Raw genomic sequence first — 461,373 nt, forward strand, 5'->3', positions numbered from 1 at the left:
GCCGCGCTGCTCACCCACCAGGCCGCCGCGGCCACCGCCAACCTTCTGACCAACAGCGCCTTCGAAGCCGGCACGCTGGCCGGCTGGACCTGCTCCCCGCTTGACGTTGTCACCAACTCGCCTGTCCACGGCGGAAGTTGGGCATTGAAGGGGGCCACCTCGGCGGGCGACTACGCCCAGTGCGCCCAGACCGTGGCCGTGCAGCCCGCCACCACGTACACGCTCAGCGCGTACGTCCGCGGCGCCTACGTCTACCTCGGCGCGACCGGCACCGGGGTCAACGCCTCCACCTGGACGCCGAGCGCGGCCGACTACAGCCCGCTCAGCACGTCCTTCACCACCGGCGCGGCCACCACCTCGGTGACCGTCTTCACCCACGGCTGGTACGCGCAGGGCACCTACTACGCCGACGACGTGGTGCTCAGCGGGCCCGGCGGCACCCCCACCCAGCCCCCCACCACCGCGCCGCCCACGACGACCCCGCCGCCCAGCACCCCGCCCCCCACCACCGCGCCGCCCACGACGACCCCGCCGACCTCTCCCGGCGGCGGCACGGTGGTCAAGGTGAGTACCGGCGCCCAGCTCAAGGACGCCCTTGCGGCGGCCGTCCCCGGGCAGACGATCCAGCTCGCGGACGGCACGTACACCGGTAACTTCAAAACCACCGCCGCCGGCACCGCGGCGGACCGGATCACGCTCACCGGCTCCGCCCGCGCCGTGCTCACCACCTCGACCGGCGGCGGGTACGGCCTCTACCTCAACGGCGCCTCGTACTGGACGGTCAAGGGCATCACCGTCACCCACGCCCAGAAGGCGATCATGCTCGACAGCGCCAGCCACGTGGTGCTGGACTCGGTCACCGTCTACGACACCACGATGGAGGGCGTCCACTTCCGCAACTCCAGCCAGTACGGCGTGCTGGAGAACTCCACCGTGCACGACACCGGCACCGCCCACGACGGTCTGGGCGAGGGCGTCTACGTCGGCACCGCCAACACGCTCACCGACCGGAGCGACTACGTGCAGATCCTGAACAACACCATCGGCCCCGACATCGGCGCCGAGAACATCGACCTCAAGGAAGGCACCACCGGCGGCCTCGTCTCCGGCAACACCTTCGACGGCAACGGCGAGACGAACGTCAACTACGACGACTCCTGGGTGGACGTCAAGGGCAACAACTACACCATCGAGAACAACCGGGGTGTGCACACCCTCAAGGACGGCTTCCAGACCCACTCCCAGATCGACGGCTGGGGCTGCGGCACGGTCTTCCGCCACAACACCGCCGACCTCACCGGCGCGACCCTCACCCCGTCGTACGCCATCGACGTGACCGACTACGACGCGACCAGCTGCCCGGTCACCGTCACCCGCGACAACACCTCGACCGGCACGCTGGTCAACCCCGGTGTCCCGTTGACCGATTGACCGGCCGGCCGGGCCGCCGCCCCTTCCCCGCGGCGGCCCGGCACGGGTCAGGCGTCGGAGTCCTTCCTGCCGGGCGCGGCCAGATACGCCTGACTCGGCGTCATCGGCACCCCGTTGATCTGGACCGTCCGGTAACGGCTCACCTTGGCGCAGGACTTGGGTGCGTCGGCAGTCTCGGCGTGCGAGCCGGCCACCGCCGCCTCGGTGTCGACGGGTACCGCCGAGGCGCTGCCGCCGGGGAAGGTGCTGCCGGCCGACCAGTCGGCGCCGACCACCAGGACGAGGCCCGCGGTCGTCCCCTGCTTCAGCGCGCCGGCCTGCAGGCCGAGCGCGCGGGCCACGGTCTGGGCCTGGCCCTTCTCGCCGGGGCCGTAGGTGAGCGAGGTGGCGGCGGCGGGCGCGGGCGCGTTGCCGCCGGAGGTGGCCGGGTTGAAGCCCCTGTCGGTCAGCGCGGTCGCGATGGCGGCGGCCCGCCCGCCGACGCCGGTGCCGTTCTGCACCGCGACCGTGATCTGCGAGGCGGGCACCGGGGTGGCGGTCGGCGCGGCGGTCGCCGAGGCGGCGGCGGACTTCCCGCCGGTGGCGGTGGTCAGCGACTGGTCGCCGGCGATGGTGGCGAAGAGCGTCCGGGCGCCCGGCCCGACCAGCACCCGGTTGGCGTCGGACGGGTCGGCCGCGGTCTGCATGGTGGTGAAGGTGATCCGCTTGGCGGGGACCTTGTCCAGGTCGCCGGCCAGCCCGATCAGCTTGGTGACGCTGCCCAGCCCGGTGTCCACGGTGAGCGCCTTGGTGGCGGCGTCGGCCAGCTTGTAGACGGCCGCCGGGTTGGCGAGGGTGCCCGCGCTCTTGAACTTGCGGATCAGCGAGCTGAGGTACGTGTGCTGGGCGTAGGTACGGCCCAGGTCGCTGCCGTCGCCGAAGCCGTGCCGGGAGCGCAGGAACTCCAGCGCCGCCACGCCCTTGAGGGTGTGGGTGCCGGCCGAGAGCTTCAGGTGCGAGTAGGTGTCGTACACGTCGGCGTCGACGCACACCGGTACCCCGCCGACCGCGTCGGACATCTTCACCACACCGGAGAAGTCGACCTGGATGAAGTGGTCGATGGGTATGCCGGTCAGCTTGTGCACGGTGGCGACCTGGCAGGCCTGGCCGTACGCCAGCGCGCTGTTGATCATGCCGCTGTAGCCGGGGGTGGAGGCGCCGGTCTTGCCGTCGGTGCACGCGGGGACGTCGGTCACGGTGTCGCGCGGAATGCTCATCACGGTGGCGTTGGAGCGGTCGGCGGATATGTGCACCACCATCTCCACGTCCGCGTTCTGGCCGGTCTGCACGCCGGTCTTCGAGCAGCCGCCGCCCAGCTTGCAGTCGGCGGCGCTGGTACGGCCGTCGCTGCCCATCACCAGGATGTTGATCGGGCTCCGCCCGAAGGCGTCCACCTTCTCCTTGCCGGCGCTGTCCTTGCCGACGCCGTCGGTGAGCGAGACGCTGTTGATGTTGCCGTTCAGGTGCTGGTAGAGCAGCCAGCCGCCGCCGCCCACCACCAGGGCGAGCGCGCAGGCCGATATCAGGGTGATGCGCAGCACCCGCCGGCCCCGGCCGTCCTGCTTGGCGCGGCGGCCCCGCCGCTGCGCGGCCCGGCCGCCCCTGGAGTGCGCCGCGCCCTTGGACCCCTGCCGCGCCGCCTGCCGCGCCGCCGCCCGGCCGCCGGGCACCGGGCCCGCGTCGGCGGCTCCGCTCCCGGACCGTGGCACCGTGGACGTGTCGCCGTCCGGCGCACGGACCGCGGGATCCCTCCAGGGATCAGTCATCTCCCACTCCCTCGTCAGCGCAGCCCCCCGGGAGGCGGCGACCGAATGCGCCGGACCGGCCCCCGATCGTGGTTCGGCCCGCGCAATGGCGCAAGGCTAAGCCACGTCCTTGTCACCCCGGTTTCCGGCCGGTACGCCCGCGGCGCGGTCATCGGGTCTCGGGCGTGCGGGACTTGCCCCGGCGGCGGCACCGGGCGGTGTGACACACCTCACGCGCCGCGTCCGGACCGGGCCGGGGAAGAGCCGGCCGGCGACCGCGGGCCCCGGGGTCCGCGGTCGCGCCGACCCGGGCGCGGCGAGGTGCCCGCGCGCCGACCCGGGCGCGCCGACCCGGGTGCGCGGGCACTTCGGCGCGCGGACGGGAAATGAGCGGACATACGGCGAACCGCCATGCCGTTCGACGACATGGCGGTATGTCCGGGGCGAGGCCACGGCCGGTCCGTAACGGCCGTTTCCGCGCGGCGGCCGGAATGCCGAGCCCGTGAATGAGGCACACGGGCTCCGATTCCGGCACGGAATTGAGTTCACCCGGGCCGTCCGCGGCAGCGGGCCGCCCGGTTTCCCGATCGGGTGACAGTTATAGCGTTCAAAAGACCACATGGCCGCCAAAGGGCTTGATCAGCGCGCCATCTCCTCCTGGTACAGCGAGCGCAGTCGGCTCCGGGCCCGGGTGAACGCGCTTTCCGCGGACTTATGGGTGATGTTCAGCGCCTGCGCGGCCTCGGCGGTGGACATGCCGTCGGCGCGGGCGAGCATCACCTGCCGCTCCCGTACCCCGAGCTTGGAGAGCTGCTCCAGCAGCCACCGCCCGGCGGCCCGCTCGCAGGTCTGGTTCTCCACGTCGGGCCCGCGATCCGAGCCGTGCACGTAGCGGACCCGCACCGCGAGCCGCTGGTCGCGCGAGGTACGGCGCTGCTGGTCCACGCACAGCCGCAGGGTGATGGTGGTGAGCAGCGCGCCGACCCTGGCCTCGTCGAGCCGGTCGTACGTCGCCGCGCGGATCAGGGCCTCCTGTACACAGTCCTCCACATCTGCAGTCCTGCCCAGCCGGCCGGCCACCAGGCGCAGCAGGCGTTCTCGTTCGGCGAGAACCAGGGCCCAGCGGTGCTCTCCCCACCGTGCGTCCTGGCGCTCGTGTTTCATGGCGATCATGGGACTCATGCCACTTCCCCATCCGAGTTGGTCCGTCTCGTTGGAGCTCGTGGAAGAGAGCATCGGTGGGAGGGGTGGGGCAAAGCTTGAGGCCCGCGACCAGGGGTCGGACGGGAATCAAGAAATTCTCCATCCGGGTGCGTATGTCACGGAGGGGTCAGAGTTTCGATCCCAACGCCGCACAACCGTCCTCGCACACGTTTACGAGCCTATTGTGAGGGCGGTTGACTGACATCGTCGTTGGAGGGGGAAGACCAACGTGGCCTTCGTTCGGCTGCTCGGGCCGCTGGAATACCGGACCGCCGCGGGGGAGGCGGTGGACCTCGGTCACACCAGGCAGCGCGGAATCTTCGCGATGCTCGCGGTGAGCGCCAACGAGGCGGTGATGACCACCGAGCTGATCGACTGGACGTGGGGGAGCGAACCCCCGCTGTCGGCGCGCAACGTGCTGCACTCGTACATCTCGCGGCTGCGCGGCGCACTGGAGGCGCCCGGGTCGCCGGCGGAGGCCACCGTGCAGCGCCGGCACGGCGGCTACGTCCTGGAGGTGGACGACGACTCCGTGGATCTGCACCGGTTCCGGCGCACGGTCGCCAGGGCGCGCTCCGGCGAGGGGGACGCCCGCGCGTCGGTGGGCCTCTTCCGGCAGGCGCTGGGCATCTGGCAGGACTCGCCGCTGGGCGGGGTGACGGGGACCTGGGCCACCACGGTCCGCGAGCTGCTCGAACTGGAACGCCTGTCGGTGCTCGTCGAGTGCCACGAACGCGAGCTCCGACTCGGCGGCCACCGCGAGCTGCTCGACGAACTGCGGGCGGTGGCCGACCGGCACCCGGACAACGAGATCGTCATCCGCAACCTGATGACCGCGCTGCACCGCTCGGGCCGGCGCACCGAGGCGCTGGGCGCCTACGCCGCGCTGCGCCGCCGGCTCGCGGAGAACCTGGGGGTCGACCCGGCCGGTGAGACGCAGGAGCTGCACACCAGCATCCTGGCCGCCGGCGGCCGGGCGGGCGCCGGCCGGACGCTGGCCGGGGATCCCTGCCCGGTCGCGGCGGCGAGGTCGGGCGGCCCGCCGGAGCCGCGGGTCCCGCACCAGCTTCCCCGGGCCACCCGGCTGGTCGGCCGCGAGCAGGAGCTGGCGATGCTGGACGGCTTCGTCGCGGCGGCGTCCGCCGAGTCCTCCTGCATCCGGGTCATCGAGGGCCCGCCGGGCATCGGGAAGACCGCGCTGGCCATCCACTGGGCGCACCGGGTGGCGCCGCGCTTCCCCGACGGCCAGATCTTCGTCGACCTGCACGGCCGCGACGGCGCCCGGGACTTCCACGACCCGGACACCCTGATCCGCTTCATCCTGCGCAGCCTCGGCGTGCCCGCCCCGCCCGCGGGCACCGGTGACCTCACCGAGCGCTACCGGGAGGCGGTCGCCGGCCGGCGGCTGCTGATCGTGCTGGACGACCTGGCCTGCCACGACACCGCCGCCGGGCTGCTGCGGGAGGTCTCGGACGGGACGGTGGTGCTGGCGACCGCGCGCTCCACCGAGACCCTCAGGGAGCTGGAGGGGTCGCAGTCCGTGCGGTTCGTACGGCTGCGCGAGCTGAGCAACCGGCAGGCGGAGCGGATGCTGGCCGGGATCCTGGGGGAGGCCCGGGTGGAGGCCGAGGAGGACGCGGTGGCCCGGATCATCGAACTGTGCGGGCGCACCCCGCAGGCGCTGACCATGGTCGCCGAGCACGCGCTCGGCCGTCCCCACCTCAGCCTGGTCGACCTCACCATGACGATGGCGCTGGAGGCCGAGCGCTGGCGCGACCGGCCGGTGGGCGAGGACGAGGCGTGCCCGCTCAGGCGGCGCAGACCGCCGCGCGACCGGGCCGCGGACGCCGCCGAGCGGCGGCAGCCCCCCGCGTCCTGACCGGCCCCCGTCCCGACCGTCCCGCACCCCGGCCCTGATCCTCGTCCTCGTCCTGGTGCCCCGGGCCCGGACAGCAGAGCGGGCGCGGTCCACCGGACCGCGCCCGTCGTGCTGCGATGCCCTCGCTTCAGGCCCGGGCCGCTGCCGCCGCCAGCGCGTCGAAGAGCGCCCGCAGCTCCAGCAGGGAGGCGTCGAGCGCCGCCCGCTGGTCGTCGGCGCGGGCCGCCGCCATGGCGGACTCGCACAGGGCGCCGTAGAGCAGGCTGCTGAGCGCCGGCACCGACTGGGAGAGGATGTCGCCGCTCGCCACCGCCCGCCGGATGCCTTCCCGCATCATCAGCAGGCAGTCGGTGCTGATCTCGCGCATGGTGTCCATGCCGAGGGCGCCGGGGGCGTCCAGCAGGATGATCCGCTGGACGTCGGAGGCGAGCGCCTCGGCGAGGAAGGCCCGCGCTCCGACGTAGACCGCCTCCCAGGAGTTCGGCTGCTCGGCGTCGCTGTAGGCGCGGGCCACGACCCGGGCGAGCCGTGCCTGCTCGCGTTCGTACACGGCACGGAAGAGGTGCTGCTTGCCGCTGAAGTGGTGGTAGAGCGCGCCCTTGGTGACGTGTGCTTCACCGCACACGGCGTCCAGGGATGTCGCGTTGTAGCCGTGGGCCGCGAAGAGCGCGCGGGCCGCCGACAACAGCGCCTCGATGGTGCCGTCCGACCGTTCACGCTGGGTCGGGCGAGTTCTGGTTCGAGTCTCCATCATGGACACTTCCCCGGTAGGGCTCACGTGTACATCGTACACGCACTTCCATTCCGATGGTACGTATCACAGGTGGGCGGCTCAGACGGCCGCGGGCGCCCCCACCTTCCGGGTGAAGTCCAGCACCCGCCGCCAGGCGTCCGCCGAGGCGTCCGCGTACTGCGAGCGGGAGGCGTCGAAGAAGCTGTGCGGGGTGCCGGGGTAGGTCACCACGTCGTGGTCGACCCCGGCGGCCGCCAGCGCCTCCTCGAAGTCGCGCACGTCGCTCTGCGGGATGCCCTTGTCCTCGCCGGCCATCAGCGCCAGTACCGGCGACTTCAGCTCCCCGGCCCGGCCGGTCGGGCCGGGCGAGCCGTCGGCGCCGGCCGCGGGCCAGCAGTAGAAGCCGACGACGCCGGCCAGGTTCATGTCCCGGGTGCCGGCGATCACCGCGATCCGGCCGCCGATGCAGAAGCCGAGGGTGAGGACGGCCTTGGCGCCGCCGCCCTCCGGCGTGCGGACGTGCTCGACCGCCGCGCCCAGGTCGGTGTAGATGTTGCGCGGCGTCAGCGTGGCCATGTGCTCGGTGTACGGGAAGTCCTTGGCCCGCTTGCCGGTGCCGGCCGACCGGCCGTAGTAGTCGTAGACCAGCGCCTGGACGCCGTTCTCCGCGAACCGCAGGGCGAGTTCGGTGTAGAACCCGTACAGGCCGCGTACGTCCGGCAGGATCACCACGGCGGTGTCGGCGCCGCCGGCCGGGGCGGCCGAGAAGGCGCCGAAGACGTTCCCGTCGGCGGCGGTCAGTTCGAGGTACCGGGACTCGGTCGCCGCGTCCGCGATGGCCGGCACGGGCGGGACCGCGTCTTCGTCAAAGCACATGGGTGGATCGTCCTCGCTCTTCTCGGATCTTCTTCGCGCAGCTGTCGCGCTGGTCGCTCGGGGTGGTACGGCAGGTGCGTGCGGTACCCGCCCAGGTCTCCCATGGTGCACGTGCCGCACGTGTCGCACCGGCCGAACCCACCGACCGGTGCGCGCTGTTCACGTGGCGCGGCGGCCTCGGCGGCCGGCCCGCGGCTATTCGCTCCCGAGGTCGTCAAGACTGGTCGGGATCCGGAACGGGGGCAGGCTGACGCCCTCGACCCGGTAGCGGTTCCACAGGTCGGGCTCGCTGAGCCTTCCTTCGGCGTCGCCCTCCTCCGTGCGGAGGACGACGGCCACCGAACGGTCGCCGACCAGCCGGGTCAGCGCCTCGTCGGCGTCCAGCCGGCCGTACCAGCGGTAGCGGCCGTCGATCGGCTGGAACTGGCCGAGCAGGTGGGCCCGCAGCGCGAACTCCTCATCACCGACGATCAGTACCGCCGGGCCTTCGTAGCCGTCGTCCTCCACGGTGGTTCTCCTCAGGCTTCCTTGTCCTTGAGCCAGCCCGCCTCGCGCCAGATCTTCTCGGACTTGCCGCCGATCAGGCCGATGGACTGGTAGTACGGGGCGAGCCGCTCGGCGCCGTAGGCGCCGTTGGCCTTGGCGATCGGGTTGTTGCGGCCGGCGGCGATCGCCGCCTTGGGGTCCAGTCCGGCCCGCTCGTACATCAGCGGGTTGTAGCGGTCGTGCCGGATCGTCTTGACCACGTTGGCCAGGAAGTTGCGCAGCATCTCCAGCCGGCGCTTGGACAGCGTCGGGACGAAGCGCTCCAGCTCGGTGCGGGCGAAGCTGATGTGCCGCGCCTCCTCCACCACGTGGATACGGGCCACGGCGCGGATGACCGGCTGGACCGTCTCGTCGTTCGCCTGCTCGCGCTGGAACCGGTCGAAGAACTCCTCGGTGAGCAGGATCATCGCCCACAGCGCCGGCACCGGCGCGAAGGTCTTCAGCAGCAGGCCGTTGCGCTGCGTCTTGGGCGAGACCGGGTAGAAGTCGATGTCGAGCTTCTCCGCCAGCCGGGCGAACATGATCATGTGCCGGACCTCGTCCGCCACCTCGGTCAGCGCGAACTGCACCTGGGGGCTGGTGACGTCGCGCTTGTAGGCGTAGCGCGAGACCAGGTGCATCAGGATGTGCTCGGTCCACACGCCGGCCGCCAGCGAGGAGCCCATCTCCTCACGGCTCAGCCGGAGCTTCTGCTCCAGGGTCAGCGCTTCGTACATGTCGGTGCCGTAGATCGAGATGCGCTTCTCCGGCAGGAACCACTTGCCCTCTTCGAGAGGCTCGTCCCAGTTGATGTCGACCCGCGGGTCGTACGAGTGCTTGGCCGACGCGATGAGCAGCTGCGAGGCCTTCTTGGTCTGCCGGGCGAGCGGATCCGCGTCGCGGCGCCGTTCGGTTGCGGTGGTCATCGAAGCTCCTTTTGACTCTGCGGTGTGACGAGACTGTGCACATCGACGGTGAGCTCGCCGCGCACCGGGTTCCCGGCCAGGACCTCCACCACGTAGCGCGAGGCGAGCACGCCGAACAGGTGCGAGGCGTAAACGAGTTGCGGGACGCTGTACTCCACCTCACCGCGGTGCGCGACGATGTCCGCGATCAGGTCGGCCGGGACGATCGAGCGCGGGATCACCTTGAGCAGCAGATCCCACAGGGTCTCCTGGGCGAGGTCCTTCTCGGTGACCTCGCCGGCCAGCGGCTCCTGCGGGATCCGGTAGTCGTAGTAGCGGATGTGCTGGGTACCGGACATGTCGTAGCCCGAGACGACGGGCACGCCCAGCCGGGACGCCTCGGCGTGCAGCGTGTACTTCGCCTGCCAGCCCTTGACCGTGGTGACGTCCACGCCGTCCACGACGACGTCGACGCCGTCCAGCAGCAGTGCGGCGTTGTCGGCCTGCACGCCGCCGGTGTCCACCGTGACCTCGGCGAAGGGGTGGATGGCCCGGACCCGGTCCGCGCCGACCTCGGCCTTGTTGCGGCCGATGTCGGCGCGGTTGGCGCTCTGCCGGTTGAGGTTGTTCAGCTCGTACTCGCCGGGTTCGGTGAGCACGAAGGCGCCCAGGCCCAGCCGGGCCAGCGGCTCGATGGCGGCGCCGCCGGTCGAACCGCAGCCGGCCACCAGCACCTTGCTCGTGCGCAGCCGCTGCTGGACCTCGTCCGGGATCAGCCCCCGGTTCCGCTCGGTCAGGTCCCGGTAGTAGGCGTCCGCGTCCTGCGGGGTGTTCATACCTGCACTCTCCTGATCTCGCCCTCGACCCGGGCAACGAGTTGTCTGAAGCCCGCCAGCGGGTCGGTCGTGGCGAGTGCCGTCTCCATCCACTGGACGAGATCGGCCAGTTCGTCGCCGTACGGGGCGCGGGCCACGAACGGCTTGACCACCGGCCGCGTCACGTAGAGCGGGAAATGCAGGTCGTCCTCCGGCAGCGAGGGGGTGGTGCCCTCGATCACCGTGATGTCCTTCAGGCTGCGGGTCAGCCGGCGGATCGCCAGCCCCTCCTCGCCGTCACCGATGAGGTACTTGGGCTTCGGGCTCAGGCGCTGCAGGGTGGAGTAGAAGCAGAGCATCATCTCCAGCGTGATGCGCAGCCGCCGGGTGACCGGCGCCCGCAGCTCCGAGCCGCGCTGCACCAGGCGCTTGATCTCCCAGACCTCGTTGCTCAGCGCCGGCTCCGGCGCGGGCACGTGGTCGAAGAAGTTGACGCCGTGGGCGACCTCGGCGGGGAAGAGCACCCGGTCGGGGTCGGTCAGCGACCGCGGCCGGGTGTCCTCGGTGCCGATGTACGACACATAGCGCAGGATCGCCCCGGTGGTCTCCTGCAGGGCGATGACATGGATCTCCTCGCCGTGCCCCTCGTGCGGCTCGGCGAACAGGCCGGCGTCGTGCGCGATCCGGTCGCTGGCGTAGTTCAGCCGCAGGTACTGGGCCAGCCGGAAGCCGTAGATCATCAGCCGGTAGCGCTCCGGCAGCCCGGACTGCGGGACCGCGAGCACGGTCAGGCCGTCCGGGCGGCGGACCATGTACAGCGGATCGACCTGCGCGGCGAGGCCGCGCAGGCTGATCCGGTCGTGCAGCGCCAGCACATCGGCGATGTACCGGCCGCGGCGGTCCGCCAGAGCGGCGTCCTCCGACGCGGCGGCCCGCGCCGGAGCCGCCGTCCGGACGGACTCCGTGGTGACGGCCTCGGTCACAGTCGCCGCCCGTACAGGGCTCCGGTTATGGCCAGCGCGAGCACCTCCGGGGTGCCCTCGTAGATCCGGGCGCCGAAGGACTCGCGGACCAGCTTCTCGACGTGGTTCTCGCGGCAGTAGCCGCGGGCGCCGAGGATCGACATGGCCTCGTCGGCCACCTCGATGGCCGCCCGGTCGGCGAACAGCTTGGCCACGGCGGGCCCGTAGACCGGCGCCGGCAGCATGTTGTCGGCCTGGTAGGCGCCCTGCAGGTACAGCAGCCGGGACGCCTCGACCTTGGCCGCCATCTCGGCCAGCTTGCGGGCGGTGAACTGGTGCTCGTACAGCAGCTTCCCGGCCTGGACGCGCTCGCCGGCGAACTCCCGGGCGTACTCGAAGGCGCCGCGGGCGACACCGGTGGAGATGGCCGCGACGATGGCGCGCGCCTGGTTGGACTGGATGGACAGGTAGTTCCAGCCGTTGCCCTCGCCGAGGACCACGTTCTCCCCGGGCACCCGCACGTTCTCGAAGGTCAGCGTGGTGCCCAGGCAGGCCCGGTAGCCCATCTTGTCGGCGACCTCGCCGCGTACCACGCCCTCGCTGTCCAGCGGCACCACGAATACGGTCAGCCCGGTGGCGCCCGGGTTGCCCTCGATGTTGGCGAACACCGTCGCCCACTGGGCGACCTTGCCGTTGGTGATGAAGCGCTTGATGCCGTTGAGGATGAACCCGTCGCCGTCACGGCGGGCGGTCATCACGTCGGCGGCCAGCTCGGCGTGCTCCGGGATGAGCAGGTCGCAGCCGGAGATGTCCTCGGTGATGGCGTTGCACGCCAGCACCGGCTCGTCGCCGAGGAAGGGCGGGATGAAACGGGACTGGAGCTGCTGGTCGCCGGAGAAGAGCACCGACGTCTGGCCGAGCATCGAGGCGCCGAAGATCAGCGCCGTGCTGGCGCAGACGGAGGCGAGCTCCTCCATGGCCACGGCCACGCCCAGCACGCCCATGCCGCGACCGCCGAGCTCCTTGGGGATGGTCAGCCGCAGCAGCCCCAGCTCGTGGCCGGCCCGCACCATGTCCCAGTCGAAGTCGTCCGCGGGGGCCAGGTCGTTCTCCAGTACCCGGGGCTTGACGACGGTCTGGGCGAACTCGCGTACTTCGTCGCGCAGCTGCTCGACGTCCGGCGGCAGGTCGAACATCGAGGGCATCGCGGCGCTCTTGAGCGCCCGCAGGTCGGAAAGGGTCGGCGCGTTAGGGACGATATCGACGGTAACGGTCACGGCTGGCACTCTTTCTGCTGAATTCTTCCGGACTCTGCCAGGACTCCACGACGGCACGTGGAGAGGGGAGGAACGAGCGCAGGGGTCTGCGCCGACCCCGGTCAGGCGGTCTGCGTACCCTGCGAGACGCGCCCGTAGTACTCACGGCCGAGGACGGGCAGCAGGGCGGCGAGCTTGCGCACCGACGACACCTGCCCCTTCACGACCAGCCGGTGGGCGACGATGGCCTGCGGGATCGACAGCTGGCCCAGCAGGATCGAGTGCAGGGCGTCGGTCTCGCCCTCCAGGCGCACGGTGGCGGGGCTCGGCGCCCCCTCCAGCACACCGTCCTTGTCGATGCGCAGCGCGACCTGCGGATCGGTCAGGACCAGCTGGAGGGCGAAGTCGAACTCCTTGAGGACGGCGGCGAACGTCGCGTCGTTCAGGGCGGCCTCGGACGCGTCGAGGAAGATCCGGTTGGCCTGTTCTGCGGTTGCGTGGACACTCACGGGACGGAGCCTCTCGTTGGGTGGGATCAGCGGTGGGCCGCGGTGCCGGCCGCGACGGCACCGGTGGCAGCGGCGGAATCGTTGAGGATCAGGTCCGCGGCGCGCTCGGCGAGCATGACGGTGGGCGCGTGGGTGTGGCCGCGGGGGATCGAGGGCATGGCAGAGGCATCGACGACTCTCAGCCCCTCGATCCCCCGCAGTCGAAGGCGCGGATCGAGCACCGAGTCCTCGTCCGGCCCCATCCGGCAGGTGCCGACGGGGTGGAAGAGGGTCTCGGCGTATCCGCGGGTCAGGGCCTCGGCACCCTTGTCCGACCAGTCGTACGCGCCCGGCGTCAGCGGGGCGCCGAGCCGGTCGGCCAGCGCGGGCCTGGTGAGTACCCGCTGCGCCAGCCGTACGCCGGCGGTCAGCGCCCGCAGGTCCTCGCCGGCGGGGTCGGACAGATAGCGCGGGTCGATCAGCGGGTGGCCGGCCGGATCGGCCGGCGCCAGCCGGATGGTGCCGTGACTGCGCGGGCGCAGCAGCACCACGCCGAGCGTGACGCCGTGCTTGGGCTCGGCCTTGCGCTGGTCGAGGAACGGCAGCACCATCCACACCAGCTCCAGGTCCGGCGCGCTGAGCCGGTCGGAGCTGCGCAGGAAGGCGACCGCCTCGGCGATGTTGGAGGTGAGCCGGCCGCGCCGGCCGCGCATGAACTCGCCGATCTCGGTGGCCTGGTCCTCCACGCCCGGCGACACCGCGCCGTGCACGTCGAAGGCCAGCGGCACGTAGAGGTGGTCGGTGAGGTTGCGGCCGACCTCCTCGCGGTCGGCGTGCACCTCGATGCCGAGCGCGGTGAGCTGGTCGGCCGGGCCCACCCCGGAGAGCATCAGCAGCTGGGGGCTGCCGATGGCGCCGGCCGCGAGGATGACCTCGGCCTCGGCGCGGATCTGCGCGGGCCCGTCCGGGGTGGAGTAGGCCACGCCCACCGCCCGGCCGTTCTCGATCAGCACCCGCTCGACCTGGGCCTTGGTGATGACGGTGAGGTTGTCGCGCCCGGCGGCCGGCCGCAGGTACGCGTCGGCCGCGCTCCACCGCCGCCCGCCGCGCTGGGTGGTGTGCACCGGCCCCGCGCCCTCCGGGGTGAGGGCGGTCACCCCGTCGAGCGGGCCGATGCCGGCCTCGCCGCAAGCGGCGAGGAACTCGGCGGTGGCCGGCGACGGGTCGCGCAGGTCCTCGATCCGGATCGGGCCGCCGCTGCCGTAGCCGGGCCCGGCGTCGCGGGAACCGCCGCCCGCCCGGTCCGGGTCGCGGTCCTCGGCCCGCTCGAAGTACGGCAGCACCTCGTCGGCTGACCAGCCCTCGCAGCCCTGCGCGGCCCAGCCGTCGTAGTCGGCGCGGTGGCCGCGGGTCCAGATCTGCGCGTTCAGCGACGACGAGCCACCCAGCGTCCGGCCGCGCGGCCAGTTCAGGGACCGGCCGTCGAGGCCCGGCTGCGGCTGGGTGCTGTAGCCCCAGTCGACGTCGGAGCCAAAGAGGGTGGGGAAGGCGGCCGGGATGGCGATGCCGGCCTTGCCGTCGGAACCGCCGGCCTCGATCAGCACCACCCGGCCGTCGCTGCCGGCGCTGAGCCGGGCGGCCAGCACGCAGCCGGCCGAGCCCGCGCCGACGATCACATAGCGGGCGGTGGCCGGCGCGCCGGAACCCGTGGCGGCCCCGCTCATCGCACCCGGCCTTCCGCGCCGAGCTTGCTGAGCCGCTCGGAGAGGGTCTTGACGATCTCCGCGGCGAGCGCGGCGTGGCCCTCCATGGCGAAGTGGATGCCGTCGCCGCTCATCAGCTCCGGGCGCTTGCGCACCGGGTGGTCCCACATCTCGACGAGCATCGCGTCGTGGCGCTCGGCCACCGCGCGAATCCGCTCGTTGAGCGCGGCGACGCGCTCGCCGAACTCGGCGAGCCCGGGGACGGTGTCGAAGACGTTGGCGACGGTGAAGGCGAAGACGTCGGCGCCCTGCGAGCGCACGGCCGCGTAGACGGCGTCGAGGTCGGCCTCGACCGCGTCGAGATCGGGTTGGGGATCGAACAGGTCGTTTCCGCCGGCGGCGACGTTGACCAGGTCAGGTTTGAAGGCCATTACCTGCTCCAGCTGTTCTGCGCGCGCCTCGCCGGCGCGCTTGCCCATGACACCGGTGTTGAGGTACTGGAATTCCGGCCGGCCGGCGCCCAGGACCGAGGCGATCCGCTGCGGCCACGGTGTGTTGGCGTAGCCGCGGCTGGGGCCGCCGAGGCCCGCCGCGAAGCTGTCGCCCATCGCGGCGAACCGCCGCCAGGGGGCGTCGCGCAGCAGGCGGACGGCCTCCTCGTGCGGCAGACAGAGCGGATCGGCCGCTTCGCGGCTGAGGTCCTCGGTCATGGTGCTGTCCTCACTTCTCGCTGTGGCGTCGGCCGGGCGCTGTCAGGCCGCGTCGGTCGGGGCGGCCACCCGTGCCTCGACGAAGTCCTCGATGTCCTTGACGGTGGTGATGTCGGGGGTGCCGCCGGTCGCCTCCGTGTCGAGGGCGAAGTCCTGCTCGATCCGCAGCGACAGCTCGATGACGGCCAGGGAGTCGTAGCCGAGCTCCTCGACGAGCCGGTCGTCGGACTTCGCCTCGCGCGCGCCGAGGGGGCTCATCTCGCCGACGATCTGCCGTACGTTGCTGCGCAGGGTGCTGCTGTCCATGGGGGGCTGCTCGCTTTCTGGTACCGGGGTGACGGGGGGTGTGGGGAGTCAGGCGGAGAGCTTGGCGGCGGCCCGGATCGGGTGGGGCGCGTTCCAGCGCTCCTCGTAGGCGTCGATGGCGCGGTCGACGGCCTGGTCCCAGGCGACGCCGGCCTTCTCGGTCAGGTGCGGCAGGCCGACCAGCCGCAGCTGCTTGAGCAGGCGCTCCCGGGCGATCTCGATCGCACCGCCGAGCTGGGCGGCCCGGCTGAGCAGGGCCACCTGGATGGCGGGCACCGGGTTGAAGCGGGACGGGCCGATCAGCACCCAGGCGGCGGTGCCGAGCGACTCGAAGTGGGCGTCCTCGACGACCTGGGCGAAGCCGCCGTTGACGACGCCGTCCTGCGCGGCGCGCAGGCCGAAGGAGACGTGCCGCGACTCGTCGCGGGTGACGTTGGTCAGGCCCTCCTCCAGAGCCGGCAGCTTCAGCCGCTTGGCGAGGAAGCGGGTGGTGCGCAGCGCGGTGGCCGCGAGCACGCCCTCGGTGATGAGGTGGTAGTAGATCAGCGCGCGGTACCAGGAGTCGCGGTCGTCGTGGTTGGCGCGCACCGCGTCGGTGACCCGGGCGAGTTCGGGCGCGAAGACGTCCGCGTAGTCGGCGGAGCCCTCCAGCTCGACACCCGCGGCCTCGCTCATCGCGACACCGCAGCCCTCCTCCAGGTAGGTCTGGAAGAAGCGCACGTGCCGCGCCTCGTCGGCGAGCTGCGTGCACAGGAAGATGCGGTCGTCCTCGGTGGGCGGGGCGTCGATCAGCGAGCCCAGGGTGTGGGTCACCGCGACCTCGCCGACCTCCAGCTCGGCGAGGGCGCCGAGCATCTGGGCGCGGGAGAAGTCGGACAGCGCGTTCCACACGGGCGCGTCGCGGGCCGGGTTCACCTCGGCGACGGCCCACTGCTGGCGCTCCCAGCGGCGGTACAGGTCCGCTGATCCGGCCAGCCGGCCGTGCTGTTCTGCGGTGGTCTCGGGAGCCGTCTCGGTCACATCGAGAACGAGCCCCGCGGGAGTGGCGGTCATTTCGCTGCCCCATCCAATCGTGCCGTCGTCGTGGCGGTTGCCGTGGTCGTGGCGGTGCTGGCGGCCGTCGGTCCGGCGGCCGCCGTCGTGGTGCTGAAGGTGTCGAGCAGTACGTCGCCGGGCAGCAGGCCGTCCCCGGCCTGCTGCCACATCAGGCGGCGGCGCGGCTTGCCGCTGGAGGTACGGGGGATGACGCCGCGGCGGGCGCGCAGCACCGTCACCGCGACGGACGCGTCGAGCGAGGTGCGCAGCATCGTGGTCACCGCGGGCAGCCAGGAGTCGTCCTGGGCCTCCACCACGGCGATGGCCCGGCCGCGTCCGCCGCTGCTGCCGAGCGCCACCGCGCAGCGGCCGGCCGGTACCCCGGGGACCGCGGCGAGCGCGGCCTCCAAGTCCTCGGCGTGCACCTTGCGGCCGCGGACCTTGAGGCTGTCGCCGATCCGCCCGACGATGTACAGCTCGCCGTCGAGCAGGAAGCCGGCGTCGCCGGTGTGCAGTCCGGCCGCGGTGAACGGCGCGGAGGCGTCCGGGTCGGGCGACTGGTAGCCGAGGGCGACGGACGCGCCGGTGACCCGGACCTCGCCGAACGACCCGTCGGGCAGCGCCTTGCCGTCGTCGTCGACGATCTCGACGGTGGTCTGCGGCACGGGTACGCCGCAGGAGCTCAGCCAGCGGGCCGGGTCCTCCGGGCGGTCGAAGCCGAGCACGCCGGTGCCGGTGACGGTCACCGGCCGGCCGGTGACCAGGTCGCCCTCGGGGCGGACGATCTTCGCCCCGGTGCCGGGCACCACGCCGGTGACGGCCAGGGTCGTCTCGGCCATGCCGTAACAGGGCGTGAAGGCCGAGGTGCTGAAGCCGTACGGATTCAGCCGGGTGGCGAAGTCGGCGGCGACCCGGGGGTCGACACGCTCGGCGCCGCTCATCGCGACCCGCCAGGTGGAGAAGTCGCTGCCCGCCAGGTCGGGTTCGCGGACCCGGGAGGTGGCGTACCCGTAGCCGAAGTTGGGCGCGGTGGTGATGGTCACGGCGTGCTTGCCGTGCGCCTCCAGCCAGCGGGCGGGGGAGCGGATGAAGTCCAGCGGCGTCATCAGCCACAGGTCGATCTGGGCCACCACGGAGCCGAGGAAGGTGCCGATCAGGCCCATGTCGTGGTAGAGCGGCAGCCAGGAGGAGCAGGAGTCCTCGCTGGTGACGCCGAGCCAGCCGTGGATCGCCGCGACGTTGGCGGCCAGGTTGCCGGCGGTCACCCGGACGCCCTTGGGGGTGCCGCTGGAGCCCGAGGTGAACTGCAGCAGGGCCAGTTCGGCGTCCCGGCGTACCGCGTCGGCCGCGTCGGGCAGTTCGTCGGGCAGCGCCAGCGGCTCGGGCAGCCCCGCCTTGACGCAGGAGTCGGCGGCCAGCGCGCGCATCGCGCTGTCGGTGAGCACGGCGGCGGGGGCGGCGGCGCCCATCACGGCCGCCGCGTGGTCGCTGTACGCGTCGTGGTTGGTGAAGGTCACCGGGGACGCGATCGGCGAGGGGGTCAGGCCCGCGTACATGGTGCCGAGGAAGGCCGGGACGAAGTTCTCCGGGTCCTCGATCTGGAGGGAGACGACTCCCTGCGTGACGCCGGAGGCCCCCAGCAGGGCGGCGATCCTGCGGGCGTGACCGGCGATCTCCTGGTAGCTGCGCAGGTGCCAGCCGTCCGCTCGGTAGTAGTGGATCCCACGCGCCGACACGGGATCGTCCAGCCAGTCAAGGACGGTGTTCAACGGTTCCCTCTCAAGAGACGGACACTCGCCCTGTGTTACGCACCCGGTCGCGGACACCCCTCGCACGACTTGGCGAAGTTCTGCCCCTTGTTCTCACCGTCTGTTCTCACTGTCCGTGGCCACCGTCCCTGCCCGCCGTCCGTGCCCGCCGTCCGCGGTGTCCGGCCGCGGCGACACGGCGACACGGTGACACGGACCGCGGTGACACGGACCGCGGTGACACGGACCGCGGTGACACGGACCGCGCTGACACGGACCGCGGCGACACGGACCGCGGCGACAAGGACCGCGGGGACGCGCACAGCCGGCGGCGCGGACAGCCGGCGGCGCGGACAGCCGGCGGCGCGGAGGCCCGGAAACCACGAAGGGGGCGGCGGGCCCGAAGGCTCCGCCGCCCCCACCGGGGCCGGCCGCACGACACGGGGGCACCGTGCGACCGACGTTCCGGGCGGGTACCGGGTTGGGGGAAGTCCGGCCGGTACCCGCGGGGTTCAGCTGCGGTCGGCGACCGCGGGGGTACCGCTGCCCTGCGCCTGGCCGGCGGCCGCGGCCGCGGCGGCCTGCGCCTGGGCGGCCATGTACGCCTGGATCTGGCGCTGGGTCTCGGCGATCTCGGCCATCGACTTCTTGGTGAACAGCCCCAGCCCGGGGATGATCGAGGCGAGCACGAAGATACCGGTCAGCAGGAAGACGTCCTTGTAGGTCTGGGCGTCCAGCGGGTTGTGCGCGGCGATCACCGCGGCCATCACGGCGATGCCGATCGAGCCGCCAAACTGCCGGGCGGTGGTGTTCAGGCCGGTGCCGGAGGCGAACTTCAGCGGGTGCACCGAGATGGCCGCCGCGGTGGTGACGCTGGTCAGCGAGGCGCCGACCACGGCGCCGCCGATCAGGCCGTACGGCAGCCAGATGGCCAGGAACTTGGGCTCGCTGCCCAGGCTCAGGTACGCCCAGACGCTCACGGCGAAGAAGATCAGACCGCTGACCAGGATGACCGGGCGCTGGTTCTGCGGCTTGACCTTCTTGCCGACGATGACCGCGCAGACGGCGGAGAGCACCGCGCCGGGGCTGACCGCGAGGCCGGCCTTCAGGATCGAGTAGTGCCAGACCGTGGTCAGGTACAGCGGGCCGGACAGGAACCACACGAACAGGCCGGCGCCCAGGAAGAAGACGCTGAGGTTCGCCATCGCGAACATCTTGCTCTTCCACAGCTCGGTGTCGATGGCGGGAGCCTCCTGGCCGCGCGAGCGGACCAGCGAGTACGCGACCAGGATGACGCCGACCGCGATCCAGATCCAGGTCTCGGCGGCGTCCCAGCCCCAGTCGCCGCCCTTGGTCAGGCCGACCACGATCGCGGTGATGCCGAGGGTGACCGCGCCGGTACCGACCAGGTCGGGCCGCTTGGTCTCGGTGGCGGGCCGGTTGGGCAGCAGCTTCACGCTGCCGATGATCACGGCGATGGCGATCGGCACGTTGAGGATGAACACCGCGCGCCAGTCGAAGGCGCTCACCAGCAGGCCGCCGAGCGAGGGACCGGCGGCGGCGGCCACCGAGCCGACCGCGCCCCAGATGCCGATCGCCTCGGCCCGCTTCTCGGCCGGCGTCTCGATGAGGACCAGGCCCAGCGCGGAGGGGATCATGCCCGCGGCGCCGATGCCCTGCACGGCTCGGGCCGCGATCAGCGTGTCGACGTTCGGCGCGACCGCGCACGCGACGGAGGCGAGGCCGAACAGGGCCAGCGAGCCGATGAAGAACTTGCGGCGGCCGAAGACGTCGGCGAACCGGCCGGCGGAGGTGAGCAGAGCGGCGAACAGCACCCCGTAACTGGTGATCACCCACGTGAGGTTGCTGAGCGACTCATGGGGGAAGTGCGAACGCAGATCGGGGAATGCCACGTTGACGACCGTGGTGTCGAGGAAGGCCATGAACGTCGCCGCCGCGGTCAGCAGCAGCGTCGTCCCGGCCTTCGACGGTTCGGCGGTTGGTGTGGCAGTTGCTGAGGTCACAGCGGGGTCCCTCCAACTAACATTCCTTGGGTATGTGAGTACATACCACCAGTATGCCAATGTCAAGCAGAAGAGATCACGCGGGAAGACGGGCCCAGCCGCGTAAGACCATGCGGAAGCAGCGCTGACGACGGGAGCCCACCAGTGCACAGCACCGAGACCGAGCGCACGTTCCCGCCCGCGGCCGAGAACAGGCACGCGGCTCTTCTGGGCATCGGGACCTACCGGCCCCGGCGGATCGTCACCAACGAGGAGATCTGCCGCACCCTGGACTCCGATCCCGACTGGATCGTGCGGCGCAGCGGCATCAGCACCCGCCCCTTCGCACAGAGCGACGAGACCCTGGTGGAGATGGGGGCCACGGCCGCGGGCAAGGCACTCGCCGAGGCCGGCATGGCCCCCACCGACGTGGACCAGATCCTGGTCGCCACCATGTCCGACCTTGAGGGCGGGGACGAACTCGCCGCCGAGATCGGCAGGCGGCTCGGTGTCGCGGCCCGCGGCGTGAAGGTCAGCGCCGCCTGCGCCGGATTCACCGTGGGCCTCAGCCTGGCCGCTTCGACCGTCACCTCGGGAGCGGCCCGCAACTGCCTGCTCGTCGCGGTGGAACGGATGTCGGACATCCTCGACCCGCTCGACCGCGGTACCGCGTTCCTCTTCTCCGACGGCGCCGGCGCCGCGGTCGTCGGACAGGCCGCCGAGCCCGGCATCGGACCGGTGGTCTGGGGCACCGAACCCGAACTGGCCGACGCGATCACGGTACGGCCCGAGCCCGAGCACGACGGGCGCCCCTACCTGCGGATGCAGGGCGCGTCGGTCTTCCGCTGGGCGGTGACGAACCTGCCCGGCGTGGTGGAGACCGCGCTGAGCCGCTCCGGGCTGGCCCCCGGCGACCTCCAGGCGTTCGTGCCCCACCAGGCCAACCTGCGCATCATCGAGTCCGTCGCCGACTCGGTGGGCTTCCCCGAACACGTCGCGATCGCCCGGGACATCGTCGACCAGGGCAACGCCTCGGCCGCCTCCATCCCGCTCGCGCTGGACCGGATGCGTACCTCCGGGACGCTGCGCAGCGGGGACCTCGCCCTGCTCATCGGCTTCGGCGCGGGCCTGTCCTACGCCGCCACGGTGATCCGGATGCCGTGACCGCCCGCCACGGGGGCCGGGCGGCCCGCGTCTCAGACCAGGGCACGCAGCGAGTCGGCCTCCGGGACGCCCAGCCGCTCGGCGATCCGCAGGCCGCGCGCCGCCGGGCGGCCCGGCCGGCCGTGGCCGGGCACCGTCTGCACCGCGCGGCTCCAGGCGAGCAGCGCCCGCACCTCGCCCAGCGGCTGGTGGTTGGCCCGGTAGATCGCCGCCACCCGGCGGTAGCCCGCCACCGCCGCGGCGCAGCGCCCGGAGGCCAGCGCGCTGTCCGCCTCCGACATCAGGGTCTGCGCGATCACCGGCCGCAGCGCGGTGCCGCCCAGCACGGTACGGCTGCGCCGGCAGGCGATCACCGCCTCCTCGTACCGGCCCATCCGGACGTGCACGGCCGCGCTCTCGGCCAGCGCCCTGGCCACGCCCTGCCGGTAGCCGAACTTCTCCGCGATCCGCCACGCGTTGCCGAAGCTGCGCAGCGCCTGGTCGGTGTGCTCGGCGGCGGCCTCGACGCCGCCCAGGTGGATCAGGCAGTCGGTCTCGATCCGCGGGTCCGACAGGTGCGGAATGGTGACGTGCGCCTCCCGCGCCGCCGCCACCGCCTTCGCCTGCGCGCCCAGGTCGCTGTGGATGGTGGCCCGGCAGGTCAGCGCGATGGCCAGCCCCTCGTGGAAGGACATCTCCTCGCTCAGCCGGATCGCCAGCGCGCACCAGCGCTCGGCCTCCTCGTACCGGCCCATGTGGCGCAGCGTCAGCGCGATGTAGCCGGGCAGCCGCACCCGGCCGAACCGCGAACCGGCCCGCTCGACCAGCACCAGCGCCCGCCGGTAGTCGCGCAGCGCGTCCTCCATGGCACCGGCGTCGTAGATGTTCCGGGCGATCCGGGCCAGCGCGTTGGCCTGGCCCGCCCAGTCGCCCAGGTCCTCGTGGATGCGCAGCGCCCCGGTCAGGTAGCGGTCGGCCAGCCCGACCTCGCCCATCGACCAGTACGAGCGGCCGATCGCGGTGAGCGCCAGCGCCTCGCCGGCCCGCCAGCCCGCGTCCCTGGCCACCTGGACGGCCTCGCGGGCGTGCGCCAGTTCACCCTCGGTGCCGTCGCGGTAATGGGTGTCGGCGACGTTCAGCAGCATGCCCGTGTGGGCGCGGCTGTCACCGGACTTGGCGGTCTCCACGAGCGCCGCGCGCACCGCGGCCGACCAGTCCTCGCCGCCCGGGTGCAGCCGGATGAAGCCGAGCATCGCGTCGGCCAGCTGCCAACTGGCCGCGCCCAGGCCCATCTCGGCGGCGTGCTTGATCGCCGCGCAGATGTTGGCCTTCTCCCGGTCCAGCCAGTCGATGTCGACCTCCGGCAGCATCCCGTCCTCCTGCGGCGCGGACACCGGTATCCAGGCCGGCGCGGCGCCGCGGTGGAAGCCCGCCATCTGTATCTGGTGGGTGTGGCTGGCCTCCTCCACGCAGCGCCGGTACCACTCCAGCAGCCGCAGCAGCGCCGCCTCCCGGACCGCCAGCGGGTCCTCGGCGGCGGTCTCGGCGGCGTACTGCTTGACCATGTCGTGCAGCCGGTAGCGCCTGGAGGCGTACTCCGTGACGAGGTTGGCCCGCACCAGCGTGCCGAGCCGGTCCTCCGCCTCGGCGAACGAGCAGTCCGCCAGGGCCGCGACCGCCTCGGTACCGAAGTCCGAGCCCGGCATCAGGCCGGCCCAGCGGAAGACCTGCCGGTGCTTGGGCGCCAGCCGGCGGTAGGACAGGTTCAGCGCCTGCCGCATCGCCCGGTGCGCCTGGACCTCCTCGCCCGGCGCGCCCGCCACGAACGGCAGCAGCCGGGCCAGCGACTCCTCCGGCCGGCCGGCCGCGTAGGCCGCGCTCAGCCGCAGCGTCAGCGGCAGCTGACCGGACGCCCGGACGAAGCCGACCGCCGCGTCCGGCTCGGCGGCCACCCGCTCGGTGCCCACCAGGCTGCTCAGCAGCGCCAGCGCCGCCCGCTCGTCGAGCACGTCCAGCATCAGCTCGCCCGCGCAGTACCTGACGGTCAGCTCCGGCATCCGGTTGCGGCCGGTCACCACCACCGCGCTGCCGTTCACGCTCGTCGGCAGCAGGTCGCGCACCTGGTCGGGGCCCGCCACGTCGTCCAGCAGGATCAGCACCCGGCGCCGGGCCAGCAGCGTCCGGTACAGCGCGGCGCGCTCGTCGAGCCCGTACGGGATGTCGGCGGCTGGCAGCCCGAGCGCCAGCAGCACCCTGGCCAGCGTCTCCGCGGGCGAGAGCGGCTCCAGGTTCGGGTGGTGGCCCCGCATGGCGACAAAGAACCGGCCGTCGGGGAAGGAGTCGCGGGCCCGCTGCGCCCACTGCACCGCCAGCGTGGTCTTGCCCGAGCCGGCCAGCCCGCTGATCACGAAGAGGTTCCGGCTGCGGGCGGTGGCCGGGTCGGTGTCGAGCTCGCGCGGGCGGGCCAGCATGTCGAGCGCGGCCAGCTCCGGTTCGCGCCCGGAGAAGACGTCGGGGGCGGCCGGCATCGGGAGCTGCTCCCGGCTCGGCACCTCGATTCTGGGCCGCGCCTGCTGCGGCTGGAGCAGCAGCTCACCGGCCTCGCGCAGCTCCCGGCCGGGCCTGGCCGCGAGTTCCGAGGCCAGCCGCTCCCGGAAGGCGGAGTACTGGCGCAGCGCCTCCGCCTGGTTGCCGCTGTCCCGGTGCGCGGCCATCAGCCGCAGCATCAGCTCCTCGTCGTAGGGCCGCTCCGCCATCAGCCACTGCAACTCCGGCAGGATCTCCCGGGCCCGGCCGAGCCGCAGTTGGGCGTCGTAGAACGCGGTGAGCACACTGCGCTGCTGGGCCTCCAGGGTGGCCCGCAGCGATTCGACCCTGGTGCCCCACAGGTCGCTCAGCGGCGCGCCCGACCACTGCTCCAGCGCGTTCCGCAGCAGCTGCGAGCGCTGCTCGTCGTCACCGGTCGCGGCGGCGCCCCGGGCGGCCAGGTCCTTGAAGCGGCACAGGTCCACCGCGGCCGGATCGGCCTCCAGCACGTAGCCGCCGTCGCGCGCGGACAGCTCCGGCGCGCCGCCGTTCGACGGCGCGGAGGCGAGCACCTTGCGCAGCCGCGTCGCGTAGCCCGCCATCACATTGCGTGCCAGCCGCGGCGGGTGCTCGTCCCACAGCAGCTCCACCAGCCGTTCGAACGGCACCACCGCGTTGGCGTCGACCAGCAGCAGCGCGAGCAGCCCGCGCTGCCGTGCGTGCCCGATCTCCAGATCCCGGCCGCCCGCGAGCACGCGTACCGGACCAAGAACCCGTAATTCGATCACTCTACGCTCCACTCACCAGCCACGGTGTGCACTATCGAATGACACTTCTGCTGAGGTCTGCGCGCGGAAAGATAGTACGTCCGGGCATGTAGCGCCGCAATGCCGCTGTGTGTGTCCCGGGTCACGCCAAGTCTCCGGCTGCATAGAGGTAACCGGAACCCATTCCGGACGAATTCTCCGCGGTGCACAGTTGTCTCGCGCCGGGTGGCGGCCGGGCGGGACCGCAGAATGTATACCGGACCCGGCCGTCGGACGCACTTTTGACACGCCGCGCCGACAACCTACCGCCACGAGTGCCGTGGCCGACCTCGGTCTTCGCTCCCGGACCGCTACGGGCGGCCGCGGCCGGGCCGGCACCGGCGGCGGCCGGCATTTCCCGGGGCAAGCGGACACGACATTGGGCGCGAGGATTGTCGGTGCAACAGGAAATCAGCTGGTGCGCTTTTGCCAGGTGGGCCGCCGATTATCCGTCGAATTCACCCGCGGTGCGGCCCGGTGGCCCTTTCGATAATTCCCGGGGCGTCGCCGGAAATGCGGCCGGCAACTGCCGGGGCCGTCCCTGCGGGGCAGGTGGGGTGCCGTTTCGCGGCGCGGGCGGCGGGGGTGGAGAACCGGCCTTTCCCGGCCCGGCGGGAGCCGCCGCGGGCCCGGCCGCCACACCGCTGCGCGCCTCCCGCCGACCGCCCTTCGCCCTCCGGCCCGCGCTCGGCGCCCGGCCTCGCGCGGGCGTCTTTTCGAACACGCCGGGAGATTGCCGCCAGCGGCCGGACGGTTTACCGCCCACCCGCGGTCTGCCCCGCCGAAGGTGAAATGCGGCTCTCGCGTTCCGGTCAGCGGATGGTGGCCGACGGTGAACGGTATGGCGCCCCGATGACACCGATCCGCGGCTTCGGCCGCGGATCTGAACGGACGGGTGAGGGGGCGGGTCGGGCGGCCGGTCGGGGCGGCCGGGCGGCGCCGCGTGGTCCCGCGACCGCCCCGGCCGCGGCTCAGTCGAACTCGGCGAGGTGGCCGGCCGTGCCGCCGCGTCACTCGATCAGGAAGAGGGTCGCGTCGTCGCTGGTCCGGCGGCCCCGCTGGTGCTTCAACTCGTGGGACAGGGTGCGGACCGTGCCCCGCACGCCCTCCTCCGGGTGTCCGGCGCGGTTGACCCGGTTGACATAGGAGATGAGCCGGTCCTCGCCGAACGGCTCGGCGCCGGACTCGTGTTCCTCCACCAGGCCGTCGGTGAAGCACAGCACGCGGTCACCGGGCCGCAGCGTCTCCTCGCTGACCTGCGGGTCGTCGCCGCCGAAGCCCACCGGCAGCGTCGTCGGGCTCTCCAGCTTCCGGACCACCCCGCGGTCGCGGATGAGCAGCGGGGCCGGGTGCCCGGCGTTGACCCACCGCAGCACGCCCGTGGTGATGTCGAGGCTCATCATCTGCGCCGTGACGAAGTGGTCGGGGCCGGACTGCCGGGCGATCGCGCTGCCCATGAACGCGTACATGTCGGCGAGGCCGATCTCGGACCGCCGGGCGTGCCGGTACGCGCCGATGGCGACCGTCGCCATCGTGGCGGCGTCCAGGCCGTGTCCCATCGCGTCGACCATCGCCACGTGCAGGATGTCGTCGTTGAGCGCGTAGTCGAAGCTGTCGCCCGCGACCTGGTAGGCGGGCTCCAGGATGCCGGCCACCTCGACCTGCGGGCAGGACATCGTCAGCGGGGGCAGCAGGGCCCACTGGATCTCGGCGGCCACCCCCATCGGCTCGCGCCGCCTGGCGAGGAAGAACTGGTCGGTGTAGTGGTCCTTGGTGACGATCATGTCCGCGACCAGACCGGCGAGCCGCCGCAGCAGCCGCCGGTCGTCGTCGTCCACGGAGTCCATCGTCAGCGCCAGCACCCCGACCTGGTCGCTGCCGTCGAGCAGTGGCAGGTACACCCTTACGCCCGCCGCGCTCGGCACCTCGACGGTCCGCGCCCGCAGGAACGCCGTGCCGGCCGCCGAGTCGCCGATCGGCTCGGGCGCGCCGGCTCCCCGCCGGCCGCGGCGCGGCCGGCCCCGTCGGCTAGAGCAGCTCGCGGTTGCCGAGGTAGGGGCGCAGCACCTCGGGGACGCGCACCTTCTGGTCGGCGGTCTGGAAGTTCTCCACCACCGCGGCCAGCAGCCGGGGGGTCGCCACCGCGGTGTTGTTCAGCGTGTGCGCGATCCGCACCGTGCCGTCGCTGTCGCGGTACTTCAGACCCGCCCGCCGGGCCTGCCAGTCGTGCAGCGTCGAGCAGCTGTGGGTCTCCCGGTAGGTCTCCAGCGACGGAATCCAGGTATTGATGTCGTTCATACGGAACTTCCCCACGCCCATGTCCCCGGTCGCGCATTCCACGACCTCGTAGGCGAGCCCGAGTTCCTGCAGGATCTGCTCGGCGGTGGCGAGCAGCTCCTGGTGCCAGCGGGCCGATACCTCGACGTCCGCCTCGCAGATCACGAACTGCTCGACCTTTTCAAACTGGTGGACCCGCAGTAGGCCGCGGACATCCCGGCCGGCGCTGCCGATCTCACGCCGGAAGCACGGGGAGATTCCGGCGTAGCGAATCGGCAGGCGGCTCTTGTCCAGGATTTCGCCGGAGTGGAGTCCGACCAGTCCGACCTCGGCGGTACCGGCCAGGAAAAGGTTCTCCGCGGGCAGTTCATAGGTCTCAGAACGGCCTTTGGGAAACATGCCGGTCCCGACCAGCGCCTCCTCCTTGACCAGCGAGGGGACCGAGATCGGGGTGAAGTCCTTGGTACGCAGCAGGTCGAGTGCGTAGGAGTGGAGCGCCCGCTCCAGCATCAGCAGATCGCCGTTCAGGGTGTACGCGCGTTCTCCCGACACCTGGCGGGCGCGGGCGAATTCCGCCCAGCCGCGGCGCTCGGCGATCTCCACGTGGTCCAGGACGGCGAAGTCGAACGCCGGGGGCTTGCCCCAGGAGCGGATGACGACGTTGGCCGACTCGTCGTCGCCCACCGGCGCCCCCTCCCAGGGGATGCCGGGGGTCAGCAGCAGCAGCTCGCGCAATTCCGCGCCGGCCCGGGACAGTTCGGCACGCAGTTCGGAAAGGGCTCCGTCGAGTTCGCTGCTCTGCGTGCGGAGTTCAGCGCGGCGCGTCTCGTCGGCCTTGGCGAATTCCTTCGACAGGCTTTTGCGCTGCCGCTGCGCCTCGTCGACCTGGAACTGCAGACCGCGGTTGTGCTCCTCGAGCCGGATCAGTTCGTCGACATCGAGATCGATCCCCTTGACGCGAACGGCTTCCTTGACCGCATCGGGATGGTTACGGACGAAATTCTTGTCCAGCATGTTCCTGCCGTCGCTTTCCTGCCGCTCCCGTCAAATGTGGGCCTCACGCTACCATTTCGGCCCTCCCGGCCACCGGCGCGGCCCCGCCCGCCCGGCGGGGACCGCGATGCACCGGGCGGGGGCGGCGGCGGGGGCGGCGGCCGTGGCGGGGAACCGGCCGGGCCCGGCGGGCCGGGGTGCCGCCGCGCTCGCCCACGACGCGCAACGCCTCGGCGTCGTCGGGCGCCGCGGGGCTTGCCGCGGTGACAGGGCGGTGTCCGGGTCGTCCGCCACCGTGGGCAGCACCAGGCCCACCTCGCGCCGGGCCTGGCGCCGCGCGTCCTCCCGGAGCCTGCCGAGCAGCTGCGCGAGCGGTTCGTCCACTCCGTGGGCGGGTTTGCCGGGCGGCACCCCGCCGCCGCGGTCCGGATGGCGCGGAAAGCGCCCGTGCCTCGGCGGGTCCGTCCGCCCCGTTCGGCGGCCGGCCGTCCCGCGGGAACCGCGCGGGCGGAAGGGCGGCCGGCCCTCGCTGGGAGGTGCCCGGCGCCCTACAGCGGTCCGCTCGATCGCCGAGATCACCGGCTGACCCTGCCGCCCGCCCCCGCCGCCGGTGGTCACCGCGGCGGGGGCGGGTCCCGGCCGGAGCGGAGGGGACGATCCGACCCGGGCGCCGTTGGGGGGCGTTCACCGGCCGGCCGCGGCGGTCAAGGCCCGCTCGTACGCCCAGGCGTGCGCCGTCGCGGGGGGCGCGAGCCGGATATATGCCCCGCACGCGCCTGCTCGGCCGGCGGATACAGGGCTAACGCCACCGGAAAGGGTCACTTTTTCGGGCCTACGAAAGGGGTGTCGACCTGTGAAAGACGCCGGCCGTCGTCTGCGACCGCACGGCCGGGCGACCGGCCGGCGCCGCTCCCTCCCGCTGCCCGGCGCGCCCCGCCGCGGGCGCGCCCCGCCCCGGGCGCGGGCCGCCCGCCTCGATGCCGGCGCGGCGCACCGCGCCGCTCGCCGCGCTCAGTGCCAGGTGGCCCCGTGCTCGCGGTGGGTCGCCAGATAGGCGCCCTCGCCGAAGTGGTGGTCGTAAAAGTCGGTGTCGAGGTGCTGGGCCTGGAGGTAGTTGAGGATCTGCACCGTGGGCACCGTCCCGGGCACCTTGCCGAAGGTCTCGTCGATGTAGCGCACCTGACCGGTCAGCAGGCGCAGGAAGCGTTCGTCGTAGGGCGCCGCCGAGGACCGCACCCGGCGCGTGTCGCGCCACGGGCCGGGCGTCGCGGCGTCGAACGGGCCGCCGGTGCCGAACTTGCGCTCGGCGAACCGCTCCACCGCCTCGGCCGCGTCGCGGACATGGGGGCGCGCCAGCGTCTCGAAGACCCCGGGGAGCCCGGTCGGGTTGGGCAGCGCCCACCGCTCGTCGTGTTCGACGTGGAAGCCCAGCCCGGGGACGTCGGGGTCGCCGGACGCGCCGAGGATCGAGAGCCGGTCGATCCCGTCGAAGGTCCAGCCGCCCAGCCCCAGGGCGCCCAGCAGCAGATGGCCGTTGTAGACGCCGGTGATCAGCTCCGCACTGGCCTCGGCCAGCGTGTACTGCTCCACGAACGACAGCGGGAACGGGTCGCCGGCGTGCCGCAGCGAGGAGTCGTCTCCCCCGGGGACCGGCCGCCCGTTGACGTCGTCGTACACGCCGTACCCGTTCTGGAGGAAGAACGCGAGGTTGGCGATCAGGTGCTGGGCGAGGTCCGCGACGGGCACGACCAGCAGCGAGCCCGGGTGGTTGGCGATCCAGGTGTTGTGCCCCTCCAGGTGGGGCTCCTCGCGCGGCAGCCGGATCCGCCGGTCCGAGAGCTTGCGGTAGCGGGCCACGGTGGCGCCGAGCCAGGCGTCGACGTCGGCCTCGACGCCGTCGTCCTCGACCGGAACGCCGTCGCCGGGCGCCGCGTCGCGACTGGACAGGAAGTACGTACCGGAGTCGTCGGTGAAGAAGAAGTCGGTGGTGTGGAATCCGGCGGCGGAGGGGAACGTCCTGCCGCCCGCCGTGGCGGGGTAGTTCGGCAGGGCCGGCGCGTAGCCGGGGTGGTGGGAGATGCCGAAGTTCCATCCCGTCACACCCGTGACCACGGCGAGCACCAGGGCGCGCTCCACCTCGCTCAGCGGCTGGACCGGCTTGGCGCTGGTGAACGCCAGCTCACCGGCCGGGATGCTGCCGCCGACCGGGAAGCGGCGCGAGCGGCGGCCGTTGATCGCCGCGACCAGCGGGAACCGCAGCAGGGCGCCGATCGCGGCGCGCTCCCGCTCGGAGACGCGCAGAACACGGGACGGGGTACCGGTCATGATGTCAGTCTCCCTCCGGGACGCCGCCGGAACTGCCCCGGCCGTCGCCGTCGTCGCTGTCTTCGTGCGTGTGCGGCGGGAGGACGTCACCGCGCACGGTGAACGGCCGGGCCCGCAGCGGCCGGGTCGCCGGCCCGCCGAGCACCCGGCCGGTGGCCGCGTCGGACCGCGAGCCGTGGCACGGGCCGTCCAGTTCCAGGCCCCGGCCCGGCGTCACGGCGCGGCCCCGATGGGTGCAGATCGCGGTGTGCGCGGCGTAGGCCGTACGGGTCGGCCGGGCCACGACGGCCGGGGAGACCGTGTCGGCCATGACGACGGTCGAGCCGCCGACCGGGATCCCGCCGGTCGGGACCGGCCGCGGGCCGCCCGTCGCCGCCGACAGCGGTCCGGTGGCCGCTGAGGCGTCCGCGCCGCGGCCGTCGGCGCCCCCGCCGCCGCAGGCCGTCAGCAGCCCGCACGCGCGGGCGCCGGCGACGGCGGTGCGCCGGGTGGCGGTGCTCATCCGGCCTGCTCGGTCAGCGCGAGCGTCGGCTCGCGGTGCAGCGCCCGCCAGGTCACGGTCCCGGTCACCCGGCCGCGGTCGAGCACGAGCGCGATGCCGCCGTCGGCCCCGTCCCAGGCGGTCACGGCGGGATCGGTGAGGGCGAGCCCGACGCCCAGCCGCACTCCGACGGGCCGGACGGTCTCGGCGACCGTCGCCGCGCCGCGCAGCCGGGCGGGTGTGGTGCAGCCGGCGATGTCGGAGTGGTGCGGGGCCAGGACGCGCCCGTCGCGCCGGTGCGCCACCAGCACCGGGTCGTCGTCGGCGAGCCCGTCGGCCGCCAGCCGCCGCAGGGCCTCGGCGACGGTCTCGTCCCGCTCGATCAGCGGCGACGCGGCCGCGTGCTCGCCGACGGTCGGGCCGCCGGGCCGGTCCCGGTCCGCCGGGCCGGTGAAGCCGTTGGCGGCGAGCCAGCCGTCGTTGAAGTACGTCGACAGGTACGTCCGGCCCGAGTCGGGAAGCAGCACCACGACGGTGTCGTCCGCGGTGAGCCCCTCGGCGATCCGGAAGGCCGCCGCCAGCGCGATCCCCGACGAGCCGCCCGCGAGGATGCCCTCGGTGCGGGCCAGCCGCCGGATGGCGTCGATCGCCTCCTGGTCCTCGATCCCGACGTAGTCGTCGATCACGTCCACGTCGAGCGCCTGCGGCCACACGTCGACCGCCGCCTCGGGGTGCACGAAGTGGCCGGCGCCCTCGATGTACTTCTGGCTGCCGTCGCCGCCGGAGTAGCTCGACGTGACCGGGTCCGCGCCGATCACCCGGACCCGGCCGCCGCTGACCTCCTTGAGGTAGCGGCCGGTACCCGAGATCGTGCCGCCGGTCCCGACGGTGGCGACGAAGTGCGTGACCGCGCCGTCGGTGTCGGCCCAGACCTCGGGGCCGGTACTGGCGTAGTGGGCCGCCGGGTTGGCCGGGTTGTCGTACTGCTGCGCGAGCCAGGCGCCGGGCGTCTCGGCGACGAACTGCTCGCCCTTCGACCGCAGGCTGTCCGGGTGGTCCCTGGGGACGAAGGCGTCGACCAGGCGCAGTTCGGCCCCGTAGGCGGTGAGCTGGTCCTGCTTCTCCCGGGCGATCGAGGAACTGGTGAAGATCACCGCGCGGTAGCCGAGGTGGGCCGCCGCGAGCGCCAGCCCGATGCCGGTGTTCCCGCTGGTCACCTCCACCACGGTGCCACCCGCGCGCAGCGAGCCGTCCGCCTCGGCCCGGCGCAGCATGGCGAGGGCCGCCCGGTCCTTCACGCTGCCGCCCGGGTTCTGCCACTCCGGCTTGACGTAGACGCGCGGGCGCAGCGTCCCGGCGGCCCGGGTCAGCCGGATCAGCGGCGTTCCGCCGATGGAGTCGAGTACGGATGCGTAGGTGGCCACGGGATCTCCTCAGGTGGTCGGGCGGTGTGGTGGGGCGGCTCACAGGACCCGGTAGTGGAACGCGTCGGCGTACTGCTCGGTGGGGCCGGCGACGAGCACGAGGGTCCCGGTCCAGGTGCCGGTGCCGGGAACGTTGACCGAGGAGCTCACGAACGTGAACGCGGTGGCCCTTCCGGGGCGGATCGGGCCCGGCAGCCGGTAGGGGAAGCCGACCCGCAGGGCCCGGACGCCGCCGGCGGGCCGGCCGAGGTCGAGCTGGACCGACCGCACCGGCGCGGTGGCGTCGGTGGCGCCCTCGGCGGTGACGCGGAAGCTCTCCGGGCCGCGCCGGGCCGGGGCGACCTCGATCGTCACGGCGTAGGGGCCGATCGCCGCGTGGACGACCCGCGTGGGGGCGTAGGCCGTGGCGGCCGGAGCCGCCGAGGACAGCACCCCGGCGACGACGACGATCACCGCGCCGAGCCCGGCCTCGGCCCGGACCCGGGTACGCAGCCGTGCCGTCTCCCCGGGGGCGATGCGCCCGTCCGCCGCGTACGCGTCCCGGCGTGCGAGCTGCCGGCCGATCCAGCGGTTGCCCCGCAGCCCCAGCAGCAGCGCCGCCGCGACGAGCGTGAGCTTGACGAGCAGGATGCCGCCGTAGGCGGTGCCGGTCAGCGCCGCGGGGTAGCGTACCTGGACCAGGCCCTGCAACACGCCGCTGAGGGCAAGCACCGCGACGCTGGCGGTGGCGTAGCGCGACCAGAGCGGGAGCCGGGAGAGCCGCGCCAGGGACAGCCGGCGGCGCAGCACGAGCCAGCCGAGGACGGCCAGCCCGCCGAGCCAGGCGACGACGGCCGCGACGTGCACCAGGGTGGAGGCGAAGTACCACCAGGCGCCGGTTCCGCCGTGGCCGTTGCGGACGACGCTGCCCAGCACCGCCGCCGCGAGCACGCCCGCCGCCGTCCACCGTAGGACCGGCGCCCGCCGGCCGCCGTCGCGGGCGTGCGGCGGCGGAAGGACGGCGAGGGCCGCCGCGAGCAGGCCGACGCGGACGAACACCGTCTGGCCGTACGCCGACCCGGCGAAGCCGCGCAGGCCGGCCCACGTGGCGCCGCCGGGGACGGCGGAGGCGTCCCAGAGGTACTGCGTCACGACCTGCGCGGCCGAGGCGAGGACCGCGAGCGCGGCGCCGATCCGCGCGGCGCGCCACAGGACGCGGCGCTCGCCGGGACCGGCGCCGAGCACCAGCCCGGCGGGCAGCACGCCGAGGGCGGCGACGAGTCCGAGGTAGAGCAGGCCCTTGACCGCCCCGACGGCCAGTTGCAGGCCCGCGCTCGGCCGTTCGGACGGCGGCGCCGCGATCGTGACCGCCGGTACGCCGTAACCGAACTGGACGGACCCGCCCACCGGGTGGGTGTCGGCGGAGACGACGGACCAGCTGGCGATGTAGGAGCCCTCGGTGATGCCCGGCCGGACGCCGATGACGAGGGTGCGCCTGCCGTCGAGCAGGCGCACCGAGCCGCTGCTTACGTCCCTGCCCGCCGCGTCGACGACACTGGTCGCCCCCTTGGCGGCGGGCAGGGTGACCGGCTCGTCGAAGGTGACCCGGATGCCGGCCGGGGGCGTGCGCACCTCCGTGCCGTCCGACGGGGTGGTCGCGATCACGTAGGCGTGCGCCGAGGCGGGCGGGGCCGCGAGCGCCAGCCCGGTGAGCGTGCCGAGCAGGGCGAGGAGGGTGAGCGCGCACCGCCGCGCCGACCGCCTGCTCACGAGGGGGTACGGGTCGGGCCCGCGCCGTCGTCGACCCGCGGTGGGCCCGCGCCGCCGTCGACGGCCGGTCGGGCCGCGCCGTGCCGGGCGCGGGTCAGGGCCGCGCCGCCCACGGCGCCCGCCGACAGCGCCAGCACGATGCCCGCCGCTCCCAGGCCGATGCCCCAGCCGTCCCCCGAGCCGCCCGAGGCGGTTGCCGCCGCCGCGGCCGGGGTGATGACCACACTCGGGGCCGGGTGCTCGGGTTCGGCTTCCCCCTGCGCCTGCTGCACCCAGTCCACCTGCGTACCGTCCGAGTAGCGCTGGACGGTCGGCAGGTACAGGGTGCCGTCGGCCGGCAGCGGGCCGACCGACAGCAGGAACTGGCCGAACTGGCCGGGCGCCAGCCCGCCGCCGGTGGCCGTCCAGGTCACCTCGGTCACGGCCGAGGTGACGCTGTCACCGTCGTCGTCCTGAAGCGGCACGGCGAGCGTGGTCCGGGTGAGCCGAACGGTCCAGCCGGGGGCGGGTGCGCCGAGCACGGAGGTGAACGGGGTGGTGGTCGGCAGGTGCACGGTCAGCCCGACCGTGTGAGCGGTCGCCGACTCGGCGGGCACCGTGAACGTCAGCACCGCGCTGCTGCCGCCCGTGGCGCTCGACGACGTGACGCCGACGTGCGCGGCGGCCGGTCCGGCCGCGCCGAGCACCATCGCGGCGGCGGCGGACATGATCACGACGAGGGACTTCGTGTGCTGGGACATCGTGCCTGATTCCGTCGGTGGGGTCGGTGGGGTCGGTGGGGTCGGTGGGCGGGTGGACCCGCGGGTCAGCGGGTTTCCCGGAGTTCGTCCGGCGGCGTCGTGGCCTCCTCGTCCAGCAGCGCCAGGATCCGCGCGCGCAGACCGACGAACTCCGGCGCGGACTGGTCGCGGGGGCGGTCGAGACCGACCTCGACGACCTCGCGGATCCGGGCCGGACGCGGCGAGAGGACGACCAGCCGGTCGGCCAGCACGAGTGCTTCGCTGACGTCGTGGGTGATGAGGACGGCGGTGAAGCCCCGCTCCCGCCACAGCCGCAGCAGCTCGCCCTGCAGGACACGGCGGGTGAGGGCGTCGAGCCTGCCGAGTGGTTCGTCCAGCAGCAGTACGGACGGGTCGTTGACGAGCGCGCGGGCGAGCGCGGCCCGCTGCGCCATGCCGCCGGAGAGCTGCGCGGGCCAGGCGTCGGCGAAGTCGGTCAGCCCGACCAGGGCGAGCGCGTCGTCGATCCGCGCCTTCGCCCCGGCGCGGGCCCGCCGCGCCTGCGGGCCGATCGCCACGTTGCCGCGGACCGTGCGCCACGGCAGCAGCGTCGGGTCCTGGAAGACGAGCGCCCGGCTCGGGTCCGGAGCCGTCACCGGCTCGCCGCCCACCCGCACCGAACCGAACAGCGGCCTGTCGAGCCCGGCGAGCAGCCGGATCAGCGTCGACTTGCCCGAACCGCTCGGGCCGACGAGCGCGACGAACTCACCGGGCCTGACCGAGAGGGAGACGTCGTCGAGGACGGGAAGGTCGCTGCTGCCGTTGCGGAACGCCTGCGTGACGTTGCGCAGGTCGATCGCGGCACCCGCGCCGGTCGTCACCATCGGGTCAGCTCCTTCTCCCAGCGCAGCACCCAGCCGCGCAGCCGGAACAGCAGGGTCAGCAGCACACCGCAGACGACCACCAGGACGACGATGCCGGCATAGAGGCCGGGGAAGTCGCCCCAGCTCTTCTGCCAGTTCAGGTACCAGCCGAGTCCGGAGTTCACCCCGAAGTTCTCCGCCACCGTGAGGCTCACGAAGGACGAGCCCAGCGCCATGAAGGCGCCGGTGAAGATGCTCGGCAGCGCGGCCGGCAGGCTCACCCGCAGCAGCAGGAACCAGCTCTTGGCGCCCAGGGTCTGCGTCACGTCGTAGTACGAGCGGGGAATGCTCACGATGCCGGCCCGGGTCAGCACCGTGATCGGGAACCACACACTGACCGCGATCAGGAACACCGCGCCGCTGTAGGCGCTCGGGAACAGCACGAAGATGACCGGTACCCAGGCCAGCGTCGGCACCGGCCCGAGGAACATCAGGATCGGGTGCACCCAGTAGTTGGCCTGCTGCCACCAGCCGATCACCACCCCGGTGGTCAGACCGGCGAGCAGGCCGAGGACGAAGCCGAGCGTGAGCAGCTGGAGCGAGTTGCCGAGGCTGTCGGCGAGGATCCCCCTGTCGTTCCACAGGTGGTCGAGGATCTCCTGGGGGGCGTCGAAGTACGGGGTGGACAGCGCGTTGGTCTTGGCGGTGGAGATCTCCCAGAAGATCGCCCAGACGGCCGAGCCGAACAGCCACGCCGAACCGTGTGCGACACGGGCGGCCGCGCGGGCGCCCAGCCGCCCGCGGATGCCGCTGAGCGCCCACAGCACCACCGCGAGCCCGGCGACGGCCGCCCCGACGATCGCGGTGAAGTCCGTGGTGGCGCGGACGGCGGCGCTGTCGCGCAGCGGCAGTCCCGGACTGTCGTGCACGACCTCGGTGATCGTACTGAAGGCGGCCCAGGCGAGGACGCCGGCGCCGGTGAGGACCGGGTTGACGCGGACCGGGTGGGTGACCTTCTCCAGGGCCGCGTGGATACGCGCCGCGCCCTGGACGGTCGTCCCGGTGGGGGCCGCCGTCCCGGCCGCCGCCGGGGTGGCGGCCGGGACGGCGTTGAGCGTGGTGGGGTCCATGGTCTTCCTCAGAAGTCGAGACCGAGGTTGACGAAGACCTTGTCGGCCAGCGCCCGGGCGTCGGTACCGGCGGGGAGGAAGCCGGTGTGGATGAACTTGTCGATGCCCGGCTCGAGGACCCGCTGCAGGTTCTTGGGCGAGGGGTCGAAGGTGAGGGTCTGCAGCACCGGCAGGATGTTGGCCGCCGTGTCCGGGACGTAGTGCCTGCCGGACTCGATCTCGGCGGTCTCCTGCAGGTTCGCCCCCACGTAGCGCGAGCCGCGCGCCCAGGCGTTGACCAGCCTGGCGGCGGTGACCGGGTCCTGGCTGACGAAGGTCTCGTTCAGGGCGACCGCGCAGCACGGGTAGGAGGCGTTGCGGCTCAGGTCGCGGTTGTCGGAGAGTTCCTTTGCCCAGCCGTCCTTGACCCCCTGGATGATCGGCAGGAAGCCGCCGGCGGTCGCGATGGCGTCGACCTTTTTGTCCTGGAGCGCCTTCGGTAGGAGGTCCTGTTCGATGACGACCCACTCGACCTGCTTGGCCGCCGGACTGGAGTTGATGCCGGCGTCGAGCAGGTCGAGGGAGAAGAAGTTGGGCGCCGAGCCCTGCAGGCTGCTCACGCCGATCTTCCGGCCCTTGAGCGCGGCCACGGTGGGCACCGAGCCGTCGTTGCGGGCGTAGAGGTCGAGGCAGCCGTGGTGCAGCCCGCCGGACAGCTTGACCGGGGTGCCGTTGTAGATCGGGCCGAGGAAGTTGAAGAAGATGCCGTTGGTCGCTATGTACTTGCCCGAGCCGACGGCGGCGGTGGCGTCCTCGTCGGTGCCGGTCTTCTTCAGGACGACGTTCAGCCCGGCGTCCCGGAAGAAGCCCTTCTCGTAGGCGACGATCAGCGGCGCGTCGCAGACGCCGCTGGGGGCGGTGACGGTCAGCTGCCGGTCGGCCCACGACCTCGTCACGGTGAGGCCGTCGGCGGTGCCGCTGTCCTTCGTGTCGCTCCTGATGAAGGCCCAGCTGCCCAGGCCGGCTGCAGCGGCGGCGCCCACGCCGACGGCGCCGAAGGTGAGCAGGCGGCGCCGGGAGACGCTTTTGGCGGCGTCGAGGTCGACGTTCGCCTCGACGAGGCCGGGCTGCGGTGGTTCGGGGTTCGCGTCGCCGGGTTGTGGCGTCTGCGGAATGTCGTCACTCATGGTTCGGGAATCCTGTCCGGTATTCGGGCATGGCGGATTTGCGGACCGGCTCCAATGGCAGCCGCATGCGTACGGAGATCTGTTCGCGCGACCGGTTTCCGGGTCGGCGGGAGAAAGCACACGCGTTCACGCGGACGTCATCGACCGCGGGGCACCGGATTTTCCGGGAAGGCGACTGGGCGTGTCAGGCGCGGCAGGCGGCCGAATCCGTCGGTGCTCACCGCGCCGCGTACGGGATACGGTTCCGCGGGGGATCGCCGGGGAGGTACGCCGGGCCGGCCGGCGTGATCCCGCGCCGACCGGCTACCGTGCGTGCCGCGCGGGCCGTGCCGTGCCCGCCGGGCCGCGGCCGGAGCCGCCGTCAGGTCCGGCCCGGTGGCGGCATGTTGCCCGCCCGGGGCGGCCGCGCCGTGTCAGCGGCCGGCGGGCAGCCCGGGACAGAGAGCGGCGGCGACGCGCTGAAGGTCGATGTGACGACGGGAGGAGCTCCGGAACGCCCGTACGGCGCTGCGACCTTCGGGCCGCGACGTCTGCCGCTCACCCATCGTCAGCACCTCCACTTGGCGGCGGGCGCACCGCCCGCCGGTCTCGCGCTTGCCGGGCCCCTGCGGCACGGCCGGGTGTTCACCTGGAGCACCCCGCCGCGGAGGAGGGTTGCCGGTCAGCAGGCCAGGGCCGAACGCTGACACTCATCACCTGTCGGCAGGAAGATAGCCCCGTGCGGGGCGGCGGGGCAAGAGTTCGGGGGGAATTCGGCGCACACCGATTCGCGGTGGCCGTATGCCGCCCGGCCACCGCGTTCCGCCCCGGTATTACCGCAACACCGGTGCAACAATTCGGCTTCGCGGGCCGGAACACCGGATCGCTTCTCGGCGGCATTCCGGCCGCCGTCGACGTGTTTCCACCGGTGCGCCGGCCCCGAGGCGCGGCTGTCAGGGGATCAGGAGGTCATCTCCGCCCTGCCGAGCAGCCGCAGGTCCTCACGGCGGGCGGCCGACGGCGGTCGCAGGGCCGCCGCGTAGTGGTGGAAGACCTCGGAGTCCAGGGGGATCCACTCGACGGCCGCGGAGTCGACGAACTCGTGGCAGTTGCGGCTGACGTCGGGGGAGGGCACGTCGCGGAAGAGCTCGGTCAGGGTCCGCGGGCCCGCGGCGGGGTCGGGCAGCACCGCGGCGAGCCGCTGGAGCAGCGGCGAGTCCTGTTCGGCGACGCGCCGCCGGAACTCCGCGTAGTCGACGCTCCGCAGGCCGAACCGGGCGGCGACGTGGCCGAGCAGGTCGTCCAGGCGGGTCGACTCGCGCTGCACGACGTGGAAGGTCTGCCCCACGCGGCTGTCGCGGACGGCGGTCGCGATGAGGCGGCTGACGTTGTCGACCGGGGTGAAGTCGCCGAGCGCGCCGGTGCCGAAGGTGACGCCGAGTTCGACGGACGCGTCCAGCAGGAACTCGGCCAGGCTGCCGCCGTGGCTGAAGACCCCGGTGCGCGTGTTCGGCATCACCTCGCCCATCCGGTAGAGGCTCACCGGCAGGCCGTACCGGCGGCGCGCGTCCCGCAGCATGGCCTCGGCGACCCACTTGCTCTGGCCGTAGCCGTCGTCCGGCACGTCCTCGACGGAGGGGAAGGAGTCCTCGTCGGGCACGGCCCCGGTCCGGGGGAAGATGCCGAGCGTCGACAGGTGGTGGACGGGCCGCGCGGGACCCGTCCCGGCGGTGGCCAGGCGGATCACCTCACGGGTGCCGAGCACGTTGACCGCGCGCAGCCGCTGGTAGGGGTAGACGAGGTTGACCTCGGCGCCCGAGTGGACGACGGCGTCGGTGCCGTCGGCGAGCTCCTGGAAGGCGGCCGGCGACAGCCCGAACCGCTCGGCCGCGAGGTCGCCCCGCACGACCCGGACCCGGGGGGTGCCGCTGCGCACGGCCAGTCCGTAGTGGCGGGCGCGGGCGTCGAGCCGGGCGCGGGCCGCCTCGTCGTCGGGGGCGTTGACCAGGCAGGTGACGGTGGCCCGGGTGGACCGTAACAGCTCGTCGAGCAGGTGGACGCCGATGAAGCCGGTGCCGCCGGTGAGCAGCAGGCGCCGGGGACCGGAAGGGCGCACGGGCGCCGGGTCCGCCGGGTCCGCCGCGCCGTCACCCGCCCGCTGTGCGAGCGCCGCGTCGGCGAGCATGTCGCGGTACAGGGCGGCGCGGTCGCGGACCGGGCCGTCCTGGGCGATCAGCCGGGCCTGCGCCTGGACGGTGTGGGCCTCGGCGATGTCGCGTACGGAGACGCGCAGGCCGAACAGGTCGCGCAGGCGCAGGGCCAGCCGCTGGGCGCTGAGCGAGGTGCCGCCCGCGTCGAAGAAGCTGTCCTGGGAGCCGATGTCGCCGCCGAGGAGTTCGGCCCACAGCGCGCGCACGGTCTGCTCCAGGTCGCCCGCCGCGGCCTGCCCGTCGCCGGCCGGGACCGGGGAGGCCGCCGGGTCGGGCGTTTCGAGCAGCCGGGTCAGGGCGCCGCGGTCCGCCTTGCCGTTGGGGGACAACGGCATCGCGGCGATCCGTACGAACCGGTCGGGGACGAGTTCGGCCGGAAGCAGTGCGCGGGCGCGGGACCTGGCGTCCGCCGGGTCGAACCCGTCGCCGGCGACGACGGCCGCGATGAGCATCATGCGGTCGGCCTCGCCCTGCACGACGATGCGGACGTCCTGGACGTCGGGCAGCGCCCGCAGCGCCCGCTCCACCTCCGCGGGCTCGATGCGCACGCCGCGCACCTTGACCTGGTCGTCGCGCCGGCCCACGAAGTACAGGCAGCCGTCGGCGCGGAACTGCGCCAGGTCGCCGGTGCGGTACAGGCGCTCGCCGGGGATGTCGGGGAAGGGGTTGGTGATGAACGCGGCCGCGGTCCGCTCGGGGTCGTTCAGATAGCCCAGCCCCAGACAGTCGCCGCCGATCAGGACCTCGCCCGTCTCGCCGGTGCCCAGCCGGCGCAGGGAGTCGTCCACGACCACCGCGGACGTGTTGTCGATGGGCCGGCCGATCGGTATCTCCTCGCCGCTGAGGGCGGTGAGGGTGTGGAACACGCTGCCTATCGACGCCTCGGTGGGACCGTAGGTGTTGGTGACGGCCCGGCCGGGCAGCAGCTCGTGGAACCTGCGCACCGCGTCCACGTTGATCGCCTCCCCGCCCAGCAGCACGTTGCGCAGCGAGCCGACCGACGCGGCGAGCCGCTGGTCGGAGGCGAGCAGGTCGACGAAGACGGTGAAGATCGACGGTACGAAGTCGGTGATCGTCACACCGTGCCGGCTGATCTGGTCGATGGTCCGCTCCAGGTCGAGCAGGCCGTCGCGGCGGGGCATGACGACGCTGCCGCCCATGGTCAGCGGCCACAGCAGCTGCCACAGCGACGAGTCGAAGACCGACCGGCTGTTCTGCAGCGAGACATGCCCGGCCCCGAAGCTGCGGGTCATGAAGAGGAACCGGTTGAGCAGGCCCTTGTGCACGTTGAGCGTGCACTTGGGCAGACCGGTGGTGCCGGAGGTGAAGAAGCCGTAGACCAGGTCGGCCCGCCCCGGCCGGCCGGCCGTCGGGGCCTCGGCGGTCTCGGCCAGCGCGTGGTGGTCGGTCACCAGGAGGCGGGCGGTGGCCGCCGCCGGCGCGGGGGTGCGCGCCGACCCGACGGCGATCCGGGTGTCCAGGTCGCGCAGGAGCGCGCCGATCCGCTCCTGCGGCCAGGTCGGGTCGAACGGGATGAAGGGGACCCCGGCCTTCATCGCCGCGACCATCGCCAGCGGAAGCTCCATCCCGTCGTTGACCAGCAGGGGTAACAGGGTCTCCCGCCGGGCTCCGAAGTCCACCAGCATCCCGGCCAGGGTGTTGGCCTTGCGGTCCAGCTCCCGGTAGGTCAGCGCCTCGCCGTCGTACGCCAGCGCGACGGCGTCCGGATGCGCGCCGGCCTGCTGTTCGATGAGGTCCAGGACGGTCACCGCATCGCTGGGATACGGCGTGCGCCGGCCGTTGGGATCGGGCGGCGGCACGGTTGAGGACGTGCGGGAAGACATGGTGGCCCCGTTTCTGAGACGGCGTCTCGGCTTCCTTGCACCGGTGGGTGGATGGGCCGGCCTCAGCCGGCGGCCGGCACCGCGAGCGCACCGGCCCGGAGCTGCTCGTAGAAGGGGAGGTGGTGCCGGTAGTAGCCGGCGAGCTTCGCGTTGTTGTCGACCGTCACCTCGTACTGCCTGCTGCTCTGCCGGAACCCGGAGCTGTCGGCGACGTCCTTGTGCCAGTGGCTGGTACGGCTCCACTCCGAGCGCTCGCCCGGCGACCACGACAGCGCCCCCTCGTCGAAGGCGATGCCGACCGTGTCGCAGTACGCCCGGACGGTCTCGACCGGGCGTTCGATCAGTACGTCGGCGTCGATCACGGCCGGGGCACGGCCGGTCTCGGTCCTGACCCGCTCGAAGATCTGGTACAGGTGCTCGAAGCCGACCTCGGCGAGCGTCACGCCGGGGTTCATCGCGTAGTGCGACTCGATGGCACGCCGCGGCTCACGGATGATGAAGGTGTGCGTCACCCGTTCCACGAACGGCAGTTCGTCGAAGAGCCGCACATGCGGGTACTCGGTGGTGTCCTTGAAGAACACCGGCGTGCCGGCCGAACTCTCCACGAACGTCCAGAAGACCTGCTCCGGCGTGGTCAGGGGCGTTCCGTCGACCACGTACGGCTGCCGCGCGGCCAGGTCGGAGAACGGCTCGTGGTGCATACGGAAGTCGCCGCGCTGCGCCATCATCCGGAAGAAGGCGGTCGACATCGACCGGGGCGGGCTCCACAGGGCCAGCACCGGCGGCAGGGTAGAAGCGTTCACTGGGACCATTCCGTCGGGCTCCGGTCCCAGCGGTGGGCGCGGAGCTGGTCGATCATCGGGCCGGAGAGCCGACTGCCGTCGCTCACCGCGATATTGGTACGGACGTGTGCCGGGCTGCGCATGCCCGGGATCACCGTGTGCACGTCCTCGTTCTGCAGGATGAAGCGCAGCGCCAGCTCCGGCAGCGTCATGTCCGCCGGCAGGATCTTCTTCAGCGCCTCCGCGCGGTCCACACTGGCCGTCAGGTTCTCCGGCACGAAGTAGGAGGCGCGCCAGTCCCCTTCGGGCCACGTGGTGTCCTTGGTCAGCGTCCCGGTGAGGGTGCCCTCGTCGAAGGGCACCCGGGCGATCACCGCGATGTCCAGCTCGCGGCAGACCGGGAAGAGCTCGTCCTCGGGCGCCTGGTCGAAGATGTTGTAGATGACCTGGACGCTGTCGACCAGACCGGTCCTGAGGGCGGCCACCGCGTTCCACGGCTCCCACCGGTTGATGCTGATGCCGATGCCGTCGACCATGCCGGAGGACCTCAGGGCGTCGACCGTCGCCAGCCAGCGGTCGTCCCGCAGCCAGGCGTCCTCCCAGACGTGGAACTGCATCAGGTCGATCCGCGCCGTGTCGAGGTTCTTCAGGCTCTTCTCGGTGTACTCCATGACATGGTCGAGCGGGAAGACGTCGTCGATGTCGGAGTCCCGCGCGGACGGCCAGTTCCGGTCCTTCGGCGGGATCTTGCTGAAGATCTTGAGGTCGGCCCGCGGGTTGTCCTTGAGGAGCCTGCCGAGCAGGACCTCGCTGTGGCCGCGGCCGTAGATCCAGGCGGTGTCGAAGACGTTGCAGCCGAGGTCGACGGACAGCTGGAGCGCGGCCAGGCTCGTCTCGTCGTCGGCGCCCTGCCAGCCGCCGGGCCCGGCACCGACCCCCCACATCCCGTAACCCACTTCAGCGACGTTCCAGCCGAGCCGGCCGAAGGTCCGATACCGCATGGTCCATCCTTCGTGAGCAGTGGATACGGGCAGGGCGCGAGAGGCTACGCGGGTACGCCGGACGCGGTCACCGACAGCGGCGCCGAGTCCCAGTTGTGGCCGCCGTGGGAGAAGCGGCGCTGCTGGACGACGCCGGCACCCGGGTCGATCCGCAGCAGCGCCCGGCCGACCACGCCGCCCTTGTACAGGTCGAGCCGCACGGTGGCGCCCGCGCGATCGGCGATCTCGGCCAGGCCGGCCCGTGCCGCCCGTGCGGTCAGGCCGTGGGCGGCGCCCTCGTAGACGCTGACCGCCAGCTGGCGGGAGAGGAACCGCGCGGTGTCCGAGGCGTTCCGCTCGGTGACCGTCTCGTGGGCGGCGCGCACCGCGTGGGAGAGCAGCTCCATGCCCGGCGCCTCGTACACGCCGCGGCACTTGGTGCCGTTGACCCGGTGCTCCACCACGTCGATCAGGCCGAGTCCGTTGCGCCCGGCGACGGTGTTCGCCGCCCCGAGCAGGTCCTCGGGTGCCAGCCGCTGGCCGTCCAGCGTGGCCGGGCGGCCGTGCTCGACGCCGACGACGACCGTCTCCACCCGGTCGGGGGCGTGGTCGGGGGCCACGCCCATCAGCCGCTCGACACGCAGCGCGGTGGTGCTCAGGTCCTCCAGGCCGGCGTCCTCGTGCGAGGCGCCCGCGATGTTGCTGTCGATGGAGTGCTCGGCGGAGTTCCCCGGCATGCACACCAGACCCGCCGCGGCCACATGGCGGGCCATCGACGCGCGGTCCGGCATGATCTGCTGGATCTCGGGGGAGCGCCACGGGGCGAACACCGTGAGGTCGGGGGCGAAGTGCTCGGTGTAGCGCTCGAAGCGGCGCTGGTCGTTGCCGCCGCCGACGCAGCCGTGCGCCAGGACCGTGCAGCCCGCCTCGCGCAGCCGCGGGACCACCGTCTCGACGATGACCGAGCGGGACAGCCCGGTGGTGTTCCAGTAACCGCCGTCGTACGACGCCTGGAAGCCCACCACGTCGAGCGCCGCCGCGGCCATGGCGCGCCGCGCGTCCACTGAGTGCAAAGGGATGCCGGCCGCGCGTACGGAGGCCGCGAACGCCTCGAATTCCTTCCGGTCGCACTGCCCGATATCGAGGAGGAAGCCCTCCACCCGGTATCCGTTGCCGTGCAGCCAGGAGGCGACCGCGAGGGACGACAGGCCACCCGACAAGCACATTCCGATGGTCCGACGCTTCAGCTCAGACAGGGAAAGTTCCACCGGTCCCCCAAGAGTCCGCTCGTCTGCCCGGAGCCCGTGCGGCCCGGGTCCATGCTCGCCAAGCAATCCAGCCATGGGGGAGTGAATCCGCCGGTCATAATGCTGCAATGCGAGAACCTGAAGGCATTTCATACTCCCACAAACCGGATCAATTACCCATCATCGGGTATATTTTGTTCCCTCGTTCGGTGCGGATTCAGGTTTCTCTGGTTTGGCCGTCCGCTTTCCGGGCGAAGAGCAGCCCCGACTGGCCCAGCAGATAGCCGAGTTGGGCCCGGCTGCTGCTGTTCAGGTGGTCGGCGGCCCGTTTGATATGGGTGGCCACGGTACGGGTGCTGACGCCGAGCCGGCTCCCGATCGCCTGGTCGGTGTGCCCCTCCACCATCAGGCGCAGGATCGCACGCCGGGTCTGGGCGCCGAAGGCGGGGGAGTGCCACCGCCTGGTGTCCGCCCCGACGGGTTCGGCCCTGTCCCACGCGTAGTCGAAGGCGTTCGCCAGGTGGCGGACGGTCTCGGGGTGCCGGATCGACAGGGCCGCGGTCTGGTGGCCGCGTACGGTCGGGATGAACGCGGTGCCGTGGTCGAAGACGGAGATCGGGTCGAACACCTCGGCCAGCGTGCGCACGTCGGCGCCGGCGGCGGAGATCTTCTCGATGTAGGCGAGCGTCGGCCCGTGCGACCGCACGGTGTGCTGGTAGAGGACGCGCAGCCGGACGCCCCGCTCGCACAGCTCCAGATCGCGCGGGAGCGCTTCGGTGAGAAGGTCCTCGCCGAGCCCGCCGCCCGGCCGCGCCGTCATGACCTCGCCCGAGCACGCCCCGGCCGCCTTCTCCAAAGAAATGCCGATCGCGTCCTCGCCCAGAATGAGGCTGACGGCGCTGTCGGCCTCCCTGCTGATCCGCTGGTACGCCGCCTGCGCCCGCACGAACGCGGCGCGTATCGAGTGCAGCTGCCGCTCCTTGTCCCTGATGTCCCGCTCGACCGGATGGGCCAGCAGGGCGGCCGCGGTGTCCGGCGGGACCGGGACGAGCGTGTCCGGCTCCGCCGGCAGCGGACGTAACAGGCCCAGCGAGAGCAGACACGGGGGTGCGTCGGCGGCCCGCGCGGTGCCCCGGACGAGCGCCCACCGGTAGAACGCCTCCCCGGCGCCGCACATCTCGACCGGCGAGTCCGGCGACGCGCCGGCCCCACCGGCGGTGGGATCGGTGCACATGGCGTGGTCCTCCAAGTCCTCGCGTTGGGTGGGGGCGGTGTCCGTACCGGACGCCGCCCGCGGCCGCGGAAGCCGGGCCGGCGGAGGTTCCGGCTCAGGCGATGGCGACCTTCGCCGCCAGCCCGATGAAGACGATCCCGGCCAGCCGGTTCAGCCAGGACCCGGAGCCGGGCCGTTTGCGCAGCCGCGCGCCGATCTGGCCGGACAGCAGCGCGATCAGGCAGTCGACCAGCAGGCCGAGCACGGTGAAGGTCAGCCCCAGCACGAGGAGTTGCAGCCCCGGCCGGCCGGCCCCGGTCGAGACGAACTGCGGCAGGAAGGCGAGGTAGAACAGCACGATCTTCGGGTTGAGCAGGTTCGTGATGGCCGCCCGCCGGAAGACCCGGGAGAGCGGCACGGCCTCGTGGCTGCCGTCGAGGTCGGGCCCCGAGGAGTCCCGCAGGCTCTGCCAGGCCAGGTAGAGCAGGTACGCGGCGCCGGCGTAGCGCAGCACCTCGTAGGCCACGGTCGAGGACTGGACGAGTGTGGCCACCCCGAGCGCGACCGCCGCGGTGTGGCAGGCCATTCCGGCGGCCATGCCGACCGCCGACAGCAGCCCGGCCCTCGTCCCCTGGCTGATCCCGTGGGTCAGGATGTACAGCATGTCCGGGCCGGGGGTGATGCAGATGACCAGCACCGCCGCCACAAAGACGACGTAGGACGTCAACGAGATACCCATGGCGTTCCCCTTGGCCGGGCCGACAGCTGCGAATCGGAGCAACTCCGTTACCTTACGCAACCAATCGACGCACTGGCGTGAACTCGGCGAAGTAGCACCCTCGTTGTGGAATCCCCGGGTCCGCTCGCGGGGGCGCGGGCGGGGGCGCGGGCGGGGGCGTTGGCGTGGGCGGCGGGGGTCGGCGGTGGCGGCGGGTGCCGGCGGGCCAGCCGGCGCAGACCCTCCGAAGGGCGGCCGCCGCGGTGCCGCCGCGGCGGACGGAGCCGGCCGCCGACGGGTCCACGCCCTCACCGGCGCCCCGGGCCTCGACGACGCGCCGCACGCGCCGCGGGCCGCGGCGGGGCGGTCCGCTCGTCGGCCGCCGCCGCGCGATGCGCCGCACGCGCCCGCGGGCCAAGGCACCCGCCGCCGGGACCACTCGCCGCCGCGGTGTCCCGCAAGGTGTGCCGGCGGGGTTGCGCCGGCGGTGAACACCGGTCCCGGCGGGCCCGCCGGTCACTACGGTCCGACCTCATGACGACGGTGACAACGGTGACGACGCGCACCGTGGAGTATCCGGCCGACGGCCTGACCATGGTCGGGCACCTCGCGCTCCCGGGCGGGACCGGCCGCCGGCCCGCGGTCCTGGTCGGGCCGGAGGGGCCGGGGCTGAACGACTTCCAGCGCGGCCGGGCCGACGCCCTGGCCGAACTGGGCTATGTGGCGCTGGCCTTCGACATCAACGGCGGGCGCTGGTTCACCGACCCCGGCGAGATACTGGCGCACGTGACCCCGCTGCTCGCCGACCCCGGCCGGATGCGGGGCATCGGCCACGCGGCGCTCGGCGTGCTGCGGGCCGAGCCGCGCACGGATCCGGACCGGATCGCCGCCATCGGCTACGGCACCGGAGGCGCGATCGTGCTGGAACTCGGCCGTGACGGGGTCGATCTGCGGGCGATCGGCACGGTCAACGCGCTGACCACGGGCCGGCCGGGTGAGGCGGAACGCATCCGCTGCCCGGTGTGGGCCGGGGTCGGGTCGCAGGACCCGATCATGCCGCCCGCGCAGCGGGAGGCGTTCACCGCCGAGATGGAGGCCGCGGGCGTCGACTGGCGCCTGGTGGTCTACGGCGGCGCCCTGCACGCCTTCCACCACCCGCCGGTCGACCAGGCCGTGGTGCCCGGCGTCGGCTACCACCCGCGCCACGCGCGGCGGGCCTGGCGCGACGTGGTCGGCCTGCTCGCCGAGTGCCTGCCGTGACGCGATGATCCCGCTGACCGCTGACCGCTGACCGCTGACCGCTGACCGCTGACCGCTGACCGCCGACCCGCCCCCGCCGACGCGCCACGGCCGACCCGCCCCCGCCGACGCGCCACGGCCGACCCGCCCCCGCCGACGCGCCACGGCCGCGCACGGCTGGCCGGCGGCACCACGGGGACGGCCCGGGAGGTGGCCGCCCGCCGGGGCCGGCGGTCCACGATCGCGTCGAACAGCGGCACGGCCGTCGCGCGAAGGCCGTCGACCGGGGCGCCGCCGCCCGGAAGCCCTTCGACATCGGCCGGCACCGCGTCCGTCACGTGGTCGCCGACGTCGTCGGCGGGTGCCGAAGACTATGCTGGGCCGGTGGCTTTGGTGTTCGGTCGGGACGCCGTGCTGGGGCAGGCGTGGGCGTCGCTCGTCCAAGGTGATCCCGTGCTTCTCGCCGGGCCGGCCGGGATAGGCAAGAGCGCCATCTGGGGCGAGTTGGTGGACCGGGCACGCCGAACGGGCTGGCTGGTCCTGACCTGCGCGCCGGCGGAGTCGGAGTCGTCGTTGGCGCTGGCGGCCCTCGCCGACCTCCTGCGACCGCTCACCCGGCAGGTGGCCGGCCTGCCCGCCCCCCAGCGGACGGCGGCTGAGGGCGCACTGCTCACCGCGAGCGTCGACACCGCGGCGGCCTATCGGGCGCTGGCCGCCGAGGCGGACGCCGCGGGCCTGGCCGAGCCGCTGTCGCAGCGGTTCGAGCCGGACTGGATCGAGGCGTGCGCCGCCGTCGGCGACCTGGAGACCGCCCGGCGCGTACTGGACCGGCTCACCGAACGCCATGAGCGGCTGCCCCGTCCGTGGACGACGCTGGGCCTCGCGCGCAGCCGGGCCCTGCTGTCCGCCGCCCAGGGCGGGGACACCACCGAGACGGTCGGCAGGCTGGAGCAGGCCAGGGCCGCGGTGCCCCCGCACCTGCTGCCGCTGGAGCGCGCGCGCTGCCTGCTGGTCGCAGGGGTGATCCACCGGCGGGCCAGGCGCAGAGGCGCGGCGCGTACGGCACTGAGCGGGGCCGCCGCCGAGTTCGCCGCGATCGGCGCGGCGGCGTTCGAACGCCGGGCCAGGGCCGAACTCACCCGGATCGGAGGCCGGGCCCCCGCCTCACCGGAGTTGACTCCCACCGAGGAGCGTGTGGCCGGGCTGGCCGCCCGGGGCCAGACCAACCGGGCCATCGCGGCCGCGCTGTTCATCAGCCCGAAGACCGTCGAGGCCAACCTCGCCCGGGTCTACCACAAGCTCAAGATCTCCAGCCGCGCGGAACTCGGCGCGGCGATGGTACGGCGGGGCAGGGCTGATCCGTAGGGAATCACCTGATTCCACGGGGCTCTGATCGCCCTAGCCTCGGCGCTGTGACCGGGCGACTCTTCGCGGCGGAGCACTACGAGGACTCCGATCGGGGAACCGCGTGGCAACCGCCGCTGCCGCGGTACGCCTGATCGCCACCGTGCGCCTGCCTGCCGACGAGGTCGTGCTGGCGCTCGTCGAGGGCCCGGACGCCGAGGCCGTGGCCATGGCCGAGGTCGGCTGGCAGGTCCACCGCGTCAACCCGGCAGTACGGCTCCATTCTTGGGGGGAACAGCAGTGAAACGTACATCCCTGACCGCGCTCCTGACCGTGTCCTTGGCCTTGGCGGCCTCGGCATGCGACTCATCACCGTCGTCCCCGGCCGCCGGCGACCACGCCTCCGGCGGCCGGCCCGCCACGGCCGCTTCCGCTTCCGCTTCGACTTCCGCTTCCGCTTCCGCACCGGGCGACGCCGGGAAGAGCGCGACGGTCGACGCCTGCACGCTGCTCAAGCCCGCAGAGGTCACGCCGGTCATCGGCAGGAACGACGGCGGCCAGCCCGAGTCGGGGGTGGGGGAGAGCGTGTGCGGATGGGAGAACCCGGACACCTACTACTCGATCACGGTCAGCGTCGGCGGCCACGGCACGGCCGTGTCGGGCGGGATCAAGGACGAACCCGGTATCACCAGCGAACCCGGGCCCGACGGGATCCGCTACTTCAGCGGCGGCGTCGCGCGTTTCGCCGCGGGCGACCGCGACTGCGAGGTGCAGGTCGTCAGCGGCGCGGGCGGCGACAGCGACCGGTCGACCGCCACCAAGCTGGTCGGCCTGCTCCGCGGCCGGATCTGAGAGAGGACGGCTCCGTCATGCGCCGCACGGCGATCGCCGTATGCCTGCTGCTGGCCGCGCTGACCGGGTGCGCCGAGCAGGCCGCCCCGTCGGTCACGTCCGCCGCGTCCGCCTCCGCCTCCGCCTCCCCGGGCGGTGCCCTGCCGCCGAGCGGGGCCGCGGCCACGGCCGCCCCCGCGCGGACGGTCCTGAAGGCGTGCGAAATCCTGCCGGAGAAGGACGCGGAGGCACTGGCCACGACCCCGCTCAACGCCGGAATCGAAGCTCCCGCGAACACCCCGGGATGCACGTACACCGCACCGGTCGACGGACCGGTGGCCCAGGTCGAGATCTACCTCGGCGACGGCGCGAAGAAGTACTACGACATCGACCGCCAGCTGAACCACGCGTTCACGCCGTTCACCGGCGCCGGCGAGGAGGCGTACGCCGAGGACGACACGGTCTTCTTCCGCAAGGCCGTGACATGGGTGGCGATCCGGCTGGTCCGGCTCAACGATCCCGCGGTCAACCGCGAGCCGCTGCGGAGCCTGGCCCGCCAGGTCGCGTCGCGTCTGTGAGCGGGGTCCGCGGCGGAGCGAGGCGCTTCGCACCGCCACGGACCCCGACTCGCGCCTTGGACCCCGACTCGCGCCTTGGAACCCGGCCGGCCGGCCCAGCGCCGCGGCCGGGTTCCCCGTCGTGCCGGCCGGCCGCCCGTCGGCCGTCGTCGCCACAGGGCTGCGCACCGTGCCGCTGCTCATGGTCTCCCTAACCGGAGTACCCGGTCCCGGTCGGCGTGCTCGGTCCTTGCCTGTCCCGCGGGCCGGGCCGGTGACCGCGGGGAGGTGAACCGTCCGGTTATCCGCTGTGTATCCGGGCGCATCAGGATGGCGGCCAAGGCAGCCGTCGCAGGCTCGCGGGGCGCAGCCGGGCGGGAGTCCGGCCGCGCGGGGGAGCGGCGGCGTGAGCTTGTTCCGGTTTGACGGACACCGTCGGTGTGGTGGTGAGGCTGCGCACGCGGCTTCGTGGTCGGCGGGGCTGCGGTAGCCGGGACTGCCGTGCAGTCGGTGCACGTTGTGCGGCCCTCGGCGAAGTCGGGGATCGCGGCGCGTGCGGCGGCCCGGCCGGGCCAGGAGTGTCTGGCGGCCCACCCGGCTCAGTTCCCCCGGCGCGGCCGCGGGGAACTCTGCGGGCCGCGGTGACCGCGCTGGTCCGGGCCCGGTCGCGAGGGCGAGGGCGACCGTGACTTCGTGGGTGGTCGCGCGTGCGGCAACGGTCCTCGCCGACGTACCGGGCTGCCGGTTCAGTTCTGCTGCGGCCTTCTCGGTGCGCCGGCGGGTGGCCGGGAACACCCCGGGTTTGTCGTGGGAGGTCAGGGACACGGCGGCGGAGACGCCGGCGCGGCGAGCGACATCCCGGAGGGCCACGCGCCGCTCGGGAGTGCCCGCCGCGCCGGATCGGCTCACAGCGCCGGATCGCCGACGGGATCCACCGCGCGGGCGACGTTGACGCAGCGCAGCGCCGACGGCAGTGCCCCGTCGTCCCCGCCGTTCCAGCCGGTGACGTCGAACTCGACGCTCTCCCCGGGGAGCAGCGTGACCAGACCGCGGTCGGTACGGGCGTCCGGGTGCAGACGGTCGGCCTGCAGCAGCAGGTCCCGTACCAGGGTGTGCGCCGTGACCTTCACCCGTGCGTTGTCGCCCTCGGAGGTGACCTGGGTGGTCATCTCCGCGACCGGGTAGTCGAAGGCGTGGTCGGGGACCGCGAAATGCACGGCGCGCAGCCCGTCCGCGTCCGCGACGACGAACTCGCGCCGCGGATCGCCGCCGACCGCCAGCCGGTCGGGAAGGTCGAGGATGACGACCGAGCGTGCCGCCACCTCGACGGGGACGCGGTGTTCGGCGACCGCGCCGCCGTGGGCGTCGACCTGGCGCACGCGGGCCTGGCACCTCCAGGTCTCGCCGCCCTGGTTGACGGCGGCCAGGACGAGCCGTCCGTCCCGCGTCTGCAGTGTCAGCAGCCGGTCGGCGTAGAGGCGTTTGAGCTCGTGGTAGAGGGGCTTCTCGCGTCCGTCCCCGTCGATGGCGGCCCAAGAGGTGACGGGCCAGCAGTCGTTGAGCTGCCACAGGATCGTGCCGGCGCAGCGCGGCCAGTGCGAGCGCCAGTGCTCGACGCCGGTGGCGATGGCGCGGGCCTGGTTGAGCTGGGTGAGGTAGTGCCAGGTACCGAAGTCGGCGGGAGGCGCGAAGTGGTGGGCGAGGCCGCGGTCCAGCTTGCCGTTGCCGTCCTCGGCCTTCTGGTGGTGCAGCATGCCGGGGGAGTCCGGGGTCAGCGGCCGGTCGCTCAGCGCGCGGCGCAAGGTGGCGTACGCGGGCGGTGCCTGCCAGCCGAACTCGGCGACGAACCGCGGTACGTCCGCCAGGTAGTCGGCGTAGTCCTCGCGGTTCCACACCTCCCACGAGTGGGCTGTGCCGTGGCCGGGGTCGTTGGGGTGCACGTCCCACGAGCCCGACCAGGGGCTGCCCGCCCAGTAGGGCCTGGTGGAGTCGGTCTCCGCGGTGATCCGGGGCAGCAGGTCGAGGTAGTACCCCTCACCCCAGGAGGCCCCGGCGAGCACCGGCTCCCAGTCCCAGTCCTTGAAGCCCCACAGGTTCTCGTTGTTGCCGTTCCACAGCACCAGCGACGGGTGCGGCATCAGCCTGACGACGTTCTCGCGGGCCTCGGCCTCGATCTCCGAGCGCAGCGGTTCGTCCTCGGGATAGGCGGCGCAGGCGAACAGGAAGTCCTGCCACACCATCAGCCCCAGCTCGTCGCATACCTCGTAGAAGTCCTCGCTCTCGTAGATCCCGCCGCCCCAGACCCGTACCAGGTCCACTCCGGCCTCCGCGGCCTGCTCCAGGCGCAGCCGGTAGCGCTCCGGCGTGACCCGGGACGGGAAGACGTCCTCGGGGATCCAGTTCACCCCCCTGGCGAACAGCGGGGTCCCGTTCACCGCCAGGGTGAAGGCGCTGCCGTGCTCGTCCGCAGCGGTGTCGAGCGTGACGGTACGGAAGCCGACGCCGCGCTCCCACGTGTCCAGGGTTTCGGCTCCGCCGGTGTCGGTGAGGGCGACGGCGCAGGTGTAGCGGCGCTGCTCGCCGTACCCGCGGGGCCACCACAGTTCGACGTCGGCGACCTCGGCACGCAGCGTCACCTGTGCTGCGCCTGGCGGGAGTTCGCCGTGTGCTTCGACACCCGCGACACCAAGACGCAGGCTCAGAGCGCGGTCGGACCCGCTCGCGGTCCGCTCGACGGACACCTGGACGGAAACGATTCCAGTGCCGTCCTCGCGGACGGTGATCTCCGGGCGGACCTCGGCGATCCGGGCCGTGGACCAGTGCTCCAGCCGGGGCAGGCGCCAGATGCCCGCGGTCACGAGGGTCGGTCCCCAGTCCCAGCCGAAGGAGCACGCCATCTTACGGATGAACTGGAAGGGCTCCGCGTACGGGCCGGGCCGATCGCCCAACTGCGTGCGCAGCCGCTCGGCCTCCTGGTAGGCCGAGGTGAAGGCCACGGTGAGCGGCGCGGGACCCGAGCCGAGCGCCTCGGTGACGTCGAAGCGGTACGAGCGGTGCATGTTACGGGTGCGGCCCAGAACCGCCTTTCCGAGGCGGACCTCGGCCACGGTGTCGAGCCCGTCGAAGACCAGGTCGGTACGCTCGTGGCCGCCGGCGGCGGGCAGCTCGGTGCGGTAGATCCAGTCCGCCCGGCCCACCCAGGCCACGTCGGTCTCGTTGCTGTCGAGGAAGGGGTCGGGGATCAGGCCCGCGGTCAGCAGGTCGGTGTGCACGCAGCCTGGCACGCTCGCGGTGACGGGTCCGGCCGCCAGCGCGGACGGAGCTTGCGCGGGGAGGTGCCTGGAGGTGTCCAGGCTCAGGGTCCAGCCGCGGGTGAGCGGCGTGCTGACCTTCATTCGGTCTCCTTGGGCCTGATGAGGGCTCGGCTGTAGAGGGGCGATGCGCGGCGGTGGCGGTGGGGCTACTTGGTTGCGCCGGCGGCGAAGCCGTTGTAGATGAAGCGCTGCAGTGCCAGGAAGACGACCAGGCTCGGGATGATCACCAGTGCGGCGCCTGCCGAGATGACTTCCCAGTGGGCGCCGTACGGGCCTTTGAACCGGAACAGTGAGGTCGAGATCGTGCCGAGGTTGTCGTCCGGCATGTACAGGAAGGGGATGTAGAAGTCGTTGTAGATGGCGACGCCCTTGATGATCACAACGGTGGCGACGGCCGGCTTGAGCAGCGGCATGACGATGCGCCAGTAGATCGTGAAGGAGTTCGCGCCGTCGATCCGGGCGGCCTCGTCCAGGGAGATCGGGACGGAGCGGATGAACTGCAGGAAGATGTAGATGGACACGATGTCGGTGCCCATGTAGAGCAGGACCGGCGCCCACCGGGTGTCCATCACGCCGAGGTTGTTGACGATCTGGTAGGTGGCGACCTGGGTGGTGACGCCCGGCACCAGTGACGCGATCAGAAAGGCCGTCATCACCGACTTCTTGAAGCGGAAGTGGAAGCGGTCGATCGCATAGGCGGTCATCGAGCCGATCAGCACGGTGCCGAGCACGGAGAAGAAGAGAATGAACGTGGTGTTCCACAGGGCGCGCAGCATGTGTCCGTCGGTGAACGCTACGGCGTAGTTGTGGAAGTTCAGCCAGTTGTCCGGGGCGGCCAGAGCGCCGCCGCCGGCCATCTCCTCGCCGGTGCGCAGCGAGGTGAGCAGCACCGCGGCCAACGGCACCAGGACGACCGCGCCGGCCAGCACCAGCGAGAGGTACTTCAGGAACACCGCGACCCGGCTGCGCAGGGGCGTCGACCGGCCGCGGGGACGGGGATACCGCTCGATGGCCGGACCGCTGAGTACGGTCATGACTGTTCCACCCTCTCGTCGGGAAACAGCAGGCGCTGGAACCAGGTCACGACCAGCACGATCGCCAGCAGCACCATGGCTGCGGCCGAGGCCAGCCCGGTCTTGTTGAAGTTGAAGGCGAGTTTGATCGTCTGGATCACGAAGGTCTCGCTGTTGTTGGAGCCGCCGGTCATGATGAACGGGATCTCGAAGACCGACAGCGACCCGGAGATGGCCAGGATCACGCTGAGGCTGATGATCGGCCGGATGCTCGGCGCGATCACGTGGCGGAACTGCTGCCAGCGGCTCGCGCCGTCCAGCGCGGCTGCCTCGTACAGCTGCGGCGGAACGGACTGGATCGCGCCGATGAACAGCACCATGTTCACGCCCATGAAGCGCCACACCGACACCCCCGCCAGCGAGGTGTTCACCAGGTGCGGGTCGCCCAGCCACAGGTGCGGCCCGGCGCCGAACCAGCCCAGCACGGTGTCGAGGGTCCCGCCGGGCTGGAAGAAGTACAGGAACACGAAGCCGACGGCGACCCCGTTGATCAGGTAGGGGAAGAACAGCAGGCCCTTGAACAGGTTGCGCAGGCGGGTGTTGAAGCTGAGGACGGTGGCGAAGTACAGCGCGGCGCAGATCTGCACGACCGACGCCCCCAGGTAGAACAGGCTGACCCAGAACACCTGGAACAGCTGCGGCCGGGTGAACAGGTCCGTGTAGTTCTCCAGTCCCACCCAGTTGCGGGTGGGACTGATGCCGTCCCAGTCGGTGAAGCTGTAGCCGAACATGTTCACCACGGGCAGCCAGGTGAACACCACCAGCAGCACGAGCGGCGCCAGCAGGTACAGCCAGGGGGTGAACCACCAGGCGCCTCTTCTGCGCCGCGGACCCGGCCGTCGGGGCGGTTCCTTCGCGGGGGAGCCAGCCGCGTCCGGCGGTCCGCTGCGGGCGGGAGGCGTACGGCTCACGGTCCGCGGTGCGCTCATGAGGTCCTTCTTCCGGTCGCCGCATGTCGGGGCGGCAGGTCTGTGTGCTGGCGGGGGACACGCGCCCGCGCCGATGCGGGGCCGGGCTCCCACGGGGGTCACCACCGCTCCGGCCCGACCGGCGTCGGACCGGAGCGGTGGTGACGCGAACGCCTGGTCAGCCGACGGTGCCCTGGGCGTCGGACCACTTCTTGTTGAGGTCCTTGAAGATGCCGTCGATGTCGCCGCCGGCCGCTCCGCGGGCGACGTCCACGATGTGCTGCGGATAGTCCTGGTTGTTCAGGCCGATCTCGGACGCCTTGTCGATCTCGTCGACCGCCGCGGTCTTGCCGTACGCCATCGGTACGAACTTCACGCCCGCGTCCTGGAAGGGCTTGAGGTCGGCGGGCAGCGCCGAGCCCTTGACCGAGGAGATGGACAGGGTGGCCTGCGCGTCGCCGGACCTGTTGATGAACCAGTCGATCCAGGCGCGGGCGGCCGGCTTGTTCCTGGAGTGGACGTTGACCGCGTACTGGTAGTCCGGGCGGACGACGGAGCAGAAGTGCCCGTCCTTCTGGGTCGGGAAGGGCATGAAGCCGATGTCATCGGCGTTCTTGCCGGCCTTCTTCGCCGCGTCCTGCATCTGCACCACGGCCCAGGAGCCCAGCCACATGGCGCCGACCTTCCCGGTGCCGATCAGGGCCTTGGAGTTCTCCCAGTTGGTGGTGTTGGGATCGGCCTCCGACAGCTTGTCGTGCACGATGCCGTACAGCAGGGTGTCGACGGTGTTGAGATCCTGGCCGGGCGCCCAGGGCTCCTTGGTGTCGGCGAGCTTGTCGTTGGCGGCCGGGTCGCAGCTCGGCGAACCGAGGGCGTTGCCCCAGTTGGTCAGCGGCCAGCCGTCGTGGTAGTTCGTGTAGTACGGCGTCGCGGCGGTCTTGGCCTTGATCGCCTTCAAATCGTCGATGAACTGCTGCGGGGTGGTGGGCCAGTCGGTGATCCCGGCCTGCTTCCACACGGCCTTGTTGTAGACGAAGCCGTTGGCCGTACCGATGTTGGCGATGCCGTAGACGTTCCCGCCGACGGTCGCGTGGTCGGTGAAGTCGTACGTCTTCGACAGGTCCGAGGACGTGCCCAGCGGGGCGAAGAACGTCGGATACTGCTTCAGCGGAACCGAGTTGGGGATCGACAGCACGTCCCCGTAGTTCTTGCTGTTCAGCCGGATCCTGACGTCACCCTCGTAGTCGGTGAGGCCCTGGAACTTCACCCTCACACGCGGGTAGATCTTGTTGAACGCCGCCGCGTACCTCTTCGCCGTGCCGTCCTGCACCTGGTCCGTGCGGTTGGTGAGCACCGTGATCGTGCCGGTCACCTTCGAGGGGTCGCCGGGCACCTTCGCCGCGCCGGCGGACGCGCCGCCGCCGCTTCCCCCGCCGCAGGCCGCCAGGGCCATGGCGAGGACCACGCCGGTGGCCGCTAGAGCTGTTCTTCGCATGCCGATCCCACTCCTTGTTGCTGTACGAAAGGCGCCGCACTGCATGCCGCGCAGCGACGGACGTCTCGTCGTCGGGGCGAAGCGGCTGACGGTTGCTCAACGTAGACGGAACATCTGCACGTGTCCATAGAACGGTCTAGTTTTATGCGAGCGTGATGTTCCTGCCCGTTCGGGAAATCGATGACTGCGTCTTTGTTCTACGGAACGGCCCTGGCCACTGCCATCGCTCCCGGTACCGATGAAACCGGTGCCCTCGGGCGGCGGGTCGACGGCCCACCTGCCGGCTGGGTTCAATCCGCATTGGCTAGAACGCACAAGTACGGCGCCGGGCCCGCAGCCGCGGTGTGACGCGCCTGCGGGCCGTGCGCCGCGGTGTACGACCTCCGTCAGGAGGACTGCGGCATGGGGTGCTGCTGGAAGAACTGCCACATCAGGCTGTCGGCGCTGATCTCGTGGGTGACGGTGCCGTTGCCGTTGTCCTGGGGGGAGTCCGGCCAGGTGTGCCCGCCGTTGGACACGGTGTAGAGCCGGACGTCCGCCCCGTCCCGGCAGCCGCTGTACACGGTCTCCTGGACGTGGACGCTGACCTGGCCGGCGGTCGGTCCCGTCGTGCAGCCGTTCAGGGCCGCCCAGCGCTGCTGCGCCACGGGCACCGAGTAGCCCCACGCCCCGCTGTCACCACCGCCGTCGTACGGGTTCGTGCCGTCCTGCTGACCGTGGAAGGCGATCACCGGGACCGCGCGCGACGGCGTGCAGGTCGAGGAGTCCGGGCGGCTGCCGTCCGCGGGGTCGGGCCGGCCCGCCCGGACGCCGGAGACCGGGGCGATCGCGGCGACCCTGTCGGCGAGCGCGCACCCCAGGGCGGAGGTCATCCGGCCGCCGCCGGAGTACCCGGTGGCGTACACCCGGGCCGGGTCGACGCAGGCGCCGGTGGTCAGGGTGTCGATGACCTGCCGCAGGAAGCCGACGTCGTCACGGGTGCCGCTCGGCGTGACGTAGGGGACGTTCCAGATGTAGCCGCTGCCGGCGGGCACCACCCCGGTGGGGGCGGCCACGATGAAGCCGTTGGCATCGGCCGTGGGCGCCAGGTTGCTGTACGACAGCTGCCCGGCGCCGGTGCCCTGACTGCCGTGCAGGTCCAGCACCAGCGGCAGCCGCGCACCCGCCGAGCGTCCCGGGATGTGCACCAGGACCTGGTACGTCTTCCCGCCGAAGGACACCGGCGTGTCGTACTGGCCACTGCTCAGGCCGGGAGTGCACGAACCGGGCGGGGGAGTGGTGCCGCCTCCTCCCGTGGGGAGGTGCCAGGTCTGCCAGGGGTTGGTGTTGCGGTCCCAGATCTGGAGGCGGGTGCCGTTGGCGGTGTTGCCGCCGGGGGCGTCGAGGTAGCGGCCGGACTGGGGGTTCCTCAGGTGTCCGTCGGTCTCGGCGGTCCACTGCTGGGCGCCGGAGCCGTTGCAGTCCCAGAGCTGCAGCTTCGTGCCGTTGGCGGTGCCCTGCCCGGTCACGTCCAGGCACTTGCCCAGCGCCCGGACCGTCCCGTCGCCACCGACGGTCCAGGACTGCGCCGCACTGCCGTTGCAGTCGTACAACTGCACCGCCGTCCCGTTCGCCGTGCCGGCCGACGCCACATCCACACACTTACCGCCCACACCCGTGACCACACCCGTGACCACACCCGTGGCCACACCCGTGACCACACCCGTGGCCGGGGTGGGCGCCGGTGTGGCGCCGCCTCCGGTGATGCCGTTGAAGATGCTGGAGAACTGGTACTGGGACTGGGAGGTGCCGCTGCAGGAGTCGGAGAGCTGGCCGTTGCCGGAGCAGGCCTTGTCGCGGCCGAGGGACCAGAAGGACAGTTCCTGGATGCCGTTGGTCTTGGCGAAGTTCGCCACGTCGGTGGCGTCGGAGGTGGAGAAGACCTTGCCGGTGGTGTCGTTCACGCCGATCATGGGGGTGCTGCCCTCCATCGCCCACAGCTGCGCGGAGGTCCTGGTGTTCCAGATCTGGCCGAGCTGGGTGTGCAGGGCGTTGGCGGCGCTGATCGCGGCGTTGCCCGTGTCCGTCGCGGAGCCGTAGTCCATCGTCATGATGTTGACGAGGTTGACGTTCAGGCCGTTGCTCTTGGCGTTGTTCAGGATGGCGGTGCCGTTGGACTCCAGGCCCGTCGGGTTCGCCGGCAGGGTGTAGTCGATGTCGAGCTTCCTGCCGGCCACGGCGTACTCCTGCTGGAGCTGGGCGAGGGCCTGGTTCCGCCGGGTGTTGGCCGTGGTGTTGCTCAGCGCGCTGCCCTCGATGTCGAAGTCGAGGCGGGTGAGGTTGAGCCCGTCGATGACCCGCTTGTACTGGGTCTTCAGCGCCGCCACCGAGGTGCAGGAGATGCCGATCTCGGTGCCGGACGCGCCGCCGAAGGAGGCGATGACGTCGCCGCCGCCGGCCCGCAGGCTGTTGATGGCCGACGTCCAACCGGAGTCGGTGACGGAGGTGTCACCGTTGAAGGTGGCGTTGCAGCCGCCGCCGTCGATGACGAACGCGAGCGTGAAGTACTTCAGCCTCGTCGCGTTCTTCACCGCCGCCAGCGCCGCCGGCGAGTTCCCCACCTCGGCATACGGCGCCGCGTACTGAGCGGGAAAACCGGGACCGGCGTTGGCCGCGGCCTGGGCCGTACCACCGGTCGCCAGCAGCACACCGGAAGCAAGAGCGGCCGCCGATGCCAGGGCGGCCACTGACCGCATGTTCCGTCGGTACATACGACTTCCAGGGGAAGTGGGTGCCGGTGCGACACCGGTGGGGGTCATGACGGCAGCGTCCACTGCTGGTTGGTCTGGCCGTTGCACGCCCACAGCTGGAGCTTGGCGCCGTCGGCGCTGCTCTGGCCGGTCACGTCCAGGCACTTGCCGGTCGCGGGGTTGACCAGCTGGCGGGTGGCGGAGCGATAAGCCCACTGCTGGTGGGTGTTGCCGCTGCCGCAGTCCCAGATCTGCACCTTGGTGCCGTCGGCGCTCGCACCGCCCGAGACGTCCAGGCACTTGCCGAGGTCGCGCACGGTGCCGTCGGCCGCGACCGTCCACGTCTGCTGCGCCGAGCCGTTGCACGTCCACAGTTGCGCCTGGGTGCCGTTGGCGGTGTTGCCGCCGGGGACGTCGGCGCACTTGCCGGCCAGTCCGGTGATCGGCCCGGTCCCGGGTGCGCCGCCCCCGCCGCCCGGAGAACCGCTGAGACCGAGCTGGCCCTGGTTGTCGGTGCGGCTGTCCCAGGCGCTCGCCTGCACACCGGCGTTGGTGTTCCACGCCGGGTCGGTGAGGTAGTGCGACCACATCATCCAGTAGGCCCAGCGCGGTTGCGCTGTCAGAGTCGCGGGTGTGGGGGTCTGCCCGACCTCGGCGAGTGCGATCGGCTTGCCGCCGGCGACATTCAGCATCGCCTGGTACCACTCGTACGGGACCTGGTGGTTGTCCCACGCGTCGACACTGGCGATGTCCACGTACGAGGCGCCCGGCCAGTAGTCGGCGACGTGGGCCGCCCCGCCGCTGATGTCCTTGACGTTCCAGACCCAGACGAGGTTGGTCAGCCCCTTGGAGACCAGGTAGTCGTGGGTGATCTGGAACAGCCTGGCGCTGCCGTCGGGGCCGGGCCGGCCGCCCCACCACGCCCAGCCCTCGTTCATCTCGTGCTGGGGCCGGAAGAGCACCGGTATCCCGGCGTCCTTGAACTGCTGCAGGTAGGGAACCGCTTCGTCGAGGCGGCGCTTGAACGCGACGTTGAGCGCGGTTCCGTTGGTGATGGTCTGGGTCCACTGGGCGTCCGAGAGACGGCCCTCGATGTCCTGGGTCCAGTCGCAGGTGCTGCCGGTGGTCGGCGGGCAGGTGTGGAACGACAGGGCGACGATCGAGCCGTTCGCCCACTCCGTCTTGCCCTGGTTGACGATGTTCTGCCGCGCCGCCACCGTGGGAGCGTCATAGAGGAAGTCGCTGCCCCACAGGCCGGGGTACTTGCCGGTGATGTCGTGGTACTTCTGAGTCCACTGGTTCGGGGTCTGCGGGTTCTGGAAGATCCCCGACACCGTGTGAGCGCCTGAGACGGCGCTGAGGGCGTTGATCAGATCGGTGCGGCTCACCGGAGCCGGATACGCCTGCGCGCTCTGTTGCGGTCCGACGCCGAGGACGGCCGCGGCCGCCAGGCTCGCCGCCGCCAGCAGGGAACGCCACGGGCGGCCCCTCCGTCTGAAGATCATTGTTGGTCCTTTCGTCCTGTGGGGTGACGAATGACGGGGTCGGCCTCCGACCGAGTCGTCGCACCGGCGCAAGGGAAGCGGCGTCACAGTAAACCCGCCCGTACACCGTGTCCATAGACCGTTAAAGTAACGTTCTCATGGCTACGGTCTGGGACGTCGGCTCAGACCGCCCCGGCGTCGCATCGCAGGACTGCAACGATCCGACGATCTCCTGCGGTGCGGGCCCTGTGTCATCGCGGACAGGCGGACGTCGGGTGTTCCACAGCGCTCGGCGGGCTTCGCGTGAGGTCATTCCGCTGGCACCGCGCGCGGCGGGGATGAGTCCAGCAGGTCACTGGCACGTTTTATTTCCGGAGCTGTCCAATCCATTGACACTTTCGTGGCAGCGTTCTAGCTTCCAGGGCGTCGGTTCCGGCCTGTATAGATCGTGACAGTAGAGCCCAGTCGGGCGATGTCGCGGGTTCCAGCAGGTCGTGCATGCAGCGTTTCACCCCCCACGGCACGCACGAGAGGGCTCCCCCTTGAGACCGAAGATCTTCAACCGTAGGACGGCCGCTCTTCTGGCCGCGCTGCCGCTGGCCGCGGCGGCCTGGCTGGCCACTTCGCCGTCTCCGGCGTCCGCGACCGGCGCCTCGACGCCGGCCGCGGTCATCGACTATCTGCACCAGATCAGCGGCAATCACGTGATCAGCGGCGTCCACAACAAGGAGCCGCTGAGCAACCCCGCGCAGTACACCGCGCAGGCGCACTCGATCACCGGCAAGTACCCCGGGCTGTGGGGGGGCGAACTCGGCTTCACCACCGCCGACATCGCCAACCGTCAGACCCTGGTCAACCAGGCCAAGACCGAGTGGGCCAACGGCTCGCTGGTCGCCCTGACCTGGCATATGTGCAAGCCGAACGTGTCGACCTGTGACTTCAACGGCGGCATCAACGGCGCCAGTCTGTCCGGCTCCGACTGGAGTCAGCTGATCACGAACGGCAGCTCGCTCAACAGCGCGTACAAGGCGAAGCTCGACACCGCCGTGCCGTACTTCCAGCAGTTGAAGGACGCCGGGGTACCGGTGCTGTTCCGGCCGCTGCACGAGATGAACGAAAGCTGGGCGTGGTGGGGCGGCCGCTCCGGAGCCGACGGCAGCGCCAGGCTGTTCCAGATCACCCACGACTACCTGGTCTCCAAGGGCCTGAGCAACATCGTCTGGGTGTGGAACGTCAAGGACACCGACCAGAACGGCGGCTCCGGGGGCGTCTCCGGCTTCTATCCCGGTGACAACTACGTCGACGTGGCCAGCCTCGACCCGTGGGTGCACTCCTGGCCGGGCAGCGACTGGTACAACGCCATGCTGAACGTCGCCCACGGCAAACCCGTCTCGCTCGCCGAGGTCGGCACGGTGCCGACGGCCGCGCAGCTTGCCTCGCAGCCGCAGTGGGCCTGGTTCATGATCTGGTCCGAGTACCTCACCTCGGCGAACTCCACCTCGGGCCTGCAGGCGACGTTCAACGCCTCCCGGGTCCTCAGCCAGGGCCAGTTCACGATTCCCACGGGTACGACGCCTCCGACGACTCCGCCGACGTCGCCTCCTGGTGGGTCGCGTACGGGTGTGGTCACGGGTGTGGGCGGTAAGTGTGTGGATGTGGCGTCGGCCGGTACGGCGAACGGGACGGCGGTGCAGTTGTACGACTGCAACGGCAGTGCGGCGCAGTCCTGGACCGTCGGTGGCGACGGGACGGTCCGGGCGCTGGGCAAGTGCCTGGACGTGACCGGGCAGGGCACCGCCAACGGCACGAAGCTGCAGCTCTGGGACTGCAACGGCTCCGGCGCCCAGCAGTGGACCGCCGAGACCGACGGACACCTGAGGAACCCCCAGTCCGGCCGCTACCTCGACGCCCCCGGCGGCAACACCGCCAACGGCACCCGCCTCCAGATCTGGGACCGCAACACCAACCCCTGGCAGACCTGGCACCTCCCCACCTGATACCGGCTGTCCGCACCAGGAACCTGACACCCGACGCGAACACCCGACGCGAACACCCGACGCGGACACCCGACGCGGACAGCAACCTCCCCCATAGGAAAGGCACTCGTTCATGTCCCTACGTGCCAGAACGCGAGCACTTGTGGCCGCCGCATCAGTGGCAGCTGTCGCAGGTGTCGCCCTCACGGTCACCGGCGGCTCCGCCTCCGCGGCTCCGCCCGCACCGGCCGGCGTCACCAAGGCCGACGAGATCGCGTACCTCAAAAGCCTGACCGGCAACCACGTCCTGTCCGGCCAGCAGGGCGGCGCGAACAGCGACCCGGCTCAGTGGGTCCGCAAGGCCCACGACATCACCGGCCAGTACCCCGGTGTCTGGAACGGTGACTTCGGGTTCAGCCAGGACGACATCGACAACCGGCAGACGGTGATCAACGAGGCCAAGGCCGAATGGGCGGCCGGCACCATCCCCGGCCTGATGATGCACGCCTGCCGCCCGGACGTGGCCACCTGCTCCTTCGAGGGCGGCTCGAACCCGGTGAAGGGCAGCAAGCTGTCGGACTCCGAGTGGAGCCAGCTCATCACCGACGGCAGCACGCTCAACAACGACTACAAGCGCAAGCTCGACCAGTTCGTGCCGTACTTCCAGCAGTTGAAGGACGCCGGGATACCGGTGCTGTTCCGGCCGCAGCACGAGCTGAACGAGGGCTGGGCCTGGTGGGGCGGGCGCGCCGGTACGAACGGCAGCGCGCGGCTGTTCCAGATCACCCACGACTACCTGGAGTCCAAGGGCCTGAACAACATCATCTGGGTGTGGGCTCCCAAGGACGTTGCCGGCGGCGCCTCCCAGGCGGCGGGCTACTACCCGGGCAGCAACTACGTGGACGTCGTCGGTCTCGACGTCTGGGTGAACAAGTTCCCCTCCACCGACTGGTACCAGGCGATCCAGAACATCGCCGGCACCAAGCCCATCGCCCTGGCCGAAGTCGGCAGCGTGCCGCAGCCCGCGCAGATGGCCTCCCAGCCCAAGTGGACCTACTGGAACGTCTGGATGAACTGGCTGACCGACCCGGCCTACAACTCCAACGACTCCGTCAAGGCCGGCTACTACGACGCCCGCACCTACAGCCGGGGCGAAGTCACGATTCCCACGGGTACGACGCCTCCGACGACTCCGCCGACGTCGCCTCCTGGTGGGTCGCGTACGGGTGTGGTCACGGGTGTGGGCGGTAAGTGTGTGGATGTGGCGTCGGCCGGTACGGCGAACGGGACGGCGGTGCAGTTGTACGACTGCAACGGCAGTGCGGCGCAGTCCTGGACCGTCGGTGGCGACGGGACGGTCCGGGCGCTGGGCAAGTGCCTGGACGTGACCGGGCAGGGCACCGCCAACGGCACGAAGCTGCAGCTCTGGGACTGCAACGGCTCCGGCGCCCAGCAGTGGACCGCCGAGACCGACGGACACCTGAGGAACCCCCAGTCCGGCCGCTACCTCGACGCCCCCGGCGGCAACACCGCCAACGGCACCCGCCTCCAGATCTGGGACCGCAACACCAACCCCTGGCAGACCTGGCACCTCCCCACCTGACACCGGCTGTCCGCACCAGGAACCTGACACCCGACGCGAACACCCGACGCGGACAGCGCCACCCCTCGGGGCCGTCCACACCATCCACGGACGGCCCCGTGGGGCTCGTCACTGCCGAGTGATTCCGTTCGCCCGGTGGCCGGCGGCGATCAGGCCGGCCCCGATGAGTCCGGCGTCGGCCCGCAGCGCGGCGCGCTCGATACGGACGCCGGCGGCGAAGGCAGCACCGCGTAGGCGGCGAGGTGGCGGCGCAGGGGTGAAAAGAGCACGTCGTGGGCTTCGGCGACGCCGCCGCCGATGACGGCCACCTCGATCTCCACCGAGGTGGCCACCGCGGCGACGGCGGCTGCCGGAGCGCGGACGGAGGTGTCGAAGGAGGGCAGGGCGATGGCGTCTCCCGAGTGCGCGTCGGCCGCGAGCGTCTCGCCGTCGGCGGTCCCGGAGGGCTGCCGGCCGGCCTTCAGAGCCGGGCGGGTGAGGACGTGCCGCTGGCCGGCTGCTCGACGCAGCCCCGGGATCCGCACGCGCACGGATCTCCCGGCAGGTCGACGGTGACGTAACCGACCGAGCACCGCGCCGGCGATTTGGGTGCCACCGATGTCGAGGGCTGCCAGCAGCCGGTCGCCGGCGTGCACGGGAGGCGGAGACAACAGCTCTGTGTCGCGTGACCATGACCGTTCCCCGTCCGGACGACGAGGGCCGGGCCAGCGGCGACAGGCCGGGCACAGGAGAGTCGAGGCTCTTGCCCCTGGTCAGGTGGCAGAAAGACTCCGGTCGGGCGTGGACCCGTCAGCGAAGCGGTGCGCGTACAGCGCGATGGTAGTGCATCGTTTTATACGCGGTCAGGCCCAGTCCGAGAGTGCGGACATGAACCCGGGGAAGTCGTCACGGTGGATCGAGTGGCCCGCGCCGGGCACGGTCCGCAGCGCGAAGCCGCGGGCGCGCAGCAGGTCCTGCGCGCCGGGCGGAATCCGCTCGCTGGGGTCGGCGAGGAGCACCAGCGAGGGGCGGACCGCCGTGACGGGAAGTCCGGGCGGGGGCTCCAGGACCGTCAGCGTATCGGGGTCCCACAGCGCCAGGCAGGCCACCTCGTCGTCCACGGCGGCGGGGTCCCAGCGCGGGTTGGCCGCGCGGATCTCGTCGCGGGTGGCGTGTTTGTAGGCGCGGGCGGGCGCGAGGTCCTGCGGCTCGCTGCGCCAGGCGGGATCGCTGTAAACGGCCCGGTCGACGGCCATGCCGAGGTGAGTGGCCCGCTCCAGCACCAGGGCGCCCAGGGAGTGCCCGATCGCCACGTCGGCACCGTGCGGACAGGCGGCGGCCACCGCGAGCGCCATGTCGTCCAGGCGGTAGAGTCCGGCGCCGTACGGCCCGCTGCCGCGGGGGCTTCGGCCGTGGCCGGGCAGGTCGACGCCGATGACCCGGTAACCCCGTCCGGCGAGCGCGGGGCCGACCCGGCGCCAGGTTCGGTGGTCGGCCATCAAGCCGTGGATCAGCAGCGCGACCCGATCACCGGAGCCCCATGTGTGCGTCTTCAGCCGCATCGTCGTCTCCCGTTACGAGGCTGAGCAAGTCGGCCAGTCGCCACCCAGCTTACTCGAACGTTTTATAGACGTCATGCGGGTGTGTCGTCTACCGTGAACCGCGGATCGGTCGGGCGGCGGCCGGCACCGGTCACCGGTGCTCCGTCGGCTGCCGTCCGTGCACGAGTGTGCCCGGGACGTGCGGTGGGGGATCCCGCGGCCTTGCTGACGCCGGACGGGACCGGTGGGCCGGGCGTAGTCGGCCTTGGGACGGTGGCCTGCGGCTCCGCCGGTGCGCCGGCAGGGCTCCGCCCGGCGTACGCCGGTAGGAGGCACACGCGCCGATCCTGACGGCGCGGTGACGGCTGACCGTCATGAACAGAGAACAACTCCCGTATTCCGCCGAGGAGATGACCCTGTGTTCCCAGCTTGTATGCGCAGTGCGTCCAGGAGCCCGGCGGGCGCTGTCCTGGCGGTGGCGGCGGTCCTTGTGGCAACGACTGCCGCGGCGGCGCCGGGCAGTACGCACGCCGATGCCGCCGGGGCTCCCTCGGCAACCGCCCACCGAGGACTACACCTTCGACGACGTCCCGGCCGGCGCGAGCGACGACGCCCTCCGGCACTTCTCGATCGCCCACGACGAACCCCGGATCCTGCCGCTGCTGCGGCAGGCCAAGGCCATCAACCCGGGGCCACTGACGCCGCCGCCGTCGGCCCGAATGTGAGCCCCGGGCCGACACGGCGGCCCGCGGTGCCGCCCGCCCTTCGGCCGGCGGCACCGCCGCGTCCGGCGAAGAAGACCGGCTCACGGCGTGTGCGGGGCTGTTCCGGATTGGTCGGCGGTGTGGCGGCCTCGTAAGAAGTCCCCGAACCACAGGGCGCTCTTCTTTGGAGTGCGCTTCATGGACTCCCGGTCCACCGGGACCAGGCCGAAGGCCGGGCCGTAGCCGTGGGCCCACTCGAAGTTGTCCAGCGAGGTCCACACGAAGTACCCCCGCACATCGGCGCCTTGCGCACAGGCGTCGGCAACCGCGTCGATGTGCGAGGACAGGAACGCGATGCGGTCGTCCTGGACCCGGCCACCTTCCACGTCCCGTACCGTGTCGGGGAAGGCACCCCCGTTCTCCGCGATCGCCAAGGGGGCCGCCGGGTACTCGCGCTGCACTCGCAGCAGGTCGGTCAGCCCCTCAGAAGAGATCGGACACGGCGGGTCCTCCGCGCTCGTCACGGAACGCCGACGGCCGGTGCGGCCGCAACCGTCGACAGGATGCTTTCACCCTGGAACGCGTGCACGCATCTGTCCATAAATCGTTCGAGTAAACCGAGGGCGACTGATGGCGAGAGTCCCGGCGACTGCCCGGAAGTCGGCGAGATGCTCGTCATCTTTCCAGGCTCCGGACAAGCCTCAAGCCCATGAGGAGCAGGGCGGCATCGTTTACGATGAGACGACTGCACGCCTGCGGACTGGCGGGGCTAACCTGAGCAGTCCTCGCACTGGTGCGCTTTACCGCTTGCCACTGTTGAGCCTGGTGCGCGATTGACAACAGGAAGGCGGAATCCCCGGTGACTCAGGCGGCAGCCGCAAGCAGCGGGCGCAAGGCCACGATCAAGGACGTCGCCCGGCTGGCCGGGGTCTCGCCGTCAGCGGTGACCATCGCGGTCCACGACAAGCCCGGCGTCTCGTCCAAGACCAAGGAGCGGATTCTCCAGGCAGCCCGCGAACTGGGATGGAGCCCGAATCAGGCGGCGCAGTCCCTGTCGGGGCGGGCGCTGCACACCGTGGGCCTGGTCATCGCGCGTCCGGCCCGGATGCTCGGCCTCGAACCGTTCTACATGGAGTTCATCTCCGGGATCGAAAGCGTGCTGGGCCGGCACTCCTGCTCCCTCCTGCTCCGCCTCGTGGCGCCCGAGGCGGAGATCGACGTCCACCGGGAGTGGTGGCAGGGCAATCGTGTCAACGGGAGCATCCTGGTCGACCTGCGGGTCGACGACCCGCGCATCCCGGCGCTGTCCGCGATCGGACTGCCGGCCGTTGCCGTCGGACACCCGTCCCTCGCCGGACCGTTCACGTCGGTATGGACCGATGACGCCGCGGCCGTCGTGGAGGCGGTACGCTACCTGGCCGCGCTCGGGCACCACCGGATCGCCCGGGTGAGCGGGCCGGCCGAACTGGGCCACAGCGCCATCCGCACGAATGCCTTCGCCGACACCGCCCGTGAACTGGGCCTTCAGGCCCGGACCGTGGTCGCCGACTTCTCCGCGGACCAGGGCAGCAAAGCATGCCGCACGCTGCTGCTGTCAGCCGAACGGCCAACGGCGATCGTCTTCGACAACGACCTGATGGCCGTCACGGCCCTCGGGGTCGCCGGCGAGTTCGGACTCTCCGTCCCGCAGGACCTGTCCCTCCTCGCCTGGGACGACTCCCAGCTGTGCCAGCTCACCCGACCCACGCTGTCGGCCATGCAGCACGACATCTTCTCCTTCGGCGCCGATGTCACCGAGACGCTCTTCGACGTCATGATGGGCCGGGAGCCGGAGGCGCACGCGGCACAGGTGCCCAGCCTCGTGCCGCGCGGATCCACCGCACCACCGCCCCGAAGCACTACGCCCAGCTGAACGGCTGCGTAGGACGGGGCGCAGACCGAACGCGAGTGTCAGGGTGAACCGCCCCGGGTTTGGTGGAGACGTCGAAGACCCGGAAGGTTGGCCGATCATGGCTGTTCCCCGTATGTACCCCGACGAGCCGCGCGGGCGTGCGGCGCGGCTGGCGATCGAGACCTGTAAGGATCCCGCGGGCAGGGCCGGAACGGACGCGCCGATCGCCGAGCACCTGCTACGCCGCCCACGTGCGCCCGCCGTCGGCCCGCAGTCCGCGCGATGAGCAGCGTACCGGGGAGATACGCCGCGTCCACGCCGACAACTACGGCGTCTTCGGGGCCCGCGGGACTCATGCCGTCCTGGTCCGCGAAGGCGTCGAGGCGGCCCGCTGCACCGTCGAACGCCTGATGAGAGCGGCCGGACTTCGCGGCGTGATCCGGGCCAAGAGCCCGCGCACCACCCGTCCCGCCCCCGGGACTGACCGTCCGGCCGACCCGGTCGAGCGGCAATTCACCGCAACTGCCCCCGATCAGCCGTGGGTTGCTGACATCACCTGCATCAGGACGTTCTCCGGCTGGGTCTACGCGGCCTTCGTCATCAACGCTTTCTCCCGCACGGTCGTCGGCTGGCAGGTCGCCACCAGCCTCTGCACCGACCTCGCCCTCGACGCGCTGGAGATGGCGGTCTGGCGCCGCCGGCACACCGGCACCGACCTGGCCGGCCGCTACGTCGACTGGTTCAACCAGCGTCGCCTGCACGGCGAGCTCGGGCACATCACCCCCGCCGAGCGCGAGGCCACCCACCACGCGGCCGAACCCCCTGCGTCACTCCGGAAACCAGCTGACTCACTCTCCATAGAACCCGGGGCTCGACATACGGGGGTTCAGTTCGTGTTGTGGAGGCTCCAAGGGCAGTCAGCCCGCAGGAAGCGTCGTGGTGGCGATGGCCGCCGCGTGACGGGCGGAGTCGCGGAAGGTCGATACGCCGAGGCTGACGAGGAAGCCCTCCAGAGCAAAGATGCCCGCGCCGAGGCTGACCGGATTCCCAACAACCGTGGAGAGCTCGATGCGGGTCGCGTTGAAGGTGCGGTCGAAGGTGTGCTGTGCCGCCCACTGAGTCGCCGCCGGGACCAGCCACGGGCCGAGCAGCTCGGTCACCCAGCCGCCCACCACGATGACCGCGGGGTTGAGCATGTTGATCAGACCGCCTATTCCGACACCGAGGTACCGGGCGGTCCGGCGCAGCACCGCCGTTGCTGCCTCGTCGTCTGCGGCAAGACCCTCGGCAAGGGCTCCGATGGTCGCCACTTGGTCGTCGGACCGCAGGAGTCGGCTGTCGGGCATGTGCTCGCGGAGTTGCTGCATGATGCCGCGCGCACCGATATATGCCTCAAGGCAGCCCCGGTTGCCGCACCGGCACGGCCGGCCGTCGATGACGATCGCCGAGTGTCCCCATTCGCCCGCCGCGTTACCGGTGCCGCGTACCAGGGCGCCGCCGACCGCGAAGCCGGCGCCGACGCCGGTACCTATGGTGAGGACGGCCAGGTCGTCCACCTTGCGGCCGACGCCGAACCACAACTCGGCCATCGTGCTCGCCTTGAGCGGGTTGTCCAGGTACAGGGGGAGGGGGAGGCGGTCGGAGAGCAGCTTGATGAAGGGCACCTGCTGCCAGCTGAAGTTGGGTGCGAACACCGAGACTCCGCCGACCCGGTCGACCTGGCCGGGCATGCTCACCCCGACCCCGACCACGCTGTCCTGCGGTACTCCGGCCTCAGTGAGCATCGCGGCGACCCCGTGCTCGATGCGGTCGAGAACGGCGCCGGGCTGGTTGTCCTCGGCGTCCAGGGTCTGCTGGCCGGAGGCCTTCACCTGTAGCGCCAGGTCGAACACGTCGATCTGGATGTAGGTCTCGGCAACGTCGACCCCGACCACGAAGCCGCGCTGGGGGTTGACCGCGAGGCGTGCGCGGGGGCGACCGCCGCCGGAGTCCTCAATGGAGACCTCGCTGAGCACGCCCCAGTTCAGCAGTTCGCTGACGATGGCCGCCACGGTCGCCGCGCTCAGCCCCGAGGCCCCGGCGAGCTGATTGCGGCTGGCCGAGCCGAGCGCGTAGATCTGGTGCAGCACCTCGAACCGACTGGCCCGGCGAACGTCGCGCGACGAATGTGCACTCACGGCGACCACTCTTTCAGGGGCGGGCGCTACTTCGACTGACCCATCGAAGAAGACGTGATCGAAGATTTTGCTGGCCCCGGCCGGGGGCAGCAGCGCTCAGCGACGCGGTGACCCGCACCGAGAGCCCGGTCTTCTTGTCGGCCGAGGTCTCTGTGTATGCCGTACCGGTGGCGCCGTGGATGGCCGACCCGTCACGCAGCCACTGGTAGGTCTTCGACACGCCGGCCACTGAGTAGGTACCCGGGGTTGCGGTCAGCGTGTACGCGGGACGGGCCTTCGTGACTCGGGGGTCGTCGGCGTCTTCGCGTCACCGGAGTGCCTTCCTCGCTGCATCCTGCTTCGTGTTCACCCTTGTCCCTTTCGCTCGATCGCCGTCTCTGACGCCCGGGTCACGGGCAGAGGCTCGCGTGGCGGCGGCCCCGGCGCGGGACACTCCTGTCCGCATGTCGCGGAATCTCCGCCGAGATTCAGCTCCGTGCGGGAGGAGGCGGTGCCCAACCTGCGACGAGCCCTCCAACCGCCCCTTAAAGGCGCCATCGGACTTCGCATGACACATCGACCAACCATCAGACGAAGTGAATCGCCGCGACGATAGTCAGGCGTGTGAAGGCCGTCAAGACTTCCGGCAACGGGCGCGAAACAAAACCGAAGCGCATGGCCTCGCGGCTGCCCGGCCGTTCCGGCCGTCGGCGGGGAGCCGGCCGCTGTTCGCGAGCCCCAGCGGATCAACGAAGGCGCCCACCGGCGATCGACACGGATCGACCGCGGCCGGCATCCTGTCGGCGACCGCTGTCCAGTGTGTGCGGGCTCGCGGGCCCACCCGGTGACGGTTGGATCCTTCCCGGTCCTCGGGCGGCGGAACGGAGCACGTCGGTGTCTCTCTGCGCGCTGCCGTGCAGGAGCGGCTGACGCCGTTCGGTTCGTTTTCATCGTGCGCGACCTCTTGACCACAGCCGTGCGCGCCGCATACTTACGACCGTTGGCACGGAAATGGTTACGCGAACATACCCTGTTCATACGGAATTGTCGGACGAGAAGGTGGATACATGACTGCCCCGATACCGCTCGGCCGCCCGGGACGCGTACTGATCGGCCTGCTCCTTCTGCTCACCACCGCTCTGGCCTTCGGCCCGCCCGTGGCCGCGGCATCGGGGAGCGGGCGAGCTGGTCGCCAACAGCCGTACGGCGGCTACCTCTTCGCGTACTTCACCGGCGAAAGCACTGCCGACGGCGAGCAGATCCACCTCGCGCTCAGCCAGGGGAACGACCCCCTGCACTGGCGCGAACTGGGCGGCGGAGCACCCGTCCTGACTTCCGTGCTGGGCGAGAAGGGGGTGCGCGATCCCTCCATCATCCGCTCACCCAGGGGTGACAAGTTCTATCTTCTGGCCACCGATCTGAAGATCTACGGCAACGGTGACTGGGACACCGCTCAGCGCCACGGAAGCCGGTCGATCATGGTCTGGGAATCCTCCGACCTGGTCCACTGGTCGGAGCAGCGCTCCGTACAGGTTTCTCCGCAGGCGGCTGGGAACACCTGGGCGCCTGAGGCGTTCTGGGATGCCAGGCGCCACCAGTACATGGTCTTCTGGTCCTCCGAGCTGTACGCGAAGGACGATTCCCAGCACACCGCTGCGTCCCACGAGCGCATCATGTACGCCACCACCCGCGACTTTCAGCACTTCACCCCCGCCCGGGTGTGGGACGACCCCGGTCACTCAGTGATCGACTCGACCGTGGTGGCCGACGGAAGGACCTACTACCGCTTCACCAAGGACGAGCGCGATCCGTCCGCCGACGCTCCGTGCGGCAAGTACGTCTTCGAGGAGAAAGCGACCGATCTGCTCGCCCCCTCCTGGAAGCCGGTCGCCGAGTGCATCGGCAAGGCGGCCCAGGGCGGCCCCGGCATCGTCGACGGCGAGGGGCCAACGGTGTTCAAGTCCAACACCGCTCACACGTGGTACGCGTTCATCGACGAGTTCACCGACCGCGGCTACGTACCGTTCGAGACGACCGACCTCGGCAGCGGGCAGTGGACCATGTCCAGCGACTACGAACTGCCTGCTTCGCCTCGTCACGGCACCGTCGTACCGATCACGCGGGCAGAATACAACCGGCTCGCCGCGCGCTGGCACGTATCGCGTATGACTGCGGGCTGACGACGAGACCGGACTTGCCGGGGCCTTGATCCAGACGGGGCCTGAGCGGTCGGGAAACGCCAGACCGAGGGCGATCACCCGGGTTCCGGTGGCCCAGCACCGGCGCCGTCTGCTGGCGACCCGATCCCATGAACCCCACCCGCCTCCTCGACACCCGGCGCGGTTCGATGCGGATGTACGAACCATCCTCTGCGCAGGGAGCGGACGCCGACCGACGGCCTGGGTTCGTGGTCATCCCGACCGGCCGGTCGACGCCTGTGACCGGAGGTCAAGCGATCTGACCGTGCGGGAGCCCTGGGACCGTGACGTCACGCCGGCCGCGTCCGGGCACACGTCGACCGCCGCCATCCCCGACGCCCTGTGGGCAGCCGGTGCTCTCAAGGGGCCGCCGCCGACAGGTAGAAGACGTATGCCGTCAGCCAGGCCGACAGCCTGGGGCGGAAGCAAGCAAGCAAGAAGGAAGGAGGGAGAGTCGGCGCAGCGAAAGCCGGCTCGTAGTTCGGCCATCAAGCGAGCCGGACGGTGTCGTCGCTTCTGCGAGTTCACTCCAGCCCGCCGCAGGATTCTCCTTTCATGGGGAATGAGAAAGGAACTACGTTGAGTCATCAGTCCATACGTGGCCGACGATCGAGGACATTGTTCGTCAGACCAGGCGTCGCGGCAATCGCCTGCTTGGCGATGAGTGTGCCGCTGGTGGGTCTCGCGCAGGCGTCCGCCCACGCGGACAGCACGCCCGCCCAGACATTCGTCGTTGACAACTCGACCGGAGAGACGCAGGACGGCACGCCGATGAGCGCGCCGGGCGTGAAGGTGGGGGACACCTACTACACGGCTGGAAGCAGTGCGATCGCGGCTTCGGCCGGCGGCTCGTCGAACATGGTGCTGTACGGCGGCAAGGACTGGATGCACAAGCAGCCGGTCCATGACTCGGACGGCAACGAAATCGTCATCGCCGGACCGGACGCGCATTTCAAGGATCCGAACACGGGGGATGAGATCTATCCCTTCGCCAATGCGAAGTCGGAGCGCGTCGCCTTCTCGCAGACGCCGAACGGCAAGTTCGTCGTGTGGGTCCACTGGGAGGAGAACTCGAACTACTACGCTTCCGAGACGATCGGACTGATCGCCGACAAGGTCACGGGACCGTACACGGTGTATCAGAACCACCAGCGTCCGGGAGCGAGCACCGTGGACGCCAACGGTGGCCACGAGGTCAAGAGCCTCGGCGAGAGCGTCCTGGCCGCCGCGGACCTGAACACGGACGACCCGGACGCGTTCGGCGACCGGGTCGGCAGGCTGATCGGCGATCCCTACTCGATCGGCGCGGACGGCACCAGGCTGGAAAAGCCCGCTCAGGCGAGTTACCCGGAGGCCATGAATCTTTACAACACCAGCAACAGCGGCAGCCCGGAGGTCAACGGCAGCAGTGTCAACCCCGTGCGTTGGGAGACCAGGGCCGGCTGGAACCTCTCCGGCGACACGGCCTTCGGCACCTCCGCAACCGGAGGCAACGGGTGGACCTACAACTTCAGCGACCTGAAGGACACCCTGCGCCTCAAGGCGCGGGCCGTGCGCATGACGGACTGGGACACCAGCGCCTGGACGGCCGCCCAGGCGAAGAAGGACCCGAACGGCGGCAGCGGCGGTCTGTCGACGAGCTCCTACGTGCGACGCTATCCGGCGGTCAAGACCGGCGATCCGGCGACTGAGGGCAAGTACGCCGCCGGGGTCGACGGCAGCGCTTACGTGGGCGGGACGACCGACGGCGTCGACGCCGTCGTGTACCCGCAGGACGCGCCGGCGGGCGGCGGTTCGGCCGGGTTGACCTTCACCCCCTGCGCCGGCGACCAGAAGCTGTCGTTCGCCGTGTCCTTCCAGGAGGGCACAAGCGGCAGACTCGTCTGCGACGGCAACAGCACCGACGCTTCACGGTGGTCCACCTACAACCAGTCGAACGCCTCGGCCACCTTCGAGTTCGCTCAGGGATACGTCGAGGGCGGCAAGGCCACCGTCAAGTTCTCCGAGCAGGCCCCCGACGGCATCCTGGTGGAGGGCCGCACGCCGAGTGGCGAGTGGAAGCGGATCGGCACGACCAGTGTCGGCAGGACACTCGGCACCTACGACGTCACGCTGGATCCCTCGATCGCCTTCGACCAGGCTCGCGTCACCGTGCAGGGCCAGTGGATGAAGGCGAACGAAATCACCTTCTCCGGCTACACCACCGTGGGCCGGGTGTCCGTCGACGGCATCACCTACGGGGGCGACGCGACCAAGGTCCCCGGCTTCGACCCGGCGACACTCACCTACAAGGTCAGTGTGCCCGATCTCACCGCCATCGGTGAGGTCAAGGCGGTGAACCCCCAGGGAACGGCCACGGTCGACCAGCCGACAGACGCCAACAACCATGTCGCGGCGATCACCGTGAAGAGCGCCGACGGGTCCGTGGTGAAGACGTACACGGTCACCTTCGCGCAGAGCGACAGCTCGGCCGTGGGAGCCTACGACCCTGACGTCAAGGACAACATCTTCCCCGAGGTCGGTGAGATCGACGCCTCCAAGACCATGGGCACTGTGGTGTCGGTCGACACGGACAAGCCGTCCGACGGTTCCGACCTCACCAAGCCCGCCGCTCCGCTGATCTCGCCGCAACTGAAGGAGAACGACCACGACGGCGTGCTGGTGCTGCGCGGCAACTCGGATCCGCAGAAGGCGGACGCGATCTACGCGACGAACACGTCGCCGGCCACGTACGACAGCACGATCTGGCTGACGAACGACGGTTCGGACCCGACCGACCCGAACAACCCGAACCGCATCGCCTACAACACGCGTTGGAACCCCTACCCGATCGTCGTGACCCAGGGCAACACCGGCTCGTCGCTGGTCGACGGGGAGTTCACGATCAGGGCCGCCGCGCAGACCGGAAGCGAGGGCACCGGCGACCTGAAGTACTCGGACGTGGTCTCGCAATCGTTCCGGTACGCGAAGCAGGGAACGAGCGAATACGGCAGCGTCCCGATCTTCCAACCGGTGTCGACACATCCCGCCGGGAGCTACCACAGTGCCGCCGGGTACCAGGAGATCAAGGTCTTCGAGCCGACGTACGGCACCGAGGTCTACTACACGATGGACAACTCCACCCCGGCTCCGGCCCGCTACGGGCAGAACATCGGGTACGGCAGCCGCGACTACTCGATCATCAATGACACTGTGGAGTCCGGCGGCGACGGCAAGGCCTACTTCGTCACCGCGGCCGACGACCAGTACATGCGCGTCTGGCAGCTCAACGACAACATGACGGCCGTCGTCAGCGACAAGGAGTACGACCTCGACGTCGGCAAGCATCGCGAGGCCCCGCAGTTCGTTCGCGGGCCCCACGGCACCTACCTGTACCTGATGACCTCCGGCCAGTCGGGGTGGTACAAGAACCAGGCCCAGTACCAGCGGACGACGGGCAGATTCATCTCGGGAGGCTTCGACGCCTCCGCCTATCCGCGCGACAAGTACGGCTATCGGGACGGCAGCGGCGCGTGGACGAACCTCCAGCCGTTCGCCGATGGCACCACCTACAACAGCCAGGTCGGCGGCGTCTACAACCTGGGGACGAAGGACGACCCCGACTACCTGTTCAGCGGCAGTCACTGGGTCGTCGGCGACCTTGAGGACTCCTTCACGATCTGGCTGCCGATGACCATCGACGATGACGCGGACGGCCCCGGCGCCCAGGTGGCTGACCGACTGGTCACCGTCGACGGACGGGGCGACCAGGGCAATGCCGCGACATCGAGCTTCCCGGTGTACAAGCCCGACAAGGGCCTCGTCACCGTCAAGTACAGCGGCAAGGTGTTCATCACGCTCGACGGGGACGGCAAGGGCTCGGTCACGACGGATCCGACCGAGGAGAACATCAGGTTCGCCGTACCGGACACGTACACCGACCTGGGGACGCCTGAGTTCAAGGCCAATCCCGACAACCACACGCCGCGGGTGATCGACTACCAGCGGGAGCAGAATCTCGATTCGAAGCAGTGCGACATCCCCAATACCAACGGCTGGCAGACCTGCAATGACGGCGTCTCCGGCGAAGGCAAGGCCGACGCGGCAACGTGGACCAATGGGGCCGGCTATCTGCTCGGCACCGACGGTCAACCCCTCAAGGACGCGAATGGCAACCTCATCCGCGATCCCAGCCAGGTGGCCGACCAGTCGCTGATCAAGCGGACCTCGCTGGCGGAAGCGGGCATCATCCGCAACTACAGCATCAAGACCGCTTTCGACGGCAAAAACTGGGATCTGGACAACTACGACGGCAACGAAGAGCTCTACCAGGGTACGGGCAACGACTTCTTCATCACCCTCGACCTGGGGCAGGAGCGTGATCTGAGTACGATCGGCCTGTCGTTCAAGTCCGTGGGCGGTTCCGACAACGCGCACCGCTACGGCGTCTACGCAACGAACGACGTGGACGCTGACGGCAACCCTGCCAACTGGCGCATCATCGTCAACAACAAGCAGAACAACGTCCCCGGCTTCCAGGCGCACAACGTGGACGGCGACACGTACCGCTACGTCAAATACGTGAACGTCGACAACGTGGACATGTCGCACGGCAAGACCGGCCAGGCATGGTCGCGCGGCCTCTATGACATGACCGTCAGCGCCAGGAAGCTGATCCCGCTCGAGGTCACGGCTCTCAAGTCCGCTGTCGCGCAGGGCACCACGCTCTCGCAGATGACGGACACGTTCACCGCCAAGAGCCTCAAGGCGCTCAACGGAAAGCTCACGGTGGCGCAGAGCCTGCTCGACGAGCTCCAGCGCGAAGGCACCGCGACGAAGCACACCCAAGCCGAAGTCGACACGGCGACCACCCAGCTCACCAAGGCGATCAGGAACCTGAAAACGGTGGGCTCGACGGCGTCGGTGGACTTCACGGCGCTCGCGAAGGCGGTCGACGACGGTCAGGCCAGACTGGACCAGTCCGCGAATTACACACCCGCGTCGGTCAAGGTTCTGCAGAAGGCCGTCAACCAGGGCAAGAATGTCCTCGCCCAGGTCGACGACCCGGCCCTCAAGCAGGCCAAGGTCGACAAGGCCACTGCCAAGATCAACGACGCGATCGCGCGCCTCGAACTTGCGACGACCGGACCGGCGATCAAGAAGGTGTCTGTCGCGGACGGGGCCAAGGTGAAGGGCAAGCAGACCTTCACGGTGACGCTCGGCGGCGACGCGAAGGACGTGTCCTACACATACATCGAGCTCAACAAAGGCCCGTCGCACGTGTGGATCACGGACAACACCAAAGCGCCGGGCAGCAGCAACAGTGGCCTCAAACCGAAACTCGTGATCGACACCAGAACGCTCCCGAACGGGACGTACGGACTGAAGATCGATGCCGTTGGAACCAATGGCAAAACGACCGAGAAAAATGTCTCCTTCACAATCGCCAACAGGTGAGCACCAGTCGTCGCGCCGGCGGCGTCGTCGACGAAGTCCGGCCCGTCCGCGAAGATGACCCCGTGAAGGTCACCGGATCGGGTGGAATCCGGGCCGGCACGACTCGGGTGACCGACGGCAAGACCCTGGACGGGTCGGCACAACGTACGTCGGACGCGTTCGACACGCTGACGGACACGGTGAAGGTCAAGGCGGCCAAGGCGTCGCCGAAGAGCACGGTCCTCATGGTGAAGTAGCCGCCCGGACCGGAGACGGACGAAGCCCGCCCGAGGCACTGCCTCGGGCGGGCTTTTCCACGATCGAACAGGGTGGCCAGGGTGTGTCAATCAACGGCCCTGTCGCAGAGCGCGTTGGAGATCGGCTTAGGGAACTTGTCGTAGGGTTTTCTTGCCCGCGTCGAAGCCGCCGGTGGTCTTCGGGACGCTGTCGGCGGCACGGACCGGCTGGGAGTCGACCAGCCCGGTGGTCGGCTCGGGGCTGCGGCCCCCGGCCGGACGGACCCTGACGCGCAGCGCGTCATGGACCCGGTTCACGGTGCCGTCGTCGTGCCACCAGGTGAAGTACCAGTAGACCGTCTGCCAGGGCGGGAAGTCGTTGGGGAGGTAGCGCCACTGGCAGCCGGTCCTGGCCACGTACAAGACCGCGTCCACGATCCGCCGACGCGGGTGCTTCTCCCGCCGCCCGCCCTTGACACCCGTCCGTGGCGAAGGCGGCAACGGCTCGACGGGAGCCCGCTGTTCATCGGTCAGATCGGACGGGTAACCCCGCCTCGCACCACTCACACCCTGCCCAACGACCCACCCGAACAGCCGACACGGCAGATCTCAAACGCGCTCTTTGGGACGGGCCGGAAGCCCGTAGCGGTCACGCAGAGTGGTGCCGGGGTAGTCGTCGGGGCGCAGGCCGCGCCGACGCAGTTCGGGAACCACCAAGTCGAAGAAGTTCTCGGCGCCTCCCTGCAGCATCTGCAACCCGACGTTGAACCCGTCAACGACGCCCGCGCGGACCCATTCCTCCAGGAAGTCCGCGACGTCGGCTCCGTCGCCAGTGACGGTCAACGCGCCCACACCGCCCTGGAGCCGGCCGACGAGTTCCCGGATCGTCGCGGGGCGCTCCCGGGCGATCAGTTCGTGCAGCAGCTGTAGGTGTGTCTGTATCGCATTGGTGGATGTGGCCTCCGGTAGCAGTGGCACCGGCGCGTCGAGCGGCAGCCGGGCCAGATCGACACCGATCAGACCGCCCACGTGCTGGAGCACCCGCCGTGGATCGTTGAGCTCTTCCAGCCGGGCTGCCGTGTCCTCTGCTTCCCGCCGGGTGGGCGCCACGAGGACGCGGATGCCCATGACGACCTTGATCGAGTCCGGATCGCGACCGTAGGCGACCACGCGGGATTTGAGGTCGTCGTAGAGTTCCCTGGCGTCCTGGACGGTCTGGCTGATCGTGTAGACGACATCGGCGTGCTGAGCGGCCAGGTCGCGCCCCGGCTCCGAGCCGCCGGCCTGCACCAGCAGGGGACGGCCCTGGGGCGAACGCGGGCTGTTGAGCGGCCCGGCCACCCGGAAGACGTCGCCATGGTGGTCGATCGGGTGCACCTTGGCCGGATCGACGTAGATCCCCGTGGAGCGGTCGGCAACGACGGCGTCCGGGTCCCAGCTCTCCCACAGTTTGCAGGCGACTGTCACGAACTCCACGGCCCGCCGGTATCGTTCATCGTGTTCCGGGTGCTCGGCGAGGCCGAAGTTGGCTGCCGCACCGCCTCCGCCGGTAGTCACGATGTTCCACCCGACCCGGCCGTTGCTGATCCAGTCCAGTGAGGACATCTGCCGGGCCAGGTTGTACGGCTCGTTGTAGGTGGTGGACATGGTGGCGATCAGGCCGAGCCGTGTGGTGGACGCCGCCAGCGCGCCCAGGAGGCTCACCGGCTCGAAGACCGGTGGTGGTGCGCCCGCGCCGCTCCGCGCCGAATAGTTGAGACCGTCGGCGAAGAACAGTGCGTCGATGCCGGCGGCTTCGGCCCGCCCTGCGAGCGCTCGCAGGGCGCCGAAGTCGTTGACCGCGCTGAGATCGGTGTCGGGGCTCCGCCAGGCTCCGTCGTGCGAGCCCGCGCTCTTCACGTTGATGTTGAGGTTGATGTGGCGGGCGCGGCCCGACGTGCATCCCGGCTGCGGCCTGCGCCCGCTGGGCGCCGGCGTGCCCGCGGCAGCGGACGGTGTGGCGGCGGTGGGCGTGTTGTCGCCGACGGGCGTTTCTGTGGTCACGAGCCGGCCTTCACGATGAACCGCGCGGAGTCGTCGAAGTCCGCGCCGGTGAAGGCGTCCCACTGTTTGACGTAGGTGGCCGGGTCGATGTCCTTGAAGGCGTCGGGGTGCGTCCATTTCGCCCAGTACAGCAACTCGAAATTGCGGCCGGCGAGTTCGACGAGCGCGGCGTTGTAGACGTACACCTCGTTGTTCTTCACAGCCGGCAGGGCGGACCAGCCGGTGCGCGATCGCAGGCCCTTGAGCACCTTCTGCAGGTCGGCCGCGCCGGCTCCGGTGTAGGTGTTGCTCGCCTCGCGGAAGACGAACTGCGGACGCGCCTTGATGATGTCGACCGGATCGACGGTGATGGACAGCCCCGACCCCCCGGCCCCGGTGCGGCTGGCGAAAACATTGCGGGCGGCGACGTCGTTGAGCACCTCGGTTTTGGGACTGCCCTTGCCCGCCGTCGCGTTGGGCGCCGAGTCCTCGTAGTACACGGTCGCCGGCGTGAGGCCCTTGACCCGTTCACTGACGAGGCCCTTGATGCCGTCGGTGAACTTGACGACCGCCGCCGCCTTCGTCTGCGCGCCGAAGAGCTTGCCGAGCAGCGCGACGTTCTCGTTCCACAGGCCCGCGTCGTAGGCGGTGACCACCAGGACCGGGATCTTGAAGGCCTTGAGGTGGTCGGCGGCACCCTGCCAGTCCTCGCTACTGGGGATGATCACGACGTCGGGCCGCAGTTCGGCTACCTTCTCGTAGTTCACCTCCGAGTAGTCGGGGCCGACGCTGTCAGACTTCTTGAAGCCGCCGTAGGCCACCCGGTCCAAGGTGGTGTCGTCCACTCCGACGATGGTCTTGCGCAGACCCAGCGCGAGCAGGAGTTCCGCGTTGTAGCTGTTGTACGACACCACGCGCCGCGCGGTGTGCGCGAAGGTCACGGTGCGTCCGGCGTTGTCCTTGACGGTGATGCTGCCCGCCGAAGCGGTGGTCGCGGCTCCGTGGCCTGCGGTGTCGTTGTCCGTACTCGGCGACGAGCAGGCGGTGAGGGCGACGGCGAGCGCGCCGAGCAAAGTGGCCCAGGCGCCAGTGCGCCGTTGAGCGGGGTGCGGGCGGCTGTTCTTCATGGTGTTCCTCGCTTCGGTGATGGTGCGTAGGGCGCATGCGGTGCGTAGCGTGATCGGTAGGTGCGCATGCGGCCTGTGACGTGCTCGGTGTGTGACGTGTTCGGGCGGCGCGGACATGCCCGCGGCCCTGGCGGTGCTAGGCGGGGCGCGGACATCGGCTGCGGGTGGGGCAGCGCCCGGCGGTGTGAAAGGGGGTCATGGCGTGACACGGATCTCGACCGACCGCGCGGTGACGGTCACGTCGGCCACGACGCCGTAGACCTCCTCGATGACGGCTGCGGTCAGGATGTCGCGGGGAGAGCCGATGGAGTGCACCCGACCGTTGACGAGCAGGACGATCCGATCGCACAGGGCCGCCGCGTGGTTCAGGTCGTGAATGGCGACCAGCACGCCGACCCCGTCCTCTGACGCCAGCCGGCGCACCGTGCGCAGTGTCTCGATCTGGAACCTCAGGTCCAGCGCGCTGGTGGGCTCGTCCATCAGCAGCACGCCGGGCTTCTGTGCGATGGCCCGCGCGATGGCCACCCGTTGTGCCTGCCCGCCGGACAGCTCCGAGACCCGGCGTTCGGCCAGCTCGTCCAGACCCAACGACGCCAGGGCAGCGTCCACTCGGGCGAGGTCGGCGCTCGCCGGCCGCAGCAAGTAGTGCGGGGTCCTGCCGAGCATGACCGCTTCCCGGACCGACAGCTCGAAGGGCGTGACGGTCGCCTGCGGAACGTACGCGACCCTGCGCGCGTGCTCGCGCCGGGGAATCCGGGCGATGTCCACGCCATCGACCGCGACCCGGCCTTTCCCGGGCTTGAGTACCCGCGCGGCCAGCTTGGTGACGGTGGACTTGCCCGAACCGTTGGGGCCGAGAAGCCCGACCACCTCTCCGCCGGAGATGTCGAAGCTGATGTCGTGCAGGATCCGCTTGGCCTTGTAGGAGAAGTGGACCTCGTCAATGGCGAGGGTGGTCATGCCGTTGTCACCCCAGGTTCCGGTTGCGCTGGTTGAGCACCAGGTAGATGAACAGGGGAGCACCGATGATCGAGACGACGATGCCGACCGGGACCACGGTGGGAGAGAGCACGATCCGACCGATCGTGTCGGAGAACACCAGCAGGATCGCGCCGGTCAGCGCCGAGAACGGGATCAGCGCGCGGTGGTTGGACCCGATCAGCAGCCGGGCGATGTGTGGACCGACCAGTCCGACGAACCCGATGACCCCCACGAAACTCACCACGATCGACGTCAGCAGCACCGACAACATGATCAGCAGCACCCGCGTCCTGGTGACGCTCACCCCGAGGCTCAGCGCCGTGTCGTCACCGAGGAAGGCGATCGCGTTGAGGTCCTTCGCCTTCACCATGAACAGCGGCAGGACCAGTACAAGGGCCCCGCCCACGATGACGGCCTGAGCCCAGGTCGCGTCGTTCACCGAGCCAAACGTCCACCGCACCATGGCCGCCAGCCGGTCCTCATCGGCGAAGTACTGCAGCCCGGAGGTCAGCGCGCTGAACAGCTGCGTCAGCGCGACGCCGAAGAGGATGAGGGTCACGACCGACATGCTGTGGAAGGAGGACAGCGACAGCACCACCGCGCTGCACAGCAGCGCCCCGAGCAGCGCCGCGGCCACGACGGGTACGGAGATGTGCCCGCCCTGGTTGTCGGACAGCAGGATCACCAGGGACGCCCCGAACGCCGCGGCCGGGGAGATGCCCAGCGTGTAGGGGCTGACCAGCGGATTGCGCAGCAGGCCTTGCATAACGACACCGGAGACCGACAGTGCCGCTCCCGCAACCAGGCCCAGGACGACCCGGGGTAGTCGCAGCCGCCAGACGATCTGGTAGGAGGGATCCGCCGCACGTCCGGGTGCGCGGGTCAGCCCCCACCACAGCGAGTCGGCCAGGTCGCCGAGACCGATCCCGGCGGAGCCGGCTACCACCGCCCAGGCGGCGACGGCCAGTGTGACAAGCGCTCCGGCGCCGATGATGAAGCCGGTTCTACCGAACCGGCGAGCGGCAGTAGAGGGGCTCCGCCCGCTCGAGCCCGCTTCCCCGATGGTGGGTCCGGCGGCCACGGTCGTGGGCCCGGTTCTGGTCTGGTTCACGGCCGGCCTGCCTGGTACGTCATGGCGCTTCCTGTCGCTTTTCATGGGCTTCGTGAGCATGTGGGCGTGCACGTGTCCGGTCGTCGTTCCAGCGGTGTGTCCCGTCCTACGGTGACCGGGCGGCCGAAGTTGCGCACGGGTGAGGTGGGGGCGCGGGGCGCAGTCGATAGGAGGGGTCCTGCCATGTGACCTGCACCGGACGCGACGGGAGGAGTCGATCCGCGCCGGGGCTTACGCCTGGGCGGGACACCGTGGTCCGGTGGGTGGGTCAACGACCCGGATGCGCGAGTAGAACCGCAGCCCGCGTTCCGGAGCCAGCCGCTGCCCACACCGCGACCCCGGCGCGGAGCACGGGCGGTCGCCGTTCGGACATACCGGGCCGCACCACTCGCGGAAGGCGGGGCGGCGGCGCGGCACGCCGCATATTCTCCCGGCTCATCACCGGCGAGCCGCCGCCTGTGCTCCGGTCAGCGCGCTCGCTCCGACCAGGAGGGCGCGCGCTACGGACAGAGCGCCGAACGAACGCGGCCGTAGTCCACGTGCCGCCGCTTGGCGAAGCAAGTCGGGTGACACATTGTGGTTCTCATGGCCACAATGTAGAAGTAGAGATAAAGCCCGTCAAGAGCGGTCGGTTGAGTCACCATGTGAGAGCGGACACCCGTCGGGGGCCGCGGAGGCCGGGTGAGCGGACCAACCCGACGACCGGATTGAGTCAGGGAGCCGATGAGCAGCCAGCAAGGCACCAACGGGGCGCAGGAGGCACAGCGCACTGGAACGCAGGCGGTGGAAAGGGCCCTTGCCCTTCTGCGCGCGTTCGAGACCGATGCCGACAAGGGTCTGACGGTCACGGAGGTCGCGGCCAGGGTCGGCCTCACTGTGCCGACGACCCGTAGGATTTTGCACGCGCTGGAGGCGGGCGGCGCCCTGGACCGCAATACGTCAGGCGACCGTTACCAACTCGGCCTCGGCATGGCCGTACTCGGCGGTATCGCGATGCGCAGAAGCGGCTTCGCCGCCGCGCTGCCCGAGTTGGAGGAACTCGGCGAGAGGACCGGAGAGGCGGTCAACCTCGGCGTGCTCAGCGGCGGCGAGAGCGTCACCGTGGTGCACCTGCCGTCCCGCCACCCGTTGCGGATCGAGAGCTACCCCGGTGCGCGCAACCCGGCGCACGTGTGCGCCATGGGCAAGGCCCTGATGGCGTACCGCGGAGTGAACGGACTCGACCTCGACCGGCTGACGCGCTACACCGACACCACGCTCGTCGAGCCCGACGTCCTCCTTCGCGACCTAATGCGCACGCACGAACGGGGCTACTCCGTCAGCGACGAGGAGCGCGTGCGCGGTGTCCGGGCAGTCGGCGTACCGATCCTGCTCGACACGGACCACGCGGTCGCGGCCATCGCCGTGCAGGGGCCGTCCGTTCGGATGAGCGATGAGCGCATGGCCGAATACGCTCAACTGGCCCTGTCCGCCGCCCGACGCATCGCCGAAGGGCCGTTCGGCCGCGCCCACGCCGCGACCGGGTACTCGTCGCTCGGGACGCTCTGAGTGAGGCGCCCCGAAGCTTCCGGACAGCCACCCAACAGGGTTGTCCTGTCAAGGAAACGAGGAAGCACGAAGTGGCACCACCCGGTAAGTGCACCCCGGAGTTCCGTAAGAGAGCTGTCCAGGTCGCGCTCCAGTCCCGTAGGACCATCTCTGAGTCGCTGTTGTCGTTCCGGTCCTGAGAGATGCGTGTCGAACGGGAGTCCCGATTGGGTGGTCTCGGAGGCTTGGGCGCATAGAGGTGGGGCCTCCTGAACAGCTCGTTGGTGTCGAATCACCGAGCAACATCAGGAGGCCCCGGTGCCGCAGTGTTCCGTCTCGACGGCAGCACAGTCCAGTTGGGTCGCCCGGGAGTGTGACTGTCTGGCTCACCGGTTCGGAAACGCCGCCGACAACGGAACGCGTCAGCAGTGTTATCCGTCGGACATGACGGACGCCGAGTGGGCTGCTGTTCGGCCACTGCTGCCGGTACCGGGCTGGATGCGCGGGCGGGGCGGGCAGCCGGAGGCGTACTGCCACCGGGCAATACTGGACGCGGTCCGCTATCTGGTCGACAACGGAATCAAGTGGCGTGCGATGCCGGCTGATTTCCCGCCGTGGGACCGGGTCTACGCGTTCTTCCGCCGCTGGCGCGACCATGGCCTGGCCCGGGAGTTCCACGACCGGCTGCGCGGGCAGGTCCGTACCCGTGTCGGCCGGGACAGCGAGCCGACGGCCGGGGTGATCGACTCACAGTCGGTCAAGGCCGATGCCGTCGTCGGCACCGACAGCCGCGGCTTCGACGGCGGCAAGCTGATCAACGGCCGAAAGCGGCACATCGTCGTCGACACGCTCGGCCTGCTGCTTGGCGTGATGGTCACCGCCGCGGATATCGGCGATCGCACCGCCGCGACGGTCCTGCTCCAGCGGGTGGCCGACGCGCACCACCGCCTGGCCCTGGTCTGGGCCGACAGCGGCTACACCGGAAGCCTCGTCGAGCACTGCCTGGCCGTACTCGCCCTGGTCCTGCAGGTCGTCAAACGCAGCGACAACCAGAAGGGCTTCGTGGTGCTGCCCAAACGGTGGATTGTGGAGCGCACGAACGCCTGGCTGATGCGCACCCGCCGGCTGGCCCGCGACTACGAGCGCCGCACCACCACCGCCGAGGCGATGGTCTACTGGTCGATGACCCTGCTCATGACCCGCCGCCTGGCCCGGACACACCCGCAGCAGGCGTGAACCGGCCCGGGCCGGGCTCGGCCAGCCAGCCACGGGCGACCAGGCGTTTCGCCTTCGCCCGCAAGCCCTCCACCCGCGCCGGCACCGCGTCCATACCGAACGATGCGGCCATCTCCTGGCAGGTCAGCGGCCCTTGATGAAGCCGGACACGGTCCGCGAGGAGCTGCACGATGCGCTGGTAGTCCACCGACAGAACCGACCAGCCGAGGCCCTCACGCCACACCGGCACCTGCGATCCCGGCTTCACCGCATCCGCCGGCACCGCCGGCACGTGCTCGCCCGGCGGATCCGGGGTGGTCTTCGTGCTGATGGTCTCGGCGCTGCCGGGTGCCAGCACCGTATCGACGCGCCTGCGGGCGACCGTCCACTCCTGCCATTCCAGCTCGGCCGCGGCCAGCTCGGCCTGGATCCGGTCGGCCTCCTCCCGCAGCCGGCCAACGCGACGACGAGCAGCGAGCTCGTGCTGTTCCAGCAGTCCGACAACCGACGGCATCCCGGCCTCCCCGGCGAGTAACAACCCGACAGGCCACAACTCCCACGAAATCACCGAACCCATGCCTGACCAGTGAAAACGCCGCCCTCAAGTTCGGAACGACAACAGCGACTGAGACGGCCCGCGAGCTCGAATTGAACCCGGAGACGTTCCGGGGCTGGGTGAAAAGTACCAGTAGCAGAATGAGCCAGCGGCAGGGTCGCCGTTGACGCCGGATGAGCGGGCACGCCTGAAGGAACAGGACCGGCGGAACCGTGAGCTGGAGACGGAGAACGCCTTTCTGAAAAAACGCGCGGCGTACGTGTGTCCTGAACGGAGGGGGCTGCTGGTGTAGGTCGGTAGCAACTCGATATGGTCTACCTGATCACCAGCGCCGACGCCCGTGACGCACCGCCCGCCGTCCTGGCCGCATGGGTGCAGTCGCACCGGAGATCGAGAACCGCCTGCACCGGGTCCGCGACGTCACCTTCGGCGAAGACCGCTCCCGGATCCGAACCGGCAACGCACCCCGCGTCATGGCCGCCCTGCGCAACACCGTGATCACCCTGCTCCGCCCCGACGGACACCAGAACATCGCCGCCGCCCTACGCCGTCACGCCCGCAACACCGACCGCCCCGTCAACCTGCTCCTGACAGCGTGATCGACGACTTTGCCGGAGCCCCGGGGCCGGCTGGTTCGCCGGTCCCTACGCGATTGCCGCGCCCGAGACCGAGGCGGCTCGTCGACATCACACGGCGCCGACGTCGCGGGTTCGTGGGTGTTCCGACGCGGTGTCGATAGCTGCCCTGATCGGCAAGGACGTGGCGGCCGTTCGCGCCATTCGTGCGCGATTTCCGTCCATCGGTCCACGATGACCGTCCGGTCCTTGTTCGGATCGGCTGTACTGGACCGGACCGAGTGAGTGCCGTCGCCATCGGCTGCCCGGCCCGTGGCGCGCTCGGTCACCTTCCAGAAAACGAGGCGTCCCTTGACACCCATCCCGGCAGGCAGGTCCTATTTCATTCGAAACGCTGCGAGCAACCTGTTCCTGAACGTCGTTGCTTACAGCAACGCAGCGTCGGCCAGGCTGGAGCAGCACGGAACGTCGCAGACCAACCGAATGAGCCAGACATGGCACGTCTTCCCTCTGGATTTCGGGCGCTACCTCCTGGTGAACATGTTCAGCGGTTTCGTGGTCAACATCGCCTCGAACAGCACGCAGCCGTCCGCCCCCGCCGAGCAGTTTCACCTTCAGTTGCCTCAGGACCGGCCCACCCAGGAGTGGGTGTTACGCCCTGTCGCCGGAGGCTTCCACCAGCACTACGAGGTCGTCAATGCCGAGAGCCGACTGAACCTCAACGTTGTCGGGTTCAGTCTGCACCGGTCGGCGCGCGTCGAGCAGTTCACCAAAGCAAACGGTTCAGATTTCCGCTCCCAGACGTGGGCGTTCCTGATCGAGAACGAGTACAGGCCCGTCCTCGACCTGCAGCCGGGGAACGACAGCATCGGTGACGTCAACCGCATGACGAGCTTCGCCGACCCCAAGCCCGCGAGCACGACCCCCGTCCTGGCCGGAGCGATGGCCTACCCGTTCCCGCTGGTCCGCGACCCCGCGTACTCACGCGAGCGCCAGTCCCGCGAGAATCCCTACTACATCCTGCGCAAGTTCGGGTTCTGGACGAAGGTCTTCTTCTACGATCACGGCGGGGCCTCGGAGTACACGCATGAGGAGACCACCCGGGTGGGTCTGACCACGACGAACGCCACGACGGTCGAGAACACCACCGGTATATCCGTCTCGGCCGAGGCCAGCTTCGGGTTCAGGGGTTTTGGCGCGTCGTTAAGCACGACCATGAGCCAGCAGCTGCGGGTCGAAACGACGAAAACCGTGTCCCACGAGTCTTCCCGCCAGGTGACGGTCAGGCGAACCTACCCTGCGGGCAGCCGGGTCGCCGAGGCCATCTGGTACCGCGACGACAGGTTCGTCCTTGAGCGTCTGGACGGTTCCAGAGTGCTGGAGTGGGTCACCCGCAACCCGAACCGCACGATCGCCGACACTTTCCGGGGCTGACCTCGAAGTTTCGTGACGGTCCGCCGACGGAGTCGGTGGATTGTTTTCGTGCTGTGGGCTGAGGTTGTGCAGGCTGAGGGCCCGGGTGTCGTCTCGGGGTGGCGCCGGGTTCCACCGCTCCGGGTGTTGAGATGCTGTCGAAGGGACGGGGAGTCCGCTGGTCTGCCAGGGCCGGGCGGTTGGGTGAGCCGGCCGAGGGCTGCGGTGATGTGGTCGGTCCAGGACCGGTGCCGGGCCAGGCGGAGGATAAGACGGCGGCCGGTGGTCACGGGCTGTCCGGCCGTGGTGAACAGACGGAGCCGTAGCCGTCATGGGGCCTTGACCCCGGATTCTGGACAGGGGTTATGCGGCTTTGGCCAGCGTGGTTGATGTTGTTCGGCGTGCTCGTTCATAGGTGATGGGGCTGCGGTGTCCGGGGCGGGAGTGGCGTCGGACGGTGTTGTAGCGGTGCGGCCAGCGGAAGAGGTCGGGGTGGGCCTGGCGTTCGGTGTCCCAGGCCCGGCGGCCTTGGAGGGTTTCTCGTTTGCGGGTCGCGTTGGACGATTCGGCGAGTGCGTTGTCCGCGCTGGAGCCGACCGCGCTCATGGACTGGGTGACGCCGGCCTGGCGGCAGGCGTCGGCGAAGGCCCGGCTGCGGTACTGGGCTCCGTGATCGCTGTGGAACGTGGCGCCGGCGGGGGTGCCGCGGGTTCGCCCTGGTGAACCGCTTCCGGTCCGTCGCCGACCACCAGCGCCGCTACGGCGTGAAGCGGCTGTGCACCATCGTCGGTATCGCCCGCTCCAGCTACTACTGCTGGCAGGCGACAGCCACAGACCGGGCCGCCCGGCAGGCCGCCGATGCCCGCCAAGCTGCCCGGATACGGATGGTGCACCGCGGGTCGGACGGCACCTACGGCGTCCTCAGGATCACCGCCGAGCTCCGCGGGCAGGGCGAGCGGATCAGCCACAAGCGGATCGCGCGCGTGATGCGGAGCATCAATCTCGCGGGAGTGCCGCAAGGCGGCGTTCTCCGCCTTAAGCGGCGTCGGCGGCTCAGCCGGCACTTGCGCCCGACGCCCCCGCGGCCGGCTCGCACCGGCATCCCGGACCCAGTTGCGCAGCGTCCCGGGACTGATCCCCAGACCGGCAGCGACCTGCCGGATCGTCGCCCCGGGCCGCGACCGGTACAACGCGACCGCGTCCACCTTGAACTGCGGCGGACAGTTCTTCATGACCACGAGATGTCCGTCCTCAGATCCTCAGGATCCAGTGTCCCGTGTGTCCAAGCCCCAGGGGTCAAGGCCCGATCCGCCAGCCCCACTACGCGCAGGCGTCTTCCCTGCGCGTGCTCGTCCTCGTCCTTCCACTGCCAGCTTGACAGGTCCGGTGCCACCACGAGGTCGACCAGCAGGTCGAAGGTGTCGAACCCGTTCGTTGTCCGGCGCATTGGGCGTTGGAAGTTGATGTACCAGCGATCGAGCCGGTGGTCGCCGGTGAGGTCGTAAAAGGCGTTGACACTGAAATATGTCCCCAGAGGGTTCCACAGCAGGAGAACGGTGTTCTGCCATGTCCGTCTGCCCAGTTGCCAGCGGCCGGAGGAGAGGTCGAGCAGCGCCTGCTGTCGGCCTGGACCGTCGCCGGTCAGCCGCGAGGCGATCCACGGCGGGGGCCATGCCTTCCGCGCCCGGCTGGCACGTCACGGTGAGGGCCTCCGGGGTATCGCGGACGACCCGGAGGGCTTGCGGCTCCACACCCGTCCGAGGAAGACGTCCCGGCGGACAACGGTCGTTCCGGTCTCGAAGCGGCTCACGCGACACCTGCTCAGTCGTTACTACTGGCCGCACGGTGATGCGGTCGCGTTCGCCGTTCTACCCGGCGGTGGGGAGGTCGAACCGGAGGGTCATGGCGGCGTGGTCGGTCAGGCCCTGTTCGCGGGGCTGGTGGTGGTAGGCGCAGGCGGTGATGAGGTGGGCGTGGGGGGTGGTGACGAAAATGTGGTCGAAGCGGAAGCCGTTTCCGCTGCGTCCGTACCAGGAGTGGGCGTTCGGGTCGGGGTGGAGGTGACGGAAGGCGTCGGTGAGGCCGGCGGTGCGGAAGCTGTCGTAGAAGGCGTATTCCCAGGCGCCGAAGACCTTGTGGGGCGGTTGGTGGCCGGGTTCGATGACGTTCAGGTCCCCGGTCACGATCACGGGCATGCCGGTGAACAGCGTGCCGAGGCCGGGCAGTGCGGCGGTGACGGCGTCCTGGAAGGTTCGCTTGGCGATGTTGCGCCGCTCCTTCGGGCCGCGGGAGGGGACGTACAGGCCGAAGAGTCCGATGGTGTGTTCGCCGATGGTGACGGTGGCGGCGGGGGCGCGGTGGGGCAGATGGGTGACGCCGCTGGGCATGGCTTCGATCGGTGCGGTGCGCGAGGCGAGGATCGTGCGGTAGTCCGGGTTGGAGGGCTGTGGGGCGATGATCTGGGTGTAGCCGTGGTCGGTGAGTGCTTCCTCCAGGGCCGTTCCGCCGTGGGATGGGCCGACTTCGGTGATGACGAGCAGGTCTGCGTTCTCCTGGCCGGCGATCCAGGCGGCTTGCCGGCGGGCTCGTTCGGGTGCGGCGTGCTGGGCGTTGAACAGCAGGACCCGGGCCTGAATCGTAGAGCCCGCCGGGTGCGGCACCGCGGGGGCGGCGAAGGCGAGCTGTCGGGTGCTGGTTGTCATCATGCCGGGCTCTTCTCGTCGAGGAAGACCTCGCTGCGGCTGTCGAGTGCTTGCTGGAGGCGGCCGGCGGTCCGGCGGATGAAGGCGAGGTCGTCGGCGGACAGCGGGTCGCCTGTGGCGGTGAGGTTTTCGGCGACCTGCTCGGGGCGGGTGAAGCCGACCAGGACGGCCGCGTTGTCCGTCTGCTGGAGGCAGTATTTCAGGGCGGTACGGGTCAGGTCGCCCGGTGCCTCGCCGAAGCGTTCACGCAGTGGTGCGAGGCCCTGCTGGATGACGGCCAGGGCGTCCGGGGCGAACCAGGCTTTTCGCTGCCGGTGGTCGCCGTCACCGAAGGCCGGTGGCCGGGCCGGGGCGTATTTCCCGGTCAGGAGACCTTGGGCGAGGGGCTTGTTGATGAGCACGCTGGCGCCGATCGAGGCGGCGAGGGCGAAGATGTCGGGACGGCCGCCCGTGGGCGGCGGGGTCAGCGCGTTGAACCGGGCGGCCAGGTAGTCGGGCCGGATTGCCTGGGCGAGGTGGGCGAAGCGCGCGTACTTGTCCTCGCGCTGCTCTTTGGGGATGGTGACGCGTTCGATGGCGAAGCGGTGCGGGCCGCGCATTCCGATGGCGGTGATGAGTCCCTGGTGCTGGAAGTCGTGCATCTGCTCGACTGCGGCCTCCAGATAGCGGTCGCCGGGGCCGAAGTTCGCGTTGTGGAAGAAGTAGATGTCCAGGTGGTCGGTGCGCAGGTTTTCCAGGCTGGTCTCCAGCTGCCTGCGCATGGCCGAGGGCAGGTAGGGGTGGGCGGCGGTCCCGCGGAAGTAGCCGACCTTGGAGGACAGCACCAGGGTGCTGCGGGGCACGGTGGCTGCGAAATCGCCGATGATGCGCTCGGAGTGGCCGTGCCCGTACACGTCGGCGGTGTCGATCAGGTTCGCGCCGAGGCTGTACGCGGTGTCCAGGCCGTGGCGGGAGGCGGTGTCGTCGGCGGTGGACCAGCCCATCGGCAGGCCCAGGTTGCTGTCGGGGCCGCCGATCGCCCATCCGCCGATGCCGACCGGGTGCACGCTCAGGCCGCCAGCCAGGACCCGGCGTAGCACCCCATGCTGAGGAACAGTCACAATAAACACCTCTTTCTTGGCATTGCTGCCAAAATGTCATGGATCTGCATGGCGTGTGGTTAGGGTGCCGGGGGTGACGAGAGAAAACCCCACCACAAAGCTGGACCTGGCCGCGATCACCGCGAAGGGCTGGGCCGAGCCCGGCGACTTCACCGCAGCCGAGTTCCGGCGCGCGAGCGACTTCTACACCGCGATGCGCGCCCACGACCAGCGGCTGCACCGCGTACGGGCCGAAGTCTCGGACCTGATCGAGCAGTGGACCGGACACGCCCCCCGCGATGTCGGCTCCTTCGGCACCGGGCTGAACCTGGAGACCTCCGACCTCGACCTGGGCATCGGCTACCCCGCCCAGGACCGCGGCCGGCTGCGGGAGGCGCTGGAGGACAAGGCGAAGTTCCTCGGTGAGCGCAGGACCACCTTCTCCACCTCCCGCCTGGTCTTCTCCTTCCACCTCGACGACGTCGAAGTGGACCTGAGCGCCCTGACGGTGGAGGACTTCGAGGTCGCCTGCCGGATGCTCGACCAGATCGGGCAGACCATGACGCCCGAGGAACGCATCGCCCATACCTGGGTCAAGCACCTGCTGCGCAGCACCGGCCGGCTGGAGGAGTACGCCGCCTGGAAACTGGTCACCTATGCGCGGTTCTGCCCGGAGTTCAACTGGGTTCCTATCCCGGAGAAGGCAAGCTGATCCGCCGGGTGCCCCGCCCGCCCGGCGGGGCACCCGCACCAAGCAGTGCTCACGTTCCACAGGTGTCGCCGGCGTTGATCAGCCGCCACTGCGAGGCGGCGAGCCACCGGCCGTGCTCGCGGCGCAGCATCGCCGCGTGCTCACCGGGCAGCCGCGCTTCCATCTGCTCCAACACCGGCGCCATCCGCTCCCGCAGTTCCCCGACCCGGTCCTCCAGCAGTGCCGCGATCCGTCGCGACAGCTCCTCCTCGCGGCCCGGATGCCCCGGGGGTGCCGACTCGATCGCACCGATCATGTCGCCGAGTACGAGATAGGCGGCGTCCTTCAGGACGACCCGCGCCCCGCGGACCGCGTGCCGGGGCTGCCCGTCCAGGATCTTCTCCAGACTCTTCAGGGTGTAGTCCAGTGCGAAGTGGCGGTCCACCCAGCGCTGGCCCCAGGCGCTGGCCACCCCGATCCGCCAGTCCGCGTACGCGCAGGCCACCCGGCCCATCAGCGGCTCCGCCTCCCCGGTCAGCCCGGCCTCGGCGGCCCTGCGGGTGTAGGCGGCGCCGATCAGGCACTCCATCGACACCAGCATGTAGGAGATACCGCTGTGCAGCGGCCGGCCGGTGGCGTTCTCGGCGACGAACCGCTCGTCGCGCACTCCCCGGACGATCTTCTCGGCCAGCCGGTGGTCCTGCGGGTGGAGGAGCAGGTCGGTGCGGCCCTGGAAGGCGTAGGTGGCCTTCAGCTCCTCCAGCGTCATCAGCGGGTCGAAGGTGATGTACGTGAACCTGGTGGGGATGCCGAGCGCGGACAGCGTCCTGATCGCCAGGGCGTTCTGTTCCCCGGTCGTCTCCTTGTTGAAGCGGGTCAGGATGGAGTCGACGCCCGATTCCACGCCGAACAGCATCCGGCGAAGCCCCTTTTCGTGCAGCACGCGCCACATGCGGGCCCGCTCCAGGTGCCAGTCCTCGTCCCGGTCGGTGCGCACCACCTGGTCGATGCGGCAACTGGACTCCCACCGGAAGCCGGTCTCCTGTAACTGCCGGGCCAGCTCCAGCACCCGTTCGACCGCGTCGTCCCTGCGGCCGATGATTTCCTCGTCGACCAGGTACAGCGTCCGGGAAACCTCCGGGTAGCGGTCGAAGACCCGCCGCATCTCGGTCAGCATCCACGGCAGTTCGCCGGGGGCGGCGCCAGCCCAGGTGCCCTTGTGACCACGCGGGCAGAACGAGCAGAAGTTCGTGCAGCCCCGGCTGGTCTCCATCTGGGCGACACCATGGTGCTCGAACGTGGCCGGCAGCAGGTCCAGTTCGGGAAGGATGTCGTCCGCCGCCTCGCGGGACACGGGCTTCGCGGTGCGGCGCCGGCCGACGGCCAGGGCGCCTCCGCGTGTGGCGCCGTTGTAGCCCAGGCCGGGGATCTCTTCCCGCGCGATGTCGCCGTGCCAGTGGGCCAGGACACCTTCGATGGTGGCCTCCCCGTTCGCGCGGGCAACCAGCAGTTGTGGGTAGCGGTCGAGCAGCAGCGCTTCGTTGCGTACGGTCAGGCTGCCGCCGACCACCACGGTTGGTGGTTCGGTCAGGGAGAAGGCCGCGTCGAGCATCCGGAGCATGAGGTCGTGCTGGCCGAACGTCGCCGAGAGCCCGAAGATGTCGGGTCTTTGGACCGTAAGCTGTTCGATCAGGTCCCCGGCGCTGGTGCCCAGCTGCATGTCGGCCAGGGTGACCGTCCCCAGCAGGGTTCCCCGTGCAGCGCGGGCCACGTCGCTGATGCCCAGCGGGAAGCGGGGTAACGGGAAATTCTCCGGGTGGTAGAGCGCGGCCAGCAGGACGTCCGGACGGGAGAACCGTTCCACCGCGGACTCCTCCAGCACGGCGGTCGACAGCCACGAGTCCGGGTCGGTGACCTCCAGACGGCCCCTGGTCCAGGCCGGCCACCGGCGCGAACGGTGGGACCTCCCGGACAGATCGGCGGCGGTCCACATGCCGTCGGCGCGCTCGATCATCACCAGGCGCCGCTCCAAGGTTCCCGTGACGCGGACCCGTACGGCGAGGCCGTGCAACCTCTCCTCGAGCCGGTCCCGCAGGGCGCGAGTAGCCACCAGCAGATCCGCCAGTTCACGTTGCTCGCCGGCGCTGAGGGGGTGAACGTCGGTGTGGGCTGTTCTCACGGCCTGGTCCAGCCGGCGGACCGTCTCCGTGGCGTACAAGTCGTCCATGACGATGCCCTTCATCGGATGAATGTGCTGGTGGCGTCCTTCTCCGGTTGTGATCCGGCTCATCGGGCAAAGCCCGTGAGGTGCCCGCGGTCCCGGGCCGGACACCCCGACGCGGCATGTCGCAGACCGAGTCCGGGATGAGCTGACAAGGGATGTAGTTGGCTACATTGGATATTCTGCGCCGTTATCAGCCGAAGAACGCGGTCGGCGCAATCAGCACTGAGCTTCCTTCCCAGCCAGCGCCGGGCGCAGAACCGCCCGCCGATCCGATCCGTTACGTCGGGCCCGCCGGGTGACGTTCATCAGGCTGCGATGCCTCGCGCTCCACCAGGGTCCCTCTGGCGTGGACGTAGGTGTCCAGCTGGTCGCGGACCTGCGGCCAGGTGCCGGCGTCGCCTCGAAGTACGGAGACCAGATCCGTGCCCAATATGTCGGCGAAGACGGCGGCGGGTCCGACGCGCAGGCGCCGGATGTAGCTGTTGAGGCCGGGAACGTGCTCGCTGATCTCCAACCGCTCACCGGGCCAGAGACGTTGGGTGGCGGCCGTCGGTCAGCAGGCAGATGCCGCCCTGTTCGGCGGGCCGGGCGCAGACCATGAGCATCAGGCGGGGTGGTTCGGGGAGGGCGGTGCCTTCGGTGTGGGGCAGGAGGGGGCCATGGCCGAGTCCGGCGAAGCCGGCCCGGCCAGTGTGGCGGCCGGTGTCGCGGATGACGGTCAGCCCGTCCGGGCCGCTGTCGCGGTGCTGGGCAACGTTGAGGAACCGGGACGCGAGCGCGAGGACGGCCGCGCGCGAATCCAGGCCGGTGAACGTTGCCAGGCCGGTTTCCCGCAGGCGGGCCGCGACCAGTTCACCGGCGCCCGCCGCGTGCACGTCGACGTAGTGCCCGGCGAACAGACCGACAGGGGTGGTGCGAGCTGACCGAGGGCGGCTCATCGCCGGACTCCTTTGTACGGGCGGGCGGATGACCTCACTGTCGGCAGCCGGCCGGCCGGGGGTAAAGCGACAGATTGTCGACCCGTTGCCTTCCCCGGGGGCAGCCCCGGCGCGGTGGCTGCGTGCTGCGGTCCGAGGACCCTTCGCTGCCCGAGGAACGCCGTGCCCCTGTACAAGCCGCCGCTGTGGCCGGTGTCCGTGAAAGCCGTCGTGTTCGACGCGCAGCGCCGCGTACTGCTGCTGGAGAACGAACGCCGGGAGTGGGGACTGCCCGGCGGGCGGTTGGAGATCACCGGCCAGGAGACGGGTGAGGCGGCGGACTTGAGCCCGGAGGCGGCCGTTGAGCGGGAGGTCCTGGAGGAGACGGGCTGGAAGGTCACGGCGGGCCCGCTGATCGAGGGGGGACTGTGGATCTACGAGCCCATCCCCGGCCGGCGCGTGCTGATCGTCACCTACGGGTGCACCGCACTCGACCCGGCCCAGGAACCGGTCGCAAGCTCCGAGCACAAGCGCATCGGACTGTTCCCTGTCGGCGAGTTGGGGGCGCTGACCGTGCCCGGCGGCTACCGCGACGCCATCCGAGCCTGGTACGGACGGACCTGACCCGGCATGAGCGGAGGCGGGCGCGAGCCGCGGTCCCGGCAGTGGCACTGGGCCACCCCCGAGTCGCAGGCCGCCCTGGCCACCCGGGACGTGAGCACCATCCTGCGCCACTACCGGGCACTGCACGGGCTCAGCCAGACCGGCCTGGGCACGCTGCTCGGGTACGACAGACGTACATCAGCCTGCTGGAGCTTGGGAAGCGCACCCTGACCGACCGGGCTTCCTTCGAGCGGGTGTGCGGGCGACTGAACCTGCCGCCGCACGTCCTGGTGCGTTGGCCATGAACGTTTGCCGGGTCTGATCAGGCGGCTTTGGGTCGGGGGCGGCCCCAGCGTTGCTGGCGTTCGCTGCGGACCTTGGCGCGTTCGCGGCGCTGGGCGGCCAGGACGTCGGGGTGGCGGGGTGGCGGGGTGGCGGGCATTGGCGTTGCGCCACCGCAGGTAGTCCTGAAGCCTCCGGGCCAGGACGGGATGGTTGGGGTGGTTGCAGTTGCCCATGACGAAGGCGCGCAAAGGTCCGAACTGGGCCTCGATCGGGTTGGCCCACGACGCGCTCGTCGGGGTCAGGCACAACTCGACCTTGTTCTTCCTCGCCCAGGTCCGGATCGCCGGGGTCTTGTCCGCCGACAAGTTGTCCATGATCACGTAGACGGGGGCGCCGTCGGGTCGGGCGTCCCGGATCGATGTGAGCGCCGCCAGGCTGTGGTCGCCGCCCTTGCGGCGCCGGATCACGCCCCCAGTTGGTCGTCGCCGAGGGAGTAGCAGCCGTGGAAGTACCGGATGCCGTGGGTGCGGTGATAGGTGGCCGGCAGCCGGTCCGGTTTCTTCTCCCCGGCCCGGCCCGGCCCGGCCGGAGCCGTGGCAGGGGCGGACCGATAAAGGACCGAACTGGTCGAACGCGAAACACCGGTCCGGGAAACGGGTGGTCACGTGCTCGATGCGGTCAAGCTTGGTGTCCTTGTCGGGATCCGTGGACTTCTTCCATCAGGGCTGATGTGTTCTCGTCTGGCGGGATGGGCCGGTTCGTCGGCTCTGGTGTCTGATGGACCGTTTGCCGGAGTGGAAGCAGGAGACGCGACGCCAGATGATCAGGGCTTCTGAGACCGAAGGGTCGTCCTGGAGTCGCGTCCGCGCGTCATCCTCCCTGATCAACGTCTTTGCGCGCCGCTGCGAGGACGGCGACGAGCCCTGCCCGTCCGTCGAACCGCGTGAGCTGGCCTCGCTCGCCGGAGTGCTGGCCGTCGTGCCCGATTCCCGCCGGGTGCGCGGGCGCCGCTACCGCACCGGCGTCCTGCCGGCCCTGTGCCTGACGGCGGTGCCCGGCGGAGCCCGCTCCCTCGCGCGGATCGCCCGGCACGCAGCCGGTGCCGGCCATGTCCGCGCCACGCCGAACGCCTCCACGCCCGGCCGGCTGCTGGCCCGCATCGACGGCGACGCCCTGGACGACGCCGCCGGCATCTGGCCCGCCCGCCATGCCGCCGATCCCGTTGAAGAGGAGGAAGCCCTGATCGGGCTGGCCGTGGACGGCAAGGCCGTGCGCGGCCCGCGCGCCGACAGCACGACCGCGGTACACCTGCTGGCCGCGGCCCTGCACGGCAGCCAGACCGTCATCGCCCAGCGCCAGGCGGCTGCCAAGAGCAACGAGATCCCCGCCCTGGCCCCGCTGCTGTCCCGCTTCGGCCTGCGTGGCGTGGTCGTCACCGCCGACGCCACGCACACCCAGCGCAAGACCGCGAAGAAGATCGTCGCCGCCGGCGGAGACTACGTCCCGGTCGTCAAGGGCAGCCAGAGGAAGCCGCGCCGGCAACTGCGCCGCCTGCCCTGGCGGCAGATGCCGCTGCCGGACCGCACCCGAGAGCACCGGCACCGACGACGCGAGGCCCGCCGGCTGAAGGTGTGCACCGTGGAGGCCGGACCGCTGTTCCCGCACGCCGTCCAAACCATCGAGATCAGGCGACGCCGCACCAACGCCAAGACCGGCGAGGTCCGGACGAAGACGGTCTACGCCGTCACCAGTCTCACCCCCGGCCAGGCCGACCCCGCCCGCCTGGCCGAACTCGTCCAGGGCCACCGGTCCGCGGAAGCCCCGCACCACGTGAAAGACGTGACCTACGCCGAGGACGCCTCCAAGATCCGCACCGGCAGCGCGCACCGCGCCATGGCCACCCTGCGCAGCCCCGCCATCGCCCTGATGCGCCAGGCCGGCCGGACCAACATCGCCACCGCAGCCGACCACTACCGGTCACGCCCCGACCACGCCACCGCACTCCTCAAGACCACCTGCTGAGAACGCATCAGCCCTGCTGCACCACCTATACGTGCGTCGCGATAACCCGCACCTGCGACAGCAAGCACAGATGCTCGATCAACATCTGGATATCGTTCCGCAAGAAATTCCGAACGGCCTGGATCTAGACCTTCACCTGGTCGTTCTACAGCAACGGCTTCTACGTGAAGAAGAACACGTACTCCCACTCGGAGTTCGGCACCTACCGGTTCCACGGCTACTGGTACACCAACCGGGACAGCAAGGGGCGTGGATCGTTCTGGTGCATCAAGGGCTGGGTCAGCTGCTGGCTCGACCCCGGTGACACCGTTCTGGTCGAAGCCCATGGCATCGCCTGGCTCCTGGGCGGCATCAAGGTCTATTACAGTCTCGGCCAGTCCTTCTCAGGCGGGGGGCGCTACACGTAGCCATCATTGAGGCCACCTCGGGTCAGCGGGGGAGGCCAACCTCATAGACTGCACGGAAAACAGGTGCGGTCCGGCCGGGCACGGCCGGACCGCACCCTCCCGTCCCCGAGGACAGATATGGAAGAGCTGTGGCAGCGAAGCACCGCCCAGGCGACATGGACTCCGACCCGGCATTCACCGCCTGGCGGTCCCACCTCGAGGACTTCCTCGACCTCGACAGCCGCCACAGCGATGCTCGCCAGTGGCTGTGGGAGATCTTCACAACGCACGGGAGCATGCCTGATGAGCTGCTCGCGCCGCTCGTTCTCGACCGACGCCGGCAGCTGACGGAAGACGCCTTGACGGCCCTCCTCGGCGAAGCCTCAACCGACCTCGGGCGCTCCGTCGAACTGCACCCGATGATCACCCTCCCGGACCAACGGGAGACGACCGGCCAAGTCGTCGTCTACATCGACGAGATCCTCTCGATCTCGCGTCTCGGGGTCTTCCAAGCGATCGCAGACGCCGTGCAGACCTACATCGGAGAACGGCTTCACCTCGTCTGGCCGGTGTGCGAAGAACACCACGTGGGAACCCATCCCGCTCCGACAGATTCCGGGGTGGACTGGAGGTGCTCCATCGGCGACCACACTGCCCGGACCAGCTTCGCTCCCGGGTCTGTCAATTTAACGGCTGATCTTGGCTGTTGAGGTTCAGTTGTTGGCCGGGGTGAGCCGGCCTTCGAAGGCGATCTGGAAGGCGTTCAAGGGTGCCTTCCAGCGCATGGTCCAGCGCTTGCGGCCCTTGCCGGTCGGGTCCAGGCTCATCAGTGCCAGGTAGATGCACTTCAGGGCGGCGGCCTCGGTGGGGAAGTGTCCGCGGGCCCGGACGGCCTTGCGTATGCGGGCGTTGACGGACTCGATGGCGTTCGTCGAGCAGATGACTGTGCGGATCTCGACGTCGAAGGAGAGGAAGGGCACGAACTCGGCCCAGGCGTTCTCCCACAGTTTGATGATCGCCGGGTACTTCTTCCCCCAGGCGTCCTGGAACTCCCCGAAGCGTTCGGCCGCCGCGGCCTCGTTCGGTGCGGTGCAGACGGGCTTGAGCGCCTTGGCGATCTTGTCCCAGTCCTGGCGGGCCGCGTAGCGGAAGCTGTTGCGCAGGAGGTGGACGATGCAGGTTTGCACGATGGTGCGGGGCCAGACCGTCTCGACCGCGTCGGGCAGGCCCTTGAGCCCGTCGCAGACCAACATCAGCACGTCGTCCAGGCCGCGGTTCTTGAGCTCGGTGAAGACCTGCAGCCAGTATTTCGCTCCCTCGCCGCCGTCGCCGGCCCAGATGCCGAGGATGTCGCGGGTGCCTTCGACGGTGACGGCCATGACGACGTAGACGGGCCGGTTCGCGACCTTCCCGTCCCTGATCTTGACGTTGATGGCATCGACGAACAAAACGGGATAGACACGGTCAAGTGGCCGGTTCTGCCATTCGGCCATGCCCTCCATCACCTGGTCGGTGATCGTTGAGATGGTCTGCTTGGAGACCTCGGCGCCGTAGACCTCGGCCAGATGCGCGGAGATCTCCCCGTGGGTGAGTCCCTTCGCGGACAGCGACAGCACCATCTCGTCGACGCCGGTCAGCCGTCGCTGCCGCTTCCTGACGATCTGCGGCTCGAAGCTGCCCTCCACGTCCCGGGGCACCTTCACCTCGACCGGTCCGACATCGGTCAGCACGGTCTTGGACCGGGTGCCGTTGCGGCTGTTGCCGGTGTTCCGGCCGGCCGCGTCGTGTTTGCCGTAGCCGAGGTGGCCGGTGATCTCGCCCTCCAGGGCAGACTCCAGCACCCGCTTCGTCAGCTGTTGCAGAAGCCCGCCCTCGCCGGTCAGCTGCAGGCCCTCGTTCCGAGCCCGGTCGACCAGCATCGCGATCAACTGCTCGTCCGACGCGGCCACAGCGACCGGCTCAGCCACGGACTCGTGCTCGATGGTCATCTCACTCACTTGGCGTCTCCATGATCAACAGATCCGCCGTTTATTAGACACTCCCTCGCTCCCGCATAAGGGATCTCTTCGTGCAAGTACTGGAAAGCGCTCAGCTTTGTAGTACTCCAGTCGTAGTTTGTGATCTTCAGGCTTGAGTGGCTTGTCGTCGGTAGTGGGCGGCCTGAGATCGGGCCTGGTGGCGGCGTCGCCGGCTGGACCAGCCGGGCCGATGAGCGGCATCGTGAACGGGTTGAACGACGAGCGTGATGAACAGGCGCTGGATCTCGTTGCACGTGAGCGGTATGAGGCCGTCCGGTGCCGGTTGGCGGGCATGCTCGTCGGCTCGGACGGCGGCGAGGAAGGCGTGCGCGGGCATGGCGAGGGTGACCCAGCGCGACCAGGACGGGTAGCGGCGGACCTGGTGCTCGTCCAGTGCGGCCAGCCCCTTGCCGGACTGGAGGAACTCCTCGACCCGCCACCTTGCTCCAGCGACGCGCACCAGGGCGGTCAGCGGCACCGGGGTGGGCGAGTAGCAGCGGTAGTAGGCGAGTTCGCCGGTGCTGCGGTTGCGGCGGATGAGCAACTGGCAGCTCCCGGGCAGGGGATCGATGAGGTCGATGACGGCCCAGTCGTAGTAGCGGTGGCCTTTGGCTCCGGCACCTGCGGACAGCTTCTGCCAGGCCCTCCCGGGTACCTTCCCGGCCAGCGTGTCCGCGCGGAACCTCCCTGCGCCGGTGGTGACTTTTGCGGGCAGGCCACCGCGGGGACGTAGCCGGTCCCGCGTTCCTCCAGCGCTGTTCGCAGGGTCGGGCTGCCGCCGTAGACCTCGTCCCCCGCCGCCCAGGCGGCCCGGTGGCCGGCATCGAGGAACCGGGCGGCCATGCGAGCGGCAAGCTCCGGCTTGGTCCCGAACACGCTCTCCTCACCGAGTCCGGCGGCCTGGCAACGGCCGGGTCGGAGGTCCAGGAGCGCGGAACGTACAGTTCCCGGTCCACCGCGGCGTGCCCGCGCCGTCCTGCGTAGACCAGGTAGACGGCGGCCTGGGCGTTTTCGATTCTCCCCGCGGTGCCGGTGTACTGGCGCTGGACACCGACCGTTGCGGTGCCCTTCTTCACGTCCCCGGTCTCGTCGACCACCCCAGCCGCCCGGTCGTCGTGCAGATGCTCCACCACATAGGCACGCACGTCGTCGCGGACCTGGTCGGCGTCCCATTCGGCCCGCCCGAGCAGGTGCTGCATGCCGTCCGGGGTCCTGTCCCCGGCCCACTCGGCGATGGTCCGGCAGTTCTTGCGCGGCAGGTCCGACAGCAGGCCGAGCACCAACCGCCTGACTCGACGTCGGGGTTCGACCCGTGTGAACCGGCCTGCGATCCGGCCCATCAGGCCCTCGAACGCCTCCTGCCATCGGGCAGGGTCTACGCTGTGACCTGCGGCCACCGCATGATCGTTTGTCTTCACACACCGATGATCAGCGGTGGCCGTACGCGTTCCGCAGCGGCCCCCACCAGCAGGATCACGATCTACCCGCCGGATCACTGGTCAAGAAGTCCCCGGCGCCGGAGCTCCTCCTCGATCGCCTGCCGCATGATCTTCCAGGAGCGCCGACCCTTATTGGCAGCAGAGCGAGCCTACCCAGCTCGGGCGTTCCGCAGTGCGTCGCGCAGGGCGTCGTCCGAGATATGGCGGTACTGCCCCCGCTCGGCGGCATCCTTCTTCCAGCGAGCCATGGCCCCTCCTCAGCATCGATCACCGTCCGGCAACCATGCCTGCGCGACAGCTGACTCTTCCACCGATATCCGTGCCTGTCGGCGTCGGCCCCACCAAGCCGCCCCACCAGCAAGATCACGATCTACGGCTGGAGTAGTAGCGGCTGACAATGCACAGTCCCAACGCCGCCTCTCAGCTTGTTCTTTATGGTCTGACCTCGAACGATGCCCGAACGTATTCGCTCATACGGGGATTCCGGGCCGCCCGCCTGCGCGAACGTCGCCGTGCGACAGGTAGCCGGTGGCGCCGGTCGAGTGCCGGCCGACAGGCGCTGCTCACCCTCGCCCACCTGCGTGTGGGACACACCTATGCCCAGCTCGTCCCCGGATTAGGCTTAGGGACCACGACCGCCTACCGCCACGTCGCCGAAGCGGTCGACCTCATGGCCGCCCTCGCACCCACCTTGGCCCGACGCAGTCCGCACGGCGTCGACGAAGGCGTACGTACTTCCGGACGGCACGCTCCTGCCCGTCGACCGCATCGCCACGGACCGCCCCTTTCACTCCGGCAGACACAAGAAACACGGCATGAACGTGCAGGTCCCCACCGATCCCTCCGGACGGCTGCTGTGGGCCTCACCGACCTTGCCCGGGGCCGTCCACGACATGCGTGCAGGCCGCGAGCACGGCATCGTCGACGCCCTCACGCAGGCCGACGTCAGGTGCCGGGCCGACAAGGGCTACCGAGGCGCCGGCGGCACGATCCGCATCCCGTGCCGGGGACGATAAAACACCCTCTCCGCCGGACAGAAAGCGACGAACCGGTCCCACGCGAAGATCCGCGCACTCGTCGAACAGGCCATGGTCACCCCCAAGTCCTGGCGGCTCCTGCGCAAACCGCGGTGCTCCACCACCCGCATCACCGCTCTTTTCCAAGCCGTCCTCACCCGGCATCTGGCCAGCTCAGACCGAGGATGAAAAAGGCTCCGTGATTGTGCAGATGATCTCTGGACGCAAGGATTGGTATGTGCTAGCGTCTTGGGCAGCCTTGAAGCGAGACTCGGAAGCGGAGGGACGATCATGGCGCGGGACCGCGTGCTCGTCATCGGAGATAGCACGAGGCTCATTTCGAAGGCAAAGTCGGCCGATGTCAGCGTCGCGTACATGCAAAAGGCTTCGCAATTTGATCCCAGTGTGATCTCACAGTGTCAGCAGCTGGTTCTCGTGGATTATCAACACGTGCCGAGTGCCGCCGTCATGGCGAAGGCACTGCATGAGATCGAGCCTATTGCGCGCATTGTCACGCAGACAGAAGCGGCGCAACTGGTGGCTGGCCATCTGACCGATCTGCTCGGAATCCGCGGCACGTCGGAGCGGACCGCCAGGCTGCTCCACGACAAGTCGGCGATGCGGGCACTGCTCAATGAGCAGGGCATCGGGTTCGTCCCCTGCGAGGTCAATCCCACGCACGAGGTGCTCCGCCAGTTCGTCGTGGCGCACGGAGCGGCGATCGTCAAGCCGACCATGGGGTCCGGCAGCCTCGGAGTACGTCGGATCAATTCGGTGGAGGATGTCGACGAGGTGTGGTCCTGGTGCCAGTCATTCGAACTCGGCGATTTCCAGGTCGAAAAACTTCTCGTCGGGCCCGAGCTGAGCGTAGAGTCCTTTTCCGAGTCGGGTCGGCACACGATCATCGCCTTGACCGCCAAGGACACCGAGGGGGGGACCGTGGAACTCGGGCACGTCGTTCCCGCACCTGTGTCCGGCGCCGAATTCGCAGAGATCCGGGAATTGACGGTGCGCCTGCTCGACGCGGTCGGCCTCGACGACGGCCCTTCGCACACCGAGGTGATTCTCACCGCCGAGGGGCCACGGGTTATCGAATCGCACACCCGCCGTGGCGGTGACCGAATCAACGACCTCGTCAAGATGGTGTACGGGGTTGATATGGAAGAGGCCACTTATCGCCTCGCCGGGCAGGGCGTCCCGCTCGACGGTCATCTGCACCCTGCCGACGGCGCGGCGGCCATCCGCTTCCTGACCGCCGTCCCGGGAGCCGTCAGCTCGGTGACCGGCGTGGAGGCGGCGCAGGCCGTCGACGGTGTGGTGGAGGTCGTGGTGAGTGTCGGCGTGGGTTCCGTGGTGCCGGAACTGCGGTGGTCGGACGATCGCTGCGGATATGTCATCGTCCACGCCGAAGACGCCGAGTCGGCCGTCCGGCTCGCGCGCAGGGCCGCAGGACATGTCGCGATCACCACGGAACCGGTCGCGGGCGACCCCGCATCGGGCACGGCGGCTCCGGACACCCTCAGCTCGATACTGCGCCCGTACGACGAGGTGTTCGATCCGTTCCAGGTTGCCACGGGCACGGGCGCGTGTAGCGCGGTCGCGGAGCCGTGTCGTTAGATCCGGCGTCGCGCGCCGGAATCCACCGAAGCAGCCGCTCGTCACCGTGAGGCCGTGGGCGGTCCTGCTGTGAGGATACCGAGAAGAAGAGGCATGCCCGCCGGCAGGTTCGCAAACCGATCCCGGGGCACGCCGGTGCCCTGGACCTGACGCGGCTGTGCCGTTCCCCGAAGTCGCACGTCACGTCCATGGGTTCAACCTCGTACCGAGTTTGGAGTGCGGTATGGCCGCGGTGCCGGACACAGGCGCAAGCATGCTCTCGTACACCCAGGAAAGCCTCTGGCTCTTCCATGAGATGGCCGGCTTCGATGAGCCGGCATACAACGAGTCGGTGGCCTTCGAGATCCGCGGGGAGCTCGATCCGGACGCGTTACTCGGTGCCGTGCGCGCGACGCTCGCACGGCACGAGGCCCTTCGGACAACCTTCGTCGAGACCCCGGAAGGGCCGCGGGCGCAGGTGCATGACACTGCCCCGGACAGTGCGGTCCTCGCCGACCTGCGCACGGTGACCGCCGCCGAGGCCCGTCTCCAGGCGGAGCAGCTGCTCGCCGAGCACCACCGACGGCCCTTCGACCTCGGTGCGGCCCCCCTGCTGCGAACACTGCTGGTGGGACTGCCGGGGGGCGTCTGGATGTTCGGCCTGACAGCTCACCACATCGTCATCGACGACTGGAGCATCGGCCTGATCCTCGACGAGATCTCGGAGAACTACCGGGCCGTCCTCACCACGGGACAGGTGCCCGAACGGCCCGTCCGCGGTGCCGCGTTCCGCGCCTTCGTCGCGCAGAGCCGCGCGGCGACCGCGGCGGGGCGGCAGGCGGACGCGATCGAACGCTGGCGCCGGTCGCTGGAGAACTGCCCGGACCTGCTCGGGATGCCGCTGGACCGGCCGCGGCCCGAGGTGCAGACCTTCCGCGGCGACAGCATGACCATCACCGTGCCCCGCGTGGACATCGAGCCGCTGCTGAAGGAATGCGCCCGCGAATGCCGCAGTACCGCCTTCCCGGTGTTCCTGGCCGCCTACGCGGTGCTGCTCCACCGCTACACGCGGCAGGACGGCTTCGCTGTCGGCACCACCGTGCTGAACAGGCCCGGCGGTGCGGACCTGGAGGAGGTCGGCTGCTACGTCAACACCCTGCCGCTGTTCGTTCCGGTGGCGCCGGACGACACTTTCCGTGACGTGCTGCGCGGTGCCCAGGAGGCGGCCGACCGGCTGCTGGACGACGGGGACACCCCGTACCCCAAGGTGGTCGAGGCGATCGGTGCCGAGCGGCCGCGCAACCACCACCCGGTCTTCCAGACGATGCTGACGATGCTCGACGGCAGGCCCGCCCTCGACCTCGGGCCGGGACTGCCCGCGCGGTACCTGCCCGTCCGCCGCGTCGCCGCCAAGTTCGACCTGATGCTGTACGTCAGCGCGGCCGACGACGGCTACGAGTTCGAGCTCGAATTCAGCACGGATCTCTTCACGCGGGAGAGCGCCGAGCGAATCCTGCGCAACTACGCGCAGTTGCTCACCTCGCTGGCTGTCGCCCCCATCGACGCCCCGGTGAGCGCCGCGTCGATGACGCGCGACGAGGAACGGCGCCTGATCCTCGACGACTGGAACGACACGCGGATCGCCTACCCGGGCGGAACCGTCGTGGATGTCATCGAGGAGCAGGTGCGGCGGAGCCCGAACGCCCTCGCGGTGGAGTTCGACGGTGTGCGGTACACGTACGATGAGCTGAACCGGCGGGCCAACCAGGTGGCGAACCGGCTGCAGCAACTGCTGGGATCGAGCGGGTCCGGGCCCTTCGTCGGGGTCTTCATGGACCGCTCCGCGGAGATGGTGGTCGCGCTGCTCGCCGTGGTCAAGGCGGGCTGCGCCTACGTGCCCATCGACCCCGAACACCCGGCCGCCCGGATCGAGTTCATGATCCAGGACGCCGAACTGCCGCTGATCGTCACCCAGGAGCGGTACAAGAGCGCGCTCGGTGCCGTCACCGCCCGGCTCCTCACCCTGCCGGACGCGGTCCCGGACGGCGAGGACGACGCCGATCCTGTCCGCGAACTGAGCCCCGACTCACCGGTGTACATGATCTACACCTCCGGATCCACCGGTCGGCCCAAGGGGGTGATCAATCGCCATGACGCGCTGGCCAACCGGCTGCACTGGATGCAGTCCGCCTTCCCGCTGGCAGGCGACGAGGGCGCCGGCGGGGACCGCGTCCTGCAGAAGACCCCGTACAGCTTCGACGTCTCGGTGTGGGAGTTCTTCTGGCCGCTGATGGCCGGTGCCGCCATCGTCGTCGCCAGGCCCGGCGGGCACCGGGACCCGGACTACCTCAAGGAACTGATCCGATCCCGCTCCGTCACGACGGTGCACTTCGTACCCTCCATGCTGAACGTCTTCCTGGAGGCCGAGGAGCCGGCCGCGTACTGCGGTTCGCTCAGGCGCGTCATCTGCAGCGGCGAGGCGCTGCCGCGCAAGACCGTCGAGGTCTTCCTCGACACGCTCCCGGACTGCGAACTGCACAACCTCTACGGCCCCACCGAGGCCGCGATCGACGTCTCGCACTGGCCGTGCAGGCTCGACTACCCCGGAGAGCTGGTCCCCATCGGCAGGCCCATCGCGAACGTCCGGCTGTACGTGCTGGATGAGGACCTGCGCCTGCAGCCGGTTGGTGTTCCCGGGGAGTTGTGCATCGGAGGCGTCGCGGTCGCCACCGGTTACCACGGGCGTAACGACCTCAGCGCGAAGATGTTCGTGCCGGACCCCTACGCAACGGAGCCGGAGGCACGCCTGTACCGGACCGGAGACCTGGCGCGCTTCCTGCCGGACGGCCAGATCCACTACCTGGGCCGCATTGACAACCAGGTCAAGCTGCGCGGCCTGCGGGTCGAGCCCGACGAGATCGCGGCGGTGCTGCGCGAACTGCCGGCCGTACAGGACGCTGCCGTCGTCGTGGACACCTCGGGTCCGGCACAGGCGCTGGCGGCGTACGTCGTCAGCACCGGCTTCGACCCGGACCAACTGCGCGCCCGCCTGCGCAAGCTGCTGCCGGAATTCCTCGTCCCGCAGTATCTGGTCGAGGTGCCGCAGCTGCCCACAACCGCCAACGGCAAGCTGGACCGGCGTGCCCTGCCCGCCCCGGCGCTCGCCGCGGCACCGGCGGCCCGCACCGGTCTCCCGCCCTCCTCGGCCGCCGAGCAGGACGTGGCCCGCGCCTGGCAGGACGTGCTCGGGCTCGCCGAGCCGGTCGGCCTCGACAGCAACTTCTTCGCCCTCGGCGGGGATTCGATCATGGCGTTGCGGGTCAGTTCCCGGCTGCGCGCCGCCGGATACACCGTGAACCTGCGGGAGGTGTTCGCGCACGCGACAGTCGCAGAACTGGCCGGGTCGCTCACCCGGACCGACCCCGCGTCGCCCACGCCCGTCGCCACCGCGGCGTTCGGCCTCCTGACGGAGGAGGACAGGAAGGCGCTCCCCGCCGGGACGGACGACGCCTGGCCGCTGACGAGACTCCAGTCGGGCATGATCTACCACTCGCTGCTCGACGAGGGTTCGCCCGTCTATCACGACATCTTTGACTACGAGTTCGCCGGCACGGTCGACCTGGACAAGCTGGTCCGCGCCATCCGGGAGACCGTGGCGCGGCACGCCCAGCTGCGGTCGTACTTCGACCTGGAGAACTACGACGAGCCGCTCCAGATCGTGCTCGACGCGAACGCGGCCGAGGCGACGCCGTCCGTGGAGGTCGTCGACGTCTCCGGGTTACCCGGTGACGCGCAGGACAGGGCGGTTGAGGAGTGGATCGAGTCGGAGAAGTGCCGCCCGCTGGACCTCGGCAGGCCACCCATCCGCTTCCACGCGCATGTGCGGTCCGCCGACCGCCTCAACCTGGCGCTGTCCTTTCACCACCTGATCCTGGACGGGTGGAGTGTCGCGCTCGTCGTCGAGGAGATCAGGCACCGCTATGCCGGACTCCTGGCCGGACGGGCGGCCGACGACGCGGCACCGGCTCCCGCTACGGCTCCCGCACCGGCGCCCAGCTACGGCACGTACGTGGCACTGGAACGCGACAGCGCACAGCGCCAGGAGGATCAGGACGCCTGGCGCAGACTGCTCGACGGCTACTCCGCCACGCTGTTGGCCGGTCAACCGGGCCCCGCGCCCGCAGAGATGACCGAGACTGCGGCGATCGAACGGCTCGTCCCGGCGGAGCTGGAGGCTCGGCTGCGTGTGCGCGCCGCCGACCTCGGGCTCCCGCTCAAGTCCTTCTACCTGGCCGCGCACTGCGCCGCGCTCGCCGACCTCAGTGGCTCCGCACGCGTCATCTCCGGGCTGGTCGGCAACGGCCGTCTCGAGATTCCCGGCGGCAGCGAGATGGTCGGCCTGTTCCTCAACACCCTGCCGTTGCCCGTCGAGGTGGGCGAGTCGGACGACGCGGCGCTGCCAGCCACGGTCTTCGAGCGCGAGCGGGCACTGATTGCGTTCCAGAGGTTCCCCCTCGCCGACATCGAGCGACAGCAGGGGGGAACGCTCTTCGACGTCGTCTTCAACTACACCGACTTCCACACCTACGCGGCCGGCGGCGACGGCGCCGCGACCGCCCAGGACCAGGTGTCGATCGAGAGCGCCCGGTACTTCGAGCTCACGAACTTCCCGATGATCGTCCATGTGCACTGGGACCATTTCGCCGGTGCGATGGAACTCGCCGTGTGCCACGACCCCGGGCGGATCAAGACCGCCACGGCGGAAGGGTTCCTGGGCGAGTTCCGCGCGGCTCTCGAACGGTACGCGGGACACCGGCAGGAGCCGGAAACGGCCGGACGCGCGACGGACGGGACGGAGCAGGCGATCGCCGCGATCATCGCACGGGCGGTCGGCCGCGAGACGGTCGAGGCGGACGAGAACTACCTCGACTTCGGCGTTGACTCGATCACCTCCATCCGGATTCTGGTCAAGCTGCGCAAGCTGTTCCCCGGCGCGGCGCTGCGCGAGGTCATGGAGGCCCGTACGGTGCGGGTGCTGGCCCGGCGCCTGGCGGAAGGTGCGCCCGCGGCCGAGGCCGCCCGGCCGGCCGGCAGCACCGGCACTCCCGCCAGGCGGCTCCCGCGCGGAGCCGTCGACGCGTACCCGCTCACCGCCACCCAGCACCGGATGATCGAGGCGACCCGCTCCGATCCCGCGCAGTCCGCCTACCACGATGTCTTCGCCTACACCGTCGCGCTGCCACTGGACGAGCCGCTGCTGCGCGCCTGCCTGCGGCGGATGACCGCGTCTTGCGAGACCCTGCGCACCGCCTTCGACCTGGACGCGTCGCCCGCCCCCCGGCAGCTCGTGCACGACTCGGTCGAGCCCGACCTCACCGTGGTCGACGCGGTGGGCGGCCCCGCGACAGCCGACGAGTGGTTCGAGGCGGAACGCGGCTCGGAGTTCGCCTGGGACCGGCCCGGCCTCATCAGGTTCGCGGCACACCGGACCGCGCAGGACCGCTTCGTCCTGTCCATGGGCTTCCACCACGCGATCATCGACGGCTGGAGCCTGTCGCTGCTGATCCGTGACCTCCTGGTCTCGTACGCCGCGGAACTCGGCGCCGCATCCCGCGCCGGACACCCCCCCGCCCAGGCCCGCCCGGCCGATACCTTCGCCGACTACGTCATGGCGGAGGCCGCCGCGCGCGCGTCGGTCGAGTCGCAGCAGTTCTGGCGTGACGTCCTGGGCGGTCACCCTGGCACGGCACTGCCCCGCTACCTGCCCGTCGGCGGCGCCCGCTGGGCCGAGACGACCGTGACCGTCTCGCCCGAGCAGGAGGACCGGCTGCGCGAGGTCGCCCGCGCCACCGGGCACCCGCTCAAGCACGTGCTCCTCGCGGCGCACCTGCGGGTCCTGAACCTCGTCACCGGCGAGCCCGACGTCATCACCGGGGTGTTCACGCACGGCCGCCCCGAGACCGACGACGCCGAGAAGCTGGCGGGGATGTTCCTCAACTTCCAGCCGCACCGGGTGCAGATCGGCGAGCAGATATGGCCGCAACTGGTCGAGGAGGTCTTCGCGTTCGAGATGCGCGCCCTCCCGCACCGGCGCTGCGCCGCCACGTCCGCGGACGGCGACGGTCACGACGGCTGGCCCCGCTATCCCGCGCTGTTCAACTACACCGACTTCCCGGCGTACGCCGATGTCGCCCACGACGGTGGGCACCTCACCGGCGTCCGGTGGTTCGAGCACACCGACGCACCGTTCCTGGCCAACGTGGGCCGTGACCCCGCCGGTGCCAGGCTGGAGATCACCCTCAACGCCGACGGCCGCCTGCTCCCGCAGGAGGCCCTGGAGGACCTGGCGCGCCTGTACGCGGCCGTCCTGGCACAGATCACTCGAACACCGGACGGCCGCGTCCAGGATCCCACCGACGAGATCCGTGCCTGCGTCGACGCCCTCGGCGCGCGGCAGCGCCCGTCCGTCTGAAAGAGAGCAGCGAACCCCCGTGACAACCTTCAGAAACCCCCAGCAGGTCGCGCCGCCCCTGGCCGCCTACTCGCACCAGGCGGAGATCACCGGCCCGGTCAGGTGGCTCGTCTTGTCCGGCCAGATCGGCATGACCCTCGCGGGGGAGATCCCCGAGGACCCGATCGAGCAGCTCGGCGTTGCGCTGGACAACATCACGGGCAACCTCGATGCGGCCGGGATGAACCGCGAGGACCTGGTCAAGCTGGTGTTCTACTACGTCGGCGACATCGACCTGCAGCAGCGCCGGCAGCGGCTGGGGGAGTGGCTGGGGGACCTGCAGCCCTGCATGACCGTCATGACGGTGGCCGCACTGGCCACACCAGACCTGCGCGTCGAGATCGAGGCGCTGGCATGCACCGAGGACAGCCCGGCGACACGAAGGAGTGAGCAGCAATGATCGACCAGACCACCCAGGACGGCGTGCGCACGTTCGAGCAGACCGACGGCTATATCACGCACTACCGGCTGTGGGGCGCGGAGACCGCCGCGGACCTCGTCGTCATGCTGCACGGCGGCATGAGCCACTCGGGCTGGCAGGCGCCGCTCGGCACTCGGCTTGCCGGCCTCGGCGACGACCTCGCTTTACTCGCCGTGGACCTGCGTGGGTCCGGGCTCAACGCGGTGCGCGGGCACATCCCCGACGGCGAGCTGGCCGTCGCGGATGTCGCCCGGCTGCTGGGCAGCATCAAGGAGGCCCGCCCCGGGACCCGGATCCACCTGGCCGGCTGGTGCTTCGGCGCACAGGTGGCGACAGTCGTCGCCGCCGGGCTCGCCGGCCGGCCGGTGCTCACGAGCCTGCTGATGGTCTGCCCCGGCTTCTTCTTCAACGAGCGCTACTCCGACGTGCTCGACCGCTCGATCGACGCCGCCCTGGACGTCGTGGAGGAACTCGACATCACCGTCGAGGCGACCCGCCCCTTCGTCAGGATGCCGCTGCGCCCGTCCGACTTTACCGACCGCCCGCAGTGGCTCGCGGCCATCGAGGACGACCGGCTCAAGCTCTCCCACGTGACCGTCGGCACGATCGACTCCTGGGAGGAGATCGCCGTCCGCTCCGAGAAGGATTACGCCCAGATCGGCCCGCTGCCGGTGCTGGCGGTGTTCGGCACCCGGGACAAGCTGGTCGACAACGACCGTGTACGCGGGTTCCTCTCCGGCCACCCCGACGTGCGCACGCACGAGCTCGACACGGGCCACGCCGTCCACTTCGAGGAGCCCGAGGCCCTCACGAGGCTCCTCGCAGGCTTTGTCGCCGAGCTGAAGCGATGACCGACGGGGTCGCACGCTACGGCAAGGTGCTGGCCACCCCGGGGGCGTGGGGGTTCTTCGTCCCCGGCATGCTCGCCCGGTTCCCGCTCGGCATGACCGGCATCAGCATCCTGCTCTTCGTCTCCGCGAAGCGCCACGACTACGGCACCGCCGGTGCGCTGTCGGCGGTCACCGCAGTGGGATACGCCGTGGCCGCGCCCCAGTTGGCACGGCTGTCCGACCAGTTGGGACAGCGCAGGGTCCTGCTGTCCTGCGCGGTGCTGTGCGCTGTCGGCGGCAGCGGGTTCGTCGCGGGTGTGATGAGCACCGCGACGCCGCTGTGGGTGCTGTTCGCCACCGCGGCCGTCGTGGGAGGGGCGACCCCCGCGATCGGGTCGATGGTGCGGGCACGGTGGAGCGGACTGCTGGACGGCTCGTCGCTGAAGGGAACGGCCTTCGCGCTCGAGTCGCTGGTGGACGAGGCCATCTTCATCGTCGGCCCGGTCATCGCCACCTCCCTGGCCGTCGGGGTGAGCGCGGCCGCCGGCATCATCAGCGCGCTGATCCTGGTGTGCGGCGGCAGCGTCCTGCTGTCCTTCAGCGTGCGGACCGAGCCGCAGCTCAAGCCAGGCACCCGGGCGCAGGGCAGCGCCCTGTTCCTCCTGCCGGTCGCCGTCATCGCCGGGGTGAACCTGTGCCTGGGCGGCATGTGGGGCTCCATTGACATCGCCACCGTGGCCTTCTCCAGCGCGGAGCACCATCGCTTCATGGCGGGGGTCCTGCTGGGGATCTACGCGGTCGGCAGCTCCGTGGCGGGAGTCGTCTACGGCGCACGGGAGTGGTCGACGCCCGTGCCCCGGATCCTCTGGGCCTCGACCCTGATCATGGCGGTCGGGATCCTGCCCATGCTCCTGGTCCACAGCTTCGTCGGGGCGGGGCTCGTGCTGCTGGTGGCCGGGGCGAGCTCCTGTCCCGCCATGATCGCCGCCATGATGCTGGTCGGCGACGGTGTGCCGGCCTCCCGTCGCACCGAAGCGCTGGCCTGGCAGTCCACGGCCCTCTGGCTCGGGGTGGCGATCGGCTCCTCGGCCAGCGGCCACCTCGCCGACTCCCGTGGCGCGCATGTCGCCTACGCCTGCGCGGCCGTCTGCGGGGGTGCCGGGTTTTTCGTCGCGCTGGCCGCACGCCACCGCATCGAGCTGCCCCTGCCGGAACCCGCCGACAGCCCGGCGGCAAACCGTCCGTTCCTCCCCACTGAGCCGAGTGCCCGATGACCTCCCTTTACCCCACCCGTTCGTCAGCCACAGCCACCGCCAGAACCCCGGTGGCCGACCGGATCAGAGCAATCGCGGAAGACACCGACGCCGCGGTCCGCGAGCGCGTCGCCCTGCGGACAGCAGACCACGCTGTCTCCTATGCCACGTTGTGGGAGCGCGCGCAGAAGACAGGCGCCGACCTGTCGGCGCTGGGCGTCGGCGTCGGCGACATCGTGGGCATCCGGCTGCCCTCGGGCCCCGACGCCGTCGTCGCCATGCTGGCGAGCTGGCTCGTCGGCGCGGCCTTCCTGCCGATGGACGTCACGGTTCCCGACGACTACCGCGACCAGATGCTGAGCAGGTCCGGCGCCCGCGCTGCCGTCGACGGTGAAGGCCTGCGCACCCTCGCGGGCGTCGGCGGCTCCGCACGACCGCAGGCGGGACGCCCGGGAGACCGGGCGGCCTACGCCATCTATACCTCGGGGTCGTCCGGCAGCCCCAAGGGCGTACTCGTCGGACACGAAGCGCTGGGCGGCCACGTTGCCGGCATATCCCAGCTGCTGGGACTACGGCACACGGACACGGTGCTGCAGTTCGCCGGACTCGGTTTCGACGTCGCCCAGGAGGAGATCTGGCCGACGCTCGCCGCAGGGGGAACGGTGGCCTTCCTGGACTCAGGTGACCGGGCGCTGAGCCCCGCGGACCTCGCGCAGCGGGTGCGTGAACTGGGCGTGTCGGTGCTGCAACTCCCCACCGCCTACTGGCGCCTGGTGTGCGCGCAGATCCAGGGCGCGCAGGGTGTGGACGTCGACTTCACCGGCGTCCACACCGTCGTCGTCGGAGGAGAGGGAGCCGGCACGCGGGACGTCCATGTGCACCGCGACGGTCCGCTGGGCCACTGCACACTGGTCAACGGATACGGGCCCACCGAGACGGTGGTGACCTGCACCGCACTCGTCCTGCGCGCCGACGAGCCCGTCCCGGCGACGACCGGCCTGCCCATCGGCGGTCCGGTGGGCGAGCGGCGGCTCCACGTCCTCGACGCCGACCTGCGCCCGGTGGCGCCCGGCAGCCCCGGAGAGCTGTGGATCGGCGGCAGCCTGCTCGCCGACGGCTACCTCGGCGACCCGGTGCGCACAGCGGAGTCCTTCCGCAGCGACCCGTTCAGCCCGCAGGCCGGAGCGCGGATGTACCGCACCGGCGACCTCGTGCTGCGCCACCCGGACGGCGCGCTGGAATACCTCGGCCGTCTCGACAATCAGGTCAAAGTACGCGGCTACCGGATCGAACTGGACGAGGTGGAGCGGCACTTGATCGACACGCGGGGCGTCACGGCCGCCGCGGCTGTGGCACTCGACGACGGCACAGGGACCGGTGGGCGCACTCTGGCGGCCGCGGTCTGCGTGACCGCGGACGGCCCGACGGGTGACCGGATCCGCGAGGACCTGCGCGGGCGCCTGCCCCGTCACATGGTCCCGGGCCGGATCCACGTCTTCGGTGCGCTCCCGCTCACCACGTCGGGCAAGATCGACCGCCGTGCCGTCGGCGCCATGGTCGCCGGGGCGGGGGGCGCGGGGGGTTTCGGGTCCGAGGCCGCCGCGCCCGCGGCCGATGACGCGGCGGACCAGGCCGCAGAACTCACCGTGCTCCTCGACACGGTCCGAACCCTGCTTCGTGCGCCGGACTTCGGCCCCGACGACGACTTCCTGGCCCGCGGGGGCGACTCACTGGCCGCCCTGCGGGTGAGCGGGGCGATGCGGGAGCGTGGCTGGCGCCTGCGCCCGTCGGACCTGGTGGCGGTTGGCAACGCGCGGGCGGTGGCCGCCCGTATGAAGCGGTGCTGACGGCCGCCTCGGCCGTGGCGGCCGCCCGGGGCGCGGGACGGCCGCACAGCCGGAAGGTGCAACTGTTGGTTTCGGAGAGGGGAGAGGTGTCATGACAGCCATATCCGTCGGGGACCAGTTGGCGACGTGGATCGAGAGCGAGGAATTTTCCTGCCTGGGGGCCAAGGCGGCACTGCGCCGCGAAAGCCTGCGCCATGTCCGTGTCGGAGTCATGGGCACCGAGGAGACGACGGCCGCGCTGCACAGCGCACTTGCCGCGTTCGTCGCCCGCGACCTCGACCCCGGCCAGAACTTCGCGTCGCTCGTCGCGGTCTTCGACGGGCCGCAGCGGCTTTCTGAGCCCGACTTCCACGAGTTACTGTGGCAGCAGCTGGCCGACCTGCACGCCTATGACGCGGACCGCGGGTACACATGGGCGGAGGGCGCGGACTCGGACCCGGCCTCGCCGGCGTTCGGCTTCAGCGTGGCGGGCCACCCGTTCTTCATCGTAGGCCTGCACGAGAACGCATCGAGGATCACCCGACGCTTCTCCTTTCCCGCGATGGCGTTCAACTCGCACCACCAGTTCCGCCGGCTGGTGGGGAACGGCGTCTACGGCGGGCTCCAGCGCCGTATCCGCGCACGCGAACTGCAACTGCAGGAGTCGATCAACCCCAACCTCGCCGACTTCGGCGAGTCGTCCGAGGCGCGGCAGTATTCCGGGATGAAGACGGACGCGGAGTGGCGCTGCCCCTTCGCCCCCGGCGCCTCCGCCGCGGGGTCCGCAGCACCGGGCACCGAGCAGCATGACGCGTGACCAGCGCCCAGGGGCTGCTTCGCGTCGGCAGCCGCGTACTGACCGGGCGTCAGCGACCGTAGGCTCGCGTGCATGAAGGTCCTCAGCGTGAATGCCGGACAGGCACGGGCGGTGCCCTACACGGACGCTCCCGGCGGTACGACGGGCATCGACAAGCATCCGGTGGACGGACCGGTCCGGGTGGCCCCTCCAGGGCCACCCGGCCTGGCGGGCAGCGGCGTGGCCGGTGACGCGGTGTGTGACCGGCGCTTCCATGGAGGTGACGACCGTGCCGTGTACGCCTTCGCCCGGGAGGACCTGGACACCTGGCAGCGCGACCTGGAACGCCCGCTGGCCAACGGGTCGTTCGGCGAGAATCTGACCACCGCCGGTATCGACCTGGACAACGCCCTGGTCGGTGAACGCTGGCAGATCGGCCAAGAGGCGGTGCTCGAGGTGACCGGCGGCCGGATCCCCTGCCGCACCTTCGCCGAATGGCTCGGCGAGAAGGGGTGGGTACGCCGGTTCACCCGGGCAGCGTCCTGCGGCGCGATGCTGCGCGTCATCGTGCCGGGCGACATCCGCGCGGGCGACCCGATCACTGTCGTCCGGCTCCCGGTCCACGAGGTGACCGTCTCCCGCCTTTTCCGCGCGGTGACCACGCAACGGGAGACTCTGCCCGACATGCTCGTTGCGGCGCCGTGGATGGAACGCGAACAGCGCGAGATCGCCGAGCGCTACCAGGACTTGATCACCGCCCGCGGCAGCCAGGACCGCCTGTGACGGCGGGGCGCACCCGCGGCTGTCGCCCGCGCGGGGTGACAGCCGCGGCACCGGGCACCGTACTGAGTTCGACCTGAGATGACCTTGGCAATTCCGCGAGTCGCAACTGGCCCGACTGTCATCCACCTGAAGTTCCTCGCGCCAGGCCGGTAATGGACAGCGCCAACGGCCACGTCGCCTTCTGTCACCCGGGGGGCCTCGCCCGTTGCGGCTCACGGCCATCACCCGATCGGTGGCCACTTCGAAGAGACTCGTTGGTCTGTCCCTCCCCTCGTAGCGTAGAGACCATGGCTGGAGGGGAAGCTGGGAGTCATGGCGGAGAAGAGACGGAAGTTCGACGCGGAGTTCCGTGAGGGGGCTGTGCGGATCATCACCGTGTGAGGGGCCTCGCATTTTTCGGACAGTGATCTGACAGTTTATTCGCGCGGCTATACGCAACTCCATGTATTTGGCGTGAACTTCTCGCGGTGGGCGGTATCCGACAGCCGAGTGGAGGCGTTTGTAATTGTACCGGAGTTCGATGTATCGGGTGATGTCCTGTCGGGCGGCCTCTCGGGTCAGGTAAGTCACGCGGGAAACCCGCTCATTCTTCAGAGCGTCGAAGAATGATTCCACCATCGCGTTATCCCAGTAGACGCCGGTACCTCCGGATGACCGGCGGAGTCCCAACCGTTTCAGCGTCGCCGCGAACTCGGCGGACATGTAGTTCGATCCGCGATCGGAGTGGAATATCGCACCGCCAGCGAGTTTCCTATTCCGCGCCGCGTTGCGGATGGCCTGAGATATGAGAGGAGTTTGGTAGTGGTCGTCCATCGCGTAGTTGATGACTTCCTTAGTACTCCAGCAGCACTTCGCTATTCCTGCTGGTCAGGTGCCTGATTGTGAGTGTAGTGGGGTGGCGTTTCGCCGGGTGCGGGATCGGTGGGAGTCTCATCCGAAGGAGGGGTTTGTGCTGATCGGCAGCCCGGGGTGGGCAGGGTCTGAGCGTGATCGAGGATCTTGGAACGGGCCTGTGGGCAGCGGAACTTGAGGATCTGTTTCTGCGTGTGGGCGGCAGGTTCTCGCGCGTGGAGCCACGGCGGCGGATGCGGGACTATGTTCGCGGCCTGCTGGGACCGGTCGGCCGTAAGAACGGGTGGCAGCTCGCCGAGTTCGCCGGCCACAATACCCCCGACGGCTTGCAGCGGCTCCTGGCCGGGGCCCGGTGGGATCCCGAGGAGATCCGCGATGACCTGCAGGAATACGTCGCTGAGAAGCTCGGCCGGCCAGACGGTGTGCTGATCATCGACGACACTGGGTTCCTGAAGAAGGGCGTCACCTCGGCCGGGGTGCAACGGCAGTACTCCGGCACGGCCGGGCGGACCGAGAACTGTCAGATCGGGGTATTCGCCGCCTATGCCTCCTCCAGAGGCCGTGCGCTGGTGGACCGGGAGCTGTACTTGCCCAAGTCCTGGACGGCCGATGCGGACCGCTGCCGCGCTGCCAAGATCCCCGAAGACCGGGCGTTCGCGACGAAGGGTGAACTCGCCCGCCGTCTGGTGCTGCGGGCGCTCGCCTCAGACCTCCCTATCGGCTGGGTGACCGCCGATTCCGCCTACGGTCAGGAATGGGGATTCCGGCGCTTCCTGGAGGAAGCCGGCGTCGGCTATGTCCTCGCCGTTCCGAAATCACAGCAGGTCAAGTCGCTGGCTGGGATCTGGCGCATCGACCAGCTCATCACCGAAGCCCCCGAGGATGCCTGGCAGCGCGTGTCAGCCGGCGACGGCGCCAAGGGCCCTCGCGTCTACGACTGGGCCTCGGCAAGACTTCCGGTCATCGACTTCTTCGACGGCGATCTGCCCACGCATCGCCGCTGGGTGCTGGCTCGCCGCAGCATCAAGCGGCCCCAGGAGATCGCCTACTACCTGGCCTACGCGCCGACCGCCGTCACGGTCGCCGAGCTGGTGCGGATCGCCGGATCGCGCTGGGCGATCGAGGAGTGCTTCCAGGCCGCGAAGAACGAGTGCGGCCTGGACGAGTACGAAGTCCGTCGGTATCCGGGCTGGTACCGCCACATCACCCTGGCGATGCTCGCCCACGCCTTCCTCGCCGCGATGGCCGCAGCGGCCATCGAAAGGGGGACCGAAGAAACGATCACTGCACCCTCGCGCCCTTCACCGTGGCAGAAGTCCGGAAATTGCTGGCAACTTGCCATCCCCACCCAACACCCCAACACCAGAGGGCTGTTCACGCGCTGAGATGGTCGAGATGGCGACGCCACCACCAAGCCGTCGCCCGCCACTGCCATTACCGGAGCCGAACCCAAACACTACAGGGATCCATCGATCCCGCACCCGGCGAAAGGCCACCCCACTACACTCACAATCAGGCACCTGACCAGCAGGAATAGCGAAGTGCTGCTGGAGTATTAGACGCTGTCTCACGTGGTGAGTTTGGCGAGTTTCTTGTAGCAGGTCAGGGCGGCGGCGAGGCTGAGGAAGGCAAGGAAATGGCTGCCTTTGCGTTCGTACCGGACGGTGAGGCGGCGGTAGCCGAACAGCCAGGAGATGGTTCTCTCGATCTTCCACCGGTGGCGTCCAAGTCGTTCGGAGGACTCGATGCCGGGGCGGGCGATGCGGGCGGTGATGCCGCGTTCGCGCAGCCAGAACAGGGCGTCGGCGGAGTAGTACGCCTTGTCGGCGCGGAGCTTGCCGGAGCGCCGACGGCGCGGTCCGCGACGGGACCGTATGGCCGGTATTGCCTTCACTAGTGGCTTGAGGGCCAGGCTGTCGTGCGTGTTCGCCCCGGAGACGCCGACCACCAGGGGTATGCCCTGGGCCTCGGACATCACGTGCAGCTTGCTGCCGGATTTGCCGTGGTCGACCGGGTTCGGTCCGGTCAGCGAACCCCCCTTTTCGCCCGTACCGAGGCGGCATCGACGATCACCGATGTCCAGTCCAGCTCGCCACGCGCGCCGAGCTCGTCCAGTACCGCCCGGTGCAGCCGCCGTCACAAACCGGCCTTCGTCCAGGCGGTGAACCGGCGGTGCGCGGTGGCCGGCGAGACGCCGAACGTCGGCGGCAGATGCCGCCACGCACACCCGCTGGTCAGCACATACACCACGGCGGTGAACACCGCCCGCTCGTCCAGCGGCGACGTGCCGCCACCCTGGCGACGCGGCGTGAACGACGGCAGCAACGGCGCGACCAGACCCCATAACCCGTCAGGAACCAGCCGCTGCGACAGATCAGCACCCACGAAGAACAATGATGCCGCAGCTCACGACACAGCCACGTAAGACATCGTCTTAGCCTCGCGCTTTCATGAAGTGGGCTGTCCGACGGGTGGGCAGGTAAGCGAAAAGTGCCTCTGACCAGCAAGAATGAGGATTGTCGAGGTCCTTGTTCCTGCCACTGCCGGAGGCACTTCTCAGGTGAAGAAGCGTATCGGGTCCTATCCACGCGTCCGTATCGAGGGCGGTGGCCGTGGGATGGTGTCCCAGGCCGGGGCCGTGCTGCTGGTCGAGACGATCCGCAAGACCGGGCTGGACACCGCGATATCGGCGGCGCTTGCCTCGTGGCGACGGCCGCGGGCGGTGCACGACCCGGGCAAAATTTTCCTGGACGTGGCCCTCGCGGTCGCGTTGGGCGGGGACTGCCTCGCGGATGTCGGGATGCTGCGGGCCGAGCCCGGCGTGTTCGGGCCGGTGGCCTCCGACCCCACGGTCTCCCGCCTCATCGACACCCTCGCCGCAGCCGGGCCGAAGGCCCTGTCCGCGATCAGGGCCGCTCGGGCCGGCGTGCGCGAGCGCGTGTGGAAGCTGGCCGGCACTGCAGCGCCGGATGCCGCGGGGCAGGTGATCGTGGACCTGGACGGGGTACTCGTGCTGGCCCACTCCGAGAAGCAGGACGCCACGGCGACCTGGAAGAAGACCTTCGGACACCACCCCCTGATGGCCTTCGTCGACCACGGCGCCGGCGGGTCCGGGGAGCCGGTGGCCGGCCTGCTCAGGCCGGGCAACGCGGGCAGCAACACCGCCGCCGACCACATCACCACCGCCCAGCTCGCCTTGGCGCAGCTGCCGAACAATTACCGCCGTGGACGCCGGACGCTGATCCGTACCGACTCCGCAGGCGGTACCCACGAGTTCGTCGCCTGGCTCGCCCAGCGCGGCCGGTGGCTGTCGTACTCGGTCGGCATGACCATCACCGAGCAGATCCACCAGGCCGTCCTCAAGGTTCCCGCCACGGCCTGGACGGCAGCGATCGAGCCCGGCGGCGAGATCCGCGACGGCGCCTGGGTCGCAGAACTGTCCGGCGACTGCCTCAAGAGCTGGCCGAAGGGAACGCGGCTGATCATCCGTAAGGAACGGCCCCATCCCGGTGCCCAGTTGAGAATCACCGACGCCGACGGACTGCGGCTGACCTGCTTCGCCACCAACACCACCGCTATGCCGATCGCGGCACTGGAGCTGCGACACCGCCAGCGGGCACGGGCCGAGGACCGCATCCGGGCCGCGCGGGCCACCGGCCTGCGCAACCTGCCCCTGCACGGCACCGCCCAGAACCAGATATGGCTGGAGATCGTCCAGCTCGCCCTCGACCTCCTCGCGTGGATGCCGATGCTCGCTCTGACCGGCGAAACCCGCAGGTGGGAACCCCGCCGTCTCCGGTTCCGCCTCTTCTCCGCCGCCGCCCAGCTCGTCACGACCGCCCGCCGACGCTATCTGCGGTTCGCCCGCCACTGGCCCTGGACCGACGTGATAACCGACGCCCTGGCACGGCTCGAAGCCCTCCCGAACCCCGGCTGAGCAGCACGTTCCCGTCCCCGCGACCAGGATCACCCCGACCGGCGCCGTGGAACCCGGCGCCCACCCGACGCGACAGCCGGGCCATCAGCCTGGCTGCCACCAGCCCGAACAGCCGAAACGGCCCACCGAGAGAACCGATGGACCATCAAGAAAGATCAAGGCTAGGCCCAATACCAGTGACTTAAGGGATCGGGTCTTGGTTTCGTTGGACCTTGGTCGGTGGGTTGATCGGGGCGGTGCGCCAGTGCGGGGCGAGGGCGAGGGCTTCGGCGGGGTTGTTGGCAGGCCCGGTGCCGTGCCGGTGTGCGTCTCGTTTGACGCCGAAGTTGGACATCTTGCGTTTGACGACGCGTGGGTTGCAGCGTCTGCGGCGGGTGGGTAACCGGCGTGCGGCTATCTCGCGGAGGCCGTCGGCGAGGGCCGCTGCCAGGCGGTCAGGGGGAAAAGGCCGCCTGCGCGGTGACCTGGCGGCGGGCGAGGCGGATACTGCGGATGAAGGAGAGCTGGTCGGTGTCCAAGCCGGTTTGTTGGGCGGCGTCGTGCATCAGGGTGCGGATGGCGTGGTGGACCAGCAGATGGCCCCAGACCTCCTGCTCGACGCCGCCGGGTGAGCGGGAGCGCAGGACTTCGGCCGGGCCGCGCTGGTGGGTCTTGAGTTCGTCGAGCGCGGTCTCGATCTCCCACCGCTGGTTGTAGAGCGCGGCCAGTTCGAGGGCGGGTGCGGCCTCGTGGTCGAGGACCGTGGTGATCAGCCGGTAGGGGATCTCCTGCTCAGGCCGGCCGGGATCGTTGAGCGTGTACTCGATCACCCGCACCGTTTCGGGGTCGGTGCGTTTGCGGTGGTCCCTGGCTGTGACGATGTCCGACAGATACGAGCCGTCGGGAAGCTCTTCGCGGGCCGGCAGTACCTGATGGGAGCGGATCCGCCACAGCAGGTCCGCACCACCGGCCGCAGCCGCCCGCCACAGCTCAAGGCCGGTGAAGCCGCGGTCGGCCAGCAGCAGATCATCTGCGCCGAGGCGGCCGAACAACTCACGGGCCAGCACAGGCTCGGATGTGGTCAGCGGGCCCAGGGCTGCGGCGGTGATCGCGTGGGTGCCGCATTCGGCCAGCGCCACCACCCGCACCTGCGGGAACGCACACCGCGCGGTGCGGTGGGTCTTCGGACGCCCGAAGTACGCGGCGTTCTCCTGGCTGTCGGGCACGTCGAAGACGGTGCCGTCGATCGCCACCAGCCGCCAGCGGCCGTACCAGGCTCCCTGCGTCGACTCGGTCGCCAACGGCTTCGCCACCTGGCCGAACAGGACCTTGAGCGGTTCCGGCCCCAGCTTGGCCCGGGCCCGTGAGATCGCCGCCGTCGTGGGCACCTGCCAGGAACCGGACCAGCGTTGGGCCCATGCAAGCCCATGGGTCAGCAACCGTGCGACCTCTTCGTAGCCCTGGCCGGAGAACAAGCACATGGCGAGCACGAAATAGACCACCACCCGCGGCGGCAGCAGCCGATTGCGCTGCCCCTCCCGACCGCACTCGGCTACCGCCCGGTCCACCAGTTCCGGCGGAAACGACCGCGTCAGCAGCCCAACCGCGATGCGATCCGACAACCTCTCATCCGTCTCCGGCTTGATCTGACCCGGCCGTGGCATCCAAGGCACCTCCCGGCCGGACACCCTACCAGCCAAAACCTTAAGTCACTGGTATTGAGGCTAGCCTCCTCGGCACGACCCGACGCGGCCCCGGACACCTGTCCGGGGCCGCGCTGCGTTCGGTGTCCGCCGGTGAAGTGCGGTGCGATTTCCCGTCACGAATACGTCACACGGTCCGGCCTCGGGGTGCTTCTGGCTGCTTCTGGTGGCCTAGACCTGCTGCCCTAGCAAAAACCCTCCGATCAGACGTTTTGCCTGATCAGAGGGTCTTTTAGGCACCTGACCTGCGGTTGGTCGGAGGTGCCCCCGGCAGGATTCGAACCTGCGCACACGGCTCCGGAGGCCAGGGAGGCCGTTGCTCTTTCCGGGGCGCTGACCTGCGCGGGCGGCCCAGCCGGCGACCCAGGTTGGGAAGATCATTACGTCCCTACGACGTAGACGGCCTGCCGGGGCGGGGGAGCGGGCCGTATCGTCGATGGCATGGTGACTGGCGTCTCGGGTGATGACGGATCAGGCGGCGCGGTCGGGGAGTTCACCCCGGAGACGGCTGGTGCCGTATTGCGCGAGGCGTGCGCGGCGGCCGGTCTGGACTCGGCGGGGGCCCGGTTGTTGAGGCTCGGTTCTAACGCGGTCTACGACTTGGCTGACCGGCGGGTGATCGTGCGGATCGCGGCGGACCCGGGGACGTTGCCGGAGATGGAACGCGCGGTGCGGGTGGCCCGGTGGCTGGGGGAGGAGCGGTACCCGGCGAATCGCGTGCTGCCTGGCGTGGTGCAGCCGGTGGTCGTCGGCGGGCGGGTGGTGACGTTCTGGGAGAGCGTCCAGGACACCGAGGAGTTCGCGACCGTCACCGAACTGGCCGATCTGCTCAAGCGGCTGCACTGGTTGGAGGAGCCGGAGTCGTTGGGGCTGCCGTACTTCGATCCGTTCGCGAAGGTGCGGCGGTCGCTCAGCGGTCTCAGCGCGGCGAGCGAGGAAGATGCGGCGTTTCTTACCGAGCGCGCGGACCAGTTGGAGAAGGACTACGACCGGCTCGACTTCGTGCTGCCGTTCGGCCTGATCCACGGGGATGCGAACATCGGCAATATCCTCCGCAACCGCACAGGCGAGGCGGTGTTGATCGACCTGGACGGCTTCGCTCTCGCGCCGCGTGAATGGGACCTGATCCTCAGCGCCATCTACTACGACCGCTACGGCTGGCACTCCCGCGAGCAGTACGAGTCGTTTGTCCACCATTACGGCTTCGACCTGATGAACTGGCCCGGCTTTCCGGTCCTGGCGGACCTCCGTGAGCTGATGATGACGCTATGGATGGGCGGCAAAGCAGCCGCGGAAGCGAAGGCTGCGGAGGAGTTCGCCCGCCGCGTCGAATCGATCCGCTCAGGCGGCGACCGGCGTCATTGGCGACCCTTCTAACTACGCGCTCCTACGCGTTCAGCTCGGCACGCTGGCTGCGGTCCACAGCCGGTGTTCGGCTGCCTGCTCCTGCAACTCCCGTACGACCGTTGACTTCGCGTGCGGTGTGAGCGCGGTGCGGAACTCGCTGAGGTAGCTGACACACCGTGCCGACCGCAACTGCTCGCCCAAGTCGAGAGCGTCGAGCGCGATCCGGCACGCCTCGTCCAAGTCGCCGGCTCGCAGATGAGCGTCCGCGAGAACCATCGTTGCGAAGAAGTCGGAGCGAACGTGGCTGCCACTCATGGCGTTGCGGGCGTGCTCGACGGCCTGGCGGGCGCGGTTGATGTCCCGGAAGCAGTGCGCGGACTCGGCGGCGAGTTCGGCCTCGTCAAAGTAGATGATCCACTCGGGCTCGTCGCCCTCCTTGCGCCGGTCGAGGAAGCGGGCAGACTCGGCGAGGGCCTGCTCGCACGCCCGCCGGTCTCCGGTACGGGCCAGCGCGCGGGCCTCCATCGCGTAGAACTGGGCCATGAGCGTCGGGGTCGCCACGCCGGAGATGCCCATCCGTGCTGCCCTCGCAAGAGTCGCGGCCTGCGTGAAGTGGCCCAGGAATGTTGCCTGGTGGCTCATCGCGGACAGGATGCTGCCCGCGAGCCGGCGGTCTCCTCCGTCCTGGGCGAAGCGGAGGGCCTGGAGGTAATACCGCTGGGCAAGACCGTGTTGGCACGCGTCGTACGACATCCATGCTGCCAAGAGGGTGACTTCAGCGACGGTCGAGAACAGGGCGCACCCCACGTTGTCCGTGTACCGGCCGCGAAGAAGCGGGGCCACGTCACGGCTGAGGTACTGAATCAGGGAGTGCCGTGCATGCTCGCCGCCGAACTGATCGTCCAGTCGTGCGAACATCTCGCTGGTGGACTTGACCATCGCCACGTCGGTAAGGCTGACCCGGGTCTCGGTTCGAGTGTTCTCGGAGATCGCGGCGGGTTCCGGAGCGACCAGCCACCGTAATGAGGCGTCACTCCAGGCCGGTTCGGAGGGCTCAGAACCGATCAACGGCTCATAGTCGTGAAGGTCAGCCCGCCAGAGTTGGTCAACCGCTCCGATCGCGGCCTCTGGGGTGGGCGGATAACGCACCTCCAAAAGCGAGGCATCTTGCCCGGTGCGTGGCGGCAGGCCCAACTCCGCCAGGCCAAGATCCAGCGCGCCGGACAGCAGACCGCCGTAGAAGTCATCGGGCACGCTGTGCCCGTTCTCCCAACTGGCGATTCGCCGTTTCACGCTGGCATCTGTCGGGAGAGCCTGACCGCCGGCGGGGGCATGGCGCCGCAGTTCGCTGACTAGCCTGGTCTGACCCCAACCTCGCTGCTGCCGGGCCGACTTGATCCGTAAGCCGATCCCCTCGGGAGCGCCCGCCATCGTGCCCCTTTCCCGCACTGCCGTAGCTGAATCACCACGGTACGTGTTCGGCGTGTCCGATCAAGCCCAAACAGGGGACCAGGGGAGTCCGCGAGCGACGACGGGGGATGACGGGCGGGCGGGTGACTCGTCATCCCCCGTCACCGGTCGTCATCTGCCCAGATCAAGCGTGCCGCCGCAGGCTGGAACAGCGGCGGACGAGTAGATCCGCTGCCCGAACAGAAGGAAAGGGCGGACATGCAACGGGTTTTGAGATCGGGCGTCCAGTGGCTGACACATGCCGCCGAGGATGAAGAGGCATGCCGCGACACGTGGAAGTACGACCCGCGGTCCCCATACCCCCTCCCGATCGGGCCGTGTTTCGAGCTGCTGGCCGTTGACCAGGAACTCGCGCTGGAGACGTTCGATCAGCTCCGGCGCCGCGAGCTGCCGGCGGGCCCGGTGCTCGCGGACTGGGCGGCCCGCAAGGTGGGGTTCATGCTCGCGCCCGGCTCCCGGGATCTGTTCCTGCGCGCGCTGGCTCGTCAGACGGACACCCCTCCGGCGTACCGCTATCTGGAGACGGACGCGGTTGTGGTGGTGCCTGGTCCCCTGACGATGACGGGCGACCGTTATGAGTGGCTGCTTCCTCCGGTCGGAGAAATCGGTTCGTCGCCGCTTGTCGCATCGGCTCTCGCGGTCATGCTCGCGGCTTCCGCCGCACTTATCGAGCGCGCGGCGCATTTCGGTGAAGCGGACTGCAATGCCGGGTGAGGCGGAACGTCCTGATCGGCCGCCCGACTGGCTCTCGCTGAACAGCGCCGAATGGTACGCGGCCCGCGACGCGACCACTGCGCTACGGGACGTATTGGCCTCGGCGGGTCTGCAACGCGAATTCCCGTTCCTGCGGGCCGACCTGAACGTCTTTGGCCACGGATTCATTGAACTCGGCCGCATTTCGCCGGCGACGGCGCACCGGCTCGCGGACCTTCTGCGCCTCGGCCTCGCGGTGATCCAGGGCGCACATTCACCCCGAGGACAGGAGCCGACATGACCGACCCGAGCGGAGTCTGCGCCAAGCGTGCGGAGGTCCTGGCACCGGGCGTCTCCTACGTGCGCGGATGGTCTGAAGGCAAGCGCGGGGCCGACGCTCTGGCCGAACAACTGCGCACCGCCGGTCTGGCGGACGAATTCGCCGGCCTGAGGGCTGACGTCAATGTCATTGGGCAGGGCGTGGTGAACCTCGGAGCGGTACGGCCGGAGGTAGCCCTTCGGTTGGTCGGCTTGCTGGGTGCCGGATTGGTCATGGAGATGCTGGTCCAGTGGGCATCCGAAGACCAGAGCGATCCGGCCAGGGAGAATCCGGCTGCCGGATAGCCGCGAAGCGAGTTGATTAATTCAACACCATTCAGGGGGTCCGGCCGCTCCCGGGCGGGACCGGCGCCCCAGCGCCGCAGCCCTGCCCGGGAGCGGCCAGGCCCCAAGGTGGGTGGATGCGCAGGCAACGTATCGAGGAAAGCGCAAGCAGGCCGCGATTGCGTGTTCCTCTGGTGCACCTGACCCTCAGTCAGGCAAGAATCCCGCTCTCAGAGAGCTGCGTGAGCGTGTACGGGCAGATAACCATTCCCGGCGCCACCCCCGCCTGCTTGGGCGACTGCTGTGACCATATCGCCCATCCACAGGAAGGAATCCCGCAGCTGTGACCACTGAACAACCGCCGCCCCGACAGCGTCCGCCCCGCTTCCGCCCGAGCACGCTTCACCAGGAGCCAGAAGCCGTCACGTGGGCACGCGAGAGGGTCGGGTTTACCAAACGGGCGTTAGCCGCCGCTGTCGGCATCTCCGAACAGCTTATGGGCGAGATCGAGAGTGGCTGGCGCTCCGCCACGCCGGCGAATCTCCGCAAGATCGCTTCCGCGCTCAACTGCCCGGTCGCCGTCCTGGAGCGGAAACGGCACTACGCATCCGATGACAACACCACGCGACCGAACCACCACTTGAGGGAGAGTTCCGATCTGATGTCTACGACAACGCAGCCGGCGCAACTGACCTGGGGGAGACTGCCGGTTCCGTATGCCGCTGCCTGGACCGGTGAGGAGCCTGACATCAGCCGGCTGATCGCCCGGCCTTTCGGCGCCGGGCTCGCGTACAGCGACGAGCGGCCCGAAGACCGGGACGAGCACGGGGTGCTGTGGGCGCGGATCCCGACCAGGCCGGGGTCGGGGCGGCCGGTCTTCGAGGCGATGCACTCGGTGCGCCAGCGGGAGGCGCTGCTGCACCGGTTGTGCCAGGTGTGCGGGAAGCCGGCCGAACGCAACGAGCAGGGCTGGCTGTTCCTGTCGCAGTACACCCATCTCACCCGCGCGATGGGGGACTCGGCGGACCAGGGCTTCACGTCCAAGCCCCCGATCTGCCCGCCCTGCGCCCGGTTGGCGGTCGAGTTGTGCCCGCACCTGACCGACCCCGTCTGCGTCCGCAGCGCCAACCCCCGCGTCTGGGGCGTCTCCGGTGGTTTCTACGTCCCCAACCATGACGCGAAAGCCATCCCGTACCCCGCCGACGAAAACCTCCCCTACCGTCACCGCCCCGATCTGGAGAAGTGGTTTCTCGCCTCCCAACTCATCGTCCACCTCACCAAATGCACACCTGCGAACCTCTGACCGGCCTTGGGCAACACGCCGCCCTCGTACTCGCCACACAGGCGAGTGCGGGGGCGTCTCTGCGCATGGTCGTATGGGCCCGGCGAGGGGAGATCTGAACTTGGGGCTACTTGACTACCCCCCGCTACGCACCCGCCAGACGGGCACGCAGCGGGCACGACCGCGCGAGTCAACGGACCGGCACCCAGTCAGGGACGAACTCCAAGATCCCGTCTAGGTCCAATACCAGTGACTTAAGGTTTTGGCTGGTAGGGTGTCCGGCCGGGAGGTGCCTTGGATGCCACGGCCGGGTCAGATCAAGCCGGAGACGGATGAGAGGTTGTCGGATCGCATCGCGGTTGGGCTGCTGACGCGGTCGTTTCCGCCGGAACTGGTGGACCGGGCGGTAGCCGAGTGCGGTCGGGAGGGGCAGCGCAATCGGCTGCTGCCGCCGCGGGTGGTGGTCTATTTCGTGCTCGCCATGTGCTTGTTCTCCGGCCAGGGCTACGAAGAGGTCGCACGGTTGCTGACCCATGGGCTTGCATGAACCCAACGCTGGTCCGGTTCCTGGCAGGTGCCCACGACGGCGGCGATCTCACGGGCCCGGGCCAAGCTGGGGCCGCAAACGCACCGACCCCGAAACGGTGCGGGTGATCGAGTACACGCTCAACGATCCCGGCCGGCCTGAGCAGGAGATCCCCTACCGGCTGATCACCACGGTCCTCGACCACGAGGCCGCACCCGCCCTCGAACTGGCCGCGCTCTACAACCAGCGGTGGGAGATCGAGACCGCGCTCGACGAACTCAAGACCCACCAGCGCGGCCCGGCCGAAGTCCTGCGCTCCCGCTCACCCGGCGGCGTCGAGCAGGAGGTCTGGGGCCATCTGCTGGTCCACCACGCCATCCGCACCCTGATGCACGACGCCGCCCAACAAACCGGCTTGGACACCGACCAGCTCTCCTTCATCCGCAGTATCCGCCTCGCCCGCCGCCAGGTCACCGCGCAGGCGGCCTTTTCCCCCTGACCGCCTGGCAGCGGCCCTCGCCGACGGCCTCCGCGAGATAGCCGCACGCCGGTTACCCACCCGCCGCAGACGCTGCAACCCACGCGTCGTCAAACGCAAGATGTCCAACTTCGGCGTCAAACGAGACGCACACCGGCACAGCACCGGGCCTGCCAACAGCCCCGCCGAAGCCCTCGCCCTCGCCCCGCACTGGCGCACCGCCCCGATCAACCCACCGACCAAGGTCCAACGAAACCGAGACCCGATCCCTTAAGTCACTGGTATTGAAGCTAGGCTGGTCGGTCTCCGGTCCCGTGTGCAGGAAGTTGTAGGCGACGATGAACGACCAGCAGGCCGCCGCCGCGCAGGCCGACCCGACACAGCTGATGGTGGAGTTCACCCACGTCCACCGGTTCCTGGACCCGGCCGAGCGGGGCGTACAGATCTGGCAGGTCCGGCTTACGGCCCAGGAACAGCCGGTGGGGACTTTCCGTGCGACTCGCGGCCTCTACTGGAAAAGTGGCAATCTGCGTGAGCGTTTGTCCGATGAGCAGGAGTTCCCGGAGGTGGTGGCCGGGCAGCTGCTGAACCCTGACGGGTCGTTCAGCGACGCGTTCGAGGCTTTCGTGGAGATGGCCGGCAGCATCTTGGTGGTGGAGCTGCTGGAGCTGGCCGAGCCCTGGGACGACGCGGCGCTGGTGGCCGGGGTGGTCGCCAGCATCATCGACCGGCTGGCGGACAACGACTGCGCCGTGGTCTTCCCGCGCGCCGATGAACCGGACGTGACCCGTTGCCAGGAGGTGCTGGCGCAGGCCGCCGCGCTGCTGAGCGCCGCGTACTTCTCCGACGAGCTGCAGATCATCGACACCGCGATGGACGCCCCGGAACAGGCCGCGAAGCAGGTGCACGAGCGTCTGCGCGGGCGCATCGCCGTTGTGGGCGCCGACTTCTGGGACGAGGACGACGAGGGCACGGGTGATGAGGACTACCCGGTGCTCACCGCCCGGTCGGCGGCGGTGCTGCGCCGTGCGCTGGAGGAGCTGTCGGAGCAGGCGTGGCGGGAGGTGGCGGCGCTGGGCCCAGAGCCGCTGGGCCCTGGTGCCGGCGGGTTGTTCGGTTCCCTGCCGCGGGTGACCTTCAACCAGGGCGGGCCGTGGCGTCGGCAGATGGCCCGTACCTTCGACGATCTGGCGGCCGACCTGGCCGACGGGGTCGAGGTCGTGCCGCGCTGTACCGGGGAGGAGATGGCGCTGCACCTGGGCATCGCCCGCGCCGAAGCGCTGACCCGCAACCGGCCCCGGCTGGTCGCCGAGACCGTCGCGGGGCTGCCGGAGGACCGGCGGGACTTCGGCTGGGAAGCCGCCTCCGAGGAGCTGTTCCAGGATGGTGACGTGCTCATGCTGTTCGACCAGAGCCTGGACGGCATCGAGGACCCCGGCAACGAGGCCAACCAGGCCATGGGCATGGTCAACCTCGCCCCAGTGGACTGGTTCACCGCGTTCGACGACGACTTCGCCCGCGACCCCGGGCGGGGCTTCCGCCACCCCTGACCGTCGTAGTCTGCGGGTCGGCTCGGCGCGGACAGTCCGGCATCAGGACACCCCGCCGCCCGCCGGCCTCGCGGTGCGGCAGTTCTGGGCGCGTCCCGGTCACCGCTGATGAGGCGCGGGCAAAGTGCGAGGGTCACCTGCCGTACTGGGGAAGGTCTTCCTGCCGCAGCGCGAGGTAGGTCTCGGGGGTTGCCGCTTCGAGGAGGCCGGGGTGCTCGGTGAGGTCGAGCGGTGGTTCCTGGGCGCTGGGCAGGAGCTGGTTCCATCGTTCGGTGTCGCCCTGGTCATAGGCGGTGCGGACCCGGGGCGCGATACGGGGGCGGGCGTCTTCCTGCTGTTCGCGGAAGACGCGCCCCTGAGCCCGGCGCCGTTCCAGCTCGGCGCCTTCATCGGCGTCCTCCTCGACGCGGACGCGGTCTTCGGCACGCATGCCGGGGGTGCGCTCCGCGATGGCCTGGTCTTCGCGGTGGAGTTGGGCGCAGGCGGCGAACAGACGTCGGGACATGCCCAGTTGCAGCTCGGTGCCGGGGATGCGGCAGGCGAGGAAGTCGTCCACGCCGATGGCCTGGGCCCATTCATAGCGGGTTGAATCATCGGCGCCGATGGCCGTCCCGCGGGCACGTATGCGTGCGGCGAGAGTTGCCTCGTCGTATTCCAGCGGGGTGGTCAGGCCGTCGCGTCGGCGCCGGCGGGTGGTGCGGTCGCTGGACAGCGCGACGGTCCGCAAGCGTGATGCCGGGGCGGAGCGCAGGGCGAGGAAGGTGAGCATCTGGGCGCGGGCGGTGCCCATGAGAGCGTCGTCGTCCTCCCCGAGGTGGTCCTCCGGCGTGCTGGGGGCACCGGGCGGGATCTTGCCACCGGGGTGGGGCAGGGGCGGGCTCCCCGGGTGATGGTCGTGGTCGACGGTCAGGAACAGATCGCCCCCGGGCTGGACCGAGGCACCGACCAGGACGCGGCGGTGCGCGTAGGCGCCCAGGATCGTGCTGCCGCCTTCGAGCTGAATCCAGCCGTCCCTGAGCCGCTTTACCCGTACGTTGCCGCCCTTGGCCTCGATGAGCCAGTACGCGTTCTCCGCCTCGTGCCGCCCCCACAGGTCCGGCAGCTTCAGCGAAGGGTTCTTGAACAAGTGCTCCAGAGAGGGATCGGGTCCGCCGTCCTCGACGTGCCAGGTCTGGCCCAGGCCCATCAGCGAGCGGCACGCCCATTCGGCCATCGTCATACCCAGCCGATAGCCGAGAGCGTGCCGTGCGGACTGCTCGGTGGCGTATTCGTAGACCGCGTTGACCGTCAGCCGCCGCCCGGTGCTGCCCGGCAGCGGCGCCTGGGGCTTCTTGGGAACGAAGTCGTGCATGCCGATGTACGCGTACAGGGGCGCGACGCGGGCGACGAGTTCGGCGTGGGCCAGCTGCGGGACGTGCAGCAGGTTCGGTGTGACGTCGCGGCCTACTTCGGTTGCGGCCTTGAGGATCTCGCGCCAGGTGGTAGTGGGCAGGTACCAGCCGTCGTGCTCGGGGAACGCAGCGTTCGACGGCCATGGCTGGGCGGCGGCGGTACGCCACTGCTTGAAGGGGCGACTGTCCGGCCCGTCCCGGAACAGTACAGGTACGTCGATGCTGTCGGTATAGACCAGGGGCGGGGAGTCGTTGACGTGCGCAGGGATCACGCCGCCACTGTCGCAGCCGCTGGTACACGAACCCGCACTTGAGTCCTAGCGTGTCAATTCCGAGCCGGCTGGAACGGGGCCCTGTCTCGCGGCAGGGCGGAGCGTTCTTGCAGTTCGCGGCAGAGGGGAGCAGCACGCAAGCGGCTCGTCCGCGGTGCTGCTGGGCGCGTGGCCCCCGGGGTGGCGGCCGTCTGCGGTCACGATGTCCGGTTCAGCGCTGCGCTGGCTGCGCGGAGCATGTCCGCGTACGGGGCGCGGGGTTGTCCGGTCTGGAGGACGACTTGGCGGGCGGCCTGGTGGACGAGCATGGGCAGTCCGCCGATCACGGTCCTCCCTGCAACCTGAGCGGCGACCGCGCTGGGGGTGGGCTAGGGCTGGTAGGCGACGTCGAGGAAGGTTCCGGTGCCGCGGGGCCAGTGCGGTGCGAGGTGGGTGGCGGCTCCGGGCGGTACCGCGGAGATGACCAGCTCGGCGGACAGGTGGGCGGCGGTGGATTCCCACGGGTGAAGGTCGGCGCGGATACTGATCCGCTCGGCGGCGGCGAGCAGGTGGTCGGCTCGGTCGGGGTTGCGGGCGATTACGTGGGCGTGGTCGCAGCCCAGGTGCCGGGCGGCGGCCAGGGCGGTGCCGGCGGTTGCTCCGGCGCCGATGATGGTGACCGAGGTCGCGCGGGCCACACCGGCTTCGCGGAGGGCTTGGAGCATCCCGTGCAGGTCGGTGTTGTCGCCGACGAGGCGCCCGTGGTGGACGACTATGGTGTTGGCGGTCCCCGTCTGCCGGACGGTGTCGGACGCGTCGTTCAGCAGCGGCAGGACGGCGCGTTTGAGCGGCATGGTGAGGGAGAACCCGGCCCAGCTCTCGTCCAGGCCGCGCAGGAAGCCGGGCAGGTCTTCGGGTAGGCATTCGATGGCGTGGTACGTCCAGTCCAGTCCTATCGCCTGGTAGGCGGCCCGGTGCAGGACCGGCGACAGCGCCTGGGCGATGGGGGATCCCAGGATGGCGAGGTGCTTCACGGCTGGCGCTTTGGGGCGTGGTGCAGCATGGCAGCCACGCCTTCGTCGCCGGGCTGGTAGGTGATTCCGCGCAGGACGGCGACGGGGGCGCCGCGCCCGCGCTGGCCGAGGATCAGGCCGGCTGCGGCGGCCACCAGGTCGGTCAGTGTCTCCTCCTGGTGCCTGGTCCGCCCGCCGGGCTCGGTGCGCTCGGAGACGCGCAGGGGGGTGATTCCGGCGGCGCCGATGCTGATGACGGTGGCGCCCCGGCGGTCGGCCCGGCCGTCGGAGTCGGCGATCACCACGGCGACCGTTGCCCCGCTGGAGGTGGTGAGGGCGTCGCGCAGCCGGCGGGCGGAGGCGTCGGGGTCTTCGGGCAGCAACCAGGCCCCGTCGGGCCCGTCGCGGTCGATGCCGGCGGAGGTGAGCTGGTAGCCGAGGTGGTGGCGGGCGATGATCGGGCCGCGCTCGGTGGCCAGGAAGTGGTCGCTGGATTCGTCGAGGATGAGCTGGACGATCCCGGCGGGCTTGCCCGTGCGGGCTGCCAGCTCCCGGGCCTGGGGGCCGGGGGTGACGGTGGACAGGTCCCGGTGGCGGTCCTCGGCGATGGAGACGACCTTCGAGGCGATCACCACGATGTCGCCGTCACGCAGGCCGGCGCCCTGGCCGGTCAGGGTCGTGGTGATCGCGGTGGCGAGGTCGTCGCCGGGACGGATGGTGGGGAAGGGCTCCGCGGCGAACGCGGTGAAGGCGCTGGTGTTCATGGCGTGCGGCTCCGTGCAGTTGTCGGGGCGAGGGCGGTGGCCAGAGTGGCGTGGGCGGCGGCGAGGTCCGCGGCGCGCCCGCCGGAAGGTGGGGCGGTCAGCCAGGTGCGGACGCGGTGGACGTAGGCCGGCCACAGGGTCTGGGCGGCTTGGTATGGCGTCGTCCCGGACCTGACGGCGTGCCATGCTTCGGCTACCGGCAGTGGCCACGGTGCGGCATCGTACCGGGGTTCGGCGGGGGCGAGTTCGCCGAGCGCGGCGAGCATGGACGCCAGGCGTTCGGGGGCGACCTGCCGTTCGGCGGGACGGTAACGGGCAGCGGGTCGGGCTTCTCCAGCTGGGGGCGGGGGCTGGCGGGTGGTCAGGGCGAGCAGGACGGGGACGGCCTGGTCGTAGATCCGCTGCAGGTGCGGAAAAGAAGCGGCGTGCTGCTTGGGCGCGTGCAGCGGAATGGAGCTGACGGGACCGGTGCGGGCGGCGGTGAGCAGCAGGAAGGCGTCGATGCCGTAGCCGTCGACCGCTCCGGCGAGATCCGGGGCCAGTTTTAGATCGGCAAGCAGGGCTGCGCGGACGGCCCGGGCCGGCAGGGCGAGGTCGCCGGCCAGCGGCTGGGGTACGTCGTGGCCGGTGGTAGCGGCGATCAGGGGGCGGGCCAGGTGGGAGGTGAGGTTGGCCTCGTCCCAGTAGCGGGGGTAGTCCGCGATGGCGCACCCGCCGGATTCGAGGGCGCGGTCGAGGAGGGCGCGGTACACGGCGGGGTTGGGGTTGCGGGTGTCGGTGTCGGCGATGAGGACCGGCCCGGTGCCGCCGGGCAGGTGCGTGAGGGCGTGGAAGATCTGGGTTCCTTTGCCGCGTGGGAGATCGGTCAGGCTGATCTTCCGGGCCCGGGTCGGGGTCGCGTTGAAGATCCGGGCGGTGGCGGGGTCGTCGGAGGAATCGGCGTGGACGATGACGGCCCGGTCGTCGTCCAGGGCGGTGTCGACGGCGGTGGTGACGGCGGCGATGGTGGCGGGTTCGTTGCGGCTGGGCAGCACCGCGGCTGCTGGTGGTGGGGTCATGCGGTCATCTCCCGGGTGATCAGGTCGGCGGCGCTGTCCGGGTCGGGCGCATACAGGTAGAGGTAGAGGTGGTGGCCGAGGCGGGCGATCAGGTGGGTGCGCCAGCGTGCGAGGGCCGGGGTGTCGAGGGTCCAGACCGGCCCGTAGGGGGCGCCGTCCGGTCCGCTCAGCGGGGTGGGCAGCCCGGAGATCTGCCGGGCGAGGGCCTCATGGAGGCGGAGTTGCTCGTTCGCTGAGAACGGCAGGGCGTTCACGAGCAGCGGGCTGGGGACGGCCGGGTGCACGGTGAGGCGGACTACCGCGGTCAGGACGGAGGGGCCGGCGGCGAAGGGCACCAGGGGGAGGACGGGTTTGGGGGCCTGCCACTGGGCCGCGTCGCGGGGCCGTACGGCGGCGGTCGCTTTGCCGGGCCACAGCAGCAGCTCGGACCCGTGTTCGCCCATGACTGCGAGGTCGTCGCCGGCGTGGGTGAAGCCGCGCTCGCCCAGGGCGAGGGTCACGCTGGTCTTGCCCGCGCCTTTGGCCCCCAGCAGCAGCACGCCGTGGCCGCCGGGGCTGATCACGGCGTTGGCGTGCAGGGTGAGCATCCGCTGGTGCTGGCGGGCGCGCTCCAGCGCGGTGTAGGTGGCGTAGGCCAGGGTCGCGGTGCCGGCAACCGCCCGGGTCAGGCGCAGACGGACCGCAGGCCCGGTGGCGGTGACGTCCGGGTCCCTGGTGGCGTACTCCACGATCACCTCGGAAGTTCCTGGCGAGGGTTGCTGGTGGTTGTGGTGCCAGCCGCCGGGGAGTCGGTCACCCACCGCGGCGGCCGGTGTCGTGTCCAGCCCTGCCGGAACCCTCAACGCGGCGGTGACGTGGCCGGTGGTCACGGCGCCCCGAGTCATGACGGTGCCGTGCTCGTGTCGAGTTCGGCGAGCAGTTCCTCGACCGGCGCGATTCCGGGCAGGTAGCGGTGGCGCTCGACGAGGTCGGACATCCAGTCGGTGCGCTGGAACACGGCGCGGACGATGTCGGCGGCGTGGGGGTCGGGGTGGGTGGTGGTGATGTCCAGTGAGGCGGGGTCGGGGTAGCGGGAGCCGTTGGTCCACATCACCGCGATGCGGCAGGGGCCGCTGCGGTGGGCGAGTTCGGCGGCTGCGGTGTCGGCGAGCCAGCCGCCGACCTTGCCGACGTGGTAGGCGGGGTTCTTGCCGAACAGGGCTTCGTTGCCCGCCTGCTGGCCGGGGGTGATCAGCCCGGAGCGGGCGTTCCCGCGGCCGACGAGTCCGTCTTCGCCGTAGTCGATCGCCGATCCGGACACGGTGAAATACTGGCCGGCCAGCGGCCCGGTCGGGGTGTTGCGGGTGTTGCAGACCACGGTGACGGGGCCGGGCAGGCGCTTGGACAGCTCCGCGGTCAGCTCGCCGGCGGTGTGGGTGACCGCGTCGTGGAGTTCGGCTGCCGAGGACAGGTGGCCGGGCAGGGCCGGCACGCAGGTGGTGACCGTGAACATGGTGCCGTCCCGGACGACCAGGGCCTTGATGTCGCTGCCCGCCCAGGGCTCGCGGCGGAACCATGCTTCGGTGAGCAGCGCTGTCGTCTCGGCCGCGGTGCGCGGGGCGGTGCCGACCAGGAACGCGGTGTCGTTGGAGTACGGCGCGGTGCGCTCGGGCAGGTCGGCCAGGGTGCGGGGCGCGAACCAGTACGGGAACTTGGAGGAGTCCGTGGTCTGGTGCACGACGGTGTAGGTGATGCGGTCGAAGCCGGGCAGCGCGGCGCGCAGTTGGTCGGTGGCGGCCTGCTCCAGGATCTCGCGCACCGGCAGGGCGCGGCCGGCGAAGGTGGTGGAGATCCGCCCGCCGAACACCACCCTGACGGGGCGGTCGTAGACGCCGTCGCTTTCGCCGAACCGGGCCCGGCCGCCCAGGACGGCGACCTTGTCGAGGTTGTGGTGCAGCACGGCGCCGAACTCCCGCAGGCAGTAGGCGCTGTAGTAGAGGGAGGCGCGTTCGGCTATCGCGTCGGCCAGGGTGTCGGGGTGGCCGATGCCCTTGCGTTCGACGACCTCGACCTGCTGTTCACCGGGAAGCACGGGCCGGGGAGAGGTGGTGGGCGGTGCGGTAGACATGGTCGATGACCTCCAGCGGGCGCGCCAGGGCGCCCAGGGGGAAAAGGCTCGGATGGTGGTGGGACAGGCCGCCGGTGCCGGGGGCGGGCAGGGCGCGGTACATCTCGCGGCGCAGCGTGCGGTCGTCGGGCGCGGCCTCGGCCGGGCCGAGTCCGGCTTCCAGGTTCCGGCCGCGCACGTGGAGGTGTTCTCCGCTGCGGAGGTGCAGGAGCACGTCGTGCCGCGGCGGTTGGTCGCTGTCGACCCGGGCGTCCACGGTCAGGACGGCGCCGCTGTCGAAGGTGATCTCGGCGGTGACGTGGTCCTCGGATTCGGCCCATTGCCGCTCGTGGCGCACCAGGGCGTCGCAGGAGGCGATGTCCCCCGGTGGCAGCAGTCGCAGGGCCAGGGCGAGGCCGTGGATGGCCTGCTGGTGCAGGACGCCCCCGGAGGTCGCCCAGTGGGTGCGCCAGGTGCGGTAGTAGGCCCGGTCTCTGCGGCAGACGAGCGTCACCTCGGCCCGGCGCACTTCCGCCTTGTGGTCGAGCAGTCCGGGAAGGCCCGGGGCGAAGTGCGGCTGGAACGCGACGAAGATCCGCTCGTCGGCCGGCTCCGGTCGGCCGAGGTCGGCGGCGCGGACGGTGACGGGCTTTTCCACCAGCACGGTGGCACCGGTGCGTGCGGCGCCGCGCGCCACTTCCAGCGCGGTCCCGGGCGGTACGGCCACGACGACCAGGTCCGGGGCGAACCGTTCCAGGGCGTTGTGCCAGTGCGCGAGCCGCGGCAGCCCGGCGGGCAGGCCGGTGACCGGGCGGGGATCGGCGACCGCCACCACGGTCGTGCTCTCGGTACCGTTCAGGGCGTCGAGGTGCTTCATGCCGACCTCGCCGGCCCCGCCGAGCAGGACCCGCCTCACGCCAGGCCGCCGGGCACGGTCCGGCGCAGGAACGCCGCACCCTGGGTGATCGCTTCGGCCGGATCGTCGCGCACGTGGGTCTCCAGCGCGTACGGCAGGGCGGGGCGCACACGGTGCAGGACTGCCAGCAGCTCGCCGTACGGCACACTTCCCGTGCCGGCGGCGGTGAAGTGCCTGGCGCCGTCCGCGCCGAGCCGGTAGTCCTTGACGTGGACGTACTCCGCGTGCGGGGCAAGAGCGTCGACCGCGCCGACCGTGCCGTGACCGACCTCGTGCAGGTTGCCCAGGTCTAGCCACAGGCCCAGGTCGGGGTGCGCGCGCAGCACGTCCAGCAAAGCGGCGGGCTCGGCGATCGTGCACACCGGCTCGTTCTCCAGCAGCAGCCGCACCCCGGCGGCCTTGGCCCGCTCCAGCGCGTAGGGCAGCAGCGGGTCGTCGGGGAACGTCTCGGTCAGTGCGCTGCCGACTCGCAGGTGCGAGAAGATCCGGATCCGGCCGGTGCCCAGGATGTCGGCGACGTCGATCGCCCGGTCGACCCATCGGCGGCGGTCTTGGTCCGGCACCTGGGTGGGGAAGCCGAAGCTGTCGACCCGGCCCGGGCTCGCCTCGGGACGGCACCACTTCCACAGCGGCGCCGCCAGCGCCGCCACGACCAGCCCCCGCTCGTCGGCCAGCCGCCGCACCGTGCGCAACTGGTCGTCGTCGAGGACGAGCGCGTTCGAGCCGTAGGCGGTTCGGATCTCCAGGTGGCCGACGCCGAGGGCCACGGCCAGATCCATTCCGGTCGCCGGGTCCCGGCCCAGCTCATCGGGGTTGAGCGCAACGAATCCCTGCACGACAAGCTCCTCTTCATCTTCTTTCGGGTGACGGCCGTCCGGCGGGTGCCAGGCGGCCCGGCTCCGGTGAGCTGCGCCGCAGGCCGACGTGGCGTCGCGCACGGAGCCAGGCGGGCATGCCCTGGCTACACGTGCGGCGGAGGCGGCGAAGGAGTCGGCGGGGCCGGAGGGGCGGGCGGCGGCGGGGGCGGGGGCTGGGGGCACATGGCGGAACTCCTCTTCGGTGCGGGGCGGGTAGCGGCCCTGCTGCGGGTGCCGCGGTCGCCGGATGTTGTCCCAGCCTGGGAACTCCAGGGCCGCAAACCCATCCCGAGGCCCTATAGGGGCGGCCTCTGGCCGCCGCCCCAAAGCCATGACAAGCAGTCACCGCGCATCTACGCTGAGGCAGTCGAGACCGGCCCCCGGAGAGGGGAGATCACCGTGCGCATCCACCACCAGCCCGCTGTACCTGCCGGCCTGTGGGACCAGGACGCGGTCCGCCACGCGCTGCAAACCCGTGATGTCGCCGCCCTGTTCAAGCACTTCCGCAAGTACACCGGAGCCAGCCAGACCACGGTGGGCGCCCTGGTGGGCCTGGCCCAGTCCGACGTCAGCGCCATCGAATGCGGCCTGCGCCAGGTGCAGAGCCTGGAGGTCCTGACCCGTATCGCCGACGGCCTGGGCATACCGCCGGATCTCATGGGCCTGGCTGCTGCCGACAGCAGCACGGCCACACGCCCGCCGATCATCCGCACCGTCCCCGCTCCGCCGCTGACGGCCGCTAGGCTGGCCGAAGCCGATCAGGAGGACGACGTGCGACGACGTGAACTGGTGGCCGGCGCGCTCGGCCTGGGCGCCGGGATGATCGCCGGAGCCATGTCCCCGGCCGCCGCACAGGAAGCCGGCGACAACCCGGCCGCTGCCATGGAACGAGCCCTGTTCACGCCCACGGCCGCAGCACCCGCCGGGCCGCGTGTCCTGGCAACTGCCCTGGCTGGCGCCCGCGACCAGTTCACCGCGGCCCGCTACGCAGCCCTCGGCCGCGCCCTGCCCCCGCTGATCGCGACCGCCGAAGCCACCCGCGACGCCACCACCGGCCGGGCCCGCGAACGCGCCCAGGCCACTGTTGCCCGTGCGTACGTCCTGGCCACCGAACTCGCCGTCAAACAGCACTCCGAAGCCGCCTGGGCCACCGCCGACCGTGCGCTGAACGCCGCCCGCGCCAGCGGCGACCCCCGCACGGTCAGCGAAGCCGCGCGCGTCCTGGCCATCACCATGCGCCGCGCCGGCCGCAGCAGCGACGCCGTCCACTTTCTCACCGGTACCGCCGCAGCCCTCGATCTCGGCCCGGGCTCTCAGCTCAGCGATACCCTCGCCGCGCGGGTCTGCCTGCTCACCACCGCCGCCTACACCGCCGCCACCGGCGGCCAGCGCAGCACCGCCCTGGACCTGCTCGGGGAGGCGGAGGAATCCGCCGACCGCATCACGGTCACCAGGACCGGGCAGCCGGCCGGGCTGTTCACGATTTCCGCCAGCCCCGCCCAGTGCGACCTGTACCGGATCGGCAGCCTCACTGTCCTCGGCACGCCCGACGACGCCGTCCCCTACGCCGCCCGCATCGACCCTGCCCAGCTACCCAACGCCGAACGCGTCGCCCGGTACTACACCGACACCGCACGGATGTGGCACCAGATCGGCGACAACCGCCGCACCTTCAGCGCATTGACCTCCATCGAACGCACCGCACCCGAAGAGGTCCGCCGCCCCGCCCTGCGCGCCCTGACCGCAGACCTCCTGTACGCACCCCAGAGCCTCCCCGGCCTTCGGGAATTCGCCGTCCGCACCGGAGCAGCCGCCTAACCCGGACTCTGTTACATCTAGTAGGCCAGGCGGCTGGTTGTGCCGATGGTGCACTGCCGGTCGTAGTGCGGATCCCTTCCCCGGGCGAGGCCACGGCGGTGATCGCTCGCGATCTCGGGCCCGCGGCCCTCCTCCACGCCCTACAGGCCCGTGAGCGCGGGGTGGGTGGTGCGGCTCCAGGCGCGGCGTTGCTGGCCAGCCGGCACGCGCCGGGGGGGGGACCATGGCATGGGCGGCCGGGGGTGAGGCCGGCCTGCCGATACCGCTCGTCTGCCCCTGGTCGGCCGGTTCGTGCGCGCAGCCCGTGTACCGGCTGGCAGCGAGTGCACAGTGTGCGGCGGTGTGCGGAGGTGTCTGCCCGGCTGGGTGAGAGACGCTCGTTGAGCCGCTCGGGGGGCAGCCGACACTTCCCGGATCGTACGGCGCCCGCCCGGGGGGTGCCGCGGGGCGGGCGCCGTGCAGGTGGCGGGTCAGGCGGGGGTGATGTTCTCCGCCTGGGGGCCCTTCTGGCCCTGGGTGACGTCGAAGTTCACCTTCTGGCCTTCGGTGAGTTCGCGGAAGCCGGAGCTGGCGATGTTGGAGTAGTGGGCGAAGACGTCAGGGCCTCCGCCGTCCTGCTCGATAAAGCCGAAGCCCTTTTCCGAGTTGAACCACTTCACGGTTCCACTGGCCATGTTGCCCTCCAAGGGGGTACGAAGTCGGTTCCCGCACCGTGCGGGAACCGGAGGTGATCGCCCTGGTCCTCAGAGACTGTGAACAGCAAAATCGCCCGTGCATGTGCTCACGGGCGACCGGTACTTCGGAACCATGACAGCTGGTTCTGACGCTACACCGGCAGCCGCACCCTCACCGCAGAATACTGATGGCAGGGCCTCGAATTTTCCCCGGCCGGTGCCGCCCTGGTGCCGCCCCGGTGCCACCCGAGGCCCGCTCATCTGCGGTATGGGTTCGTGCTGGGGAAATCGGCGGCGCGAGCGGGCTCGATGGCAGACAATCCGGGCATGGATCAAGCACAGTCGCTACGCCGCTTCGGAGCCGACTTCGTCGCGGCTCAGCAGGAGCGCTACGGTCGCCGCCCTCCGGAACAGCGGGAACTGACGTACGACATAGCCGTCGAGGACCAGTACGAACCGTGGCGCGTATGGCTGGACGACCAGTTCGCGCTGCTGCCGTCCGGTAAGGCCGATGAGCTGGCCGGGAAGCTCTGGTACGACCAGCACTTCTGGCCCGTGATGCACGAGTTGGTTGCCGGTGCGCAATTGCGGGGCCCGGAGGTTCAGGCGGTCTACGAACAGGAGTGGAACGGGCTCACTCCCGACTGGACCGTTGTTTCCGCTGTTGACGGTCGTCCGCTGGCAGTTGTCGAGGTCCACAGCGAGAGCCCCGACCGCCGGGCGTTCGGGCAGATGCGGTCCTGGCACGATTTGGCGACGCGCATCCGCAAGATCCCCGTGTCGCTGGTGCTTGCTCTCAAGCCGACCGGCGGCCCGATCCTTCCGCCCGATCCGCGTACGGCCAAGCGCATCGCCCAGGATCTACGCCGTCACCTCATGCAGCCGTTGGCGATCGACGAGATCCCGTCGAACGGCTACACCTTCTTGGTCCAGGGCGACCGGAACACCGGCCGATTGATGACCTCGCCGCTCGGCATGGCCACGTACCTTGCTACGCCCAGCTCCATCGCCGGCGTGGTCACCGCGCAGCCTCTCGTAGGACGAGTCGAGGACAAGGTCAGCAAGTACCGGCACCTGACTGCCGAAGGTATCCCTCTCGTCGTCGCGGTGGGGGCCCACCGGTTCACCGGGCTGGAGGTCAAGCATCTGGACCATCTGCTGACCGGGCAGATGACCATGACCGTTCAGTTCAACTTCGGCGATGTGTACTTCGGGGACCCTGTCGAGGTCGACCTCGGCCGTCCGTCACGCTGGTCGATGCCCGAAGAGCTCGCCGGCATCCTGTGGCTGGACAACCAGTTGCCCTTCGGATCGGCGTGGCGACCTAATCCGTATGCTCGCATACCGGTACCGCCCGCGCTGGGCCAGCCATGGGCCGCTGGAGTACACCCGGCGGCAGCATCGCCGAGCCTGTCCGCCAGCGTTTCCGATGGGTAGCCCGGCAGCGCGCGGTGCCGTTCTGCCTATCGGCCTCCGGTCACCAACTGCAAGGTGCAGTCACGCGCCCTGGTGAAGGAGGAAGCGAAGGCGATGGTCAGGGCAATGGCTGCGTCCAGTGGAGATCCGGAACCGGAGCACATCGACTGGGACACGGACCGGGATTACGGCTTCGGCCCCGCCTGAGCCCACGGTCCGCGATGCCGAACCTCGCGCCTACTGCCCCACGCCCTGGGCATCGGTGAGGGTGGGGAAGATGTGCAGGACGGCGTCAACCCCGGCCAGATGGAAGAGCCGGTCCAAGGCGGCCCGAGGTCGGTGACGCGCAGGTCGGTGTGCTGGTGGGCGCGCAGCAGCAGGTTGATGAAGCTGGAGTCGCCGAAGGTGACGCCGCTGACGTCGAGGATCACGCCGGATGCCATCGCGGCGGCTTTCTGCAGCTCGGCGGTCAGGGGGTGCAGGGTGTCGGCGTCCAGGTCTCCCACAGCGGTGATCACCGGTAGGGGCGTGGGAGCGTGGTCGCTTGTCGACATGCCGTTCAGTATGCCGAAGCCCATGTCGCCAGGGGTGCGTGGTGATGCGTATCGGTTAGAGCGGCGGAACCGTGGCCTCGGCCTTGGTGCGGGGGCGGCCGGGCGGCGTTCGGCCGCTTGCTGGACGTCTGAGTTCGGGGAACCGGTCCTCCCATGCCGCCTTGAGGCGGGCGGGAAGCCACAGTGTCGGCCACAAGCACTGGAGCAGGCCGGCGTTGAGGAAGCGGCGGAGGTCGGCCGGGTCGCAGGCTTCGCGGATGACGGTTTCGTACAGCCGGCGCCGGTCCTTGTCGACGCTGAGGTCGTAGTGGGTTTGCTGGGACCAGTCCAGGGCCGTGGGCAGGAGGGCGTGCCCGCTCGCCGGCCCCATCAGGTCACCGAGCGTTTCGGGCAGAACGTAGGGGCGCCGGTCCGCGTAACGCTCCCTGGCTTCCATGGGTTCGAGTATGCCCAGGGCGGCTGGTGTCTGCGCTGGACGCGGGTGCTGCGGACATGAGCAAGGCGCGTACGGTTTCTCGGGGCAGTCGTCTGACCGGCTAGGCGCCGGCCCCGGGGCTCTGCACGTCGAGGCGGAAGTCGCGGTGGAGGTCCGCGGGCCACAGCGGGGTGCGGAGGGCGACTTCGAGGAGGAAGACGGTGCGTACGTCCGTGACGCCGCTGCCGTCCAGGATGCGTCCGATGGTGGGGTGGGTGCTGCCGACCAGTTCGGCGACCGCCCGCGCGCTCAGACCCCGTTCGTCCATCACCTTCAGCAGCTCACGCGCCAGTGCCTGGGCGATGTGGGCACCGGGCGGGGCGTCGTCAGCCAGGCGGGCGTTCGGCCAACTGCCCGAGGCGATGTGGGACGACGGGGGTCCGTCGGGGTTGCGCACGTCCTCGTCGTCCCATCCCGGCGTAATCAGCAGGACTGTCATCGGTCACCTCATTGTCTCGGGATGGAGGCGGTGGCTGACAGCCGCCCCGCTGCTGGTACGTTTATTTACCACTCGGCAGCGAGAGTCGACCGTCCGGGGGGCATGGTCTGTCCGGCCTGTGCCGGTATATGAAGGAGGCGTGGGTGGCGACGATGTTCGCCGGGGTCGACTGGGCCGACCGCTGGATGGACTGCGCGGTCATCCGCCGCGACGGAACCCGGCTCGGTCACCGGCGCATCGTGTACGCCGAGACCGCTGGCGTACCGTCCCGACCGCGATCGGGGATGACCGCAACCTGTTCGCCCAGAACCTCGCCGACCACGGCCTGACCGTGGTCCACGTGGAGGCCACCCTCGCCGCCAGGGCCCGCAGGGCCGGCAGCATCGGCGCCGACACCAAGGCCGACCGCACCGACGCCTACCTCCTGGCCGACATGCTCCGCACCGGCAACTTCGCCCCCAAGCCGCCGAGTTCACCTGCGGCGCGCGCCGTGCAGGTCCTCGCCCGCGCGCAGACCGACGCCACCCGCAGACGGGTCGAAGCCCTCCACCGGCTGCGCGCGGCCCTGGTCACCTTCTACCCGGCTGCCGTCACCGCCTGGCCCAGGGTGGGACTTCGCCACCCCCAGGCCCGCGCTGTCCTGACGGCCGCCCCCTCGCCGGCCGTGGCCGCAACGCTGAGCCGGGCCCAGTTCGCCCAGGCGCTGCGGACCGGAGGCCGCTGGCGCACCGTCGAAGACGAAGCCGAACGACTCCACTTGCATTTCCGCCGCCCCGCCCTGCGCACTCACCCGGCGGTGGAGGAGGCGCGGGCGGCCGAGGTCCGCGGGCTGCTCGCCGATCTCGACCACGCCTGCACCAGCGCCGACGACATGGCCCGGCAGGCCGCGCACGCCTTCTCCTTTCACCCCTCATACAAGATCATCACCTCGTTCCCCGGGATCGGCGACCTCCTGGGGAGCCGGCTGCTCGGCGAGATCGGCGACCACCCGGACCGCTTCGCCGATGCCCGGGCCCTGTGCGCGTACGCCGGCATCGTCCCGGTCACCTGGGCCTCGGGTACCGCGGCCCGGATCTCCATGCGCCGGGCGGTCAACTCTGAGCTGCGCGACGCGTTCTATCAGGCCGCGTTCTGCTCGCTAACCCAGTCGCCCGGTGCCCACGCTTACTATCGGCGCCAGCGTGAGCGCGGGATCCCGCACAACACCGCCTTGCGCAACCTCGGCGCCCGTCTCGCGCGCTGCCTGTTCTACTGCCTGCAGCGCCAAGTGCTCTGGGACGAACGCGACGCCTTCCCCGCCCGCAGGCCGATGGAACCCTCGTAACGGCGAGAGGCGGTCGGCTCGCGCGTTGGCGCCGAGAGGGGAGGCGGCGGCCGGGGTTATTCCGGCCGCCGCCCCCGCCCTCGGCCGGGGGCGGGCCCGCGGGCGGACAGCAGCGGGAGATGCCCATTGCATCCCGGGCCACCGAGCCCCTACGTGGGAATGGCGCCCGAACGCTGTCCGCCCGCCTCCGCGGCAATACCGGTCCGGCTGTGACAGTGCACCGTAGGTGGCCAGAGCTTTCAGGCTACTTGGCCAACCGGCGGGCAGCTCGTGATCGGCCAGGTTGACGTTCATGAGAACGGACTCGTGAACGGAGCCAGGTGGGTCTGGCGGCTGGGACTCTGGACCCGCAATCCTGAGCCTCCGCACCGCGCTGTGCCGTCGCGCTGTTGTCACGCCGCTGCGCGTTCGACCGGCGGCCGGCGCCTCGATTCCCGCTGGCGGATGGCCGGCGGCTGGTAGGCCATGTCGAGCGTGCCCGTGTCCGTGCCGGGCGGCACGATGGCGTCGATCCGGTCCAGGACGTCGTCCGGGAGCGTGACCTCGGCGCCCGCGAGCAGATCGTCCAGGTGTGCCATGGTCCGCGGTCCGAGGAGCGCGGATGTGACGCCGGGGTGAGCGAGCACGAAGCCCATCGCCAGATGGGTCAGCGGCATGCCCGCCTCTTCGGCGAGCGGGATGAGCTGTTCGACGGCGTCGAGCCGCCGGTCGTCCTTGAGGTGTTCGAAGCCGTACTGCGAGCGGTGCGTCGCGGCCTCCTGGCCCTTCCGGTAGCGCCCGGTCAGCAGCCCGCCGCCGAGCGGCGACCAGACCAGGGTGCCCATGCCGAACTCCTGCGCCACCGGGAGCACCTCGCGCTCGATGCCCCGGTTGAGGATCGAGTACACCGGTTGCTCGGTACGCGGCCGGGCCAGGCCGCGCCGTTCGGCGACCCAGTGGGCGCGGACGAGCTCGGAGGCGGGCATGGCCGAGGTGCCGAAGGTGCGGATCTTGCCGGCTCGCTGCAGGTCGGTGAGGGCCCCGAGCGTCTCCTCGATGTCCGTGTCGGGGTCCGGGCGGTGAATCTGGTAGATGTCCACGTAGTCGGTATCGAGGCGGCGCAGCGAGTCCTCCAGCGCGCGCACCAGCCAGTGCCGGGACGCGCCTTGGTGGTTCGGTTCGTCGCTCATCGGGAACCGGGCCTTCGTCGCGAGCACGATGTCGGCCCGGCGCCCCTTCAGCGCACGGCCGACGATCTCCTCCGACTCGCCGTGCGCGTACATGTCGGCCGTGTCGATGAGGTTGATGCCGGCGTCCAGGGCCCGGTGGATGATGCGGACGCAGTCGTCGTGGTCGGGGTTGCCGAGGGCACCGAACATCATGGCGCCGAGAGCGTAGGAGCTGACCTTGATCCCGGTCTTGCCGAGGCCGCGGTAACGCATGTTCTCTCCTGGGGTCCGTTTGCGAGGTACGGCGTCAGTCTGGCGGGGAACCGACGGACGATGAATACTTGTAAGTCCTTATTTTTTGAGCGAGAGTACGGGCATGACCCCCGACCGACTCTCCGAAGCACTCGATCTGGTCGAGGTCCGCGGCGTCCTCACCGGCGGCATCGCGGCCCGCGGCGGATGGTGGGGCCGCGGACCGCTCTCCGACCCGGTCAAGTTCTTCGCGCTCGTCAGTGGTCGGGCTCGCCTCACCACCGACGGGATCGACGAGCCGGTCGACCTCGTGGCGGGTGACGTGGCGATCCTCACCGGCCGCTCCTGGGTCGCGTTCGAGGCCGGCGCGGAACCACGCCAGGAGGTGCAGCCGGAATCCGACTTCTCCACCGGCCGCTTCGCGCGCTCTGACCGCGACGCCGACGACATCGTCATCGGTGGCTGCGTCAGTCTGAACGAGGCCGGAAGCACGCTCCTCCTCGAATCACTGCCGCCACTGGCCCACATCAGGTCGGCCGGTGAGGACGACCGGCTCCTCGCCGCCCTGCTGCGTCTCTTCGACGAGGCGACCGCGCAGCGGCTCGGCTCGGCCTTCGCGATCCGGCAGTACGGTCAGCTCTTCCTGCTGGAGCTGTTGCGGTCCTACGTCGACCAGTCCGTACTGCCGTCCGGCTGGCTGCGGCTGCTCGTCGACGAGCGCCTCCGTCCCGCCCTCGACCTGCTGCACGGCCGTCCCGGGTGCGCCTGGGGGCTCGAGGAGTTGGCGCGGGCCGCCGCGATGTCCCGGACGACCTTCGCCGAGCGGTTTCGGGAGGCGGCCGGTGTGCCACCGCTGACCTACCTGGGACGGTGGCGCATGCTGCTCGCCCAGCGCGCGCTTCGGGACGGTGACACGCGCGTCGCGGCGCTCGCCGAGGAGTTGGGCTATGGCTCGGAGAGCGCGTTCAGCACGGCGTTCAAACGGGTCGTGGGCGAGTCGCCGCTGCGCTACCGGGCCCGCCTGCGACAGGACGCCACCGGCCGCGTTCGGACCGAGACGCTATGACGCGTCGGTTCCGCTCAACTTCCCGCGAGCCCTGGCCGATGCGCGCGTCCGCTTGTCGGCCGCGTAGGTGAGCACCGGCCGGAGCGGGCGCCACGTGATGACGCGAGCCAGATGGCCGGGCAGTGCCCCTGGTAGCCATCCCGCACTTGGCGCTCGCGGTGGCCTCGGCATCCGCCGACCCGGACTGATCGACTGGCCAGGTAGTGCGAAAAGTGTGGCCATCAACCCTGCAAAGTGGCTATCTACCGTGCAAAGTCACACCGGCAGGGGTTCACGCACCTCGCGCGATGGTACGTTTATTTACCGGCGATCGGGATGTCTCCGAAGGACTTCCGCTTCTGGGCCGAGGTCTTCCGGAACCTCGGCTGCTCCCCGCACCAGCGGGGCTGTTCCCTCAACGGACGCTCGCGAACGGGCGATCCATGGCTGCTCCCTGCACGCGCGGGGCTGCACCTACCGGCCGGGCAGGGAGTTGACGGCCGCGTCGCTTCCGGGACTGTTCTCCGGCGTGCCAAGCACGCCGGAGAACGGCGCGCTGCTTAGGCTGACTCGGCCGCCAGGGCGATAGCTCTGCGGAGCGGCTGAGTCTGTGTCGCGGCACCGGCATTTTCCCCGACTACCGGTGCCGGCCTATCGGCCCGCAGCGCGTCTGCTGCGGATTGCGGACGGGTAGGGACCGGTCGGCGGTACTCCGGCTGGCTTCTTCGCCGTTTCTCCAGCTCCGTGGTCTGCCAGACGGGCTGCGACGGTCCACCACGCGGCGGCGAGATTGGCGGAACGGCTGACGGCGTGGCACTGGGCTCGTTGTTCGCCCAGGCCGCCGGCGAGTGGTGTCAGGGTGTGGGGGACCGACTGTTTGAGCAGGTGGGCGTAGTTCCGGCCGCCGAGGAAGATCACGTGCGCGTCGTCGAGGTCGAGGGCGGCGGTCTGCCGGGCCAGCCGCTCCGGGGTGATGACGTCCCGGTCGCCGAGCCGGGTGTCGTACGGGAACAGGGGACGTTCCAGGGGGACCAGGCCGTGTCGCGCTGACAGGATCCGGATCAGGGTCTGGTCGGCCAGTGCGTCGGCGGCGAGCCGCAGGGAGCGATGCCACGGGCCGGTGTAGAGCTGGCCGGCGGGGATGACGTCCCGGTAGCCGAACTTCTCCCAGGACGGCTCGGCCTTTCTCGAGCCGCAGGCGACGATCACGATCCGACGCCGTTGGCAGGGGATGTTGCCGCGCTGGCGTGCATACTCGCGTCCGGCCGGGGTGAGCTAGAGGGCCCGGCCGGTCTGCTCCCAGGTGCCGTGGATGACGCCATGCTCGCAGGGCCGCATGTCGGCGTAGCCGGCAGTGCGGACGGCGGCCAGGGTCCGCCTATTGAAGAAGCCGGGCACGTGGTCGTCGATGCCCGGAGCCAGGTGGTCGGGGCGGCGGGCGGCGGCGAGGACCGCGTCGTGCTGTGGTCCGGGAAGTTTGGGCAGTATGCCGGTTGCGGGAGCCGGGGCGGGCGGGCCGTACTCGCTCTTCCACTGTTCGTACGCCAGCCGGCCGGCGTCCGTCATCTGGTGGGTGTCGCTGTCGGGTTGGCGGCCGGTGATCAGGTGGTCGGCTTGGAGGCGGGCCAGGGCGGCGGGGTGTCCGGTGACGGTGCCGTTGTCGTGGTCGGCGAGGATGCGGGCCCCGGTGACGGTGAGCGGGTGCAGATGATGCCTTTCGTGCGCGGCGCCAGCCTGTCTGTCGGCGGTGCGCGGTCAGCGGGTGGCGCGGACGGGTGTGCTGGTAGTGAGTGCTGGGGGGCCGTTCGGCGGATGCCAGGCGGCGTGGCTGCGATGAGCTGCGCCGCACGCTGACGCGGCGTCGCGCAGGGAGCATGGATCACAAAGTCCCGTCGAGGGGTGGTGCAGGTTGTCTGCCGCAGACGGACGCGCCGTCACTCGAACGTGGGTTGGTTCGGGGGACGAGGCGTTGGCCGTTGGGGGCTTGTGCGTCTGATCGTCGTGATTGTGTGCCGGCGTCTCAGCGTGTTCTGCGAATGGCGTCGGTGGCGGCCTTGGCGATGGCGGCGGGGGCACTGGAGGGCTGGGGTAGGTGGAGCGGGGTGGTTCCCGGCAGGTGGCGGGAGTTGGTGGTGAGGGTGAGCTGGAGTACGGCGCAGCCGGCGGTGGTGAGGCGTTTGATGCGGGTGAGTCGCTGTTGTCGTTCCGAACTTGAGGGCGGCGTTTTCACTGGTCAGGCATGGGTTCGGTGATTTCGTGGGAGTTGTGGCCTGTCGGGTTGTTACTCGCCGGGGAGGCCGGGATGCCGTCGGTTGTCGGACTGCTGGAACAGCACGAGCTCGCTGCTCGTCGTCGCGTTGGCCGGCTGCGGGAGGAGGCCGACCGGATCCAGGCCGAGCTGGCCGCGGCCGAGCTGGAATGGCAGGAGTGGACGGTCGCCCGCAGGCGCGTCGATACGGTGCTGGCACCCGGCAGCGCCGAGACCATCAGCACGAAGACCACCCCGGATCCGCCGGGCGAGCACGTGCCGGCGGTGCCGGCGGATGCGGTGAAGCCGGGATCGCAGGTGCCGGTGTGGCGTGAGGGCCTCGGCTGGTCGGTTCTGTCGGTGGACTACCAGCGCATCGTGCAGCTCCTCGCGGACCGTGTCCGGCTTCATCAAGGGCCGCTGACCTGCCAGGAGATGGCCGCATCGTTCGGTATGGACGCGGTGCCGGCGCGGGTGGAGGGCTTGCGGGCGAAGGCGAAACGCCTGGTCGCCCGTGGCTGGCTGGCCGAGCCCGGCCCGGGCCGGTTCACGCCTGCTGCGGGTGTGTCCGGGCCAGGCGGCGGGTCATGAGCAGGGTCATCGACCAGTAGACCATCGCCTCGGCGGTGGTGGTGCGGCGCTCGTAGTCGCGGGCCAGCCGGCGGGTGCGCATCAGCCAGGCGTTCGTGCGCTCCACAATCCACCGTTTGGGCAGCACCACGAAGCCCTTCTGGTTGTCGCTGCGTTTGACGACCTGCAGGACCAGGGCGAGTACGGCCAGGCAGTGCTCGACGAGGCTTCCGGTGTAGCCGCTGTCGGCCCAGACCAGGGCCAGGCGGTGGTGCGCGTCGGCCACCCGCTGGAGCAGGACCGTCGCGGCGGTGCGATCGCCGATATCCGCGGCGGTGACCATCACGCCAAGCAGCAGGCCGAGCGTGTCGACGACGATGTGCCGCTTTCGGCCGTTGATCAGCTTGCCGCCGTCGAAGCCGCGGCTGTCGGTGCCGACGACGGCATCGGCCTTGACCGACTGTGAGTCGATCACCCCGGCCGTCGGCTCGCTGTCCCGGCCGACACGGGTACGGACCTGCCCGCGCAGCCGGTCGTGGAACTCCCGGGCCAGGCCATGGTCGCGCCAGCGGCGGAAGAACGCGTAGACCCGGTCCCACGGCGGGAAATCAGCCGGCATCGCACGCCACTTGATTCCGTTGTCGACCAGATAGCGGACCGCGTCCAGTATTGCCCGGTGGCAGTACGCCTCCGGCTGCCCGCCCCGCCCGCGCATCCAGCCCGGTACCGGCAGCAGTGGCCGAACAGCAGCCCACTCGGCGTCCGTCATGTCCGACGGATAACACTGCTGACGCGTTCCGTTGTCGGCGGCGTTTCCGAACCGGTGAGCCAGACAGTCACACTCCCGGGCGACCCAACTGGACTGTGCTGCCGTCGAGACGGAACACTGCGGCACCGGGGCCTCCTGATGTTGCTCGGTGATTCGACACCAACGAGCTGTTCAGGAGGCCCCACCTCTATGCGCCCAAGCCTCCGAGACCACCCAATCGGGACTCCCGTTCGACACGCATCTCTCAGGACCGGAACGACAACAGCGACTGAGGCCCGACGAGGAGTTGTTGCGCCGGGCGCTGCGGCTTCGGGCGTTTGTGGTGCCGCGTCCGGAGGACCGGGAGGTACCGGGCGACGAGCGGATGGCGTTGCGCTGGGTGGCTCGGGCGACGCGGCCCGTGGACGATCTTCTGGATCCGGAAGTGATGAGGGGGGTTATCCGGTCGCTGAGCGTCCGAGCGGATGGGTCTGCGGTGCCGGGAAGCACGCAACGGCACTGTAAGAAGGCGCTGGTGAATGCGGTTGGCTACGCGTTCGGCGGGGGAGGCGCCGGTGACGACCTGATTCCCGAGATCCGCTGGCAGGTGCCGACGGACGACGAGGAGGTCGATCCGCGAGTTTTGGTGAATCCGGGCCAGGCTCGCTCTCTGCTGGACGCCCTGTCGTACGTAGGGCTGTACGGGCGGGCTCGGGGGCGGCGGCTGGTTGGGTTCTTCGCGGGGATGTACTACGCCGGTCTGCGGCCCGAGGAAGCTGTGGCCGTGAAGTACCAGGACTGTGTTCTGCCGGCTCACGGCTGGGGCAGGTTCGTGCTGCACGAGACTCGTCCCCAGGCGGGCAAGAGGTACACGGACAGCGGCCGTAACCACGATGAACGCGGTCTGAAGAGCCGGAGGCGCGGAGCGGTTCGTGTGGTGCCACTGCCGCCACAATTGGTGACGATCTGGAGGCAGAGCGTCGACACGTTCGGCACGGCGGCCGACGGAAGAATGTTCTTCACCGAGCGGGGGCGAGTGCTGGGTTCCAGCGGCTATTGCACGACCTTGCGGGACGCGCGCATCTTGGCGCTCCCACCGGATCTGGTGGAATCGCCTCTTGTTGCTCGCGCGTACGACCTGCGGCACTCGGCGCTGTCGACGTGGCTGAACGCTGGAGTGGATCCCACCGAGGTCGCAGAGCGGGCCGGCAACACCGTCGAGACGCTGCTGCGCACCTATGCGAAGTGCCTCTACGGGCGCCAGACGGTCGCAAATGACCGCATCGACAAATTCCTGGGCGACTACGAGTAGCGCGACCCCTCGCCGCGGCTGACGCTGTCGCACTCCGTGACGATGCGGACTCCGTTTCCGCGGCAAGACAGCCGGGATTTCAAGGCGCTCCAGCAGGGTCTACCGGCGGCACGTCTCGCTCGTCTACGCCCTGGGCGTCCCGCCCGGCGGTCTTCCTTCCGCGTCACGAATACGCCACAGGCTGCGGAAAGTGCCCCTCGCTTGGGCGGTCGACGAACCACTCGCGTCTGAAAGTGCCTGGTCAGCGGCCTGGCCGATTGTCCGTGGCGGAAAGTGCAACGGCCTCACTGGCCGTGTGTCTTGGCAAAAATAAAAGCCCGTCAGACTTGCGTTTCCGCAGGTCAACGGGCTTTTCCGGAGTGCCCCCGGCAGGATTCGAACCTGCGCACACGGCTCCGGAGGCCGTTGCTCTATCCCCTGAGCTACGGGGGCTGGACCGGTGTTGCCCCTGGTGGGGGCGACGGGAAGAACACTACCAGCTCGGGAGGGGTGGACGTGTACGGGGATTTCGGGGTGGCGGGGAGGGCGGGGGAGAGGGGCGTGGGGGGTGTTGGGGCAGGTGGGAGCGGGGGGAGTCACTCGGGGCGGGGAAGAAATGGGCAAAACGCGGACGCATCGCGAGGGGCGCGCCTAGGCTTTCTGGTGTGGCGGGCGCGTCCGGCCGGGTGCTTGTTGTCGATGACAACAAGGTGATCCGGCAGCTGATCAGGGTCAACCTCGAGCTGGAGGGCTTCGAGGTCGTGACCGCGGCTGATGGTGCCGAGTGCCTGGAGATCGTGCACAGCGTGCAGCCGGACGTGATCACGCTGGATGTCGTGATGCCGAGGCTGGACGGGGTGCGGACGGCGGCGCGGCTGCGGGCGGATCCGCGCACGCGCGGGGTCGGGATCGTGATGGTCAGCGCGGGGTCGCCGCCGGAGGCGTCCGGCGGGCCCGGGTCGGTGGACGCGTACGTGGGCAAGCCGTTCGAGCCGCAGCATCTGGTGGAGACGGTACGGCGGTTGATCGGACGCGGGTCGTTACCGGCCCAGCCGCCGCCCGAGCAGCCCCGCGGGCAGGCCGCCGCCGCTCCGGGCGGGGCGCCGAGCGGGAGCTGAGCGGAGCTGGACGTCCGAGGGTCACCACCGCGTACGGAGGCTACGGCTACGGGTGTTCGGACGTGCCCGGATGGACGGATGTCCGTGCCGCCGCGGAAGCGGACGCGACTCCCGTGCTGATCCGACGCCGGCCGCGCGCCGCCGAGCCGTCTGTCAGGAGGGGCTACGGGCGGTGTCCGTCGGGGCGGCGGGCCGGGCACGTCGGGCCGTGTCAGGTTGTGGGTGGGGGTGCCCGCGGGAGTCGCGGCGCCGGGCCGGCCGCTTCGGGTCAGGGCAGGTCGTGGGCGGGTGCCGGCAGGGGGCGCGGTGCCGGGCCGATCGCGCCGCGCCGGTGCAGTCGGGGCGGGTCCGGGTTTCCCGCCGGGGTGTCCGGCCGTACGGATGCGGTTGCCGGCCGGCCGAGCCCCGGTGCGGCGGTCGGTGGGAGGCAAAACCCGCTCGCCACGGCTGGGCGGGGCTCGCCTAGGCTTCTCGTTGTGACTCCCGCCGAGCTGTCCCGCGCCGTCCTCAGTACGGTGCGCCGTGCTGTCGCGGCGGAGGAGCTGCTGGTGGCGGTGCCGGAGAAGGTGGTGGTGCGGCGGCCACCGCGTCCCGGGTGCGGGGACTACGCGACGAACGTGGCCCTTCAGCTGGCCGGGCCGGCCGGGCGGACGCCGCAGGCGGTGGCGGAGATCCTGGCGCGGCGGCTGGCGCGGGAGCCCGGCATCGCGCAGGTGGAGATCGCCGGCCGGGGGTTCTTGAACATCACGCTGAGCGCGCGCGCCTATGGCGACGTCGTACGGCAGGTGCGGGCTCAGGGGGCGCAGTACGGGCACGGGGACGGCCTGGCCGACGAGGCCGTCGCGATGACCGCGGAATGGGGTGCGCTCCGCGGCCGGGTCGTCGCGGAGGCGGTCAACCGGCTGCTCCGGGCGACCGGCGTACGGCAGCTGGACGGCGGACCGCCGACTGCGGCGGGCGGCGGGCTCCGGCAGGAGCCGGTCGAGGTCGCGGAGCCCGCGGGGGCCGTGGCGGACGTGGGGGCGGACGCCCTGCGGTGGGGGCTGCTGCGGCCGCCGGGGGAGGACGTGCCGCGGGTCGGGGTCGAGCTGTTGGAGCAGCGGGAGAGCAATCCGCTGTTCCGGATCCGGTACGCCCACGCGCGGACGCGGGCGCTGGCGCGGAACGCGGCGGAACTGGGGGTCGACGTCGAGGCGGCGGAGGACCCACGGACGGCGCCGTACCACCACCCGGCCGAAACCGAGCTGCTCGGGCTGATCGCGGACTATCCGCGGGTGGTCGAGACCGCGGCCCGGCGGCGGGCGCCCGACCGGGTGGCACGGCATATGGAGCGGCTGGCGGACGCGTTCCTCAGGTTTCACGACGAGTGCCCGCCGCTGCCCAAAGGGGACGAGAAACCCTCGGCCGCCCACGGCGCGCGGATCCGGCTCGCCGAGGCGACGGGCATCGTGCTCGCGGGGGGGCTGTGCCTGCTCGGTATCAGCGCCCCCGAGTACGTGTGAGGCGGGCATGACGCCCGCCGCACCCCCGCACCCGCCGCCGCCCCTCCCGCCGACCCCGAACCTCGACCAGTGCCCCCGCCCCCGCTCGGACCGGGCGACCGGCACCACCGCACCCCGGCCCACGCCCCGCCCCCGCCCTGACCCACCGCCGCCCGCGCCGCCACCTCCCGCCGGGAGCCCGGAGCCTGAGACCGTAGCCCCGACCGCCCCTCCCGCCGACCCCGAACCCGTGCCGACCCCACCCCGAACCCGTGCCGAACCCGTGCCGACGCCGTGACCGGGCCCGTAGCCGACCCGGCGCCGGCCCCGTGACCGGCCCCGAACCCCTCCCCATGCCACCACCACCCCACCCCCGACCACAAGAAAGCCCCACCCGTGAGCCGCTCCGCACACCCCGCAGGCCCCCGCCACGCCGACGTGCTGCCCGAAGGGCACTACTCCGCGCCGCCGGCCGACCTCAACCACCTCCACCCCCGCGTCTGGTCCCGCACCGTCACCCGTAACGCTGACGGCGCCGCCGAGATCGCCGGCCTCGACGTACGCGACCTCGCCGAGGAGTTCGGCACGCCGGCGTACTTCCTCGACGAGGCCGACTTCCGGGCCCGCTGCCGTGCCTGGCGGGCCGCCTTCGGGCAGGGCGCCGACGTCTTCTACGCCGGCAAGGCGTTCCTGTCCCGGGCCGTCGTGAAGTGGCTGTACGAGGAGGGGCTCAACCTCGACGTCTGCTCCGGCACCGAGCTGGCCGTGGCGCTCGACGGCGGGATGCCGGCCGACCGCATCGCCCTGCACGGCAACAACAAGAGCACGGCGGAGATCCGCCGGGCGATCGAGGCGGGCGTCGGCCGGATCGTGCTGGACTCCTTCCAGGAGATCGTCCGGGTGGCGGCGGAGGCCGGACGGCAGGGCAAGCGGCAGCGGGTGCAGATCCGGGTGACCGTCGGCGTCGAGGCGCACACCCACGAGTTCATCGCGACCGCGCACGAGGACCAGAAGTTCGGCATCGGTCTCGCCGACGGCCAGGCCGCCGAGGCGGTCCGCCGGGTGCTGAACCTGGACAGCCTCGAACTCGTCGGCATCCACAGCCACATCGGCTCGCAGATCTTCGACATGGCGGGTTTCGAGGTGGCCGCGCGCCGCGTCGTGTCGCTGCTGGCCGAGGTACGGGACGAGCACGGCGTGGAGCTGCCGGAGATCGACCTCGGCGGCGGCCTCGGCATCGCGTACACGCCGGACGACGACCCGCGCGAGCCGCACGAGATCGCCAAGGCGCTCGGCGAGATCGTCGCCCGGGAGTGCGACGCGGCCCGCCTCGCGCCGCCGCGGCTGTCCGTCGAGCCGGGCCGGGCGATCGTCGGCCCGACGGCGTTCACCCTCTACGAGGTCGGCACGGTGAAGCCGCTGGAGGGCCTGCGGACGTACGTGAGCGTGGACGGCGGCATGTCGGACAACATCCGCACCGCGCTCTACGACGCGGAGTACAGCGTGGCGCTGGTCTCCCGTACGAGCGACGCGGCGCCGATGCTCAGCCGGGTGGTCGGCAAGCACTGCGAGAGCGGCGACATCGTGGTGAAGGACGCCTTCCTGCCCGCTGACGTGGCCCCGGGCGACCTCCTCGCGGTGCCGGCCACGGGTGCGTACTGCCGGGCCATGGCGAGCAACTACAACCACGCGCTGCGGCCCCCGGTCGTGGCGGTCGCCGACGGACGGGCCCGGGTGATCGTGCGCCGGGAGACGGAGGAGGACCTGTTGGGGCTGGACGTCGGCTGACACCCGGAGCCGGTACGCCCCCGGGCCCCGCCCCCGGGCCCCGCTCCCGGGGCCCCGCTCCCGGGCCCCCGGACCGCCGCCGCGGGTACGCCCGCCCCGCCCCCCGACCCCCGCCGCCGGCAGGCCGGGCCCCGGATCCCCGCTGCGGGGCCCCGGGGCACCCGGACCGTCCCGCGGCCGCGCCCCTGCCCCCGGGCGGACCGGCGCGGGGCACCCGGACCGCCCGGACCCCGCCCACCGCCCGGCGGAGAATTCGCCGTCCCGAGCCCCGGCCGACCCCGAAAAAACGCGGGATCGTCGACCGGAGGCGAAAAAATCACGCCCGCCCGGCCGGTCTCGCGATCCGGACAGTGCGTGGCTTCTCCCGTCCGGTGCGTGAGACTGGTTCGGCACAGGTCCGGCAGGTGCCCCCCCGCGTTCCGCACCCGCAGCCTGCATGAGAAACCGCAAGAGAGACGAGGTCGGATGATGCGTACGCGTCCGCTGAAGGTGGCGCTGCTGGGCTGCGGTGTGGTCGGCTCCGAGGTCACGCGCATCATCACCACGCACGCCGACGACCTCGCCGCGCGGATCGGCGCACCGATCGAGTTGGCCGGGATCGCGGTACGCCGCCCCAACCGGGTCCGCGCGGGCGTCCCCGCCGAGCTGCTCACCACCGACGCCACCGCGCTGGTCAAGCGCGGCGACCTGGACGTCGTCGTCGAGGTCGTCGGCGGCATCGAGCCGGTCCGCACGCTCATCACCACCGCCTTCGAGCACGGTGCCTCGGTGGTCTCCGCCAACAAGGCGCTGCTCGCCGCCGACGGCGCCGGGCTGCACGCCAAGGCCGCCGAGCACAAGGTGGACCTCTACTACGAGGCCGCCGTCGCGGGCGCGATCCCGCTGATCAGGCCGCTGCGCGAGTCGCTGGCCGGCGACAAGGTGAACCGGGTGCTGGGCATCGTCAACGGCACCACCAACTTCATCCTCGACAAGATGGACTCCACCGGCGCCGGCTACAGCGAGGCACTGGACGAGGCGACCGCGCTCGGTTACGCCGAGGCCGACCCGACCGCCGACGTGGAGGGCTTCGACGCCGCCGCGAAGGCGGCGATCCTGGCCGGCATCGCCTTCCACACCCGGGTGACCATCGACGACGTGTACCGCGAGGGCCTCACCGAGGTCACCGCCGCCGACATCGCCTCCGCCCGCCAGATGGGCTGTACGGTGAAGCTGCTGGCCGTCTGCGAGCGCGCGCCCGACGGCCGGTCGGTGACGGCCCGGGTGCACCCCGCGATGATCCCGCTCAGCCACCCGCTCGCATCGGTCCGCGAGGCGTACAACGCCGTCGTCGTCGAGGCGGAGGCGGCCGGCCGGCTGATGTTCTACGGTCCCGGCGCGGGCGGCGCACCCACCGCCTCCGCCGTTCTCGGCGACCTGGTGGCCGCCTGCCGCAACAAACTGGCGGCCACCACCGGGGCCGGCGAGTCCGCGTACACGCGGCTGCCGGTCAGCCCCATGGGGGATGTGGTCACCCGCTACCACATCAGCCTCGATGTGGCGGACAAACCGGGCGTCCTGGCTCAGGTCGCGACGGTGTTCGCCGAGCACGATGTGTCGATCGACACGGTGCGCCAGCAGGGCAGGGACGGCGAGGCGTCCCTCGTCGTCGTCACCCACCGCGCACTGGACGCCGCGCTCTCCGCGACCGTGTCCAGCCTGCGGAAACTCGACACCGTACGCGGCGTCGCCAGCATCATGCGCGTTGAAGGGGAGTAGGACCGCTATGAACGCAACCATCGATCAGCCCCGAATGTCCGGCACCCACCAGTGGCGCGGCATCATCGAGGAGTACCGCGGCCGGCTGCCGGTCGGCGCGGACACCCCGGTGGTCACGCTGCTGGAGGGTGGCACCCCGCTGGTTCCGGCGCAGCTGCTGTCGGAGCGGACCGGCTGCGATGTCTACCTGAAGGTCGAGGGGGCCAACCCGACCGGGTCCTTCAAGGACCGCGGGATGACCATGGCCATCTCCAAGGCCAAGCAGGACGGCGCCCAGGCCGTCATCTGCGCCTCCACCGGCAACACCTCCGCGTCGGCCGCGGCCTACGCGGTACGGGCCGGCATGGTGTGCGCGGTGCTGGTGCCGCAGGGCAAGATCGCCCTCGGCAAGATGGGGCAGGCGCTGGTGCACGGCAGCCGCATCCTCCAGGTCGACGGCAACTTCGACGACTGCCTGCAACTGGCCCGCGGCCTGAGCGAGAAATACCCGGTGGCGCTGGTCAACTCGGTCAACCCGGTGCGGATCGAGGGACAGAAGACGGCCGCCTTCGAGATCGTCGACGCGCTCGGCGACGCCCCCGACATCCACGTCCTGCCGGTGGGCAACGCGGGGAACATCACCGCGTACTGGCGTGGCTACCGCGAGTACGCGGCCGACGGGATGGCCACCCAAACACCGCGGATGTGGGGCTTCCAGGCGTCCGGCTCCGCGCCGATCGTCAACGGGGCGCCGGTACCGCAGCCGCAGACCATCGCCACCGCGATCCGGATCGGCAACCCGGCGTCCTGGGAGTACGCGGTCGCCGCCCGCGACGAGTCCGGCGGCCTCATCGAGGCGGTGACGGACCGCCAGATCCTGTCCGCGTACCGCCTGCTGGCGGCCAAGGAGGGCGTCTTCGTCGAGCCCGCCTCCGCCGCGTCCGTGGCCGGCCTGCTGAAGGCGGCGGACGAGGGCGAGGTGGACCCGGGCCAGCGGATCGTCTGCACGGTCACCGGCAACGGCCTCAAGGACCCCGACTGGGCCGTCGCCGGCGCGCCGCAGCCCGTCACCGTCCCCGTCGACGCGGACGCCGCCGCCACCCACCTCGGCCTCGCCTGAGGCTTTCCGCTCCGACCGCCGGACGGACTCCCCCCGCCGGGAGCCCGTCCGGCGGCCCCGCGCTCCGGCCCGCCCGTACCGACGGCCGCACCGCCCGCCCGTACCGGGCCCGTACGACCTGTACCGGGCGCGCCCGGAGACGGCGGCCGAGGGGCGCGAAGGGGTCCTCGGCGCCGGGGCGCACACTGGCGGGGCGACACGCATCGAGCGCGGTGCGTGCGCCCTGTGTCGCAGAAGAACCTTCCTTCGATAGGCTGACCTCAGCGGCACCGCAGTGTGCCCCGAATCCCGGCGGATGCTCCGCGCATCGCCACCCCCGCCCAGCCGCCCGGCAATGGCGCCGTGCCCGGAGGGCGTACCGCACAAGGAGATTCGTCGAACGATGGCCGGTCCCGCGTTCCGCGCCGCCGCAGTACGAGTGCGCGTCCCCGCGACCAGCGCCAACCTGGGCCCCGGTTTCGACGCCTTCGGCCTGGCCTTGGGGCTGTACGACGACGTGGTGGTCCGCGTCGCCGACGCCGGTCTGCACGTCGACATCGCAGGGGAGGGCGCCGACACGCTGCCCCGGGACGAGAAGCATTTGGTCGTACGGTCGCTGCGGACCACGTTCGACCTGCTGGGGGGCCAGCCGCGCGGCCTCGAAGTGGTGTGCGCCAACCGCGTCCCGCACGGGCGCGGCCTCGGCTCGTCGTCGGCCGCCATCTGCGCGGGAATCATCGCCGCCCGCGCGGTGACGATAGGCGGGCCGGGTGTGCTCGACGACACCGCGCTGCTGGAACTGGCCACCGAGATCGAGGGCCACCCCGACAACGTGGCGGCCTGCCTGCTCGGCGGTTTCACGCTGGCCTGGACCGATGGCGGCGCCGCGCGGGCGATCCGGATGGACCCGGTGGCGTCGCTGGTGCCGGTCGTCTTCGTGCCGGCCACGCCGCTGCTCACCGAGACCGCCCGCGGGCTGCTGCCGCGTACCGTCCCGCATGTGGACGCCGCGGTCAACGCGGGCCGGGCCGCGCTGCTGGTGGAGGCGCTCACCAGGCGCCCCGACCTGCTGCTGCCCGCCACCGAGGACCGCCTGCACCAGGACTACCGGGGGCCCGCCATGCCGGAGAGTCTGGCGCTGGTCAGCCGGCTGCGCGCGGAAGGCGTCCCCGCCGTCGTGTCCGGCGCGGGGCCGACCGTGCTGGCGCTGTCCGACGAGGGCGCCGCCGACAAGGTCTCCCGGTTCGCGGCCGAGGGCTGGGCGGCGAACCGCCTGGCGCTCGACCTCACCGGGGCCAGTGTGCTGCCGCTCGCAGGGGGGCAGTGAACACGATTGCCGGGCGTAGAGAGGGGGAATATCCGTTGGATCCGGTAGTGTTAATCTCAAGCCAGCATTCGCCGCCCAATGGGTGCGATGCGCTGTGTCGCCGTCCCGGAAAACGCCATGGGACGACCCTTCTTCCGGGAGCCTCCCACACCGCACAGGCAGCCTGACCGGGGAATTCGGACACCCCGCCCGCGCAGTGTCGAGCACGCTCCGGAGTCGGTACGAGATCTCCCGCAGTTCTCTCCGTACCGAAGCACGTATGTTTTTCTGCCGCCATCAGGCGGACCACCGCCCCGGCTCTGAGCAGCGGATACGCCCAGATCCGGACAGCACGACCGGTCGCCGAGCCAGACAGGCCGACGTCCGCTCCAGGGAAGGACCCTTCGTGAGCGACACCACCGATCTGATGGGCGTGCGCGCAGACAACACTGTCGCCGCGTCCGATGCCGCCGCGCCTGCTACCGGTGCTGCCACGGCCAGTGCCTCACGGCGACGCCGGTCCGGTACCGGTCTGGACGCAATGGTCCTGGCCGAACTGCAGCAGCTCGCCTCGGGCCTCGGTATCAAGGGCACCGCGCGGATGCGCAAGAGCCAGCTGATCGAGACCATCAAGGAGCGGCAGGCCGGCGGCGGCACCACCGCCCCGCAGGCCGCCCCGGCCGAGGCAGCCGTCGCCGAGAAGCCGAAGCGCCGGGCCACCTCGCGGACCCGTATCGAGCAGGCCGAGGCCGAGCCCGCCGCGGCGCCGGCCGCGCCGCCCGAGCCGCAGCAGATCGAGATCCCGGGCCAGCCGGCCGGCGAGCAGGCCAAGGCCGCCGCCGCCAACGGGGCCAGGACCGAGCGCGCCGACCGCGCCGAGGCGGCGGTGGACACCGCCGAGGGCCGCGACGCCAGGAGCGGGGACGCCAGGCAGCAGGCCGCGGGCGACGACCGCCAGGACCGCCAGCGCGGCCAGCGCGGCGACCGCAGGGAGCGGCAGCGCGACCGCCAGCGCAACCGCGGCGAGGACGGCGCCGACGGCGGCAGCCGGCAGAACCGGGACAGCCGCGGCGACCGTGACCGCGACCGGCAGCAGCAGGGCGGCCAGGGCCAGGGCCAGAACCAGGGCGGCCAGGGTCAGGGCGGCCAGAGCCAGCAGCAGGCCGGCCAGGGCGGTCAGGGCGGCGCCCCGCAGGACGACGACGAGTTCGGCGACGGCCGCGGCCGTCGCAGGGGCCGCTACCGCGACCGCCGGGGACGCGGCAACCGCCGCGAGGAGTTCGGTGGCGGCGGTGAGCCGCAGGTCGCCGACGACGACGTGCTGATCCCGGTGGCCGGCATCCTCGACATCCTCGACAACTACGCCTTCATCCGGACCTCCGGCTACCTGCCGGGCCCGAACGACGTGTACGTCTCGCTGGCCCAGGTGCGCAAGAACGGTCTGCGCAAGGGCGACCACGTCACCGGCGCCGTACGGCAGCCCAAGGACGGCGAGCGCCGCGAGAAGTTCAACGCGCTGGTCCGGCTGGACTCGGCCAACGGCATGGGCGCCGACTCGGGCCGCGGCCGTCCGGAGTTCAACAAGCTCACCCCGCTGTACCCGCAGGACCGGCTCCGGCTGGAGACCGACCCGGGCGTGCTGACCACCCGGATCATCGACCTGGTGTCGCCGATCGGCAAGGGCCAGCGCGGGCTGATCGTGGCGCCGCCGAAGACCGGCAAGACCATGATCATGCAGGCGATCGCCAACGCGATCACCACCAACAACCCCGAGTGCCACCTGATGGTCGTGCTGGTCGACGAGCGTCCGGAGGAGGTCACCGACATGCAGCGCTCGGTGAAGGGCGAGGTCATCTCCTCGACCTTCGACCGGCCCGCCGAGGACCACACCACCGTCGCCGAGCTGGCCATCGAGCGTGCCAAGCGGCTGGTGGAGCTGGGGCACGACGTGGTGGTGCTGCTGGACTCCATCACCCGGCTGGGCCGCGCCTACAACCTGGCGGCGCCCGCCTCCGGCCGGATCCTGTCCGGCGGTGTCGACTCGACCGCGCTCTACCCGCCGAAGCGGTTCTTCGGCGCGGCGCGCAACATCGAGGACGGCGGCTCGCTGACCATCCTGGCCACCGCGCTGGTCGAGACCGGCTCGCGGATGGACGAGGTGATCTTCGAGGAGTTCAAGGGCACCGGCAACATGGAGCTCAAGCTCGACCGCAAGCTCGCCGACAAGCGGATCTTCCCGGCGGTCGACGTCGACCCGTCCGGTACCCGCAAGGAGGAGATCCTGCTGGACCGCGACGAGCTGGGCATCGTCTGGAAGCTGCGCCGGGTGCTGCACGCGCTGGACTCGCAGCAGGCGATCGAGCTGCTGCTGGACAAGATGAAGCAGACCAAGTCCAACGCCGAGTTCCTGATGCAGATCGCCAAGACGACGCCGGGTCAGAACAACGACTGAGTCCGGTTCCGGTCCGGGCGGGCGTTTTTGACCCGCCGGCCGGTCGGCTAAACGGTCAACTCAGGCTGTTTGCTTGAATTTTACCCACCCTTCGGGACCATCCCGGGGGGTGGGTTCATTTGTTCGTCATATGATCTGTCGGCCGCAGGGTGGGGGGAACCACCTGTGGGCACGTCCGGTGCCGCCCTCTCCACTCCACCGCCGCGCCGGGCGTTCTTCTTCCACGACAGGAGCCATGTGACTTTCTTCCACAAGGGTGGCCGGCGGGCCCGTCTCGCCGTCGCCGCCCCGCTCACCGCGCTGGCCGTCGGCGCCGCGAGTCTGATCCTGACGGCTCCGGCACACGCCGGAGCCGTCGCCGACGGCCAGGGGGGGCCGACGGCCACGCAGAGCCAACTGCGGGCCCGGGTGCACGAAGCGGTGAAGCGCCTGCCCGTCGCCGAGCGGGCGGCGGCCGGCCCGACCGCCACCACCGGCGCCACCGCCACCACCGGCGCCACCGCCAAGCCGCGCATCATCGGCGGCGGTACGACCAACATCAGCACCGCGCCGTGGATGGTCCAGCTCATCTACCTCAACCCGGACGACGACAGCATCGAGTTCTGCGGCGGCACCCTGGTCGCCCAGAACAAGGTGCTGACCGCGGGGCACTGCGTGTCCGGTCTGGACTGGGTGAACAACGGCGTGATCGTGGGTGACACCGGCATCCTCGGCGGCACCGACGCCAGCCCGGTCGTGGGCGTCACCGCCCAGTGGGTGAACCCGTCGTACAACGGCAGCACGATCGACAACGACGTGGCGCTGCTGACGCTCGACCACCCGCTCAACCTCAAGACCCTGCCGCTGGCCACGCCGAACGACACCGCGCTGTACCAGGCGGGGACGCAGGCGAAGGTCTACGGCTGGGGCGTCACCGACTCGGAGCCGAACAGCCCGAACCTGGCCGAGACTTTGCAGAGCCTGACCCTGTCGGTGAACGGCGACACCGAGTGCGCCGACGAACTCGACGGCGTGCTCGGCGACCCCGACGCCTACATAGCCGGGCACATGCTGTGCGGCGGCGCCGGCGGGACGGGCGACGACGCCACCGGCAAGACCACCTGCTCCGGCGACTCCGGCGGCCCGCTGGTGGCCGGCGGCAAACTGATCGGCCTGGTCTCGTGGGGCGTCAGCTCCGACACGCAGGACTGCAACGTGCCGGGCACGTACGACGTGTTCACCAGGTTCTCGACGTACAGCGGGGTCGTGCAGCCGCGGATCAACGACACCGACGTGACGCGGGACGCCAAGGCCGACGTGATCGCCCAGACCCCGGCCGGCGCGTCGTACGTGTACGCGTCGACGGGTACCGGGGTGAAGGGCCGGGTGACGGCCCCCGCGTCGTTCAAGAACTACGACACGGTCATCCAGGCGGACCTGGAGCGCGACGGGTACCAGGACTACATCCTGCGCGCCACCAGCAGCGGCAACACCTTCATGGGACACCGCACCGCCGACCGGGCGTCGTACTCGTACACCCGGATCGGCTCCGCCTGGAAGACGCTCAAGGCGCTGCTGGTGCCCGGGGACGTCACCGGGGACGGCATCCCCGACCTGCTCACCGAGGACTCGGCGGGCCGGCTGTGGATCTACTCCGGCAAGGGCAACGGGCTGTTCAACACCGCGGTCATGCCCGGCGTCAGCTGGAGCCCGTACAACCTGGTGATCGGCCACGGCGACTTCAGCGGCGACGGTCTCACGGACGTACTCGCCCGTGACACCAAGACCGGCGGCCTGTACCTGCTGCGGGGCACCGGCAGCGCGGCGGCACCGTTCCTGGCGCCGGTGCTGATCTCCACCGGGTGGAACGGCTACGACAAGCTGGTCACCGTCGGGGACTTCTCCGGCGACGGCCGCGCGGACCTGCTGGCGCGGGTCCCGTCCGGCTCGTTCTACCTGTTCAAGGGAACCGGCACGGCCGGCCCGGGGGCCTTCGCGGCCTCGGTCCGGATCGGGACCGGCTGGAACATGTACAACCTGGTGGACTGAGCGGGGAGACATCCCGCCCGGCAGATCCGTGACCCAGCGTAGTAATCGCTGCGGCCGCGGTCACCCGGCGAAGTCGCGGAAAAGTGCCCGCGCGGCCCCTGACCAGGGGTGCGCGGGCACTCGCCGTTGTCCCCCGGATGCCGGGAGCCGTCCCCCGGCGCACGATGGAATGTCTGACCCCATCAGACGCAGGAAGCCGAGGTGGCACGATGCCCGACGACCAGCTGCCGCGGACCGGGTCCAGCCCGCTGGGGGCTTCGGCCGGTCGCAGGCGCCGCCGCAGGGCGCTGCACGTCGTGGCCTGGGCTGCGGCGGGCGTGGTGCTGGCCGGGAGCGCCGGGGCCGGGTACCTCTACGTCCGGCTGAACGGCAACATCCACAGCGTCGACATCGACTCCGCGCTCGGCCGCGACCGCCCGGCCCGGCTCGGCAACGGCTCCATGGACATCCTGGTGCTCGGCTCCGACTCGCGCTCCGGCGCCAACGCCGAGTACGGCCACAGCAGCGGCGCCCGCTCCGACACCGCGATGATCGTGCACCTGGACAGGGGCCACAAGGCCGCCAGCGTGGTCAGCGTCCCGCGCGACACCCTCGTCCACCGCCCGGCCTGCACCGCGCCCGGCGGCCGGAGACGGCCCGCGGCGCCCCAGGTGATGTTCAACACCGCCTACGCGGTCGGCGGCCCGGCCTGCACGGTCAAGACGGTGGAGAAGCTCACCGGGCTGCGGATGGACCACTACGTCGAGGTCGACTTCACCGGCTTCAAGAACCTGGTCGACGCCCTCGGCGGGGTCCCGCTCACCACCACCAGGGCGATCAACGACCGCAAGAGCCATCTCAACCTGGCGGCCGGCACCCACACCCTGCACGGCGAGCAGGCGCTCGGCCTGGTCCGCACCCGGCACGGCGTCGCCGACGGCAGCGACCTGGGCCGTATCCAGCTCCAGCAGGCGTTCATGAAGGCGCTGCTGGAGCGGATCAGCGGCATCGGCGTGCTGAGCAGCCCCGCCAAGCTGCTCTCGGCCGCCGACACCGCCACCAGGGCGGTCACCACCGACACCGGGCTCGGCACGGTCACCAAGCTGATGGGCTTCGCGCAGAGCGTGCAGCACCTGGACTCCCGCCGGGTGCACATGGTGACGCTGCCGGTACGGTCCGCGCCCAGCGACCCCAACCGGGTGGTGCCGATCGGCCGGCAGGCCGCGATGGTGTGGGCGGCGCTGCGGGCCGACCGGCCGATCCCGGCCGCCGCGACCAAGGGCTCGGCGGCGGCCGACCGGGACGCCGGGCGGGTGGTCGGCGCCGATCCGACCCCGGGCGCCCGCTCCGGCGGACACTGAGCCGCTGCCCCGCACCGCCCGCCCCCACACCGGCCCTGAGCTGCGCGAACCCCGTCGCGGCGGTCCCAGGACCGGCCGGGGAATGAATCGGGCGGGTCCCCGGTTTGGGGAGATGCGGACAGTCCTGGCAGACTGGACCGCTGGCCCCGGTTCACGCGTCCGCAATCCGCGGTGCGACCCGGCGCCCTCCCGAGCCTAGGAGCATCCTGTGAAGCCCGAGATCCACCCCCCGTACGTCGAGACCCAGGTCACCTGCACCTGCGGCGCCTCGTTCACCACGCGCAGCACCGACACCGGCGGCCAGATCCGCGCCGAGGTGTGCTCCGCGTGCCACCCGTTCTACACGGGCAAGCAGAAGATCCTCGACACCGGTGGCCGCGTGGCCCGCTTCGAGGCCCGCTTCGGCAAGGGCAGGACGACCGCCGGGTCCGGCAAGAAGTAGCGACCCGAAAGCGCCGGTCTGCGGTCGCCCCTCCCAGGGTGACCGGACCGGCGCTTTGTCGTCCGCACCCCTCCTTCTTCCATCCAGGGACCCCATGATGTTCGAGGCGGTCGAGGAACTGATCGGCGAGCACGCCGACCTCGAAAAGCAGCTCGCCGACCCCGCGGTGCACGCGGACCAGGCCAACGCCCGCAAGCTCAACAAGCGCTACGCCGAACTGACCCCCATCGTCACCGCCTACCGCTCCTGGCGGCAGACCGGCGACGACATCGGCACCGCCCGCGAACTCGCGGCCGACGACCCGGACTTCGCCGCCGAGGTGAAGGAACTGGAGAAGGAGCGCGAGGAGCTGACCGAGCGGCTGCGGCTGCTGCTGGTCCCGCGCGACCCCAGTGACGACAAGGACGTCATCTTGGAGGTCAAGGCCGGCGAGGGCGGCGAGGAGTCCGCGCTGTTCGCCGGCGACCTGCTGCGGATGTACCTGCGCTACGCCGAGCGCGTCGGCTGGAAGACCGAGATCCTCGACGCCAACGCCTCCGACCTCGGCGGCTACAAGGACGTGCAGGTCGCGGTGAAGGCCAGGGCCGGCCGCGAGGCCGGCCACGGCGTCTGGGCCCGGCTGAAGTACGAGGGCGGGGTGCACCGGGTGCAGCGGGTGCCCGCCACCGAGTCCCAGGGCCGTATCCACACCTCCGCCGTCGGTGTGCTGGTCACCCCGGAGGCGGAGGACGTCGAGGTCGAGATCGGGCCCAACGACCTGCGGATCGACGTGTACCGCTCGTCGGGACCCGGCGGCCAGTCGGTCAACACCACCGACTCCGCGGTCCGCATCACCCACCTGCCCTCCGGCCTGGTGGTCTCCTGCCAGAACGAGAAGAGCCAGCTGCAGAACAAGGAGTCGGCGATGCGCATCCTGCGCTCCCGGCTGCTGGCCGCCGCGCAGGAGGAGGCCGAGCGGGAGGCGTCCGACGCCCGCCGCAGCCAGGTGCGCACGGTGGACCGCTCCGAGCGCATCCGCACCTACAACTTCCCGGAGAACCGCATCTCCGACCACCGCGTCGGCTTCAAGGCGTACAACCTGGACCAGGTGCTCGACGGTGACCTCGACACGATGATCCAGGCCTGCGTGGACGCCGACTCGGCCGCCAGACTGGCCGCGGCCGGCGACGGCAGCTGAGAGGGGAAGCGACAGTGAACCTGCTGCTCGCCGAGGTGGCGCAGGCCGCACAGCGACTCGCGGACGCGGGCGTGCCGTCGCCGCGCTTCGACGCCGAGGAGCTGGCCGCGTACGTCCACGGCGTCAGGCGCGGTGAACTGCACAGTGTGGCCGACGCGGAGTTCGACGCCCGCTACTGGGAGGCCGTCGCCCGCCGGGAGGCCCGCGAACCGCTTCAGCACATCACCGGACGCGCCTTCTTCCGCTACCTGGAACTCCAGGTCGGCCCGGGGGTGTTCGTGCCCCGGCCGGAGACGGAGTCGGTGGTCGGCTGGGCCATAGACGCGGTACGGGCCATGGACGTCGCCGAGCCGCTGATCGTCGACCTGTGCACCGGCTCCGGCGCCATCGCGCTGGCCCTGGCCCAGGAGGTGCCGCGGTCCCGGGTGCACGCCGTGGAACTGTCGGAACAGGCCCTGGAATGGGCCAGGAAGAACGTCTCGGGCAGCAAGGTCGACCTGCGCCAGGGGAACGCGCTGAGCGCCTTCCCCGACCTCAACGGCCAAGTGGACCTGGTCATCTCCAACCCGCCCTACATCCCGCTCACCGAGTGGGAGTACGTTGCGCCGGAAGCCCGCGACCACGACCCCGAACTCGCCCTGTTCTCCGGCGAGGACGGCCTGGACACCATCCGTGGCATCGAGCGCACCGCGCGCCGGCTGCTGCGGCCCGGCGGCGTCGTCGTGGTCGAACACGCCGACTCCCAGGGCGGTCAGGTGCCGTGGATCTTCAAAGAGGACGCGGGCTGGGCGGACGCGGCCGACCACCCCGATCTCAACAACCGCCCGCGGTTCACCACGGCTCGGAAGGCGCGGCCGTGACCATGTCTTTGGAGGTCAGCTAATGGCACGGCGATACGACTGCTCCGACGCGACCGAGCGGGTCACTGGTCTGCGCGAGGCCGGCTCGGCGGTCAAGCGCGGCGATCTGGTCGTGCTGCCCACCGACACGGTCTACGGGGTCGGCGCGGACGCCTTCGACGCCGAGGCCGTCGGGGATCTGCTGGAGGCCAAGGGCCGCGGGCGCAACATGCCCTCACCGGTGCTGGTCGGCTCCCCGAACACCCTGCACGGCATCGTCACCGACTTCTCCGAGCAGGCCTGGGAACTGGTCGACGCCTTCTGGCCGGGCGCGCTCACCCTGGTCACCAGGCACCAGCCGTCGCTGCGCTGGGACCTGGGCGACACCCGCGGCACCGTCGCGGTCCGGATGCCGCTGCACCCGGTCGCGATCGAACTGCTGGTCGAGACCGGCCCGCTGGCGGTCTCCAGCGCCAACCTGACCGGGCACCCCTCGCCGCAGGACTGCGACGCCGCCCAGGCCATGCTGGGCGACTCGGTGGCGATCTACCTGGACGGCGGGCCCACCCCCGCCGCGGTGCCCTCCTCCATCGTCGATGTGACCGGCAAGGTGCCGGTGCTGCTGCGGGCCGGGGCGATCAGTGCGGAGGAGCTGCGGCGGGTCGTCCCCGACCTGCAGGAGCGCAATTGACGCCGGACGGGCGGGGCATACGGGGGCTGACCGGCACCGGGCAGCTGCCCGGACCGCTCACCGGGTACGTGCCGGGGTACGTCACGGCCGGGCAGAGCGACGACGTCTTCCGGGTGCTCCACGTCTGTACCGGCAACGTGTGCCGCTCGCCGATGGCCGAGCGGCTGATGCGGCACGGGCTGGCCCGGCGGCTCGGCGACGGCGCGGCCGGCATCCTGGTGGAGTCCGCGGGCACCTGGGGTCACGAGGGCGCGCCGATGGAGGCGCACGCCGCCGTGGTGCTCGACGAGTTCGGCGCCGACCCGGCCGGCTTCACCGGCCGCGAGCTGCTGGACGACCACGTGATCGACGCCGACCTGGTGCTCACCGCGACCCGCGACCACCGCGCCCAGGTGATCTCGATGGGCCACGCGGCGGGTCTGCGTACCTTCACGCTGAAGGAGTTCACCCGGCTGGTGCGGGCGATAGACGAGGCCACGCTGCCCGACGGCGGGGTCACCGAGCGGGCCCGCGCCCTGGTGCGGGCCGCCGCCGCGCTGCGCGGCTGGCTGCTGGCGCCGAACCCCGACGGCGACGAGGTGCACGACCCCTACGGCGCGCCGCTGTCGTACTTCCGCAGCATCGGCGGGGAGATCCACGGCGCGCTCGACCCGGTGGTCACCGCGCTGACCGGAATCCCGGCCCCGGCGGCCGTCTAGGGTCCACCGCTCTACCCCGCTACGGGTCGGTGCAACCATCCGGGCTCCCTGTGAGTCTCGACAGGTGTTCGCCGTCCCGGCCCGGCCACCACTAGGGTGTGACGCTGTGAGGAACCCCCGGACGCGTGCGCAGCCCGGTCGCGCCCCCGAGCACGTCGGAGGCTGCCCGTGCGCGAGTACCTGCTGACCCTGTGCGTCTCCGCCGCCGTCACGTACCTGCTGACCGGCCCGGTACGGAAGTTCGCCATCGCGGCCGGTGCCATGCCGGAGATCCGCGCGCGCGACGTGCACCGTGAACCGACCCCGCGGCTCGGCGGCATCGCGATGTTCGGCGGCCTGTGCGCCGGGCTGCTGGTCGCCGCGCACCTGAGCAACATCGGGGACGTCTTCCGGCTGTCCAGTGAACCCCGGGCGCTGCTGTCCGGCGCCGGGCTGATCTGGCTGCTGGGCGTGCTCGACGACAAGTGGGGCGTGGACGCGCTGATCAAGCTCGGTGTGCAGATGATCGCCGCCGGGGTGATGGTCTGGCAGGGCCTGACCATCCTGTGGCTGCCGGTACCCGGCATCGGCACGGTCGCCCTCACCCCCGTGCAGTCCACCCTGCTGACCGTGGCGCTGGTGGTGATCACCATCAACGCGGTGAACTTCGTCGACGGCCTGGACGGCCTGGCGGCCGGCATGGTGTGCATCGCCTCCATCGCGTTCTTCATGTACGCGTACCGCATGTGGTACGGCTACGGGGTCGAGGCCGCCGCGCCCGCCACGCTGTTCAGCGCCATCCTCATCGGCATGTGCCTGGGCTTCCTGCCGCACAACATCCACCCGGCCCGGATCTTCATGGGGGACTCCGGCTCGATGCTGATCGGCCTGGTGCTGGCCTCCGGCGCGATCTCGATCACCGGGCAGGTGGACCCGGACGCGATCACCGACTTCACCGGGTCGACCCGGCAGACCGTGCACTTCATGGTGCCGGTCTACATGCCGCTGCTGCTGCCGCTGACCATGATCGCCATCCCGGCCGCCGACCTGGTGCTCGCGGTGGTGCGCAGGACCTGGAAGGGCCAGTCGCCGTTCGCCGCCGACCGCGGCCACCTGCACCACCGGCTGCTGGAGATCGGGCACTCGCACAGCCGGGCGGTGCTGATCATGTACTTCTGGGCCGCGCTGTTCGCCTTCTCCGCCGTGGCGTTCTCGGTGAACTCCTCCAGCCTGTGGATCGTGCTGGTGATCGTCGCGCTGAGCGCGGTGGGCCTGGTGGTCCTGCTGCTGCCCCGGGTCCGGCCGCGGGCCCCGCACTGGGCCGAGGCGATCGTGCCGCCGCGCTACCGGCGCCGCCGGCGCCGGCTGGCCGCCGACGCCGCCGCGGCCGAGCGGGAGATGCTGGCCGACCGGCCGGCGCTGCACGGCTCGACCGCGATCGGCGACCGCTCCCGGCTGCCGGACCGCCGCCGACCGGTGGACAGCCACCACTGAGGCGATCGGCTTTCCCGGAGAATTCCAGCAGAAAGTCCTATTCGGACAATGAGGCTAATGCGGTCGAACCGGTCGACTCCAGCAACCCGGAGCGTCAATTCCAGCGGGCGCCGGTAGCCCGTGTGTGTGACGGGCAGCACACTTCCATGGTAAAGACCGCATCAAATACTTTGTGATACCGTTCACGAAACCCGGGAAACAAGCCGAAAGACCATGGAGCGACGGTCTTCCGGCGTGAGGCGCGTCCTCAGCCCCGACTACGCTCGTCTCCGACGACACCCGCGATCCCCAACTCCCGCCGGAGGAGCTGCCCCCATGCAGTCCAACGACGTCCGAACCCTCCTCAACTGCACCGTCCCCACTGCCGCGGCCGGTGCCATCGCCACCGTGATCAGCGGTGCGTTGGCCGGCGGCAAGGGAGCGATCGGCGCCGCCGCCGGCACGTTGGTCGTGATCGCCTTCATGTCGATCGGGATGGTGGTGCTTCAGCGCACCGCGAAGTCGTACCCGTCGCTGTTCCAGATGATGGGCCTGACGCTCTACACCGTGCAGATCCTGCTGCTCGCGATCGTGCTCGCCGTCTTCAAGCACACCTCGCTGTTCAACACCCGCGCTTTCGCCTTCTCGCTGCTGGCCGCCGCGCTCGTCTGGATCGCCGCGCAGGCCAGGACGTATCTGAAGGCCAAGATCCTCTACGTGGAACCCGAGTCCGCGGGGAACCCGTCGTGACGTGCGCCACCCGCGAGGGTCGCGCCGACCAGGGTAGGGGCGGTGTAAAGGGCGCTCCGCTCATTTGCTATCGTCCCGACTCAACTGCGGTCTCAACCGCGGTGGAGCTGCCGCGAGCGGTGAACCGGTCATTCCCACCACTCGGTTCAGCGCCGACCCGCCGCCTCCACAGCCGTACCACCAGTCCAGTGCCGTTCCGCGGCCCAGTGCCGCGCCGACACATCGAGGTTGCCGTACCCATGCGTCACGCTGAAGGAGCTCTCGGTGAGTGCTGACCAGGTTCTCGCCTTCGAGACGAACTGCCACATCTTCGACGGGTGCGGCTTCCCGGCCCCCGGACTGCACTCGTTCGTCTTCCGCCCGATCTTCTCGGTCGGCAGCTTCGACTTCACCAAGCCGATGCTGCTGGCGCTGCTCAGCACCGTCGTGATCGTCGGCTTCTTCTGGGCCGCCTTCAGCAAGCCCAAGGTGGTGCCCGGCAAGCTCCAGATGGTCGGCGAGGCGGGCTACGACTTCGTCCGCCGCGGCATCGTCTACGAGACGCTCGGCAAGAAGGTCGGCGAGAAATACGTCCCGCTGATGGTCTCGCTGTTCTTCACGGTCTGGCTGATGAACCTCTGGTCGATCATCCCGGTCGCCCAGTTCCCCGTGACGGCGATCATCTCCTTCCCGGCGGGCCTGGCGGCGGTCGTCTACGTGACGTGGATGTACCTGACGTTCAAGAAGCACGGCTTCGTCGGCGGCTGGAAGAACATCACCGGCTACGACAAGTCACTCGGCGTCGTGCTGTTCCTCTCGGTGCCGATCGAGTTCTTCTCGAACGTGCTGGTACGGCCGTTCACGCACGCGGTCCGGCTGTTCGCCAACATGTTCGCCGGCCACACCCTGCTGCTGCTGTTCACGGTGGCTACCTGGTACCTGCTCAACGGCATCGGCATCGCCTACGCGGGTGTGTCCTTCATCATGACCATCGTGATGACCGCCTTCGAGCTGTTCATCCAGGCCGTCCAGGCGTACGTCTTCGTCCTCCTGGCCTCCAGCTACGTCCAGGGCGCGCTCGCCGAGCACCACTGAGCACCCCGCCCACGCCCCCGACAGATGTTCCGGTGGCCAATCCCCACCGGTCCGTGAAAGAGAAGGAAGAACCCGGCATGTCCGCTCTCGCGCACGCGACGCTCGCCGCCACCCAGATCAAGGGCAACCTCGGCTCGATCGGCTACGGCCTGGCCGCCATCGGCCCCGGCGTCGGCATCGGCATCATCTTCGGCAACGGCACCCAGGCCCTCGCCCGGCAGCCCGAGGCGGCCGGCCTGATCCGCGCCAACCAGATTCTCGGCTTCGCCTTCTGTGAGGCGCTCGCCCTGATCGGTCTGGTCATGCCGTTCGTCTACCCGACCTCCTGATCGCGGCCGACGACCGGATCGACCGGAACACATAGACGGAAGGCACTGATGTGATCGCCCTGGTACAGCTGGCGGCCGACGACGCGGAGAACCCGCTCGTCCCGCCGATCCCCGAGCTCATCATCGGCCTGATCGCCTTCGCCATCGTTTTCATCTTCCTCGCCAAGAAGCTCCTCCCGAACATCAACAAGGTTCTGGACGAGCGCCGGGAGGCCATCGAAGGCGGCATGGAGAAGGCCGAGGCCACCCAGGCCGAGGCGCAGGAAGCCCTTGAACGCTACCGCGCCCAGCTCGCCGAGGCCCGGCACGAGGCCGCGCGGCTGCGCCAGGAGGCGCAGGAGCAGGGCGCCGCGCTCATCGCCGAGATGCGGGCCGAGGGCCAGCGTCAGCGCGAGGAGATCGTCGCCGCCGGCCACGCCCAGCTGGAGGCCGACCGCAAGTCCGCCGCCGCCGCGCTGCGGCACGACGTCGGCAGGCTCGCCACCGAACTGGCCGGCAGGCTGGTCGGCGAGGCGCTGGAGGACACCGCCCGGCAGAGCCGGACCATCGACCGCTTCCTCGACGGCCTCGACGAATCGGCGCCGGCCGCTGAGGCGGCCCGGTGAGCACGGGAGCGGTACGCCGGCGAGCGGGCGGCACGGCCGTGTCCCGGCCGGTCCGCACGCGGCGAGCCGGGGAGGGCGCCCGATGAACGGAGCGAGCCGTGACGCGCTGGGCGCCGCCCGCGAGCAGCTCGACGCGCTGACCGACAACACCGCGGTGGACCCGGCGCGGCTCGGCGGGGAACTGGCCGCCGTCACCGCGCTGCTGCACCGCGAGGGGACGCTGCGCCGGGCGCTGAGCGACCCGTCGAAGTCCGGCGAGGCCAAGGCCGGGCTGCTGCGGCAGCTGCTCGGCACCCAGGTCGGCGACGACGCCCTCGACCTGCTAGCCGGCCTGGTCAGGGCCCGCTGGTCGCAGCCCCGCGACCTGGTGGACGCGGCCGAGGAGCTCGCCGACACCGCCGACCTGATCGCCGCCCAGCGCCGTGGCGTGCTGGACGACGTGGAGGACGAGCTGTTCCGGTTCGGCCGGATCCTGTCCGGCAACAGCGAGCTGCGCTCGGCGCTGGCCAACCAGGTCGCCGACGGCACCGCCAAGGCCGGACTGCTGCACTCCCTGCTGGGCGGCCGGGCCGACCCGGTCACCGAACGTCTGGTCACCAGGCTGGTCACCGCGCCGCGAGGACGTAGCCTGGAGAGCGGGATCGACGCCCTGTCCCGGCTGGCCGCCGCCCGCCGCAACCGGATGGTCGCGGAAGTGACCTCGGCGACTCCGCTGAGCGATCAGCAGAAGCGACGGCTGGGTGCCGCGCTGGCCAGGATCTACGGTCGGCAGGTGCACCTCAACCTGGACGTGGACCCCGAAGTCCTCGGCGGGCTGCGGGTGCGCATCGGCGACGAGGTCATCAACGGCTCCATCGCCGACCGCCTCGACGAGGCGGCCCGGCGGCTGGCCGGCTGACAGCCACCAACTCAACACGCATGAAGGCGGCCCGAGCCGGGCCACCGAGTGCTCTGGGGGCAGCCCCCCAGACCCCCAGGAACTTCGGGCCCAACAAGGAGAGCAGGGAACCCAGATGGCGGAGCTCACGATCCGGCCGGAGGAGATCCGGGACGCGCTGGAGACGTTTGTCCAGTCGTACCAGCCGGACGCCGCCTCGCGCGAGGAGGTCGGCACGGTCAGCGTTGCCGGAGACGGCATCGCGAAGGTCGAGGGACTGCCCTCGGCCATGGCGAACGAACTGCTGAAGTTCGAGGACGGCACCCTCGGCCTCGCCCTCAACCTTGAGGAACGCGAGATCGGCGCCATCATCCTCGGCGAGTTCGACGGCGTCGAGGAGGGCCAGCCGGTGCGCCGCACCGGAGAGGTGCTCTCGGTGGCGGTCGGCGAGGGCTACCTCGGCCGGGTCGTGGACCCGCTGGGCACCCCGATCGACGGCCTCGGCGAGATCGAGACCGACGGCCGCCGCGCCCTCGAACTGCAGGCCCCCACGGTCATGCAGCGCAAGTCGGTGCACGAGCCGATGCAGACCGGCCTCAAGGCCGTCGACGCGATGACCCCGATCGGCCGCGGCCAGCGCCAGCTGATCATCGGCGACCGGCAGACCGGCAAGTCCGCCCTGGCGATCGACACGATCATCAACCAGCGCGACAACTGGCGCTCCGGCGACCCGAAGAAGCAGGTCCGCTGCATCTACGTCGCCATCGGCCAGAAGGGCTCCACCATCGCCGGCGTGCGCGCCGCGCTGGAGGAGGCCGGCGCACTGGAGTACACCACCATCGTCGCCGCCCCGGCGTCCGACCCGGCCGGCTTCAAGTACCTGGCGCCGTACACCGGTTCGGCCATCGGCCAGCACTGGATGTACCAGGGCAAGCACGTACTGATCGTCTTCGACGACCTGTCCAAGCAGGCCGATGCCTACCGCGCGGTGTCCCTGCTGCTGCGCCGCCCGCCGGGGCGCGAGGCGTACCCCGGCGACGTCTTCTACCTGCACTCCCGGCTGCTGGAGCGCTGCGCGAAGCTCTCCGACGAGCTGGGTGCCGGCTCGATGACCGGTCTGCCGATCGTGGAGACCAAGGCCAACGACGTGTCGGCGTTCATCCCGACCAACGTCATCTCCATCACCGACGGCCAGTGCTTCCTGGAGTCGGACCTGTTCAACGCCGGTCAGCGCCCCGCGCTGAACGTCGGTATCTCGGTCTCCCGGGTCGGCGGCTCGGCGCAGATCAAGGCCATGAAGAGCGTCTCCGGACGGCTGCGGGTGGACCTCGCCCAGTACCGCGAGCTGGAGGCGTTCGCCGCCTTCGGCTCCGATTTGGACGCGGCCTCCAAGGCACAGCTGGAGCGCGGCCAGCGGATGGTCGAGCTGCTCAAGCAGGGCCAGTACGCGCCCTACGCGATCGAGGACCAGGTCGTCTCCATCTGGGCCGGCACCACCGGCAAGCTGGACGACGTACCGGTCGAGGACGTGCGCCGTTTCGAGCGGGAGCTGCTGGACTACCTGCACCGCGAGCACAAGTCGCTGCTCACCGCGATCGTCGAGACCGGCAAGCTGCCGGACGAGACCGTCGAGGTGCTCACCGACGCGGTGGCCGCCTTCAAGAAGCAGTTCGAGACGTCCTCCGGCGCGCTGCTGGTCGAGGGCTGATCATGGGCGCACAGATTCGCGTCTACAAGCGCCGGATCAAGTCCGTCACCGCCACCAAGAAGATCACCAAGGCGATGGAGATGATCGCCGCCTCGCGCATCGTCAGGGCGCAGCGCCAGGTGGCGGCCTCCTCGCCGTACGCGGACGAGCTGACCCGCGCGGTGACGGCGGTGGCGACCGGCTCCAACACCAGGCACCCGCTGACCACCGAGACCGAGAACCCGACCCGCGCCGCGGTGCTGCTCGTCACGAGCGACCGCGGCCTGGCCGGCGGCTACTCCTCCAACGCGATCAAGGCGGCCGACCGGCTCGTCGAGCGGCTGCGCGCGGAGGGCAAGGAGGTCGAGTCGTACGTCGTGGGCCGCAAGGGCCTGGCGTACTACAGCTTCCGGGAGCGCGCGGTCGCCGAGTCCTGGACCGGCTTCAGCGACAGCCCGCAGTACGGCGACGCCAAGAAGGTCGCGGCCCCGCTCATCGAGTCGGTGCAGCGGGCGACCGCCGACGGCGGCGTGGACGAACTGCACATCGTCTTCACCGAGTTCGTCTCGATGATGACGCAGGTGCCGGTCGCCCGGCGGCTGCTGCCGCTGTCGCTGGACGAGGCCGCCGCGACCGAGCAGGCGGAGAACCGGGGCAAGATCCTGCCGCTGTACGAGTTCGAGCCGTCCGCGGAGGGCGTACTCGACGCGCTGCTGCCGCGCTACGTCGAGAGCCGCGTCTACAACGCGCTGCTGCAGGCCGCCGCTTCCGAGCACGCGGCCCGCCGCCGGGCGATGAAGTCGGCGACCGACAACGCGGAAGACCTCATCAAGTCGCTGACGCGGCTGTCCAACGCGGCCCGACAGGCCGACATCACCCAGGAAATCAGCGAGATCGTCGGTGGCGCGAGCGCCCTCGCCGACGCGAGCGCGGGGAGTGACTGACCACTATGACCACCACTGCTGAAACCGCCACCGCCACCGGGCGCGTGGCGCGGGTCATCGGCCCGGTCGTCGACGTGGAGTTCCCCGTCGACGCGATGCCGGAGATCTACAACGCCCTGCACGTCGACATCGCCGACCAGTCGGACCTGTCCGGCGAGGGCCAGGGCGTGCGGACGCTGACCCTGGAGGTGGCCCAGCACCTCGGCGACGGCCTGGTCCGCGCCATCTCCATGCAGCCCACCGACGGCCTGGTCCGCCAGGCCCCGGTGACCGACACCGGCGACGGCATCACGGTGCCGGTCGGCGACGTCACCAAGGGCCGCGTCTTCAACACCCTCGGCAAGATCCTCAACGAGCCGGAGGCCGAGTCCGAGGTCACCGAGCGCTGGCCGATCCACCGCAAGGCCCCGGCCTTCGACCAGCTCGAGTCCAAGACCGAGATGTTCGAGACCGGCCTGAAGGTCGTCGACCTGCTGACCCCGTACGTCAAGGGCGGCAAGATCGGCCTGTTCGGCGGCGCGGGCGTCGGCAAGACCGTGCTCATCCAGGAAATGATCATGCGGGTCGCCAAGCTGCACGAGGGCGTCTCGGTGTTCGCCGGCGTCGGCGAGCGCACCCGCGAGGGCAACGACCTGATCGCCGAGATGGCCGAGTCCGGCGTACTGCCGCAGACCGCGCTGGTCTTCGGCCAGATGGACGAGCCGCCGGGCACCCGGCTGCGGGTCGCGCTGGCCGGGCTGACCATGGCGGAGTACTTCCGCGACGTGCAGAACCAGGACGTGCTGTTCTTCATCGACAACATCTTCCGGTTCACCCAGGCCGGCTCCGAGGTCTCCACGCTGCTCGGCCGGATGCCGTCCGCGGTGGGGTACCAGCCGAACCTGGCCGACGAGATGGGTCAGCTGCAGGAGCGGATCACCTCCACCCGCGGCCACTCCATCACCTCGATGCAGGCGATCTACGTCCCCGCGGACGACCTGACCGACCCGGCCCCGGCGACCACCTTCGCGCACCTCGACGCGACGACGGTGCTCTCCCGGCCGATCTCGGAGAAGGGCATCTACCCCGCGGTGGACCCGCTGGACTCCACCTCCCGGATCCTGGACCCGCGCTACATCGCGCAGGACCACTACGACTGCGCGATGCGGGTCAAGGGCATCCTGCAGAAGTACAAGGACCTCCAGGACATCATCTCGATCCTCGGCATCGACGAACTGGGCGAGGAGGACAAGCTCACCGTCTTCCGGGCCCGCCGGATCGAGCGCTTCCTGTCGCAGAACACCCACGCGGCCAAGCAGTTCACCGGTGTCGACGGCTCGGACGTGTCGCTGGACGAGTCGGTCGCGGCGTTCAACGCGATCGCCGACGGTGAGTACGACCACTTCCCCGAGCAGGCGTTCTTCATGTGCGGCGGCCTGGACGACCTCAAGGCCAATGCCGCCAGGCTCGGCGTCAACTGACGGCCCGCCGGCCGCCCCACGGCTGACCGTCGGCCGGCTGACCGGCGGGCGGCCGTCGGGCGACCCGGAGCGCCGGCGCACGTGAGAGGGGGGCGGCCCGCCTGAACCCAGGTGACCGCCCCCCTCGCGCACCCCCTATTCTTTGTCCTACGCACCCGCCGCAGGCGGTGGGTGCCGACCCGAGGAGCCGTCTTGGCCGATCTTCACGTCGAGCTGGTGGCCGCGGACCGCAGTGTCTGGTCCGGCGAGGCCACCCTGGTCATCGCCCGCACCACGTCGGGTGACATCGGTATCATGCCGGGGCACGAGCCGCTGCTCGGCGTGCTCGAGTCCGGCCCGGTGACCATCCGCACCACCGGAGAGGGCGGCGGCACCGTGGTGGCCGCCGTGCACGGCGGGTTCATCTCGTTCTCCGACAACAAGCTCTCGGTGCTCGCCGAGATCGCCGAACTGGCCGACGAGATCGACGTGGCCCGAGCCGAGCGGGCGCTGGAGCGGTCCACGTCCGAGGCCGACGCTGCGGCCGAGCGCCGCGCCGAGGTCCGGCTGGCCGCGGCGGCGGGCGCGCACTGAACGCGGCGCCGGCCGGATCCGTACCGGCATACGGATCACCCCGGCCCCGTAGGCCACGCAGACCGCACTGAGCACGCGGAGCACACCACGCAGTACCCCGCACGGCCGACGCACCCAGCGCCGGCCATGACCGCAGGACCACGGCGCCGCGGACTGCCCCGACGGGCGGTCCGCGGCTCCGGCACAGCAAGGGCGGCAACCATTCCCAGGCGAGGAGGTCGGTGGACGTGATCCTCGCTTTCGAGGTGGGCTTGTCGGTCATCGCGGCGGGGCTGCTGGGGCTCTTCGTCTTCGGGCTCCGCCGGCGGCTCATCCAGCGGCCGGGCGGCACCTTCGACTGCAGCCTGCGGATCGCCCCGGCCGAGGACGCCGAGGCGGTCGCCGGCTCCGGCGGCAAGGGGTGGGTCTACGGGGTCGCCCGGTACAGCGCCGACCAAGTGGAGTGGTTCCGGGTCTTCTCCTACGCCCCCAGGCCGCGCCGGGTGCTGGACCGCCCGGCGATCGAGGTGCTCGGCCGGCGCGCCCCGCAGGGCTCGGAGGAACTGGCGCTGCTCTCCGACGCGGTGGTGCTGAGCTGTGTGCACCGGGGGACCCGGCTGGAGCTGGCGATGAGCGACGACGCGCTGACCGGCTTCCTCGCGTGGCTGGAGGCGGCGCCGCCCGGCCAGCGGGTCAACGTGGCCTGAGCGCCTGAGCGCCTGAGCGCCTACAGGCCAGCGGGTCGGGCCGTCGTGCTGGGACCGGGAGCCGACGGGCGGCGTGGTCGGCCCCCGGCCGTGTGGGGGGATGGGCTCCGCCCGGCGTCGCGGACCGCTCACCCGGGTGTTCTCCAGTCGAGCGTAGAAAGGTCTGGACCACTGGTCAAGAGGTCTGGACCACATGGCCGGGACCGGTGGGGCTCAGCGGTTCTCGCCCGGCACCCACAGGATGTCGCCGCGCTCCTTGTTCGCCGTCCGGGCCAGGATGAACAGCAGGTCCGACAGCCGGTTGAGGTAAGTGGCCGTCAGGGGGTTCATGACGGCGGCGTGTTCGGCCAGCGCGGCCCAGGTGGAGCGCTCCGCCCGGCGGACGATCGTGCACGCCTGGTGGAGCAGCGCCGCGCCGGGCGTGCCGCCGGGCAGGATGAAGCTGTGCAGCTTGTCCAGGTCGGCCAGGAAGCGGTCGCAGTCCGCCTCCAACCGGTCGATGTAGGACTGCTCGACCCGCAGCGGCGGGTATCGGGGGTCCTGGACGACCGGCGTGGCGAGGTCGGCGCCCACGTCGAAGAGGTCGTTCTGCACCCGGACCACGACGGCGGCCACCTCGGGCGGCAGCGCGCCCAGCGCCAGGGCGACGCCCAGCGCCGCGTTCGCCTCGTTGGCGTCGGCGTAGGCGGCGATCCGCGGGTCGGTCTTGGCGGTGCGGCTCATGTCGCCCAGCGCGGTCGTGCCGTCGTCGCCGGTGCGGGTGTAGATGCGGGTGAGGTTGACCATGCCGTCGAGCGTAGGGCCTGCCGGCCGGGATCGTCCCGGACCGAGCCGCACGTACCCCGCCCGTTGCCCGGACGCGGTGGCGCGTGGTCCGCGCGCGGCCCGGACGCGGCCCGCGGCGGCCCAACTGTGCGACCAACGACACACGGTGACGCTGCCGACAACCTGTCGCGCCGGGCGGCGGACCGAGGTTAGGGTCCGGCCATACCCCGACGGAGAGGTGTGTGGACCGTGGCGAAGAAGCTCGCTGTCATCGGAGCCGGACTGATGGGCTCGGGCATCGCGCAGGTGGCGGCCCAGGCCGGCTACGAGGTGACCCTGCGGGACGTCACGGACGAAGCGCTCGCCCGCGGCAGGGACGCGGTCCGCTCCTCCTACGAGAGGTTCACCGCCAAGGGCAGGCTGACCGCCGAGGACGCCGAGGCCGCGCTGGCCCGGATCACCACCACCACCGACCTGGACGCGGCGGCCGACGCCGACCTGGTGGTGGAGGCGGTCTTCGAGCGGATCGAGGTCAAGCGGGAGATCTTCCGCGACCTGGACCGGATCGTCGGCGACGACACCGTGCTGGCCTCCAACACCTCGGCCATCCCGATCACCGCGATCGCCGCGGCCACCGGACGCCCCGAACGCGTCGTCGGCACCCACTTCTTCTCGCCGGTCCCGATGATGCCGCTGTGCGAACTCGTCCGCGGCCACAAGACCGACGACGAGACGCTCGCCCGCGCCCGGGAGTTCGCCGAGGGCGTCGGCAAGACCTGCGTCGTCGTCAACCGCGACGTGGCCGGCTTCGTCACCACCCGGCTGATCTCCGCGCTGGTGGTGGAGGCGGTCAAGCTCTACGAGTCCGGCGTCGCCTCGGCCGAGGACATCGACACCGCCTGCCGGCTGGGCTTCGGCCACGCCATGGGCCCGCTCGCCACCGCCGACCTGACAGGCGTGGACATCCTGCTGCACGCCGCGGCGAACATCTACACCGAGTCCCAGGACGGGAAGTTCGCCCCGCCGGAGCTCATGCGGCGGATGGTTGACGCGGGGGACCTCGGCCGCAAGAGCGGCCAGGGCTTCTACACCTACTGACCGCCCCGCCCGGTTCCTGAACGGACCCATCGAATTCACTCCAAAGAGTGAATTCAGCAGCGGTTCACGCACAGACGGCCACTCCTCTTTGCGACGGGCCGTCAGGTGTGTGAAGACATAGGGACCGGCCACAGGCCATGCCAGCGCTTCGGGGAGATTGACTATGCACATCAGGGGCGACCACGCCCGGCTGGTCGTCGGAGGCCGCCTCGACGTGGTCAGCGCGGCGGACGCCCGCGCGGCCCTGCACACCGCGGTCGACTCCGGCCGCGGCGACCTGGTGCTCGACCTGACCGAACTCGACTCCTGGGACGCCACCGGCCTCGGCGTGATCATGGGCGCCCACCGCCGGGCCGGCCGGGCCAACCGGCGGCTGGTGCTGCGTGGCGTGCCGCCGCAGATGCAGCGGCTGCTGGTCGCGACCCGGCTGCACCGTATTCTCGCGATCGAGGCCGAAAGGTGACGTTCGGCACGTAACGGGAGCAGCTGGGTCCCGGGCCTTCTTGGATGCGGCGCGAACCTTTAGAGTTTGCCCATCAATGGCCATGAGGCGTGCACCCCGTACGCCGTACCAGGGGTATCCCGCCGGGACCCGGCGCCGCCGCCGCGAGCGCACGGCAGGCGCGGTGTCGTACCGGTCCGGGGATGTCCCCACACGTCACGCACCCGGGGGGCGTAGGACATGGATCAGCAGACCGGCGGGCAGCAGGGCGGCGGCCGGCCGGAGGAGTGGCGGCCGGCCGAACCGCCGGGCGGCGCGTCGGACCTCCGGAGCACCTCGGGGACCGGCGGCGCGACGGGCTTCGGCGCCACGGCACCGGGCGGCTCGTCGGCGACCGGTGTGCCGTCGGCCGGTGTCCAGGCGGGCGCTCCGCCGGCCGGCCCCTCGCCGGTGACGGGCGGTACGGGGCTGTCGGCCAGCGGCGGGGGCGCGGACGCCGCCGGGGGCTTCGCGGGCTTCGGATCCTTCGGCGCAGAACCGCCGGCGGCCTACGACCGGCCCGCCGCCGAGTCCCCCGCCCCTTACGACCGGCCCGCCGCCGGGCAGTCCGGTGCTCCCGACCGGCCCGCCGCCGGGCAGTCCGGTGCTCCCGACCGGCCCGGCGGCCTGGAGCGGCGTGACGTCTCCGAACGGCGCGAGCGCGTCAGCCGGTACGAGGCGGTCGGCAGCTTCGACGCCTTCGCGGCCGGCGCCAAGCGGCCCGGCGGCTCCGTGCCCCCGCAGACGCCGGCCTCCCCGCCCGCCGGTCCCGCGACGGACCGTGTCGCGCTGCCCCCGGCGCCGTCCGACCCCGGCAGCGCCCTCGCGGTACGGCCGGCCGCCGAGCCGCCGGCCGTCCAGGAGGGCACCTCGCTGTTCGACAGCACGATGCCGCTGCCCAAGCTGACCCGGCCCACCCGTGACCCGCTCGCCCCCGAACTCGTGCCGCCCGGCGGCGGCAGCTCCCGGGTGCCGCGCATCGTCACCCCCGAGTACCTGCTCACCGTCAACCCGGTCGACGGCACCGAGGTCGTGCAGTGCCCGCCCGAGGAGCGGCGCACCCCGGTCCGCCGCACCCCCGAGGAGCGCGCCGCCTGGATCAGCGCGGCCCGCCCCGCGCCGCCGCCCGGCCCGCCCGCGCCCGAAGTGCCCCTGCTGGAACGGGACGAGGAGCGCGAGCGGCTCATCCGGCTGCTGGCCCGCGGCCGTTCGATACGGGTCACCGGACCGTCCGGCGCCGGCCGTACCGCGCTGCTGGAGTCCGTCGCCAACGCCTGCGCGGACCTCGCCCCCGACGGGGTGATCTGGCTGTCCGGCTACCACCTCACCGCCGCCGACCTGCTGCACGACCTCTACACCGTCGTCTACTCCGGCACCGGCTTCCGCCCCGGCCGCGGCGAACTCCCCGGCCTGCTGGGCGACATCGGTGCGATCGTGGTCCTGGACGACGTGGAGATCGGCGGCGCCGCGCTGGAGGAGCTCCTGGACGCGGCGCCCGAGTGCGCGTTCCTGATGTCCGCCACCCCCGACGTACCCGCGCCCGCGCCCGACTCCATGGTGGAGGAGGTGCTGCTGTCGGGACTGACCCGGGTCGCCTGCGTCGACCTGCTGCAACTCGTCACCGGGCGGCGGCTGGAGGAGGACGAGACCGCCTGGGCCGCCGACCTGTGGTTCGAGTCCGAGGGACTGCCGCTGCGGTTCGTCCAGGCCGGCGCGCTGCTGCGGCAGCGGGACGGCATGCGGGTGCCGCCCGACCCGGACCTCGACGACTCGGTGTGGCTGAACGGTTCGCCGCCCGGACCGGCCGAGTCCGCGCTGCCCGACCTCAGCGGCTTCGACGACCTGCTGCCCGACGTCACCCTGCCCGAGATACCCCAACTGTCGGCGCTGCCCCTGCGGTCGGCGGCCGGCGACATACCGCTGCCGTCGCTCGCGGAGAGCGCCGCCCCGGCCGACCTGCTGGCCTCCCGGCTCAGCGAGGCCGCCCGCGAGGCGCTCGCCTTCGCCGTCGCACTGGACGGCGAGTGCCCGCACCCCTCACACCTGCCCGCGCTGGTCGGCGACACCCACGGCGACGCGGCCCTCGGCGAACTCATCTCGGTCGGCCTCGCGGTGCCCGTCGCCTCGCATTTCCGGCTGGCCGCGGGTGTCGTCCAGCAGCTCGGCCCCGCGTTCGCCGCCGACGGCGAACTCAACGACGTACAGGCGCACACCGCGGCCCTGCACTACGCCTGGTGGACCGGCCACCCCTCCGTCACCCCGGAGCGCGCCACCGCCGAGTCCGAGGCGATCCTCGCGGCGATGACCGCGTGCCGCGACGGCGGCCACGCCTCCGCGGCGGTGCTGCTGGCCCGCACCGTCGCCCCCGTCTTCGCCGCGGCCCTGCACTGGGGCGCCTGGGAGCGGGCGCTGCGGATCGGCCAGGAGGCCGCCCGACTGTCCGGTGAAGTGGCGGAAGAGGCTTACTTCCACCACGAGTTGGGTGTGCTCGCGCTCTGCACCGGCCGGACGGACCGGGCCAGGGCGGAACTCGAGGCGTCGATCGCCCTGCGCGCCGCCCTGGCCGACCGCCAGGGCACGGTCGTCGGACGCCGCACCCTGGCCCTCGTCAACGACCGCGTCGGGGCCGCCGCGCTCGAACTCCCGCCGGGTGTCGCCGCCTTCGTCCTCCCCGAGGCGGCGCCCGTCGCCGTCAGCAGGACGCCGCCGCCCGCCCCCTCCGCGACCCGCCGGCTGGCCCTCCTCGGCTCCCGCCGCAACCTCGTCGCCGCCGGCACCGGTGTCCTGCTCGCCGCCGTCCTCGGCACGATCGTCACCATCGGCGCGACCGCGGGCACCGACGGCAGCCCCGGCCAGGTCAAGCCGGTCGAATCCGTTGACAGCGGCGCACCCGACGGCACGTCCCCGTCGTCCTCCGGCGGCGTCTCCGCGGCGCCCCCGGCGTCCGGGACCTCGCCGTCGACATCGGAGTCGGCGACGGACACGGCGGGCCCGCAGACCACGACGACCGACAGCGGCCTGTCCAGCCCGCCGGACACGCCCAGCGGTACGTCCGACTCGTCGTCCCCGACGACCAGCGGCACCACCGGCGGCCACACGACGTCCGGCGGCTCCACCAGCGGTTCGACCACGGGCGGTTCGACCACCGGCGGTCCCACGACCGGCGGCACGACCACGGGCGGGTCCACGACCGGCGGCACGACGACCGGTGGCCCCACCACCGGCGGTTCGACCACCGGTGGTCCCACGACCGGCGGCACGACGACCGGCGGCCCCACCACGGGCGGTGCCACCACCGGTGGTTCGACGGACGGCGGTTCGACGGACGGTGGTTCGACGACCGGCGGTGCCACCACGGGCGGTGCCACCACGGGCGGTTCGACGGACGGTGGCGCCACGGACGGCGGCGCGACCGGCGGCTGACCGGTGATCGACCGACGCGGCTGAGGGGCGGTCGGCCGGCGGCAAGGGGCGTTGCGCGCGGGCGCGGCCGTGTCCGGGGCGGGCCGAGTGCGTCCTCCCGCCGGCCGGCCGGGGCCAGCCGGCGGCCAGGCCACGGGAGGCTGGGTCGTCGGACGCGCGGGTCGTCGGACGCGCGGGTCAGCGGGTGGGCCGGTCAGCGGACGGACGGATCAGCGGGCGGGCCGGGCGAACTCCGGCTGGTCGAGCACCCGCAGCCAGCTTCCGTCGGGCTGGCGGCGGACCACCTGCGCGCGGGCGCCGGTGCCGTCCTTCGGCGGGGTGGCGGTGAGCGCGATGTCGCCGCTGATCAGCGTCGGCAAGGGGGCTTCCGGTTCAAAGCGCGGGCGGTCGGCCAGCACCGTCTCCCACAGCGTGCGGATGGCCGCCCGGCCGACGGTCCGGCTGCCGGGCGGGTACGCGAGCACCGCGTCCTCCTCGTAGAGCGCGGCGACCCCCGCCGCGTCACCGGCGTTGGATCGTTCGACGAACAACCGGGTGATGTCCTCCGGCCGCAGGGCCTTCTCGTACTCCGCCATGTGCTTCCTTCCTGAGGATCGTCAACCGGTGCCCGGCCGGGCCGGGCACCGCGTGCCGTCCAGCCTGGTCGCCTCTCGGGCAGAAGTCCAACAGCTGAATCTGCTCGAAGCTAGAATTCACAGTCATGGAACTGAGGCAGCTGGAGTACTTCGTCGCGGTCGCCGAGGAGCGGAACTTCACCCGGGCCGCCGCGCGGGTGCGCATCAGCCAGTCCGGGGTCAGCGCCCAGATCCGCCGGCTGGAACGGGAACTCGGTGCCGAGCTGTTCGACCGGTCGGCGCGTACCGCCACCCTCACCGTCGCGGGGAAGGCCGCGCTCGAACACGCTCGGGCCGCGCTCGCCGCCGCCGGGGCGGTCGAGCAGGCGGTGGGCCAGGTGGCCTTGGTGATCCGCGGACAGCTCACCCTCGGCATGGTCACCGGTTGCACCGTCACCCCGTGGTTCGACGCGCTCGCCGCCTTCCACCGGGCCCATCCCGGAGTGCGGATCTCGCTGCTGGAGGAGAACTCCGAGCGGCTGGTGGAGTCGGTACGGGCCGGCGCCGTCGATCTGGCCCTGGTCGGAACCGCGACCGCCGCCCCGGCCGGACTGGAGGCGCTGACCGTCATCAGCGAACGGCTCGTCGTGGCGGTGCCCCCCGCGCACCCGCTGGCGTCGCGGCGGCGCGTCGCCCTCCGGCACCTGACCGCGTACCCGATCGTGTGCATGCCCGCCGGCACCGGGCTGCGTACTGTCCTGGACCGGGCCTGCGCGGCCCAAGGGCTGCACCCCGAGATCGCCCTCCAGGCCAGTGCCGCCGACGCCATCGCCGACCTCGCCGCCCGCGGGCTGGCCGTCGGCGTCCTCAGCGAGTCGATGGCCGCGCGTCACTCCGACCGGCTCGCCGCCCGCATCCTCGACGACGTCACCGCCCCCGCCCTCCTCGCCCTGGCCTGGCGGCCGGCCCCCGCGCCCGCGCTCCGCGAACTCCTGCGGTACTGCCGCGGGTCCTTTGCGGGGCCGGAGCCCGGCAGGTGAGGTCACCAACCGGTTGAGCGGCGCGGCGCGGCGCGCGCGGGTCGGCGGGTGGGCGGTCACGCGGCCCGCGCGGGTCGGCGGGTGCCCCGTTCGGTCGGTCCGGTCTTCGCGCGGGCCCAGGTGACGGCTGCGCATTCCCGGTGGAGCCGGCGGGGATGTCGGCGCTCGGGCCCGCGCGTCATCGGGCCGGTCCGGGTTCGGGTGGGTGGATGAGTCGGTCGAGGATGCGTTGGGTGAGTGCCATGTCGAGGAGTTCGAGTTCGACGTCGGCCATGCGGGGGTGGGTGTCGGGGGCCTGGGGTGGCGGTTCGGCGGTGAGAGGTTCCGGTGTTTTCCGTGTGAGTTCGCACCAGATGATTTTTCCGCCGGCGAGGGGGTGGTAGGTGCCCCAGCGTTCGCTGAGTGATGTGGCCAGGAGCAGTCCGCGGCCGTCTTCGGCGTCGGGGTCCTGCCGGGGGATGGCGGGTGTGCCGTGGCTGCGGTCCCAGACTTCGACGAAGAGGCCGGTGCCGGTGGCGCGGAGCTGGACGCCGATGACGTGGTGGCCCCTGACGGCCGCCCGCGCCGCGGCGTCCCGGGCGCTGCGTGCCTGCGTGACCGCGTTGGTGACCAGTTCGGACGCGATCAGCTCGGCGGCGTCGGTCTGCTCGGCGAGCTCCCAGCGCCCGAGCTGCTGCCGGACGAACGCCCGGGAGTCCCCGGCGGCGGTGGGCACGGCCGCCAGACGGATGCTGGCGACGTAGAACGTACTCGGCGCCGACGGCATCGGCGCCGCCGCCGGCGTCAACCACACCATCGTCCTCACCGGCCCCCCACCCCGCACAGATCCGCACTGGCACCGGCGCCCGCACCGCGCACGACACACGCGGCGAGGTACTCCCCGAACACGGGGCCGGCGCCGAAACGCCCCACGGCCGGCACCACCACCGCACACTCCCCCAACTCCTCGACCGGCTCTGCCAGGACGGCGAGACCGCCCTCCTCCACCTCCCGACAGACGACCGCCAGGTCATACCCCTCCACCTGCGCCCCCTGGAACAAACGCAGCTCGGCTTCCGCGACCTCCTCTTCGGGCGCGCTCATGTACGCACACATGTAGCCATGGATCGGACGCTTCATTTCGCCTCCTAGCGGCGGATGAGCGGGCGACGACGTTCGGCATCACGTGCCACACCGCACTCGATCACGAGGGGGCCAAATCCGCTCACGCCCTACGTGATGACACGAGTGAAGCACTGGACTACTCAGATATGCAACACTCCAGATTGGAAATCCGGGAGTCGGATTCTCGAACACGTATACCCTATTCCAAAATGGAAACATGTGAGCTTCCATTCCGGATGTAAGATGGGTTCCAGATCGGAGGTACACCAAGTGGCAGAGACGGCAAGCGGCTCGACCGTGCCCCGCCGTCAACTGGGGCGACACCTGCGTGAGCTGCGCAACCGCGCGCGGTTGACGGTGCGTGCAGCGGCGACAGCTCTGGAGTGGTCGGACCAGAAGCTATGGCGCATCGAGACGGGGCAGACGTCCATGCGCAGCCTGGACGTTGAGGCCATGTGCCGGGTTTACGGCGCCGACGCCGAACTGGCTGCGGCACTCATGGGTCTTGCCAAGGAGACGAAGGGCCGGGGTTGGTGGCATGCGTACGGTGACGTGATCCCGGAGACGTTCGACTTGTACATCGGACTGGAGGAAGCGGCGGAACGCCTCAACCAGTACAGTGCCGAACTGGTCCCCGGACTGTTGCAAACCACCGACTACGCGCGGATGTTGATCAGTGGGGACAATCCCGGGGTTGCCGACGAGGAGATCGAGCGGCGAGTCCACGTGCGGACTGCTCGGCAAGCGCTGCTGACCAGAGTGACGAGGCCCCTTACCCTGGAAGTGGCACTCAGTGAAGCCGTCCTCCGAAGGCCTATCGGTGGTCAGCAGGTGATGGCGACTCAGCTTGAGCACCTACTCGAACTGGCGGCACTGCCCCACGTCTCCATCCGCGTCGTGCACTACGGAGCGGGGTTGCATCACGGGCTCATGTCCGGGCCGTTCACCATGCTGCACTTTCCGATCAACGGCGATGGTCAGCCGACCGAACCCACCACGGTCTACGTCGACGGCTTCACCGGTGATCTGTACCTCGACAAGCCGCACGAGATCGAACGCTACGGCGCAGCGTTCACAGCAATCTGGGGCTCTGCCTTGAACGACAAGGAGTCACAGGCCCTCCTTCACCAGGCAGCAAGGGAGCTACGGCAGTGATGAGTTCTGAGCTGACGGGCGCGGTGTGGCGCAAGTCCAGCCGGTCCGCGAACAATGGTCAGTGCGTAGAGGTCGCTTTTCTCGACGACCGGCGGGTCGCCATGCGGGACAGCAAGAACCCGACCGGCCCTGCCCTGGTTTTCACGCCGGGCGAGTTCGGTGCGTTCGTCGCCGGCGTGGCCGCGGGAGAGTTCAACCAGCGGTAGTCGCTTGTCCGGCCAAGGATCCACCAGGAGCGCCTGATCGTTGCAGCCGGTCGGGCGCTCCTGTGCTGCCGACCGGCTCGCCGTCGGGTCGACACGCCTGCCCTGACGGCCCGGGGGTGGCCCCCGGCGGGAAATGCGCCGACGCTGCCCGCGTGGATGGGCCCGATGAGGTGGGCGCAGCCCTGAACGCTCGCGGAAGCGTCAGGTCAGCGGGTCGCGGACGCTCCACGATGGGCCCACGGCCGTAGAGCGAGGGTGGCGATGGCCAGGAGGCCCGCCGCTGCCCACAGGGGCACGTGCAGGGTGGACTGCCTGGCGATGAGGCCGCCGGTGAGGGCTCCGAGTCCGGCTGCGCCGACGCCGAAGAGGCGGAAGGCGGAGGTGACGCGGCCCAGGAGGTGGTCCGGCGTCAGGGCCGGGCGGGCGGAGCTCGCGGCGACACTGGTGAGGGTGGAGGCGGCGCCGATCAGCGCGAGGAAGGCGCCGGGCGCCGCACCGTGCCGCAGCAGTCGACAGACCTCGCCCACATCCCGCCCCCACGGAGAGCAGGCAGGGTTTCGGGATATCCGCCGGCCCCTGTCGGAGTCATGTGCTCGACACCGTCGTCAACCATCGGATCGGGTCACCAGCGCCTCCACACGGGAGCGGAAGGACACGGCCCGGGGATCGGTAAAAGGAGTGAGGTGGGTCAGGGCCTCAGTCCAATGGGCACGGGCGGCCTCCGGGTCTTCCGTGTGAACGGCTGCGGCCAGGTGGTCGAGTTCCAGGGCGAGCTGCCAGGTGTCTTTGAGGTCACGGTGGACGAACGCGGCCTGGCGGTGGAAAGCGGCGGCCTCACCGTGGCGATCCATCGCGGCGTACGCCTGGCCCGTACCGCGCCAGGCCAGGGCTTCGCGGCTGCGGTCGCCGAGCCGTCGGTGGAGCATGGCGGAGCGCTGGTAGGAGATCAGGGCATCGCCGTACTGGGCGGCAGCGCGCTGGACATCGCCGAGGGTGAGGAGCCAGAAGCCCTCCCGGGCGTGGTCGCGCAGGGCGAGCGCGATGTCAAGTGCCTCGTCGATGGACCGCCGTGCGGCATCCGCGTCGCCCTCTTCGAGTCGCAGCGCGGCTGCGATCCGCAGGAGGTTGCCCTCACCGCCTCGGTTGCCCAGAGCCCGGTGCGCGGCCAGTGCCTCGTCGATGACTGAGGCGGCTTCGGGCAGGCGGCCGGCGCTCAGGCGGGTGCTGGCGATGTTGGCCAGTGCGGTGGCGGTTCGTCGGCTGTCGCCCAGGTCGCGGAAGACGGACATGGCTTGCACGAAGTGCGAGTCCGCCAGGTCGAGTTCGCGTCGCCGTAGATGGATCAGGCCGATGAGGTTGAGAGCCTGGGCCTCGTCGGACCGGCTCTGCGAGCTGCGGGCCAACAAGACGGCTTTGTTCAGGACGTCCAGGCCCTCGGAGAAGTTGTTCAGGGCCCTGTGCGCGATGCCGGTGTTGACGAGCAACCGCCTCTGCGCTCTTTGGTCCTCCTGTCTCGCGGCTGCCTCCAGCCCGATGCGACCCGCCTCCAACCAGTCGCGCTCCGAGGAGGAAGGGGGCCGTGTGAACCACAGGACGGTGGCCAACTGCCAGGCGGTCTGGTCCAGTCCGTTGCTGGCAGCGTCCCGCACGGCGGGAAGGAAGGTGCCGTGCTCCCGTTCCGACCAATCGACGGCGGCGTTGTAGTCGGCGAAGACGAGCGGCCTGACTTCTGGCAGGGGTTCAGGCAGTGGCAGGCGGTCTTCGGACGGATAGAGCCAGGTCTGGGCGGCGTCGGCGGTGTGGAGGTACCAGCTCAGGACGCGTCGTCGCGCTGCTTGCCGCTGGTCGGCGGACTCCTCCGACTGGACCCGGTCGGTGGCGTAAGCACGCAAAAGGTCATGGAACTGGAACCGGTCGGGGGCGTTTTGCTCCAGCAGGTGAGCACCGACGAGATCGTCGAGCAGCTGGCGTGTTCTGCTGAGCGCAAGCTCACCGAGGGCCGCTGCGGCGTGGAGGCTGAACTCCCCTGTGGGGTGCAGGCCCAGGAGCCGGAAGAGGCGGGCCGAGTGGGTGGGGAGGGCGCGGTAGGACCAGGCGAAGACCGACCGGATGGCCTCGGCCTCCTCGTCGATGCCGGTACTCAGGGCCTCCCAGAGGGCGGACTCATCACGCAGATCGCTGATGAGTTCGTCGAGTCGCATGTGCGGGTGGCTGGCCGCGCGCTCCGCTGCGATCCGCAGGGCGAGCGGAAGGCGGGCGCACAGATGCGCCAGTTCTGCGAGTTCGTCCGCGTCGTCCTCGGGCCGGTAGTCTCGAACGACGGCCCGCAGCAGAGCGACCGCCTCCGGCTCCGGAAGCGTCCCCAGGGTGATCCGGTGAGCGCCGTCCCGTACCGAGAGGGATGCCAGGCGGCTGCGGCTGGTGACCACGACGAGGCTGTCTCCACCGCCGGGGAGCAGCGGGCGGACCTGGCTGACCGTTGCCGCGTTGTCCAGGAGGATCAGGACTCGGTGGTCGGCGAGCAGTGAACGGTACATGGCTGCCGCGTCGTCGACATCTTGGGGAACCTCGGCTGCGGTTACGCCCAGGGCTCGCAGGAAGCGCTGAAGTGCCTGGGCGGCGGTGACCGGTTCTCCGGGGTCGTAGCCGCGGAGGTTGACGAAGAGCTGGCCGTCGGGGAATCGGTCCTTGACCTGGTGCGCCCAGTGCAGGACCAGTGAGGTCTTGCCCGCTCCCGCCGTGCCGGCCACCACATGGACGGAGGCGACGAGGCGGCCGCCGTGTCGGTCGGTGAGCCCCGCGTTCAGCTGGCCCAGTTCGTCGGAGCGATTGACGAAGATGTTCACGTCGGCCGGCAGTTGACGTGGGACGATTCGCGATGCCTCCGAGGCGGCAACCCGGTGAAAGTGGATGTCACCGGTGACGCTCCCGGCCTGTACGACATCGCGCGACGATCCGGAGAGGTCGTTCCGCGAATCTCCCAGTCGCCTGTTGTCTTCTGTGGGCACGTCCATCGATGCCGCCTCGGTCAGGCCGCGGGCGGCGGAGGCAGGTCGGCCACGGCACGGTCGAAGTACACCTGGACCGTCTCTGCGGCCCCGTACAGCGCCCGCAGATACCTCGCCCAGTTTCCCACCGTGCCGGGATCGGTGAAGCGGACCGCCCCGTCGGGGCGGCCGGCCTCGGTGTACAGCACCCGGTAGAGAACCCGACCATCCAGGAGGTTCAACTCGGGCAGGGGCGCTTTGCTCTCGGCCGCGGCGACCGCAACTGCAGGCAGGACACGAACGGAGTGCCCGCACTCCGCGGTAAGCCGGAGCCAGTGCAGCTCCCACTGCACGTACGGCGTCAGCGGCTCCTCGACCACACGAACGCGATGGGTTACCGCGCCCCGCGCCGCCTCCGCCCGGGCCCTTCGAACCAGGGCGTCACGCTCGGCCTCGAACAGCCGCAGCACCGCCGGCCAGTCTCCTTGGCGGAGCGCCTGCCGGCTGTCGTCGTTCGTCTCCTCAAAGTGCTGCAACCGCTCGAGTTTCCAGGACTCCCCATCACGGACCGCCGCCCGCCGCTCCTGGAAGTCCCGCTTGTAGGCCTCGCGTGTGAGCCGCTCACCCAGCTCGTCGGGTAGCTCAGGGCTGGGGAGATCAAGCATCGGGAATGTCCGCCTTCGCCGCACTCAGCATGTTGCCGGGGATGACGACCAACCGCTCGTCCGGTCCCAGGCTCACTCCGGCCGGCAGGTGTGAGCGGTAGTGGGCGGTGAGATCACGGCCGATCACGGCAACGTCGCCGTTGCTCAACTGCCAGATGTCCGGGCACTCGTCTTCGTCCTTGGAGTTGCCCAGCTCCGCCGCCGACTTGCCGAGGCGCTTGACGAACAACACCGACGGATCCGCTTCCCACCTGCGGGCCACGACTGCCTCCGGTATCCGCGACATCACTGACGGTGGCCTCAAGGGTACCGGAGCTACTTGGACGTGTGCGTCAAAACCTCACGTGGAAAGGCCCTTTCCTGGCGACGTGCGAGCGTCCCAGCCCCATCGAATGGCCTGGCCAGGTGATACGCCTCATACAGGCCGGGCAGCCCGTCGGCATGCACAGGGCCCGAACCGTGCCTGCCCTCGGCACTGGAAGAGTCAACCGTGACCTTCACCTTCCCGCGAGCAAGGGGCGGGAGGACTGTTGAAGGTGATGCCGGAGAAGTCCCGGCCTTGGATCACGGGACCGTGCTGTGTGCCGCCGCTGATCGTGTTGGTCACCGTGCCCCCGGACAACGCCGGCGCCCGGCGACGCCATGACTCCAGTGCTGCGTCGAACTCCAGGTCGCTGGCTGCGCGCGCCGCGAGGGCACTGCTCAGCGCTTCCGCGCGGGCCGGTTCGTCTGGCACCTCGTTCAGCGCCGCCCACTCGGCCGCGCCAGACGCCACGGCACCCGATCGGCTGAACGGCCTCCGCACCAACTCACCCAGTGCGACCCAGACCTGGCGGCCCAACTCGCCCCCGGCCCCGCCTGCCAGAGCCGCCAACATGCCCGCAGATACGGGATCCAAGGCCGCCCCTCGCCTGCACGCTTCCGGGTCTCCTCGCTATGACTTACCCGCTGAGGTCGTTATCCACACCGGCACCGCCGCCCGCCGCTGCGCGGCCGAGCTCGGCGCGCGTGCGCACACCTCCGGCGACCGCGTGGTCGTCGGTCCGGGCGGCCGGGGGCGGCGCGCCCTCGCCCGCGGCTTGACCCACGTCATCCAGCGGCGCGGTGGTCCTGTCCCGGGCTCCTGCGCTTGATCCGCTTTGACGGACATTCGAGATCAGGGGTTCTGCCCCGGGAGGATGTCCATCATGGAGAGCATGGGGAAGAAGAAGCCTCGCTCTCGCCGCTCGTTCACGCCGCAGTTCAAGGCCGAGATCGTCGAGCTTTGCCAGCGCGGTGACCGCTCGATGGGTCAGATCGCGAAGGACTTCGATCTGACCGAGACCGCGGTGCGTGACTGGGTCAAGCAGGCTGAGGTCGACGCCGGCGAGCGGGACGGCCTGACCAGCGGCGAACGCGGGGAACTGGCCGCACCGCGGCGGGAGAACCGCCGACCGCGCGAGGACGTCGACATCCTCAAGCGGGCCACGGCTTTCTTCGCGAAGGAGACCCGGTGACGGTTCACCCGTTCATCGAGGCGGAGAAACACGCAGGTCACAGCGTCAAACGCGCCTGTGAGCTCTTGAAGGTCTCCCGAGCCACCTACTACGCCCGCCGTACCGCGGCACCCGGTCCCCGCGCCGTCCGCGACGCCGGACTGACCGGGCAGATCACCGCCGTCCACACGAGGTCGCGGGGAACTTACGGTGCCCCGCGGGTCCACGCCGCGCTGCAGCACGACGGTGCCGTGTGCGGGCGTCGCCGTGCCGCCCGGCTGATGCGGGCGGCCGGGCTGGCAGGCGTGCATCGCCGACGACGGCACCTGACCACCGTTCCCGATCCGCGGGCCGCCGCCCGTCCCGACCTCATCGCCCGGGGCTTCCAGCCCGACCCCACTGGGCTGGATACACGCTGGTGCGGTGACATCACCTACCTCCCGACCGACGAGGGCTGGCTCTATCTGGCCACCGTCATCGACATCGCCTCACGCCGAATCGTCGGCTGGGAGACCGCCGACCACATGCGCACCGATCTTGTGGCCGACGCCCTGACCGCCGCCTGCCGGCAGCGTCGCCCGATGCGACCGGTGATCTTTCACTCGGACCGCGGAAGCCAGTACACCAGCCGGCAATTCGCCGCCCTGGCAGACCAGTTCGGGGTTCGTCTGTCGGTCGGCCGCACCGGGCAATGCCGGGACAATGCACTGGCCGAATCGTTCTTCGCCACCATCAAACGGGAACTGCTCGACACGCGCACCTGGCCCACCCGGGCAGCCGCACGCATCGCGATCTTCGACTTCATCGAGGGCTGGTACAACTTGCACCGCCTGCACAGCAGCCTCGGCTACCTCAGTCCCGCCGGCTACGAGACCACACACGCAGCCTGACCACCACACCAATGGTGTCCGTCAAAGCGGAACAAGCTCAGGCTTCGCTGGTGCGCTCTACCTTGACAAGCAGCATGAGGTGGATCGCCAAGAGCAGGCGTTCAACAACATCAAGAGCGCCTCGTTGAATGAGGCAGCAAGTAGGACGTTTCTTGCCGAGGCTGTGAAGGGGTGGCGGAGTGAGTAAGGACGATCTGGTCGGCGCGCGGTGGTTCAAGTCGAGCTACAGCAATGGCCAAGGAGAGTGCGTAGAGGTCGCTTTTCTCGACGACCGGCGGGTCGCCATGCGGGACAGCAAGAACCCGACCGGCCCTGCCCTGGTTTTCACGCCGGGCGAGTTCGGTGCGTTCGTCGCCGGCGTGGCCGCGGGAGAGTTCAACCAGCGGTAGTCGCTTGTCCGGCCAAGGATCCACCAGGAGCGCCTGATCGCCGCAGCCGGTCGGGCGCTCCTGTGCTGCCGACCGGCTCGCCGTCGGGTCGACACGCCTGCCCTGACGGCCCGGGGGTGGCTTCCGGCGGGAAATGCGCCGACGCTGCCCGCGTGGATGGGCCCGATGAGGTGGGCGCAGCCCTGAACGCTCGCGGAAGCGTCAGGTCAGCGGGTCGCGGACGCTCCACGATGGGCCCACGGCCGTAGAGCGAGGGTGGCGATGGCCAGGAGGCCCGCCGCTGCCCACAGGGGCACGTGCAGGGTGGACTGCCTGGCGATGAGGCCGCCGGTGAGGGCTCCGAGTCCGGCTGCGCCGACGCCGAAGAGGCGGAAGGCGGAGGTGACGCGGCCCAGGAGGTGGTCCGGCGTCAGGGCCGGGCGGGCGGAGCTCGCGGCGACACTGGTGAGGGTGGAGGCGGCGCCGATCAGCGCGAGGAAGGCGCCGGTGGCGTAGACGTCGGGAACGGCGGCGATGCCGGCCCAGGCGAGCCCCTGGAGGGCGCAGGCGATGGCCATCATCTGGCGGTAGCTGAGGCGGCGGGTCAACGGTGCCGCGCGCCAGCCGGTGATGATGCCGCCGACGGCGGCGACGGCGAGGAGGATCCCGTATCCGGCGTCGGCCACGTGCAGCGTGCTCGTCGCGTAGAGGACGAAGGTGGCCATGGAGACGTTGAAGGCGAAGTTGTAGGTCGCCATCGCGGCCGCCAGCAACCGGAGTTCGCGCGTCGCGCGCAGGTGCGCGAGCCCGGCGCGAATGGCTGCTACGAGGGGCTGGCTGCTGCCGGCGGCCGGCATCGTGGGCAACGTGCTGATGCAGGCCGCGGACAGAACGAACGAGGCGGCGTCCCCAGCGAAGGGCAGCATCCGGCCCGCGGCGAACGCCGCTGAACCGATCGGCGGTCCGGCCAGCGAGCGGCCGATGGTGTCGATGGCCCAGTAGCGGCCGTTGGTCCTGGTCAGGATCTCCTTGTCCCGCCCGACGATGACGGGGATGACCGACTGGGAGGCGGCGTCGAAGAAGCACTGGGCGACGCCGACGACCAGGATCGCTCCGACCAGCGTGGCCAGTGCGGCGTGGCCCGTGGACACGAGGACGGCGAGGCCGGTCAGGATTCCGGCCCGGGTCAGGTCGGCTGTGATCATGACGAGACGGCGCGGCCACCGGTCGACCAGCGCGCCGGCGGGCAGCCCGACCAGGAGCCAGGGAACGTAGAACGCGGCGGTGACCGTGGAAACGGCCAGCGGGTCGTGGGTGACAGAGGCGGCGAGCAGCGGGGCAGCAGCCAGGAATGCGCCGTCCCCGGTGACCGAGATTCCCGTGGCGGCCAGCAGCGGGGCGACCCGCCCGGTGGCGACCCGCCGCGCTGCCTGTGGCGCTTGCTCGTCCTGGTCCGTGCTCAGCTGGGCATCCGATCCGGCGTGAAGTCACCACAGGCCAGACCCTGCAGGAAGGACGTCCACGCCACGGGGGAGAAGGCGAGAATAGGGCCGGTACCGCGGTCCTTGGTGTCACGGACGCCCACCATGGGCAGACCAAGGGCCACTTCGACGCATCCCGTTTCCCCGCTCACATTGCTCTTGCGCCAGCGGGCGGAACGGAAATCCACGTAAGCCACTGGTTCCTCCAGCGTCGGTGTCGAGCGGTCAGGGCTGGGCGTGCTGATGGGCCCTGCCACCCAAGCGGGCCGCCGGCGTGCGCGCAAGACAGACATAGCGATTTCTAGCCACCGTGGAGCAGGATAAGATCATCCGGCATTCCTGGCTGTGCGGTGGGGTAGTTGTTCCGCTGGTCGTGACAAGGGCGGCCTGTGAGGCCGTGGGAGGGGGCGGAGTGGAACCGGAGATTGCCGCTCTGGCAGCCTCGGCAAGCACCACCCTGGTTACGTTGCTGGCCACCGAAGTGTGGCAGCGTGTGCGGGAGGGTGCGGTCGCTCTGTGGAGCCGGGCCAGTCCGGAGCGAGCCGAGGCGGTCGGCGCCGAACTCGACGTCAGCCGGGCAGACCTGCTGGCCGCTCGGGCTGCCGGGGACATGGAGTCCGAGCGGGAACTGCACGCCGAGTGGCAGGGGCGGCTACGTCGGCTGATGGCGGCTGAGCCGACGGCGGTAGAGGACCTTCTGCGTTTCATGAACGAACTGGGCTCATTGGCGCCTGCCCCTTCCGCGCCGCGGATCCAATTGCGGGCCAGCGCCTCCGGGCACGGCCGTGTCTATCAAGCCGGTCGCGACCAGCACATCACCGAGACGTGACCGGGGACCCTGGCGCGAATCCCGCAGCACCCGATCTCTCCCCCCAGGGTCAGGCATTCGGAGAGGGCCGGGTCTACCAGGCGTCCGGCGATCAGGTGATCACCGAGACCCATCATCACTACCCGTCCGCGACCGCCTCCGGAGACGCACGACGCGTCGGCCCGGTCCCCTGGCCGGCTCCCGACTCGGTTCGCACGGCGCGAGCCGAACGCCCACCTCGGATCCTGCGCGACCGTCATGAAGTCTGTGCCGCGCTGCTGGTGGGTCTGAACCGCGGCGGTGGTGATGTCCATGTCATCCACGGCATGGGAGGATCCGGCAAGACCTCCGTGGCGCTCTGGGCCTTCCACGAAGCGGTGAGCCATGGAATGGTCGGTCTGTGGGTGACCGCATCGGACCGGATGGCGCTGCGTGCCGCAATGCTCGCCGTCGCCGCCGACCGGGGCGCCGAGCCCTGGGAGCTCACCGCCGCTTACAACGGGCAGCGGGCCGCCGCCGACCTGGTCTGGCACTATCTGGACCGCTCCCCGCAGCCCTGGCTGCTCGTCATCGACAACGCCGACGATCCCGTGCTCCTGGACGAGGGGAGCTGGTTGCGCGCAAGCCCCGGTGGCACCGTTGTGGTCACCACTCGACGGGCCACCGCCGCCTTGTGGCGCGGCGCCGTCCTGCACCGCCTGGACGTCCTTCCCATCGAGGACGCCGCACAGGTGCTGCGCGACCTGGCCCCGGACGCGGGGGATCTGGGCCACGCCGAGGCGGTGGCGCGCCGTCTGGGATGCCTCCCGCTCGCGCTGAACCTGGCTGGCACCTACCTGTCCCGACAACTTCTGGAATCGTGGACGATGAGCGACTACCACGAGCGCTTACAGGACGACACCACTGGTCTGATCGACCAGGGCGCCGACGCACCGACCGGCGATTCGCGCCACCTGGTCTCGCGTACCTGGCAGATCACCCTAAACGCCCTCACCGCCCAGGGCGTCCCCGAGGCCACGGGTCTGCTGCGCCTGCTGTCCTGCATGAGCCCCGACCCGCTGCCGCTGATGGTCCTCACGCCCGGCGCCGTCGCAGCCACCCCGCTGTACACCCTCGACCCTCCGCTGCGCGGCAACCAGGTGGAGGCGGCTCTCCGCGCGCTGCTCGACCACTCCCTTGCCGTGCTCCAGGAGCAGTCGAACGGTCCGCACAACGAGGCCGTGCGCTGTGTCCTAGTCCACGGTCTCATCCTGGACAGCGTCCACGCCGGCATCCCCCAGGAGCAGCGCCACGTCTACCGGCGAGCAGCTGTCGATCTGCTCGCCGCCGCTCTGCGGACGGCAAGCGGATCAATTGCGGGGCCGACGCAGCTGCTACGCCTCATCTCACCGCACATCACGGCCCTCCTCCACCGCGCGGACCCGGCCACCGCCGAACGCCTCGTAACGCTGGCACTGTCGGCCACCCGGAGCATCCGCGACGCAGGCGACTACGGGGCGGCCCTCGCCATGGCCACACTGGCGGCTTCGACATCCGTGCGGTACCAGGGCGATGGTCACCCCGCCGCCTTGGCCGCACAGCACGAACAAGGCGATCTTCTCCGCCGTCTGGGCAAGCTCGACCAAGCCGAACAGCTTCTGCGCCAGGTCCACGGGCAGCGCTCCCACGTCCTGGGACCCGATCACCCGGACACCCTGCAGACCGCGGCGATCCTCAGCCAGCCCCTGTACCTCCTGGGCCGACACGACGAGAGCCTCAGTTGGCTGCACCAGGCCATCGAAGGACAGCGGCGGGTTCTCGGCGATGACCACGAGGAGACTTTGCGCAGCCGCGCGCTGATCCTCGAATTCCTTGTCGACGCCGGTCACAGCGAGGAGTTCACCCGGGAGGGCCCGGCCACCGTCGGCGCCTGCGAGCGCCACCTCGGTCCCGACCATCCGGTCACGGTCATCGCGTACAGCAACTACGCCTACGGCCTGCTCCACACCGGAAGCCCGGAAGGCGCGGAGGCCGCGGCCCGCACCGCGCTGGCCGCCCGTATCCGCCTGCACGGCCCGGAACACCCCCTGGTCTACTCCGCAACGCTCGTCCTGAGCTGGGCGCTGATGCTCCGTGGCACCCACGGCGAAGCCGTCGGGATGATGCGCGAGGCCGTCCAAGGGCGCGAGCGCCTCCTTGGACACGATCACCCGCTGTCAGTGAAGGCCCGCGTCCTCCTCGCCGAAAGGCTCATCGCCGCGGGCCGGAACGATGAGGGTCGTCAACTGATCCACACCGACTACGCGGAAGCGGAACGCATTTACGGAGTGGAAGATCCTGATCTGATCCGCATCCGTGCACTCGAGGCCTGATCGAGGTTTCGTCTCCCGTCGTACCGACGCCGCCCGCCGCTGCGCGGCCGAGCTCGGCGCGCGTGCGCACACCTCCGGCGACCGCGTGGTCGTCGGTCCGGGCGGCCGGGGGCGGCGCGCCCTCGCCCGCGGCTTGACCCACGTCATCCAGCGGCGCGGTGGTCCTGTCCCGGGCACTCCGACGGGTGGCGGGGTGGGGGTCTCCGGCCCCGCAGGCGTTTTCGAACGCGCCTCCGCGATGCACATCCACCGGCATCTGGTGTGTTCGCGGCGTGGGAACGTCAGTGGCTCCGTGAGCCGGCCATGACGTGCGGTCGGTTCCGCGGAGTCGGCACAGCATCCTTGCGTTCGCGGTGAGGCGGATTGCGGTCTCCGGGGACGGGAGGACGCCCCAGGGCCGGCGTATTCGAAAAAGTTGGCGGGAATTTCCCACCTACCGTGTGCGGGCCCGGTCGGCCTTCTCTCTGCAAGGCGCGCCCCGACTTCGGTGTGGCGCTCCGTGGCGGCTTGGCCACGCCTTTTAGCTGCGTACGGCTGTTCGGAATTTTTTCGGACAACCGAAAGGAGTCATTCCGGCTCCTTTCGCGTCGATATCAGTGTGCAGTGAAAACAACGGCGTTGGGCGGCCGGCCGGGCAGTGCCGGCGCCGGTGGAGCGATCGGGGCTGCCGCCCTGCGGCCTCGTCCGGAGAAGGGGAACCCTTATGTATCTCGGCAAGCTCGTACGGCGTGGCGTCATCGGCGGAGTTCTCGGGCTCGCCGCTACGGTGCTGCCCGCCGCGGCGGCGGCGCCCAGCGGCTGGCATGGCCTGGACGCCCGGGTGGACAGCGGTACCGGGCTGGCGGCCTGCGTGAGCCGGGCCCACCAGATGCGTCCCGGCGGCTGGACGTGTGTCGGTGGGACGCTGCGGGTGACGGTCGACGGCGGAGGGCAGGCGGTGGACCGTACGTACACCGTGGTAGGGGACACGGCCGTCGTCACCGCCGCGCCGGCGACGGCCGCAGCGCGGGACGACTACGACTCCTGGTGCGAGAACGGCTCGATCTGCGCCCGCAAGATCAACGCGTACACCTCGGAGGTCAAGGGCAACGCCGCCTACGGCGACGGCCACGGCGTCATCGGGACCTTTGACATCGTGTACCGCCAGAGTTTCGACGGGAAGCGCCCGCGCTGGCGGACCCTGCTCGACTGGGACACCGGTCCGCAGATCAACCCCGGTGCCTGGACCAACAACTGCCGGATCAACATCTCCGGCAAGGCCGACGGGTACTGCGGCAGGAACCCCGTCCATCTCAACACCATCGACCGGGCGCACACCCGTGCCTGGTGGCCCAGCAGCACCCGCTACGAGTACAACGACCAGCCGCTCAAGGACGCCCGCAAATACCACGACGACGGCTACGGGGAGTTCGTCGCCTTCGGGCACAAGCCGCTCTTCAAGGCGGGCGTGCTGCACACCGGCCGCTGGAGCAAGTGCAACACTCGCACGGGCTGCCAGTACTACCAGGTGCCCTGGCGTCCTTGAGTCAGCGGCTCCCGGTGACGCGCCCGGTCAGCGAGGCCATCACCTCGCCGCACAGGTCCACGAACGCGGCGGACAGGCGCTGTTCGACGCCGCGCCGGTCCGCGGCCTCGCAGAGGTGGTCGAGGACCGCGTCCAGGTCGTCGAAGCCGGACGGCGGGCGGAGCAGCCACACCCGGCCGGCCGGGCGGGCGGGAACTCCGACGGCGGCCAGGTCGGCGTTGGCGTCGCTCTCCAGCACCGCGAGGTCGTCCGGGGACAGCGGGTCGCACCGCACACCGGTGATCCGCCCCGCGGCGTCGGTGCGGGTCTCCACGGCCCACCGGGTGGACCGGTCGGGTACCCACACACGGTCGTCCTCGGGCCACACGTAGGGCAGGAACACCCACAGGGGGGCCTGCGGCGCGGGCTCCCAGCCGAATTCGGCGAGCTCTCTGACCTCGGGCAGCCGGTCCGGCTCCAGCTCGGTGCGCGAGGTCCTGCGCAGTGCCGCGGGGTGTGGTTGTCCGGCTTCGTCCCATCCCATGGGGATCAGCCTACGGTACGGTCCGGCCGGACGCCTTCGTCGCCGGGCGGACGCTCCGGCCTCAGAACAGCCGGTCCTCCGCCTTGTCGATACCGCGCAGTTCGTCGTAGTCGAGGACCACGCACCGGATGCCGCGGTCCTCGGCGAGGGTGCGGGCCTGCGGGGCGATGCTCTGGGCCGCGAGGACGCCGCCGACGGGCGCGAGCGTCGAGTCCCGGTTCAGGTACTCCAGGTAGCGCGTGAGCTGCTCCACGCCGTCGATCGTGGCACGGCGCTTGATCTCCACCGCCCAGTGCCGCGGCCGGGCGGAAGCGGTGGCCCTCTCGGCGGCCTTTCCGGTGTCCGGCCCGTCGAAGCCGCCGCCGGGCTCGATCCCGATGGTGACGGTGCCGGCGGTGGTGCCGGCGGTGGTGCCGGCGGCGTCCCGGCAGAGGATGTCCACCGGACCGATGGCGGTGGGGTACTCGCGGCGGACGAGGGTCCAGCCCTTGCCGAGGACCTCCATCCGGTCGGCGAGGAGCTCCTGGAGGTGGGCCTCCACGCCGTCCTTGACCAGTCCCGGGTCGACGCCGAGTTCGTGGGAGGAGTCGTGCAGTATCTCCTCGATGGTGATGATCAGTTGCTCGCCGGCCTTGTTGGTGACCGTCCAGAGGTTGTCCTCGGTCTCCTTGAACGAGCAGGGCGGGGACATCCAGTTGAGCGGTTTGTAGGCGCGGTCGTCGGCGTGCACCGACAGGCTTCCGTCGGCCTTGATCAGCAACAGCCGGGTGGCTGAGGGGAGATGGGCGGAGAGCCGGCCCGCGTAGTCGACGGAGCAGCGGGCGATCACGAGGCGCATGGACGGCAACGCTACTCGACCCCGCGCCCCCCGCGCGATTTCCCCGTCGTCCGGCCCGCCCGCCGCATCCGCCACCGGCGCCGCACGGGCGGACCCCGGCACCGTCCGACGGACCCGACAGGTGCCGACGGGCGCCGAGCGACGCCGACGGGCGCCGGGGGGCGCTGACGGGAACGGCCGGCAGCACCGGCCCGGCCGGCCCGGACCGGCGGAACGTACGGGTCCGGTCGGCCGGAGACCGCCGGACCCGAACGACTTGGGCCGACCCCGGGCGTCGGATGAAGAATGGCTGGTTGTGGGCGTCCGCTCCTGGTGCGCGCGCCGCGCGGGCGCCTACGGTTGGGGGCCCGAGGGGCAGGGTGCGGCGGTCGCCGGAAGCCGGCTCCCCGGAGCCCATTCCTCCATGGCCATCCAGGCATGGGGGGTGTACGCCCAGACCCCTTTCCTCAGAGGGGGTCATGAGAGGAGTACCCATGTCGCTCGACGTCTCACCGGCCCTTCTCGAAAAGGCCGAGCGAGGCGAGGTCGACGAGCAGGAGTTCGTCGACTGCGTCCGGACGTCCCTCCCGTACGCCTGGGAGATGATCAGCTCGCTGGTGGTGCAGCTCAAGGTCGACGGGGGGGAGTTCGCCGACAACCAGGTCCCGCCGCCGAGCGAGAAGGAGCGGGGCCAGCTGCTGCGCGCACTGGCGAGCGATGCGATACGCGGCGCGCTTCAGCGCCACTTCGGGGTGCGGCTGGCCTTCCAGAACTGTCACCGGGTCGCGGTGTTCCCGGTGGACCCGGCGGTGGACGAGGGCTACCGCACCTTCACCTCGGTCCGTTCCCAACTGCTCAACCAGTCTCCGGAGCTGCGGGACTGCTGAGTCCGCCGCGGCCAGCGGCGGCCCAGCGGTGACACCGGTGCCCACCGGGCTGTGAACGACCAGTGACGATCAACGGCGGTCCGCATCACCAGGCGTGCTCCCGAAACCGACACCCCACCAGTCCGCACCGGATCAGGCCAGTTCCGGGAGTACGTCACCGCCCAGCCGGGTCACGTTCTCCATTGTCGCGTCGAAGTCGCCGGACCCCTCGGCCAGCAGCGCGAAGCGCGTGATGCCGGTGGCCGCCGCGGTCGCCGCGAGCCGGTCGGCGCACAGCCGTGGCGGCCCCACCGGGTGCAGCGAGCACAGGAAATCGGTGTAGTCGAGCGGATCGCGCATCGTCCGTGGCTTGCCGTCGTACGTGCGGTGCGCCGACAGCCCCTGCCGGAACCAGCCGGGCATCGCCCTGCGCAGGATCTCGGCCGCGTCGAGCCGGGTGTCGGCGATCTGGACCACGCCCGCCGACACATGGTCCGCGGCGGCCACCGCGTCGGGGGAGTGCCCGGCGGCCAGCGCGGTGCGCCGCCACAGCCCGACCATGCCCGCCTTTTCCTCGTCGCCGCAGTGCATGCCCAGCAGCATCGGCAGCCCGCGCTCGGCGGCCAGCCGGACGGAGTCCGGCGACGTGCAGGCGACCACCACCGGCGGCGGACCGCCGCCGAGCTCGTCGGGACGCGGTACCACCGCCACCGGCGGGAAGGCGTACCGCGGGCCGTCCGCGCCGACCGCCGGTTCGCGCAGCCAGCGCAGCAGCAGGTCGAGCGACTCGGGGAAGCCGCTCTCGAAGGCGGCGAGACCGGTGCCGAAGACCTTCAGATCCAGCCAGGGTCCGCCGCGCCCCACGCCCAGCGTGAACCGGCCGCCGGACACCAGGTGCAGCAGCGTGGCCTGCTCGCCGAGCGCCACCGGGTGCGCGGTTGACAGCACGCTCACCGCGGTGCCCACCCCGATCCTGGACGTGCGGCCCAGCAGTACACCCGCGAGGGTGACCGCCGACGGGCAGACGCCGTACGGCACGAAGTGGTGTTCGGCCAGCCACACCGCGTCCAGGCCGGCGCTCTCCACCACCTCCGCCGTGCGTATCGACCGGCGCAGCGCCTCGGCCGCGCTCTGCCCCGGGAACTGGGCCGCGAGAACGAATGTCCCCACCCGCATCGCTCACTCCCTCCTGCTCTCTCCTGCTCCGATTCCGCTGATCCGCCGACGGCTCTGGTCCGTCTAACGCCTGGCACGTGCCTAAGGCACGCCCGTCGGCTGCCGTTCTGATGACTTTCTGATGTCGTACCGGATATCTGTCGGTGTCGTGCTGTTCAGCCGGCGGGGCGTGGGCCCGTACCCTGGACGGCGAGTCCGTGCCGCCCAGAAGAGCGCGAGGTGCGCCCATGTCACCGCGTCGAAACCACCCCCAGGGCGCCGGCCGCTCCGACGCCGGCCGGGGCGGCCCGGACGACTCGGAGCGCGAGTCGGGCTTCGGCTACGGCGGCACCGAGGAGTGGCAGGGCGAGGAGTGGATCGTCCGGCCGATCGCCGGCAGCGCCTCGGCCAAGCACTACCGCTGCCCCGGCTGCGACCAGGAGATCCCACCGGGCGTCGGCCATGTGGTGGCCTGGCGCGAGTACGGGGGAGTGGACGACCGGCGGCACTGGCACCGTGCCTGCTGGAACGCGAAGGACCGCCGCACCAGCAAGGTGCGGCGGTCCCGCAACGCGCCCCGGTACTGAGCCGGTGCGGAACCGCCGCCGCGCCGGTGCCCAGCCCGTGTCCGGCCGGCTGGTCGCCCGCTGATCCCCTGCCGGCCGACTGCCGGCCGCCCGCTGATCCCGTAGGGAGCGATGTCCCGGGCCGGGGGCGCCCGCTCAGACGTCCCGTACGTTGACCGTCACGAACGCCGCGCCCAGTGTCGCCGCCGTGACGCAGGCCAGCACGATCAGCTGGAGCAGGCCGGTCTGGTCGTCGCTGCCGATCATCGGGATGCGGTAGAGGGAGGCCAGGGAGTTGGGCGAGGAGAACCTGATCAGGTTCTCGCGCAGCGAGTCCAGGCTGTCCGGCAGGAAGATCGCCACCAGCAGCGGCAGCAGCACCACGCCCAGCATGGTGGTGACCGCGCCGGCCGAGTGCCGCAGCAGGGTACCGACGGCGAGCGCGAGCAGGCCGAGCAGCGCCACGTACAGGCCGACGCCGACCGTCGCGCCGAGCCACTCGGAGCCGCTGGCGGTGGTCACCCCGTCCCTGATCACCACGCCCGGCTGCGTGCTGTCGCCGTCGTAGGACAGCACATCCTTGCCGGACGTCACGCTCCAGCTCACCACCGCGGTGACCAGGCAGGCGACGGTCGTGGTGACGAAGGACACGGCGAAGAAGACGATCGCCTTGGCCGCCAGCACCCGGGAGCGCTGCGGGCACGAGGTGAAGGTGGTGCGGATCATGCCGGTGCCGTATTCGGAGCTGATCACCAGTACGCCGAGGGTGATGACCGCGAGCTGGCCCAGCAGCAGACCGAACAGGCCCGGCGCCAGGACCGGCACCGAGGTGTCGCTGCTGTTCGCGATCGGCACGACGATCAGCAGGTTGATGCCGATCACCAGGACCAACATCACGCCCAGCGTCCACATCGTGGAGCGCACCGACCAAATCTTGGTCCACTCCGAGCGCAGCGCGTGCGAGAGCCGGGTCCGCTCGACCGGGAGCTGCGAGGCGAACTGCCGAGCCTGCGGGTACGGGTACGTCTGCGGGCTCGTCATCGGATGTCCTGGTGGTCGGTGTCGGCGGAGTCCTGGGCGGGCGCGGGCGGTGCCACCGGGACCGTGGGCGCCGTGGGCGCCGTGGGCGCTGTGGGCGCGGCCGGTGCAGCGGGCGCGGCGAGTTCGGCCGGTGCGGGTGCGGGCAGTGCGGCCGGTGCCGGTACGGGTATCGGCCCGGTCGGCGCCACCGGTACGCGCGGCGGTCCGTACCCCTGCGGCGCCCCGTACCGCGGTTGCGGCGCCCCCGGCGCCCCCGGCTGCGGCGGTCGGCCCCAGGCCCCGGCCTCCTGCCGCGGTGCCTGCCGGAGGCCCTGGCGGGGGTCCTGCGTGGAGCGGTAGTCCACCGCGCCGCCGGTCAGCCGCATGTACGCCTCCTCCAACGACGCCTGGTGCGGGGAGAGCTCCCACAGCCGGACGTCCCGCTCGTGCGCGATGTCGCTGATCGTCGGCAGCGCGAGCCCGTCGACCCGCAACGCCCCGTCCTGCTGCGGCTGTACGGTGCCGCCCGCCGCGGTCAGCGCCTTGCTCAGCGTCTCCACCTGCTCGCCCCCGTCCGGGGTGCGCACCAGCGCGTATCCCGTCGAGTGCCGGGCGATGAAGTCCTTGACGCTCATGTCGGCGAGCAGCTGCCCCCGCCCGATCACGATCAGGTGGTCGGCGGTGAGCGCCATCTCGCTCATCAGGTGGCTGGAGACGAAGACCGTGCGGCCCTCGGCGGCCAGCCCCCGCATCAGGTTGCGCACCCAGTGGATGCCCTCGGGGTCCAGGCCGTTGACCGGCTCGTCGAAGAGCAGCACCTCGGGGTCGCCGAGCAGCGCGCCCGCGATGCCGAGCCGCTGCCCCATGCCCAGCGAGAACCCCTTGGAACGGTGGCCCGCCACCCCCTGCAGGCCCACGACCCCCAGCACCTCGTCCACCCGGCGGGCCGGGATGCCGGACAGCTGCGCCAGGCTCAGCAGGTGGTGCCGGGCGCTGCGCCCGCCGTGCACCGCCTTGGCGTCGAGCAGCGCCCCCACCCGGCGCGGCGCGTTGGGCAGCTTCCGGTACGGCAGCCCGCCGATCGTCACCTCCCCGGACGTCGGGGCGTCCAGACCCAGGATCATCCGCATCGTGGTGGACTTCCCCGACCCGTTGGGACCGAGGAAGCCGGTGACGGTGCCGGGCCGCACCTGGAACGACAGGTCGAACACGGCGGTCTTCGTGCCGTACTGCTTGGTCAGGCCCACTGCCTGGATCATGCTCCGCCCCTCGTGTGCCACGGGAGCGCGTGCCCCCGTGGAGGAGGAAGCGTAGCGGGCGGGGTTCGGTTCCCCCCGCCCGCCGACAGGACCGCTGATGGGGCCTTCGACGGCCCGGTGCGGGCCGCCGGCCGCCGGCCCGGTACGGGGCCCTCACGCGTCGCGGCCGCCGATCAGGCGTCCCGCTTCTTCAGCACCGCGTAGCCGCCGAGCAGCGCCGCGACCACCCACACCGCCATGATGAGGATGCCGCCCCAGGGACCGTACGAGGTGTGTTCGCCGTCGGACGGGACGACCTGCATGATCTTCTGTCCGGCCTGGTCGGGGAAGTAGCGGGCCACCGTCTTCACCTTGGGCACCGCCGACAGGATCGGCGAGACCAGGAAGAAGAACGGCATCAGCACGCCCAGGCCCAGCATCGGGCTGCGCAGGACGGCCGCCGCGCCCACGCAGAACAGCACGATCAGCGTCATGTAGAGCCCGGCGCCGAACACCGCGCGCAGCACGCCGGGGTCGGAGATCTCCGCCCGGTGCGAGCCGAGCAGCGCCTGGCCGAGGAAGAACGTGATGAAACTGGTGGCCTCCCCGACCACCAGCGCCAGCACGCCGGCCACCGTGACCTTCGACAGGTAGAACTCGCCGCGCTGCGGCACCGCGGCCAGCGAGGTGCGGATCATGCCGGTGCTGTACTCGCTGGAGATCACCAGCACACCGAACACGATCAGTGCCAACTGCCCCAGCGTCATGCCGAAGAAGCTGGTGTTGGTCGGGTCGAAGGTCAGCCTGTCGGACTCGGACAGGCTGTCGAAGGTGTTGTTGAACACCAGGCAGATCACCGCGCCGAGCGCGACGGTGACCAGGAAGGCCAGGGCCAGCGTCCACACGGTGGACCGGACCGACCGGATCTTCGTCCACTCCGACTGGAGGACGGCCGAGGGCGCTGCCATCTCAACGCCTCTTTCCGGAACCGGGGTTGCGCCAGCCGGCGCCCCACTGCGGCGCCGCGGGCGCCTGCGGCTGACCGGGCTGGCCGGGCTGACCCGGTTGACCGGGCCCGCCGGCCTGCGCCGGCGGCTGCCCCGCCGGGACCGCCCCCACCCCCGACGGCCCCGACCCCAACGACCCTCCGGCGTGGTACTCAACCGACTCCGCGGTCAACTGCATAAACGCTTCCTCCAACGAAGCCCGCTGTGGGCTGAGTTCGTGCAGCACCAGCTGGTGCTGGGCGGCCAGCTCACCGAGCTCGGCCGCGTCGCCGTCCTGGATCTCCAGCGAACCGTCGCCGGTCTCGACCACCGGGTGCCCGGCCCCGTGCATCACGTCCTTGAACCGCTCCACCTGCGGCGTGCGGATCCGTACGTAGGAACGGGAGTTCTGCGCGATGAAGTCCGCCATCGAGGTGTCCGCCATCAGCCGGCCGCGGCCGATCACGATGAGGTGGTCGGCGGTGAGAGCCATCTCGCTCATCAGGTGGCTGGAGACGAAGACCGTACGGCCCTGCTCGGCCAGCCCCTTCATCAGGTTGCGGATCCAGTGGATGCCCTCGGGGTCCAGGCCGTTGACCGGTTCGTCGAACATCAGGATCTCGGGGTCGCCCAGCAGCGCCGCCGCGATGCCGAGCCGCTGCCCCATGCCCAGCGAGAACCCCTTGGAGCGCTTCCCGGCCACCGCCGTCAGGCCCACCGTCTCCAGCACCTCGTCCACCCGGCGCCGCGGAACGCGGTTGGACTGGGCGAGGCACAGCAGGTGGTTGTACGCGGTGCGCCCGCCGTGGATCGCCTTCGCGTCCAGCAGCGCGCCGATGTACTTCAGCGGCTCGCTGAGCTGCGCGTAGTGCTTGCCGTCGATGCGCACGTCGCCGCTGGACGGGGTGTCCAGGCCGAGCAGCATACGCATCGTCGTGGACTTGCCCGCGCCGTTGGGCCCGAGGAAGCCGGTCACCACGCCGGGGCGCACGGTGAAGGTCAGATGGTCGACTGCGGTCTTGTCCCCGTACCGCTTGGTGAGCCCCTGCAACTCAATCATGGGGCGAGGCTAGCAAGACACGGCGGAACCCCCGATCCCGACAGTGGAAGGCGGGGCGGGGGTTCCGGGAACTGCGGGCCAACAGCCGGTGCCGACGGGCGTCGCGGCCCGCCTCAGCACCTGCCGGACCCGTAGCGGGGCGGCCTCGTCCGACGCGTCAGCGGGACTGCTGCGCCGGAACGCCGCGGGAGATCGGCTCGTCGTCGACGGGAGAGCTGGCCGCCGCCACCGCGGCACCGGTCAGCGTCGCCAGCATCTCGCGGACGTTGGTCAGCTGCGCGTTGATGCTGTCGCGGCGGTTGGTGAGCGCCGCCAGCTCGCGCTCGGACTCGCTGCGGATCCGGTCGGCCTTGGCGTTGGCGTCGGCCACGATGTCCTCGGACTGGCGCTGCGCGGTCTCCACGGTCTGCCGGGCGCGGCGCTCGGCGTCGGTACGCAGCTTCTCGGCCTCCAGACGGAGCTGCTCGGCGCGGTGCTCGATCTCCGCCAGGCGCTTCTCCGCCTTGGCCTGACGCGACGCCAGGTCGCGCTCGGACTGCTCGCGGCGCTTGGCCAGGTTGGTCTCGAAGTCCGCGGCGGCCTGGGCGGCCTTGGCGCGGGTCTCCTCGAAGAGCGCGTCGGCCTCCTCCCGCTTGGCCTGCGCGTCCTTCTGCGCGTCCGCGCGCAGCTGGGTGGCGTCGCCCTTCGCCTTGTCGACGATCCGGGCGCCCTCGTCCTCGGCCTTCGCCTTGCGGTCGTTGGCGAACGCCTCCGCGTCGTTGCGCACCTGCGAGGCGGCCGACTCGGCCAGCTCACGGTGCTGCTCGGCGGCGCGGCGGGCCTCCTCGCGCAGATCCTTCGCCTCCTCCTCGGCGAGGCGGAGGATCTTCTCCACACGCGCGCCGAGGCCCGCGTACGACGGCTCCGAGTCGTTCACCTGAGCCTGGGCGTTCTGGGTTTCGAGGTGCAGCTCCTCGATGCGCTTCTCCAGCGCGGTGATGCGGGTGAGGGCGCTGTCACGGTCGGCGACGAGCTTGGTGATGCGGTCGTCCACCTGTCCGCGGTCGTATCCGCGCCGCACGAGCTCGAAGCCGAAGGGGGAGGAAGTGTCGCTCATGGGGTTCCTGTCGATTCAGACCGGTGAGGTGATAGAGGGAATCCTAGGGGCCCAGGCGGCGTGTCACCGAGCCATTGCGCATCAGGTATGAAAAAGGTCCGCTCAATCGAGTGGAGCATCATCGATGCGCTTGCCGCTCGTTCGGGTGGTTCCGGCGCCGGCACCTGCGGCAACGGTGCTCTTGGGAACCTCGCTGCCCGATGCGTCGAACGACTCCAACGCCTCCAGCACGTCCTGGACACGGGAGATCTCCGCGTTGATGTCCTGTCTGCGGCGCACCAGGATCTCCAGTTCTCTTCTGCCTTCGCCGACCATGCGTTCGGCCTCGGCACGGGCCTCCCTCTTGACCCGTTCCGCCTCGCGCTCGGCTTCGGCCTTCTTCTGGTCGGCCTCCTTGAGCAGGCTCTCGACCTTCTTGACGGCGGCGATCCGTACCTTGCTCGCCTCCGACGTGGCCGTGGACTTGATCTCGGCGGCCTTCGCCTCCGCCTCGGCGAGCTGCTCGGTGGCGGCCGCGACCAGTTTGTCCACCCGCTCGCCCACCGACTTCATCGCCTCCGCGGCCTCCTTGCGGGCCCGCTCGTGCAACTCGTCGACCTCGGCCTCGACCCGGGTCCGCAGCTCTTCGGTGCGTTCCCTTATGGCGGTCTGGTCCTGGCGGGCTTCGCGCAGCATCGTATCGGCGTCGGTCCTGGCCCGCTCGACCAGCCCGTTGGCCTCCAGGGTGGCCTCGTTGACCAGCCGGTCGGCCTCGGCGCGGGCCGCGCCCACCATCGAGTCCGACCGCTCCTCGGCGACGGCGGCGGTCTTGCGCGCCTCGGCCTGCGCCTTGCCGATCAGCTCGTCGGCCTGCTCGGCGGCCTCGCTGCGGCGCTTGTTGGCCGCCTCCCGGGCCTGGTCCAGGATGCGCTGCGACTCGTTGCGGGCGTGCTCCGCGTCGCGTTCCGCGGTGTCCAGCGCCTCCCTGGCCAGGATACCGAGCCGCTCGGCCTCCTCGCGGGCCTTGCCGATCAGCTGATCGGCCTGCCCGGCGGCGTCGGTACGCATCCGGTTGGCGTCGTCGCGCGCCTCGGCGCGCAGCCGGTCGGACTCCTCGATCGCCTCGTTGACCTGATGGTCCGCCAGCGCGCGGGCCGCCTCGGCCTCTTCCCTGCTCTCCCGGCGGACCCGCGCCGCGTCCTCGGCGGCCCGGTCCCGCTCGGAGTTGGCGTCGGCGTGCATCCGGTCCGCCTCGCCCTGCGCGTCGGCGCGCAGCTGCTGCGCCGCGTGCTCGGCGGCCGACCGCAGCCCGGCGATCTCCTGCTCGGCCTCCTGGCGCAGGTGCGCGACGGAGTCCCGTACCTGGTGGGCGGTCTGCTCGGCGGCACTGACCAGCTCGGCGGCGCGCTGCTCGGCCTCGGCGACCAGCCGGTCCGCCTCGGCGGCGGCCTCCTCGACCCGGCGGCGGGCGGCGGCCAGCAGCTCCTCGCTCTCCCGGCCGGCCCGCGCCCGCTCCTGCTCGGCGTCGGCGCGGGCCGCGCCCAGCAGCTCCTCGGCCTCCCGGCGGCGCCGGTTCGCCTCCTCCTGGGCGGCGACCAGCGCCTCGTCGGCCTCCAGCCCGATCCGCTCGGCGGCGGTGGCGGCGTCGGCGCGCACCCGGTCCGCGGTCTCCTGCGCCTCGGTCCGCAGCCGCTCGGCGTCCGCGGTGGCCTCCGCCTGGAGCCGTACCGCGATGTTCTCGCCCTCGGCGCGGGTCTGCGCCGCGTCGGCGGCGGCTTCGTCCCGCAGCCGCACCGCCTCGGTCTCGGCCTGTTCCCGCAGGGCGCGGACCCGCTCCGCGGTCTCCGTCCGCAGCCGCTCGGCCTCCTGCTCGGCCTCGCCGCGGACCCGGTCCGCCTCGGCGTTGGCCTCCCGCAGGCCCTGCTCGGCCGAGGCGACCCGCGCCTCGGCCTCCTCGCGCAGCCGGACCAGATCGGACTCGGCCTCGGCGCGCATGCGGGCCACCGAGGCGTCCGCCTCGGCCCGCTGCTCCTGGGCGGCCCGATCGGCCTCGTCCCGTACCGCGGCGGCCTGCCGCTCCGCCTCGGTCCGCAGCTCCTCGGCCTCGGCGCGGGCGGCCCGCAGCGCCTCCTCGGCCTTGCCGTTCAGCGCGGAGGCGCGCTCCACGGACTCGGTACGCATCCGGTCCGCCTCGGCGGCGGCGCTCTGCCGTACCTCCTCGCCGTCCGCCTTGGCCTTGGCCAGCAGCTCCTCGGCCCTGCTGGCGGCCTCCTCGATCTGCTGCACCGCCTCACGGCGGGCCTCGCCGCGGATCCGCTCGCCCTCGGCGACCGCGTCGGCCCGCAGCTGCTCGGCCTCCCCGCGCAGCCGCCGGGCCTCCTCCTGGAGCTCTACGGTCCTGGCCCGGTACTCCTCGGTGTCGTCCTTGGCGGCGCCCCGCAGCTCCTGGGCGGACGCCTCGGCCTCGGCCCGCAGCCGCTGGCCCTCCGCCTCGGCCTCGCCGCGGATCCGCTCGGCCTCGTCGGCGGCGGACTTCGTGGTGGAGCGGGCGTCCTCGGACGCCTTGGTAAGGATCTCCTCGGCGGACCTGGCGGCTTGCGCGAGCTGCGCCGCCGCGTCCTCCGAGGCCGCCGCGCGGGCCGCCTCGGTGGCCTCCACCGTGATCCGCTCGGCCCGGGCACGGGCGTCCGCGACGGTCTGCTCGGCCTCCGCCTTGGCCGCCTCGACCTCCCGGGTGGCCTCGTTGACCATCCGGGCGATCTCGGCCCTGGCGGTACGGGTCCGCTGCTCGTTCTCCGACTCGGCGGCCGCCAGCCGCTTGGCGGCGCCCGCGGCGGCCTCCTCGCGCAGCCGCTCGGCCTCCGCGCGGGACGTCCGCAGTGCCTCGTCCGCCTCCCGCAGCCGCTCCTCGGCCAGCCGGGACAGCTCGATCGCCCGGGTCCTGGCCTCGTCGGACTCGCTGCGGGTGGTGGTGCGCAGCTGCTCGGCCTCGGCGGTGGCCTCCTGGGCCTGCGCGGACGCGGCGGTCAGCAGCCGCTCGGCGTCCGTACGGGCCCGGCGCAGCAGCTGCTCGGCCTCGGTGCGGGCCGCCTCGGCGTCCGCGGCCAGCCGCTGGCCGGTCTGCTCGGCGATCCGGTTCGCCTCGGCGTGCGCGGCGGCCAGCGCGGCCTCGGACTCGGCGCGGGTCTCGTCCAGCAGCCGACGGGCCTGCGACTCGCTGCGGGCCCGCAGCTGCTCGGCCCAGGCCACGTTCTCGTTGACGTGCGTCTCGACGGTGGCCCGGCGCTCGGCCAGCTCCTCGTCGAGCTGACGGCGGCGGGCGATGGCCTCGGCGTGCCACTCGGCCTCGAAACGGGCCTGGTGCTCGGCCTGCTCCTGGAGCAGCCGCTGGGTCTGGGCACGGGCGTCGCGCAGCTCGCGCTCGGCGTCGGCGCGCAGCTGGTCGGCCTGGATCTGGGCGTTGCGGAGCAGCTGGTCGGCCTGGTGGCCGAGGTTGTCGTACGCAGGGCGGGACGCGAGATTGCGTCGCGCCTCGTGCAGCTTGGCGCGCAGCACCTCGACCTGGTATCCGAGGTCGTCGGCGTGGTCGACGGCCTTGCCCCGCTCGGTCCGCAGCCGTTCCATCTCTGCTTCGAGCAGGGAGAGGTGGTCGTCAGCCCGGTAGCTGTCGTTGCCCCGCACTCCGCGGTCCCATCGGTCTCCTGGCGTCCTCACCCGCCAACCGGGTGAGATTCTCGGTACTTCCGCCGGTCACTCTACCGGGCAGCGCGGGGGTTGGGTCAGTGGTCCAGACGGCTGCGGTCCTTCTGCGAGGTGACGATCTCGGTCAGCACCCCGTGGCAGTCCTTGGGGTGCAGGAAGGTGATCCGCGACTCCATCGAACCGCGCCGCGGGGCGTCGTACAGCACTCGTACGCCCTTGTCCCTGATGGCCTCGGAATCGGTGTCGACGTCGGCGGTGCCGAACGCGACGTGGTGCACGCCCTCGCCGTTCTTGGCCAGCCACCTGCCGACCGCGGAGTCCTCCCGGGTGGGCTCCAGCAGCTGGAGATAGGAGGCGCCGCCGTCGGAGGTCCCGTTGATCCTGAGCATCGCCTCGCGCACCCCCTGCTCCTCGTTGACCTCGCTGTGGCACACCTCGAAGCCGTACGTGGCACGGTAGAACTCTACGGTCGTGTCGAGGTCGAAGCAGGCGATCCCGATGTGGTCGATGCGCGTCAGCATGCGCCCAGTGCACCGCACGCCCTCATGGTCACGCAACCTCATGGTCACGCAACGTGCGGGCCGTCACATGGTCCGCCCGGTGACCGCGGGACTACCGCTCAGTACATTGAGGTAACCATCGTTAACCCGACTCTTCAGTCGAAGGGGCCGCACCATGAGCAGCCAGGCACGTACCTCCGTGATCGTCGCAGGTGCCCGAACTCCGATGGGCCGGCTGCTGGGCAGTCTGCGTTCCTTCTCCGGGGCCGAGCTCGGCGGGTTCGCGATCAAGGCCGCGCTGGAGCGGGCGGGCGTGCGCGGCGACCAGGTGCAGTACGTGATCATGGGCCAGGTGCTGCAGGCCGGCGCCGGCCAGATCCCGGCCCGCCAGGCGGCGGTCAGGGCCGGCATCCCGATGAGTGTGCCGGCACTGACCGTGAACAAGGTGTGCCTGTCCGGACTGGACGCCATCGCGCTCGCCGACCAGCTGATCCGGGCCGGCGAGTTCGACGTGGTGGTGGCCGGCGGCCAGGAGTCGATGACCAACGCCCCGCACCTGCTGCCCAAGTCCCGCGAGGGCTACAAGTACGGCGCGATCGAGATGCTCGACGCGATGGCGCACGACGGCCTGACCGACGCCTTCGACAACGTCGCGATGGGGGAGTCCACCGAACTCCACAACACCCGGCTCGGCATCGAGCGCGCCCCGCAGGACGAGTTCGGCGCGCTGTCGCACCAGCGGGCCGCCGCCGCGCAGAAGAACGGGCTGTTCGACGCGGAGATCACCCCGGTGGAGATCCCGCAGCGCAAGGGCGAGCCGGTGGTCTTCAGCCAGGACGAGGGCATCCGGCCGGAGACGACCGCGCAGTCGCTGGCCAGGCTGCGGCCGGCGTTCACCAAGGACGGCACCATCACCGCGGGCACCTCCTCGCAGATCTCCGACGGCGCCGCGGCGGTGGTCGTGATGAGCAGGGACAAGGCGGAGCGGCTGGGCCTGGAGTGGCTCGCCGAGATCGGCGCCCACGGCAACGTGGCCGGACCGGACAACTCGCTCCAGTCCCAGCCGTCCAACGCGATCAACCACGCGCTGGGCAAGGCCGGACTGACGGTCGGCGACCTGGACCTGATCGAGATCAACGAGGCGTTCGCGGCGGTCGCCGTACAGTCCATGAAGGATCTCGGGGTGACACCTGAAAGGGTGAACGTGCACGGCGGTGCCATCGCGCTCGGGCACCCGATCGGCATGTCCGGCGCACGGCTGGTGCTGCACCTCGCGCTGGAGCTGAAGCGGCGGGGCGGCGGGACCGGGGCGGCGGCACTGTGCGGGGGCGGCGGGCAGGGCGACGCGCTGATCGTCCGGGTGCCCTGAGCGCTTTGCTGCCGGTGCCGGTGCCGGTGCCGGTGCCGGTGCGGGGCCCGGGGCCCGGGTTTCGCTCAGGATCTCTCTCAGGTCCGGTACGTCGACAGTGAACGGGAGTACGCATGGTGGATGTGGCCACCCTGGTCGAGCAGGCGCGGGAGGGCCGGCCGCGCGCCGTGGCCCGGCTGATCTCGCTGGTGGAGGGCGCGTCCCCGCGACTGCGTGAGGTCATGGCGGTGCTGGCCCCGCTCGCGGGCGGCGCGTACGTGGTGGGCCTGACCGGCCCGCCCGGTGTCGGCAAGTCCACCTCCACCTCGGCACTGGTCAGCGCGTACCGCAAGGCGGGCAAGCGGGTCGGGGTGCTGGCCGTCGACCCCTCCTCCCCGTTCTCCGGCGGGGCGCTGCTGGGCGACCGGGTCCGGATGTCCGAGCACGCCTCCGACCCCGGCGTCTACATCCGTTCCATGGCCACCCGCGGCCACCTCGGCGGCTTGGCCTGGGCCGCCCCCCAGGCCATCCGCGTGCTGGACGCGGCCGGCTGCGAGGTGATCCTGGTGGAGACGGTCGGTGTCGGCCAGTCGGAGGTCGAGATCGCCGCCCAGGCCGACACCTGTGTCGTACTGCTCGCACCCGGCATGGGCGACGGCATCCAGGCCGCCAAGGCAGGCATCCTTGAGATCGGCGACGTCTACGTCGTCAACAAGGCCGACCGCGACGGCGCCGACGCCACCGCCCGCGAGCTCCACCACATGCTCGGCCTCGGCGAGTCCCGCGGCCCCGCCGACTGGCGCCCGCCCATCGTCAAAACCGTCGCCGCCCGCGCCGAAGGCATCGACGAGGTCCTCGAAGCCCTGGAGAAGCACCGCGCGTGGATGGACGAGCGAGGCGTACTCGACGAGCGGCGCCGCAACCGGGCCGCCCGGGAGATCGAGACCATCGCGATCACCGCGCTGCGTGCGCGCCTGGCCGATCTGCGCGGGGACACCCGCCTGGCCGACCTGGCCGCCCGCGTCACCGAGGGGACGCTCGACCCGTACGCGGCGGCGGACGGTCTGATCGCGGGGCTCACCGGGGCGTAGCGGTCCGACAGCGGTCCCGGCGGGGTTCCGGGGCCGGGGCGAGGGCGGGGGAGCCGGGGCGGCGGGCCGCATGGGCCCAGTGGGCCCGGCGGTTCAGTGGGCGCGTTCGGCGCGCAGGTGGGTCGCCACGGGCAGGAGGGCCCGGTGGTACGCGGCCAGGTCCTCGGGGGTGATGAGGTCGATGAAGTGGGCGCGGACGGAGGCGACGTGCCGAGGGGCCACCTCGCGCATGGTGGACCAGCCCTGCTCGGTGAGGACCGCGAAGAGGCCGCGGCGGTCGGACTCGCAGTTCTCCCGGCGGACCAGGCCGGCCGCCTCCATCCGGGTGATCTGGTGCGAGAGTCGGCTCTTGGACTGGAGGGTCGACTTCGCCAGGTCGCTCATCCGGAGCCGGTGGTCCTCCGCCTCCGAGAGATTGACCAGGATCTCGTAGTCGTTGTTGGTCAACCCGAAGGGCTGAAGATCGCGCTCCAGCTGATACATGAGCAACCGGCTGACGTCGAGGTGAATGCGCCAGGCCTGCTGTTCGTCCGCACTGAGCCAGCTGATGGTGGCGCTGTCCGGGGTTTCGGTCTTCATATGAGGAATTCTACCGGCGGTTGAAACCCTGACAATCGCCAGGGTAGTCGGACGATCACGGCGGGTGCCCTCTTGCCCCCGGCAACACCCGCCGCGCGCTTGCGTCCCGCAGTCCCGCGCCCTAAAGCCCGGCGCCCGGCACTCCCGGTCCCGCCGAGAGCGGCACCCCGCCGGTCTCCCGCGCCGCCATCAACACCTCGGTCGACTGGAGCAGCACCTGCCCCGCCCCGGTGAACTCGAACTGGTGCTCCTCGCCGGACGCTCCGCCCAGGCCGGTGAGCTGCCGAATTCCACCGAGCACCCCGCGCAGATAGGCGTGGTCGTAGTGATGGCAGGGCGACGGGCAGTCCGCCCAGCCGACCAGCGCCTGCGGGTCCACCCGGATCGGCGGCTCCACGAAGTGCACCGCCCCATTCGACGCGGCCACGAACTTGCCGGTGCCGATCAGCGTCAGAAACCCGGGAATGATCGACTGCTTGAGGGCCAGCCCCGGCTGATAGGCGAGCAAATTGCCGGAACGGATGGTGAGATTGCCGTCGTCCAGATCGTAGGAGTTGATGTCGTACGACCGGTCGGCGAGCAGCATCTTGCCCCGGCCCTGGGCGACGACCCAGTCGGCGGCGTGCATCGGGGAGTGGAAACTGGTGGCGATCAGGCTGTCCAGCGCGCCGTGGCCGATGCCGTGGAAGTCGATCTGCCCGTAGTAGGCGATCATCTTCCCCTTCTGCAGGAACCACTGGCCGTTCAACTCGACACTGAACGCGTACGGGTTGACATTGTCGTCCGACGGCAGCGACCGGGGATCGTGGACGACCGGTCCACCACCGCTACCGCCGGGCGGTTGCAGCGGCGGCGTCGGCGGCGGAGGCGGGTACGGGCTCACAGCTTCTCCTCCGACGCCTGTACGTACACGGTGCCCTGCCCGGACAGCTCCAGCTGGAACCCCTCACCCGAGCCCCGCCCGACCATCTCGCGCCAGCCCAGCGCCGTGGTCAGCCTGTTGCGCACCTCTCCCCGGTGGGCGACGTACGCCTGCGGGTCCACGTGCACCGGCCGCTGCGGAGTGATCTGCAGCTCGACCACCCCGCCGTGGGCCATCACCGCCACCGATCCTTTGCCCTGCAACGTGGTGGTGAACAGGCCCTGGCCGCTGACCTGACCCCGTATCACACCCATCACCCCGCCCTGCGAACCCATGAACATCGTCCCCTGGCGCAGCGATCCGTCGAAGGCCAGCAGCCGGTCCGCCTCCACATACAGCGTCTCGCCCATCAGGTCGACGGTGTGGATGTGGTGGCCGCCGTGGCCGAACATCACCGAACCGTCGCCCTCGACCGTCATCAGCGGCGTCGCCTCGTTGGCCAGTCGGCGTCCGATCATCGCCATCGCCCCGCCCTGCCCTCCGGTGATGCTGGGGGTGAACGAGACCGTCCCCCGATAGGCCAGCATCGCGCCCCGCTGGCTGAACACCCGCTGCCCGGGGGTGATCGGCGCTTCCACCATCTTGGAGTTGATCCTGGTGAACGGCATCGTCTTAGAGCTGCCCCCCGATCGTGGTGCGTTCGCTCGGCTGTACGTACACCAGGCCCTCACCCTCGAAACGGATCTGGAAGCTCTCGCCGGACCCCTCTCCCACCAGGGTGCGCCAGCCGACCGACGACTGGAGCTGCTGGCGCAGCCGACCGGTGTGGGCGACGTACGCGCCCGGGTCGACGGTCAGCGGATACGCCGCAGACACCCGCAGCACGATCGCCGGCCCGTCGGACATGATCGCGGCCTGCCCGTCGCCCTCCACGGTGGTGGTGAACAGACCGTTGCCCTGAGATGCGCCGCGCAGCCCGGTGAAGGTGGTGCCGGTCCGCAGCGAGGGCTCGGTCGCCAGCAGATTGCTCGCCTCCACGTACAGCTTCTCGCCGCTCAGCCGTACGAGGTTGATCTCGGTGGCACGGTCGGCGAAGTAGCAGGTGCCGTGCCCCTTGACCTCCATTACCGCCATCGCCTCGCCGGTGATGCGCCGGGTGACGAGCCCGCGCAGACCCTCGCCACCGCCCGTCATCTTCTTGAACGTCATCTCGCCGTCGTAGGCGACCATCGCGCCGTTCTTCGCCTTGACGGCGTCACCGATGAGGTCGACGGCGAGCACCCGTGTGCCGTGCAGCCGGAAAATCGCCATGCCTCAGACGGTATCGGCATCGGCGGGCGAGCGGCGGCGAACCGGGAGCGGCTCTTTCGCCCGCTGCTCCGCTTCCGCCTCCGGAACCTGCCCCGCGGACACCTCGACCTCCAGCAGCGACGCCCCGCGCCGCTGCGCCTCGAACGCCGCGTGACCGCCGCGCAGCCCGAACAGCCGCTTGCCGAGCAGGATGTAGAGGACGGCGAGGACGTTCAGCGCCAGGGTGCCGATCTTGAACCAGCTGATCTTCTCGGTGAGCTCGTAGACCTCGATCGGCAGGAACGCGGCGGTGGCCACCACCGTCAGGTACTCGGCCCAGCGCTTGGCCCACCACAGACCGAAGCCTTCGATGATCTCGACCAGCGCATATATCAGCAGACCGCCGGCCGCCAGCTGGAGCGTGGACTTCTTGTAGTCGAACACCTTCTGGATGGAGTCGACGACCGGCGAGTGGTCCAGGTCGTAGTTGAAGTGGTCGGCAACCGGCTTGAAGACGGTCAGGTCGTCCTCGAAGAGCCGGTGCACCGCGTCCTGCGAGTTGCTGAACCTCCACACCGCCCAGGCCGCCAGTACGATCAGCAGCCCGCGCAACACCCGCTCGACGGCGAGGAAGCGCAGAATGAGCAGGTCGCGCAGTGCCTGCCCGCGCGGCACCAGCGGCGCTTGGTCGGCCGGCCCGCTGCCATGCGGCTCGCCGAGCACGAAGTCGCCGCAGCGCAGACAACGCCATACCGTGCCGACCGCGGTGGCCGCGTGCAGCTTGCCGCGCAGCGCGGCCTCGTCGGGCGCATAGGTGATGTGCCCCTTGCGGGCGCAATGGCGCCGGTCCCAGTCGATGCTCATCGTGTGTTCGGTCCCCGTCTGTGTCTGTCCGTGCTTGCTCTGCGTCTGCTGTCTGCCGTCTGTCTGCCGTCCGCCGTCTGCGAGGAGGGACGTTATCGGGTCGCCGGACGGTTGCCGACCCCCGAGGCGGTTCCACTCCGCCCGCCGGTGATAATGGAGTGGGCCTTGTGATCACGTTCACAAGATGTGGTCGCCGGGACCCGCTCGATGCCCCCCCGTTGGCCCCCGATCGTGAGGTTCCCGTGGAACTGAAGACCGCCGCCGCTCTGCGTCGGCTGCGCCTGATCTCCGCCCCTGAGGCGGTGTCGTTCCTGCTGCTGCTCGTCTGCTCGGTGCTGAAGCGCACCACGGACTTCAACGCTGTCCCTGTCATGGGCAGGGTGCACGCAGTGCTGTTCATCCTGTACGTCGTCCTGTGGGCCCTCGCTTGGCTCCGAGCCCGCTGGTCGTTCGGCCGCGCCTTCGTCTACGGTCTGCTGTCGGTACTGCCGACGGGCGGGTTCTTCGCCGAGCGGATGCTGGCCCGCGAGTGCGAGGCTGCGGTGCTCGCCGCTCGCGAGGCGGCGCGGCCGATGCCGACGCCGGTGCCGACGCCGGCGACGGACACGGACGCGGTGAGTGCCGCATGATCGTCGCCTTCTCGGTAAGCCCGCTCGGCCTCGGCGAAGACGTCGGCGAGTATGTCGCCGACGCGGTGCGCGTAGTTCGCGAGTCCGGCCTGCCCAACCGCACCGACGCGATGTTCACCTCCATCGAGGGCGAGTGGGACGAGGTGATGGATGTGGTCAAACGCGCCGTCGCCGCCGTCGAAGCCCGTGCCCCCCGGGTCTCCCTGGTCCTCAAGGCCGACATCCGCCCCGGCGTCACAGACGGCCTCACCTCCAAGGTGGAGACCGTCGAGCGCTATCTCGCCCCCTGATCCGGCCCTACCCGGTCTGACCGGCTCGGCTACAGCAGTCCGCCGGTCGCAATCGCTATTCCCAGCGGCGTCCGCTCGTACAACACCTGGTGTCCGTACCGCCGCGACGCCAGCAGACCCGCGTCCCGCAGCACCACCAGGTGGGCGGAGATCGAGGACATCGCGAGCGCGTGCCGGTGGGCCAGCGCGGTCGTGGTGGTCGGTGCGTCCAGGCCGGTGAGTATCGCCGCCCGATTAGCGCCCAGCAGCCGGATCAGCGCGATGGACGCCGTCGGGCCGGTCTCGGCCCACAGGCCCCCGATGCCGCGGGCCGGGTAGACCACGGTCGGCTGCCACGGCGGATCGAACGCGCTCCCCGCCTCCGGCCAGAAGAACACGCTGGGCACCAGCACCAGCCCCTGCCCGGCCGGCTCCGGCAGCTGCGGCGAGTGCCCGGTGGCGGTCAGCGCCCCGTCGAACCAACTCAGCTTGGGGTGCAGCCCGGTGAACAGCCGCTGCATACCGCCGTCCGCCAACCGCCGTGCGTGGTATGCCACGTCGGCCTCCAGTACAGCCCGCAGCCGCGGCCAGTGGGGCAGGAGCAGCGTCGACCACACCTGCTCGTACAACTCGGCCAACTGCTCGACCGCGCCGCCCGGATCCGCCAACATCCCCTTGCCGCGCCGCGTCCGGTCAGCCCCCGGTGTCTGGGCCAGTGCTGCCTCGATCTGCGCGCGGGCCGTCTCAGGGGGCGTGGAGCGTATCGCCGCCAACTCGTCCTCCAGCGTGGTCAGCGGCGCTTCCGACAGCGGGTGCAGGAAGTCCGGACCATAGCCGTTGTCCGGTGACAGCAGCCGCAACGGGGCGAGGTCCAGACCGGCCGCCGCGGCCCGCACCTGGCGCAACCACGGCAAGTGATATCCGTGTCGATCCGGCCGGGAGAGGGTACGGATCGCTCCTTGGGTTTCGCGCAACGGCGAGATGGCGAACCGGCAACGCAAAAGGTCCTCTGCCGCAAAACGCATACGAAACGACATCACGACCCCCAGGATTCGGCTATGCACGAAAGACTACGACGGGTGGGGCCACTGCCACCAGTGTGATGTCATGACAACGGACAGCGAGCACTCCCCTCGCGGTGGAAACTCCACTTCGGCGGGCGACTCAGAGGAGGCTCCCACCACCCCCGGGAGCACGGAAGACACACCCAGCAGGTACGGCGCAGTGTTCGCGGTCAGGGAATTCCGTCCCATCTTCGCCGCCCATGTCCTGTCCGTTCTCGGCAGCGTTTTCGCTGAAGTTTCACTCGCCGTCCTGGTCTTCCGCGAGACCGGCTCCGCCCTGCTGACCGCCCTGATCTTCGCGCTCGGCTTCCTGCCGTATGCGCTCAGCGGCATCCTGCTGTCCGGTATCGCCGACCGCCTCCCCACCCGCCGAGTGCTGGTCGCCTGCGATCTCATCTGCGCGGGCTGCGTCGCCGTCATGGCGGTCCCCGCCACCCCACTCGCGGTGCTCTTCGTACTGCGCACGTCGGTCTCCATGGTCACCCCTCTCTTCACCGGCGCCCGCGCCGCGAGCCTGGCGGACATCCTGCAGGGGGACCTGTTCGTGCTCGGGCGCTCGCTCGTCCGGATCGTCTCCCAGAGCTCGCAGATCATCGGATACGGCGTCGGCGGACTGGTACTGGTGTGGCTGTCGCCGCGCACCGCGCTGTGCGTGACCATCGGCACCTTCATCAGCTCCGCGCTGCTCCTCCGCTTCGGCACCCGCGTCCACCCGGCCCGTGTCAGCGGCGGCGGTGCGATGATGCGCGACTCGATCGCCTCGGCGGGACGGCTCTTCGGCAGCCCCCGCATCCGGGCGCTTCTGCTCATGTGGTGGCTCCCGCCGATGTTCTGCGTCGTCGCCGAGGGCGTCGCCGCCCCCTTCGCCGACGCGGCCGGCGCCGGCACCGCGGGTTTCGGGGTGCTGCTCGCGGCCATGCCCGCCGGAACCGTCATCGGCGAACTCACCGCCGGCACCCTGCTCGGCCCGTCCGGCCGGGAACGCGTCGCCATCCCCCTGGCCGCCGTTTCCATGGTCCCCTTCGTCTGCTTCGTGGTGCATCCGACGCTGCCCTTCGCCATCGCGCTGCTGCTCTGTACCGGGCTGTGCATGGCGTACTCCTTGGGTATCGACAAGTGGTTCGTACTGGACGTGCCCGAGGACATGCGCGGCCGGGCCATGTCCCTGCTCGCGGCGGGCATCATGACGCTCCAGGGCATCGGTATGACCGTCGGCGGTGCGATCGCCGAATGGGTCCCGCCCTACGGCGTCATCGCGGGCGCGGGCGCTCTCGGCACCCTCTCCCTCCTCCCGGTCCTCAAGTCGGTCCGCCACACCCGCCGTATCGGAGCGGTCCGCGCTGCCCGAGGCGTGGTCTGAGGCGGCCTCTGAAGCGATGCTCTGCTCAGAGCGGGTTGCTCGGCTGGGTTCCCTGCCGACAGCCGTGCGTTAGGCCGTGAGCGGTGATGAGGGTCCACGAGGCGTGAAATCCGGGGACTGCCACGGCCAGGAGCGGTTCTGACCGGTCTCTCACCGTCCTCCAACCGACTCCGGCCCTCCGAACACCAGCCGCTGTTCATCCCTGTTCGCGTGGGTGCTTGTGACGAGCTCGGCGAGCAGAGGGCAGAGCGTCGAGCGAAGACGGGGCGGGCCTCGACAGGAACCGCCCGCAGATTCCGCGAAGACTCCGGAGGCTTCGCGAGGTCCGCGCTACCGCTGATGTCGTCGGCGATGCACCGCCGGACCCTGCGCTGATCGGTGGTCAGGGCCATGGCCTCTTTCTCCTTGATATATATGGGCGAACGTTCGGACCGGGTTCCGGCGGGTTCGGAATGGGCCCGTTTACTTCTCTCACGTCTGCGTGACCCCGAAGGTGACAGAGATTTCTCCGAAACACTGCTGAGGCTTGTCCACCCGCAACTCCCTTGCTCGACCGTCGTGGCCGCGCAGGCGGGCACGGATCGAACGCGCCGTCGTGGCCGCCGGGAAGGAGACCGGCCTGGCTACGCGGCCGGGAATGGAACGACGCCAACCGGTCGGCCAAGTGCGCACCACCCGACCCGGATCAGGGCAATGACCGGATACCAGCGCTCAGTGATGTCGTAGGAATGCCAATGATCGGACTATGTCTCGCGGTCGTCCACGCCGGAATCCGTGTCCGGGTTATGACTCCGAGGAGCCTACGCGACGGCGTCCACGTCGGGCCCGGTCGGTGGCGCTCGGTTCACCCGCACGCCGCGGCGGGGCTCTGCCGGCGCCCGTGGCTCAAGTCGGACGAAAACCGAGTCGACTGAGCTGACCGGGGCGCTGGTGAAACATGGATCCGGGCCCATCGACCGAGTTCGCGCGCCGCGAGTTGCTCCGGCTCTTCGCCACCGGCCCGGCTGACGGTTACCCCGCCCCCGAACAGTCGGCCCGCTGTGAGCCGCGGCGCCGCCCTGCTACTGTGTCGCGCGGCGCCGGGCGTTCTTCTCTGTATTTAGCTGTATCCGTTTCAGCTTTGTCTTTCTCGCCTGCCCGGCCCCGGTGCGTTTTCCTCGGGCGGGCTTGCGCGCGGGCCGACTCGGGTCTGATTTCCCCGAAATCTCACGGGCATGGTTGTCGGCACTGCTCGTCCCGCGTTCTCCCCACTTTCGCCCCGGCGAAGCCGCCGCGCTCCAACCGTCACCCGAAAGGCTGATCCTGGGCGAACGGAGGTTGGAGCCGGCCGGGTTCGGGAACAGTCAGTTGTGTACGGCGTAGAGAATTCGTCGCGCCCGGCATCGCCGGGCGGCCGTCGCGCAGAACGTCAACCTCGGCCCGCAGGATGGAAAGCGTCGCGGGCGTGAGAGGGATGGCGCAGCTGTGCAAGGCCACAAGTCGAAGAGTGCCGTGCCCGGGATGGTATTTCGCTGACAGACGGCGCGCTGTTCGGCCGCGGCGAACTGCTCTCCGACAGCCTCGACGGCGACGTTGCTTGGCGCGGGGCGTCCTTGCGGGGGAACAATCCGCTCAGCCCGGCGACCCGACCTTCGCCCTCATCGCGGACGTTCCAGAAGAGAAGGACAGCTGCCGGGGTTGAGAACGCGGCCAGCCTCGGGCAGAGCGCGGCCGGTGTCGACCAGTGCCATGCCCGCGCATGCACGCCGGCCAGGGCGCGGATGAGTTCGACGCGGATGCCGTCGGGCGGTTCGACCGCGACGACCTCCGGCCCGCGCGTGAAGAGCCGACGCGTCGGCTTGCCCGCGCCGCCTCCGAGACCGAGGACCCGACCTGCCTCGGTGGGCATGTACCGGCTGATCGCCTCCGGCCGATACGACGGGCGGCCTCGCTCGTGGGCGGCTGCGGTCGCTCCGAAGGACTTGGCCTGTGCAGTGGATCGTCGCCGCTCGTACACATGGCCTCAACCGAGCCCGTCGGTGAGCTTTCGGGCAGTCGAAGACGGGTGCGCCGCTTCGGCGGCGAGTCCGAGCGGCGCGGAACCGGCGAGAAAGTTCAGGATGACCTGTCACCTTCCGTGACCGCGGGACGTGATCAGTACAGGAGGGGGAAGACAATGACCGCAAACCAGTCCACACTGCCCATCGGTCCGAACGACGTCCGGATCACAGACTTCGATCAGTTCTATGAGAAGACCGCCAAACGCATGGTGGCCGTTGTCTCTGCTGTGACCGGTGACCTCGGAGAGGCCGAGGACGCCGTGCAGGAGGCATATGCCCGTGCCTGGCAGCGCTGGGCGAAACTCATCGAGGAGGGCGACCCGACACCGTGGGTGCGCACGGTGGCGCTCCGACTGGCAGTGAGCACCTGGAGGAAGAAGCGCAATCGGATGTGGGCGCACTTCCGCCACGGGCCGCCGCCGGACGCCCCCGAACTCGCACCCGACCGGGTGGCGCTGGTCGACGCGTTGCGGTCGCTCGGAAGCGATCAGCGCACCGCCGTCGTCATACACCACCTGTTGGACCTGTCGGTCGACGAAATCGCCCGTGAGACCGGCGTGACGGCCGCCACGGTGAAAACCCGGCTCAGCCGTGGTCGCAAGGCTCTGGGGGCCCGGCTTCAGGACGAACCCGAGAGCCCTGGCAGCACACACAGCAACTTCACCCGCCCCACCCGGGGCCGTACCGAGAAGGTGTCTTTCCGTGGCTGATGACTTCGACGGCCTCGACCAGCTTGAGGACGTCTTCGCAATGGAGGAGATCGACAAGACCGACAACGGACTGCGACGACTCGTCCAGGACGCCGAGCTACTGGTCGTGCTGCCCGGCGCCGAGACCGCTCGTCGCCGCGGGGAGCAGCGAAGGGTGCGGCACCGAGCGGGAGCGGTCGCACTTGTGACCGCCGCCGCCGTCGGAGTCGGCTGGTGGCAGGTCCTGCCTTGGCCCGGGACGGACCCGGACCGCAGCGGTCCAGCCGCCGCCCTGTCCTCGGCTCCGCCCGTAGAGGAGGGTTACACGGTGATGTTGGAGGGCGAATTGCTGCCGGCCGAGGACCTGCCGATGTTCTCGAGGCGACAGTGGACGGTGGCTCCATCGGCCGGTGCCTCGGCGAAGATCTCCCAGGACTGCCCCGTCGGGGCGCCCACGACGGAGCCGCTGGCCCGTGCCGAACGCACATACACCGCAGTCGAGGGGGCTGTGGCGCGCTACTACCTGTACGCGTTCGCAGATGAGGATGCCGCCAAGCTGGCAACGGGTGCGATGGACGAGCAGCTCAAAGCGAAGTGCGGTGGACGGCGCCCGGTGGGCAAGGACGCGGGCAAGGGCAACGTCCCGTTCGGCGTGGACGGGGACTTCTACAACGAGATCCACGGGGCGGGCAGCCCCTCGGGCCCGGCGAGCGGCACATCGGCCTGGCTGGACCGGGACGGTTCCTACACGGCGCTGCTCTTTGTCAGTGCACCACCGGAGGTGCCGGCTCAGTACGGCGACTCGTCCAGTGCAGTCGGCCACCTCCAGAGCTGCATAGCCGCATCACTGCGTCGGCTGCACTCCTCGGCCTCGGCTCCGGTTGACGGACGGGCTCCGGTGGACTCGGACAGCCGGTGACGGGTGGCGCGCCGCCTCGGGTGACAGCACGGACGGTGGGGACTGCGGCGGGGGTGGGGCAGTGGCCGCGGATCACACGCCAGGGTCGACTCCACGCACGAGTCGGCCACCGGCTCCGTCGCCGGCAGTGGCCCCCGCGGATGCAGGCTGCCGGGCTCACTTCAGCCGAAGGCCCGGCAGGCCACTGGCAAGGGGCTGATCTCGCCTCCGCCGGATTGCTGACAAGGACGATTGCCGACAACGACAACGGAGGACGACACCCATGAACCGCAGGAAACAGCTCTATCGACTTCGGGCGCTGGTGGTGCCGGTTCTGCTCCTTGTCTCGGCGGTGGTTGTGATCGTGTCCGGCGTGCGCGGCGAGAGGGCCGGGCCGTTGGCGGTGGATGACGGCAAAAAGGGGTCGCTCCAGGCCGCGTTCGCCGGGGTGGGTGTGCGGACCGCCGTTGTGCCCGCCGCTGGGACGAGCGGTGCGGGTTCCAGGGCTTGGACGAAGGCAAGATTGGTCGGCGGCGCGTCCGTCAGTGGGACCGATCGGATCTCCTATGTCGATCCGTTGACGGGTGCCGCGGGGAGCAGGGAGGTCCACCGGACGGGAAAGTCGTTCAGGGCTTCGGGCGACAGGGCGGCCTGTGAGCACTGGGAGGGGGTGAGGAAGAAGATGGCCGAGCGAAGCTCCCCCGTACGGGTGACTGCGAGGTCGGGCTGTGGAATGCCGGGCTGACGGAGGTGCGGATGGTCGGCTGCGGTTGGACAGGGATGGGCGGTGCGGGCGCCGAGAGATCTTCGGCCGGGCGGCTCCGGGGCCGCGTGGGGCGATGAGTGCTACGGGCGGTTGGGACCGGGTCCTGGCAGGGGGGAAGGGGAGCAGTTGTGGCCTGTGGGGTGCGAGGGGAATGAGGCACGCGTCGCGGCTCTCGTCTGGCGAGACATCTGGGCTCGGTATGTGACCGGCGGGTAGGCTCGGCCTGTGCCAAAGCCCCTGAGTCTCCCCTTCGATCCGATCGCCCGCGCCGACGAATTGTGGACGCGACACTGGGGAGGTGTGCCATCCATGGCCGCCATTACCTCGATCATGCGGGCCCAGCAGATTCTGCTGGGGCAGGTGGACGCCGTGGTCAAGCCGTACGGGCTGACCTTCGCGCGGTATGAGGCGCTGGTGCTGCTCACCTTTTCCAAGGCCGGGGAGCTGCCGATGTCCAAGATCGGCGAGCGGCTGATGGTGCACCCCACATCGGTGACCAATACGGTGGACCGGCTGGTGGCGTCGGGTCTGGTCGACAAGCGTCCGAATCCCAACGACGGACGGGGCACCCTCGCCTCGATCACCGACAAGGGCCGCGAGATGGTCGAGGCGGCCACGCGGGACCTGATGGCCATGGATTTCGGTCTCGGGGTGTATGACCAGGAAGAATGCGGCGAGATCTTCGCGCTGTTGCGTCCTTTGCGGATAGCCGCGGGGGATTTCTCGGAGGAGTGAGACCCGGGGCGGGCGATCAGGAGTGAGGGAGTCCGTGGGAGGGGAGGCGGGGGAGCGAAGGGCCGCGTCGGAGGGTTGACAGCCACCGGTTAGGCTGCCGGGCATGAAATCCAGCGTGCTGACCCGCTATCGGGTGATGGCCTATGTGACGGGTGTGCTGCTGATCGCGCTCACCCTGTGTGTCATCGCCGAGTACGTTCTGAAGATCGACGGTGCGAGCAAGGCGACCGGCATTGTGGGGTTCGCCCATGGCTGGCTGTATGTGGTGTACCTGGTCTTCGCCTTCGACCTGTGTGCCAAGGCCAAGTGGCCGGTCGGACGGATGGCCTGGGTGCTGCTGGCGGGCACCGTGCCCTCGGCGGCGTTCTTCGTGGAGCGCCGGGTCACCCGCGAGCTGGGGCCGAAGGTGATCGCGCGGGAGAGTGCGGAGCCCGTCAAGGTCTGAGGGCGTACTCACCCACATAGTGGGCCGTGCCTCATCGACATTTACTTGGACGTCCTAGTAAATTTGAAGGTATGGACGCCCACGGCATTGAGACAGGCCGCCAGCGGTGGCAGGCACGCTATGACTCCGCGCGCAAGCGCGAAGCCGACTTCAGCACCCTCTCGGGCGATCAGGTCGAGCCGGTGTACGGGCCCGCACCCGGTGCCGAGGTGCCCGGGTTTGAGCGGATCGGGTGGCCGGGGGAGTTCCCGTTCACCCGGGGCCTGTACGCCACCGGGTATCGGGGGCGGACCTGGACCATCCGCCAGTTCGCCGGCTTCGGGAGCGCCGCGCAGACCAACGAGCGTTACAAGATGATCTTGGCGGCGGGCGGCGGCGGACTCTCGGTCGCCTTCGACATGCCGACGCTGATGGGCCGGGACTCCGACGACCCCCGCGCGCTCGGCGAGGTCGGTCACTGCGGGGTGGCGATCGACTCGGCGGCCGACATGGAGATCCTGTTCAAGGACATCCCGCTCGGCGACGTCACGACATCCATGACGATCTCGGGTCCCGCGGTGCCGGTCTTCTGCATGTACCTGGTTGCCGCCGAGCGGCAGGGCGTGGACCCGGCGGTGCTCAACGGAACGCTGCAGACCGACATCTTCAAGGAGTACATCGCCCAGAAGGAATGGCTCTTCGCGCCGGACCCGCACCTGCGGCTGATCGGCGACCTGATGGAGCACTGTGCCGCAGCCATCCCGGCGTACAAGCCGCTGTCCGTGTCGGGATACCACATCCGGGAGGCGGGGGCGACGGCCGTGCAGGAGCTGGCGTACACGCTGGCGGACGGCTTCGGGTACGTGGAGCTGGGGCTGTCGCGGGGGATGGAGGTGGACGCGTTCGCGCCGGGCCTGTCGTTCTTTTTCGACGCGCATCTGGACTTCTTCGAGGAGATCGCCAAGTTTCGGGCGGCGCGGCGGATCTGGGCCAGGTGGATGCGTGATGTGTACGGGGCCAGGACCGACAAGGCGCAGTGGCTGCGGTTCCACACCCAGACCGCCGGGGTGTCGCTGACCGCGCAGCAGCCGTACAACAACGTGGTGCGGACCGCGGTGGAGGCGCTCTCGGCGGTGCTCGGCGGCACCAACTCGCTGCACACCAACGCACTGGACGAGACGCTCGCGCTGCCCAGTGAGCAGGCCGCCGAGATCGCGCTGCGCACCCAGCAGGTGCTGATGGAGGAGACGGGCGTGGCCAACGTGGCCGACCCGCTGGGCGGGTCCTGGTACGTGGAGGCGCTCACCGACCGGATCGAGCGGGACGCCGAGAAGATCTTCGACCGGATCAGGGAGCTGGGTGCCAGGGCGGTGCCGAGCGGGGAGCACCCGATCGGCCCCATGACCTCCGGTATCCTGCGGGGCATCGAGGACGGCTTCTTCACCGGGGAGATCGCCGAGTCGGCCTTCCGCTACCAGCGGGCGCTGGAGAAGGGCGAGAAGGGCGTGGTGGGCGTCAACCGCAACACCGGCTCGGTGACCGGTGACCTGGAGATCCTGCGGGTCAGCCACGAGGTCGAGCGCGACCAGGTACGGGTGCTGGCCGGGCGCAAGGCGGCCAGGGACGAGCCGGCGGTGCGGTCCGCGCTGGCGGCGATGCTGGCCGCGGCCCGCCATGGAGGCAGCATGATCCCGCCGATGCTGGACGCGGTACGGGCCGAGGCGACGCTCGGGGAGATCTGCGGGGTGCTGCGCGAGGAGTGGGGGTCGTACACCGAGCCGGCCCGGTTCTGAAAAGACCTTCGGCGGACATTGCCGGAGGAGAGTTTCCGAGGGGCGCCGCTGAGCTGCCGGTACACCTCTGGGGCTCTGGGTGCTCCTGTTGCTGTTGCCTGCTCCTGGGGTGGCCGGACGGCGCCGGAGGCCGGGCCGTCGGCGGCGGTTGCCTCGTAACCTCGTACGGACCCAACCGGCCCTGCGAGGAAGGAGCCTCGTGTCCCTCGAAGCGACCGTCGGTGACGACGGGATGGTCTACATCCGCGAGACAGAGCAGCCGGAGGTGGTGGCCGTGACCACCCCTGCCAAATGGGAGGCGTTCGTCAAGGGCGTCATAGCAGGGGAGTTCGACCACTTCGTGGCGGGTGTGGAGGCTGCCGAGGCCTGACCGTCGACCCCGCGCTGCGGCTCGTACGGCTCCGATGTCACGGCTTCGACGTCACAGACCGGAGTGCACCCCGGTGAGGCCCATGACGAGTAACCGGGCGAGCCGCAGCGCCCACGCGTCGTCGACCGGTTCCGAGCTGACCATCATCCGGTGGACGACCGTGCCCGCGATGACGTCGAAGATCAGGTCGTCGCGGGCCGGGTCGGCCGGGCCGTCGTCGGGCGGCAGCTCGCCACGCCGCTGGGCGCGTTCCCGCCCGGTGAGCACCAGGTGCTTCTGCCGGTCGACGATGGCCTCCCGGATGCGTGTCCGCAGCGCCTCGTCGTTGCCGGCCTCGGCGACGCACGCCATCAGCGCGGTTCTGGCCTCCGGGCGGTTCAGCAGAGCGGCGAAGCGCAGCACCGCGCCCTGGATGTCGGCCTGGAGGCTGCCGAGGTCGGGTAGTTCGAGCTGTTCCTCGAAAAGGGCGGCGATGGCGTCCACGACCAGCTCGTTCTTGCCCGCCCAGCGCCGGTAAAGGGTGGTCTTGGCGACACCGGCCCTGGCCGCCACGTCGCCGAGGGTCAGCCCGCTCCAGCCGAGTTCGACCAGCGCGGCCCGGGTGGCCGCCAGGATCGCGCGGTCGGCGTCGGCGCTCCTGGGCCGGCCGGTACGGCCCGCCGAGCCGGCTGAGCCCGTCGGGCCGGTGGCCCCGGCGGCCCCGGTGGCCCCGGTCGGGGCGGCCGAACCGGTCCGGCCGGTCGAGCCGGTGGTTCGGTGGTCGGGCGGCGGGCACATAGGGCGGACCATACCGGCCGGTAGGTTGCGTGACGAGTGACCGGTATCACATCGAGTGGCCGCGCGGGCCGTCGGCCGGTGCAGTTACGCTACGACCCGTAGCGAAACCAGCGACGACCACGGGTGCGGATGGGGATCCGCACCGATCCGCAGCGATCGGCACCGCCGTAGGAAGCCGTACGAGCCCGTAGCCGTACCGCCCGGCGGTGTGTGTGACCGGCTCAGCCGCAGGACCGAGGGCCCCGCGAACCGGCGGGGATTCGAGGTCTGTGCACGCTTTGCTCCAGGAGGGGGGAGGATTGGCCTCATGCAGCCACGGAACATGTCCATGAGCGGCGTGGTCGACCTCGCCGCTTTGAAGGCGGCCGGTGAGGCCAAGGCGAAGGCCGAGCAGGCCAGGGCGCAGCGGCAGGACGCCGGCGCCGAGACAACCGCCACACCACTCGTCATCGAGGTGACCGAGGCGACCTTCGAGAGCGACGTGCTTGAGCGCTCCGCCGAGGTCCCGGTCGTCATCAGCTTCTGGGCCGACCAGGCCGAGCAGAGCAAGCAGCTCAACGCGGTTCTGGAACGGCTCGCGGCGGAGTACCGGGGACGGTTCGTCCTCGCCACCGCCGAGGTCTACGCCAACCAACTCCTCTTCCAGCAGTTCGGCGTCCAGGGTGTGCCCGCGGTCTTCGCGGTGCTGGCCGGGCAGGCCATGCCGCTCTTCCAGGGGGCCGCGCCCGAGGACCAGATCGCCGAGGTTCTCGACCAGCTGATCGCGGTCGCCGAGCAGCGGTTCGGCATCGTGGGCGCCGAGGTGGACCCCGGTGCCGCGGCCGAGGTACGGGCCCAGCCCGCGCCGCCGCGCCCGGCCACCCCGCAGGAGCTGGCCCTGTCCGCGGCCCATGAGGCGCTGGACGCCGGCGACCTGGGCGGCGCCATCCAGGCGTACAAGAACGTACTGGCCGACGAGCCGGCCAATATCGAGGCCAAACTGGGCCTGGCGCAGGCGGAGTTGCTGCGGAGGGTGCAGGACGCCGACCCGAAGGCGGTCCGTGAGGCCGCCGCGAACGCACCGGGTGACGTAACGGCGCAGCTGGCCGCGGCCGATCTGGAACTGGTGGGCGGGCATGTCGAAGACGCGTTCGGGCGACTGGTGAGCGCCGTGCGGCGGACCGTGGGCGAGGACCGGGACGCGGTCCGGCTGCGGCTGCTGGAGCTGTTCGAAGTGATCGGGCCGGATGACCCGCGGGTCGTCGCGGCGCGTACCGCGCTGGCCAGGGTCCTGTTCTGACGATCCGGAAGGGCCCGGACGGGTCCTGCCGGCCGTCCGGCGGGGACCCGTCCGCGGGGGTGTGGCCACGCGGGGATTCAGTGACACCGCGACGTCGCTTTATCAAACCGTGACTATCGCCGCCCGCTGTTACTTCCGGTAAAAGTGGCGTCCTGCTTTGTCCGCTGGTGCCAGGGTATGCCGGAATTTCACGTCGGCACCTTGATTACTCTCCGTGATATCGCTCCATGTGGTGAGCGAGGCCGCGTCGATTATCCGTTACTCGCTAGTAACGAACCCCCTTGTGCGGCAGCCTGGAATGGACCACGATCGGCCAAGCTCGGTCCGTTGCCACAGCCCGGCCGCCAGTCGGCGCCGCGGTCGCGGGTCCCCGCCGAGTGGGGCGCGCGGTGACTGCCGTCGCCCCGGGACAGGGGGGTCTCCGTCCAGCGGATGGAACCGGACCGGATGGAGCCTGTCCCGCAGGTTGCGCGAGAGCGTGGCCAGTGGTTGTCGCTCGGGGGTGATCGCCGCAGATTCGGACACCGCCGTCCGTAACTCCGTCAAGGAGGCAACTCCCGCCAGGAGGACGGCCCGGAACCCGGCGCTCTCCTTTCCGAGGACGTAGCACTTCTCCCATCCCAGGCCCGGACGACACGATCCCGGCCGGAGATGTACGTCCGAGAAGGAGGAAGTATGGAGTCGCTCGTTCGTGGCGGTACCAGATGGCGGCGGTTCGCCGTCGTCATGGTGCCGAGTGTCGCGGCCACCGCCGCGATAGGCGTGGCGCTGGCTCAGGGCGCGCTCGCCGCGTCGTTCAGCGTTTCTGGCCAGCAGTTCAAGGTGCACGCGGACACGCTGCACGGTAACCATTTCGTGCAGTACGGCACGGTCGACGCGCCCGCCGGTCAGGGTCATGTGGCCGTCGTCGTATCGGCGTTCACCGACGCCACTATCACCGGCCTGTGTCAGTCGGTCGTCATCCCGGCGCCCTTCGTCGGTGACGTGACGATGGTGCTCAAGGCCGGCGGCGGCAAGGACCCGGTCACCGCGCACAACCTGTACATCGACCTCGACCAGCTCGACGCCGACGCGACGTTCACCAACATCAACATCGGTGTCGCCGCGGGCAGCAACAGCCAGGTCGAGGACTCGGTCAGGACCGACCCGCGGATGGGCGGCGAGTTCGCGCAGGAGGCCGAGTCGGCCGACCTGACCAACGTGAACCAGACCGCCTGGGCGACCAGCGCGGGCACCTTCAAGCTGGCCGGCCTCAGCCTGCGCCTGCACAAGGGCTCCGGCCCCGGCGTGGAGTGCTACTAAGCACTCCCTGAGTGGTCTCGGGTGGGCCGCGTGGGACGCGGCTCTCCCGGGCCACCGAAGGAATCATTGCCATGCCAGTCCCAGGGAGCTGTTTTCTATGAGCGCCGAGTCGACAGGACTGCGTGCCCGGTTGCGCTACGTACGTCTGGCGTTCCGCCACTGGAGGTGGCAACGCCCCTTCTGGGCCGGGCTGCTGACCCTCGTGGCGGGAGTGCCCATCGCGTACTTCCCGTACGCGAACCTCACGCTCGGCCAGTTGACCTTCCGGATGGCGACCACCGCGGGCTCCGGCTCGCTGATCATCGGCGTCCTGCTCTTCGTCCTCGGTCTGACCATGTGGTTCCAGTCCGCGGTACGGGTCTTCGCCGGTGTCGCCAGCATTCTGCTGGCGCTGGTCTCGCTGGTGGTCTCCAACTTCGGCGGCTTCCTGGTCGGTTTCCTGCTGGCGCTGATCGGCGGCGCGCTGGCCGTCTCCTGGGCGCCCGGCGTTCCGGCGGGCGACGACCCGGGTGGGAAGGCCGAGTTGCCGGACGGCCCCTCCGCCTCCGGCGGGGACGAGGACGACGGGTTCGGGGCCGGCCTGTCCGGCGACTTCCCGGACGTGCCCGCGCAGGGCAGCGACCCCTTCGCCGCACCCGAGCCGGTCCTCGCGGGCGCGCGGCCCGAGGACGAGACCACCGAGGAGAACGGGAGGCACCGTGCCGGGTGACGAGACCCAGTCGGCCGGGAGGGACGGGTCACGCGACAGGGCGACCTCCGGGCCGCGGCATGCGGCCCCCCGCAAGTCGCTGCTGACCAAACTGCACGTTCCCGCGGGCAAGGCAATCGCGCTGGCCGCCATGCCCACCGCGGTGCTGATGGGGATGGGGCTGACCCCGCACCTCGCCCAGGCCGACGACCAGCCGTCCAGCCCGTTCAAGGCGGGCCCGTGCGTCACCCGTTCGGAGACGCCGACACCCTCGGCCACGGACGCGGCCGGCAGGTCCGACCGAGGCAACGGCCCCACCGCCCCCGCCTCCCCGTCGACGGCCGGCTCCGCCGCGGGCTCGTCCGGCGGCAAGAGCGACCAGGGCGACCCGGCCGGCAAGGGCGACCAGGACGGCAGCGGCGGTACGGCGGGCGACACCGGCGGTGGCAAGGCCGGCGCTCCCGACCCGACGGTCAGCCCCGCCGCGCCGCCGACCAAGTCCGCCGACTCGGCCGCGAGACCCGCGCCCCGGCCGCAGCCGGCCGCCACCACTGCCCCGGCGCCCGCCCCGGCGCCGTCCGGCGCCGACAACCCGCTGGACCCGCTGGGCCTCGGCAACCTGCTGGGCGGCCTGCTCGGACTGGACAAGCCCACCGCGAGGCCCACCCCCACCCCCGCGCCCACCACACCCGCCCCGCGGCCCCCCGCCACCACGGCACCGGCCGCGCCCGACCCCACCCCCACCCAGACCCCACCCGCAAAGCCCTCCAGCGGCGCCACAACGGCCCCGGCCGACCCAGTGGACAAGACGGTCGACGGCGTGGCCGGCGGGGCCGCTGACGCCGCCTCAAAGGCCGCCAAAGGCCGCACCGAAGCCACCGGCACCCCGTCGCCCTCCGCGAGCCCCGACGCCGGCACCTCCGCCGGCACGGAACCCGGCGGCAAAGAGCCCTACCCCTGTCCGACGTACGACGCCAAGGCGCTGGCCGACGCCAGGACCGAGGGCGGCATACCGCTGCTGCCGGACGAGCCGTGGACCCTCAAGAGCAACCTGCTCACCCTGTACGGCCTCAACTACCACGGCATCGTGAAGGTCCGCACCTGGAACGGCACGGTGAAGGACGTCCTGAAGTTGACCGCGACGGGCGTCGACATCGGCAACCTCCAGCAGATAGTCCAGGCCCCGAACGGTACGACCACGCACGTCACCGGGCGTTCCGGTTCCACCTCGACCATCCGCAACGGCACGGTCACGATGTACACCGAGTCCCTCAGCGGCAACCTGCTCGGCCTCGTCCCGGTCACCTTCACCCCCAAGGCGCCGCCGCCGCTGGTCCTGCCGGTGCTGTTCTTCACCAACGCGACCGCGGTGCAGGCCGGCCAGTTCGGCGGCACCCTGCACGTGCCGGGCATGCAGGTGCTGTCCGGCCAGCCCGCGGCGTGACGCGGACGGCCCGCAGCAAGAACCGAGGAAAACGAAGAACCGGACGGGCGACCGGACGGAGGATCGCACGAAGAGCCGTACCGGGAACGGAACGACGGCCCGACAGCCGCAGAACGGAGAACGGCCTCCGGCAGGGGACTCGGATGACGTCCCGTACCGGAGGCCGTGCCGTTCGCGCGGCGCGGCTCAGGCGCCCAGGTGGTGGACCCGGACCAGGTTGGTCGTGCCGGGCTCGCCGGGAGGGGAGCCGGCGGTGATGATCACCGTGTCGCCGGTGGTGTACTCGGAGCGCTTGAGCATCTCGCGGTCGACGAGCTCCACCATCGCGTCGGTGGTGTCGACGTGCTCCACGACGAACGCCTCGACGCCCCAGGTGAGGGCGAGGTAGTTGCGGGTGGCGGCGTCGGTGGTGAAGGCCAGCACCGGCTCCGGCACGCGGTAGCGGGCCAGGCGGCGGGCGGTGTCGCCGGACTTGGTGAAGGCGACCAGCGACTTGGCGTCCAGGAAGTCGGCGAGTTCCGCGGCCGCGCGGGCCACCGCGCCGCCCTGGGTGCGCGGCTTCTTGCCGGGGGCCAGTGGGGCCAGGCCGCGGCCGAGCAGCTCCTCCTCGGCCGCCTCCACGATCCGGGCCATCGTCTTGACCGTCTCGACCGGGTACTTGCCGACCGAGGACTCCGCGGACAGCATGACCGCGTCCGCGCCGTCCAGGATCGCGTTGGCCACGTCGGACGCCTCGGCGCGGGTGGGACGGGAGTTGGTGATCATCGACTCCATCATCTGGGTCGCCACGATCACCGGCTTGGCGTTGCGCCGGCACATCTCGACCAGCCGCTTCTGGACCAGCGGCACCTGCTCCAGCGGGTACTCCACGGCGAGGTCGCCGCGGGCCACCATCACCGCGTCGAACGCCGCCACGACGTCCTCCATGTTGTGCACCGCCTGCGGCTTCTCCACCTTGGCGATGACCGGGACCCGGCGGCCCTCCTCGTCCATGACGCGGTGCACGTCGCGGACGTCCTTGGCGTCGCGGACGAAGGACAGCGCGACCATGTCGACGCCCATCTGGAGGGCGAACCGCAGGTCGTCGATGTCCTTCTCGGACAGCGCCGGCACGTTCACCGAGGCGCCCGGCAGGTTGATCCCCTTGTGGTCGGAGATCACGCCGCCCTCGACCACCAGGGAGCGGACCCGGGAGCCCTCGACCTCGATGACGCGCAGCGCCACGTTGCCGTCGTTGATCAGGATCGGGTCGCCCTGGGAGACGTCGCCGGGCAGGCCCTTGTACGTGGTGCCGCAGATGTTCCGGTCGCCCTCGACCTCTTCGGTGGTGATGGTGAACTCGTCCCCGGCCACCAGTTCCACCGGTCCGTCGGCGAACTTGCCGAGGCGGATCTTGGGGCCCTGCAGGTCGGCCAGGATGCCGACCGCCCTGCCCGTCTCCTCCGCCACCTTGCGCACCCGCTGGTAGCGGTCGTGGTGCTCGGCGTGGCTGCCGTGGCTGAAGTTGAGCCGGGCGACGTTCATGCCCGCCTCGACCAGCGTTTTCAGCTGCTCGTACGAGTCGACGGCGGGACCCAGGGTGCAGACGATCTTGGCTCGGCGCATGGGCGCTATCCTATCGGTTTGTTCCGCTCCGGAATATTCCTGGGGCTGCGTGGCCGTTGGACGGTCAACCGCGGGCCAGTGCGTAAGTATCGCGGGCGATCTCGAGCTCCTCGTCGGTGGGCACCACGGCGACCGCCACCCGGCTGGATTCGGCCGAAACCAGCCGGCCGGCCGAGCCCCGTACGGCGTTGCGCACCGGGTCCACGACGATGCCGAGCCCGTCCAGGCCGGCCAGCGCCGCCGCCCGTACCGCGGCCGAGTTCTCGCCGACGCCCGCGGTGAAGACCACCGCGTCCACCCGGCCCAGCACCGCGGTGAAGGCGCCCACGTAGCGCCGCAGCCGGTGCACGTACACGTCGAAGGCCAGCTGCGCCCGCTCGTCGCCCTCGGCCATCCGGCGGCCGATCTCGCGCATGTCGTTGACGCCGCCGAGGCCCAGCAGGCCCGACCGCTTGTTCAGCAGGGTGTCGATCTCGTCGGTCCCCATCCCGCCGACCCGGGCCAGGTGGAACACCACCGCCGGGTCCACGTCCCCGGACCTGGTCCCCATCACCAGGCCCTCCAGCGGGGTCAGGCCCATCGAGGTGTCCACGCTCACCCCGCCCCTGACGGCGGTCGCCGAGGCGCCGTTGCCCAGGTGCAGCACGATCAGGTTGACCTCGGACGGCTCCCTGCCCAGCAACGCGGCCGCGGCCCGCGAGACGTAGGCGTTGGAGGTGCCGTGGAAGCCGTAGCGGCGGATCCCGTGGCGGTCCGCCGTCGCGGTGTCGATCGCGTACCGGGCGGCGGCCTCCGGGATGGTGGCGTGGAAGGCGGTGTCGAAGACGGCGACCTGCGGCAGGTCGGGGCGCAGCTCGCGGGCCACCTTGATGCCGGTGATGTTCGCCGGGTTGTGCAGCGGGGCCAGCGGCACCAGCTCCTCGATCCCGGCGACCACCTCGTCGGTGATCAGGGTCGGCCCGGTGAAGCGGGTACCGCCGTGCACCACCCGGTGGCCCACGGCGGCCAGCTCGGGGGAGTCCAGGCCGAGGCCGCGGCCGGCCAGCTCGCCGGCCACCCGCCGCAGCGCCGCCGCGTGGTCCGCGACCCCGTCGTCGCCGCCCTCCCGGCCGGCGTCGCCCTTCTCGCCGATCCGCTCCACCACGCCGGAGGCCAGCCGGCTCTGGTCGGCCATGTCCAGCAGCTGGTACTTGACCGAGGAGGACCCCGAGTTGAGCACCAGCACCCTGGTCGGACGGGCCGCCTCGCTCACAGCGCCTCCCCCTGTGCCTGGATCGCGGTGATCGCGACCGTGTTGACGATGTCCTGGACCAGCGCGCCCCGCGACAGGTCGTTGACCGGCTTGCGCAGCCCCTGGAGCACCGGGCCGACCGCGACCGCTCCCGCCGAGCGCTGGACCGCCTTGTAGGTGTTGTTGCCGGTGTTGAGGTCCGGGAAGATCAGTACGGTCGCCTGCCCGGCCACCGGCGAGCCCGGCAGCTTGGCGGCCGCCACCGTCGGCGAGACGGCGGCGTCGTACTGGATCGGGCCCTCGACCAGCAGGTCGGGCCGCCGGCCGCGGAGCAGCTCGGTGGCCGCCCGCACCTTGTCGACGTCCGCGCCGGTACCCGAGGTGCCGGTGGAGTACGACAGCATGGCGATCCGCGGCTCCACGTCGAAGCGGGCCGCGGTGCCGGCCGCCTGGACGGCGATGTCGGCCAGCTGCTCGGCGTCCGGGTCCGGGTTGACCGCGCAGTCGCCGTACACCAGCACCTTGTCGGCCAGGCACATGAAGAACACCGAGGAGACGATGGCGGCGTCCGGCCGGGTCTTGATGATCTCGAAGGCCGGGCGGATGGTGGCCGCCGTGGAGTGCACCGCGCCCGACACCATGCCGTCGGCCAGCCCCTCCTGGACCATCAGGGTGCCGAAGTAGGACACGTCCGCCACCACGTCGTACGCGAGCTCGTAGGAGACGCCCTTGTGGGCGCGGAGCTTGGCGTAGAGCGCGGCGAACCGCTCCCGCAGCGGCGAGGTCTGCGGGTCGATCACCGACACCGCCGGGTCGTCCAGCGCGATGCCGAGGTCGCCGGCCTTCTTCCTGATCGCGTCCTCCTCGCCGAGCAGCGTCAGCTCGCACACGCTCCGCCGCAGCAGCACCTCGGCGGCCCGCAGGATGCGCTCCTCGGCGCCCTCGGGCAGCACGATCCGGCGCTTGTCGGCGCGGGCCCGCTCCAGCAGGGCGTGCTCGAACATCATCGGGGTGACCCGCTCGGACCGGGCCACCGACAGGCGCCCTATCAGCTCGGCGGTGTCCACCCGGGTCTCGAACAGGCCGAGCGCGGTCTCCACCTTGCGCGGGGTGCCCGCGCCCAGCTTGCCGTCCAGCGTGAACAGGTCCGCCGCGGTCGGGAAGGAGCCGGTGGCCACCGCGAGCACCGGGGTGCCGGGGGCCAGCCGGTTGGCCAGCGCCAGGATGTCGTCGCCCGGCCGCTCGTCCAGCGTCAGCAGCACCCCGGCGATCGGCGGGGAGCCGGCCGAGTGCGCGGCCAGCGAGCCGATGATCAGATCGGCCCGGTCGCCCGGGGTCACCACCACGCAGCCCGCGGTCAGCGCGGGCAGGAACGTCGGCAGCATCGCCCCGCCGAAGACGAACCCCAGCGCGTCCCTGGACAGCCCCGCCTCGTCGCCGAGCAGTACCTCGGCGCCCAGGTGCTCCACGATCTGGGCCACGGTCGGCGCGGACAGCGCGGGCTCGTCCGGCAGTACGTACACCGGCACGTCCAGGGTGCGGCGCAGCTGCTCCGCGGTCTCCTCGACCTCCATGGCGGCCACCCGGTTGGCGACCATCGCGATCACGTCGCAGCCGAGGTTGGTGTACGCGTGGTGCGCGTTGCGGACCTCCGCCACCACCGACTCCGCGCTCTGGTCCCGACCGCCTATCACCACCAGCACCGAGGCGCCGCATTCGTTGGCCAGCCGGGCGTTGACCCCCAGCTCCGCGGGCAGGTTGGTGCCGGCGAAGTCGGAGCCGAGGATCAGCACCGTCTCGTACGCCTCCGCGACCCGCAGGTAGCCCTCCACCAGCCGGGCGGTCAGCGCCTCCTGGCCCCGCTCGGCCTGGAGCGCGGCGGCCTCCTCGTACCCCATGCCGAAGACGGTGTCCTGGCCCTGGGTGAGCCGGTAGCGGCTGCGCAGCAGTTCGAAGATGCGGTCCGGGGCGTCGTGCACCAGGGGACGGTAGACGCCGACCCGGTCCACCTGCCGGGTGAGCACCTCCATCACCCCCAGTTCCACGACCTGGCGGCCGTCGCCGCGGTCGATCCCCGTGACATAGACGCTGCGCGTCACCCGATTACTCCATTCGGTGGTCTTGTGGGCAGAAGGGCGCGTACTCACCGACGCACCCCTGACGCTAACGTGCGCGCCCCGCCGATGCCCGCTGAGGTGGCACAACGCTCACGCCATGTGCTCCGCGCCGCCCGGAATGCCCGGATTGTGCGACCGAGGGGCCGCGGCGCGGTGCACGTAGGGTTAACGGCATCCGGATGAAGAAGGTGGTGCGGGTGGACGTCCTGGCGACCGGAGTGCAGCGCGACGAGCGGCCCCTGCTGGAGCGGGCCTTCAGCCCGCGGCACAGCGTCCGGTGCCTGGAGACCGTGCTGACCGCGGACACCGTACCGCTCGCCGCCGGGTACGAGGCGGTCTCCACCAGTGTGAGCGCGGTGCTGGACGCGCCCGTGCTGGAGACCCTGGTACGCGGCGGCACCCGGCTGATCACCCAGCGGTCCACCGGCTACAACAACATCGACCTCGACCACGCCGAGCGGCTCGGCCTGACGGTGGCCCGGGTCGCCGACTACTCGCCGTACGCGGTCGCCGAGTTCGCGTGGACGCTGGCGACGGCGCTCAACCGCGGGATCGTCCGCGCGGCCCGCCGCTCCCGGGACTTCGACCCGCGGCTCGACGGCCTGCTCGGCCGGGACCTGCACGGCCGTACCGTCGGGGTGATCGGCACCGGCCGGATCGGCACCGCGTTCGCCGCCATCGGCCGCGGCTTCGGGATGCGGCTGCTGGGCTGGGACATCACCGTCGATCCGGCGTGCGAGCAACTGGGTATGGAGTACGTGGAGCTGGACAGGCTCTGCCGCGAGGCGGACCTCATCAGCCTGCACGTGCCGCTGATGCCGTCCACCCACCACCTGATCGACGCCCGGCGGCTCGCGGAGCTCAAGGACGACGTGATCCTGGTGAACACCGGCCGCGGCGCGCTGATCGACTCGGCCGCGCTGATCGACGCGCTCGGCCGGGGGCGGCTCGGCGGGGTGGGGCTCGACGTGTACGAGGAGGAGGCGGGAGTCTTCTTCTACGACAAGGCGCTGGAGGTGATGACCGACGAGACGCTGGCACGGCTGCTCACCTTCGCCCGGGTACTGGTCACCTCGCACCAGGCCTACTACACGGTGGACGCGGTGGGGCAGATCGTCGACGCGACCGTCCGCAATGTGGACGACTATCTCGCCGGACGGATCACCGAGTGCACGCTGGTGCCGAAGTCACCATAGGAGAACCGTAGACCGCGCCCACTGTGAGCGGCTGTGAGCCGACCCACCCGCACTTGTTTGGAGACACCACTCATGCGCATCGGAGTCCTCACCGCGGGCGGCGACTGCCCCGGCCTGAACGCCGTCATCCGGTCCGTGGTGCACCGGGCGATGGCAGCACACAACGACGACGTCATCGGCTTCGAGGACGGTTTCGTCGGCCTGCTGGAGGGCCGCTTCCGCCCTCTGGACCTCAACTCCGTCAGCGGCATCCTGGCCCGCGGCGGCACCATCCTCGGCTCCGCCCGGCTGGAGCGCGCACGGCTGCGCGAGGCCGCCGACAACGCCGGCGAGCTGTGCGCCCGCTACGGCCTCGACGTGCTCATCCCGATCGGCGGCGAGGGCACCCTGACCGCCGCCCGGATGCTGTCCGACGCGGGCATGCCGGTGGTCGGCGTGCCCAAGACCATCGACAACGACATCAACGGCACCGACCGCACCTTCGGCTTCGACACCGCGGTCACCGTCGCCACCGAGGCGATCGACCGGCTCAAGACCACCGCCGAGTCCCACCAGCGGGTCATGGTGGTCGAGGTGATGGGCCGGCACGCCGGCTGGATCGCGCTGGAGGCCGGCATGGCCTCCGGTGCCCACGGCATCTGCGTCCCCGAACGCCCCTTCGACCCCGCCGACCTGGTCACGATGGTCCAGGAGCGGTTCGCCCGCGGCAAGAAGTTCGCCGTGATCTGCGTGGCCGAGGGCGCCCACCCGGCCAAGGGGACCATGGCCTACGGGGTCGGCGAGATCGACAAGTACGGCCACGAGCGCTTCACCGGCATCGGCACCACCCTGGCCCGCGAACTCGAGGCCCGCCTGGGCAAGGAGGCCCGGCCGGTCATCCTCGGCCATGTCCAGCGCGGCGGTGTCCCCACCGCCTACGACCGCATCCTCGCCAACCGATTCGGCTGGCACGCGGTGGAGGCCGCCCACAAGGGTGCTTTCGGCCATATGACCGCCTTGCACGGCACCCGCATCAACCTGGTCCCGCTGGCCGACGCGATCACCCACCTCAAGACCGTCCCGGACGACCGCATGGAGGAGGCCGAGTCGGTCTTCTGACCGGTGCGGCCCGGCCCCGGCTGCCGGCCCCTGCCGCTCCCTGCCCGGTCCCGGTTTGGCCGCCGGAGCGTGCGGCGGCCGGGCCGGGCCACGGGCGAGCCGGCCGCTACGCCGACGGGCGCAGCCAGAGGGTCGCCAGCGGCGGCAGGGTGACCTGGACACTGTGCGGGCGGCCGTTCCAGGGGACCGGCTCGCTCTTCAGGGGGCCGTCGGCGTCGACGCCGCTGCCGCCGTAGCGGGCCTCGTCGGTGTTGAGGACCCGCGTCCAGACGCCCTCCGGTACGCCGAGGCGGTAGCCCTCGCGGACGACCGGGGCGAAGTTGCTGACGCACAGCAGCGGTTCGCCGGCCGCGTCGTGGCGCAGGAACGAGAAGGTGTTGTCCTCGGCGGCGCCCCCGTCGACCCACGCGAAGCCGGCCGGTTCGGTGTCGCGCTGCCACAGCGCCGGGGTGGCGCCGTAGACCGCGTTGAGGTCGCGGACCAGGTCCCGGACACCGCGGTGGTCGCCGGCCGCCGGATAGGTCTCGTCCAGCAGCCACCAGTCGGGGCCGGTCTCGTGCGACCACTCCGAGCCCTGGGCGAACTCCTGGCCCATGAAAAGCAGTTGCTTGCCGGGGTGGGCCCACATGAAGGCCAGGTAGGCGCGGACGCTGGCGCGCCGCTGCCACCAGTCGCCGGGCATCTTGTTGACCAGCGAGCCCTTGCCGTGCACGACCTCGTCGTGGGAGATCGGCAGCACGTAGTTCTCGCTGTACGCGTACACCATCGAGAACGTCATCTCGCCGTGGTGGAACCTGCGGTACACCGGTTCGTGGGACATGTAGTCCAGCGAGTCGTGCATCCAGCCCATGTTCCACTTCAGGCCGAAGCCGAGGCCGCCGAAGCCGGTCGGGCCGACGTGGTGGGTGGCGCGGGTGACGCCGTCCCAGGCGGTGGACTCCTCGGCGATCGTGACGACGCCCGGGCACCGCCGGTAGACGGTCGCGTTCATCTCCTGCAGGAGCACCACCGCGTCCAGGTTCTCCCGGCCGCCGTACTGGTTGGGCAGCCAGTCGCCGCCCTCGCGCGAGTAGTCGAGGTAGAGCATCGAGGCCACCGCGTCCACCCGCAGCCCGTCGATGTGGAACTCCTCGCACCAGTACACCGCGTTGGCGACCAGGAAGTTGCGCACCTCGGTCCGGCCGAAGTCGAACTCCAGGGTGCCCCAGTCCGGGTGCTCGGCCCGGCGCGGGTCGGCCGGCTCGTACAGCGGCAGGCCGTCGAAACGGGCCAGCGCCCACTCGTCCTTGGGGAAGTGGGCGGGCACCCAGTCCATGATCACCCCGATACCGGCCTCGTGCAGCGCGTCCACCAGGAAGCGGAAGTCGTCCGGCGGGCCGAGCCGCGAGGTCGGCGCGTAGTACGAGGTCACCTGGTATCCCCACGACCCGCCGAAGGGGTGCTCGGCGACCGGCATCAGCTCCACGTGCGTGAAGCCGAGATCGGACACGTAGCCGGGCAGCTGCGCGGCCAGCTCGCGGTAGCTGAGACCGGGCCGCCACGACCCCAGGTGCACCTCGTAGACCGAGAACGGGGCCTGGTGCGCGGGGACGTCCCCGCGGTGGGCCATCCACCGCGCGTCCTGCCACACGTACCCGGACTCGGTGACGATCGAGGCGGTCGCGGGTGGCTGCTCGGTGGCGCGCGCCAGCGGGTCGGCCTTCATACCGCGGGAGCCGTCGGGACGGGTGATCTCGTACTTGTACGCGGCGCCGGCGCCGACACCGGGCACGAACAGCTCCCACACGCCGGAGGAGCCGAGCGAGCGCATCGGGAGACCGCTGCCGTCCCAGAAGTTGAAGTCGCCGGCCACCCGTACCCCGCGGGCGTTCGGCGCCCACACCGCGAACCGGGTGCCGGCCACCCCGCCGTGCGTCATCGGCTCGGAGCCGAGCGCCTTCCACAGCTGTTCGTGCCGGCCCTCCCGGATCAGGTGCAGGTCGAGCTCGCCGAGCGTGGGCAGGAAGCGGTACGGGTCGTCCACGACGAGCTCGCCGGACTCGTACGTCACCGCCAGCCGGTAGTCCGCGGGGACCGCGGTCAGCGGCAGCACCGCGGAGAACAGCCCGTCGCCCTCCGGCTCCAGCTCGGCCCGCAGCCCCTCGGCCACCACCGCGACCGCCAGCGCGTACGGCCGCAGCGCCCGGAACACGGTCCCGCCGGCGCCGCCCGCCACCGGGTGCGCCCCCAGCAGCCCGTGCGGGTCGTGGTGGGCGCCGTTCAGCAGCCGCCACCGGTCTGCCTGGTCCAGGTGGGCGGTCACCGGCGGCTCGTCCGGAACGGCGCCCGCGGCGGTCGCCCGGCCGGGGGCGGGGGAGCCGGGGGAGCCGGGGGAAGGGGATGGCGCGGGGGAGGCGGAAGGGCCGGCGGGAATTGGGGAGTCCGGGGAGCCGGCGGAGCCCGAAGCGTCGCGGGAGGCGGCGGAGGCGGGCGCGGGAGCTCCCGCCGTGCCGGGCACCGCGCCGCCCGTCCCCGCGTCCGTGCCGCCGGCCGCCGTCCTGGGAGCCGTGCCCGAGGCGCCCGGATGCGGCGTGGCGGCGTCGTAGCCGCGTGCGGCGGCCTCCGGAAGGGAGCCGGCCGGTGCCTCCGGACCGGCGGCCGGCTGGGTGCTGAAACGGTCCTGCGGTGAGTCGGGGGTGCGCGCGGTCACGGGTCGGGTCTCCTCAGCGAATCGGGCAAGTCGGGCGGGTGCGGGCCGCGATGCCATCTTCATACCGCCGAGGTGGCCAGGCGGGCGAGCGCGGACAGCGGGATGGGCAGCCAGGCGGGGCGGTGCCTGGCCTCGTACCGGGCCTCGTAGACCGCCTTGTCCGTCTCGAAGGCCCGTATCAGCACGGGTTGTTCCCGTGGGTCGGTGCCGGACACCTCGGCGTACCCGGCGCAGAAGGCGTCCCGGTGGCGGGCCGCCCACGGACCGTTGCCGCTGTGGTGCGCGGCGTAGTCGAAGGACCGCAGCATGCCCGCCACGTCTTGGACCGGCGGCGCGGGCCTGCGGCGCTCGGCGAGCGGCCGGGCCGGCTCGCCCTCGAAGTCGATCAGCACCCACGCCCCGTCCGGCCCGCGCAGCGCCTGCCCGAGGTGCAGGTCGCCGTGGACGCGCTGGGCGAGTACGCCGCTGCCGGCCTCCCCGCCCGCGCCCGCCTTGGACAGGTCGTCGAAGGCGGCCCGCAGCGCGTCGGCGTACGGCCGTATCGCCGGCACCTCGGCCGCGGTCTCCTCCAGACGCCTTGCCATCGCTGAGGCGATACGTTCCAGCGCCGCTCCGTCCAGCCGCACCACGGGCAGCGCGGCGGCCAGGGAGGCGTGCACCTCGGCGGTGGCCCGGCCCAGCGCCGCGGCCTCGGACCGGAAGTCGCCGTCCTCGGCCACCGAGGCGGTGGCCAGCGTCCATCCGTCGGAGGAGCCCGGCAGGAACCGCTGGAGCACCCCGAGGGTGACCGGTTCGCCCACCGTCTCCTCCGCGTGCTCCCCGCGCTCCGCGTGCTCCCCGTGCTCCGCGTCGCGTCCGGCAGGCGCGCGGTCGTTTCCGGGGGTAACCTCGGCCTCGCGCGTACCGCTGTCCTCCGGCCCACCGCTGTTTCCGGGCGCGTCGCCGTCCGCCGTCGTCGCGGGGCCGTCGGACCCGGCGAGCGCCTCGAACCAGGCGACCGGCTCCGCCACCCGCCGGGAGCCCGCTCTGGCCAGGGCGAGCGACAGCTCCAGGTCCGGGTTGGTGCCGGGGGAGACCCGGCGGAAGAGCTTGAGGATGTAGGCGTCGCCGAAGACCACCGAGGTGTTGGACTGCTCGGCGGTGGACACCCGCGGGATCAGTCCCGGCGGGATGTCGGCGGACGGCTCGGCGGTGAACCGCAGCCGGCCGGCCTGTCCTGGCACCCGCAGCCGCTCCAGCAGTACGGCCGCCAGCCGGGGGTCGTGCGGGGCGTCGTAGAGGGTCATCCCGTCGTACGGGCCGCCGACGGCCGGGCCGAGCCCCGCGTGCACCAGCGAGGACGGCAGCAGGGGGTGCGCGCCCAGCAGCAGTTGGTAGCAGTCCGCCGCACGTCCCGGCTGCTCCACGTCGATCAGCACGTGCAGCAGCCCGAGCGGACCGAGCCGGCCGCCGGGCGGCACCAGCTCGGTCGCCGCGGCCAGCCCCAGCCGGCCGATCGGCAGGCCCTTGCCGGCGAACCAGCGCTGCCGCGGCAGCCAGCCGCGCAGCAGCGGGTCGAGCGAGCGCAGCAGGCCGGGCACCGGGTCACGCCCGGTGTCGGCCCCGGTGTCGGACCCGGGGGCCGAGGGCCCGGAGGCGGCCGGTGCGGAGGGCGCGGCAGGTGTTGGAGGCACAGGAGGTACACGGGTCCAGGAGGTGTCCGACATGACGTCCTTTCCCCGGGGAGTCGCGCACCCGGCCGCTTCTGCGAGCGGCGGGGGCGCCAGCCTCCCGGATGGCGGGTGCGGGCTGTCCGGCGACACGGGGGAGCCTGCCCCGGGCGGGTGACGGGAAACCGCCGTACGGGCTGCTGGAGGGGTACTTCCGGATCTCCCTGGATACTGCCAAAAGACGGTCGCGCCCGCACCTCGGGCACGCGGGGGGCCGGGCGCCCCGGCCCCCCTCCGTCAGACCTGGTCGCGGCGCAGCCGGAACCAGTAGAAGCCGTGGCCCGCCAGCGTCAGCAGGTACGGCAGTTGGCCGATCGCGGGGAAGCGGACCCCGCCGATCAGCTCCACCGGATGCCGGCCCGCGAATTGCCGCAGGTCGAGTTCGGTGGGCTGGGCGAACCGGGAGAAGTTGTTCACGCACAGCACCAGGTCGTCACCGTCCTCCCGCAGGAAGGCCAGCACGGCCGGGTTGCTGGACGGCAGCTCGGTATAGGAGCCGAGGCCGAACGCCCGGTTCTGCTTGCGGATCTCGATCATCCGTCGGGTCCAGTGCAGCAGCGAGCTGGGGGAGCTCATCTGCGCCTCGACGTTGGTGACCTGGTAGCCGTAGACCGGGTCCATGATCGTCGGCAGGAAGAGCCGGCCGGGGTCGCTGGAGGAGAAGCCGGCGTTGCGGTCGGGCGTCCACTGCATCGGGGTGCGGACCCCGTCGCGGTCGCCGAGCCAGATGTTGTCGCCCATGCCGATCTCGTCGCCGTAGTAGAGGATCGGCGAGCCCGGCAGGGACAGCAGCAGCGCGGTGAACAACTCGATCTGGTTGCGGTCGTTGTCCAGCAGCGGGGCCAGCCGGCGGCGGATCCCGATGTTGGCCCGCATCCGGGGGTCCTTGGCGTATTCCGCGTACATGTAGTCGCGCTCTTCGTCGGTGACCATCTCCAGGGTCAGCTCGTCGTGGTTGCGCAGGAAGATGCCCCACTGGCAGCTCGCCGGGATCGCCGGGGTCTTGGCCAGCACCTCGGAGACCGGGTAGCGGGACTCCCGGCGGACCGCCATGAAGATGCGCGGCATCACCGGGAAGTGGAACGCCATATGGCACTCGTCGCCCCCCTTCTCGAAGTCGCCGAAGTAGTCCACGACGTCCTCGGGCCACTGGTTGGCCTCGGCCAGCACCACCGTGTCCGGGTAGTGCGTGTCGATCTCCGCCCGCACCCGCTTGAGGAAGTCGTGGGTCTGCGGCAGGTTCTCGCAGTTGGTGCCCTCCTGCTGGTAGAGGTAGGGCACCGCGTCGAGCCGGAAGCCGTCGATGCCGAGGTCGAGCCAGAACCGCAGGGCGGCCAGGATCTCCTCCTGCACCTGCGGGTTCTCGTAGTTGAGGTCCGGCTGGTGGGAGAAGAACCGGTGCCAGTAGTACTGCTTGCGGACCGGGTCGAAGGTCCAGTTCGAGGTCTCGGTGTCGACGAAGATGATCCGGGCGTCCGGGAACTGCTTGTCGTCGTCCGCCCACGTGTAGTAGTCGCCGTACGGCCCCGTCGGGTCGCTGCGGGACTGCTGGAACCACTCGTGCTGGTCACTGGTGTGGTTCATGACGAAGTCGATGATCACGCGCATGCCGCGCTGGTGGGCGGCGTCCACGAACTCCACGAAGTCGGCCAGGTCGCCGAACTCCGGCAGCACCGCCGTGTAGTCGGACACGTCGTAGCCGCCGTCCCGCAGCGGGGAGGCGAAGAACGGCGGCAGCCACAGGCAGTCGACGCCCAGCCACTGCAGGTAGTCGAGTTTGGCGGTGATTCCCTTCAGGTCACCGACGCCGTCGCCGTTGCTGTCCTGGAAGGAGCGGACGAGGACTTCGTAGAACACCGCCCGTTTGAACCATTCGGGGTCGCGGTCCTTGGCCGGCGTGTCCTCGAAGGTGTCAGGAACGGGTTCGTTGACGATCAACTGAGTGACCCCCCGATCGATGGAGACGGTCGCAGCGACAGCACGTGCGCGGGCGCGCGGCCCGGCTCAAGGCGCACATAGTTGTCCCTGCCCCAGTGGTAGGTCTCGCCGGTGAGCTCGTCGCGCACCGGGAACGACTCGTGCCAGGAGAGGCCGAGTTCTGGCATGTTCAACGACAGGGTCGCTTCCTGGGTGTGGAACGGGTCCAGGTTGACGACCACCAGCACGACGTCGTCGTCCCGCCGCTTGGAGTAGGCCAGCAGCGTGTCGTTGTCCACGTGGTGGAACGTGATGTCCCGCAACTGCCGCAGCGCCGGGTGACGGCGGCGGAGCCGGTTGAGCGTGGTGAGCAGCGGTGCCAGCGAGCGGCCTTCCGCTTCCGCCGCGGCCCAGTCACGCGGCCGCAGCTGGTACTTCTCCGAGTCGAGGTACTCCTCGCTGCCCGGTTTCGCGGGGGTCGCCTCGCACAGTTCGAACCCCGCGTACACCCCCCAACTGGGGGAGAGGGTGGCGGCGAGCACCGCCCGCGTCTCGAACGCGGGACGGCCGCCGTTCTGCAGATAGGCATGGAGGATGTCGGGGGTGTTGACGAAGAAGTTCGGCCGCATCCAGGCTGCCGTCTCCTGGCTCAGCTCCACCATGTAGTCGGTCAGTTCGGCCTTGTTGTTACGCCAGGTGAAGTAGCTGTACGACTGCTGGAATCCGATCTGCGCCAAAATGTTCATCATGGCGGGGCGGGTGAACGCCTCGGCCAGGAAGATCACGTCGGGATCGGTCCGGTTGACGTCGGCGATCACCTTCTCCCAGAACACCACCGGCTTGGTGTGCGGGTTGTCCACCCGGAAGATCCGCACCCCGTGGGCCATCCAGTGCCGCAGCACCCGCAGGGTCTCCCGGACCAGGCCGGCGAAGTCCTCGTCGAAGGCGATGGGGTAGATGTCCTGGTACTTCTTCGGCGGGTTCTCGGCGTAGGCGATGCTGCCGTCGGCCCGGTGGGAGAACCACTCCGGATGCTTGGCCACCCAGGGGTGGTCGGGCGAGCACTGGAGGGCGAAGTCGAGCGCCACCTCCAGCCGCAGCTCGCGGGCGCGGGCCACGAAGCGGTCGAAGTCGGCGATGGTGCCCAGGTCCGGGTGGACCGCGTCGTGGCCGCCCGCCGGAGAGCCGATCGCCCACGGCGAGCCGACGTCGTCCGGGCCCGCCGACAGGCTGTTGTTGGGGCCCTTGCGGAAGGCTTCGCCGATCGGGTGGATGGGCGGCAGGTACACCACGTCGAAGCCCATGGCGGCCACCGCGGGCAGCCGCTCGGCCGCGGTGCGGAAGGTGCCCGAGCGCGGCGGCTCGCCCGGCCGGACCACCGCGCCCTCGGAGCGCGGGAAGAACTCGTACCAGGACCCGAACAGCGCCCGCTCCCGCTCCACCTGCAACGGCATCGGCCGGGAGGCGCTGACCAGTTCGCGCAGCGGGAAGCGGTCCAGCACGGCCACCACGTCCGGGGCGAGCGCGGCGGCGTGCCGGGCGGCGGCCGGCCGGCTCTCGTCCCGCAGCGCGTCCACCGCGGCCAGCACCGCCGCCCGCTCCTCGCCCTTGGGCACTCCGGCGGCGGCCCGCTCGTGCAGCCGGGCGCCCTCGGTCAGCACCAGATCGGTGTCGATGCCGGCCGGGATCTTGATACCGGCCGTGTGCCGCCAGGTGGCCACCGGGTCCGACCAGCCCTCCACGGCGTACGTCCAGCGGCCTTCCGAGGCCGGCGTGATCCGTGCGCCCCACCGGTCGGTGCCCGGTGCCAGCGGCCGCATCGGGGTGAACGGTCCGGGCCGGCCGGCCGGGTCGCGCAGCACCACGTTGGCGGCGACCGCGTCGTGTCCCTCCCGGAACACGGTCGCCGACACCTCGAAGGTCTCGCCGGCCACCGCCTTCGCCGGGCGGCGGCCGGAGTCCACCGCGGGGCGGACGTCGACAACGGGAATACGACCGATCATTGCCTCACCTGTGCAGCTCGGGATATTCGGGGCATTGGGGGAACACGATCATTCGGTTGGCACCGGGCGGACGCCCGGCTCTGCGTGTGTCCCGGCGGCGGGGCCCGCACGGGGGGCCTGCCGGGGCGGCCCGACGGACGGGCGCCTGACGGGCCTGGCGGCCCCGGCAGAAGGGAACGAAACGGGACGGGGACGGCGGCCCACGCCCTTTTTAACTGTTCTCGGCGCTGCCGGCCCACCCGACCGGCCTCCTCGTACGATCGCAATTCTGGGCGTTCACTCCGGTGGATCTGTGAGCGGGGCCACCTTGGAACAGGTGAGCCGGTCCACGCAAACCAGCCTGCCCCCGACCGGCCGGGTGAACGCACGGGCGGCCCCCGTTTCGGGAGCGCGACAGGTGCGCCCCAGTCCGCCGCGGGTCGCCTCCGTGAGCCGTCGGCGGCACGTTTGAACCAACGGATCGTGGAGATCGCTCCCGGCTTTCCGCTCACGGAGCTACGGTCGGGGTGTGAAGGCAATCCGTCGATTCACCGTGCGCACCGTCCTGCCGGAACCTCTGCGCCCGCTGGGGGAGCTGGCCCAAAACCTACGCTGGTCATGGCATCAGGAGACCAGAGAGCTCTTCCGGGGGGTGGATCCGGAAGGCTGGCGGGCCGCCCAGGGCGATCCGGTACGGCTGCTCGGCGCCGTGTCCAAGGAGCGGCTCAGCGCGCTGGCCGCCGACCGCCGCTTCCTGCGGCGGCTGGCCACCGCGGCCGAGGACCTCGCCGACTACACCGGCAACCCCCGCTGGTACCAGGAGCAGAACGACCTGCCCGCCGCCATCGCCTACTTCTCGCCGGAGTTCGGCATCACCTCGGCGCTGCCGCAGTACAGCGGCGGCCTGGGCATCCTCGCCGGAGACCACCTCAAGTCCGCCAGCGACCTCGGTGTGCCGCTGATCGGCGTCGGCCTGCTCTACCGGCACGGCTACTTCCGGCAGAGCCTGTCCCGCGAGGGCTGGCAGCAGGAGCACTACCCCGTACTCGATCCCAACTCGCTGCCGGTCACCCCGCTGCGGGAGCCCGACGGCGCCCCCGCCGAGGTCGCCCTGACCCTCACCGGCGGCCGGACCCTGCACGCCCGGATCTGGAAGGCCCAGGTCGGACGGGTCCCGCTGCTGCTGCTCGACTCCGACGTGGAGGGCAACCAGCCCGCCGAGCGCGACGTCACCGACCGGCTCTACGGGGGCGGCAGCGAGCACCGGCTGCTCCAGGAGATGCTGCTCGGCATCGGCGGCGTCCGCGCGGTGCGCGCCTACTGCCGGATCACCGGCCACCCGGAGCCCGAGGTCTTCCACACCAACGAGGGCCACGCCGGCTTCCTCGGCCTGGAGCGGATCAGGGAGCTCTCGCTGGACGGCCTGGACTTCGACGCCGCCCTGGAGGCGGTCCGGTCCGGCACGCTGTTCACCACCCACACGCCGGTCCCGGCCGGCATCGACCGCTTCGACCGGGACCTGGTCGGCCGCCACCTCGGCGACGGCGGTGAGCTGCCCGGCGTGGACATCGGCCGGATCCTGGAGCTGGGCCGCGAGACCTACCCCGGCGGCGACCCCAACCTGTTCAACATGGCCGTCATGGGGATGCGGCTCGCTCAGCGCGCCAACGGCGTCTCCACCCTGCACGGCGCGGTCAGCCGGGAGATGTTCGCCGGCCTGTGGCCCGGCTTCGACCCCGAGGACGTACCGATCACCTCGGTCACCAACGGTGTGCACGCCCCCACCTGGGTGGCGCCCGAGGTGCAGCGGCTGACCGCCCGGCACGCCGGGGCCCAGGCCGCCGAGGACGCGCTGACCGTCGGCGGCCACGACCGCTGGGAGGCCATCGCCGACATCCCCGACGCGGCGGTCTGGGAGCTGCGCCGCGAGCTGCGCGAGCAGCTGGTGGACGACGTGCGCCGCCGGGTGCGGGCCTCCTGGCGGCAGCGCGGCGCGGGCGACGCCGAGCTCGGCTGGACCGACCAGGTGCTCGACCCGGACGTGCTGACCATCGGCTTCGCCCGCCGGGTCCCCTCGTACAAGCGGCTCACCCTGATGCTGCGCGACCGGGAGCGGCTGACGGCCATGCTGCTGCACCCGGAGCGGCCGATCCAGATCGTGGTGGCCGGCAAGGCGCACCCCGCCGACGACGGCGGCAAGCGGCTGGTCCAGGAGCTGGTGCAGTTCACCGACGACCCCCGGGTCCGGCACCGCATCGTCTTCCTGCCCGACTACGACATGCGGATGGCGCGGCTGCTCTACCCCGGCTGCGATGTCTGGCTGAACAACCCGCTGCGCCCGCTGGAGGCGTGCGGCACCTCGGGGATGAAGGCCGCGCTCAACGGCTGCCTGAATTTGTCGGTGCTCGACGGCTGGTGGGACGAGTGGTTCGACGGCGACAACGGCTGGGCGATCCCCACCGCCGACGGGTTCTCCGACGAGGACCGCCGCGACCAGCTGGAGGCGGCGGCGCTCTACGAGCTGCTGGAGAACCAGGTCGCGCCGCGGTTCTACGACCACGGCCCGCAGGGCGTCCCGCAGCGCTGGATCGAGATGGTCCGGCACACCCTGACCACGCTCGGGCCCAAGGTGCTGGCCGGCCGGATGGTCCGCGACTACGTCAACCAGCTGTACGCGCCGGCCGCCCGTTCGCACCGCGCGGTGCGGGGGCCGGCCGCGGTCCAGCTGGCGGAGTGGAAGCGGCGGGTGCGGCAGCTGTGGCCGCAGGTCCGTGTCGACCACGTGGAGACCGGTCCGCTGGACGAGGCGGCCACCCCGGAGCTGGGCTCGACGCTCACGCTGCGGGCCCAGGTGTCCCTGGGCGGGCTGGACCCGTCAGACGTCGACGTCCAGCTGCTGTCCGGCCCGGTGGACGCCGCCGACCGGCTGACCGGCCCGGACGCGCTGTCGCTCAAGGCCGCCGGCCGAGTGGACGAGGCCGGGCGGTACTCCTACGAGGGCCAGCTCGCGCTGGACCGGACCGGCGCCTTCGGCTACACCGTCCGGGTGCTGCCGTCCCACCCGCTGCTGGCGACCCCGGCGGAGCTGGGCCTGGTGGCGGTGCCGCCGGAGACCGAGGGGATGACGGCGGGCGTGCTGCGCTAGTCGGCGGATCATGCCGTCCGGCCGTCCGCGAAGGCGGACACGGGGAAGGGCCCGCACCCGGTGTGCGGGCCCTTCCCGCGGTTCAGCTCATCTGGCGGATGTTCTCCGCCTGCGGGCCCTTCTGGCCCTGGGTGACGTCGAACTCGACCTTCTGGCCTTCGAGCAGCTCGCGGTAACCCTGCGACAGGATGTTGGAGTAGTGCGCGAAGACGTCGGAGCCGCCGCCGTCCTGCTCGATGAAGCCGAAGCCCTTTTCCGAGTTGAACCACTTCACGGTTCCGGTTGCCATATCCATCTCTCCTACTGGTGGGGCAGGTGTGTCCGGATCCGCACTGTACGGACCGGAATCGCCTCGGATGATCATCCCACACCGGAGGAAAAGGGTAAAAAACGGATGACCCGGGCCGGCGGTGGGGACGCCGGCCCGGGTCGGGACCGCATGCTCAGCGGGGGTACCGCTGATCAGGTGATCAGCTGACGTTCACCGCCGTGTCGTCCACCAGGAACGACGTCTGGAGGCTGGAGTCCTCGGTACCGGTGAACTTCAGCGTCACGGTCTGGCCCTTGAACGAGGTCAGGCTGACCGAGCGCTGCACGTAACCGGTGCCCTCGTTGAGGTTGGAGTAGCTGGCCAGGGTGGTGGAACCGGCCGTGACGGTGAGCTTGTCGTAGGCCGTGCTGGTCGTGGTCTCCGCCGAGCTGATGTACAGGTAGTACGTGAACGTCGCCGAGGTGGCGGTGGCCGGGATGGTCACCGACTGCGACAGCGTGTCGGTGTGCGTGGTGCCGTAGCCGTCCAGCCACGCCTTGTACGAGCCGGAGTGGGCCGGCGCGCTGGTGCTGTTGTCGATCACGCCGGTGGACTGGGTCCACGAGGTGGCGCCGCTTTCGAAGCCGGGGTTGAGCAGCAGCTGGCCGCCAGTGCTGCCGGTGGGCGTGATGGTCCAGGTGAAGGACGCCGAACCGGTGGCGTTGGTGGAGTCCGTCGCCGTGACCGTCACGTTGAAGGTGCCCGTCGCGGTCGGGGTGCCGGAGATCAGACCCGTGGAGGCGCCGATCGACAGGCCGGTCGGCAGGCCGGTCGCGGTGTAGGACAGGGCGCCGCTGTTGGTGCTGCTGGCGGAGATCTGCAGGCTGGCCGCGGTGTTCACCACGGAGGACTGGGCAGCCGGGGTGGTGACGGTCACACCGGTCGGGGTGGTCACCCGGCTGCCGACGTTGATCGCCGCCCAGGTGTTGGCGACCGTGTTGTACGTGGCGCTGCCCGCACCCCACAGGTCGGCCGCGGCCTGCAGCGACTGGGTGCGCGCCGAGGCGTAGTTGGTGGTGGAGGTGAAGCGCTCGGTGAGCGACTTGTACCAGAGCTTGAGGGCGTTGTCCCGGCCGATGCCGGGCACCGACAGGCCGTCGGAGGTCGGGCTGTTGTAGCTGACCCCGCCGATCACCTTGGCGCCGCTGCCCTCGGACAGCAGGTAGAAGAAGTGGTTGGCCGGGCCGGACGAGTAGTGCACGTCCAGGCCGCCCAGGCTGGAGGACCAGTAGTCCTTCGAGCCGCCGTCCTTGCTCGGCTTGTCCTCGTAGCGCAGCGGGCTGCCGTCGCCGTTGATGTCGATCTCTTCGCCGATCAGGTAGTCACCCGGGTCGGACGAGTTGTTGGCGTAGAACTCCACGCCGGTACCGAAGATGTCCGAGGTCGCCTCGTTCAGGCCGCCGGACTCACCGGAGTAGTTCAGGTCGGCGGTGTTCGCGGTGACGCCGTGGCTCATCTCGTGCCCGGCCACGTCCAGCGCGGTCAGCGGGTGGGTGTTGCCGCTGCCGTCGCCGTACGTCATGCAGAAGCAGGAGTCGTCCCAGAACGCGTTCACGTAGTTGTTGCCGTAGTGCGTGCTGGAGTACGCCGCCTGGCCGTCGTCGGCGATGCCGTTGCGGCCGTAGGTGTTCTTGTAGAAGTCCCACGTCTCCTGGGCGCCGTAGGCGGCGTCCACACCGGCGGTCTGCGCGGTGGCGCCGTTCCCGTCGCCCCAGACGTCGTCGGCGTCGGTGAACAGCGTGCCCTTGCCGGAGGTCGCGTGGTTCAGGTTGTACGTGCTGTGGCCGCCGCGGCTGGCGTCGGTCAGGCTGTACGAGGAGCCCGAGTGGGTGGTGGTGATGTTCACCTGCCCGCTGTACTCACTGTTGCCGACACTGGTCTCGATGCCCTGGTACTGGAAGAGCTTCGCACCGGTGTTGGCGTCGGTGATCACGTGCAGCTGGTTCGGCGTGCCGTCCTCCTGGAAGCCGCCGATCACCGACTCCCAGGCCAGCGTGGGGGTGCCGTCGGCCGCCCAGATCACCTTGCGCGGCGCGTTGGCCGCCGTCGGGCTCGCGGCGCCCGCCGCCTTCGCGGCGGTCAGCGCGTACGACTTGGCGGAGTCGGCGGTCTTGGCCGGGGTGACGCTGCTCACCGCGATGGCGGCGCCGGTCGCCTTGTCGACGGAGGTGGTGGCGCCGGCCGCGTTCTGGGCGACGACCAGGTCACCGCCGAGGACCGGGAGCCCCAGGTAGGTGCGCTCGTAGCGGGTGTGGGTGGTGCCGTCGACGTCCTTGACGACGTCCTTGACGACGAGCTTCTCGTTCGCACCGAGGTGCAGCGACGAAGCGGTGGTCGCGGCCTGGGACTGCTTCTGGGAGACCAGGGCGGTCCGCTGGGCCGGGGACAGGCCGGCCGGCAGCGCGCCGGCGCGGGGCGCGGCGTGGGTGGCGGCCTGTGCGGCCGGGGTGGCGGTGCCCGTCTGGGCCAACGCCGATCCGGCGGGCAGGCTGACGGCGACCAGAGCGGCTCCGGCGATCAGGGCGCCGGCCGCGGCTACTGTTCGGGGGGTTCTGCGCACTCGTTGACACTCCTTCTGCGGCGACCGCGGGTGGCGCGGCCGGGACAGTCCGGGCAGGTGGGGATGGTGGGCTGCCCGGGTAGAGCTGTGGTGGGGCTGTATTGCTGCTGTGCAGCGGTGTTGCTGTGGAACGGGGCACAGAGTCGCATCCTTTACCTGTCCATGTCATTGGCGTGACTCAAAAATGGCTGAAAGTCGTTCGCTGGGCGGTTCATGGGGTTCGCATAGCGGGCGGTTGTGATCCCCGTGTTGCGCGCTGGCAAAGAATTCCGGCCCGCAAAAGGGGTGGCGCATGGCAAATCGCCCCAGTAGGCGGACCGACCGCTCGGCCCCTGTCAACTCGGATGGCGCGGCGCATGGCTGGATTGCGTATGACACGTTGTTCGGTGCCGGCGGCGAAAACCAGGTGAGGGCTGTCAGTGCCGCGCCCTAGGGTCGACAGGTGACGACTGGAACGAGCTCCGACGCCGAGACCGCCGTCCCCCCGCATTCGTCGCTGCGCTCACTGCTGCGGCTGTGGCCGTACGTGAGACCGGTCCGCACCCGGCTCGCCGTCTCGGCGGTCGTCGCCGTGGTGGCGTCGTGCATGTCGCTGCTGATCCCGCTGGTGCTCAAGTGGATGGTCGACGGCCCGGTCCAGGACCACGACCCCGGCGGAGCCTGGCTCGGCGGCGGCCTGGTACTGCTGCTCGGGCTGCTGGAGGCGCTGCTGTTCGGCGTGCGGCGGTGGATGGTGGCCAGACCGCTGGCCGGGGTCGAGGCCGGGATGCGGGCCGACCTCTACCGGCACCTGCAACGGCTGCCGGTGGACTTCCACGACCGGTGGGCGTCGGGGCAGCTGCTCTCCAGGGCCACCACGGACCTGCAGATCCTGCGGATGTTCCTCGCCTTCCCGCTGGTGTTCCTGGTGGTCAACACCGCCACAGTGGTGATCGGGTTCGCGATCCTGTTCGCCCAGTCGTGGCCGCTCGGACTGCTGCTGCTCACACCCGCGGTGCCGCTGGTCGTCCTGTGCTCCTACTTCGAGACGCGGTACGCGTTCGCCGCCCGCAGTGCCCAGGACCAGGCCGGCGACCTGGCGACGGTGGTCGAGGAATCGGTGCTCGGCATCCGGATCGTCAAGGCCTTCGGACGCCACCGCAGCCAGGCGCGGGCCTTCAGGGCCAAGTCCCGGCAGCTGTGGCACACCGAGATGCGCAAGGCCCGGCTGCTGTCGGACATCTGGGCGGTCATCATGACGCTGCCCGAGCTGGCGATCGGCGGCGCGCTGCTGGTCGGCGTGCTCCAGGTCGCCGACGACCGGCTGTCGGCCGGCACCCTGGTGGCCTTCTTGTCCACCGCGCTGGCGCTGCGCTGGCCGGTGGAGTCCATCGGCTTCCTGCTGGCGATGAGCAACGAATCGGCCACCGCCGCCGACCGCTACTTCGAGGCGATGGACGCCCCCGAGGCGGACCCGGCCGGCCGCGCGGTGCTGCCGACGGCCGACGGCCTGCGGCTGGAGGGCGTCCGCTTCCGCTACCCCGACGCCCCGGCGGACAGCTTTGAACTGCTGGCCGGTGTCGACCTGCACATCCCCTCCGGCGAGACGATGGCGCTGGTCGGCGCGACCGGCAGCGGCAAGACGACGCTGACCGCGCTGCTGCCCAGGCTGCACGAGGCGACCGGCGGCCGGATCGCCCTGGACGGCGCCGACACCGCCGAACTGTCCGTCACCCGGCTGCGCGAGCTGGTCGCCGTCGCCTTCGAGGAGCCGACGCTGTTCTCGGCGACGGTACGGGAGAACGTGGAGATGGGCGCGGGACCGGACGGGGTGACCGAGGAGGACGTGCTGCGGGCCCTGGCCGTCGCGCAGTGCGACTTCGTCCACCACCTGCCGGCGGGGCTGGACACCCAGGTCGGCGAGCAGGGGCTGAGCCTGTCCGGCGGCCAGCGGCAGCGGCTCGCACTGGCCCGCGCCGTCGTCGGCCGCCCGCGGTTCCTGGTGCTGGACGACCCGCTGTCCGCGCTGGACGTGCACACCGAGGCGCTGGTCGAGGCGGCGCTGCGCGAGGTGCTGCGGGAGACCACCGCGCTGGTCGTCGCCCACCGGCCCTCGACCGTACTGCTCGCCGACCGGGTGGCCCTGCTGTCCGGCGGCCGGATCGCGGCGGTCGGCACCCACCAGGAGCTGCTGCGGGACAGCGCCGAGTACCGGCACCTGATGTCGGGCGACGACGAGCCGCCCGCCGCCGGGGCCGTCCCGGCCGACCACACCCCGGCGCCCGCGCTGGAAAGGAGTGACGCCCGATGACGTCCGCGGCAGCACCCACCGCCACCGGGCCGGAGGGTCCACGAGGCCCGCAGGGGCCACCGGAGCCGCAACGGCAGGGACCACAGGGGTCACAGGGCCCAGAGAGCCCAGAGGGGCCACAGGGGCCGCGGCGGGGCCCGCGGGAGCGCGCGGAGCCGGCGGACGCCGCCGGGCAACCCGCCGACGCCTTCGACCGCGACATCCTGCCCGCCCCCGGGAACGCCCAGCGCGCCCTGCTGCGTTCACTGCTGCACGCGCACACCCGGCGGGTCTGGCTCGCCGCCGTCCTGCTGCTCGTCCAGCAGGCCGCCGTCCAGGCCGGGCCGCTGCTGGTCGCGTACGCCATCGACCACGCCATCCCGCAGGTCCGCGACGGCCGGCACGGCGCACTGGCCGCGGTCGCGGCCGGCTACCTCGGCTGCGGGCTGCTGTCCGGGGCGCTGCAGCGCTGGTTCATCCGGGTGGCCGCGGTCATCAGCCAGGACGTGCTGATCGACCTGCGCGGCCGGATCTTCCGGCACGCCCAGTCGCTCAGCCTGGACTTCCACGAGCGCTATACCTCGGGGCGGCTGATCGCCCGTGCCACCTCCGACGTGGAGTCCATCCGCGAACTGCTCACCGAGGGCCTGGAGGAGCTGATCGGGGTGGTGCTGTCCGCGCTCTACATCACCGTGCTGCTGCTGTTCCTGGACTGGCGGCTGGGTCTGGCCACCCTGGTCAGCTACGGTCCGCTGTACGTCGCCATCCGGGCCTTCCAGCGCCGCTCGATGATCGCCTACCGGAAGCGGTCCACGGCCATCGCGGCGGTCATCGTGAAGTTCACCGAGACGATGAACGGCATCCGCCCGGTGAAGGCGTTCCGCCGCGAGGAGCCCAACGACGCGGCCTTCCGGGTGCTGAACCGGCGGCACGAGCTGGCCAACGGCGACGCGATCCTGGAGATGGCGCGGTATGTCATGGGGTCCCGGCTGATCGCCAACGTCACCATCGCCGGGATCGTGCTGTGGGGCGCCTACCGGGTGGCCGGCGGCGGCATGGCGCTGGGCGTGCTGGCCGCGTTCGTGCTGTACCTGCGCCGGCTCTACGACCCGATCGACCGGCTCGGCATGTTCCTCAACTCCTACCAGTCGGCCGCCGCGTCGCTGGAGAAGATCGCCGGGCTGCTCGCGCAGGCGCCGGCCGTGCCGGATCCGGAGCAGCCGGTGCCGCTGCCCGAGCGCGCCGCAGGGGAGCCCGGCCGGGAGGTCGTCTTCGACGCGGTGCGGTTCGCCTACCGGACCGGCGGCGAGGTGCTGCCCGCCTTCGACCTGCGTCTGCCCGCCGGGCAGACCGTCGCGGTCGTCGGCGCGACCGGTGCCGGCAAGTCGACGCTGGTCAAGCTGCTGGCCCGGTTCTACGACCCCACGGACGGCCGGGTGCTGCTCGACGGGGTCTCGCTGCGCGACCTGGCGCGGACCGACCTGAGGCGCGGGGTCGTCATGGTCACCCAGGAGGCGTTCCTCTTCTCCGGCACGGTCGCCGACAACATCACCATCGGCAAGCCCGACGCCACCCGCGAGGAGGTCGAGGCGGCGGCCAAGGCCATCGGCGCCCATGCGTTCATCGCCGCCCTGCCCGACGGCTACGACACCGACGTCCGCAAGCGCGGCGGCCGGATCTCCGCCGGGCAGCGCCAACTCGTCGCCTTCGCACGGGCGCTGCTGGCGGACCCGGCGGTGCTGGTCCTGGACGAGGCCACCTCCTCGCTGGACGTGCCGGGGGAGCGGGCCGTGCAGTCCGCGATGCGGACCGTCCTCAGGGGCCGTACCGCGGTGATCGTCGCGCACCGGCTGTCCACCGTCGAGATCGCCGACCGGGTGCTGGTGATGCGGGACGGCCGGATCGTGGAGGACGGCACACCGGAACGGCTCATCGACGACAACGGGCACTTCGCGGGGCTGCACCAGGCGTGGCGGGACAGCCTGGTCTGAGGCGGACCCGCAGCCGGCGGTCCGCCCCGAGCGGCCGGGTGCCTCACCCGGCCGGGAGGCCGCCGGCCGGCTCGGGGCGCTCCGCGGGCGCCGGGTGCGCCGGGACGGGCACCCGGCGCAGATCACGTACCGCGGGGACCGCCAGCAGCGCGGCGGCCACCGCCACGGCCACCACGCCGCCCGTCCGCAGCACGCGGTCCGCCCCGAAGGCGGCGGCGGCCGGCCCGGCCAGCGCCTGGCCGACCGGGACCATGGCCACCGAGCCGGCCACTTCATAGGCGTGAATACGGTTCAGGATGTCGTTCGGTACCTGGGTCTGCACACTGGTCGCCCAGTTGACCCCCCAGTACGCCGTGCCCGCCCCGGCCACGAACACGCAGCCGCAGAGCGCGGCCATCGGCAGGTCGAGGCCGACCGAGGCCGGCATCAGCGCGGTGGCGAACAGGGCGAGCGACCCGGCCCGCAGCGGGTGGGCGGCCCGGACCCGCAGCGCCAGCAGCGCGCCCACCGCGGTGCCGCCGCCGAGCGCGGAGTTCACCAGGCCGTACGCGCCCGCGCCGTGCTCGGGGATGATCCGGCCGGCGGCCAGCGGGGTGTAGGGGCCGATCACGCACACCATGAAGGCCATCCACACCACGATCACCGACCACATCCAGGTACGGGCGGTGAACTCCCGCCAGCCCTCGGCCAGATCGGCCCGGAAGGAGGCCGCGGCGGCGGCGCGCGGCGGCGGCGGGGCGAGCCGCAGCAGGATCAGGCACACCGCGCTGGTCAGATACGTGGACGCGTGGACGGCGAACACCACGCCGGGGGAGGCGACGCCGACCAGCACGCCGGCGAACGCCGGTCCGGCCAGGCCCGCCACCGACTCCGCGGTCCGCGTCACCGCGTTGGCGCCCTGCACGTCGGCGGCGACCCGCACGACCGTACTGGCCACGCCCGGCTGGAACATGGCGGCGGCGGTGCCGTTGACGGCGGCGATCACCAGCACCTCCCACAGCCGCACCCGGTGGGTGAGGAAGAGGAAGGCGGCGGTCGACTGGGTGCAGACCCGGATCAGGTCGGCGCCGATCATCTGGGCGCGGACGTCGAAGCGGTCCGCGAACACCCCGCCGAAGATCACCAGTCCGGCGAAGCAGGCGGTGGAGGCGGCCATCACCAGACCGATGTCGCCGGCCGAGTAGCCGTACGACAGCAGGCCCGCGGAGAGCGCGACCGGCAGCATGGTGTCGCCGAGCATCGCCACCGTGCGGGCGGTGAAGTAGCGGCGGAAGTCGGCGGACCACAGCCGGTCGGCCGGCGCGGGGCCCGGCCCCGGCGCGACCTCGGCGCCGGGATCGGCCCGGCGGTCGGAGCGGGGCGCTGAAGAGGTCACCGGACCAGAATGGACTGGACCACTCGGCGCAGTCCAGCGGGGGTCCAGGGCCGCCCGCCGACGGCCCCGGGGCGCCGCCGGGGCCGGCCGGACCGATCCGCCGGCCCGCCCCGGCCAGCGGGGCGGGCGCCGCGGCGAGCAGGCCGGGCGGGCCGGGACCGGCGCGGCGGGCCGCCCCCCGTAAAGGCCCTCATACGGTGTGCCGGGCCGTGCCCCGTGCCCCCGGATCCCGGCGGCCCCGTGCCCCCGGATCCCGGTGCCCCCGGGCCGCGGTCCGCCGCGGGCCTCAGTCCCGTACCGCCCGGTACAGCCGCACCGAGCGCGCCGCCACCGCCACCCGGGTCCCGGCGGCGACCGGGGCCGGGTCCGCCGCCGGTTCCTGCTCGCCTCCGGTGTCCAGCATCAGTTCGTAGGCGCGCGCCCACGGCTGTCCCGGCAGGGTGAAGTCCACCGGCCCGTGGTGCGCGTGCACGATCAACAGGAAGCTCTCGTCCACCACCGGCTCCCCCCGGGCGTCCCGCTGCGGGATGTCCCTCCCGGACAGGTACATGCCGAGGGTGGCCGAGGACGCGTACCAGTCCTGCTCGGCCATCTCACCCCCGTCGGGCCGGAACCACGCCACGTCGCGCAGCCCCTCGGGGACGCTGGCCAGGCCGGAGAAGAAGCCCCCGCGCCGCAGCACCGGGTGGGCCCTGCGCAACGCGATCAGCCGGGCCGCGGTGTCGCGCACCGACCGCCAGCCCGGGTCGTCCAGCAGCGACCAGTCGATCCAGCTGACCGGGCCGTCCTGGCAGTACGCGTTGTTGTTGCCGCCCTGGGTGCGGCCCATCTCGTCACCGGCCACCAGCATCGGCACACCGGTGGACAGCAGCAGCGTGCTCAGCAGGTTGCGGATCTGCCGGCGGCGCAGCGCCAGCACCTCCGGATCGTCCGAGGGCCCCTCCTCGCCGCAGTTCCAGGAGCGGTTGTCGTCGGTGCCGTCCCGGCCGTCCTCGCCGTTGGCCTCGTTGTGCTTGGTGTTGTACGACACCAGGTCGCGCAGGGTGAACCCGTCGTGCGCGGTGACGAAGTTGACCGAGGAGTACGGCCGCCGCCCGCCCCAGTCGTACAGGTCGCTGGAGCCGGACAGCCGGTAGCCGAGGTCGCGTACGTCACCGGTCGCGCCCCGCCAGAAGTCCCGCACGGTGTCCCGGAACCGGTCGTTCCACTCGGCCCACAGCGGTGGGAAGGCGCCCACCTGGTAGCCGCCGGCGCCCACGTCCCAGGGCTCCGCGATCAGCTTCACCCGCCGCAGCACCGGGTCCTGGGCGATCACCGCGAGGAACGGGGACAGCATGTCCACGTCGTGCATGGCGCGGGCCAGCGCGGAGGCCAGGTCGAAGCGGAAGCCGTCCACGCCCATCTCGGTCACCCAGTAGCGCAGCGAGTCGGTGATCAGCCGCAGCACGTGCGGCTGGACGACGTTGAGGGTGTTGCCGCAGCCGGTGTAGTCGGTGTAGCCGCGCGGGTCCTGGCCCAGCCGGTAGTAGCCGCGGTTGTCGATGCCGCGCAGCGACAGCGTGGGCCCGGACTGGGCGCCCTCGGCGGTGTGGTTGTAGACCACGTCGAGTATCACCTCGATGCCGGCCGCGTGCAGCGCCCGTACCATCCGCTTGAACTCGCCGACCTGCTCGCCGCGGGTGCCGCTGGCGCTGTAGGCGGCGTGCGGCGCGAAGTAGCCCACCGAGTTGTAGCCCCAGTAGTTGCGCATGCCGCGCCGCTGCAGGTGCTCCTCGTGCGCGAAGTGGTGCACCGGCAGCAGCTCGACCGCGGTCACCCCGAGCCGGGTCAGGTGCCCGATCGCCGCCGGATGGGCCAGCCCCGCGTAGGTGCCGCGCAGCTCCGGCGGCACCTCGGGGTGGGCCTTGGTGAAGCCGCGCACGTGCAGCTCGTAGATCACCGAGTCCGACCAGGGGGTCTTGGGCCGCCGGTCGTCCTCCCAGGCGTCGTCGTCGTCCACCACCACGCCCTTGGGCACGTACGCGGCCGAGTCCCGGTTGTCCCGCACCGTGTCGGCGACCTCGCGCTCCGGCCAGTCGTGGACGTGCCCGTAGGTCTCCGGCGCGAAGGCGAAGTCGCCGTCCACCGCCCGCGCGTACGGGTCCAGCAGCAGCTTCGCCGGGTTCCAGCGCGCGCCGGTCCACGGGTCCCACCGGCCGCCGACCCGGAAACCGTAGCGCCGGCCGGGCAGCACGCCGGGCACGAAACCGTGCCACACCTCGTGGGTCAGCTCGGTCAGCGGGGCCCGGGTCTCGGTGCCGTCGTCGTCGAACAGGCACAGCTCCACGGACTCCGCGCCGCGCGCCCACAGCGCGAAGTTGGTGCCGGGGCGGCCGTCCGGGCCGGTCCGGAAACGGGCGCCGAGCGGCTGAGGGCTGCCCGGCCACACCGTTTCCGCGGCCAAAACCGGGGCCGGCCCGGCGCCCGGTGCCGCCTCCTGCCGGGGTCGCGGGGGCAGCGCCGGAGCAGGCCGGGCGACGATACCGGCCGGACCGGTGGCGTCCTCCGCCGGTCCGGCCGGGCCGAACGCGCGTGTCTCGGACACGTGTTTCCTCCCACGGCTCGGACACGGTCGTGCGCCCGCGTGAACGTCCCGTGCCCCGCGGCGGCCGTGTCCCCGCAGTCATCCTTCCCGTCCGGGGGCCGGGTGTCACCCGCGAGCCCGGTCGGAGCTGCGCGTTTCCCCGGCGGGCGGCCGTCGTTGTCGGTGTGTGACGACAGCGGTGAGGTGCGGGACGGCAGGAGCGGCGGGGCGGCCACGCGGAGGCGTCGGGCGGTGGATCGCGGGAGCCCTGGCCGCGGCGGCGCTGCTCGCCGGGTGCGCGGCGGGCGGCGCGGGCCGCGAGAACAAGGACAGCCCGGCGGCGCCCCCCAGCACGGCGCCCGGGGACACGTTCATCGGGTTCTTCAGCCCCGAGGAGGGCGCCACCGTCGGCACCGGGATGATCGTCTCGCTGCGCTTCAACCGGACCATCACCGACCGGGCCGCCGTCGAGCGCCACATCACCGTCACCGCAGACCCGGCCGTGCCGGTGGCGGGCCACTGGTTCGGCGCGCGCCGCCTGGACCTGCGCCCGGCCGGCTACTGGCGGTCCGGCAGCCGCGTCACCCTCCACCTGCGGCTGCGCGGCGTGCGCGGCGCCCCCGGCACGTACGGCAGCCAGTCCAAGGACGTCGCCTTCACCGTCGGCCGCGACCAGCGCAGCACCGTGGACGCCGCCGCGCACGTGATGACCGTCGAACGCGGCGGCCGGGTGCTGCGCGTCCTGCCGGTCACCGCGGGCAGCCCGCGGCACACCACGTACAACGGGATCATGGTGATCGCCGAGAAGTACGTCACCACCCGGATGAACGGCCGCACGGTCGGTTTCGGCGGCGAGTACGACATCCCCGACGTGCCGCACGCGATGCGGCTGACCGGTTCGGGGACGTTCGTGCACGGCAACTACTGGTCCCCGCCGGACGTCTTCGGCACCGCCAACGTCAGCCACGGGTGCGTCGGGCTGCGGGACGTCAGGGCGCCCGGGGACGCCGCCGCGGGGGAGTGGCCTAACGCGCAGCAGACGCCGGCCGGCTGGTTCTTCGCGCAGTCCCTCGTCGGTGACCAGGTCCGGGTGGTCCACTCCGACGACCGCACGGTCGCGCCCGACAACGGGATGGGCGGCTGGAACCTGGACTGGGCCGCGTGGCGCTCGGGGTCGGCGCTGGGCCGGCCGCACCCGGTGGCGCGCTGACCTGGACGGCCGACCGGCTCCGCCGCCGAGCAACTGGGACGGAACGGTGACAATACGCGGTCCCGGACGGGGTTGTCCGTGTGGTTACCTTTCGCTGGCGGGGAGTTTCGGTGTTGCGCGCGCTAGGGGAGTCGAGAACGTGAAGGCGATAGGTGTGGCGCCGGGTGCCAGGAAGAGCCTGGCGGCGCTGGCGCTCGGTGCGGTGATGCTGCTGGCGACCGCCTGCGATCCCAGCAGCGCGGACAAGGCGAGTCCCGGCGGGGACGACGGGAAGCCGGCCGGCGGGACGACCGCTACGACGGACACCAAGGTGTCGACCGCGGTCGTGTCGATCTTTCCCGAGGACGGCGCCGGCGACGTGGCCACCACCGGGGTGCTGAAGGTCCAGGCGTCCGGCGGCAAGCTGTCGTCCGTCGTGGTCAAGGACGACAAGGGCACCGCGGTGCCCGGCGCGATATCCGCCGACGGCCTCGGCTGGACGCCCAGCGACCACCTGGACACCTCCACCGAGTACACGGTGGACGCGGTCGCCAAGGACGCCTCGGGGCGCGAGTCCGACAAGCACTCCTCGTTCACCACGGTCGTGCCCAAGGACAGCTTCGTCGGGTTCTTCACCCCCGAGGACGGCTCCACGGTGGGCGTCGGCATGGAGGTCTACCTCCACTTCAACCGGCCGATCACCAACAAGAAGGCCGTCGAGAAGGGTTTGACCGTCACCGCCTCGCCGGCCGTCGCGGTCGCCGCGAAGTGGAACGGCGACCAGGACGTCTACATCCGCCCGCAGGACTACTGGGCGGCCGGCACCAAGGTCACCCTCGCCCTGAACCTGAACGGCGTAGAAGGCGCCCCCGGCGTCTACGGCAAGCAGCACAAGGACGTCCACTTCACCGTCGGCCGCCGCCAGGTCAGCATCGTGGACTCGGCCAAGCACACGATGACGGTGTTCAAGGACAACCAGGCGATCAAGACCATCCCGATCTCCTCGGGCGCGCCGGACCACACCACGTACAACGGCAAGATGGTGATCTCCGAGAAGTACGTGAAGACCCGGATGAACGGTGACACGGTCGGCTTCGGCGGGGAGTACGACATCCCGGACGTGCCGCACGCGATGCGGCTGACCAACTCCGGCACCTTCATCCACGGCAACTACTGGGCGGCGCCCTCGGTGTTCGGCAACAGCAACACCAGCCACGGCTGCGTCGGCCTGCACGACGTGCGCGGCGCGGGCGATCCGGACACCCCGGCCGCCTGGTTCTTCAACCACTCGCTGCTCGGCGACGTGGTGCAGGTGATCAACTCCAAGGACCGTACCGTCCAGTGGTACAACGGCCTCAACGGCTGGAACCTCAGCTGGGCCGATTGGACCTCCGCCGTCTGACACGGCATCCGCCGCCTGCCCGCGGGCAGGCGGCGGACGTGTGTCCGGACGGCCTGGGAGCGGCCGGGCCGGACCGGCGGCGCCGCGGCGGCCCGAGTGGGCAGGACGGACGGAACGGGCCATTCGGTACGGCCAATTCCGGCGGTTACCCTACGCAGCCGGTTCGTTGCGGCCATCATGAACACATGCCGGGACGGGGTGGAGTGGAACAGCCGCAGCGAGCCGAGGCCGCGGCGGCGGTACCGGCGGCCCGCACCGAGGCGGTGGCCGCCGGCGCGCTCGCCCCGCTCGCCGACCCCTCGGGCGGCGAGGTCCACCTGCTGACCTCGCGCCCGGAATCGGCGGCCACCGCCCGGCGGCTGTCGCTGACGCTGATCCGGCGCTGGGGCCTGCCGCACCTGGCCGACACCGTGGAGCTGCTGGTCTCGGAGCTGGTGGGCAACGCGGTACGGCACACCGGGGCCCGGACCTTCGGCCTGCGGATGGACTACAAACGCGGCTGGGTCAGGGTCGAGGTGTGGGACCCCTCACGGGCGTTGCCGTGCAGGATGCCGGTGCGCGAGATGGACACCAGTGGCCGCGGGCTCTTCCTGGTCGGCGAGCTCTCCGACCGCTGGGGCGTCGACCTCCTGGCCCGCGGCAAGACGACCTGGTTCGAGCTGCGGGCCGCGGAGCGGTAGGAGCGCTCCGGAACCGCCTGCGGACGCGGAAGAGGCCCTCCGCGTCGGGGGGGGGTGACAGCGGAAGGGCCTCTTCGGACCGCCGCCGGCAGGGGGTGTGCCGCGGCGTCTGCGGAACGGCCGAGCCCGGGTCGAGCGGCCGTTGACACCGACTGTCGCACGCCGGGCCGCCGGGTGCAAATTCGCTTAGCGGGAACATAGGTGCGAAACGGACAAAAGACTGAGAAAAGCAAGGGTGATGTGTGCCACCACCTTGTAAATAGCGGCTGAATACTCCCATGAACCTCTCATGTGGTGGAAGATCCGGGCCACCGCCAGGTGCTGCACCAGCTCGGCGACTACGGCGGACACCGGGCCATGGTGTCCGGCAGCGGTACGGTCGGCACCTCCGTCGCGCGCCAAGGCGTCCCACGGGCGGGCCCAGCCAAGCGGCAGCGTGTCGATCGGCGGCGTCGGCATGTCGGCACGGGCGTGGCCGGAAGGCCGCCGCTCCCGGAGGGGGGTCGCCGCGGGGGCGCGGGCGGTGCGGCCGGTGGTGGGTGGGCCGTCCTCCGCCGCTCGGTCCGCGGAGGCGCCCGGTAGCGGACCGCGAGCGGTCGGCGGCTCCGGCCTGGCTTGGTCGGCGCGCGCGGCCGGGCGGCGGCCTGGCGCGGGGGCAGCGGGTGGCGGTGGGTGGCGGTGGGGAAGGCGGGGCGGATCTCCGGGAAGGGAGATCCGCCCCGCCTGGGGGCGGGCGGACTCGCGGCCGGGTGGCGCGGGTCGGGGTTACGGCTTCAGGCGGACGACCTGCGGGTCGTGGTCGCTGGTCTGGCCGGCGAACTCCGAGTTGATGTGGACCACGTCGTAGTCCACGTGCTTGAGGGCGGGGCTGACCAGGATGTGGTCCAGCACCTGCGAGTTGCCCTCGTAGACGTAGGAGTAGCGCTCCTTGGCCGGCAGGGTGTTGACCAGGTCGGTCAGGACGCTGCCGTCACCGGTCAGGCTGGTCGCCGCGGGCGAGAACTGGTAGTCGTTCAGGTCGCCCAGGACCACCACGTCGGCGTGCGGGTCGGCCTGCTCGATCTGCCGCACGAAGTCGTGCTCCACGATCGCCTGACGGATGCGCTGCGACTCCGAGCTGCGCACCGGCGGCTGGAAGCGGCTGTCGATCGCCTGGTCGCCGCCCTTGCTGATGAAGTGGTTGGCGATCACGAACAGCGTCTTGCCACGGAAGGTGAACTCGCCGGCCAGCGGCTTGCGGCTGTCGGCCCACGCCGGGTCGCTGGGCGCGATCCGGCCGGGGGAGGAGGTCAGCGCGGTCTTGCTGCCGGTGCCGGTGACGCCGACCGCGGTGGTGGAGTCCCCGCCGGGGCGGTCGGTGAAGCCGACCCGCGCGGGGTTGAACAGGAACGCCTGCCGGATGTTGCCGCCCGGCTGGCCGCCGTCCTTGTCGTTGACCGGGTCGATCTCACGCCACGAGTAGCGCGGGCCGCCGGCCGCCACGATCGTGTCGGTCAGCTTCTGCAGCGTCTGGTCCGCGGCGACCGTGCCGTCGTCGGTGGCGCCGTTGTCGTCCTGGATCTCCTCCAGCGCCACGACGTCGGGCGACCGCAGGTTCTTCACCAGGCCCTGGGCCAGCGCGTCGAACTTCGACTGCGGGTTGCCGGGCGCCAGGTTCTCCACGTTGTACGTGGCCACGGTGACCTGGCTGGCGGACGCCTTGCCGGTGACCTCGGGCTTGATGCCGCCGCTCTTGACCGTGCCGATGGTCCGGGCGGCCAGCGAGTACGTGCCGGCGTACTGGTTGTAGTCCAGCGGGCCCGCGGTGGTGCCGCGCAGCGTGTCGCCGACGTTGGCCACCGGGAACGCCTGGGTGGCGGTCGGGATCAGCGACTGGACCATCAGACGGCCGGAGTTGGGGTCGTCGTACCCGGTGTAGAGGGTGCCGCCGCGCTTGCTCTCGTTCTGGTCGGGCTTGACCGTCACCCACAGCTCGCCGTAGGCGTCGGTGGCGCCGACCACCCGGCTGTCGCCGATCTGCACGTTCATACCCTCGAGCGAGGCGTAGAAGTCCAGGGCGTAGTCGTGCGGCCGCAGCGGCAGGTCGGCGATGGTGCCGCCGCCCGCGCTGGGTACGAACCTGTCCGGCACGCTCTTCTTGTCGAGCACCACCGCGGCCGGCAGCGTGTTGCCGCCGGAGAGCACCGTCACCTTGGACTTGGTGAGCTCGGTGGTCGACTGGATGCCGGTGTCCTGGCCGCCCGGGTAGTACTCCGAGACGGTGCCGTCCACCGAGACGCTGTCGCCGACGGCGACCGTCGGGGCGGTGGAGCCGGTGTAGACGAACAGGCCCTCGCTGGTGCGCGGGTCGTTGTCCGGGTTCGGGTCCTGGAACCAGAAGCCCTGCGAGGAGCCGTACGCGCGGACACCGGTGACGACGCCGGTCGCGCCGCTGATCGCCTTGCCGTTCAGCGGCGAGACCCGGGTGTAGCCCTGGATGTCGTGGATCCTCGCCGTCGGCGCCGGCGGCGGCGTGGTCGGCGGAGCGGTCGTCGGGGACGTGGGCGGCGTGGTGGGCGGCTCGGTCGCAGTGCCGCCACCAAAGTTCTGCGGGGTGGGGGCGCCGGCGGTGAAGTCGGCCGCGTTGTCGTCGGTGTCGCCCAGCGAGGCGTTGCGCGCGACGGAGGCGGTGTTGCTCGCCCCGGCCGCCGCGCCGCTGCCCTCGTGCACCACCGCGGTGCCGAAGCCCACCAGGTCCTTGATACGCGCATCGGCCAGGCAGTCCACGGCGTTCAGGCAGGTCAGCGGGTCGCTGCCGGCGACCAGCGCGATCGTGCCGGTGGTGCCCGACATGTTGATGACGCCGGTGGCGTCCGGCGTGGGCAGCGGCGTGGTGCCGCCGGCTCCGGCCGCCTCCTGGACCAGGTAGCGGCTGCCGCCGGCCAGCGAGCCGGTCAGCGCGGTGGCCTGCCACTTGGACGAGGCGGTGGGCGCGCCGGGCAGGTACTGGACGCTGTAGCCGCTCAGATCGACCGAAGCGACACCGGCGTTGGCGAGCTCGACGAAGTCGTTGGTGTACGTGGCGCCGGAGTTGCCACCGCCGCCGTACACCTCGGCGATCAGGGCGTCGGCGGACGGCGACGCCATCGCGGCGTTGACGCTCAGGCCCGCCGCGGCCAGGACGACCGCACCGGCTACGCCGATCGGCAGGAGGCGTTTGCGGGCCCGGGAGTTGCCGGATCTCGCGGGGCGAGGCGTGGCCTCGGAGGGGTGCGACACCGGAGGTGTTCTCCTTCGTGCGGGACGACGTTACGTGACGGCGGTGCGGGAACGGCGGTACGGGACCACCGTGGTGACGGCGCGTCAACCGGAGGGAACGCGCGATCTGAGCCAAGATACGCGCGTAGATCATGCCGTAGAAGGAGTTCTCACGTTAATTCTCGGTGCCGATCGCGGCGGTTTGCCTGACCTCGACGCCCTTCGCAGCTCACTGTCCGACTCCTCCGTCGATCCGTTCCCGCGGCAGATCCGCGTGGCCGTTGTGCCGGACGTACTCCTCGATCATGTGCACCAGCAGCTCACGCGGCACGATCGGGTCCCGGCGGTCGGACACCGAGAGCACACCGAGACCGGGGGAGTCCGCGACGAAGCGCTCGGCGACGTCGACCTCAAACCGCTGGCTGCGCCACGCCTCGGCGACCATCTCCGGGTCGGCCGCCGCGCCGGTGAAGGCGGCGTCCGGGTCCGCCTCGGTGCGGTGGTGGCGGGGAACGTCCTGCCCGGCCATTGTTGAGCTCCGCGTCGGCTCCGTGGCGGCTCGCCACGGTGCCGTGCGGCCCAGGACCGCCCCCGCGTGCCTGTCGATCCGGGCCGTCACCGTGACCCTGGTCCGCCGGCCGCCGGGCGTGCGGTGACCGGCCGGGCCTGTGACGATCCAGACCAACGGCACCTGGACCTGGCCGACGGTCACCTGCGCCGCGAGCTGACCCCGTAACGCCCGGGACACACCCGGAACGGCGCCGTGCCGCTGCCGTTTCGCGGAAGGGGCCGGCCCGCGCCTCAGACGCCGGCCGGTTCCGGACGTACCCCGCGGACACCGGTGACGATCAGTTCGATGCCGCGCCGGAAGTACGCCTCCTCGCTGGCGCAGTCCGCGAGCGCGTCCGCGGCGGCCACCACGTGCGGGTGGCGCCGGGGCGAGAGCGCCAGCAGCGACGCCCGCTTGGCCCGTACCGCGGCCTCCTGCGCCTCCGGGTCGGGGGCGTGCAGGCGGCCCGGTTCCGTCATGACCAGGGTGACCAGCGAGGACAGCACCTGGCAGGACGTCTCGGCGCCCTGCTCGGTGGACAGCCCGGCGTCGGTCAGCAGCGCCAGCACCCGCTCGGTGAGGTCCAGGCCCGGCTCGCAGCCCAGGATGCGGGTGAAGAGCAGCATGGTGGCGTTGGGGTGCGGGCGCAGCGCGGTCAGCGTCTCGGTGAGCAGGTCCCGCAGCTGGTCGTGCCACGGCCGTCCGTCCGGTGGCGGGATCCGGACGTCGGCCAGCAGCCGTTCGGCGACGGCGTCCAGCAGGCCGTCCTTGTCCGGGAAGTGCCGGTAGAGGGCCATCGGTGTCACGTCGTGCCGCTGGGCGACCCGGCGGACGGTCAGCGCGCCGAGGCCGTCGGCGTCGGCCACCGCCAGCGCGGTGGCGATCAGCTCGTCCCGGTTCAGACGCCGCTGGGCCGCCATCGTGTCCGCCTTCCGCTCGTTCTCACCCGTTGGTGTGTACAGCGTACACAGATCGCGGCCTGCCTGAAGTCGTGAGTATACGTCGTATGCATCTGCTGTATGCTCACGTAGTAAGCATACGTCGTATGCTTCTTGGGAGAACGTCATACGACGCAGTCCCTGGGCCACGCTCACCGTGCTGGCCCTCGCCCAGTTCGTCGTGGTGCTCGACGTGACGATCGTCAACGTCGCGCTGCCCGACATCCAGCAGGACCTCGGCTTCAGCACCGACGGCCTGCAATGGGTGATCAGCGCCTACACGCTGTTCTTCGGCGGCTTCCTGCTGCTCGGCGGGCGCGCCGCCGACCTGCTCGGCTCCCGCCGGGTGTTCGTGGCCGGTCTGGCGCTGTTCGGCGCCACCTCCCTGGCGGCCGGCCTGGTCCTGCTCGCCGCGTTCGTCGCGGTCGAGGCGCGGGCCGCTGCCCCGCTGGTGCCGCTGCGGCTGCTGCGGTCGCGCGCGCTGAGCACGGCGGGCGGCGCGCTGGCGCTCAACGGCGCGTCCTTCCTGTCGATGTTCTTCCTCACCGCGGTCTTCCTCCAGCAGGTGCGCGGCGGCTCGGCGCTGCGGGCCGGGCTGGAGTTCCTGCCGATGGGCGGCGCCGCGATCCTCACCGCCGTCGCCACCACCCCGCTGATCACCCGGTTCGGCACCCGGCCGGTGCAGACCGCCGGCGCGCTGCTCGACATCGCCGGGCTGCTGCTGCTCGCCCGGACCGGCGCGGACGGCTCCTACGCGGCCCACCTGCTGCCCGGTCTGGTGCTGTTCGGCGCGGGCATCATCGCGGTCGGCGTCCCGGCGCAGATCGCCGCGGTGGTGGACGTGGCGCCGCGTGAGGCCGGCGCCGCCTCCGGGGTCGTCACCGCGTTCAACCAGATCGGCGGCGCGCTCGGCCTCGCGGTCGTCACCACGCTGTCCACCTCCCGCACCACCGAGGCGGTCGCGGCCGGCCAAAGCCCGCTGGACGCACTCGTCGACGGCTTCCACCGCGGCCTGCTGGTCGCCGCGGCCTTCACGGCGGCCAACCTGGTGGTGACCCTGGTCTCGCCGCGGCTCGCCCCGGCCCCCGAGCAGATCGCCGAGGCCGCGGCCGCGGCCTGACCGGCGGTTGGGGCACGGTGCCCGGGACGGATTCCACCGCCCCGGGCACGCCGCCGGCCGGGGCGTTTCAAACAGGTGACAGAAATTCCGCGGACGGTCGGTGAAAACCTTCGGGCCCCGACCTCTGAAACCCCGCAGAACCGCCGAGAACGCCGGAGCACCGGCCCCGGCCTCGTAGAAACGTGAACGTGTACAGCCGTTACTCGTGTCAGAGTCCTGACTTCTTCCGTCCGATCCGCAGAATGCGGGCGTTGGGCCTATCGTTTCGTCAGAGGTTCGGCTGGGAGCGGAAGGACGCCGATGAAGCCCGGAGTGGTCCTCGACGGTCGTTATCAGATGGTGAGGCTGCTCGGCAAAGGCTCGATGGGCGCGGTATGGCAGGGCAACGATCTCAAGCTCCACCGGCCGGTGGCGGTCAAGGTCGTACTGGACCACACCGACCCGGTGCTCGTCGAGCGGATGGGGCAGGAGGCGACGGCGGCCGGACGGCTGTCCCACCCCCATATCGTCACCGTGCACGATTACGGGCAGGCCGCGCACGAGGGCGTGACCGTGGCGTATATCGTCATGGAATTGGTCGACGGACGCCCGCTTACCGGCGTACTCGCCGAGGGAATGCCGCAACTCTCGGTGGCCCTGGACTGGGCCCGGCAGATCGCGCTCGCGCTGGGCGCCGCGCACGCGCCCGGTGTCGGCGTCGTCCACCGCGATCTCAAGCCCGACAATGTGCTGATCACCGGGGACGGCCTGGTGAAACTCGTCGACTTCGGGATCGCCCGTTTCATCGGCGAACAGCAGGACGGGCCCGGCGACCCCGGGGATTCCGCCGGACCGGGGAATTCGGCGCGTTCCCGGGACTCCCGTGATTTCGCTGGTCCGTTCGACACCGGTGATTCCGGTGCGGCGGATGAGGCCGGCGGCCGGGACGGGACCGCGCGGCGCGACCGCCGGACGGCGTACGGCGGACGGGACCCGTCCGCCGAGCAGGACGAGTACGCGGGGCTGGCCGGCCTGGAGACGCTGAGCGGCACCCCCGCCTACATGGCCCCCGAACAGTGCCTGTCGAAACGGGTGGACCACCGCACCGACCTCTACGCCCTCGGCTGCCTGCTCTACGAGATGGTCACCGGCGGGCCGCCCTTCGCCGACGGCTCGCCGCTGGCCGTGGCGGTCGCGCACGTGCACGACGACCCGCCGGCCCCGCGCAGCCGCAACGACAACGTGTCGGCCGAACTCGACACCCTCATCCTCGACCTGCTGGCCAAGGACCCCGACGCCCGGCCCGCCGACGCAGCGGCCGTCTACCGCCGCCTCGGCGCCATCGCCACCGCGCTGCACGGCGCCGCGTCGGCCGGCGCGTCCGCGCCGCGGCCCGTCCCGAGCCCGCGCCCGCGCCCGCCGTCCGCCGAGGACGACCCGGGGTACGCCGAACTGCTGCGCCGCTACGGCGGTCCGGAGGATCCCGCCGAGCAGCACCGCCCCGCCGAGGTGATCCGATTATGGTGGGCCGCCGCAGCCGACCTCACCGAGTTCCTCGGGCCGCACCACGCGCAGACCATCGTCGCCCGCCGTGCCCTCGCCCAACACATCGGCGCGGCCGGCGACCACGCCCTGACCATCAGCCTGTGGCAGGAGCTGATCCCCGACCTCCAGTACGCCCTGGGTCACTTCCACCGCACCACGTTCACCGCCCAGCGGCTGCTCGCGTGGCACTTCGGTGCCGCCGACCGCCCCGCCGAGGCGGTCCGACTGCTGCTCGAACTCATCCCCGACGCCACCCGACTGCTCGGCCGCCGGCACCCGGACGTACTGGAGGCCCGCCGCTTCCTGGTCTGGAACATCGGAGCACTCGGCCGGCACTCCCGCGCGGTCCGGCTGCTCGGCAAGCTGGTCCCCGACCTCACCGAGGCGCTCGGCGCCACCCACGAACACACCCTGGAAGCACGGCGGATGCTGGCCTGGAACGCCGAGAAGTCCGGCCACCACGTGCGGGCGATCGGCCTGCTGCGGGACCTGGTCCCGGACGCCACCCGGGCGTTGGGCGCGGGCCACGAGCAGTGCGTGGAGGCCCGGCGCCTGCTGGAGCGGTACACCCGCTAGGGGCCTGCCGGGTGGAGGTCCGAGGATCGCGGAGCGGGCTCCGGTGAGCCTCGGCTGCGGGGCTGAGGAGGGGGGCTGTGTGGTGTGTCGCCGGCCGGCGGGAACGCGGCAGGTGTGCGGGCCGGGGCCCGCGGCGCCGCGGAGATCCGCCCGGCGGGCCCTGGCCGGGCGCGCCACCCGTCAGGCCGACAGCGGCTCGCGGTACTCCGGGTCCTGCGCGCAGGCCGCGGCCAGATCGTCCATGGACAGCCCGAGCGCGGCGGCGAGCGCGGCCACGGTGAAGAACGCCGGGGTCGGCGCGCGCCCGGTCTCGATCTTGCGCAGCGTCTCCGCCGACAGACCGGCCGCCGCGGCCACCTCGACCATGCTGCGCTCCCCGCGGGCCGTACGCAGCAGGGCGCCCATCCGCTCGCCGCGCCGGCGTTCCTCGGGTGTCAGCGGGGTTCTCACCATGGCCGCCATCCTAGACCGCCACCCCCGTTGTCCGTGATACTCATACCGGTATAAGAATTGGAGTGCGGGGTTCGCGGGACCCCGCCACCGGTACAGGAGGCACCCATGGTGGAGATCAAGTCCCCGGCCGCGCTGGACGCGATGCGGGAAGCAGGCCGGGTGGTGGCCCGAGCGCTCGCCGCCGTACGGGAGACCGCCGCGGTCGGCGTCACGCTGCGGACGCTGGACGAGACGGCCCGTACCGTACTGAAGGAGGCAGGCGCCCGGTCGCCGTTCCTCGGCTACCGGCCGTCCTTCGCGCCCACCCCCTTCCCCGCCGTCATCTGCGCCTCCGTCAACGACGCGGTGGTGCACGGCATCCCGGACGGCTACCGGCTGCGCGACGGCGACCTGGTCAGCATCGACTGCGGCGCCGAACTCGACGGCTGGACCGGCGACGCGGCCGTCAGCTTCACCGTCGGCACCCCGCGGCCCGAGGACCTAAGGCTCATCGCGGCCACCCAGCGGGCGCTGGACGCCGGCATCGCCGCCGCCACCGTAGGCAACCGCATCGGCGACATCGCCCACGCCGTCGGCACGGTCGCCCGCGAAGCCGCCTGCGGCATGCCGCAGGACTTCGGCGGCCACGGCATCGGCCGCCGTATGCACGAGGACCCGCACGTCCCCAACAGCGGCCGCCCCGGCCGCGGCTTCCCGCTGCGGCCGGGCCTCGCGCTGGCCATCGAACCCATGCTGATGGCCGGCGGCCGGAGCACGTACACCACCGCCCCGGACGGCTGGACCCTGCGCACCTCCGACGGGACCCGCGCCGCGCACATCGAACACACCATCGCCGTCACGGAGGAGGGCCCCCGGGTGCTCACCGTGCTGTGACCGCCGCGCCGCGGTCACAGCGGGCGGCGGTAGGGTCCGTACCCGATCCGATCACCGCCGTCGGACCGCCGCCGTCGAGAAGGAGCCCCCGCCGTGACCTCGTACGACCCTTCGGGCACCGCCCTGCTGCTGATGGACTTCCAGCAGGGCATCGTGGACCGGCTCGGCGACCCGGCCGTGCTGGAGGCCGCCGCCCACGCGCTGGAGGCGGCCCGCGCCGCCGGGGCGCCGGTGGTGCACGTACGGGTCGCCTTCCGGCCCGGCTACCCCGAAGTCTCCGCGGACAACCGGTCGTTCGCGGCCATCGCGACCGGCGCCGGGGACTTCACCGAGAGCAGCCCGCAGACCCGGGTGCACGCCGCCCTCGCGCCGGGCGGGGGCGAGCCGGTGGTGGTCAAGCGGCGGGTGAGCGCGTTCACCGGCAGCGACCTGGAGGTGGTCCTGCGGGCCCGCGGCGTCCGCACCCTCGCCCTGGCCGGCATCGCCACCAGCGGGGTGGTCCTCTCCACCCTCCGTGAGGCGGCCGACCGCGACTTCCGGCTCGCGGTGCTCTCCGACGCCTGCGCCGACGGCGACCCCGAAGTGCACCGTGTGCTGCTGGGAAAGGTGTTCCCGCGGCAGGCCGAGGTGCTCACCGTCGCGCAGTGGGCGGCCGGAATCGGCTGACCGGCCCAGCCCGGCCCGGTTCCGGGGACGCGCTTGATCGGCGGCGCGGTGCGGTCCGACCCGGCCCCGGCCGGGCGCGGCGGCCGCCTCCCCGCGGTCCGGTCCGGTCCGCGCCGGCGGGCGGCGCGGGCCCGTGCACCGGGCGCCCGCGACCGGGCGCCGTCGGAGCCGGCCGCCACGGAGCCGCGCGCGCGTACACCCGACCGGCACCCGGTCGTACGGAGGCGGGCCGCGTATTCGCCCTGACGGGTGATCCTGCGCGCCGCTCCGCGGATGCGCCCCATCCGCGCGGCCCACTGCGACGAACGTGTCGCGGAGTGCCCGTCGCAAGAGCGGGCGCGCGGAGAGATGGGGCGTGATGGGCGTAGAGCGCATCGACACCCGACTGCTGGAAGAGCTGACCGAGCAGTCACAGGACCTGAACAGCGACGCCGTGCGGATCACCACCGAGGCGCTGAGCGACTTCACCGAGGCCGCACCGCCGACCGGACGCCGCTGGTTGCGGCGCGGCGGCACGGTGGCCGGCGTCGCCGGGGCCGCGGCGCTGCTGACGCAGCTGCGGGCGACCGCGGCCACGTCGAGTGACGACATCATGGCGCTGCAGACCGCCGCGTCGATCGAGAACCTGGCGATCAGCGTCTACCGGACGGCGGCCGGACTGCCGTTCATCAAGGACGGCAACAAGACGGTGGCGGCGTTCATCGCCCGGACCACCACCCAGCACCAGGCGCACGCCAAGGCGTTCAACGCGGCGGCGACCCAGGCCGGCGGCGCCGCGCAGAACGGCCCGGACCCGAAGTACGCCGCCGCCGTCCGGCAGGCGCTGCCGTCGATCAAGACCCCCGCGGACGTGGTCAAGCTGGCCGTCACGCTGGAGGACGTGGCCGCGCAGACGTACACCAGGAACGTCGGCCGGGTCGGCAACGCCGAACTGCGCAAGCTGTTCGCGTCCGTGGCACCCGTCGAGGCACAGCACCGGGCCACGCTGCTGGCCGTGCAGGCGCTGCTCGCCGGGAACGCGGCCGAACTGATCGCCATCCCGACCGACGTGGCGAAGCTGCCCGCCGCGGCCGGCGGCGTCGGATTCCCCGACGCCTTCTACCCGACCAAGGCCGCGTCGCCGGTCTCCGAGGGGGCCGTGAAGTGACCACCACGCGCGACGGCTGGGAACTGCCGATCAGCGAGGCGCAACTGACCCGCCTCACCGCCGACATGGAGACCGCCCACCGCGAGACGCTGCCGGTGCTGCGGGCCCGCGCGGTCGACCTCGGCGCAAAGATCCGGGACCGGGCGACCGACGCCCCCCGCGACCCGGGGCGCCGCCGCTTCCTGCTCGGCGCCGGCGGCGCGGCGGCCGCCCTCGCGCTGGCCGCCTGCTCCGGCACCGACAAGGACTCCGGCCCGTCCGCCACCAGGAGCGCCGCGGGCGCGCCGCCCGCGTCGGCCTCGGGGACGTACACCGGCGACCTGAAGGTCGTCGCCCTCGCCACAGCCCTGGAGAACCAGGCGGTCGGCGCCTACCAGGCCGCGCTGGCCGCCGCCAAGGCCGGCCGGCTCGGCACCGTGCCGCCGGCCGTCGCGACCTTCGTGACCACCGCGATGGCCCAGCACGCCGACCACGCCAAGGCGTGGAACGCGGTGCTGACCGGCGCGGGGAAGCCCGCCATCACCGGGGTGCCGCTGTCCAACCAGCCCGCCACCACGGCCGCGCTCGGCAAGGCCCGCAGCGTCGGCGACGTCGCCGGGCTCGCCCTGCAACTGGAGGACCAGGCCGCGCAGACGTACCTCTTCGCCACCTACCACGTCACCAGCCCGGCGGGGATCGAGACCGCCGCCACCATCGCCCCCGTCGAGGCGATGCACGCGGCGATCCTCAACTTCGTCCTGGGCCGGTACCCGGTGCCGGACGACTTCCTGCCCACCGACAAGGCCGCCGACCCGGCGCTCCTGACGGTCTGACCCCTGCCCGCTGTCCCGCTGTCCCGCTGTCCCCCGCGGGGGCGGTCCGCCCCACCCGGCGCGCCGCCCCCGCCCCACCCCGAAAGGCCGGCGATGACCGACACCCGCCGCCGCCTGGCCGGCCGCCGCCTGGCCGGCCTCGCCCTGGCCGGCACGCTGCTCGCGCTGACCGGCTGCTCCGACTCGGGCAGCGGCGGGTCGGGCGGCACCGCCGCGTCGCCCTCCGCGTCCGCGGCGCGGACCGGCGGCGGCTCCCGCATCGTGATCAAGGACTTCGCCTTCAGCCCGGCCGCGCTCACCGTGTCCCCCGGCGCCACCGTCACGGTCCTCAACCAGGACTCCACCGCCCACACCGTCACCGCCGACACCGGCAAGTCCTTCGACACCGGCACCATCGCGCCCGGCCGGTCGGCGACGTTCACCGCCCCGGAGAAGTCCGGGAGCTTGGCCTACATCTGCACCATCCACCCGTTCATGAAGGGCACTCTCACGGTCGGCTGACCGGCGCGCCCCGCCTCTCCCGCACCCCCACCCGAAGGAACCCCGCATGGCGAACGCCGGGCACCGTCCGTCCGCAGGCCGGGTCGTCCACATCCTCGCCCGGCTGCTCGCAGCCGCCGGCCTGGCCGTGGACGCCGCGATCCACGCGAGCCTCGCCGACCAGTACGACGCGGTGACCGCGACCTTCGGCGAGGGCGACCTCTTCCGGGCCGAGGCGGCCCTCGCCTGCCTGGCCGCCCTCCTCGTCCTGGTCTGGCACCGGTTCCCCGCCGACGCGTTCGCCTGGCTCGTCGCGGCCGGCGGCCTCGCCCTGCTGATGATCTACCGCTACATCGACGTCGGCGCCCACGGTCCGTTCTCCGACATGTACGAGCCGATCTGGACCACGGACAAGAAGATCACCGTGGTCGCCCAGACCGTCACCATCGTCGCGGCCACCTACCTGATGGTGACCGACCGCAGCAGAAGAGGGGCGCGGGTCGTCTGAACCGCCCCCGGCGGTTCCCGTCGGCCTGATCCGGGTCGGGGTCCGATCCGGTTCCGGTTCGGGCGCGGGTCCGAATCGGGTGCGGTTCCGATCCGGGTCCGGCCGTGAAGCCGGGCCGGGGCCGGTACTTCGGCCTGAGCCGGGATCCGGGCCCGGGATCCGAGCCCGGTTCCGCATCCCGCCCCGAAACTCGCCCCGGACCCCGCCCCTGACCCCGACCGAACCGACCCGAAGCCGCTCCCGGTGCCCGCGCCCCAACGCGCCGATGTCCTCGCATGGGTAGTGACCGCTTACTTCGCTTTGTGGGACAATAATGTCCCCGGCGGCCGGGGGTGACCGGTCGGAGTCCCCTCAATGACGGACACCGGTATTGCGCAGCCGTATGCCTCCCCTTACCGCCCCTTGCATGATGTGCGGGCCATCCGCGGTCTGCTGGACGCGACTCGGCTGGCTGGAAAGGGCCTACCGCACCGTCGGCCACCGACGCCGACGTGACCTGCGGCGAAACATTCCCGGAACGCGGGTCCGCGGGTGCTTTCATATGGTTCGGGTCGGCTCGGCCGGGCTACCGGACCCTACAACTCGCGTTGTTCGTAGGGCATTTGCTTCACCTGCACAGGAACGCACATTTATGCTGGCCCGCGTCCGGTTCCGTCAGCGCGGCCTATCAGAACGGATCGACCATGACCAGCGCCGACGGCGCCGTACTCGCAACGCGGAATTACCTGGCGGCGCGGGGGTGGCATATCCCCCCGCGCTGAGCGGATTCGTCCGTGCCCGGGTCGCCAGGAAATGCGCGGAATCGCGCTCCTTTTCCCTGCCGGCCTTTGTGGGCCCGGTGGTCCCCGCGACGCCGTCGTGCGAGGAGACCTGCCCGACCGCCCGCCGCCGGACGCGGCGGCGCCCAGCTGACTCCCGCCCCGATCCCTCACTCAGGAAGCCGGAGATGACCTCAACAGCCAGCGCTCCCGTGCAGCAGCCCCCCAAGCTCACCTCTATAACCGGCCTGCGCTTCGTCGCGGCGTTCGCCGTGTTCCTCTTCCACCTCGGGCTCATGCAGCTTTTCAGCGACCACTGGCTGACCGGCAGCTACCTGCACGCGGTCAGCAAGGCCGGCTGGGTCGGCGTCTCCTTCTTCTTCACCCTGAGCGGCTTCATCCTCACCTGGTCCGCTCGGGCGGACGACACCCCCGCGCGCTTCTGGCGCCGCCGGCTGTTCAAGATCTTCCCGAACCACGTGGTGACGTACATCCTGGCCATGGTGCTCTTCGCAAGCTCGGCGACCGGATTCGGCACCGCCGTCCTCAACCTCTTCCTGCTCCAGGCATGGGACCCCTCGCAGTCCGTCTTCTTCAGCGTCAACAACCCCAGCTGGTCGCTCGGCTGCGAGCTCCTCTTCTACCTGCTGTTCCCGCTGCTGCACCGCGCGCTGCAGCGGGTCCGGCCGAACCTGCTGTGGTGGGCGGCCGGCGTCCTCGTGGCCGCCGTCATGGTGCTGCCCGCGATCGCCGACGCGCTGCTGCCGTACGGCCCGGTCTTCGTGGCCGGCGACCGGCCCATGTCCTCGTACGTGTTCTGGCTGGTCTACGTCATGCCGGTGACCCGGCTGCTGGACTTCGTGCTCGGCATCCTGCTGGCCCGCATCGTCCTGACCGGCCGCTGGCCGAACATCCCGCTGACGCCGCTGCTCGTCCTCTTCGCCGGCGCCTACTACCTGGCGCTGCACCTGCCGTCCGCCTACGGGCTGGTGGCCGCGACGGTCATCCCGCTCTCCCTGATCATCCCGGCGGCGGCCTCGCTCGACACCCTCAACAAGCGGACCTTCCTGCGCAACCGTGTGTGGCAGTGGCTCGGTGAGATCTCCTTCGCCTTCTACCTGTTGCAGTGGCCGGTCCTCTACTACGGCCGCAAGCTGGTGGGGATGACCCACCAGGTGAGCACCCCGGCCGGCATCGGCATCATGGTGCTCTGGCTGGCGATCAGCCTGGTGCTGGCGTCGCTGCTCTACGCGTTCGTGGAACGGCCCGTGATGCGGCGGTGGTCGGTCTCCCCCCGCTACCGCGCGCAGCGGGAGAAGGTGGCCGACCCGACCGACGAGGTGCTCACCGGCCGTGAGGTCGCGGCGGGCAGCGAGTCGTAGCCGCCCGGGCGGTCCGCCGCCCGTACGACGGCCCCACCGGCCGTCAACCCCCTCCGGGGCCCGGATTCTTCGGTCCGGGCCCCGGAACCGCGCGTCCCCCCGCGCGGGCGCGACCTGCCGGGCCGTACGGGCCTGACCCGTCCGCACGTGTCCTGACGTCCGCGGGCCGCCGCCCCGCCGCCCCGCCGCCCCGCCGCCCCGCCGCCCCGCCGCCCCGCCGCCCCGCCGCCCCGCCGCCCCGCCGCCCCGCCGCGCGGCTGGACGGCGCGGCGCTAGCGCTGCGGGCAGACCACCAGGTGGAAGGCCGGGTCGGTGGCCACCGGCGCCGCGCAGTCGTACCGGGCCCGTATCGCCGCCGACACCTCGGGCGCGACCTGGCCGAGCGGGAACCACCACTGGTCCAGTACGGCGTACTCCGCGGTCGGATCGCTGACGCAGCGCAGGTTCTCCCGGTAGCTGGCCTGGCCGGTGATGGTCCGGTCGTACCGGGTGCGCTGGAGGAAGTCGGGGGTGGGGTAGCGGCAGTGCGTCGGGTTCCCCAGCAGGTAGCCGACGTCACCGAAGGCCAGATAGGTCACCGGGGTGTCCGCCCCGATCCGGTCCCGTACCCCGTCGAGCCAGTGCCCCAGGTCCTGCCGGTCCTGGACGCGGGTGAGGGCGGTGTAGGCGGAGTGCCGGGTGTCGTACGAGTACGGCGTCGTCGGCCACACGGGGATCGCCAGCGCCAGGACGGTGGCGACGGTGGCGGCATACGGCCGCGGTGTCCGCGGGGTCTGCGTGGGGTGCGCTGTCTCCGTCGCCGGTGTCGCCGGTGTCGCCGGTGTCGCGGGTGTCGCGGGTGTCGCGTGCGCCGCACGGAAGGCCGCGGCGAGCGCGACGGCGGCCACGACCGACACCAGCGCGAAGGCGGGCGCCGCGTGGGCGCTCCGCCAGGCGGGCGACCGCCCGGCGAGCAGCGGGACGGCCGCGCCCAGCAGCAGAGCAGCGCCCACCGTCCAGCGGTGCGGATACCGGGCCAGGGCCAGACCCCACAGGGCCGCGGCGAGCACGGGCAGCGCGGCGAGGTGGTACTGGAACCACTGCCCCTGGACGACCAGTGCGGTCAGCACGCCGGCCACCCCCGCCGCGGTGAGCAGCGGCCAGGCCCAGCGGGTCCGGCGGGTACCCGCGCCGCGGGCGAGCAGCACGACAGCGGCCGGCAGCAGCCCCACCAGGGGGTTCATCAGCGCCTCGGTGCCGACCGTGTCGACGAGGTGCCCCAGGTCGGCGGCGCGGAAGCCGTTCTGCAGCGGGCCGTCCGGGTTGAGCGCCGACAACTCGTTGAACCACCGCCACTCCCGCGGCTGGACCGCGATCGCGAGCACGAAGCCGGCCGGGACGGCGACCACCGCCGCGGCGGCCGTCCACCGGCCGCGCCGCCGGTCCAGGGCGATCAGCGCACCCAGCGGCAGCAGCGCGGTGGGCGCGGTGGTGTACTTCACCAGCACGACCAGCGCTATCAGGACGCCAGCCACCGGGACCGCGTACCGCAGCCGGCGCAGGCCGGTCGCAGCGGCCAGTCCGGCCACGGCCAGCCAGACCGCGACCCACTCCGGCTGCAGGAAGTCCCACGCCGGGGCGAAGAGCAGGGCGAGCCCGACGGCCGCGGCGACCGCGCCGGCCTCGCGCCGCGGCAGGTACCGGGCGAGTCCGGCACGCAGCCACCAGGCGACGGCCGCCGTCAGGACGACGACCAGCAGCCGTATCCACGCCTCGCGCACCGCGACCGGACCGGCGCTGAGGTGGTCGAGACCGGACAGCAACCACCGGTACGCCAGCGGCCGGTGGACGAAGGTCCCCGACGCCGGGATGCCGCCGCGCCCCGCCGCCCGCATCCCGCCCAGGCAGTACCGCACATCGTGGTTGAGCCCGCTCCAGCACATCACGCCGATCACGGCGAGCAGGACCGCGACGGCAAGGACGCGGGCGGCGGGCGGTGTTACGGGATCCGGGGCGGCCGGCGCGGCCTGCGGGGGCGCGCCGAGTTCCGTGAGGTGGTTCACGGCGGCCGATGTTACGGGCATCCGCGTGGCGCTACTCACCAAAGGGGAATGTTCCTCAGGATCCCGTCCGGGGCACTCGTAGCTCCGCCTGCCCCGGACTCCCGGACGCCCGGCCGATCCCCGCAACCGCGGGTGCCGCGCCCGCGCCGGGTCCCCCGCCCCCGGACGCCCGGCCGGACCGGGTCCACGGGGCGCTCCGGGATCTGGGCCGCCCATGCCCCGGCGCGGCACCCCCCGGTCCACGCGTGCGGGATGCAGCTGATGTCGGCGATCTGGTTCCACCCTCCCGCAGCGATGACCCCGGGCCTCCCGGCCGCGCCGTCGAACTCGGCGGCGGTTGGCACGGCGGCACGGCGGCACGGCGGCACCGAGCTGGTCGCAGAGCGCACCGCCGGCGGTCGTGGCGATGAGGTCGGGCACGTCATCGCAGGTGAGGCCCTTCGCGGACAGCGACAGCACCATCTCGTCCACACCCGTCAGCCGACGCTGCCGCTTGCGCACGATGTGCGGCTCGAAGGTGCCGGCCACGTCCCTCGGCACCTTGACCTCGACCGGTCCGACATCCGTCAGCACGGTCTTGGACCGGGTGCCGTTGCGGCAGCTGCCGCTGTTCTTCCCCGCCTGATCGTGCGTGTCGTAGCCGAGGTGGTCGGTGATCTCGCCCTCCAGGGCGGACTCCAGCACCCGCTTGGCCAGCTGCTGCAGCAGCCCGCCCGCACCGGTCAGCTGCATGCCCTCGCTCCGGGCCCGGTCGACCAGCATCGCGATCAACTGCTCGTCCGACGTTGCCACCCCGACCGGCTCAGCCACCGACTCGTCCTCGATCGTCATTTCACTCACTCGACGTCTCCATGATCAACAGATCCGCCGTTTATCAGACACTCCCGCGAGTGGCAGCAGACCGGTCCCGACGTATCGCCGGTACGAGATGACGAGGGTTGTGTCCGCGCTGCGTCGCTGACCGGCCGCGTCGTGGTGACCGGAACGGCGACCGGGATGGTCGGTGTGAAGGTCTGCCGGGACATCAGCCGTGCCGTGCGGTGTCCGACGGTGCCTGCGGTTCGAGGCGCGGACGGTGGGTGGTGGGTGGTGGTGGGTCAGCACTCGATGACGTTGACGGCGAGGCCGCCGCGGGCGGTCTCCTTGTATTTGGTCTTCATGTCGGCGCCGGTCTCCTTCATGGTTGTGATGACCTGGTCGAGGGAGACGTGGTGGTGGCCGTTGCCGAGCATGGCCATGCGGGCGGCGGTGACGGCTTTGACGGCGGCCATGCCGTTGCGTTCGATGCAGGGGATCTGGACGAGGCCGCCGACGGGGTCGCAGGTGAGGCCGAGGTTGTGTTCCATGCCGATCTCGGCGGCGTTCTCGACCTGTTCCGGGGTGCCGCCGAGGATCTCGGCGAGGCCGCCGGCGGCCATCGAGCAGGCGGAGCCGACCTCGCCCTGGCAGCCGACCTCGGCGCCGGAGATGGAGGCGTTCTCCTTGAAGAGCATGCCGATCGCACCGGCGGCCAGCAGGTAGCGGACGACGGCGTCGTCCTGGTCGGACTGCGGCAGGTGCGGGTCGGCGACGAAGTCGAGGTAGTGGTGGAGGACGGCCGGGATGATGCCGGCGGCGCCGTTGGTGGGGGCGGTGACCACGCGTCCGCCGGCGGCGTTCTCCTCGTTGACGGCCATCGCGTAGAGGGTGATCCACTCCATGGCGTGCACGGCCGGGTCGCCCTCGGCGCGCAGTCGGCGGGCTGACCGGGCGGCGCGGCGGCGGACCTTGAGGCCGCCGGGCAGGATGCCCTCGCGGGACATCCCGCGCCCCACGCACTCCCGCATGACCTGCCAGATCTCCAGCAGCCCGGCCCGGATCTCGGCCTCCGTACGCCACGCCTTCTCGTTCTCCAGCATCAGCGCGGAGATGGACAGGCCGGTGTCACGGGACAGCCGCAGCAGCTCGTCGCCGGTGCGGAAGGCGTAGCGCAGCACGGTGTCGTCGAGCTTGATCCGGTCCTGGCCGACCGCGTCCTCGTCGACCACGAAGCCGCCGCCCACCGAGTAGTACGTCTTCTCCAGCAGCGCGGTGCCCGACGCGTCGTACGCGCCGATGGTCATGCCGTTGGCGTGGTACGGCAGCGAGCGCCGCCGGTGCAGGACGAGGTCGGTGTCGGGGTCGAAGTCGACGCCGTGGGCGCCGAGGAGGTCCAGCCGCTTGGTGGTGCCGATCGCGGCCACCTCGTCGTCGGCGGTCTCGACGTCGACCGTACGGGGGCAGTGGCCGGACAGGCCCAGCAGGACGGCCTTCGGGGTGCCGTGGCCGTGGCCGGTCGCGCCGAGTGAGCCGAACAGTTCCGCGCGGACGGCGGTGGTGTGGGCCAGCAGGCCCTCGTTCTTCAGCCGGTGGGCGAAGATGCCGGCGGCGCGCATCGGGCCGACGGTGTGGGAGCTGGACGGGCCGATGCCGATCGAGAAGAGGTCGAAGACGGATATTGCCATGGGGTGCGGCTCCTGACGTGGTGCGCCGTGCGGCGCCCGGCCGGTTGTGCGCTGCCCTTGCGGGCGGCGGTGCTGGTGCCGCCGGCGGCGACCTGTCGGGGTGCGGATGCCGGCCGGCGGCCGGTGGCGCGGGTCCTGGTGCGGTTCCGGCGGCCCCTGCCCCTTCCGGCCGGTGGCGACGTGCGGCCTTGTTGTGGCCGGTCGCGCGGTTCCCCGCATTCCTGAGGGGGGCACCGCTGCCCGCAACGGCACCGGGGCCGGGCCCCCGTCAGGCGGGGCGGCGGCGTGGAGGGGCATGGTCAGGGGTAGAGCGGGTGGCGCCGGGTCAGGGACGTGACCCGGGCACGGAGGGACGCCGCGTCGTAGGCCGGCCGCAAGGCCCCCGCGAGGATGTCGGCGACCTCGCGGAAGTCGTCCGGCCCGAAGCCGCGCGTGGCGAGCGCGGGTGTGCCGACGCGGATGCCCGAGGTGGTCATCGGGGGGCGGGGGTCGTTGGGGACGGCGTTGCGGTTGACGGTGACGCCGACCTCGTGCAGGCGGTCCTCGGCCTGCCGGCCGTCCAGCTCGGAGTCGCGCAGGTCCACCAGGACCAGGTGGACGTCGGTGCCGCCGGACAGCACCGAGATGCCCAGCTCCGCCAGGTCGGGCCGCACCAGGCGGTCGGCGATGATCCTCGCGCCGTCGAGGGTACGCCGCTGGCGGTCCTTGAACTCCTCCGTCGCCGCCGCCTTGAAGGCCACCGCCTTGGCCGCGATGACGTGCTCCAGCGGGCCGCCCTGCTGACCGGGGAAGACCGCGGAGTCGATCTTCTTCGCCAGCCCGGCGGTGGAGAGGATCACCCCGCCGCGCGGGCCGCCGAGGGTCTTGTGGGTCGTGGTGGTGACCACGTCCGCGTACGGCACCGGCGAGGGGTGCAGCCCGGCCGCGACCAGCCCGGCGAAGTGCGCCATGTCGACCATCAGATAGGCGCCGACCTCGTCGGCGATCCGCCGGAACCCGGCGAAGTCCAGCTGCCGCGGGTACGCCGACCAGCCCGCGATGATCAGCCGCGGGCGGTGCTCCTTCGCCAGCCGCTCGACCTCCGCCATGTCGACCAGGCCGGTCCGGTCGTCCACGTGGTAGGCGGTGACCCGGTACAGCCTGCCGGAGAAGTTGATCCGCATACCGTGGGTCAGATGGCCGCCGTGCGCCAGGTCCAGGCCGAGGACGGTGTCGCCCGGCTCGATCAGCGCGAACATGGCCGCCGCGTTCGCCTGCGCGCCCGAGTGCGGCTGCACGTTTGCCGCCTCGGCGCCGAACAGCTCCTTCACCCGGTCGACGGCGAGCCGCTCGATCACGTCGACGTGCTCGCAGCCGCCGTAGTAGCGGCGGCCGGGGTAGCCCTCGGCGTACTTGTTGGTCAGGACCGAGCCCTGGGCTTCGAGGACCGCCACCGGAGCGAAGTTCTCCGAGGCGATCATCTCCAGGGTGGACTGCTGGCGGAGCAGCTCGGCGTCGATCGCGGCGGCGACGTCAGGGTCGAACTCGTGCAGGGACTGGTTCAGCAGGGACATGGGAACTTCCTGGTCGGGAGGGGCGGACAGCGGTGGCGCGCGGCTCAGCCGGCGCTGAACGCGTCGTAGTCGGCGGCCGACAGCAGGTCCGCCGCCTCCTCCGACACCCTCACCTTGAACAGCCAGCCGCCCTCGAACGGCGCGGAGTTGACCAGGGACGGGTCGTCGACCACGTCCTGGTTGGCCTCGGTGACCTCACCGGACACCGGCGAGTACAGGTCGCTGACCGACTTGGTGGACTCCAGCTCGCCGCAGGTCTCACCGGCCGTGACGGTCGAGCCGACCTCGGGGAGCTGGACGAAGACCACGTCGCCGAGCGCGTCGGCGGCGTGTGAGGTGATCCCCACGGTGGCGACCCCGTCGGCGGGGGCGGAGAGCCACTCGTGCTCCTTGCTGTAACGCAGCTGCTCAGGGTTGATGCTCATGGCGGAATTCTCCCGGATGGGTCGGAGCGCCCGCACAGGGGACGCGCTGGACGGAGGACGGTACGGAACGGGTCCGCGGCGGACCGCGGGCCGGAGCACCCGGCCGCGGCGGCGCCTGGGGCCGGGTGCGCAAAGCCTAGGGAACGGAAGGGGAACGGAAGCGGAAGCGGGTGGAAGGGCGACGCCGCGGCGGGAGCGGGAGCGGAGGCCGAGGGGAAGCGAGCACGGGTGCGGGACGCCGCAGGGCCGCGGCCCGGCAGGCCGCAGCCGTCGCTCGGCGGGAGCGTCGCCCTCGCTCAGCGGGAGCGCTTGTAGAACGGCAGCGCCACGACCCCGTGCGGCTCCCGCACCCCGCGGATGTCCACCGCGACCCCCGCCGAGCCCGGCGCCGCGTACGCCGCGTCCACGTACGCCATCGCGATCGGGACCCCGAGGGTGGGGGAGGGCGCCCCGGAGGTGACCTCGCCGATGACCGCGCCGGCCGCGTCCGTCACCGGGTAGCCCGCCCGCGGCACCCGGCGGCCCTCGGCGACCAGCCCGACCAGCTTGCGCGGCGGTGCGGCGGCGGCCCGCCCGGCGGCGGCGGTCAGTGCCCGCCGGCCCACGAAGTCCCCGGGTTTGCCGAACGCCACCACCCGGCCCAGCCCCGCGTCGAAGGGCGTGACGGCGGCGCTCAGCTCGTGCCCGTACAGCGGCATCCCGGCCTCCAGCCGCAGCGTGTCCCGGCAGGACAGCCCGCAGGGTACGAGCCCGGCCGCCGCCCCCGCCCCGCTCAGCGCCCGCCACAGCCGCTCGGCGTCGGCCGGCGCCACGAACAGCTCGAAGCCGTCCTCGCCGGTGTAGCCGGTCCTGGCGATCAGCGCGTCCACCCCGGCGACCGTGCCGGGCAGCCCGGCGTAGTACTTGAGGTGGTCCAGGTCGGCGTCGGTGACCGACTTCAGGATGCCGGGCGCCTCCGGGCCCTGGACGGCGAGCAGGGCGTACGCGTCCCGGTCGTCGCGGACCCGCGCCTCGAACCCGGTCGCCCGCTCGGTCACCGCGTCCAGCACGGTCTGCGCGTTGGAGGCGTTGGCGACGATCAGGTACGTGTCGTCGGCCGTCCGGTAGACGATCAGGTCGTCCAGGATGCCGCCGCCCGGCGCGCAGATCATGGTGTACCGGGCCCGGCCGACCGCCAGCGCGGACAGGTGGCCGACCAGGGCGTGGTCCAGGGCCCGGCCCGCCTGCGGCCCGGTGACGGTGATCTCACCCATGTGCGAGAGGTCGAAGAGGCCGGCGCGGGTGCGTACCGCCTGGTGCTCCTCGCGCTCGCTGGCGTACCGCAGCGGCATGTCCCAGCCCGCGAAGTCGGTCATGGTGGCGCCGAGGGCGCGGTGCAGCGCGTCCAGCGCGGTGCGGCGGGTCGCGGGCACCGGTACGGGCGTGGACACGGGCACGGAAACGGGCGCGGCCTGCGGGTCGCGGGGTTCGCTCATCGGAAAGTGCTCCCAGACGGATCGACGGACGGACGTGGCCAAGCGGGAACCTGGCCTCCCCATCTGTCATCGGAACCTGAGAGGTTCACCGTGACCCGCGAGGGGGCACGGCTTGCACCGTGGGTGGGACCGGCCCCGTACCGCGCAGCGCGGCAGCGGCCCGTCCGCTTTTCAGATCTGCCTCGGTCGCGCGGTATCTGTGCCTGAGAGATTCAAGGGAGGACTTGCTCCTTCGGCGCCCGCCCCGACCGGGGGCGGAACTCTCCCGCGCGGCCTCCAACGGCCGTTATGCAAGGTGTCCGGCCCATCATCGCATGCCCGCGGGCCCGGCAGCCGCTAGGGTTTCCGGGCAGCAGGACAGTGGCACATGGGCGGACAAGGGTGGACATGGAGAATCCGGCACCGTACATATGGCCGGCCAACGAGCTGGAAGAGGTGCTCGCCGCGAGCCTGGGCGACCCCTCGGCGACGCCCCGGCTGATGGAGGTGCTCAGCCGGTCCCGGGTGTGGGTGCCACTGCCCAACGGCGGCCACCAGGGCGCCCCGGGCTTCGACCTGCCCACCATGGAACTGGAGGGCGCGCCCTACGTGCCGGTGTTCAGCTCCGAGCAGCAGTTCCGGCAGGCCGCCGACGGCATGTCCTGCACGATCGCGCCGGTGCACGAGTTCGCCCGCGGGCTGCCCCCGCTGGTGGGCATCGCGGTGAACCCGGGCGGGGCCGTGGGAGTGCCGGTGCCGCCGGCCGCCGTGGCGGGGCTGTGCCGTCCGGAGGGCGGCGGGCCCGGCGCCCCGCGGCCCGGCGCCCGGGTGCGGCTGTGGCAGCCGGCTCCGCACGAGGAGCCGGTGGACTTCCTGGCCGCGGCGGCGGCCGAGTTCGCGGTGAGCCCGGTGGTGCTCAGCGCCCGCCGGGCGCTGGCCTCGGTGGAGGAGAAGGCGCCCGAGCTGTTCGTCGGGGTGGAGCTGGACCGCTGGCAGGAGGCGGACCGGGCCGCCGCGATGGACGCCGTCGGCCGGGCACTGGGCGCGGTGCCGCTGCCCTGGCAGGTCCAGCTGATCCTGCTCGACGTGGCCCAGGACCCGGTGAGCGACTGGATGCTGGAGCAGGTCGGGCCGTTCTTCGTCCGGGACTGACCGCGCGACCAGCGGGTATCCGCGGAGCGTCGCGGAGTGTCGCCGGCCGACTACGTATATGCCGCGTATACGCCGACTTTAGCCGGTGCGGGTTGAGTCGGTCAGCGTTCCACCGGGAACACTCGACCTGATTTGATGGCAGGCAGCGCACGGATGTGCGCCGGACGGACCGAACAGGCCGACCGGACCGGGCAGCCGGGCACGGTCGGCGGACAGCACACAGAACCGAACAGCGCAAAGAGCGGACAACCGACCAAGGGGAAGGGGCGGTCCCACGTGATCGCGGGCGCGCAAGGCGGCGCGGCGGCGGCCGGCCATATGGAGCAGATGCTGCTCCAGGTGGCCCCCGGCCGGTTCGACGCTTACGAGAACCTGCTCGGATCGCTGGCCGCCGGCCAGGTGTGGATGCTGCTGTGGCGGGGTTCGACCGGCTCGGCGGACGCCCAGTACGGCAGCATGGAGATCGGCGGCCACGGCTACGCGCCCTGCTGCACCTCGCCCCGCGAACTGGCCGCCAGTGGCTGGACCCGCGAGCACGAGGTGGTCTCCGGGCGGGACATCGCGCTCACCCTCTACCCCGACCGCTGCGGCCTGTGGCTCAACCCGCACGCGGCCGACGGCGGCGTCGGCGTGCCCTGGCCGGACCTGAGACGGATCGCCGTCGGCCTGGACCTGCTGCCGGCCGGACCGCTCCAGATCGGCGAACCCTCCCTGCAGATCCCGCAGTTCTACGCCCTGCTGGCCCAGGCCGCCCACCGCACCCCGGCGGTCCGCTCGCTGCGCCGGGCCTGGGTCCAGCCGGCCCTCGGCGAGCCGTACCTCGCGGTCGGCGTCGAGGTGTACGACTCCTCGCCGCAGGCGGTCGAGTCGGTCCGGCTGATGATGCGGCAGGCCGTGTCCGGCGTCCCGGACGGCCTCGCGGTCTCCACGGTCGCCATGGCGGACGCGTACGACCCGGTGGGCATGTGGATGCGGGCCAACGGCCAGCCGTTCTTCGACCGCGAGGCGTACGGCGGCGGCGCCTCGTGGGGCCCGGCGCGCTACTGACCGCCGCCCGCGGGCGGCGCCACCCGTTCCGGGACGGAAGCCGGACCGGTACGGCGGCGCCGGGCCGGCCCACGGCCGCCGCTCCCCCCGCGGACAGCGGGGCCGCCCCGACCGACCGCACGGGGAGACCGCGCCCGCTCCCGTACCGCGTCGCCCGCTTCCGGAGCGGGACACCCGCATCCGCGCCGCGTCACTTCTCCCGGGCGAAGATGCCCTCCAGCAGCCCCAGCGGCGGGCTCCCCAGCGCCAGCAGCGACGTGTGGAAGCGCGGCAGCGAGAACTCCCCGCCCCACTTGCGCCTGGCCCGCGCCCGCAGCCGCATGATCTCCAGCTTTCCCCAGGTGTAGCGGCCGTAGCCGGCGTCGAAGGTGCCGCGCCGCGCCTCGGACGCGGCGCTGGTACGGGCCAGGTGGGCGTCGCGCATGAACAGCCGGGTGGCCTCCTCCAGGTCCATCGTGCCGGTGTGCAGACCGATCGCGCAGGTCAGCCGGGTGACCCGGACCAGCGCCTCCAGGGCGACGCCGATGGCGAAGCGCGGGTCGTGGGCGCGGAAGCCCTCCTCCAGGCAGACCTCTTCGACGTAGTGCGCCCAGCCCTCGCTGAAGGAGAGGCTGTGCAGGGTGCGGCGGACCGGGCCGCGGGTGCGGCGCAGTGCCCGGCCGTGCGCGAAGTGGCCGGGGGAGACCTCGTGCACGGTGATCGCCGGCAGGCTGGTCCGGCTGAAGACCGTCAGCCACTCCTCGCGCTCCTCGGCCGGCCAGTCCGGATCCGGCGGGGTGACGTGGTACCAGGAGGGCGCGTCGGACTCGCCGGGCGCCTCCCACGCCATCATGGCCATCGACCAGCGGCGCGACGGCGGGGCGGGGCCGACCAGGCACTCCCCGTCGACGTAGGGGGCCAGCCCGTGCTCCTTGGTGAAGGCGATCACCTCGTCGGTGAGCCGGGCCGCCTCCGGGATGACCTGGTCGGCGCCCGGGTGGTCGGCCAGCAGTTCGGGGATCAGCTCGTCGACCGTGCGGCGCGGGTCGAGGGCGCGGCAGGAGTCGGCGAGCAGCTCGGTCAGCCGGTCGCGCTCCCGGCCGGCGTCCCCGGCCAGCGCCTCCAGGTCCACCCGCAGCCCCTCCTGGGCTCCCATCAGCGAGGCGAGTGCCTTGCCGCCGAGCCGCGGGTCGGGGTCGCCGTGCTCGGCCGCGTCCTCCAGCCGGGCCAGCAGCCGGGCGTGCGCGGCGAGCGCGGCGGCCTCCGCCGGGCTCCGCTCCGGGTCGAGGCCGACGGCCAGGCCGCGGGCCGCGCCGAGCAGCGCCGCCGCGACCGGGGCGTTCACCCGGTCCAGCGCCGACAGCGAGGCGTCGATCGCCTCCGGCCAGTGCGCGAGGTGCCTGCGGCGGGCCCTGGCCCGCTCCTTGCGGGGCGCGTACTCCCGGTCGTAGCAGGCCAGTTCCAGGTTGGACAGATGCGGATACGGGTCGCGCCGGTGCATCTCCAGATCGCCGTACTGGGTGCGCAGCGCCTTCTCGAAGATCCGCAGGTGCGCCTCGTCGTGGGTGTCGTCCAGCCGGCCCTCCGCGCGGCGGGCGCGGACCACTTCTGCCAGCGCCCGGCGCACCCCGGCGGGGGACAGATCCTGGACCCGGCCGTCGTACTCGTGCAGGCCCGCCATTTCCCGGGCCTGTGGCATCATCAGGTCATACACCGCGCGCAGCCGCTCGTTCACCAGACGACCGTACCCCGAGGTACGGGTCGGTAACGGTCGATGAATCACCACATCACAGTTGCGCATCCGTTCCCGGTCAGGGCTGGCGGGTGATCACCGCGGCACAGAAGAATCCACCGGCAGAAGGCGCTGTGACGTATCCGAGAACCGTCATCGCGGTCGAATCGACAAAAGCCGCTACAGCGGCGGGCGCGCGCCGGCTACCCGCCGGCGAGAGGGGTCAGCTACGCCATGACCGCACCGATTGAGACCACCCATGGACAGGCGGAGGCCCAGCCCGAAGCCATTCTCCAGGGGGCCGGGCGGAAGACGATCGAGGGACGGTCCCTCGGGCAGATCGCCTGGACGCGCTTCAAGCGCGACAAGGTCGCCGTTGCCGGTGGCATCGTTGTCATCTGCCTGGTGCTGCTCGCCGTCCTCTCCAAGCTGATCGAGAAGGTCTTCGACCTCGACCCCAACGCCTTCCACCAGGACCTGGTGGACCCCAACACGGTGGCACCCAAGGGCGGCTGGGGCGGGATGAGCTGGGCGCACCCGCTCGGCGTGGACCCCCAGTTCGGCCGCGACCTGCTGGCCCGGATCATCGAGGGATCCTGGGTGTCGATGCTGGTCGCGACCGGCGCCACCTTGCTGTCGGTGATCCTCGGCGTCATCTTCGGAGTGGTCGCCGGCTACTACGGCGGCTGGGTGGACAGCGCCATCAGCCGGCTGATGGACACCTTCCTGGCCTTTCCGCTGCTGCTGTTCGCGATCTCCATCTCGGCGTCGCTGCAGGACGGCGCGTTCGGCCTGAACGGGCTGCCGCTGCGGATCAGCGTGCTGATCTTCGTCATCGGCTTCTTCAACTGGCCGTACATGGGCCGGATCATCCGCGGCCAGACACTCTCCCTGCGGGAGCGGGAGTTCGTCGAGGCGGCCCGCAGTCTCGGCGCCCGCGGGCCGTTCATCCTGTTCAAGGAGCTGCTGCCGAACCTGGTCGCGCCGATCCTGGTCTACTCGACCCTGCTGATCCCGACCAACATCCTCTTCGAGGCCGCGCTGAGCTTCCTCGGCGTCGGCATCGCGCCGCCGCAGGCGTCCTGGGGCGGCATGCTCAACTCGGCCATCGATCTGTTCTACGCGGACCCGCAGTACATGGTCGTCCCCGGCCTGGCGATCTTCGTCACCGTCCTGGCGTTCAACCTGCTGGGCGACGGACTGCGCGACGCCCTCGATCCGCGCGGCAAGTGAACGCCACCCACAGACCACCCGCACGCAGTACGTACCACAGGCTTAAACACCGATTCAGGAGGCTTTCCTCGGCATGAACAGCAGAAAAGCGACAGCCACGCTGGCGCTTGCCATGGCACTCGCCCTGGGAGCATCCGCGTGCAGCAGCGACTCGAAGGACGACGGCAAGAAGACCGGGGGCGGCACGAAGAGCACCGCCTCCGGTGTCTCCGCCGCGAAGGACGCCGCCCTGACCGGCATCGTGAACGCCTCGGACAAGAAGGGGGGCACCGTCACGATGGAGAACTCCGACGTGCCGGACTCCCTCGACCCGGGCAACACGTACTACGGCTGGGTGCAGAACTTCTCCCGCCTCTACGCGCGTACCCTGCTCACCTTCAAGCCGGCCGCCGGCAGCGCGGGCCTCCAGGTCGTCCCGGACCTCGCCACCGGCCTCGGCAAGGCCAGCGCGGACGCCAAGACGTGGACGTACACCATCCGTCCCGGCCTGAAGTACGACGACGGCACGCCGATCACCACCAAGGACATCAAGTACGGCATCGAGCGCAGCAACTTCGCGCCCGAGGCGCTGTCCAACGGCCCGACGTACTTCAAGGCGTACCTCGAGGGCGGCGACAAGTACCAGGGCCCGTACAAGGACAAGAACCCGAACGGGATCGCGTCCATCGAGACGCCGGACGACACCACGATCGTCTTCCACCTGTCGAAGCCGTTCGCGGACTTCGACTACCTGGCGACCTTCTCGCAGACGGCCCCGATCCCGGCGGCCAAGGACGACGGCGCCGGCTACGTGAAGCACATCGTCTCCTCGGGCCCGTACAAGTTCAAGTCCTACCAGGACGGCGTGGGGGCCGACCTGGTGCGCAACCCCGAGTGGTCGCAGGCCACCGACCCGGTGCGCAAGGCGCTGCCCGACGAGATCAAGATCAAGTTCAAGGTCGACGCGACCAGCATCGACAACGACCTGCTGTCGGGCAACACCACGGTCGACTCCGGCGGTACCGGCGTCAGCCCGCAGACGCAGGCCAAGGTGATCAACCCGCAGTACGCCAAGAACACCGACGACTCGTACGCCGGTGCCACCTCGTACATGGCGATCAACCCCAACGTCGCGCCGTTCGACAACATCGAGTGCCGCAAGGCCGTCGAGTACGCGATCGACAAGGTCTCGGTGCAGACCGCCATCGGCGGCAGCGTCAAGGGCGACGTGGCGACCACGCTGCTCCCGCCGACCGTCAACGGCTACAGCAAGTTCGACGAGTTCGCGACGCCGGGCGGCAAGGGTGACGTGGCCAAGGCCAAGCAGTCGCTGACCGCGTGCGGCAAGCCGGGCGGCTTCACCACCAACCTGACCGCCCGCAGCGACCGGCCGACCGAGATGGCGACCGCCACCGCGATCCAGAACTCGCTCAAGCAGGTCGGCATCACGGCCAACATCAAGAGCTACCCGGCCGGCAAGTACTTCTCCAACTTCGCCGGTGTGCCGAGCTACGTGCACAGCCACCAGCTCGGCCTGATGCTCACCGCGTGGGGCGCCGACTGGCCGACCGGCTACGGCTTCCTGGACCAGATCGTCGACGGTAGCGCCATCAAGCCGTCCGGTGGCAACAACCTGCAGGAGCTGAACGACCCCGCCATCAACAAGGCGCTGTCGGACGCGATCTCCAACACCGACGCGGCGGCCCGCACCACCGCGTGGGGCCAGATCGACAAGATGGTCGTGGACACCGCCACCGTGGTGCCGCTGATCTACCGCAAGAACCTGCTCTACCGTCCGGACTCGGCCACCAACGTCACCGTGACGCAGGCCTACCTGGGTATGTACGACTACCTGCTGCTCGGCTCGTCCAAGTAGTCCAACCGCCCCGACGGGGCATCGAAGAGTAGGCACCGAACACCGGAAGGCAGGTGAAGGCTTCGGGGCCGGCGGCCGGGTACCACCCGGCCGCCGGCCCCGGCGCCGACCCGCTGTGACTGCGTACATCATCCGACGCGTGATCGCCGCGATTTTCCTGGTGCTGGTCGTCAGCGCGGTCACGTTCCTGATCTTCTTCTGGGTGCCGAAACTCGGCGGCCAGACCACCACCCAGCTGGCCACCCAGTACGTGGGCAAGGACGCCAACCCCGAGTCCATCGCGGCGGTGAAGAAGAACCTGGGCCTGGACCTGCCGCTGTACGAGCAGTACTGGCACTTCATCAAGGCCATCGTCATGGGCGCGCACTACAAGTTCGGCCCCGACGCGGCCACGTGCCACCGCCCCTGCTTCGGCTACTCCTTCAAGAGCCATGTCGAGGTGTGGCCCGAGATCAAGCAGCGCATCCCGATCACCGTCTCGCTGGCGATCGGCGCGGCCGTGATCTGGGTGGTCTCCGGCGTGGCCATCGGCGTCGTGTCCGCCCTCAAGCGCGGCACGGTCTTCGACCGCGTCTCCATGGGCGTGGCACTGGCCGGCGTCTCGCTGCCGATCTTCTTCACCGGCCTGGTCCTCAAGGGCCTGTTCGTCTACAAGTGGCAGGTCTGGAGCAACATCCAGTACGTCGGCTTCGAGAGCGACCCGGTGCAGTGGGCGTCCAACCTGGTCCTGCCGTGGATCAGCCTGGCCTTCCTCTACTCCGCGCTGTACGCCCGGCTGACCAGGGCCGGGATGCTGGAGACCATGGGCGAGGACTACATCCGCACCGCGCGCGCCAAGGGCCTGCCGGAGCGGACGGTCGTCGGCAAGCACGGCCTGCGGGCCGCGCTGACCCCGATCGTCACCATCTTCGGCATGGACTTCGGCCTGCTGATCGGCGGCGCGGTCCTCACCGAGACGGTCTTCTCCTTCCCGGGCGTCGGCGCCTACGCCGTGCAGGCCATCACCGACAACGACCTGCCCAAGGTGCTCGGGGTGACCATCATCGCCGCCGTCTTCATCGTCCTGTGCAACCTGGTCGTGGACTTGCTCTACGCCGCCATCGACCCCCGGGTGAGGTTCTCGTGAGCACCGACGTCAGCGGCGAGCCGGACCGGGCCGAGGACACGGTCGGCGAGGCGTACCTGTCGGTCCGCGACCTGCGGATCCACTTCGACACCGACGACGGCCTGGTCAAGTCGGTCGACGGGCTCAGCTTCGACCTGGCCCGCGGCCGTACCCTCGGCATCGTCGGCGAGTCCGGCTCCGGCAAGTCCGTCACCTCGCTCGGCATCATGGGCCTGCACCGCACCGCCAGGGCCCGCATCTCCGGCGAGGTCCGGCTGGACGGCGAGGAGCTGATCGGCGCCGACCCCGACCGGGTCCGCAGGCTGCGCGGCCGGAAGATGGCGATGATCTTCCAGGACCCGCTGTCGGCGATGCACCCCTACTACACGGTGGGCGCGCAGATCGTCGAGGCGTACCGGGTGCACAACAAGGTGTCCAGGAAGGCGGCCCGCGAGCGGGCGGTGGAGATGCTGGACCGGGTCGGCATCCCCGAGCCGCGCAAGCGCTACTCCGACTACCCGCACCAGTTCTCCGGCGGTATGCGGCAGCGGGCGATGATCGCCATGGCGCTGATCAACAACCCCGAACTGCTGATCGCCGACGAGCCGACCACCGCGCTCGACGTGACCGTGCAGGCGCAGATCCTGGACCTGATCCGCGATCTGCAGAAGGAGTTCGGCTCCGCGGTCATCATGATCACCCACGACCTGGGCGTGGTCGCCGAGGTCGCCGACGACCTGCTGGTGATGTACGCCGGCCGGGCCGTGGAACGCGGTACCGCGGAGAAGGTCTTCACCGAGCCGCAGCACCCGTACACCTGGGGTCTGCTGGGCTCGATGCCGCGGATGGACCGGGACCGGATCGAGCGGCTCAACCCGGTCAAGGGCACGCCGCCCAGCCTGATCAACGTGCCGGGCGGCTGCGCCTTCCACCCGCGCTGCCCGTACGCCGGGCTGAACGGCGGCGCCTCCGAGACGCTCGTCCCGGAGCTGCGGGAAGTGGCCCCCGGGCATGTCGTCGCCTGCCACCTGGGCGACGACGAGCGGGCCCGGATCTGGACCGAAGAGATTGCACCCACGTTGTGAAGGGCCGGGACGAAGCCGTGGCGGACACACCCTCGCTGGACAAGAACGCGCCCGAGGCCGCGGCGGCAGCGGCCGACGAGCCGCACCGCTCGGTCCCCCGGCAGCCGTCGGGGGAGCCGCTGCTGAAGGTGAACGGGCTGGTCAAGCACTTCCCGATCACCAAGGGGCTGCTGCGCCGGCAGGTCGGCGCGGTCCAGGCGGTGGACGGGCTGGACTTCGAGGTCTCGGCCGGGGAGACCCTCGGCGTGGTCGGCGAGTCCGGCTGCGGCAAGTCCACCATGGGCCGGCTGATCACCCGGCTGCTCGAACCCACCGGCGGCAGGATCGAGTTCGAGGGCCGGGACATCACCCACCTCAGCGTGGGCGCGATGCGGCCGATGCGGCGCGACGTGCAGATGATCTTCCAGGACCCGTACTCGTCGCTGAACCCGCGGCACACCATCGGCACCATCGTGGGCGCGCCCTTCAAGCTGCAGAAGGTCGCCACCGAGCTGGGGGTGAAGAAGGAGGTGCAGAACCTCCTGGAGCTGGTCGGCCTCAGCCCCGAGCACTACAACCGCTATCCGCACGAGTTCTCCGGCGGGCAGCGGCAGCGCATCGGCATCGCCCGCGCGCTGGCGCTCAAGCCCAAGCTGGTGGTCGCCGACGAGCCGGTCTCCGCGCTGGACGTGTCGATCCAGGCGCAGGTGGTCAACCTGCTGGACGACCTCCAGCAGGAGCTGGGCCTCACCTATGTGATCATCGCCCACGACCTGTCGGTCATCCGCCATGTCTCGGACCGGATCGCGGTGATGTACCTCGGCAAGATCGTGGAGATCGCCGACCGGGAGTCGCTGTACGGCACGCCGTTCCACCCGTACACCACCGCGCTGCTGTCCGCGGTGCCGGTGCCGGACCCCAAGCGGCGCCAGCAGCAGCTGGCGGGCGGCGCGGGGGCGTCGGGCGGCCGGATCCTGCTCAACGGGGACGTGCCCTCCCCGGTCAACCCGCCGAGCGGCTGCCGCTTCCGCACCCGCTGCTGGAAGGCGACCGAGGTCTGCGCGGCGCAGGAGCCGCCGCTGGTGGCGTTGGCCCCGGGCCACCGGGTGGCCTGCCACCACCCGGAGAACACGGCGGCCCGGCGGCCGGCGCAGGAGCCGGCGGGCGTATAGCGCGCGGTACGGGAAGGGGGGCGGCCCGGTGCGGGCCGCCCCCTGCTGCCCGCGCCGTGCGCCGGTGCCGCCCGCGGCGGTGGCCCGCCCGCCGCGCGGGCGGCGCGGTCGCCGTCGTACGGGCGGCGCGGTCGCGACGGGCGGTACCGGCGGTACGGCCCGGCCCGGCGGCTCAGGTCTGGCCGGCGGCGCGGGCCCGGGTGACGGCGGGGCCGATCGCCGCGACGAGTTCGGCGACCTCCCCCGCGGTCGTGGTGTGCCCGAGGGAGAAGCGCAGGGTGGCGCGGGCGTACGTGGCCGGCTCGCCCATCGCCAGCAGGACGTGGCTGGGCTGGGCGACCCCCGCGGTGCACGCGGAGCCGGTGGAGCAGGCGATGCCCTGCGCGTCGAGCAGCAGCAGCAGCGAGTCCCCCTCGCAGCCGGGGAAGGTGAAGTGCGCGTTGGCGGCCAGCCGCCCCTGCGGCGACGGGTCGCCGTTGAGGACCGCGTCCGGTACGGCCGCCCGCACCCCGCGTACCAGCTCGTCGCGCAGCGCGCCCACCTCGGCGACGAACCCGGCCCGCCGCTCGGCCGCGAGACGGGCCGCGGTGGCAAAGGCGGCGATGGCCGGCACGTCGAGGGTGCCGGAGCGGCTGCGCTCCTGGCCGCCGCCGTGCAGCAGCGGTACCGGGGTGTCCTCGCGCCGCAGCACCAGCGCGCCGACCCCGTACGGGCCGCCGACCTTGTGCCCGGTAACCGTCATCGCGTCCAGTCCCGCGGCGGCGAAGTCCAGCTCCACCTGGCCGAACGCCTGCACCGCGTCGGAGTGCATCGGCACGTCGAACTCCCGGGCGACGGCGGCGAGTTCGTGGACCGGCAGGATCGTGCCGACCTCGTTGTTGGCCCACATCGCGGTGACCAGCGCGACGTCGCCGGGGTCGCGCTCGATGGCGGCGCGCAGGGTCGCGGGCTCCACCCGGCCGAACTTGTCGACCTCCAGCCAGTCGATGACGGCGCCCTCGTGGTCGGCGAGCCAGTAGACCGCGTCGAGTACCGCGTGGTGCTCGACGGGGCTGGCCAGGACCCGGTTGCGCCGCCGGTCGGCCGCCCGGCGCGCCCAGTACAGACCCTTCACCGCGAGGTTGTCGGACTCGGTGCCGCCGCCGGTGAAGACGATCTCGCTGGGGCGGGCGCCGAGTGCGGCGGCGAGCGTCTCCCTGGACTCCTCCACGGCACGCCGGGCCCGCCGCCCGGCGGCGTGCAGCGCGGAGGCGTTGCCGGTCAGCGTGAGGTGGGCGGTCATCGCCTGGACCGCCTCCGGAAGCATGGGCGTGGTGGCGGCGTGGTCGAAGTAGGCCATGGTGCCCCGATTCTACGTTCGTGCCGGGGGCGGCCGGACCCCGTGCCCAGCTGCCGGACAACCGTGGCCCGGACCGGCCACTCGGGTGCGGACCGCCCGCGGGGGGTTCAGCCGCGCGGGGCGCGGGCGAGCTGCCGGGACTGCGCGACCAGGCGGTCCGCGCCGTCCCAGATCTCGCAGTCCTCCTCCAGCAGGCCGCCGGCCAGGTTGCGGGTGCTGAGCGCGACCCGCAGCGGGCCGGGCACCGGACGGGCCCGTACGTGCACGGTCAGCTCCAGCGTCGGCGTCCAGCCCTTCAGGCCCAGGTCGAACGAGGTCGGCGGCAGGGCGTCCACCGCGAGCAGCAGCGACAGCGGGTCGTGGTCCCGGCCGTCGGCCAGGCCCAGCCAGCCACGCACCCGGCCCAGACCCGAGGGGGCGCCGACCGCCCACCCGACGGTCGCCGGGTCGAGCCGCAGGTCCAGCCGCTCCAGGATCGCGGTGGACCCGCCCACCTGGCCTTCCGCCGGGGCGTCCGCCGAACCCAGGCAGTCCTCGTACGACGGCATCCGCGGCGGCTTCGCCGAGGTCCGTACGCCGTCGGGCAGCGCGGCCAGGTCGCAGTACCCGGCGATCACCCGGATCCGCTCGACCTCCCGGCCCTTGTCGTCGGTCTGGAACAGCGACGCCTGACCGGAGGACATGGTCCGCCCGGCCCGCACCGTCTGCGCGCGCACCACGGCGGGGCCGGGCCGGGAGGCGGTCAGGTAGTGCGCGGTGACCGTCAGCGGGTCGCGGTGCGGCAGGCTCCCGCTCAGCGCCCGCCCCAGCAGCGCCAGCAGGTATCCGCCGTTCACCGCCGACCCGATCGTCCATCCGGCCGACAGCTCGGCGTCGTAGACCCCCGCCTCCCCGGCCCGCGGCGCCACCGCCGTGGCCCGGTCGAACTCGCTGTCCCCGATGTCCGCGCGGGGCGATGCTGTTGCCATGCCGGTCATGTCACCCATCGGTAGTACCGCTGTGTCCACTGCCTTCGTGCCAACGCCGGGCGAACGCCCGGTCTTCCGTCCGCGACGAATGCGCGGCGCTGCGGGGGTGCCGGGACCGCCGGCAGGCCGCACGGACCGGCGCGGAGCCCGGCCCGGCCGGGCCGCGGGGCGGAAAAGGCGGGAGGCGGGGGAGAGCGGGCCTTAGGCTAGGGGGGTGAGCGAAATCCGGGAACAGGGAGCCGTACGGCCGCTGCGGGTGCTGGCGGCGATGAGTGGCGGGGTGGACTCCGCCGTGGCGGCGGCGCGCGCCGCCGAGGCCGGGCACGACGTGACGGGCGTGCACCTCGCGCTGTCGGCGAACCCGCAGAGCTTCCGCACGGGGGCCCGGGGCTGCTGCACCGTGGAGGACTCGCGCGACGCCCGCCGCGCGGCCGACGTCATCGGCATCCCCTTCTACGTGTGGGACCTCGCCGAGCGCTTCCGCGAGGACGTCGTCGACGACTTCGTCGCCGAGTACGCGGCCGGCCGCACCCCCAACCCCTGCCTGCGCTGCAACGAGAAGATCAAGTTCGCCGCGCTGCTGGACAAGGCCCTCGCCCTCGGCTTCGACGCCGTCTGTACCGGCCACTACGCCGCCGTCGTCACCAACCCCGACGGCACCCGCGAGCTGCACCGTGCCAGCGACGCCGCCAAGGACCAGTCCTACGTGCTCGGCGTGCTCGACGAGCGCCAGCTCGCGCACGCGATGTTCCCGCTGGGCGACACCCTGACCACCAAGGACGAGATCCGCGCCGAGGCCGAGCGCCGCGGCCTCGCGGTCGCCCGCAAGCCCGACAGCCACGACATCTGCTTCATCGCCGACGGCGACACCCAGGGCTTCCTCGCCAGGCACCTCGGCACCGCCGAGGGCGCCATCGTCGACCAGGACGGCGCCCGCGTCGGCACCCACAGCGGCGCGTACGGCTTCACCATCGGCCAGCGCAAGGGCCTGCGGCTCGGCGTCCCCGCGGACGACGGCAAGCCCCGCTACGTCCTGGACATCTCCCCGGTGGACAACACCGTCACCGTCGGCCCGGCCCAGGCGCTGGACGTCACCGCGCTCACCGCGATCCGCCCCCGCTGGTGCGGCACCCCGCCCGAGGGCCGGGCCGCGTACACCGCCCAGCTGCGCGCCCACGGCGAGGACGTACCGGTCACCGCCGAGCTGCTCGACGGCGAACTGCACGTCGCCTTCGCCGAGGCGGTCCGCGGCGTGGCCCCCGGCCAGGCGGTCGTGCTCTACGACGGCACCCGCGTGGTCGGTTCGGCCACGATCGCCACGACCGACCGCAAGACCCCGGTGGCCGTATGAACGTCTGCGTCTTCCTGTCCGCGGCCGACCTCGGCGAGCAGTACACGGTGGCCGCCCGGGAGTTCGGCAGACTGCTCGGCGAGGGCGGCCACACCCTGGTGTGGGGCGGCTCCGACACCGGGCTGATGAAGGTCCTCGCGGACGGCGCGCAGCAGGCCGGCGGCCGGCTCGTCGGGATCTCGGTGGAGTTCCTGCACCACCTGGCCAGGCCGGACACCGACGAGACGGTGATCGCCCGCGACCTCGCGCACCGCAAAGCCGAGCTGCTGCTGCGCTCCGACGCGATCGTGATCATGGTCGGCGGCACGGGCACCCTGGACGAGGCCACCGAGATCCTGGAACTGAAGAAGCACGGCCTGCACGGCAAACCGGTGGTCCTGCTCAACACCGCCGGCTTCTACGACGGACTCAAGCAGCAGTTCCGCAGGATGGAGGCCGAGGGCTTCCTGCCCGTGCCGCTGTCCGGACTCGTCCACTTCGCCGAGGACCCCCGGGCGGCGCTCGCCTATCTGACCGCATACCGGGCCGACCACCTCCAGGAGCGTGCGTGAGCGTCCGTCTCGTCACCGGGGCCGGGTCCGGGATCGGCGCGGCGGTGGCCCGCCGGCTGCTGGACCGCGGCGACGAGCTGTGGCTGCTCGCCCGGGACGCCGGCCGGGCCGCGCAGCTCGCCGAGCGCTTCCCCGGCGCGCGGACCCTGGTCGGCGACCTCGGCGAGCCGTCCCGGCTGTCCTGGGCGCTGGGCCTCCAGTCCCCGCCCGACCGGCTGGACTCGCTGCTGCACGTGGCGGGCGTGGTGGAACTCGGCCCGGTCGGCGACCTCACCCCGAAGGTCTGGCAGGAGACCCTCGCGGTGAACCTGGTCGGCCCGGCCGAGCTGACCCGGCTGCTGCTGCCGCAGCTGCGGCTGTCCCGCGGCCACGTGGTGATGGTCAACTCCGGCGCCGGTCTCTCCGCGAACGCCGCGTGGTCGGCGTACGCGGCCAGCAAGCACGGCCTGCGCGCCCTCGCCGACGCGCTGCGGGCCGAGGAGCACGGCAGCGGCGTACGGGTGACGACCGTCTACCCCGGCCGTACCGCCACGCCCATGCAGCAGAAGGTCCACCAGCAGGAGGGCAAGGCGTACGACGCGGACCGCTGGATCGACCCGGAATCCGTCGCGACGACCGTCCTGACCGCTCTGGACCTCCCGCGCGACGCGGAGATCACCGACCTGACGGTCCGCCCGGGGCGCTGAGCCCGTCCGCCGCCGAGCCGGGCGTCCCCGCCGCCGGTCCCGTCCGCCGGCGGACCGGCCGGGCGCGCCCGGCGCCGGTCCTGGGCGGGCCGCCGCGACGGCGGTGGCGCGGGCGGCGAGGCTCCGGCGGCGCGTCTCGTAGTCTTCCCGGGTGACCAACCAGAGCGAGTTCAAACTGCCCGAAGGTGCCGCGACCGGAGTGGGGTCCATGCCGGGGGGCGACGCCAGGGAGGCGGCGCGGGTGGCCGTGGAGGCCACCGGGACCTTCCCGTTCCTGCCGGAGCTGCCCGCGCGCGGACCCGGCGCGGACATGATCGGACGCACGCTGGGGATGCTGGTCGAGCTCTACGCCCGGGTGGAGCCCAGCGGCTGGCGGTTCGGCGACCGGCCGGGCCGGGACACCAAGCGGGCCAGGTCGTGGCTCGGGGAGGACCTGGACGCGCTGGAGGAGTTCACCCAGGGCTACCAGGGCCCGCTGAAGGTGCAGGCGGTCGGGCCGTGGACGCTGGCGGCCGGCGTCGAGACGAAGAGCGGCGAGGCGGCGCTGCGCGACCCGGGCGCCTGCCGCGACCTCGCCGGATCCCTCGCCGAGGGCATCGGCGTCCACTTGGAGGAGACCGCCCGGCGGGTGCCCGGCGCCCAACTGGTGCTGCAGCTGGACGAACCCTCGCTCACCGCCGTGCTGACCGGCCACGTCAGGACCGCCAGCGGCTACCGGACCTACCGGGCGGTGGACCGGGCCCGGGTGGAGAGCACGCTGCGGGACCTGATCACGGCGGTCGGCGTCCCGGTCGTGGTGCACTCCTGCGCGCCCGACGTCCCGTTCGCGCTGCTGCGCAGGGCCGGGGCGGCCGGCCTCTCCTTCGACTTCTCCTTGCTTACCGAACGTGACTGGGACGTGTTCGGGGAGGCGGCCGAGGGCGGCACCGCGCTGCTCGCCGGTGTCGTGCCGGGACTGGACGCCGAATTGTCGGACCCTGCCGGTAGCGTCAGCGGTGTTCGGGCGCTGTGGCGCAGGCTGGGGCTGGCACCGGGGGCGTTGGGGTCCTCGGTGGCCGTCACCCCGGCCTGCGGTCTGGCGGGGGCCTCACCGTCCTATGCCCGTGCCGCCCTGCTGCACTGCGCCAAGGCGGCACGCTCGCTCGTCGACGACCCTGAGTGACGCCTGACCGAGGAAGGACGCAATCGTGGCAGCCCTGGAGGACGCACAGCCCGCGGAGGTCCCCGCCGAGGCACGGGAGCAGCACGCCCGGCTGGCCGAGCAGGTCGAGGAGCACCGCTTCCGCTACTACGTCAGGGACGCGCCGGTCGTCAGCGACGGCGACTTCGACCGGCTGCTGCGCCGGCTGGAGGCGCTGGAGGACCGGTACCCGGCGCTGCGCACCCCCGACTCGCCCACCCAGAAGGTCGCCGGGGCGTACGAGACCGAGTTCACCGCCGTCCGGCACCGCGAGCGGCTGCTGTCCTTGGACAACGCCTTCACCGAGGAGGAACTGGCCACCTGGGCCGACCGGGTGGCCGGCGAGCTCGGCCCGCCGGACAACGACCACAGCCCGTACCACTTCCTGTGCGAGCTCAAGGTGGACGGCCTCGCGGTCAACCTCACCTATGAAAACGGCCGGCTGACCCGCGCCGCCACCCGCGGTGACGGCCGCACCGGCGAGGACATCACCCCCAACGTGCGCACCATCGCCGACATCCCCGACCGGCTGGCCGGCGACCGGGTGCCGGAGCTGGTCGAGGTCCGCGGCGAGGTCTACTTCCCCGGCGAGAAGTTCGAGGAGCTGAACGCGCGGCTGGTCGAGGGCGGCGACAAGCCGTTCGCCAACCCCCGCAACGCGGCGGCCGGCTCACTGCGGCAGAAGGACCCCAGGATCACCGCGGGCCGGCCGCTGCGGATGGTGGTGCACGGCCTCGGCGCCCGCCGGGGCTTCGCCATCGACTGCCAGTCGCACGCCTACGAGCTGCTGCGCGAGTGGGGGCTGCCCACCGCCCGCCACAACAAGGTGGCCGACTCGCTGGACGCCGTACGGGAGTTCATCGCCTACTACGGCGAGCACCGGCACGACGTCGAGCACGAGATCGACGGCGTGGTGGTCAAGGTCGACGAGATCCCGCTGCAGGGCCGGCTCGGCTCCACCTCCCGGGCGCCGCGCTGGGCCATCGCCTGGAAGTACCCGCCGGAGGAGGTCAACACCAAGCTGGTCGACATCCGGGTCGGCGTCGGCCGCACCGGCCGGGTCACCCCGTACGCGGTGGTCGAGCCGGTCACGGTGGCCGGCTCCGAGGTCGAGTTCGCCACCCTGCACAACCAGGAGGTCGTCAAGAGGAAGGGCGTCCTCATCGGCGACACCGTGGCGCTGCGCAAGGCCGGCGACGTGATCCCGGAGATCCTCGGCCCAATCGCCGACCTGCGGGACGGCGGCGAGCGGGAGTTCGTGATGCCCGCCGAGTGCCCCGAGTGCCACACCCCCCTCCAGCCGATGAAGGAGGGGGACGTCGACCTGCGCTGCCCCAACGCCCGCGCCTGCCCGGCCCAGTTGCGGGAGCGGATCTTCTACCTCGCCGGTCGTCGCAGCCTGGATATCGAGGCCCTCGGCTACGTCGCGGCGACCGCCCTCACCCAGCCGCTGGAGCCGCAGGAGCCGCCGCTCAGGGACGAGGGCGACCTGTTCGGCCTGGAGATCGGCGAACTGCTGCCCATCCGCTCCTACGTGCTGGACCAGGACACCGGCCTGCCCAAGCGCGACCCGGAGACCGGCGAGCCCAAGATCGTCACCTTCTTCGCCAACCAGAAGGGCGAGCCGAAGAAGAACGCGCTGGCCATGCTGGACAACATCCAAGCCGCCAGGCAGCGCCCGCTGGCCCGGGTCATCACCGGTCTGTCCATCCGCCACGTCGGCCCGGTCGCCGCCGAGGCGCTGGCCCGCGAGTTCCGCGACCTGGACCGGATCAGGGACGCCGAGGAGGCCGAGCTGGCCGCGGTCGACGGCGTGGGCGCCACCATCGCCGCCTCGGTCAAGCAGTGGTTCGCCGAGGACTGGCATCGGGAGATCATCGACAAGTGGCGGGCCGCGGGCGTCACGTTCACCGAGGAGGGCTCCGACGAGGGGCCGAGGCCGCTCGAGGGCCTCACGGTGGTGGTCACCGGAACGCTCACCGGGCATACCCGGGATGGCGCAAAAGAGGCGCTGGTCAGCCGCGGCGCGAAAGTCACCGCCGCGGTTTCCAAGAAAACGGACTTCGTGGTCGTCGGCGACAACCCCGGCTCCAAGTACGACAAGGCAGTGCAGCTGAAGGTGCCGGTCCTGGACGAGGACGGCTTCGGGGTACTTCTCGAACAAGGTGCCGAAGCGGCCCGGGAGCGGGCGGTGAATCCCCCGGAATCCGACGGCGAATCGGACTGAATAGCCCGCACATGTCACCCGATCGGCCCATATCCGAATACGTCGATCGCGCTGATCGCATTCGGGCAATGGCAGTGGATCGGTGCCCGGGACGGCGTCTTCCGGCCTACTGTTGAGAGGCGCGACTGCGGGAAACAACCTTGCAGCGGACCGGACGGTTCATCACCGCGGGCTCCGGCGCGGTGGACCGTATGCTTCGCCAGGCTGGGAGAGGGACGGCATGAAACCGACGGAGAGCGCCGGAGCGGCGCCGCTGACCGGCGGTCCGCCCGTGCCGGTGCTTCCGGCGGTGCCCAGGTCCCTCCTGCGGGTGGGGGTACCGGCGGTCGCCGCCGGCACCCTGACGGTCTGTGTCATCCGGATGCTGCACCAGGGCAGCGCGCTCTTCCCCGGCGGCACCGCCGGCTGGGCCTTCGCGGTGCTGACCGGCATCATCGTCGGCCACCTGGTGGCGATGGGCCGCGACCGCTGGTGGGGCGGCACCGGCTCCGGCGCCGCCCTCACCCTCGGCATGCTGCTGCTCTACGGCTGGGTACCGGCCGTCCTGGTCAGCCTCGCGGTGGTGATGCTGGTCGGCACCGCCCGCCGGCACCGGGGCCGGGAGGCCGCGCTGCACGCCGCCATCGACATCCTCGGCATCGGCGCGGGCGCGATCACCCTCGCGCTGTTCGGCGTGCACCCCTCGGTGGAGCACCCGTGGCTGCCCGCCGCCTGGTCGGTGTCCGCCGTCTTCTCCGTCACCGTCACCGCGCTGGCGTACCTGGCCGGCACCCGCGCCCTGCTGTGGTGGACGTTCGCACCGCACGGCGGCGGGCCGCCCACCGTGGCCCGCACCGCGCTGCTGCGGCAGGGCATGGTCGGCGGCGCCCTGCTCGGCATCTCCCCGCTGATCCTGGTCGTCGCCAGTGACAAACCGATTCTGCTGCCGCTGTTCTCGGTGCCGCTGATCGCGCTGGACTCCACCTTGTGGATCGCCCACGCCCGCGCCGAGGAGCAGCTGCGCGACCCGCTGACCGGCCTGCCCAACCGCCAGTGGCTGCTGGAGCGGACCTGGGGCGCGCTGGACAGCGCCCAGCGCGGCCAGGCCGCGCTCCCGCAGGCCGACGCCAGGGAACGGGTCGCGCTGATCCTCATCGACCTCGACAAGTTCCGGTCGGTCAACGACACCCTCGGCCACCTGGCCGGCGACCGGCTGCTCCTGCAGATCGCCGACCGGCTGCGGCTCGCCCTGCCGCGCGGTGCCGAGGCGGCCCGGCTCGGCGGCGACGAGTTCGCGGTGCTGCTGCCCAGCTGCGACTCGACCACCAGGGCCCAGCGGGTGGCCAGGGCCCTGGTGGTGGCGCTCGGCTCGCCGCTCAGCCTGGACGGCCTGACCCTGGAACTGGAGGCCAGCGCCGGGGTCGCGGTCTTCCCGGACCACGCGCTGGACGCCGAGGGGCTGCTGCGCCGCGCCGACGTGGCGATGTACCAGGCCAAGCGGGACCGCAGCGGCGTCGAGGTGTACGACGCGGCGCGCGACGCCAACACCCCCGACCGGCTGGGCCTGCTCGGCGACCTGCGGCGCGCGCTCGACACCGGCCAGGTCGAGCTGCACTACCAGCCCAAGGTCCGCTTCGACGGCCAGGTCGCCGGGCTGGAGGCGCTGGTCCGCTGGGAGCACCCGGAACGCGGCCGGGTCAACCCGGAGGAGTTCATCGGCATCGCCGAGACCTCCGGGCTGATGCCGCAGCTCACCGAGTACGTCCTGGAGACCGCGCTGGCCCAGATCGCCACATGGCGCCGGATGGGCCTGGAGGTGCCGGTCGCCGTCAACGTCTCGCCGCGCGACGTGCGCAGCCCCGGCTTCGCCGGCGCGGTCGCCGCCCGGCTGGCCCGCCACCAGGTGCCGCCCGGCGCGCTCCAGCTGGAGATCACCGAAACGGTCCTGCTGGAGGACCCGCAGCAGGCCGCCGACACGCTCAACGGTCTCACCGGCCACGGCGTCAAGATGTCGCTCGACGACTTCGGCACCGGCTACTCCTCGCTGGTGCACCTGCGGCGGCTGCCGGTCAGCGAACTCAAGATCGACCGCTCCTTCGTGGCCCGGCTGGTGGTGGACCAAGAGGACGCCGAGATCGTCCGCTGCACCATCGACCTCGCGCACTCCCTCGGCCTGCTGGTGGTCGCCGAGGGCGTCGAGGACGACGAGACCTGGGAGCGGCTGCGGGAGCTGCGCTGCGACGCCGTCCAGGGCTGGCTGGTCGCGGCCGCGATGCCCGCCGACGAGGCCACCGCGTGGCTGCGCGCCCGCGGCGAACGCGGCTGGCAGCGCCCCGCGGTCGCCGCCCCCGCGCTGCCCAGGGGAGAGCCCGAGCCCGAGCACTCCCCGGTCGCCGACCCCAGCTCCTCCGGCCGGGCCGCCGCCACCTGACGCCCGCCCCGAGCCCGGTCCCGGGCGTAACGCAGTGCGGGTCCGGCGGCGCCACCCCATAGGATTGGGGGCACCAACGACATCTCACCCCCCAGAGGATCGCAACGCATGCCTGGCATCACGCGCGAGGAGGTCGCCCACCTCGGACGGCTGGCCCGCCTTGAGCTGTCCGGCGAGGAGTTGGACCACTTCGCCCAGCAGCTCGACGACATCATCGGCGCGGTGGCCCGCGTGTCCGAGGTGGCCGGCGAGGACGTACCGCCGACCTCGCACCCGCTGCCGCTGACCAATGTGATGCGGCCGGACACCGTAAGGCCGTCGCTCACCCCGGACCAGGCGCTGTCGGGCGCGCCCGCGCAGGAGCAGCAGCGGTTCAAGGTGCCGCAGATCCTCGGGGAGGAGAGCTGACCGTGAGCGACATCATCAGGCTGACCGCCGCCCAGACCGCGGCGAGGATCGCGGCCGGCGAGCTGACCGCCGTCGAGGTCACCGAGGCCCACCTGGCCCGGATCGAGGCCGTCGACGAGAAGGTGCACGCCTTCCTGCACGTGGACCGGGAGGGCGCGCTCGCCCAGGCCCGCGCGGTGGACGCCAAGCGCGCGGCCGGCGAGCCGCTGGGCCCGCTGGCCGGGGTGCCGCTGGCGATGAAGGACATCTTCACCACCGAGGGCGTGCCGACCACCGTCGGCTCCAGGATCCTCGAAGGCTGGATCCCCCCGTACGACGCCACGGTCACCAAGAAGCTCAAGGCCGCCGACGTGGTGATCATCGGCAAGACCAACATGGACGAGTTCGCCATGGGCTCCTCCACCGAGAACAGCGCCTACGGCCCCACCGGCAACCCCTGGGACCTCACCCGGGTCCCCGGCGGCTCCGGCGGCGGCAGCGCCGCGGCCCTCGCCTCCTACCAGGCACCGCTGGCCCTCGGCACCGACACCGGCGGCTCCATCCGGCAGCCCGCCGCGGTCACCGCCACCGTCGGCGTCAAGCCCACCTACGGCGGGGTGTCCCGCTACGGCATGGTCGCCTTCTCTTCCTCGCTGGACCAGGGCGGGCCCTGCGCCCGCACGGTGCTGGACGCGGCGCTGCTGCACGAGGTGATCGCCGGCCACGACCCGATGGACTCCACCTCCATCGACGCCCCCGTGCCGCCGGTGGTCGAGGCCGCCCGCAGCGGTGACGTGACCGGCCTGCGGGTCGGCGTGGTCAAGGAGTTCGGCGGCGAGGGCTACCAGCCCGGCGTCGTCCAGCGCTTCAACGAGTCGGTGGAGCTGCTGCGCGGGCTGGGCGCCGAGATCGTCGAGCTGTCCTGCCCGTCCTTCACCTACGCGCTCGCCGCGTACTACCTGATCTCGCCGTCGGAGTGCTCCAGCAACCTGGCCCGCTTCGACGCCATGCGCTACGGCCTGCGGGTCGGCGACGACGGCACCAGGTCCGCGGAGGAGGTCACCGCGCTGACCCGCGAGGCCGGCTTCGGCCCCGAGGTCAAGCGCCGCATCATCCTCGGCACCTACGCGCTCAGCTCCGGCTACTACGACGCCTACTACGGCTCCGCGCAGAAGGTGCGCACCCTGATCACCCGGGACTTCGAGCGGGCCTTCGAGCGGGTCGACGTGATCGTGTCGCCGACCACCCCGACCACCGCCTTCCCGATCGGCGAGCGCGCCGACGACCCGATGGCGATGTACCTGGCCGACCTGTGCACCATTCCGACGAACCTCGCCGGCAACGCCGCCATGTCGCTGCCCTGCGGGCTGGCGCCGGAGGACGGTCTCCCGGTGGGTCTGCAGATCATCGCGCCCGCACTCAGGGACGATCGGCTCTACCGGGTCGGCGCCGCCGTCGAGGCCGCCTTCGTCGCGAAGTGGGGCCACCCGCTGCTTGAGGAGGCACCCCAGCTGTGAGCACCACCAAGAAAAGCACGGTCGCCAGGGCCAAGGGCTTCAAGAAGAGCCGCCCCGGCACGTACCTGGCCATCGGCACGTCGCTGTTCGGCGCCGTCGCCAACATCAGGCGGGCCAGGACGGCACGCGGCGAGAGCGACACGCTCAAGCTGGTCGACGCCGTGGTCAGCGCCGCCGCCGTCGCCACCGGGATTGCCCTGCTCGTCCGCGAACTGCGCCGGATGAACGACGACGACATCCTGACGGACTGAAGCCCGAGGACTGAGAGGTAAAGAGGACTGTGACCGTCACGGATCTGCTGTCCTACGAGGACGCGCTGGCGTCGTACGACCCGGTGATGGGCCTGGAGGTCCACGTCGAGCTCGGCACCAGGACCAAGATGTTCTGCGGCTGCTCCACCGAGCTGGGCGCCGAGCCCAACGCGCAGACCTGCCCGGTCTGCCTGGGCCTGCCCGGTTCGCTGCCGGTGGTCAACGAGGTCGGCGTGGAGTCGGCGATCAAGATCGGCCTCGCGCTGAACTGCGAGATCGCCGAGTGGTGCCGCTTCGCCCGGAAGAACTACTTCTACCCGGACATGCCGAAGAACTTCCAGACCTCGCAGTACGACGAACCGATCGCCTTCAACGGCTATCTGGACGTCCAGCTGGAGGACGGCGAGGTCTTCCGGGTGCTGATCGAACGCGCCCACATGGAGGAGGACACCGGCAAGTCCACCCACGTCGGCGGCGCGACCGGCCGGATCCACGGCGCCTCGCACTCGCTGCTGGACTACAACCGGGCCGGCATCCCGCTGATCGAGATCGTCACCAAGCCCATCGAGGGCGCCGGCGAGCGGGCACCCGAGGTCGCCAAGGCGTACGTCGCCGAGCTGCGCGAGCTGATCAAGGCGCTGGGCGTGTCCGAGGCCCGGATGGAGATGGGCCAGATGCGCTGCGACGTCAACCTGTCGCTGCGCCCGCACGGGCGGCAGAGGTTCGGCACCCGCAGCGAGACCAAGAACGTCAACTCGCTGCGCAGCGTGGAGCGCGCCGCCCGGTTCGAGATCCAGCGGCACGCCGCGGTGCTCTCCTCCGGCGGCACCATCGTGCAGGAGACCCGGCACTTCCACGAGGAGGACGGCTCCACCACCTCCGGCCGGATCAAGGAGGAGGCCGAGGACTACCGCTACTTCCCCGAGCCGGACCTGGTGCCGGTCGCCCCGGCCCGTGCCTGGGTGGAGAAGCTGCGAGCCACCCTGCCCGAGCTGCCGCGGCTGCGCCGCAAGCGGCTCCAGGACGACTGGGGCATCGCCGACCACGAGATGCAGTCGGTGCTCAACGCCGGCGCCCTCGACCTGATCCTGGCCACCATCGACGCCGGGGCGGACGCCGCCTCGGCCCGCAAGTGGTGGATGGGCGAGCTGGCCCGGTACGCCAACGAGAGCGGCACCGAACTGCCCGACGTGCCGATCACCCCGGCGCAGGTGGCCCGGGTCTCCGCGCTCGTCGCGGCCGGCGACCTCAACGACAAGCTGGCCCGCCAGGTCATCGAGGGCGTGCTGGCCGGCGAGGGCGAGCCGGACGACGTGGTCGACCGGCGCGGGCTGAAGGTCGTCTCCGACGACGGGGCGCTCGGCGCCGCCGTGGACCAGGCCATCGCGGCCAACGCGGCCGTCGCCGACAAGATCCGCGGCGGCAACCTCGCGGCGGCGGGCGCCCTGATCGGCGCGGTCATGAAGCTGACCCGCGGTCAGGCGGACGCCAGGCGGGTCCGCGAACTGGTGCTGGAGAAACTGGGCGTCCAGGGCTGAGGCGGCGCGCGCCCCCGCCACCTGTCCGTCATGCGGGCGGCGTACGGGCGGCGCGGGCCGGGCACATAGCCGCGAACCGCTCACGGCGCGGACTGACCGGGCGCCCCACGCCGCGGCCGGATCGCGTCCGCGAGGACGGCACCCCCTTCTTCCGGGGGTGCCGTCCTCGCGCGTACCCGACGCGCGTGGGCGCACCCTGTGGGCGACCGCACGAAACGGCCGAGCGGTCACATATCGCCGGTGCGGTGCGGTGCGGTGCGGTGCGGTGCGGTGCGGGCCGGTCCCGGTGACGTGGGCGGGCCCGCCGGGCCGTGCCGCTGAGGCGGCCGGAGCCCGGTCGGGCGCGGGCAGGGACGGCCGAGGCAAACCGCCTTCCCGTGCGGCGCCCGGGGCCGCACCCGGGCGCCGCCCCCCCAGGCGGATCGCCCCGGACCGGGTCAGGTCACCGAGACGCGCAGGATCCGGTCGTCGCCCTTCTTCGGGGTGCCGCGGTTGTCGGTGTTGCTGGTGGTGAGGAGCAGGGTGTGGTCGTCGAGGGCGGTCACGGTGCGCAGGCGGCCGTACGTCCCGGTGAAGAAGGACTGCGGGGCCGCCGCGGTGGCCGTGCCGTTCAGGGGGACGCGCCACAGGCGTTCGCCCTTGAGGGCCGCCATCCAGACGGAGCCGGCCGCGTAGGCGATGCCGCTGGGGGAGGCGTCGTCGGTGTGCCACTGGGCGACCGGGTCGACGTAGCCCGCGCGGTGGGCGATGCCCTCCACCACCGGCCAGCCGTAGTTCCTGCCGGGCTCGATCAGGTTCAGCTCGTCCCAGGTGTCCTGGCCGAACTCGGAGGCCCACAAGTGCCCCTGGGGGTCCCAGGCGAGACCCTGGACGTTGCGGTGCCCGGGGGAGTACACCAGCGAGCCGGGCACCGGATTGTCCTGGGGGACCTGGCCGTCGGGCGTCATCCGCAGGATCTTGCCGGCCGGCGACGTCATGTCCTGGGCGAGCCCGCGCTGCCCGGTCTCGCCGGTCCCGACGTACAGCATCCCGTCGGGTCCGAAGGCGATCCGGCCGCCGTTGTGCAGCGTGCCGGTCGGGATGTCCCGCAGAATCGTGTCGGGGGCGCCGAGCTGCTCGCCCTTCTGCCGCGAGGGGTCGTAGAGCATCCGGACGACGCGGTTGTCGGACTCGGTGCCGTAGTACGCGTAGACCTGGTGGTCGGACCCGTAGCCGGGGGAGACGGCCAGCCCGAGCAGCCCGTTCTCGCCGCCCTGGGTGTGGGTGACGCCGGGCACGCCGCCGATCTGCGTCACCGTGCCCTTGTCCATGTCCACCCGGGAGATCCGCCCGGTGTCCCGGGAGCCCACCAGCAGCGTGCCGTCCGGGAGCTGCACCAGGCCCCACGGGGTGTCGATGCCGGTCGCGACCGTGCCGGTGACCTTTGCCGTGCCCTTCGCGGGCGCCGCCGACGGGGTGGCGCCGGAGTCCGGGGCTGTGGGCGTGCCGGTGGCGCCGGTCGGGCCGGGCGCGCCCGGGGCGGCCGGCGGCGACGTCACCGACGGCGGGTGGATCGGCGAGGGGCCGGCCGAGCAGCCGGCCAGCAGCAGTACGGCGGCGGTGCCGGCGGCGGACGCCCCGAGCGCGGATCGGCGGCGGACGGTTCCCTTGACGGTGCTCACCGGTCCAGCACACCACACATCCGTCCGCCCCCGCGAGGCGTCCCCGGCCCTGCCGGTCCCTGCGGGACCCCGACGTACGGGACCCGGACCCGCGGGTCCGGACCCGCGCTCCCGGGCCCGTGCTCCCGGACCCGCGGACCGGGAGGCCGTGGGCCGCAGGCCCGGGGGCGCGCACACGGCCGGGAACGCGAGCCCCTCCCGGCCGGGGCGGCCGTCCTCTCAGTCCCACGACCCCCGCGCGGCCGGCAGCCGCGCGAGCTCCGCCAGGTCCGCCGCGCTCAGCGCCAGCCCCGCCGCCCCCGCGTTCTCCGCGCTCCAGCGGGCCGTCTTGGTGCCCGGCACCGGCACCACCCCGGGGCCCTGCGCCAGCGTCCACGCCAGCGCCACCTGCGCGGCCGTGGCCTCATGACGCTCCGCCACCCGGCGCAGGCCCGCCACGATCGGCTGGTTGGCGGCCATCATCTCCGCGGTGAAGCGCGGGTGCCGGGCCCGCAGGTCCTCCGGCTCGAAGCCGCCGCCTGGGGTCAGCGTGCCGGTCAGGAAACCGTTGCCGAGCGGCATCGCCGCCAGGAAGCCGACCCCGTGGGCCGCGCACCACGGCAGCAGCTCGTCCAGCGCCTCCGCGGCCCACAGCGAGAGCTCCGCCTGCACGCTGGAGACCGGGAACACCTGCTGGACGCGGGTCAGATGGCGGATCGTCTCGTCGTGCAGCGCGGCACCGGTCCTGCGGTTGCCGCGCGCGCCCACGGCGCACAGCCCGAGCGCGCGCACCTTGCCCGCCGCGACCAGCTCCGCCATCGCGCCCCACGTCTCCTCCACCGGCACCTCGGGGTCCACCCGGTGCAGCTGGTAGAGGTCGATGCGGTCGGTCTGCAGCCGCCGCAGGGAGGCGTCGCAGGCCCTGCGCACGTACCCGGGACGGCCGTTGGCCACGACGTGCTGCTCGCCGGCCAGCAGCCCGCACTTGGTGGCGACGAACGCCTCGGCCCGACGCTCCTTCAGCACCCGCCCGAGCAGCAGCTCGTTGGTGAACGGGCCGTACATGTCGGCGGTGTCCAGCAGCGTCGTCCCGTGGTCGAGCGCGGTGTGCACCGTTCGCAGCGACTCCTCGCCGTCCTGCCGCGAGGCGCTGTACGCCCAGCTCATGGGCATGCACCCGAGGCCGACCGCGCCCACCGCGAGCGCCGCCGCACCGACCGTCCTGCGCTCCACCCGTGTGACCTCCTTGCGCCGCCCCACTGTGCCATAGCCTCCTGACCATGACTGATTCAACCCAAGGCCGAAGCGTCCGCGCCGCCGGCACCGAGGACGGCCGGCCCGTGGTGTGGCTGTCGGTGCCGCCGGCCGAGGTCGGCGGACTGCCGGACGCCTTCCGCTACGTGTTCTGGGACGGCGAGGGCGATTTCCCCACCGACCCGGCCGAAGCCGTCTTCTACGTCGTCCCCTACCTGCGCGGTCCGGCCGAGGGCGCCCGGCCGCTGCCGGGGATGCGCGACGTCCGCGTCGTGCAGACGCTGAGCGCCGGCGTCGACCACATCCTGCCCCGGCTGGACCGGCTCCCGCCCGGCGTCAGCCTGTGCAACGCCCGCGGCGTGCACGAGGCCAGCACCGCCGAGCTCGCCCTGACCCTGATCCTCGCCTCGCTGCGCGGCGTCCCCCGGTTCGTGCGCGGGCAGGACGACGAGAAGTGGCACGCCGGCTTCTACCCGGCGCTCGCCGACCGCACGGTGCTGATCGTCGGCCACGGCTCGATCGGCGCGGCCGTCGAGGACCGGCTGACCCCCTTCGAGTGCGAGGTGGTCCGGGTCGCCCGCACCGCCAGGACCGGTCCGTACGGCCCGGTGCACGCCATCAACGAGCTGCCGGGCCTGCTGCCCGCCGCCGACGTGGTGGTGCTGACCACCCCGCTCACCGAGCAGACCCGGGGCCTGGCCGGCGCCGCCTTCCTGGCCGCGATGAAGGACGGCGCGCTGCTGGTCAACGTGGCCCGCGGGCCGGTGGTGGACACCGCGGCGCTGCTCGCCGAGACCGGGTCGGGGCGGCTGACCGCGGCGCTGGACGTCACCGACCCCGAGCCGCTGCCCGCCGGACACCCACTGTGGCACGCGCCCGGTGTGCTGATCAGCCCGCACGTCGGCGGCAGCACCTCGGCGTTCATGCCCCGGGCGCAGCGGCTGATCCGGGCCCAGCTGACCCGCTTCGCGGCCGGGGAGCCGCTGCTGAACGTGGTCGCCACCAGCGGGTGACCCGCCCGCCGGCCCCGTCCGACTGCACCCCGTGTGCACCCTTTCCCCTCCGGTTACACACAGTAGACAACCCCTATCGCTGAGTGACAATTCTGGTGTATCGTCCGTTTCCGGGGGCAGGCACGCGATGGCCGTGAGTATGCGGTTGTGGCGCTGTGGACGACGAGCAAGTAAAGGGGGGCGACGGGCGATGGGCCTCGCACACCTGACCACCACCCGACGGCCGGCCCGGCCGCGCCGACCGCATCGGAGTGCCCGGTGAGCGCCACCGGGGCCGGCACGGTGACCGCGGCCGCGGGCGGCGCCGGCGGCGTGGTGGCCGCCGCGGCGCCGGCGGCCGGCGCGCGTACCACCGGACTGCTTCCCCAACTCCTCGTCGCCATGCTCTGCGGCGGCTACACCACAGGCGCCTCCCTCGGCTGGGGCTCCGCCGAAGTCGCCGTGGTCATGGGCGACTTCGGACTGTCGGCCGCCTCGGCCACGGCCACCGTCTCGGCACTGCTCTACGCCCGCCGGGTGGCCGGCCCGCACCGCCCCGCCTGGCTGCTGTTCGCGTTCTCCTCCGCGATGCTCGCCCTCGGCAACGCCATCTGGGGCTGGTACGAGGTGGTGCTGCGCGAGCCCGTGCCGCGGACCTCCGCCGCCGACTTCTGCTTCCTGATGTTCGCCCCGCCCGCCGTCATCGGCCTGCTGGTGCTCGCCAAGCGGCCGGTGACCAGGGCCGGCTGGGTCTGCCTGGGACTGGACACCTGGCTGATCGGCGGCTCGCTGCTGACGCTGTCCTGGATCCTGGCGCTGGCCAACGCCGCCCGCTGGGACGGCCCGAGCACCGCGCGCACCGCGCTGTCGCTGGCCTACCCGCTGCTGGACATCGTGCTGGTCAGCATGGTCCTCGCGCTGCACTTCCGCCGCTCGGCGGTCAACCGGGCCGCGGTCAACACCGCGCTGGCGGCGCTGGCGCTGACCGTGCTGTGCGACGCGCTGTTCACCTCGCCGCTGCTGCGCGCCCACTACCGCTCCGGGCAGATCCTGGACGCGGGCTGGTTCGCCGGCGCGATACTGATGGCGCACGCACCCTGGGTCGGCAGCCGCCTCCAGCCGCAGCGGGGGCCCGACGGCCCCACCCGCACCTCGGCCGGCGCGCTCACCGCCCTCACCCCCTACCTGGCCGCCGCGGTCTGCACCCTCGGCATCCTCTACAACGTGATCAAGGGCCAGAAGTGCGACCGCGTGGTCCTGGTCACCGGGGCCACCGTGGTGCTCGCGCTGGTGGTCCGGCAGGGCATCATGCTGCTCGACAACATCTCCCTCACCCAGGAACTCGCGCAGAAGGAGAACCACTTCCGCTCCCTGGTACAGGGCTCCAGCGACGTCATCATGATCGCCGCCCCCACCGGAGTGCTGCGGTACGTCAGCCCCGCCGCGCAGGGCGTCTACGGTCGCGATCCGGAGGAGCTGGTCGGCACCGAGCTGGCCGCTCACATCCATCCCGACGACCTCGGCCGGGTGCTGCACGAGGTACGCCGGTTCCTGGCCGCCACACCCAGCGAGGAGCCCGCCACCCGGATCGAGTGCCGGATCCGCTCCGGCCGCGGGCCGCGTGACGGCGCCGCCGGCCGCCACCCGGCCCGGGACGAGTGGCTGCACGTGGAGTCCAGCGTCAACCGCTACCAGGGCGGTCTGATCTTCAACAGCCGGGACGTCACCGAGCGCGTCAGGCTCCAGGCCCAGCTCCAGCACAACGCCTCCCACGACCCGCTCACCGACCTGCCCAACCGGGCGCTGTTCACCGAACGCCTCGCTCGGGCACTGGAGGGCCGCCGGGCCGGCCACGGCCAAACCGCGGTGCTCTACGTCGACCTCGACGGCTTCAAGGCGGTCAACGACACCGCGGGTCACCAGGCGGGCGACGACCTGCTGGTCCGCGCCGCCCGCCGGCTCCAGGACGCGCTGCGGGTCGGCGACAGCGCCGCCCGGCTCGGCGGCGACGAGTTCGCCGCCCTGATCACCGGACCCGGACCCGGCGACCAGGGCGGCGCCCCCGGCCTGCGCGAGAGCCAGATCCGGGAGATCGCCGACCGGCTGCGGGCGGCGCTGTCCGCCCCGTACCCGCTGGAGGGCGGCGAGGTCCGGGTCGGCGCCAGCGTCGGCATCGCCTTCGCCGAGCCCGGCGCCACCCCCAGCGAGGTGATGCGCAACGCGGACCTGGCGATGTACCGGGCCAAGCAGTCGGGCAAGGGCCAGGTCGCGCTGTACGCACCGCACATGCAGGCCGACGTGGTGCGCCGCACCGAACTCGCCGGACGGATGCCCCGGGCACTGCACGACGGAGAGTTCACCCTGCTGCACCAGCCGGTGGTCGAACTGTCCGGCGGGCGGATCACCGGCGTCGAGGCGCACGCCCGTTGGCGTTCCTCACAGGGCATCCTCTTCAGCCCCGCCGAGTTCCCGCGGGCCGGGGAGGATCCGGACCGGAGCTTAGACGTGGGGCGGTGGGTACTGGAGCAGGCGGTGGAGCAGGCCGCGCTCCGGTACGACGCGGGCCACCGGATCCCCGTCACCGTACGGCTGTCCCCGCGCCGGGTCCCGGAGGGCAACGTCGAGCGGCTGCTGGACCGGCACGAGCTGCCGCCCGGCGGGCTGATCCTGGAGCTGTCCGGCGGCGACCCGCACCTGCCCCCCGACGAACTGGAGCGCCGGCTGAACGCCCTGCGCCGCCTCGGCGTACGGATCGCGCTCGGCGGCTTCGGCAGCGGTTTCGGCGCCCTGGGGGCGCTGCGCACCCTGCCGGTGGACGTGGTGAAACTCGACCGCGCCTTCACCGACGGCCTGGTCGAGTCGGCTCGGCTGCACAAGATCACCGGTGGGCTGCTGCGGATCGCCGCCGACCTCGGCATCCGCACCGTCGCCGAGGGCGTGGACCGCCCGGAGCAGGTCCAGACACTGCGCGAGATGGGCTGCGCGCACGGCCTCGGCATGGCCTTCGCCGGACCGCTCGACGAGCACCGGCTGCGTGGTTCGCTGACCCGCGGCCGCTACCCCGTACCCCGGGAAACACCACGTGAACAGGTCACATCCCGGGCCCTGCCACCACCCACGAGACGCTCGAATGCTGAGACGCCGGTCCCACCGGCTTGACACCCGACAGGGGACGGGAGGAAGGTCAAGGCCATGCGCACCCGTATTCTCGTACTTGGAAAGCGCGTCGGCTGACCGAGGCCGCACAGCCTCGCACCCCACCGGCGCGCTCCCCTCGCTTGCCTCACGGCACGAGGGGTTTTTTGTTGCCCGCACCACCCCGCACCGCATCACCTCCACACCACCCCGCCTCCGTACCACCCCAGCAGCGCCCCCCGGGAGCCGCTGCGAGCACGCCCTCTCAGCACCCTCATCTTCGAGAGAAGAGAACGCAGATGACCGAGCAGGCCACCGGGTCCCACCATCCGCAGCCGCGGGCCCGCAGCGCGGCGCCCGCCGCTCCCGCCGAGCGCATGACGGGCGCCCAGTCCCTCATCCGCTCTCTCGAGGCGGTCGGCGCCGACACGGTGTTCGGCATCCCCGGCGGCGCGATCCTGCCCGCCTACGACCCGCTGATGGACTCGGTCAAGGTCCGGCACGTGCTGGTCCGCCACGAGCAGGGCGCCGGCCATGCCGCGACCGGCTACGCGCAGGCCACCGGCCGGGTCGGCGTCTGCATGGCCACCTCGGGGCCCGGCGCCACCAACCTGGTGACGCCGATCGCCGACGCCCACATGGACTCGGTGCCGATCGTCGCCATCACCGGCCAGGTCGCCTCCAAGGCCATCGGCACCGACGCCTTCCAGGAGGCGGACATCTGCGGCATCACCATGCCGATCACCAAGCACAACTTCCTGGTCACCGACGCGGCCGAGATCCCGAAAACCATCGCCGAGGCGTTCCACATCGCCGCCACCGGCCGCCCCGGCCCGGTCCTGGTGGACATCGCCAAGGACGCGCTGCAGAACGAGACCACCTTCTCCTGGCCGCCGCAGCAGGACCTGCCCGGCTACCGCCCGGTGACCAAGCCGCACGCCAAGCAGATCCGGGAGGCCGCCCGGCTGCTCAACGAGGCCAGGCGCCCGGTGCTCTACGTCGGCGGCGGCGTGCTCAAGGCCCGCGCCACCGGTGAGCTGCGGATCCTCGCCGAGCTGACCGGCGCCCCCGTCACCACCACGCTGATGGCCCTGGGCGCCTTCCCCGACAGCCACCCGCAGCACCTCGGCATGCCCGGCATGCACGGCGACGTGGCCGCGGTCACCGCGCTGCAGAAGGCCGACCTGATCATCGCGCTCGGCGCCCGCTTCGACGACCGCGTCACCGGCCGGCTGGACACCTTCGCGCCGCACGCCAAGATCGTGCACGCCGACATCGACCCGGCCGAGATCTCCAAGAACCGCACCGCCGACGTGCCGATCGTCGGCGACGCCCGCGAGGTCCTCGCCGACCTGATCGTCGCCGTCCAGGCCGACCACGAGGCCGGCCACAAGGGTGACTACAGCGGCTGGTGGGAGCACCTGAACTTCTGGCGGAACACCTACCCGCTCGGCTACGACCTGCCCGAGGACGGCAGCCTCTCCCCGCAGCAGGTCATCGAGCGGATCGGGCAGCTCGCCCCGGAGAACACCCTGTTCGCCGCCGGGGTCGGCCAGCACCAGATGTGGGCCGCCCAGTTCATCAAGTACGAGAGGCCCGCCACCTGGTTCAACTCCGGCGGCGCCGGCACCATGGGCTACGCGGTCCCGGCCGCGATGGGCGCCAAGGCCGGCATGCCCGACGCCACCGTGTGGGCCATCGACGGCGACGGCTGCTTCCAGATGACCAACCAGGAACTGGCCACCTGCGCGCTGAACAACATCCCGATCAAGGTCGCCATCATCAACAACGGCGCCCTGGGCATGGTCCGCCAGTGGCAGCACCTCTTCTACGGCGAGCGCTTCTCCAACACCGTGCTGCACTCCGGTGCCGAGGCTGTCCCCGGCTCCACCCAGGGCGTCGGCTCCATCAAGAACCGCGGCACCCGGGTCCCGGACTTCGTCAAGCTGTCGGAGGCGATGGGCTGCGTCGGACTGCGCTGCGAGAGCCCGGACGAGCTGGACGCGGTCATCGCCAAGGCCAACTCCATCAACGACCGCCCGGTCGTCGTCGACTTCATCGTCCACGAGGACGCCATGGTGTGGCCGATGGTCGCGGCCGGCACCTCCAACGACGAGATCATGGCCGCGCGCGACGTCCGCCCGGACTTCAGCGACGGCCTGGCCGACTGAGCGAGCGCGAGAGAAGGAACCCCTGCCCATGTCCAAGCACACGCTCTCAGTCCTGGTGGAGAACAAGCCCGGCGTCCTGGCCCGGATCACCGCCCTGTTCTCCCGGCGCGGCTTCAACATCGACTCGCTCGCGGTCGGCACCACCGAGCACCCCGAGATCTCCCGCATCACGATCGTCGTCAACGTCATCGACGAACTGCCGCTGGAGCAGGTCACCAAACAGCTCAACAAGCTGGTCAACGTGCTGAAGATCGTCGAGCTCGACCCGGCGGCGGCGATCGCGCGTGAACTCGTTCTGGTGAAGGTGCGGGCCGACAACGAGACCCGCTCCCAGATCGTGGAAATCGTCCAGCTCTTCCGCGCCAAGACCGTGGACGTCTCGCCGGAAGCCGTCACCATCGAGGCGACCGGCGGCGCGGACAAGCTGGAGGCCATGCTCAAGATGCTGGAACCCTTCGGCATCAAGGAGCTGGTGCAGTCCGGCACCATCGCGGTCGGCCGCGGCGCCCGCTCCATCACCGACCGCTCGCTGCGCGCGCTCGACCGGTCCGCGTAACCCGCGGGGCCGCTCGCGCCCGATCCGCATCGCGAGACCCCGAAACCACCCTCCGCCCGACCGTCGTACGGTGGGCCGTAAAACCCGATCCGAGGAGAGACCCGAAGTGGCCGAGCTGTTCTACGACGACGACGCCGACCTGTCCATCATCCAGGGCCGCAAGGTCGCGGTCATCGGCTACGGCAGCCAGGGCCACGCCCACGCGCTGTCGCTGCGCGACTCCGGTGTCGACGTGCGCGTCGGCCTGCACGAAGGCTCCACGTCCAAGGCCACGGCCGAGGAGCAGGGCCTGCGCGTGCTGCCGGTCGCCGAGGCCGCCGCCGAGGCCGACGTGATCATGATCCTGGTGCCGGACCCGATCCAGGCCCGCGTCTACGAGGAGTCCATCAAGGACAACCTCAAGGACGGCGACGCCGTCTTCTTCGGCCATGGCCTGAACATCCGCTACGGCTTCATCAAGCCGCCGGCCGGCGTGGACGTCTGCATGGTCGCCCCGAAGGGCCCCGGCCACCTGGTGCGCCGCCAGTACGAGGAAGGCCGTGGCGTGCCCTGCATCGCGGCCGTCGAGCAGGACGCCACCGGCAAGGCGTTCGAGCTGACCCTGTCGTATGCCAAGGGCATCGGCGGCACCCGGGCCGGCGTCATCAAGACCACCTTCACCGAGGAGACCGAGACCGACCTCTTCGGTGAGCAGGCCGTGCTCTGCGGCGGTACCTCGGCGCTGGTCAAGGCCGGCTTCGAGACCCTGGTCGAGGCCGGCTACCAGCCGGAGATCGCGTACTTCGAGTGCCTGCACGAGCTCAAGCTCATCGTGGACCTGATGTACGAGGGCGGCCTGGAGAAGATGCGCTGGTCGGTCTCGGAGACCGCCGAGTGGGGCGACTACATCTCCGGCCCCCGGATCATCAACGACGGCACCAAGGCCGAGATGAAGAAGATCCTCGGCGAGATCCAGGACGGCACCTTCGCCAACAACTGGATCGCCGAGTACAACGCCGGCCTGCCCAAGTACAACGAGTACAAGAAGGCCGACGAGAACCACCTGCTGGAGACCACCGGCCGCAAGCTCCGCAAGCTGATGAGCTGGGTGGACGAAGAGGCGTAACCCCGCCGCGGGACGCGCCGCCCCCACCGGGGCGGCGTCCCCCCGGAGCTCGCCCACGGGCGTCGCTTCGTACGAGTCTCCGAAGGCGGAGAGCCGGCGGCTTTGTACGAAGCGACGCAACCCCTCCGGGTGATCCTTCCATTTCGGCGAAGGCGCGGATGTGGCCCGTCGATACACTGCCTTAACAAGCGCGTCAGGCTCACAGCGTCGTGCGTCTCCCACGCGGCATGCCATTCCCGCCTCCCTGGAGCGGTCGAACGGGACCCGGCCGCCCACGAAGGACAAGTGAGGACCACGTGAGCCAGAAGCCTGTCGTACTCATCGCAGAAGAGCTGTCGCCCGCCACGGTGGACGCGCTCGGCCCGGACTTCGAGATCCGGCACTGCAACGGCGCGGACCGGGCCGAACTGCTGTCCGCCATCGTCGACGTCGACGCCATCTTGATCCGCAGCGCCACCAAGGTCGACGCCGAGGCGGTCGCCGCGGCCCGCAAGCTCCGCGTCGTCGCCCGGGCCGGCGTCGGCCTGGACAACGTGGACGTGTCCGCCGCCACCAAGGCCGGCGTGATGGTCGTCAACGCCCCCACCTCGAACATCGTCACCGCCGCCGAGCTGGCCTGCGGCCTGCTGATCGCCACCGCCCGCAACATCGCGCCCGCCAACGCGGCGCTCAAGGCCGGCGAGTGGAAGCGGAACAAGTACACCGGCGTGGAGCTCAGCGAGAAGACCCTCGGCGTGGTCGGCCTCGGCCGGATCGGCGTGCTGGTCGCCCAGCGGATGGCCGCCTTCGGTATGAAGGTCGTCGCCTACGACCCCTACGTGCAGCCCGCGCGTGCCGCCCAGATGGGCGTCCGGCTGCTGACGTTGGACGAGCTGCTGGAGTCCTCGGACTTCATCACCGTGCACCTGCCCAAGACCCCCGAGACGCTCGGCCTGATCGGTGACGAGGCGCTGCACAAGGTCAAGCCGTCGGTGCGGATCGTCAACGCGGCCCGCGGCGGCATCGTGGACGAGGAGGCGCTGGCCGCGGCGCTGAAGGAGGGCCGGGTCGCCGGCGCGGGCCTGGACGTGTACTCCAAGGAGCCCTGCACCGACTCGCCGCTGTTCCAGTTCGACAACGTGGTGGCCACCCCGCACCTGGGCGCATCCACCGACGAGGCGCAGGAGAAGGCCGGTATCGCGGTCGCCAAGTCGGTACGGCTGGCGCTGGCCGGCGAGCTGGTGCCGGACGCGGTGAACGTGCAGGGCGGCGTCATCGCCGAGGACGTCAAGCCGGGCCTGCCGCTGGCCGAGAAACTGGGCCGGATCTTCACCGCGCTGGCCGGCGAGGTCGCCGCCCGGCTCGATGTCGAGGTTTCCGGCGAGATCACCCAGCACGACGTCAAGATCCTCGAACTCAGCGCGCTCAAGGGCGTGTTCGAGGACGTGGTGGCCGAGACGGTGAGCTACGTCAACGCGCCGCTGTTCGCGCAGGAGCGCGGGGTCGAGGTCCGCCTCACCACCAGCAGCGAGTCGCCCAACCACCGCAACGTGGTCACCGTCCGCGGCAACCTCGCCGACGGCACCGAGGTCTCCGTCTCCGGCACGCTGGCCGGACCCAAGAACATCCAGAAGATCGTCGCGATCGGCGACCACGACGTGGACCTGGTGCTCGCCGACCACATGGCGTTCCTGCACTACACCGACCGCCCCGGCGTCGTCGGCACCCTCGGCCGCATCCTCGGCGAGGTCGACGTCAACATCGCCGGCATGCAGGTGGCCCGTTCCACCGCCGGCGGCGACGCGCTGGTGGCCCTCACCGTCGACTCCACCATTCCGGCGGGTGTCCTCACCGACATCGCCTCGGAGATCGGCGCGACGTCCGCACGCGCGGTGAACCTGACCGACTGACGTATACGATCCCGGGCCGATTCCGGCCCGCTCCACCGGCGCCGCCGCCTCCCCCGCCCCCGGGAGAGGCGGCGGCGTGGCCGTTCCCCCGCTCACCCGCCCGCCCCCGCCGGGCTCCGCTTTCCGCTCCCGTACGCGCGCCCGGCCGCGGGTCGCGGCCGGGTCTCAGAGCCGGGCCGCCTTCAGGGCCATGTGGAGGAGCAGCCGCGACTCGCCGTCGGCGAGGTCGAGTCCCGTCAGCCGCTCGATCCGGGAGAGGCGGTAGTAGAGGGTCTGGCGGTGCACGGCCAGCGCGGCGGCGGTCCGGCCGGCCTGTCCCGCGTGGTCGAGGAACACCTCGGCGGTGCGGGCGAGTTCGCGGTGCGCGGGGGCCAGCAGCGGGGCCACCGCCGGGTCGGGGGGCGCGCCCGCGGGCAGCGCGGTCAGCAGGCGGTAGGCGCCCAGCTCGCTCCAGCGGGCGACCGGGCCGAGCCGCGGCTCGGCCCGAGCGGCCAGCGCCGCCGCCCCGGCCTCCCGCCAGGCGTCGGTCAGCTCCCGCAGCGACGGCCGGGGCTCACCGATCCCGGCGACGGCGCCCGGCACCCCGAGCGACTCCAGCAGACCGGTCGCCGCGGTCCTGGCCGGGGCGGCCAGACGCGCCGACCGGAGCCGTACCAGCAGCGCGACCAGGCCGCCGGGGACCCGAATCAGCGCGGCGGCCGAGGGGACCGCACGCGGACTCGGCAGCTCCCGGGGGGCGTCGCCGGGGTCCGGCAGCCTCACGCAGACCAGGGCGTGCGGCTCGGCGGCGTCCGGGCCGAGCGCGGTCCGCAGGCCGCCGGCCGCCTCCGGGGACGCGCCGGTCAGGACCGCCAGCAGCGCCTCGCCGGCCGCGGCGCCGGTGCCGGCGGCCGCGGCCAGCTGATCGCCGATCCGGGTGGCCACCGCCATGGCGGCGGCCAGGTGGGCGGCGGAGTGCTCGGCCTCGTCGAGCAGCCAGACATAGCCGTGGACGACGCCGCCGTGCCGCACCGGCAGGCAGAGCCGGCCGCGCAGGACGCCCGCCGCGGGCGCCGCCGGGATCCGGACCGGGCCGGTGGCGCGGGCGATGCCGAAGCGCTCGAACCAGTCCCGGACCTCGGCGGTGGAGCGGCGGGTCAGGATCGACCGGGTGCGCACCGGGTCCACCGCCGCGTCGTCCTCGCTGTCGTGCGCGCCGAAGGCGATCAGCCGGAAGTCGCGGTCCTCCAGCGTCGCCGGCGCGCCGAGCAGCGCCGACACCTCGTCCACCAGCTCCTGCAGCCCGCCGTAGTCCGTCCGCACCCCGCCATTGTCACCCGGCGCCTCATACATCTGTCTGAGGGACCGCACCCGGATGCGTGACAGGTGTCCGTGGTTCTCGGGGTAGCCGGTACCTAGATTCACCGTGACGGACGCCGTTCGTCGAGAATCCGCAGGAGGCCCCCGTGCTCGGTCCGGTATTGCTCGCCGCCGCCCGCAGCGACCGTATGCGCCGCGTCGTGGCCGCCGCGCCCGTCACCCGCCCGGTGGTGCGCAGGTTCGTGGCCGGTGACGCGCTGGACCCGGCGCTGGCCGCCGTCCGCACGCTGACCGCGGGCGGCCTCGACGTGACGCTCGACCACCTCGGCGAGGACGTCACCGACCGGGCCACCGCCCACGCCACCCGCGACGCGTACCTGCGGATGCTGGAGACGTTGCGCGACGAGCGGCTCGGCGACCGCGCCGAGGTCTCCGTCAAGCTCTCCGCCTTCGGCCAGGCGCTCCCCGACGGCGGCCACGACATCGCGCTGGCCGGCGTCCGCCGGGTCGCCGAACTCGCCACCGCGGTCGGCACCACCGTCACCCTCGACATGGAGGACCACACCACCGTCGACTCGACGCTGGCGGTCCTGCGCGAACTGCGCCGCGAGCACCCCGGCACCGGCGCCGTGCTGCAGTCGTACCTCTTCCGCACCGAGGACGACGTCCGCGCGCTGGCCGCCGAGGGCTCCCGGGTGCGGCTGGTGAAGGGCGCCTACAGGGAGCCCGCGTCGGTGGCGTACCAGGACAGGAAGGAGGTGGACAAGGCGTACGTACGGGCGCTGCGCACCCTCTTCGCGGGCGACGGCTACCCGATGGTCGGCTCGCACGACCCCCGGATGATCGCCATCGCGCAGGAACTGGCCGCCCGCAGCCACCGGGCCCCCGGCCGCTACGAGTTCCAGATGCTCTACGGCGTCCGCACCGCCGAGCAGCGCCGGCTGGCGGACGCCGGCGAGCGCATGCGGATCTACGTGCCCTACGGCGCCGACTGGTACGGCTACTTCATGCGCCGCCTCGCCGAGCGCCCCGCCAACCTCACCTTCTTCCTGCGCTCGTTCGCCCCCGCGCGCTGAGCCGCCGGCGCCGCCGCCCGATCCCCGCTCCCTTCACGACCACTGAGGAGAAACGCTTCATGGACGCCGTGACCCAGGTCCCCGCGCCGGTCAACGAGCCGGTGCACTCGTACGCGCCCGGCAGCCCGGAGCGTGCCCGCCTCGAAGCGAAGCTGAAGGAGCTGGCCGGCAACCCGGTCGACCTGCCCCTGTTCATCGGCGGCCAGGAGCGGATGGGCGGCGGTGAGCGCTTCGATGTCGTCCAGCCGCACAACCACGGCGCCCGCCTCGGCAGCTATGCCAACGCCACCGCCCAGGACGCCCGGGACGCCGTCGGCGCGGCGCTGGCCGCCGCCCCCGCCTGGCGCGCGACGGCCTTCGACGACCGCGCCGCGATCATCCTGCGCGCCGCCGAACTGCTCGCCGGCCCCTGGCGGGAGACGCTGGCCGCCTCCACCATGCTCGGCCAGTCCAAGACCGTGCAGCAGGCGGAGATCGACAGCCCCTGCGAACTGGTCGACTTCTGGCGGTTCAACGTCCACTACGCCCGGCAGATCCTCGCCGAGCAGCCGGTCGCCAACGCGCCCGGCGTCTGGAACCGCCTCGACCACCGCCCGCTGGAGGGCTTCGTCTACGCGATCACGCCGTTCAACTTCACCGCCATCGCCGGCAACCTGCCCACCGCCCCCGCGCTGATGGGCAACGTCGTGGTGTGGAAGCCGTCGCCGACCCAGACCCACTCCGCGGTACTGCTGATGAGGCTGCTGCGCGAGGCCGGGCTGCCGGACGGCGTGATCAACCTGGTCACCGGCGACGGCGTCGCCGTCTCCGAGGTCGCCCTCGCCCACCCGGAGCTGGCCGGCATCCACTTCACCGGCTCCACCAAAACCTTCCAGCACCTGTGGCGCACGGTCGGCGAGAACATCGGGCGCTACCGCTCCTACCCGCGGATCGTCGGCGAGACCGGCGGCAAGGACTTCGTGGTCGCCCATCCGTCCGCCGACCCGGCCGTGCTCAGGACCGCGCTGACCCGCGGCTCCTTCGAGTACCAGGGCCAGAAGTGCTCGGCCTCCTCGCGCGCCTACATCCCGCGGTCGATCTGGGAGGGCGGATTCAAGGAGGAGTTCGCCGCCGAGGTCGACGGCATCACCATGGGCGACGTCACCGACCTCAGCAACTTCGTCGGCGCGGTGATCGACGAGCGCGCCTTCGCCAAGAACACGGCCGCCATCGAGCGGGCCAAGGCCGACCCGGCGGTGGAGGTGGTGGCCGGCGGCACCTACGACGACTCGGTGGGCTGGTTCGTCCGGCCGACCGTCCTGGTCAGCGCCGACCCGGACAACGAGATCTTCCGCGAGGAGTACTTCGGCCCGATCCTCGGCGTGCACGTCTACGAGGACGCCGACTTCGACGCGATGCTCGACCAGATGGAGTCGGTCGCCGACTACGCCCTGACCGGCTCGGTCATCGCGCGGGACCGGGTGGCGGCGGCCGAGGTGATGGCGAGGCTGCGGTTCGCGGCCGGCAACTTCTACATCAACGACAAGTCCACCGGCGCCGTGGTCGGCCAGCAGCCTTTCGGTGGCGGGCGGGCCTCCGGCACCAATGACAAGGCCGGGGCGGCGCAGAACCTGATGCGCTGGACCTCCACCCGGGCGATCAAGGAGTCCCTGCTGCCGCCGACGGAGTACCGCTACCCGCACCAGGGCTGAGCCTCGCGGGCCGGCCGACCCGCCGACCGCCCCAGCCCCAGCCCCCGCCCCCGCCTCCGGTTCCCCGGCCGGGCGGCGGGGGTCCGCCACGCCCTCCGCCCGCCTCGCGTCCGGCGCCCCGCCTTCCCGCCTCCCCGCGACCGCGACGGCGGGTCCCGCGGGCCCCGGCGGACGCGTACGGGTGACGTCTGTCTCAGATAGTAGGAAGTCCGAGTAATCGTGGCGACAGGACGGCCGCGCTGACTTAGCGTGGTCAGGAGCCGAACGTCTCGTCCGACCGGACGAGCGGCGGATACGAGCATGGCGCCCACCTGTGCGGGTCACCCCCCGCGGCGCCGCTCTCCGCCCCGTTCCGCGGCGACGACCCCGCATCTCTCCGATTCCCCACGGGAGTGATCACCATGGACGAGAACGCCCGCCAGAATGCCCTGCGCGCCCTCCAGCGCTCCATGGACCGCCGTGACAACGGCGGCGAGACCGGCCACGAGATCCCGCAGACCAGCTAGTCCGTCAGCGGCGAAGCGCCCTGGCCGCCGGGTTCCGCGGTCGCGGACCCGGCGGCCGGCCCCGCGCGGCACGCGGGCGGCGCGGCGACGGGCGGGCGGCGGGCGGGCGGCGGACCCATCCGCCCGTCCGGCATACGGACGCCCCATGTCACGGGGTGGGACGCGGAGTAGGGTGCCCGACATGTCTCGCAGCATCAGCCTCGCAGTGATCCCCGGTGACGGTATCGGCCAGGAAGTCGTGACGGAGGGCCTGAAGGTCCTCGCCGCGGTCCTCCCGCAGGACGTCAAGCTGGAGACCAGGGAATTCGACTTCGGCGCGAAGCGCTACCACGCCACCGGCCAGACGCTCACCGACGACGACCTGGCCCGGCTGAAGACGCACGACGCGATCCTGCTCGGCGCGATCGGCGACCCGTCGGTGCCCTCCGGCGTCCTGGAGCGCGGCTTCCTGCTCAAGCTGCGCTTCGCCTTCGACCACCATGTGAACCTCCGTCCCAGCAAGCTGTTCCCCGGGGTCGCCTCCCCGCTGGCGGGCAGCCCCGAGATCGACTTCGTGGTGGTTCGCGAGGGCACCGAGGGCCCGTACACCGGCAACGGCGGCACCATCAGGACCGGCACCGAGCACGAGGTCGCCACCGAGGTCAGCCTGAACACCGCGTACGGCATCGAGCGCGTGGTCCGCGACGCCTACACCCGCGCCCAGGCCCGCCCGCGCAAGAAGCTCACGCTGGTGCACAAGAACAACGTGCTGGTGCACGCCGGCCACCTGTGGACCCGGATCTTCGAGGCCGTCGGCGCCGAGTTCCCCGACGTCAGCACCGACTACCTGCACGTGGACGCGGCGACCATCTTCCTGGTCACCCAGCCCGAGCGGTTCGACGTGATCGTCACCGACAACCTCTTCGGCGACATCATCACCGACCTGGCCGCGGCCGTCTCCGGCGGCATCGGCGTGGCGGCCAGCGGCAACATCAACCCCGGCCGCGCCTTCCCGTCGATGTTCGAGCCGGTGCACGGCTCGGCCCCGGACATCGCCGGGCAGTCCAAGGCGGACCCCACCGCGACCGTGCTCTCGGTGGCGCTGCTGCTCCGGCACCTGGGGTACGACGCCGAGGCCGCCAGGATCGACACCGCCGTGCAGGCCGACCTGGCCGAGCGGGCCGACGGGCCGGCCCGCTCCACCGTCGAGATCGGTGACGCGCTGGCCGCCCGGGTATGACCCACGGCCGGCACCGGCCGGCACGCACGGGCTGACCGGTGATTTTCCGGCCGGCCCGGGACACCGACAGGCCCACGGCCCCGCCGCTGCGACCATCAGACGGCGGGGCCGGATTCACGGGGGGAAACTCGGACGTCCTACCATCCGGGACGGGTACCACAACACGGTGAAGGACGTGAAGGACCGTGAAGGACACTGACATGACGACGCCCACCATCGAGCTCAAGCCCTCCGCGCACCCGCTCGCCGACGCCGAGCGGAACGCGATCCTGGCCGCGCCCGGCTTCGGGCGGCACTTCACCGACCACATGGTCACCATCAAGTGGACCGACGGCCGCGGCTGGCACGACGCCCAGCTCGTCCCGTACGCGCCGCTGTCGCTCGAGCCCGCCAACATGACGCTGCACTACGCGCAGACGATCTTCGAGGGACTCAAGGCGTACCACCAGCCGGACGGCTCGGTGGCCACCTTCCGCCCCGAGGCCAACGCGCGGCGCTTCCAGGCGTCCGCCCGGCGGCTGGCGATGCCGGAGCTGCCGGTCGAGACGTTCATCGCGGCCTGCGACGTACTGGTCCGGCAGGACAGGGCGTGGGTGCCGGCCGAGGGCGAGGCGTCGCTCTACCTGCGGCCCTTCATGTTCGCCACCGAGGTCGGCCTCGGGGTGCGGCCCGCCGACGAGTACCTGTTCCTGGTGATCGCCTCACCGGCCGGCGCGTACTTCTCCGGCGGCGTCAAGCCGGTCTCGGTGTGGCTCTCCGAGGAGTACGTGCGGGCGGCCCCCGGCGGCACCGGCGCGGCCAAGACCGGCGGCAACTACGCGGCCTCCCTCATCGCCCAGGCCCAGGCCATCGAGCACGGCTGCGACCAGGTGGTCTGGCTGGACGCGATCGAGCGGCGGTGGATCGAGGAGATGGGCGGGATGAACCTGTACTTCGTGTACGGGAACCGGATCGTCACCCCCGAGCTGTCCGGTTCGCTGCTGCCGGGCATCACCCGCGACTCCCTGCTGTCCATCGCCGCGGACCTCGGCTACGAGGTCGGCGAGGAGCGCATCAGCGTCGAGGACTGGCGGCGCGGCAACGAGGACGGCACCATCACCGAGGTCTTCGCCTGCGGCACGGCGGCCGTGATCACGCCGGTCGGCGCCGTCAAGTCCACCCGCGCCGACTGGACCGTCGCGGGCGGCGAGCCCGGCGAGGTCACGCTGCGGCTGCGCGCCGCACTGCTCGACATCCAGACCGGCCGCGCCCCCGACCCCCACGGCTGGATGCATCCACTCGGCGCGTGAGGCGCTCCCCGGGGTGCCTTTGCGCCTGTCGGCGCCTGACCGACCGGGCCCGGGGGTGCCTTGGCGCCCGGCGGTGCCCGGCCCGGACCCCGGGGTTGCCTTTGCGCCAGGGGGCGCCCCGCCTGGACCCCGCGGGGCCCGGGGGCCCTCGCGGGAAACCCCGGGCCGGTCGGATAGTGAGACCGGGGGGGGCCGGGTGGGCTCGGGCGGGGCCGGGTGTGGCACACTGACGCCGTGTCCTCGTACGCCACGATGATTATCGGCAGCAGGCACGCCGGTCCGCAGTGACCGTTCCGCCGAACCCAGCGGAGCGCCACCGTGCCCCAGACCCGCGTGCAGACCTCTCGCATCCGCGAGGGGTTTTTTCGTTTCCCGGCCCCACCACGCCGGAGGCGCGAGGCACGCGGGATGATGGGGGCAAGTGGAGTCGGAACCTCCGGACGGCCCGCCCGCCCGGGGGCAACCCACTCACCCGACAGGAGCGAACAACGCCATGACCGCCGAACTGGACGACAGCTTCCACGTCTTCGACACCACGCTGCGCGACGGCGCCCAGCGCGAGGGGATCAACCTCACCGTCGCCGACAAGCTGACGATCGCCCGGCACCTGGACGACTTCGGGGTGGGATTCATCGAGGGCGGCTGGCCGGGGGCCAACCCCCGCGACACCGAGTTCTTCGCCCGCGCCGCCAAGGAGCTGGAGCTCCGGCACGCGACGCTGGTCGCCTTCGGGGCCACCCGCCGGCCGCACTCCAAGGCCGCCGACGACCCGCAGGTCAGGGCGTTGCTCGAAGCCGGCGCGCCGGTCGTCACGATCGTCGCCAAGTCCCACGACCGGCATGTCGAGCTGGCCCTGCGCACCACGCTGGAGGAGAACCTGGAGATGGTCCGGGACACCGTCTCCCACCTGGTGTCCGAGGGCCGCCGGGTCTTCGTGGACTGCGAGCACTTCTTCGACGGCTACCGGGCCAACCCCGAGTACGCCGCCGCGGTGGCCCGCGCCGCGCACGAGGCCGGCGCCTCCGTCGTCGTGCTGTGCGACACCAACGGCGGGATGCTGCCGGCCCAGGTCCACGCCGTCACCGCCCGGGTACTGGCCGACACCGGCGCCCGGCTCGGCATCCACGCCCAGGACGACACCGGCTGCGCGGTCGCCAACACGCTGGCCGCCGTGGACGCGGGCGCCACCCATGTCCAGTGCACCGCCAACGGCTACGGCGAGCGGGTGGGCAACTCCAACCTCTTCCCGGTGGTCGCCGCCCTGGAGCTCAAGCACGACCGCCGGGTGCTGCCCGCCGGCGCGCTCGGCGAGATGACCCGGATCTCGCACGCCATCGCCGAGGTGGTCAACCTCCCCTCGGCCACCCACCAGCCGTACGTCGGCGTCTCCGCGTTCGCGCACAAGGCCGGCCTGCACGCCTCCGCGATCAAGGTGGACCCCGACCTCTACCAGCACATCGCCCCCGAGCTCGTCGGCAACACCATGCGGATGCTGGTCTCCGACATGGCCGGCCGCGCCTCCATCGAGCTCAAGGGCAAGGAACTGGGCATCGACCTCGGCGGCGACCGCGAGCTGGTCGGCCGGGTGGTCGCGCGGGTCAAGGAACGCGAGCTCAAGGGCTACACGTACGAGGCCGCCGACGCCTCCTTCGCGCTCCTGCTGCGGGCCGAGGTGGACGGCGAGGCGCGCCACTTCTTCCGTACCGAGTCCTGGCGGATCATCACCGAGGACCGCCCCGACGGCACCCACGCCAACGAGGCCACTGTCAAGCTGTGGGCCAAGGGCGAGCGCATCGTCGCCACCGCCGAGGGCAACGGCCCGGTCAACGCGCTCGACCGGGCGCTGCTGACCGCGCTGGAGCAGATCTACCCCCAGCTCGCCCACTTCGCCCTCGTCGACTACAAGGTCCGCATCCTCGAAGGCCGCTCCGGCACCGACTCCACCACCCGGGTGCTGATCACCACCACCGACGGCGCCGCCGAGTGGTCCACCGTCGGCGTCGCCGACAACGTCATCGCCGCCTCCTGGCAGGCCCTGGACGACGCCTACGCCTACGGCCTGCTGCGCGCCGGCCTCACCCCCGAGGACTAGGGTCTGTCGTGGGGATCTCCGCGGCGCCGCGGGCCCCGGCCCGCGCGTCCGCCGGGTTCCCGCCGGTCGGCGACGCACCGCGTCGCCTCCCTCCTCGGCCGTGCGGCCGCAAACCACCGGCCCCCGCTCCGCCACCCGCGCGGACCCGGACGACAGACCCCGGACCTGGCATCCGGATCCGCGTGGCGACGCCGCTCCGCCGCGTACCGCGGGCGCTCGGCGGAGCGGGAGCTCAGGGGAACAGGACGGTCTTCCCGGCGGTGGACCTGGCGGAAATCGCCGCGTGCGCGGCGGCGGCCTCCGCCAGCGGGAAGCGCGCCGGCCGACGAACGGCCGCAGCCGTCCGTCCGCCGCGGCGGCCAGCGCCCGGCGGATCTGGCGGAGCTGGGCCCGCGGGCCGCGCTCGCCGGTCGGCGGTCGGCGGGCCGAAGTAGGAGACCACGGTGACACCGCGTTCGGCGGCCTCGGCCGGCTCCACCCGGGTGATGCCGCCGCCGGAGAAACCGAAGACGACGAACCGCCCGCCGGGAGTCAGCAGCTCGAAGGCGTTGCGGCCGGTCTCGCCGCCCACGCCGTCCAGGGCCACCGTCACGCCGTCCGGAGCCGCCCGCCGGACCTGCGCCGGCCAGTCCGGCTCGGTGTAGTCGACGGCCGCGTCCGCGCCGGACTCCCGCACCAGCCGGATCTTTTCCGCGCCACGGGCCAGCCCGATCAGCCGCTTCGCGCCCGCCGTACGGGCGAGTTGCAGCACCAGCGTGCCGACCGCCCCCGCGGCGGACTCCACCAGCCCGGTTCCGCCCACGCCGATCCCGGAGCTCTCCACCAGCCCGACCGCCGTCCGGCCGGTGTCACCGCGCTCCCGACCGGTCCGCCACCGGGGAGCGCGGGGCGGCGGCTCCCGGGCCGGACGGGGGAAGTCCGCGGCCCCGCCCCCTGGCTGACGCCCGCGGTGCTCGGGCAGACTCTTCTCCTGCGCCACCTGCACACCCCTCACCCCAGCGGCAACAGCCGCGCGCAGCAGGAGGAGAACGCATGAGGACCCTGCGTCTGCCCACCCGCCCGCACGCCTGGATCAGCGCCTTCGCGCTGGTCCTCACCGTGCTCTTCGCCCCCGGCGTCGGCCTGGCCGCCACCCAGGACGCCTACGCCGTCACGAAGCTGACCCAGGCCCAGGCGGCGAGCACGTTCAGCGCCGCCGGCATCACCTGGTCGTCCTCCGGCGGCTGCACGACCCGCAGCAACTCGACCTGTACGTCCTTCGACCAGCTCAACCTCACCACCGCCCAGGGCGCGGTCACACTCAAGAACGCCAGCGGCTGCGCCCTGAACATCACCGGCGGCACCGAGGTGGGCCACGCCAGCGGTACGTACTCGCACTACAACGGCTACAAGCTGGACTTCGGCAAGAACACCTGCCTGACCAACTACGTGCACAACGCCTTCACCTACATCGGCCTGCGCGGCGACGGCTACCCCCAGTGGCAGGCCGCCTCCGGCAACATCTACGCCGACGAGGGCACCCACTGGGACGTGCTCTTCTACACCTGCGGCGGCTGCTGACCGACCGCCGAGGGGTCCCCACCCCTGCAAGGGGTACGCCGGGAGCGAGCCCCCTGCGAGCCCCGCCGCCGCCCGGCCGCGGTCCCGCCCGCGCGGAACCGCACCGGCGCGGTGGCGGGGGCGGCCGGGGGGCGGCCGGGGGCCGGGGGCCGGGGGATGGCCGGCGGCCGGCGCGGAGCAGGCCCGTAGCGCCGCCGGGAGGGTAAACCGGTCGAACCGGACCCGGGCGGCCCCGTAGGGTGCCCCGGTGACCGAACCCCTGACCGAACCCGCGGACCACACAGGACCGGCCGGCCCCGTCATACGGGAAGCCGTCCCCGCCGACGCCGCCGGCATCGCCCGCACGCACGTCCTCTCCCGCGAGGCGGCCATGCCGTACCTGCCGCCCCGCAAGCGCACCGACGCCCAAGTGGAGGCGTGGGTACGGGACGTCGTACTGGCCAAGGCGACCGTCTGGGTGGCGGAGACGGCCGACGGGATCGTCGGCTACGCGGCCGTCGAGGACGACCTGCTGGACGCCCTCTACCTGCTGCCCGGCACGCGCCGGCAGGGCATCGGTACGCTGCTGCTGCGCCGGGCGCAGGCGCACCGCCCCGGGGGCCTTTCGCTGTTCGTGTTCCAGAGGAACACCGACGCCCGCGCCTTCTACACCCACCACGGCTTCACGGTGGCCGACACCGACGACGGGTCCCGCAACATGGAGCACGAACCGGATATGACGATGCGGTGGGAACCGCGCCCGGCGCCCGAAGAGCTCGCGGACGGGCTCGCCGCCCGTGACCCCGGACCCGCCGGGACCCGCGCCACCGCACCCGAGGAGACCCGCCCGTGACCACCGCCCTCCGCCCCCGCAGGTCCGCGCTCTACCTGCCCGGCGCCAACGAACGCGCCCTGCAGAAGGCCGCGTCGCTGCCCGCCGACGCCCTGATCCTGGACCTGGAGGACTCGGTGGCGCCGGGCGCCAAGGCCACCGCCCGGGACCGGGTCGCCGCGGCCGCGGCGAGCGGCGTGTACGGCCACCGCGAGGTCGCCATCCGGGTCAACGCCCCCGGCACCCCCTGGCACGCCGACGACCTCAGGGCCGCCGCCGAGGCGGGACCCGACGCGGTGGTGGTGCCGAAGGTCGACTCGCCCGACACCGTCCGGCGGACCGTGGCCGCGCTGGAGGCGGCCGGTGCCCCGGACCGTACCGCCGTCTGGGGGATGATCGAGACACCCGGGGCGGTGTTCGAGGCACGGGCCATCGCCGCCGCCTCACCGCGGCTGACCGTCCTCGTCCTCGGCACCAACGACCTCGCCGCGGAACTGCGCGCCGAGCACGTCCCGGGCCGGGCGCCACTGCTCACCGCGCTGTCCCTGGTACTGCTCGCGGCCCGTGCCACCGGCAGATCGGTCATGGACGGTGTCTACAATGACGTACGCGATCTGCCCGGCTTCGAGGCCGAGACCCTCCAGGCCCGGCAGCTCGGCTTCGACGGCAAGACCCTCGTCCACCCCGCCCAGCTCGAACCGTGTAACAGAATCTTCGCTCCCGCGCCTGCCGAACTCGACCGATCCCGGCGTATCATCGCCGCGTTCGAAGAGGCCACGTCACAGGGGCGCGGGGTGGCCACGGTCGACGGCAGGATGATCGAGAACCTGCACGTCGAGGAGGCCCGCCGACTGCTCGCCCTGGCCGAGGCGATCGGCGGCCGCTGAACCCGGCGTCACCCGGCCGGCCGTACCGGACCGAGCAGAACGGACAAATGGCGGCGCTTTCCCGCCCGGCGCCGCGGGCCCGCCGCCGGGCCCTTCTGTCGGGACCCACCATGAAGTGCCGACGGACACTGTACGAAGTAGACGGACCCCAAACGGCCCTCGCGCTCGTACTGTCGGTACATGACCACATCGCAAGAGGTGCCCGCTGCGGCCAAGGACAGCCGCGGACGCGTCGCCGAGCTCCACGCGATCCGCGAGGAGGTCCGGCGCGGCCCGAGCGAGAAGGCGACCGCGGCCCAGAAGGCCAAGGGCAAGCTGACCGCGCGCGAGCGGATCGACCTGCTGCTGGACGAGGACACCTTCCACGAGGTGGAGCCCCTGCGGCGGCACCGCGCCACCGGCTTCGGCTTGGAGGCCAAGCGCCCCTACACCGACGGCGTCATCACCGGCTGGGGCACCGTCCACGGCCGGACCGTCTTCGTGTACGCCCACGACTTCCGGATCTTCGGCGGCGCCCTCGGCGAGGCCCACGCCACCAAGATCCACAAGATCATGGACATGGCCATCTCGGCCGGAGCGCCGCTGGTGTCGCTCAACGACGGCGCGGGTGCCCGTATCCAGGAGGGCGTCTCGGCGCTGGCCGGCTACGGCGGCATCTTCCAGCGCAACACCCGCGCATCCGGCGTCATCCCGCAGATCTCGGTGATGCTCGGCCCGTGCGCCGGCGGCGCGGCCTACTCGCCCGCCCTGACCGACTTCGTGTTCATGGTCCGCGAGACCTCGCAGATGTTCATCACCGGACCCGACGTGGTCCAGGCCGTCACCGGCGAGCAGATCAGCCAGAACGGACTCGGCGGCGCCGACGTCCACTCCACCGTCTCCGGCGTCTCGCACTTCGCCTACGACGACGAACAGACCTGCCTTGAGGAAGTGCGCTTCCTGCTCTCCCTGCTCCCGCAGAACAACCGGGAGAACCCGCCGAGCGTGGAGAGCCACGACGCGGCGGACCGGCGCGGCGACGCGCTGCTCGACCTGGTGCCCGCCGACGGCAACCGCTCCTACGACATGCACAAGGTGATCGAGGAGATCGTCGACGAGGGCGAGTACCTGGAGATCCACGAGCGCTGGGCCACCAACATCATCTGCGCCCTGAGCCGGCTCGACGGCCAGGTGGTCGGCATCGTCGCCAACCAGCCCGCCTCACTGGCCGGGGTTCTCGACATCGAGGCGTCCGAGAAGGCCGCCCGCTTCGTCCAGATGTGCGACGCGTTCAACATCCCGATCATCACGCTGCTGGACGTCCCCGGTTTCCTGCCCGGCGTCGCGCAGGAGCACGGCGGCATCATCCGGCACGGCGCCAAGCTGCTCTACGCCTACTGCAACGCCACCGTGCCACGGATCTCACTGATCCTGCGCAAGGCCTACGGCGGCGCGTACATCGTGATGGACAGCCAGTCGATCGGCGCGGACCTCACCTACGCCTGGCCCACCAACGAGATCGCGGTGATGGGCGCGGAAGGCGCCGCCAACGTCATCTTCCGCAGGCAGATCGCCGAGGCCGACGACTCCGACGCCATGCGCGCCCGCATGGTCAAGGAGTACAAGGCCGAGCTGATGCACCCGTACTACGCGGCCGAACGCGGCCTGGTCGACGACGTGATCGACCCGGCGGAGACCCGCCAGGTGCTGATCGACTCGCTGGCCATGCTCCGTACCAAGCACGCGGACCTGCCGTCGCGCAAGCACGGCAACCCCCCCCAGTAGCCCCCCAGCAGCCCACCATGGAGACCACCGTGAGTACTCCCGCCGATTCGCTGGTGCGTGTGGAGAAGGGCAACGCCGACCCCGAGGACGTGGCCGCGCTCACCGCCATCCTGCTGGCCCGCGCCGCCGCCGGCGACGCCGGGCCCCAGCAGGCCCGTCCGGCCCGCTCCACGGCCGGCTGGCGCCGTCTGGAGCGCACCCCCGGCTTCCGCGCCCCGCACTCCTGGCAGGGCTGAGCCCGCCACCGCTCCCGGCCTCGGCGCGAACCCCTCACGCCGACGGCTCCCCGCCGCCGTCTTCGTGCCCCAAGGCATCGCGGCAACGGCTTCGGCCCCCCACCGTCCCGGCGGTGGGGGGCCGAAGCCGTCTGCGGGGCCGGGCTACCGCAGCCGCGCCATCAGCGCGTGTTCGACGAGTGTGATGAGGGCGCTCTTGGCCTCGCCGCGGTGGCGGGCGTCGGTGGTGATGATGGGCGCCTCGGGTCCGATCTGGAGCGCCTCGCGCACCTCCTCGGGCCCGTACGGCTGGTGGCCGTCGAAGCCGTTGAGGGCGATGACGAACGGCAGGCCGCTGTTCTCGAAGTAGTCCACGGCCGGGAAGCAGTCCGCCAGCCGCCGGGTGTCCACCAGGACGATGGCGCCGATGGCGCCGCGGACCAGGTCGTCCCACATGAACCAGAAGCGGTCCTGGCCGGGGGTGCCGAACAGGTACAGGATCAGGTCCTCGTCGAGCGTGATCCGGCCGAAGTCCATCGCCACCGTCGTGGTGGTCTTGTCCCGGACGTGGCTCAAGTCGTCGATCCCGGCCGACGCCGAGGTCATCACGGCCTCGGTGCGCAGCGGATTGATCTCCGAGACGGCGCCGACGAACGTGGTCTTGCCCACGCCGAAGCCACCCGCCACCACGATCTTCGCGGAGGTGGTGGCGCGGGCCGGACCGCTAGAGTTTCCGAAGTCCACTGAGCACCCTTTCGAGCAGTGTCACGTCAGGCTGGCCACCGGCCGCCGCGTCACCACCGGGCTGGTGGATCGCGACCAGGCCGGCCTCGGCCAGGTCGGCCACGAGGATCCGCACCACGCCGAGCGGGATGGACAGCAGCGCGGAGATCTCCGCGACCGACTTGACCTCCCGGCACAGCAGGCAGATCCGCTGGTGTTCCGGCAGCTGCCCGCGCAGCCGCTCGGGGTCGGCCGCGGTGCTGACCAGGGCCTCGATGGCCAGCTGGTAACGCGGCCTGGTGCGTCCACCGGTCATGGCGTAGGGCCGTACCAGCCCGGAGGGCGCGGGCCGCCGGCCGCCGCCGCCACCCGTGCCGGCTGCCGGGCCGCGCGGGGTCTGCGGCGGTGGGGCCTGCGGCGGCGCGTAGGGCTGGATCCGCGGCTGCCGGTACTGCGGTCCGGGCTCCGGTGTCGAAGGGAACTGATACGGGTTCACGGGCGGCTGCTGACTGCCGTACGGGTCTGCACCGGGGGACGTGCTCACGGGTCCTCCTCCTGACGCGGCCTGCCGGCGGGGTCCGGGCCCCTGGGCGGGGTCCGGACCGGCCGCACGCCGTGTTGCGTTAATTGAGCAGGCTGCCCTGCAGTTCGGCCCGAAGGTCGGGAGTGAGTACGGTGCCCGCTCGGTCGACGAGGAGGGCCATCTCGTAGCCGACGAGGCCGATGTCGCACTCGGGGTGCGCGAGTACGGCCAGCGAGGAGCCGTCGGAGACGGACATGATGAAGAGGAAGCCGCGTTCCATCTCGACCACGGTCTGGTTGACGCTGCCGCCCTCGAAGATGCGGGAGGCACCGGCGGTGAGCGAGGTCAGGCCGGAGGCGACGGCCGCCAACTGGTCCGCGCGGTCGCGGGGGAATCCGTCGGACATCGCGAGCAGCAGGCCGTCGGCGGAGACCACCACGGTGTGGGACACCCCGGGGGTGTTGTCCACGAAGTTGGTGATCAACCAGTTCAGGTTCTGTGCCGCCTGGCTCATCGGACTCAACTAGCGCTCCTGGTTCTGGGGGCCGCCGAATGGGCTGTCGGTGGCCTGTCCGTTCGTGTCAGTTCCAGCAGTGCGCCCTTGCTGGACGCCACGCCGCAGATTACTCAACCTGCCGCGGACGTCCTCGGGGGCGCGGGAGACCTGTGGGCCGCCCTGCGGGGTCTGCGCCGCGGCACCCGGGACCAGGTTGGCCTTGGGCACCCGCCGTGGCAGGCCGGACGGGGTGACCCCGCCTGCCTTGGGCTCACGGACCTGCTCGGCCCGCTGCCAGTTCTCGTCGTTGGTGGACCGCCAGTCGGACTCTTCGGGGTCCGCCGGCTCTTCGGCTTCCGGAGCATGCGCAGTCTCCTGTTCGGGCTGCTCCTGCGCTTCGATCCGCTGCTGCCGGTCGCGGCGCGGCAGGCCGGCGTCCGTCAGCGAAGGTGAGACTACGCTCTCCTGCGGTGCTTGCGGGAGCGGCGGAACGGATTCCGCCACCTCGGGTTCAGCGTCGGTCCACTCCGTCTGAGCTGGGCTGTAACCGGAGAACTCCGCCGGGTCACCGGGCGGCGGGTAACCCGGGTCGTAGCCGCCGAGGCCGCCCTGCCCGTCGCCGGGGTCCGGCGCGCCCTGCGCGTAGGACGGGTCGTACGGCTGCTGCTGCCCCTCGGCCGGCCCGTACGGTTGCGGGTAGCCGCTTTCGTACGCGCCGCCGTAGGCCGGCGCCGCCTCACCGAAGAACCCGGTCTGCGGCGGCTGCCGGTAGTCCGGTTGGAAGCCCTGCCCGTAGGTCTGCTGCCGGTAGGCCGGGTCGTAACCGGGGTCGTAACCGGGGTCGTAGCCCTGGGCGGGCGGGTAGCCGTCGCCGGTGGCCGCGGCGGGGGCCTGGTAGCCGCCGCCGGTCGCGGCGGGCGCCTGCCCGTAGCCGAAACCGCCGTCGTAGCCGGGCTGCTGCTCCTCGTAGGCCGCCTGGATCCCCGCCGGGGCGGCCTCCTGGCGGCCGGAGTCGTGCTGGTCCGGGTCCTCCTGGCGGTCGGCCACCGCGGCCTCCAGCTGGGCGCGCCGCTCCTCGCGCAGCAGCGAACGGCCCACCGGGTTCAGGCCGGGCCGGCGCTCGTAGCGGGAGTCGTCGAAGCCGAGCTCGGCCGCGGTGCGCTGGCCGGGGGCGGTCGCCATCACCTCGGGGCGGAACGCCGCCGCCTCGGCCGCCTCGTGCTCCGGCATGATCCGGGGGACGGTGAAGTCGGTGTCGTCCTCGCCGGCGAACTCCCCGCCGCCACCGCCGTGGGTGATGGGCTCCGGCAGCATCACCAGCGAGGTGGTGCCGGCCTGCTCGCCGGACGGTCGCAGCTGTACCCGGATGCCGTGCCGGTCGGCCAGTCGCCCGACCACGAACAGGCCCATCCGCTTGGCCACTTCGACGTCCACGGTGGGCGGCTCCGCCAGCTTGTGGTTGATGTCGGCGAAGTCCTCGGCGGTCAGGCCGATACCGCGGTCGTGGATCTCCACCATCACCCTGCCGTCCGGCAGCCGGGTCGCAGTGACCCGCACCTTGGTCTGCGGCGAGGAGAACGAGGTGGCGTTCTCCAGCAGCTCGGCCAGCAGGTGCACCAGGTCGGTGACCGCGCTGCCGTGGATCTCCGTCTCCGGGATCCCGACCAGCTCGATCCGCTCGTACGCCTCCACCTCGGAGGCCGCCGCGCGCAGCACGTCCACCAGCGGCACCGGCTCGTTCCACTGCCGGCCCGCCTCCTCGCCGGCGAGCACCAGCAGGTTCTCGCCGTTGCGCCGCATGCGGGTGGCGAGGTGGTCCATCTTGAAGAGGTTCGCCAGCTGGTCCGGGTCCGCCTCGTTGTTCTCCAGCTCGGTGATCAGGGTGAGCTGGCGCTGGATGAGGCCCTGGTTGCGCTGGGAGAGGTTGGTGAAGATCGCGTTGACGTTGCCCCGCAGCAGCGCCTGCTCGGCGGCCAGCCGGACCGCCTCGCGGTGCACCTGGTCGAAGGCGCGGGCCACCTCGCCGATCTCGTCCTGGGTGTTGATCGGGATCGGCGCCACCCGGGTGTCCACCCGGCCGGGATCGGACCGCGACAGCTGGTCGACCAGGCCCGGCAACCGGGTCTCGGCGATCTCGAAGGCCGCGCCGCGCAGCCGGCGCATGCTGCGGCTCATCGCGCGGGCCATCATGCCGGCCACGATGAAGGCGAGGATCAGTGCCAGCAGCACGATCACGGCGTTGACGACGGCGTCCCGCTTGGCGTCGGAGGCGACCTGTGCGGCGTCGGTCGACGCCTGGGCGGCCAGCGCCACCTCGACCGTGCGGTACGCCTGGAACGACAGGTCGGCGGCGGCCTTGTACGACTGGGCGGTGATGCCCAGTCCGTTGAGCTTGGCGGTGCTCAGGCCCGGGGTGGCGATGTCGGTGATCATCGTGGTCAGGTCCGGCGGCACCACGAACGCGGCGTGCTCGGCCTCGGCCTTGTCCTGGGCGGCGGTGATCCGCGCCTGGCCCTTCTCCTGCGCGCTCTCCTGCGCCGCCTGGAGCCGCTGCTGGTCCTGCGCGGTGCCGCCGCCCTGGAACTCCTCCAGGGCGATGCCCTCCAGGTACTGGTACGAACCCAGCGAGGTCTTCTGCAGCGCCAGCTCCTTCGCGGAGACCGGCTTCTGGACCAGGATGTGGGTGCCGATCGACAGCGTCAGCGACTGGGCGGACTTCGCCAGCGAGATCGCGTAGAGGATACGGCCGTAGGCCGCTGCGTTACCGGTGCCGAAACCGAGTTCGTTGTCCAGCGCCATCAGCGGGTGCTGGATCTTGACGTAGAATTCCTCGGTCTGCACCCCCGGCAGCTGCCGGGTGTACGCGGCCTTGCGCAGGTCGGCCAGTTGCGGCTCGACCGCGCGGAAGGTCGCCAGCCGGTGCGCGAGCTCGGGGGTGTCGGGTATCCGGGTGGCGGCGGCGTCGAAGGCGCGGGCGGCGGCGTCGGTGGCCGCGTAGGCGGCCGTCACCTGGGGCGCGTTGCGCCGGCCGGCCAGCAGCGGGACCGCGGTGCTGTCGCGCTCCACCTCCAGCGCGTCGCTGTAGGCCGAGGCGGCCTTGATCAGGTCCGCGGTGCGCACCGCGTCGTCCGCCTGCCGCCAGGTGTCCACCGAGCTCTTCACCCGGAAGCCGCCGAAGACCAGGGCCACCAGCACCGGGATCAGCAGGATCGCGTTCAGCCGGGTGGCCACCCGCCAGTTGCGCATGTTGAAGCGGCTGCCCGGACCGGGCAGGGCGGGCGGCTCCGCGGTGACCGGCTCCGCGGTCGTGCTTCCCGGGCGCTCGGGCGGCGTGAAGTTCCCCCGCGGACCCTGCTGGGCGCCCGCTTCTGCTCGCCTGGTGTTCCTCACTGGACCAACAACCTCTCGGCGACGGCGCGACGACGGCCGTTCCTACGCTCGGGTTCTGCGCATTCCAGCACGTCATGGGCACGCTAGCCAAACGTCTGGAATACGGGAAGCGGCGTGCGGGCCGCGGACAGGAAACGGTCATAAGCCGAGAATCACGTCAAACCATATGACAGGCGTACGCGCTGCGGTATCGGCTGAGCGCGAGCTGTGGTCACCGGGTCCCGAAACTCTCTCGAAACGTTATGAACCACGGGGACCCGCCGTGTCCAACGACACAACGGGTCCCCGTGGTTCCTGAACCGGCGGCGCGCCGGCGGCGAGAAGCTACTTGAGGCGCGCCAGCAGCGCGTGTTCGACGAGTGTGATGAGGGCGCTCTTGGCCTCGCCGCGGTGGCGGGCGTCGGTGGTGATGATGGGCGCCTCGGGTCCGATCTGGAGCGCCTCGCGCACCTCCTCCGGCCGGTACGGCTGGTGGCCGTCGAAGCCGTTGAGGGCGATGACGAACGGCAGGCCGCTGTTCTCGAAGTAGTCCACGGCCGGGAAGCAGTCCGCCAGCCGGCGGGTGTCCACCAGAACCACGGCGCCGATGGCGCCGCGGACCAGGTCGTCCCACATGAACCAGAAGCGGTCCTGGCCGGGGGTGCCGAACAGGTACAGGATCAGGTCGTCGTCCAGGGTGATCCGGCCGAAGTCCATCGCCACCGTCGTGGTGGTCTTGTCCTGGACGTGGCTCAAGTCGTCGATCCCGGCCGACGCCGAGGTCATCACGGCCTCGGTGCGCAGCGGATTGATCTCCGACACCGCACCTACGAACGTGGTCTTGCCCACGCCGAAGCCACCCGCCACCACGATCTTCGCGGAGGTGGTGGACCGCATTGGCGGCGCGCCGTACGCCGTCTGCGGTTGTGGCCTAGAGCTTCCGAAGTCCACTGAGCACCCTCTCAAGCAGTGTCACATCTGGCTGTCCGCCTGCCTCGCCGCTGCTCGGCTGGTGGATGGCGACCATACCGGCCTCGGCGAGGTCGGCCACCAGGATCCGGGCCACGCCGAGCGGAATGGCGAGCAGCGCGGAAATCTCCGCCACCGACTTGATCTCACGGGTCAGGTGGCATATCCGCTGGTGTTCCGGCAGCAGCCCCCCATACTGCGACGGGTCAGCGGTGGTACTCACCAGCGCCTCGATGGCCAGCTGGTAGCGCGGCCGGGTACGGCCACCGGTCATGGCGTACGGCCGCACCAGCGGCTGGTCGCCTTCCACCCCGTACGGCGCATGATGCGGCGCGCCGTACGGGCCCGGCGAGGCGGGTGGCGGGGTCATGAGGGTCCTCCGTGTCCGGGCAGTGCTATGGCTGGTGCGGAATGACGGGAACGAGCTTCGTCCTTGGAGTTGTTCGCCGTGTCCGTTGCGGCCCCGGGGACCGCCGGACGCTCAGTGCATGAGGCTGCCCTGGAGCTCTGCACGGAGATCCGGGGTCAGGACCGCTCCCGCACGGTCGACGAGGAGGGCCATCTCGTAGCCCACGAGGCCGATGTCGCACTCGGGGTGCGCGAGTACGGCCAGCGAGGAGCCGTCGGAGACCGACATCAGGAAGAGGAAGCCGCGTTCCATCTCGACCACGGTCTGGTTGACGCTGCCGCCCTCGAAGATGCGGGAGGCACCGGCGGTGAGCGAGGTCAGGCCGGAGGCGACGGCCGCCAACTGGTCCGCGCGGTCGCGGGGGAATCCGTCGGACATCGCGAGCAGCAGGCCGTCGGCGGAGACCACCACGGTGTGGGACACCCCGGGGGTGTTGTCCACGAAGTTGGTGATCAACCAGTTCAGATTCTGTGCCGCCTGGCTCATCGCACTCAACTAGCGCTCCTGGGAGTTCGTACCGAAACCACGGCCGTCGGTGTGACCGCCGGCCTGGCGGCCTTGCTGGATACCCCTGCGGAGGTTGGTCAGACGTCCGCGCACATCATCGGGGGCCCGCGAGACCTGCGGACCGCCCTGCGGCGCCTGCTGCGGCGCCGCACCGCCCGCGACCAGGTTGGCCCGGGGCACCCGCCGCGGCAGACCGGACGGCGTGACCCCGCCGGCCGAGGGCTCGCGGATCTGTTCGGCCCGCTGCCGCAGCGCGTCGTTGGGCGAACTGCGCCAGTTCGGCGTCTCGCGGGGCAGCGGCTGGGCCACCGGCGTCCCCGGCGCTCCCGGTCCCGGCGGCGCCATCGGCGACGCCTGGGCGGTGGTCGACTGTGGGGCGCCGCTCTGGCGCTGTGGGATGCCCGGCCCGGGGCGCTGGTCGCCCAGCGGCCGACGCGGCGGGGCCGGCGGCGCGGTACGGCCCGGCGGGCGCGGGGCCTGCGCCTGCTGCCGGTCGCGGGCGGCCTGCGCCGACTGCTCGACGTGGACCTGCTGCATCCGCTCGGCCTGGCCGGTGCGGAACCAGTCCGACTCGATCGCCGCGAAGATCGGCGTCGGCTCGTCGCCGCGGGTCGGGGCCGGCGGCAGCGCCATCGGTTCAGCGGACGGGAACTGCGACTCGGCGCGGCCCTGCGGCCGCCGGTCGCCGGGCTGCTGCCGCGCCGGGTAGCCCTGGCCCTCGCCGGGCTGCTGCTGGTTCGGGGCCACCGGGTACTGGCCGGGGACCCCGCCGCCGAAGCCGGGGGCGCTTCCGTCGCCGCGGTCGGGCGGTTGGGGGGCGCCGGTGTCGTAGGGGTCCTGCCCGCCGGGCCGGGCGGCCGGCGTCCAGCCGGGGCTGCCCTGCGGGCCGCGCGCGCCGCGCTGCGGCAGCCCGCCGGGACCCTGCGCCGGGTACGGGCCGGGCGCCCCGCCGTCGAAGGCGGGGGGAGTGCCCCGGCCGGGCTGCGGCGGGGCCGGGAACTGGCCGGAGGTCTCCCCGCCGAAGGCGGCGGGGGCCCGGCCGGCCCGGTCGTCCTGGCCGGTCGGGGCGAAGTCGCTGTCGCGTACGGCCGGGAACTGCGCGGTGTCACCGGGGCCGCCGGGCTGCGGCGGAGCCGGGAACTGGCCGGTGCCGCCGCCGTCGAAGGCCGGGGCGCGCCGGGCCGGGTCCTGGCCCTGACCACCCGGTACCGGGAACTGGCCGGTATTGCCCGGGGTGTACGGCTCCTGCGGGCCGCGTCCGTAGCCCGGCCCGCCGGGCGCCTGCTGGCCGGGGGCGCCGCGCTGCGGCAGCCCGCCGCCCTGGCCGGGCACCGGGAACTGGCCCGGCTGGCTGTTCTGGCCGCCCTGGCCGGGCGGCCGGCCCTGGAACTGGCCGGGGCCGCCCTCCTGGCCACCGCCGCTGTAGCCGGTCGGGCCGGCGGGACCCGTCGGACCGCCCTGCGCGCTCGGCGCGAGGTCGTCCTCGCGGATCACCGGGAACTGCGCGGTCTCGTCCGCGCCGGGACCGCCGCTGTGCCGCGGGGTCGGGCCGGGACGGCCGCCGAAGACATCGGAACGGAAGCCGCCGGGGCCGGTGTTCTGCGGCTGCGGGGGCGGGAAGCCGCCCGCCGGGCGGCCCTGGCCGGGCGGCCTGCCCTGCGGTCCGGGACGGCCCTGGTCGCGCGGGCCGCCGGGCTGCCCGCCGAACGGATCGCCCTGGCCGCGCTGGGCGCCGGCCCGCGGAGCGGCGCCCGCGGGGGAGTCGAAGGCGTCGAAGCCCGGCGCCTCCACGTCCTCGTGACCGCGCGGGGTGTCCGGGCCGCGGTCGTCGGGGAAGCCCTGCTGCGGGTTGTCCTGGGCCGCCCAGCGGGGTGCCCCCGGCTGCTGCGGGCCGCCGGGACCGCCGGCGCCGGGCCGTCCGCCACCCGCGCCGGCGCTGATCGCCGGGCGGTGCTGGTTGCCGCCCACCTGCCCGCGCTGCGGGGGGTTGCCGACCCGGGGGGCGTTGCCGAAGGCGCCGGCGATACCGCCGCCCTGCGGCGCCGCGCCGGCTCCCGCGCGCGGCGGGGCGCCCATGCTCTTCGGCGCCGCGCCGCCCTGGGTGACGTCCACCGGCAGCATGACGAGCGCCGTCGTACCGCCCGAGTCGGACGGCCTGAGCTGGATCCGGATGCCGTGCCGCAGGGACAGCCGGCCGACCACGAACAGGCCCATCCGGCGGGACACGGAGACGTCCACGGTCGGCGGGTTGGCCAGCCGCTCGTTGATGTCGGCCAGGTCCTCGGGGGACAGGCCGATACCGGTGTCGTGGATCTCGATCAGCACCCGGCCGTCGGGCAGCGAGTGGCCGGTGACCCGCACCTTGGTCTGCGGCGAGGAGAACGAGGTGGCGTTCTCCAGCAGCTCGGCGAGCAGGTGCACGAGGTCGTTGACGATACGGCCGGTGACCTCGGCGGTCGGCACGGAGGTCAGCTCGATCCGCTCGTACTGCTCCACCTCGGACGCGGCGGCGCGCAGCACGTCGACCAGCGGCACCGGGCGGGTCCACCGGCGGCCCGGCTCCTCACCGGCGAGGACCAGCAGGTTCTCGCCGTTGCGGCGCATACGGGTCGCCAGGTGGTCCAGCTTGAACAGCGAGGACAGCTGGTCCGGGTCGGCCTCGCGGGACTCCAGCTCGGAGATGAGCGAGAGCTGCCGCTGGATGAGGCCCTGGCTGCGGCGGGAGAGGTTGGTGAACATCGCGTTGACGTTGCCCCGCAGCAGCGCCTGCTCGGCGGCCAGCCGGACCGCCTCGCTGTGGACCTCGTCGAAAGCCCGTGCGACCTGGCCGATCTCGTCACGGCTGTTGATGCCGATCGACTCGACCGAGGTGTCCACGTCCTGCGGGTCGGTCTCGGACAGCTGGCGGACCAGCTCCGGCAGCCGCTTCTGGGCGACGTCCTGCGCGGTCTGCTGCAGCCGGCGCAGCGAGCGGATCATCGAGCGGGCGACGATGAAGGCGCCGACCACGGCGACGCCGAGGACCAGCAGGATGATCGCGCCGGAGATCAGCGCCTCCTGCTTGGCCTCGCTCTGCAGCTTCAGTGCCTTCTGCTGCATGTCGTTCAGCAGCGAGCGCTCGATCTGGTTCATCGCCAGGATCTTGGCCTTGGCGTCGTCGTCCCAGTCGCGGTACGAGCTGTGGATCTTGGTGATGCCGGTCTGCGACGCCGCGATCCGCTGCCGCATGGTGTCATGCTCGCTGATCGTGTCGTTGTTGTGGATCGGCTGCAGCAGCTCCTGGCTGTCCGGCCCGTAGATGCTCTGGAACCGCTTGAGGGCGGTGTCCTCGTCCTGGCTGCCCCAGTACACGGTCTGGTAGTCGTTGGCGTCCAGCTTGCCGCCGGTGGCGAACGCGGCGCTGATCACCGCGCGCTGCATCGACTCGTACTCCTTGGCGGAGGAGAACGCGGCCAGCGCGCGGGTGGCCTGGATCATCTCGTGGTTGTTGGTCGCCTGCGCCATGTCCTGCGACAGCGACAGCAGCGACTGGATCAGGCCGTCGTACTGCGAGACCGTCTGCCCGATGCCCGACTGGGAGCTGTACGCCTGCCCCCGGATGTCGGCGAGGCTGTTGAGCTGCTGGCCGATGGACAGCAGGGTGGCGCGGACACCGCTGTAGATCGGGTCGTCGGCCGAGACGTCGTCGGTGGCCGCCTTGTACAGCTTGAGTTCGCGGTCGGTCGCGCTGCGCGAGGCGTCGACCGCGTCGTCCGGCTGGTGCGACGCCAGCGGGCCGGCCGAGCTGTCCCGCTCCTCCTGGAGCGAGGCGGCCAGGCCGGTGGCGTGCTCGGTGATGTCGGTCAGCGTCTTCATGTGCTCGAGCTGGTTGATGTTGTCCAGCGAGCTGTCGATGCGCAGACCGCCGAGCGCGGAGGCGGTGACCACCGGCAGGGCGAGCAGGGAGACGAGTCTGGTGCTGATCCGCCAGTTGCGCATGGCGATGCGCGGTCCGGGCTTGCCGTCCAGGCCGGTGATCCTGCCCGCTTCGATGCCGCTGGGCGTGCTCGTCCGGCCGGTGGCCGCAGTGGTCGCCGGCTCGGCGGTTCCGGAGTCGCCCGCCCCTTGCGCCGGACCGTTTCCGGTCGCGCCGGGCTGCTGCTCCGGGTCACCCGCAGCGCCGCTGTCCCTCTTGAAACGTCCCTGCACTAGCGTCGCAACCTCTGGACCAGGCGTCCCCCGCGACGAAGCGGACGGGACGGTGTCGAGTCATGGGGGCTCAGGGCCGCCCCGGGTCACGAGGAGGCAGATGTGCCCTTCACCACCGCTCGGTACTCGTAACGCACCCCCTGCGCGCCGGTTTCGAGGTGATGCGGTGGTCCGGGGAATTCCAGCACAGTGCCGGATCCCCCAACAAGGCCCGCAGCCCACCTCTTGGCATGCGTCACTCATTGCATTGGGTCAAGTACACAGTGTCGAGTGTCGGTTCCGTGAAATTCGATGAATAAGGACAAACCGGTTCTCGCGGGCACCGGTTTGACCGGGGCCGTCCGGTGATCCGGTCGAGGTGGCCAGGGGTGAACCGTCCTGGTCTGCGTCTTGTGTCATGATTTATTGGCGTCGGAGGATTGTCCGGAACGATGCGGTGTGGGGGGTGTCTGGTGAGCAAAATCACAGCGCGTCGGATGTTGGACTGGCGGTGTTCGGGGAATGCGCCGCAATAGCCTGTTGCTTTACCGAAGCCACCGGACTGTCCCCGCCGCCGCGCACCCCCTCCGCCGGCGCCCTGAATCCCGAGGTCCCGACCGCCGATGAAGAGCACCCTGGTCTTCCGTCAGACCGCCAACCCGCGGCGCACCACCCTCGCGCACCTGCCCCAGGCGAACGGGCCGGTCGGCGAGGACGGGGCGGCCCCCGCCGGGGACACCTCGGTCGCGCCCGAGGAGGCCGCCCCCGAGATCCGGCCGCTGCCGAAGCGCACGGCCAACCCCCGCCGTACCGTACTCACCGAGCTGCCCAAGGCGCGCACCATCTGCTGAAGGCGCACTGACCTGGCCTTATCCCGTTATCGGCGCGCCGCCGCCCGAACGACCGCGCGGCGGCGCGGGACCGCTCGGCGGGCACGGACGCTCCCACTAGGCTGAAGCTATGCGCATCGCCAGGTTCTCCATCGACGGGAATGTCGCCTTCGGTGCTGTCGAAGGCGACCAGACCGGCCCCGGCCTCGACGGTCTCGTCATCGACATCATCAAAGGCGTCCCGTTCGCGGACTTCGAGCTGTCCGGCACGAAGGTGCCCGCCGACAAGGTACGGCTGCTGTCGCCGGTCCTGCCCAACAAGATCGTCGCGATCGGCCGCAACTACGCCGCCCACGCCGCCGAACTGGGCAACGAGGTGCCGGCCGCGCCCTGGGCGTTCTTCAAGCCGTCCACCTCGGTGGTGGGCCCCGGCGACGCCATCGTCTACCCCTCGTTCTCCCGCGAGGTGCACCACGAGGCGGAGCTGGCCGTGGTGATCAAACGGCTGTGCCGCGAGGTACCGCGCGAGCGGGTCAAGGACGTCATCCTCGGCTACACCTGCGCCAACGACGTCACCGCGCGGGACACCCAGCAGACCGAGAAGCAGTGGGCCCGAGCCAAGGGCTTCGACTCCTCCTGCCCGCTCGGCCCCTGGATCGAGACCGACCTCGACCCCTCGGACCTGGCCATCACCGCGACCGTCAACGGCGACCTGCGGCAGGCCGGCCGCACCGCCCAGATGCTCAACTCCATCGAGGACCTGATCGTCAACATCACCGAGGCCATGACTTTGCTGCCCGGCGACGTGCTGCTCACCGGCACCCCGGCGGGCGTCGGCCCGCTCCACCCCGGCGACGAGGTCGCCGTCACCATCGAAGGCATCGGCACTCTCACCAACAAGGTGATCTCGCGTGGCTAGCGCCCCCTCCACCCCCGGCGACGCGCCCGTCCGCGTCCGCTTCTGCCCCTCTCCGACCGGCAACCCCCACGTGGGCCTGGTCCGCACCGCCCTGTTCAACTGGGCCTTCGCCCGGCACCACCGGGGCACCCTGGTCTTCCGTATCGAGGACACCGACGCGGCCCGCGACTCCGAGGAGTCCTACCGGCAGCTGCTGGACTCGCTGCGCTGGCTGGGCCTGGACTGGGACGAGGGTCCCGAGGTGGGCGGCCCGCACGCGCCTTACCGGCAGTCGCAGCGCACCGCGATCTACGCCGACGTGGCGCGACGCCTGAAGGAGACCGGCCACGCCTACGACTGCTACTGCACCGCCGAGGAGCTGGAGACCCGCCGCGACGCCGCCCGCGCGGCCGGCCGCCCCTCCGGCTACGACGGCCACTGCCGCGCCCTCACCCCCGAGCAGGTCGCCGGCTACCAGGCCGAGGGCCGGCCGGCGATCGTCCGCTTCCGGATGCCCGACCGGCCCGTCACCTTCACCGACCTGGTCCGCGGCGAACTCACCTTCGCCCCCGAGAACGTGCCGGACTACGGCATCGTCCGGGCCAACGGCGCGCCGCTCTACACGCTGGTCAACCCGGTGGACGACGCGCTGATGGAGATCACCCACGTGCTGCGCGGCGAGGACCTGCTGTCCTCCACCCCGCGGCAGATCGCGCTCTACCAGGCACTCATCGAGCTGGGCGTGGCCAAGGGCGTGCCGCGGTTCGGCCACCTGCCCTACGTCATGGGCGAGGGCAACAAGAAGCTCTCCAAGCGCGACCCCGGGGCGTCCCTCAACCTCTACCGGGAACGCGGCTTCCTGCCCGAGGGGCTGCTCAACTACCTCTCGCTGCTGGGCTGGTCCTACGCCGCCGACCAGGACGTCTTCTCCACGGCCGAGCTGGTGTCCCGGTTCGAGGTCGCCGACGTCAACGCCAACCCGGCCCGCTTCGACCTCAAAAAGGCCGAGGCGATCAACGCGGACCACATCCGCCGGCTGGAGCCCAAGGCGTTCGCCGAGGCATGCCTGCCGTGGCTGCGCGCGCCCTACGCCCCCTGGCCCGCCGAGTCCTTCGACGAGGCCGCCTGGCAGGCCGTCGCGCCCTACGCCCAGACCCGGCTGACCGTGCTGTCCGACATCACCGCCAACGTCGACTTCCTCTTCCTGGGCCGGCCCGTCCGGGACGAGGCGTCCTGGGCGAAGGCGATGAAGGACGGCGCCGCGGATCTACTGCGTACCGCGGCCGGGAAACTGGCGACCGCCGACTGGGCCTCGGCCGAGGCCCTCAAGGAGGCCGTACTGGCCGCGGGGGAGGTCCACGGCCTCAAACTGGGCAAGGCCCAGGCGCCGGTCCGGGTGGCCGTCACCGGGCGCACCGTCGGCCTGCCGCTCTTCGAGTCGCTGCAGATCCTCGGCCGGGACCGCTCGCTGTCCAGGATCGACGCGGCGCTGGCCGTACTCACCGGCTGAGCGGGTCGGCGTGAAACCCGTTTTGGAGCGGTGTCCCGGATCGGGTAATGTTCTTCCTGCGCCGCCGAACAGGGCCGACAAGCCCGGCCGGTGAACGCGAGCCGAACCGGTCTCCCTCGGGAGGTCGCGTTCTGGTGGGGTATGGTGTAATTGGCAACACGGCTGATTCTGGTTCAGTTGTTCTAGGTTCGAGTCCTGGTACCCCAGCGCACACAGTGCAAGCCCCCGTTGTGTAGTGGCCTAGCACGCTGCCCTCTCACGGCAGTAGCGCCGGTTCGAATCCGGTCGGGGGTACAGATCCTCTCCATCCATTCCCTTCGGGTCGCACCCGGCCGGAGTGACGCGGGGATCGCCAAGGGCCCCCGTTGTGTAGTGGCCTAGCACGCCGCCCTCTCAAGGCGGTAGCGCCGGTTCGAATCCGGTCGGGGGTACGTATTCGGCCTTCTCCGTTCTTCTCCGCCGCGATCTCCCGCGATTCTCCGGGTTCCTCCGCGCGGGGTCTGCCGGGAGACGTACAGTCTGGAGCCCGTCGCGGTCGCGGCGGGCTCTACGCGTATCCGCGTCGTCACGGCCCGCGGCCGGCCCGGCCGCGCGCTGCGGGCCGCCTGCCGGCCGGGGCGCGGTCAGCCGGTGCGGCGCAGCGCCTCGGACAGCCGGCCGGCCGCGTCCACGACCGCCTGCGCGTGCATCCGGCCCGGATGCCGGGTCAGCCGCTCGATCGGGCCGGAGACGGACACCGCGGCGACCACCCGGTTGGAGGGGCCGCGGACCGGCGCGGACACCGAGGCGACGCCCGGCTCCCGCTCGCCGATCGACTGCGACCAGCCCCGGCGCCGTACCCCGGACAGCGCGGTCGCGGTGAAGCGGGCCCCCTGCAGGCCGCGGTGCAGCCGCTCCGGCTCCTCCCAGGCCATCAGCACCTGGGCCGCGGAACCGGCCTTCATCGGCAGCGTGGACCCGACCGGCACGGTGTCCCGCAGTCCCGACAGCCGCTCCGCGGCGGCCACGCAGATCCGCATGTCGCCCTGGCGGCGGTAGAGCTGCGCGCTCTCGCCGGTCACGTCCCGCAGATGCGTCAGGACCGGCCCCGCGGTCGCCAGCAGCCGGTCCTCGCCCGCCGCGGCGGCCAGCTCGGACAGCCGCGGCCCGAGGATGAAGCGGCCCTGCATGTCGCGCGCCACCATCCGGTGGTGTTCCAGCGCGACCGCCAGCCGGTGCGCGGTCGGGCGGGCCAGGCCCGTGGCGCCGACGAGACCGGCCAGGGTGGCCGGGCCGGACTCCAGCGCGCTGAGCACCAGAGCCGCCTTGTCGAGAACGCCGACGCCGCTAGAGTTGTCCATGCAACGATATTCGCGTCTCACACTATGAAACGCAACCCCATTTTCCCCGGGGACGCGTCAGGCTGGGCGCACACCGCAGAACACACACCGAGTTGGCCCGGCGAAGTGGCTGAGGCCGGAGGGACAGCGATGGGTAGGACACTCGCGGAAAAAGTCTGGGACGACCATCTCGTCCGCCGCGTCGAGGGAGAGCCCGATCTGCTCTTCATCGATCTCCACCTGCTGCACGAGGTGACCAGCCCGCAGGCGTTCGACGGGTTGCGGCTCAACGGCCGGCGGGTGCGCCGCACCGACCTCACCATCGCCACCGAGGACCACAACACCCCGACCCTCGACATCGACAAGCCGATCGCCGACCCGGTGTCCCGCACCCAGCTGGAGACACTGCGCAAGAACTGCGCGGAGTTCGGTGTCCGGCTGCACCCGCTGGGCGACATCGAGCAGGGCGTCGTGCACGTGGTCGGCCCGCAGCTCGGCCTGACCCAGCCCGGCACCACGGTTGTCTGCGGCGACTCGCACACCTCCACGCACGGCGCCTTCGGCGCGCTGGCGTTCGGCATCGGGACCTCGCAGGTCGAGCATGTGCTGGCCACCCAGACGCTGCCGCTGGCCCCGTTCCGGACCATGGCGGTCACCGTCGACGGCGAACTGCCCGACGGCGTCACCGCCAAGGACCTGATCCTCGCCGTGATCACCCAGATCGGCACCGGCGGCGGCCAGGGCTACGTCATCGAGTACCGCGGCTCGGCCATCGAGAAGCTGTCGATGGAGTCCCGCATGACCGTCTGCAACATGTCGATCGAGGCGGGCGCCAGGGCCGGCATGATCGCCCCCGACCAGACCACGTTCGACTACCTGGAAGGGCGCGCGCACGCCCCCAAGGGCGCGGACTGGGACGCGGCGCTCGCGTACTGGCGGACGCTCAGCACCGACGAGGACGCGGTCTTCGACCACGAGGTGCGGATCGACGCGAGCACCCTGACCCCGTTCGTCACCTGGGGCACCAACCCCGGCCAGGGCGCTCCGCTGAGCGCGACCGTGCCGGACCCGGCGTCCTTCGCCGACGCGGGCGACCGCTTCGCCGCCGAGAAGGCGCTGGAGTACATGGGCCTGTCCGCCGGGCAGCCGCTGCGCGAGGTCAAGGTCGACACCGTATTCGTCGGCTCCTGCACCAACGGCCGGATCGAGGACCTGCGGGCCGCGGCCTCGGTGGTCGAGGGCCGCCAGGTGGCCGACGGCGTCCGCATGCTGGTCGTGCCGGGCTCGGTACGGGTCGCGCTGCAGGCCGTCGAGGAGGGTTTGGACAAGGTGTTCACCGCGGCCGGCGCCGAATGGCGGCACGCGGGTTGCTCGATGTGCCTGGGTATGAACCCCGACCAACTGGCGCCCGGCGAGCGGTCCGCGTCCACCTCCAACCGCAACTTCGAAGGACGGCAGGGCAAGGGCGGCCGCACCCACCTGGTCTCCCCGCAGGTGGCCGCCGCCACCGCGGTGCTCGGCCACCTCGCCTCGCCGGCCGACCTGTCCGACGCCCCTGCCCTCGCGGAGGTCTGAGCACCATGGAAGCCTTCACCACCCACACCGGCCGGGCCGTACCGCTGCGCCGCACCAACGTCGACACCGACCAGATCATCCCCGCGCACTGGCTGAAGAAGGTCACCCGCAACGGGTTCGAGGACGGTCTGTTCGAGGCGTGGCGCAAGGACCCGGCTTTCGTCCTCAACGCCCCGGAGCGGGCGGGCGCCACCGTCCTGGTCGCGGGACCCGACTTCGGCACCGGCTCCTCCCGCGAGCACGCGGTGTGGGCGCTGCAGAACTACGGCTTCAAGACCGTGCTCTCGTCCCGGTTCGCCGACATCTTCCGCGGCAACTCGCTGAAGAACGGCCTGCTCACCGTGGTGCTGCCGCAGGAGACCGTCGAGCAGCTGTGGAAGCTGACCGAGGCCGACCCGACCGCGGAGATCACCGTGGACCTGGTGGCCCGCGAGGTCCGCGCCGACGGCGTCACCGCCTCGTTCGAGCTCGACGACAACGCCCGCTGGCGGCTGCTCGAAGGGCTCGACGACATCAGCCTGACGCTGGCCGCCGAGTCCGACATCGCCGCCTACGAGGCCGGCCGGCCGTCCTTCAAGCCCAGCACGGTCGTCAGCGCCTGAACCGGCGGCCGATCCGGCCCCGCGGCCGCGGCCGCCCGATACGGCTCCACCCCTGAGCGCCCCCCGCCCGTCCGCGGGGGGCGCTCAGGCGTGTCCGGGGTCCTGTCCGGCAAGCCGGTTCACCGGCGGCCAAGGGCCCGGTCGAACACCCCCGGAACACCCGGTTGGCCCTGTCGCTCCCGACAACTCGCCGCAGATGGCACAATCGACGCATGGAACGCGACAGCCAACTCATGCTCTACGGGGTTCTGGCCGCGCGTTCGCAGCAGACGCACACCCGCGTCGCCCGTCCCGAAGTCCCTGGTGGGACACGGCGGGAGTCGGGTCGGTGGCTGCCCGCGGTGACCGCGGCGGCGAAGCGCGATCCCGGCGACGCGGTACGGCGTCCGGGCGCGTTAACGGCTGAGTTGGACGACCTCGGAATCCCTGATCGCTGATCACCGGAAGCACCGAGTTCGTTGCGGCACAAGGGTGATTCGCCCGTTTCGTATTTGATTTGCGGTATATATCCGCCTAGCGTGCGAAATCAGCCCGTACTCATTCGCCGGGCAAGTTTCCGATAGGGGAAGACGTGAACAAGGCGCAGCTCGTAGAAGCGATTGCCGACAAGGTGGGTGGCCGGCAGGCCGCCGCGGAAGCGGTTGACGCGGTTCTCGACGCGGTCGTCCGCGCGGTGGTGGCCGGGGAACGGGTCTCGGTCACCGGCTTCGGGTCGTTCGAGAAGGTCGAGCGTCCGGCCCGCTACGCCCGCAATCCCCAGACCGGGGAGCGAGTCCGGGTGAAGAAGACCTCCGTGCCCCGGTTCCGGGCGGGGCAGGGCTTCAAGGACCTGGTCAGCGGCACGAAGAAGCTTCCACGCGGCGGCGAGGTCTCCGTCAAGAAGGCCCCCAAGGGCAGCCTGAGCGGCGGCCCGTCCACCACGGCCCGCACCACCACGAAGAAGGCGGCGGCCAAGAAGGCCACCACCGCAAGGACCGCCGCGGCCAAGAAGACCACCGCCGCCAAGAAGACCACCGCGAAGAAGACCACCACCGCGGGGGCGAAGAAGACCACCACGAAGAAGGCGGCGGCCAAGAAGACCACCGCCAAGAAGTCCTCCCCGGCCAAGAAGGCCCCGGGGAAGCGGACCTCGGCCCGCAAGACCACCGCGCAGCGCGCCGCCGCCGCGAGGTGATAACGGGGCCGGTCGATCGGCCGCGGCACCGCGACGGGCCGGGTCCCCAAGGGGAGCCCGGCCCGCGCCATGTGCGCGGCGGGGCCCCGCTCCGGCCGGGCCCCGCGCTTCCTCGCACCCCGCCCGGTGCTTCCCGGCGCTTCCCGTACTGCCGGGCGGTCCGGGCCGGTCCCGGCTACGCCCCCGGGTCGGGGAACGTCTGCAGCGTGACGAACACCACCCGCCGGGCCGCCGCCGACCCCTCGGTCCGGATCCGCACCCGCTGCCCCGGCCGCAGCAGCCGCAGCCGCCCCGCGTCGAAGGCCGCGGCGTCGAACTCCAGCGGCGTCCCGTCGTCCAGCAGCACGCTGCCGGCCCGGGTCTCAGGATCGAAGGTGAACGCGGTTGCCTGCATGCGGCCCAGCCTAGGGCCCGTCCCCGGCCGTTGCCGCCGACCGGCTCGGTCCGGCCGTGACCGGCCGCGCGCGACCGCGACTGCGGGGGATTCCGGGCTACGCGACCGGGGGCGACAGGGCGGCGAAGGAGGCCGTCCGCGGGCCGACGCCCAGGGACAGCGCCGCCCGCAGATCGTCCCCCGTGTCCACGTCCTGGCGGACCGAGGCCACGTCCGGCAGCAGGATCTCCCGGGCGCCGGAGGCGAGGTGGCGGGCCCGGGAGGGGCCGCCGAAGGCAGGGGCGAGCGGAAAACCCGGCGGCGCGGAGAGCAAGGTTGTCCCCACTCCCGCCGCGTCGGCCAGAAAAGCGCGCTCCTGGGCGCTCGCGGCCGCGCGCAGGACCGTCGACAGCTCGGCGGGCCGCAAGGCCGGGAGATCGCCGTTCAGCGCCGCGACCGCCGCGCCGGCCCGGCGGCCCCTGATCCGCTCGGCGCCGTACCGCAGCGCCGCGTTCAGCCCCGCGGCCGGCTCGTCCGGCACCACGAAAGCCCCCAGCCCGGCCACCTCCGCGCCCGCCACCTCGTCGTCGGTGACCACCGTGACGTCCGCCACCCGGGCGCACGCCAGCGCCGCGGCCACCGTGTCCACCGCGAACGCCAGCGCCAGCGCCGGCCGTACCGGACCCGCCGCCGGGGCCAGTCTGCTCTTGGCCACCGCCAGCGGCTTCAACGGAACCACCAGCGACCACACCACGCCCGTCACATCCACCCGCCCATTGTGCGGGGGCCGCGACCGCGGTGGCGGAAGGTCGTCCCGGTCGGCCGACCGGGGTTCCCATGTACCCGCTGAGCCCGGCAGCGGGGGGCGTACCCTCCTGCGTAGCCGCGACGCCTGCGCGGCTCACCAGCGAACGAAGAGGAGTCCGGGTGTCCCGCCGCAGAATCGGTTTCTGGTACCGCCTGGCGGCCGTCATCGCGAAGCCGCCGCTCATTGTGCTGTTCAAACGGGATTGGCGCGGAATGGAGCACATTCCGGCCGAGGGCGGATTCCTCACGGCGGTGAACCACAACTCCTACCTGGACCCGCTGCTCTACGCGCATTTCCAGTACAACACCGGCCGGGTCCCGCGCTTCCTCGCCAAGGCCTCCCTCTTCAAGCCCTTCTTCGTCGGCGCCATGATGCGCGGCACCGGCCAGATCCCGGTGATCCGGGCCACCACCGACGCAGCCGCCGCGTACCGCGCCGCCGTCCAGGCGGTCAACGACGGCGAGTGCGTCGCCTTCTACCCCGAGGGCACCCTCACCCGCGACCCCGACCAGTGGCCCATGACCGGCAAGACCGGTGTCGCCCGGGTCGCGCTGCTCACCCAGGCACCCGTCATCCCCGTCGCGCAGTGGGGCGGCAACGAATTCCTGCCCCCCTACGCCAAGAAGCCCAGCTTCCTGCCGCGCAAGACGCACCGCGTCCAGGCCGGCCCTCCGGTCGACCTGAGCGCGTACTACGGCAAGGAGCCCTCCGCCGAGGTGCTGCGCGAGGTCACCGCGACCATCATGGGCGCGGTGAAAAACCTCCTCGCCGAACTGCGCGGCGAACCCGCGCCCGCCGAGCTCTACGACCCGCGCAAGGCGGCCAGGCGGGAACGGGAGGGCGCGTGACGGCCCGCTGCGCGGTCTACGGCACCGGATCCTGGGGCACCGCCTTCGCCATGGTGCTCGCCGACGCCGGCTGCCAGGTCTCGCTGTGGGGGCGGCGCCCCGAACTCGTCGCCGCCATCAACCGCACCCGCACCAACCCCGAGTACTTCCCCGGCCTGGAACTGCCCGCCGCGGTCACCGCCACCGCGGACCCGGCCGAGGCCGCCGAGGACGCCGAGTTCGTCGTCCTCGCCGTCCCCTCCCAGTCGCTGCGCGCCAACCTCACCGCGTGGGCGCCGCTGCTGCACCGGGACGCGGTGCTGGTCAGCCTGATGAAAGGCGTCGAACTCGGCACCGCCAAGCGGATGAGCGAGGTCATCGAGGACATCACCCAGGCCGGCCCGGAACGTATCGCCGTCCTGTCCGGCCCCAACCTGGCCCCCGAGATCGCCGCCCGGCAGCCCGCCGCCTCCGTCGTCGCCTGCCGGGACGAGTCGGTGGCCCGCCGGATCCAGACCGCCTGCCACACCGGGTACTTCCGCCCGTACACCAACACCGACGTGGTCGGCTGCGAACTCGGCGGCGCGGTGAAGAACGTGATCGCGCTCGCGGTCGGCATCGCCGGCGGCATGGGCCTGGGGGACAACACCAAGGCGTCGCTGATCACCCGCGGCCTGGCCGAGACCACCCGGCTCGGGCTGGCGATGGGCGCCGACCCGTACACCTTCGCCGGACTCGCCGGCATGGGCGACCTGGTGGCCACCTGCTCCTCGCCGCTGTCCCGCAACAACACCTTCGGCCACAACCTCGGCCGCGGCATGAGCCTGGCCGAGACCATCGCCGCCACCAGCCGGACCGCCGAGGGCGTCAAGTCCTGCGAGTCGGTGGCCGAACTCGCCCGTCGCCAGGGGGTGGACATGCCGATCACCGAGACCGTGGTCGACATCGTGCACAACGGGAAACCGCCGCTGGTGGCCGTCAAGGAGTTGATGTCACGCTCCGCGAAGCCGGAACGGTAAGGTCACGGCGGTATGAGCAACGTGCAGAAGTCCGACCGCAAACCACGGGTGGCCGTCATCTTCGGCGGACGCAGCTCCGAGCACGGAGTGTCGGTGGTGACCGCCGCCAGCGTGCTGCGGGCCATCGACCGCGACAAGTACGACGTCCTGCCCATCGGCATCACCGCCGGGGGCCGCTGGGCGCTCACCGCCGACGAACCCGAGCGGATGGCCATCGCCGAACGCCGGATGCCCACCGTCGAGCAGGTCGCCGACCACGAGGGCGCCGTGCTGCTGCCGGTCGACCCGGCCAGCCGCGAGGTCGTCTACACCGAGGCCGGCACCGTGCCCAAGGTGCTCGGCGAGGTCGACGTCGTCTTCCCGATGCTGCACGGCCCCTACGGAGAGGACGGCACCCTCCAGGGCCTGCTGGAACTCTCCGGTGTCCCCTACGTCGGCTCGGGCGTCCTCGCCTCGGCCGTCGGCATGGACAAGGAGTACATGAAGCGGATCTTCACCTCGTTCGGGCTGGCCGTCGGCCCGTACACGGTGATCAGGCCGCGGGAGTGGGACCGCAGCCCCGAGGCGGTGCGCCGCAAGATCACCGACTTCGCCGGCGCGCACGGCTGGCCGCTGTTCGTCAAGCCCGCCAGGGCCGGCTCCTCCTTCGGCATCAGCAGGGTCGAGGGCCCCGACGGCCTGGACGCGGCGATCACCGAGGCCAGGCGGCACGACCCCAAGCTCATCGTCGAGTCGCTGCTGAGCGGACGCGAGATCGAGTGCGGTGTGCTGGAGTTCGAGGACGGCCCGCGCGCCTCGGTGCCCGCCGAGATCCCGCCCGCCACCGCCCACGACTTCTACGACTTCGACGCGAAGTACATCGACTCCGCCGAGGGCGTGGTGCCGGCCCCGCTCACCGAGCAGCAGACCGCCGAGGTCCGGCGGCTCGCCGTCGCCGCGTTCGAGGCCGCGTCCTGCGAGGGCCTGGTCCGCGCGGACTTCTTCCTGCTGGGCAGCGGCGAGTTCGTGATCAACGAGATCAACACCATGCCCGGCTTCACGCCCATCTCGATGTTCCCGCGGATGTGGCAGGAGAGCGGCGTGGACTACCCCGAGCTCATCGACCGGCTCATCCAGGCCGCGCTGAGCCGGCGGACCGGGCTGCGCTGAGCCGGCGGACGCGGGCCCGCCCGACCCGCGTCCGCCGGGCCGGCCCCGGAGAGGACCCTCCTCAGATCCCCTCCGGGACCGAGCGCCTGACCGGTGCGGCGAGATCCACCAGCGGGCCGGCGTCGTGGGCGTACTCCGGCGGCAGGTACAGCTCCACGTACGCCTTGCGCAGCGTCGTGGTCATCCGGACGCCGCCGTCGCGGTCCTGCTCGAAGGACCACGTCACGCCGCCCACCGAGGCGGCCGGGGTATCCGGATCCGCGTCCACCGCCGGCCGCGGCACCCCGCAGCGCAGCACCACCGTCGGGCGGCCCCACCCGGCGACCAGATCGGATCGCGGCTTGAGATCATGCCTCGGGAGGCCGTTGAGCCTCGACGGCAGCAGAGCGTGCAGCGCGGCGCAGTACCCGGCGGTCCGCCGGTCGGTGACCGGCACCGCTACCTTGTCGTCCGTACCGGTCCGGAACGCACCGGAGCCGGCCGCGTAGGCCGCCGCCGCGCACAGGCATGCGACGGCGGACACGGCGATCCATAGGGCCCTGCGGTGGGGTCTCACCGGCTGAGCATATGAAGAGCCCCCGGAAAGGGGCTCGGTGGGGGACTAGATATGCACGACCGGACAGGTGATGGTTCTGGTGATGCCGTCCACTTGCTGGACTCTGGCGACCACCATGCGGCCGAGTTGGTCGACCGTGTCGGCCTGGGCCCGGACGATGACGTCATAGGGACCCGTGACGTCCTCGGCCTGGATGACTCCGTCGATCTTGGAAATCACCTCCGCTACTGCCGAGGCCTTGCCGACCTCGGTCTGGATCAGGATGTACGCCTGTACCACGGAACCTCCAGGGCGGCTTCGAGGATCATGTGGGAAGGGGGACGCCACGTTATCGCGTCGTCGCGCACAGCGGGGAGACCCGCGCGGTACCCGACCCCCGTATTGCCGGGAAACACCTGCCGGAAGCGGCGTCCGCCGCGACCGGCACCGAGATCGAAGGGGACCAACTGATGAAGGGGACTGTCGGCGAGCTGGGGGAGTTCGGGCTGATCCGGGAACTCACCTCCCGGCTGACCTCGACACCCGCCGTCCAGCTCGGTCCCGGCGACGACGCCGCCGTGATCACCGCGCCCGACCGACGGGTGGTGGCCACCACCGACATCCTCCTGGAAGGCCGCCACTTCCGCCGCGACTGGTCCACCGCCTACGACGTCGGCCGCAAGGCCGCCGCGCAGAACCTCGCCGACATCGCGGCCATGGGCGCGGTGCCCACCGCCGTCCTGCTCGGCCTGGTCGTCCCCGCCGAACTCCCGGCCACCTGGCCGGTCGAGCTGATGGACGGCATCCGCGACGAGTGCCAGGTCGCGGGCGCCGCGGTGGTCGGCGGCGACGTCGTACGCGGCGACACCATCACGGTGGCCGTCACCGCACTGGGTGACCTGCGCAACCGGCCGCCCATCACTCGTTCGGGGGCGCGGCCCGGCAACCTTGTCGCGGTCACCGGCTGGCTCGGCTGGTCCGCCGCCGGACTCGCCGTCCTCTCCCGCGGCTTCCGCTCACCGCGCGCCTTCGTGGAGGCCCACCGCCGGCCCGAACCGCCCTACGACGCCGGTCCCGCCGCCGCCGACCTCGGCGCCACCGCCATGACCGACGTCAGCGACGGCCTGGTCGCCGACCTCGGCCACATCGCCGCCGCCAGTGGTGTGGACATCGACCTGCGCGCCGCCGACATCGACGTACCGGCCCAGATGTCCGACATCGGGCAGGCCGTCGGCGTCGACCCGCTGCAGTGGGTGCTCACCGGCGGCGAGGACCACGCGATCGTCGCCGCGTTCCCCCGCGACGTGAAACTCCCCGCCCGCTGGCGCGTCATCGGCGCGGCCGCGGCGCCGGCCGGCCGCATCCCCCAGGTCACCGTCGACGGCGCCCCCTGGGACACGGCCGGCGGCTGGGACCACTTCGGGGAGCAGGTGTGAGCCGGGACCGGGACCGTACGGGAGGCGGCGGCTTCCCCGGCGGCTTCGTCGTCGGCTTCCCCGGCGGTTTTCCCGGTGGCTTCCCCGGCGGGTTCGGCGGCGGCCCCCCGGCCGGTCCCAGCGGCGGACCGGGCGCCGCCACGCCGGCCCGCGTCCTCACCGTCGCCGGGTCCGACTCCTCCGGCGGCGCCGGTGTCCAGGGGGACCTCAAGACGATGTCCGCCCTCGGCGTGCACGGCATGAGCGTCGTCACCGCCGTCACGGCGCAGAACTCCCTCGGCGTGCACGGCGCCTGGGAACTGCCGGTGGCGGCGGTCCGCGCCCAGTTCCGCGCGGTGGTCGACGACATCGGCGTCCAGGCGGTGAAGACCGGCATGCTGTCCTCCGCCGCGATCGCCGCCACCGTGGCCGACCTGCTCGCCGGGCTGGACGTACCGGTGGTCGTCGACCCGGTCGGGGTCTCCAAGCACGGCGACCCGCTGCTCACCCCCGACGCCCTGGACGTGGTACGCAGCCGGTTACTGCCCACCGCCACCGTCGCCACCCCCAACCTGGACGAGGTGGCGCAGCTGACCGGGGTGGTCGTCACCGACGAGGCCGCCATGCGGACCGCCGCCCGCGTACTGCTCGCCTACGGGCCCCGGTGGGCGCTGATCAAGGGCGGCCACCTGCCGGACCCGGCGCAGGCCGTCGACCTGCTCACGGACGGCCGGCAGGAGCACTGGCTGCGGGCGCCGCGGCACGCCAACCGGCACACCCACGGCACCGGCTGCACCCTGGCCAGCGCGATCGCCTCGTACCTCGCCCTCGGCCACCCGGTACCGGAGGCCGTCGGCCTGGCCAAGACCTATGTCAGCGGCGCGATCGCCGCGGGCTTTCCGCTGGGCGAGGGCACCGGACCGGTCGACCAGGGCTGGCGGGCACGCTGAAAAGCCGGTCCACCCTCGGGTGGACCGGCTTCAGGTAGCCGCAAGGCTGCGCCGCTACGTCAGCGCGAGACCTTGCCGGCCTTGATGCACGAGGTGCAGACGTTGAGCCGCTTCGGCGTCTTCCCGACAACCGCACGCACGCGCTGGATGTTGGGGTTCCAACGACGCGGGGTACGGCGGTGTGAGTGGGAAATGCTGTTGCCGAAGCCCGGCCCCTTGCCGCAGACGTCGCAGTTGGCAGCCACGGGACACTCCAAGACTTCAGATGCATTTACGATGAAAAGCCCGAGAGAGCCCCGGGCAACCGGAGCAGCATACAACGGCCGCTCCCGTACAGCGAAACTACCACGGACCGAGCACCGCCCCCGACCGCGCGCCCGGCCCGGTCCGCCCGGCGGCGCCCCGGCAGACCACGGCGCACCTCCGCGGCGCCCGACCGCGGTGGCGCGCCGCCGCACGGATACCCTCACCAGCAGCAGCCCCACGTTCCGGTGTCCCAGGAGGACCTGTTGCCGCCCTCGCTCGACGCTTCCGCGGTGCGCGCCTGGTGCCGACTGTCCCTCAAGGCGCTGGGGCGGGCCCGCGAGGAGATCGACGCGATCAACGTCTATCCGGTCGCCGACGGCGACACCGGCACCAATCTCTACCTGACCGCCGAGTCCGCCGCCCAAGCGGTCGAGGCGGTCTTCGCGGGCCGCGCCGCCGACCGGCCGCCGACCCTTCCCGAGTGCCTGCGGGCCATGTCCCACGGCGCCCTGATCGGCGCCCGCGGCAACTCCGGCACGATCCTGGCGCAGTTGCTGCGCGGCATGAACGAGGCGTTCGCCCCGCCGGGGGGCGTGGCCGCCGAGCAGCCCGGGGACTGCGATCGGCTCGCGGACCGGGGCCGCGGCCCCTGCCGGCCGGGGGCGGCGGACGGCGGCCCGGCCGCAGGCAGGGGCGCCGGACCGCTGGCGGCCGCGGCCGGTCACCTGCCGCAGGGCCCGGTCGCGGACGACGGGGATCTTTCCGCCGCCGTCCTGCGCCGCGCGCTGCTCGCCGCCGCCGACTCCGCCTACGAGGCGGTCGCCCGGCCGGTCGAGGGCACCATGCTCAGCGTCGCCAAGGGCGCGGCGCACGCGGCCCGCGACACCGGCGGCGGCCTCGCCGAGGTCGTCCGGGCCGCCCACACCGGGGCGCTGGCCGCCCTCGCCGGCACTCCAGGCCAGCTCGGCGTCCTGCGCCGGGCCGGCGTGGTGGACGCGGGCGGCCTCGGCCTGGTGGCCGTCCTCGGCGCGCTGTGCGAGGCGGTGACCGGGCAGGCCCCGGTCGGCCCGGTGCCCGGCGCGGCCGGCGGCGCCGGTACGTCCTTCCGGCACGGGCCCCTGCCCGTCCCCGCGCGGCCGGCCGGCGGCGGGGGAGGGGACGAGGGCGGATCCGACGGGTACGGGGACGCTGACGGCGGCCAGGATGCCGTGCCGGTCTGCACCGAGGAGGACCGCACCGGCCAGGACGGCCCCGCCTTCGAGGTGATCTTCCTGCTGGAGGCCGCCGACCACGAGTCCGTCCGCACGCTGCGCGACCGGCTCGACGCCCTCGGGAACTCCCTGGTGGTGGTCGGCGGCGACGGCCTGTGGCACGTGCACGTCCACGTCGACGACGTCGGCGCCGCCGTGGAGGCCGGCATCGCGGCCGGCCGCCCGTACCGGATCCGCGTCACCCACTTCGGCGCGCAGGCCGACCGCCCTGCCACCGGGCGGGCCCACCGGGCCGTCGTCGCCGTCGTCCACGGGGACGGCCTGGCCGGGCTCTGCGCGCAGGCCGGCGCGACCGTCGTCGCCGTCCGCCCCGGTGAGCAGCCCGCAGGCGGCGAGATCGCCGCCGCCATCCGCCGTGCCCACGCCCGCGAGGTCGTCCTGCTGCCCAACGACACCGAGCTGCGCCACGCGGCCGGCGCCGCCGCGGAGCAGGCCCGCGCCGCCGGGGTCCGGGTCGCCCTCATCCCCACCCGGTCCGCCGTCCAGGGCCTGGCCGCCCTCGCCGTCCACGACCCCTCCCGGCACTTCGACGAGGACGTCGTCGCCATGACGGCCGCGGCCGGCGCCACCCGGTACGCCGAACTCGCCGTCGCCGAGCACCGCTCGTGGACCATGGCGGGCATCTGCCAGGCGGGCGACGTCCTCGGCCTGATCGACGGCGACGTGGCCGTCATCGGATCCGACCTCGCCGGCACGGCCGCCACCGTCCTCGACCGCATGCTCGCCGCAGGCGGCGAACTCGTCACCCTGATCCCCGGCACCGGCGCCGACCCCGGACTCGTCCCCCGCCTGGAGTCCCACATCCGCGCCGCCCACCTCGCCGTCGACACGGTCAGCTATCCCGGCGGCCCGCAGTCCGTCCCGCTCCTGATCGGCGTCGAGTAGCGCGCCGGAGGCACCCTCCGGGGCGGTGCCGGCGCGCTGTCGGTGCGGTAGGCGAAGATGGACGCGATGACCGGCAACCCCATGGACGAAGACCTCCGCAAGCTCGTCGGCGACCGCACCGCGAAGGTGCTGGACGAGCACCTCGGGCTGAAGACCGTCGGCGACCTGCTGCACCACTACCCGCGGCGGTACGCCGAGCGCGGCGAGCTGACCCGGCTCGCCGACCTCCCCGTGGACGAGTACGTGACCGTGGTCGCGGAGATCGCCAAGGCGGACAAGCGGACGTACGGCGGCGGCAAGGGCGTTCGGCTGGAGGTGGTGGTCACCGACGGCAGCGGCTCGCTGACCCTGGTGTTCTTCAGCCGGGCCGCCCACGCGCACGCCCACCGGCTCATCCCGGGGCGGCGCGGGATGTTCTCCGGGAAGGTGTCCGTCTTCAACCGGACCCGGCAGCTCGCCCACCCCGACTACCAGCTGCTGGACGCCGACGAGGGCGAGGACGCGGTCGACGCCTTCGCCAACCGGCTGATCCCGCTGTACCCGGCGTGCAAGCAGATCACCTCCTGGCAGATCGCCCGGACCGTGGACACCGCGCTGAACTCACTGGGCGCCACCGGGTGGGCCGGGGTCGGGGAGCCGCTGCCCGCACCGCTGCGCGAGAGCCGGGGGCTGGGCACCCTCCCCGAGGCGCTGGAGAAGATCCACCGGCCGGGCACGAAGGCCGACATCGACGCCGCCAGGACCCGGCTGAAGTGGGACGAGGCGTTCGTCCTCCAGGTCGCGCTGGCCCGCCGGCGCGCCGACGAGTCCGCGCTGCCCGCGGTGCCCCGGCTGCCGCGCGCCGACGGACTGCTCGCCGCCTTCGACGCGCGGCTGCCGTTCACCCTCACCGGCGGTCAGCGGACGGTCAGCGCGGAGATCTTCGCCGACCTGGCCACCGAGCACCCGATGCACCGGCTGCTGCAGGGGGAGGTCGGCTCCGGCAAGACGCTGGTCGCGCTGCGGGCGATGCTCGGCGTGGTCGACGCGGGCGGGCAGGCCGCGCTGCTCGCCCCCACCGAGGTGCTGGCGCAGCAGCACCACCGGTCGGTCACCGAGATGATGGGCGACCTCGCGCAGGCCGGCATGCTCGGCGGCGCCGACCTCGGCACGAAGGTCGTGCTGCTGACCGGCTCGACCGGCACCGCCGCCCGCCGCCGGGCACTGCTGGACCTGGTGACCGGCGAGGCCGGGATCGTCATCGGCACCCACGCGCTGATCGAGGACACGGTGCGCTTCCACGACCTGGGCCTGGTGGTCGTCGACGAGCAGCACCGCTTCGGGGTGGAGCAGCGGGACGCGCTGCGCGCCAAGGGCGGTCAGCCGCCGCACCTGCTGGTGATGACCGCCACCCCGATCCCGCGGACGGTCGCCATGACCGTCTTCGGGGACCTGGAGACCTCCGTCCTGGACCAGCTGCCCGCCGGCCGCTCGCCGATCGCCACCCACGTCGTACCGGCCGCGGACAAGCCGCACTTCCTGGCCCGCGCCTGGGAGCGGGTCCGGGAGGAGGTCGGGGCCGGACACCAGGCGTACGTGGTCTGCCCGCGGATCGGCGACGACGAGGACACCGGGAGGAAGCAGCCGGACGACGGCGAGCGCAGGCCGCCGCTGGCCGTGCTGGAGACCGCCGGGCAGCTCGCCGCCGGCCCGCTGGCCGGGCTCCGGGTCGAGGTGCTGCACGGCAGGATGGCCGCCGACGCCAAGGACGAGGTGATGCGCCGCTTCACCGCCGGCGAGGCCGACGTCCTGGTGGCCACCACCGTCATCGAGGTCGGCGTGAACGTACCCAACGCCACCGCGATGGTGATCATGGACGCGGACCGGTTCGGCGTCTCCCAACTGCACCAGCTGCGCGGCCGGGTCGGCCGCGGCTCCGCGCCCGGCCTGTGCCTGCTGGTCTCCGAGGCGCCCGAGGCCGGCCCCGCCCGGGCCCGGCTGGACGCCGTGGCCGCCACCCTGGACGGCTTCGCGCTGTCCCGGATCGACCTCGAACAGCGCCGTGAGGGCGATGTGCTGGGCCAGGCCCAGTCCGGCAGCCGCTCCTCGCTGCGGGTACTGACCGTCATGGACGACGAGGACGTCATCGCCGCCGCCCGGGACGAGGCCACCGCCGTGGTCGGCGCCGACCCGGAACTGACCGCGCACCCCGACCTGCGCAGCGCCCTGGACAGCCTGCTGGACGCCGACCGCGAGGAGTACCTCGACAAGGGGTGAGGCCGGGGGCAGGCCGGGGGCAGGCCATGGGCAGGCCATGGGCAGGCCATGGGCGGCGCCGGGGGTAGTGTCGTGCGGGTGAGCCGCTCATGACCCGCGTGATCGCCGGCGCCGCCGGCGGGCGTCGCCTGGCCGTGCCGCCGGGCACCGGGACCCGCCCCACCTCCGACCGCGCCAAGGAGGGGCTGTTCTCCGCCTGGACCTCGCTGCGCGGCACCCTGCGGGGCGCCCGGGTGCTCGACCTGTACGCCGGTTCCGGCGCGGTCGGCCTGGAGGCGCTGTCCCGCGGCGCCGAGCACGTCCTGCTGGTGGAGGCCGACCCGCGCGCCGCCCGGGTGGTACGGGAGAACGTGGCGGCGCTGCGGCTGCCCGGCGCCGAGGTGCGCACCGCGCGGGCCGAGAAGGCGGTGACCGCGGCGCCGCCCGGACCCCCGTACGACGTGCTGTTCCTGGACCCGCCCTACGACGTTCCCGGCGAGGAGCTGCGGGAGATCCTGCTCACACTCCTGGCGAATGACTGGCTGGCCGGGGAAGCGCTGGTCACCGTGGAGCGCAGGACCCGGAGCGGCGAGTTCCACTGGCCGGCCGGGTTCGAGGGCCTGCGCTCCCGGCGCTACGGCGAGGCGACTCTTTGGTACGGTCGCGCCGCCGAAGCTGCCGCCGGGTCATGAGCCCGCCCGAGTCGATTCCTAGCGAGGAGCCACTCTTGCGCCGCGCCGTCTGTCCGGGGTCCTTCGACCCCATCACCAACGGACATCTCGACATCATCGCCCGCGCCGCCCGGCTGTACGACACCGTGCACGTCGCCGTGATGATCAATAAGTCCAAGCAGGGCCTGTTCAGCGTCGACGAGCGGATCGCCCTCATCGAGGAGGTCACCGGCGAACTGGGCAACGTCCAGGTCGAGTCCTTCCACGGCCTGCTGGTGGACTTCTGCAAGCAGCGCGACATCCCCGCCATCGTCAAGGGCCTGCGGGCGGTCAGCGACTTCGACTACGAGCTGCAGATGGCCCAGATGAACATCGGACTGTCGGGCGTGGAGACCCTCTTCGTCCCCACCAACCCCGCCTACAGCTTCCTGTCCTCCAGCCTCGTCAAGGAAGTCGCCCAGTGGGGCGGCGACATCTCGCACCTGGTACCGGCGCAGGTGCTGGACGCGCTGACCGCCAGGCTCCGGCAGCAGTAGAGTCTGCGTCGTGGACGTCCAGAAGAAGCTCGATGAGATCGCGGCAGCCGTCGCCGGCGCCCGGTCGATGCCGATGTCGGCCTCCTGCGTGGTGAACCGGGCCGAGCTGCTGGCCATGCTCGACGAGGTCTCCGCGGCACTGCCGACCTCCCTCTCCCAGGCCGAGGAACTCCTCGGCGACCGCGAGCAGATGGTCCAGGAGGCCAGGGCCGAGGCCCAGCGGATCATCCAGGCGGCCCACGCCGAGCGCGGCTCGCTCGTCTCCGACACCCAGATCGCCCGCCGGTCGCAGGACGAGGCCGAGCGGATCGTGGCCGAGGCCCGCCGCGAGGCCGAGGAGATCCGGGCCGAGGCCGACGACTACGTGGACAGCAAACTCGCCAACTTCGAGGTGGTCCTCACCAAGACCATCGGCTCGGTCGACCGTGGCCGGGAGAAGCTGCTGGGCCGCGACCCGTACGCCGACTACACCGAGGACGGCTACGGGCAGGACGACGACCCGGACGCCCCCGAGCGCAGCGCCGACCCCGAGACGCTGCGCCGCCGCGCCGACGAGTACGTGGACACCAAGCTCGGCGCCTTCGAAGCAGTGCTCACCAAGACCCTGGAGGCGGTCGGCCGCGGCCGGCTCAAGCTCACCGGGCACAACCCGATCGACGACCTGGCCGCGCAGATGGCCGCCGCGGACGCCGCCGAGGGCCTCGGCGAGCAGGTCGGCGGACACCACCAGAGCGACGCGGAGTACATGGCGGGCCTGGCCGCCCCGGTGCCCTCCGGGCAGGCCGAACTCAGCCAGTACGGCTACGCCCCGGCCGCCGCCCAGGCCCCCGTCCCCGCCCAGGCCGACCCGTACGGCCAGCAGCCCTATCCGCAGGATCCGGCCGCGCCCTACGGCTACGACCGGCAGGACTACCCGCAGCAGCCGCAGCAGCAGGAGTACGCGCAGCAGGCCGGATACGCGGCCGACCCGTACACCCCGCAGCAGTCCTTCCCGCAGGATCCGGCCGCGCCCTACGGCTACGACCAGGAGCAGGGCTACGAGCAGCAGCAGTACCCGCCGCAGCTCCCGTACCAGCCGCAGGAGGGGTACGCGCCGCAGCCCGCGGCGCTGGACGAGACCAGCTTCTTCGACACCGGCCTGATCGACCTCAACCGGCTGCGGGAACTCGAACAGGGCCGCTGACCGCGGTCGTCCGGGCCCCGTACCGGCTCTGTTTGGGCCGGGGCGGCGCGTCCAGTATCCTGTGAGCTCCAGCCGTGTGAATCGCCGGCGCTTCGGCCTGCCCGCCCGCAAGGGCGCGCACCGGCCGTACCGATGAAAGCAGGAAGCCCTGAACACCCGCCTCGACCACCGTGACCCGCTCGTGTTCGACACACGCGAGCTGGGCCGTCGTCCTGGCGCGATGAAGAAGGTCTCCCGGTCGGTGCCCGCCCCCAAGGACCTCGGCATCATCGACGTCATCGGGGTGCCGGAGGGCGCCGCCGTCGTGCTGGACCTCCGCCTGGAGTCGGTCATGGAGGGTGTGCTGGTCACCGGCACCGTCCGCGCGCCGGTGACGGGGGAGTGCGTAAGGTGCCTGGAGCCCGTACGGCGCGAGCTGGACACGGACTTCCAGGAGATGTTCTCCTACCCCGACGCCGACACCAGGACCGCCCGCAGGGACGAAGCCGGTGACGACGCCGAGGACGAGGACGTGCTTGAGCTCGAAGACGACCTCTTCGACCTCGAACCCGTACTGCGGGACGCGGTGGTGCTCGCACTGCCGCTCCGGCCGGTGTGCCGGGACGACTGTCCGGGCCTGTGCTCCGAATGCGGGGCCCTGCTCGCCGACGACCCGGACCACCACCACGAGGTCACCGACATCCGTTGGGCGGCCTTGAAGGATCTGACCAAGGATCTCCATCCGCACAGCGGTGCCGGAGACGACACCGACGAGAACCAGGAGAAGTAGCCGTGGCTGTTCCCAAGCGGAAGATGTCGCGCAGTAACACGCGCCACCGCCGTTCGCAGTGGAAGGCTGCGCCCGTGAGCCTGGTGGCGTGCGAGCGCTGCCACGAGCCGAAGCTCCAGCACATCGCGTGCCCGAGCTGCGGCACCTACAACCGTCGTCAGGTCCTCGAGGTCTGATCGGCGGGTGACAGGCACCGTGTCCTCAACGTCCCCCACGTCCTCCCAACCCGACGCACCGGCGTCGCAGAAGGCCGCGGACGCCGCGGACAAGGCCTCGTCCCACGCGCTCCTGGAAGGGCGGCTCGGGTACCACCTCGACCCCGCCCTTCTGGTGCGCTCGCTGACCCACCGCTCGTACGCGTACGAGAACGGCGGGCTGCCCACCAACGAACGGCTGGAGTTCCTCGGGGACTCCGTGCTCGGGCTGGTGGTCACCGACACCCTCTATCGCACCCACCCCGACCTACCCGAGGGCCAACTGGCCAAGCTGCGGGCCGCGGTGGTCAACTCGCGGGCCCTGGCGGGCGTCAGCCGCGGGCTCGACCTGGGCGCGTTCATCCGGCTCGGCCGGGGCGAAGAGGGAACCGGCGGCAGGGACAAGGCGTCCATCCTCGCGGACACGCTCGAGGCGGTGATCGGGGCGGTCTACCTCGATCAGGGCCTCGACGCGGCCTCCGAACTGGTCCACCGGCTCTTCGACCCCCTGATCGAGGAGTCCTCCAACCTGGGCGCCGGCCTGGACTGGAAGACCTCCTTGCAGGAACTCACCGCCTCCGAGGGCCTCGGCGTCCCCGAATACGGTGTCACCGAATCCGGCCCCGACCACGAGAAGACCTTCACGGCTGCCGCCCGCGTCGGTGGTGTCGAGTACGGCACCGGCACCGGCCGCAGCAAGAAGGAAGCGGAGCAGCAGGCCGCCGAGGCGGCCTGGCGCAGCATCCGCAAGGCGTCGACCTCCCCGGCGAGCTGAGCCGGCCTCGCGGGGCGCCCCTTCGGGGGCGTCCCGCTCCCGTACCACGAGGAGAGCCGTGCCCGAACTGCCGGAAGTGGAAGTCGTTCGGCGCGGGCTGGCCCGGTGGGCGAGCGGCCGGACCGTCGACGAGGTGACGGTGCTGCACCCGCGGGCGGTACGGCGGCATCCCGCGGGGGCCGACGACTTCGCCAAGCGCCTGCGGGGCGCGGTGCTCGGGCCGGCCCACCGCAGGGGCAAGTACCTGTGGGTGCCGCTGGACGAGGACACCGCGATGGTCGCCCACCTGGGCATGAGCGGGCAGTTCCTGATCCGGCCGGCGCAGGCCCCGCCGGAGACGCACCTGCGGGTCAGGCTGACGTTCGCCGACAGCGAGGGCACCGACCTGCGCTTCGTGGACCAGCGGACCTTCGGCGGGGTCTCGCTGCACGAGACGGTCGCCGGCGACCGGGAGAACCTGCCCCAGCCGCTCGCGCACATCGCCCGCGACCCGATCGACCCGGCGTTCGACGACGACGCCTTCCACGCGGCGCTGCGCCGCAAGCGCACCACCGTCAAGCGCGCCCTGCTCGACCAGTCGCTGATCAGCGGCGTCGGCAACATCTACGCCGACGAGGCGCTATGGCGCACCAGGCTGCACTACGAGCGGCCCGCCGCGACCATGACCCGCCCCCGTACCGCCGAACTCCTCACGCACATCCGCGAGGTGATGGGCGACGCGCTGGCCGCCGGCGGCACCAGCTTCGACAGCCTGTACGTCAACGTGAACGGCGAATCGGGCTACTTCGACCGGTCGCTGGACGCCTACGGCCGGGAAGACCTGCCCTGCCGGCGGTGCGGCACCCCGATCCGGCGCCGCGCCTGGATGAACCGCTCCAGCTACTTCTGCCCGCGCTGTCAGCCGGAGCCGCGGGCCGCGTCGTAGGAGCTGCGGGCGGCCAGCACGTCCGGCATCCGGCGCTCCAGAAGCCCGATCAGCTCGCGCAGCGGCCGGGCGGTGGCCGCGCCGAGCGGGCTGAGCCGGTACTCGACGTGCGGCGGATTGGTCGGCCGGGCGTCACGCAGCACCAGCCCGTCGCGCTCCAGCGCGTGCAGGGTCTGCGCCAGCATCTTCTCGCTGACCCCCTCCACCCGGCGCCGCAGCTCGTTGAACCGCAGGGTGTCCCCGTTCAGCGCGCACAGCGTCAGGGCGCCCCAGCGCCCGGTCACATGCTCCAGTGTGCCGCGCGACGGGCACCCCCGGACGAATACGTCGAACGCCTCCCCGGGCGCCGCCCCCGCAGCAGCGTCGAGCACCCCGGCACTCCCGGCTCCTTCCCCCACCCCGGCGCCCGTCCCGCCCCTCAGCTCGCTCATCTTCCGAGAATACCGCCCCTTTTTTGCCGCCTTCTCGCCGCCGAGCGGGTCGGTGCCCCAGGGGGATGCCGTCGGGGGTGATGGTGCGGTGGGGTGGGTGCCCGGCGGGGTGGGGGCGCCCACCCCAGGGCGCCCCCACCCCGCCGGGCACCCACACCCGTTGGCGAGAAGGCGGCCCCCAAGGGACCCCCTCAGAAGCCGAAGAAGTGACGCGGGGTCCCGCTGACCTGGGGCCTTGTGGGTGACCAACGCTGTGACCTGCGGCCGAGCCGTCAACGGTTGTCAGCGTTGGTCGCCGCTGTGCTACCTCGGACGGCCCGGGGACGGCCCGTGAGCGCGCTGCTGGGCTTGAGCGGCGCGGCGTTGTGTGCTGGCGATCCGTAATCTACATAGGTATAGTACGAGATATGCGAAAGACTCACGCCTTGATCCAAGTGATCTTGGCACTGATGGAGGACCCAGAGGGTCGCCACTGGGGATACGAGTTGTCGAAGCAGGCGGGCGTCCGGTCCGGCGTTCTCTACCCCATGCTCAGGCGCATGCTGGAAGATGGATGGGTCGAGGATGGTTGGGAAGATCCGGCTGAGATCGAGGACAAGCGGCCTCCGCGTCGCTACTACACGCTCACGGGTGAAGGACAGGTCGCAGTAACTGCGATCCTTCGGGATGCTCAGCGTGACGAGCGATTCCGTGCACTTGTCGGGAGGCCCGCCCAGTGATTGCTGAGCTTGTCGGCGCTGTGGCGTCGTGGCCGCTCCTTGTCGCCGCCCTTGTCGTCTTCGGGTTTGCCCCGGGTGCACTGCTTCGCCTGGTTGTCCTGGCCTTTGAGCGGGACGATCCACGACGGGCTGAGTTGCGTGCGGAACTGACTGCTGTTCCTCGCGTTGAGCGACCCTTCTGGGTGATTGAGCAATTGGAGGTGGCCCTCTTTGACGGGCTCTGGCCCCGTCTGCTGTGGGCTGCAACTGGACGCGTCATCGATCGCTGGCACCTGACCTCTGGAGTTAAGTCCAACCGCCGGCACCCGCAAAGCTTCTGGATTCCTTCCGCTGAGGAGAAGCGTGCGCTGAGGCCCGGTATCGCGGTGAAGCTCATGTTCAACATGCGGGACGGCTGGGGGGAACGCATGTGGGTCGAGATCGTTGCGATCAAAAAGCGCAAGATCGTCGGTGTGCTACACAATCAGCCGATTGGGATTCCCCGCCTATACCACGGGGACAAGGTCCGCTTCAAGTACGACCATATTATTGACATCGACTGGGACGACGACAGCACCCAACTCTGTCAGGGTCCGAGCGCTCCGAACTTGCTTGAGGAAACGTAGTTCGGCGGAGCGGCTTGGGTTTTTTGATTCGCAGGCAGCGGGGCCCTGTGGCCTTATGCGGGCCAGTTTGCTGGATAGTCCCCAAGCCTCGCCCCTGCTTCCATCCCGTCTGCCGTCGGCCCGCACTTTTGTGGAGCGGGCGTGGTTCAGGGCGTCAAGGTGGAGCGCCCTGCTGGACGTACGACCTTGACGCCCTGGGCCGCGACTGCTCGGCTTGCCCGGGTCGATGGCAGGTGGGATGGAAGCCTCCTCCTGCACCCCCACGAACGTGCACTCGCCGGCGGTGCCCCCTCCATCTCGGAGCCTGAGCGCCCCCGCCGGAGGCACATCCCCCCACTCACCTGCCGCTTTCTTCTTCCTGTTCCGACCTCTGCGCGGGTTGTTGCCCTGGCGTGGTCGGTGGTGCCGGTCCGGGCTGGTCGTGGGTGCTGGCTGTGGTGGTGGGGTTCGGGGTGTGTGCTGGTGTCCGGGTTGTGGTGCTGCCTGGCCGGGGGTTCGTGTTCTGGGCGGGTGATATTGGTCCAGGGTCCGGTAGGTGGAGGGCAGGGCAAAGCGTGTAGCGGGGATCCCGTGTCTGCTCTGCGGGCACGGGGCCGGGGGCCGGGCCGCCGGCCGCCGAAGGCAGGGCCGGGGGTCCGAGCCCCCGAGCCCCGGGTGGCCGGCATTGGCCGGCCGACTGGTGGTCTCCGTAGCGACGGCCTTGGGGCCGATTGCCCCACCGCTGCCGGATGCCCGGAAGGGCAGACCCACCCGATCCGCGGGACTTCGACCCCGGCGCGGGCCGGGCAAGAACACCCCCGGCCGGCCGGCCAACTGTCCCTCGTACTCAGGCGATCCAGGCGGTTCTGCCCAGCGGGCTTGATCCCGTGCCCCGTTTTCCTGCCGTACCGTACGTCTGTGGCCGGCCGAACGGCCGCTCCCGCACTGTTGCGGTCCCTCCTGGTGGGCCCCACAGCGGTCCCCCTCTCCCCTCCTCCGCCCGGCACGGGCGGAGCTTGATGAGGTAGGGAAACCTGTAACCGGATCATGCGTGTGCGGTCGGGCTACTCAAGGTCGTAGTCGGCGGCAAGCTCGCGGTCGGCACCCATGAAATCGCGGGCGTACTCGGTGACGTGGCCGTGCTGGTCCCAGTACGTGTTGGCCATGCTGAGGGCCAGACTTCCGGCCTCGACGTTCAGCAGCGGAGCAACATCTTCGGGTACGGGACAGATCGACACGACATCGCGCCGCTTCACTGCCCGGCGCCCGGTCCGGTCCTCGATCAAGCCGAACGTCATCTTCGGCAAGGGGCCCGTCGAGATCAGCTCCGGGGCGGCTTCTCCCAACTCCTTTGGCAGCCACGACGTGGACAGGGCAATCACCCCCTCCTCGTCCAGATACCTCCTCCGCCGCTGCACTACGGAGCTTCCCTCATCGACTTCGAGCGCGTCGGCGACTTCCGCGGATGCGGGGGCCATCTCCGCGCTGACGATCTCGACCCGTTCCCCCGGCCGGAATCCGCTCCCGGTGGTCCGCTGCAATTGGAGTCGGTCAGGGCCGGTCGTGATCTTGCTGGGCATACGCGCCACCGTTCCAATCCCGGGGATGGTCTCTGCGTAACCCTCTGCCCGCAGTACCGCCGCTACTCGGGTGGCTGTCGCGACCGACACGTTCTCGTCGCGGATGATGTCGCGGACAGACGGGATGCGGTCTCCCGGGCGCAGCTCCCCGCGCTCGATCTGCCCTTTGATCTGCGCAGCAATGCGCTGGTAGGGCGGCAGGGCAGGCACGTTCCGGGGCATCGACATAGCTCCTGTTCTAAAGCACTTCAGTACACCCCTTGACGGGTGCGGTGCTCTAGAACACTATAGAGCTGTGCCCCACCGCTTCAACAGGTGGGAATCGGCACATGTCATTTGCCCGAGAACGGCGCTCCTACCGCCAAGCAAGCGCGCCGCTCCCGGTCCCACTGAGGGAGCTTCCATCATGCCTGTTTCTGTTGTGCTCGCGCCGGTCGTCGCGTTACCTGCCACCCGTCTGGAGCCTGTTCGTTTGGTGATGTCGGGCCGTGGCTGCCCGGCCTGTGGCGGCTCGTACTGCTTCGCCCCGGCGGAGTGCCTGAGTGACCTGATGTCCCGTGCGTGGGGTGACTGCGACTGGTGCGAGGGCTTCGGCTGGGCCGGTGACGACTCGCTGTCGGTCTTCTGCGAGGGGTGCGGCGGCTCGGGTCTGGAGGAGCATGACCCCGGCAGCCTGCCGCGCCTCGGTGCCGCTGCTTCCGCCCGCTTGGCCGCGCACATCGATCGGCTTCGCGCCCTGGTGGGGGTGGCTGCGTGATGGGCTTCTTCGGCCGGAAAGACAATGACGGCGAGAGTGGCGACGACGCGATCGACCGGCAGGAGATGGAATGGGAGCACTTCAAGCAACTGCGTCGTGACGAGCGTGCGGCCCGGAGCTTCCACCTGTACCACGAAGTCCCGCACCTTGAGGCGTACGAGGAGGGTGGCGACCGGAAGGACAGGCGCACGGCTTCCGGGCCTGCGTGCCCCACGGCCAGCACGCCCAAGCGGGGGCGGCGCTGGTGAACATCTTCCCCGTTTCCCCGGTGGAGGTGGCCCCCGTGGCTGCCTCGGTCGGCACCGACCCGGTGACCATGGCCGACCTGCTGCGTGTCGCCAACAGCCCCGGTTTCGAGCGGTGGCAGGAGCAGGTGCGCCGTACCGGTGGCTGCTCCGACCCCATCCACCTGTCGGGCCTGACGGTCACCCGCGACCGCGCCACGGGCGATGTCCTGTACTCGTACGACACGGCTGGGGAGCCCGGTGGCCGGTTACGGGTGGCGTGCGGCAACCGCCGTGCCTCGCGCTGCCCCTCGTGCGCCTGGCTCTACGCCGGGGACACCTTCCACCTGATCCGCGCCGGGCTGACCGGCGACCCGGCCAAGGGCACCCCGCGCACCGTACGGGCCCACCCGAAGGTCTTCGCCACCCTCACCGCCCCGTCCTTCGGCCCGGTCCACAACCGCCCCACTGCGGGCCGCTGCCGCTGCGGCACCGCCCACACCGAGACCGCTCCGGAACTGGGCACGGCCCTGAACCCCGCTTCGTACGACTACGCCGGGGCGGTGCTGTGGAACAACCACGCAGGGGACCTGTGGCGCCGCTTCACCATCTACCTGCGCCGGGAACTGGCCGCCCGCACCGGCATGACCCAATCCGCCCTGACCGACGTGTGCCGGGTCTCCTTCGGGAAGGTCGCCGAGTTCCAAAAGCGCGGCGCGGTCCACTTCCACGCCATCGTGCGCCTGGACGGCCCCGCCGGACCTGAGGACACCCCTCCCGCCTGGGCCAGTACCGGCCTGCTCGGTGACGCCATCAAGGCCGCCGCTGCCCGCGTGTCCGTACCCGTCCCGGCCGCCGGGGACCGCCCCGCCCTGGTCCTGCGCTGGGGCGCACAGGTGGACGTCCAGCCCATCGGCACCACCACCACCGACGGCGAGGAACTGACCGAGCAGGCCGTGGCCGCGTACGTGGCCAAGTACGCCACCAAAGCCGCCGAGACCACCGGCACCGTTGACCGCCGCATCGGGGAACTCCCCGAGCTGGACAAGCTGCCCGGCCTGCCCCCGCACGCCCGGCGCCTGATCGAAGCCTGTTTCGACCTCGACGGCGACTACCCCGAACGCAAGCTCGCCCAGTGGGCCCACATGCTCGGCTTCCGCGGGCACTTCTCCACCAAATCCCGCCACTACAGCACGACGCTGGGAGCCCTGCGGCAGGTCCGCGCCGACTACCGGGCCCGCCAGGAACGCCACCAACGGGGCCTGCCCGACCCGGACGACGCACCGGAGGGCTCCACACTCACCCTCGCCCACTGGACCTATGCCGGACACGGCCACACCCCCGGCGAATCCTGGCTCGCCGCCACCATCGCCCGCGACCTCGCCGCCAGCCGAACCGCAGCACGCGAAGCACGCACCGAGTTGGAAGACGACTGGGAGGTGGCTGTCTGATGTCCCGCTCGCTTCCCGACCGGTACCTGACCCCGCTGGACCTGGCTGACCTGCTCGGCGTCCCGCTGGAGACCGTGTACCAATGGCGCCGCAAGCACACCGGACCGCGCGGATTCCGCGTCGGCCGCCACCTCCGCTACGACCCCGAAGACGTACGCCGCTGGATCTCCTCACTGATGGAAGGGGCCGCGTAATGGCTGGACACATCCAAGACCGCTGGTACAAGACCGAGATTAGTCCCAACGGCAAGACGGTCAAGGTCAAGACTGATCGCTACGGGACGGGTCTCCGCTACCGGGCGCGTTACGTGGGTCCCGATGGGACCGAGCGGAGCCAATCCTTCCCGGACAAGCAGAAGCGTCGGGCGGAGGTGTGGTTGTCCAACGTCGAGGCGGACATGTCCCGTGGCGACTACGTGGACCCGGTTGCCGGGAAGGTGACCTTCGAGCAGTACGCCGTGAAGTGGATGGCGACACAGGGCACGGACCCCTCGACGCGGGAGTCGGTGGAGTCGCGGCTTCGGCTGCATGCGCTTCCGCACATCGGGTCGCGGCCGATCGGCTCGTTCACGCCAACACACCTGCGGGCTTGGATGCGGCTCCTGGAAGACGCCAAGCTGTCGCCTGCGTACAGGCGGGGCATCTTCGCGCACGTCTCAACGGTGTTCACCGCTGCCGTGGAAGACCGCATCATCCGTGTGAATCCATGCAGCGCGCGATCGGTCAAGGCTCCGCGGCTGGATCCTCGGAAGGTGAAGCCCTGGCCGGCCGAGCGTGTGATGGCTGTCCGCGCGGCATTGCCGGACCAGTACCGTGCAATGGTCGAGCCTGCCGCCGGATGCGGGCTGAGACAAGGTGAGGTCTTCGGCCTGGCGCTGGAGGACGTGGACTTTCTAGACGGGACTGTGCACGTGGTGCGGCAAGTAAAGCTGCTCCGGAACCGTCCGGTGTTCGCCCCGCCCAAAAGCGGCAAAGAGCGGGACGTTCCACTGCCGGAATCGGTGGCCTTCGCGCTGGCTGCCCACCTTACGAGCTTCCCCGCCCGGGAGGTCACGCTGCCGTGGCGGACGCTCGATGGGCCCCCGGTCACCGCGACGCTCATATTCACCAGTGCCGAGGGGCTGTCGCTAAACCGGAACCGCTTCAACGATCGGGTATGGCGGCCTGCGGTTCGATCGGCTGGCGTGGTGTCGGGGCGGGACAACGGCATGCACGCGTTGCGGCACTTCTACGCCTCGGTGCTGCTGGACGCGGGGGAGAGCATCAAGGCGCTGAGTGAGTACCTCGGGCACCACGACCCCGGTTTCACGCTGCGGACGTACACGCACCTGATGCCGGCCAGCGAGACGCGTACTCGGGCCGCCGTGGATCGAGTCTTCGGGGTTCCTGGGTCGACGGAAGACGGCCCGGACACGGCCCGGGGGAGTGGGCAAGCTTCTGACCTGGGAGGTTCTCAGAAGCCGAAGTCCTGGGTCCACCACGGGCCGCCCGGGGCGAAGTGGATGCCGACGCCGAGGGTGGTGTAGTCGCAGTTGAGGATGTTCGCGCGGTGGCCGGGGCTGTTCATCCAGGCGTCCATGACGGCTTGGGCGTCGGCCTGGCCGCGGGCGATGTTCTCGCCGCCGAGGTTGGCGATGCCCAGGGCCTTGGCGCGGTCCCAGGGGGTGCGGCCGTCGGGGTCGGTGTGGTCGAAGAAGCCGCGGGCGGCCATGTCGTCGCTGAAGCTCTGGGCCAGCTGGTCGAGAGCGGAGCTCGCGGTCAGCGGCTTGCAGCCGGCGGTGGCCCGCTGGTCGTTGACCAGGGCGAGGATCTGGGCGCGGGCCGCGGTCACCGCGTCGGGGGAGGCGGGAGCGGTCGCCGGGGTGGTACGGGCCGGGGCGAGCGTCACCACGGGGGTGGTGGGGGCCGCGGTGGTGCGGGTGGGTGTCGGCGCCGCCGGCGTGGCCGTTCCCGCCGGGGCGCTGCCGCCGGGGGAAGCGAGCGGCCGGGACGCGGACGTGCCGCCGCCGGGGGCGCTCACCGACGGGCTGCCGGGTGCGGTGGTGGCACCGGGCGCGGTGGGAGTGGTGGCGCCGCGGCCGGCCGGCGTGGTGCTCTCGCCGAGCGGCGAGGGGATGTCGCCGCTGGGCACGGTGGGCACCGGGCCCGCCGCCTGGGTGCCGCCGCCAGCGCCGCCCTGGTACGGCAGCTTGCCCGCCACCCCGGACAGCAGCCCGGAGGAGGCGGCCACCGCGCCGACCGCCATCGCCGCCGAGGACGCCAGCAGCCCGGTACGCATCGGGTGGTGCCTGCGCCGGCCGCGGTGACCGCGGGGGCCGGGCTGCGGTGCCGCCGGCTGCGCAAGACGGCCGTGTCGCCCCATTTGCCGCGCTCCTCACTGCTCCGCTCGCCGCCCAGGCTGTGTAACCCGAACGAGTGAAACCCGTCGGTGGGCGACTGTAGCGAATGACGCCCGCAGGCGACGTGATCCGGTCGGAGGAAGAGGGATGCAGGAGAGATAGCGTGCGTACATGAACGAAAATGTCCGGCTCACCGTGTGGGTGCGCGGCCGGGTCCAGGGTGTCGGCTTCCGCTGGTGGACCCGCGCCACCGCGTTGGAGATCGGCGGACTGTCCGGCTACGCCGGCAACCTCGGCGACGGCCGGGTCCAGGTCGTGGCGGAGGGGGTCCGCGACCAGTGCGAACGCCTGCTCGACTGGCTCCGGCACGGCGACACGCCCGGTCACGTCGACGGGGTGACCGAAATCTGGGGGACACCGCGCGGTGGATACGAAGGATTCGAGATCCGCTGAGCACAGCCTGTTGCCATATGACGGATGCCGTGTCAGGCTGCCCCCATCGAGGATGATCTCGAAGCCCTGCGGGCAGCCCGCGGCGCCGTCAGCGCCGTGTTTTCTGAGGCGCACCCGACGGTTGGGCTGTGATCGTGTTGACCGTCCCCCTAAATGGTGAGACGCTAAAAGCCCCGCGCGGCGTGGCCCCAAGGAACGCAGACGGTGGTCGCGGTGTATTCCCGCTTACCGCGCGTGGGAGCGTTAGAGACCCTCACCCACGACCTACCCCGCTACGGTCGGTCACTCAGCGTGGAGGACCATCCATCATGGCAAAGGCGCTTCTCGGTTACGTCGGCGGTCCCGACCCGCGACTCCTCGCCGAGATGCGAAGGCTCCAGCAGCGCGTCCAGGACCTGGAATCCGAGCTCATCCGGATGCAGGCGGAGAACGACTCGCTGTCGGTCGCGTCGCATGAAGAGTCGCTGCTCAGCAGCCTCGATGTAGTCCGCGCGGAGCCCGTGCCCGCCTGATCCGGCTCGATCCGCCGGACGGGTGTATCCCGGACACCGCGTGAAACGGTATAACAAGGGACGCCTCGGCGTCCCTTCGCCTTTTCCGGCCTGTTGTTCGCCTGCTGTAGCCTGCTCGTCGGCCTCGGCCACCCCTCCCGTACCCCGAACCGCCCCGCTCTACGTCTGGTCTGCCCTGCGCGTTCACGGGTGAAACCGGGCGGCCCTAGTAGAGTCGACCGGCGTGCATCTGAAAAGCCTCACGTTGCGCGGTTTCAAGTCATTCGCCTCGGCGACGACACTGCGCTTCGAGCCCGGAATCACCTGCGTCGTCGGCCCCAACGGGTCCGGAAAGTCCAACGTGGTCGACGCGCTGTCCTGGGTCATGGGCGAGCAGGGTGCCAAGTCGCTGCGCGGCGGCAAGATGGAGGACGTCATCTTCGCCGGCACCACCGGCCGCCCCCCGCTGGGCCGCGCCGAGGTGTCGCTGACCATCGACAACTCCGACGGTGTGCTGCCGATCGAGTACACCGAGGTCACCATCACGCGGATCATGTTCCGCAACGGCGGCAGCGAGTACCAGATCAACGGCGACACCTGCCGGCTGCTCGACATCCAGGAACTGCTCTCCGACTCCGGCATCGGCCGCGAGATGCACGTCATCGTCGGCCAGGGCCAGCTCGACTCGGTGCTGCACGCCGACCCGATGGGTCGCCGCGCCTTCATCGAGGAGGCGGCCGGCGTCCTCAAGCACCGCAAGCGCAAGGAGAAGGCGCTGCGGAAGCTGGACGCGATGCAGGCCAACCTGGCCCGGGTCAGCGACCTCACCAGTGAGCTGCGCCGCCAGCTCAAACCGCTCGGCCGGCAGGCCCAGGTCGCCCGCCGGGCCGCCGTCATCCAGGCCGATCTGCGCGACGCCCGGCTGCGGCTGCTCGCCGACGACCTGGTGACGCTGCGGGAGGCGCTGCGCGCCGAAGTCGCCGACGAGGCCGCGCTCAAGGAGCGGCGGGGCGCCGTGGAGGCCGAACTCGCCGACTCCCTGCGGCGCGAGGCCCGGCTGGAGGAGCAGGTCCGCGCCCTCACCCCGCGGGTCAACGAGGCCCAGGCCACGTGGTACGCGCTGTCCCAGCTCTCCGAACGGGTGCGCGGCACCATCGGCCTGGCGGAACAGCGGCACCGGCACGCCACCGGCCAGCCCGCCGAGGAGCGCAGGGGCCGCGACCCGGAGGACACGGAGCGCGAGGCCGCCCGGATCCGCGAGCAGGAGGCCGAACTGACCGAGGCGCTGGAGGCCGCCCAGCGTGCCCTGGACGACACCGTCGACCACCGCGCCGAGCTCGAACGCCGTCTGTCCGACGAGGAGGCCGGGCTCAGGGCCGCCGCCCGCGCCATCGCCGACCGCCGCGAGGGACTGGCCCGGCTGAGCGGCCAGGTCAACGCGGCCCGTTCCAAGGCCGCCGCCGCCGAGGCCGAGATCGGCCGGCTCAGCGCCGGCCGCGACGAGGCCCGCGACCGGGCGGAGTCCGCGCAGGCCGAGTACGAGGAGCTGCGCGCCCAGGTCGAGGGCCTGGACGCCGACGACTCGGAACTGGAAGCCCGCTACGAGAGCGCCCGCGCCGCACAGGTCACCGCCGAGGAGGAGTTCAGCGCCGCCCGCGAGGCCGCCACCGCCGCCGAACGAGGCCGCGCCGCCGTCGCCGCCCGCCGCGACGCCCTCGCCCCGGCGCTGCGCCGCAAGGACGGCACCGGAGCGCTGCTCGGCGACGGCCGCCCGGCCGGAGTGCTCGGCTCGGCCGCCGCCCTGCTCCGGGTCGCCCCCGGCTACGAGATCCCGGTCGCCGCGGCGCTGGGCGCCGCCGCCGACGCGGTCGCCGTCACCGGCCCCTCGGCCGCCGCCGAGGCGCTGCGGCTGCTCCGCGCGGGCGACGCCGGCCGCGCCGCGCTGCTGCTGGCCGGCGCCCCCGAGCCCCCGGCGGGCCACGCCGGACCCGAACTCCCGGCCGGCCCGGCCGGACCCGCCCTCCCCGACGACCTCCCGCCGCCCGCTGTGCCCGGCGCCCGGCTCGGCGCGCCCGGCCCGGCGCCCGGCGCCGGCTCTCCGGCCACCGTCGGCGCCGTGCCGGTCCCCAGGACCGCCCTCGCCGGGACCGCCCTCCCCGAGGGCGCCCGGTTCGCCGCCGACCTGGTGACGGCCGGCGGCGACCTGATGCCCGCGGTGCGCCGACTGCTGCGCGAGACCGTGGTGGTGCGGACCCTGGACGACGCCGAGGCGCTGGTCGTACGCCATCCCGCGCTGACCGCGGTGACCGCGGACGGCGACGTGCTGGCCGCGCACCTGGCGCAGGGCGGCTCGGCGAAGGCGCCCAGCGTCCTGGAGGTCCAGGCCCAGGTGGACGAGGCCACCGCGGAACTGGCCCGGCTGGAGGCGCTGTGCGGCGAGCTGGCCGGGCAGCAGCAGGCCGCCAAGGAACGGCGGGCCGCCGCGGTCCGGGCGGTGGAGGAGCTGGCGCAGCGGCGGCGCGCCGCAGAGAAGGAGAAGTCGGCGGTCGCCCAGCAGCTCGGCCGGTTCGGCGGGCAGGCGCGCGCCGCCGCGGGGGAGGCCGACCGGGCGGCGGCGGCCGTCGTACGCTCGCAGGAGGCGCTGGCCGCCGCGCGTGAGGAGTTCGAGGAGCTGTCGTACCGGCTCGGCGAGGCCCAGGAGGAGCCCGGCGACGAGGAGCCCGACACCTCCGTCCGCGACCGCCTCGCCGCCGACGGCGCCAACGCCCGGCAGACCGAGATGGAGGCACGGCTCCAGCTCCGAACCCACGAGGAGCGGGTCAAGGCACTGGCCGGGCGCGCCGACGGCCTGGACCGGGCGGCCCGCGCCGAACGGGAGACCAGGGCCAGGGCCGACAGGCGCAGGGCCCGACTGGCCTACGAGGCGTCGGTCGCCGCCGCCGTGGTGGCCGGCACCCGCGCGCTGCTGGAGTGCGTACAGGTCTCGCTGACCCGGGCCGAGGCCGAGCGCGCCGCAGCCGAGCAGGCCAGGACCGAGCGGGAGGCGGCGCTCGGCCAGGAGCGCCGCCGCGGCCGGGAGCTCAAGGGCGAACTCGACCGGCTGACCGGCGACGTGCACAAGGGCGAGGTGCTCGGCGCCGAGAAGCGGATGCGCATCGAGCAGCTGGAGGCCAAGGCGCTGGAGGAGCACGGCATGGAGCCGGCCGGGCTCGTCGCCGAGTACGGCCCCACGCTGCCGGTACCGCCGTCGCCGCCCGCCGAGGGCGAGGTGCTGCCCGAGGATCCGGCCCACCCGCGTAACCAGCCGGTCCGCTACGTACGGGCCGAGCAGGAGAAGCGGCTGCGGGCCGCGGAGAAGGCGTACGCCCAGCTGGGCAGGGTCAACCCGCTGGCGCTGGAGGAGTTCACCGCCCTGGAAGAGCGGCACAGGTTCCTCACCGAGCAGCTGGAGGACCTGCGCAGGACCCGCGCTGACCTGCTCCAGGTGATCAAGGACGTGGACGAGCGGGTCGAGCAGGTGTTCAGCGCCGCCTTCCACGACACAGCCCGCGAGTTCGAGGGCGTGTTCTCCCGGCTGTTCCCCGGCGGCGAGGGCCGGCTGCTGCTCACCGACCCGGACAACATGCTCACCACGGGCGTGGACGTCGAGGCCAGGCCGCCCGGGAAGAAGGTCAAGCGGCTGTCGCTGCTGTCGGGCGGCGAGCGCTCGCTGACCGCGGTGGCGATGCTGGTGTCGATCTTCAAGGCCCGGCCGAGCCCGTTCTACGTGATGGACGAGGTCGAGGCGGCGCTGGACGACACCAACCTGCAGCGGCTGATCCGGATCATGGAGGAGCTCCAGGAGAGTTCGCAGCTGATCGTCATCACCCACCAGAAGCGCACGATGGAGGTCGCCGACGCCCTGTACGGCGTATCGATGCAGGGCGACGGGGTGTCCAAGGTGATCAGCCAGCGGCTGCGGGAAACCAGGAGTCGGCCGGTCCGCGGCGCCCGGGAGGCGGCCGCGCCGTCCCCCGGCGAACCGGCGGACACCGCCGCGTCCTGAGGGACTGCGCGGTCCGGGCGGTTCCGGTGGCGGTCCGGGAGGCGCTACCGGCTTCCCCCGCGGTCGTCGTCCGGGCCCTCGGCGTCCGAAGACCGGCGGCATGATCTCGCGGATGATGCCGAAACGTTCGAGTGGTGGCCCGTGCCCGGTCACTCGACACTTGAAGATCCAGACCCTCATCTGAGGACTCACCGCCGAGCCCGGGGAGACCACCTTGACCAGTACCGCACAAGCGGCAGGAACGGCGGGCCACACCCCGCCGCAGTCCGGACACCTCGGCCACATCGTCTTCATCACCGCTGCCGCCGCCATGGGCGGCTTCCTCTTCGGCTACGACAGCTCGGTCATCAACGGCGCCGTCGAGGCCATCCGGGACAAGTACCACATCGGCTCCGGCGAGCTGGCGCAGGTCATCGCCATCGCCCTGATCGGCTGCGCGATCGGCGCCGCCGTGGCCGGCCGGATCGCCGACCGCATCGGCCGTATCCGCTGCATGCAGATCGCCGCGGTGATGTTCACGATCAGCGCCGTCGGCTCGGCGCTGCCCTTCGCGCTGTGGGAACTCGCCCTCTGGCGGATCGTCGGCGGTTTCGCGATCGGCATGGCCTCCGTCATCGGCCCGGCCTACATCGCCGAGGTCTCCCCGCCCGCCTACCGCGGCCGGCTCGCCTCCTTCCAGCAGGCCGCCATCGTGCTCGGCATCGCCGTCTCCCAGCTGGTGAACTACGCCATTTTGCAGGGCGCGGACGGCGACCAGCGCGGAAAGATCATCGGCCTGGAGGCATGGCAGCTCATGCTCGGCGTCATGGTCGTCCCCGCGGTGGTCTACGGGCTGCTGTCCTTCGCCATCCCCGAGTCGCCCCGCTTCCTGCTGTCGGTGGGACGCCGCCAGGACGCCAAGGGCGTGCTCGCCGAGGTCGAGGGCGGGGAAACCGATATCGAGACCCGGATGAAGGAGATCGAGCACGCGATGCGCCGTGAGCACAAGGCGAGCTTCCGCGACCTGCTCGGCAGCCGGTTCGGGTTCCTGCCCATCGTCTGGATCGGTATCGGCCTGTCCGCGTTCCAGCAGCTCGTCGGCATCAACGTGGCCTTCTACTACTCCTCCACGCTGTGGCAGTCCGTCGGCATCAATCCGACCAGCTCCTTCTTCTACTCCTTCACCACCTCGATCGTGAACATCATCGGTACGGTGATCGCGATCGTCTTCGTCGACCGCGTCGGCCGCCGCCCGCTGGCCCTGATCGGCTCCGCCGGTATGGTGGTCGCCCTGGCCCTGGAGGCGTGGGCCTTTTCCTACAAGAGCGGCGTCACTCTGCCGAACACCCAGGGCACGGTGGCACTGGTCGCCGCCCACGTCTTCGTGCTGTTCTTCGCCCTGTCCTGGGGTGTCGTGGTGTGGGTCTTCCTCGGTGAGATGTTCCCGAACAAGATCCGCGCCGCCGCACTCGGCGTGGCCGCCTCCGCCCAATGGATCGCCAACTGGGCGATCACCGCGAGTTTCCCGAGCCTGGCGGGCTGGAACCTCTCGGGCACGTACATCATCTATACGTGCTTCGCGGTGGCCTCCATCCCGTTCGTCCTGCGATTCGTGAAGGAGACGAAGGGCAAGACCCTGGAAGAGATGGGTTAAGGTCACCCCGGCCCTCGTACGTTCACCACCGGCCTCAGGCGAAGCCGCGGCACACAAGACAGATACTGGGGTGGTTATGGAAATTGTGATCCTTGTCGTCGTCATCGCCGTGGTCGTGGTTCTCGGGGCCGGCGGGCTGGTGGTCGGCAGCCGCCGCAAGAAGAAGCAGCTGCCGCCCGCGCCGCCGAGCCGCCCGACGGTCACCACCCCGCCCGCCGAACCGCACATCGGGGACGAGGCGGCCCCCCCGCGGGAGGAACCCCGCCGGACCATCGAAGAAGTGCCGCTGCCCGAGGCGACCGCCGCCCCCGAAGCCGCGCCGCCGGTCGCGGTCGAGCAGCCGGAACCGGCCGCCGGGCGGCTCGTCCGGCTGCGGTCCCGGCTCTCCCGGTCGCAGAACTCGCTCGGCAAGGGCCTGCTCACCCTGCTGTCCAGGGAGCGGCTCGACGAGGACACCTGGGAGGCGGTCGAGGACACCCTCATCACCGCCGACATCGGCGTGACGCCCACCCAGGAACTCGTCGAGCGGCTGCGCACCCGGGTGCGGGTGCTGGGCGCCCGCAGCCCGGAGGAGCTGCGGGCGCTGCTGCGCGAGGAACTCCTCACCCTGGTCGACCCGACGCTTGACCGCACCCTGCGCACCGGCGGCCACGAGGACACCCCGGCGGTCGTCCTGGTCGTCGGCGTCAACGGCACCGGCAAGACCACCACCACCGGCAAGCTCGCCCGGGTACTGGTCGCCGACGGCCGCAGCGTGGTGCTCGGCGCGGCCGACACCTTCCGCGCCGCCGCCGCCGACCAGCTCCAGACCTGGGGCGAGCGGGTGGGCGCGCGGACCGTACGCGGGCCGGAGGGCGGCGACCCGGCGTCCGTCGCGTTCGACGCGGTCAAGGAGGGCATCGCCGCGGGCGCCGACACCGTGCTCATCGACACCGCCGGCCGGCTGCACACCAAGACCGGCCTGATGGACGAGCTGGGCAAGGTCAAGCGGGTGGTGGAGAAGCACGGCCCGGTCGACGAGGTACTGCTCGTCCTGGACGCCACCACCGGCCAGAACGGCCTGGTCCAGGCCCGGGTCTTCGCCGAGGTGGTGGACATCACCGGCATCGTCCTCACCAAGCTCGACGGCACCGCCAAGGGCGGCATCGTCGTCGCCGTCCAGCGGGAACTCGGTGTGCCGGTGAAGCTGGTGGGCCTGGGCGAGGGCGCGGACGACCTGGCGCCGTTCGAGCCGGAGGCGTTCGTGGACGCGCTGATCGGCGAGTAGCCCGGCGAGCGGCCCGGCCCGGGTCACGTCCCCGCGGACGGCGCCCGCGGGCCACCTGCCACCCATCACCCGCGACGCCCGTGGTCGGGTACCGGCGAGGACGGGTACGGACAGGGGTAAGGGGCGCCACCCCGGGGCGGGCGCTCCTTACCTGTGCCCTCAGGCGTACGTACGGTCCCGGTGGCTCACGTACGCCAGGGTGCCCAGAAGCAGCCGGGCCTCCGGGGGATGCGGGGCCGCCTCGGGGCGGGGCTCGCGCAGCCAGCGGACCGGGCCCAGGCCCGCGAGGTCGGAGGGGGGCGCGGTGACGTGGTCGCCGGAGCCCAGGCAGCGCAGGTCGAGCCGGGTGCCGTCCCAGCCCATCCGGTAGAGCAGCTGGGGGAGTTCGGCGGCGGCGCCCGGGGCCACGAAGAACTGGACCCGCCCGGTGGGGGTGAGCAGGACCGGGCCGAGCCGCAGCCCCATCCGCTCCAGCCGGACCAGCGCCCGGCGGCCCGGCGCCTCGGCCACGTCGATGACGTCGAAGGACCGGCCGACCGGCAGCAGCACCGCCGCGCCCGGCACCCGGGCCCACGCCTCCACCGCCTCCTGCGGGCTGGCCCCGGCCGGGATCTCGCCCGCGAAGGTCAGCGGATGCGCGCCCGGCGCCCGGCAGCGGGTGTCCCCGCACGAGCAGGCGCCGCCGCCGCGGGCGGCCCGTGCCCCCGGCACCACGGCCCAGCCGCACCGCCCGGCGTACTCGGCGACGATGAGGCGGACCGCCCCGAGCGTCCTGCGCCGGGCCCCGGTCCGGGGCCCGGTGAGCACCCCGAGTCCGGCGGCGTTCCGCTCGCCGGCCCGCTGCCGCCGGACGTCCCGGATGGCCCGCATGCTGCCGATCGTGAACACCATGACCCCTCCAACGGTTCTCCGCAGCCGATGGTTACGCGCCTGCCTGCCTCTCACCTGATCCTCATGTGTCAAGTGAATCGTCTGTTACGGGAGTCGAGTTCATTCGAAGGGGTGGCGAATGGTGGCGTTTTCGCAACATCGGTCGCCGGATGGGTGATCGTAGGACTACGTTCAGTCGACGAGTCCCAGTGGTCGGGCCGTGCACGCCCCGGTTTATGCCGGAGGCATCAGCGCCTCGCACGTTCGGCCGTACCGATCCCGGGATGTCCGCGACAGGACTCAACGTCCCCTGGTATCCATGGGGCTGACGGAAGCGGGATGGGGGCTTGGCCGTGGGCGCCACAGTGGAGAAGCAGCCCAACGCGCAGCTGAACTCGTGGTTCATGCGCAGTGGCTGGTCCAAGGGCGAGCTGGCGCGCCAGGTCAACCGCCGGGCCCGCCAGACGGGCGCCCACCACGTCAGCACCGACACCTCCCGGGTACGCCGCTGGCTCGACGGCGAGCAGCCGCGCGAGCCGATCCCGCGCATCCTGTCCGAGCTGTTCTCCGAGCGCTTCGGCTGCGTCGTCCCGGTCGAGGACCTCGGCCTGCGCTCGGCCCACCAGCCGTCGGCCGGCGGCGGCGTCGACCTGCCGTGGACCGGCCCGCAGACCGTCCAGCTGATCAACGAGTTCTCCCGCAGTGACCTCATGCTGGGCCGCCGCGGCTTCCTCGGCGCCTCGCTCGCGCTGTCCGCCGGCCCCGCCCTGCTGGAGCCGATGCAGCGCTGGCTGGTGCCCGGCGCGCCGGCCGGTCCCGCCGGCGGCCCGGTGTCCGGCGGCGCCCGCGACGGCGGCCGGCCGTCCCGGCTGTCCGAGCAGGAGCTCCAACTGCTGGAGTCCACCGCGGTGATGTTCCGCGAGTGGGACAACCAGTGCGGCGGCGGCCTGCGCCGCAAAGCCGTCGTCGGCCAGCTGCACGAGGTCACCGACCTGCTCCAGGAGCCGCATCCCGAGCCCGTGGCCCGCCGGCTGTACCGGATCACCGCCGACCTCGCCGCACTGGCCGGCTGGATGAGCTACGACGTGGGACTGCAACCCACCGCCCAGAAGTACCTGGTGCTCGCGCTGCACGCGGCCAGGGAGGCCGGCGACCGGCCGCTGGGCGCGTTCATCCTGTCCTCGATGAGCCGGCAGATGATCCACCTGGAGCGCCCCGACGACGCCCTGGAGCTCATCCACCTCGCCCAGTACGGCAGCCGCGACTCCGCCAGCGCCACCACCCAGGCCATGCTGCACGCCCTGGAGGCCCGCGCGTACGCCAACATGGGCCAGGTCAACAAGTGCCACCGCGCGGTCCGGCTGGCCGAGGACACCTTCGCCGACGCCCGCCCCGGCGAGGACCCCTCCTGGATCAGCTTCTTCACCGAGGCCGAGCTGCACGCGGAGAACGCCCACTCCTACCGCGACCTCGCCTACGTGGCCGGCCGCAGTCCCACGTACGCCACCTTGGCCCACCCCGAGATGACGAAGGCGGTGGAGGGGTTCCGTGACGACCGGGTGCACCAGCGGGCCTATGCTCTCAACCTGGTCGGCATGGGCACCGTCCAGCTGCTGATGCGGGAGCCGGAAGCAGCGGCCAAGTTCACCGAAGAGGCCATAACCGTCGCCAAACGGGTCCGCTCCGAACGCGTCAGCACCCGCATCCGGAAGACCACCCACATCGCGCTCCGGGACTTCGGCGACGTGCCCGCCGTGCTCGGTCTCGCCGACCGCCTCTCCGAGGAACTCCCCGAAGTCGCCGAGTCCGCCTAGCCCCACCCGTAACCCGTATACATCCTTCACCACCGTACGGGACGGTTCATCGTCGCGTAACACGCACGACTTCTTCGTCACGATGTCGAAACACGCTACGGCATTGACGGAAACCCGGCTGAGCCAACCTCATGGCGAAAACCGGCCCACCCCTTGCACCGCCCGCACGGGCCGTTCGGATGACGAGGAGACGCCGATGGCACCAGCCATCATGACGCTGGCCGCTGATGCGCCCAAGCTCGATACCGGAAGTACGGCGTTCATGCTGATCAGCGCCGCCCTGGTGATGGTGATGACCCCTGGTCTCGCCTTCTTCTACGGCGGGATGGTGCGGGTCAAGAGCGCCCTGAACATGCTGATGATGAGCTTCATCAGCCTTGGCATCATCACCATTCTCTGGACCCTGTACGGATTCGGGCTCGCCTTCGGATCCGGTACCGGTTTCATGGGTGGCACGCACTGGTTCGGCATGCGCCACATAGGGATCAGCGAACTGTGGCCCGGATACGGCATTCCGATCTACGTATTCGCCGTCTTCCAGTTGATGTTCGCGATCATCACCCCGGCGCTGATCAGCGGCGCCCTTGCCGACCGGGTGAAGTTCACCGCCTGGTCGCTGTTCATCACCCTGTGGGCGACGGTCGTCTACTTCCCGGTCGCGCACTGGGTGTGGGCCTCGGACGGCTGGCTGTTCAAGAAGGGCGTCATCGACTTCGCCGGTGGTACCGCGGTGCACATCAACGCCGGTGCCGCGGCCCTCGGCGTGATCCTCGTCATCGGCAAGCGCAAGGGCTTCAAGCGCGACCCGATGCGCCCGCACAACCTGCCCCTGGTGATGCTCGGCTGCGGTCTGCTGTGGTTCGGCTGGTTCGGCTTCAACGCCGGCTCCTGGCTGGGCTCCGACGGCGTCGCCGCCGTCGCCTTCACCAACACCCAGGTCGCCACGGCCGCCGCGATGCTCGGCTGGCTGATCTACGAGCGCCTGCGGCACGGCTCCTTCACCACCCTGGGCGCCGCCTCCGGCGCGGTCTCCGGCCTGGTCGCCATCACCCCGGCCTGTGGTTCGGTCTCCCCGCTCGGCGCCATCGCGGTCGGCCTCATCGCCGGCGTCGTCTGTGCCGCGGCGGTCGGCCTGAAGTACCGCTTCAACTACGACGACTCGCTCGACGTGGTCGGCGTCCACATGGTCGGCGGCATCATCGGCTCCCTGCTCATCGGCTTCTTCGCCACCGGTGGTGTCGGCCAGACCGCCAAGGGCGTCTTCTACGGCGGCGGCTGGCACCAGCTGGGCCTGCAGTTCATCGGCGTCGGCTCGGTCCTCGGCTACTCCCTGGTGTGTGCCGCGATCCTGGCCAAGCTGATCGACGTGACCATGGGCTTCCGGGTCACCGAGGACGAAGAAATCACGGGCGTCGACCAGGTCCTGCACGCCGAGACCGCCTACGATTTCGCCGGGGTCGGTTCCTTCGGCACGGCGGCCGGTCTCGACAGTGAGGCGAACGCCTCCCCCAGCAAGAAGGTGGACGCGTGAAGCTCATCACCGCGGTCGTCAAGCCGCACCGGCTCGACGAGATCAAGGAAGCCCTCCAGGCGTTCGGCGTCCACGGCCTCACCGTCACCGAGGCCAGCGGCTACGGCCGCCAGCGCGGTCACACCGAGGTCTACCGGGGTGCGGAGTACACCGTCGACCTGGTCCCGAAGATCCGGATCGAGGTCCTCGCCGAGGACGCCGACGCCGACCAGCTCATCGAAGTGATCGTCAAGGCCGCCCGAACCGGCAAGATCGGTGACGGCAAGGTGTGGAGCCTCCCGGTCGACACGGCCGTCCGGGTCCGCACCGGCGAGCGCGGGCCCGACGCGCTCTGACCTTCTGAAAAATTCCAGCGCTGGAGCACGAGTGACCGAAAGCGTCGAAGCGCAGGACGGCAGTTACGCGGCGGCCCGGCTGCGCCTCCTCACCGAGGAGGTGCAGTCCGGGCCGCCGCGCCGCGCCGCCCTGGCCACCCTGACCGACCAGTGGCTGGCCTCCCTCGCCACCCAGGCGGCGCAGGCCACCGGCATCCACGGCTGGGCCCTGATGGCCGTCGGCGGCTACGGCCGCGGCGAACTGTCCCCCCGCAGCGACCTGGACCTGGTCCTGCTGCACGACTCCGAGAAGTCGGTGGCCGCCCTCGCCGACCGCATCTGGTACCCGGTGTGGGACCTCGGCGTCGCCCTCGACCACTCGGTTCGCACTCCCGCGGAAGCCCGCGCGACCGCCGCCGAGGACCTCAAGGTCCAACTCGGCCTGCTCGACGCCCGGCACATCGCCGGCGACCCCGCGCTCACCTCCACCCTGCGCAGCGTCGTCCTCACCGACTGGCGCAACCAGGCGTCCAAGCGGCTGCCCGCCCTGCACGAGATGTGCGTGGAGCGCGCCGAACGGCAGGGGGAACTGTCCTACCTGCTCGAACCCGACCTCAAGGAGGCCCGCGGCGGCCTGCGCGACGCCACCGCACTGCGCGCCGTCGCCGCCTCCTGGCTCGCCGACGCCCCCCGCGAGGGCCTCGAAGAGGCCCGCACCCGGCTGCTGGACGCCCGCGACGCCCTGCACCTGGTCACCGGCCGCGCCACCGACCGCCTCGCCCTCCAGGAACAGGACCAGGTCGCCGCCGCCCTCGGCCTGCTCGACGCCGACACCCTGCTGCGGGAGGTCTACGAGGCCGCCCGCCGGATCGCCTACGCCTCCGACGTCACCTGGCGCGAGGTCGGCCGCGTGCTGCGCGCCCGCGACGCCCGCCCGCGCCGCCGCGGACTGCTGGGCCTGGGCCGCACCGCCCCGGAGACCGCCCCCGAGCGGGTACCGCTGGCCGACGGCGTCGTGGAGCTGGAGGGCGAGGCCGTCCTGGCGCTGACCGCCAAACCCGACCGCGACCCCGTACTGCCGCTGCGCGCCGCCGCGGCCGCCGCCCAGGCCGGCCTGCCGCTGTCCATCCACGCGGTACGCCGGCTGGCCACCACCACCCGGCCGCTGCCCGTGCCGTGGCCCGCCGAGGCCCGCGAACAGCTCGTCACCCTGCTCGGTGCCGGGGAGTCCACCGTCCCGGTCTGGGAGGCGCTGGAGGCCGAGGGGCTGATCACCCGGCTCATCCCCGACTGGGAGCGGGTCCGCTGCCGGCCCCAGCGCAACGCCGTGCACCGCTTCACCGTCGACCGCCACCTGGTCGAGGCCGCGGTCCAGGCCGCGGGACTGACCCGCCGGGTCGGCCGCCCCGACCTGCTGCTGACCGCCGCGCTGCTGCACGACATCGGCAAGGGCTGGCCCGGCGACCACAGCGAGGCCGGCGAGGTCATCGCCCGCGACGTCGCCACCCGGATCGGCTTCGGCCCCGCCGACGTGGAGACCCTCGCCCTGCTGGTGCGGCACCACCTGCTGCTCATCGACACCGCCACCCGGCGCGACCTGGACGACCCCGAGACCGTACGCGCGGTCGCCGAGACCGTACGCGACACCTCCACCCTGGAACTGCTGGCGGCGCTCACCGAGGCCGACGCGCTCGCCACCGGGCCCGCCGCCTGGAGCACCTGGCGGGCCTCGCTGCTGGCCGAACTGGTCGACCGGGTGGCCGGCGCGCTCGACACCGGCGCCCTGCCCGACAGCGGCGAGAGCGCGCCCACCGCCGAGGAGGAGCGGCTGGCCATCGAGGCCGCCCGCACCGGCGGCCCGGTCCTGGCCCTGCACGCCCAGACCGAGCCGGAAGGAGAGGGCGAGGCACGCGAGGAGGCACTCGGCGTGGAACTGCTGCTGGCCGCCCCCGACCGGCCCGGCCTGATCGCCGAGGCCGCCGGAGTGCTCGCCCTGCACCGGCTCACCGTCCGCGCCGCCGACCTGCGGTCCTTCGACCCCATCGGCGAGGGCCACGTCGCCCTGCTGAGCTGGCGGGTCTCCGCCGAGTACGGCACGCTGCCCGAGGCCGCCCGGCTGCGTACCGACCTGGCCAGGGCCTTCGACGGGAGCCTCGACATCGAGTCCCGGCTGGCCGAGCGCGAGGCCGCCTACCCGCGGCGCCGCGGCATCACCCCGCCGCCGCCCCGGGTCACCGTCGCCCCCGGCAGCACCTCCCAGACCGCCACCGTCCTGGAGGTCCGCGCCCACGACGCCCCCGGGTTGCTGCACCGGATCGGCCTGGCCCTCACCGCCACCGGCACCGCCGTCCGCTCCGCCCGTATCTCCACCCTGGGCGCCAACGCCGTCGACGCCTTCTACGTCGTCGACAAGGACGGCAACCCGCTGTCCGCGGCCCGCGCGACCGAGGTGGCCCACCAGGTGGAGGCGGCGCTGCGCTGACGCCGCCGGCGCCCTTCGGGCGTCCCGGGGTCCCGCGTGCCCCTCGCGCCCGCGCCCGCCGGTTCCGGCGGGCGCGGGCTGCTCGGCCGCCGGGCCGGATACCCTGGAGAGCGACTGTCTCCGCTCCCGACCACAAGGATCTGCGACCGACGTGTTCGATACCCTCTCCGATCGCCTCGCGAATACCTTCAAGACCCTCCGGGGCAAGGGGCGCTTGTCCGAGGCGGACATCGACGCCACTGCCCGCGACATCCGGATCGCCCTGCTCGAAGCCGACGTGGCCCTCCCGGTGGTCCGGGCCTTCATCGCCAACGTCAAGCAGCGCGCCCTGGGCGCCGAGGTGTCGCGGGCGCTGAACCCGGGACAGCAGTTCGTCAAGATCGTCAACGACGAGCTGGTCACGATCCTCGGCGGCGAGACCCGCCGCCTGCGCTTCGCCAAGCAGCCGCCCACCGTGATCATGCTTGCCGGCCTCCAGGGCGCCGGCAAGACCACCCTGGCCGGCAAGCTCGGGCAGTGGCTGCACAAACAGGGCCACACCCCGCTGCTGGTCGCCTGCGACCTCCAGCGGCCCAACGCGGTGAACCAGCTGTCCGTCGTCGCCGAACGCGCGGGCGTCGCCGTCTTCGCGCCCGAGCCGGGCAACGGCGTCGGCGACCCGGTGAAGGTCGCCAAGGACTCCATCGAGTACGCCACGGCACGGCAGTACGACATCGTGATCGTCGACACCGCAGGCCGGCTCGGTGTCGACCAGGAGATGATGCGGCAGGCCGCCGACATCCGGGACGTCACCCGCCCCGACGAGATCCTGTTCGTCGTCGACGCCATGATCGGCCAGGACGCGGTGAACACCGCCGAGGCGTTCCGCGACGGCGTCGGCTTCGACGGCGTGGTGCTGTCCAAGCTGGACGGCGACGCCCGCGGCGGCGCCGCGCTGTCCGTCGCGCACGTCACCGGCAAGCAGATCATGTTCGCCTCCAACGGCGAGAAGCTCGACGACTTCGACGCCTTCCACCCGGACCGGATGGCCTCCCGCATCCTCGGCATGGGCGACGTGCTCTCGCTGATCGAGCGGGCCGAGCAGACCTTCAGCCAGGCCGAGGCCGAGAAGATGGCGGCGAAGCTGGCGAAGGGCCCCAAGGAGTTCACCCTCGACGACTTCCTGGAGCAGATGGAGCAGGTCCGCAAGATGGGCTCCATCTCCAAGCTGCTCGGGATGCTGCCGGGAATGGGCCAGATCAAGGACCAGATCAACAACCTGGACGAGAAGGACGTCGACCGCACCGCGGCGATCATCAAGTCGATGACCCCGGGGGAGCGGGCCGACCCGCACATCATCAACGGTTCCCGCCGCGCCCGTATCGCCCGCGGCTCCGGCGTCGAGGTGGGCGCCGTCAAGGGCCTGGTGGAGCGGTTCTTCGAGGCCCGCAAGATGATGTCCCGGATGGCCCAGGGCGGCGGCATGCCGGGGATGCCCGGCATCCCCGGCATGGGCGGCGGCCCTGGCCGGCAGAAGAAGCAGCAGAAGCAGGCCAAGGGCAAGCGGCAGAGCGGCAACCCGATGAAGCGCAAGCAGGAGGCCGCCGCCGCCGCGGCCCGGCGCGAGCAGCAGCAGAACCAGGACCCGGCCAAGGAGTCGGGCGGCAGTCCGTTCGGGCTGCCCGCCGGTGGCGGCGGCCAGGACTTCGAACTGCCCGACGACTTCAAGAAGTTCATGGGCTGATGCGGGTCTCGATCCACGAGCCCCGGCCGGCCGACGCCGACGCGCACCGCGCGGCGGTGCTCCGGTCGGTGGACCACCTGCGGCCGTGGAACCCGGTGGACCCGGACGGGTTCCCCGAGCTGCTGCGCCGGCAGGGGCCCGACCTGCGGACGTTCCTGATCGTCAACGACGAGGACGGCGGCATCGTCGGCAAGTGCAACGTCGCCAACATCGTCCGGGCCCGCTTCCGCAACGCCGCGCTCGGCTACGACAGCTACCTGCCGTACAGCGGCACCGGCCGGATGACCGAGGGCCTGCGGCTGGTGGTGGACCGCTGCTTCAGCGGCTACCCCGACGGCCTGGGACTGCACCGCCTGGAGATCAACGTCCAGCCGGACAACACCCGTTCGCTGGCCATGGCCGAGCGCCTCGGCTTCCGCCACGAGGGCTTCTCACCCCGGATGCTCTTCATCAACGAGGCATGGCGCGACCACGAGCGCTACGCCCTGACCGCCGAGGAGTGGCCGGGCCCGCTCAGCTGAACAGGGCAGAACGGGTCCGACCGCCCCGGCCGGGTACCGGCGGCGGCCGCGGGTGCGCCGCGGTGCCGCCGGCGGACCGGGACGGACCGGGCCGTCACATCCGGGCGATGAGGTAGCGGAAGACGTTGTCCATCCGGACGGTGCCGTCGGGGCGCCGATAGGGGCGGAGGGCCGCGGCCAGCTCCTTGCCCACCCGGTGGCGGTCGGCCGCGTCGACAGCCGCGTCGAACAGGCCGGTGGAGAGCAGGCCGCGTACGGCGCTGGGCAGGTCGGGGTAGCCGAAGGGGCAGGAGACCCGGCCGGAGCCGTCGGGGCGCAGGCCCGCCCCCCTGGCCAGGTCCTCAAGGTCGTCGCGTCCGCTGAGGCGGATGTCGTGCAGGCGGGAGCCGCGCGTTTCGGCCGGGCGTACGGCCGCCCGCAGCACCCGCGAGGTGGCGCAGCGCTCCGGCGGGCCCCAGCCGGCCAGCACGACCGCGCAGCCGGGCGAGGCGGTGGCGGCCACGGCGGCGAGCGCGGGTTCCAGGTCGGCGGCGGGCATCGCCGGATCGAAGGCGGTGACCACGTCGAACCCGCCGTCGGCGGAGTCGGCGGCGCCGGGCGTGTCGGGGAAGCCGGAGAGGTGGTCCTGGGGGCCGCCGAGCAGCAGCCGGGTCGTACGGGTCACGGGACCGCGACCGGTGTCGCGGACACTCCAGGCGGGATCGGGCAGCAACCGGTCGCGGGCCACCGCCAGCTTCGTCGCGTCGGGGTCGCAACCGGTGACCACGGCGCCTCGGCCGGCCGCCAGCAGCAGCGCCAGACCGGTCCCGCAGCCCAGTCCCAGCAGACGGGTGTACGGGCCGATGCCGAGCCGGTCGTACACCGTCTCGTACAGCGGAACGAGCATCCGTTCCTGGATCTCCGCCCAGTCCCGCGCCCTAGCCTGCGCACCGGGTCTGGTTCCGCGATAGAGCGTAGGTGCCATCGAAGCCCCAATCAGCAGCGTCGTACGCCATTCCCCCGGGTTCCCGCCTGCCCGCACTCGCCCCTGACAGTCAGCCAACTGCTGAATCCGGCCGCAGTCCAGTGGCCGGAAGTACCGTTCCCGGTGATTTCCGCCCCCGGCCGCCCGCCGTAAACCGATTCACGGTGCGCCCACGGGGGGCCGTACCATCGCCTCCATGGCAAAGGCTCCCGTTCTCACCCCCCAGGCGGACGACTTCCCGCGCTGGTACCAGGACCTGATCAGCAAGGCCGAACTGGCCGACAACGGCCCGGTGCGCGGCACCATGGTCATCCGGCCGTACGGCTACGGGCTGTGGGAGCGGATGCAGCAGGACATGGACGCGCGGATCAAGGCGGTCGGCGCGCAGAACGCGTACTTCCCGCTGTTCATCCCGCAGTCCTACCTGACCAAGGAGGCCGAGCACGTCGAGGGCTTCGCGCCCGAGCTGGCCGTGGTCACGCACGCCGGCGGCAAGGAGCTCGACGAGCCGGTCGTCGTCCGGCCGACCTCCGAGACGATCATCAACGAGTACTTCTCCAAGTGGGTCCAGAGCTACCGCGACCTGCCGCTGCTGATCAACCAGTGGGCGAACGTGGTCCGCTGGGAGCTGCGCCCCCGGCTGTTCCTGCGCACCACGGAGTTCCTCTGGCAGGAGGGGCACACCGCCCACGCCACCTACGAGGACGCCCGCGACTTCGCCGCCCGGATCCAGCACGGCGTCTACGCCGACTTCATGGAGAACGTGCTGGCCATGGACGTGGTGCCGGGCCGCAAGACGGCCAAGGAGCGGTTCGCCGGCGCCATCAACACCCTCACCCTGGAAGGGATGATGGGCGACGGCAAGGCTCTGCAGCTGGGCACCAGCCACGAACTGGGCCAGAACTTCGCCAAGGCGTTCGACACCCGGTACCTGTCCAAGGACGGGGCCCAGGAGTACGTCTGGCAGACCTCCTGGGGCAGTACCACCCGGATGGTCGGCGCCCTGGTGATGATGCACGGCGACGACAACGGGCTGCGGGTGCCGCCGCGGCTGGCCCACGTCCAGGTCGTGGTCCTGGCGATCAAGGACGACGAGGCGGTCGTCGCCAAGGTCCGCGAGGTCGGCGCCCGGCTGAGCGCGGCCGGCCTCAAGGTCGTGGTCGACGACCGCACCGACACCCCCTTCGGCCGCCGCGCGGTGGACTGGGAGCTCAAGGGCGTACCGGTACGGGTCGAGATCGGGCCGCGCGACCTGGAGGCGGGCACCGCGATGCTGGCCCGCCGGATCCCCGGCGGCAAGGAGCCGGTCGCCATCGACAGCCTGGCGGCCCTGCTGCCCGGGGTGCTGGAGGAGGACCAGGCGCGGCTGCTGCGGGAGTCCCGCGAGCGCCGGACGTCCCGCACCGTGGACGTCGCCACCATCGGCGAGGCGGCCGAGGCCGCGGCCACCGGATGGGCGCGCATCCCGTGGGCCGACCTGGGCCCGGAGGGCGAGGCCAAGCTCGCCGAGCAGGGCGTTTCGGTGCGCTGCCTGGTCGCCGAGGACGGTTCGGTGCCGGTCGCGGACGACGCCCCCGGCACCGTCGCGGTGGTCGCGCGGGCCTACTGACGGCGGCGGCGCGTCCGCTGACCGAAAAACGGTGTACGGAATACGTTGAACGTCCTGCCATGGGGCGGGTGCGATGGTTCTCCGGTGTTCGCCGGGGTCCTCCGCACCCGCCCTGCGTCATGCCCATCAAGGCGCATCCTCCGGAACTGACCGATCAGTGCAAATTAAATGGGCTAGCCCCAAATCGGAACACCGGGAGCGTCCGGCTCGTTGTCACGGCGTGAGCACGACACCACCTGTTCTGGCCGCCGAGCTGGCAGTGGCATGGGCCGACATTCAACGGCACCATCCCGAACTGCCCGACCTGGCCGCGCCCGAGTCCCTCATCGGTGAGTCCTCGTCCGCCTGTGGCAACGAGCTCTCCTTCGAAAGGCTGCTGCACGAGGCCGTCCACGGCATCGCCGCCTCCCGCGGTATCCGTGACACCTCGCGCGCCGGCCGCTACCACAACCGTCGATTCCTCGCGATCGCCGACGAACTGGGCCTCGACCACGCCGAGGAACCCCACCCCAGCAGCGGCTTCTCCCTCGTGGTGATGCGTCCGGACACCCGGAAGCGTTACCGGGCCACCATCGACCGCCTCCAGCGCGCCCTCAAGGCGCACACCGTGGCGACCACCGAGGACACCGCCCGCTCCTTCCGCGGACCTGCCGCCCGGCACGGCTCCTCGGGCGGCGGCGTCCGTGTCAAGGCGGTCTGCGACTGCGGGCGCAACGTGCGCGTGGTCCCGTCCGTCCTGGCCCAGGCGCCCATCATGTGCGGGGCGTGCGGCCAGCCGTTCCGTATCCCGGAGGTCGTCGGGGTCGGCTGAGTCCGGTGAACCAGGCCAGGGGGAGCGGCCTGGTTCACCGGGTCAGGCGGAGTGTGGCAGAATGTTCAGCTGAGTACTCGACAGCCGTGCAGGAACCCTCTCTCCTTCGGCTGACGCGTCCATCGGGCGCACGACTCCCACAACCCCACGTGGCTGTCCACCGTGCCCAAACACGTCAAATTCCAGGAGAACCCGCTCCCGTGGCAGTCAAGATCAAGCTGAAGCGTCTGGGCAAGATCCGTTCGCCTCACTACCGCATCGTCGTCGCCGACTCCCGTACCCGCCGTGACGGCCGGGCCATCGAGGAGATCGGTCTGTACCACCCGGTGCAGAACCCCTCGCGCATCGAGGTCGACTCGGACCGCGCGCAGTACTGGCTGTCCGTCGGCGCGCAGCCGACCGAGCCCGTACTCGCCATTTTGAAGCTCACCGGCGACTGGCAGAAGTACCGCAACGAGCCGGCCCCCGCGCCGCTGCTCGTCGCCGAGCCCAAGGCCGACAAGCGCGCCGTGTTCGAGGCCGCGGCCAAGGACACCGCCGATGAGTCCAAGGGTGAGGCGATCACCCCCCGGGCGAAGAAGTCCGACAAGAAGGCCGATGACGCCGAGGCCGCGGCCCCGGCCGACTCCACCGAGGCCTGAGGATGCTTGAGGAGGCCCTCGAGCACCTTGTGAAGGGCATCGTCGACAATCCCGACGACGTGCAGGTCGACCTGCGCACCCGGGGCCGCGGCAGCGTACTGGAGGTCCGGGTGCACCCCGAAGACCTCGGCAAGGTGATCGGCCGCAACGGCCGTACCGCCCGTGCGCTGCGTACGGTCGTGGGGGCGCTCGGCGGGCGCGGCGTCCGCGTCGACCTGGTGGACGTCGACCAGGTGCGCTGAGGCGGACCAGGTTCTGTGCACACCCGGCGCGGGCCGGGAGCGGTCTCCACCGCTCCCGGCCCGCGCCGTACGTCGTACCGCGCCGGTACGTCTCCGGAACTGGAAAGGTGAACGCGCTCCATGCAGCTGGTAGTCGGCAGGATCGGCCGCGCCCACGGCATCAAGGGCGAGGTCAGTGTTGAGGTGCGCACCGACGAGCCGGAACTGCGGCTCGCGCCCGGTGCCGTCCTCGCCACCGACCCCGCCGCCACCGGTCCGCTGACCATCGCCACCGGCCGGGTGCACAGCGGCCGGCTGATGCTGCGCTTCGAGGGCGTCTCCGACCGCACCGGCGCCGAGGCGCTGCGCAACACCCTGCTGATCGCCGAGGTCGACCCGGAGGAGACCCCGGAGGACCCCGAGGAGTTCTACGACCACCAGCTGATCGACCTGGACGTGGTCACCGTCGACGGCCGTGCGATCGGGCGGATCACCGAGATCAGCCATCTGCCGTACCAGGACCTGCTGGTGGTGGAGCGGCCTTACGGCGGCGAGGTGCTCATCCCGTTCGTCGCCGAGATCGTGCCGGAGATCGACCTGGAGGAGCAGCGGGCGGTGATCGACCCGCCGCCGGGCCTGCTGGAGGACCTCCCCGAGCCGGGCCGCGACGCCGACGACGGGGAACGGTCCGAAGACGGCGGACACCCCGGGGACGCCGCAGCCGACGGGACCGGCAGCGGTGACAGCGCCGACCGGGACCGCAGGGGCGGCGGGGACGGCGTCTGAGATGCGGATCGACGTCGTCACCATTTTCCCCGAGTACCTCGAACCGCTGAACGTCTCCCTGGTCGGCAAGGCGCGCGCCGCAGGCCGGCTGGACGTCCGCGTGCACGACCTGCGCGACTGGGCTGACGACCGGCACAACACCGTGGACGACACCCCGTACGGCGGCGGTCCCGGCATGGTCATGATGACCGGGCCGTGGGGCGCGGCCCTGGACGAGATCCTCGCCGACGGGTACGAGGCCGGCGCGCACGGGCCGGTCCTGGTCGTCCCCACACCCGGCGGCCGTCCTTTCACCCAGGAACTGGCCGCCGAACTGTCCGCCCGCCGCTGGCTGGTCTTCACCCCCGCGCGCTACGAGGGCATCGACACCCGGGTCACCGCCGAGTACGCGACCCGGCTGCCGGTCCTCGAAGTCTCCATCGGCGACTACGTCCTGGCCGGCGGGGAGGCCGCGGTCCTGGTGATCACCGAGGCGGTGGCCCGGCTGCTGCCCGGCGTCCTCGGCAACGCGCAGTCGCACGCCGACGACTCCTTCGCCCCCGGCCCGATGGCGAGCCTGCTGGAAGGCCCGGTCTACACCAAGCCGCCCACCTGGCGGGGCCGCGGCATTCCCGAGGTGCTGCTCAGCGGCCACCACGGGAAGATCGCCCGCTGGCGCCGCGACGAGGCGTTCCGCCGTACCGCCGCCAGCCGGCCCGACCTGATCGAACGCGCCGACCCCGCCGCCTTCGACAAGCACGACCGCGAGATGCTCAGCATCCTCGGCTGGCAGCCCGGCCCCGACGGCCGATTTGGGCGCACCCCGGATGCCGTGGAAGAATGAGCGGCTGTCACCCGTCCGCCGCGCGCCCCTGCCACAGGGGGAACGACGCCGGCGGCACCGGCGACCACCCCGGACACCCATGACGACGTTCCGTCGATGGCCTGTGGCATCGGCGAGGAAGCAGACACCGTATGACCAATCTCATCGAGGGCCTCAACAGCGCATCCCTGCGCGACGACGTACCGGCCTTCCGCCCCGGCGACACCGTCAACGTCCATGTGCGTGTCATCGAGGGCAACCGCTCCCGTGTGCAGCAGTTCAAGGGCGTCGTCATCCGCCGACAGGGCGCGGGCATCAGCGAGACCTTCACGGTCCGCAAGGTCTCGTTCTCCGTCGGCGTCGAGCGCACCTTCCCGGTGCACACCCCGATCGTGGAGAAGATTGAGGTCGTGACCCGCGGCGACGTCCGTCGCGCCAAGCTCTACTACCTCCGTGAGCTGCGCGGCAAGGCCGCGAAGATCAAGGAGAAGCGCGACTAGGACCGCGACCGGCACGTGGCCGCAGGCCGCCCGCCCGTTTTTCCCGGGCAGGCGGATAAGCTCTGGCCTCGATGGACAGCGAAGCAGTCGTTCCCGGACGCGACCGCTCCCCCGCCGCCGCTGAGGCGCAGTCGGAGGAGCGGTCGCGTTCCGTCGTGTCCGGGGCCGCCACCGGGCCGGGCGGCGGAGCCTCTTCGGGGTCGGCGCCGGCGTCGGACGCCGCCCCTCCGGCGGCGGCCCCGGCCTCGGCGGCGGCCTCGGCGGCGGGCTGGTGGGCGCAATGGCGGCCCACGGTCCTGCTCGCGGCCGGCTGCGTCGCGGCACTGCTGCTCGTCAGCCACTTCGTGGTGGAGCCCTTCCAGGTTCCGAGCACGTCAATGGAGGGCACCCTGCGAGTGGGTGACCGGGTGCTGGTCGACAAGCTGGCGTACCGCTTCGGCGGAACACCCCAGCGGGGGGACGTGATCGTGTTCGACGGTGACGGGTCGTTCCAGCAGACCGGCGGGACGGACTACGTGAAACGGGTGATCGGCGTCGGCGGCGACCGGGTGACTTGCTGCGACGACCGAGGACGTATCACCGTCAACGGCCGCGCGCTGGACGAGGCGTATCTGCACCCCGGCGACGCCCCCTCCCGGGTGCCGTTCGACATCGAGGTGCCGGTGGGAAGGCTGTGGGTCATGGGCGACCACCGCGACGACTCCCGCGACTCCCGCGACCACCTCGGCGATCCCGGCGGCGGCACCGTACCGGTGGGCCGGGTGATCGGCCGGGCCGAGTGGATCGGCTGGCCGGCGGGGCACTGGACGAAGCTGCGCCGGCCGGCCGCGTTCGCCGCCGTCACCGCGCCTCCGGCCGGCCGCCGTGGGTAACCGCGGCAAGCCGCGCTCCGGACACTCCCGGGTGGATCCCGCCCCGGGCCACGGTCCCGGCTCCCACACCGGCGGCGGCTCCTTTTCCGGCAACGGCTCCCGGTCCGGCGGCGGCCCGCACCCCGGCAGCGGTTCCGCTTCCGGTCCCGACCGCCCGGCCAGCCCGTCCGACGCGCCCCCGCCGGCCGGCAGCACCCGGATCGAGCGGCGCAGACTGGCCCGCAAGATCAAGCGCAGACGGCGGCGTTCACTGATCACCGAGGTGCCGCTGCTGGTCCTGGTGGCGCTGCTGATCGCCCTCGTACTCAAGACGTTCCTGCTCCAGGCGTTCGTGATCCCCTCCGGATCGATGGAGCAGACCATCCAGATCGGCGACCGGGTGCTGGTCGACAAGCTCACCCCGTGGTTCGGCAGCAAGCCGCAGCGCGGGGACGTGGTGGTCTTCAAGGACCCCGGCGGCTGGCTCACGGGCGAACCCGCGCCCAAGCCGTCCCCGGTGGTCGTCAAGCAGGTGAAGCAGTTCCTCACCTTCATCGGACTGCTGCCGGCCTCCGGTGAACAGGATCTGATCAAGCGGGTGATCGCCGTCGGCGGGGACACCGTCGAATGCTGCGACCGGAACGGCCACCTGCTGGTCAACGGCAAGCCACTGGACGAACCGTATCTGTACCCCGGTAATCCACCCTCAATGATGAAATTCACCGTACACGTGCCGCCCGGACGGCTGTGGGTGATGGGTGACCACCGGTCCGATTCGGCCGATTCGCGGTACCACACCGACAAGCCCGGAGTCGGCACGATCCCGGAGAAACTGGTGGTCGGAAGGGCTTTCGTGATCGCCTGGCCGATCGGCCACTGGGCCCGGCTGAGGGAGCCGGGAACCTTCTCCTCGGTGCCGGACCCGCCGGCGCGGAACGCGGCGGCCACAGGCTTGCCCACTATGGTGGGCTCCGCCAACGGTCGAAGGACCGACCAGCTGCCGACTCCTGCGGAACTCCCGCTCGTTATGGGATTGGTGGGCCTGCGTCGAAGTCGGGGCAGGCGGAAGTCTGAAGTGAGGAGTGGACGTGGGGGACCTCGTGGTCGGCGCACGGTCTGGATCCGGCGAACCCGAAAAGGGGGATGTCGAGGTACCGCCGGTGCCGTCGGCTCCTCCGGCGCCCCCGGTGCCCCCGGCATCCGCTCCGGCCGACGGTCCGGGGGGTGGCGGGGTGGCGGGCTCCGAGTCCCAGGGCGCCTTTCCCGGACACCGGAGCCACGGGCCGGGCGGCGTGCACCCCGCGGACCCGGCCGGGCCGGGGAAGCCGACCGGCCCTGACGACGACGAAACCGACGACTCCCCGGGACCCGACCGGGGCGCCAGGCAGCGTTCGTTCTGGAAGGAACTCCCGCTGCTGGTCGTCATCGCCCTGGTGCTGGCGCTGATCATCAAGACCTTCCTGGTCCAGGCGTTCTCCATCCCCTCGGACTCCATGCAGAACACGTTGCAGCAGGGCGACCGGGTGCTCGTCGACAAGCTCACCCCGTGGTTCGGCTCCAAGCCGAGCCGCGGCGAGGTCGTCGTCTTCCACGACCCGGGCGGCTGGCTGCCGGAGAACCCGCCGGCCAGCAACAACCCGCTGGTCCGAGGCTTGCAGAAGGGCCTCAGTTTTATCGGCCTGATGCCGTCGGCCGACGAGAAGGACCTGATCAAGCGCGTCATCGGCGTCGGCGGCGACACCGTGAGCTGCGACGGCACCGGCCCGGTGGAGGTCAACGGCAAGGCGCTCGTCGAGCCGTACGTCTATCCCGGCAACACCGCGTGCACCCCGGACAAGCCGTTCAAGATCACCGTGCCCAGGAACCGGATCTGGGTGATGGGCGACCACCGGCAGGACTCACTGGACTCCCGCTACCACATGGACATGCCCTTCGGCGGCACCGTCTCGGACGACGACGTGGTCGGGCGCGCGATCGTGGTGGCCTGGCCGGTCAACCGCTGGGACGTGCTGTCCATCCCGGCGACCTTCTCGCAGCCCGGGATCAACGCGGCGGGGGTCGCGGTGCCGGCGGCGGCGGGCCTGGCCGGCGCGCTGCCGCTGGTGCTGCTGCGCAGGCGGCGGCTGCTGCGCGAGGACGGGACCGGTGGCGCCGGTGAAGGTGCCGCGGCGGGCGAGGGCACGGCGGCCGGCGGGGTCGGTGACGCGGCCGGGACCAGCGGCGGCGCCACGGCCGGCGACCGGGCGTGAGGCGGGGCGAGCGGGCTGACCGCGGACGTACCGACGGGTAGGGTGCTGGTCCATGAGCGGTTCCACCAGTACCGTCGGCGGTGCGATACGCAGGGACGGCGCCATGGCCGGCAGCCGGTTGGGACGCACCCTGTCCGGACTGGCCGTGGCGCTGGGCTGTGTGCTGTTCCTCGGTGGGTTCGTCTGGGCGGCCGTGGCCTACCGGCCGTACACCGTGCCGACCGACTCCATGAAGCCCACCGTGAACCCCGGGGCCAAGGTGCTGGCCCAGCGGGTCTCGGGCGCCGACGTGCACCGGGGCGACGTGGTGGTCTTCGAGGACCAGCTGTGGGGCGATGTACCCATGGTCAAGCGGGTCGTCGGCGTCGGCGGCGACGTGGTGGCCTGCTGCGACAAGCAGGGGCACCTGACCGTGAACGGCAAGGCGGTCGACGAGGACTACCTGCGCGGCCACGGGCCCGCCTCGCAGGAGAACTTCCGGTCCGCCGTGCCCCGGGGCGAGCTGTTCCTCCTCGGCGACAACCGGGACGTCTCGCTGGACTCCCGGGTGCATCTGGAGGACACCGAGAAGGGCTCGGTGCCCGCGAGCGGCGTCAGAGCCCGGGTGGCCGCGACGGCGTGGCCGCTGGGGCGCGCCGGCATGCTGCCGCGGACCGCGGCGTTCGCGGGGCTCGCCGGGGCCGCCGCCGGACCGTCGCCGCAGGGGCCGCTGAAGTGGCTGGTCTTCTCGGTGATCGCCGGGGCGGTGCTGATCCTGGGCGGGGCGGCGTACGGGCCGCTGGCCGGAGCGGCGAGGCGGCGGCGGTGAGCGGTACGGCCGCGGCGCCGCACGACGCGGCTGCCGGGCGCCGCCGGGTCGCCCGGGTGGTGCTGCTGGATCCCGCCGACAGGATTCTGCTGATGCACGGCTTCGAACCGGCCGATCCCTCGCTGAACTGGTGGTTCACCCCCGGCGGCGGGGTGGAGGGCGCGGAGACCCTGGAAGAGGCGGCGCGGCGGGAGGTCGCGGAGGAGACCGGCATCAGCCGGCTGAGCCTCGGCCCGGTGCTGTGGCGGCGCACCGCGTCCTTCCCGTTCGACGGTCGGGCCTGGGAGCAGGACGAATGGTATTTCCTGGGCCGTACCGAGACCCTCGACGTGGACACCGGCGGACACACCGACCTCGAGCGCCGCAGCGTCGACGGTCTGCGGTGGTGGTCGTGCGAGGAACTTCTCGGTACTCGTGAGACGGTGTATCCGATCAGGCTCGCCGGGCTGCTGCGTACGCTGCTCGACGAAGGCCCCCCGCTATCTCCGATCCTCCTGGGCACGGAGCGCGGCTGACGCACAATGGGGGGCACGTACGGCTGAAGGGGAACATGCCATGAGCGCCGAGGACCTCGAAAAATACGAGACCGAGATGGAGCTGAAGCTCTACCGGGAGTACCGCGACGTCGTCGGCCTGTTCAAGTACGTGATCGAGACCGAGCGGCGGTTCTACCTCACCAACGACTACGAGATGCAGGTGCACTCGGTCCAGGGTGAGGTGTTCTTCGAAGTCTCGATGGCGGACGCGTGGGTGTGGGACATGTACCGGCCGGCTCGCTTCGTGAAGCAGGTGCGGGTGCTCACGTTCAAGGACGTGAACGTCGAGGAGCTGAACAAGGCGGACCTGGACCTGCCGCAGGACGACCCGGGGTTCAACGGCTGAGGGCGGGCTCCGGCGGCCCGGGTGCTGGCGGGGTGCCGGTGGGGGCGGACCGGGTCCGGTCCGGGCCGGCTCGGCTGTCGCTGAGGTGTGGCCGGGCGCCGCCGGGGGCCCTGCCGGGCCGCGGTTTCGGGCCGGGCGGGTGAGGCGGGGCAGCTGCGTCGGGCGGTCGCGCCGGACCGCCGCCGGGCCAAGCGGGGCCGTGGCGCGGGCGGGATCCGGCGGCGGGCTCCGAAGTTATCCACAGGGTCGGCTTCACGATCATCTTCGGCGGGGCCATCTCTGTCACAGTCGGTGACGGAGGTGGTACGCATGAACGCACGAGGTGCGCTCGGGCGCTACGGCGAGGACGTGGCGACCCGGATCCTGGAGGACGCGGGACTGACCGTGCTGGACCGCAACTGGCGGTGCGGACGGCGGGGCGAGATCGACATTCTGGCGTCCGAGGGCGACGCTCTGGTGGTGTGCGAGGTGAAGACCCGCCGGGAGGGCGCCTTCCAGCACCCCATGGCCGCGCTCACCCAGCGGAAGACCGCACGGCTGCGCTCGCTCGCCGAACGCTGGACCGCGGAACACGGCGGCGCCCCACCGGGAGGCGTCCGGATCGACCTGGTCGGCGTCGTCCTGCCCACCCGCGGCGCGGCCCGGGTGGAACACGTGCGGGGGGTGGCGTGATGGGATTCGCCCGTACGTGCTCGGTCGCGCTGCTCGGCGTCGAAGGGGTCGTGGTCGAGGTCCAGGCCGACCTCGAACCCGGGGTGGCCGCCTTCGCCCTCGTCGGCCTGCCTGACAAGAGTCTCACCGAGAGCCGTGACCGGGTCCGCGCCGCCATCGTCAACAGCGGCGAGACCTGGCCGCAGAAGAAACTCACCGTCGGACTCAGCCCGGCTTCGGTCCCCAAGGGCGGCTCGGGGTTCGATCTCGCCGTCGCGTGCGCCGTACTCGCCGCCAACGACCGGATCGCGCCGAAATCCATCGCCGATCTGATGATGATCGGAGAGCTGGGCCTCGACGGCCGGGTCCGCCCGGTGCGCGGGGTGCTGCCCGCGGTGCTCGCCGCCGCCGACGCGGGCTACCGGCATGTCGTGGTGCCCGAGCGGACGGCGGCGGAGGCCGCCCTGGTCCCCGGTATGGCGGTGCTCGGCGTCCGCAGCCTGCGGCAACTGGTGGCGGTGCTCAACGACGAGCCGGTCCCGGAGGAGGACGAGGAAGGGGCCGACTCCGCCGGGCGGCCCGACCCGATGCTGGCCGGACTGACCGTGCCCGGCGGGGGAGTGGGGACCGGGCTCGCCATCGCTTTCGGCGGCACGGCCAGGGTCGGCGCGGCGACGGGCTCGGGGCCCGCGGGTTCCGGGCTCGCCGTCCCCGGCGTCCCCGACCTGGCCGATGTGGCCGGACAGCGGGTGGCCAGACTCGCCCTGGAGGTCGCCGCCGCCGGAGGCCACCACCTCTACCTCAAGGGGCCGCCGGGAGCCGGGAAGACCATGCTCGCCGAACGGCTGCCCGGCATCCTCCCGCCGCTCAGCCGGCAGGAGTCCCTGGAGGTCACCGCCGTCCACTCGGTGGCCGGCATCCTGCCCCCGGGCCGCCCGCTGGTCGACTCGCCGCCCTACTGCGCCCCGCACCACTCCGCCACCATGCCGTCCCTGGTCGGCGGCGGAAGCGGCCTGCCACGGCCGGGAGCGGTGTCCCTGGCCCACCGCGGGGTTCTCTTTCTGGACGAAGCGCCGGAATTCAGCGGGCAGGCGCTCGACGCCCTGCGGCAACCGCTGGAGGCCGGGCACGTCGTCGTCGCCCGCGCGGCCGGCGTGATGCGGCTGCCCGCCCGGTTCATGCTGGTGCTCGCCGCCAACCCCTGTCCCTGCGGGCGGTACTCGACGCTGGGCGGCTGTGACTGCTCGCCCGGCGCGGTGCGCCGCTACCAGTCCCGGCTCTCCGGGCCGCTGTTGGACCGGCTGGACCTGCGGGTCGAGGTCGAGGCGGTCAGCCGCAGCGACCTCGTCGGCGGCGGCAGGGCCGAGTCGTCGGCGGTCGTCGCCGCCAGGGTCCTGGAAGCCAGGGGCCGCGCCGCCGCCCGGTACGCCGAGACCCCCTGGCGGGCCAACAGCGAGGTGCCCGGCCACGAACTGCGTACCCGCTGGCACGTGGCCCCCGGCGCCCTGCTCACCGCGGAACGGGAGATGGAGCGCGGCACCCTCACCGCCCGCGGCCTGGACCGGGTGCTCCGCGTCGCCTGGACCCTCGCCGACCTCGCTGCCCATCCCCGCCCCGACCCCACCGACGTCCTCCAGGCCCTCCAACTGCGTACCGGCGTCAACCGCGGCGCGGTACTGGCGAGCACGTGATGGAACCGCGGCAGGAGCGGCAGCACGGGCTGCCGGCGGGGGCGCCCGAGGTATCAGGTGCGGCCGGAGCCGCGCACGCTCCGGTAGGGCCCACGCGGCCGGGAGTGCCGGGACCCTCAGGGGTTCCAGGGGTTCCAGGGGTTCCAGGGGTTCCAGGGGTTCCAGGCGGGCCGGGGGCGCCGGAGACGTCGGAGACGTCGGGTGCGCCGGGAGTGCAGGGAGCTCCGGTAGCGCCGGGGCGGCCGGGGGTGCCGAGGCCGCTGGAGGTTGCGGGGGTGTTCAGGGAGCCGGGGGCGCCGGAGACGCCAGGCATGGCGGGGGCCGTGGGAGGGCAGGCGTCGAGCGCTCCGGGGTGGTCGGGAGCGGTGGGGCTGGCAGGGGCGCCCCGGGAGTCCGGGTCGCGGGTGGGCGGCGCTGTCGAGGCCGAGCTGCGGCGGCTCTACCGGGTCCGGCGGCCCGGGAGGTCCGGAGAGCCGGGAGAGGCCGACGGGTTCGGAGAGCGTGGACAGCCCGGAGAGGGGGAAGCGCTCGGCTACGCCGTGCCGTGGCAGGAGCGGGTGGCCCGGGTGGCGCTGACCAGGATCGCCGAACCCGGGGACGAGGTGATGGGCCGGGCGCTGCGGGACCGCGGAGCGGAGGAGGCACTGCTGGCGGTACGCGCGGGGAAGACGTTGCCCCGCGCGGGAGCGGTCAGGACCGAGGGCTACGCCGTCAGGGCCGCCGCCGCCGACCCGCTCGCCGATCTCGCCGCCGGGTGGGCGGCCGGAGCCCGCTTCCTGTGTCCGGGCGACGGCGACTGGCCCCGGCAGCTCGACGACCTCGGCCTCCAACAGCCGTACGGCCTGTGGGTGCGCGGCCGGCCCTCGCTGCGGCTGTGGGCGCTGCGGTCCGTGGCCGTGGTCGGCGCCCGCGCCTGCACCGACTACGGCGCCCACATGGCCGTCCGGCTCGGGGCCGGACTGGCCGCCGCGGGCTGGACGGTGGTTTCCGGCGCCGCCTACGGCATCGACGCCGCCGTGCACCGCGGCGCCCTCTCCGCGGGCGGGGCCACCATCGGCGTGACGGCCGGCGGCATCGACCGGCCCTATCCGCCGCGCAACGCCCGGCTCATCGCCGACATCGCCGAACACGGCCTGCTGGTCGGCGAGTTGCCGCCGGGTGACCATCCGACCCGGAGCAGGTTCGTGCTGCGCAACCGGGTCATCGCCGCCCTCACCCGCGGCACGGTGGTGGTCGAGGCCCGCTACCGCAGCGGTTCCCTGATCACCGCTCGGCGGGCCGCCGCGCTCGGCCGGGTCACCATGGGCATCCCCGGTCCCTGCACCAGCGGACTGTCCGAGGGGGTGCACGAACTCCTGCGCGGTGAGGCGGCCGTGGTCACCGACGCCGCCGAAGTCGCCGAGCTCGTCGGGGAGATCGGCGCCGACCTCGCCCCGGTCCGGCACGGGCCGATCCTGCCCCGCGACCGGCTGCCCCCGGCGACCGCCCGCGTCCTGGAAGCGCTCCCGGGCCGCGGTGACGCGGACCCCGAGGATGTCGCGCGGGCCGCCGGTGCCGCCACGAGGGACACGCTCGGCCGCCTCTACGAATTGCAGGCCCTCGGCTTCGCCACCTGCGCGGCCGGCCGCTGGACGCTGGTCCGTACCGACTGAGCCGGCCCGCCGCCCCGGCGCGGCTGACACCGTCGACACACCATCAGGTGACAGCGGAACGCTGTGACCTGGGACGACCGCGGGACCGACCACCCGGGGCCCGGCGGCGCCGGATGATGGCGCGCGGGTGGGCGGCCTTGACCCCGCGCCGGGTCCGCCACCCGGGCCGGCACCACCGCGACCGCAGCGGAACGTATCTGCGCATGTTCACCACGGATGCCGTAGCAATGAGCGACACTGTGGTCACGCTACGCTCGCGGAGGCTCGATTTTCCGACAACCCCCGTGACAACGCCCCGGCAGAACGGCTCACAACGACGCATGCCCCAGCACACCCCCGGGTCGCAGCGGGCGACGGCAGCGACCGCCGCCCCCACGGCCACCCGGCCCGCCGCCCCCACCTCGCTCGACGCGTTGTGGCGGACCTACAAGTCCACGGGGGACGCAAGGCTGCGGGAACAACTGATCCTGCACTACTCGCCGCTGGTGAAGTACGTGGCGGGACGGGTCAGCGTCGGGCTGCCGGCCAACGTCGAACAGGCCGACTTCGTGTCCTCCGGAGTCTTCGGACTCATCGACGCCATCGAGAAGTTCGACCCCGAGCGCGCCATCAAGTTCGAGACCTACGCGATCACCCGCATCCGCGGCGCCATGATCGACGAACTGCGCGCGCTGGACTGGATCCCCCGCTCCGTCCGGCAGAAGGCCCGCGCGGTCGAACGCGCCTACGCCACGCTCGAAGCGAAGCTGCGCCGCACACCCAGCGAACCCGAGGTCGCCGCCGAGATGGGCGTCGGGCTGGAGGAACTGCACGGTGTCTTCAGCGCGCTCTCGCTCGCCAACGTGGTCGCGCTGGAGGAACTGCTGCACGTCGGCGACGGCGGCGGCCGGCTCAGCCTGGTGGACACCCTCGAGGACACCGGCGCCGACGACCCCGTCGAGGTCGCCGAGGACCGCGAACTACGCCGGCTGCTCGCCCGCGCGGTGAACACCCTGCCCGAGCGCGAGAAGACCGTCGTCACCCTCTACTACTACGAGGGGCTCACGCTCGCCGAGATCGGACAGGTACTGGGCGTCACCGAGAGCCGGGTCAGCCAGATCCACACCAAGTCGGTTCTTCAACTCAGGGCAAAGCTGGCCGACGTGGGCCGGTGACCACGACCGGGTGTCTACAGTGGGGTAATGCCCAGGATTCGAGCGGCCTCGGTGGCCGAGCACCGGACGATGCAGCGCCGTGCCCTGCTGGACGCCGCACGGGCGCTGCTGTCCGAGGGCGGCACCGAAGCCCTGACCTTCCCCGCCCTGGCCGAGCGCACCGGGCTGGCACGTTCCTCGGTCTACGAGTACTTCCGCTCCCGCGCGGCGGTCGTCGAGGAACTGTGCGCCGTCGACTTCCCGGTCTGGACCGCCGAGGTCGAGGCCGCCATGGCCGCCGAGGACACCCCCGAGGCCCGGATCGAGGCATACGTCCGCGCCCAGCTCAACCTGGTCGGCGACCGCAGGCACCGCGCGGTCGTCGCCATCTCGGCCGGGGAGCTGGACGCCGGCGCCCGGGAGAAGATCCGAGCCGCGCACGGCGGCCTGATCGCCATGGTAGTCACCGCTCTCGCTGACCTCGGCCACCCCGAACCCCGCCTGATCGCCATGCTGCTTCAGGGCACCGTCGACGCCGCGGTCCGCCGCATCGAACTCGGCGCCGCCGAGGACCCCGAGCGCATCATCGACGCCGCGGTCGGCGTCGCGCTCCACGGTGTGTCCCGCTAGGGCCCGTCGTTCGGATCTTCGCGGCGTCGCGGGTCCGGTGCGCTCGCCTGCCGTGGCCTCGTCGGTCGACGACACACCGCGTCGCCTCCCACCTCGGCCTCGCACGGGCACGCAACCGGACCCCGCTCCTCGACCCGCGCAGATGCACGCGACAGGCCCTGGCCCGGCGCTTCCCCGCGCAGCGGCAGCAGCCGGGAGGGGCCCGCTCGGCGCAGGGCGGCCGGGAGGAGCGACAGCGGGTCCAGGTAGGTGTCACCGGCCAGCAGCCCCCAGTGCAGGCAGCCGGCCGGGCAGTGCGGCAGGGCGCCGGTGAGCACGCCCACCGGGCGGCCGGCCGCGACAGGGGCGCCGACGGGAAGAGCGCCCCGGACGGGTTCGTAGGTGGTGCGCAGGCCGCCCGGATGCCGGAGGACGACGACGGGGATGCCGCCGACCGGTCCGGTGAAGGCGACGCGGCCGGGAGCGGCGGCGCGCACCGGGATGCCGCGGCCGGCCCGCAGGTCGACACCGCGGTGGCCGGCCGCCCACGGGGCCGCGGGCGGGGCGAAGGCGCGCAGGACGAGCGGGCGGCCCCGTGGGCCCGGTCCCGCCACCGGCCAGCAGCGGTCGGCCGCGCACCCCGCGGCCGGGGCGGCGGAGGCGCGCGGCCCGTGCGGGACGGCGGCAGGGCGCGGGGCGCCGGCCGAGGGCAGGGCGCCGGCCGGGCGGCGGGCGGGGGCGCCCGGGGCCGTGGTCAGGAGGGCCGCGGTCACCGCGAGGACGGCCGGCCACGTTGCCGTGAAGGTCATGCGCTCACGATGGCCGATCCGCCCGCAGCCGCGATGATCTTGGTCCGTGACCTGTGGATAACTCGGGTGTCGCCTGGTACTCCGCCCGTCCCGTACACTTCCCATGGCGATTCGGGTCACCGGATCGACTTCGCACGCCCCGCCACCTACCCCCGTTCAGGGGCGGTGGCCGCGCCCCTCGGTCCCTCGTGGCACGGCGCGTCGGGGCGTCAGGCGTGGCCGCCGTCCGGTGGCCGCGATAACCGAGCACCTCAAGGAGTACGGCCATGGCCGTCGTCACGATGCGGGAGCTGCTGGAGAGCGGCGTCCACTTCGGGCACCAGACCCGCCGCTGGAACCCGAAGATGAAGCGCTTCATCTTCACCGAGCGCAACGGCATCTACATCATCGACCTGCTCCAGTCGCTGTCGTACATCGACCGCGCTTACGAGTTCGTCAAGGAGACCGTCGCGCACGGCGGTTCCATCATGTTCGTCGGTACCAAGAAGCAGGCGCAGGAGGCCATCGCGGAGCAGGCGTCCCGCGTCGGCATGCCCTACGTCAACCAGCGCTGGCTGGGCGGCATGCTCACCAACTTCTCGACCGTCTACAAGCGCCTGCAGCGCCTCAAGGAGCTTGAGGAGATCGACTTCGAGGACGTGGCCGCCTCCGGCCTCACCAAGAAGGAGCTGCTGGTCCTCTCCCGCGAGAAGGACAAGCTGGAGAAGACCCTCGGCGGCATCCGCGAGATGCAGAAGGTTCCCAGCGCCGTCTGGATCGTGGACACCAAGAAGGAGCACATCGCGGTCGGTGAGGCGCGCAAGCTCCGTATCCCGGTCGTCGCGATCCTGGACACCAACTGCGACCCTGACGAGGTCGACTACAAGATCCCCGGCAACGACGACGCGATCCGCTCCGTCACGCTGCTCACCCGGGTGATCGCCGACGCCGTCGCCGAGGGCCTCATCGCCCGCTCCGGCGCCGCGCTGAACGACAAGAAGGTCGAAGGCGTCGCCGAGCCGCTCGCCGAATGGGAGCGGGACCTCCTTGAGGGCGAGAAGAAGGCGGACGACGGCGAGACCGCCGCCGCTGGGACCGCCGAGGCCGACGCCCCGGTTGCCGACGCCCCCGTCGAGACCCCGGCCGCCGAGGCTCCTGCCGTCGAGGCCGCCGCCGAGACCCCTGCCGCCCAGGACGACGCCGAGCAGGCCTGAGCCTCCCGGTACCGCCCTGCCCGCGCAGCCGCTCAGGCCGCGCGGGCAGTACGGCGAGACCGCCGAGAACGACGAGAAGCACGTGTGACGACGGCGGGGGCCCACGCCCCCGCCGTTGACCCGTGAATCCACCGACCATTCGGGAAGAGACCACAACCCATGGCGAACTTCACCGCCGCCGACGTCAAGAAGCTCCGCGAGCTCACCGCCGCGGGCATGATGGACTGCAAGAACGCCCTCACCGAGGCCGAAGGCGACCTGGACAAGGCCGTCGAGATCCTCCGCGTCAAGGGCCAGAAGGGCGTCACCAAGCGCGAGGGCCGCTCGGCCTCCAACGGCGCCGTCGTCTCCCTGATCGCCCCCGACAACACCGAGGGCGTCCTGGTCGAGCTCAAGTGCGAGACCGACTTCGTCGCGAAGGGCGACAAGTTCGTCGCCCTCGCCAACGCCATCGCCGAGCACGTCGCCGCCAGCAAGCCGGCCGGTATCGAGGCGCTGCTCGGCTCCGAAATCAAGGACGGCCAGACCGTCCAGGCCTTCGTGGACGAGGCCAACGCGACTCTCGGCGAGAAGATCGTGCTCGACCGCTTCGCCCAGTTCAGCGGCGGCTACGTCGCCTCCTACCTGCACCGCACCAGCCCGGACCTGCCCCCGCAGGTCGGCGTGCTGGTCGAGCTGGACAAGGAGGACGCCCAGACCGCCAAGGACATCGCCCAGCACATCGCCGCGTTCGCGCCGACGTTCCTGAGCCGCGACGAGATCGACGCCCAGACGGTGGAGAACGAGCGCCGGGTCGCCGAGGCCACCGCCCGCGAGGAGGGCAAGCCCGACGCCGCCCTGCCGCGGATCGTCGAAGGTCGGCTGAACGGCTTCTTCAAGGAAAACGTCGTCGTGGAGCAGGCGTTCGCCAAGGACGCCAAGAAGACCGTCCAGAAGGTCCTGGACGAGGCCGGCGTCAAGCTCCAGCGCTTCGCCCGCTTCCGCGTCGGCGTCTGACCACCGCGGCGGCGGACACTCCACGGAGGCGTCCGGCCGCCGAATGTCCGACGGCCCCGCTAGGGTCGTAGTCGGCCGCCCGCCGGCCGGCCGCAGATGTCGAGGAGGCCATTGCCGTCCAGGGAACCCACGAGGACCCGCGGCAATGGCCTCCTTTGTACGTGCACGAGGAGAAGACCCCCATGGACGACGGCACCGACCAGCCCCGAGCCGACCAGACCCGCACCACCGACACGGGCACCCGCAAGGGTGCCGCGCACCGCCGCCGCTACCTGCTGAAGCTGTCCGGAGAGGCGTTCGCCGGAGGAGGGGGCCTCGGCGTCGACCCCGACACCGTGCACGCCATCGCGCGGGAGATCGCCGCGGTCGTCCGGGACGGCTACGAGATCGCGCTCGTCGTCGGCGGCGGCAACTTCTTCCGCGGCGCCGAGCTCCAGCAGCGCGGCATGGACCGGGCCCGCTCGGACTACATGGGGATGCTCGGCACGGTGATGAACTGCCTGGCCCTCCAGGACTTCCTGGAGAAGGAGGGCATCGAGACCCGGGTGCAGACCGCGATCACCATGGGCCAGGTCGCCGAGCCGTACATCCCGCTGCGCGCCGTCCGGCACCTCGAAAAGGGGCGGGTGGTGATCTTCGGCGCCGGGATGGGCATGCCGTACTTCTCCACCGACACCACCGCCGCCCAGCGGGCCCTGGAGATCGAGGCCGCGGCGATGCTGATGGGCAAGAACGGCGTCGACGGGGTCTACGACTCCGACCCGAAGCTCAACCCGGACGCGGTGAAGTTCGACGCCCTGGAGTACAGCGAGGTCATCGCCCGCGACCTGCGGGTCGCCGACCTCACCGCGATCACCCTCTGCCAGGACAACAAACTGCCGATCCTCGTCTTCGAGCTGCTCGCCGAGGGCAACATCGCCCGAGCCGTCAGGGGTGAGAAGATCGGCACGCTGGTCAACGACCAGGGCACCCGGGCGTGATGGCGGCCCGGACGCCGGACACCGGACCTGTCCCCGGCTTGCCCGGAACGGGGATGGACAACTCGCTGCCGGTCGGACACCGTGCAGGAAAGACGCGCGCAGGGGCCCCGACTCGATGGCTCCGCCTTCTGAATACCAGGAGCACATGGTGATTGAAGAGACCCTCCTCGAAGCCGAGGAGAAGATGGAGAAAGCCGTCATTGTCGCCAAGGACGATCTGGCGGCGATCCGGACGGGCCGTGCGCACCCGGCGATGTTCAACAAGATCGTGGCCGAGTACTACGGCACCGTCACCCCGATCAACCAGCTCGCCTCCTTCTCGGTGCCCGAGCCGCGGATGGCGGTGATCACCCCCTTCGACAGCAGCAGCCTGCGCAACATCGAAGAGGCGATCCGCAACTCCGACCTCGGCGTCAACCCGGGCAACGACGGCCGTATCATCCGGGTGGTCTTCCCGCAGCTCACCGAGGAGCGCCGCCGGGAGTACATCAAGGTCGCCAGGGCCAAGGGCGAGGACGCGAAGATCTCCATCCGCAGTGTCCGCCGCAAGGCCAAGGAGACGCTGGACAAGCTGGTCAAGGACGGGGAGTCCGGCGAGGACGAGGTGCGGCGCGCCGAGAAGGAGCTCGACGACACCACCGCCAAGTACGTGGCGCAGGTCGACGAGCTGCTCAAGCACAAGGAAGCGGAGCTGCTGGAGGTCTGACCGGCCGTCCGTCACCGTCCCGAGTCGGCCGTCCGTTCACGCCGGCCCCGTCATCGCGTACCCCCCCGTACGCACCCGCACGCGCAACCCATCCCCCTGACCCACCCATGACAACGACGACGCGAGGCGAAGCTCCGTGAACGACTCTTCCTGGGGCGCTTCGCCGCGCACCGGCCATGCGGTGGGAGCTCCGCACGCGGCGGGTTCCGCGACGGGGACGGGGGCCAGGAGGAAGACTCCTTCCATGCCGTCTCCCCCGCCACCCTCCTCCGACCGGCCGCAGCCGCCTCCCGCACCCGCCCCCGCTCCAGCGAAGAAGTCGGCGGGGCGGGATCTGCGGTCGGCGATAGGGGTGGGCGTCGGGCTCGGCGTGGTGGTGCTCGCCGCGCTGTTCGTCGTCAAGGCGGTCTTCGTCGGGGTGGTGGTCGCCGCGGTCGTGGGCGGTGTGTGGGAGCTGACCTCCCGGCTGGCCGAACGCAAGGGGATCCACGCGCCGCTGGTGCCGCTCGCGGTGGGGGGCGCTTCCACGGTGGTCGCCGGCTACGTCCGGGGCGCCGAGGGGGCGTGGACGGCGATCGCGCTCACCGCGCTGGCCGTCCTGGTCTGGCGGATGGCCCGCCCGCCCGAGGACTACCTCCGGGACGTCACGGCCGGCGTCTTCACCGCCTTCTACGTCCCCTTCCTGGCCACCTTCGTGGTGATGATGCTGGCCGCCGACGACGGCCCCCGGCGGGTGCTGGTCTTCCTCATCCTCACCGTGATCTCCGACACCGGCGCCTACGCGGTCGGCTGGCGCTTCGGCAGCCACCGCCTCGCGCCCCGGATCAGCCCCGGCAAGACCCGCGAGGGCCTGGTCGGGGCGATGTCCTTCGCGATGGCCGCCGGCGCGCTGCTCATGCAGTACGTCATCGACGACGGCCGCTGGTGGCAGGGCCTCCTCCTCGGGCTCGCCGCGGCCACCAGCGCGACCCTGGGCGACCTCGGCGAGTCCATGATCAAACGCGACCTCGGCATCAAGGACATGGGCTCCCTCCTCCCGGGCCACGGCGGCATCATGGACCGCCTCGACTCCCTCCTGCCGACCGCCCCGGTGGTGTGGCTGCTGATGGTGGTCTTCGTCGGCCAGGGCTGACCCGGGGCCGCCCGCCCCGCGCTCCCCGGGCGCCCGCGCCCGGACCATCCCTGCACGGCCCCGGCGCCGGGGCCGGCCCCGGCCCCGGCGCCCGGCAGGGGAGGCAGCGGTGAGGGCCGCAGGGGCAAACGGCACACCCCCGGGTCTGCGACACTGGAAGGCATCATGCCTGTGCCCGGAGAACTCACCTTTGCCGTGCCGCGCGGAGCCAAGAAGCCGCCGCGGCACCTTGCCGACCTCTCGCCCGCGGAGCGGAAGGAGGCGGTGGCCGCGCTCGGGGAGAAGCCGTTCCGGGCCAAGCAGCTGTCCCAGCACTACTTCGCCCGGTACGCCGACGACCCCGCGGCGTGGACGGACATACCGGCCGCGGCCCGCGGGAAGCTCGCGGGGGACCTGCTGCCGGAGCTGATGACGGTGGTGCGGCACGCTTCCTGCGACGACGGCGACACCCGCAAGACGCTGTGGCGGCTGTTCGACGGGACGCTGGTCGAGTCGGTGCTGATGCGGTACCCGGACCGGGTGACGATGTGCGTCTCCTCACAGGCCGGGTGCGGGATGAACTGCCCGTTCTGCGCCACCGGTCAGGCCGGTCTGGACCGCAACCTGTCCACCGCCGAGATCGTCCACCAGATCGTCGCCGGAATGCGTTCGCTGCGCGACGGCGAACTGCCCGGGGGCGCCTGCGCGGCCGACGGCTCCGGGGCGGGCCCGTCGCGGCTGTCGAACATCGTCTTCATGGGCATGGGGGAGCCGCTGGCCAACTACAACCGGGTGGTCGGCGCCATCCGCCGCCTCACCGACCCCGAGCCGGACGGCCTCGGCCTGTCGCAGCGCGGCATCACCGTGTCCACGGTCGGCCTGGTTCCGGCCATGCACCGGTTCGCCGACGAGGGCTTCAAGTGCCGCCTCGCGGTGTCCCTGCACGCCCCCGACGACGAGCTGCGCGACACCCTCGTCCCGGTCAATACCCGCTGGAAGGTCCGCGAGGTGCTGGACGCCGCCTGGCACTACGCGGAGGTGTCCGGCCGCCGGATCTCCGTCGAGTACGCCCTGATCCGCGACGTCAACGACCAGGCGTGGCGGGCCGACCGGCTGGGCCGGCTGCTGAAGAACCACCGGGTGCACGTCAACCTGATCCCGCTCAACCCGACCCCGGGCTCCCGGTGGACGGCCTCGCGGCCCGAGGACGAGCGCGCGTTCGTCGCCGCGCTGGAGGCCCACGGCGTGCCCGTGACCGTACGGGACACCCGCGGACAGGAGATCGACGGCGCCTGTGGACAACTGGCGGCGGCCGAACGCTGACCTGCTGCTACCGTGCACTCGTACAAGTGAACACTCCGACAGGGGAGCGCCTGAGACGGCGCTGAGAGTGCGGCCCCCGAGACCGCAGACCCTCGGACCTGATCCGGGTCGTACCGGCGTAGGGAGTCAGCAGATGAAGAGCGTTCGTCGGCGTGCCATGGGCGCGCTCGTCCTCGCCACCGCGGGAGCCGTGGTCCTGGCCGCGTGCGGCGGCGGCTCCGGATCGGGTTCCGGAACCGGGCCGGGCGCCGGCGCCCCGGCCGCCAGCGGCGGGACGAAGTCCAAGACCGTCACCCTGGTCAGCCACGACTCCTTCGCCGCCTCCAAGGAGGTGCTCGCGGAGTTCACCGAAAAGACCGGCTACACCGTCAAGGTGCTGCGCGGCGGCGACGCGGGCGCGGCCGTCAACCAGGCGATCCTCACCAAGGACCACCCGCGCGGCGACGTCTTCTTCGGGGTCGACAACACCCTGCTCTCCCGCGCCCTGGACAACGGCCTGTTCGACCCCTACACGGCCAGGGACCTCGACCAGGTCGCCTCCGACGTCCAACTCGACGCCGCAGGACACCGGGTCACCCCCATCGACTCCGGCGACGTCTGCGTCAACTACGACCGCGCCTACTTCACCGCGCACCGGCTCGCCCCGCCGCAGACCTTCGCCGACCTGGCCAAGCCCGCCTACAAGAACCTGCTGGTCACCGAGAACGTCAGTACCTCCTCCCCGGGCCTGGCCTTCCTGCTCGGCAGCGTCGCCGCCTACGGCGGCGACGGCTGGCAGGCGTACTGGAAACAGCTGCGGAAGAACGGCGTCGAAGTCGTCGACAGCTGGGAGCAGGCGTACAACGAGAGCTTCTCCGGCTCGGGCGCCGGCAAGAAGGCCAAGGGCGACCGGCCGCTGGTGGTCTCCTACGCCTCCAGCCCGCCCGCCGAGGTGATCGGGGTCAGCCCCGCGCCCGCGCAGTCACCGGTCGGCGTGTCCACCGGGACCTGCTTCCGGCAGATCGAGTTCGCCGGGCTGCTGCACGGCGCGAAGAACCCCGCGGGCGGCAAGGCGCTCATCGACTACATGATCGGCAAGGCGTTCCAGGAGGACATGCCCCTCCAGATGTACGTCGACCCGGTCCGCAAGGGCGCCGTCGAGCCCGAGGTGTTCGTCAGGTACGGCGCGCGGATCGACCACCCGACGACGCTGCCCCCCGCCACGATCGCCGACAAGCGGGACGACTGGGTGAAGGCATGGACCTCGATCGTCCTCTGACGGCGGCCGCTCCCCACCTCCCGGCCCCCCGCCGCCTCCCGCACCCCACCCGCGCCACCACCGTCCGGCTCGCGCTGATGGCGCCGCCGCTCGTCTTCTTCGCCGTCTTCTTCGCCTACCCGGTCGCCTCCATCGTCGGCCGCGGACTGCGCCGGGACGGCGGCTGGCACCTCGGCGCGGTCGGCGACGTACTCGGCGACGGCTCGATCCGGCACGTGCTGTGGTTCACCTGCTGGCAGGCCGCCGCCTCCACCGGCCTGACCCTGGCGCTCGCGCTGCCGGGCGCGTACGTCTTCGCCCGGCTGGACTTCCCCGGCAAGCGGCTGCTGCGGGCGGTGGTGACCGTGCCGTTCGTGCTGCCGACGGTCGTGGCCGGCACCGCCTTCCTGGCGCTGCTCGGCCGCGGCGGCTTCAGCGACGACCTGCTGGGCTTCCGGCTCGACACCAGCGTCTGGGCGATCCTGACCGCCCACGTCTTCTTCAACTACGCGGTGGTCGTCCGCACCGTCGGCGGCCTGTGGGCGCAGCTCGACCCGCGGCAGGAGGAGGCCGCCCGGACGCTCGGCGCGGGCCGGTTCGCGGCCTGGCGCCGGGTGACGCTGCCCGCGCTCGGGACCTCGGTGGCCGCCGCCGCGCTGCTGGTGTTCCTGTTCACCTTCACCTCCTTCGGCGTGATCCAGATCCTCGGCGGGCCCACATACTCCACCCTGGAGGTGGAGATCTACCGGCAGACCGCCGAACTCCTGGACCTGCCGGCCGCCGCCGTGCTCACCCTGCTCCAGCTCGCCGCGGTGGCCGCGATCCTGGCCCTGCACGCCTGGACGGTACGGCGCCGCGAGGCGACCCTGCGGCTGGTCGACGCCGCCGGCACCGCGCACCGGCCGCGCGGCGGCGAACGGGTCCTGCTGGCCGCCGTGCTCGCCGTCGTCGCGCTGCTGATCCTGCTGCCGCTCGGTGTGCTCGTCGCCCGCTCCCTGGACGGCCCCGGCGGCTACGGACTCACCTACTACCGCGGTCTCGCCTCCGCCGACGCCGACGGCGGTACGTTCCTGGTCGCCCCGCTGGAGACGGTCTGGAACTCGCTGCGCTACGCAGCCGCCGCCACCGTCGTCGCGCTGCTGGTCGGCGGGCTCGCCGCGGCGGCCCTGGTCCGCAGGGCCGGCCGGCTGGTACGCGGCTTCGACGCGCTGCTGATGCTGCCGCTGGGCACCTCGGCGGTCACCGTCGGCTTCGGTTTCCTGATCACCCTCGACAAGCCGCCGCTGGACCTGCGGGACTCCTGGCTGCTGGTGCCGTTCGCCCAGGCCCTGGTCGGGGTGCCGTTCGTGGTCCGGGTCATGGTGCCGGTGCTGCGGGCCGTGGACCACCGGCTGCGGGAGGCCGCCGCGGTGCTCGGTGCGTCACCCGCCCGGGTCTGGCGGGAGGTCGAACTGCCCTTTGTCGGGCGGGCGCTGGGTATCGCCGCCGGGTTCGCCTTCGCGGTGTCCCTGGGCGAGTTCGGGGCGACCGTCTTCATCGCACGCCCCGACAGCCCGACCCTGCCGGTCGCCGTCGCCCGCCTGCTCGGCCGGGCCGGCGCCGCCAACTACGGCCAGGCGATGGCCCTGAGCACCGTCTTGATGCTGGTGTGCGCCGCCTCGCTGCTGGTCCTGGAGAACCTCAGGACCAGCGCCGACTCCGCCGGGGAGTTCTAGATGACCCGCCCGCTGCTGCGCCTGGAGGCCGCGACCGTACGGTTCGGGGAGCGCGCCGCGCTCGACACGGTGGACCTGGAGGTCGCAGCCCACGAGATCGTCTGCGTGCTCGGGCCCAGCGGCAGCGGCAAGTCCACCCTGCTGCGGACCGTCGCCGGACTCCAGCCGCTGGACGGTGGCCGGGTGCTGCTCGACGGCGCCGACCAGCGGGCGGTGCCCGCGCACCGGCGCGGGGTCGGCCTGATGTTCCAGGACCACCAGCTCTTCCCGCAGCGCGACGTCGGCGGCAACGTCTCCTTCGGGCCGCGCGTGCACAGGATGCCGCGCGGGCCGCGCGACCGGCTGGTCGCCGAACTCCTCGCGCTGGTCGGCCTGCCCGGCGCCGCCCGCCGCGCGGTCGCCACCCTCTCCGGCGGCGAGCAGCAGCGCGTCGCCCTCGCCCGCGCACTGGCCCCCGAACCGCGGCTGCTGATGCTCGACGAACCGCTCGGCCAGCTCGACCGCTCGCTGCGTGAACGCCTGGTGGTGGAGCTGCGCCGGATCTTCGGCCGGCTGGGCACCACGGTGCTGGCCGTCACCCACGACCAGGGTGAGGCGTTCGCGCTCGCCGACCGGGTCGTGGTGATGCGGGACGGCCGGATCGCCCAGTCCGGTACGCCCCTTGAGGTCTGGCAGCGCCCCGTGTCGGAGTTCGTCGCCCGCTTCCTCGGCTTCGACAACATCACCGACGCCACTGTCGAGGGCGCCGTCGCCGTGACCCCGTGGGGCGAGCTGCCCGTCCCCGACGGCACCCCGGAAGGCCCCGGGCAGCTGCTGGTGCGGCCCACGGGGGTACGGCTCGGGCCGCCGGACACCGGACTCGGCTGCGAGGTCGTCGCCCGCACCTTCCGCGGCGGCGGGCACGTCGCGGTGACGCTGCGGCCCGAGCACGGGCCGGAACTGGAAGCCGAGTGCGGGCTGCGCGACGCGCCCGGGGAGGGGGCCCGGGTCGGCGTCGCCTTCGACGCGGCCGACATCGTGCCCCTCGGGTCCGGCGCCGGCCGCTGAGGTCCCGCCCTGCCGGCAGCCGCCGGGTCAGGCCGCGGCGAGCCGGTCGAGCGCGGCCGGCACCTCGGTGACGCTGTCGACCAGCTCGATACGGCGGCCCATCGGCCGGTCCGCCGCCAGTGACCGCAGCAGCGGCCACACCGGCAGCCGGGTCGTCCAGTGCGCGCGGTCCACCAGCACCATCGGGGCCGGCTCGCCGCGGGACCCGTAGTAGTTCGGCGTCGCCGCGTCGAAGACCTCCTGGACGGTGCCGGCCGCCCCGGGCAGGAAGACGACGCCCGCCGTGCAGCGGGACAGCAGGCCGTCCTCCCGGGTGGCGTTCGCGAAGAACTTCGCGATGTGCGCGGCGAAGGCGTTCGACGGCTCGTGCCCGTAGAACCACGTCGGCAGCCCGTACGAGGGGCCGCCGTCCGGCCACCGGTCGCGTACCGCCAGGGCGGCCGCCGCCCAGCCCGCAACCGACGGGCGGAAGTCGGGGACGCCGGCCAGCACGGTCAGCGCCTTGCCGAGCATCACGTCGTCGTACGGGGCCGCGTACGCGCCGAAGTTGGCGGCCTCCATCGCGCCCGGACCGCCGCCGGTCGCCACGGTCAGCCCGCGCCGGGCCAGCTCCCGGCCCAGCCGGGCGGCCCCCGCGTAGGCGGCGCCGCCGCGCTCCATCGCGTGCCCGCCCATCACGCCCACCACGCGCCGGCCGAGCAGCCGCTCGTCCAGCGCGTCGGAGACGGCGTCGTCGTGGATCGAGCGCAGCATCGAGGCGAGTATGTCGCCGTCGGCGGCGGTCCGCAGGTACCAGGCGTACGTCCGCGCGTCCGGGGTGCCCGGGTAGCCGGCCTCCTCCAGGCCCTCGTACAGCTCCCCCGGCGCGTAGAGCGCCGCCCGGTACGGGTCGAAGGGCAGCTCGGGCACCGGCGGGAACACCAGGGCGCCGCCCGCCCGCACATGGGCGAGCGCCTGCGGCTCCATCGGGCAGCCCAGGAACACCGCCTGCGAGGTCTGCGCGACCAGCAGCGCGAAGGTGCGGTCCCGCAGGTCCACCGCCTGCACGCGGTATCCGGCGAACGACCCCGTGACGGCGACGCGGTCGAACTCCTCCAGGGTCTGGATCTCCTTCGGGGCGGGCTGCGCCGGCTCTTCTTCGGCGGGCATCGGCGGTACGTCGGCGGAAGGCGTCTCGGCTGGCACGTCCAGCACCTTAGCCCGCCGGACGCCGGCCGTGGTCCGCGGCGCCCCGGCGTGCCCGTGGCGCCCGCCGTGGGACCGCCGCACCGCGCGCCGGACCCGCCGGCCGCCGCCGGCCGCCGCACGGCGGAAAGAGGCCGCAGCGGGCTCAGGCGGCCGGGATGGAGGAGAGGGCGGCCACCAGGACGGTGGCGGGCAGCAGTGCGGCCACCAGGGCGGTGGTGCGCAGGGCCGACGCGGCGCGCAGCAGGGCGGGGGAGGCGGCGACGGCGCGCAGGGCGGCGGTGGCCTCGGTACGGGTGTGCCGGGTCTCGCGGAAGGCGAGGGCGGCGGTGGCCAGCACGCACACGGCGATGAGGGCGGCGGCGAAGACGGTGACCGGCCCGAGCGGGTGGTCGCCGCCGCGCTGGAAGCCGTAAGCGGCCACGGCCGCCGCGGCGGTGGCGCAGAGCAGGCCGAGCGGGCGGCCGAGCGCGTGGGACTCGCGCTGCAGGGCGCGGCCGGCCAGCAGACGGAGGGCGCCGGGGCGGTAGCAGGCCAGCACCCGCCCGCAGGCGTGGATCAGACCCGGCCCGGCCGTCATCAGGCCCGCGGTGGCGACGATCCAGCCGCCGACCGCGCCGGGCGGGATTGAACCGAGGCCGCTGGGCAGCGGGAGGGCGCCGCCCTCGGTGGCGGTCACCTCGGTGGCCAGCCCGATCGCGACGAGGGCGATCCCCCAGGGCAGGCCGCGGGGCGCCTCGATCGCGGCGGCGGGCCGCGCCCGCAGACCGGCCGCGACGGTGGCCGCCGCCGCGGCCGGCACCAGGGCGAGCAGGGTGACCGCCCCGGCCAGCGGCAGCGGCCTGCCCGCGGCGAGCAGACCGGGCCCGACACCGTCGAAGGGCACCCCGGTGACATCCCCGCGCAGTTGGAGGAAGGCCGGCAGCGCGAGCGCGCTGCCGGCCGCGCAGACCACCGCCGTGGTCGCGGCGGTCAGCAGGACGAGTCCGGTCCGCCCGAGCCCGGCTCCGGCCAGCCCGGCCCCGGGCCACCCGGCCGGCTGCGTCCGGCCGACCGCGACGGCGAGCTGCACCGTCACCACTACCGGGACCACGCACCACCCCAGCCGTACCAGCGCGTCGGCCGTGCCGTGCCCGGGGTGGGCCAGCGCCCAGCCGAGCGCGGACAGCAGCAGCAGGCCGGTGCCCGCCGCGGCGGCGGCGACCAGCGCCCAGCGGCCCAGCGCCGCCGGCCGGCTCCCGCGCAGCACCCGCAGGCTCAGCACCCCGCCACCGCCGTCGGGAAGGCGCCCCGTGGGGCCGCCGCAGCGCCGCTCACACCGAGGCCGGTGCGGCGAGGTCGCGGTCCCGGGCGGACGCCGCCGTGTCGGGGCGGCCGTCGACGAGGGTGACGGTGCGGTCCGCGTGCCGGCCGGTCTCCGGGTCGGCGGTGCCCAGCACCACCGTGATGCCGTGCGAGCGGGCCGCACTGGTCAGCGTGCGCAGCAGGTGCGCGCGGTCGGCGCGGTGCAGCAGCGCGGTGGGCTCGTCGGCGAAGACCACGTCGGGCCCGGTGACCAGGGCCCTGGCGACCGCGATCCGCTGCTGCTGGGACGGGACGAGTTCGGCGGGCCGGCGGCGTGCGACATCGCCGATGTCCAGCCGTTCCAGCCATTCCAGCGCCGCCGCCTTCGCCGTCCGGTGGCCGTCACCGCGCATCAGCAGCGGCAGCGCCGCGTTCTCCCACCCGGTCAGCTCGGGCACCAGTTGCGCGCCCGCGCCGACCCAGCCGAAGCGGTTCCGGCGCAGCGCCTCCCGGGCCGCCTCCGGCAGCGTGTGCACGGGCGCGCTGTTGAACCAGACCTCGCCCTCCTCCGGCACCAGCTGCCCGGACAGGCAGTGCAGCAGCGTGGACTTCCCGGCGCCGCGGGCCCCGGCCACCGCGAGGATCTCGCCGGCCCGGACGCTGATCGAGACGCCGAGCAGCGCCGGCGAGCCCTGGTGGGAATGGCGCAGGGCACGGGCCCAGAGCACGTCGTTGTCGGGCGGGGTCACCATGGCGTTCCTCCGCGGGTCGTTCCCCGGCGCGTGCGGCACGGGCGCCGGACGCGCTGCGTCGGGCCGACGCACTCCGTCAAACGAGCCGGGGGAAGGGCGGTCACTCCCGGCACCGTAGGCCCGGTGCCGGCAGTGACGCCCGCAGGCGCGGCGGCCGACGGTTCGGCGCGCCGGCCGGTTACCCCGTACGGCCGCACCCGGGGGCCGCGGGCGGCGGGCTCAGAGCTTGGCCCACGCCTCGGTCAGCACGCCCCGCAGGATGCCCTCGATGTCGCTGAAGAGCGCCTGGTCGGAGATGAGCGGCGGCGCCAGCTGCACCACCGGGTCGCCGCGGTCGTCGGCCCGGCAGTACAGGCCGTTGTCGAACAGGGCCTTGGACAGGAAGCCGTACAGCACCCGCTCGGTCTCCTCGGCGGTGAAGGTCTCCTTCGTCGCCTTGTCCTTGACCAGCTCGATGCCGTAGAAGAAGCCGTTGCCGCGGACGTCGCCGACGATCGGCAGGTCGTGGAGCTTCCTCAGGGTGTCGAAGAAAGCGCCCTCCTCGTCCAGGACGTGCTGGTTGAGGCGCTCGCGCTCGAAGATGTCGAGGTTGGCCAGCGCGACCGCGGCCGACACCGGGTGGCCGCCGAAGGTGTAGCCGTGCAGGAAGGTGTTGCCGCCGCGGTAGAAGGGCTCGGCCAGCCGGTCGGAGACGATGCACGCGCCGATCGGTGAGTAGCCGGAGGTCATGCCCTTGGCGCAGGTGATCATGTCCGGCACGAAGTCGAACTTCTCGCAGGCGAACATGGTGCCGACCCGACCGAAGGCGCAGATCACCTCGTCGGAGACGAGCAGCACGTTGTGGCGGTCGCAGATCTCCCGGACCCGCTGGAAGTAGCCGGGCGGCGGCGGGAAGCAGCCGCCGGCGTTCTGCACCGGCTCCAGGAAGACCGCGGCGACCGTGTCCGGGCCCTCGAAGAGGATCTGCTGCTCGATCTGGTCGGCGGCCCAGCGGCCGAACGCCTCCGGGTCGTCGCCGTACTGGGCGGCCCGGTAGATGTTGGTGTTGGCGACCTTGTGGGCGCCGGGCACCAGCGGCTCGAACGGCGCCTTGAGGCCGGGCAGCCCGGTGATGGACAGGGCGCCCTGGGTGGTGCCGTGGTAGGCCACCGCCCGGGAGACCACCTTGTACTTGCCGGGGTTCCCGGTCAGCTTGTGGTACTGCTTCGCCAGCTTCCACGCCGTCTCGACGGCCTCGCCGCCGCCGGTGGTGAAGAAGACCTTGTTCAGGTCGCCGGGCGCGTAGTGCGCCAGCCGCTCGGCCAGCTCGACGGCCTTGGGGTGGGCGTAGCTCCAGATCGGGAAGAAGGCCAGTTCCTGGGCCTGCTTGTAGGCCGTCTCGGCCAGCTCGTGGCGGCCGTGCCCGGCGTTGACCACGAAGAGCCCGGACAGGCCGTCGATGTACCGTTTGCCGTTCTCATCGAAGATGTACGTGCCCTCGCCGCGCACGATGGTGGGCACGGGGGCGTTCTCGTAGGACGACATGCGGGTGAAGTGCATCCACAGGTGGTCGTACGCGGTCTTCGACAGCTGAGACTGGTCCGCGTTCATGGCTATCGGGTTCCCCAGGTGTAGGTCTGCTTGCGGAGCTTGAGGTAGACGAAGCTCTCGGTGGAGCGCACGCCGGGCAGCGCGCGGATCCGCTTGTTGATCATCTCCAGCAGGTGGTCGTCGTCCTCGCAGACGATCTCCACCAGGAGGTCGAAGGAGCCCGCGGTGATCACCACGTACTCCACCTCGTCCAGCGCGGCGAGCGACTCCGCGACCGGGTCGATGTCGCCCTCGACGTTGATGCCCACCATCGCCTGGCGCTGGAAGCCCAGGGTCAGCGGGTCGGTGACCGCGACGATCTGCATGACGCCCTGGTCCAGCAGCTTCTGCACCCGCTGCCGCACCGCCGCCTCCGACAGGCCCACCGCCTTGCCGATCGCCGCGTACGGGCGGCGGCCGTCCTCCTGGAGCTGTTCGATGATCGCCTTCGACACCCCGTCGATGGACGACAGGACGCCGTTTCTGTCACGAGTGGCCACCCGCACCACTGTGCAGGAGAGTTCGTCGGTCCCGCAAGCCCCGGACGATGAAATTCGTTGCCGTCGACGATGCGGGAAACCGAATCGGTTGTCCTGATCGAGTAGGTGTGCCGAATACGGCAGTGCTCCGGTTAAGCTGGGGGCGTCTCAGCACGTGGACATAACCAGGCAGGGAGCCAGCGCCGTGACCGAACTCCGTACTCTGCGCAACTACATCGACGGAGAATTCCGCGACGCCGCCGACGGACGGACCACCGAGGTGGTCAACCCGGTGACCGGACAGGCGTACGCGAAGGCACCGCTGTCCGGGGCGGCGGACGTCGACGCGGCGATGACCGCCGCCGCGGCGGCGTTCCCCGGCTGGCGCGACACCACGCCCGCCGAGCGGCAGCGGGCGCTGCTGAGGATCGCCGACGCGGTGGAGGCGCGGGCCGAGGAGCTGATCGCGGTGGAGAGCGAGAACACCGGCAAGCCGCTCGGGCTGACCGCGAGCGAGGAGATCCCGCCGATGGTCGACCAGATCCGGTTCTTCGCGGGCGCCGCCCGCATGCTGGAGGGGCGCTCGGCGGGGGAGTACATGGACGGCATGACCTCCTTCGTGCGCCGTGAGCCGATCGGGGTCTGCGCGCAGGTCGCGCCCTGGAACTACCCGATGATGATGGCCGTCTGGAAGTTCGCGCCCGCCCTCGCGGCCGGCAACACGGTGGTGCTCAAGCCGTCGGACACCACCCCCGCCTCCACCGTGCTGCTCGCCGAGATCCTCGGGTCCGTGCTGCCCAAGGGCGTCTTCAACGTGATCTGCGGCGACCGCGACACCGGCCGGGCGATGGTCGAGCACCCGGTGCCCGCGATGGCGTCCATCACCGGCTCGGTACGGGCCGGCACCGAGGTCGCCGGGTCCGCGGCCAAGGACGTCAAGCGGGTGCACCTGGAACTCGGCGGCAAGGCGCCGGTCGTCGTCTTCGAGGACGTCGACATCGCCAAGGCGGTCGAGGACATCGTGGTCGCCGGCTACTTCAACGCCGGCCAGGACTGCACGGCCGCCACCCGGGTGCTGGTGCAGGAGTCGATCCGCGAGGAGTTCACCCAGGCGCTGGCCAAGGCGGCCGGCGAGACCAAGACGGGGCTGCCCGACGACGAGGACGTGCTGTACGGGCCGCTGAACAACGCCAACCAGCTGGCGCAGGTCACCGGCTTCATCGAGCGGCTGCCCGGCCACGCCAAGGTCGAGACCGGCGGCCACCGGGTCGGCGGGCAGGGCTACTTCTACGCGCCGACCGTCGTCTCCGGACTGCGGCAGGACGACGAGATCATCCAGCACGAGGTTTTCGGCCCGGTCATCACCGTGCAGTCCTTCACCGACGAGGAGCAGGCGGTGGAGTGGGCCAACGGCGTCGACTACGCGCTCGCGTCGTCGGTGTGGACCAAGGACCACGGCCGGGCGATGCGGATGGCCAGGCGGCTGGACTTCGGCTGCGTGTGGATCAACACGCACATCCCGCTGGTGGCGGAGATGCCGCACGGCGGCTTCAAGAAGTCGGGCTACGGCAAGGACCTGTCCGGCTACGGCTTCGAGGACTACACCCGGATCAAGCACGTCATGACGTCCCTGGACTCGTGAGCCGGCCGGTGCCGGGGCGGCGGACGCGCCGCCCCCGCCCGGTGACGCCGGGGGCGGCCCCGCCCCGTACCCCCGGCGCCGCGTCCGGTCAGGGGCGCCCGGCGGCGAGCACCCGTTGCAGCGTCTCCAGCCGGTTGGTGGTGATGCCGTCCACGCCGTACGCGACCAGGCGGGCCATCGAACGCCTCCAGTCGGCGGTCCAGGCCCCGACCAGCAGGCCGTGCTCCCGGGCCCAGCCGACGGTGGCCGGGTTCACCAGGCCGAAGCGGAAGTTGATCCAGCGGGGGGCGAGGTCGGCGACGAGCGACTCCGGGGGGCGCCGAGAGGTCTTCCAGGTCATGGAGATCTCGGCGGCCGGGTCGTGGACCCGGGTGGCCACCAGGGCCGGCAGCTCGCCGCAGTAGAAGACCCGCTCGGCCGCCCCGGCCGCGCGGACCGCCGCCACCGAGGGCCCGGCCTGGTCCTCGCCCGTCAGGTCGAGCAGCATCCGGCCGGCCCGGTGCCGCCCCAGCTCCGCCAGGGCCGCGGCCAGCGTCGGCACGCGGTCGCCGGTCAGCTCGGCGAGCTCCGCCGCGGTCAGCGCCGCCACCGGCTCCGGGCGCTCCCACAGCCGCTCCAGCGTCGGGTCGTGCAGCAGCACCGGCACCCCGTCCCGGGTGATCCGGACGTCGACCTCCACCACGTCCGCGCCCTTGAGCAGCGCCGAGCGGATGGAGGGCAGGGTGTTCTCGCGGTGGTGGTACGGGTCGCCGCGGTGCGCGATGGCCTGCGCCGTGAGCCGGAAGTTCACCATGGTCAGCCGCCCCAGGAGGTGGTGTACGCGGCGATCTCGGCGGCCAGCGCCCGCTTGCCCGCCGGGTCGAGGAAGGACGCCTCGACCGCGTTCGCCGCCAGCGCCGCCACTCCGGCCGGGTCCAGCTCCAGCAGCCGGGCCGCCACCGCGTACTCGGTGTTGAGGTCGGTGCCGAACATCGGCGGGTCGTCGCTGTTGACGGTGACCAGCACGCCCGCGTCGGCCAGCCGCCGGATCGGGTGCTCGTCCAGCGAGGCGACCGCCCGGGTGGCGACGTTGGAGGTCGGGCAGACCTCCAGGGGGATCCGCCGCTCGGCCAGGTGGTCCAGCAGCCGCGGGTCGCCGACCGCGCTGGTGCCGTGGCCGATCCGCTCGGCGCCGAGCACCTGGAGCGCGTCCCATATGGTCTGCGGCCCGGTGGTCTCGCCGGCGTGCGGCACGCTGTGCAGGCCGGCGGCGCGCGCCTGGTCGAAGTACGGCTTGAACTGGGGCCTGGGCACGCCGACCTCCGGCCCGCCCAGGCCGAAGGACACCAGCCCGTCGGGCCGCAGGTCCAGCGCCAGCCGCGTGGTCTGCTCCGCCGCCGCGAGCCCCGCCTCGCCCGGAATGTCGAAGCACCAGCGCAGCGTCACGCCCAGCTCGGACTCCGCGGCCTTCCGCGCGTCCTCGATGGCCTCCATGAACGCCCGGCCGGGGATGCCGCGCCGGGTCGAGGAGAACGGCGTCACGGTCAGCTCCGCGTACCGGATGTTCTGCCGGGCCATGTCCCTGGCCACCTCGAAGGTCAGCAGCCGGACGTCCTCGGCGTCCCGGATCAGGTCCACCACCGACAGGTAGACCTCGATGAAGTGCGCGAAGTCGCGGAAGGTGAAGTAGTCCGCCAGTGCCGCCGGATCGGCCGGCACCGCCGAGTCGGGGTGCCGGGCGGCCAGCTCGGCGACGATCCGCGGGGACGCGGAACCGACGTGGTGGACATGCAGCTCGGCCTTCGGCAGCCCGGCGATGAAGCCGTCCAATCCGCCGCCCCCGCCCCGCCCCGGAGCGGGTGCCTGGCCGGTCGCGATGTCGGGCATGCGGGGTGTCCTTCCACGGGGCAGCTCTTGGCCTCATCCTAGGTCGCCCGTCCGACAACCCGGCCTGCCGCCGCGACCCGCCGGGTAAGCGCGCCGGCCGGCGCGGGAGGGGGCCGCGGGCCGGTACGGGTGCAGGTCGCGCGACAGGCTGGGCACAGAATTCGTCGCGTAACCAAAAGGCAACAACGGAATCCCTTGTTGGAGGAATGTTCCTCTGTCAGGATCAGCGACCAATCCAGGCTTTTGCCACGTTGACGACGGCGGGGCGCGGAGGCGAGGAGAGGCGTTGATGCACCAGGTGACGGGCGCCCCGGAGCGGTTCGGCGGCTCCGCCCAGTACATCGCGGGCGGCCTGCGGGAGGGAAGGGGCACGGAGACCTTCTCCGTGGTCGACCCCGCGACCGGACGGGCCGTGTGGGCCTACCGGACGGCCGGCCCGGCGGACGTGGACGCCGCGGTGGCCGCGGCCAAGGCCGCGCTGCCCGGCTGGGCGGCGGCGACCCCGGCTGAACGCTCCGGGGCGCTGCACCGGCTGGCCGGCGTACTGGCCGACCGCGCCGCGGAACTGGCCGCCGCCGAGTCGCTCCAGTGCGGCAAGCCGATCCGGCTGAGCAGCGGGTTCGACGTGCCGGGCACCGTGGACAACGCCGCGTTCTTCGCCGGTGCCGCCCGGCAGCTGGAGGGCAGGGCCGCCGCCGAGTACAGCCCGGACCACACCTCGTACGTGCGGCGTGAGCCGGTCGGAGTGGTCGGCTCGATCGCGCCGTGGAACTACCCGCTGCAGATGGCCGCCTGGAAGATCCTGCCGGCCGTCGCGGCGGGCAACACCGTCGTGCTCAAGCCCGCCGAGCTGACCCCGCTGACCACCCTGATGCTCGCCGAGGCGGCCACCGAGGCCGGGCTGCCCGCCGGCGTGGTCAACATCGTCACCGGAACCGGCAAGGGGGCCGGCGAGCACCTGGTCACCCACCCGGACGTGGCGATGACCTCCTTCACCGGCTCCACCGCGGTCGGCCGCCGGATCGCCGCGCTCGCCGCCGGCACCACCAAGCGCCTCCACCTCGAACTGGGCGGGAAGGCGCCCTTCGTGGTCTTCGACGACGCCGACCCGGAGGCCGCCGCCCACGGCGCGGTCGCCGCCGCGCTCATCAACAGCGGCCAGGACTGCACCGCCGCGACCCGCGCCTACGTGCAACGGCCGCTGTACGACGCGTTCGTGGCCGCGGTCGCCGACCTGATGGCGGGCGTGGTCCTCGGCGACCCCTTCGACCCGGCGACCGACCTCGGCCCGCTGGTCTCCTTCGCGCACCGCGACCGGGTCGCCGCCGTGGTGGACCGGGCCCGCGGCTACGCCACCGTCGTCACCGGCGGGGCGGCGCCCGGCGACGGGCTCGCGGCCGGCGCCTACTACCCGCCCACACTGATCACCGGCGCCGCCCAGCACAGCGAGGCCGTGCAGGACGAGATCTTCGGACCGGTGCTGACGGTGCTGCCCTTCGACGAGGACGACGAGGGTCTGGCGCTGGCGAACGACACCCCCTACGGTCTGGCCGCGTCCGCCTGGACCCGCGACGTCTACCGGGCCGGGCGCGCCACCCGGGAGCTGCGGGCCGGCTGCGTCTGGATCAACGACCACATCCCGATCATCAGCGAGATGCCGCACGGAGGCGCCAGGTCCTCCGGCTACGGCAAGGACATGTCCGTCTACTCCTTCGAGGAGTACACCCAGGTCAAGCACGTTATGTACGACACCACCGCGGTCGCCCGGAAGGACTGGCACCGCACCGTCTTCGGCGACCGCCGCCCGTAGCACCGCCGTCCACAGCACCGCAGACCGCACCCGCACCCGCAGACCCCCCGTCCCAACCCGGCGTCCCCCCCGGCCGGTCCCTCGGAAGGGCACCACCCATGGAGCAGTTCGAGCCCCTCTCCCCGCCACTGCGCGCGGCGACGATCCGCAGTATGACCAACGGCCGCGGCGCACTGGCCCGCCGGTCGCTGCTGCGCGCCGGGGCACTCGGCGCGGTCGCCGCCGGTCTCACCGCCTGCGGTATCCCGGCCGCCGGGCGGCAGGGCGGCACCACCGCCTCGACCGACCACTCGGCCCAGGAAAAGGTCGTGAACTTCTCCAACTGGACCGAGTACGTCGACGTCTCGGACGACGGCAAGCACCGCCCCACCCTGGAGGCGTTCACCAGGCGCACCGGCATCCAGGTCAAGTACACCGAGGACATCAACGACAACATCGAGTTCTTCGGCAAGATCAAACCGCAGCTGTCGGCCGGCCAGGACACCGGCCGCGACCTGATGGTGCTCACCGACTGGCTGGCCGGCCGGATGATCCGGCTCGGCTGGGTGCAGAAACTGGACTCCGCCAACCTCCCGCACGCCTACGCCAACCTGGAGCAGCGGTTCCGCAGCCCCGACTGGGACCCCGGCCGCGCCTACTCCTACCCCTGGCAGGGCATCGCCACCTGCATCGCGTACAACAAGAAGGCCACCGGCGGGCGCAAGGTCACCTCGATCTCCCAGCTGCTGGAGGACAACTCCCTCAAAGGCAAGGTCGCCATGCTCTCGGAGATGCGCGACAGCGTCGGGATGACCCTGCTCGACATGGGTGAGAAGCCCGAGAGCGTCGACGACGACACCTACGACGCGGCCATCGCCCGGATCCAGAAGGCCGTCGACAGCCAGCAGATCCGCAAGTTCACCGGCAACGACTACACCGACGGCCTCAGCAAAGGCGACATCGCCGCCTGCGTCGCCTGGGCCGGCGACCTGGTGCAGCTGCGGCTGGACGACCCGGACATCGAGTACGTCTTCCCCGACGCCGGGTTCATGTCCTCCACGGACAACCTGCTGATCCCCGACAAGGCGCGGCACAAGACCAACGCCGAGCGGCTTATCGACTACTACTACGAGCCCGCCGTCGCCGCGCAGCTGTCCGCGTACATCAACTACGTGTGCCCGGTGGCGGGAGTCAAGCCGTACCTGGCGAAGATCGACCCCTCGCTGGCCGCCAACCCGCTGATCCTCCCGGACGCAACCATGGACGCCAAGACGCACTCGTTCCGGTCCCTCAGCGACGCCGAGGACACCCGGTACGAGGCCAAGTTCTCCAAGCTCATCGGCGCCTGACCCGGCCCCTCCCCGGCTCCGGCCGCTCTTCGCACACCAGAGGACACCCATGACGATCCCCAGCACGAGCCCGGCGGACGCCGAAGACGCCCAGGGCGCGGGCGCCAAGGACTCCAAGGACATCAAGGACATCAAGGACGCCGAGGACACGGGCGCCGCCGCGCCCGAGGACGCCGTCCGCCTCACCGGCATCAGCAAGGAGTACGGCTCCTTCACCGCCGTCCACCCGCTCGACCTGGCCGTACCGGCCGGCTCCTTCTTCGCCCTGCTCGGTGCGTCCGGCTGCGGCAAGACCACCACCCTGCGGATGATCGCGGGCCTGGAGACCCCCTCGTCGGGCTCGGTGCGGCTCGGCGGACGCGATGTCACCGCCCTGCCCCCGTACAAGCGGCCGGTCAACACCGTCTTCCAGAACTACGCGCTCTTCCCGCACCTGGACGTCTACGAGAACGTCGCCTTCGGGCTGCGCCGGCGCGGCGTCAGGTCGGTGCGGAAGCAGGTCGGCGAGATGCTGGAACTGGTCCAGCTCGGCCCGCTGGCCCACCGCCGGCCCAGCCAGCTCTCCGGCGGCCAGCAGCAGCGCGTCGCGGTCGCCCGCGCGCTGATCAACCAGCCGCAGGTGCTGCTGCTCGACGAGCCGCTCGGCGCCCTCGACCTGAAGCTGCGCCGCCAGATGCAGCTGGAGCTCAAGCGGATCCAGACCGAGGTCGGCATCACCTTCGTGCACGTCACCCACGACCAGGAGGAGGCCATGACCATGGCCGACACCGTCGCGGTGATGAACGCCGGCCGGGTCGAGCAGCTCGGCGGGCCCGCCGACCTCTACGAGAACCCCGCCTCCACCTTCGTGGCGAACTTCCTCGGCACCTCCAACCTGATCGAGGCCGAGGTGACCGGCGTCGGCGGCGGCGAACTCCAGCTGGTGTCCGCCGGCCAGCGGCTGACCCTGCCCGCCGCCCGCTGCCGCCCGCGCGCCGAGGTCGGCGGCCGGGTGCTGGCCGGCGTCCGGCCGGAGAAGATCACCCTCGCCCACCGCGACGACGAGGACGCGATACCCGAGGGCCGCAACCGGGTGGTCGGGCGGATCGTGGACTCCAGCTTCATCGGGGTGTCCACCCAGTACGTCGTCGACTCCCCGGTCGGCCCCGACCTGGAGGTGTTCGTACCCAACGTGGAGCGCGACGGCCGGCTGGTCCCGGGCGCCCCCGTCGTACTGCACTGGAACCCCGAGCACACCTTCGGCCTGGACGCCGCCCAGGACATCGACGCGGGCATCGAGACGGAGACCGCGGAGGCCGCCGCGTGACCGCCGCCACCGCGCCCGCCACCGATCCGGCGCCGCCGCCCGCTCCCGCGCCGCTGCCGGCCGCGCTGAAGAAGGCCGTCCGGCGGCGGCGCCTGGTGCCGTATCTGCTGCTGCTGGCCGGCGTCGCCTGGCTGCTGGTGTTCTTCGCCGCCCCGATGGTCTACCAGGCGTCCACCTCGGTGCAGACCGGCACCCTGGAGGACGGCTTCAAGGTCACCTGGCACTTCGCCACCTACTGGGACGCGCTCCACGCGTACTGGCCGCACTTCCTGCGGTCGCTGGCCTACGCCGGCATCGCCACCGTGCTGTGCCTGGTGATCGGCTACCCGCTGGCGTACACCATCGCCTTCCGGGCCGGCCGCTGGCGCAACCTGGTGCTGATCCTGGTGATCGCGCCGTTCTTCACCAGCTTCCTGATCCGCACCCTCGCATGGGAGACGATCCTCGCCGACCAGGGCCCGGTGGTGACCTTCCTCAACGGCATCCACCTGCTGGACGTGACGTCATGGCTCGGCGTCACCCAGGGCGACCGGGTGCTGGCCACCCCGCTCGCCGTGGTGTGCGGCCTGACGTACAACTTCCTGCCGTTCATGATCCTGCCGCTCTACACCTCACTCGAACGGGTGGACGGCCGGCTGCACGAGGCGTCCGGCGACCTGTACGCCACGCCCTTCACCACCTTCCGCAAGGTGACCTTCCCGCTGTCCATGCCCGGAGTGGTGGCCGGCACCCTGCTCACCTTCATCCCGGCGTCCGGCGACTACATCAACGCCGAGTTGCTGGGCTCCACCAACCAGCAGATGATCGGCAACGTCATCGAGTCGCAGTTCCTGCGGGTCCTGGACTACCCGACGGCCGCCGCCCTGTCCTTCATCCTGATGGCGGTCATCCTCGGGATCGTCACCCTCTACATCCGCCGGGCCGGAACGGAGGAACTGGTCTGATGAGCCCCATACGGTGGCTGCGCGCCCACCTGGTGGTGATCGCCGGAGTGATCACCCTCGCCTACCTCATCCTGCCCAACGCGGTCGTACTGGTCTTCTCCTTCAACAAGCCGAAGAGCCGGTTCAACTACACCTGGAACCACTTCTCCACCGACGCCTGGCAGCACCCCTGCGACGTGGCCGGCATGTGCGGCTCGCTCACCCTCAGCCTGAGGATCGCCGTCCTGGCGACGGTCGGCGCGACCGTCCTCGGCACGCTGACCGCCTTCGCGCTGGCCCGCTACCGGTTCCGCGGCCGAGCCGCCACCAACATGCTGATCTTCCTGCCGATGGCGATGCCCGAGGTCGTGATGGGCGCCTCGCTGGGCACCCTCTTCCTCAACATGCGAATCAGGTTCGGCTTCTGGACGATCCTGATCGCGCACATCATGTTCTGCCTGAGCTTCGTGGTCACCGCGGTCAAGGCCCGCGTGATGAGCATGGACCCGCGGCTGGAACAGGCCGCGCAGGACCTCTACGCCACCCCCGCGCAGACCTTCCTGCGGATCACCCTGCCGCTGGCCGCACCCGGCATCGCGGCCGGCGCTCTGCTGTCGTTCGCGCTGTCCTTCGACGACTACATCATCACCAGCTTCAACGCCGGCAACTCGGTGACCTTCCCGATGTACGTCTGGGGCTCCGCGCAGCGCGGCACCCCGGTCCAGGTCAACGTGATCGGCACCGCGATGTTCGTGATCGCCGTGCTGCTGGTGCTCGCCGGCCAGCTGATCGGACGCCGCGGACGCAGGAGGGTGCGCGGCTGAGGACCTGGCAGGGCACCCGAGGACATCGTGAAGGTGGGAGAACCATGGATCCAGCCCGAAGCCTCGCCGCCGCCGAGCCGGCCCCCTACTGGCTGGACGACCCCGGCCGGCCCGCCGCCGAGCCCGCGCTCGCCGGCGCGGAGCAGTGCGACCTGCTGGTGGTCGGCGGCGGCTACAGCGGGCTGTGGACCGCGCTGCTCGCCAAGGAGCGCGACCCCGGCCGGGACGTGGTGCTCATCGAGGCCGACCGGATCGGCTGGGCCGCCTCCGGCCGCAACGGCGGCTTCTGCGCGGCCAGCATCACCCACGGCCCGCTCAACGGGCTGGCCCGCTGGCCCGCCGAGTTCGACCTGCTCCAGGAACTGGGTGACCGCAACCTCGACGCCATCGAGGAGACGGTCGCCCGGTACGGCCTCGACTGCGACTTCGAGCGGACCGGCGGGATCGACGTGGCGACCGCCGACCACCAGTGGGACGAACTGCGCGCGCTGCACCGGACCGTGACCGGGCACAACGTGGGCCTGAAGCTGCTCGACCGCGACCAGCTGCGTGCCGAGGTCGACTCGCCGACGTTCCTCGGCGGCCTGTACGACGAGCGCGGCGTCGCCCTGGTGCACCCGGCGAAACTCGCCTGGGCCCTGAAGGCCACCGCGGCCCGCCTCGGCGTACGCGTCTACGAGCGGACCCCCGCCACCGCACTGACCCGGCGCGGCGGCGCGCTGGCGGTGCGGACCCCGTACGGCGCGGTGAGCGCCCGCCAGGTGGCGCTCGGCACCGGCGTGTTCCCGTCACTGATCCGCCGGGTCCGCGCGTACACCGTCCCCGTCTACGACTACGCGCTGATGACCGAGCCGCTCACCGCGGACCAGCGCGCGGCCATCGGCTGGCGGGGGCGTCAGGGCCTGGCCGACACCGCCAACCGGTTCCACTACTTCCGGCTGACCGCCGACAACCGCATCCTGTGGGGCGGCTACGACGCGGTCTATCCGCGCGGCGGCCGGATCAGCGCCGCCTACGACCACCGCCCGCAGACGTACCTGCGGCTGGCCCGGCACTTCTTCGGCTGCTTCCCGCAACTGGAGGGGCTGCGGTTCAGCCACAGCTGGGGCGGGGTGATCGACACCTGCACCCGCTTCTCGCCGTTCTTCGGCACCGCGCACGGTGGCCGGGTCGCCTACACGGCCGGGTACACCGGGCTCGGGGTGGGCGCCACCCGCTTCGGGGCCGAGGTGATGCTCGACCTGCTCGCCGGGACGCCCACCGAGCGGACCGGGCCGGAGATGGTGCGGCGCCGGCCGCTGCCGTTCCCGCCGGAGCCGTTCGCCTCGGCCGGGATCGGGCTCACCCAGTGGTCACTGGCCCGCGCCGACGACTCCGGCGGGCGGCGCAACCTGTGGCTGCGGGCGCTGGACCGGGCCGGGCTCGGCTTCGACAGCTGAGGCGGTCGGCGGTCGGCGGCCGACGCCGGGCCGGCGGCCGTGCGGCCCCGGGAGCCCGGCGGCCGGCGGTCCGATGGCCACCGGTCCGGCCCGCCGACGTGACGTGGACCACTACCGATGAGCGGTGAAAGTGGCGTCATAATCCGCGCCCGCCCTCCTCTTCCCCGTGACGGCAATCGTCACCTGGTCACGGAGAGAAGGAGGGCCCGGCATGGGCGCAGCCGGACCGAAGAGCGCGATCGAATGGCTGGTGTCGGTGGCCGACGACCCCGACGGATGCCGCTGGGAATGGGAGCGCAACCCGCTGGGCGTGGCCCTGCTGCCGGCCGGGAGGCTCTGGGACGTACTGATCCTCAGCGGCAGGCTGGGATATCCCACCCTGGACGTCCTCACCCGGCTGATGGGCCGGCCCGGTCCGGTGCTGGCCGACTTCGCCGACTCCCGGACGGGCTTCCTCGTCCCGCCCGGAACGGCGGGCCGCTGGCTCGGTACCGGGGTGCGGGCGGCCGGGCCCGGCACCTGGATCGTGGTGCCGTACCCGGGCCGGCCGACCGGCGGCGTACGGTGGCTGGTCCCACCGGACGGCAGCGGACACCTGACCGACCCGGTGGCGCTCGAACTGGCCATGCACGAAGCGGCGGCGCTGCTCGCGGACGGCTGACCGGCCGGCGCCACCCGGCGGCCCGGCCGGCGACCGGCCACCCGGTGCTTGTGACCGGGCGCCCCCGTGACGACACTCGGAAGAACATGACGACGGAAGGGTCAGCCCGTGACGAGCACCCACATCACCCACTGGATCGCCGGACAACCCTGGGACGGCACCGCGCAGCGCCAGGGCGACGTGTACGACCCCGCCACCGGCTCGGTCACCGGCCGGGTGGACTTCGCCGACGACGCGGTGGTCGACAAGGCGGTCGGCGCCGCCCTGGCGGCGTTCCAGGAGTGGCGGCACGCCTCGGTCGCCAAACGCACCACCGTGCTGTTCGCCTTCCGCGAGCTGCTCAACGCCCGCCGCGAGGAACTCGCCGCGGTCGTCGTCTCCGAACACGGCAAGGTCCACTCCGACGCGCTCGGCGAGATCGCCCGCGGCCTGGAAGTGGTCGAGTACGCCTGCGGCATCCCGCACCTGACCAAGGGCGGCTACACCGAGCAGGCGTCCACCGGCGTCGACGTCTTCTCCATCCGGCAGCCGCTCGGCCCGGTCGCCATCATCTCCCCGTTCAACTTCCCGGCCATGGTGCCGATGTGGTTCTTCCCGATCGCCATCGCGGCCGGCAACACGGTCGTCGTCAAGCCGTCGGAGAAGGATCCGTCGGCCGCCAACTTCCTGGCCGCCCTGTGGCGCGAGGCCGGCCTGCCCGACGGTGTCTTCAACGTCGTGCACGGCGACAAGCCGACCGTCGACCGGCTGCTGGAGCACCCCGACCTCAAGGCGGTCTCCTTCGTCGGCTCCACCCCGGTCGCCCGCCACGTGTACGAGACCGGCACCCGCAACGGCAAGCGCGTCCAAGCCCTCGGCGGCGCCAAGAACCACATGCTGGTGCTGCCCGACGCCGACCTGGACCTGGCCGCCGACGCCGCCGTCAACGCCGGCTACGGCGCGGCCGGCGAACGCTGCATGGCGGTGTCCGTGCTGGTCGCGGTCGACCCGGTCGGGGACGAACTCGTCGAGCGGATCAAGAAGCGCATCGCCGGCCTGACCGTCGGCCCCGGCCACGCCCCCGGCTCGGAGATGGGCCCGCTGGTCACCGGCGCGCACCGCGACAAGGTCACCTCGTACCTCGACACCGGCGTCACCGACGGCGCCACCCTCACCGTCGACGGCCGCACCCACCCGATCGGCGGCGAACCGACGGGCTTCTGGCTCGGCCCCACCCTCTTCGACCACGTCCGCCCCGGCATGTCGGTCTACGACGACGAGATCTTCGGCCCCGTCCTGTCGGTGGTCCGGGTGGCCTCCTACGACGAGGGCCTGGCCCTGATCAACGCCAACCCCTACGGCAACGGCACCGCGCTGTTCACCAACGACGGCGGCGCCGCCCGCCGCTTCCAGCACGAGGTCGAGGTCGGCATGGTCGGCATCAACGTCCCCATCCCGGTCCCGGTCGCCTACTACTCCTTCGGCGGCTGGAAGTCCTCGCTGTTCGGCGACGCGCACGCCTACGGCGAGGACGGCGTGCGGTTCTTCACCCGCGGCAAGGCCGTCACCCAGCGCTGGCCCGACCCCTCGCACGGGGGCATCAACCTGGGGTTCCCGACCAACCAGTGACCGTCCCGGCGGCGGCCGGGCCGTCCGCGGCCCGCGCCGCCACGGCCCGGTCGACCACCGCCTGCGCCGCGGCCACCACGGTCAGCAGGCTGAGCGCCACGCACCAGCTGGCCAGCACGTCCAGCGGCCAGTGGTAGTCGCACCACACCAGGCAGCACCCGACGGTGAACAGCAGCAGCGGCGTGCCGGCCAGCAGCACCAGACGCGCCGCCCGGCCGCGTACCCAGGGAAGCAGCAGCAGCGCCGCCGCGCCGTAGGCCACAGCCGAGGTCGCGGTGTGGCCGGACGGGAAGTAGCCGTAGCCGCTGGGGTCGGGCACGGTTCGTCCGGGCGCGGGCCGGGCCACCGCGTCCTTCACCACCGTCACCACGACCGGCAGCACCGCGATGACCAGGACGGCGGCGGCCGGCGGCAGCCACCAGTGCGGCAGCGCCGCGCGGCGGCCCAGCCACCCGGTCAGGCACACCGCGGCCAGCAGCACCGGCACCGCCGCCTCGATGTTGCCCAGCTTGCAGAAGTAGTGGGCGGTGGTGGTGAACCAGGGCTCGGCCGCAGCCGCCCGGTCGAACCAGCGCAGCACCGTCCGGTCGCGGTCCACCAGCGGCCCGTCCGAGGAGACCTGCCAGGTGAGCGCCGCGAACAGCAGCACGCCGAGAGCGAACAGCCGAAAGAGCCGCCCCGGAACAGGGGGGAGAGTTCCGGGACGGCCAGGGCGACCGCCGAACCGCCCGTCCCGGGGGGTGTGGGACGAACGGCCGACCGATCGGCAAGGACTGCCGGGACCAGAGGACCCGGCGGCTTCGTGCGCGAGGGCACTGCTGTGCCGGTGATGGGGATTCACCGGCGCGTTGTCACTCGTGGACTTCTGGGGAGTCCGCCACGAGCGGGGTGTTCCTCGGAAACCGTACGTCACAGAAGTCCCCCCAGCGCCCGTGCGCACCCCTCCGCCATCAGGCCCGCACACCTTCTTCACGACCCCGCTCACCGTCTCACAATCCGGCGAGGGCCTCCTCGACGATGTCCAGACCCTCACTCAGCAGATCCTCGCCGATGACCAACGGCGGAAGGAAGCGCAACACGTTCCCGTACGTGCCGCAGGTGAGCACGATCAGCCCGGCCGCGTGGCACGCCTTCGCCACCGCCGACGTGGCCGCCGGGTTCGGCTCCCTGGTGCCCGGCTCGACCAGCTCCACCGCGATCATCGCGCCGCGCCCGCGCACCTCGCCGATCACCGGGAACTTCTCCTGGAGCGCCCGCAGCCGCGGCGTCATCACCTCGCCGATCCGCCGCGCCCGGGCCGGCAGGTCCAGCTCCCGCATGGTCTCGATCGCGCCCAGTGCCGCCGCGCACGCCACCGGGTTGCCGCCGTAGGTGCCCCCCAGGCCGCCCACGTGCGCCGCGTCCATGATCTCCGCCCGGCCGGTCACCGCGGCCAGCGGCAGCCCGCCCGCGATGCCCTTGGCGGTGGTGATCAGGTCCGGCACGATGCCCTCGTCCTCGCAGGCGAACCACTGCCCGGTACGGCAGAAGCCGGTCTGGATCTCGTCCGCCACGAACACGATCCCGTGGTCCGCGGCGAACCGCGCGATCCGCGGCAGGAAGCCCTTGGCCGGCTCGATGAAACCGCCCTCGCCGGAGATCGGCTCGATCACGATCGCGGCCACGTGGTCGGCGCCGATCTGCTTGGTGATGATGTCGATCGCCTGGGCCGCGGCCTCCTCGGCGGCGTGCTCGGGACCGGTCGGCCAGCGGTAGCCGTACGCCAGCGGCACCCGGTACACCTCGGGCGCGAACGGCCCGAAGCCGTCCTTGTACGGCATGTTCTTCGCGGTCAGTGCCATCGTCAGGTTGGTACGGCCGTGGTAGCCGTGGTCGAAGACGACGACCGCCGGGCGTTTGGTGTACGCGCGGGCGATCTTCACCGCGTTCTCCACCGCCTCGGCGCCCGAGTTGAACAGCGCGGACTTCTTCGGGTGGTCGCCCGGGGTCAGCTCGGCCAGCTGCTCGGCGACCTCCACGTAGCCCTCGTACGGAGTGATCATGAAACAGGTGTGGGTGAAGGCGGCCAGCTGCTCGGCCGCCCGCCGCACCACCGCCGGCGCGCTGTTGCCGACCGAGGTGACGGCGATGCCGGAACCGAAGTCGATCAGCCGGTTGCCGTCCACGTCCTCCACCACCCCGCCGCCGGCCCGCGTCACGAACACCGGCAGGGTCACCCCGACCCCGTCGGCGACCGCCGCGTTCTTGCGGGCCGTCAGCTCCTGGGACCTGGGGCCGGGGACGGCGGTGACGAGCCGGCGCTCCTGGGGCAGTTCGGTCATGGCGGGCACTCTCCTCATACTCCTGGTAGGGCGACGGGTGCTGCGGCGACGGGCCGGAAC

393 protein-coding genes, 4 tRNA genes, 14 pseudogenes and 3 riboswitches (1 of these 414 only partly in view) are annotated in these 461,373 nt (G+C 71.7%); of the genes and pseudogenes, 241 read left to right on the forward strand and 170 right to left on the reverse strand.

The genetic code is table 11. The annotated features are described in order from the left end of the window. Positions 1 to 372 (forward strand): annotated as a pseudogene (locus RLT57_RS33430) (carbohydrate binding domain-containing protein) (its annotated part extends 54 nt beyond the left edge of the window); the annotation flags it as partial. A gap of 42 nt (positions 373 to 414) precedes the next feature. Further along, positions 415 to 1,431 (forward strand): right-handed parallel beta-helix repeat-containing protein, encoded by a 1,017-nt coding sequence (locus tag RLT57_RS22180; protein ID WP_399129905.1) that lies wholly within the window; start codon positions 415 to 417, stop codon positions 1,429 to 1,431. A 47-nt stretch (positions 1,432 to 1,478) separates the two neighbouring features. On the opposite strand, the gene RLT57_RS22185 is transcribed toward RLT57_RS22180, so the two are convergent. Both RLT57_RS22185 and RLT57_RS22190 read right to left on the reverse strand, forming a co-directional pair. Further along, positions 1,479 to 3,236, reverse strand: a complete 1,758-nt coding sequence (locus RLT57_RS22185) for an LCP family protein (protein ID WP_311299037.1) — start codon at positions 3,234 to 3,236, stop codon at positions 1,479 to 1,481. Positions 3,237 to 3,854: 618 nt separating this feature from the next. Beyond that, positions 3,855 to 4,388, reverse strand: a complete 534-nt coding sequence (locus tag RLT57_RS22190; RefSeq protein ID WP_311299038.1) for an RNA polymerase sigma factor — start codon at positions 4,386 to 4,388, stop codon at positions 3,855 to 3,857. 259 nt (positions 4,389 to 4,647) lie between these two features. Here RLT57_RS22190 and RLT57_RS22195 point away from each other — a divergent pair, with 259 nt between their 5' ends. Next, positions 4,648 to 6,297, forward strand: a complete 1,650-nt coding sequence (locus tag RLT57_RS22195) for a BTAD domain-containing putative transcriptional regulator (protein WP_311299039.1) — start codon at positions 4,648 to 4,650, stop codon at positions 6,295 to 6,297. A gap of 127 nt (positions 6,298 to 6,424) precedes the next feature. Here the strand turns inward: RLT57_RS22195 and RLT57_RS22200 are convergent, their stop codons facing one another. The 14 genes from RLT57_RS22200 to RLT57_RS22265 form a co-directional block, all read right to left on the reverse strand. Then, positions 6,425 to 7,051 (reverse strand): TetR/AcrR family transcriptional regulator, encoded by a 627-nt coding sequence (locus tag RLT57_RS22200; RefSeq protein ID WP_311299040.1) that lies wholly within the window; start codon positions 7,049 to 7,051, stop codon positions 6,425 to 6,427. A 78-nt stretch (positions 7,052 to 7,129) separates the two neighbouring features. After that, on the reverse strand, positions 7,130 to 7,906 hold the full coding sequence (locus RLT57_RS22205; RefSeq protein WP_311299041.1) for a dienelactone hydrolase family protein: 777 nt from the start codon (positions 7,904 to 7,906) through the stop codon (positions 7,130 to 7,132). A gap of 195 nt (positions 7,907 to 8,101) precedes the next feature. After that, complete coding sequence (locus RLT57_RS22210; RefSeq protein WP_311299042.1) at positions 8,102 to 8,413, reverse strand: DUF4873 domain-containing protein; 312 nt, start codon at positions 8,411 to 8,413, stop codon at positions 8,102 to 8,104. 11 nt (positions 8,414 to 8,424) lie between these two features. Beyond that, positions 8,425 to 9,357, reverse strand: a complete 933-nt coding sequence (locus RLT57_RS22215) for an AurF N-oxygenase family protein (RefSeq protein WP_311299043.1) — start codon at positions 9,355 to 9,357, stop codon at positions 8,425 to 8,427. Beyond that, positions 9,354 to 10,172: a ThiF family adenylyltransferase gene (locus RLT57_RS22220; protein ID WP_311299044.1), complete on the reverse strand. Its 819-nt coding sequence runs from the start codon at positions 10,170 to 10,172 to the stop codon at positions 9,354 to 9,356. The genes RLT57_RS22215 and RLT57_RS22220 overlap by 4 nt, the downstream gene beginning before the upstream one ends. Next, positions 10,169 to 11,134 (reverse strand): hypothetical protein, encoded by a 966-nt coding sequence (locus tag RLT57_RS22225; protein WP_311299045.1) that lies wholly within the window; start codon positions 11,132 to 11,134, stop codon positions 10,169 to 10,171. The genes RLT57_RS22220 and RLT57_RS22225 overlap by 4 nt, the downstream gene beginning before the upstream one ends. Continuing rightward, a complete protein-coding gene (locus RLT57_RS22230) occupies positions 11,131 to 12,390 on the reverse strand; it encodes an acyl-CoA dehydrogenase family protein (RefSeq protein ID WP_311299046.1) in 1,260 nt (419 codons plus the stop codon). The genes RLT57_RS22225 and RLT57_RS22230 overlap by 4 nt, the downstream gene beginning before the upstream one ends. 101 nt (positions 12,391 to 12,491) lie before the next feature. Then, positions 12,492 to 12,878 (reverse strand): SCP2 sterol-binding domain-containing protein, encoded by a 387-nt coding sequence (locus RLT57_RS22235; protein ID WP_311299047.1) that lies wholly within the window; start codon positions 12,876 to 12,878, stop codon positions 12,492 to 12,494. A 26-nt stretch (positions 12,879 to 12,904) separates the two neighbouring features. Continuing rightward, complete coding sequence (locus RLT57_RS22240; protein ID WP_311299048.1) at positions 12,905 to 14,581, reverse strand: GMC family oxidoreductase; 1,677 nt, start codon at positions 14,579 to 14,581, stop codon at positions 12,905 to 12,907. Further along, positions 14,578 to 15,270, reverse strand: a complete 693-nt coding sequence (locus RLT57_RS22245; RefSeq protein WP_311299049.1) for an SGNH/GDSL hydrolase family protein — start codon at positions 15,268 to 15,270, stop codon at positions 14,578 to 14,580. The genes RLT57_RS22240 and RLT57_RS22245 overlap by 4 nt, the downstream gene beginning before the upstream one ends. A gap of 42 nt (positions 15,271 to 15,312) precedes the next feature. Beyond that, complete coding sequence (locus RLT57_RS22250) at positions 15,313 to 15,576, reverse strand: acyl carrier protein (RefSeq protein WP_311299050.1); 264 nt, start codon at positions 15,574 to 15,576, stop codon at positions 15,313 to 15,315. A gap of 48 nt (positions 15,577 to 15,624) precedes the next feature. Continuing rightward, positions 15,625 to 16,629: a ribonucleotide-diphosphate reductase subunit beta gene (locus RLT57_RS22255; RefSeq protein WP_311299051.1), complete on the reverse strand. Its 1,005-nt coding sequence runs from the start codon at positions 16,627 to 16,629 to the stop codon at positions 15,625 to 15,627. After that, positions 16,626 to 18,380, reverse strand: a complete 1,755-nt coding sequence (locus tag RLT57_RS22260; protein ID WP_311299052.1) for an AMP-binding protein — start codon at positions 18,378 to 18,380, stop codon at positions 16,626 to 16,628. The genes RLT57_RS22255 and RLT57_RS22260 overlap by 4 nt, the downstream gene beginning before the upstream one ends. Positions 18,381 to 18,871: 491 nt before the next feature. After that, positions 18,872 to 20,383, reverse strand: coding sequence for a DHA2 family efflux MFS transporter permease subunit (locus RLT57_RS22265; RefSeq protein WP_311299053.1), 1,512 nt, complete (start codon positions 20,381 to 20,383; stop codon positions 18,872 to 18,874). A gap of 144 nt (positions 20,384 to 20,527) precedes the next feature. Here RLT57_RS22265 and RLT57_RS22270 point away from each other — a divergent pair, with 144 nt between their 5' ends. Then, a complete protein-coding gene (locus RLT57_RS22270) occupies positions 20,528 to 21,526 on the forward strand; it encodes a beta-ketoacyl-ACP synthase 3 (RefSeq protein WP_311299054.1) in 999 nt (332 codons plus the stop codon). A 32-nt stretch (positions 21,527 to 21,558) separates the two neighbouring features. On the opposite strand, the gene RLT57_RS22275 is transcribed toward RLT57_RS22270, so the two are convergent. The 18 genes and pseudogenes from RLT57_RS22275 to RLT57_RS22355 form a co-directional block, all read right to left on the reverse strand. Next, positions 21,559 to 24,819 (reverse strand): AfsR/SARP family transcriptional regulator, encoded by a 3,261-nt coding sequence (locus RLT57_RS22275; protein ID WP_311299055.1) that lies wholly within the window; start codon positions 24,817 to 24,819, stop codon positions 21,559 to 21,561. A 1,028-nt stretch (positions 24,820 to 25,847) separates the two neighbouring features. After that, positions 25,848 to 26,852: pseudogene (locus RLT57_RS22280) on the reverse strand (PP2C family protein-serine/threonine phosphatase); the annotation flags it as partial. Between the two features lie 13 nt (positions 26,853 to 26,865). Then, positions 26,866 to 28,128 carry a serine--tRNA ligase gene (gene serS, locus RLT57_RS22285; RefSeq protein WP_311299056.1) on the reverse strand — a complete coding sequence of 421 codons (1,263 nt, stop codon included), beginning with the start codon at positions 28,126 to 28,128 and terminating at the stop codon, positions 26,866 to 26,868. A gap of 990 nt (positions 28,129 to 29,118) precedes the next feature. After that, complete coding sequence (locus RLT57_RS22290) at positions 29,119 to 30,432, reverse strand: hypothetical protein (protein WP_311299057.1); 1,314 nt, start codon at positions 30,430 to 30,432, stop codon at positions 29,119 to 29,121. Positions 30,433 to 30,436: 4 nt separating this feature from the next. After that, a complete protein-coding gene (locus RLT57_RS22295) occupies positions 30,437 to 30,934 on the reverse strand; it encodes a ubiquinol-cytochrome c reductase iron-sulfur subunit (protein WP_311299058.1) in 498 nt (165 codons plus the stop codon). After that, positions 30,931 to 32,337, reverse strand: coding sequence for a PLP-dependent cysteine synthase family protein (locus tag RLT57_RS22300; protein WP_311299059.1), 1,407 nt, complete (start codon positions 32,335 to 32,337; stop codon positions 30,931 to 30,933). Before RLT57_RS22300 ends, RLT57_RS22295 begins: the two co-directional genes overlap by 4 nt. Positions 32,338 to 32,376: 39 nt before the next feature. Then, complete coding sequence (locus tag RLT57_RS22305) at positions 32,377 to 34,086, reverse strand: copper resistance protein CopC (RefSeq protein ID WP_311299060.1); 1,710 nt, start codon at positions 34,084 to 34,086, stop codon at positions 32,377 to 32,379. Further along, on the reverse strand, positions 34,083 to 34,826 hold the full coding sequence (locus RLT57_RS22310; protein ID WP_311299061.1) for a YcnI family copper-binding membrane protein: 744 nt from the start codon (positions 34,824 to 34,826) through the stop codon (positions 34,083 to 34,085). Before RLT57_RS22310 ends, RLT57_RS22305 begins: the two co-directional genes overlap by 4 nt. 65 nt (positions 34,827 to 34,891) lie before the next feature. Continuing rightward, a complete protein-coding gene (locus tag RLT57_RS22315) occupies positions 34,892 to 35,689 on the reverse strand; it encodes an ABC transporter ATP-binding protein (protein WP_311299062.1) in 798 nt (265 codons plus the stop codon). Then, positions 35,683 to 36,798, reverse strand: coding sequence for an ABC transporter permease (locus tag RLT57_RS22320; RefSeq protein ID WP_311299063.1), 1,116 nt, complete (start codon positions 36,796 to 36,798; stop codon positions 35,683 to 35,685). The genes RLT57_RS22315 and RLT57_RS22320 overlap by 7 nt, the downstream gene beginning before the upstream one ends. A gap of 8 nt (positions 36,799 to 36,806) precedes the next feature. Next, positions 36,807 to 37,964, reverse strand: a complete 1,158-nt coding sequence (locus tag RLT57_RS22325; protein ID WP_311299064.1) for an ABC transporter substrate-binding protein — start codon at positions 37,962 to 37,964, stop codon at positions 36,807 to 36,809. Between the two features lie 413 nt (positions 37,965 to 38,377). Then, entirely contained in the window at positions 38,378 to 38,509 is a 132-nt protein-coding gene (locus RLT57_RS33435; RefSeq protein ID WP_399129907.1) for a putative leader peptide, read from the reverse strand. Between the two features lie 40 nt (positions 38,510 to 38,549). Continuing rightward, positions 38,550 to 38,661: riboswitch (SAM riboswitch) on the reverse strand. 243 nt (positions 38,662 to 38,904) lie between these two features. Beyond that, entirely contained in the window at positions 38,905 to 41,997 is a 3,093-nt protein-coding gene (locus RLT57_RS22330; RefSeq protein WP_311299065.1) for a non-ribosomal peptide synthetase, read from the reverse strand. A gap of 62 nt (positions 41,998 to 42,059) precedes the next feature. Next, a complete protein-coding gene (locus tag RLT57_RS22335) occupies positions 42,060 to 42,800 on the reverse strand; it encodes a sulfotransferase family protein (RefSeq protein ID WP_311299066.1) in 741 nt (246 codons plus the stop codon). Further along, complete coding sequence (locus tag RLT57_RS22340) at positions 42,797 to 43,780, reverse strand: aldo/keto reductase (RefSeq protein WP_311299067.1); 984 nt, start codon at positions 43,778 to 43,780, stop codon at positions 42,797 to 42,799. The genes RLT57_RS22335 and RLT57_RS22340 overlap by 4 nt, the downstream gene beginning before the upstream one ends. Positions 43,781 to 43,824: 44 nt before the next feature. Then, positions 43,825 to 44,979, reverse strand: a complete 1,155-nt coding sequence (locus RLT57_RS22345) for an argininosuccinate synthase domain-containing protein (RefSeq protein ID WP_311299068.1) — start codon at positions 44,977 to 44,979, stop codon at positions 43,825 to 43,827. Positions 44,980 to 45,223: 244 nt separating this feature from the next. Then, positions 45,224 to 46,240, reverse strand: coding sequence for a helix-turn-helix transcriptional regulator (locus RLT57_RS22350; protein ID WP_311299069.1), 1,017 nt, complete (start codon positions 46,238 to 46,240; stop codon positions 45,224 to 45,226). Between the two features lie 94 nt (positions 46,241 to 46,334). Beyond that, the gene (locus RLT57_RS22355; RefSeq protein WP_311299070.1) at positions 46,335 to 46,958 is read right to left on the reverse strand and encodes a LysE family translocator; all 624 of its coding nucleotides are present in this window, start codon (positions 46,956 to 46,958) and stop codon (positions 46,335 to 46,337) included. Positions 46,959 to 47,480: 522 nt separating this feature from the next. Between RLT57_RS22355 and RLT57_RS22360 the strand changes: the two genes are divergently transcribed. The 5 genes from RLT57_RS22360 to RLT57_RS22380 all read left to right on the forward strand — a co-directional run bounded on the left by RLT57_RS22360 (position 47,481) and on the right by RLT57_RS22380 (position 50,929). Further along, positions 47,481 to 48,197, forward strand: coding sequence for a dienelactone hydrolase family protein (locus RLT57_RS22360; protein WP_311300808.1), 717 nt, complete (start codon positions 47,481 to 47,483; stop codon positions 48,195 to 48,197). 363 nt (positions 48,198 to 48,560) lie between these two features. Next, positions 48,561 to 49,541, forward strand: a complete 981-nt coding sequence (locus RLT57_RS22365; RefSeq protein WP_311299071.1) for a helix-turn-helix transcriptional regulator — start codon at positions 48,561 to 48,563, stop codon at positions 49,539 to 49,541. A gap of 103 nt (positions 49,542 to 49,644) precedes the next feature. Then, entirely contained in the window at positions 49,645 to 49,824 is a 180-nt protein-coding gene (locus RLT57_RS22370; RefSeq protein ID WP_311299072.1) for a hypothetical protein, read from the forward strand. Beyond that, the gene (locus tag RLT57_RS22375) at positions 49,821 to 50,372 is read left to right on the forward strand and encodes a DUF3558 family protein (RefSeq protein ID WP_311299073.1); all 552 of its coding nucleotides are present in this window, start codon (positions 49,821 to 49,823) and stop codon (positions 50,370 to 50,372) included. Before RLT57_RS22370 ends, RLT57_RS22375 begins: the two co-directional genes overlap by 4 nt. A 17-nt stretch (positions 50,373 to 50,389) precedes the next feature. Further along, entirely contained in the window at positions 50,390 to 50,929 is a 540-nt protein-coding gene (locus RLT57_RS22380) for a DUF3558 family protein (RefSeq protein ID WP_311299074.1), read from the forward strand. Between the two features lie 884 nt (positions 50,930 to 51,813). Here RLT57_RS22380 and RLT57_RS22385 read toward each other — a convergent pair. The 6 genes from RLT57_RS22385 to RLT57_RS22410 all read right to left on the reverse strand — a co-directional run bounded on the left by RLT57_RS22385 (position 51,814) and on the right by RLT57_RS22410 (position 61,932). After that, positions 51,814 to 54,303, reverse strand: a complete 2,490-nt coding sequence (locus RLT57_RS22385) for a glycoside hydrolase family 2 protein (protein WP_311299075.1) — start codon at positions 54,301 to 54,303, stop codon at positions 51,814 to 51,816. A 65-nt stretch (positions 54,304 to 54,368) separates the two neighbouring features. Further along, on the reverse strand, positions 54,369 to 55,256 hold the full coding sequence (locus RLT57_RS22390; protein ID WP_311299076.1) for a carbohydrate ABC transporter permease: 888 nt from the start codon (positions 55,254 to 55,256) through the stop codon (positions 54,369 to 54,371). Beyond that, complete coding sequence (locus RLT57_RS22395; RefSeq protein WP_311299077.1) at positions 55,253 to 56,224, reverse strand: carbohydrate ABC transporter permease; 972 nt, start codon at positions 56,222 to 56,224, stop codon at positions 55,253 to 55,255. The genes RLT57_RS22390 and RLT57_RS22395 overlap by 4 nt, the downstream gene beginning before the upstream one ends. Before the next feature lie 157 nt (positions 56,225 to 56,381). Further along, positions 56,382 to 57,698: an ABC transporter substrate-binding protein gene (locus RLT57_RS22400; RefSeq protein WP_311299078.1), complete on the reverse strand. Its 1,317-nt coding sequence runs from the start codon at positions 57,696 to 57,698 to the stop codon at positions 56,382 to 56,384. Between the two features lie 386 nt (positions 57,699 to 58,084). Further along, complete coding sequence (locus tag RLT57_RS22405) at positions 58,085 to 60,424, reverse strand: extracellular catalytic domain type 1 short-chain-length polyhydroxyalkanoate depolymerase (RefSeq protein ID WP_311299079.1); 2,340 nt, start codon at positions 60,422 to 60,424, stop codon at positions 58,085 to 58,087. Positions 60,425 to 60,492: 68 nt separating this feature from the next. Beyond that, entirely contained in the window at positions 60,493 to 61,932 is a 1,440-nt protein-coding gene (locus RLT57_RS22410) for a glycosyl hydrolase (RefSeq protein WP_311299080.1), read from the reverse strand. A gap of 521 nt (positions 61,933 to 62,453) precedes the next feature. Between RLT57_RS22410 and RLT57_RS22415 the strand changes: the two genes are divergently transcribed. Together RLT57_RS22415 and RLT57_RS22420 are read left to right on the forward strand one after the other, a co-directional pair. Continuing rightward, positions 62,454 to 63,908 (forward strand): glycosyl hydrolase, encoded by a 1,455-nt coding sequence (locus RLT57_RS22415; RefSeq protein ID WP_311299081.1) that lies wholly within the window; start codon positions 62,454 to 62,456, stop codon positions 63,906 to 63,908. A 157-nt stretch (positions 63,909 to 64,065) separates the two neighbouring features. Then, on the forward strand, positions 64,066 to 65,490 hold the full coding sequence (locus tag RLT57_RS22420) for a glycosyl hydrolase (protein WP_311299082.1): 1,425 nt from the start codon (positions 64,066 to 64,068) through the stop codon (positions 65,488 to 65,490). A gap of 149 nt (positions 65,491 to 65,639) precedes the next feature. Here RLT57_RS22420 and RLT57_RS22425 read toward each other — a convergent pair whose 3' ends face one another. Beyond that, positions 65,640 to 66,020, reverse strand: a complete 381-nt coding sequence (locus RLT57_RS22425) for an ROK family protein (protein ID WP_311299083.1) — start codon at positions 66,018 to 66,020, stop codon at positions 65,640 to 65,642. Between the two features lie 312 nt (positions 66,021 to 66,332). Next, positions 66,333 to 67,031 (reverse strand): alpha/beta fold hydrolase, encoded by a 699-nt coding sequence (locus RLT57_RS22430; RefSeq protein WP_311299084.1) that lies wholly within the window; start codon positions 67,029 to 67,031, stop codon positions 66,333 to 66,335. 512 nt (positions 67,032 to 67,543) lie between these two features. Between RLT57_RS22430 and RLT57_RS22435 the strand changes: the two genes are divergently transcribed. Continuing rightward, positions 67,544 to 67,735: a hypothetical protein gene (locus tag RLT57_RS22435; RefSeq protein WP_311299085.1), complete on the forward strand. Its 192-nt coding sequence runs from the start codon at positions 67,544 to 67,546 to the stop codon at positions 67,733 to 67,735. An 80-nt stretch (positions 67,736 to 67,815) separates the two neighbouring features. Here RLT57_RS22435 and RLT57_RS22440 read toward each other — a convergent pair whose 3' ends face one another. Further along, the gene (locus RLT57_RS22440) at positions 67,816 to 68,238 is read right to left on the reverse strand and encodes a family 1 glycosylhydrolase (RefSeq protein WP_311299086.1); all 423 of its coding nucleotides are present in this window, start codon (positions 68,236 to 68,238) and stop codon (positions 67,816 to 67,818) included. Between the two features lie 335 nt (positions 68,239 to 68,573). Here RLT57_RS22440 and RLT57_RS22445 point away from each other — a divergent pair, with 335 nt between their 5' ends. The 3 genes and pseudogenes from RLT57_RS22445 to RLT57_RS33440 form a co-directional block, all read left to right on the forward strand. After that, on the forward strand, positions 68,574 to 69,626 hold the full coding sequence (locus RLT57_RS22445) for a LacI family DNA-binding transcriptional regulator (protein WP_311299087.1): 1,053 nt from the start codon (positions 68,574 to 68,576) through the stop codon (positions 69,624 to 69,626). Between the two features lie 97 nt (positions 69,627 to 69,723). After that, positions 69,724 to 69,891, forward strand: a complete 168-nt coding sequence (locus RLT57_RS22450) for a hypothetical protein (protein WP_311299088.1) — start codon at positions 69,724 to 69,726, stop codon at positions 69,889 to 69,891. Further along, positions 69,857 to 70,297 (forward strand): annotated as a pseudogene (locus RLT57_RS33440) (IS3 family transposase); the annotation flags it as partial. The gene RLT57_RS22450 and the pseudogene RLT57_RS33440, both read left to right, overlap by 35 nt. A gap of 225 nt (positions 70,298 to 70,522) precedes the next feature. On the opposite strand, the gene RLT57_RS22455 reads toward RLT57_RS33440, so the two are convergent. Together RLT57_RS22455 and RLT57_RS22460 are read right to left on the reverse strand one after the other, a co-directional pair. Next, entirely contained in the window at positions 70,523 to 71,782 is a 1,260-nt protein-coding gene (locus tag RLT57_RS22455) for an ROK family protein (RefSeq protein WP_311299089.1), read from the reverse strand. Positions 71,783 to 71,795: 13 nt separating this feature from the next. Next, positions 71,796 to 72,002: a hypothetical protein gene (locus RLT57_RS22460; RefSeq protein ID WP_311299090.1), complete on the reverse strand. Its 207-nt coding sequence runs from the start codon at positions 72,000 to 72,002 to the stop codon at positions 71,796 to 71,798. An 826-nt stretch (positions 72,003 to 72,828) separates the two neighbouring features. On the opposite strand from RLT57_RS22460, the gene RLT57_RS22465 reads away from it, so the two are divergent. The 3 genes from RLT57_RS22465 (at position 72,829) to RLT57_RS22475 (ending at position 79,631) form a co-directional block, all read left to right on the forward strand. After that, positions 72,829 to 73,941 (forward strand): glycoside hydrolase family 43 protein, encoded by a 1,113-nt coding sequence (locus RLT57_RS22465; protein WP_311299091.1) that lies wholly within the window; start codon positions 72,829 to 72,831, stop codon positions 73,939 to 73,941. Between the two features lie 678 nt (positions 73,942 to 74,619). After that, a complete protein-coding gene (locus RLT57_RS22470; protein ID WP_311300809.1) occupies positions 74,620 to 79,395 on the forward strand; it encodes a hypothetical protein in 4,776 nt (1,591 codons plus the stop codon). Then, complete coding sequence (locus RLT57_RS22475; protein ID WP_311299092.1) at positions 79,392 to 79,631, forward strand: hypothetical protein; 240 nt, start codon at positions 79,392 to 79,394, stop codon at positions 79,629 to 79,631. The genes RLT57_RS22470 and RLT57_RS22475 overlap by 4 nt, the downstream gene beginning before the upstream one ends. A 126-nt stretch (positions 79,632 to 79,757) precedes the next feature. Here the strand turns inward: RLT57_RS22475 and RLT57_RS22480 are convergent, their stop codons facing one another. From RLT57_RS22480 to RLT57_RS22500, 5 genes are all read right to left on the reverse strand, one after another. Beyond that, positions 79,758 to 80,111 (reverse strand): transposase, encoded by a 354-nt coding sequence (locus RLT57_RS22480; protein ID WP_311299093.1) that lies wholly within the window; start codon positions 80,109 to 80,111, stop codon positions 79,758 to 79,760. Between the two features lie 108 nt (positions 80,112 to 80,219). Continuing rightward, complete coding sequence (locus RLT57_RS22485) at positions 80,220 to 81,653, reverse strand: LLM class flavin-dependent oxidoreductase (protein WP_311299094.1); 1,434 nt, start codon at positions 81,651 to 81,653, stop codon at positions 80,220 to 80,222. Continuing rightward, on the reverse strand, positions 81,650 to 82,759 hold the full coding sequence (locus RLT57_RS22490; RefSeq protein ID WP_311299095.1) for an ABC transporter substrate-binding protein: 1,110 nt from the start codon (positions 82,757 to 82,759) through the stop codon (positions 81,650 to 81,652). The genes RLT57_RS22485 and RLT57_RS22490 overlap by 4 nt, the downstream gene beginning before the upstream one ends. A 195-nt stretch (positions 82,760 to 82,954) precedes the next feature. Next, positions 82,955 to 83,719 carry an ABC transporter ATP-binding protein gene (locus RLT57_RS22495; RefSeq protein WP_311299096.1) on the reverse strand — a complete coding sequence of 255 codons (765 nt, stop codon included), beginning with the start codon at positions 83,717 to 83,719 and terminating at the stop codon, positions 82,955 to 82,957. Between the two features lie 7 nt (positions 83,720 to 83,726). Beyond that, complete coding sequence (locus RLT57_RS22500; protein ID WP_311299097.1) at positions 83,727 to 84,851, reverse strand: FecCD family ABC transporter permease; 1,125 nt, start codon at positions 84,849 to 84,851, stop codon at positions 83,727 to 83,729. A gap of 723 nt (positions 84,852 to 85,574) precedes the next feature. Between RLT57_RS22500 and RLT57_RS22505 the strand changes: the two genes are divergently transcribed. Both RLT57_RS22505 and RLT57_RS22510 read left to right on the forward strand, forming a co-directional pair. After that, entirely contained in the window at positions 85,575 to 86,399 is an 825-nt protein-coding gene (locus RLT57_RS22505; RefSeq protein ID WP_311299098.1) for an IclR family transcriptional regulator, read from the forward strand. A gap of 423 nt (positions 86,400 to 86,822) precedes the next feature. Beyond that, complete coding sequence (locus RLT57_RS22510) at positions 86,823 to 87,614, forward strand: IS5 family transposase (protein WP_311295896.1); 792 nt, start codon at positions 86,823 to 86,825, stop codon at positions 87,612 to 87,614. On the opposite strand, the gene RLT57_RS22515 is transcribed toward RLT57_RS22510, so the two are convergent. Next, positions 87,571 to 88,107 (reverse strand): hypothetical protein, encoded by a 537-nt coding sequence (locus RLT57_RS22515; protein ID WP_311295897.1) that lies wholly within the window; start codon positions 88,105 to 88,107, stop codon positions 87,571 to 87,573. The genes RLT57_RS22510 and RLT57_RS22515 overlap by 44 nt on opposite strands. Positions 88,108 to 88,517: 410 nt before the next feature. Here RLT57_RS22515 and RLT57_RS22520 point away from each other — a divergent pair, with 410 nt between their 5' ends. Both RLT57_RS22520 and RLT57_RS22525 read left to right on the forward strand, forming a co-directional pair. Then, positions 88,518 to 88,748 (forward strand): hypothetical protein, encoded by a 231-nt coding sequence (locus RLT57_RS22520; protein ID WP_311299099.1) that lies wholly within the window; start codon positions 88,518 to 88,520, stop codon positions 88,746 to 88,748. Between the two features lie 327 nt (positions 88,749 to 89,075). Next, entirely contained in the window at positions 89,076 to 90,158 is a 1,083-nt protein-coding gene (locus tag RLT57_RS22525; RefSeq protein WP_311299100.1) for an RICIN domain-containing protein, read from the forward strand. A 164-nt stretch (positions 90,159 to 90,322) separates the two neighbouring features. On the opposite strand, the pseudogene RLT57_RS33445 reads toward RLT57_RS22525, so the two are convergent. Together RLT57_RS33445 and RLT57_RS22530 are read right to left on the reverse strand one after the other, a co-directional pair. Then, positions 90,323 to 90,466 (reverse strand): annotated as a pseudogene (locus RLT57_RS33445) (IS1380 family transposase); the annotation flags it as partial. A 34-nt stretch (positions 90,467 to 90,500) separates the two neighbouring features. After that, positions 90,501 to 90,971 carry a transposase gene (locus RLT57_RS22530; RefSeq protein WP_399129910.1) on the reverse strand — a complete coding sequence of 157 codons (471 nt, stop codon included), beginning with the start codon at positions 90,969 to 90,971 and terminating at the stop codon, positions 90,501 to 90,503. Here RLT57_RS22530 and RLT57_RS33450 point away from each other — a divergent pair. Next, a pseudogene (locus RLT57_RS33450) lies at positions 90,902 to 91,141 on the forward strand (IS3 family transposase); the annotation flags it as partial. The gene RLT57_RS22530 and the pseudogene RLT57_RS33450 sit on opposite strands and share 70 nt — an antisense overlap. Positions 91,142 to 91,162: 21 nt before the next feature. On the opposite strand, the pseudogene RLT57_RS33455 reads toward RLT57_RS33450, so the two are convergent. The 4 genes and pseudogenes from RLT57_RS33455 to RLT57_RS22545 form a co-directional block, all read right to left on the reverse strand. Then, a pseudogene (locus RLT57_RS33455) lies at positions 91,163 to 91,369 on the reverse strand (transposase); the annotation flags it as partial. Beyond that, positions 91,366 to 91,794, reverse strand: coding sequence for a DUF402 domain-containing protein (locus RLT57_RS22535; RefSeq protein ID WP_311300810.1), 429 nt, complete (start codon positions 91,792 to 91,794; stop codon positions 91,366 to 91,368). The gene RLT57_RS22535 and the pseudogene RLT57_RS33455, both read right to left, overlap by 4 nt. A 211-nt stretch (positions 91,795 to 92,005) precedes the next feature. Beyond that, positions 92,006 to 92,842 (reverse strand): endonuclease/exonuclease/phosphatase family protein, encoded by an 837-nt coding sequence (locus tag RLT57_RS22540; protein ID WP_311299101.1) that lies wholly within the window; start codon positions 92,840 to 92,842, stop codon positions 92,006 to 92,008. Next, positions 92,839 to 93,939: an aldo/keto reductase gene (locus RLT57_RS22545; RefSeq protein WP_311299102.1), complete on the reverse strand. Its 1,101-nt coding sequence runs from the start codon at positions 93,937 to 93,939 to the stop codon at positions 92,839 to 92,841. The genes RLT57_RS22540 and RLT57_RS22545 overlap by 4 nt, the downstream gene beginning before the upstream one ends. A gap of 73 nt (positions 93,940 to 94,012) precedes the next feature. Here RLT57_RS22545 and RLT57_RS22550 point away from each other — a divergent pair, with 73 nt between their 5' ends. Then, positions 94,013 to 94,630, forward strand: a complete 618-nt coding sequence (locus tag RLT57_RS22550; RefSeq protein ID WP_311299103.1) for a hypothetical protein — start codon at positions 94,013 to 94,015, stop codon at positions 94,628 to 94,630. A 49-nt stretch (positions 94,631 to 94,679) separates the two neighbouring features. Here the strand turns inward: RLT57_RS22550 and RLT57_RS22555 are convergent, their stop codons facing one another. The 3 genes from RLT57_RS22555 to RLT57_RS22565 all read right to left on the reverse strand — a co-directional run bounded on the left by RLT57_RS22555 (position 94,680) and on the right by RLT57_RS22565 (position 97,771). Next, positions 94,680 to 96,851 carry a B12-binding domain-containing radical SAM protein gene (locus RLT57_RS22555; protein WP_311299104.1) on the reverse strand — a complete coding sequence of 724 codons (2,172 nt, stop codon included), beginning with the start codon at positions 96,849 to 96,851 and terminating at the stop codon, positions 94,680 to 94,682. Between the two features lie 259 nt (positions 96,852 to 97,110). Next, complete coding sequence (locus tag RLT57_RS22560; protein WP_311299105.1) at positions 97,111 to 97,347, reverse strand: hypothetical protein; 237 nt, start codon at positions 97,345 to 97,347, stop codon at positions 97,111 to 97,113. 4 nt (positions 97,348 to 97,351) lie between these two features. Next, positions 97,352 to 97,771: a TauD/TfdA family dioxygenase gene (locus tag RLT57_RS22565; RefSeq protein WP_311299106.1), complete on the reverse strand. Its 420-nt coding sequence runs from the start codon at positions 97,769 to 97,771 to the stop codon at positions 97,352 to 97,354. Positions 97,772 to 97,933: 162 nt separating this feature from the next. On the opposite strand from RLT57_RS22565, the gene RLT57_RS22570 reads away from it, so the two are divergent. After that, positions 97,934 to 98,374 carry an NUDIX hydrolase gene (locus RLT57_RS22570; protein ID WP_311299107.1) on the forward strand — a complete coding sequence of 147 codons (441 nt, stop codon included), beginning with the start codon at positions 97,934 to 97,936 and terminating at the stop codon, positions 98,372 to 98,374. A 6-nt stretch (positions 98,375 to 98,380) separates the two neighbouring features. Further along, a complete protein-coding gene (locus tag RLT57_RS22575; protein ID WP_311299108.1) occupies positions 98,381 to 98,584 on the forward strand; it encodes a hypothetical protein in 204 nt (67 codons plus the stop codon). A 356-nt stretch (positions 98,585 to 98,940) separates the two neighbouring features. On the opposite strand, the pseudogene RLT57_RS33705 reads toward RLT57_RS22575, so the two are convergent. Beyond that, positions 98,941 to 99,012, reverse strand: a pseudogene (locus RLT57_RS33705) (hypothetical protein); the annotation flags it as partial. A gap of 403 nt (positions 99,013 to 99,415) precedes the next feature. Between RLT57_RS33705 and RLT57_RS22585 the strand changes: the two are divergent. The 3 genes from RLT57_RS22585 to RLT57_RS22595 all read left to right on the forward strand — a co-directional run bounded on the left by RLT57_RS22585 (position 99,416) and on the right by RLT57_RS22595 (position 101,756). Beyond that, the gene (locus tag RLT57_RS22585; RefSeq protein WP_399129172.1) at positions 99,416 to 100,660 is read left to right on the forward strand and encodes an ISAs1 family transposase; all 1,245 of its coding nucleotides are present in this window, start codon (positions 99,416 to 99,418) and stop codon (positions 100,658 to 100,660) included. Between the two features lie 164 nt (positions 100,661 to 100,824). Next, a complete protein-coding gene (locus RLT57_RS22590) occupies positions 100,825 to 101,067 on the forward strand; it encodes a hypothetical protein (RefSeq protein WP_311299110.1) in 243 nt (80 codons plus the stop codon). A 128-nt stretch (positions 101,068 to 101,195) separates the two neighbouring features. Beyond that, entirely contained in the window at positions 101,196 to 101,756 is a 561-nt protein-coding gene (locus RLT57_RS22595) for a hypothetical protein (protein WP_311299111.1), read from the forward strand. A gap of 3 nt (positions 101,757 to 101,759) precedes the next feature. Here the strand turns inward: RLT57_RS22595 and RLT57_RS22600 are convergent, their stop codons facing one another. From RLT57_RS22600 to RLT57_RS22605, 3 genes and pseudogenes are all read right to left on the reverse strand, one after another. Beyond that, a complete protein-coding gene (locus tag RLT57_RS22600) occupies positions 101,760 to 102,965 on the reverse strand; it encodes an IS256 family transposase (protein ID WP_311300510.1) in 1,206 nt (401 codons plus the stop codon). Between the two features lie 205 nt (positions 102,966 to 103,170). Then, positions 103,171 to 103,608 (reverse strand): hypothetical protein, encoded by a 438-nt coding sequence (locus RLT57_RS33460; protein ID WP_399129174.1) that lies wholly within the window; start codon positions 103,606 to 103,608, stop codon positions 103,171 to 103,173. After that, positions 103,533 to 104,404 (reverse strand): annotated as a pseudogene (locus RLT57_RS22605) (IS701 family transposase). The gene RLT57_RS33460 and the pseudogene RLT57_RS22605 overlap by 76 nt, the downstream one beginning before the upstream one ends. A gap of 538 nt (positions 104,405 to 104,942) precedes the next feature. On the opposite strand from RLT57_RS22605, the pseudogene RLT57_RS22610 reads away from it, so the two are divergent. From RLT57_RS22610 to RLT57_RS22650, 9 genes and pseudogenes are all read left to right on the forward strand, one after another. Beyond that, positions 104,943 to 105,708 (forward strand): annotated as a pseudogene (locus RLT57_RS22610) (transposase family protein). Positions 105,709 to 105,810: 102 nt separating this feature from the next. Continuing rightward, entirely contained in the window at positions 105,811 to 107,136 is a 1,326-nt protein-coding gene (locus RLT57_RS22615) for an ATP-grasp domain-containing protein (RefSeq protein WP_311299112.1), read from the forward strand. Between the two features lie 253 nt (positions 107,137 to 107,389). Beyond that, positions 107,390 to 113,587 carry a non-ribosomal peptide synthetase gene (locus RLT57_RS22620; protein ID WP_311299113.1) on the forward strand — a complete coding sequence of 2,066 codons (6,198 nt, stop codon included), beginning with the start codon at positions 107,390 to 107,392 and terminating at the stop codon, positions 113,585 to 113,587. Between the two features lie 19 nt (positions 113,588 to 113,606). Beyond that, complete coding sequence (locus RLT57_RS22625; RefSeq protein WP_311299114.1) at positions 113,607 to 114,026, forward strand: RidA family protein; 420 nt, start codon at positions 113,607 to 113,609, stop codon at positions 114,024 to 114,026. Then, positions 114,023 to 114,898: an alpha/beta fold hydrolase gene (locus RLT57_RS22630; protein WP_311299115.1), complete on the forward strand. Its 876-nt coding sequence runs from the start codon at positions 114,023 to 114,025 to the stop codon at positions 114,896 to 114,898. Before RLT57_RS22625 ends, RLT57_RS22630 begins: the two co-directional genes overlap by 4 nt. Further along, complete coding sequence (locus tag RLT57_RS22635; RefSeq protein WP_311299116.1) at positions 114,895 to 116,151, forward strand: MFS transporter; 1,257 nt, start codon at positions 114,895 to 114,897, stop codon at positions 116,149 to 116,151. Before RLT57_RS22630 ends, RLT57_RS22635 begins: the two co-directional genes overlap by 4 nt. Beyond that, positions 116,148 to 117,977, forward strand: a complete 1,830-nt coding sequence (locus tag RLT57_RS22640; protein ID WP_311299117.1) for a non-ribosomal peptide synthetase — start codon at positions 116,148 to 116,150, stop codon at positions 117,975 to 117,977. The genes RLT57_RS22635 and RLT57_RS22640 overlap by 4 nt, the downstream gene beginning before the upstream one ends. Before the next feature lie 91 nt (positions 117,978 to 118,068). After that, complete coding sequence (gene gntA / locus RLT57_RS22645) at positions 118,069 to 118,773, forward strand: guanitoxin biosynthesis heme-dependent pre-guanitoxin N-hydroxylase GntA (RefSeq protein WP_311299118.1); 705 nt, start codon at positions 118,069 to 118,071, stop codon at positions 118,771 to 118,773. Between the two features lie 72 nt (positions 118,774 to 118,845). Beyond that, the gene (locus RLT57_RS22650; RefSeq protein ID WP_311299119.1) at positions 118,846 to 119,535 is read left to right on the forward strand and encodes an MOSC domain-containing protein; all 690 of its coding nucleotides are present in this window, start codon (positions 118,846 to 118,848) and stop codon (positions 119,533 to 119,535) included. Positions 119,536 to 120,012: 477 nt separating this feature from the next. Here RLT57_RS22650 and RLT57_RS22655 read toward each other — a convergent pair. Next, a pseudogene (locus RLT57_RS22655) lies at positions 120,013 to 120,393 on the reverse strand (DDE-type integrase/transposase/recombinase); the annotation flags it as partial. Positions 120,394 to 120,524: 131 nt separating this feature from the next. Here RLT57_RS22655 and RLT57_RS22660 point away from each other — a divergent pair. After that, positions 120,525 to 121,772 (forward strand): IS701 family transposase, encoded by a 1,248-nt coding sequence (locus tag RLT57_RS22660; RefSeq protein ID WP_399129868.1) that lies wholly within the window; start codon positions 120,525 to 120,527, stop codon positions 121,770 to 121,772. 182 nt (positions 121,773 to 121,954) lie between these two features. Here the strand turns inward: RLT57_RS22660 and RLT57_RS22665 are convergent. Then, positions 121,955 to 122,772: pseudogene (locus RLT57_RS22665) on the reverse strand (IS5 family transposase). A gap of 175 nt (positions 122,773 to 122,947) precedes the next feature. On the opposite strand from RLT57_RS22665, the gene RLT57_RS22670 reads away from it, so the two are divergent. Beyond that, a complete protein-coding gene (locus RLT57_RS22670) occupies positions 122,948 to 124,324 on the forward strand; it encodes an IS1380 family transposase (RefSeq protein ID WP_311297409.1) in 1,377 nt (458 codons plus the stop codon). Between the two features lie 434 nt (positions 124,325 to 124,758). On the opposite strand, the gene RLT57_RS22675 is transcribed toward RLT57_RS22670, so the two are convergent. Next, positions 124,759 to 125,976, reverse strand: coding sequence for an IS4 family transposase (locus tag RLT57_RS22675; protein WP_399127734.1), 1,218 nt, complete (start codon positions 125,974 to 125,976; stop codon positions 124,759 to 124,761). Between the two features lie 471 nt (positions 125,977 to 126,447). On the opposite strand from RLT57_RS22675, the gene RLT57_RS22680 reads away from it, so the two are divergent. Further along, entirely contained in the window at positions 126,448 to 127,383 is a 936-nt protein-coding gene (locus RLT57_RS22680) for a phosphotransferase family protein (RefSeq protein ID WP_311299120.1), read from the forward strand. Positions 127,384 to 127,401: 18 nt separating this feature from the next. On the opposite strand, the gene RLT57_RS22685 is transcribed toward RLT57_RS22680, so the two are convergent. After that, positions 127,402 to 128,646, reverse strand: a complete 1,245-nt coding sequence (locus tag RLT57_RS22685; protein ID WP_311299121.1) for a hypothetical protein — start codon at positions 128,644 to 128,646, stop codon at positions 127,402 to 127,404. Between the two features lie 348 nt (positions 128,647 to 128,994). On the opposite strand from RLT57_RS22685, the gene RLT57_RS22690 reads away from it, so the two are divergent. The 7 genes from RLT57_RS22690 (at position 128,995) to RLT57_RS22715 (ending at position 133,955) form a co-directional block, all read left to right on the forward strand. Continuing rightward, complete coding sequence (locus RLT57_RS22690) at positions 128,995 to 129,537, forward strand: bifunctional DNA primase/polymerase (RefSeq protein WP_311300811.1); 543 nt, start codon at positions 128,995 to 128,997, stop codon at positions 129,535 to 129,537. Beyond that, positions 129,527 to 129,817, forward strand: coding sequence for a hypothetical protein (locus tag RLT57_RS22695; protein WP_311299122.1), 291 nt, complete (start codon positions 129,527 to 129,529; stop codon positions 129,815 to 129,817). The genes RLT57_RS22690 and RLT57_RS22695 overlap by 11 nt, the downstream gene beginning before the upstream one ends. Continuing rightward, positions 129,814 to 130,140, forward strand: a complete 327-nt coding sequence (locus RLT57_RS22700) for a hypothetical protein (RefSeq protein WP_311299123.1) — start codon at positions 129,814 to 129,816, stop codon at positions 130,138 to 130,140. Before RLT57_RS22695 ends, RLT57_RS22700 begins: the two co-directional genes overlap by 4 nt. Positions 130,141 to 130,462: 322 nt before the next feature. After that, the gene (locus RLT57_RS22705) at positions 130,463 to 131,422 is read left to right on the forward strand and encodes a helix-turn-helix domain-containing protein (RefSeq protein ID WP_311299124.1); all 960 of its coding nucleotides are present in this window, start codon (positions 130,463 to 130,465) and stop codon (positions 131,420 to 131,422) included. A gap of 319 nt (positions 131,423 to 131,741) precedes the next feature. Beyond that, complete coding sequence (locus RLT57_RS33710; protein WP_432759751.1) at positions 131,742 to 131,948, forward strand: transposase domain-containing protein; 207 nt, start codon at positions 131,742 to 131,744, stop codon at positions 131,946 to 131,948. A 103-nt stretch (positions 131,949 to 132,051) separates the two neighbouring features. After that, positions 132,052 to 132,426: a transposase gene (locus RLT57_RS33715; protein WP_432759752.1), complete on the forward strand. Its 375-nt coding sequence runs from the start codon at positions 132,052 to 132,054 to the stop codon at positions 132,424 to 132,426. Positions 132,427 to 132,743: 317 nt separating this feature from the next. Further along, positions 132,744 to 133,955 (forward strand): hypothetical protein, encoded by a 1,212-nt coding sequence (locus tag RLT57_RS22715; protein ID WP_311299125.1) that lies wholly within the window; start codon positions 132,744 to 132,746, stop codon positions 133,953 to 133,955. Positions 133,956 to 134,088: 133 nt separating this feature from the next. Here RLT57_RS22715 and RLT57_RS22720 read toward each other — a convergent pair whose 3' ends face one another. The 9 genes from RLT57_RS22720 to RLT57_RS22760 all read right to left on the reverse strand — a co-directional run bounded on the left by RLT57_RS22720 (position 134,089) and on the right by RLT57_RS22760 (position 142,270). After that, entirely contained in the window at positions 134,089 to 135,618 is a 1,530-nt protein-coding gene (locus tag RLT57_RS22720) for a gamma-glutamyltransferase (protein WP_311299126.1), read from the reverse strand. Positions 135,619 to 135,815: 197 nt separating this feature from the next. Continuing rightward, positions 135,816 to 135,944: a hypothetical protein gene (locus tag RLT57_RS22725; RefSeq protein ID WP_311299127.1), complete on the reverse strand. Its 129-nt coding sequence runs from the start codon at positions 135,942 to 135,944 to the stop codon at positions 135,816 to 135,818. 42 nt (positions 135,945 to 135,986) lie between these two features. After that, complete coding sequence (locus tag RLT57_RS22730; protein ID WP_311299128.1) at positions 135,987 to 136,631, reverse strand: shikimate dehydrogenase family protein; 645 nt, start codon at positions 136,629 to 136,631, stop codon at positions 135,987 to 135,989. Then, the gene (locus RLT57_RS22735) at positions 136,628 to 137,374 is read right to left on the reverse strand and encodes a coenzyme F420-0:L-glutamate ligase (protein ID WP_311299129.1); all 747 of its coding nucleotides are present in this window, start codon (positions 137,372 to 137,374) and stop codon (positions 136,628 to 136,630) included. Before RLT57_RS22735 ends, RLT57_RS22730 begins: the two co-directional genes overlap by 4 nt. Continuing rightward, positions 137,371 to 138,432 (reverse strand): hypothetical protein, encoded by a 1,062-nt coding sequence (locus RLT57_RS22740; RefSeq protein WP_311299130.1) that lies wholly within the window; start codon positions 138,430 to 138,432, stop codon positions 137,371 to 137,373. The genes RLT57_RS22735 and RLT57_RS22740 overlap by 4 nt, the downstream gene beginning before the upstream one ends. After that, on the reverse strand, positions 138,429 to 139,316 hold the full coding sequence (locus RLT57_RS22745; protein WP_311299131.1) for a hypothetical protein: 888 nt from the start codon (positions 139,314 to 139,316) through the stop codon (positions 138,429 to 138,431). Before RLT57_RS22745 ends, RLT57_RS22740 begins: the two co-directional genes overlap by 4 nt. Next, positions 139,313 to 140,539, reverse strand: a complete 1,227-nt coding sequence (locus tag RLT57_RS22750) for a methionine adenosyltransferase (RefSeq protein WP_311299132.1) — start codon at positions 140,537 to 140,539, stop codon at positions 139,313 to 139,315. Before RLT57_RS22750 ends, RLT57_RS22745 begins: the two co-directional genes overlap by 4 nt. Further along, positions 140,490 to 141,434 (reverse strand): Gfo/Idh/MocA family protein, encoded by a 945-nt coding sequence (locus RLT57_RS22755; RefSeq protein ID WP_311299133.1) that lies wholly within the window; start codon positions 141,432 to 141,434, stop codon positions 140,490 to 140,492. Before RLT57_RS22755 ends, RLT57_RS22750 begins: the two co-directional genes overlap by 50 nt. Beyond that, positions 141,431 to 142,270 carry a sugar phosphate isomerase/epimerase family protein gene (locus RLT57_RS22760; RefSeq protein WP_311299134.1) on the reverse strand — a complete coding sequence of 280 codons (840 nt, stop codon included), beginning with the start codon at positions 142,268 to 142,270 and terminating at the stop codon, positions 141,431 to 141,433. Before RLT57_RS22760 ends, RLT57_RS22755 begins: the two co-directional genes overlap by 4 nt. Positions 142,271 to 142,690: 420 nt before the next feature. On the opposite strand from RLT57_RS22760, the gene RLT57_RS22765 reads away from it, so the two are divergent. Further along, on the forward strand, positions 142,691 to 144,109 hold the full coding sequence (locus RLT57_RS22765; protein ID WP_311299135.1) for a helix-turn-helix domain-containing protein: 1,419 nt from the start codon (positions 142,691 to 142,693) through the stop codon (positions 144,107 to 144,109). A gap of 470 nt (positions 144,110 to 144,579) precedes the next feature. Here RLT57_RS22765 and RLT57_RS22770 read toward each other — a convergent pair whose 3' ends face one another. Further along, the gene (locus tag RLT57_RS22770) at positions 144,580 to 144,783 is read right to left on the reverse strand and encodes a cold-shock protein (protein WP_311299136.1); all 204 of its coding nucleotides are present in this window, start codon (positions 144,781 to 144,783) and stop codon (positions 144,580 to 144,582) included. A 327-nt stretch (positions 144,784 to 145,110) separates the two neighbouring features. Between RLT57_RS22770 and RLT57_RS22775 the strand changes: the two genes are divergently transcribed. Both RLT57_RS22775 and RLT57_RS22780 read left to right on the forward strand, forming a co-directional pair. Further along, complete coding sequence (locus RLT57_RS22775) at positions 145,111 to 146,220, forward strand: hypothetical protein (RefSeq protein WP_311299137.1); 1,110 nt, start codon at positions 145,111 to 145,113, stop codon at positions 146,218 to 146,220. 54 nt (positions 146,221 to 146,274) lie between these two features. Next, complete coding sequence (locus RLT57_RS22780; RefSeq protein WP_311299138.1) at positions 146,275 to 146,406, forward strand: hypothetical protein; 132 nt, start codon at positions 146,275 to 146,277, stop codon at positions 146,404 to 146,406. Here the strand turns inward: RLT57_RS22780 and RLT57_RS22785 are convergent. The 3 genes from RLT57_RS22785 to RLT57_RS22795 all read right to left on the reverse strand — a co-directional run bounded on the left by RLT57_RS22785 (position 146,385) and on the right by RLT57_RS22795 (position 147,667). Beyond that, a complete protein-coding gene (locus RLT57_RS22785; protein WP_311299139.1) occupies positions 146,385 to 146,753 on the reverse strand; it encodes an STAS domain-containing protein in 369 nt (122 codons plus the stop codon). The genes RLT57_RS22780 and RLT57_RS22785 overlap by 22 nt on opposite strands. A 55-nt stretch (positions 146,754 to 146,808) precedes the next feature. Then, the gene (locus RLT57_RS22790) at positions 146,809 to 147,189 is read right to left on the reverse strand and encodes a hypothetical protein (RefSeq protein WP_311299140.1); all 381 of its coding nucleotides are present in this window, start codon (positions 147,187 to 147,189) and stop codon (positions 146,809 to 146,811) included. A gap of 100 nt (positions 147,190 to 147,289) precedes the next feature. Beyond that, entirely contained in the window at positions 147,290 to 147,667 is a 378-nt protein-coding gene (locus RLT57_RS22795; protein ID WP_311299141.1) for a helix-turn-helix domain-containing protein, read from the reverse strand. A 143-nt stretch (positions 147,668 to 147,810) separates the two neighbouring features. Here RLT57_RS22795 and RLT57_RS22800 point away from each other — a divergent pair, with 143 nt between their 5' ends. Together RLT57_RS22800 and RLT57_RS22805 are read left to right on the forward strand one after the other, a co-directional pair. Beyond that, positions 147,811 to 147,996, forward strand: a complete 186-nt coding sequence (locus RLT57_RS22800) for a hypothetical protein (RefSeq protein WP_311299142.1) — start codon at positions 147,811 to 147,813, stop codon at positions 147,994 to 147,996. Between the two features lie 11 nt (positions 147,997 to 148,007). Then, positions 148,008 to 148,991 (forward strand): transposase, encoded by a 984-nt coding sequence (locus RLT57_RS22805; protein WP_311299143.1) that lies wholly within the window; start codon positions 148,008 to 148,010, stop codon positions 148,989 to 148,991. A 392-nt stretch (positions 148,992 to 149,383) separates the two neighbouring features. Here RLT57_RS22805 and RLT57_RS22810 read toward each other — a convergent pair whose 3' ends face one another. Next, a complete protein-coding gene (locus RLT57_RS22810; RefSeq protein ID WP_311299144.1) occupies positions 149,384 to 150,412 on the reverse strand; it encodes an aldo/keto reductase in 1,029 nt (342 codons plus the stop codon). 103 nt (positions 150,413 to 150,515) lie between these two features. On the opposite strand from RLT57_RS22810, the gene RLT57_RS22815 reads away from it, so the two are divergent. Beyond that, entirely contained in the window at positions 150,516 to 151,457 is a 942-nt protein-coding gene (locus RLT57_RS22815; protein ID WP_311299145.1) for a helix-turn-helix transcriptional regulator, read from the forward strand. Positions 151,458 to 152,087: 630 nt separating this feature from the next. Here the strand turns inward: RLT57_RS22815 and RLT57_RS22820 are convergent. The 3 genes and pseudogenes from RLT57_RS22820 to RLT57_RS22830 form a co-directional block, all read right to left on the reverse strand. Then, positions 152,088 to 152,645: a DUF6884 domain-containing protein gene (locus RLT57_RS22820; protein WP_311299146.1), complete on the reverse strand. Its 558-nt coding sequence runs from the start codon at positions 152,643 to 152,645 to the stop codon at positions 152,088 to 152,090. Positions 152,646 to 152,711: 66 nt separating this feature from the next. Next, complete coding sequence (locus RLT57_RS22825; protein WP_311299147.1) at positions 152,712 to 153,002, reverse strand: hypothetical protein; 291 nt, start codon at positions 153,000 to 153,002, stop codon at positions 152,712 to 152,714. A 454-nt stretch (positions 153,003 to 153,456) separates the two neighbouring features. Continuing rightward, positions 153,457 to 153,642, reverse strand: a pseudogene (locus RLT57_RS22830) (hypothetical protein); the annotation flags it as partial. Between the two features lie 96 nt (positions 153,643 to 153,738). Here RLT57_RS22830 and RLT57_RS22835 point away from each other — a divergent pair. Continuing rightward, complete coding sequence (locus RLT57_RS22835) at positions 153,739 to 154,275, forward strand: hypothetical protein (protein ID WP_311295897.1); 537 nt, start codon at positions 153,739 to 153,741, stop codon at positions 154,273 to 154,275. Here RLT57_RS22835 and RLT57_RS22840 read toward each other — a convergent pair. Then, entirely contained in the window at positions 154,232 to 155,023 is a 792-nt protein-coding gene (locus RLT57_RS22840; RefSeq protein WP_311295896.1) for an IS5 family transposase, read from the reverse strand. The two genes, RLT57_RS22835 and RLT57_RS22840, sit on opposite strands and share 44 nt — an antisense overlap. A gap of 289 nt (positions 155,024 to 155,312) precedes the next feature. Here RLT57_RS22840 and RLT57_RS22845 point away from each other — a divergent pair, with 289 nt between their 5' ends. Further along, entirely contained in the window at positions 155,313 to 156,314 is a 1,002-nt protein-coding gene (locus RLT57_RS22845) for a site-specific integrase (RefSeq protein WP_311299148.1), read from the forward strand. A gap of 360 nt (positions 156,315 to 156,674) precedes the next feature. Here the strand turns inward: RLT57_RS22845 and RLT57_RS22850 are convergent. After that, positions 156,675 to 156,746, reverse strand: a tRNA-Arg gene (locus RLT57_RS22850). Positions 156,747 to 156,958: 212 nt separating this feature from the next. On the opposite strand from RLT57_RS22850, the gene RLT57_RS22855 reads away from it, so the two are divergent. The 25 genes from RLT57_RS22855 (at position 156,959) to RLT57_RS22975 (ending at position 184,926) form a co-directional block, all read left to right on the forward strand. Then, positions 156,959 to 157,411, forward strand: coding sequence for a response regulator (locus tag RLT57_RS22855; protein ID WP_311299149.1), 453 nt, complete (start codon positions 156,959 to 156,961; stop codon positions 157,409 to 157,411). Between the two features lie 476 nt (positions 157,412 to 157,887). Then, positions 157,888 to 158,913 (forward strand): ArgS-related anticodon-binding protein NrtL, encoded by a 1,026-nt coding sequence (nrtL, locus tag RLT57_RS22860; RefSeq protein ID WP_311299150.1) that lies wholly within the window; start codon positions 157,888 to 157,890, stop codon positions 158,911 to 158,913. A 375-nt stretch (positions 158,914 to 159,288) separates the two neighbouring features. Continuing rightward, positions 159,289 to 160,680: a diaminopimelate decarboxylase gene (lysA, locus tag RLT57_RS22865; protein WP_311299151.1), complete on the forward strand. Its 1,392-nt coding sequence runs from the start codon at positions 159,289 to 159,291 to the stop codon at positions 160,678 to 160,680. Between the two features lie 465 nt (positions 160,681 to 161,145). Then, entirely contained in the window at positions 161,146 to 162,438 is a 1,293-nt protein-coding gene (locus tag RLT57_RS22870; protein ID WP_311299152.1) for a homoserine dehydrogenase, read from the forward strand. A 7-nt stretch (positions 162,439 to 162,445) separates the two neighbouring features. Then, positions 162,446 to 163,537, forward strand: coding sequence for a threonine synthase (gene thrC, locus RLT57_RS22875; protein WP_311299153.1), 1,092 nt, complete (start codon positions 162,446 to 162,448; stop codon positions 163,535 to 163,537). 382 nt (positions 163,538 to 163,919) lie between these two features. Beyond that, positions 163,920 to 164,843: a homoserine kinase gene (gene thrB, locus RLT57_RS22880; RefSeq protein WP_311299154.1), complete on the forward strand. Its 924-nt coding sequence runs from the start codon at positions 163,920 to 163,922 to the stop codon at positions 164,841 to 164,843. A 385-nt stretch (positions 164,844 to 165,228) separates the two neighbouring features. Further along, on the forward strand, positions 165,229 to 167,274 hold the full coding sequence (rho, locus tag RLT57_RS22885) for a transcription termination factor Rho (RefSeq protein ID WP_311299155.1): 2,046 nt from the start codon (positions 165,229 to 165,231) through the stop codon (positions 167,272 to 167,274). A 165-nt stretch (positions 167,275 to 167,439) separates the two neighbouring features. Beyond that, entirely contained in the window at positions 167,440 to 169,302 is a 1,863-nt protein-coding gene (locus RLT57_RS22890) for a trypsin-like serine protease (protein ID WP_311299156.1), read from the forward strand. 209 nt (positions 169,303 to 169,511) lie between these two features. Next, positions 169,512 to 170,642, forward strand: coding sequence for an LCP family protein (locus tag RLT57_RS22895; protein ID WP_311299157.1), 1,131 nt, complete (start codon positions 169,512 to 169,514; stop codon positions 170,640 to 170,642). Positions 170,643 to 170,850: 208 nt separating this feature from the next. Continuing rightward, on the forward strand, positions 170,851 to 171,084 hold the full coding sequence (gene rpmE / locus RLT57_RS22900) for a 50S ribosomal protein L31 (protein ID WP_311299158.1): 234 nt from the start codon (positions 170,851 to 170,853) through the stop codon (positions 171,082 to 171,084). Positions 171,085 to 171,181: 97 nt separating this feature from the next. After that, positions 171,182 to 172,261 (forward strand): peptide chain release factor 1, encoded by a 1,080-nt coding sequence (prfA, locus tag RLT57_RS22905; RefSeq protein ID WP_311300812.1) that lies wholly within the window; start codon positions 171,182 to 171,184, stop codon positions 172,259 to 172,261. A gap of 14 nt (positions 172,262 to 172,275) precedes the next feature. Continuing rightward, complete coding sequence (prmC, locus tag RLT57_RS22910; protein WP_311299159.1) at positions 172,276 to 173,121, forward strand: peptide chain release factor N(5)-glutamine methyltransferase; 846 nt, start codon at positions 172,276 to 172,278, stop codon at positions 173,119 to 173,121. Positions 173,122 to 173,143: 22 nt separating this feature from the next. Next, positions 173,144 to 173,791: an L-threonylcarbamoyladenylate synthase gene (locus RLT57_RS22915; RefSeq protein WP_311299160.1), complete on the forward strand. Its 648-nt coding sequence runs from the start codon at positions 173,144 to 173,146 to the stop codon at positions 173,789 to 173,791. A 68-nt stretch (positions 173,792 to 173,859) separates the two neighbouring features. Continuing rightward, positions 173,860 to 174,489: a protein-tyrosine-phosphatase gene (locus RLT57_RS22920; protein WP_311300813.1), complete on the forward strand. Its 630-nt coding sequence runs from the start codon at positions 173,860 to 173,862 to the stop codon at positions 174,487 to 174,489. Between the two features lie 168 nt (positions 174,490 to 174,657). After that, entirely contained in the window at positions 174,658 to 175,962 is a 1,305-nt protein-coding gene (locus RLT57_RS22925) for an MraY family glycosyltransferase (RefSeq protein ID WP_311299161.1), read from the forward strand. A 315-nt stretch (positions 175,963 to 176,277) separates the two neighbouring features. After that, positions 176,278 to 176,691 carry a hypothetical protein gene (locus RLT57_RS22930; RefSeq protein WP_311299162.1) on the forward strand — a complete coding sequence of 138 codons (414 nt, stop codon included), beginning with the start codon at positions 176,278 to 176,280 and terminating at the stop codon, positions 176,689 to 176,691. Between the two features lie 264 nt (positions 176,692 to 176,955). Further along, positions 176,956 to 177,765, forward strand: coding sequence for a F0F1 ATP synthase subunit A (gene atpB / locus RLT57_RS22935; protein ID WP_311299163.1), 810 nt, complete (start codon positions 176,956 to 176,958; stop codon positions 177,763 to 177,765). Positions 177,766 to 177,842: 77 nt separating this feature from the next. Further along, on the forward strand, positions 177,843 to 178,094 hold the full coding sequence (gene atpE, locus RLT57_RS22940; protein ID WP_311299164.1) for an ATP synthase F0 subunit C: 252 nt from the start codon (positions 177,843 to 177,845) through the stop codon (positions 178,092 to 178,094). Between the two features lie 50 nt (positions 178,095 to 178,144). Continuing rightward, the gene (locus RLT57_RS22945) at positions 178,145 to 178,699 is read left to right on the forward strand and encodes a F0F1 ATP synthase subunit B (RefSeq protein ID WP_311299165.1); all 555 of its coding nucleotides are present in this window, start codon (positions 178,145 to 178,147) and stop codon (positions 178,697 to 178,699) included. A gap of 82 nt (positions 178,700 to 178,781) precedes the next feature. Next, a complete protein-coding gene (locus RLT57_RS22950; protein ID WP_311299166.1) occupies positions 178,782 to 179,597 on the forward strand; it encodes a F0F1 ATP synthase subunit delta in 816 nt (271 codons plus the stop codon). A gap of 115 nt (positions 179,598 to 179,712) precedes the next feature. Next, complete coding sequence (atpA, locus tag RLT57_RS22955; RefSeq protein ID WP_311299167.1) at positions 179,713 to 181,284, forward strand: F0F1 ATP synthase subunit alpha; 1,572 nt, start codon at positions 179,713 to 179,715, stop codon at positions 181,282 to 181,284. A 2-nt stretch (positions 181,285 to 181,286) separates the two neighbouring features. Then, positions 181,287 to 182,207 carry a F0F1 ATP synthase subunit gamma gene (locus tag RLT57_RS22960; RefSeq protein WP_311299168.1) on the forward strand — a complete coding sequence of 307 codons (921 nt, stop codon included), beginning with the start codon at positions 181,287 to 181,289 and terminating at the stop codon, positions 182,205 to 182,207. A 5-nt stretch (positions 182,208 to 182,212) separates the two neighbouring features. Beyond that, the gene (gene atpD / locus RLT57_RS22965; RefSeq protein WP_311299169.1) at positions 182,213 to 183,667 is read left to right on the forward strand and encodes a F0F1 ATP synthase subunit beta; all 1,455 of its coding nucleotides are present in this window, start codon (positions 182,213 to 182,215) and stop codon (positions 183,665 to 183,667) included. A gap of 192 nt (positions 183,668 to 183,859) precedes the next feature. Further along, positions 183,860 to 184,240 carry a F0F1 ATP synthase subunit epsilon gene (locus RLT57_RS22970; protein ID WP_311299170.1) on the forward strand — a complete coding sequence of 127 codons (381 nt, stop codon included), beginning with the start codon at positions 183,860 to 183,862 and terminating at the stop codon, positions 184,238 to 184,240. A 227-nt stretch (positions 184,241 to 184,467) separates the two neighbouring features. Continuing rightward, positions 184,468 to 184,926 (forward strand): DUF2550 domain-containing protein, encoded by a 459-nt coding sequence (locus RLT57_RS22975; protein WP_311300814.1) that lies wholly within the window; start codon positions 184,468 to 184,470, stop codon positions 184,924 to 184,926. A gap of 213 nt (positions 184,927 to 185,139) precedes the next feature. Here the strand turns inward: RLT57_RS22975 and RLT57_RS22980 are convergent, their stop codons facing one another. Continuing rightward, positions 185,140 to 185,712: a cob(I)yrinic acid a,c-diamide adenosyltransferase gene (locus tag RLT57_RS22980; protein ID WP_311299171.1), complete on the reverse strand. Its 573-nt coding sequence runs from the start codon at positions 185,710 to 185,712 to the stop codon at positions 185,140 to 185,142. 228 nt (positions 185,713 to 185,940) lie between these two features. Here RLT57_RS22980 and RLT57_RS22985 point away from each other — a divergent pair, with 228 nt between their 5' ends. From RLT57_RS22985 to RLT57_RS22995, 3 genes are all read left to right on the forward strand, one after another. Continuing rightward, complete coding sequence (locus RLT57_RS22985; RefSeq protein WP_311299172.1) at positions 185,941 to 186,789, forward strand: 3-hydroxyacyl-CoA dehydrogenase family protein; 849 nt, start codon at positions 185,941 to 185,943, stop codon at positions 186,787 to 186,789. A 163-nt stretch (positions 186,790 to 186,952) separates the two neighbouring features. Next, positions 186,953 to 187,252, forward strand: coding sequence for an STAS domain-containing protein (locus RLT57_RS22990; protein ID WP_311299173.1), 300 nt, complete (start codon positions 186,953 to 186,955; stop codon positions 187,250 to 187,252). 219 nt (positions 187,253 to 187,471) lie between these two features. Then, positions 187,472 to 190,693 carry an ATP-binding protein gene (locus RLT57_RS22995; protein ID WP_311299174.1) on the forward strand — a complete coding sequence of 1,074 codons (3,222 nt, stop codon included), beginning with the start codon at positions 187,472 to 187,474 and terminating at the stop codon, positions 190,691 to 190,693. A gap of 209 nt (positions 190,694 to 190,902) precedes the next feature. Here RLT57_RS22995 and RLT57_RS23000 read toward each other — a convergent pair whose 3' ends face one another. Next, positions 190,903 to 191,268 (reverse strand): YybH family protein, encoded by a 366-nt coding sequence (locus tag RLT57_RS23000; protein WP_311299175.1) that lies wholly within the window; start codon positions 191,266 to 191,268, stop codon positions 190,903 to 190,905. Positions 191,269 to 191,393: 125 nt separating this feature from the next. Between RLT57_RS23000 and RLT57_RS23005 the strand changes: the two genes are divergently transcribed. Continuing rightward, positions 191,394 to 192,287, forward strand: a complete 894-nt coding sequence (locus RLT57_RS23005; RefSeq protein ID WP_311299176.1) for a LysR family transcriptional regulator — start codon at positions 191,394 to 191,396, stop codon at positions 192,285 to 192,287. A gap of 178 nt (positions 192,288 to 192,465) precedes the next feature. On the opposite strand, the gene RLT57_RS23010 is transcribed toward RLT57_RS23005, so the two are convergent. After that, a complete protein-coding gene (locus RLT57_RS23010; RefSeq protein WP_311300815.1) occupies positions 192,466 to 193,083 on the reverse strand; it encodes an ATP-binding protein in 618 nt (205 codons plus the stop codon). A 5-nt stretch (positions 193,084 to 193,088) separates the two neighbouring features. Further along, positions 193,089 to 193,406, reverse strand: a complete 318-nt coding sequence (locus tag RLT57_RS23015) for a hypothetical protein (RefSeq protein ID WP_311299177.1) — start codon at positions 193,404 to 193,406, stop codon at positions 193,089 to 193,091. 255 nt (positions 193,407 to 193,661) lie between these two features. Between RLT57_RS23015 and RLT57_RS23020 the strand changes: the two genes are divergently transcribed. Then, on the forward strand, positions 193,662 to 194,546 hold the full coding sequence (locus RLT57_RS23020) for a helix-turn-helix domain-containing protein (RefSeq protein WP_311299178.1): 885 nt from the start codon (positions 193,662 to 193,664) through the stop codon (positions 194,544 to 194,546). Further along, positions 194,546 to 194,752: a DUF397 domain-containing protein gene (locus RLT57_RS23025; protein ID WP_311299179.1), complete on the forward strand. Its 207-nt coding sequence runs from the start codon at positions 194,546 to 194,548 to the stop codon at positions 194,750 to 194,752. The genes RLT57_RS23020 and RLT57_RS23025 overlap by 1 nt, the downstream gene beginning before the upstream one ends. 206 nt (positions 194,753 to 194,958) lie before the next feature. Here the strand turns inward: RLT57_RS23025 and RLT57_RS23030 are convergent, their stop codons facing one another. From RLT57_RS23030 to RLT57_RS23045, 4 genes are all read right to left on the reverse strand, one after another. Next, the gene (locus RLT57_RS23030) at positions 194,959 to 195,279 is read right to left on the reverse strand and encodes a hypothetical protein (RefSeq protein WP_311299180.1); all 321 of its coding nucleotides are present in this window, start codon (positions 195,277 to 195,279) and stop codon (positions 194,959 to 194,961) included. A gap of 78 nt (positions 195,280 to 195,357) precedes the next feature. Then, complete coding sequence (locus tag RLT57_RS23035; protein ID WP_311299181.1) at positions 195,358 to 197,598, reverse strand: ATP-binding protein; 2,241 nt, start codon at positions 197,596 to 197,598, stop codon at positions 195,358 to 195,360. Between the two features lie 182 nt (positions 197,599 to 197,780). Continuing rightward, positions 197,781 to 198,404 carry a DUF6879 family protein gene (locus tag RLT57_RS23040; RefSeq protein ID WP_311299182.1) on the reverse strand — a complete coding sequence of 208 codons (624 nt, stop codon included), beginning with the start codon at positions 198,402 to 198,404 and terminating at the stop codon, positions 197,781 to 197,783. Beyond that, a complete protein-coding gene (locus tag RLT57_RS23045; RefSeq protein ID WP_311299183.1) occupies positions 198,397 to 198,666 on the reverse strand; it encodes a hypothetical protein in 270 nt (89 codons plus the stop codon). Before RLT57_RS23045 ends, RLT57_RS23040 begins: the two co-directional genes overlap by 8 nt. Positions 198,667 to 199,279: 613 nt before the next feature. Here RLT57_RS23045 and RLT57_RS23050 point away from each other — a divergent pair. The 4 genes from RLT57_RS23050 (at position 199,280) to RLT57_RS23065 (ending at position 201,158) form a co-directional block, all read left to right on the forward strand. Next, positions 199,280 to 199,537 (forward strand): eCIS core domain-containing protein, encoded by a 258-nt coding sequence (locus RLT57_RS23050; RefSeq protein ID WP_311299184.1) that lies wholly within the window; start codon positions 199,280 to 199,282, stop codon positions 199,535 to 199,537. Positions 199,538 to 199,591: 54 nt separating this feature from the next. Further along, complete coding sequence (locus RLT57_RS23055; protein ID WP_311299185.1) at positions 199,592 to 199,900, forward strand: transposase; 309 nt, start codon at positions 199,592 to 199,594, stop codon at positions 199,898 to 199,900. After that, positions 199,897 to 200,769 (forward strand): IS3 family transposase, encoded by an 873-nt coding sequence (locus tag RLT57_RS23060; protein ID WP_311299186.1) that lies wholly within the window; start codon positions 199,897 to 199,899, stop codon positions 200,767 to 200,769. Before RLT57_RS23055 ends, RLT57_RS23060 begins: the two co-directional genes overlap by 4 nt. A 179-nt stretch (positions 200,770 to 200,948) precedes the next feature. After that, positions 200,949 to 201,158, forward strand: a complete 210-nt coding sequence (locus tag RLT57_RS23065) for a DUF397 domain-containing protein (protein ID WP_311299187.1) — start codon at positions 200,949 to 200,951, stop codon at positions 201,156 to 201,158. A 206-nt stretch (positions 201,159 to 201,364) separates the two neighbouring features. Here the strand turns inward: RLT57_RS23065 and RLT57_RS23070 are convergent, their stop codons facing one another. Both RLT57_RS23070 and RLT57_RS23075 read right to left on the reverse strand, forming a co-directional pair. Next, positions 201,365 to 202,600 carry an MFS transporter gene (locus RLT57_RS23070; protein ID WP_311300816.1) on the reverse strand — a complete coding sequence of 412 codons (1,236 nt, stop codon included), beginning with the start codon at positions 202,598 to 202,600 and terminating at the stop codon, positions 201,365 to 201,367. Beyond that, positions 202,597 to 202,815, reverse strand: a complete 219-nt coding sequence (locus tag RLT57_RS23075) for a DUF397 domain-containing protein (RefSeq protein ID WP_311299188.1) — start codon at positions 202,813 to 202,815, stop codon at positions 202,597 to 202,599. Before RLT57_RS23075 ends, RLT57_RS23070 begins: the two co-directional genes overlap by 4 nt. 215 nt (positions 202,816 to 203,030) lie before the next feature. On the opposite strand from RLT57_RS23075, the gene RLT57_RS23080 reads away from it, so the two are divergent. The 4 genes from RLT57_RS23080 (at position 203,031) to RLT57_RS23095 (ending at position 207,302) form a co-directional block, all read left to right on the forward strand. Further along, positions 203,031 to 203,447, forward strand: coding sequence for a hypothetical protein (locus RLT57_RS23080; RefSeq protein ID WP_311299189.1), 417 nt, complete (start codon positions 203,031 to 203,033; stop codon positions 203,445 to 203,447). Next, on the forward strand, positions 203,444 to 205,777 hold the full coding sequence (locus RLT57_RS23085) for a tetratricopeptide repeat protein (protein ID WP_399129201.1): 2,334 nt from the start codon (positions 203,444 to 203,446) through the stop codon (positions 205,775 to 205,777). Before RLT57_RS23080 ends, RLT57_RS23085 begins: the two co-directional genes overlap by 4 nt. Next, positions 205,761 to 206,084 (forward strand): eCIS core domain-containing protein, encoded by a 324-nt coding sequence (locus tag RLT57_RS23090; protein ID WP_311299190.1) that lies wholly within the window; start codon positions 205,761 to 205,763, stop codon positions 206,082 to 206,084. Before RLT57_RS23085 ends, RLT57_RS23090 begins: the two co-directional genes overlap by 17 nt. A 396-nt stretch (positions 206,085 to 206,480) precedes the next feature. Continuing rightward, positions 206,481 to 207,302, forward strand: coding sequence for a hypothetical protein (locus RLT57_RS23095; protein ID WP_311299191.1), 822 nt, complete (start codon positions 206,481 to 206,483; stop codon positions 207,300 to 207,302). 1 nt (position 207,303) lies between these two features. On the opposite strand, the gene RLT57_RS23100 is transcribed toward RLT57_RS23095, so the two are convergent. Together RLT57_RS23100 and nucS are read right to left on the reverse strand one after the other, a co-directional pair. Next, positions 207,304 to 207,825: a DUF5956 family protein gene (locus RLT57_RS23100; protein WP_311299192.1), complete on the reverse strand. Its 522-nt coding sequence runs from the start codon at positions 207,823 to 207,825 to the stop codon at positions 207,304 to 207,306. A 61-nt stretch (positions 207,826 to 207,886) separates the two neighbouring features. Further along, complete coding sequence (nucS, locus tag RLT57_RS23105; protein WP_311299193.1) at positions 207,887 to 208,663, reverse strand: endonuclease NucS; 777 nt, start codon at positions 208,661 to 208,663, stop codon at positions 207,887 to 207,889. A gap of 473 nt (positions 208,664 to 209,136) precedes the next feature. Between nucS and RLT57_RS23110 the strand changes: the two genes are divergently transcribed. Continuing rightward, positions 209,137 to 209,529: an SCO5389 family protein gene (locus RLT57_RS23110; protein ID WP_311299194.1), complete on the forward strand. Its 393-nt coding sequence runs from the start codon at positions 209,137 to 209,139 to the stop codon at positions 209,527 to 209,529. A 132-nt stretch (positions 209,530 to 209,661) separates the two neighbouring features. Here the strand turns inward: RLT57_RS23110 and RLT57_RS23115 are convergent, their stop codons facing one another. Next, complete coding sequence (locus tag RLT57_RS23115; RefSeq protein WP_311299195.1) at positions 209,662 to 210,684, reverse strand: LLM class flavin-dependent oxidoreductase; 1,023 nt, start codon at positions 210,682 to 210,684, stop codon at positions 209,662 to 209,664. A gap of 227 nt (positions 210,685 to 210,911) precedes the next feature. Between RLT57_RS23115 and RLT57_RS23120 the strand changes: the two genes are divergently transcribed. After that, positions 210,912 to 211,250 carry an ATP/GTP-binding protein gene (locus tag RLT57_RS23120; protein WP_311299196.1) on the forward strand — a complete coding sequence of 113 codons (339 nt, stop codon included), beginning with the start codon at positions 210,912 to 210,914 and terminating at the stop codon, positions 211,248 to 211,250. A 135-nt stretch (positions 211,251 to 211,385) separates the two neighbouring features. Here RLT57_RS23120 and RLT57_RS23125 read toward each other — a convergent pair whose 3' ends face one another. The 7 genes from RLT57_RS23125 to mce form a co-directional block, all read right to left on the reverse strand. Beyond that, positions 211,386 to 212,270 carry an ABC transporter permease subunit gene (locus RLT57_RS23125; protein WP_311299197.1) on the reverse strand — a complete coding sequence of 295 codons (885 nt, stop codon included), beginning with the start codon at positions 212,268 to 212,270 and terminating at the stop codon, positions 211,386 to 211,388. Next, positions 212,267 to 213,508 carry an ABC transporter ATP-binding protein gene (locus RLT57_RS23130; RefSeq protein WP_311299198.1) on the reverse strand — a complete coding sequence of 414 codons (1,242 nt, stop codon included), beginning with the start codon at positions 213,506 to 213,508 and terminating at the stop codon, positions 212,267 to 212,269. The genes RLT57_RS23125 and RLT57_RS23130 overlap by 4 nt, the downstream gene beginning before the upstream one ends. Positions 213,509 to 213,681: 173 nt before the next feature. Then, positions 213,682 to 214,455, reverse strand: a complete 774-nt coding sequence (locus tag RLT57_RS23135) for an ABC transporter permease (protein WP_311299199.1) — start codon at positions 214,453 to 214,455, stop codon at positions 213,682 to 213,684. Position 214,456: 1 nt separating this feature from the next. After that, entirely contained in the window at positions 214,457 to 215,533 is a 1,077-nt protein-coding gene (locus RLT57_RS23140; RefSeq protein ID WP_311299200.1) for an ABC transporter ATP-binding protein, read from the reverse strand. A gap of 157 nt (positions 215,534 to 215,690) precedes the next feature. Then, positions 215,691 to 216,629, reverse strand: a complete 939-nt coding sequence (locus RLT57_RS23145) for a cellulose-binding protein (protein ID WP_311299201.1) — start codon at positions 216,627 to 216,629, stop codon at positions 215,691 to 215,693. 102 nt (positions 216,630 to 216,731) lie between these two features. Further along, on the reverse strand, positions 216,732 to 220,289 hold the full coding sequence (gene scy / locus RLT57_RS23150) for a polarized growth protein Scy (protein WP_311299202.1): 3,558 nt from the start codon (positions 220,287 to 220,289) through the stop codon (positions 216,732 to 216,734). 98 nt (positions 220,290 to 220,387) lie between these two features. Next, complete coding sequence (gene mce / locus RLT57_RS23155; RefSeq protein WP_311299203.1) at positions 220,388 to 220,831, reverse strand: methylmalonyl-CoA epimerase; 444 nt, start codon at positions 220,829 to 220,831, stop codon at positions 220,388 to 220,390. 154 nt (positions 220,832 to 220,985) lie between these two features. On the opposite strand from mce, the gene RLT57_RS23160 reads away from it, so the two are divergent. Both RLT57_RS23160 and meaB read left to right on the forward strand, forming a co-directional pair. Then, on the forward strand, positions 220,986 to 222,179 hold the full coding sequence (locus tag RLT57_RS23160; protein WP_311299204.1) for an acetyl-CoA C-acetyltransferase: 1,194 nt from the start codon (positions 220,986 to 220,988) through the stop codon (positions 222,177 to 222,179). A 113-nt stretch (positions 222,180 to 222,292) separates the two neighbouring features. Then, on the forward strand, positions 222,293 to 223,249 hold the full coding sequence (meaB, locus tag RLT57_RS23165) for a methylmalonyl Co-A mutase-associated GTPase MeaB (protein ID WP_311299205.1): 957 nt from the start codon (positions 222,293 to 222,295) through the stop codon (positions 223,247 to 223,249). Positions 223,250 to 223,342: 93 nt separating this feature from the next. Here the strand turns inward: meaB and RLT57_RS23170 are convergent, their stop codons facing one another. The 5 genes from RLT57_RS23170 to RLT57_RS23190 all read right to left on the reverse strand — a co-directional run bounded on the left by RLT57_RS23170 (position 223,343) and on the right by RLT57_RS23190 (position 226,844). After that, positions 223,343 to 223,828, reverse strand: coding sequence for a MarR family winged helix-turn-helix transcriptional regulator (locus RLT57_RS23170; RefSeq protein ID WP_311299206.1), 486 nt, complete (start codon positions 223,826 to 223,828; stop codon positions 223,343 to 223,345). Positions 223,829 to 223,949: 121 nt separating this feature from the next. Then, positions 223,950 to 224,675 (reverse strand): AIM24 family protein, encoded by a 726-nt coding sequence (locus RLT57_RS23175; protein ID WP_311300818.1) that lies wholly within the window; start codon positions 224,673 to 224,675, stop codon positions 223,950 to 223,952. 32 nt (positions 224,676 to 224,707) lie between these two features. Next, a complete protein-coding gene (locus RLT57_RS23180) occupies positions 224,708 to 225,358 on the reverse strand; it encodes an AIM24 family protein (RefSeq protein WP_311299207.1) in 651 nt (216 codons plus the stop codon). Positions 225,359 to 225,362: 4 nt separating this feature from the next. Continuing rightward, complete coding sequence (locus tag RLT57_RS23185) at positions 225,363 to 226,001, reverse strand: AIM24 family protein (protein ID WP_311299208.1); 639 nt, start codon at positions 225,999 to 226,001, stop codon at positions 225,363 to 225,365. Positions 226,002 to 226,004: 3 nt separating this feature from the next. Further along, positions 226,005 to 226,844 carry a DUF2127 domain-containing protein gene (locus RLT57_RS23190; RefSeq protein WP_311299209.1) on the reverse strand — a complete coding sequence of 280 codons (840 nt, stop codon included), beginning with the start codon at positions 226,842 to 226,844 and terminating at the stop codon, positions 226,005 to 226,007. Positions 226,845 to 227,086: 242 nt separating this feature from the next. Here RLT57_RS23190 and RLT57_RS23195 point away from each other — a divergent pair, with 242 nt between their 5' ends. Beyond that, positions 227,087 to 227,473, forward strand: coding sequence for a DUF3817 domain-containing protein (locus tag RLT57_RS23195; protein WP_311299210.1), 387 nt, complete (start codon positions 227,087 to 227,089; stop codon positions 227,471 to 227,473). Then, entirely contained in the window at positions 227,470 to 227,763 is a 294-nt protein-coding gene (locus RLT57_RS23200; RefSeq protein ID WP_311299211.1) for an MTH1187 family thiamine-binding protein, read from the forward strand. The genes RLT57_RS23195 and RLT57_RS23200 overlap by 4 nt, the downstream gene beginning before the upstream one ends. A 29-nt stretch (positions 227,764 to 227,792) precedes the next feature. Here the strand turns inward: RLT57_RS23200 and RLT57_RS23205 are convergent, their stop codons facing one another. Further along, positions 227,793 to 228,656 carry an ArsR/SmtB family transcription factor gene (locus RLT57_RS23205; RefSeq protein WP_311299212.1) on the reverse strand — a complete coding sequence of 288 codons (864 nt, stop codon included), beginning with the start codon at positions 228,654 to 228,656 and terminating at the stop codon, positions 227,793 to 227,795. Between the two features lie 310 nt (positions 228,657 to 228,966). Between RLT57_RS23205 and RLT57_RS23210 the strand changes: the two genes are divergently transcribed. From RLT57_RS23210 to RLT57_RS23245, 8 genes are all read left to right on the forward strand, one after another. Continuing rightward, positions 228,967 to 230,166 (forward strand): MFS transporter, encoded by a 1,200-nt coding sequence (locus tag RLT57_RS23210; RefSeq protein ID WP_311299213.1) that lies wholly within the window; start codon positions 228,967 to 228,969, stop codon positions 230,164 to 230,166. Between the two features lie 1,738 nt (positions 230,167 to 231,904). Beyond that, the gene (locus RLT57_RS23215; RefSeq protein WP_311299214.1) at positions 231,905 to 232,915 is read left to right on the forward strand and encodes a SigE family RNA polymerase sigma factor; all 1,011 of its coding nucleotides are present in this window, start codon (positions 231,905 to 231,907) and stop codon (positions 232,913 to 232,915) included. Then, the gene (locus RLT57_RS23220) at positions 232,908 to 233,813 is read left to right on the forward strand and encodes a hypothetical protein (RefSeq protein WP_311299215.1); all 906 of its coding nucleotides are present in this window, start codon (positions 232,908 to 232,910) and stop codon (positions 233,811 to 233,813) included. The genes RLT57_RS23215 and RLT57_RS23220 overlap by 8 nt, the downstream gene beginning before the upstream one ends. Before the next feature lie 262 nt (positions 233,814 to 234,075). Beyond that, the gene (locus RLT57_RS23225) at positions 234,076 to 234,537 is read left to right on the forward strand and encodes a hypothetical protein (protein WP_311299216.1); all 462 of its coding nucleotides are present in this window, start codon (positions 234,076 to 234,078) and stop codon (positions 234,535 to 234,537) included. Between the two features lie 246 nt (positions 234,538 to 234,783). Next, complete coding sequence (locus RLT57_RS23230) at positions 234,784 to 235,293, forward strand: MarR family winged helix-turn-helix transcriptional regulator (RefSeq protein WP_311299217.1); 510 nt, start codon at positions 234,784 to 234,786, stop codon at positions 235,291 to 235,293. 103 nt (positions 235,294 to 235,396) lie between these two features. Beyond that, on the forward strand, positions 235,397 to 235,738 hold the full coding sequence (locus RLT57_RS23235) for a DUF3817 domain-containing protein (RefSeq protein WP_311299218.1): 342 nt from the start codon (positions 235,397 to 235,399) through the stop codon (positions 235,736 to 235,738). A 71-nt stretch (positions 235,739 to 235,809) separates the two neighbouring features. Continuing rightward, the gene (locus RLT57_RS23240; protein WP_311299219.1) at positions 235,810 to 237,510 is read left to right on the forward strand and encodes an acyl-CoA mutase large subunit family protein; all 1,701 of its coding nucleotides are present in this window, start codon (positions 235,810 to 235,812) and stop codon (positions 237,508 to 237,510) included. Between the two features lie 199 nt (positions 237,511 to 237,709). Then, positions 237,710 to 237,880, forward strand: coding sequence for a DUF397 domain-containing protein (locus RLT57_RS23245; RefSeq protein WP_399129210.1), 171 nt, complete (start codon positions 237,710 to 237,712; stop codon positions 237,878 to 237,880). Positions 237,881 to 237,931: 51 nt separating this feature from the next. Here the strand turns inward: RLT57_RS23245 and RLT57_RS23250 are convergent, their stop codons facing one another. Next, on the reverse strand, positions 237,932 to 238,657 hold the full coding sequence (locus RLT57_RS23250) for a TetR/AcrR family transcriptional regulator (protein ID WP_311299220.1): 726 nt from the start codon (positions 238,655 to 238,657) through the stop codon (positions 237,932 to 237,934). 307 nt (positions 238,658 to 238,964) lie between these two features. On the opposite strand from RLT57_RS23250, the gene RLT57_RS23255 reads away from it, so the two are divergent. The 4 genes from RLT57_RS23255 to RLT57_RS23270 all read left to right on the forward strand — a co-directional run bounded on the left by RLT57_RS23255 (position 238,965) and on the right by RLT57_RS23270 (position 243,370). Next, on the forward strand, positions 238,965 to 239,936 hold the full coding sequence (locus RLT57_RS23255) for a tetratricopeptide repeat protein (protein WP_311299221.1): 972 nt from the start codon (positions 238,965 to 238,967) through the stop codon (positions 239,934 to 239,936). Between the two features lie 675 nt (positions 239,937 to 240,611). Beyond that, positions 240,612 to 241,238, forward strand: coding sequence for a DUF6230 family protein (locus RLT57_RS23260; protein ID WP_311299222.1), 627 nt, complete (start codon positions 240,612 to 240,614; stop codon positions 241,236 to 241,238). A 97-nt stretch (positions 241,239 to 241,335) separates the two neighbouring features. Next, positions 241,336 to 241,947 (forward strand): DUF6114 domain-containing protein, encoded by a 612-nt coding sequence (locus RLT57_RS23265; protein ID WP_311299223.1) that lies wholly within the window; start codon positions 241,336 to 241,338, stop codon positions 241,945 to 241,947. Then, complete coding sequence (locus RLT57_RS23270; protein WP_311299224.1) at positions 241,937 to 243,370, forward strand: hydrogenase expression protein HypF; 1,434 nt, start codon at positions 241,937 to 241,939, stop codon at positions 243,368 to 243,370. The genes RLT57_RS23265 and RLT57_RS23270 overlap by 11 nt, the downstream gene beginning before the upstream one ends. 186 nt (positions 243,371 to 243,556) lie before the next feature. On the opposite strand, the gene pyk is transcribed toward RLT57_RS23270, so the two are convergent. The 3 genes from pyk to pta form a co-directional block, all read right to left on the reverse strand. Then, entirely contained in the window at positions 243,557 to 244,975 is a 1,419-nt protein-coding gene (gene pyk / locus RLT57_RS23275; RefSeq protein WP_311299225.1) for a pyruvate kinase, read from the reverse strand. A 64-nt stretch (positions 244,976 to 245,039) separates the two neighbouring features. Next, positions 245,040 to 246,227: an acetate kinase gene (locus tag RLT57_RS23280; RefSeq protein WP_311299226.1), complete on the reverse strand. Its 1,188-nt coding sequence runs from the start codon at positions 246,225 to 246,227 to the stop codon at positions 245,040 to 245,042. Continuing rightward, positions 246,224 to 248,305 carry a phosphate acetyltransferase gene (pta, locus tag RLT57_RS23285; protein WP_311299227.1) on the reverse strand — a complete coding sequence of 694 codons (2,082 nt, stop codon included), beginning with the start codon at positions 248,303 to 248,305 and terminating at the stop codon, positions 246,224 to 246,226. Before pta ends, RLT57_RS23280 begins: the two co-directional genes overlap by 4 nt. Before the next feature lie 215 nt (positions 248,306 to 248,520). Here pta and RLT57_RS23290 point away from each other — a divergent pair, with 215 nt between their 5' ends. Next, positions 248,521 to 249,519, forward strand: coding sequence for a 2-hydroxyacid dehydrogenase (locus RLT57_RS23290; protein ID WP_311300820.1), 999 nt, complete (start codon positions 248,521 to 248,523; stop codon positions 249,517 to 249,519). A gap of 72 nt (positions 249,520 to 249,591) precedes the next feature. Next, positions 249,592 to 250,617 carry an ATP-dependent 6-phosphofructokinase gene (locus RLT57_RS23295; protein WP_311299228.1) on the forward strand — a complete coding sequence of 342 codons (1,026 nt, stop codon included), beginning with the start codon at positions 249,592 to 249,594 and terminating at the stop codon, positions 250,615 to 250,617. A 106-nt stretch (positions 250,618 to 250,723) separates the two neighbouring features. Here the strand turns inward: RLT57_RS23295 and glgB are convergent, their stop codons facing one another. The 4 genes from glgB to RLT57_RS23315 all read right to left on the reverse strand — a co-directional run bounded on the left by glgB (position 250,724) and on the right by RLT57_RS23315 (position 258,935). After that, positions 250,724 to 253,363 carry a 1,4-alpha-glucan branching enzyme gene (glgB, locus tag RLT57_RS23300; RefSeq protein WP_432759760.1) on the reverse strand — a complete coding sequence of 880 codons (2,640 nt, stop codon included), beginning with the start codon at positions 253,361 to 253,363 and terminating at the stop codon, positions 250,724 to 250,726. A 2-nt stretch (positions 253,364 to 253,365) separates the two neighbouring features. Further along, positions 253,366 to 255,012 (reverse strand): maltokinase N-terminal cap-like domain-containing protein, encoded by a 1,647-nt coding sequence (locus RLT57_RS23305; RefSeq protein ID WP_399129215.1) that lies wholly within the window; start codon positions 255,010 to 255,012, stop codon positions 253,366 to 253,368. Between the two features lie 240 nt (positions 255,013 to 255,252). After that, entirely contained in the window at positions 255,253 to 256,953 is a 1,701-nt protein-coding gene (treS, locus tag RLT57_RS23310; RefSeq protein WP_311299231.1) for a maltose alpha-D-glucosyltransferase, read from the reverse strand. Continuing rightward, positions 256,950 to 258,935, reverse strand: a complete 1,986-nt coding sequence (locus tag RLT57_RS23315; RefSeq protein ID WP_311299232.1) for an alpha-1,4-glucan--maltose-1-phosphate maltosyltransferase — start codon at positions 258,933 to 258,935, stop codon at positions 256,950 to 256,952. The genes treS and RLT57_RS23315 overlap by 4 nt, the downstream gene beginning before the upstream one ends. 508 nt (positions 258,936 to 259,443) lie before the next feature. Between RLT57_RS23315 and RLT57_RS23320 the strand changes: the two genes are divergently transcribed. Then, positions 259,444 to 262,059, forward strand: coding sequence for a glycosyltransferase family 1 protein (locus tag RLT57_RS23320; protein ID WP_311299233.1), 2,616 nt, complete (start codon positions 259,444 to 259,446; stop codon positions 262,057 to 262,059). A gap of 82 nt (positions 262,060 to 262,141) precedes the next feature. On the opposite strand, the gene RLT57_RS23325 is transcribed toward RLT57_RS23320, so the two are convergent. Together RLT57_RS23325 and RLT57_RS23330 are read right to left on the reverse strand one after the other, a co-directional pair. Beyond that, positions 262,142 to 262,348, reverse strand: a complete 207-nt coding sequence (locus RLT57_RS23325; RefSeq protein ID WP_311299234.1) for a cold-shock protein — start codon at positions 262,346 to 262,348, stop codon at positions 262,142 to 262,144. Positions 262,349 to 262,529: 181 nt separating this feature from the next. Continuing rightward, the gene (locus tag RLT57_RS23330) at positions 262,530 to 264,929 is read right to left on the reverse strand and encodes a M4 family metallopeptidase (protein WP_311299235.1); all 2,400 of its coding nucleotides are present in this window, start codon (positions 264,927 to 264,929) and stop codon (positions 262,530 to 262,532) included. Between the two features lie 496 nt (positions 264,930 to 265,425). On the opposite strand from RLT57_RS23330, the gene RLT57_RS23335 reads away from it, so the two are divergent. Together RLT57_RS23335 and RLT57_RS23340 are read left to right on the forward strand one after the other, a co-directional pair. Next, the gene (locus tag RLT57_RS23335) at positions 265,426 to 267,219 is read left to right on the forward strand and encodes an ABC transporter ATP-binding protein (protein WP_311300821.1); all 1,794 of its coding nucleotides are present in this window, start codon (positions 265,426 to 265,428) and stop codon (positions 267,217 to 267,219) included. Further along, on the forward strand, positions 267,216 to 269,189 hold the full coding sequence (locus tag RLT57_RS23340; RefSeq protein ID WP_311299236.1) for an ABC transporter ATP-binding protein: 1,974 nt from the start codon (positions 267,216 to 267,218) through the stop codon (positions 269,187 to 269,189). Before RLT57_RS23335 ends, RLT57_RS23340 begins: the two co-directional genes overlap by 4 nt. 43 nt (positions 269,190 to 269,232) lie before the next feature. Here the strand turns inward: RLT57_RS23340 and RLT57_RS23345 are convergent, their stop codons facing one another. Further along, entirely contained in the window at positions 269,233 to 270,564 is a 1,332-nt protein-coding gene (locus RLT57_RS23345; RefSeq protein WP_399129218.1) for an MFS transporter, read from the reverse strand. A gap of 286 nt (positions 270,565 to 270,850) precedes the next feature. Beyond that, positions 270,851 to 273,148, reverse strand: a complete 2,298-nt coding sequence (glgX, locus tag RLT57_RS23350) for a glycogen debranching protein GlgX (RefSeq protein WP_399129220.1) — start codon at positions 273,146 to 273,148, stop codon at positions 270,851 to 270,853. Positions 273,149 to 273,314: 166 nt separating this feature from the next. Here glgX and RLT57_RS23355 point away from each other — a divergent pair, with 166 nt between their 5' ends. The 3 genes from RLT57_RS23355 (at position 273,315) to RLT57_RS23365 (ending at position 276,398) form a co-directional block, all read left to right on the forward strand. Continuing rightward, positions 273,315 to 274,337 (forward strand): L,D-transpeptidase, encoded by a 1,023-nt coding sequence (locus tag RLT57_RS23355; protein ID WP_311299237.1) that lies wholly within the window; start codon positions 273,315 to 273,317, stop codon positions 274,335 to 274,337. Positions 274,338 to 274,542: 205 nt separating this feature from the next. Next, positions 274,543 to 275,718, forward strand: a complete 1,176-nt coding sequence (locus RLT57_RS23360) for a L,D-transpeptidase (RefSeq protein WP_311300824.1) — start codon at positions 274,543 to 274,545, stop codon at positions 275,716 to 275,718. A 185-nt stretch (positions 275,719 to 275,903) separates the two neighbouring features. Next, on the forward strand, positions 275,904 to 276,398 hold the full coding sequence (locus RLT57_RS23365; protein WP_311299238.1) for an ATP-binding protein: 495 nt from the start codon (positions 275,904 to 275,906) through the stop codon (positions 276,396 to 276,398). 765 nt (positions 276,399 to 277,163) lie between these two features. Here RLT57_RS23365 and RLT57_RS23370 read toward each other — a convergent pair. From RLT57_RS23370 to RLT57_RS23380, 3 genes are all read right to left on the reverse strand, one after another. Next, a complete protein-coding gene (locus tag RLT57_RS23370) occupies positions 277,164 to 279,587 on the reverse strand; it encodes an endonuclease/exonuclease/phosphatase family protein (protein WP_311300825.1) in 2,424 nt (807 codons plus the stop codon). 277 nt (positions 279,588 to 279,864) lie between these two features. Then, a complete protein-coding gene (locus tag RLT57_RS23375) occupies positions 279,865 to 280,164 on the reverse strand; it encodes a DUF664 domain-containing protein (RefSeq protein ID WP_311299239.1) in 300 nt (99 codons plus the stop codon). A gap of 272 nt (positions 280,165 to 280,436) precedes the next feature. After that, the gene (locus tag RLT57_RS23380) at positions 280,437 to 281,105 is read right to left on the reverse strand and encodes a TetR/AcrR family transcriptional regulator (RefSeq protein WP_311299240.1); all 669 of its coding nucleotides are present in this window, start codon (positions 281,103 to 281,105) and stop codon (positions 280,437 to 280,439) included. 175 nt (positions 281,106 to 281,280) lie between these two features. On the opposite strand from RLT57_RS23380, the gene RLT57_RS23385 reads away from it, so the two are divergent. After that, a complete protein-coding gene (locus RLT57_RS23385; RefSeq protein WP_311299241.1) occupies positions 281,281 to 282,243 on the forward strand; it encodes an MFS transporter in 963 nt (320 codons plus the stop codon). A 300-nt stretch (positions 282,244 to 282,543) separates the two neighbouring features. Continuing rightward, a complete protein-coding gene (locus tag RLT57_RS23390; RefSeq protein ID WP_311299242.1) occupies positions 282,544 to 284,343 on the forward strand; it encodes a serine/threonine-protein kinase in 1,800 nt (599 codons plus the stop codon). Between the two features lie 180 nt (positions 284,344 to 284,523). Here RLT57_RS23390 and RLT57_RS23395 read toward each other — a convergent pair whose 3' ends face one another. Continuing rightward, a complete protein-coding gene (locus RLT57_RS23395) occupies positions 284,524 to 284,796 on the reverse strand; it encodes a helix-turn-helix transcriptional regulator (protein ID WP_311299243.1) in 273 nt (90 codons plus the stop codon). A 105-nt stretch (positions 284,797 to 284,901) separates the two neighbouring features. Between RLT57_RS23395 and map the strand changes: the two genes are divergently transcribed. The 7 genes from map to RLT57_RS23430 all read left to right on the forward strand — a co-directional run bounded on the left by map (position 284,902) and on the right by RLT57_RS23430 (position 291,422). Further along, complete coding sequence (gene map, locus RLT57_RS23400; protein ID WP_311299244.1) at positions 284,902 to 285,669, forward strand: type I methionyl aminopeptidase; 768 nt, start codon at positions 284,902 to 284,904, stop codon at positions 285,667 to 285,669. A gap of 93 nt (positions 285,670 to 285,762) precedes the next feature. Further along, a complete protein-coding gene (locus RLT57_RS23405) occupies positions 285,763 to 286,335 on the forward strand; it encodes a cysteine hydrolase family protein (protein WP_311299245.1) in 573 nt (190 codons plus the stop codon). A 358-nt stretch (positions 286,336 to 286,693) separates the two neighbouring features. Then, positions 286,694 to 287,482 carry a ferritin-like domain-containing protein gene (locus RLT57_RS23410; RefSeq protein WP_311299246.1) on the forward strand — a complete coding sequence of 263 codons (789 nt, stop codon included), beginning with the start codon at positions 286,694 to 286,696 and terminating at the stop codon, positions 287,480 to 287,482. Next, positions 287,479 to 288,294 carry a ferritin-like domain-containing protein gene (locus RLT57_RS23415; protein ID WP_311299247.1) on the forward strand — a complete coding sequence of 272 codons (816 nt, stop codon included), beginning with the start codon at positions 287,479 to 287,481 and terminating at the stop codon, positions 288,292 to 288,294. Before RLT57_RS23410 ends, RLT57_RS23415 begins: the two co-directional genes overlap by 4 nt. A gap of 93 nt (positions 288,295 to 288,387) precedes the next feature. After that, positions 288,388 to 288,795, forward strand: coding sequence for a cupredoxin domain-containing protein (locus tag RLT57_RS23420; RefSeq protein ID WP_311299248.1), 408 nt, complete (start codon positions 288,388 to 288,390; stop codon positions 288,793 to 288,795). Positions 288,796 to 288,841: 46 nt separating this feature from the next. Then, complete coding sequence (locus RLT57_RS23425; RefSeq protein WP_311299249.1) at positions 288,842 to 289,282, forward strand: hypothetical protein; 441 nt, start codon at positions 288,842 to 288,844, stop codon at positions 289,280 to 289,282. Positions 289,283 to 290,228: 946 nt separating this feature from the next. Further along, positions 290,229 to 291,422: an acyltransferase family protein gene (locus tag RLT57_RS23430; protein ID WP_311299250.1), complete on the forward strand. Its 1,194-nt coding sequence runs from the start codon at positions 290,229 to 290,231 to the stop codon at positions 291,420 to 291,422. Positions 291,423 to 293,845: 2,423 nt separating this feature from the next. Here RLT57_RS23430 and RLT57_RS33465 read toward each other — a convergent pair. From RLT57_RS33465 to gcvT, 5 genes and pseudogenes are all read right to left on the reverse strand, one after another. Beyond that, positions 293,846 to 294,226: pseudogene (locus RLT57_RS33465) on the reverse strand (transposase); the annotation flags it as partial. A gap of 335 nt (positions 294,227 to 294,561) precedes the next feature. Then, a complete protein-coding gene (locus RLT57_RS23440; protein ID WP_311299251.1) occupies positions 294,562 to 295,947 on the reverse strand; it encodes an L-serine ammonia-lyase in 1,386 nt (461 codons plus the stop codon). 299 nt (positions 295,948 to 296,246) lie between these two features. Further along, positions 296,247 to 297,500: a serine hydroxymethyltransferase gene (gene glyA / locus RLT57_RS23445; RefSeq protein ID WP_311299252.1), complete on the reverse strand. Its 1,254-nt coding sequence runs from the start codon at positions 297,498 to 297,500 to the stop codon at positions 296,247 to 296,249. Positions 297,501 to 297,544: 44 nt separating this feature from the next. Next, entirely contained in the window at positions 297,545 to 297,925 is a 381-nt protein-coding gene (gene gcvH / locus RLT57_RS23450) for a glycine cleavage system protein GcvH (RefSeq protein WP_311299253.1), read from the reverse strand. A gap of 296 nt (positions 297,926 to 298,221) precedes the next feature. Beyond that, positions 298,222 to 299,400, reverse strand: a complete 1,179-nt coding sequence (gene gcvT, locus RLT57_RS23455) for a glycine cleavage system aminomethyltransferase GcvT (protein WP_399129227.1) — start codon at positions 299,398 to 299,400, stop codon at positions 298,222 to 298,224. Positions 299,401 to 299,581: 181 nt separating this feature from the next. Beyond that, a riboswitch (glycine riboswitch) is annotated at positions 299,582 to 299,678 on the reverse strand. Positions 299,679 to 299,787: 109 nt separating this feature from the next. Between gcvT and RLT57_RS23460 the strand changes: the two genes are divergently transcribed. Then, entirely contained in the window at positions 299,788 to 300,531 is a 744-nt protein-coding gene (locus tag RLT57_RS23460; RefSeq protein WP_311299254.1) for an enhanced serine sensitivity protein SseB, read from the forward strand. Between the two features lie 276 nt (positions 300,532 to 300,807). Next, positions 300,808 to 301,578 carry an enhanced serine sensitivity protein SseB C-terminal domain-containing protein gene (locus tag RLT57_RS23465; RefSeq protein ID WP_311299255.1) on the forward strand — a complete coding sequence of 257 codons (771 nt, stop codon included), beginning with the start codon at positions 300,808 to 300,810 and terminating at the stop codon, positions 301,576 to 301,578. A 190-nt stretch (positions 301,579 to 301,768) separates the two neighbouring features. Here RLT57_RS23465 and RLT57_RS23470 read toward each other — a convergent pair whose 3' ends face one another. After that, positions 301,769 to 303,292 (reverse strand): DUF885 family protein, encoded by a 1,524-nt coding sequence (locus tag RLT57_RS23470; RefSeq protein ID WP_311299256.1) that lies wholly within the window; start codon positions 303,290 to 303,292, stop codon positions 301,769 to 301,771. A gap of 231 nt (positions 303,293 to 303,523) precedes the next feature. Here RLT57_RS23470 and RLT57_RS23475 point away from each other — a divergent pair, with 231 nt between their 5' ends. The 5 genes from RLT57_RS23475 (at position 303,524) to RLT57_RS23495 (ending at position 309,718) form a co-directional block, all read left to right on the forward strand. Next, complete coding sequence (locus RLT57_RS23475) at positions 303,524 to 304,522, forward strand: ABC transporter permease (RefSeq protein ID WP_311299257.1); 999 nt, start codon at positions 303,524 to 303,526, stop codon at positions 304,520 to 304,522. A gap of 73 nt (positions 304,523 to 304,595) precedes the next feature. Next, a complete protein-coding gene (locus RLT57_RS23480) occupies positions 304,596 to 306,377 on the forward strand; it encodes an ABC transporter substrate-binding protein (RefSeq protein ID WP_311299258.1) in 1,782 nt (593 codons plus the stop codon). 115 nt (positions 306,378 to 306,492) lie between these two features. Further along, positions 306,493 to 307,503 (forward strand): ABC transporter permease, encoded by a 1,011-nt coding sequence (locus RLT57_RS23485; RefSeq protein ID WP_311299259.1) that lies wholly within the window; start codon positions 306,493 to 306,495, stop codon positions 307,501 to 307,503. Next, complete coding sequence (locus RLT57_RS23490) at positions 307,500 to 308,567, forward strand: ABC transporter ATP-binding protein (protein WP_311299260.1); 1,068 nt, start codon at positions 307,500 to 307,502, stop codon at positions 308,565 to 308,567. The genes RLT57_RS23485 and RLT57_RS23490 overlap by 4 nt, the downstream gene beginning before the upstream one ends. 17 nt (positions 308,568 to 308,584) lie before the next feature. Beyond that, complete coding sequence (locus RLT57_RS23495; protein WP_399129231.1) at positions 308,585 to 309,718, forward strand: ABC transporter ATP-binding protein; 1,134 nt, start codon at positions 308,585 to 308,587, stop codon at positions 309,716 to 309,718. A 172-nt stretch (positions 309,719 to 309,890) separates the two neighbouring features. On the opposite strand, the gene RLT57_RS23500 is transcribed toward RLT57_RS23495, so the two are convergent. Then, positions 309,891 to 311,057: a cysteine desulfurase family protein gene (locus RLT57_RS23500; protein WP_311299261.1), complete on the reverse strand. Its 1,167-nt coding sequence runs from the start codon at positions 311,055 to 311,057 to the stop codon at positions 309,891 to 309,893. Positions 311,058 to 311,164: 107 nt separating this feature from the next. Then, entirely contained in the window at positions 311,165 to 312,034 is an 870-nt protein-coding gene (locus RLT57_RS23505) for a thioesterase family protein (protein WP_311299262.1), read from the reverse strand. A 205-nt stretch (positions 312,035 to 312,239) separates the two neighbouring features. Between RLT57_RS23505 and mnmA the strand changes: the two genes are divergently transcribed. From mnmA to gatB, 10 genes are all read left to right on the forward strand, one after another. Next, positions 312,240 to 313,376, forward strand: a complete 1,137-nt coding sequence (mnmA, locus tag RLT57_RS23510) for a tRNA 2-thiouridine(34) synthase MnmA (RefSeq protein ID WP_311299263.1) — start codon at positions 312,240 to 312,242, stop codon at positions 313,374 to 313,376. Next, complete coding sequence (locus tag RLT57_RS23515; RefSeq protein WP_311299264.1) at positions 313,373 to 313,927, forward strand: TIGR00730 family Rossman fold protein; 555 nt, start codon at positions 313,373 to 313,375, stop codon at positions 313,925 to 313,927. Before mnmA ends, RLT57_RS23515 begins: the two co-directional genes overlap by 4 nt. Further along, a complete protein-coding gene (locus tag RLT57_RS23520) occupies positions 313,924 to 314,613 on the forward strand; it encodes an SDR family oxidoreductase (protein ID WP_311299265.1) in 690 nt (229 codons plus the stop codon). Before RLT57_RS23515 ends, RLT57_RS23520 begins: the two co-directional genes overlap by 4 nt. Positions 314,614 to 314,821: 208 nt before the next feature. Next, a complete protein-coding gene (locus RLT57_RS23525) occupies positions 314,822 to 315,775 on the forward strand; it encodes a methionine synthase (protein WP_399129915.1) in 954 nt (317 codons plus the stop codon). 25 nt (positions 315,776 to 315,800) lie between these two features. Next, complete coding sequence (gene ligA / locus RLT57_RS23530) at positions 315,801 to 318,020, forward strand: NAD-dependent DNA ligase LigA (protein WP_311299267.1); 2,220 nt, start codon at positions 315,801 to 315,803, stop codon at positions 318,018 to 318,020. A gap of 220 nt (positions 318,021 to 318,240) precedes the next feature. Further along, complete coding sequence (locus tag RLT57_RS23535; RefSeq protein WP_311299268.1) at positions 318,241 to 320,430, forward strand: putative bifunctional diguanylate cyclase/phosphodiesterase; 2,190 nt, start codon at positions 318,241 to 318,243, stop codon at positions 320,428 to 320,430. 108 nt (positions 320,431 to 320,538) lie between these two features. Then, positions 320,539 to 320,838: an Asp-tRNA(Asn)/Glu-tRNA(Gln) amidotransferase subunit GatC gene (gene gatC / locus RLT57_RS23540; RefSeq protein ID WP_311299269.1), complete on the forward strand. Its 300-nt coding sequence runs from the start codon at positions 320,539 to 320,541 to the stop codon at positions 320,836 to 320,838. Between the two features lie 2 nt (positions 320,839 to 320,840). After that, positions 320,841 to 322,334: an Asp-tRNA(Asn)/Glu-tRNA(Gln) amidotransferase subunit GatA gene (gene gatA, locus RLT57_RS23545; RefSeq protein ID WP_399129236.1), complete on the forward strand. Its 1,494-nt coding sequence runs from the start codon at positions 320,841 to 320,843 to the stop codon at positions 322,332 to 322,334. Next, entirely contained in the window at positions 322,331 to 322,585 is a 255-nt protein-coding gene (locus RLT57_RS23550) for a hypothetical protein (protein WP_311299270.1), read from the forward strand. Before gatA ends, RLT57_RS23550 begins: the two co-directional genes overlap by 4 nt. Positions 322,586 to 322,614: 29 nt before the next feature. Continuing rightward, complete coding sequence (gene gatB / locus RLT57_RS23555) at positions 322,615 to 324,123, forward strand: Asp-tRNA(Asn)/Glu-tRNA(Gln) amidotransferase subunit GatB (RefSeq protein WP_311299271.1); 1,509 nt, start codon at positions 322,615 to 322,617, stop codon at positions 324,121 to 324,123. A gap of 437 nt (positions 324,124 to 324,560) precedes the next feature. Here the strand turns inward: gatB and RLT57_RS23560 are convergent, their stop codons facing one another. Together RLT57_RS23560 and RLT57_RS23565 are read right to left on the reverse strand one after the other, a co-directional pair. After that, positions 324,561 to 325,784, reverse strand: coding sequence for a PQQ-dependent sugar dehydrogenase (locus RLT57_RS23560; protein ID WP_311299272.1), 1,224 nt, complete (start codon positions 325,782 to 325,784; stop codon positions 324,561 to 324,563). A gap of 219 nt (positions 325,785 to 326,003) precedes the next feature. Beyond that, complete coding sequence (locus RLT57_RS23565) at positions 326,004 to 326,996, reverse strand: aldo/keto reductase (protein WP_311299273.1); 993 nt, start codon at positions 326,994 to 326,996, stop codon at positions 326,004 to 326,006. Positions 326,997 to 327,106: 110 nt separating this feature from the next. On the opposite strand from RLT57_RS23565, the gene RLT57_RS23570 reads away from it, so the two are divergent. From RLT57_RS23570 to serA, 6 genes are all read left to right on the forward strand, one after another. Further along, a complete protein-coding gene (locus tag RLT57_RS23570; protein WP_311300830.1) occupies positions 327,107 to 328,030 on the forward strand; it encodes a 2-hydroxyacid dehydrogenase in 924 nt (307 codons plus the stop codon). Between the two features lie 258 nt (positions 328,031 to 328,288). Next, positions 328,289 to 331,168 (forward strand): putative bifunctional diguanylate cyclase/phosphodiesterase, encoded by a 2,880-nt coding sequence (locus tag RLT57_RS23575; RefSeq protein WP_399129239.1) that lies wholly within the window; start codon positions 328,289 to 328,291, stop codon positions 331,166 to 331,168. 275 nt (positions 331,169 to 331,443) lie between these two features. Then, positions 331,444 to 333,315: an acetolactate synthase large subunit gene (locus RLT57_RS23580; RefSeq protein WP_311299274.1), complete on the forward strand. Its 1,872-nt coding sequence runs from the start codon at positions 331,444 to 331,446 to the stop codon at positions 333,313 to 333,315. 28 nt (positions 333,316 to 333,343) lie between these two features. Continuing rightward, positions 333,344 to 333,871 (forward strand): acetolactate synthase small subunit, encoded by a 528-nt coding sequence (gene ilvN, locus RLT57_RS23585; protein WP_311299275.1) that lies wholly within the window; start codon positions 333,344 to 333,346, stop codon positions 333,869 to 333,871. 106 nt (positions 333,872 to 333,977) lie between these two features. Beyond that, on the forward strand, positions 333,978 to 334,976 hold the full coding sequence (gene ilvC / locus RLT57_RS23590) for a ketol-acid reductoisomerase (RefSeq protein ID WP_311299276.1): 999 nt from the start codon (positions 333,978 to 333,980) through the stop codon (positions 334,974 to 334,976). 296 nt (positions 334,977 to 335,272) lie between these two features. Then, on the forward strand, positions 335,273 to 336,865 hold the full coding sequence (serA, locus tag RLT57_RS23595; RefSeq protein WP_311299277.1) for a phosphoglycerate dehydrogenase: 1,593 nt from the start codon (positions 335,273 to 335,275) through the stop codon (positions 336,863 to 336,865). A 165-nt stretch (positions 336,866 to 337,030) separates the two neighbouring features. Here serA and RLT57_RS23600 read toward each other — a convergent pair whose 3' ends face one another. Then, entirely contained in the window at positions 337,031 to 338,197 is a 1,167-nt protein-coding gene (locus tag RLT57_RS23600) for a PucR family transcriptional regulator (RefSeq protein WP_311299278.1), read from the reverse strand. 113 nt (positions 338,198 to 338,310) lie between these two features. Between RLT57_RS23600 and RLT57_RS23605 the strand changes: the two genes are divergently transcribed. From RLT57_RS23605 to cimA, 5 genes are all read left to right on the forward strand, one after another. Continuing rightward, positions 338,311 to 339,240, forward strand: coding sequence for a proline dehydrogenase family protein (locus tag RLT57_RS23605; RefSeq protein WP_311299279.1), 930 nt, complete (start codon positions 338,311 to 338,313; stop codon positions 339,238 to 339,240). A 59-nt stretch (positions 339,241 to 339,299) separates the two neighbouring features. Beyond that, complete coding sequence (gene pruA, locus RLT57_RS23610) at positions 339,300 to 340,931, forward strand: L-glutamate gamma-semialdehyde dehydrogenase (protein WP_311299280.1); 1,632 nt, start codon at positions 339,300 to 339,302, stop codon at positions 340,929 to 340,931. Between the two features lie 687 nt (positions 340,932 to 341,618). After that, the gene (locus RLT57_RS23615; protein ID WP_311299281.1) at positions 341,619 to 342,656 is read left to right on the forward strand and encodes a 3-isopropylmalate dehydrogenase; all 1,038 of its coding nucleotides are present in this window, start codon (positions 341,619 to 341,621) and stop codon (positions 342,654 to 342,656) included. Between the two features lie 200 nt (positions 342,657 to 342,856). Continuing rightward, a complete protein-coding gene (locus tag RLT57_RS23620; protein WP_311299282.1) occupies positions 342,857 to 343,945 on the forward strand; it encodes a branched-chain amino acid aminotransferase in 1,089 nt (362 codons plus the stop codon). Between the two features lie 493 nt (positions 343,946 to 344,438). Then, entirely contained in the window at positions 344,439 to 346,037 is a 1,599-nt protein-coding gene (gene cimA, locus RLT57_RS23625; RefSeq protein ID WP_311299283.1) for a citramalate synthase, read from the forward strand. A gap of 232 nt (positions 346,038 to 346,269) precedes the next feature. On the opposite strand, the gene RLT57_RS23630 is transcribed toward cimA, so the two are convergent. After that, on the reverse strand, positions 346,270 to 346,860 hold the full coding sequence (locus RLT57_RS23630) for a zinc-binding dehydrogenase (RefSeq protein WP_311299284.1): 591 nt from the start codon (positions 346,858 to 346,860) through the stop codon (positions 346,270 to 346,272). A gap of 209 nt (positions 346,861 to 347,069) precedes the next feature. Here RLT57_RS23630 and RLT57_RS23635 point away from each other — a divergent pair, with 209 nt between their 5' ends. The 5 genes from RLT57_RS23635 (at position 347,070) to RLT57_RS23655 (ending at position 351,295) form a co-directional block, all read left to right on the forward strand. Beyond that, positions 347,070 to 347,597 (forward strand): hypothetical protein, encoded by a 528-nt coding sequence (locus RLT57_RS23635; RefSeq protein WP_399129245.1) that lies wholly within the window; start codon positions 347,070 to 347,072, stop codon positions 347,595 to 347,597. Positions 347,598 to 347,844: 247 nt separating this feature from the next. After that, entirely contained in the window at positions 347,845 to 348,429 is a 585-nt protein-coding gene (locus tag RLT57_RS23640; RefSeq protein ID WP_311299285.1) for a GNAT family N-acetyltransferase, read from the forward strand. Further along, positions 348,426 to 349,295 (forward strand): HpcH/HpaI aldolase/citrate lyase family protein, encoded by an 870-nt coding sequence (locus tag RLT57_RS23645; RefSeq protein ID WP_311299286.1) that lies wholly within the window; start codon positions 348,426 to 348,428, stop codon positions 349,293 to 349,295. Before RLT57_RS23640 ends, RLT57_RS23645 begins: the two co-directional genes overlap by 4 nt. A gap of 180 nt (positions 349,296 to 349,475) precedes the next feature. Further along, positions 349,476 to 351,059, forward strand: coding sequence for an acyl-CoA carboxylase subunit beta (locus tag RLT57_RS23650; protein WP_311299287.1), 1,584 nt, complete (start codon positions 349,476 to 349,478; stop codon positions 351,057 to 351,059). A gap of 17 nt (positions 351,060 to 351,076) precedes the next feature. Then, entirely contained in the window at positions 351,077 to 351,295 is a 219-nt protein-coding gene (locus RLT57_RS23655) for an acyl-CoA carboxylase subunit epsilon (protein WP_311299288.1), read from the forward strand. 144 nt (positions 351,296 to 351,439) lie between these two features. On the opposite strand, the gene RLT57_RS23660 is transcribed toward RLT57_RS23655, so the two are convergent. From RLT57_RS23660 to RLT57_RS23695, 8 genes are all read right to left on the reverse strand, one after another. Next, entirely contained in the window at positions 351,440 to 352,018 is a 579-nt protein-coding gene (locus tag RLT57_RS23660; RefSeq protein ID WP_311299289.1) for a GTP-binding protein, read from the reverse strand. Then, positions 351,999 to 352,541 (reverse strand): DUF742 domain-containing protein, encoded by a 543-nt coding sequence (locus tag RLT57_RS23665; protein ID WP_399129248.1) that lies wholly within the window; start codon positions 352,539 to 352,541, stop codon positions 351,999 to 352,001. The genes RLT57_RS23660 and RLT57_RS23665 overlap by 20 nt, the downstream gene beginning before the upstream one ends. A 79-nt stretch (positions 352,542 to 352,620) precedes the next feature. After that, positions 352,621 to 353,034: a roadblock/LC7 domain-containing protein gene (locus tag RLT57_RS23670; protein WP_033173109.1), complete on the reverse strand. Its 414-nt coding sequence runs from the start codon at positions 353,032 to 353,034 to the stop codon at positions 352,621 to 352,623. A gap of 9 nt (positions 353,035 to 353,043) precedes the next feature. After that, positions 353,044 to 356,262 carry a sensor histidine kinase gene (locus RLT57_RS23675; RefSeq protein ID WP_311300834.1) on the reverse strand — a complete coding sequence of 1,073 codons (3,219 nt, stop codon included), beginning with the start codon at positions 356,260 to 356,262 and terminating at the stop codon, positions 353,044 to 353,046. A 468-nt stretch (positions 356,263 to 356,730) separates the two neighbouring features. Continuing rightward, positions 356,731 to 357,282, reverse strand: coding sequence for a GTP-binding protein (locus RLT57_RS23680; RefSeq protein WP_093717894.1), 552 nt, complete (start codon positions 357,280 to 357,282; stop codon positions 356,731 to 356,733). A gap of 34 nt (positions 357,283 to 357,316) precedes the next feature. Next, a complete protein-coding gene (locus RLT57_RS23685; RefSeq protein WP_311299290.1) occupies positions 357,317 to 357,724 on the reverse strand; it encodes a DUF742 domain-containing protein in 408 nt (135 codons plus the stop codon). Between the two features lie 111 nt (positions 357,725 to 357,835). Then, entirely contained in the window at positions 357,836 to 358,249 is a 414-nt protein-coding gene (locus RLT57_RS23690) for a roadblock/LC7 domain-containing protein (RefSeq protein WP_093737125.1), read from the reverse strand. Positions 358,250 to 358,258: 9 nt separating this feature from the next. Beyond that, the gene (locus RLT57_RS23695) at positions 358,259 to 362,458 is read right to left on the reverse strand and encodes a sensor histidine kinase (protein WP_311299291.1); all 4,200 of its coding nucleotides are present in this window, start codon (positions 362,456 to 362,458) and stop codon (positions 358,259 to 358,261) included. 602 nt (positions 362,459 to 363,060) lie between these two features. On the opposite strand from RLT57_RS23695, the gene RLT57_RS23700 reads away from it, so the two are divergent. The 6 genes from RLT57_RS23700 (at position 363,061) to RLT57_RS23725 (ending at position 366,106) form a co-directional block, all read left to right on the forward strand. Next, a complete protein-coding gene (locus tag RLT57_RS23700; RefSeq protein ID WP_311299292.1) occupies positions 363,061 to 363,288 on the forward strand; it encodes a hypothetical protein in 228 nt (75 codons plus the stop codon). Positions 363,289 to 363,397: 109 nt separating this feature from the next. Further along, the gene (locus RLT57_RS23705) at positions 363,398 to 364,186 is read left to right on the forward strand and encodes a fumarylacetoacetate hydrolase family protein (RefSeq protein ID WP_311299293.1); all 789 of its coding nucleotides are present in this window, start codon (positions 363,398 to 363,400) and stop codon (positions 364,184 to 364,186) included. After that, positions 364,179 to 365,675, forward strand: coding sequence for a glutamate--tRNA ligase (gene gltX / locus RLT57_RS23710; RefSeq protein WP_311299294.1), 1,497 nt, complete (start codon positions 364,179 to 364,181; stop codon positions 365,673 to 365,675). Before RLT57_RS23705 ends, gltX begins: the two co-directional genes overlap by 8 nt. Before the next feature lie 135 nt (positions 365,676 to 365,810). Further along, positions 365,811 to 365,882: transfer RNA gene (locus RLT57_RS23715), tRNA-Gln, on the forward strand. A 14-nt stretch (positions 365,883 to 365,896) separates the two neighbouring features. Then, a tRNA-Glu gene (locus RLT57_RS23720) sits at positions 365,897 to 365,969 on the forward strand. A 64-nt stretch (positions 365,970 to 366,033) separates the two neighbouring features. Then, a tRNA-Glu gene (locus RLT57_RS23725) sits at positions 366,034 to 366,106 on the forward strand. A gap of 192 nt (positions 366,107 to 366,298) precedes the next feature. On the opposite strand, the gene ndgR is transcribed toward RLT57_RS23725, so the two are convergent. Beyond that, entirely contained in the window at positions 366,299 to 367,015 is a 717-nt protein-coding gene (gene ndgR, locus RLT57_RS23730; RefSeq protein WP_093737876.1) for an IclR family transcriptional regulator NdgR, read from the reverse strand. Between the two features lie 129 nt (positions 367,016 to 367,144). Between ndgR and leuC the strand changes: the two genes are divergently transcribed. From leuC to RLT57_RS23750, 4 genes are all read left to right on the forward strand, one after another. Further along, entirely contained in the window at positions 367,145 to 368,569 is a 1,425-nt protein-coding gene (leuC, locus tag RLT57_RS23735; RefSeq protein ID WP_311299295.1) for a 3-isopropylmalate dehydratase large subunit, read from the forward strand. A gap of 5 nt (positions 368,570 to 368,574) precedes the next feature. Continuing rightward, positions 368,575 to 369,171 carry a 3-isopropylmalate dehydratase small subunit gene (gene leuD / locus RLT57_RS23740; RefSeq protein WP_311299296.1) on the forward strand — a complete coding sequence of 199 codons (597 nt, stop codon included), beginning with the start codon at positions 368,575 to 368,577 and terminating at the stop codon, positions 369,169 to 369,171. 212 nt (positions 369,172 to 369,383) lie between these two features. Then, positions 369,384 to 369,608 carry a hypothetical protein gene (locus RLT57_RS23745; RefSeq protein WP_311299297.1) on the forward strand — a complete coding sequence of 75 codons (225 nt, stop codon included), beginning with the start codon at positions 369,384 to 369,386 and terminating at the stop codon, positions 369,606 to 369,608. Between the two features lie 134 nt (positions 369,609 to 369,742). After that, positions 369,743 to 370,345 carry an HU family DNA-binding protein gene (locus RLT57_RS23750; RefSeq protein ID WP_311299298.1) on the forward strand — a complete coding sequence of 201 codons (603 nt, stop codon included), beginning with the start codon at positions 369,743 to 369,745 and terminating at the stop codon, positions 370,343 to 370,345. Between the two features lie 175 nt (positions 370,346 to 370,520). Here RLT57_RS23750 and RLT57_RS23755 read toward each other — a convergent pair whose 3' ends face one another. Continuing rightward, positions 370,521 to 370,739 (reverse strand): hypothetical protein, encoded by a 219-nt coding sequence (locus tag RLT57_RS23755; RefSeq protein ID WP_311299299.1) that lies wholly within the window; start codon positions 370,737 to 370,739, stop codon positions 370,521 to 370,523. 97 nt (positions 370,740 to 370,836) lie between these two features. Further along, complete coding sequence (gene cofC, locus RLT57_RS23760) at positions 370,837 to 371,472, reverse strand: 2-phospho-L-lactate guanylyltransferase (protein ID WP_311300835.1); 636 nt, start codon at positions 371,470 to 371,472, stop codon at positions 370,837 to 370,839. Positions 371,473 to 371,645: 173 nt separating this feature from the next. Here cofC and RLT57_RS23765 point away from each other — a divergent pair, with 173 nt between their 5' ends. From RLT57_RS23765 to RLT57_RS23775, 3 genes are read left to right on the forward strand one after another with little or no spacing between them, the layout of a single operon-like run. Further along, positions 371,646 to 372,374 (forward strand): lysophospholipid acyltransferase family protein, encoded by a 729-nt coding sequence (locus RLT57_RS23765; RefSeq protein ID WP_311299300.1) that lies wholly within the window; start codon positions 371,646 to 371,648, stop codon positions 372,372 to 372,374. Continuing rightward, entirely contained in the window at positions 372,371 to 373,372 is a 1,002-nt protein-coding gene (locus tag RLT57_RS23770; RefSeq protein WP_311299301.1) for an NAD(P)H-dependent glycerol-3-phosphate dehydrogenase, read from the forward strand. The genes RLT57_RS23765 and RLT57_RS23770 overlap by 4 nt, the downstream gene beginning before the upstream one ends. Positions 373,373 to 373,384: 12 nt before the next feature. Further along, positions 373,385 to 374,521, forward strand: coding sequence for a D-alanine--D-alanine ligase family protein (locus tag RLT57_RS23775; protein ID WP_311299302.1), 1,137 nt, complete (start codon positions 373,385 to 373,387; stop codon positions 374,519 to 374,521). Positions 374,522 to 374,582: 61 nt separating this feature from the next. Here the strand turns inward: RLT57_RS23775 and RLT57_RS23780 are convergent, their stop codons facing one another. Next, positions 374,583 to 375,044: a DUF3515 family protein gene (locus RLT57_RS23780; RefSeq protein ID WP_311299303.1), complete on the reverse strand. Its 462-nt coding sequence runs from the start codon at positions 375,042 to 375,044 to the stop codon at positions 374,583 to 374,585. Between the two features lie 78 nt (positions 375,045 to 375,122). Then, entirely contained in the window at positions 375,123 to 375,356 is a 234-nt protein-coding gene (locus RLT57_RS23785; RefSeq protein WP_311299304.1) for an Lrp/AsnC ligand binding domain-containing protein, read from the reverse strand. 170 nt (positions 375,357 to 375,526) lie between these two features. On the opposite strand from RLT57_RS23785, the gene RLT57_RS23790 reads away from it, so the two are divergent. Next, entirely contained in the window at positions 375,527 to 376,492 is a 966-nt protein-coding gene (locus tag RLT57_RS23790) for a thiamine-phosphate kinase (protein ID WP_311299305.1), read from the forward strand. Continuing rightward, the gene (gene thiD / locus RLT57_RS23795) at positions 376,489 to 377,421 is read left to right on the forward strand and encodes a bifunctional hydroxymethylpyrimidine kinase/phosphomethylpyrimidine kinase (RefSeq protein ID WP_311299306.1); all 933 of its coding nucleotides are present in this window, start codon (positions 376,489 to 376,491) and stop codon (positions 377,419 to 377,421) included. Before RLT57_RS23790 ends, thiD begins: the two co-directional genes overlap by 4 nt. Before the next feature lie 59 nt (positions 377,422 to 377,480). Here the strand turns inward: thiD and rpmB are convergent, their stop codons facing one another. Beyond that, complete coding sequence (gene rpmB, locus RLT57_RS23800; RefSeq protein WP_033173090.1) at positions 377,481 to 377,666, reverse strand: 50S ribosomal protein L28; 186 nt, start codon at positions 377,664 to 377,666, stop codon at positions 377,481 to 377,483. Positions 377,667 to 377,930: 264 nt separating this feature from the next. Here rpmB and RLT57_RS23805 point away from each other — a divergent pair, with 264 nt between their 5' ends. The 9 genes from RLT57_RS23805 (at position 377,931) to mutM (ending at position 387,111) form a co-directional block, all read left to right on the forward strand. Beyond that, complete coding sequence (locus RLT57_RS23805) at positions 377,931 to 379,823, forward strand: DAK2 domain-containing protein (RefSeq protein ID WP_311299307.1); 1,893 nt, start codon at positions 377,931 to 377,933, stop codon at positions 379,821 to 379,823. Between the two features lie 66 nt (positions 379,824 to 379,889). Beyond that, the gene (gene recG / locus RLT57_RS23810; RefSeq protein ID WP_399129259.1) at positions 379,890 to 382,079 is read left to right on the forward strand and encodes an ATP-dependent DNA helicase RecG; all 2,190 of its coding nucleotides are present in this window, start codon (positions 379,890 to 379,892) and stop codon (positions 382,077 to 382,079) included. A gap of 89 nt (positions 382,080 to 382,168) precedes the next feature. Further along, positions 382,169 to 382,750, forward strand: a complete 582-nt coding sequence (rsmD, locus tag RLT57_RS23815) for a 16S rRNA (guanine(966)-N(2))-methyltransferase RsmD (protein ID WP_311299309.1) — start codon at positions 382,169 to 382,171, stop codon at positions 382,748 to 382,750. A 35-nt stretch (positions 382,751 to 382,785) separates the two neighbouring features. After that, complete coding sequence (gene coaD / locus RLT57_RS23820; RefSeq protein WP_311299310.1) at positions 382,786 to 383,265, forward strand: pantetheine-phosphate adenylyltransferase; 480 nt, start codon at positions 382,786 to 382,788, stop codon at positions 383,263 to 383,265. 10 nt (positions 383,266 to 383,275) lie between these two features. After that, on the forward strand, positions 383,276 to 384,448 hold the full coding sequence (locus tag RLT57_RS23825; RefSeq protein WP_311299311.1) for an ATP synthase F0 subunit B: 1,173 nt from the start codon (positions 383,276 to 383,278) through the stop codon (positions 384,446 to 384,448). Positions 384,449 to 384,596: 148 nt separating this feature from the next. After that, entirely contained in the window at positions 384,597 to 385,217 is a 621-nt protein-coding gene (locus tag RLT57_RS23830) for a YceD family protein (RefSeq protein WP_311300836.1), read from the forward strand. A 2-nt stretch (positions 385,218 to 385,219) separates the two neighbouring features. After that, positions 385,220 to 385,393, forward strand: coding sequence for a 50S ribosomal protein L32 (gene rpmF / locus RLT57_RS23835; RefSeq protein WP_069465182.1), 174 nt, complete (start codon positions 385,220 to 385,222; stop codon positions 385,391 to 385,393). Positions 385,394 to 385,400: 7 nt separating this feature from the next. Beyond that, positions 385,401 to 386,186, forward strand: a complete 786-nt coding sequence (gene rnc / locus RLT57_RS23840) for a ribonuclease III (protein WP_399129262.1) — start codon at positions 385,401 to 385,403, stop codon at positions 386,184 to 386,186. A 58-nt stretch (positions 386,187 to 386,244) separates the two neighbouring features. After that, the gene (mutM, locus tag RLT57_RS23845) at positions 386,245 to 387,111 is read left to right on the forward strand and encodes a bifunctional DNA-formamidopyrimidine glycosylase/DNA-(apurinic or apyrimidinic site) lyase (protein ID WP_311299312.1); all 867 of its coding nucleotides are present in this window, start codon (positions 386,245 to 386,247) and stop codon (positions 387,109 to 387,111) included. On the opposite strand, the gene RLT57_RS23850 is transcribed toward mutM, so the two are convergent. Further along, positions 387,084 to 387,542, reverse strand: coding sequence for a winged helix-turn-helix transcriptional regulator (locus tag RLT57_RS23850; protein ID WP_311299313.1), 459 nt, complete (start codon positions 387,540 to 387,542; stop codon positions 387,084 to 387,086). The genes mutM and RLT57_RS23850 overlap by 28 nt on opposite strands. A 407-nt stretch (positions 387,543 to 387,949) precedes the next feature. On the opposite strand from RLT57_RS23850, the gene RLT57_RS23855 reads away from it, so the two are divergent. Both RLT57_RS23855 and RLT57_RS23860 read left to right on the forward strand, forming a co-directional pair. Beyond that, positions 387,950 to 388,261: a PadR family transcriptional regulator gene (locus RLT57_RS23855; protein WP_311299314.1), complete on the forward strand. Its 312-nt coding sequence runs from the start codon at positions 387,950 to 387,952 to the stop codon at positions 388,259 to 388,261. Beyond that, a complete protein-coding gene (locus tag RLT57_RS23860; protein WP_311299315.1) occupies positions 388,258 to 388,866 on the forward strand; it encodes a DUF2314 domain-containing protein in 609 nt (202 codons plus the stop codon). The genes RLT57_RS23855 and RLT57_RS23860 overlap by 4 nt, the downstream gene beginning before the upstream one ends. Before the next feature lie 1,043 nt (positions 388,867 to 389,909). Here the strand turns inward: RLT57_RS23860 and RLT57_RS23865 are convergent. Then, the gene (locus RLT57_RS23865; RefSeq protein ID WP_311299316.1) at positions 389,910 to 390,647 is read right to left on the reverse strand and encodes a GntR family transcriptional regulator; all 738 of its coding nucleotides are present in this window, start codon (positions 390,645 to 390,647) and stop codon (positions 389,910 to 389,912) included. Between the two features lie 184 nt (positions 390,648 to 390,831). On the opposite strand from RLT57_RS23865, the gene RLT57_RS23870 reads away from it, so the two are divergent. From RLT57_RS23870 to RLT57_RS23890, 5 genes are read left to right on the forward strand one after another with little or no spacing between them, the layout of a single operon-like run. After that, entirely contained in the window at positions 390,832 to 391,182 is a 351-nt protein-coding gene (locus tag RLT57_RS23870; protein WP_311299317.1) for a hypothetical protein, read from the forward strand. Next, positions 391,179 to 391,430 carry a hypothetical protein gene (locus RLT57_RS23875; RefSeq protein ID WP_311299318.1) on the forward strand — a complete coding sequence of 84 codons (252 nt, stop codon included), beginning with the start codon at positions 391,179 to 391,181 and terminating at the stop codon, positions 391,428 to 391,430. Before RLT57_RS23870 ends, RLT57_RS23875 begins: the two co-directional genes overlap by 4 nt. 26 nt (positions 391,431 to 391,456) lie before the next feature. Then, the gene (repSA, locus tag RLT57_RS23880) at positions 391,457 to 392,857 is read left to right on the forward strand and encodes a replication initiator protein RepSA (protein ID WP_311300838.1); all 1,401 of its coding nucleotides are present in this window, start codon (positions 391,457 to 391,459) and stop codon (positions 392,855 to 392,857) included. Next, entirely contained in the window at positions 392,857 to 393,051 is a 195-nt protein-coding gene (locus RLT57_RS23885) for a helix-turn-helix transcriptional regulator (RefSeq protein WP_311299319.1), read from the forward strand. Before repSA ends, RLT57_RS23885 begins: the two co-directional genes overlap by 1 nt. Continuing rightward, positions 393,051 to 394,382, forward strand: coding sequence for a tyrosine-type recombinase/integrase (locus tag RLT57_RS23890; protein ID WP_311299320.1), 1,332 nt, complete (start codon positions 393,051 to 393,053; stop codon positions 394,380 to 394,382). Before RLT57_RS23885 ends, RLT57_RS23890 begins: the two co-directional genes overlap by 1 nt. Here RLT57_RS23890 and RLT57_RS23895 read toward each other — a convergent pair. Then, a complete protein-coding gene (locus RLT57_RS23895; RefSeq protein WP_432759753.1) occupies positions 394,310 to 395,218 on the reverse strand; it encodes a CAP domain-containing protein in 909 nt (302 codons plus the stop codon). The two genes, RLT57_RS23890 and RLT57_RS23895, sit on opposite strands and share 73 nt — an antisense overlap. Positions 395,219 to 395,366: 148 nt before the next feature. Between RLT57_RS23895 and RLT57_RS23900 the strand changes: the two genes are divergently transcribed. The 5 genes and pseudogenes from RLT57_RS23900 to ftsY all read left to right on the forward strand — a co-directional run bounded on the left by RLT57_RS23900 (position 395,367) and on the right by ftsY (position 403,084). Next, on the forward strand, positions 395,367 to 395,648 hold the full coding sequence (locus tag RLT57_RS23900; RefSeq protein WP_311299322.1) for an acylphosphatase: 282 nt from the start codon (positions 395,367 to 395,369) through the stop codon (positions 395,646 to 395,648). Between the two features lie 308 nt (positions 395,649 to 395,956). After that, complete coding sequence (locus tag RLT57_RS23905) at positions 395,957 to 396,160, forward strand: hypothetical protein (protein ID WP_311299323.1); 204 nt, start codon at positions 395,957 to 395,959, stop codon at positions 396,158 to 396,160. A 223-nt stretch (positions 396,161 to 396,383) separates the two neighbouring features. Further along, positions 396,384 to 400,100: pseudogene (locus tag RLT57_RS23910) on the forward strand (AAA family ATPase); the annotation flags it as partial. A 298-nt stretch (positions 400,101 to 400,398) separates the two neighbouring features. Next, on the forward strand, positions 400,399 to 401,817 hold the full coding sequence (locus RLT57_RS23915; protein WP_311299325.1) for a sugar porter family MFS transporter: 1,419 nt from the start codon (positions 400,399 to 400,401) through the stop codon (positions 401,815 to 401,817). Between the two features lie 76 nt (positions 401,818 to 401,893). Then, positions 401,894 to 403,084 (forward strand): signal recognition particle-docking protein FtsY, encoded by a 1,191-nt coding sequence (ftsY, locus tag RLT57_RS23920; protein WP_311299326.1) that lies wholly within the window; start codon positions 401,894 to 401,896, stop codon positions 403,082 to 403,084. A 159-nt stretch (positions 403,085 to 403,243) separates the two neighbouring features. Here the strand turns inward: ftsY and RLT57_RS23925 are convergent, their stop codons facing one another. Continuing rightward, complete coding sequence (locus RLT57_RS23925) at positions 403,244 to 403,975, reverse strand: bifunctional DNA primase/polymerase (protein ID WP_311299327.1); 732 nt, start codon at positions 403,973 to 403,975, stop codon at positions 403,244 to 403,246. A 332-nt stretch (positions 403,976 to 404,307) separates the two neighbouring features. Between RLT57_RS23925 and nsdA the strand changes: the two genes are divergently transcribed. The 6 genes from nsdA (at position 404,308) to RLT57_RS23955 (ending at position 412,339) form a co-directional block, all read left to right on the forward strand. Continuing rightward, positions 404,308 to 405,768 (forward strand): transcriptional repressor NsdA, encoded by a 1,461-nt coding sequence (nsdA, locus tag RLT57_RS23930; RefSeq protein ID WP_432759754.1) that lies wholly within the window; start codon positions 404,308 to 404,310, stop codon positions 405,766 to 405,768. A gap of 196 nt (positions 405,769 to 405,964) precedes the next feature. Further along, on the forward strand, positions 405,965 to 407,299 hold the full coding sequence (locus tag RLT57_RS23935; protein WP_311299328.1) for an ammonium transporter: 1,335 nt from the start codon (positions 405,965 to 405,967) through the stop codon (positions 407,297 to 407,299). Then, positions 407,296 to 407,634 carry a P-II family nitrogen regulator gene (locus tag RLT57_RS23940; protein WP_188281229.1) on the forward strand — a complete coding sequence of 113 codons (339 nt, stop codon included), beginning with the start codon at positions 407,296 to 407,298 and terminating at the stop codon, positions 407,632 to 407,634. Before RLT57_RS23935 ends, RLT57_RS23940 begins: the two co-directional genes overlap by 4 nt. A 31-nt stretch (positions 407,635 to 407,665) precedes the next feature. Beyond that, positions 407,666 to 410,095: a [protein-PII] uridylyltransferase gene (locus RLT57_RS23945; protein ID WP_311299329.1), complete on the forward strand. Its 2,430-nt coding sequence runs from the start codon at positions 407,666 to 407,668 to the stop codon at positions 410,093 to 410,095. Positions 410,096 to 410,246: 151 nt separating this feature from the next. After that, positions 410,247 to 411,818: a signal recognition particle protein gene (gene ffh, locus RLT57_RS23950; RefSeq protein WP_311299330.1), complete on the forward strand. Its 1,572-nt coding sequence runs from the start codon at positions 410,247 to 410,249 to the stop codon at positions 411,816 to 411,818. Next, on the forward strand, positions 411,818 to 412,339 hold the full coding sequence (locus RLT57_RS23955) for a GNAT family N-acetyltransferase (RefSeq protein WP_311299331.1): 522 nt from the start codon (positions 411,818 to 411,820) through the stop codon (positions 412,337 to 412,339). The genes ffh and RLT57_RS23955 overlap by 1 nt, the downstream gene beginning before the upstream one ends. Before the next feature lie 94 nt (positions 412,340 to 412,433). On the opposite strand, the gene RLT57_RS23960 is transcribed toward RLT57_RS23955, so the two are convergent. Further along, positions 412,434 to 413,303, reverse strand: a complete 870-nt coding sequence (locus RLT57_RS23960) for an SAM-dependent methyltransferase (protein ID WP_311299332.1) — start codon at positions 413,301 to 413,303, stop codon at positions 412,434 to 412,436. A 196-nt stretch (positions 413,304 to 413,499) separates the two neighbouring features. Between RLT57_RS23960 and proS the strand changes: the two genes are divergently transcribed. The 18 genes from proS to RLT57_RS24050 all read left to right on the forward strand — a co-directional run bounded on the left by proS (position 413,500) and on the right by RLT57_RS24050 (position 429,220). Continuing rightward, positions 413,500 to 414,912 (forward strand): proline--tRNA ligase, encoded by a 1,413-nt coding sequence (gene proS, locus RLT57_RS23965; protein WP_311299333.1) that lies wholly within the window; start codon positions 413,500 to 413,502, stop codon positions 414,910 to 414,912. A gap of 220 nt (positions 414,913 to 415,132) precedes the next feature. Further along, complete coding sequence (locus RLT57_RS23970; protein WP_311299334.1) at positions 415,133 to 415,723, forward strand: hypothetical protein; 591 nt, start codon at positions 415,133 to 415,135, stop codon at positions 415,721 to 415,723. Between the two features lie 200 nt (positions 415,724 to 415,923). Beyond that, complete coding sequence (gene rpsP, locus RLT57_RS23975; protein WP_311299335.1) at positions 415,924 to 416,364, forward strand: 30S ribosomal protein S16; 441 nt, start codon at positions 415,924 to 415,926, stop codon at positions 416,362 to 416,364. Positions 416,365 to 416,366: 2 nt separating this feature from the next. Further along, positions 416,367 to 416,606: an RNA-binding protein gene (locus tag RLT57_RS23980; protein WP_093734768.1), complete on the forward strand. Its 240-nt coding sequence runs from the start codon at positions 416,367 to 416,369 to the stop codon at positions 416,604 to 416,606. A 120-nt stretch (positions 416,607 to 416,726) separates the two neighbouring features. Beyond that, complete coding sequence (gene rimM / locus RLT57_RS23985) at positions 416,727 to 417,371, forward strand: ribosome maturation factor RimM (RefSeq protein WP_311299336.1); 645 nt, start codon at positions 416,727 to 416,729, stop codon at positions 417,369 to 417,371. Position 417,372: 1 nt separating this feature from the next. Then, positions 417,373 to 418,194, forward strand: a complete 822-nt coding sequence (gene trmD, locus RLT57_RS23990) for a tRNA (guanosine(37)-N1)-methyltransferase TrmD (RefSeq protein ID WP_311299337.1) — start codon at positions 417,373 to 417,375, stop codon at positions 418,192 to 418,194. Between the two features lie 131 nt (positions 418,195 to 418,325). Then, positions 418,326 to 418,673 (forward strand): 50S ribosomal protein L19, encoded by a 348-nt coding sequence (rplS, locus tag RLT57_RS23995; RefSeq protein ID WP_311299338.1) that lies wholly within the window; start codon positions 418,326 to 418,328, stop codon positions 418,671 to 418,673. Positions 418,674 to 418,744: 71 nt separating this feature from the next. Further along, positions 418,745 to 419,545 (forward strand): signal peptidase I, encoded by an 801-nt coding sequence (gene lepB / locus RLT57_RS24000; protein WP_311299339.1) that lies wholly within the window; start codon positions 418,745 to 418,747, stop codon positions 419,543 to 419,545. Positions 419,546 to 419,576: 31 nt separating this feature from the next. Beyond that, positions 419,577 to 420,863 carry a signal peptidase I gene (lepB, locus tag RLT57_RS24005; protein WP_311299340.1) on the forward strand — a complete coding sequence of 429 codons (1,287 nt, stop codon included), beginning with the start codon at positions 419,577 to 419,579 and terminating at the stop codon, positions 420,861 to 420,863. After that, the gene (gene lepB, locus RLT57_RS24010; protein WP_311299341.1) at positions 420,817 to 421,773 is read left to right on the forward strand and encodes a signal peptidase I; all 957 of its coding nucleotides are present in this window, start codon (positions 420,817 to 420,819) and stop codon (positions 421,771 to 421,773) included. The genes lepB (RLT57_RS24005) and lepB (RLT57_RS24010) overlap by 47 nt, the downstream gene beginning before the upstream one ends. A 52-nt stretch (positions 421,774 to 421,825) precedes the next feature. Continuing rightward, entirely contained in the window at positions 421,826 to 422,581 is a 756-nt protein-coding gene (gene lepB, locus RLT57_RS24015; protein WP_399129273.1) for a signal peptidase I, read from the forward strand. Next, a complete protein-coding gene (locus RLT57_RS24020; protein WP_311299342.1) occupies positions 422,578 to 423,096 on the forward strand; it encodes an NUDIX hydrolase in 519 nt (172 codons plus the stop codon). The genes lepB (RLT57_RS24015) and RLT57_RS24020 overlap by 4 nt, the downstream gene beginning before the upstream one ends. Before the next feature lie 40 nt (positions 423,097 to 423,136). Next, positions 423,137 to 423,463 (forward strand): DUF2469 domain-containing protein, encoded by a 327-nt coding sequence (locus tag RLT57_RS24025; protein ID WP_311299343.1) that lies wholly within the window; start codon positions 423,137 to 423,139, stop codon positions 423,461 to 423,463. 309 nt (positions 423,464 to 423,772) lie between these two features. Then, positions 423,773 to 424,135: a YraN family protein gene (locus RLT57_RS24030; RefSeq protein ID WP_311299344.1), complete on the forward strand. Its 363-nt coding sequence runs from the start codon at positions 423,773 to 423,775 to the stop codon at positions 424,133 to 424,135. Further along, complete coding sequence (locus tag RLT57_RS24035) at positions 424,135 to 425,805, forward strand: YifB family Mg chelatase-like AAA ATPase (protein ID WP_311299345.1); 1,671 nt, start codon at positions 424,135 to 424,137, stop codon at positions 425,803 to 425,805. Before RLT57_RS24030 ends, RLT57_RS24035 begins: the two co-directional genes overlap by 1 nt. A 404-nt stretch (positions 425,806 to 426,209) precedes the next feature. After that, positions 426,210 to 427,457, forward strand: a complete 1,248-nt coding sequence (gene dprA / locus RLT57_RS24040; RefSeq protein WP_399129277.1) for a DNA-processing protein DprA — start codon at positions 426,210 to 426,212, stop codon at positions 427,455 to 427,457. A 320-nt stretch (positions 427,458 to 427,777) separates the two neighbouring features. After that, a complete protein-coding gene (whiG, locus tag RLT57_RS24045) occupies positions 427,778 to 428,611 on the forward strand; it encodes an RNA polymerase sigma factor WhiG (protein ID WP_311299346.1) in 834 nt (277 codons plus the stop codon). A gap of 27 nt (positions 428,612 to 428,638) precedes the next feature. Next, entirely contained in the window at positions 428,639 to 429,220 is a 582-nt protein-coding gene (locus tag RLT57_RS24050) for a TetR/AcrR family transcriptional regulator (RefSeq protein WP_311299347.1), read from the forward strand. Here the strand turns inward: RLT57_RS24050 and RLT57_RS24055 are convergent. After that, the gene (locus RLT57_RS24055) at positions 429,217 to 430,008 is read right to left on the reverse strand and encodes a M23 family metallopeptidase (RefSeq protein ID WP_311299348.1); all 792 of its coding nucleotides are present in this window, start codon (positions 430,006 to 430,008) and stop codon (positions 429,217 to 429,219) included. The genes RLT57_RS24050 and RLT57_RS24055 overlap by 4 nt on opposite strands. 266 nt (positions 430,009 to 430,274) lie before the next feature. On the opposite strand from RLT57_RS24055, the gene rpsB reads away from it, so the two are divergent. The 9 genes from rpsB (at position 430,275) to RLT57_RS24100 (ending at position 440,316) form a co-directional block, all read left to right on the forward strand. Continuing rightward, a complete protein-coding gene (gene rpsB / locus RLT57_RS24060; protein ID WP_311299349.1) occupies positions 430,275 to 431,201 on the forward strand; it encodes a 30S ribosomal protein S2 in 927 nt (308 codons plus the stop codon). A 159-nt stretch (positions 431,202 to 431,360) separates the two neighbouring features. Next, a complete protein-coding gene (tsf, locus tag RLT57_RS24065) occupies positions 431,361 to 432,197 on the forward strand; it encodes a translation elongation factor Ts (RefSeq protein ID WP_311299350.1) in 837 nt (278 codons plus the stop codon). Positions 432,198 to 432,379: 182 nt separating this feature from the next. Beyond that, a complete protein-coding gene (pyrH, locus tag RLT57_RS24070; RefSeq protein ID WP_311299351.1) occupies positions 432,380 to 433,177 on the forward strand; it encodes a UMP kinase in 798 nt (265 codons plus the stop codon). 148 nt (positions 433,178 to 433,325) lie between these two features. After that, positions 433,326 to 433,883, forward strand: a complete 558-nt coding sequence (gene frr, locus RLT57_RS24075; protein ID WP_311300842.1) for a ribosome recycling factor — start codon at positions 433,326 to 433,328, stop codon at positions 433,881 to 433,883. Positions 433,884 to 434,019: 136 nt separating this feature from the next. Then, the gene (locus RLT57_RS24080; protein ID WP_399129281.1) at positions 434,020 to 435,015 is read left to right on the forward strand and encodes a phosphatidate cytidylyltransferase; all 996 of its coding nucleotides are present in this window, start codon (positions 434,020 to 434,022) and stop codon (positions 435,013 to 435,015) included. 165 nt (positions 435,016 to 435,180) lie between these two features. Then, a complete protein-coding gene (gene rlmN / locus RLT57_RS24085; protein WP_311299353.1) occupies positions 435,181 to 436,317 on the forward strand; it encodes a 23S rRNA (adenine(2503)-C(2))-methyltransferase RlmN in 1,137 nt (378 codons plus the stop codon). A 30-nt stretch (positions 436,318 to 436,347) separates the two neighbouring features. Next, positions 436,348 to 436,459: riboswitch (TPP riboswitch) on the forward strand. After that, the gene (locus RLT57_RS24090) at positions 436,451 to 437,575 is read left to right on the forward strand and encodes a thiamine ABC transporter substrate-binding protein (protein ID WP_311299354.1); all 1,125 of its coding nucleotides are present in this window, start codon (positions 436,451 to 436,453) and stop codon (positions 437,573 to 437,575) included. Its footprint overlaps the riboswitch before it by 9 nt. A gap of 77 nt (positions 437,576 to 437,652) precedes the next feature. Beyond that, positions 437,653 to 439,269 carry an ABC transporter permease gene (locus RLT57_RS24095; protein ID WP_311300843.1) on the forward strand — a complete coding sequence of 539 codons (1,617 nt, stop codon included), beginning with the start codon at positions 437,653 to 437,655 and terminating at the stop codon, positions 439,267 to 439,269. Between the two features lie 12 nt (positions 439,270 to 439,281). Further along, on the forward strand, positions 439,282 to 440,316 hold the full coding sequence (locus tag RLT57_RS24100; protein WP_311300844.1) for an ABC transporter ATP-binding protein: 1,035 nt from the start codon (positions 439,282 to 439,284) through the stop codon (positions 440,314 to 440,316). A 27-nt stretch (positions 440,317 to 440,343) separates the two neighbouring features. Here RLT57_RS24100 and RLT57_RS24105 read toward each other — a convergent pair whose 3' ends face one another. The 5 genes from RLT57_RS24105 to RLT57_RS24125 all read right to left on the reverse strand — a co-directional run bounded on the left by RLT57_RS24105 (position 440,344) and on the right by RLT57_RS24125 (position 445,606). After that, positions 440,344 to 441,465 (reverse strand): LOG family protein, encoded by a 1,122-nt coding sequence (locus tag RLT57_RS24105; protein ID WP_311300845.1) that lies wholly within the window; start codon positions 441,463 to 441,465, stop codon positions 440,344 to 440,346. Between the two features lie 181 nt (positions 441,466 to 441,646). Then, positions 441,647 to 442,765 carry a hypothetical protein gene (locus tag RLT57_RS24110; RefSeq protein WP_311299355.1) on the reverse strand — a complete coding sequence of 373 codons (1,119 nt, stop codon included), beginning with the start codon at positions 442,763 to 442,765 and terminating at the stop codon, positions 441,647 to 441,649. Between the two features lie 49 nt (positions 442,766 to 442,814). Further along, a complete protein-coding gene (locus RLT57_RS24115; RefSeq protein WP_311299356.1) occupies positions 442,815 to 443,537 on the reverse strand; it encodes an ABC transporter ATP-binding protein in 723 nt (240 codons plus the stop codon). Between the two features lie 219 nt (positions 443,538 to 443,756). After that, entirely contained in the window at positions 443,757 to 445,145 is a 1,389-nt protein-coding gene (locus tag RLT57_RS24120) for an aspartate aminotransferase family protein (protein WP_399129921.1), read from the reverse strand. Beyond that, entirely contained in the window at positions 445,130 to 445,606 is a 477-nt protein-coding gene (locus RLT57_RS24125; protein WP_311299358.1) for an Lrp/AsnC family transcriptional regulator, read from the reverse strand. The genes RLT57_RS24120 and RLT57_RS24125 overlap by 16 nt, the downstream gene beginning before the upstream one ends. Positions 445,607 to 445,790: 184 nt before the next feature. On the opposite strand from RLT57_RS24125, the gene RLT57_RS24130 reads away from it, so the two are divergent. Then, positions 445,791 to 447,227 carry a gamma-aminobutyraldehyde dehydrogenase gene (locus RLT57_RS24130; protein ID WP_311299359.1) on the forward strand — a complete coding sequence of 479 codons (1,437 nt, stop codon included), beginning with the start codon at positions 445,791 to 445,793 and terminating at the stop codon, positions 447,225 to 447,227. Positions 447,228 to 447,315: 88 nt separating this feature from the next. Here RLT57_RS24130 and RLT57_RS24135 read toward each other — a convergent pair whose 3' ends face one another. Continuing rightward, positions 447,316 to 448,020: a glycerophosphodiester phosphodiesterase gene (locus RLT57_RS24135; RefSeq protein WP_311299360.1), complete on the reverse strand. Its 705-nt coding sequence runs from the start codon at positions 448,018 to 448,020 to the stop codon at positions 447,316 to 447,318. 2 nt (positions 448,021 to 448,022) lie between these two features. After that, a complete protein-coding gene (locus tag RLT57_RS24140; protein ID WP_311299361.1) occupies positions 448,023 to 449,093 on the reverse strand; it encodes an adenosine deaminase in 1,071 nt (356 codons plus the stop codon). Between the two features lie 289 nt (positions 449,094 to 449,382). Between RLT57_RS24140 and RLT57_RS24145 the strand changes: the two genes are divergently transcribed. From RLT57_RS24145 to RLT57_RS24180, 8 genes are all read left to right on the forward strand, one after another. Next, the gene (locus RLT57_RS24145) at positions 449,383 to 450,903 is read left to right on the forward strand and encodes a gamma-aminobutyraldehyde dehydrogenase (protein ID WP_311299362.1); all 1,521 of its coding nucleotides are present in this window, start codon (positions 449,383 to 449,385) and stop codon (positions 450,901 to 450,903) included. Between the two features lie 98 nt (positions 450,904 to 451,001). Then, on the forward strand, positions 451,002 to 452,231 hold the full coding sequence (locus tag RLT57_RS24150) for a polyamine ABC transporter substrate-binding protein (protein ID WP_311299363.1): 1,230 nt from the start codon (positions 451,002 to 451,004) through the stop codon (positions 452,229 to 452,231). A gap of 49 nt (positions 452,232 to 452,280) precedes the next feature. Beyond that, positions 452,281 to 453,537 (forward strand): ABC transporter ATP-binding protein, encoded by a 1,257-nt coding sequence (locus RLT57_RS24155; protein WP_311299364.1) that lies wholly within the window; start codon positions 452,281 to 452,283, stop codon positions 453,535 to 453,537. Then, complete coding sequence (locus tag RLT57_RS24160; protein ID WP_399129287.1) at positions 453,534 to 454,481, forward strand: ABC transporter permease; 948 nt, start codon at positions 453,534 to 453,536, stop codon at positions 454,479 to 454,481. The genes RLT57_RS24155 and RLT57_RS24160 overlap by 4 nt, the downstream gene beginning before the upstream one ends. Further along, on the forward strand, positions 454,481 to 455,284 hold the full coding sequence (locus RLT57_RS24165) for an ABC transporter permease (protein WP_311299365.1): 804 nt from the start codon (positions 454,481 to 454,483) through the stop codon (positions 455,282 to 455,284). The genes RLT57_RS24160 and RLT57_RS24165 overlap by 1 nt, the downstream gene beginning before the upstream one ends. Positions 455,285 to 455,328: 44 nt before the next feature. After that, entirely contained in the window at positions 455,329 to 456,723 is a 1,395-nt protein-coding gene (locus RLT57_RS24170) for an NAD(P)/FAD-dependent oxidoreductase (protein ID WP_311299366.1), read from the forward strand. Positions 456,724 to 456,934: 211 nt separating this feature from the next. Next, positions 456,935 to 457,384 (forward strand): hypothetical protein, encoded by a 450-nt coding sequence (locus RLT57_RS24175; RefSeq protein WP_311299367.1) that lies wholly within the window; start codon positions 456,935 to 456,937, stop codon positions 457,382 to 457,384. Positions 457,385 to 457,492: 108 nt separating this feature from the next. After that, positions 457,493 to 458,992, forward strand: a complete 1,500-nt coding sequence (locus RLT57_RS24180; RefSeq protein WP_311299368.1) for a CoA-acylating methylmalonate-semialdehyde dehydrogenase — start codon at positions 457,493 to 457,495, stop codon at positions 458,990 to 458,992. Here RLT57_RS24180 and RLT57_RS24185 read toward each other — a convergent pair. Both RLT57_RS24185 and gabT read right to left on the reverse strand, forming a co-directional pair. Further along, the gene (locus tag RLT57_RS24185; protein ID WP_311299369.1) at positions 458,964 to 459,641 is read right to left on the reverse strand and encodes a phosphatase PAP2 family protein; all 678 of its coding nucleotides are present in this window, start codon (positions 459,639 to 459,641) and stop codon (positions 458,964 to 458,966) included. The two genes, RLT57_RS24180 and RLT57_RS24185, sit on opposite strands and share 29 nt — an antisense overlap. A 340-nt stretch (positions 459,642 to 459,981) precedes the next feature. Next, positions 459,982 to 461,313, reverse strand: a complete 1,332-nt coding sequence (gene gabT / locus RLT57_RS24190; protein WP_311299370.1) for a 4-aminobutyrate--2-oxoglutarate transaminase — start codon at positions 461,311 to 461,313, stop codon at positions 459,982 to 459,984. Positions 461,314 to 461,373: the final 60 nt, after the last annotated feature.

The organism is Streptomyces sp. ITFR-21 (genome assembly GCF_031844685.1).
Classification (GTDB): Bacteria; Actinomycetota; Actinomycetes; order Streptomycetales; family Streptomycetaceae; genus Actinacidiphila.

Excerpts from the sequence above, each read along its gene's own strand:
- RLT57_RS23055 (WP_311299185.1), top strand. The coding sequence starts at position 199,592 with ATGGAGAGCATGGGGAAGAAGAAGCCTCGCTCTCGCCGCTCGTTCACG.
- RLT57_RS22240 (WP_311299048.1), bottom strand. The coding sequence starts at position 14,581 with ATGAGCGGGGCCGCCACGGGTTCCGGCGCGCCGGCCACCGCCCGCTAT.
- RLT57_RS22715 (WP_311299125.1), top strand. The coding sequence starts at position 132,744 with ATGAACGACCAGCAGGCCGCCGCCGCGCAGGCCGACCCGACACAGCTG.
- RLT57_RS22395 (WP_311299077.1), bottom strand. The coding sequence starts at position 56,224 with ATGAGCGCACCGCGGACCGTGAGCCGTACGCCTCCCGCCCGCAGCGGA.
- RLT57_RS24175 (WP_311299367.1), top strand. The coding sequence starts at position 456,935 with ATGGGCGCAGCCGGACCGAAGAGCGCGATCGAATGGCTGGTGTCGGTG.
- RLT57_RS23100 (WP_311299192.1), bottom strand. The coding sequence starts at position 207,825 with ATGGGATGGGACGAAGCCGGACAACCACACCCCGCGGCACTGCGCAGG.
- RLT57_RS23225 (WP_311299216.1), top strand. The coding sequence starts at position 234,076 with ATGAACCGCAGGAAACAGCTCTATCGACTTCGGGCGCTGGTGGTGCCG.
- RLT57_RS24165 (WP_311299365.1), top strand. The coding sequence starts at position 454,481 with ATGAGCCCCATACGGTGGCTGCGCGCCCACCTGGTGGTGATCGCCGGA.
- RLT57_RS23040 (WP_311299182.1), bottom strand. The coding sequence starts at position 198,404 with ATGCTTGATCTCCCCAGCCCTGAGCTACCCGACGAGCTGGGTGAGCGG.
- RLT57_RS22995 (WP_311299174.1), top strand. The coding sequence starts at position 187,472 with ATGGATCAGCAGACCGGCGGGCAGCAGGGCGGCGGCCGGCCGGAGGAG.
- RLT57_RS23900 (WP_311299322.1), top strand. The coding sequence starts at position 395,367 with ATGAACGAAAATGTCCGGCTCACCGTGTGGGTGCGCGGCCGGGTCCAG.
- glgB (WP_432759760.1), bottom strand. The coding sequence starts at position 253,363 with ATGGCATCGCGGCCCGCACCCGCCCGACTTGCCCGATTCGCTGAGGAG.
- RLT57_RS24115 (WP_311299356.1), bottom strand. The coding sequence starts at position 443,537 with ATGGTGACCCCGCCCGACAACGACGTGCTCTGGGCCCGTGCCCTGCGC.
- RLT57_RS24030 (WP_311299344.1), top strand. The coding sequence starts at position 423,773 with ATGAACGCACGAGGTGCGCTCGGGCGCTACGGCGAGGACGTGGCGACC.
- RLT57_RS24035 (WP_311299345.1), top strand. The coding sequence starts at position 424,135 with ATGGGATTCGCCCGTACGTGCTCGGTCGCGCTGCTCGGCGTCGAAGGG.
- RLT57_RS22400 (WP_311299078.1), bottom strand. The coding sequence starts at position 57,698 with ATGCGAAGAACAGCTCTAGCGGCCACCGGCGTGGTCCTCGCCATGGCC.
- RLT57_RS22735 (WP_311299129.1), bottom strand. The coding sequence starts at position 137,374 with ATGAACACCAGCGCCTTCACCGCGTTCGCCGCGGAGCCCTTCCCCACC.
- map (WP_311299244.1), top strand. The coding sequence starts at position 284,902 with ATGGTGGAGATCAAGTCCCCGGCCGCGCTGGACGCGATGCGGGAAGCA.
- RLT57_RS22245 (WP_311299049.1), bottom strand. The coding sequence starts at position 15,270 with ATGACCGAGGACCTCAGCCGCGAAGCGGCCGATCCGCTCTGTCTGCCG.
- RLT57_RS23600 (WP_311299278.1), bottom strand. The coding sequence starts at position 338,197 with ATGTATGAGGCGCCGGGTGACAATGGCGGGGTGCGGACGGACTACGGC.
- RLT57_RS22960 (WP_311299168.1), top strand. The coding sequence starts at position 181,287 with ATGGGCGCACAGATTCGCGTCTACAAGCGCCGGATCAAGTCCGTCACC.
- RLT57_RS24055 (WP_311299348.1), bottom strand. The coding sequence starts at position 430,008 with ATGACCTTCACGGCAACGTGGCCGGCCGTCCTCGCGGTGACCGCGGCC.
- RLT57_RS22640 (WP_311299117.1), top strand. The coding sequence starts at position 116,148 with ATGACCTCCCTTTACCCCACCCGTTCGTCAGCCACAGCCACCGCCAGA.
- RLT57_RS23980 (WP_093734768.1), top strand. The coding sequence starts at position 416,367 with ATGCTTGAGGAGGCCCTCGAGCACCTTGTGAAGGGCATCGTCGACAAT.
- ilvN (WP_311299275.1), top strand. The coding sequence starts at position 333,344 with ATGTCCAAGCACACGCTCTCAGTCCTGGTGGAGAACAAGCCCGGCGTC.
- RLT57_RS22330 (WP_311299065.1), bottom strand. The coding sequence starts at position 41,997 with ATGTCTTCCCGCACGTCCTCAACCGTGCCGCCGCCCGATCCCAACGGC.
- RLT57_RS23775 (WP_311299302.1), top strand. The coding sequence starts at position 373,385 with ATGAGCAACGTGCAGAAGTCCGACCGCAAACCACGGGTGGCCGTCATC.
- nucS (WP_311299193.1), bottom strand. The coding sequence starts at position 208,663 with ATGCGCCTCGTGATCGCCCGCTGCTCCGTCGACTACGCGGGCCGGCTC.
- RLT57_RS22790 (WP_311299140.1), bottom strand. The coding sequence starts at position 147,189 with ATGGAAGCCAGGGAGCGTTACGCGGACCGGCGCCCCTACGTTCTGCCC.
- pruA (WP_311299280.1), top strand. The coding sequence starts at position 339,300 with ATGGACGCCGTGACCCAGGTCCCCGCGCCGGTCAACGAGCCGGTGCAC.
- RLT57_RS22750 (WP_311299132.1), bottom strand. The coding sequence starts at position 140,539 with ATGTCTACCGCACCGCCCACCACCTCTCCCCGGCCCGTGCTTCCCGGT.
- RLT57_RS22695 (WP_311299122.1), top strand. The coding sequence starts at position 129,527 with ATGCCGGGTGAGGCGGAACGTCCTGATCGGCCGCCCGACTGGCTCTCG.
- RLT57_RS22290 (WP_311299057.1), bottom strand. The coding sequence starts at position 30,432 with ATGACCGGTACCCCGTCCCGTGTTCTGCGCGTCTCCGAGCGGGAGCGC.
- RLT57_RS22520 (WP_311299099.1), top strand. The coding sequence starts at position 88,518 with ATGGGTGCAGTCGCACCGGAGATCGAGAACCGCCTGCACCGGGTCCGC.
- RLT57_RS24095 (WP_311300843.1), top strand. The coding sequence starts at position 437,653 with ATGGCGCCGCCGCTCGTCTTCTTCGCCGTCTTCTTCGCCTACCCGGTC.
- RLT57_RS23700 (WP_311299292.1), top strand. The coding sequence starts at position 363,061 with ATGAAGAGCACCCTGGTCTTCCGTCAGACCGCCAACCCGCGGCGCACC.
- RLT57_RS23430 (WP_311299250.1), top strand. The coding sequence starts at position 290,229 with ATGACCTCAACAGCCAGCGCTCCCGTGCAGCAGCCCCCCAAGCTCACC.
- RLT57_RS24170 (WP_311299366.1), top strand. The coding sequence starts at position 455,329 with ATGGATCCAGCCCGAAGCCTCGCCGCCGCCGAGCCGGCCCCCTACTGG.
- RLT57_RS24140 (WP_311299361.1), bottom strand. The coding sequence starts at position 449,093 with ATGCCCGACATCGCGACCGGCCAGGCACCCGCTCCGGGGCGGGGCGGG.
- RLT57_RS23160 (WP_311299204.1), top strand. The coding sequence starts at position 220,986 with ATGAGCAGCCAGGCACGTACCTCCGTGATCGTCGCAGGTGCCCGAACT.
- RLT57_RS23305 (WP_399129215.1), bottom strand. The coding sequence starts at position 255,012 with ATGTCGGACACCTCCTGGACCCGTGTACCTCCTGTGCCTCCAACACCT.
- RLT57_RS22355 (WP_311299070.1), bottom strand. The coding sequence starts at position 46,958 with ATGGGTATCTCGTTGACGTCCTACGTCGTCTTTGTGGCGGCGGTGCTG.
- RLT57_RS22700 (WP_311299123.1), top strand. The coding sequence starts at position 129,814 with ATGACCGACCCGAGCGGAGTCTGCGCCAAGCGTGCGGAGGTCCTGGCA.
- RLT57_RS23515 (WP_311299264.1), top strand. The coding sequence starts at position 313,373 with ATGAACGTCTGCGTCTTCCTGTCCGCGGCCGACCTCGGCGAGCAGTAC.
- RLT57_RS22795 (WP_311299141.1), bottom strand. The coding sequence starts at position 147,667 with ATGACAGTCCTGCTGATTACGCCGGGATGGGACGACGAGGACGTGCGC.
- RLT57_RS23650 (WP_311299287.1), top strand. The coding sequence starts at position 349,476 with ATGACCACATCGCAAGAGGTGCCCGCTGCGGCCAAGGACAGCCGCGGA.
- RLT57_RS22565 (WP_311299106.1), bottom strand. The coding sequence starts at position 97,771 with ATGAGCCGCCCTCGGTCAGCTCGCACCACCCCTGTCGGTCTGTTCGCC.
- RLT57_RS23255 (WP_311299221.1), top strand. The coding sequence starts at position 238,965 with ATGCAGCCACGGAACATGTCCATGAGCGGCGTGGTCGACCTCGCCGCT.
- RLT57_RS23365 (WP_311299238.1), top strand. The coding sequence starts at position 275,904 with ATGCCGGGACGGGGTGGAGTGGAACAGCCGCAGCGAGCCGAGGCCGCG.
- RLT57_RS23190 (WP_311299209.1), bottom strand. The coding sequence starts at position 226,844 with ATGAGCATCGACTGGGACCGGCGCCATTGCGCCCGCAAGGGGCACATC.
- RLT57_RS23505 (WP_311299262.1), bottom strand. The coding sequence starts at position 312,034 with ATGACCGGCATGGCAACAGCATCGCCCCGCGCGGACATCGGGGACAGC.
- RLT57_RS23315 (WP_311299232.1), bottom strand. The coding sequence starts at position 258,935 with ATGATCGGTCGTATTCCCGTTGTCGACGTCCGCCCCGCGGTGGACTCC.
- RLT57_RS22385 (WP_311299075.1), bottom strand. The coding sequence starts at position 54,303 with ATGAAGGTCAGCACGCCGCTCACCCGCGGCTGGACCCTGAGCCTGGAC.
- atpA (WP_311299167.1), top strand. The coding sequence starts at position 179,713 with ATGGCGGAGCTCACGATCCGGCCGGAGGAGATCCGGGACGCGCTGGAG.
- gcvT (WP_399129227.1), bottom strand. The coding sequence starts at position 299,400 with ATGAGCGAACCCCGCGACCCGCAGGCCGCGCCCGTTTCCGTGCCCGTG.
- RLT57_RS23325 (WP_311299234.1), bottom strand. The coding sequence starts at position 262,348 with ATGGCAACCGGAACCGTGAAGTGGTTCAACTCGGAAAAGGGCTTCGGC.
- RLT57_RS22915 (WP_311299160.1), top strand. The coding sequence starts at position 173,144 with ATGGCACGGCGATACGACTGCTCCGACGCGACCGAGCGGGTCACTGGT.
- RLT57_RS23235 (WP_311299218.1), top strand. The coding sequence starts at position 235,397 with ATGAAATCCAGCGTGCTGACCCGCTATCGGGTGATGGCCTATGTGACG.
- RLT57_RS23615 (WP_311299281.1), top strand. The coding sequence starts at position 341,619 with ATGTCTCGCAGCATCAGCCTCGCAGTGATCCCCGGTGACGGTATCGGC.
- RLT57_RS23885 (WP_311299319.1), top strand. The coding sequence starts at position 392,857 with ATGTCCCGCTCGCTTCCCGACCGGTACCTGACCCCGCTGGACCTGGCT.
- RLT57_RS24150 (WP_311299363.1), top strand. The coding sequence starts at position 451,002 with ATGGAGCAGTTCGAGCCCCTCTCCCCGCCACTGCGCGCGGCGACGATC.
- RLT57_RS23705 (WP_311299293.1), top strand. The coding sequence starts at position 363,398 with ATGCGCATCGCCAGGTTCTCCATCGACGGGAATGTCGCCTTCGGTGCT.
- RLT57_RS22540 (WP_311299101.1), bottom strand. The coding sequence starts at position 92,842 with ATGATGACAACCAGCACCCGACAGCTCGCCTTCGCCGCCCCCGCGGTG.
- RLT57_RS23935 (WP_311299328.1), top strand. The coding sequence starts at position 405,965 with ATGGCACCAGCCATCATGACGCTGGCCGCTGATGCGCCCAAGCTCGAT.
- RLT57_RS23110 (WP_311299194.1), top strand. The coding sequence starts at position 209,137 with ATGTCGCTCGACGTCTCACCGGCCCTTCTCGAAAAGGCCGAGCGAGGC.
- RLT57_RS22220 (WP_311299044.1), bottom strand. The coding sequence starts at position 10,172 with ATGAACACCCCGCAGGACGCGGACGCCTACTACCGGGACCTGACCGAG.
- RLT57_RS23535 (WP_311299268.1), top strand. The coding sequence starts at position 318,241 with ATGAAACCGACGGAGAGCGCCGGAGCGGCGCCGCTGACCGGCGGTCCG.
- RLT57_RS24105 (WP_311300845.1), bottom strand. The coding sequence starts at position 441,465 with ATGCCCGCCGAAGAAGAGCCGGCGCAGCCCGCCCCGAAGGAGATCCAG.
- RLT57_RS23000 (WP_311299175.1), bottom strand. The coding sequence starts at position 191,268 with ATGGCGGAGTACGAGAAGGCCCTGCGGCCGGAGGACATCACCCGGTTG.
- RLT57_RS22615 (WP_311299112.1), top strand. The coding sequence starts at position 105,811 with ATGGCGCGGGACCGCGTGCTCGTCATCGGAGATAGCACGAGGCTCATT.
- leuD (WP_311299296.1), top strand. The coding sequence starts at position 368,575 with ATGGAAGCCTTCACCACCCACACCGGCCGGGCCGTACCGCTGCGCCGC.
- RLT57_RS23475 (WP_311299257.1), top strand. The coding sequence starts at position 303,524 with ATGACCGCACCGATTGAGACCACCCATGGACAGGCGGAGGCCCAGCCC.
- RLT57_RS22775 (WP_311299137.1), top strand. The coding sequence starts at position 145,111 with ATGGATCAAGCACAGTCGCTACGCCGCTTCGGAGCCGACTTCGTCGCG.
- RLT57_RS22190 (WP_311299038.1), bottom strand. The coding sequence starts at position 4,388 with ATGATCGCCATGAAACACGAGCGCCAGGACGCACGGTGGGGAGAGCAC.
- RLT57_RS23670 (WP_033173109.1), bottom strand. The coding sequence starts at position 353,034 with ATGAGCCAGGCGGCACAGAACCTGAACTGGTTGATCACCAACTTCGTG.
- RLT57_RS23890 (WP_311299320.1), top strand. The coding sequence starts at position 393,051 with ATGGCTGGACACATCCAAGACCGCTGGTACAAGACCGAGATTAGTCCC.
- rimM (WP_311299336.1), top strand. The coding sequence starts at position 416,727 with ATGCAGCTGGTAGTCGGCAGGATCGGCCGCGCCCACGGCATCAAGGGC.
- RLT57_RS23130 (WP_311299198.1), bottom strand. The coding sequence starts at position 213,508 with ATGATCCAGGCAGTGGGCCTGACCAAGCAGTACGGCACGAAGACCGCC.
- RLT57_RS23420 (WP_311299248.1), top strand. The coding sequence starts at position 288,388 with ATGACCGACACCCGCCGCCGCCTGGCCGGCCGCCGCCTGGCCGGCCTC.
- RLT57_RS23690 (WP_093737125.1), bottom strand. The coding sequence starts at position 358,249 with ATGAGCCAGGCGGCACAGAATCTGAACTGGTTGATCACCAACTTCGTG.
- RLT57_RS22295 (WP_311299058.1), bottom strand. The coding sequence starts at position 30,934 with ATGAGCACCGCCACCCGGCGCACCGCCGTCGCCGGCGCCCGCGCGTGC.
- RLT57_RS22630 (WP_311299115.1), top strand. The coding sequence starts at position 114,023 with ATGATCGACCAGACCACCCAGGACGGCGTGCGCACGTTCGAGCAGACC.
- RLT57_RS23905 (WP_311299323.1), top strand. The coding sequence starts at position 395,957 with ATGGCAAAGGCGCTTCTCGGTTACGTCGGCGGTCCCGACCCGCGACTC.
- RLT57_RS23135 (WP_311299199.1), bottom strand. The coding sequence starts at position 214,455 with ATGGCAGCGCCCTCGGCCGTCCTCCAGTCGGAGTGGACGAAGATCCGG.
- pyk (WP_311299225.1), bottom strand. The coding sequence starts at position 244,975 with ATGCGCCGAGCCAAGATCGTCTGCACCCTGGGTCCCGCCGTCGACTCG.
- RLT57_RS23380 (WP_311299240.1), bottom strand. The coding sequence starts at position 281,105 with ATGGCGGCCCAGCGGCGTCTGAACCGGGACGAGCTGATCGCCACCGCG.
- ftsY (WP_311299326.1), top strand. The coding sequence starts at position 401,894 with ATGGAAATTGTGATCCTTGTCGTCGTCATCGCCGTGGTCGTGGTTCTC.
- RLT57_RS24145 (WP_311299362.1), top strand. The coding sequence starts at position 449,383 with ATGCACCAGGTGACGGGCGCCCCGGAGCGGTTCGGCGGCTCCGCCCAG.
- RLT57_RS22600 (WP_311300510.1), bottom strand. The coding sequence starts at position 102,965 with ATGCTGGTCGACCGGGCTCGGAACGAGGGCCTGCAGCTGACCGGCGAG.
- RLT57_RS24025 (WP_311299343.1), top strand. The coding sequence starts at position 423,137 with ATGAGCGCCGAGGACCTCGAAAAATACGAGACCGAGATGGAGCTGAAG.
- RLT57_RS22585 (WP_399129172.1), top strand. The coding sequence starts at position 99,416 with ATGGACCGTTTGCCGGAGTGGAAGCAGGAGACGCGACGCCAGATGATC.
- gntA (WP_311299118.1), top strand. The coding sequence starts at position 118,069 with ATGACAGCCATATCCGTCGGGGACCAGTTGGCGACGTGGATCGAGAGC.
- RLT57_RS22785 (WP_311299139.1), bottom strand. The coding sequence starts at position 146,753 with ATGTCGACAAGCGACCACGCTCCCACGCCCCTACCGGTGATCACCGCT.
- RLT57_RS23200 (WP_311299211.1), top strand. The coding sequence starts at position 227,470 with ATGATCGTCGCCTTCTCGGTAAGCCCGCTCGGCCTCGGCGAAGACGTC.
- RLT57_RS23500 (WP_311299261.1), bottom strand. The coding sequence starts at position 311,057 with ATGGCCTACTTCGACCACGCCGCCACCACGCCCATGCTTCCGGAGGCG.
- RLT57_RS23755 (WP_311299299.1), bottom strand. The coding sequence starts at position 370,739 with ATGCAGGCAACCGCGTTCACCTTCGATCCTGAGACCCGGGCCGGCAGC.
- RLT57_RS22825 (WP_311299147.1), bottom strand. The coding sequence starts at position 153,002 with ATGACGGACGCCGGCCGGCTGGCGTACGAACAGTGGAAGAGCGAGTAC.
- RLT57_RS22515 (WP_311295897.1), bottom strand. The coding sequence starts at position 88,107 with ATGCCGTCGGTTGTCGGACTGCTGGAACAGCACGAGCTCGCTGCTCGT.
- RLT57_RS23340 (WP_311299236.1), top strand. The coding sequence starts at position 267,216 with ATGACGTCCGCGGCAGCACCCACCGCCACCGGGCCGGAGGGTCCACGA.
- RLT57_RS23525 (WP_399129915.1), top strand. The coding sequence starts at position 314,822 with ATGCCGGGGGGCGACGCCAGGGAGGCGGCGCGGGTGGCCGTGGAGGCC.
- RLT57_RS22325 (WP_311299064.1), bottom strand. The coding sequence starts at position 37,964 with ATGAGTGACGACATTCCGCAGACGCCACAACCCGGCGACGCGAACCCC.
- pyrH (WP_311299351.1), top strand. The coding sequence starts at position 432,380 with ATGGACGACGGCACCGACCAGCCCCGAGCCGACCAGACCCGCACCACC.
- RLT57_RS23010 (WP_311300815.1), bottom strand. The coding sequence starts at position 193,083 with ATGGTGTGGTTGACGCCGGCGGCGGCGCCGATGCCGTCGGCGCCGAGT.
- RLT57_RS22200 (WP_311299040.1), bottom strand. The coding sequence starts at position 7,051 with ATGATGGAGACTCGAACCAGAACTCGCCCGACCCAGCGTGAACGGTCG.
- RLT57_RS22620 (WP_311299113.1), top strand. The coding sequence starts at position 107,390 with ATGCTCTCGTACACCCAGGAAAGCCTCTGGCTCTTCCATGAGATGGCC.
- RLT57_RS23955 (WP_311299331.1), top strand. The coding sequence starts at position 411,818 with ATGCGGGTCTCGATCCACGAGCCCCGGCCGGCCGACGCCGACGCGCAC.
- RLT57_RS22320 (WP_311299063.1), bottom strand. The coding sequence starts at position 36,798 with ATGGACCCCACCACGCTCAACGCCGTCCCGGCCGCCACCCCGGCGGCG.
- RLT57_RS23635 (WP_399129245.1), top strand. The coding sequence starts at position 347,070 with ATGAGGACCCTGCGTCTGCCCACCCGCCCGCACGCCTGGATCAGCGCC.
- RLT57_RS23685 (WP_311299290.1), bottom strand. The coding sequence starts at position 357,724 with ATGACCCCGCCACCCGCCTCGCCGGGCCCGTACGGCGCGCCGCATCAT.
- RLT57_RS22470 (WP_311300809.1), top strand. The coding sequence starts at position 74,620 with ATGAGTGTGCCGCTGGTGGGTCTCGCGCAGGCGTCCGCCCACGCGGAC.
- RLT57_RS23140 (WP_311299200.1), bottom strand. The coding sequence starts at position 215,533 with ATGATTGAGTTGCAGGGGCTCACCAAGCGGTACGGGGACAAGACCGCA.
- RLT57_RS22390 (WP_311299076.1), bottom strand. The coding sequence starts at position 55,256 with ATGACCGTACTCAGCGGTCCGGCCATCGAGCGGTATCCCCGTCCCCGC.
- rplS (WP_311299338.1), top strand. The coding sequence starts at position 418,326 with ATGACCAATCTCATCGAGGGCCTCAACAGCGCATCCCTGCGCGACGAC.
- RLT57_RS22350 (WP_311299069.1), bottom strand. The coding sequence starts at position 46,240 with ATGTGCACCGATCCCACCGCCGGTGGGGCCGGCGCGTCGCCGGACTCG.
- RLT57_RS23865 (WP_311299316.1), bottom strand. The coding sequence starts at position 390,647 with ATGCCCCGGAACGTGCCTGCCCTGCCGCCCTACCAGCGCATTGCTGCG.
- RLT57_RS22680 (WP_311299120.1), top strand. The coding sequence starts at position 126,448 with ATGGTGACTGGCGTCTCGGGTGATGACGGATCAGGCGGCGCGGTCGGG.
- RLT57_RS23240 (WP_311299219.1), top strand. The coding sequence starts at position 235,810 with ATGGACGCCCACGGCATTGAGACAGGCCGCCAGCGGTGGCAGGCACGC.
- RLT57_RS22835 (WP_311295897.1), top strand. The coding sequence starts at position 153,739 with ATGCCGTCGGTTGTCGGACTGCTGGAACAGCACGAGCTCGCTGCTCGT.
- RLT57_RS22465 (WP_311299091.1), top strand. The coding sequence starts at position 72,829 with ATGACTGCCCCGATACCGCTCGGCCGCCCGGGACGCGTACTGATCGGC.
- RLT57_RS22490 (WP_311299095.1), bottom strand. The coding sequence starts at position 82,759 with ATGAAGAACAGCCGCCCGCACCCCGCTCAACGGCGCACTGGCGCCTGG.
- RLT57_RS24050 (WP_311299347.1), top strand. The coding sequence starts at position 428,639 with ATGCCCAGGATTCGAGCGGCCTCGGTGGCCGAGCACCGGACGATGCAG.
- RLT57_RS23480 (WP_311299258.1), top strand. The coding sequence starts at position 304,596 with ATGAACAGCAGAAAAGCGACAGCCACGCTGGCGCTTGCCATGGCACTC.
- thrB (WP_311299154.1), top strand. The coding sequence starts at position 163,920 with ATGGCCGGTCCCGCGTTCCGCGCCGCCGCAGTACGAGTGCGCGTCCCC.
- RLT57_RS24135 (WP_311299360.1), bottom strand. The coding sequence starts at position 448,020 with ATGGTGAACTTCCGGCTCACGGCGCAGGCCATCGCGCACCGCGGCGAC.
- RLT57_RS23410 (WP_311299246.1), top strand. The coding sequence starts at position 286,694 with ATGGGCGTAGAGCGCATCGACACCCGACTGCTGGAAGAGCTGACCGAG.
- RLT57_RS23425 (WP_311299249.1), top strand. The coding sequence starts at position 288,842 with ATGGCGAACGCCGGGCACCGTCCGTCCGCAGGCCGGGTCGTCCACATC.
- meaB (WP_311299205.1), top strand. The coding sequence starts at position 222,293 with ATGGTGGATGTGGCCACCCTGGTCGAGCAGGCGCGGGAGGGCCGGCCG.
- RLT57_RS22815 (WP_311299145.1), top strand. The coding sequence starts at position 150,516 with ATGACCCCCGACCGACTCTCCGAAGCACTCGATCTGGTCGAGGTCCGC.
- RLT57_RS22505 (WP_311299098.1), top strand. The coding sequence starts at position 85,575 with ATGAGCAGCCAGCAAGGCACCAACGGGGCGCAGGAGGCACAGCGCACT.
- atpD (WP_311299169.1), top strand. The coding sequence starts at position 182,213 with ATGACCACCACTGCTGAAACCGCCACCGCCACCGGGCGCGTGGCGCGG.
- RLT57_RS23675 (WP_311300834.1), bottom strand. The coding sequence starts at position 356,262 with ATGCGCAACTGGCGGGTGGCCACCCGGCTGAACGCGATCCTGCTGATC.
- RLT57_RS23390 (WP_311299242.1), top strand. The coding sequence starts at position 282,544 with ATGAAGCCCGGAGTGGTCCTCGACGGTCGTTATCAGATGGTGAGGCTG.
- trmD (WP_311299337.1), top strand. The coding sequence starts at position 417,373 with ATGCGGATCGACGTCGTCACCATTTTCCCCGAGTACCTCGAACCGCTG.
- RLT57_RS23925 (WP_311299327.1), bottom strand. The coding sequence starts at position 403,975 with ATGGTGTTCACGATCGGCAGCATGCGGGCCATCCGGGACGTCCGGCGG.
- recG (WP_399129259.1), top strand. The coding sequence starts at position 379,890 with ATGACCGGCAACCCCATGGACGAAGACCTCCGCAAGCTCGTCGGCGAC.
- RLT57_RS22745 (WP_311299131.1), bottom strand. The coding sequence starts at position 139,316 with ATGACTCGGGGCGCCGTGACCACCGGCCACGTCACCGCCGCGTTGAGG.
- cimA (WP_311299283.1), top strand. The coding sequence starts at position 344,439 with ATGACCGCCGAACTGGACGACAGCTTCCACGTCTTCGACACCACGCTG.
- RLT57_RS22435 (WP_311299085.1), top strand. The coding sequence starts at position 67,544 with ATGCCGCCGGGGCTCCCTCGGCAACCGCCCACCGAGGACTACACCTTC.
- RLT57_RS24155 (WP_311299364.1), top strand. The coding sequence starts at position 452,281 with ATGACGATCCCCAGCACGAGCCCGGCGGACGCCGAAGACGCCCAGGGC.
- RLT57_RS22635 (WP_311299116.1), top strand. The coding sequence starts at position 114,895 with ATGACCGACGGGGTCGCACGCTACGGCAAGGTGCTGGCCACCCCGGGG.
- RLT57_RS22770 (WP_311299136.1), bottom strand. The coding sequence starts at position 144,783 with ATGGCCAGTGGAACCGTGAAGTGGTTCAACTCGGAAAAGGGCTTCGGC.
- RLT57_RS23295 (WP_311299228.1), top strand. The coding sequence starts at position 249,592 with ATGCGCATCGGAGTCCTCACCGCGGGCGGCGACTGCCCCGGCCTGAAC.
- RLT57_RS33435 (WP_399129907.1), bottom strand. The coding sequence starts at position 38,509 with ATGGGTGAGCGGCAGACGTCGCGGCCCGAAGGTCGCAGCGCCGTACGG.
- gcvH (WP_311299253.1), bottom strand. The coding sequence starts at position 297,925 with ATGAGCATCAACCCTGAGCAGCTGCGTTACAGCAAGGAGCACGAGTGG.
- RLT57_RS23460 (WP_311299254.1), top strand. The coding sequence starts at position 299,788 with ATGGAGAATCCGGCACCGTACATATGGCCGGCCAACGAGCTGGAAGAG.
- rlmN (WP_311299353.1), top strand. The coding sequence starts at position 435,181 with ATGCCTGTGCCCGGAGAACTCACCTTTGCCGTGCCGCGCGGAGCCAAG.
- RLT57_RS23440 (WP_311299251.1), bottom strand. The coding sequence starts at position 295,947 with ATGGCAATATCCGTCTTCGACCTCTTCTCGATCGGCATCGGCCCGTCC.
- thrC (WP_311299153.1), top strand. The coding sequence starts at position 162,446 with ATGAACGCAACCATCGATCAGCCCCGAATGTCCGGCACCCACCAGTGG.
- RLT57_RS23185 (WP_311299208.1), bottom strand. The coding sequence starts at position 226,001 with ATGGCGATTTTCCGGCTGCACGGCACACGGGTGCTCGCCGTCGACCTC.
- RLT57_RS22840 (WP_311295896.1), bottom strand. The coding sequence starts at position 155,023 with ATGACGGACGCCGAGTGGGCTGCTGTTCGGCCACTGCTGCCGGTACCG.
- RLT57_RS23620 (WP_311299282.1), top strand. The coding sequence starts at position 342,857 with ATGACGACGCCCACCATCGAGCTCAAGCCCTCCGCGCACCCGCTCGCC.
- RLT57_RS22575 (WP_311299108.1), top strand. The coding sequence starts at position 98,381 with ATGAGCGGAGGCGGGCGCGAGCCGCGGTCCCGGCAGTGGCACTGGGCC.
- RLT57_RS23025 (WP_311299179.1), top strand. The coding sequence starts at position 194,546 with ATGAGTTCTGAGCTGACGGGCGCGGTGTGGCGCAAGTCCAGCCGGTCC.
- RLT57_RS23375 (WP_311299239.1), bottom strand. The coding sequence starts at position 280,164 with ATGGCCGGGCAGGACGTTCCCCGCCACCACCGCACCGAGGCGGACCCG.
- RLT57_RS22310 (WP_311299061.1), bottom strand. The coding sequence starts at position 34,826 with ATGTCCCAGCACACGAAGTCCCTCGTCGTGATCATGTCCGCCGCCGCC.
- RLT57_RS23895 (WP_432759753.1), bottom strand. The coding sequence starts at position 395,218 with ATGGGGCGACACGGCCGTCTTGCGCAGCCGGCGGCACCGCAGCCCGGC.
- RLT57_RS22930 (WP_311299162.1), top strand. The coding sequence starts at position 176,278 with ATGCAGTCCAACGACGTCCGAACCCTCCTCAACTGCACCGTCCCCACT.
- RLT57_RS23960 (WP_311299332.1), bottom strand. The coding sequence starts at position 413,303 with ATGGCACCTACGCTCTATCGCGGAACCAGACCCGGTGCGCAGGCTAGG.
- whiG (WP_311299346.1), top strand. The coding sequence starts at position 427,778 with ATGCCCCAGCACACCCCCGGGTCGCAGCGGGCGACGGCAGCGACCGCC.
- RLT57_RS22380 (WP_311299074.1), top strand. The coding sequence starts at position 50,390 with ATGCGCCGCACGGCGATCGCCGTATGCCTGCTGCTGGCCGCGCTGACC.
- prfA (WP_311300812.1), top strand. The coding sequence starts at position 171,182 with ATGTTCGAGGCGGTCGAGGAACTGATCGGCGAGCACGCCGACCTCGAA.
- lepB (WP_399129273.1), top strand. The coding sequence starts at position 421,826 with ATGAGCGGTTCCACCAGTACCGTCGGCGGTGCGATACGCAGGGACGGC.
- atpE (WP_311299164.1), top strand. The coding sequence starts at position 177,843 with ATGTCCGCTCTCGCGCACGCGACGCTCGCCGCCACCCAGATCAAGGGC.
- serS (WP_311299056.1), bottom strand. The coding sequence starts at position 28,128 with ATGCTGGACAAGAATTTCGTCCGTAACCATCCCGATGCGGTCAAGGAA.
- RLT57_RS22340 (WP_311299067.1), bottom strand. The coding sequence starts at position 43,780 with ATGCGGTATCGGACCTTCGGCCGGCTCGGCTGGAACGTCGCTGAAGTG.
- leuC (WP_311299295.1), top strand. The coding sequence starts at position 367,145 with ATGGGTAGGACACTCGCGGAAAAAGTCTGGGACGACCATCTCGTCCGC.
- rpsB (WP_311299349.1), top strand. The coding sequence starts at position 430,275 with ATGGCCGTCGTCACGATGCGGGAGCTGCTGGAGAGCGGCGTCCACTTC.
- RLT57_RS22650 (WP_311299119.1), top strand. The coding sequence starts at position 118,846 with ATGAAGGTCCTCAGCGTGAATGCCGGACAGGCACGGGCGGTGCCCTAC.
- mce (WP_311299203.1), bottom strand. The coding sequence starts at position 220,831 with ATGCTGACGCGCATCGACCACATCGGGATCGCCTGCTTCGACCTCGAC.
- RLT57_RS22980 (WP_311299171.1), bottom strand. The coding sequence starts at position 185,712 with ATGGTCAACCTCACCCGCATCTACACCCGCACCGGCGACGACGGCACG.
- RLT57_RS23855 (WP_311299314.1), top strand. The coding sequence starts at position 387,950 with ATGCGAAAGACTCACGCCTTGATCCAAGTGATCTTGGCACTGATGGAG.
- RLT57_RS23215 (WP_311299214.1), top strand. The coding sequence starts at position 231,905 with ATGCACGCCGGCCAGGGCGCGGATGAGTTCGACGCGGATGCCGTCGGG.
- RLT57_RS23180 (WP_311299207.1), bottom strand. The coding sequence starts at position 225,358 with ATGCCGTTCACCAGGATCAACTCCAAGATGGTGGAAGCGCCGATCACC.
- RLT57_RS23015 (WP_311299177.1), bottom strand. The coding sequence starts at position 193,406 with ATGAAGCGTCCGATCCATGGCTACATGTGTGCGTACATGAGCGCGCCC.
- RLT57_RS22510 (WP_311295896.1), top strand. The coding sequence starts at position 86,823 with ATGACGGACGCCGAGTGGGCTGCTGTTCGGCCACTGCTGCCGGTACCG.
- RLT57_RS22810 (WP_311299144.1), bottom strand. The coding sequence starts at position 150,412 with ATGCGTTACCGCGGCCTCGGCAAGACCGGGATCAAGGTCAGCTCCTAC.
- RLT57_RS23580 (WP_311299274.1), top strand. The coding sequence starts at position 331,444 with ATGACCGAGCAGGCCACCGGGTCCCACCATCCGCAGCCGCGGGCCCGC.
- tsf (WP_311299350.1), top strand. The coding sequence starts at position 431,361 with ATGGCGAACTTCACCGCCGCCGACGTCAAGAAGCTCCGCGAGCTCACC.
- RLT57_RS23250 (WP_311299220.1), bottom strand. The coding sequence starts at position 238,657 with ATGTGCCCGCCGCCCGACCACCGAACCACCGGCTCGACCGGCCGGACC.
- RLT57_RS23005 (WP_311299176.1), top strand. The coding sequence starts at position 191,394 with ATGGAACTGAGGCAGCTGGAGTACTTCGTCGCGGTCGCCGAGGAGCGG.
- RLT57_RS22450 (WP_311299088.1), top strand. The coding sequence starts at position 69,724 with ATGGCTGTTCCCCGTATGTACCCCGACGAGCCGCGCGGGCGTGCGGCG.
- ndgR (WP_093737876.1), bottom strand. The coding sequence starts at position 367,015 with ATGGACAACTCTAGCGGCGTCGGCGTTCTCGACAAGGCGGCTCTGGTG.
- RLT57_RS22315 (WP_311299062.1), bottom strand. The coding sequence starts at position 35,689 with ATGGTGACGACCGGCGCGGGTGCCGCGATCGACCTGCGCAACGTCACG.
- RLT57_RS23095 (WP_311299191.1), top strand. The coding sequence starts at position 206,481 with ATGTATCTCGGCAAGCTCGTACGGCGTGGCGTCATCGGCGGAGTTCTC.
- RLT57_RS23170 (WP_311299206.1), bottom strand. The coding sequence starts at position 223,828 with ATGAAGACCGAAACCCCGGACAGCGCCACCATCAGCTGGCTCAGTGCG.
- RLT57_RS22250 (WP_311299050.1), bottom strand. The coding sequence starts at position 15,576 with ATGGACAGCAGCACCCTGCGCAGCAACGTACGGCAGATCGTCGGCGAG.
- RLT57_RS22205 (WP_311299041.1), bottom strand. The coding sequence starts at position 7,906 with ATGTGCTTTGACGAAGACGCGGTCCCGCCCGTGCCGGCCATCGCGGAC.
- gabT (WP_311299370.1), bottom strand. The coding sequence starts at position 461,313 with ATGACCGAACTGCCCCAGGAGCGCCGGCTCGTCACCGCCGTCCCCGGC.
- RLT57_RS23125 (WP_311299197.1), bottom strand. The coding sequence starts at position 212,270 with ATGACGAGCCCGCAGACGTACCCGTACCCGCAGGCTCGGCAGTTCGCC.
- RLT57_RS24090 (WP_311299354.1), top strand. The coding sequence starts at position 436,451 with ATGAAGAGCGTTCGTCGGCGTGCCATGGGCGCGCTCGTCCTCGCCACC.
- RLT57_RS22990 (WP_311299173.1), top strand. The coding sequence starts at position 186,953 with ATGCACATCAGGGGCGACCACGCCCGGCTGGTCGTCGGAGGCCGCCTC.
- RLT57_RS22215 (WP_311299043.1), bottom strand. The coding sequence starts at position 9,357 with ATGACCACCGCAACCGAACGGCGCCGCGACGCGGATCCGCTCGCCCGG.
- RLT57_RS23745 (WP_311299297.1), top strand. The coding sequence starts at position 369,384 with ATGGAACGCGACAGCCAACTCATGCTCTACGGGGTTCTGGCCGCGCGT.
- RLT57_RS22255 (WP_311299051.1), bottom strand. The coding sequence starts at position 16,629 with ATGACCGCCACTCCCGCGGGGCTCGTTCTCGATGTGACCGAGACGGCT.
- RLT57_RS23360 (WP_311300824.1), top strand. The coding sequence starts at position 274,543 with ATGCTGCTGGCGACCGCCTGCGATCCCAGCAGCGCGGACAAGGCGAGT.
- RLT57_RS22950 (WP_311299166.1), top strand. The coding sequence starts at position 178,782 with ATGAACGGAGCGAGCCGTGACGCGCTGGGCGCCGCCCGCGAGCAGCTC.
- RLT57_RS22870 (WP_311299152.1), top strand. The coding sequence starts at position 161,146 with ATGATGCGTACGCGTCCGCTGAAGGTGGCGCTGCTGGGCTGCGGTGTG.
- RLT57_RS23655 (WP_311299288.1), top strand. The coding sequence starts at position 351,077 with ATGGAGACCACCGTGAGTACTCCCGCCGATTCGCTGGTGCGTGTGGAG.
- RLT57_RS23115 (WP_311299195.1), bottom strand. The coding sequence starts at position 210,684 with ATGCGGGTGGGGACATTCGTTCTCGCGGCCCAGTTCCCGGGGCAGAGC.
- RLT57_RS22740 (WP_311299130.1), bottom strand. The coding sequence starts at position 138,432 with ATGACCCCACCACCAGCAGCCGCGGTGCTGCCCAGCCGCAACGAACCC.
- lepB (WP_311299339.1), top strand. The coding sequence starts at position 418,745 with ATGGACAGCGAAGCAGTCGTTCCCGGACGCGACCGCTCCCCCGCCGCC.
- RLT57_RS23260 (WP_311299222.1), top strand. The coding sequence starts at position 240,612 with ATGGAGTCGCTCGTTCGTGGCGGTACCAGATGGCGGCGGTTCGCCGTC.
- RLT57_RS22185 (WP_311299037.1), bottom strand. The coding sequence starts at position 3,236 with ATGACTGATCCCTGGAGGGATCCCGCGGTCCGTGCGCCGGACGGCGAC.
- RLT57_RS23850 (WP_311299313.1), bottom strand. The coding sequence starts at position 387,542 with ATGAGCGAGCTGAGGGGCGGGACGGGCGCCGGGGTGGGGGAAGGAGCC.
- RLT57_RS23395 (WP_311299243.1), bottom strand. The coding sequence starts at position 284,796 with ATGGTGAGAACCCCGCTGACACCCGAGGAACGCCGGCGCGGCGAGCGG.
- RLT57_RS23050 (WP_311299184.1), top strand. The coding sequence starts at position 199,280 with ATGCCCGCAGATACGGGATCCAAGGCCGCCCCTCGCCTGCACGCTTCC.
- RLT57_RS22410 (WP_311299080.1), bottom strand. The coding sequence starts at position 61,932 with ATGATCTTCAGACGGAGGGGCCGCCCGTGGCGTTCCCTGCTGGCGGCG.
- RLT57_RS22495 (WP_311299096.1), bottom strand. The coding sequence starts at position 83,719 with ATGACCACCCTCGCCATTGACGAGGTCCACTTCTCCTACAAGGCCAAG.
- RLT57_RS22555 (WP_311299104.1), bottom strand. The coding sequence starts at position 96,851 with ATGAAGGGCATCGTCATGGACGACTTGTACGCCACGGAGACGGTCCGC.
- proS (WP_311299333.1), top strand. The coding sequence starts at position 413,500 with ATGGCAAAGGCTCCCGTTCTCACCCCCCAGGCGGACGACTTCCCGCGC.
- RLT57_RS23265 (WP_311299223.1), top strand. The coding sequence starts at position 241,336 with ATGAGCGCCGAGTCGACAGGACTGCGTGCCCGGTTGCGCTACGTACGT.
- rsmD (WP_311299309.1), top strand. The coding sequence starts at position 382,169 with ATGACCCGCGTGATCGCCGGCGCCGCCGGCGGGCGTCGCCTGGCCGTG.
- RLT57_RS23870 (WP_311299317.1), top strand. The coding sequence starts at position 390,832 with ATGCCTGTTTCTGTTGTGCTCGCGCCGGTCGTCGCGTTACCTGCCACC.
- RLT57_RS23145 (WP_311299201.1), bottom strand. The coding sequence starts at position 216,629 with ATGAGCGACACTTCCTCCCCCTTCGGCTTCGAGCTCGTGCGGCGCGGA.
- glyA (WP_311299252.1), bottom strand. The coding sequence starts at position 297,500 with ATGTCCCTGCTGAACCAGTCCCTGCACGAGTTCGACCCTGACGTCGCC.
- RLT57_RS23680 (WP_093717894.1), bottom strand. The coding sequence starts at position 357,282 with ATGCGGTCCACCACCTCCGCGAAGATCGTGGTGGCGGGTGGCTTCGGC.
- RLT57_RS23120 (WP_311299196.1), top strand. The coding sequence starts at position 210,912 with ATGTCACCGCGTCGAAACCACCCCCAGGGCGCCGGCCGCTCCGACGCC.
- RLT57_RS23790 (WP_311299305.1), top strand. The coding sequence starts at position 375,527 with ATGAAGGGGACTGTCGGCGAGCTGGGGGAGTTCGGGCTGATCCGGGAA.
- RLT57_RS22895 (WP_311299157.1), top strand. The coding sequence starts at position 169,512 with ATGCCCGACGACCAGCTGCCGCGGACCGGGTCCAGCCCGCTGGGGGCT.
- gatC (WP_311299269.1), top strand. The coding sequence starts at position 320,539 with ATGCCTGGCATCACGCGCGAGGAGGTCGCCCACCTCGGACGGCTGGCC.
- RLT57_RS22430 (WP_311299084.1), bottom strand. The coding sequence starts at position 67,031 with ATGCGGCTGAAGACGCACACATGGGGCTCCGGTGATCGGGTCGCGCTG.